Genomic DNA, 351,349 nt, shown 5'->3' on the forward strand with positions numbered 1-351,349 from the left:
GATGCGGGCTTTCCCCAATTTGCTGGATTGTGAATCTTCGACTTTGCAACCGGACCAGTTGTCTGCCCTGATCATCCCGGGTCGAACCTTGACGCTCTCCGCCAAGTCAATCAAGCTGGCTGCCCCAGAACGTTGAAGCAGGGCGAGTGCGACACCGGCTCCGCTCTCTGCATCGACTAGCGCGCGGTGGTGCCCAGAGATTGTGACGTCGAGTTCTTGGACAACGAATGGCAACGAGTAAGAAACGAGGTTCAGCACTCTTCGACTCAACACGAGGGTGCAAAAGTAGGTCAGATCTGGCCTGACGATCCCACAAGCGTCAAGCGTGTCACGGATCACGCGCATGTCGAAGGCGGCGTTGTGAGCGACGAGCGGGAGTTCGCCGATGAATGCCTGCATTTGCGGCCAGAGTGTTGAGAAACGTGGTGCATTCTCCACATCAGCGGCAGTAATGCCGTGAATCAGGGAATTCATGAAGTCAAAATAGTCGTAGCCGGGTTCAGGGCGAATGTAACTCTCGAATCGGTCAACGATTGAGCCGTCGACAACCTTGACCATGCCAACCTCGCAAGGTGAACAACGAAAACTATTCGCTGTTTCGAGATCTATGCTCACAAACGATCGGCTCAAAATAACCCCCAGGTGGAACCCAATGCCAGCCGGGCCTATTCCATTCGCCGCACCTGACGCGTTCAGCTTATATCCCTGTTGAAACTTTGTTTTTGGGCTTACCGCACCCTTGGCTATGTGGCCCGAAAGACCAGCCAAATCTGGTTCATGGGCATGCTCGGATCTCTGCGAGGAGTGTGAGAATCATGACGCGAAATTGTGCCTTCACAGGCAGCGTGGTCGACCAAGGCGAGCGCCATCTAGATTTGTAGACTCCGAGCAAGAATCGTAGTTTCACGGATTATTCTCGCTGTAGTCCTAGCTGTTGCTGCGGTCGCTTGCGCGCACAGTCTGCGCTGTGAGTCGCCGACGAAGCCATGGGCCGCGGAATCGGAGCGGATTACGGGTTCGTAGGCGTCCGGATTCCGGCCTGACCTGCTCTTCCCCTAGGCTTTTGATAAAGCCACTGATGAAGGATCTCAATGAACCCGCACTGCATGAATCCGGCCGGTAGGCTCTTTGAATTCCTCAATTTCGTCTGGTCTCAACCGGATCAGCTCCCAGCGTCGGCCGCGTGGGCTCAATATCTTCTACCTGGCGCAGACAAGGAACAAGCAACATTCTTTAAAGCGGTTGGCATCGTGCTTACATTGCCGCGAGAAATTCGAGCCAGTGTCGCCCTGCTCCCGCCTGGCCCTTTTGCCTCGGAAAGGCTCCTTCGAGCGCTTCCAGCCGCAGAGGCCGCATTGTCGATCGCTCCGCAGTTGTCCGCAGTTACAGTTTCGCAAATGAAGGCTCACTACGATCGAGGCACTCTCGCTGACCTTGAAATGTGCAGTGAACTCCTCAGCCACGGTCGACCGGGCGTCGGGCAGGAAATTCAAGATGAGGACGAACCGTCGTTGGATGCCATCCGACGCCTTGCAAATGAGATTCAAGAGGAAGCGACGGAGTCGGGACTTCCTCAAGAGGTCGCGGCGCTCCTATGGCGAAACGCCGATGCCATTGTTCGCGCCGTCGATCTTTACAGGATTCTTGGACAGGACGGGGTTATCCGCGAGTTCGAAGGCCTTGTCGGTTCTTTGGTTACAAAGCCGGCCGCATTTTCGGCTGTACAGAAGTCGTCGAGCCTTCGAGAGAAGATTCAGAGGCTGAGCAAGGAGATCATCGTTCTTGGGGCGGCCTGCGCGGTTCCGACGCAACTGATCATTGAGGCCAGCAATTTCTGGACAGCCGTCGAACCTCATGTCACGGCACTCAGCACAGTGCAGCCGTGACTTCGTAGGAACCGCGCAATGCCCAGACGTCTCGAAAACGATCCCATTCTGAGACATCGTCAAACAGCCGCAAGACGCCGTTCCTGGCTCCTACGGTTGTCCCAGAACTCGATTCCGTTTCAGCGCGGCTGCATCTTGTTTTGAGTCACGAGTTGTGAGACGATTCGTAGGTGACGAAGATCGTTGGATACGCACGCGTTTCAACCGCAGATCAACACCTTGACCTCCAACGAACGGCGCTCCTGGATGCTGGAGCAATCCGGGTTTTCGAAGATCAAGGTGTCAGCGGAACCCGAACTAGCCGTCCAGGCCTGGAAGCGGCTCTCGACTATCTCCGGTCCGGAGATATCTTGGCCGTTTGGCGGCTCGACAGGTTAGGCAGGGGGACCGTGCACACTCTGACTCTCATTAACGATTTAGCAAACCGTGGAGTTGGGTTCAAATCGATCACGGAGGGCTTGGACACAACGACGGCAACGGGCAAGGCCATGCTGGGTATCGTCGCCATCTTCGCGGAGTTGGAGCGGGACGTGATGATCGAACGCACCAAGGCTGGCTTGTCGGTCGCGCGGGCGCTGGGCAGGACCGGCGGACGGCCCCCTGCGCTCGACGCGAGGAAGACCAAGTTGGCTCAGCAAATGTATGACAGCGGAGACCATACCGTCGCCGAGATTGCGGACACGCTGAAAGTCGGAAGGGCTACCGTCTATCGGAACCTGCATCGCAACTAGCGGAAGCCGAGACCGCTCCGCCATGCACGGCTCCTGTGCCCATTCGACATGGGCGTGTGCGACGACCGCGTCAGCGCCTAGTCCCCTAGGCTCGCCATGGCCGATGTGGCTCCAGTGGACCGTCGCTCTCTGTCAAGCACCGTACTTCACTTTCTCGCGATATTCCCTTAAGCGCTCGATCACTTCTTCCGCAGTTGGGGCCTTGGCGGCGTCGCGCGAGCTAGCCTCTTCTGGGTGGTCGGCGGTGGCATAGGGTCGGTGCCTCCCGTATTCCTCCGGGTGGGTCCGTTCGAGATACCACGCCAGGGCTGTCCACTTATCTTTGATTCCCTGGCGCAAGATGCCTTCGACGACTTCGCAGGCCACCCTGGCGCGCGCTCTTTTAAGGAGGTGCATAAGTAGCACGAAGGGCCACTCCTCAGGCTGAAACGGCTCAACGCAGGGTGTGCGCAGTGCGTCAGCGATCGTGCCGCCGGCGTCTTCGATAGCGTCGACAATATCGGCCACCAGGACGTCTGGATAGTCGACAAATTCGCTCGCACGAGCGAGTTCTCTCTCGCCGCGCTGCCGCCAACGGTTTAGAGTCCACCGACTGATGCCGACGGACTCGGCCGCGATCCCGACATAAGATCCCAGCTGGACCTTGGAGATGATCAGAGCGCTGCGGACGGCATTGAACTTGGATTGACCGCCCGAGCTGCGTCCGGGATTCGAGTTCTGGTCAGGTACGGATGGAGGGGCCATAATTGTGCCTTTCGTCGGTAGATGCTTCCGCCAAATCGCCAACGGAGGAGATAGCTCTAGAGTTTGAACCTTGATAGTGAGAGGGGACGAGGTCTCCCGGGGAGGGTAGTTCCGGAGTGCCCTCTCCCCAAAAAATCGCCCCCGCACCATGCCCACCTAGCGGATCGGTCCCACGACGAGTAGCGCCCTCTCGCGAGGCACGCATTCATGTTGTGAGCCGGATCAAGCGCTAGCTAGGGACTTGACACGGGTGCGGGGAGGTCACCCGCTGCTAAACCTCTGTCCATTGATTCTTGGCGAAGGACCAGGAGTAACGCCACCCGCCGGGGACTTCGAATTCCGTTTGGCGGTATGCCCATACTCGCAACAATGTTCAACATTGAAGAGTACGTCTCGGCGTGTCGTTCGAAACTATAATCGATTATAGGACTATAGTGACGTCGATTTCTGGACCGACGGGCCGGCCCTCAGTTTGCTCTCCGGGAACGCTTTCTCGGGTTAGGGCGTCAAACAGGTGAAACCTGTCCACGTGGAGCGGAGGTCCAGTGCACACGTCATTGACCACTGCATAAGAGGGCTGTGTATCAGAGATTGGTCGTTCCGGGCAGCAACGTTTCGGCGCTTTTCTAAGAGTCCCTTTTGCATCTGCGCCGAAGTTCCTGAGGCTGGATGCCGCGCATCGATGACTACCGCTGCACGAATTTCACCCTGTCCGTGTTGCGTCCTGGCTCGATAGTTATCGAGAACATTCCACCCACCAGACGTCTTTTTTGGTCGACCGTCAATTCAACGAAGTTTCGGGCGACTATTCCACGTAATTGAGCCAGATGCGTCCAATCCGCTGCCGTCATGACGACATCGAAAGTGACCATGTCGCGGATTGAGTCGAGCAGACGGGCCTCGGCATCTGAGCTGAGGGCCAGATCGAGTTCGTTTGATAGCCTCTCTGAGGTTGATGCGAACCCTGCCAAGCGATGCCGAATATCTACGAGGTCGGCTCCGGGCATGAGAGCAACCTCATTTAATTGCGTTCTCTTCCGGTGGGTTTCGGCAAGTTCAGAACGTAGACGGTGGACCTCCGCTTTCGGGGTCCCTGGAAGTGATTTCGCTCTATTCTCGATAATCACATCGATGACGCGCCCGACAATTAATGCATGCAGAATGTCAACTTGGATGGTGGTGTGACGAACGCTGCCTCGATTTCCTGATATCGCGCTGGCACACTTGTATATTGCGGTGTGTCTGCCTTTCAGGATGACGACAGCGGAGCGCATTTTGGCTCCGCACGTCCCGCACACCGCAAGACCAGTTGCATAGTTCTTGAGAGACTTAGGGCCCGGGGTTGATTCTCGTCCAGGATCATCAAGGATGGCCACTACGGATTCGAAAACGTCGGTGGGTACAATCCGAGAGATCTTGCTCTCCTTTAGGACCGCACCGTGTGATGTTAACCATCCTGCGTTGGACACTCGCGTCAACAGCGTCCGAACGCCCTGATAGCTCCACGGCCGGCCAGTGCTTGTCGTCACACCTAGGGCATTGAAATGACGTTGTACGCTTCCGAGTGTGTTGCCATCCAGGATCGCCTGATAGGCCCAACGAATCAGTTCCGCCTCTGACTCTCTGATGGTCATTCGATCTTTTTCATATCCGAAGGGGCGAGCGCCCCACAAAGGCCGGCCGTCCGCAGTGCGTTCGGCGAAACGTGCGCGGAGGCGTTCCGTCTTGATAGCCGACTCCATCTGCGCCAGAACGCTGACGATCGAAGACATTGCCGCGTTAGTGGCACTTCGGGGATCGCTAATTCCGTTTGTGAGAGTGTGAAAAACTGTGCCGACGTCCGCACAGACGACTTGAAGTGCCTCGCCTTCCGCGACATTTCTCGTGAAGCGATCCGGCGCGACCGCCATGACTACGTCGAATCTACGTTGACGTATGCCCGCCAACATCTCGATGTAGGCAGGCCGGGCCTTCCCCGAAAAAGCGGAGATTCCGTCATCTCGGAATACTCCTTCCACTTCGTAGCCGGAGTCCTCAGCAAGTCTGCGGAGCCGCCTCTCTTGAAGCTCCACTTTGTCGAATGACTCGTCTCTTTCGCTAATCCGACAGTAGATCGCTGCGCGCTCAGCCATATGCTGATTGTAAACCTCGGTCCTCCCGGCATCTACTGGCTTCGATTGCCTAAAATGACGCCCGCAACAAGGCACACTGGTGCTCCCTCCCAATAACACCTGTGGCCGCGGTGCGTGACGAGGAGCAGATCGTGCGTGGTCGGTTCCTGGCGCTAGGGCCGCGGAGGAGGTGATCCCGCGTTTCCGCGTCCGGTCCGTGTAGCCTTTTCCCGCCATTTGCTCACAACTGGTATCGCAAGGAGGCGGTCGACGCCATTTGACAAAAGAGCGACGAGGATGCTGGCTACTGCGCCCAGCAAGACACCTATGAGTAGCAGGACATTCTTGTCTGTTGCTTCCCTGGCAGGACTAGAGAACGTCGCCGAAGTGATTGTCGACGTGGCGACTTTAAAGCCCTGGTTGGAAAAAGTCGACACGTTCTGATTTTGGAGTTGTGTCATGCCGTCGCGTCTATAAGGTTCGTCGGTGCTGTGGATTAGGAAGAAAAGATCATCGGTATAGACGGAAATCTCTGGATAGAGGTTGAGCGTGGGTACGTTGTCGGCAACAGCAGCGCTCATGGCAGGTACGACCATTCTTGGCTCGCCGGAAATGCGGTCCCACATCTTGTGCCCGTCGAGAACCTGGCATGTCTGGGTAAATGATGCTCCAACGAGCTGTGGGTACTTGGCATTGCCGCCGAGAGTAGGCGTCACTGGTATTCCTACTTGTGTATAGGTGTTCCTGTGCAGGATTTCAGAAACCTGGGATTCGGTGAGTCTCTGCGTCAGAGAGGGCTGTTGACCGTCGGCGGCTCCGCTCATGGCGAGTTGAGTTAGGGCCTCCTTCGCCGGGGGCGCTAGGGAGTCGAAGGTCAAGTCTCTTGTGATGCTGATTCGGACGTCATAGCAACTACTCAGCACCTGGCCCAAGGTCCCCGAGATCGCAAAGTCCACCGTGGTCGGAGCCGAGGGTACGCCCTCAAGGTCTAGTGAAAGCCCGATTTCTCCGAGCTCGTCCCGATCCATTGGGCGCGGTGGTTTTAGGGTGAACCAAAACCTGGCTGCTTGGGTAGGCGTTGCTTCTGTATAGGCGGCAATAAGGCTAGAACTGGGAAGGGGACTGGGATCGGCTTGCGGTCCAAAAGTTTGAGTCCAGAGCAAGTCGCACCAAAGTACCAAACTTCCAGCAAGAATCAGAGCGAGAATAGCCTTTATCCAGTGCATTCTCGTCACCCCTGTCGTCGTTAGAGGAGCCTGGTGTTAGATTCCGCAGCCTACTGCGAAGTCAAATAGGGTTCGAGGGGCTAAGCCCTCAGTCGCCGTGGCCTTCGCGGTGTGAGGAAGAGGCGAAGGATCGCCGACGGGATTCTGAGTAGTTCCCGGACACCTCACTGACGGGCATATATCGCGCGAGCGAGCGCTGGCGACGAGAAATATCTGCTTATGTATGTAATTGAATTTCAGGCCTCCCGGGGATGTGCTCGATCCACGCGAACAGCGCGAGGGATGCCCTCGCCAAACTCTGCACGTTGCCGTTGCTCGCGGGGCGCAACATCGATTCCGCGTTCGTGCTGCCGACCGTCGCCGGGTGCATCGACATCGTCGTGCACTGCGAGATCGACCGCCACGGGCGCCGGCGGGTGACCGAGATCCTCGCAGTCAGTGGGCGGCTCGCCGGCACCGTGATCGAGGCAAGCCCGATCTTCCTCGCCGACCGGAGCGGTCTCTCGCCGACGGGCGGCCACCCCGGCAAGCTCGCCAAGTTCCGGGCGGTCGGGCTTGACCCCGCGATCGTGCTGCGGGCAGACCTCGCATGAGGCTCGTGCTGGGCTGCCTCCTCGGCGCCGGCCTGCTGCTGATGGCCGCGCCGTTCCTCTGGCCCCGCCGCAGGGCTGAGGCGGGCACTCCAGCTTCAGACCACAATCCGGTCGACGGCGAGACCGGCCACCCCCGTCAGCGTGGCCTCGTGGCGCTGCGCGGAGCCCTCGCCCAGGCCGGTCTCGGCTCCCTGCCGCTCCCGGCGTTCGCCGCGATTTCGCTCCTGCTCGGTCTGGCCGGCGCAGCCCTCGCCCAGGCGCTCACCGGAGTGCGGGCCCTCGGCGTCGTCGCGGGGGTGGTCGGCGTCGTGGTTCCGATGGTGATCGTGTTCTGGCGGGCCCGCGAACGGCGCCGATCGAACCGTACGGTCTGGCCGGACGTCGTCGACCATCTGGTGTCGGCCGTGCGTTCCGGCCTCGCCCTGCCCGACAGCGTCAGCACGCTCGCCGAGTCAGGTCCGGCACCGACCCGCGCGGCCTTCGCCGACTTCTCCCGCGACTACCGAGCGACCGGGAGCTTCGGCTATGCCGTCGACAGGCTCAAGGCGGGCCTCGCCGATCCGGTGGCCGATCGCATCCTGGAGACCCTCCGGATGGCCAGGGAGGTGGGCGGCAGTGATCTCACCCTCGTGCTCCGCGACCTCGCCGCCTGGTTGCGCCAGGACGCGGCGATTCGGGCAGAGGTGGAAGCCCGGCAATCCTGGGTCGTCAACGCCGCCAGGCTCGGCGTCGCCGCGCCCTGGATCGTGCTCCTGCTGCTGTCCTCCCGGCCGGAGGGCGCGGTCGCGTACAACACCGGCAGCGGGGTCGTCGTCATCGTCTCCGGGCTTGCTGTGTCGGTGATCGCGTACCGCCTGATGGTCGTCATCGGCCGCCTGCCCGAGGAACGCCGGTGGTTCCGGTGAGCGTCCCGCTCGCCTGGGGCGTGTTCCTTGGTGTGGTGCTCGGCATCGGGCTGTGGTCGCTCGTGAGCGTCTTCCCCCGGCTCAGCCGGCCCCGGCTGGCCGACCGGCTCGCCCCCTACATCCTGGACGTGTCGCCGGAGGCCCGCGCATTCGTCGGCCGGACCACCGTCGATCCGATCCCCGTGCTCGGCACGCTGTTCCTGCCGCTCTTCGGCCGGCTACGACGCGGGCTCGCGGCCCTGCTCGGCGGGTCGGAAACCGTCGAACGGCGGCTCCGGCAATCCGGGTCCCGGCGCAGCCTCGACGAGTTCCGGTCCCAGCAGCTCGTCTGCGCGCTGCTCTGCACGGCCGCCGGACTCGTCGCCGTGGTGTTCGTCCCTGCCCTGCACGCCCTCCCGCTGCTCGCGGCCGCCGCGATACCCGTGCTCACCGGGCTCGGCGGCGCCCTGCTCTGGGACGGACTCCTCCGCCGCGCCGCACTCGGCCGCCTCACGCGGATGCGCGGCGAACTACCGACCATCCTCGAGTTCCTCACCCTGTCCCTGTCGGCCGGGGAAGGTATCCTCGATGCCCTCGCCCGGGTGTCCCGCACGAGCGCGGGGGAGCTGTCCCGGGAATTCGGCGGCGTCGTGGCCGAGGTTCACTCCGGGATCTCCCTCGGGGAGGCCCTGCACTCACTGGCCAGGTCGCTCCAGCTGGCCGCGCTCACCCGATTCGTCGACCAGGTCGGTGGTGCACTCGACCGCGGCACCCCGCTCGCGGAGGTGCTGCGCGCCCAGGCGCAGGACGCCCGTGAGGAAGCCAAGCGCGAGCTCCTCGAGGTGGCCGGAAAGAAGGAGGTCGCCATGCTCGTGCCGCTCGTGTTCCTGATCCTCCCGATGACCATCCTCTTCGCGATCTTTCCCGGCCTCTTCATCCTGCAGGCCGGTTTCTGACCGTGCCGGCCGAGACTCCACCCGGAGGCCACTCTCTGGCACCATCGGCACCCGCACGACGACCACCCGCACGACGACCATACGCACGACGACCACCGAGAAAAGGAGACGAATATGAACACCCTGACGCGGCGCATCCGCAACCAGTGGAACGCGTGGCACGACGACACCGGGGACGTGCCCGGCTGGGTCTTGATCACGCTGATGACCGCCGGGCTGGTGATCGTGATCTGGGGCCTCGCCGGGCCGGCGCTCAGCGGCATCTTCCAACAGGCGATCACCCGGGTGAGCGGACTCTGACCGGCCCGCCGGACCGGATCGAGGGGGGTGAGCGGGGCGGATGGGCCGAGCGGGGTGAACGGGCCGAGCGCACCGGAGCACCGTCGTGCGGTCGGCGGCGGATGCTGCTCCGCGCGGCCGGCGCAGACCGCGGTTCATCGCCGGCCGAGTTCGTGCTCGTCGCGGCACTGCTGACGGTGCTGACCCTGACCGTGCTTCAACTCGCCCTCGCGCTGCACGTGCGCAACACCGTCCTCGATGCCGCCGCGGAGGGTGCCCGCTACGGTTCGCTCGCCGACACCGGACTCGATGCCGGCGCCGCCCGAACCCGGGACCTGCTCGTGGCGGCGCTCGGCCCCGCTTTCGCGACCGACGTGACCGCGGCCTACGCGAGTGATGACGGCTACCCGACCGTGCGGATGCGGGTGGTCACCCCGCTCCCGCTGCTGGGCCTGCTCGGCCCCGACCGGAGCCTGGAGGTGATCGGACGTGCCGTCGTCGAAGGCTCCGGGTGACAGCACACGAGGCAGCAGTCGCGGTCTGCGCGTCGCAGGCGTGGCAAGGACCCTCTGCGCCCGGGGTCTCAGCAACCGGGGTTTCAGCAACCGGTGTCTCGGCGGCCGGACTCTCGTCCACCGCCTCCGCTCCGACCGAGGGTCCGCGTCCCTCGAGTTCATCACCGCCGGCCTGATCCTGCTCGTACCGCTCGTCTACCTCGTTCTCGCCATGTCCGTGCTGCAGGGTGGCGCACTCGCCGTGGAGGGCGCCGCCCGGCAGGCGGCCCGTGTCTATGTGCGCGCGCCGAGCGCGGCCGTCGCAGCGGAACGGGCGCAACGCGCGGTGGACTTCGCCCTCGCCGACTACGGCCTCCCGGCCGGGGACGCGCAGGTGACGATCGACTGCGCGGCCGCGCGAGGCGGATGCCTGACCCGTCGTGCCGTCGTGACGGTCACCGTGCGCCTGCGGGTGTCCCTACCCCTCGTGCCCGACGTGCTGGGTCTCACCGGGACGGCGAGCGTGCCCCTGCAATCAAGCTCCACCCAGACCGTGTCCCGTTTCTGGCAGGCGGGAGCCGCACCATGACCGTGCGGCGGGGCACGGTGCCCGACGCGAGGGCCCCTGGCGTGCCGGCTGACCGGCCGGACGACGCCGGATCCACCCTCCTGCTCACGATCTTCTACGGCTTCCTCGCGCTCGTCGTGATCCTCCTGGTCATCGCCGCGTCGTCCCTCTACCTCGAGCGGAAGCGCCTGCTCACCCTCGCGGACGGCGCCGCGCTCGCCGCGGCCGAGGCCTACGCCCTCGACACGGTCACGGTCGCCCCGGACGGTTCGACGGCCCCGCTGCGCACCGAACTCGATTCCACAGCGGTACGCGCGGCGGCGGATGCCTATCTCGCGGCAGCCCCGCACGCCACCCTCGAGGACCTGGTCGTGACCCGGGCGGCATCCGCGGACGGTCAGAGCGCGACCGTGTCACTCAGCGCATACTGGCGCCCGCCGGTCCTCACCCTCGTGCTGCCGGCGGGTGTGCGCCTGGAGGTCACCGCCGTGGCCCGCTCGGTCTTCCGGTGAGCGCACACACGGGGATACTCTCCAGAACGAACCGGGAGCAGCCGGGGAGAACCGGGAGGAACCATGTTCACCGATCGCCGCGATGCCGGCCGACTGCTCGCCGAGCTCGTCGCCGACCTGAACCTCGCCGACCCCGTCGTCTATGCCCTGCCGCGTGGGGGAGTGCCGGTCGCGCTCGAGGTCGCCCGGCGCCTGCACGCGCCCCTCGACCTGATCCTCGTGCGCAAGCTCGGTGCGCCTGGATTCCCCGAGGTCGCGATGGGCGCCGTCGTCGATGGCAAGAATGCCCAGACGATCGTCAACGAGGATGTCTTCGCCGAGACCGGTGCCGATGCCGCGGGCCTCGGCCGGGCCCGGCGCCGGGAGCTCGCCGAGATCGAGCGCCGACGGGCGGTCTATCTCGGGGACCGCGCCCGCGTGAGCCCGGCCGGTCGGGTCGTCGTGATCGTCGACGACGGGCTGGCAACGGGGGCGACGGCCAAGGCCGCCCTGGCCGCGGTGAAGCGCCAGGGTGCCGCGCGCACGGTCCTCGCGGTGCCGGTCGCCCCTGACGACGTCGTCGACGAGATGCGGAGGCTCGCCGACGACGTGGTCGTGGTGCAGATCCCGGAGCAATTCTGGGCGATCGGCCAGTTCTACGTCGACTTCCACCAGCTCTCCGATGACGAAACGGTCACGCTCCTGAGGGAGGCGTGGGCCGGGCCGTGAACCGTTCCGCCACCCGCTAGCCTCGAAGACGAGCGCGATCCGCGCGGCACACAACGCGTACGAGACAGGGGCACCCCGCGTGACGGCGAAATCCGAACGGCTCGCCGGGGCCGGCGCCCAGCTCGTCACCGAGGTCAGCATCAACTACGGTTCCTCGCTCGCCGGACTCGCCATTCCGATCGTCGGTTCCCCCGTCGTCGTCGCGGTCAGGCAGATCGTGATGGCCTGCGCGGTGCTGCCGTTCTACCGACCGAAGCTCGCCAACCTGACCTGGCGGCTGCTCTGGCCCGCGCTCCTCCTCGGACTCGACCTCGCCGTGATGAACCTCGCCTTCTACGAGGCAGTGCACCTGCTCGGCCTCGGCATCGCCGCGACGATCGAATTCCTCGGCCCGTTCTCGCTCGCCCTCGTCAGCTCGCGGCGACCGCTCGACTTCCTCTGCGCGACGACAGCAGCCGGGGGAGTCTTCCTGCTGACCTGGTCCTCCGGAGAGATCAACCCGCTCGGACTGTTCTACGCCCTCGTCGCGGCGGCGGCCTGGGCCGGGTACATCCTGCTCACCCGCCGGGTGGCCGTGACGTTCCCCGGACTCGAAGGCATCTCGGTCGCGAGTGTCGTCAGCCTCACCCTGCTGGTTCCGTTCGCGCTCCTCACCGTCGACTTTTCCCGCCTCAGCTGGGGTGTGCTCGGGCTGCTGCTCGCGATCGGGGTGCTCTCCTCTGCCTTCCCCTACGTGCTCGACACCTACATCCTGCGCCGGATCACCCCGCGCCTCTACGCGATCATCACGAGCTTCGGCCCGGTGATCGCGGCGATCTTCGGAGTGCTCGTGCTCGGCGAGACCCTGCTGCTCCAGCAACAGATCGCGATCATCATCGTGTGCGTGGCCGCGGGCGCCGCGATCGCGACCCAGCGCGACCGCCCGATCTCCGACCTGGAGGCGACCGCGGGCGCCATTCCCTAACCGAGAAGCGTCTCTTGTATGCGTTTGCCGCTTATATAAGCCGAGTACATACTGAATGCATGCACAACTCGGACATGCAAACGGCCTTCGACGTCCTCGTCGACGGGAACCGCCGGGCGATTCTCGCCGAATTGCGACTCGGCGACCGCAGCACCGGCCAACTCGCGGCGCACCTGGGCCTCAGCCAGCCCGGAACCTCCCGGCACCTGCGCGCGCTGCGCGAGGCGGGCTTTGTCACGGTGCAGCCTCGCGCCCAGCAACGCATCTACTCGCTCGCGGCCACGGCGTTCGACGACCTCGATGCCTGGCTGCAGGGGTACCGCCCGGCAGCGGCAGGGGCGAGCGATCCGCTGGGCGATTCGGTGCCGGTGACACGTGCAGCGGATGCCGGCCCGAGCGACGCACAGGCCGCATCCCGCCCCTCTGCGGTCCCGTCCGCTGCGCTACAGCCGGCGAAGTCCCCGAAGCCCTCGAAGTCCCACAAGAAGTCCGCTAAGTCCAAGGCGGGGAAGTCTCGGAAGCCGGCAAAGTCGGGCGGTTCACGGAAATCCTGAGCCCGCACCGGGCCGGCGAGACGTCCCGCGCCAATTCCGCCGTTCCGCTCCAGGCGTGCCTGGCGCGGAACGGCGCAATTGGCGCGCGGGGCAGGAACGCGCCGCGACGCCGCTACTCGACGCCGCTACTCGACGATGATTCCGAGGTGAGCGGCCATGATCGGGGCGAGGAGGCTCAGCTGGGCGTCGTCGATCGTGGCGCCACGGAGGCCCTCGAGGCCGCGGATCACGCTGAAGTCGCTTCCGCGCAGGTCGACGTCCTTGAGCGTGGCGCGCGTCACGTCGAGCGTGCCGATCCGGCAGTTCTGCAACTCGAGTCGCTGCACGGTCGCGCTGCCGAGGTCGAGCTCCTCGATGATGCAGTTGCTCAGGAGCACATCGTGCAGCTGGGCGTTCCGCAGGTTCACGAAGTCGAGCTTGCTGCCGTCGAACTGCACCGAACGGAGGCTCGACTCGTAGAGCTCGACCGAGCCGAGGCGGGAGTGCTCGATGCGCACGTCACGCCAGGCGGAGCGGGGTGCGCTGAAGATGGCCGCGTGCAGTTCGCCGGCGACGCACTCCGACAGGGTCGCGCCGCGCAGTTTCGCGTCGTTCAGGGAGACCGTGTGGAATTCGCACTCGCGGAAGGCGACCCCGGTGAGGTCGCGCCCCTCGAAGTCGCAGTCGGTGAAACGACGCGCCTCGACGTCGGCGCCCGAGAAGAGCTCGGACCCGTCGGCATCCGTGAGGTCGTCGAGGCGGATCGGGTCGAGCAGGGGAGGCTTGGTGCCGGAGCGGGCGCGCGCCACGCTCAGTCCTGCGCCGGGGCCGCGGCCGGGCTCGGCTCGGCGGCGCTCTGGCCGGCGGCGCTCTGACCAGCGGCGCCCTGACCAGCGGCGCCCTGACCAGCAGAGACGGGCTCGGTGGAGACGGGCTCGAGCACGAAGACGGGGATGATGCGTTCGGTCTTGACCTGGTAGTCGGCGTAGTCGGGGTAGGCCGCGACGGCGCGTTCCCACCACGCGGCGCGTTCGTCGCCGGTGACCTCGCGAGCGACCATGTCCCATTTCCGGGTGCCGTCCTGCAGTTCGACCTCGGGGTGGGCGACGACGTTGGCGTACCAGACCGGGTTGCGCGGTGCGCCGCCGAGGGAGGCAATGGCCGCGTAGCTGCCGTTGTGCTCGACGCGCATCAGCGGGGCCTTGCGGATCTTGCCGGACTTCGCGCCGAGCGTGGTCAGCACGATGACGGGCATGCCGCGCATCGTGGTGCCCTCCCGGCCGCCGGAACTCTCGTAGAGGGCGACCTGGTCGCGGACCCACTGCTCTGGGCTGGGTTCATATTCTCCGATGAGGGGCATGACACCATTAAACGTCACGTGGCCGGGGAACATTCCGCGTCGATTGTTCTCGGCCCGGCGGAATTCAGGGAGTCCCGGATCCGGGGGCCGGCTTCGTTGCCGGTTTCGTTGCCGGCCGGGGGCGACGCGGAACGTAACGCGGAATGTAGCGGCCGAGGAGCACGGCGCCGATCAGTCCGAAGGCGCCCATCACGCCGCTCGCGAGCGAGATCGACACGATCGTGAGCCCGGCGACGGCGACGGGGGCGACGGCGCTGCCGAAGTCCCCGGTGAACCGCCACGCCCCGAGGAAGGGCGCCGGGTTGTCCTTGGGGGCCAGGTCGGCGCCGAGGGTCATCAGGATTCCGCTGCCGATCCCGTTCGCGACCGACAGGAACATGGCGACCCCGATGAGCCACTGCACGTTGGCGGACAGGTCATGGGTGAATGCGAGCACGAGGAGACCGAGGCCGAGGCCGATCATCGACGGAAGCGCACTCCACATCCGGCCGAAGCGGTCCATGATCTGGCCGCTCGCGTAGAACAGGGCGAAGTCGATGCCGCCGGCGATGCCGATGATCAGGGCAATGTCCGGCTCGCTGATGCCGATGCTGACGGCCCAGAGCGGGATGAGGACGGCGCGCGCCGACCGCATCGCGCCGACGAGGCCCGCGCCGGTGCCGAGCCGGAGGAGGACTCCGCGAAAGCTCCAGATGGTCTGGAACAGGCCCTGGCTCTCCTCTTCCGCGAGTTCCTGGCCGGCGGGCCGCACGGTTCCGTCGGGGGCCGTCGCGAGTTCGGGAGTGCCGAAGGTGCTCGCCGGGTCGGGCAACAGCAGGAGCACGAGGGCGGCGCCCAGGCAGGCGACGACGAACACCCAGAACACGGCCTGGGTGCCCCCGGTGAAGCGGATGACCGCGGTCGCGATGAACGGGCCGACGAACCAGCCGCCGCGGAAGATCCCGCCGAGGGTCGACAGTGCGCGGGCCCGGTAGGCGACCGGCACATAGCTCGTCATGAAGGCGTGCCTGGCGAGGGAGAAGATCGCCGTCGCGAGGCCGACGATGAAGATGCCGACGCCGAGCACGAACGGGTTCGGGGCGACCAGGCAGACGAGGACGGCGATGATCGCGAGGAACGAGGCCCAGATCATCGCGTTGCGCTCGCCGATCCGGGAGACGACCCAGCCGCTCGGGATGTCGCCGATGAGTTCGCCGACCATGATCATCGCGGCGATGAACCCGGCCATCGCGAGCGACGCCCCGAGGTTGTTGGCCACGATCGGGATCAGCGGGATGATCGCGCCCTCGCCGACGGAGAAGAGGAACGTCGGCAGAAAGGCGGCAAGGGCCACCGAACGCAGGCTGAAGGGGCGTTCGGCGCTTGTCATGACTCCTCGATGCTACCCGTGTGCGCCACTGCGGCCGGGTCGGCACAAGCCCGCGGCCCGCGACGCCGGGTAGGCTGGGCATCAAATGATTGAGCTGGACATTTCGGAGCAGATCGCCGCATTGCGGGCCACCTTCGGCGACATCCGGGCCGTGATCGATATCGATCAACTGCGCACCGACATCGCCGACCTGAACGACCAGGCCGGGGCTCCCGACCTGTGGGACGACTCCGAGCACGCGCAGAAGGTCACGAGCGACCTCAGCCACCGCCAGTCGGAGCTCGCGCGCATCGAGAGCATCGAGCACCGTCTCGACGACCTCGAGGTCCTCGTGGAGATGGCCAACGACGGCGAGGGCGACGAGGAATCCGCGGAGGAGGCCACCGCGGAACTCGCGAGCCTGCAGAAGGTGCTCGGCGAACTCGAGGTGCACACCCTGCTCAACGGTGAATTCGACGAACGACCCGCCGTGATGACCATTCGCTCGGGTGCCGGTGGCGTCGACGCGGCCGACTTCGCCGAGATGCTGATGCGGATGTACCTGCGCTGGGCCGAACAGCACGACTACCCGGTCACGGTGCTGGACGTCGGCTATGCGGAAGAGGCGGGGATCAAGTCCGCGACCCTGCAGATCGATTCGCCGTATGCCTTCGGCACGCTCAGTGTTGAGGCCGGCACCCACCGGCTCGTGCGGATGAGCCCCTTCAACTCCGCGGGCAAGCGCCAGACCTCCTTCGCCGCCGTCGAGGTCGTGCCGCTCATCGAGCAGACCGAGTCGATCGAGATCCCCGACACCGACATTCGGGTGGACGTGTTCCGGTCGAGCGGGCCGGGCGGTCAGTCCGTGAACACGACGGACTCCGCCGTGCGGATCACCCACCTCCCGACCGGCACCGTGGTGAGCTGCCAGAACGAGAAGAGCCAGATCCAGAACCGCGCGGCCGCCATGCGGGTGCTGCAGTCCCGGCTCCTGCTGATCCAGCGCGAGCAGGAAGCCGCGACCAAGAAGGAATTCGCCGGCGTCATCACGGCGAGCTGGGGCGACCAGATGCGCAGCTACGTGCTCGCGCCGTACCAGATGGTCAAGGACCTCCGCACGAACTACGAGGTCAACAACCCCACCCAGGTCTTCGACGGCGACCTCGACGGATTCATCTCCGCCGGCATCCGCTGGCGCAAGCAGGCACCGCAGGACTGAACCCACTCGCAGGATTGGGCCCATTTCGGGGGTTCCTGCCTGGGAAGCCGGCTCGCCGGTATGTCGCAGTGGCAAAATGCAGGATGCCTGCCTAGGCTCAAGGGGCCATGATCCGTTTTGACAGCATCACTAAGAAATATCCGGGAACGACCCGACCGGCCCTCGACGACATCAACGTCGAGGTTCTGCGCGGCGAGTTCGTCTTCCTCGTCGGTGCATCCGGTTCGGGTAAGTCAACCTGCCTGCGGCTGATCCTCAAGGAGGACAAGCCGACGAGCGGACGCATCCACGTGCTCGGCCAGGACTTGCGGTCGATCTCGAACCGCAAGGTTCCCTACTTCCGGCGCAACCTCGGGGTCGTCTTCCAGGACTTCCGGCTGCTGCCGAACAAGAGCGTCTTCGAGAACGTCGCCTTCAGCCTCCAGGTGATCGGAAAGTCGCGCGGCTTCATCCAGGAGGCCGTTCCCGACACGCTCAAGATGGTCGGACTCGCCGAGAAGGCGCTCCGGCTGCCCCACGAACTCTCCGGCGGTGAGCAGCAGCGGGTCGCGATCGCACGCGCCATCGTCAACAAGCCCCAGGTCCTCCTCGCCGACGAGCCGACCGGAAACCTCGACCCCACCACGAGCGCGGGCATCATGGCCCTCCTCGAGCGCATCAACGCGGGTGGCACGACGGTCGTCATGGCCACGCACGAGGCCGGCATCGTCGACAAGATGCAGCGACGGGTCATCGAGCTCTCCGGTGGCAAGATCGTGCGCGACGAACGCCAGGGCGGTTACGCGACTGCGGGCATCCCGATCATTCCGCTCGGGGCCGGCCTGCACCGAAAGCCGGCCGTCGATCCGCAGCGCACCGTGTCCGCGCTCGCTCCGAGCGTCCTGCCCTCGGTCTTCGCCCCGGCGAACCCCGCAAACCAGGCGAACCCGATGGCCCCGGCGACTCCCGCCCTCACCCACCCGTCCGTACCCGTGCCCGCACCGCTTGCGCCCGCCGCCGTTGTCGTTCCTGCGGCACCCATCACGCCCGTCGTCATCGTCCCCGACGCCCCGGCGCGTGCCGTCTCCCTCGCCGAGACGGGAACAGTCGCTGCGGCCCCGGTCACGCCGCCCGCTTCCGTTCCGCAACCGTTCGGTGAGCAGGCCATGGCGATCGCCGCGGATTCCGGCATGCCCCTCCCGCTGACCTCGGCGGTCTTCGTTCCCGGCCGCGAGCCGCAGGCGGATGCCCACGAGACGACCCCGGGGACGGGTGCCGACGATTCCCCGACCGCGGCCGGTGCGGCCGAGCAGCCGACGTACATGACGCGACCGATGGCGCCCACCCAGGACGACGTTCTCGACCAGCTCACCCTGGCCGAGAGACTGGGGCTGCGTGCTCCCGGCGAGAAACCAGACCAGACCGGCGAACAGAATGTGGGACCCACCCGATGAGACTCGGACTGGTGCTCTCCGAAGCCGCCAACGGCCTGCGTCGCAATGCCTCGATGGTTGTCTCCGTCGTGCTCGTGACGTTCATCTCGCTGACCTTCGTCGGCGCCGCGATCCTGATGCAGATGCAGATCGGCCAGATGAAGAACTTCTGGTACGACCGTGCGCAGGTCGGAATCTACATGTGTACCGCCATCTCACCGGGGGAGACCTGCACCGGCGGAGAGGCCAGCCAGGACCAGATCGACTCCGTCAAGGCGCAGCTCGAGTCTGCGACGCTGTCCCCGTTCGTGGACAAGTACTATTTCGAGACGCACGAGCAGGCCTTCGAGAACTTCAAGAAGCAGTTCGCCGGCAACCCCGTCGCCGACTATGTGACGCCCGACCAGCTGAACCAGACCTTCTGGGTGAACCTCAAGGACCCGTCCCAATCGGACGTGCTCGTCGAGAGCCTGTCCGGCGTCGCCGGGGTCGAGAACGTCGCGGACCAGCGCAAGTACCTCGACCAGATCTTCTCCGTGCTCAACGCGGCGAGTTACACGGCGATCGGTATCGCCGCGCTCATGCTCGTCGCGGCGGCGCTGCTGATCGCCACCACCATCCGGCTGTCGGCGTTCTCGAGGCGGCGAGAACTCGGCATCATGAGACTCGTCGGCGCGTCGAACCGGTTCATCCAGACACCGTTCATCCTCGAGGGCGTCTTCGCCGCGCTCCTCGGATCGCTCCTGGCTGGTGGTGCGATCCTTGCCCTGGTGCAATGGTTCGTGCAGGGCTTCCTCGGTTCACGACTCACGGGCTTCTCGCTCGTGGGGATGCAGGATGCGCTCCTTGTCGTGCCGATTCTGCTGGTGGTCGGCGCGGTACTCGCGGCGTTCTCCGCCAACTTCGCCATCACCCGCTATCTGAAGGTCTAGCCTCCCGCCGAGCGCTAGACTGGTGGGCTGGCCGGTCCTCGGCCTGCCCACCCACCGACGTTGAGGAGTAACCCGTGCCCAGGGAAATCGGCGAAAAGGTCGTCTCGACCAATCGCAAGGCACGCCACGACTACCTCATCGAGGAGACGTACGAGGCCGGAATGGTCTTGACCGGAACCGAGGTGAAGTCGCTTCGCGCGGGACGCGCCTCACTCGTCGACGGCTATGCCTTCATCGAGGGCGGCGAAGCCTGGCTCGACGCCGTGCACATCCAGGAATACATGGCCGGCACCTGGACGAACCACCCGCCGCGGCGCAAGCGCAAACTGCTGCTGCACAAGCAGGAGATCGTCAAGATCAGCCACAAGACCAAAGAGGGCGGCTACACGCTCGTCCCGCTGCGGATCTATTTCAGCAACGGCAAGGCCAAGGTCGAGATCGCCGTCGCAAAGGGCAAGAAGGAATACGACAAGCGCCAGACCCTGCGCGAACGTCAGGACAAGCGCGAGTCCGACCGCGCGATGTCCGCGCGCAAGCACCTCGGCGACTGACCGCCCGAACCAGCGGATGCCCCGGCGGCCCGCTCGGGGGGTGGCCGGGCGCCCCCAAGTGCATCAATACGACAAATGCCGGGCGTTACGATAAAGACAATGAGTACAGCCGACGCGGAATACAACGCCTTCGGCCCCTGGGTGGACGCGGTGCGGACGCTTGATGAGGTCCCGCGGCTCTTTCGTGACTTCGGCTGCGATCCCACGTCGGAACGGCTCGTGCTCAAGGTGCCGCGGAACATCCCCCGCAGGGACGCTGACCCCACCATGGATCTCTACGACCACCTGATCATCGCGGGGGACGTGGACCTCACCGTGTTGAGCAGGACCGGCTCCGAATACGCCGGCTCGACCCTGCCCTACGACGCCGTCGTCGCCATCGAGGACAGCGTCGACCTGACCGACGGTCGCCTGCGGGTGCACTCCCGGGACGGCAGCGTGCTCCAGATCGGCTACAACGGCTCCTCGCGCGAGGTCGTCAGTGGATTCGTCGACCTGCTCCGCGACATGTCGCTCGGTTCGGCCGTGACAGTCGGCTCACCCGAAGCCGCAACGCTCGCAGCGTCGATGCTCACTTTCCCGGTCGGCCCCGCCGTCGACCGCCGGCCCAATGCCGTCCTCAACTCCGCCGCATTCCGGGCGACCGACGCGGACCTGATGGCGGACTGGACCAATCTTCGGGATCGTGAGCCCGAACTCCACCTCTACGCCGCGCATCCGCGGCAGCGGGTCCGGGTGGACGGCGGCTTCCTGGCCGGCGTGCTGAACCTGTTGCGTCCGACCGTGCTGCACGGCGCCATCGTCTGCGGGACCGACGCGGAGGTGCAGATCCTGTCCCGCCGTGACTGGTTCGGACTCGCCGACCGGTCCGAATTGTCGAGCTCCCGCCTGATCGTGTTCCTGGCGCGGCTGGACTCTGTCACTGTGCACCGGCATCCGCGTTACGCGGAGGCGAGTGTCGTCACGGTCCGGTCGGGTGCCGCATCCCTAGACGTGATCGTTCCCAGTGACTCAGAAGCTGAGCGCGTCCTCCTGGTCGTCGCCCCACATCCCGGCACAAGTGTTGTAGACTGAAGGGCTGCACGAGCAGTTCGAAAGAACGTGTGCAGTCTTGACAACTCAACAGCGTGTGACAGGACCCACTCATTCCACCGCAAGCCGGTGGCGCCGAACCATGGCGACGAGTGCGCATGGGGATGATCGGTTTCGACATTGCCTGCGCAATTGTGAGAAGCGGGTCGAGGATGCAGGGTTAACTCGTTAACGCTCCCTGCAAAACAATAAGTGCCAAAACAAACCGCACTGACTCTGCTTCTGCTTACGCCCTCGCGGCCTAAGTAAAGCAACTAGAGAGTCCGTCAGGCCGGGAATGCTCTCTACCCGGACCCTGACGTCATTTAGAGAGATTGCTCCTACTCTGAGCCGCGGGGTGTAGGGGGACTTAAACGAGGGCTGGGCTCGTCGGATTAGCTGACAGTGGCAAATTCCGGAGCCGAGTAGAACGACTTCACTGGATACACCCGTAGAAGGCATATGACCACAGCAGTGGACGGGGGTTCAATTCCCCCCATCTCCACCATCGGTTCCTGTCACACGTTGTTGAGTCGTTGGATCTCCGTCCGTCCGACCGTCGGTCGTGAGTCGTTGCGCCCTTGAATACGCGGGCCGAATCGCCATAGTGTGATTCCCACAGGCCACGACTCCAGGAGATGACATGTCCCTCGTCCGCGTGCACAACTTCTCGGTCTCCCTCGACGGCTTCGGCGCCGGTGAGGGCCAGCAGCTCGACACTCCCTTCGGCCACGCCGGCTCCCGGCTCATGGAGTGGGCGATCGCGACGCGCACGTTCCGCGCGATGGGCCTCCACGGGGAGTCGTCGGCATCCTTCGGCGTCGACGATGCGTTCGCGAGCGCCTGGGGTCCCGGGATCGGCGTCGAGATCATGGGGCGCAACAAGTTCGGCCCGGTGCGCGGTCCCTGGGAAGACGACGAGTGGAAGGGATGGTGGGGCGACAACCCGGTGTTCCACACCCCCGTCGTCGTCCTGACCCACCATCCTCGGCCGGTACTCGCGATGGACGGCGGAACGACCTTCCATTTCGTCGACGCCGACCCCGCCTCGGCCCTCGAGCAGGCTCGCGCCGTGGCCGGGGACCTCGACGTGCGGATCGGCGGCGGCGTCAGCACGGTCCGACAGTTCCTCGAGGCCGATCTGATCGACCACATGCACATCGTCCTCGTACCGATCGTCCTGGGCCGGGGCGAACGGCTCTGGGACGGGCTCGAAGGACTCGAACAGCGCTTCGACATCGAGGCCACCCCGTCTCCGTCCGGAGTCGTGCATCTGGTCTTCACCCGTCGCACGGCCCGGTAGTCCGCCCGGCGCTTTCGCGGCATGATGACTTCGGACGAGGAGCCGGATGGCCGTCAACGGACTGCGCAGATGGGTGCCGGGTGTCGCGACGGCGCTGAGCTACCGGCGCTCGTGGCTGCTGAAGGATCTGCGCGCGGGGGCGATCCTGACCGCCCTGCTCATCCCGGTCGGCATCGGTTATGCCGAGGTCGCCGGCCTTCCGCCCGAGACCGGCCTCTTCGCCACGATCGTCCCCCTCATCGCCTACGCCGTCTTCGGGCCCTCCCGGATCCTGGTGCTCGCCCCGGACTCGGCGCTGGCGCCGATCATCGCCGCGGCCATCCTGCCGCTCGCCGCGGGGGACAGCGGCCGGGCCGTTGCCCTCGCCGGACTCCTGGGCGTCATGGTCGGTGCGGTACTCATCCTGGGCGGACTACTGCGCCTGGGGTTCGTGACCGACCTGCTCTCCAAGCCGCTCCGGGTCGGCTACCTCAATGCGCTCGCGGTGATCGTCATCCTGTCGCAGATCCCACCGCTCCTCGGCTTCTCCATCTCCTCGGAGTCGCCCCTGGGAGATGCGATCGCCATCGTCACCGGCATCGCGCGCGGCCAGGTGAACCCGACCGCGATGCTGTTCGGAATCGGTTCACTCGTCGTCATCCTGGTCCTGGTCTGGACGAAGAGCCGCATCCCCGGGATCCTCGTCGCGGTCGTGGCCTCGACGGTCCTGACGGGAGTCCTCAGGCTCCACGGCGACATCCCCGTCGTCGGCGCTCTCCCCGCCGGGCTCCCGGCACCCGCCCTCGCCGGCCTGCAGGGGGCGGATGTCGTCGGCCTGGCCCTTCCCGCGCTCGGGATGGCGCTCATCGCCTTCGCTGACACCGCGGTGCTCTCCCGCACTTTCGCCGCCCGCCGCGGGGACAACGTCGACGGCAGCCAGGAGATGGTGGCGGTCGGCGCCTCGAACCTGTTCGCCGGCCTGCTGGGCGGGTTTCCCATTTCGGCGTCGTCGTCGCGTACGGCCGCCGCTGAGAATGCCGGGGCGCGCTCGCAACTTGCGGGAGTGGCCGGGGCGGTGCTTCTCGTCCTGTTCATGCTGCTCGCACCCGGGGTCACGGACTATCTGCCCTCCGCCACGATCGCGGCCGTCGTCATGGTCGCGGCGGCGGGGCTTGTCGACATCACGGGATTCGTCGCCCTCGTGCGGATGAGCAGGACCGATGCCTTCCTGTCCGTCGCCGCCTTCCTCGGCGTGCTCGTCGTCGGAGTGATCGAGGGGATCATCGTCGCGGTCGTCCTGTCGCTCGGCGAGTTCGTCGGTCACGCCTGGCGGCCGTATCGGGCGGAGTTAGGCCGTATCCGCGGTCTCCGGGGCTACCACGACCTGTCGCGGCATCCGGACGGCGAGCGCCTGCCCGGCATCGTCATCGTGCGTTTCGACGCGCCGCTCTTCTTCGCCAATGGCGGGATCTTCGACGACTATGTGCGGGCGACGGTCAGCGCGGCCGGTCCCGACGTTCGCACCGTCATCCTGGCTGCGGAGCCCATCACCGATATCGACACCACGGCCGTCGACGAACTGCTCGAGCTCGACGAATTCCTGACATCGCGCGGCGCCACCCTCATCTTCGCGGAGATGAAAGGGCCGGTTAAAGACGTGCTGCGTCGCTATGGGCTGGGCACACGGTTCCCTCCGGAGCGCTTCGCCGACACCGTCGGCGCCGCCGTCGACAGGGCGACGGGCACGCTGCGTGGGGACCTCGACGGCACCCAGTGGGACAGCGAAGCCTGACCCGTCGAACCGGAGGGGCAGCCCTCGCGTCAGCGGCGGGCCTGGGCGAGGGTTCCGGTCACGGGCCCAGCAGGGTCGTCGATGAGGCACGAGACCAGATGGCTGCCGGAGATCGTCCAGTCGTCCTCCGGCGGAATGAAGTAGTTGTAGTCGAGCTGGGAACCGTCGTATGCGCTTCCGGTGAAGGCTTCGAACCGGGTGCCGCAGCCGTCTTCGGCCGCGGCGACGACCGCGTCCTCGCCGGGATACGTCCCGATCGGCAGGTCGAAGCCGGCGTAGACCTCGAAGGCATGCGGCTCGGTGCACGGCACCAGTGTGACGGTCGAAGTGGATGCGAGGTCGGCGTCCCCGAGGCCGTCCAAGCAATCCCCGACGAGGACGTCCGCTACCTCGATCGGCGCCGCCGTTGCTGACGCGGCAACCGAGCCGTTCCCGGCACCCGCCGAGGGAGAGAGGCTGGCGACCGCAGCGCATCCGCTCGCTGCGAGCGACAGGCCGAGGGCGAGCGCCGCAGCGGCGACGGCGCGCGTGACGACCGAGCGCGTGACGACGCAGGGCGTGACGACGGAGGGCGTGACGACGGAGGGCGTGACGACGGAGGGCGTGACGACGGAGCGTGTGACGACGCAGCGCGTGACGAGTGCGCGCCGGGCAGAGAGCCTGGCGCTCCGCCCCGCCCCGGGGAGCGAGGGCGGCATCAGCCGTGACGGGCCGTGCGGGCGCCGCCGCCCGCCGCCGTGCGGAGGGCCTCAAGGGTTGCGGCGTGCAGGAGCCCGTTCGTGGCGAGCGAGCTGCCGTGCCAGGGGCCCTCGAGCCCGTCGGCCGAGGTGAACGTGCCGCCGGCCTCCTGAACGATCGGGATGAGTGCAGCCAGGTCGTACGGCTTGAGGTCGAATTCGGCCACGATATCGAGCACGCCCTCGGCGAGGAGCATGTACGACCACATGTCGCCATATGCCCGGGTGCGCCAGACCGATCGCGACAGGGCGACAAGTTCGTCGAGATGGCCGGTCTGATCCCACTGCTGAATGCTGTTGTAGCTGAGAGAGGCATCGGGGAGGGTCGCGACGCCCGAGACCTGGAGTTGGCGCGGCGCGGCGTCGGGGGTGCGCTCGTCGCTCGACCAGGCTCCGGTGCCCGTGCGTGCCCACCAGCGCTTGCCGAGGGCGGGGGAGCTCACCACGCCGACGACGGGCACTCCGTCGACCGCGAGCGAGATCAGGGTGCCCCAGATCTGAACGCCGCGGAGGAAACCTGCTGTGCCGTCGATCGGGTCGATGATCCACTGTCGCACGGTCGAGCCGGCGGTTCCGTACTCCTCGCCGAGAATGCCGTCGTTCGGACGACGTTCGGACAGGAGGGTCCGGATGGCCCGTTCGACGGCCTGGTCGGCGTCGGTCACCGGGGTGCGGTCCGGCTTGGTCGTGACGACGAGGTCCATCGCGGTGAAGCGGTCGCGTGAGATGGCGTCCGCGGCGTCGGCGAGCTCGATGGCGAGGGCCAGATCCTCGTCGAGGCTGTAGACGGTGTCAGAGGTCGAGGGCTCGTCTGAGGCGTTGTTTCGGGCAGGAATTGTCGCGTCGGTCACACTCCCAAGGATAGTAATTTCCGCGCGACTCACCGGTGCGCGGCCTCGATTGGCGCCGGAGACGTTTCCGGTGTTATTCTCTAGAGTCGCTTCGGGTCGTCCCGGAGTAACAAATACGCACCTCTAGCTCAATTGGCAGAGCAACTGACTCTTAATCAGTGGGTTCCGGGTTCAAGTCCCGGGGGGTGCACCAAGAAGCAATAAAAGCCCCGGTCAGATGCAAATCTGTTCGGGGCTTTTTCATTCTTCGTTGCTTCGCCAGCGCTTTACCAGCGGATTCAGCAAGCTCCCGGCGCGCCACGTCAGCTTGCGGGGTTGTAGAGAACCACGTTTTCGGTCCGGAATTGCGGGAATTTCGTAGTCAGATTGCCAACCTCGACGTGGAAGGCGGGGAAGCCAGCGGCGCCAGCCCCGCGGTTGACCGGCGATACCTTGACGTTGGACGCCCAGCTCGCGGTCACCCGTGAAGGTGTGGACGTCTTCGTTGAACTCAAGCTCGAGGGACTTCCCCTCTTCGAGACCTGGATGGGGACGTTCGAGAGCAAGGAGCTCGCCGACAGCCGCCGGCAGAGCTACCTCGCGGAACTCACGGCGAGCTGAAGCAGGGACCTAGGAGCCGCAGAGTTTGGTACCGCCCATGCCGTTGGATGTCAGGCAGGCGCCGTTGTTGCTACCGAGCCCGATGCCGCCGCCGCCGACGGGGTGACTGCCGCTGGGACCGGAACCACCACTGCTACCGGAACCACTCGAGCTGCTGCCGCTGGAGGAACCGGAACCAGAGCTGGACGACATGCTCTTCTTCGCCGCAGCCTGGGCAGCGGCGACTCGCGCAGCCTCGGCCGCAGCAGCTTCAGCAGCGACTCGCGCCGCTTCAATCTCGGCGGCGATGCGGGCTGCTTCTTCACTCTGGAAGGCAGTGAAATCTGCCGTCATTGCTGTGCCGCTCGTGTCGAGCGCCGTGGTGGCGGTCTTCTCCGCTGCGGTGAGCGCGACGATCCGTTCCGCCTGGGCACGCTCGGTGCAGGTGGTGGGGATCACGATCTCCGCCAGGTCTGCGCGCGCCGTGGTTGCGGCACTGACCAGGTCGGCGCCACTGGGTCGACCAGCGACGGCAGCGACCTCGGCAACAGCCGGAACGGCCTCCGTAGCCGCCACGGCTGCGACTGGCGCAATCGATGCGACGCCCGGTCGGGCTGCGTAGGCTGTGCTGGTTCCGCCGTTAGCGGGCAACGTGGTGCTCGTGACGGCCACGAGGGCCGCATCGGTTGCCGCGAGAGACGCAGTTGCGAGCTTGCTAGCGCTCGCGCCGTCCTTCAGGGCCACCGTGCACTGACGAGCGGTCTCTTGGGCGTTGGCGTTGGCCACGGTTACGGAGGTGACGGTGATGCCTGCGGCAACGAGCACCGCAGCGGCAATGATGGCGATGAGCTTCTTGCGTGGCATCCGCGTCCTCTCGCCTGAGGGGCTGATGGGTTCGGTCATGGTCGTCAGACCCTTTTCTTGATTGCCGGAAGTGGTGAGTGCATTGTCTACTGTCGGTCGCGATGCGGCGCCAGGAAAGCAGTACCGAGTCGAACGGCTCATCGCGTGCCACCCCCAGCGAGATCCGACGAGGACAAAGTTCTCCCTGGTTAGCGCAGTGAAGTCCCGTTTAAGGCGGTCCGGAAGGGGTGCAACGCGCTGCATGGGCACGACGACGGGGCGACCGGTGACAACATCCAGTGCGCGGACAATCGGCTTCCCTTCCATCACCCCACCGGAATGTTGGGGGTGCTGCCGCGTCCAACCAACTGGCTGCCACGGGTCACCTTGCAGGTACCCGACGGCCTCGTTCGTAGCTGGCGTCTGCGCCATGTTGAGAACGACATTTGTGCCCTGACGTTCGGGAAGCTGCCAGCGGTCTGCTGGCAACCAATGAGCGTCCTCGAAGCTGCCAGAGGCGGCGCCACGCTCGGGACCCGCTTGCGAATTGAGATGCCGGCGAGAGGCGTGGAGAGCGCGAGCGAGTTCATCCCATCCGGGGTGGGCAGGCCCCCTTTGGGGGTGGGTCACTCTCTGCTGATGACGAGTACAGTGCGGCAACATGGCTACTTCTCAGAATCCTGCTCCTGTGGCACCCGGCCGGGCCTGGACCGTCGGGGGTGTCCTGCTGCTGGTCAGCGTGGTCTTCGGAGTGGCCGCGCAGGCCGTGACCACACTGATCGGCGCGGGTGGCGTCATCCGTGTGGCGGTGTATGCGGCGGCCCTGCTCGTGTTCGCGTTCGGACTGCGCGGATCGGGGAGTGTCACGGCACGGCGGCCACTGGGTACTGCCGCGTTGACCGTGCTGGCTGTCTGGCTGGTCCTGGGACAAGTCTTCTCGTCCGTTCTGATCGCGGCCTTCCCGCACGATTCGCCGCCGGGGTCGTTGCTTCAGTTCGGGTATATCGATCCCTTCGTCCAGTTCGCGGCCGCTCTCGTTGCCGTCATCCAGATCGCTCGGGCCGGTGTCGTTCCGGCGCCGTGGAATTGGGCGCCCGCCTGGGCTCTGGTTGCAGTGTCCGTGCCGTGGCTGTTGACGCAGGTCATCGCAGCCGGGGACACTCAACAATCTGCGCTGACGCCGATCATCCTGATCGGTGCCCTCGATGGACTGATCCGAGTCGGCAGCGCTCTGTTCCTCGGCGTGCTGGCCATCGTCTGCGGCGATCGATTGAGTCGGTCACGGAGCCGCTCGACGCCGTCGATGGCCGACTAACGAATCACAGCGACCCAGGCCATGGATCTGACTCCCGCTGAATTGCTCGCCGGCCCCCGCGGAAGGCGCCTGTGCCTGGACGCGGCGCTGCGAGGGGGGAACCACGAGAGCGCTGCAGTGGATGCGCTCACAGCGGCCGTGACCCAGGTGGCTTACGATCTGGATCCTGGGCGCGGAACATCGCGGGTCCTGGCCGGGGCGGGCGGCGGCGAGTATTCACATCTGCACACCTCGCCTGAAGACGTCGCGCGTCTCCTGAACAGCCTGCCCCTCGCCGAACCTCACGACGGCGCAGTGCTGTCGTCGCTGCGCTCTGCCGTGAGCCCGACGGCGAGAACGTCCTCGTCAGCGTGCCGGAGGTTCGAGAGGCGCTCGGCCGCATGGCGACTGCGCTGATTGCCTCGGCCTGCGCCGTCGGCTGGAAGGACCCGGTAGACACGACCGGGCAGTGGGCCGTTTCGTTTCCCGGCACCACGGGCTCCGCGTAATCGACCCCGGTGAACGCCGGAGAGGTGCTCGAGCAGTGGCACGCGCACCAGCTCGACGAGGAGGCCGTCGCCGACCGCGAGCGGCCTCCCGATCCCGAAGCCAGGTTCAGCGGGACCTGGTGGTCGCGGCCACCGTACTTGTTGACGCGCACCACTCGATGGCTGGCAGGGAGGGGCCCCGTCGGCCTGTGGCTCGTGGAGGACGGGCTCGACTGGGCTGCGGCCGCCGCCCGAAGAATCCGTGTTCCCGGAGACGTCCGGATCTACGAGATCGATGGCCCCGATGCGTGGGCGGAGCTGTGCCGGCGATACCCGCTCGACGTCACCGCATCCCGTCGGCAGGACTGGTACCGCACCACAGGCCGACGGGGGAGTTGGGTCATCCCGGACTGGCAGGACGTCAAGCGGGACGTCGACGCAGTTCACGTGTCGGTCGCCGGGTACCTGACCACCGCCGGGAGGGCGATCGTGGTCGATGATGATCGGGCGAGCGTCCTCGCGGGGTGGGACCCGGACCAGACCTACTGGTTCCGAGACGTCGCCACTGAAACGGCAACAGATCAGGAGTGGACGTATGACCGGGGACCTGATGTCTGGACCATGGCGTCAAGCCGGTAGTGGTCAGAGCCAGCATCCCGAACCGGGCTCCCTGATGACCAGATGGGGATCGCTTCGAGTCTGGCTGCGCAAGGATCTCGAGCCGGACCTGGCACGCACGGTTGATGCTCCGCCTCCCTCCACCGAAGGGGCTCACGCGGTCGAGGAGACGCCGCCGTACAGCGTCTAGAACGGGCTGGGGTCGTCAGGGTTGTCGGGGTCGTCGGGTGTGGGGTCGAGGTTCCAGACGTCCACGACGGGGGCCGGCGGTCTGGGTGCGGGTTGGGGTTTCCGGGGTGGTCGCATGTCGGCGGAGGGTTCCACGATGTAGCGATACCCGGCCGGGGACGTCCACTCGATGCGACCGTCGCCGAGGTGCCGGGGTGTCCATCTCGTGTAGCTCTTCACCGCGTGGTGATACGGGCAGAGATGGGCGAGGTTCATTGCGTCCGTCTGCCCGCCGTGCTGCCATTCCACGCTGTGGTCCACGTCGGAGCGTTTCGCTGACCGGCGGCAGCCGGGGAAGGTGCAGGTTTCATCCCGCACCTCGAGCCACTTCTTCAAGGCGGCCGGGACTTTGTAGGTGTCGCGGCCCATCGAGAGCACGACCCCGGTCTCGGGGTGAGTGAGTAGCCGGGTGAAGCTCGGCGCACCGGCCGCGAGCCGCCGGGCGGTGTCGGGGTCGATCGGCCCGTACCCGGCCAGATAGCCCGGTTCCTCACTCTTCCCCAGCAAGGTCAGGACGGGGACGGTGACATTCACCTGCGCGGAGACTCCGGCACCGGTCCCGTCCGGGGTGACCCCGCCGATCAAGACGTCGGTGAGTACGTCCGCGGCGAGCTGGGTCAGTGTGCGTTCCTCGTCCGGGCCCTGCAAGGTGAGGGCGGTGTCGAGGGTGCGGTGGTACGCGGCCTGGATCTTCTCCGCGTCGCCGGTCACATACAGGGACGCCATGCTGTCGTTGAGGGCCTGGAACACCACGTGTCGCTCCTCGACGCTTTTCTGGTGCCGGGCGGTGATGGTCTCCGGGTGCGTGCGTTCCCGGACCCTCCGCGCCCGGTCGGCGAGCTTCGCCACGGTGAACACTTCCGCGTCGGGCACGAGGACGTCCTCGAACACGGCGCGGGCCCGGGCGGCGGCGTCCGGGTCGCCGTCGACGGTGATGCCCCAGGCCTGATCCATGATCACTTGCGCGTGCCGGTAACTGATCGCCCCGGAGGACAATGCTTCCCGGGTTGCGGGGAGTTCCTCGGCCAGGGTGCGGCTGGCTTCGATCAGGGTTTCCGTCGTGCGCCGCGGCAGCCGGAGCAGGGCGCCGACCTCGCAGGTGAACTCTTCCTTCGTGGCCTCCTCCGGCGACCACGGCGGGCGCCGCCCACCGGCCCGCACGGCGGCCTCCGCCCGGGCCCGGCCGACGTCGGCCAGTACCCGCTGCGCGGTATAGATCGCATCAGCCCGTTTCGCGGCGGCCCGGTTCATTTCCCGGTCCGCCTCCTTGATCGCGTCGTAGACCTCGGCCAGGGACGGCTCCACCAGGCCGAGGTGGCGGGCGTTGAGGTAGCTATCGGGAGGGACGTCAGGAGGGGTCCCGGGTGGGGGCTCCGCAGTGCTGTCGACATTGCTGTCCACGGGGCTGTCCAGGTGAGATTCTGAGGGTTCTTCAGCTGTCATGGGGGCACTCTACGGACGACCACCGACATTCCACCGGCATCCGCACGCCCACAAATCACCTGTGGAAAAGCCGGTCAAACGTACTATGTTGAGGACGGGCGCTTAGCCAGACAGCGTTCCTGTGCCGGGTGCGATCATGGTTCCGCACGTCCCGGATGATGGTGCGCGCACGACACGGGTTCTAGGGGGAGTTCATGCCAATTCGAATCACAAGCACGTCAACGAAGATCGCGTACGTCGTGGCGAGCTGCGTAGTCTTCATTCTCGGCGCGGCATTGGCGATCGGCCTCCCGTCGTCGGCCGTCCCCGTCGTTGCCGGGGTGTTGGCACTGATCGTGGTCGGATTTGCCGTGCGCACCTTTCGTGGCGAGGGCGAACCGGTCGAGCAGAGGCGGCCCTGGTGGAAAATGACGGCGCGTCCGACGTCGGGTTTCGTTTTCGCGCTGTTGTTCGGCTCGCAGGCGATTTACGTGCTGCTCACCTTCCGAGGCGGTTCGGACTCCGCCTCCTCGATAATTCCGATTGTCGTTGATGGCTTGATCGCGACGATGTTCGCTCTCTCGTCGCTGCGGCTGAGGGCACTGGACCGCACGACCGCTTCGGAGAAGCAGTAAGACCTCGACGCGAGCGAGAAGTTCGACCAGGATTTTCTTGTGCAGAACCGACCTGTTGCAGCGCAGATGGCGTACACTCATCGAGGGGAACCAAACAAACGGGGAAACCGGTTTTTTATTTGATTGACGGGGGCGTTCGCTGACTGGCGCAGTGCCGACGTCGACGATGCCGGGGGCGGTGAGCACGGTGCTGAACTCACGTTCGGCCGGTGCCGAGCTCTCCGAACAAACATCTGGGGGGAAGTTTGAAACAATCAACGCGAGCGCAGCTGGCAGACATTTCAACAGCACTCGTCATCGCCGGTCTCGTATTCATGCCGCTCTTTTGGCTCGGATACGCGGTGGGGCCGGTCCTGGGCATCTCCGTGGTGATGGCAGCCGGAGTCCTGATGATTCGGGTGGCGCTGAGGCAGGCACCGAAGGTCGAGTCACTCCGTGAACCGGAGTGACGATGTGCAAACACCCGAAGGATCACGATGACCGTCATGCAGGAGCGAGCGATGCTGACTCGCGAGAAGGTCATCGCGGGGGCCGCTGACGTCTTCTATCGCCTGGGCTTCGGCGGCGCGACACTCGCGGACATCATCGCAGCCGCCGGCGTCACGAAGGGTGCCCTGTACTTTCACTTCCCGTCCAAGGACGACGTCGCCTTCGCGGTGATCGATGCGGAGCACGAGATCGCGACCGCTGCCGCGACACGGATACTCGAATCATCGAGCGGGCCGCTCGAGTCGATGCTCCGGCTCTGTGCGGACCTCGCTGAACGCCTGACCACCGATCCCATCGTTCGTGCCGGCATCCGCCTCACCACGGAGACATCAACGTTCGATCGGTCGGTGACGCGTCCCTACGAAGACTGGCTCGCAACCTTCGAGACTCTGGCCCGGGCCGCCACTGTGGCGGGCGAGCTCCGCGCCGACACGGATGCCGAGAAGCTGGCGCACTTCATCATTCCCGCATTCACGGGGGTCCAGATGGTCTCCGACGTCTTCACTGAGCGCGCCGACCTGCGGCAGCGAGTTCGGGAAATGTGGGAGATCCTCCTGCCCGGCCTGGTGCCTCCCGGTAGCCAGGGTTCCAGCGAGCGGATGCTGGCGGCGGCTTTCCCTGCTCGGTGACGCCGGCTGCAGAGGGACGAGCCTCGCCCGGGAGGTGAAGACGGGGTAACGTCTGAGCACCCGAGGGGAAGGATGGCTATGGACTTCGAGCAGGTCATTTCGGCCGGCGTGCAGGTGGTCGAGGCCGCCGGCGCGATCATCATGGTGCTCGGCGGGGCCCTGGCCTTTGCTGTCGCCCTGCCGCGGGTGCTGCGAACCGCCACCCGCACCCAGGCGTACGTCGGCCTTCGTCGTGACCTGGGCCGGGCCATCCTGCTCGGTCTCGAGGTCCTGATCGTGGCGGATATCATCCGGACCATCCTCGTCGAACCGACCGTGGAGAGTGTCCTCGTCCTGGCCGTGATCGTGGTGATCCGGGTCGTGTTGAGCTTCTCGCTCGAGGTCGAAATGGACGGGGTCTGGCCGTGGTCACGCTGGCGCGTCGATCCTGTTGCCTCCGTGAGCGCGGATCCGCCCGCTCACTGATCGCGGGGCGAGAACCTCCGTTTCGTGCAGGCACGGCCGGCGTTCTGGCAACGTCAACCCCCGGGGTCGAGGGGTCAGATCCGGGTCATTCCGTCGCCGAGGATGAGGGCTCCGAGCATGAGGGCCACGACGACGGTGACGGTCTGGGACGGGTTGATGATGCGCTTCTTGAGCGCCTCGAGCGGCTTGACCATGGTCTGCGGTGACGCCAGGGTCATGATGACGGGAACCGCGACGCTCGAGACTCCGATGACGGTGTAGACGAGGATACAGATCACCAACTCGGCCAGGGGGAGCGCGCGCGCACTCAGGGCGAGCCCGGCGGCCGTGCCGAGGACGAGCGCCTTGGGCCGGATGTTGAGCACGAGTCCGACCCCGGCGCAGGACACCGGGCCCAGCGTCGCGATGCGGTTGAGCCAGGCGGGTTCCGCCAACCGGGGCGGGGACGGATGCAGGAGCTTCCACACGCCGGATGCGAGGAGAGCGGCGCCGAGGGCGATCTCGACCCAGCCGAGGGCGGGTTGGACGACGGACATGTCTGCCGGGGGAAGCCAGGTCAACGTCGCCGTGAACAGGGCCGTGACGATGATCAGCCCGACGGTCCAGCCCACGAGGAAGGCCGGGGCCGACCAGCGCTGCTTCGGAGACAGCAACAGCAGTACCGTCACCAGGAGGGGCGTGGTGCTGAGCGCGACGGCGAGCGCCAGCGGGAGCAGTCGTCCGATTGTGGGCAGCATGGGAGCGCCTCACGCCGTGCGCCGGGGCTCCGGCGCGTTCGCGGGCGTCGGGTCTGGCGGCTTGGGAGCCTTCGATTTCCGCGCATTCTTGTCTGCGACATCCGCCTCCTTCAGGAGGCGACGCGTCTCGGTGGTCGGTCCGAATGCCGGTCTGACCCACGCGATGTCTGGATCGGAGTCGACGAGGAACGTTCGTGCCAGCAGCGTGAGGGGGATCGCGAGGATGGCGCCGATCGGTCCGATCACGACGGCCCAGAACAGCACAGAGAAGAAGGTGATGGTCTGGTTGAGGGAGACCGCGCTGCCGACGGCCTTGGGCTGGATGATCGACTGCACGCCGCCGTTGATCACGCCGTAGACGATGATCACGGCGATCACGGTCGGCCAGCCGCCGACAAGATAGCCGAACACGATGGGCGGGGTGATGGCGAAGAAATAGCCGATGTTGGGGATGAAGCTGCAGAGAAAGGCCAGGAGTCCCCAGAGCAGCGCGGCGGGCACCTGGAGGATCCACAGCGCGATGGTGTTGAGAAGCCCCTGCGCCAATCCGAGCACGGTCGTCACGACCATGTAGCGGCGAACATTCGCGGCGAAGGTCTTGAGGGCATCGACGAGGCCGGGCCTGCGCTGACTCAACTGCCCGAGGATGGTGTGCGCATAGGACGCGTCCGAGGACATCAGGATCAGCATGGTCAGGACGATGACCAGGAAGCCGACGATGCCGAAGAAGCTGCCGAGGAAACCGGTGAGGTAGGGGACGAACCGGCTGGGCGTGAAACCCTCTGTCATCGCCTGGATCTGCGCGTCGCCAATGCCGATCGTGTTGAGGAGCTCGCTCAGGGAGACGCCGAGGTCGTGGATCTCCGCGGCATAGTTGGGCAGCATCGAGACGAACTGGGAGATGGCCACGATGACGACGTAGAAGAAGCCGGACAGCAGAGCAAAGACGACGAGGATCACCGATCCGGTCGCGAGGCCGTGCGGTACTCCACGCTTCTCCAGGCGCACCCGCACCGGATGCGCGCAGATGGAGAGCACGAGAGTGAGCAGGACCGGCGCCAGAATGCCGCGGATGCTGCTCATCCCGATCGCCGTGACCGTTGCGGCGGCGAGGCCGACGAGGAGCAGCGTCCCGCGCGGATACCGGGGCAGGGGAGTGGGATCGGGTCCGACGATGCTCATACTTGTCCCGCCATCCTCTTGATGGGTTGTCCATCGAGTGGCTCCGCCAACGATTCACTGGGAAACGTAGTCCCATTTCGTGCCCGCAGCGTCGTTTCGGCGTTACTCCGCACGGGCGCCTCGAAGCTAGTCTGAGAGAAACGAACCAGAGCGGGGAGACGGATGCTGTCAGGCGAGCTGTTGAGTGAGGCCTACGGCCGGGTCGGCGGCGTGGTGCGTTCGGTGCTGCGACAGGCCGGACCGGCCCTGCTCGAATACCGGGCGGACCCGGAGGCGAATTCGATCGCGTGGCTGGTCTGGCACCTGACCCGGGTGCAGGACGGGCACGTGTCCGAGCTTCTGGGCGAGGACGAGCTCTGGACCACGGACGGCTGGGCCGCGAAATTCGGCCTGCCCTTCCCCGACACGGAGACCGGATACGGCCAGACCACGGAGCAGGTCGGCGGCGTCCGGGCGAGTGCCGAACTGCTCGGCGGCTACTTCGACGCCGTACACGCCCGCACCCTGGCCTACCTGCCGACGCTGACCCCCGACGACCTCGACCGCATCGTCGACACCTCGTGGAACCCACCCGTGACCCTCGGCGCCCGGTTGGTGAGCGTGCTGGCCGATGACCTGCAGCACGCTGGTCAGGCCGCCTTCGTGCGGGGCCTGGCGGTCCGCTCCGGGGTCTGACCCCGCCGTGCGCCAGAGCGCCGTTCCGGCCGTTGCCGCCGCAACACCTGCCGGCACCCGGCCGCGCGTGCCGCTGTGGCTCAAAGTTCTGCTGTCGACGGCCCTGCTCGCCATCATCGTCTGGTTCGTCGTTGTGCCGCAGTTCGCCGGCGTGGAGGCGGCCCTCGCGTCGCTCGAGAGCGTGTCATTGCCCTTGGTGCTCCTGGCCGCGGTCCTCCAGCTGTCCTCGCTCCTCTCCTTCAGCGCGCTGACCGCCGCGGTGCTCGGACCCGTCCGACCGGGCTACTTCACCCTGCTCCGGATCGACCTCGCCGACCTCGGGGTCAACCACGTCGTGCCCGGCGGGGGTGCGACGGCGGCAGCCGTGCGCTTCCGGTTGCTCGTCCGGGCAGGAGTGCGCTCGAGCGCCGCGATCACGGCCGCGACCATCGAGACCACCGGTTCGAACCTCGTGCTCGGGGTCGTGTTCGCCGGCGGGATCCTGTTGTCGCTGACGACGCTCGTCGTCACGGGGACCTACATCGTGGCGGGGACGGTGGTGCTGATCCTGCTCGCGGGCTCCGGCGCCGGCGTCTGGCTCCTCACCCGTCGGACCGAGTTCGTCGTGCGGGGCGCACGCCGGGTGGCGGCCCGCGTGCCGCTGATCTCCGAACAACGCGTTGAGGTCTTCGTTCGCTCTGTGGCGGCGCAGGTCATCGAACTGGTCACGGACCGGCGGCGGATGTCTGCGGCACTCGGCCTCGCCGGCGGGAACTGGCTGCTCGACGCGGCGTCGCTCGGGGTCCTGCTCGCCGCGTTCGGACATCCGCTCGCCGTCGGCCCTCTGCTGGCCGTCTACGGACTCGGCGGGCTCCTCGCGCTCCTGCCGCTGACCCCGGGGGGCCTCGGCATCGTCGAGGGTGTGCTCGTGCCTGCCCTGGTCGCGGTCGGCACTCCGCACGCGACGGCGCTGCTCGCCGTGGTGGGCTGGCGGGTGCTCGAGTTCTGGCTGCCGATCCCGCTCGGTCTCGCGGCGTACGTGTCGCTGCGTCTCGGCGTGCTGCGGCGGCGGCCGGACCTTCCCTGAGCGTCAGGGACGCGGTATGCGCTTCCAGGCATATTCGTTCTCCGGGCGGCCCGGCGTGCCATAGCGCGGAGAGCGCAGAACGGTTCCGGTGTCCGCGAGGTACTCGAGGTACCGGCGCGCCGTCACCCGGGAGATACCGAGTTCGTCGGTGACCTCGCTCGAGGAGACGGGAGACTCGTGCTCCTTGAGGAAGTCGACGACGGCAGAGAGGGTGCCTTCCGCGAGTCCCTTCGGCCGGGGAAGCTCCGCGGGCGCGCGCAGGCTCGCGAACGCCAGGTCGACGTCCGACTGGCTGGTGACCCGGGACTCCGTGCCGAGCTGGAGCCGGAAGTCCCGGTACTGGCCGAGCTTCTGCGCGAAGGTCGCGTAGGTGAACGGCTTGATCAGGTATTGGACGATGCCCGCCGCCACGGCGCCGCGCACGATCGTCAGGTCTCGCACCGCCGTGATCGCGATGATGTCCGTCATCAGCCCGGCCGCACGCATCCGGCGGCTGACGTCGAGGCCGTGGAGGTCGGGAAGGGTCATGTCCATCAGGACCAGGTCGATCGACTGGCCGGCCGATTCCGCCTCCGCCAGCGACCGCAGGGCGGAATGTCCGTCTCGCGCGGTTCCGGCGTGCACGAAGCCGGCCAGACGACCGAGGTAGGCCGCGTGGGCTTCCGCCGCGATGGCCTCGTCCTCGACGACGAGCACGCGGATGTCCGGGTCAGGCATCGTGCGCATCCGTCGCTCCGGCCGGGCTCGTGCCGGCGACCTCCGGGTGGAGTGGCCGGCAGGGCAGCGTGACCGTGAAGACCGCGCCCGTCCTGCGGCCGATGGAGAGGGTGCCGCCGAGCCGGTTCACGGTCTGCTTGACCAGGGCGAGGCCGAGCCCGCGCCCGAATTCTCCGGGTTCCTTGGTGCTGAAGCCGCGGCGAAGCACGTCGTCGACCGTTTCGGGATCGACGCCGCGGCCGCTGTCTGCGACTTCGACGACGACAGCGCGTGCGCCGCTGTGCACGGAGAGGTGGACCTCCCGGGGCGCCGCGGCATCCATGGCGGCGTCGAGGGCGTTGTCGATCAGGTTGCCCACGATCGTGACGAGGTCCCTGGCCTGCAGCCCGGTGTCCGACAGGTTCCCGGTGGCCTCGACGGTGAGGCCGACGCCGAGCTCGCTGGCCTGTGCGAACTTGCCCATCAGTAGTGCGCTCAGCACGGGCTCGTCGACAGACGCCACCACCTCGTCCGTCAGCATCTGGCCGAGTTCGAGGTCCCTCGTCGCGAATTCCAGCGCGTCTCCGGTGCGGCCGAGCTCCATCAGCGAGACGATCGTGTGCAGCCGGTTGGCGTGCTCGTGGGTCTGGGCCCGCAAGGCCTCGGACAGGGTCTGCATGGACTGCAGTTCGCTGCCGAGAGACTGCAGGTCGGTGTGGTCGCGGATCGTGGCCACCCACCCCATCGGCGTCGGTTTCGCCCGGCCGCCGACGGGTGGCGCCAGCGCGGGCTGCTGGCTGACGACGAGCACCCGGGTGCTGGTGAGATGGATCTCGTCCTGGACGGGCCGGCCGCTGCGGAGCAGGTCTCCGAGTCCCGCAGGGAGGTCGAGTTCGCCCAGAGTCGGGGCGGCGGCCCCGCCCATCGGATTCGCCGGCCGGGACGGGATGCCGAGGAGCTCTGCGGCCTGGTCGTTGTAGAGCACGAGGTCGCCCTTCAGGTCGACGAGGACGAGACCTTCCCGCACGGAATGCAGCACGGAGTCGTAGTACACGAACAGCTGGGCGAGCTGTTCCGGTCCCCAGCCCAGGGTGACCCTGCGCAGGTAGCGCCCGATCAGGGACGTGACCAGCGCGCCGGCGACGAGGAGGGCGAGGGCCAGGCCCAGGACCTCGGGCAGCCGGGCGGTCAGCGCGATGGACAGGTTGCTGGTCTTCACACCGGCGGCGACGAGCGCGCGCACGGCTCCCTGCGCGTCGACGACGGGCACGACCGCGCGGACGGACGGACCCAGGGTTCCCGTCGTGACCTCGGTGAACGGCGTTCCCGCCAACGCGGGTGCGATGGTGCCGATGTACGGCCGCCCGATTTCCGACTCGGTGGGGTGAGTCCATCTGGTGCGGTCGGGCGCCATGATCGTGATGAAGTCGAGTCCGGCCTTCTGCGTGACGCTCAGGGCATAGGGCTGCAGGAGGGCGGTCGGATCCGTCGCCGTGCTGGCCTCCAGCACGAGCGGGTTCTCCGCGATGGCCGTCGCGACCGACAGCATCCGGCTCTCGGTCTCGGCGTAGCCGCGATCGCGGGCGTCGATGAACAGGGCGGTACCGACGAAGGCGGTCAGCGCGACGATGAAGAGGGAATGGGCCAGGAAGAGCCGGCGCGCGATACTCCAGCCGCGGATCATGGCATGCCGCCCTTCTCACCTCGATGTGACTCAAAAATCGTGTGCACGTCGCGCGTGAACAATATGACCGCAACCGTGACGTCACGCACCGCGTCGACCATTCTGAAACGCACAACACCAGACAAAGGAGTCTCTCATGGCAGCACTGCGAGCCACACGCCCGGTTCGGCCGGCGAAACGGATCGACACGTCGCATTACCTGTACATCGCGGTCGTCGTGGCCGTCGTCCTCGGCATCACCGTCGGACTGCTCTTCGGCGGGAAGGACGGCTTCGCCGTCTCGCTCAAGCCTCTCGGCGATGTGTTCATCGCCCTGATCAAGATGATGATCTCGCCGATCATCTTCTGCACGATCGTGATCGGCATCGGCTCGATCGCCAAGGCCGCGACCGTCGGCCGGATCGGCGGACTGGCACTCGGCTACTTCCTGGTCATGTCCACGTTCGCACTCGGAATCGGGCTGCTCGTCGGGAACCTGATCCACCCCGGCGCGGGACTCGACCTGAAAGCGGCCGCGGCATACGTGCCGCCGGCGGCCGCTGACTCGCAGGGCTTCTTCCTGGGTATCATCCCGACGACGTTGTTCTCGTCGTTGACGAGCGGCAACATCCTGCAGACCCTCTTCGTCGCCCTGATCGCCGGGTTCGCCCTGCAGAAGATGGGCAGGGCCGGCAAGCCGATCCTCGAAGCGATCGCGAACGTGCAGGCCCTCGTCTTCCGGATCCTGATCATGGTGATGTGGCTCGCCCCGATCGGCGCGTTCGGCGCCATCGCGGCGGTCGTGGGCGCCACGGGCTTCCAGGCCGTGGTCAGCCTCTTCACCCTGATGGGCGCGTTCTACCTCACCTGCATCCTCTTCATCGTCGTCATCCTCGGCGGGCTGCTGAAGATTTCCACCGGCGTGAGCATCTTCAAGCTGATGCGCTACCTCGGCCGGGAATACCTGCTGATCTTCTCGACGTCCTCGTCGGAGGCGGCGCTGCCGCGGCTGATCGCCAAGATGGAACACCTCGGTGTCTCCAAGCCGGTCGTCGGCGTCACCGTGCCGACCGGGTACTCGTTCAACCTCGACGGCACCGCCATCTACCTCACCATGGCCTCCCTCTTCATCGCCACCGCGATGGGCCAGCCGCTCGCCCTCGGCGAGCAGATCGGCCTGCTCGTGTTCATGATCATCGCGTCGAAGGGAGCCGCCGGGGTGTCGGGTGCCGGCCTCGCCACCCTCGCGGCGGGGCTGCAGGCCCACGCCCCGCAACTGCTCGGCGGCGTCGGCTTCATCGTCGGCATCGACCGGTTCATGTCGGAGGCCCGCGCACTCACGAACTTCACCGGCAATGCCGTGGCCACGGTGCTGATCGGGTCCTGGACCCGCGAAATCGACCGGGCCCAGGTCGACCGCGTCCTCGATCGTCTCGAGCCGTTCGACGAAACTACGATGATGGCGCACGCCATCGACCCCACCCCCGCTGAGCGGTCGGCTGAGGCGGAACGGGCCGCGCAGTCTGCGGTGCTCGAAGACGCCCGGCGCTGACCCGGGATTCGCCGGCGGCGCCGGGCTCGCCTCCCTCGGGGGCGGGCCCGCCGCCGCGCATCCGTCGTCCCGCCGGGGGAGGGATAGTCTCGGAATCAGCGCCGTACCAGGCGCCTGACCGGGGGACCGAGAAGAAGATGACGGAGATGTCCGACCTCACGTCGAAGGCAACCGCAAGCCTGAGCCAGAATCCTCCCGGCGCGCCGCCTCTCGCGGACTTCGCCAGCACCAGCGCCGAAGAGGTACTGAGCGCACTCGGGTCGACGGCCGCGGGCCTGAGCGGTGTCGAGGCAGCGCGCAGGCTCGCCGAGACCGGCCCCAACGCGGTCCGCACGCACAAGGCGGGCCCCCTGTCCGTGTTCGGCAGGCAACTGCGCAGCCCGATCCTCATCCTCCTGATCGTGACGGCCGCCCTGTCGCTCCTCCTCGGGGACGTCACCAACTCCATCGTGATCGGCGTCATCCTCCTCGCGAGCGTGGGGCTCGGTTTCAGCAACGAGTACCGGGCCGAACTCGCCGCCGAAGCCCTGCATTCGCGGGTGACGCACAAAGCCGTCGCCGTCAGGGACGGGGCCCTCGTCGAGATCGATGTCGTCGATGTCGTCCCCGGCGATATCCTGCACCTGTCCCTCGGCGCCGTCGTCCCCGCCGACATCCGCCTGCTCTCGTGTGAGGACCTGCTCTGTGACGAGAGCATACTGACCGGGGAGTCACTTCCGGTGGACAAGTCGCCGGACCCCATCCCCGGCGGGGCTGCTCTCGGCGACCTGAGCTCCTGCGTGTTGATGGGCACGGTCGTGCAGTCCGGTAGCTGCGCCGGTGTCGTCGTCTACACGGGCGCCCATGCCGAATTCGGGCGGATCGCGCTCGGTCTCGGCACCCGGCAGCCGCAGACCGAGTTCGAGCTCGGCCTCCGGCGTTTCTCGATGCTCCTGCTCCAGGTCGCGATCGGGTTGACGACGCTCATCTTCGTCGCGAACCTGCTCCTCCAACGCCCCCTGCTCGAGTCCTTGCTGTTCTCGCTCGCGATCGCGGTCGGGATCACGCCCCAGCTCCTGCCCGCCGTCGTCTCCACGAGCCTCGCCACCGGAACCAGGGAGCTGGCGAAACGCAAGGTCCTGGTCAAGCGCCTGGTCTCGATCGAGGACCTCGGCGACATGGATGTGCTCGTCACGGACAAGACGGGCACCCTGACCGAGGGGAAGATCTCCTTCACGACGGCGATCCCGGCAGCCCCGCACGTGCAGGCGGGAGACGTCCTCCGGTTCGGCCTGCTCGCCACCGAGGTCGACTATTCGGCGGGCACGGTGTCCACGGTCGGGCAGAACCCCCTCGACATCGCCGTCTGGGCCTCGCCGGACGCCGCAGCGTCGCGGGTGTCCGAGTACACCCGCCTCGACGTGATCCCGTTCGACCACGAGCGCCGGATGACGAGCGTCCTGGTGCGCGATTCCGCAGGCACAGTCACCCTCGTCACCAAGGGGTCGCCGGAGGATGTGCTCCGGGTCTGCCGGGACGTGGCACCGGCCGCACGGCACCTGCTCGACCAGCAATACGAGAAGGGCAGCCGCGTCGTCGCGGTGGCGACCCGGACCGCGGCCGGGCTCACGGGCATCCGCCCCGCCGATGAGACTGACCTCACCCTCGCCGGGTTCCTCATCTTCCTCGACCGCCCGAAAGAGAGTGCGCGGGTGTCGCTGAAGCGGCTCGAGACCCTCGGCATCTCGGTGAAGATCGCCACGGGGGACAACGCCCGGGTCGCGGAAAAGGTGTGCGGCGACCTCGGCCTCGAGTCGGGAGGCACCCTGACGGGCGGGGAGATCGACGCGCTCACGGATGCCGAACTCGCGGTCCGCGCGGAGGAAGCGAGCATCTTCGCCCGGGTTTCCCCCGAGCAGAAGTCCCGGCTCATCCACGCCCTGCGGGCCAATGGTCGGGCGGTCGGTTTCCTCGGCGACGGCGTCAACGACGCCCTCGCCCTGCACGGAGCCGACATCGGGATCTCGGTGGACAGCGCAACGGACGTCGCCAAGGACGCCGCGGATGTCGTCCTGCTCGACAAGGACCTGGGAGTACTCGCCGACGGGGTCATGGAAGGCCGGCGGATCTTCGCGAACACGATCAAGTACGTGCTGATGGGCACCTCGAGTAATTTCGGCAACATGTTCAGCGCGGCGACGGCATCCGTCGTGCTCAGCTTCCTGCCGATGCTGCCCGGGCAGATCCTGCTGAACAACCTGCTCTACGACGCCGGCCAGCTCGCCATCCCCGGCGACCGGGTCGACAAGGAGCAGCTGCTCGCGCCGTCGCACTGGGACATCGGCTACATCCGGCGCTTCATGTTCCTGTTCGGGCCGATCAGTTCGCTCTTCGACTTCGCCACGTTCGCACTGATGCTCCTGGTCTTCCAGGCCGCGCCCGGGGAATTCCGGGCCGGGTGGTTCATCGAGTCCCTCGCCACGCAGACGCTCATCATTTTTGCGATCCGCACGCGCCGGGTGCCGTTCCTGCGGAGCAGGGCCTCACGCGGGCTCACCCTGTCGGCGTTCTCCGTCGTCGCGATCGGGATGTACCTGCCGTTCTCGCCGCTCGCCGGTGTGCTCGGCTTCGACCCGCTGCCGCTGCCGTTCTTCCTCGCCCTGGCCGGAATGACCGTGCTGTACCTCGTGCTGGTCGAGTTCGCCAAACAATGGTTCTTCAGTCGCCCCGCGCAGCAGCCCGCAGCCACTCGTCAGCGGGTCTCGAGTCACCACCTTGCCCGGCGCGCGGCACGATTCAGCGTCGTGGAACCGGGAGCGGTCGTCGCCAGGCGACGGTCGGCCACCCGGCGCCGGCGAGCCAGGGCCGGACGTAAATAGCGCCACGAGGGCGGCGGGTCAGGAAGCGAGGGCGGTGACGATCGAGTCAGCCCACTCGCGCGCCCTGTCGAGCTCTCCGTCGGCGAGTGGTCCGGTCTTGCCCTCGACGATGAATCCGGTCGGCCGGGCCAGGACGTGGGCGCCGGCGGACTTGAGCTTGCGGGTCACCTTTCCTGCGGCATCCCCGTGAATCGGGGAACGGAGCCGGGTGTCGAAGGCCGCCGCCTGGATGCCGCGAAGAGATCCCGCGCCGAGCTGGTCGAGGAACGCCAGCATCCGCGGGGACGGACGCCAGCCGTTGATGGGGCAGCCGAGGACGAGGAGATCCACTCCGGTCAGGCTGTCCGGGCTGACGGTCGAAACGAGCACCGCACTGCCGCCGAGCGCATCTGCGATGGCCGCTGCAACGGATTCGGTGTTGCCGTAGTTGGAATCGAATACAACGAGCGCGCTCACGAGCGGCCTCCAGCCGGAAACGATGGTTCAGATGCTCCCAGTGTGCTCCCGGCCGGTGGGGCTGTCGAGGCTCGCTCGTGCCGGGGAAGTGCCCAGAACGGGTGCCATGCCGGTGCGGATCAGTCGTCGAGACCGCGCGCGACGAGGGCCTCGCCGATCGCATCCGCCGCGTACAGGGAGCGCACGACGACCGGAACCGCGAGAGCGAGCAGGGAGCCCTGGGTGCCGCGGGCCCGGCGTGCTTCGAGCACGTCCGTGACGATCTCGGCGACGAGGGGGATGCAGCGCAGCGTGATCGCCACGAGCAGACCGACCCGGTCGGCATCGACCCAACGACCGAACGGGCGGAGCAGCCGCTGGAACCCCTCGAGCACCGCCGTCACGGTGGTCGTCAGCGTGAACAGGGCGGCGAGGGCGACGGCCACGAGAAGCCGCAAGGCCATTACGGCAGCCGGAACCCAGCCGGACAGGAGTGCCTGGATCGGCACGGCGATCAGGAGGATCCAGAGGATCGGACCGACCTGCTGCCAGGCCGCGCGCGCGGGCACGCCGGCCAGGAGATACAGGCCGGCGACGACGCCGAGCGCGATCAGGAGCTGCCACGGTTCGCCGAGAAAACCGACCCAGAGCACGCCGGCAGACAGGACGGCGAGCTTGAGCAGCGTCGGAGCCCGGTGGAGAAGTGAGTGCCCGGGCGAATAGAGGCCGATCATGCGAGCAGAGCCCGGTAGGCATCGATGGCCACCGACGGTGCGCCGTCCGCGATGATGGCCCCCTCCTCGATGCAGATCACCCTGTCGAAGTCCTCGAGCAGGTCCAGCTGGTGGGTGACCACGATCACTTGCTGGGTCATGGCCCGGAACAGGTCGGCGATGCGCCGGGAGTTGCGGGCGTCGAGGAGCGTCGTCGGCTCGTCGGCCACGACGACCTGTGGCTCGCCGACGAGGACCGCGGCGAGGGCGAGCAGTTGCTTCTGGCCGCCGGAGAGTCGATGCGCCGGATGGGTCGCGTGGGCGGTGAGCCCGAAGCGGTCGAGTGCCGCCCGGGTGCGCTCGGCGATCTCGGCGGCGCTCAGGCCGCGTTTGCGGAGGCTGAACGCGACGTCTTCCTCGACGGTGGGCATCACGATCTGGTTGTCGGGATTGGTGAAGATGAAGCCGACCCGGCGTCGTACTTCGCGCGCGTTCTTCGTGACGAGGAGGCCGTCGACCGTGACGGTGCCGGCATCCGGTGTGATGAGTCCGTTGATCAGCCGGACGAGGGTGGATTTGCCTGAGCCGTTCGCGCCAACGATCCCGATGCGGCGTTCGGAGAGGGTGAGGCTCAGGTCGCGGAGCACGCGGCGCTCGCCGAAGGAGTGCGACACCCCGTCGAAGACGATCGTGCTCACGGCGGCCTACTCGTCCGAAGCCTGGGCCTGGGCCTTGGCCGAGGTCGCGGTCGAGGTGGGGGAGGACACGGCGACCGCGCGGCGGCGGGGGATGAGGCCCGGGTATGCGCGGTGCACCTGCCGGGCGACGAGCACCGTGACGACGGCCTTGAGCAGGTCTCCGGGCAGGAACTTCGAGGCGTCGATCAGGGCGCCCCAGATCGGGAGGTGCAGGGTGAACGCCGTGACGGGGACGCCGACGGCATAGATCACGACGATGCCGCCGAGCACGGTCGCGCCGAGGGCAGGCCAGAACGGGTATTTCGGGAGGAGTCGGCCGGTGAGGTACCCGATCACGAGCACGCCGATGAGCCAGCCGTAGAGGTACCCCGCGGACGGCGACGTCGTGAACCAGGCGAGACCGCCGCGGCCGCCGGCGAGCAGCGGCAGCCCGGCGGCGGTCAGGGCGAGGAGGAGCAGGACGGCGAAGAAGCCCTTGCGTGCCCCGAGGATCGCGCCGGCGAGCATCACGCCGAGGGTCTGCAGGGTGATCGGAACCGCGATCACGCCGAGGGACAGGGGCCCGGGGACGCCGAGGGCCGCGATCAGCGCGGCGAAGATGGCGATCTGCGCGAGGTCGCGCACGGTCAGGGTTCTGGCGGTCATGGTTTTCAATGTACGAGCAGGGCGGGGGCGCATTCCAGAGGAGACCTACAAAGAATCCGGTGGATCTCTATCGGGAGGTGCCCGATTCGGCGGCCGTGATCGCATCGGCGGCACGCACGAGGGCGAGGTGGGTGAGTGCCTGCGGCGTATTGCCGGCCTGGCGGCCCTCGCCGACGTCGTACTCCTCGCTCAGCAGTCCCACGTCGTTGGCGAAGCCGACGAGCCGGTCCATCAGCGCCCTGGCGTCGTCGCCACGCCCCGAGCGTGCATACTGCTCCACGAGCCAGAACGAACAGGCGAGAAACGGATGCTCGCCGCCGGCCAGTCCGTCGACCGGGACCTCCGTGCGGTAGCGCAGCACCAGGCCGTCTCTCAGCAGGTCGGCCTCGATCGCGGCGACCGTGCCGAGCATCCGGGGATCCGTCGCGTCGTGGAAGCCCACCTGGGGAAGCACGAGCAGGGAGGCATCGACTTCGGTGCCGCCGAAGTACTGCGTGTACGTGCCGAGTTCGGTGCTGAAGCCGCGCAGCTCGATGTCGCTCCGGATCTCGTCCCTGAGGGCGGTCCAGCGCTCGACGGGGCCGTCGAGGCCGAATTCCGTGCAGCCCCGCACCATCCGGTCGAAGGCCGCCCAGACCATCACCCGCGAGTGGGTGAATTCGCGGGCCGGTCCGCGCACCTCCCAGATGCCCTGGTCCGGCCGGGACCAGTTCCGCTCGAGGGACCCGATCAGGGCGCGCTGCAGCGGCCAGGAGAATTCGCCCTCGGTGAGGCCGCTGTGGCGCGCGGCGTGCAGTGCGACCATGACCTCGCCGATCACGTCGGCCTGGAACTGGTCGACGGCGCCGTTGCCGACCCGCACGGGGCTCGACCCGCGGTAGCCCGGCAGGCTCGTGAGCTCGCGCTCCGGGAGGTACCGTTCCCCGGCGAGGCCGTACATGATCTGCACGTCGTCCGGGTCGCCGGCGATCGCGCGCAACAGCCAGCCGCGCCAGTCGTGGGCCTCGGTGTCATAGCCGTGGGCGAGCAGCACGGTCAGGGTGAGCGCCGCGTCGCGGAGCCAGACGTACCGGTAGTCCCAGTTGCGGTGACCGCCGCGGAATTCGGGCAGGGAGGTCGTCGCCGCCGCGACGATGCCGCCGGTGTCCTCATGGGTGAGTGCCCGCAGGACGAGCATCGAGCGGACGACTTCGTCCCGGTACGGGCCGTCGTGCGTGCACGACCTGGCCCAGTCCGTCCACCAGGCGGTCGTGGCAGCCAGGGCGACGTCGACGTCGACGCGTCCGGGTGGCGGCCGGTGTGACGGATGCCAGGCGAGCTGCAGGTCGACGACCTCGCCCGCGGCGACCGTGAACGTGGCCGTGTGCCGGTGATCCGCGGATGTCAGTGCCGGGCCGCGCACGGCGATGGCGTCCGGCCCGGCGACGGCGAGCAGCACCGTCTCGTCGTCCTGCCGGACCTGGCGCACCCAGGGAATGCTCGCGGCGTAGCCGAAGCGGATGCGCAGTTCCTCGGTCATCTCGACGGAACCGGACACGCCGCGCACCCGGCGCAGCACGTCCGGCCTGCCGTCGCCGTGCGGCATGAAGTCGAGGACCTCGACCTGACCGGTCGGGGTCGTCCAAACCTGGGAGAGGATGAAGGTGCCCTCGAGATAGCTGCGGGTGCTCGTGGCGGCGGGGTCAGCCGGGGCGAGCAGCCACCGCCCGTGGTCCTCGGTGCCGAGGAGCGCTCCGAACATCGAAGCGGAGTCGAAGCGCGGCAGGCAGAGCCAGTCGATGCTGCCGTCACTGCCGACGAGGGCCCCCGAACGGCAGTCGCCGATCAGGGCGTAGTCCTCGATGTTCAGCGGCATGCAGACATCCTGTCATCGCACGGGTGCGCTCTGCGGCGAGCGGATGCCCGGTTCAGGATGCAGAGGAAATCCTCAGGCGACGAGGCGGGCGCGTTCCGCGGGCTCGACGGCGGTGTAGCCCGGGAGCGGGACCGCGGAGACGAACCGTTCGGGTTGCGCGGCCGCCGGCTTGCGGGCTGCGGCATCCGGTTCGGCCCAGACGGTGATGGGAGCCGGTGTGAACGACAGGGCCGCCGGTTCGCCGACCGACTCGCCGCGCAATTCGGACGTCGCACTGCGGAGCGCCGACGTCAGGGAGGCCGCCACCTGGCGGGCCTTGAGTCCGTGGAAGATCACGTCGGTGTCCGCGGGACTGCGGGGAACCAGGGTCCAGAGTCCCTGCTCGCCGATCAGCCGTGACAGCTCGCCGTGGAAGAGTTCGAAGACCTCGTCGTCACTGAGCTCCGGGGTGGGTATCACCGGCACCGGGATGACGGGTGCGGCACGACGTCGTCGACCAAACATCGGGAGCCCCTTTCGATCGATAGCTCTTTCTGCTATTAGTGTGACGGCCCTGGGCAGGATTGAGCGGCGGACACGCCGGTCACTCGCGAGTCCGAGCCGGAAGCCGCGGGTTTTCTAGCTGTCGATTTGCCGCTCATCGGCATCTTTGACGATGGTGCCTATCGCGACGGCTGCGCTCAACGCCCAGCCGATCCACATGAGCACCAATCGCCAGTCGCGCGGACCGCGCCGGGTGGCCTGCAGGATGTTCCAACCGCCGGCGACGACGCCGAGCATCGCGCTGCTGAAGATGAATTTTCGCATGGGTCCTCCGGGAACCACGGTACCCGGATCGGGGCGGCGACGGGCGCAGGCGCGATTCATCGTCCGGCATGTTTCCGGCCGGTGAACAATCTGACCGATCGTGCAGGAACTGACCGATCGGTCAGCTAAAGTAGTCCAGTGCAGATCGAACCGGAAGCCATACTCCCCGTAGTGACCGCGACCGCGACCGTCCGTCCCGGTGCGGGCGCCGAGTTGCGGGTCATGGCACTACAGCAGTTCGCCGCCGTGGGATTCGCCGGAACCTCGCTGCAGCAGATCGCGGCATCCGCCGGATACTCGAAATCGAGCGTGCTCTACCATTTCGCCTCGAAGGACGCTCTCCTCGGGGAAGTGCTGACCCCGGCCATCGAGCGTCTCGAGGCCATCCTCGGCGATTTCACCTCCACCTCCGAGGACGCGGCCTCCCGCAGGCAGTTCGTCGAGGACTTCGTCGATTTCCTGCTCCAGTACCGACTCGAAGTCCATGTCCTGATCAACCAGGCCCAGTCCCTCAAGGGCATCGACGTGATCGACAGGGCCAGGGCCCTGATCGTGCGCCTCGGAGACGCCCTCTGCCAGGAACACGCGACGACCATCGACCGGATGCGCTTCGGTGTCGCACTCGGCGGTGCCGCGTATTCCCTCGTCGCAGGCCTGACCTTCTTCGATGAGGACATCACGCCGCCCGACGACCTGCGTCCCGCCCTCATCACTCTCCTCTCCGAACTCCTCGCCCCCGTCGCCGTCCGCACCACCCAGTCCAGGAAGTAATCACAATGGCAACCCTTCTGTATCGGATCGGCCACTTCGCCTATAAGCGCGCGTGGCTCGTCATCGGCGTCTGGGCGCTCCTCCTCATCGGGATCCTCGGCGGCGGCATCGCCCTCGGCGGCAAGACCGCGGAGTCGTTCGCGATTCCGGGCACCGAATCGCAGGATGCGATCGACCAGCTCGCCGCCGTCTTCCCCCAGGCGGCGGGCGCCTCCGTGCAGGTGGTCTACCGGACACCCGACGGGGCATCCGTCACCGCGGAGCCGTACAAGACGGCCATCACCGACATGGCGACCGCACTCGAGTCCGTTCCCGGCGTCGTGTCCGTGATCACCCCGTATTCCGAGTACGCCTCGAGCGCCATCTCGAGCGACGAGGCGACCGCGCGCAGTGTCGTGCAACTCGACGGGCCATCCGCAGACGTGACGGACGCGACCCTCAACGCCGTCACGGCGACGGCCGCGATCGCCGAGAAGGCCGGTCTCGAGGTCGCCTTCGGCGGCCAGGTCTTCTCGTCCAATACCTTCGGCATCACCATCACCGAGGTATTCGGCCTCCTCTTCGCCGGGGTCGTGCTGCTGATCACCTTCGGCTCGCTCGCCTCGGCGGGAATGCCGCTGCTGATGGCGCTCATCGGCGTCGGCGTGGCCATCGGCGGCATCACGGCGATCTCCGCGTTCGTGCCCGTCTCGAGCACCGCGCCGATGCTCGCGATGATGCTCGGGCTCGCGGTCGGAATCGACTACTCGCTCTTCATCCTGTCGAGGCATCGGACCCAGCTCGCGAGGGGCGTCGAACCGCACGAATCGGCCTCGACGAGCGTGGCCACCGCCGGGAGTGCGGTCGTCTTCGCCGGGCTCACCGTCATCATCGCCCTGCTCGGACTGCTCGTCGTCGGAATTCCCTTCCTGAGCGTGATGGGCGTGGGAGCCGCGGTCGCCGTCTTCATCGCCATCCTCGTCGCCATCACCCTCCTGCCGGCCATCCTCGGCCTGGCCAAGGGCCGCCTCACCCCGAGACCCGGCGGGCGCGCCCACAACCGGGCGACCATGCCGGACACCGGCCGGCCCACGATGGGCCGCCGCTGGGTCGGCCTCGTAATGAAGGCACCGATCGTCGCCGTGATCCTCGTCGTCGGAATCCTCGGCACCCTCGCGATCCCCGCCCTCAGCCTCGACCTCAACCTGCCGGACGGCGCCTCCGAGCCGGTCGACTCGACCCAGCACAAGGCATTCACCATGATCGAGGAGGGCTTCGGCCCCGGCTATAACGGCCCGCTCATCGTGGTGGTCGACATCACCCAGACCACGAACATCTTCCCGGACCTCGAGACGATCAGCGCCAAGCTGCGCACCCTGCCCGACGTCGCCTTCGTCGGCAAGGGCACCCCGAACGCCACGGTCGACACCGCCATCATCCAGGTGATGCCGAACAGCGCACCGAACGACCCGAAGACCAAGGACCTCGTCCAGGCCATCCGCGACCTCGCGCCGGGGATCGACTCCGAACTTGGGACTCCCGTCACGGTGACGGGAGCGACGGCCGTGTCGATCGACATCTCGAACCGGCTGAGCAACGCGCTCATCCCGTTCGCGCTCATTGTCGTCGGGCTCTCCATCATCCTGCTGACGATGGTGTTCCGCTCCGTCTTCGTGCCGGTCAAGGCTGCGATCGGGTTCCTGCTCTCCGTCTTCGCCTCGATCGGCGCGACCGTCGCGATCTTCCAGTGGGGCTGGTTCGCCGACCTGCTCGGGGTGAGCACGCCAGGCCCGATCCTGAGCTTCCTGCCGATCCTGCTGATGGCCGTGCTCTTCGGACTCGCCATGGACTACGAGGTCTTCCTCGTCTCCGGGATGCGTGAGGAGTATGTCAAGAGCAACGACGCGCGCCAGGCCGTCGTCTACGGCTTCGCACACGCCGCCCGCGTCGTCACCGCAGCGGCGCTCATCATGTTCTTCGTCTTCTTCGCCTTCGTGCCAGACGGCACCGGGGCGATCAAGGGCATTGCGTTCGCCCTCGCCGTCGGCGTGTTCCTCGACGCGTTCCTGGTGCGGATGACACTCGTGCCCGCCGCGATGGCCCTCGCCGGCCGTGCGGCCTGGTGGCTGCCGCGCTGGCTCGACCGGCTGCTCCCCAACGTCGACATCGAAGGCGAAGGACTTCGCCACCACATGCTCGACAGTCACTGGGCGAAGGCGCAGGACGGCGCCATCACCGCAGACCAGGCAGTCTTCGGCCTGCCGGGCAGCACGATCGGCCCGCTCACCGTTTCCGTGCCGACCGGATCGGTGCTCGTCCTCACCGGGACCACCGCCCATCGCCGGGTGGTCGCCGCGACGCTCGCCGGCCGCCTCGACCCGGTCTCCGGCCGACTTCAGGTCCTCAGCTATCCGCTGCCCTCCGAACGCGGTCGCGCTTTGCGTGTCGTCGCGCTCGCCGACGTCGGCGACAGCCGCGACAACGGCCTGACCACGGGCGAGCTGCTCGCCGAACGGCTCGACCTCACCCAGCCCCGGTTCCGCTCCCGCAGCCGCCGCGCCCAGCTCGACGGCTGGATCGGACGCATCAATCGCGCCGTCGCCGACGACATCTCCCCGGTGCCGGCGATCACCGCGGAGACCCCGGTGTCCTCCCTCTCCGCCGTCTCCCGTGCCGCGGTTCTCGTCGCTGCGGCGCTCGCCGAGCGTCCGGGCGTCGTCGTCATCGACCTCGGCGACGGGCTCCCCGCCGATCCCGCGGGCCCCGGCATCGGCGTCGTGGTCGCACGGCTCGCCCCCGCGGACACCACGCTGATCCTCGCTGCGGCCTCGCAGCATCCGCTCACCGCCGCCGGCCGGGCCGTGCAGGTCGTCGACCTCGAAGAGCTCGCGCCCGCCGAACCGGCGGAGCTCGCTTCCGTCGGCGCTCTCGGCGGGTACCCGCCGCTCGAACCGGAGCCACGTCATGCGACCCGGCCAACGGACACCCTCGACCCCCGCGACGCCGTCATCGGCGCCGACTCCCTGGATGGAAAGGCCGCACTGCGATGAGCACCAGGCTCGAACGACTCTTCAGCCGCACGCCGGGACAGCGCCGCTGGACCTTCGGCGCCGTACTCGCCGGACTCATCGTGGTACCGCTCGCGGTCGCAGGCGTCTTCGCCGGCGCGCTAGCGACCGCAGACCAGCGGCTCGACACCCTGCCCGCGATCGTCGTCAACAATGACACCTTCGTGACCACGACCGCCGCAGACGGCACGAAGCAGACCGTGCTCGCCGGGCGCCTGCTCGTGACCGAGCTCACCGCGCCGGCATCCTCGAGCACGGCCTCGACCGGGTTCGCCTGGACGATCTCCAATTCCGCGGACGCGGCGGCCGCCCTCGCCTCCGGCAAGGCGTACGCGGTGCTCACCATCCCCGCCGACTTCTCGAAGTCGATCACCTCGATCGGTACCGCAGCACCAACCCAGGCCGAACTCGCCATCCGCACCGATGACGCGCATTCCTACCTCGCGGGAACCGTGGCGGGGTCGGTCGGGTCCGCGATGACGGGCGTCTTCGGTCGTCAGATCACGACCCAGTACCTGAGCGGCCTGTACAAGGGACTGACGACGCTCGGCGGCTCGCTGACCACGGCAGCGGATGGCGCCGGCCAGGTCTCGACGGGCGTCACCGGAGTGGCCAGCGGCCTGGACTCCCTCTCCGGGGGAGCGGCCTCTGCGGCCACCGGTGCGGCGTCCGCCGCGACCGGAGCGTCGAGCTTCGCAACCGGAGTGACCGCGTACACGAACGGGGTCGATGCGCTCAGCGCCGGCCTCGGCAAGCTCAACACCGGCACGGCGGGGCTCAGCGCCCTCAGCAGTGGCGTCGCCCAGTACACCGGGGGAGTCACGCAAGCGGCGACCGGATTCACGGATCTGAAATCAAACTTCGACCAGATCTCCGCAGCCATACTGGCCAATCCCGCGAATGCAGGCTACAAGGAAACTCTTGACAAGTATGCGGCCGGACTGACCCAGTTCCAGGGCGGCCTCGACACCCTCTCCACCCAGGGTGCCGGACTCAGCCAGCAGACGACATCCGCTCTCACGGGCGTGCAGGGCGGCGTCGCGCAGAGCGCGACGGGGGCCGCGAAGCTCGCCGCGGGATCCGCATCGCTCCGTTCGGGCGCGACCGGGCTCGCCTCCGGGGTGGCCGGCCTCTCCAGCGGCGTCTCCCAACTCGCGACGGGGACCGCTGCCGCGGCGACCGGGGTGCACCAGCTCGAGACGGGCGCGAGCCAGCTCGCGACCGGGCTCGCGTCCGGCGCCGAAAGCGCGAAGAAGCTGAACCAGGACGATCCGGCGCAGTCGGCTTCGGTCGTGTCGGAGCCCGTCGCCATCACGACGAGCCGCGACAACCCGATCACCACGATCGGCCCGCTCCTCGGGATGGTCTTCGTCCCGGTCGGCCTCTGGATCGGCGCCCTCGCGATCTTCCTCGTGATGCGCCCGGTGACGAGGACGGCGCTCGCCTCGACGGCCTCGACCGGACGTCTCGTCTCCCGTGGCTTCGGCCGGGCATTCGGCCTCGCCGCGGCCCAGGCGGTCGTCGTGGTCGCACTCCTGCACGCATCGCTCGGCGTGACCTGGACTCTGCTCCCTGCGACGCTCGGCTTCGCGGTCTTCCTCGCGTTCGTGTTCGTCGCGGTGCACCAGTTCCTCACCGTCGCGTTCGGACGGGTCGGGATCGTTGTGTCCCTCGTGCTCCTCGCCCTGCAACTCACGGCGGTCGGCGGTCTCTACCCGATCGAGCTCGTCTCGGCGCCGTTCCAGGCGATCAGCCCGTTCCTGCCGCTCACCTGGGCCGTGCGCGGCATGCAGGGGATCGTCTCCGGCGGCGGCGCCGGCGCGCTCGATGCCGTGGGCGTCCTGCTGCTCTTCGCGGTGGTGTGCATCGGCCTGACGTTCTGGGCCGTGGCCGCCAAGCGCGGTCCGCGCTCCTTCGCCCTGGCCCTCGCCCGCGGCTGACGCAGCAGCTCCTTCCGCGAAGGCGGGTGAATCGTCGGTCTGAGCGCATCAGACCGACGATTCACCCGCTTTCGCGCGTGTGTGGGCGGGTGTGGGGCGCCGCTAGTGCTGCTGGCCGGGGCGCAGGGACTCGTGGGCGCGGGGCGAGCGCGGGGCGCGGCGCACCCGACGCTGGGCGGTGTGCAGGCGGGCGAACGCGAGGGTCTCCACGAGCAGCACGAGGCGTTCCTGTTCGGTGCGGGCCTTCCGGGTGTTGACCTCGGCGACGATGCGACCTTCCCAGCCCGTGCGCGCGAGCAGGTTGAGCACCTCGGCGACGGGCTCATTGCCCCGGCCGGGAAGCAGGTGCTCGTCGAAGACCTTGCCCTCGTCGAGGGAACCGGACCCGTCGCAGAGATGCACGTGCCGGAGGCGGTCGCCGAGCTCCGTCGCCATCGCGAGGCTGTCGAGCCCGCTCAGGGCGCAGTGCGAGAAGTCGAGCGTGACAGCGTCGCAGTCCATCCGGGTGGTGTCCCAGCCGGGGGAGTACGCCTTCATGCTCCGGCCGCCGAACTTCCAGGGGAACATGTTCTCCACCGCGATCTCGATGCCGGTGTGCGCGCCGATCTCGCGCACGGAGTCGAGGAACGTGACGGCGAAATCGGCCTGCCAGCGAAACGGCGGATGCACGACGACGGTTCGCGCCCCGACCTCGGCCGCGAGCGCTGCCGACCGTTCGAGCTTCACGAGCGGGTCCCGACCCCAGACGAAATGAGTGAGCAGGAGCACGGGAGCGTGGATCGAGAAGATCGGCAGCTTGTACTTCCGCGACAGGGCCAGGAGCGCACCGGCGTCCTGGGTGACCTCGTCGCGGGAAACCATGATTTCGATGCCGTCGTAGCCCGCGAGTTTCGCGAGCCGGAAGGCGTGCTCTGTCGAGAGCGGATAGGCGCACGTGGTGCTCATGCCGATGCGAATCATTGGCGCCAGAGTAAACCCGACTGCTGAACAGCGGGTGTCCCGTGCCCCAATTTTCAGGGGGCTCCATCCGGCCTGCTGGTATCCTTGGAAGTTCACCGAGGTGCGTGCGCCATGCAGGTACCGGAACGGACCAGCCATTTCGATTGAAGCCGTTGACACGCCCGCAGCCGAGCCGAAGGTCACGTACGCCCTCGTCGCCGTCTCGAACCGGCTGCCCGTCGACTTTGTCGTCGCCGAGGACGGCACCGAAAGCTGGAAGACCTCACCCGGCGGTCTCGTCACCGCACTCGAGCCGCTGATGCGCTCTTCGGACGGCGCGTGGGTCGGCTGGCCCGGCGTCGCCGACCGCGAGTTCGCCCCGTTCGAGAACGACGGCATCAACATCGTTCCCGTCTCGCTCACCGACGCCGACCTCGAGGACTACTACGAGGGTTTCTCCAACGACACCCTCTGGCCGCTCTACCACGACGTGATCTCCCCGCCGAGCTTCCACCGCGAATGGTGGGAGGCGTACGTGCGCGTCAACCGGAGGTTCGCCGAAGCGGCTGCCGAGGCCGCGGCATCCGGTGCCACGGTCTGGGTCCACGACTACCAGCTGCAGCTCGTGCCGCGGATGCTGCGGGACATGCGTCCAGACCTCGTGATCGGCTTCTTCAACCACATTCCGTTCCCGCCCTACGGCATCTACGCTCAACTCCCGTGGCGCAAGCAGATCCTCGACGGCCTGCTCGGCGCCGACCTGATCGGCTTCCAGCGGCTCGCGGATGCCGGCAACTTCTCCCGGGCGGTCCGTCGCCTCTTCGGGTACTCCACCCGTGGTGTCGCGATCGACGTGCCGGGCGCCGGGGGACACCACCGCCGGGTGATCGCCAAGCATTTCCCGATCTCGATCGACGCCGTCGCATACGCCGACCTCGCGAAGCAGCCGGAGATCCAGGCCCGCGCGCGCCGCATCCGCGAAGACCTCGGCAACCCGAAGACGATCATCCTCGGCGTGGACAGGCTCGACTACACCAAGGGCATCGGCCACCGGCTGAAGGCCTTCGGCGAGCTCCTCGAAGACGGGTCCATCTCCGTCGAGGACGTCACCCTCGTGCAGGTCGCGAGCCCCTCCCGGGAACGGGTCGGCGCATACATGGCACTCCGCGACGAGATCGAACTCGCCGTCGGCCGCATCAACGGCGACTATTCGACGATCAGCCACACCGCGATCAGCTATCACCACCACGGGTATCCGCGCGAGGAAATGGTCGCCCTGTACCTCGCAGCAGACGTCATGCTCGTCACCGCCCTCCGCGACGGGATGAACCTCGTCGCGAAGGAATATGTCGCCGTCCGCGGCGACAACGACGGCGTGCTCGTGCTGAGCGAATTCGCCGGCGCGGCCGACGAACTCAAACAGGCCGTGCTGATCAACCCGCACGACATCGACGGAATGAAGGCGGCCATCCTGCGCGCGATCGCGATGCCGCGTCCCGAAAGGCAGCGACGGATGCGTGCCCTGCGTCGCAAGGTGTTCGACAACGACGTCGCCGCCTGGTCCTCGTCCTTCCTGCGCACCCTCACCGAGGGCGCGGCCGTGCAGCCCGGCGTGCCCGATGACCTGGTGCACGCGCTCCGCGACTTCAGTTCGGCCGATTCGCTGCTCGTCGCGCTCGACTTCGACGGCACCGTCGCCCCGATCGTCGACAACCCGCAGGACTCGCGTGCCGTGGCCGGCACCCGCGAGGCCGTCGAGCGCCTGATCGGGATGGACGGCGTGCGGGTCGCCCTCGTCTCCGGCCGGTCGCTCGCCAGCCTGCGCCAGGTCGCCGAACCGCAGATCGAGGTTCTCCTGACCGGATCGCACGGCATCGAGGTGCAACTGGACACCCCGGACGAAGAGCTCGGGCTCAACCAGGACGAGCTCGCCCAGCTCGACACGCTCACCCGCGTGCTCGAGCGGGTCTCGGCATCCGTGACGGGCGCCTGGATCGAACGGAAGCCCGCCGGGCTGGCCCTGCACACCCGCAAGGCGACAGCGCAGGCGTCCCAGGCCGTGCAACGCGACGCCCGCGCGCAGCTCGGCGCCGTGCTGCCGGATCTCACCGTGCGCGAGGGCAAGAACGTGCTCGAATTCGCCGTGCGTTCGAGCTCGAAGGGCGATGCGCTCGAACGGCTCCGTCTGTACACGGGCGCCGACCGCGTGTTCTACGCCGGAGACGACGTGACGGACGAAGACGCCTTCACCGCGCTGCGCCCGGGCGACCTGGGCCTGAAGATCGGTGCGGGCACGTCCCTCGCCGGCTACCGGGTGCGCGGGCCGGAAGAAGTGCCGCTCGTGCTGCAGCTGATCGCCGACCTCCGGGAGGCTGCGGGAAAGACCGGAACTCCCAGCGAACGGTAACCCTGCGGCAAAGTTCCCGAAACACAGGTTCTAGAATCACTACATGCCTGAGATCGATCTGAAACCGCGTAGTCGCGACGTCACCGACGGAATCGAAGCCACGACCTCCCGCGGAATGCTCCGCGCGGTCGGGATGGGCGATGCAGACTGGGACAAACCCCAGATCGGCATCGCGAGTTCCTGGAACGAGATCACCCCGTGCAACCTGTCCCTCGACCGCCTCGCGCAGGCGGCCAAGGAGGGCGTGCACTCCGGTGGCGGCTACCCGCTGCAGTTCGGCACCATCTCCGTCTCCGACGGCATCTCGATGGGCCACGAGGGCATGCACTTCTCCCTCGTCTCCCGTGAGGTCATCGCGGACTCCGTCGAGGTCGTCATGCAGGCCGAGCGCCTCGACGGCTCCGTCCTGCTCGCCGGCTGCGACAAGTCCCTTCCGGGTATGCTGATGGCCGCCGCCCGTCTCGACCTCGCGAGCGTCTTCCTCTATGCCGGCTCGATCGCGCCCGGCTGGGTCAAGCTCTCCGACGGCACCGAAAAAGACATCACCATCATCGACTCCTTCGAGGCCGTCGGCGCCGTCAAGGCCGGGCGGATGTCCGTGGAGGACGCCAAGCGCATCGAATGCGCCTTCGCCCCCGGCGAGGGTGCCTGCGGCGGCATGTACACGGCGAACACCATGGCGAGCGTCGCCGAGGCCCTCGGCATGAGCCTGCCGGGATCCGCGTCCCCCGCCTCTGCCGACCGCCGCCGCGACTACTACGCGCACCGCTCCGGCGAGGCCGTCGTCAACCTGCTGCGCCTCGGCATCACGGCCAGGGACATCCTCACCCGCAAGGCCTTCGAGAACGCGATCGCCGTGGCCATGGCCTTCGGCGGCTCCACGAACGTCGTGCTGCACCTGCTCGCGATCGCCCGCGAGGCCGAGGTCGAGTTGAGCCTCGACGACTTCAACACGATCGGCGACAAGGTTCCGCACATCGGCGACCTGAAGCCGTTCGGCAAGTACGTCATGAACGACGTCGACCGCCACGGCGGGGTGCCCGCCGTCATGCGCGCCCTGCTCGAGGCCGGCCTCATCCACGGGGACGCGCTCACCGTCACCGGCAAGACCGTTGCGGAGAACCTCGCGGAGATCGACCCGCCGGACCTCGACGGCGAGGTGCTCCGCACGCTCGACAACCCGATCCACAAGAGCGGCGGCATCACCATCCTCAAGGGTTCGATGGCTCCGGAGGGTGCGGTCGTCAAGACAGCCGGCTTCGACAGCGACGTGTTCACCGGGCCCGCCCGCGTCTTCGAGCGCGAGCGCGCGGCGATGGACGCCCTCACCGAGGGCGCCATCGAAAAGGGCGACGTCGTCGTCATCCGTTACGAAGGCCCCAAGGGCGGCCCCGGAATGCGGGAGATGCTCTCGATCACCGCGGCCATCAAGGGCGCCGGGCTCGGTGCCGATGTACTACTGTTAACGGACGGCAGATTCTCAGGCGGCACAACCGGACTGTGTATCGGCCACATAGCACCCGAAGCGGTGGACGCAGGTCCGATCGCCTTCGTGCGCGATGGTGATCTCATACGGGTCGATATCGCAGCTCGCACGCTCGACCTACTGGTCGACCCTGAAGAGCTCGACGCCCGACGAGTCGGCTGGGCGCCTCTCCCCCCGCGCTACACTCGCGGCGTGCTCGCCAAGTACACGAAGCTCGTGCAATCGGCGGCCGTTGGCGCCGTCACGGGGTAGCGCTCACCATTCGTACTCGACCTTAGGGACCTGACTCAATGACCGCGGAACAGAACCCCGTGCCATCACCCACGCCCTCGCCGACTTCGGCCGCCTTACCGTCCGCCGCGGCGACGGCCGCGGCCGGCTCCGGTGAGCCCGAACTCCTGACCGGCTCCGGTGCCATCATCCGCACCCTCGAACTGCTCGGCGTGACCGACGTCTTCGGGCTGCCCGGCGGCGCCGTCATCCCGCTGTACGACGAGCTGATGACCCAGGACGCCATCCGGCACATCCTGGTGCGCCACGAGCAGGGCGCCGGCCACGCTGCGGAGGGCTACGCCTCGGCGAGCAACCGCGTCGGCGTCGCCATCGCGACCTCCGGTCCCGGTGCCACGAACCTCGTCACGGCGATCGCGGACGCCTACATGGACTCGGTGCCGATCCTGTGCATCACCGGCCAGGTCTTCTCGACGCTGATGGGCACGGATGCCTTCCAGGAGGCTGACATCGTCGGCATCACCATGCCGATCACGAAGCACTCGTTCCTGGTCAAGCGGCCGGAAGACGTTCCCGGTGCGATCGCATCCGCCTACCTGATCGCCTCGACCGGCCGGCCGGGTCCCGTTCTCGTCGACATCACCAAGGACGCCCAGCAGAAGACGGCGCCGTTCATCTGGCCGCCGAAGATCGACCTGCCCGGCTACCGGCCGATCACCAAGGCCCACGGCAAGCAGGTGCAGGCGGCCGCCCAGCTGCTCGCCGACGCCAAGAAGCCCGTGCTGTACGTCGGCGGCGGAGTCATCCGCGCCCGCGCATCCGCCGAGCTGCTCGCCTTCGCCGAACTCACCGGCACCCCCGTCGTCACGACGCTGATGGCTCGCGGCGCCTTCCCCGACTCGCACGACCTGCACCTCGGGATGCCGGGCATGCACGGCACCGTCCCCGCCGTCCTCGCCCTGCAGGAGGCCGACCTCATCATCGCGCTCGGCGCCCGCTTCGATGACCGGGTCACCGGCAAGGTCAGCGAATTCGCACCGAACGCCACGATCGTGCACGTCGACGTCGACCCGGCGGAGATCTCCAAGATCCGTACGGCCGATGTGCCGATCGTCGGAGACGCCAAGGACGTGCTCGCCGACCTCGCCGTCTCGTTCTCCGCGGTGCTGAAGACGACGACGCCGGACTTCACCGAGTGGTGGACCTACCTGGACGGTCTCCGCAAGGAGTACCCGCTCGGCTATTCCGAGCCGGCCGACGGCCTGCTCGCTCCGCAGTACGTGATCAAGCGCATCGGCGAACTCACCGGGCCGGAGGGCATCTACGCGGCAGGCGTCGGCCAGCACCAGATGTGGGCGGCCCAGTACATCAAGTACGAGCGTCCGAACTCCTGGCTCAACTCGGGAGGCGCCGGCACGATGGGCTACTCCGTTCCCGCTGCGATGGGCGCGAAGGTCGCCGAACCCGACCGGGTCGTCTGGTCGATCGACGGCGACGGATGCTTCCAGATGACCAACCAGGAGCTTGCGACCTGCACGATCAACAACATCCCGATCAAGGTCGCGATCATCAACAACTCCTCGCTCGGCATGGTGCGCCAGTGGCAGACCCTCTTCTACGACGGACGGCACTCCTTCACCGACCTGAACACGGGGCACGGCTCCGCGATGGTGCCCGACTTCGTGAAGCTCGCCGAGGCGTATGGTGCGCTCGGCATCCGGGTCACGAGCGCCGACCAGGTCGACGACGCGATCAAGCTCGCCCTCGCGACGAACGACCGTCCGGTCGTGATCGACTTCGTCGTGAGCCGGGACGCGATGGTGTGGCCGATGGTGCCGCAGGGTGTCAGCAACAGCTACGTGCAGTACGCCAAAGACCACGCACCGACCTGGGGAGAGGAGTAAGCCCATGAGTTCCCACGTCCTGAGCCTCCTCGTCGAGGACAAGCCCGGCCTGCTCACCCGCGTCGCCGGCCTCTTCGCCCGGCGCGGATTCAACATCGAAAGCCTCGCGGTCGGCCACACCGAGATCCCCGGCCTGTCGCGGATCACCATCCTCGTCGACGTCGAAGACCTCCCGCTCGAGCAGGTCACGAAGCAGCTCAACAAGCTGATCAACGTGATCAAGATCGTCGAGCTCGACCCGGCACAGTCCGTGCAGCGCGAGCACCTGCTCGTCAAGGTGCGTGCGGACAACACGACGCGGTCCCAGGTGCTCGAGGCGGTGACGCTGTTCCGTGCGCGGGTCGTCGACGTGGCCACCGACTCCGTCGTGATCGAGGTCACCGGGGATTCCGGCAAGACGCAGGCGCTGCTGCGCGTGCTCGAGCCCTATGGAATCAAGGAAATCGCACAGTCCGGACTGCTCGCCATCGGCCGCGGGTCCAAATCGATCACCGAACGCGTGTTCAAGAGCTAGCGTTCGCCCAGCAACCCCCTTTCTTCACCGACCTTTCTTCACCAAACAACTAGGAGATAACCACTCGTGTCTGAGATTTACTACGACAAAGACGCTGACCTGTCGATCATCCAGGGCAAGAAGGTAGCCGTCATCGGCTACGGATCGCAGGGACACGCGCATGCCCAGAACCTCCGCGACTCGGGTGTCGAGGTCGTCATCGGCCTCAAGGAGGGCTCGAAGTCCAAGGCCAAGGCCGAAGAGGTCGGCTTCACCGTCCTGAGCACCGCCGAGGCGGCCAAGTGGGCCGATGTCATCGTCATCCTCGCGCCCGACCAGGTGCAGCGTCACCTGTACGCCGCTGACGTGCTTCCGAACCTCGCCGCCGGGAAGGCGCTCGTCTTCGGACACGGGTTCAACATCCGCTTCGGTTACATCACTGCTCCGGAGGGCGTCGACGTCGTCATGGTCGCCCCCAAGGGACCGGGACACACCGTGCGCCGCGAGTTCGAGGCCGGCCGTGGCGTTCCCGTCATCGTCGCCGTCGAGAAGGATGCGACCGGCAATGCCTGGCCGCTGACGCTCAGCTACGCGAAGGCGATCGGCGGGCTCCGTGCCGCCGGCATCAAGACCACCTTCACCGAAGAGACCGAGACCGACCTGTTCGGCGAGCAGGCCGTGCTCTGTGGCGGCGTCTCGCAGCTGATCCAGTACGGCTTCGAGACCCTGACCGAAGCCGGCTACCAGCCGCAGGTCGCCTACTTCGAGGTGCTGCACGAGCTCAAGCTCATCGTCGACCTGATGTGGGAGGGCGGCATCGCCAAGCAGCGCTGGAGCGTCTCCGACACCGCGGAGTACGGCGACTACGTCTCCGGCCCCCGCGTGATCGACCCGCACGTGAAGGAGAACATGAAGGCCGTTCTCGCCGACATCCAGAGCGGCGCGTTCGCCGAGCGTTTCATCGCAGACCAGGACGCCGGAGCACCCGAGTTCCTCGCGCTCCGCAAGAAGGGCGAAGAGCACCCGATCGAGGCCACCGGCCGCGAGCTGCGCAAGCTCTTCGCGTGGAACGCCTCGAACGACGACGACTACGTCGACGGCGAAGCCGCCCGCTAGACACCGCACCACGCACCGCGTACACCGCACGACGAACGGCGGGGCTCCTCCACCCGAGGGGCCCCGCCGCTTCGCTTAACGCCGACAGCCTCCGACGGCTACTCTGGCCCTATGACTTCAGCACCACGCGGCGACGTTCCGCACGACGACGACGACGCGCTCGGCTGGGCCGGCGACGACGATCCCACCCTGCAGACCCGGTCGGAAGACGCCGACGCCCGCGAAAGCTCCCGCACGCCGGTCGAGCCGGACCCCGGTGCCTCCGCACCGGCATCAACACCGGCATCACCACCGGCATCCGAACCGGTCTACGCCGCGCTGCCGGACGGCTGGAGCGTCAAGGGCCCGACCGCTGCAATCGAAGCGGATGCCGCGGCCCGCGGCTCGGACCGCTCACCGATGAGCTCATTCACCCTGATCTCCCTCGGCGTCTTCGGCGGCATCTACCTGCTCTTCACGATCGGCTGGTTCATCGGTGTGAGCAGGATCGACAACCCGCTCGGCGATGCGCTCGCGAGCTTCATGTTCAGCCTCGGAACGTGGCTCGCCGTCGCTGCCCCCGTCGCCTGGTTCGCGGTGACGCTCTGGCTGACCCCGACCCGGCCGCGCGGCCGGATCCTGTGGCTGCTCCTCGGCGTCGTGCTGCTCGCCCCGCTCCCACTGCTCGTGAGCGGAGGGGCCGTCGCATGAGCGAGCCCATCGCACTCCCGAACCCGTCCGGCACCGGTACGTCCGGAACCGGCACTGCCGGAACCGACGTCGCGTCGAAGCGCCGCAGGCCCTCCTGGCCGTTCCTGGTCGTCGCCGTCTTCTTCGGACTCTTCTACGCCTGGGACGTCTGGTCGGGCCTCGGGAACCTGATCGGCCTCTCCCTCAACGCCGGGTCCCTCGACACCCAGCTCAGCGGGTTCGGCTGGGGAATCCTGCTCGCCGGGGTGCTCCTGCCGATGCTGATCTTCCTGCTCGCCGCCCGGATCGGACGGGGCAGGCCGCTCTACGCGCAGGCGGCACTGTTCCTCGTGGGCCTGGCCCTCGCATCCGCCCTGGCCCTCGACATCTACCAGTTCGGGCTCGGCAGCCTCATCGTCTGATCGAGGCGTCGGGCCTGGTCGGCAGGCTCAGAGAATGGCGAGCACGACGAGGGCGATCAGCGCGACCTGCTCGAGGACGCGGATCCGGAGCGGGATCGCGGCCCGGCCGAAGCGCTGCGGGTCGCGGGCGGCGAACGCGTTGGCCGGGAAGACCGCGATCAGGAAGATCACGAGCAGCACCCCGGTCACCCCGACCGTGGGAGGCCAGAGCAGGCCGAGGCCGCCCAGCATTTCGCAGACACCCGTGAACATGACCAGGACGACGGGGCCCCGCGCGCCGAAGATTGCCGTGAAGCGGAATCCGGGCGGGATCATCGCCGCCATCGTGCGCTGGACCACGGGGACGAAATGGGTGATCCCCGCGCCGAAGAAGAAGACGGCCAGAAGGCAGCGCAGGACGAACTGGAGGGAGTCCAACGTAACAGTGCTCATTGGGGAATATTACGGCCGATAGACTCGACGCAATACTGGCGCCCCACGGTCGCGGCGCGAGCCACAATTGCTGCTGCTATCGGAGGTTCTGTTTTCGTGTCAAAACCAGTCGTTCTTATCGCTGAAGAATTATCACCCGCAACCGTCGACGCACTCGGACCCGACTTCGAGGTCCGTACTGTCGACGGCACGGACCGGCCGGCCCTTCTCGCCGCGCTCGCATCGGCAGACGCCGTGCTCGTGCGCTCCGCGACCAAGGTCGACGCCGAGGCCATCGCGGCAGCGCCCCTGCTCAAGGTGATCGCTCGCGCGGGTGTCGGACTCGACAACGTGGACATTAAAGCAGCGACGGCCGCCGGTGTGATGGTCGTCAATGCGCCGACTTCGAACATTATCTCCGCCGCCGAACTGACCGTCGGCCACATCATTAGCCTGGCCCGCCACATCCCCGCAGCGAGTGGCGCTCTCGCGGAGGGGCAGTGGAAGCGCTCCAAGTACACCGGCGTCGAACTCTACGAAAAGACCGTCGGCATCATCGGCCTCGGCCGCATCGGCGCGCTGATCGCCGCTCGGATGCAGGCCTTCGGCACGAAGATCATCGCGTTCGACCCGTACATCACCTCCGCCCGCGCGCAGCAGCTCGGCGTCGTGCCCGTGACGCTCGAGGAACTCCTGGCCCAGTCCGACTTCGTCACCATCCACATGCCGAAGACCGCGGAGACGACCGGCATGATCGGCGCCGAGCAGTTCAAGCTCATGAAGCCGACCGCGTTCGTGATCAACGTCGCCCGTGGCGGCCTCATCGACGAAGACGCCCTCTACGACGCCCTCACCGCAGGCACCATCGCCGGGGCCGGCCTCGACGTGTTCGTGTCGGAGCCCCCGACCGGCTCCAAGCTCCTCGGCCTGGAAAACCTGATCACCACCCCGCACCTCGGCGCATCGACAGACGAAGCCCAGGAGAAGGCCGGAGTCTCCGTCGCCAAGTCGGTACGCCTCGCCCTCTCCGGCGAACTCGTTCCCGACGCGGTCAACGTCGCCGGCGGCGTCATCGACCCCTACGTGCGTCCCGGTATCCCGCTCGTCGAGAAGCTCGGCCAGGTCTTCTCCGGCCTCACCGCACAGAGCCCGCTCACGAGCGTCGACATCGACGTGCGCGGCGAACTCGCCGACTACGACGTGAGCGTGCTGCGCCTCGCCGCGCTCAAGGGCATCTTCACGAACGTCGTGAGCGAGACCGTCTCCTACGTCAACGCGCCGCTCCTCGCCGAGCAGCGCGGCATCGCGGTCCGCCTGCTCACCGACAAGGAATCGCCGGAATACCGCAACGTCATCCAGATTCGTGGCGCCCTCGCCGACGGCTCGCAGGTGTCCGTCTCCGGCACCCTGACCGGCACGAAGCAGATCGAGAAGATCGTCGAGATCAACGGGTACGACGTCGAGGTCACCTTCGCCGAGCACCTGATCGTGATGGTCTACACCGATCGCCCCGGAATCGTCGCCGTCTACGGCCGCGAGTTCGGCGACGCCCAGATCAACATCGCGGGCATGCAGATCGCCCGCCACGAGGCCGGCGGCAAGGCGCTGAGCGTGCTGACCGTCGACTCACCCGTCTCGACGGCACTGCTCGGGACCGTGCGCGACGCGATCTCGGCCGACGTGATGGTCGAAATCGCCATCACGGAGTAGCCGGTCCATCGGTCATCCGACCGATCACGGCGAGCAACCGGTCCAGTCTCGCCGCCGACACCACGTCGGTGGCGGGCTGGGCCGGGCTCGCGATCGTGGCTCCGAAGTACAGTCCGTCACTGATCAACAGGATCGCTTCCGCGACGTCCGGATCCCCGACGGTCTCCTCGATGACTGCCAGCCACTGGCGCCGGGTTGAGACCATTGCTGCATTCGCGAGAGGATGCGACCCCTGCGCCAGGCGCACGGTCGCGGCGATCGTGCGGTCGAGTGCCGTGCCCACACTTAGGGAAGTGCGGATCAGGTAGTCGACCGGCCCGGCCGGAGCCGACCTGATCTGTTCGATGTCGGTGGCGACGAGATCTCCCAGTCGGGTCAGGAGTCCCTGGACCAGGGCATCCTTCGTGCCGAAGTGATATAGGAGCCCGCCCTTCGACAGGCCGGCCTCCACCGCGACATTCTCGAGGGTTGCCGCCCGTTCGCCCTGGTCGATCAGGAGACCGGTGAACGCGTCGAGGATCCGGTACCGGGTCGAGGACTGCTCGGCTGACCGGATCGGTGGCTGTGCGGGCACGGGTGTCATAGTGCTACTGTACCGTCTGGACGGTACAGTTCGTACCGTCCCCTCCTGCGACGGTTTAAGCCGTCCCTCGCCCGGAAAGTTGCTGCACAGTGTCAACCCCCACCCGCCCCCGCACCCTCTTCATACCCGGCGCCGCGCCCGTACGCCGCTGGTGGGCACTTGCGGTGCTGATGCTGCCAGTGCTGCTCGTGTCGATCGACAACACCGTGCTCAACCTCGCCCTGCCGCAGATCTCCGAGGCCCTCAGCCCGAGCGGCACCCAGCTGCTCTGGGTGATCGACATCTACCCCCTCGTGCTCGCGGGGCTACTGGTGTCGATGGGCAGCCTCGGCGACCGGATCGGCCGACGCCGCCTGCTGCTGATCGGCTCCGCGGGCTTCGGAGTGATGTCGGTGATCGCGTCTTTCGCCCCGAGCATCGAATGGCTCATCCTCGACCGTGCGGCCCTGGGCATTTTCGGGGCAATGCTGATGCCGCCGACACTCGCGCTGCTGCGGTCCGTCTTCACCGACCGCAACGAACGCCGCCTCGCCATCGCCATCTGGGCGAGCGGCTTCGCGGCCGGAAGCGCACTGGGGCCCGTCGTCGGCGGCCTCATCCTCGAGAACGGGGAGTGGGGATCCGTCTTCCTGCTCGCTGTGCCGCTGTTGCTGCCCCTGCTCGTGGTGGCGCCGCTGATCGTGCCAGAATCCCGGGACCCGAACCCGGGCGCGATCGACGTGCCGAGCATCCTGCTGTCGCTCGTGACGATGTTCCCGATCGTCTTCGGCATCAAGACCCTCGCCGATACCGGTTTCGGTGTCGCCGGAATCGCGTCGATCGCGGTGGGACTGGTGGCCGCGCTCCTCTTCGTCCGTCGGCAGCGGTCTCTTCGCGTGCCGATGCTCGACCTCGCGCTCTTCCGTCGCGGCTCGTTCAGCGGCGCCGTCGGGGTCAACTTCCTGAGCGTCGTCGCTCTCGTCGGCGGACTGTTCTTCGTCTCGCAGTACCTGCAGCTCGTCCTCGGGCTCGAGCCCCTCGCCGCCGGTCTGGTGCTCGTGCCCGGCCTGCTCGCGATGATCCTGGCCGGATTGCTCGTCGTCCCGATCGCCCGGCGGGTCCGGCCGTCGGTCGTGGTCCCGGCCGGGCTGTTGTTCTCGGCGGCCGGGTACACGGCGTTCGCGGTCGGCGGCGCCGGATTCGGCCCTGCCGGTGTGGCCGTCGCCTTCGTCGCCCTCGGGATCGGGATCGGGGCCGCCGAGACGGTGTCGAACGAATTGATCGTCGCGAGCGCACCGCCGGAGAAGATGGGCGCGGCATCCGCTGTCGGGGAGACCGCCTACGAACTGGGTGCGGTGCTCGGCACCACGGTCCTGGGCAGCATCCTCACCTCCGCATACCGCTCCGCGGTGGTGCTGCCGGACGGGCTCGGCGCCGGACAACGGGCGGCGGCGGGGGAGACCCTCGGCGGGGCCGTTGCCGTCGCGGCCGACCTGCCTGCCGGAGCAGGCCGGATGCTGCTCGAATCCGCGAGGGAGGCCTTCCTGAGCGGAATCGGCCCGACCGCCTGGATCGGAGCCGGACTCGTGGTCGTTGCCGCTCTGGTCGGCTTGGTCGCGCTGCGCTCGGCGCGGTGAACGGGCCTCGGGCGCTGGCGTGCCGGTACTGCGGGGATCACCCGACCTGACGCGTCGCAGTAGGGTTTGGGTACAGCAATCCGAGCCCCCAGGAGTCCCATGTCCCGTCAGATCAAGCTCGCCGTCATTCCCGGAGACGGGATCGGACCCGAAGTCGTCGCAGAAGCCGTCAAGGTGCTCAGCGCCGCGACGGTCGCCGATGACGTCGAGTTCGCGCTGACCTGGTTCTCGCTCGGCGCGACCCGGTTCCTCGAGACGGGCGACGTGCTCACCGATGCGGACCTCGGGGCGATCGCCGCCCAGGACGCCATCCTGCTCGGCGCCGTCGGGGGAGTGCCCGGCGACCCGCGCCTCGCGAACGCGAACATCGAGCGGGGCCTGCTGCTCCGGCTGCGCTTCTCGCTCGACCACTATGTCAACCTGCGCCCGAGCGTGCTGTTCCCCGGTGTGCCGAGCCCGCTCGCGGCCCCGGGCAACGTCGACTTCGTCGTCGTGCGCGAGGGCACGGAAGGACCGTACGTCGGCAACGGCGGCGCCATCCGCCAGGGCACCGCGCACGAGGTCGCCAACGAGGTCTCGGTCAACACGGCCTTCGGAGTCGAACGCGTCGTACGCTTCGCCTTCGAAGTCGCCCAGGGCCGCCCGGCCAAGCATCTGACGCTCGTGCACAAGACCAACGTGCTCGTGTTCGCGGGCGGACTGTGGCAGCGGATCGTAACCGCGGTCGCCGCGGAATACCCCGACGTGAGCGTCGACTACCTGCACGTGGACGCCGCGACGATTTTCCTCGTCACAAATCCGAGTAGATTTGATGTCATCGTCACGGATAACCTCTTCGGCGACATCCTCACCGACCTGGCGGCCGCAATCAGCGGCGGCATCGGCCTGGCAGCATCCGGGAACATCAACCCGGACGGCCGGTTCCCGAGCATGTTCGAACCGGTGCACGGTTCGGCCCCCGACATTGCGGGCAAGCAGCTTGCGGATCCGACGGCCGCCATCCTTTCCGTCGCCCTCATGCTCGATCACCTGGGCCTGACGGATGCCGCGGCCCGGGTCAGGGACGCGGTGGTCGCCGATATCGCGGCCCGTACCGGAAACGGAGCATTCACGGCGTCGCGCGGTACCAGCGAGGTGGGCGACGCCATCGTGACTCGAATGACAGACAAGGGACTCCAATGAGCCAGGCAGCACTGAGCGACACCACCATCACCGAAACCACCACAGACCCGACGACGGGTGCCTTCCCGCTGACCTTCAGCCTGACGCCGTCCACGATGGCGCGCACGAGGGCCGAGCGCGAGGAGATCCTCGCCGACCCCGGTTTCGGCAAGAAGTTCACCGACCACATGGTCTCGATCGACTGGACGGTCGAGGAGGGCTGGCACGACGCCCGGGTCATCCCGTACGGCCCGCTGCAGCTCGACCCTGCCTCGTCCGTGCTGCACTACGGCCAGGAGATCTTCGAGGGCCTCAAAGCGTATCGCCACGCCGACGGCTCGATCTGGACCTTCCGCCCCGAGAAGAACGCCGACCGCTTGCAGCGTTCGGCACGCCGGCTCGCCCTGCCGGAGCTCTCCGAGAGTGATTTCATCGAGTCCATCCGGCAGATCATCGCCGTGGACGGCGACTGGGTGCCGTCTGACCATGAGACGAGCCTCTACCTGCGTCCGTTCATGATCGCGAACGAGAGCTTCCTCGGTGTGCGCGCCGCCCACAAGGTTGGGTACTACGTCATCGCGAGCCCCGCGGGCGCCTACTTCGCCAACGGCGTCGCCCCGATCAAGATCTGGCTGTCGACCGAATACGCCCGCGCCGGCCGCGGCGGCACCGGGGCCGCGAAGTGTGGCGGCAACTACGCCGCCTCGCTCCTGCCGCAGATGCAGGCCTATGACAACGACTGCGCCCAGGTGCTCTTCCTCGACGGGGAGACCGGTTCGCACATCGACGAACTCGGCGGCATGAACGTGTTCTTCGTCTACGGCACCGACACGCTCGTCACCCCGAGGCTGACCGGAACCATCCTCGAGGGCGTCACGCGCGACAGCATCATCCAGCTCGCCCGCGACCGGGGGCTGACCGTCGAAGAGCGCGACGTGACCCTGGACGACTGGCGCGACGGAATCGCATCCGGTGCCATCACCGAGGTCTTCGCGTGCGGCACCGCCGCCGTGGTCACCCCGATCTCGCAGCTCAAGGGCCCAGGCGGCCTCGCCATCGGCGATGCCGATGCCCCGGCCGGCACGATCACCATGGCCCTCCGCCAGGAACTCACCGACATCCAGTACGGGCTGCTGCCCGACCGGCATGGCTGGCTCACCCGCCTCGACACGCCTGCGGGCCAGGCGTGAAGGTCGCGCGGTTCAGCCTCGATGGCGTGATCGCCTTCGGCATCGTCGACGACGATGAGCTTGTGGTGCTCAAGGGCGATCCGATGTTCGCCGGATATGACCCGACCGGCGACCGGGTCGCCCTGCGCGACGTGAAACTGCTCGCGCCGGTGATCCCGCGGTCCAAGATCGTCGGCATGGCGCACGCGTTCTACTCTGACGACGAGGAACGCGAGCAGGCCGAACCGCGCGAGCCGCTGTTCTTCCTCAAGCCGAACACCGCGGTGATCGGGCCGGACGACCCGATCTTCCTCCCTGCGCAGTCCCACGACGTGCGCGTCGAGGGCGAGCTCGCAATCGTGATCGGCAAGATCGCGAAGAACGTGACGGTCGAGAACGCGGAGGACGTCATCTTCGGGTACACAATCGCAAACGACGTGACGGCGCGCGATCTCCTCGAGCGCGACGGCCAGCTCGCCCGCGCCAAGAGCTTCGACTCGTTCTGCCCGCTCGGCCCCGTGATCGACACCGAGTACGACTGGACCAGCCTGCATCTGACCGGTCGGGTGAACGGCGAGAAGTTCCAGAAGGGGACGGCTGAGCTCTACAAGCACTCCGTCGCCGAGGTCGTCGCGTTCGTCTCGAGCGTCTTCACGCTGCTCCCGGGCGACGTGATCCTCACAGGCGCACCCGACCGGGCCGAGAAGGTCCGCGACGGCGACGCCGTGCAGATCGAGATCCCGGGCATCGGGATCCTGACGAACCCGGTCAAGCGGCTCTAGTCGAGTCGGTCAGGGGTGCCAGGACTGGACCTGGGCGGTCGCCGTCGCGAGGAGCGCGAGGGACTCGTCCCGGTTCACCCTGGCGAGCAGCATGACGCTCATCGAGAGCGAGGCGAGCGTGCGTGCGCGCTCGTCGAGAACGGTCGGCGCGGCATCCGTGCCCGGTTCGGACTCGGCCGCGGCGCCGGCGAGGGCGTTGCGCAGCGCCGCGGTGAGTTCGGCACGATAGTCGTCGACGACCTTCCTCGCGAGCGCGTCGTGGCCGGCGAGTCCCGCTGCGCAGTTGACCAGCAGGCACCCCCGGCGCGGAGAATCGTCCGGCAGCGAGGCTACGGCGAGGCTCAGCCCTGCGTAGTACTCGAGCAGGGCGACCCGGCCCGCCGATTCGGCGAGCAGCGGACGCAGGCGTGGGCGGATGACCGTCTCCAGATAGTCCGCGACGGCGGCATCGAAGAGCCCGCGTTTGCTCCCGAAAGCGTGGTACAGGCTCGACCGATTGAGCCCGGTGACGCGCTCGAGGTCGGCTAGGGACGCCGCCTCGAAGCCGCGGTCCCAGAAGAGGTCGCGCGCCGCTGTCACCACGATGGGAGTGTCGAAGCTTGCCGTGCGGCCCATCTCGGTCTCCAGTCACTGGTCGGGTTTTTGTGTACCGTTCGATTCAGCATATACTAAACCGGTCGGTACAAAAACGTTCCGAGCGCCACGTTCGGCACAGACCAGTACAGGAGTCACCCATGACCGCGCCCAGCACATCCACTACGTCCAGCACCCAGATCCAGCTCGCCGCACGCCCCGTCGGATGGCCGACGGCGGCCGATTTCCGCACGGTCCACGTCGACCTCCCTGACCTCGCGCCCGGTGAGATCCGCGTCGCCAACGAGTTCGTCTCCGTCGACCCGTACATGCGCGGCCGGATGAACGACGTGAAGAGCTACTCGCCGCCCTACGCGCTCGATGAGACCATGTCCGGCGGCGCGGTCGGCCGGGTCGTCGCATCCGCTGCCGACGGATTCGCCGTGGGCGACGTCGTCGTGCACCAGTACGGATGGCGCGACCTCGTGCAGGCCCCCGCCGAGGGCTTCCGCGTCGTCCCCGAGCTGCCCGGCGTTCCGCTCTCCGCCTACCTCGGCGTGCTCGGGATGACCGCGCTCACCGCCTACGTAGGCCTCCTCGACATCGCGGGCATGCAGCCCGGCGACACCGTCTTCGTCTCCGGCGCTGCCGGCGCGGTCGGCAGCATGGTGGGGCAGATCGCACGGCTCAAGGGCGCAGGCCGCGTCGTCGGCTCTGCGGGCACGCCCGAGAAGGTCGCGCTGCTCACGAGCAAGTACGGCTTCGACGCCGCCTTCAACTACAAGGACGGCGACATCGCCGGCCAGCTCGCCCTCGCCGCGCCCGACGGCATCGACGTCTACTTCGACAACGTCGGGGGAGAACACCTCGAGGCCGCCCTCGGCGCCTTCAAGGACGGCGGCCGCGCGGCCCTCTGCGGCGCGATCTCCAACTACAACACGACGGAGGCATCCGCCGGACCCCGCAATATGTCGAACATCGTCACCCGCGGGCTCACCCTGAAGGGCTTCACCGTCGGCAACTACCTGCAGCACTTCGGCGCGTTCTCGGCCGAGATGTCCGGCTGGCTGACCAGCGGCGCCGTCGTCTTCGACGAGACCGTCGTCGACGGGATCGACAACGCGGTCGAGGCCTTCCTGGGCCTCATGCGCGGAGAGAACACCGGCAAGATGGTCGTTCGCACCGTCGCCTGAGCCGACTCGGTCCCGCTCCATGACCCGCATTCATCACAATTCGATCCTGGGAGAACCATGAATCACGTACTCTTCGTGGTCAGCGCAGCTGACCACTGGACCCTCAACGACGGCACCCTGCACCCGACCGGGTACTGGGCCGAGGAACTCGCGGAACCGCACCGGCTGTTCAGCGAGGCCGGCTGGTCCATCACCATCGCGACTCCGGGCGGGGTGGCGCCCACGATCGACCGGGGCAGCCTCACCGCTCAGGCCGCGGGCGGCGAGGACCGGGCCGCGGAGATCGTGGCCTACCTCGGCTCGATCGGCGAGGAACTCGACGCCCCGCGCAGCATCGACGACATCGTCGTGGCTGACTACGACGTCGTCTTCTACCCGGGCGGTCACGGGCCGATGGAAGACCTCGCGGTCGACGCGACGTCCGGCGCGCTCATGACGGAGGCGCTCGACACCGACCGGATTCTGGCCGTGTTGTGCCACGCCCCGGCCGCCCTGCTCGCCGCGAAGCGTGCGGACGGCAGCTGGCCGTTCACCGGGTATCGCATGACCGGGTTCACCAACGAGGAAGAGGTCATCGGGGGGCTCGCCCCCAAGGCGCCCTGGCTGGTGCAGACCCGCCTGGTGGAGCTCGGAGCGGACTTCGTCGAGGCGGCGCCGTTCACCGCGCACATCGAGGTCGACCGGAACCTCTACACCGGCCAGAACCCGGCATCCTCCGGCGAGCTCGCGGCCCGGATCATCGCGGTCGTCGCTGCCAAGAAGTAGCACCGCGCGCACCTGAGGTGTCGCAGATCGAGGTTCCGCGGGCACGCGAACGTCGATCTGCGACACCTCACTTCGTGGGTGTGGGCGTGGGTGTGCGGCGTCAGTGGCCGAGGGCGCGGAGGGCGTCTTCAACGTCGTCGGCATCGTTCCAGAGGTGGAAGGCCACGCGAGCGCGTCCTGCCCGACCGGATGCCGTGAGTCCGGCGGCCGTGAGGCGCGCGAGGTCGGTGCCCGCGGCATCCGCCCACGTGACGACGGCCTGGCCGGCCTGTTCGGCCGGGTCGATGCCGAGGCCGGCCCGGAAGGCGTCGGCGAGGCCCACGTCGTACCGTCGCACCTCGTCAAGATCGAGCGTGCCGAATAACTCGAGCGCGGGCTCCGCACCGACCCAGGCCGTCCACGCCGGCGACACGTCGAAGCGGCGGGCGTCGGCCGCGAGCCGCATGCCCGGCCCGTAGCAGGAGCCCCAGACGTCCTGTCCGGCGTACCAGCCGGCCTGGGCCGGGCGCACGACGGCGCCGAACCGCTCGGCAACGGTGAGGAAGGCGACGCCCCGAGGTGCGCACAACCATTTGTAGGCGTGGCAGATCGTGGCGTCGAAGACCGAGGCGTCCACCGGCATCCACCCGGCTGCCTGGGTCGTGTCGCACAGGGTGAAGGCGCCATGGCGGCGGGCAGCGGCGAGGATCGCGGTCGTCTCGGCGACGGCGCCCGTCGCGGACTGGACGAGCGACCAGGAGACCAGCCAGGTGTTGCCCGTGATGCTCTCGGCCAGGTGCGCGAGGGGAACGTGCCGCACGGTGACGCCGCGGTGGGCCTGGTTCAGGAACGGGAAGACCATCGAGCTGAAGTCGCCGTCGACACAGAGCACCTCTGCCCCGTTCGGAACGCTCGCGGCCACGAGCCCCGCGAGCACCGAAGCCTGGGAACCGATCGCCACCCGGCTCACCGGTACCGCCACGAGCCGCGCGTAGGCGGCGCGCACCCGTTCGACGACCGCGGCATACCCGGCGGCCGAGGCCGAGCCGCTTGCCCAGGCGTCGAGGTCGGCGCGGAGGGCCGCGACCGTTCCGGCCGTCGGCAGCCCGAGCGTGCAGGCGGCGAGGTACCCGCGACCGCCGGGGAACTGCGCCCGGGCGGCGGCGATACCCAGTTGCGGACGGGCGATGCGCGAGCGGGTCGTGTCGGGGGAGTCTGGGCTGGTCACTCCACCAGCATCCGCCGCCGCTAATCATTCGACAATCGCCAGTGAGTGATGGAACTCATAACCTCGGGTTATCCTTGAGGATGCCTGCCACCGATTCCGGCCTCGACTCCCATGCGCTGCGGGTCGTTCAGGCCCTCGCCGAGCACGGTTCCATCACCGCGGCGGCGCGCGCCCTCGGCTACAGCCAGCCCGCGGTCAGCCAGCAGCTCAAACGACTCGAACAGCGGGTGGGGCTGGCCCTGGTCGAGCGGGTTGGCCGTGGCGTGCGCCTCACCGAGGCCGGCCGGCTGCTCGCCCGGCACGCCCGCACCGTGACCGGAGCCCTCGACGCCGCCGCAGGCGACCTCGCCGAGCTTCAGGGCCTCCGGGCCGGCCGGGTGCGGGTCGCCGCGTTCCCTTCCGCGTCCGCGACGATCGTGCCGCGCCTGCTCGCCGACCTGGGGAGGCGGCATCCGGGGCTCTCGATCACCTACGTCGAGGCGGAACCGCCGGAGGCCGTTGCCCTCGTCCGCGAGAACCGGGTCGACCTCGCCCTCACGTTCAGCTACCCCGGAGACCTCGTCGACCCGCACAAGGACAGCGCGGAAGGGCTCTCGGTCGCGACGCTCGGACGGGACGAGGTGCTGCTCGTGGTTCCGGTCGGCCACCGGTTGGGCGATGCGGAGTCGATCGACCTCGGCGATCTCGCGGGCGAGCGCTGGATCGGCGGCTGCCCGCGTTGCCGCGGCCACCTGCTCGAGCTCTGCGAACGGCGCGGATTCGTTCCGGACATCTCGTACGAAACCGACAACGTCGCCGCTGTCTTCGGCATGGTCGCCGCCGGGATCGGCGTCGCCGTGCTGCCGTCGCTCGCGGTCGACTCCGTCGGCGCCCGGTCGGGAGTGCTGATCCGGCCGACCCGGACGGGCGAGTACCGGACCCTGCACGCCGTCACCGCAGACGGGGCCACCGGCGTGCCGGCGCTCGGGGAGACCCTCCGCGCACTCACGTCGCTGACGGCATCCGCCCGATAGCGCCAGGCCCGCACCTGTCCTTGCCCGCCCACCCGCGTGATCCACGCGCCAAGTAGACTCGATACCGATGTCTGAGACCACTGTGTACCCATTTTCCACCGCGACCGGCACGGATGTCCGCGTGCGGTTCTGCCCCTCACCGACCGGAACCCCGCACGTGGGTCTCGTTCGCACGGCCATGTTCAACTGGGCATACGCGCGGCACACCGGCGGCACCTTCATCTTCCGGATCGAGGACACCGACCCCGCCCGCGACAGCGAGGAAAGCTACCTGCAGCTCAAGGACGCACTGCGCTGGCTGAAGCTCGACTGGGACGAGGGTGTCGACGCCGGGGGACCGCACGGGCCGTACCGCCAGTCCGAGCGCTATGACATCTACCGCGACGTCGTCGAGAAGCTCAAGGCGTCGGGCCACATCTACGAGAGCTTCGCGACCGGCGAGGAGATCGAGGCCCGCAACGTGGCCCTCGGCCGCGACCCCAAGCAGGGCTACGACAACTTCGAGCGCGACCTCACCGAGGAGCAGCGCGCCGCCTATCGCGCCGAGGGTCGTGCGCCCGCGCTGCGGCTCAAGGTGCCGGACACCGAGATCAGCTTCGACGACCTGGTCCGCGGCGAGATCACCTTCCCGGCCGGCTCGTTCAGCGACTTCGTCGTGGTGCGTCCCAACGGGCATCCGCTCTACCCCTTCGTCAACCCCGTCGACGACGCGCTGATGGGCGTCACCCACGTGCTCCGCGGTGAGGACCTGCTCTCCTCCACGCCGCGTCAGATCGCGCTCTACCAGGCGCTGATCGAGATCGGCCTGACGACCTTCATCCCGCGCTTCGGCCACCTGCCCTACGTGATGGGCGACAAGAACAAGAAGCTCTCCAAGCGCGACCCCGAGTCGAACCTGTTCCTGCACCGCGAGCGCGGCTTCATCCCCGAGGGGCTGCTCAACTACCTCTCGCTGCTCGGCTGGTCGCTCTCCAAGGACCAGGACGTCTTCAGCGTCGACGAGCTCGTCGCGGCCTTCGACGTCGAGGACGTCAACCCGAACCCGGCGCGCTTCGACCTCAAGAAGGCCGAGTCGATCAACGGCGACCATATCCGCCTGCTCGAGCCCGCGGACTTCGCCGCCCGTATCGTCCCCTACCTTGTCTCCGCCGGGGTCGTCGACCTGCCGCTCGGCGACGCCCGCGAGGCCGTGCTCACGGCCGCCGCGCCGCTGATCCAGGAACGCATCGCCCTGCTGGGCGAGGCGCCCGGCATGCTCGGCTTCCTGTTCGTCACGAGCGAGGCGCTCGTGCACGAAGCGGATGCCCTCGCGAGCCTCCCGAAGAACGCCGCCGAGATCCTTGCGGCGTCTGTGACCACCCTCGAGAGCATTCCCGAGGCCGAGTGGACCCACGACCGCGTGCACGAGGCGCTGGCGACGGCTCTCATCGAAGGACTGGGGCTCAAGCCCCGCGTCGCCTTCGGTCCGCTGCGCGTCGCAATCTCGGGCCGCAAGGTGTCGCCGCCGCTGTTCGAGTCGATGGAGATCCTCGGCCGCAGTGAGTCGCTCGCGCGACTGGCGCTGCTGGCCGGCAGCCCGGCGGTGGTCGGCAGCCCGGCGGTTGTCGAGGGCCCGGCCGCCTGAGCGCGACTGCCGTGATTCGCGGCTCACGACCCGCCGATGTGGCGCTCAGTTTGGCCAGCATCCGCTCTGTGGGTTAGAGTTACGAGTCGGCCGATCTTCGGAGAGGCTTACGGCCAATGGGGTATGGTGTAATTGGCAACACGACTGATTCTGGTTCAGTTGTTCTTGGTTCGAGTCCAGGTACCCCAGCTTAAAACCCCTGTGTTTCCTAAGGAAACCAGGGGTTCTTTTGTATCGTGACCAGAGTCTTCCGCCGCACCTGCCGCACCTGCCGCGGCGGGCGCCAAGAGCCCCTGTGGCCATCGACCTCCCAATAGACAACGCCATGCTCGGGACAGCGAACATTTTCGTCGCCAATCGAAGGCTAGGGAGCGGCACCGTGCTTGGACCAGTTCTGGCCTTGCATTTTTCCTGTGTCTCATTTTTTCGCTCACCTGAGAGTGTCGAGCCCCAAATTTGGGGGCTGGTCGCCAGTTCGCCTGCCCGATTGGATATGGTCAGCGTTCGGAACTCAGAGTGCACTTTTGCCGTTCGCCGCAGGAATGCAGGCTCGGTGTTGTGGACTTCATTCATCTGCTTGGGGGGAATCAATTGCGATGGTCTTTGTCCGCATACATTTGATTGACAGCGCTGATATTCGTCAACCTGGTTGTGCCAACCGGTACGGCGCATGCAGCTTCAGAGCGGCCGTTCGGCGAGTGCCCTGCTGTGAATTACGCACCGAGTTGCGGCATTGAGCTGCAGGTCGGCCAGGACGGTTCAATCGGTGTCGCTGTTGACAATTCGGTGGGCTCCTACGACGGTGCGGACGACACGTTGGTCGGCATCGTGAACAACTCGCTGGTGCCTGTGAGCGCTATCACGGTCACGGGACCAGGATCTGGTCTGGCCGGTTTCGATGGCGACGGCCTGTGTGCCTATAGCGGTTGCAACTATGGACCCACGGATTATGAAGGTCCCGGTACATCGTTCGTGACGCGCTCGAATCTGCCCGATTCCGCTGAGGTCGATTTCACTCCGGCGCTGGCTCCCGGAAGCACGGCGTACTTCTCCTTGGAAGGTGCTTTGCAAAGCGCACAACTGACCGCGAGAACGGGGGCCATCCAGGGAAAGAAGTCCTTGATCTTCGTCCATGGAATCAATGAGGAGGCGCAATCGAAAACAGCCTTCACCGAGTTCCCCTCGATCTTCAGTCGCGTCGGAAATGTCGTACTGGAGGGTTTTGTCTATTACGAAGACGTGGCCCAGGGCAATGTGGCGAATGGTTTGGGTGCTTGCGGATCGGGGTTGCCTCTGAATGTGGTCGAGAAGGCTGCTGCGGTCGGGATGCCTATCTCTGGGAGCCACGATTTTGGCTCGCCAAACTGTGATGGCTCGAGCTCGATCGGGGTCAACGCGATCAAGCTCGAGGAACAAATCAAAAAGGACTTTGAAGACAGCGGGAATCAACCTGTGATCTTGGTCGGGTACAGCATGGGCGGCAGCATTATTCGTGGAATGATCGCCTACTCGCAGCTTGCTGGGGACCACGTCGCCGAGAAGATGATCGATAGTGTGTCATTCATCCACGGAGTACAGCAAGGCTCACCACTCGCAAACGCGGGAGCCATCCCACCGATACGCCTCTGGAGGGCGGCCAGAAATTCCTGAACGGAGCGCCTGGGGCGCAGAACTGGGAATTCACCCAACTGCACCGCTACTACTGGGATCCGGTGTTTCCAGCGAGTCAGGGCATCGCGTATGGACAAGCACTCTTCTCTGCGCCTGAGCAGCACCTCAATGTGCGATTTGCCCTTGACCAGACTCTGGTCACCGATTGCCGAGACCATTCCACCGTCAGCGCGGACGAAGAGCTGGTTCGCCTGCTCAACGGCCGTTCCTCCGGCATCCCCTACAACTGCAAACCGTGAGGATCACCATGAACAAGAGCACCCGTTTCATCCTGGCCGGCTTCGCCGCGCTGGGTCTTGCCTCAGCAATGGTGGTCAGTACGCTCCCTGCTGGTGCGGAGGCATCGGTCAATTTCGGGGATCCCAGCGTCGGCTTCCGGGACCAGCAAACGGGCGCGTACTTGCGGATCGATCTTGACTCCACCGATGCGGGTGCCGGCGGCTTCTACTTCAGCGCACCGGGCGTGGGCTTGGTCGTTCCGGCCGCACCCGCTACCTTGGACAAGCGAAGCAGCAACGACGACTCCCGTGATGACGGTGGTGAGTCCAACGAGAAGCACGACGCACAATTTCGATATGAAGGCCCGGCCGCACAGTACGCGGCCGCGCCACTGGCCGGCGATATTAGCGAACCTGCTCCCAGCGGGCCGTCCACCGCGACCACTGTGCGCGTGATCGGGCATGCTGACACTGCCAAGCGCACCGCAAGCGTGGAAGTGTGGATCGGCAAGAAGCACTTCAACCTCAAAGCCGCGCCCGCCCCACGCACCGCCGGGAAGGTGATCACCTCGGTGATCACCGCGCTGAAGGCCACCGATTTGGGCGCCATCTACGATCTTGGGGATCCGAGTCTGCGCCACGGTCTCACGAAGGCTCAGTTCATCACAGCGATGAGCGCTTCCAAGAGTGGCAGCGTCACCGCGATCACCGCGACCGGGGCGACGAGCTATGTCACGACGAGCGCCGGAGTGGACTTCGCTCTCGTGCCAATCACATTCGCGTACACGAAGGACGCCACCCCGAATGAAGTGAACGCACACCTGCGCCTGATCTACACTGGCGGCCAGTGGCGGTACATGACCATGCAACCCGACTCGACGCCCGCGAACTACGACACCACCGCACCCGACCCTCAAGCCCCCTGATATTCGCGTTCATCAATCAGAAGTGAGAGGAAGGCCAATGATGGACAGGCACCGTGTCGCGGCTGGAGTGGTCGTGGCCGCGATCTGTGGGCTTATCCTGACCGGGTGCGTGCCCGGCGGATATTCCGTGGAGACATTGTCCATGGAGCCTGAAGCAGCGTTGACCTACCCCGGCAGCACGGAAGTGACGACCGATAAAATACCCGGTCGGGTCCAATTCGGACTGGATGGCGGGGACGTTGCTGCCACTGGAATATCTGCTACCACGACGCATACGCAGCTCGAGGTGCTCGACTATTACACGCACGCTCTCGAAGCAGATGGGTGGGACCAGATCCTGGACAATCCGGGCATGTTGCTGCCTTCTGGCGCGCGCGGTCATTCAGTTCTTTGGTGGAAGACCGGGCCGAAGCTTTCTTATTCAGTTCTCGTCTGGGCCGAAGGCGAAACCACAAAATACAGCACAGAAATTGAAGCCAGACGATAATGGATCCCTCAAGAATGCCTCGCCTCACCGGGTTTGCCGTGACTCTGGGTATCTCTCCTCCGTCCTCTGTGCGCGAGATGGCGCTGGACCCACAGTCATAGAGTTGGTCGCATGGAGACCATCGAGAAAGCAACGGAGTTCCTCACCGCGTAACGGCTCGCCGCAACCGGAGTATCTCACAATGCCGAAGGGCATGGCAGCAACGTGATCTACCAGCGGTTCGACGGAGGTCGTGCCGGCGAGTGTGTCGCTTCGCCCGAGTGCCTGGGAATTTCCGCGTGAATCCACGACTCGACAACGCTTCCCTCAGTGCAGACATGTCCTGGCTGTGGATGATCCATCCAACGAACCGGCTCTGACTCGCCACTAGATTCGGGGAGCCTGAACATCAGTGGAACTGAGCCAACGGAGCACGAGTGCAGAATCAGATCGCAGACAGCCGGAGTCCCACCTCAAAGCCGTTGGATGGGATCCTGGTCGCGGACTTCTCCCGAGTGCTGGCTGGTCCGCTCGCCACCGTGATGCTGGCCGACTTGGGAGCCCGGGTGGTCAAGGTGGAACGACCGGGAACGGGCGACGACACGCGCGCGTGGGGCCCGCCCTTCTCCGCAACGGGGGCCACCTACTTCGAGAGCGTCAATCGCAACAAGGAATCCCTCTGCCTCGACCTCACCGACGACGCAGACCTGGCCGTCGCACGCGCTCTCGCGGTCAAGGCCGACGTGCTCGTCGAGAACTTCAAGCCCGGCGGGATGGACCGGCTGGGCTTGGGCTATGACAGCCTCAAGGAGGAGAATCCGGGCCTCGTCTACGCCTCGATCACCGGGTTCGGCAGCGCGGGCGGGGCCGACTTGCTCGGCTACGACTTCATGGTGCAGGCGCTGGGCGGGCTGATGAGCGTCACGGGGGATGAGGGCGGCCCGATGAAAGCAGGAGTCGCCGTCGTCGATGTGCTCACCGCCAAGGACACGACCATCGGCGTGCTCGCCGCCCTGACCGCCCGCGCGAGCACCGGGCTCGGGGCTCGGCTGGAAATGAACCTGCTGTCGAGCCTGCAAGGCGCGCTCGCGAACCAGGCGCAGGCATACCTCGGCGCGGGTGTGCTTCCCGGCCGGATGGGCAACCGGCATCCGTCGATCGTGCCCTACCAGCTGCTCGCCTGCGCAGACGGCCCACTGGCCGTGGCCTGCGGAAACGACAGCCAGTTCGCCAGGCTTGCCCGCGTGCTCGGCGACGAAGGACTCGCCGTCGACCCGCGGTTCTCGAACAACTCGGCCCGTGTGCACCACCGTGAAGAACTCGTGCGAATCCTCGAAGCTCGCCTCGCGGAGGCCCCGGCGCTGTCCTGGCAGAAACGACTCACGCGCGCCGGCGTGCCGGCCGGCCGGGTCGGCACAATCGCCGAGGGCGTCGAGCTCGCCGAGTCACTGGGGCTGGAGCCGACGATACAGGTGCACGATGCATCCGGTGTCGCCGTGGGCCGCCAGATTCGCCACCCCGTCAGCTGGACGCCGCCGTTGGCGCCGCGCAGGAGCGCGCCGCCGGCCCTCGGCGAGCACAGCGACTCCATTCGCGCCTGGCTCACCGGCACTGAGGGACTCGTCGGAACCCCGGGCTAAGCCGGTTGCACCGGCCGGGTGGTGACACCGCGCAGCGCCAGCCAGAGGTTCGCCGCCACATCGGGATCGTCGAGGTCCGCGTCGATCAGCCGGGAAGCGATCTCGATCCGGTGCCGCAGGGAATTGCGGTGCACCTGCAGGTCGCGGGCGGTGGTCTCCCACTGCCCTCGATGCCGCAGGTAGCAGCGCACGGTCTCCACGAGATCCGCCCGGGTATAGACCCTGAGTTCTTCGACCCAGAGTTCGGCCCGCGGGTCGAGCACGTTCTCCACCGGCACCAGCGTCCCCGACGCTGCCCGCCGGCACGCCCGGCCCACCTCGACCACGATGCTGGAGAGCTGGGCCAGCGTCACCGGGCCGCTGATCGCAGCCTTGAGCAGGCCGAGGGCGGCAGGCGGCAGCCGTCCCGGAACGGTCACCGCCTGCGCCGAGTGCGGTGCCCCGGCCGGAGCGGCGGCGGCGCCAGCGGCGTCGTGAGCGGTTTTCGGCACGTCCACGATCACGTAGTCGAGGCCGTCGAAGGTGCAGCGCAGGCTTGAGTGCCGGATGCTCTTCCGAAGCTCGGATGCATCCTCCCGCCCCGCCATCGAGGCGATCGCGTCGGCCAACTCCTCGGTCGAGAGCAGGTCCGCCTGCTCGCCGGTGACGGCAAGGACCCGAACCCGTTCCGTCAACGGGGGCAGCCCCAACTCTGCCGCGACAAGGCGCGAGGCGTCAATGTGGCCGTGCAAGAGAAGGGTCGCCGCGGTTCCGCCCAGGATCGCGTTGGCTCGCCGGACCTCCCAGCCCTGCTGCGCCGTGATGGAAAGCAGCATGCAGCCGGTCAGCATCAACTGCCGGTCCGACGGGCGGAGCGCCCGCCCGGCTCCGACCGCGAGGAACCCGGCGGTCCGCCCGCCGGCCACGATCGAGTACTCGACGACGTCCGTTCCCAGCAGGGGAAAGGTCGCGGCCGCATGCGTGCCGGCCAGGTTCAGCCGTGCCGTCTCCTCGCGAAGCTTCGGCAGCACCCGGCTCTCGTTCGCCGGCCAGAGGGACTCCGGAGTGCCGTCGGCCGGCAGGTACGCGGCCCAGCCGCCCAGTGCCTCGGCCAGGACCCTCACCACGGATGCCGCCGCTCCCGGCTGCGTGGCGGCGCGCGCGAGTGAGGTCTGCAGGCCCAGGTTCGCGGCGAAATCGGCGTGCTCGGTGCGGCCCACAAGATCCCAGTAGGCCCGGGACACCTGCAGAAAGGGGGTCCCGTCCGGAACGATCAGCAGGGCCAGTCCCTCCGCCCGGCACGCGTCGGCGAGGTGCGGCGGAACGTGGTCGGTGCCCGCGCCGAGGCCCAGGCCCAGGGCAGCCACCCCGTGATCGACGAGCCGCCGCACGTACCGGCTCACGTGCTCGTCGGTTCCGGCCAGGGGGATTCCCGTGGTCAGCAGCAGTTCCCCGCCGCCCAGATACGGCGTCGGGTCGGTGAGCTCGGAGATATGGACCCCCGTGAGGTCAAGCCGTTCCGGTCGCCCGCCGCCGTCCGACTGGAGGTCGCGGCCGAGTCGTTCCTGCAGCTGCGCGAGGCTGATCGTCACCATGGGAATCCTGTTCGACTCTGAAAGGCCAATGTTCTGGATACTATAGCTAATTTCCTGAGCTTTCTTGGACGATTCATACGATGTCAAGCGGCGTGGTCTCGCCTACGTTTGGGCGATGGACACCGCGACCGTTCCCCAGACCAGACTCCTCCGCACATCCATCCCGGGTCCCCGGTCCCGTGCGCTGCATGCCGAGCGTGTGCGGCAGGTTTCGAGCGGGTTCGGGATCACCCTGCCCGTCTTCATCGAGCGGGCCGAAGGCGGCATCCTGCAGGACGTCGATGGCAACCGCATCATCGATTTCGCCTCGGGCATCGCCGTCACCAGCGTCGGAGCGGCCAACCCGCTCGTGCAGACCCGCGTCAGCGAACAGCTGGCCCGCTTCACCCACACCTGCTTCATGGTCACCGAGTACGACTCGTTCACCGCGGTCTGCGCCTGGCTCAACGCTCGTACTCCCGGCGATTTCGAGAAGCGCACGGCGCTGTTCTCCACCGGTTCCGAGGCCGTGGAGAACGCCATCAAGATCGCCCGGGCCGCAACCGGCCGGGCGAAGGTCCTCGTCTTCGACGATGCGTACCACGGTCGGTCCCTGCTGACCATGGCCATGACCGCCAAGGAGAATCCGTACAAGATCACCTTCGGGCCGTTCCCCACCGAAATCGTGCGCGCGCCGATGGCGGCCCCGCTGCGCTGGCCGAGCGGCGCGGAGAATGCCACGGCGGAGGCGCTCGCCCGGGTGGAGGCGATCCTGGCCGAGCAGGGCCCCGAGACTTTCGCCGCCATGGTGATCGAGCCCATCCAGGGCGAGGGCGGCTTCATCGTGCCGGCCCCCGGCTTCCTGGCCGGGCTGCGGGACCTGGCGACCCGCCACGGGATCGTTTTCGTTCTCGATGAGGTGCAGGCCGGCATGGGAGGTACCGGCACGATGTTCGCCAGCGAGCACGAGGGCGTCGCCGCGGACCTCCTCGTCACGGGCAAGGCGCTCGGCGGCGGGCTGCCGCTGACCGCCGTGACCGGCCGCGTCGAGCTGATGAACGCCGTGCACGCCGGGGGACTCGGCGGCACCTACGCCGGTAACCCGCTTGCCTGCGCGGCCGCGCTCGGAGTCTTCGAAGCCTTTGAGAACGGCGACCTGCTCGCCGGGGCACTGCGGATCGAGAGCGCAGCCCGCCGCATCCTGGAGCCGCTCGTGGCCGAGGATTCCCCGATCGTCGACTTCCGCGGGCGCGGTGCCATGCTCGCGATCGAATTCGCCGACAGGGCGACCCTCGAGCCGCGTCCCGAGCTCGCGACCGCGGTCGCCGCGCGCTGCCACAGCGAGGGTGTGCTCGTGCTCGTCTGCGGAACCTACGGCAACGTCATCCGTCTGCTTCCCCCGCTCCTCATCGGCCAGGATCTCCTCGACGACGGGCTCCTCGTGCTGCGGAGAGCCGTCGAGTCCGTCCACGCCGAGCAGTCCGTCGACGCCGGGGCGGTGCACGCGTGAGCGGGCCCGCGGCAGCAACTGCCGGCCGCGGCGTCGACCCGAGCTTCGACCCGCGCACGGGGAAGCAGCACGGCAGTATCCCGCATACCGCGCCCGAGCACGTCGCCGAGATCCTGCGGCGGGCGCAGGGCGCGGCTCCCCGCATCGCCGGCACCAGCCCGGCGACCAGGGAGGCCTGGCTCGCCGCGATCGCGGAGGCCCTCAGCGCCCACGAAGACGAACTGGTGCATCTCGCCGGCGAGGAGACCGGCCTCGGCGCGGACCGGTTGCGCGGCGAACTCGCCAAATGCGTCGCCAGCACAGTCTTCTACGGCGCGGTCGCGGCCGAGGGCAGCTACTTGGACGCCAGCACCGAGGGCATCGGCGGCGAATCCACCCTGTCAGGGTGGAACATCCCGGTCGGCCCGGTCGCCGTGTTCGGGGCCAGCAACTTCCCGTTCGGGTTTGGAGTGTGCGGCCACGACGTGGCTTCGGCGCTCGCTGCAGGCTGCCCCGTCATCGTCAAGGCGCACCCGGCGCACCCTCGCCTCAGCGTGCGGCTGGCGGAGCTTGTCTCCGACGCGCTCGATCGGGCCGGGGCTCCCGTGGGCAGTTACGCCCTCGTCGTCGGCTTCGACGCGGGACTCCAGCTCGTCGACGCCGCGGAGATCACCGCGGTCGCGTTCACCGGCAGCCAGGGCGGCGGGATGGCGCTCGTGGCACGCGCCGCCGCGCGCGGCGTGCCTGTCTTCGCCGAGATGGGCACCGTGAACCCGGTCTTCGTCACGACGGATGCCGCGGCCGACAGCGCCGGGATCGCGGCCGGCTTCGTCGGCTCCTTCACCCTCGGGGCAGGCCAGTTCTGCACCAAGCCCGGGCTACTCTTCGCGCCCGCCGGCGCCGGCATCTTCGACGCCGTACGGGCCCAGCTTGGGCAGGTAGCCCGGGTACCGCTCCTGACGGCAGGGATCGCGCGTGGCTACCGGACGGGCCTGGCCGGCCTCGCGAGGGCAGCCGGGGTCACGACCGCTGAGGCGGCCACCGCCGTGGCCACCGGCGCCGCGACGGACACCCCCGTCGAGCTCACCGACGGTTACGGGGTCGACCCGCAGGTCTTCCTGGTGCGGCTGGAGGACTTCCACCCCGGCTCGCGCCTGCTGGAGGAGTGCTTCGGCCCGGTCGCGCTCATCTGCGAATACGACGATGCAGCGGGGGCGCTCGATGCCCTCGCCCGGCTGCAGCCCAGCCTGGTCGCCTCCGTCTTCACCGGCGGTCCCGGCGACCCGGAATCGGCGGAGGTCGTCGCCCGGCTGCTCGGCCAGGTCGGCCGGGTGGCGTTGAATGCGTGGCCGACCGGAGTGGCCACCAGCTGGTCCATGCAGCACGGGGGGCCGTGGCCGTCCACCTCCCGGTCCGATGCGACCAGCGTCGGCGCGGGCGCGCTGGACCGATTCGTACGGCCGGTCGCGGTGCAGAATGCCGATCCGGCGCACCTGCCGGCGGCCCTCCACCCCGACAACCCGTGGCGCATTCCCCGGCGCATCGACGGCCGCCTGACACTGCCCACCGGCTGACGCCGCACGCACAGACACCGCACGACCACACGCCACACGCACCAGACACCAGAGGCGCCCTGACTTCCGGCTCCACCCGACGAAAGCGAATCACATGACTGATCTCTCGACTCAGCTCGAACCCGCACTGTCCGACTCTCCCGCCGGCCTCGTCGCCGCGCCCCCGATCGACACCTCGGACCTGATCGACATCGACTCCCTGCTCACCGCCGAGGAGGTGACCCTGCGCGCTTCGGTGCGAGCCTTCGTCGATTCGACCATCAGGCCGAACATCGCCGGCTGGTACGAGAACGCGGTCTTCCCCCTGGAGATCGTGCCCGAGATGGCCAGGCTGGGTCTGCTCGGAATGCACCTGAAGGGCTACGGCTGCCCCGGCCGCAGCGCCGTCGAGTACGGGCTGGCCGCGCTGGAACTCGAGGCCGGGGACTCGGGCCTGCGTACCTTCGTGAGCGTGCAGGGATCGCTCGCAATGAGCGCCATTCACAAGCACGGCTCGGAAGAGCAGAAGAACGAGTGGCTGCCGAAGATGACGGCCGGAGAGGCGATCGGATGCTTCGGGCTGACCGAGCCGAACTCGGGTTCCGATCCCAGCAGCATGACAACCTTCGCCCGCCGTGACGGCGACGACTGGGTGATCTCCGGCACGAAGCGCTGGATCGGGCTGGCATCCGTCGCCCAGGTCGCCGTGATCTGGGCGATGACCGACGACGGGGTGCGCGGATTCGTCGTGCCGACCGAGACGGCCGGGTTCACGGCTACCGTGATCGGCCCGAAACTCTCCATGCGGGCCTCCATCCAGTGCGAGATCGACCTGGACAACGTGCGCCTGCCCGCCTCGGCGATGCTGCCGAAGGCCAGGGGGCTGGGCGGCCCGTTCGCCTGCCTGAACGAGGCGCGCTACGGCATCATCTGGGGTGTCATGGGTGCGGCGCGTGACAGCTACCTCACCGCACTGGCCTACGCCGGCGGGCGGATGCAGTTCGACAAGCCGCTGGCCGGCTACCAGCTGACCCAGCAGAAGCTCGTCGACATGGCGCTGGAGATCAACAAGGGAACGTTGCTCGCCCTGCACCTCGGCCGGCTCAAGGACGCCGGAACACTGAAGCCGCACCAGATCTCCATCGGGAAGCTCAACAACACACGTGAAGCGATCACGATCTGCCGCGAGGCTCGCACGGTGCTGGGCGGCAACGGCATCACGTTGGACTACTCGCCGCTCCGCCATGCGAACAACCTGGAGAGCGTTCGCACCTATGAGGGCACCGACGAGGTGCACACGCTCGTCATCGGCAACCACATCACCGGAATCGCGGCTTTCCGCTGAGCTTTCTTCCCCGGTCCCACCCGTACCGAACACCCCACTCATCATCAAAGGAGATCGAATGAGCTCGCTGTCCATAATGGACGAGGCCCCAACCTCGAAATTCCACCGGAAGCTTCTGATCGCTTGTTGCGGGGGACCGTTCCTCGACGGGTACATCCTCAGCCTGATCGGGGTCGCCCTCGTCGGATTCGTCGCGGATTTCCCGGTGAGCCCCGTTCAGGTCGGCCTGATCGGGGCGGCATCACTGATCGGCATGTTCTTCGGGGCCATCGTCTTCGGCACCCTCACCGATCGCATCGGCCGCGAGAAGATGTACGCCGTCGATCTGATGGTTCTCGTGGGAGCCTGCTTCCTCACCGCGTTCGTCCAGGGTCCGTGGCAACTCATCGTCCTGCGATTCATCATCGGTCTGGCCATCGGCGCGGACTATCCGATCGCCACGTCGCTGCTCACCGAGTTCACGCCCGTGAAGAAGCGCGGCTACATGATCGGCCTCTCCGCCCTCGCCTGGGGGCTCGGCGCGATGACCGCCTTCCTGGTCGGCTGGGTGATGGTCACCGCTTCCGGCGGCTACGGCCTGTGGCGGTGGATGCTGCTCAGCGGCGCAATCCTCGGTGTCATCGTGGTGGTCATTCGTCGCGGCATCCCCGAATCGCCGCGCTGGCTCATCCAGAAAGGCCGGATCAGTGAGGCCCACGACGTGATCGAACAGGTCTACGGCCACCGGGACGTGTCCCTCAGCACGGTCAACACCGAGGACAGGACCCTGCCCACCCTCGAAGCTCTCCGCCTGGTCCTGAGCCGGAAGTACCGCAAACGCGTGATCATGTGTGGCGTGCTGTATTTCGCCCAGATCACCCCGCAGTACGCGATCTACATCTTCGGCCCGATGATCCTCCTGTCCTTCGGCCTCGAGGGAGGCAGCCTCGACATCATCGGGACGGCGGTGATCAGCCTCCTCTTCGTCATCGGCAATGCGGCGGCCCTGAAGCCGGTCGAGACCCTCGGCCGGCGCCCGATGACCGTCATTCCTTTCGCCCTCATGGCGATGCCGCTGCTGGCGCTCTGGCTGCTTCCCCACGGGCCCGTGTGGTTCGTCATCCTGGCGTTCTGCTTTTACGCGTTCGTCTCCGGCGGTCCCAGCTTGATGGAGTGGATCTACCCGAACGAGCTCTTCCCGACCGAGATTCGTGCGACCGCGGTCGGCATCGTCGTCGCCATCAGCAGGATCGGCGCGGCCACGGGCACATTCCTGATGCCGATCGGCCTGGACCACCTGGGCGTCAGCGGGGTCATGCTCATCGGGGCGATCCTCACCGTGATCGGCTTCGTGGTCACCTACGCGTGGGCGGTCGAAACCAAGGGGCGTTCGCTGGAGGACACCTCGTCGATCCCGATCATCCTGCCCGAACAGCTGCGGGACGCCAGGGTGGCGGACAGATAGGCCCACAGCCGCACGGCGCCACCCGAGGTGAATTCACCCGGTCGGCGCCGCTGCTGCGTCTGCACACGGAACCGCGTGCACGCCCAGGCTCCGCCATCGATGCCAGGGAACGCACCACCACGACGAAGAACAGGTGAGCATCATGGCAATCGCCGAAACGCAGATCGACAACGGAATCTTCAGGGTGACGAAGTGGACCATCGCGCCGAATGACGGCATTCCCATGCACGTGCACGAGTTCGAGTACGTGGTCGTGCCGCTCGTCAACGACAGCATGCGGGTGCTCAACTCCGATGGCTCGGAGGTGCTGGCGGAGATTCGATTAGGGGAGAGCTACACCCGCCCGGCCGGCGCTGAGCACACCGTAGTCAACCCCGGGGGCAACACGATCGAGTTCGTCGAGATAGAGAAACGTCTCTAGCTGCCGGCATCGGCGGAGACGGCGAGCTGATCCTGCAGGGCGAGCGTTCTTGCCTGGGCCGAAGGCGAAACAACGAGACGCGGCACAGAAATTGAAGCCAGGCGACAACGGCCCCCTCAACAAACCTCTAGACGCTCGCCCTGCCCCGGGTCTATGCTCTTCCGCAGATCAGTTCTCAGCTCCCGCAACGTCGCGCCACTTGACCACCCTGAACAACTGAATTCTCGCGATGCCCGCTGTGTTCGGGTGTCCTCCGTCCGCGCCCCGAGTCCGCGTATTCAGGGGTGAGCGCCCGGAGCCGAAACGTCCGTAGGACGTGGACCGACGCACGAAACCAGGATCGCAGGCCAGCGCGGCTCCTGAACACAAAGTGGGACACGATGACCGACATCGGAACCGGATTCCTCAACGGGATTGAAGCATTCGCCAATTCACGCCTCGGTGCCCTGAGCGGCACGTCCTTCAAAGACACGGTGCCGTTCCTCGAGTCGATCGTCACGTTCGGCGCCGTCGGCGACGTGAAACCGACCTTCGACAAGCTCAAGGCGGACATCAAGGCCGCCGTCGCTCTGGTCGAACCGATTGCCGACAAGCTCAAGAAGCAGACCGAGCTCATCGCCAAGATGGTGAAGGAGTCGGCAGACGACATCGACAAGGACGACTTCAACGTCGATACCGCCGCGAGGGTCGCCGTGCGCATCGGCATGGCCCTCGCCGCCATGGACGAGGCGTTCAACATCGTCGCCAAGGAGCTGGCCAGGAAGGCGGACGGCACCGTCGACGAGGCCATCCGTTCCGGTCTGATGGACGTGTGGAACCCGTGGGCGCAACCGTTCAAGAATCTCGGCGCAGGTTCCGGCAAGCTCCTGAACAGCTTCGGGAAGAACGTGCTCGGTGTCGATGACCTGGTGAAGAAGCTCGGCGACAACCTCGCCCTGGACCGCACCGACGGGAAGTTCCTCCTGGCTGCCACATTCCTCCGCTCCGGCCAGGTGAAGCTCGGCGCGATGACGCTCGACCAGGTCACGTTCGAGGCGTTCCTGCAGTTCAGTGACCGCGAGATCGCGAACCCCACGGCCGAGGAGAAGACCAGGCTGCTCGAGCGTGACGGAAAGTGGTTCCTGGGCGATGTGGCGATCCTCGGCTTGCGCTTCCGCACCATCCTTCAGCCCGGCCTCACGAGCGACCCCTTGCTGGCGAAGGTCATGCCGGGCTCGGAGGACCCGAAGGCCACGACTCTCACGACGGTGTCGCTCGATACCGGACAGGGGTTCTACCTCGGAGACGGCCGCGGCAACGAGAAGGCGGTCCTGCCCACGCGTTTCTCCTTCCCGGGGGTCGAACTGCGCGAGGTGGCGTTCGGGCTCGTGCGCAACCCGGCCCGTGAGGTCACCGGATTCGAACTCACCACGTCCATCGCGGCGAAGCTCGGCGATGTCATCGGGCTGCAGATCGTCGGCTCCGGTTTCGTGGTGACCCCCGAGGGTCAGGCCGAGCAACAGGCCGTCTTCAACCTCCCCGTCTCGCCGCGCTGGCCAGATGCGATCGGCCTGCGAGTGAAGGCGGGCCCCGTCACGGGTGGTGGGTTCATCCAACGCGTCGAACGCACCTACAAGGTCGACGGGCAGGATGTGAAGCGGGTCGAGTTCGGCGGGGTCGTCCAGCTTCAGATCCTCAAGTTCGGCCTGTCGGCCATCGTCATCCTCTCGCCGGATCCGTTCTCCATCGTGCTCGTCATCGGCGTGCGCTTCCCCGTTGCGATCGACCTCAGCATGGGATTCACGCTGAACGGCATCGGCGGCATCCTGGCGCTCAACCGGGGTCTTGACCTCGAAGAGCTGCGCTCCGGGATGAAGGAGCACATCCTCGACAAGATGCTGTTCCCCGACAACCCCGTCGCCGAGGCGCCGAAGCTGCTCGATAAGGTCGCGCACGTGTTCCCGCCGAAGGACGGTGGCTTCGTCTTCGGCCCGATCGTCGAACTCGGCTGGGGCTCGCAGGCGAAGTTCGTGGAGATGAAGCTCGGCGTGGTGCTCGCACTTCCCGATCCGATGATCGTCATTCTCGGCTCCCTGCGGGTGCGGGTGCCGACGAAGGAGGCGCCGATCACCGACATCCGCGCCGACGTCTTCGTGGCCATCACCCCCGACTACCTGCTGCTGTTCGCGAGCATGCGCGACTCCACGGTGGCCGGCATCAAGATTTCGGGTGACCTCGGCCTCTACATCCAGTGGTCGGGCACCGGAGCGTTCGAGTTCTCGGTCGGCGGCTTCCACCCGGAGTACGAGAAACTGACGGGCGGCAAGCCGAAGCTCGGCGACATGGACAGGGTCACCATCGACCTCTCGCCGTCCAAGGCGATCAGCTTCGTCATCAAGGCGTACTTCGCCATCACGGCCGGCTCGGTCATGCTCGGCGTCGACGGGCGCCTCAACGCAGACTTCTCCGTCATCGTGGCGAAGGCCTGGCTCACTCTCGACATGATCTTCATCTGGGCACCGCGCTTCGCATTCAAGATCACCATCGAGGTGGGTGTCGAGGTCGAGCTGCTCGGCTGCACGCTCTGCTCCATTGTTTTCCGCGGCTCGCTCGAAGGCACCACACCGTTCCGCCTGGCGGGCCACATCAAGGTCGATGTCTGGTTCCTTCCCACCTTCGACGAGGACCTCGGACCCGTCGAGTGGGGTGAGAAGCCCACGCCGATCACCGCAACGGTCGATGCCCTCCAGATCGCCGCAGCGGCGATGAACGAGCCAGACGCCTGGAAGGTGCAGCTGCCCGACCACGCAGCGCAACTCGTCACCCTGGCCGAGGTCGACGACATCGAGGGCCGCGTCGCGCATCCGCTGGCCGGACTCGAGGTGTCGCAAACCCAGGTGCCCTTGGGCGTCGCGATCGCCCGCATCGGCTCGGCAGCAGTGAAGGCCGACATGGTGACCATCGGCACGCCGACCGCGAGCCCGGACTCCGGGCTCGTCGGCGCTGTCAGCGAACTCAAGACGGCGTTCGCGCCCGGGCAGTTCTTCGCGCTCGAGGGCGAGTCCCTGCTCGCCCGCTCGGGCTTCGAGGACATGACCGGCGGATGCCGCATCGCCGCTGCGACCACCCCGAAGGTCGGAACCGCGACGCCGGCGACGGTGGCCTATCAGACCTACGTCCGCAATCCCGACGAGCCGTCGGCGATGATCGAATTCACGGGGGCGTTCGCCGTCATCTCCAGCTCCTATGCCACGAAGACCAACGTGGGCAGGGCTGTGCGCGAGGTCGGGAATCCCTACACGCAACCGGCTCCGCCGAACGCCGGCGTCACGGTCTCCGACAAGGGCACGTCGACGATCGCGGATGCCGCCACCGGCGCCACGCTGCTCGCCGGCCTCGGCGAACTGAGCGCTACGCAGGCGGCGCTCGTGACAACCGCCGTGAACATCGAGAGCGCCGCGACTGCGACGCGCATGATCGTGAAGGGGTGACCTGATGGCCGACCTGGATGCCATCGCAGCGAGCGTCATCGCGCCGCTCGACCGTACCGCCACCCACGTGGTGCGTGACGCCTTCGCGCTGATGATCGCTCCGGAGGACGAATTCGACGAGAGCGCCGTGGCGATCGAGTCGCTTGAGTTCGCATCGACCGTCGTCGGCGGCCTCGCCGCGGCGGCGAGCGCTCCGCCCGCCGGCAGCGTGCGTTCCAGCTCCCGGTTGGAGGTGCCCCTGGCCGACAGCGCCGGGGGGACGGCATCCGCAGCCCTCTCGGTGACCCTGTACGGTCCGGGAGACGTGCGGGGCATCGACCCGGCGCAGATCGTGCGGCGCTTCCCCGCACCGGGCGCCCGCACGGCCGAGGAGACCGTGCTGGCCCACATCGAATTCGATCGCCCCGAGTTGCCCTGGGCGTTCAGCGCCGCCCAGCAGGCTCCCGTCATGCGTCCCTGGCTCACTCTTGTCGTGCTGGAGCGCTCGACGGTCACGCGCGAGCCGGCGACCACCGCACTGCTCCCCGTCTTCCAGGTGGCGCTCGCGCAACTGCCCACGCTCACCCACGCCGACCTCTGGGCGCATGCCCAGGTGCCGGCCACGACGTCGGGGCAGGACCTCTCCGCCCGTTTCTCACCGGCGCACGCTCCCGTCAACCTGTCTCGGGTCATCTCACCGCGCATCCTGAAGCAGGACACCGACTACATCGCTGCCCTCGTGCCGACGACCGACGTGGGAGTTCGGGGAGGCCTCGGCGTCGCGGGCGGCACCCTCGACCCGGCCTGGACTAGTTCCTCACCCGACCCGATGCGCCTTCCGGTCTACGACAGCTGGGAATTCCGCACCGGTCCCGACGGCGACTTTCGTTCGCTCGCGATCAAGCTGCAGGGCATCGCGGCACCCTACGAGGTCGGGCGGAAGTTCATCGACACGTCGCAACCGGGCAAGCCGCTGCGGGCGCTCGCTGCCGACGAGGTCGGGCGCAAGCAGGTGCTGCGCTGCGCCCTGTTCTCGCCAAGCGCACCGTCGACTCCTGAGCAGCAGATCGCGGAGACGGCGGTCTGGCCTGACGACATGGTCGACGACCTGCGCGCCGAACTCGATCTGCCTGCCGCCATCGAGGGCACGCAGAAGCAGACGGACGGTGTGCCCGACCTGCCCATCATCGGGCCGCGCATCTACGCGAAGCTGCACCGTGGCAGCGCCGTCATCGAGGGCTCCGACTGGTTCGCCGAGCTGAATCTCGCTCCCGTGAAGCGCATCGTGGGCGGACTCGGAACCCGCGTGGTGCAGCGGGACCAGGAGCGTCTGATGCAGTCGGCGTGGGCCCAGCTCGGGGAAGTGGAGGCGGCGAATCGCGCCATCCGCCTGGCCCAGCTGGCTGAACTGCTCGCGACCAGACTCCACGGCAGGCTCGGTGAGCTGCAGGCCGGGCACCTGCTCCAGGTCGCCGCTCCTCTCGCCACCCGGATCTCGGTCACCGCGGGCAGCACGCTGTTCGCCGATGTGGTCCTGAGTGCGACCCCCGTCGCAGCGACCGAGAGCGCCTTTCGAAGGGTCACCCGACCGGACGGACCGATGATCCGGAGAACGGATGCCGCCTCCCGTCAACGCGCCGGCAACGTCGTGGGAACCGACGGGGGACTCCGCGACTTCACCCGGGTGTACGCGAACCCCGAGGGCATCGGGCGACTCACGGCCGACGTCGTCGCCCACCTCGACCTGCAACTCGTCAGTGCGGCGATCGGCGCTCCTGTCGACACCATTGGCGGCCTCTTGAAGGACGCGAACGCACGCGTCGAGGGCACGGGCGGCTTCGCCACCTACCTCACGGAGCCGAGTCGCTGGAGTGCGGTCGACACCGGCTTCGACCTGGGCGCGGACATCGCCACCCGGTGGAGCGAGAGGCTGCTGCGCTCCTCGTCCGTTCCCGCGATCGAGTCCATCCGCGCCCAGCGCATCGGCCCGCTCGCTGCCGAGCTCTCGCTCTCGACAGCGACAATTGCGAGCCCCCTGCGCGAGCGCCTGAAGGGCAGGGCCGTGAAGCTGAACGACCGGGTACTGGTCGATCTCGGGGTCTTCGATGTGCACCCGGTGGACGTGCACCCTGTGGATGTGCACCCGGTCGACCTGCACCCCTTCGAGGTCGGCCCGATCGTCGCACCGTTGAACCCGCGAGCGCCGATCATCAGGCGATCACCCATCGGCGGCGCCGTTGGCCGGCTCCCGCAGGGCGGCGGTGCGGTGCGGGTTCCGCTCGGCGGCGGTGAATTCCGTCGCGTCCCGGTCGACGGCCGGGTGCTCATCGGCGGACGCGGACTCAGAGTCATCGACGCGCAGCGCCTCACGAAGCTCGGTGGCCTGAGGGACGCGGCCGAACTCGATGCCGGGCTGGCACAGTTCGCGGCCCTGGCCGAGGTGAAGCTCACGCCCGCCCTCGACCGCATCAACGAGCTTCCGCTCGACGTGTTGCGCGCCGAGATGACCTCGCTCATCGATCCAGGGGCACTGCTCACGATCGATCCCGTGCCGCACCGCGACACCCTGGCCGTCGCATCCGCTGCCATCGCCACGGCGATCGATCCCAGGCACACCGTGCGCTCGTCCCTCGCCGGTCGACTTCACCTCAGCAGCGGCCTCGCCGATCGCTGGTTCGCCCAACCGCGGATCGCACCGATCATGGCGTCTCCGCGTTTCGACCGGCCGATGTACCGCGCACTCGAGGAATACGACCGGGAATGGCTGGTTCCCGGGCTCGGCCTCCTGCCGGCCGACGACTTCGTCACGGTGCTCTCCACCAACAGTGAATTCATGGCGGCGTTCTTCGTCGGTCTGAGCGACGAGATGGGGCGGGAGCTGCTCTGGCGAGGATACCCGACCGACCAGCGCGGCACCTACTTCCATCGCTTCTGGAACCCGAAAGCAGACGAGCTGGCGACGCCCATCCACCTGTTCCCCGCGACGCCCCTGGCATCGCAGATTTCCCTCGGTGGCGGCGACGGCCGCGCAGTGATCGTGGTCAAGAGCGAGCTTGTGCGGCGATTCCCCGATCTCATCATTCAGGCGGTGAAGAACCAGGGGACCGTGCGCGATCCGGTCTTCGAGAAGGTCGGCTCGCCGCAGCAGACCGCCCGCGTGCTCTTCTCCGAGGTGCTCGATCCCGACATCGCGCTCGTGGGCGTCGACCTTTCCGTCGACGAACTCGACGGAGAGCAGTGGTGGATCACCATCGCCGAGCATCCCAGCGCCACCCGATTCCAGCGACCGGCCGATGCCCAGCTGCCGGCAGACCAGAAGCACCTCACCGACACGGCAGCGCATTCCGCCGCCTATGCCGAGAAACACCTGCACCGGCCGGTGCGAGTCGCGTTCCAGGCGACGGACCTCATCGTGAGAGAGGCGTAGACCATGCCCGTCGACACCCCAGCCGTCCTGGCCAGAGTTCGCGAGCGCATCGCCACCCTGGCCGAGAAGCGCCGAACGCTCATCCGACGTCCGGCCGACCACCTTCGGCGCGGCGAGATCCTCACGCTCGACGACGACCTGCGCGCGATCATCGGCGGGCTGCGGGATCGCCTCGACCCGTGTGATGCCTCTCCGGAGGTTCCCCTGGTGCTGCTGCCCGTCCGTATCGAGAGCAAGCTGACACCGGGCACGTCGACGCTTCGGGTGCGCATCTCGCCCGACGAGGCGCACATCGACAGCCTGCTGCGCTCGGTGACGGACGCCGAGGTCGCGGCCGGGGTGGCGTACTGGTCGGCCGTCTGGGTCGACGCCGCCGATGCGTTCGCCTGGCCCGCACTCACCGCGGACGTCGGGGAACGTCGCGCCGGGTGGGTGGCCGAGGTCACGACGCCCACCAACCTCGCCACCCGAGGACAGGGTGCCCCGGTCTTCCCGGAATCACCGGAAGAGGTGGCCCACGGCACCGTGGCCCGCTGCCTTCCCGACCAGTTCGTGGTGCGGGTGTTTCCCAACGGAGCAGCACCGATTACGGTGACCGGTTCGCCGGTGGCGACCGACGTGCCGCTCTCGCCGATCGCGTTCGGCGACGACGAACTGAGCCAGGTGGCCGGCCTCACCGTGCCGCTCGGCTCGGAGTGGACAGTCGACTTCGATGCGGCAAAGAACGCGGGCCTGGGGGTGGAGGTGCAGCTGCCCGTCGGCACCACGCTCATCGACCGCATCGTGGTGGTCGGAACGCGCAACTCGGTCTCCGAGGAGGCCAACGCCGCCGACTTCGTCGACCTCCTCACCAGCCACAGGTTCACCGACGGCGTCTCGCTGCTGGCCCCCGGAACCGTCACCAACAATGCGGATGCCGAGCGCTCGCCGTATCACCCCGCCGCAAGCGCCGGTGGCCCGCAAGTGGAACCGCGCATGCCGTCGCGGGACGCGACTCGACTCGCGGCGGCCCTCGGCCTCGACGCTGCGTCCGTCGAACATCTCCTGCCCGCTGGACCGGTCTCGACCCAGGACGAGGCCCAGGCCGCCGCCAATACCGCACTCTGGTTCGCAACCTGGGAGCCTGTGCTCGAGCGTCTCGATGACCTCGCGATCCCCGCGGTCACCCCGGGAAGCATCGAGTCGGCCCGGCGCCTGCACCGTGACTACGTTCGCGGAGCGGGGGTGGCGCCGACGCTGCGCATCGGCGCCCAGCCCTACGGCGTGTTGCCGGTCGCGGATCTCGATGCCTGGAACCCGCGCTCCGGTGAGACCACGGCGCAGCTGGTGCCGCTCATCCGGCGCACGCTCTCCCGTTGGGCGAGCCGCGCGCCCGTCGTTCCCCATGTGCGTCCCGGCGGGCAGCTCGACGACCAGGACCTGCTCGACATGCTCGGCACCAGCCCGGTCGCCACGGGCGTGCGCGCCCGACCGGCGGTCGACGGCCCGCAGCTCGCGTCGTTCGCCGCTGCGACCGGAGCGGATCCCGCCCAACTGCTGGCTGAGGCTCGCCTGCGAACGGCAATCATGGCGCAGTTCTCCGTCGACGCCGCCAAGATCCTGCAGACTCCGGCGCCGCACGACGACTCCCGCACCATCGGCCTGCCCCTCGTTTCGGAGCGCGATGCCGATGTCGTGGCCGAGATCCTGGCCGGGACCACGCCGAAGGTCGACAGCGTGCTGCAGGCGCTGCTCGCCATCGCCTGGGACGGCGCCAAGCGACTGAGGTTCCGCGCCGCGCCCCAGGAGTTCGTCGGCCCGCTGGTCGATTTCGTGGAGCTCGACCCCGAGATCAGGAGGATCATCACGGTGGCGGCATCCGCCGACGCCGCCATCGACGACACCGCCCCCGAGCGCTTCTTCGCCGCCGCCGAGCGGGTCGCTTCCGTGCGGCACTTCGACGGACAGCCGACCGAGCGTGTGAGCATCGCCGCCATCGAACCGGTCGCCGAGGCCCGCACCTCCCTGGCACAGGTGGCACTCGATCTCGGCGACACGCCGCAGGCGAAGTGGCTCGGCAGCAGCGCCATCACCGAACTGCTCTATGCCTTCGGAGTGGGCGGCGAGGTGCGAGCCGCCATGATCGCGCTCGCGGCGGCCCCGCTCGACGAGCGTCGCATCGCCGTCGCCTCCGCGCTCGATCTGGCGTCCCATCGAGTCGACGCGTGGGCGACGGGCGTCGCGACGGCACGCCAGGGCACCCTGGCGGCAACCGCCCCGGTCGGAATGACCATCGGCGCGTTCGGCTACGTCGAGCAGATCCGTCTCGGAACGGCCCGGAGCGATCCGGATGGCTGGATCCACGCGCCGAGCAGCTCGCACGCCGTCGCCGCCGGCGTGCTCGCGAGCGCGCACCGTTCCAACATCGGCGCACTGCCGGGGAAGCAACCGTTCGCCATCGACCTGTCGAGTCGGCGCGGCGTCGAACTCCGACGCGTGCTCGAAGGCGTCGCGGCCGGGCAGTCGATCGGCGCCCTGCTCGGGTACCAGATCGAACGCGGCCTCGCCGGGACCTCGGCGGCCCGGTTCCAGCTGAGCCTGCGGCAGATCGCGCCCGCCGCCACCGATCAGCTCGGCAACGACGAAGCGCAAGAGGTCGCGGCAGCCCGCGTCGCCGCCGCCGACGTCGTCGACGGTGCAGAACTGCTCCGGCTGTTCCCGCTCGATACGCTCACGGCGGCCGACCCGCCGCTGCGCGCCCGCCTCAGCCTGAAGCCCGACAACGCCTTCGTCGAGAATTGGGACCCCGTGTCGAACCCGGAGTGGGACCTCCTGGTCGCAGCCCTGCGCGGAGCCGCCGCCACCCTCGACGCCGTCTCGGATGCCCTTCTGAGCGAGAGCGTCCTGCAGTACTCGTCCGGCAACCCGTCGCGCGCCTCCGCGGCAATGGACGCCATGGCCAGCGGCGCCGCCGTCGACCCCGACCTCGGCATCCTGGGCGTGCGCCAGACCGGACGCATCCTCACCCACGGCGTGTTCGCGGCCATCCCGGCCGGTGCGACCGGTTGGTCGGCCACCCGCCCCCGCGCCCTCGCCGAACCGAGGCTGGAAGCGTGGGCGGCGCGCCGACTCGGTGATCCCGCCGACATCTCGGTGACCGACGCCCCCAACCGTCACACCCTCGCCGAGGCCGGCTGGGCCGCTCTCGACCTGGTCTTCGCGGACGACGCGGCTTCCCTCGACCGTGAGCTGCGTGCAGCCATACCCGCCCTGGGCGACTCTCCGCTCGCGGACGGACTGCTGCGCGCCGCCACTCTCGCCGGCAGCCTCCGCTCGCTTGCGGCCGGAGGAACCCCGCTCGGTCCCGACTCGCTGGTGCGCACCGGAGTCGCCCCGGAACGCCTGATCGACACCGACGAGTTGATCGCGCGTGTCGGCGCCGTGCTCGACGCCCTCGCCGCCGCGCTCGCCTCCGGCCAGGCGGTCATCGCCGCCATCGACCCCGACAGCCTGGCCGTCGACGAGAGTGCCGTGGCCGACGTGATCGGCGCCGTGCGCGGGCTCGCGGCCTTCGGCGTTCCCTTGGTTCCGGATGCTGCGATTCCATCGAACGTCGCGTGGGCCGTCGGCGCGTGGCAGGCGGCGTTCGCGCGACTGGGGCAGGCCCGGGGGACACTCTCCGCCCTGAACGACCCGGCCCGCGACACCCCAGCCGCCCCGGGAGAGATCGTCGATGCCTGTCGCGCCGTCGCCGAGGGGATACTCGGCGACGGTTTCCTGCTCCTGCCCCTGCTGACGAAGCCCGCCGGCACCGACTCGTTCCACGCCGCGATCACCACGCCGGCCATGAAGAAGCAGCCGGCGCATGCACACGTCAACGCCTTCGTGCGTGATCACGCCTCGGTCCAGGCCGGCGTCGGACGTCTCGCCGAGGCGCAGCTACTCGGTGGGGCCCTCGGCATCCCGATCCCGCTGCGCATCGTGCAGCTCACGGAACACGATGAGGCCACCGGAGTCCCGGCCGCGGGCACGGAGCGCTGGCTGGCCGGGCCTCTCCCCGACGACATCCCCTGGCCGGCGGCATCCGCGAGCCACCTCGTCGTCGAACTCGTCGGTGGCCATGACGACTTCGCCGGGGCGTTCGCCGGACTCGCGATCGACGGCTGGGCCGAGACGCTGCCGTTCCAACCCGACCCCCGGGCATTCGATCCGGCGGCGCCGGACAACCCGCTTCGGGCGGCCAGGGCCACCACCGGGCTCGCCGTGCACGTCAACCAGGCATCGGCGAGGGCGCCGCAGGTGCTGCTCTCCGCCGTCTCGCCTGACGGCACCCGGTGGACGACCGATTCCGTCGTGGCGACGGTGTTGGAGGCCGTGGAGCTGGCCAAGGCCCGGCTGGTGACCTACGAGCACGCTCCGGGCGACGCCGCCATCCTGCCCGCTATCTACGTGGCGAGCCCGTGGCTGCAGGTCCGCACCGGGCTCCAGTTCACGGAATTGGCCACGGTGAAATGGGCCGGCGCCGGCATCCCGTTCCTGTCGGAGGTGAAGTGATGGCCGTCAAGATCCCCATCGACATGATGGTCAGCGCGGTGACCGACCAGAACCTGGCGGCGATCCTGAAGCTGCTGCAGGTCGCCGACCCACCGGCCATGGTGCGGCTCGAGCCCGACTCGGTCACCGGCGACCCGGCCCCCGGCGCCGAAGCGCGCATCGGCGATGCCGCGTGGATGCTCGGTCGGCAGTGGCAGTTCGGCGAGCTCACCGGCGAAGACGCCGGATCCGTCGTGTCGGTGCATGTGACGTCGAGCGCACTGCCGATCACGGCCTGGGCCCCCCTCCCGGGCGACACGATCGACCTGGCCGACGCCGACTGGCGGCCCTGGCGCGAGGGCGCGCTTCTCGAGGAACTCATCCAGGACGTGCCGGAACTCGCGTTCGGCGACGGTCTGCGACAGCGCGCCGAGGCAGGAGCCCAGCTCGTGGACCTCCTGGCCGACGCCGGCGAAGAGACGCTCGCACACTCGCTCACGGGCCGGCATCCGCTCACCCTCGACGACGACCCGAACGATCCACTCGGACTCGACGACCCGCAGGCCGCCCGCCTCTTCGCTGTGCTCGGCGGCGCCGTTCCCGACGGGGGAACACTCGCCATCGAGCTGCGCGCCGGAGATCCCGGCTGGATCGACGAGGCGACGGATGCCGTAGCCGCGCGTTCGGCGATCGCCGAGTGGCTGGCCTGGCTGGACGGCGAGCCCGATTCCGGGGGCGCCTGGTCGACCGAACGCCTGGAGTACCGCTTCGCGCTGCGTTTCGGAGACCAGGCCAACGCCGTGTTCGCCAGGGGCACCCAGTTCGGCTCGGCATCCGTGCGCTGGAGCGACCTCGACTGGGTCGAGGGCGCCACCGCCGAACTGCCGGACGCGGCACCGAGCGGCACCCCCGTCGGCAGCGAGGCGACCATGCTCGCCACTCCGCTACGGTTCCCCGGCATGCCGGCCGACCGCTACTGGCAGCTCGAGGACGGCGCGGTCGACGTGGGCGCCATCGAGGCGCAGACGAACGACCTCGCGAGGCTCTGCCTGGCCGAATTCGCACTGTCCTCGGGCGACGACTGGCTGGCCGTACCGGTCGACGGCCTGCTCGGAGCGGTCAACAGGGTCGGAACCGTCACCCTGACCGACGACTTCGGCGACGCGGTGACGGTTCCGGAGCTCGCCGATCCCGCATTCACCATGTTCGGCGTTTCGTCGGCGGCCGGGCGGATGCTCCCCGGCATCGTGTTGCCGCCCGTGGCCGTCGGCACACTCGTGGGCGAAGCCCTCGAAGACGTGCTGTTCCTGCGCGACGAGATGGCGAACATGGCCTGGGCCATCGAGAACTCAGTGCAGGGTCGAAGCGGCGACCCGCGGCGGCGCGCGAGCGAGCGGCCGCCCGTTCCCGATCCGTGGCCGGAGGGTCTCACCCAGGACGAGCGGGCGTACCGGCTGCAATCACTCGTGCCCGCGCACTGGATCCCGCTGGCACCCGTTGCGCTGACGCCCGGCCAGGTATCACTGCGCAAGGCGGCACTGCTCCGCGACGGAGTTCCCGTCATGCCGAGCGGCATCACCCTGCGTCCGACACCCCTCACCTTCCCCGGAGAAGAACTGCCGAGGGAGGGCGTGCACCTGCGCGCCGTACCCGTGCTGGCGAGGCGGGCCGACGGGCGCTACGCGCGGTGGGCGGCGTATCGGGTGCGCACCGGTCGGGGAGAGGCCTCCAGCCGTCTCGCCTGGGACTCGGCACTCTCATTCACCGACATGACGCACCCGCCGACAGCGTAGGTTCCGGCCAGGCCTCAGCGCGGTCCAGGCCTCAGAGCTGTGCCGATCGGATCCGCACTTCAGCGGCCACAGATGCGAGCGCAGCGGTGAACGCCTCGAGCTGTGCAGCGTCCAGGCCCGAGGTGGAGGCCGACAGCATGTCGGTGAAATCGCGGTGGATCTCGCCCATGACGTCATGCCCGTGGGGAGTCAGCTCGAGATAGAGACTGCGGCGATCACCGGGGTGGTCGATTCGATGAAGCAGGTCGATCTCGACCAGGCGGCGGGAGATCGCCGTGACCGCTCCCGTTGTCATCCCGAGGTGGGTTGCGAGGTCTTTCGGAGTGATCGACCCCATCCGCGCGATCCGGAAGAGCGCACGGAGTTCGGTTCCTGACACGCCGGCACGCTCGGCGATGCGGTGGCGGTTACCGTCGAGGGCACTCACGAATTCGGTAGCGGCGGCCGGGAAGCCGCTGAGCGTATGCGGGTGCCGTTCCGAGTGGTCCATGTTTCCTCCGGCCTGCGCTGGAGCGAGCCTTGTGTCGTCACGACTGGTGCATCTGATCTTAGCGAAATCAGGTCAAAAAGATGTTGACGATTTAGCTTACTTAACATGTAATTGAAACACTAAGTTATCTCGGGAACGCTGACCTTCTACGGAGCACGCCATGATTCCAGATATCCTCTCGCACGGGCAGTACGAGACCGTCTACAACTTCCTGTCGCTCGTCATCGCGTCGCAGCTCTTCACCGCCGTCTTCCTTGTGATCGCCCTGCCTCGCATCCTGCCGCGCTACCGGCAGGCCATCACGGTGGCCATCGTGGTCTGCGGCATCGCCGCCTACCACTACTTCCGCATCTTCGACTCGTTCAAGGCGGCGTTCGTGACGGATGCCGTCGGCGGAACGGGCGACTACTCCCAGGCCGTCGGCGCCGGGTTCAACGAGGGCTACCGCTACGTCGACTGGCTCCTCACCGTTCCGTTGCTCCTCGTCGAGCTCGTCGCGGTACTCGCCCTCGTGCGGTCCGTGCAGTCCGCGCTCTTGCGGAGGCTCGTTCCCGCCGCGGCGCTCATGATCATCCTCGGTTATCCGGGGGAGATCAGCGGCGACAACGGCCTGCGCGGACTGTTCGGCCTGCTGTCAACGATTCCGTTCGCCTACATCCTCTTCGTGCTCTTCGTCCAGCTGAGCAAGTCCCTCGACCAGCAGCCGTCCGGCGTCCGCAGGATCCTGAGTCAGCTGCGATTCCTGCTCCTGCTCAGCTGGGGCGTCTACCCGATCGCATACCTGCTGCCGCTGCTCAATATCTCGGGAGCGGATGCCTGGGTCTTCAAGCAGGTCGGCTATTCCGTCGCCGACATCCTCGCCAAGGCCGTCTACGCCGTGATCATCTACCAGGTCGCCCGAATCAAGTCCTTCGACGACGACCCCGCTTTCGCCCGAGACGAGCTTTCGCGGGACGAGGTCGCGACCCGCTCCTGACTCCGTACGCGGGACGGGTTGTGCGGTCGACGAGGGAGTGCGCGATAGTGTAATAGTTGATCCACATCAACCATTGGACATCTTCCGTGACGTCGTCTGCACTTTCCGTCCCGGTATCGGCCGACCTGGACGACACGATCGTGATGTCCCCGGTGCGGCGCAATGTGGCCATGATCGCCGTGCTGCTGTCGATGCTGATGACGAACATCGACACCTCGATCGTCAACGTCGCGCTTCCCCAGCTGGCGCACGACCTCGCCGTGACTCCGGCGGATGCCGTCTGGGTCGCGACTGCATTCCTGCTCGCGGTGTCCTGTTCCATACCCGCGATGACGGGCCTGGCCGACCAGATCGGGCGCAAGAGGATGTTCCTGATCGGCACCCCGGCGTTCACGGTCGCTTCGCTGGCCTGCGCCCTCTCGCCGACCTTCGGTGCGCTCGTGGCCGGACGGGTGCTTCAAGGCGTTGCCGCCGCGATGCTCTTCGCCGTCGCGATCCCGATCTACCGCCGCATCTTCCCGCCGGAGCGCCTGGGATTCGTGCTGGGCATGAACGCCATGGTCGTGGCCCTCGGCATCTGTGCAGGCCCCACCCTCGGCGGTCTCATCCTCGCTCAACTCGACTGGCCATGGCTGTTCCTGATCAACCTGCCGATCGGGGCTGTGGCGACCGTGCTCGGGATCGTGTTCCTCCCGAGCCGGCATCCCACCCGCGGCGGCTATGACCTTGCGGGGGCCCTCGCTGCGGCAGCCGCGATCGCGTGCTTCCTGCTGGGCATCCATCAGCTCACCGACACGTCGACGCTCTGGATCGCCGGGACCCTCCTGATCGGGTGCGGGCTCCTGGCCACGGTGTTCGCACTGATCGAACGGCGGGCTGCCCGGCCCGTTCTGCCGCCGAGCCTGTTCAACGGGCGTGTCACACTCGCAGTCCTCACTGCCTTCTGGTCGTTCTTCGGCCAGGGTGCCGCCTTCGTGGCTCTGCCGTTCCTCTTTCAAAGCGCCTATCACGCGAGCCCGCTCCAATCCGCCCTGCTGTTCACGCCCTGGCCGCTCATCATCATCATCGTGTCGCCGCTTTCCGGTCGACTTGCCGATAAATACCCCGGTGGGGCCCTCCCCGTGATCGGCCTGACGGTCTTCACTGTCGGACTGCTCGCCCTGTCCTTCCTCGGCGGCCAGCCGCCGCTCTTGCTCGTGCTCGCGAGCACCGGCCTGACCGGGCTCGGCTTCGCCATCTTCCAGCCGCCGAACAACCGGGACATGATGGCGGCGACTCCCATCCGGCACGCGAGTGCGATGGCGGGGGTGATGAACGTGAACCGGACCCTTGCCCAGTCGATGGGCGCCAGCGCCGTGAGCATCGCCCTGGTGCTGGTGGGCGCCTCATCCGTTTCGCCTGCCCTCGAAGCGCAGGGAGCCAACAACGCCCTGTTCCTGGCGGCCGCGGGATCCGCCGTCGCCGTGATCGTGAGCATCGTCAAGATGCGCCACCTCACGACCCTCGTGCCGGAATCTGGGAGGATGAAAGGACGTCCGGTACCACCGGCATCCCTCTTCTGAGTCAGGAACCACCATGACGTTCGGCGAATCGATCTCGACCGTGTTCAGCAAGTACGGTCAGTTCACCGGAGTCGCCAGTCGCTCGGAGTACTGGTGGTGGGTCCTCTTCGTGACAATCGTCGACTTCGTGCTCAACGCCCTGGACTCGGCGATGAATCCGACCTCGGCGTTCGGATTGTTCTCCGCGCTCTGGATCGCCGTCATCGTGCTGCCGTTCCTCGCGGTCGCGGCCCGACGCCTGCGGGATTCGGGCCTCTCCTGGAAATGGCTCTGGTTACTGCTATTCCCGATCGTCGGCGTGATCATCCTCATCGTGCTGCTCTGCCGGCCGAGTCGATAGTCACCGAAGCTGGGATGCTGTCGTCATCGCTCGCGCTGGGGGGCGCGCTTCGACCTGACGATGAGAACGGGGCATGCGGCGTGGTGGACGAGCTGATTGGAGACCGATCCGACGAGGAGTCCCGTGAAGCCACCGTAGCCACGTGAACCGACGATGAGGAGGTCGGCGGTCTGTGCCGCCTCGAGGAGCACCGTGACGGCGCCGCCGCGCACGATTCGCCCGGTCGCGGTGAGGCCGGAATCGGCGGCGGTTGTGAGGGCATCCGCCTGGATGCGCTCGCAGACCTCCTTGAAGGAGTCTTCGGGAACGATGTCTCCGGGAGTTCCGGCCATGATCGGATAGGACCAGGTCGTGACGATGGTCAGGTCGGCGCCGCGCAGCTTCGCCTCGACGATCGCCCAGTCGAGGGCCGTGAGTGACGGGTCGGACCCGTCGACGCCCACCACAATGTGAAACGCTCCAGTGTCGCTCATGGGATTCGTCCGCTCTCTCGGCAGGACGGCTGGCCCTGTCAGGTCATCATGCGGCACTTGCGGCGTGCGGTCAAGGCGTTCGGAGAAAATGCCCTGACCGCACCGCGAATGTGAGTCCTACAGGCAGCCCTTGTTCGTGAGACCGCTGCCGGCACCTGAGGTCTTGCAGTGCACCACGTTGCCCGCGGTCTTCGAAGCGTTGTTGACCTCGTAGCCGGGGACGCCGCCGGTGACTGTGTTGGCGGCGAAATCGTTCCTGCCGCCCCAACCGGAGAGCACGGAGTGCACCTGGAACGCGTCCTCGAGGGTTGAGGACCCGGAGTTGCCCGAGACCGAATACCCATTGCCCTTCACGTCGACCCAGGAGTCGGCCGAGTTGTCGCCGGAGTAGCCGGAGTGGCGGAAGGTGTTGCCGGTGATGCGCCCGCCGGTCGTGCCCTCCTTGATGTCGATGCCCTCGGCGGCGTTGTCCTCGATGCGGTTGTTCTGGATCAGAACATTGTCCGACTTGTCCGGGGAGGACGAGGAACCCATGACGGAACTCCAGTTACTGTTCGCACTGCCGACGTAGACGCCTTCGCCGTAGCTCGCCGAGGTGAGGCCGGTGTCGTGCACGTAGGAGTTCTTCAGAACCACGTTCGTGCTGCTGTGGCGCACGTGCACCCCCTCCTGGCCGATGTGCCCGACGTCGACGCTCGAGATGACCGTGTAGTCGGAATCGTCGAGCACGATGCCCTTGGCCGCCTTGTCGACCCGGAATCCCGTGAGATTCCAGTGCCCTCCCGTGACGTGCAGGGCATAACCGGAACCGGTCGACCCGGTCGTGAGCACGGCGGCCCGCGAGCCGGTGAGGGTGATCGGCGCCGTCCCGGTTCCGACGGCCGAGGCCTCGAACTTGCCGGAGTAGGTGCCGTCCGCGAGGTGAATGGTGTCGCCGGGCTTTGCGGCGCCGAGCGCGGTCTTCAGCTGAGCGGATGTCGACACATTCGTCACCGTCGCGGCGTGCGCCGTTCCGGGGGCGAGGACGACCCCCGCGAGCGCGACGGCGCCGGTCAGGAGGGCGGTGGTGGCCACGCGGCGCGGGGAGAGCCGCCGGTCGATGGGGGAGAGGGGGAGTAAACGCAACGGACGAGCAAATGAGTGGAGCACGAAATCAACAGCTTCCTGTGGAGTGAAACAGGAAGACTGTCTGACCGGTCGAACCTCGGGTGGACCACGAGGCCGACAACTCCCTGTCGGAGTGGACAGGGCACCACAGAACGTCGTCGACGGCATGACGGTATGACCGCATGGATGGATCGACAGAATATGGCAAATGACTTCGGCAGCACCCTGTAATAAGACAGGAGCCGAACCGGTCGCGTGCACGATGGCAGAGGCGGGGCGGGGATCAACAGCAGCCTGCAGATTACGGCAAGAATGCTGCCGGAAACTTGGAACGTTAGTTCACCCGACGATACACGTTCCTGAGGAAATCTCAAATGAATATTTGGTTTTCCCGAGGGTCAGCCGGCAGCGCAGCGAACATTCGAGGATCCCTCGCCGGCATCGGCGGAGGTGTTGCTGCACTCGACCACGTTGTCGTTGGCCGGCTTGAGGGCAAACCCGTAGCCGGGGCCGTTCACCGTGGCCTGGTTGTTGCGGAAGATGTTGCCAATGCCCCAGCCGTCGAGGATCTGATGGGTCTGGAATCCGTCCATCGGTGAGTTGACGCCGGTGTTGCCGTCGATGATCCAGCCATTGCCCTTGACATCGACCCACGAATCGGCGCTCGTGATGCCCGAACCATCGAAGTTGTTCTGCTGGAGGAATCCGCCGGTCGTGCCCTCCTTGATGTCCACACTTTCCGCGGTCGTCGCCGAGATCCGGTTGCCGATGATCGTGTTCCGGTCGCTGCGGTCCGGCTCGCAGCCGCTCACGTCGCACCAGTTGCTCTCGGCCGTTCCGACGTAGATGCCCTCGCCGAATTTCGGCCGGCGGAGCCCGGTGTCACTGATCTGGTTGTCTGCGACGCGGTTGTCGGTGCTGTTGTTGCGCAGGTGTACCGCCTCGTCGCCGATCTGGGACACCTGGAGGCCCTGGATGAGGGCGTTCCGGGTTTGGTCCGCCATGACGCCTTTCTGGCCGTTGCGCACGGCGAACCCGATCAGGTGCACGTAGGCGACGCGATCGAGGTGCAGCACGTAGCCGCCCTGTACACCGCCGCCGTCGAGGATGCTTCCGGCCGTGCCGCAGAGCGCGACCGGCGCATCGGCGGTGCCACCGGTGCGGAGAGTGAAGGTGCCCTGATAGACGCCGGGGGCCAGGCCGATCACGCTTCCGGGATTGACGGCGTCGAGGGCCGCCTGGAGCTCGCGCGCGGTCGTCACTGTCACCGTGAACGGCGGGCAGCCGGCCACGGTCTCGGGTGCAGGAGAAGCCGGCGAGGTGGACGGGGGCGTCGTGGGTTGCGTGAGGTTCTGGGTCTGGCCCGTGATGGCGACGATGACCATGATGGCGACGCTGACGACCGCGACTCCGAGGACGCCGGCGGTGAGCACCCACTGAAGGCGCGACGGCGTCCGGCGGCGCGCCGGGGCATCCGCCCGGTCTACGGAATCGGGCATCAGGGGGCGCCGCCGACGGACTCGCGCGAGACGATGCCGCGTGAGAGCGACGTGAGCGGCACACGCTCGGCGTACGGATGCCGGATCGCGCCGAACTGGGGACCGCTGCGGGTGAGTGCCGTCACGAGGAGCAAAAGCGCGAGCAACAGCCAGATCACGGTGAGCGGCTGGAACAGGGACCGGACCAGCGTGAGGGCCGTCGTCGCGCGCTGCCAGCCGGAGAGGTTGTTGCCCGCGACGACTGCTCCGGACGAGGTCTCGTCCCACACCGGAACGGCGCCGGAGCCCGAAAGCGCGTTGCTTACGACCCGCACAGACGTGGCGTCCCCCACGAGGCTCACGGCGTGGTTGGAGACGGCCCGGATGGTGTTGTCGGTGACACTGGCACCGGCGTTTCGGACGTACACGCCGGTCTGGCTGCCGCTGATCGCGTTGTTGCGCACACTCGTGTCGGTCACCCGGTCCCGGATTGCGATCGACTGGCGGGCCTGGTCCTTCAGGGTATTGCCGGCCACGACGACGCCCGACGCCCCGTCGTCGAGCACGATGCCCATGTCGTTGCGCGCGATGAGGCTCGAGTACACCCCAAGAGCCTGACCTCCGCTGAGTTCGATGCCGTACCTCCGGTTGTCTTCGACGGTGCTGCGGGTCACTGTACTCGAACCGAAGGATTCCACACCAGTGCCGATGGCGCTCGGACCGTCGGCCAGCGAACGGCCGTCGATCGACACGCCGTTGCGCCCGTTCTCCGTCGCGGTGATCTGGTCGAACATGATCCCCGAGCTCGACCTGGCCACCGTGAAGCCGTCGACGCCGCTGTTGACGGCGCTCGTCCGGGTTACCGTCGTGTCGGACACGAACCGGTGGAAGACGAGGCCATCGACGAGGCTGTTCATGATCCGGGTGTCGGTGATGGTGACACCCGCGGCGTGAGTGACGAAAAGACCGAAGGCGTTGCCGTCGATCGTGACGTCCTGGAACCCGGCGGACAGAGTCGCCGCGGAGGGCCCGTTCGCGGCGGCGGATCCGGCGGGCGCACGCAGGAGTTGCGGGGGGAGCACGGGGGCGCCGGCCAGGGGGGCGCCGGCCAGCGGGCCGGCGGCGGCCGTGGCGGAGGCACCGGCAGTGCCGGGAGCCTCCGCCGTGACCGAGCCGTCGGCTCCGGACGTGTCCGTCCCGCTGGCATCCGTCCCGGAGAGTGCCAGCCCGCCCGTCTCCCCGCTCCAGAAGCCGAGGTTCGCGATGCGGGCGTGCCAGACCGAGACAGTGCCGTCGATCATCCGGAGGTAGGCGCGACCGTCGGACGTATCGGTGTCGACCGCCCCGGTCCGGGTATTCCAGCTCTCGATGGCCACGGGCGCCGTCGCCGTGCCGTTGATGAGGACGGAGCCGCCGAGTCCGATCACGGACACGAACGTGCTCGGGTCGCTGCGGAGCCGCAGGGTGAGTCCATCCGTGGCGGTCAGCGACAGGGTTGCGCCGGTCAGGACGACGATGTTCTCGGAGAGCAGGTAGCCGCCATCCGCTTGCCGTACGAAGGTCGTCGGGGCGAAGGTGAGCAGGTCGGACACGAGGTAGGGCTGCGCCCGGGCCGGCAGGACGAGGGTCACGGAACTGCCCGTCGTGAGCCGATAGGGGCCCTGGAGCCCGGCGACCCGCCACTGGGCGGATGCCGAGACGCTGCGGATATAGCTGAGCCTGGCCTTCTCCGTGTCCACCAGGCTCGTCTCGCGGGTCGGGTCGCCGGGATAGAGAACGCCCTGGACATTCCCGTTGCGCGCGATCTCGGCTCGCCCGAAGGCGCTCGTGGGGGAGTGGAACACTCCCGTTGCGACGAGGATGAGGGCTGCCGCGAGTACGCCGGCGACGATGCCGGCGAGCGTGCCGAGGAGCACGAAACGTGCGCCGGCAGGACGAGCGGACTGGCGGTGTCTGCTCACGGTCGCTTGCACTCTCGGTGTCCGGGTGCGGGGCACCCGGACCGGCGCAACCCTGGTCCGTGTCACGGGGCCACCGCCGCTGGGGTGAGGGTGCGCGCGTCCTGGCCGTCACCGCCGATGGTGTCGTTGTGGCGGGTGAGCCAGCCCTGCCGGTTCATGGTGACGAGGGCATACGTCTTGATCGGGAGGGCGACGATGATGACGGCGAGGGCGAGCAACGGCAGGAGCAGCAGGTCCTTCGGGTGTCGGCGCAGGTGTGAGATCCCACGGATGCCGCGGCCGAGAAGCAGCCAGCCGATGGCTGCTGCGAACCCGACGACGCTCAACTCGAGGCGACTGAAGACCAGGTAGAACAGGGTGATGCCCATCGTGAGCGGGGTGAGCAGGATCTGGAGCACGGTCACCTTGGTGATGAACGGTACCCGCCAGAGCCAGCCCCTGGCCATGGCGGTGAGGTAGCACCGGTAGGAGTTGCGGCTCCAGCGCACGCGTTGCTTGACGAAGGCCCGGAAGCCGGTCGGGAACATCGACAGGGCGCGTGCGGATGCCTGGTGCACGGTTTTGTAGCCGGAGGCGAGCACGAGCCACGTCAGGCGGCCGTCGTCTCCGGAGATGCAGCGTCGGCCCAGGAAGAACTCGTTCTCGAGGTGGTCGAGCACGGGCAGGACCGCCGCCCGCCGATACACCGCCGTCCGCCCGGACACGCAGGGCACGGCCCCTGCCCGCCCCATGGCGGGCACGTAGTCGAGGTAGCGCAGGTCGACCAGCCAGTCTGCGATCCGTCGCCAGACACTCGTGCCGCTCTGGTACACGTTCTGGCGGGTACCGACCGCTCCGACCAGGGGGTCCTCGAAGGGCATCTGTACGTTTCTGAGCAGGTCCGGCTCCCACCACGTGTCCGAGTCCGTGAGAACGAGGAGGGTGTGCCTCGCCTCCCGGATCCCCGCCCCGAGCGCCGACCTCTTGCCCACATGATGGAAGAGGATCGGTCTGACGCGTGGATCGCCGATCCGGACGATGCGTTCGTAGGTGTCGACATCCGCGACGTCGAGCACGATCAGGATCTCGTTGGGGTTCTGGGCCCGCCAGGTATCGAGGCAACTCAACAGGATCTCGGGGTCCTCATGGAACGAGGGCACGATCACGGAGGTCGACGTTCGGAAGTCTGTGACGATCGCTGGGGCCCGATGCGACAGGATGAACCGGTACAGCCAGAGTCCCCAGACGATGGTTCCCGCAATGGCCAGGGGAAAATAGGAAACCACGACCCCCGCGTCGTGCACAACAGCACTCGCGATGGCGCCCCAGTCCAACGCGTAGCCGGGGTCAGCGGACACTGTCGATTCTGGGGGCATAGGGATCGGGTTCCTTGTGCTCGATTGTGCTGGTCAGCGGCGCCATTGAGCTGACTCGTCGAAGGTGTGCAGCGATTCAGTTCCGGGGTTCCGGCCGCACTCGCGAGTACGGCGTCAGGTACCTACTGAACCAAAGTAGACAATTCCTCACGTTTTGCAACCGCAGTGTGTGGATACACAGGGAGCTCAGCAGGTGGGCTAGTCGCTCCGCGGTTCGCGGGCATCCGTCGTGAACGGATTGACCCCGGTAATGCGTTCGACGAGGCCGATGGCGTGACGCAGGATGGCGCGGGGATCGGCAGAGTCGTCGGATTCCGAGGCCTTGCGCATCGCGAACCGGAGAACGCTGACCGCCAGCCCGACGACCATGTGCGCTTCGTCGAGGATGTCCGGCGTGGTCGCCGCCGTGCGCCCGCGGGTGGCGAAACGAAGGAGCACGATCTCCGCAAGCCGGTCCTCGAGTTCGGCAAGGCGGGTGATCTCACTCGTGAAGAGTTCTGGTGTGTTCTCGATGAGCGTGCGCCTGGCCCGGAGAAGCTCCCGGTCGGGCTCGCTCGCGTCGATCGCGGACTCGATCATCAGGACGAGTTCGGCGAGCACCGATCCGCCGGCGCCCGCGACGAACGTCTCCACGGCTGCCTCGGTCGGGATGGGCGCGGATGCCCCGAGGAAGGCGGCATCCTTCGTCGAAAAGTAGTTGAAGAAGGTGCGTGGAGAGACCTGGGCGGCCTCGCAGATCATCTCGACGGTGACGTGGTGGTAGCCATGTTCGCTGGCCTGGCCGATGGCGGCCGCTTCGAGCGCGGCCTGGGTGGCTGCGCGCTTGCGAGCGCGCAGCCCGTCGTCCTGCCCGGCGTCGGAGGGGGCGGTGTGCGTGGTCCCCGCCCCGTTACTCATACCGAAGGGCGTCGATGGGATTCTGTCGTGCGGCGGCCCTGGCCGGAAGGGTACCGGCGAGGAACGCGATGAGCATCACCACGCCGACGATGATGGCGATCGAAGCCGGTGCGAACTGCACGACCTGGAGGCCGGGCAGTGCAGAGAAGATCCCGTTCGCGAGGAGATTGCTGATGAGCGAGCCGACACCGATCGCGGCGACGACGCCGAGCGCGCTGCCGAGGAAGCCGATGAAGACCGCCTCCATGCTGAACAGGGCATAGACCCGGCCGCCGTTCATGCCCATGGCCTTCATCAGTCCGATCTCGCGGGTGCGTTCCTGCACGCTCATCAGCAGGGTGTTGACGATGCCGAACCCGGCGGCGATCAGGGCGATCACGGCGAAGGCGTTGAGCACGCCGATGATGACGTTGATCACGGTCTCGAAGGCGCCGATCGTGTCTGCGACGGTCTGGGATGAATATCCTTGTGCGCTGAGGTCGGCCTTGATCGTGGAGATCTCAGCCTTCGTCGCCGAGGCGTCGAAGTGCGCGACGGCGGTGGCATAGCCTGCGGAAACTCCGGCCGGCTCTCCGGTGATCGCGACGGTGTGCAGGTGGGCGACGAGGCTCCGGTTGAGGGCGGCACCGCTGCCGAGCAGCGTCTCGTTCTGCACGCCGACGACGGTGGCCGTGACGGTCTGCTGGCTTCCGGTGTAGTCGGTGATGCCGATGCTGACCGGCGTGCCGACGGCGGCCTGGGCGTTCGCGTAGCCGAGGTTCTTCAGGTACGTCGTCGGCAGGAGGAGCTGGTCGCTCGAACTGCTGTTGTCGAGTTGCGCTCCAGCGGCGAGGTCTGCCGTCGTGATGGTGCCGGTCTGGCTGACCGTGAGCTCGAACTTTCCGTTGTCGGCATATTCGACGTAGTCCGGCGAGACCCGCACGGCGGGGTCGACGCTCAGGATACCGGCGGTCGCCTTGATCTTCGCGAGGTCGGCCGCGGTCAAGGCCTGGATGGTCGAGCCGGGGCGAGATCCGTTGCCGAGGCTCACGGTCGTGGACTTGCTTGGGTCGTAGGCGGCCGGTCCGTCGCTGGCCGTGGCCGTCGCATCCGATGCCTTGGTGATGGTGAGCACGTCGGCGGCACCGATCGCCGAGACCTGACCGTTGATGTATGCGGTCACTCCGGTGCCGATGCCGCTCGTGATCGTGAGCGTGAAGGCTCCGATGAAGATGGCGATGACGGTGAGGCCGGTGCGGAGCTTGTTGCGGAAGCTGTTCTGGATGGCGGAGCGGACGATGTCGAGGAACTTCACGAGTGGGCTCCGCCTCTCTTGTGGGTTCCGGTTGGCGAGTCGGCTGTCTCTTCGAGGCCGTCGCGGATGAAGATCTGGCGGTCGCAGCGGGCGGCGAGCTCCGTGTCGTGGGTCACGATGATGAGCGTGATGCCGTTCTCCTTGTTGAGCTTGAAGAGGATGTCTTCCACGACCGTTCCGGTGGCGGAGTCGAGGTTTCCGGTCGGCTCGTCGGCGAAGATGACCTTGGGGTTGTTTACGAGGGCGCGCGCGATCACTGCGCGCTGCTTCTGCCCGCCGGAGAGGTTCTTCGCCTTGTTCTTGGCCTTGTCGGCCAGTTCGAGCTGTTCGAGTGCAGCCATGCCGCGGGCTTTGCGTTCCTTGGCCCCGACGCCGGCGATCGTGAGGGGGAGGACGACGTTCTCGAGCACGGTCGCGTTCGCAGTGAGGAAGAACTGCTGGAACACGAAACCGAAGTCCTGGTTGCGCAGCCGGTTGAGTTCCTTCGCCTTGAGCTTCTTGGCGTCGGTCCCTTCGACGAGGAGGACGCCGGAGTCCGGATCGTCGAGGAGCGCGAGAAGGTGCATGAGCGTCGACTTTCCCGAGCCGCTCTTTCCGACGATGGCTACGGACTCGCCGGCCTGGATGTCGAGGGAGACGCCTTTGAGCGCATCAAAGCGGTTGGCTCCGCTGCCATAGGACTTGCCGATGACCTGCGCGGACAAAACGGGAACACTCATGCGGGCTTTCCTTCGTTGGGTGACTGGAGCGCTTCGCTCGACCCGCGGAAGCCGTACCGGCCAGCGGATGCTGGCGATAACGGTGCGCAGACAATAAATTCACAGTAGTTGCACATTCACGGCGCTCGCTGGGAGAGGACTGGGAACCAGCCGACGTTTACATCCCAGTCATCCCAGCGTACGACGCGCATTTCGGGTGCCGCACCGGCGGATGCCGGACTGCCCGGTTCAGAGGTCGAGGGACTCGTTCGGTTCGAGGGCGAAGAACTCGCCGCCGGCCTGTTCGGTCGCTGCGGCGATGCGCAGATTGGAGAGGTCCTTGCCCGCCCTCGACAGCAGCATTTCGTGGGTCGGAAAGGTGCGGCGCGGCTTCACGGCGAGCACATAGTCGATCACTTCACTGATCTTCAACCAGGGTGCGCCGGCCGGAACGGCGAGCGTGTCGACAGCCACCCCTGCCGGGACCGTGAAGGCGTCGCCGGCGTAATACAGCCGGTCGTTGACGAGGACGCCGACGTTGTCGATCACGGGGATCGACGAGTGGATGACGGCGTGCGTGCTCCCGAAGAAGCGCAGGGTGAACTCGCCGACCGTGACGGTGTCGCCCTCATGGACGACCTCGACGGGGTAGCCCTGTGCTGCGGCGGCAACCCCGGCCGGACCTAAGATCCGCACGTCGGGGCTGAGGGCGATGATGCGGTCGAGTTGTTCGGGAGTCCAGTGGTCGGGATGCTCGTGGGTGATGACGATTACATCCGCCCTCGCCGTGTCAGTCAATGCCGTCGTGTACGAACCCGGATCGATGAAGAGCTTGCGTCCCGCTACCTCGACGATCAGGGCCGCGTGCTCGAGCTTGGTCAGTTTCATGTCGGGTCCGTTCTCTCGGGTGTCTGGACCGAGCTAATACCCAGATGACTGCGTGATGCAAGCCGACGACGTGCCGTGTCGTCCGCTCGGTTTGGAGCGGACCCGATCCGTGTGGCATACTCGGTAAGTTGCAAAAACGGCCCCATCGTTTAGCGGCCTAGGACATCGCCCTCTCACGGCGGTAACGCGGGTTCGAATCCCGCTGGGGTCACAATTGCCCGGTTCCCTTGAAAATAAAGGGAACCGGGCGTTCTTGTTTAAGCGCCCCAGAGTGCTCGTTTTCGGGTTTCGGCAACATCCGATTTCGCGACCTGACTTTCGCGAGCGGTCTATGCCTGGCGAGCCCATGTCTCACGAGACGGAACAGGTTCCCACTTCCAGGCCGCGGGAGCCCCGGCATCGACCGTCTTGTAGATCGGAGCTGCGCGGATACAAAGTCCCCAGAATTTGACTTGACCGCAGTCAGCGCAATCCAAGAAGCTCACTATCGTGTACCTCAATTCGGATCGAGCAAGGTCGATCATGTCTTCCAACGCGACATCTCCCCGGAGGTACCGCATGCGACCCTCGGCAACCCGATCCGCTAATTCAGCGGTCGTGCCGAGAACGTCAACGTTGTGCGGTGGAGGTCCGGCGGTATGTCTCAATGCCGATTCACAGGTGTCGCACGTTGCGTTCATCCCTCCACCCTAAGCAGCCCCGGTCGTGCACAGAAGTTGATCCCCTTCCCGGAACCCCAATGGGCCGTTCAGAGTTCGAGAGTCCCGCAAGCCGTTCCCTTCTGACACAGCGTCGGCGCGCTCGCCTCGTATTTTTCGAGTACATTCACCTGGATCGAGGCGGAGCCGACGCTTCCCATCAAGTTTGGTACTTCCGGAGAATTCCAAGCAGAACTGTCGAATTGGATCGGACGCATTCGTTGCAGTAGTGAGGCCGCCCACCAGGGGTGGCGCGAAGGGAGTAGCACCATGAAACTCACCATCAGCCTGCAAGTCACCCTGGATGGCGTCGCTCAGGCGAACGGCGGGAACAACGAGGAGATGGACCCCGGATTCACTCGCGGCGGCTGGGCGCGTGCGTTCGGTGATAAGGATGCCGCGCAATACATCCTCGATACCTGGCGGCGCCCGGATGCGTTCTTGCTTGGCCGAAGGACATTCGGCCTGTTCGAGACGTACTGGGGCACCCGAAGCAACGATGGTGGGTTCGGGGAGGCGATCAGCTCGAAGCCGAAGTACGTGGTCTCGAACACCCTGACCAATCCGGCCTGGGAGCACACGACGGTGATCTCGGGTGACGTCGCCGCCGAGATTCGCGAGCTCACGGCCCAGCCGGCTGGCGAGCTCCTCGTGGTCGGGAGTGCGGCGCTCGCCCGCTGGCTCCTCGAGAACGAACTTGTGGATGAGTTGAACCTCGTCCTGTTCCCGGTGATCGTCGGGGAGGGCGAGCGGCTCTTCCCGCAGAACGGCTTGGACTTCGGACTGCACTTGGAGGATTCGGTGGTGTTCGGCACCGGTATCGTTGCGCTCACCTACCGCGTGGGCGGCCGCCCCGTGTACGCCTGAGCGAGAGGACCGACACTATGCAGTACTTGATCAATGTCATCGACGACCGAAGCGAGTCCGGCACCGTGGAGGAGGCGGCCGCGATCGACGCATTCAACGAGAAGCTGGTCGCCGGCGGGCACTGGGTGTTCGCGGCCGGCCTGGCCGACCCGTCGGCGTCGACCGTCATCGATGGCCGCGGAGACGATCCTGTGTGAGCGCTCACTGCGGATCGCAGAGCAAGGTTGAAAAAAGGGCGCGAAATGGGCGCACAGCCAAAATGGCAAAATTTTGGCAACACTCTTTTGAGAACAACGTGGATTTAAGCGCCCGAGAAGGCCCGTTTTCGGGTTTTGGCAACATCTCGGCAGCATCCGATTTACGGGCCATCTGATCGAGAGCCGTCGCAATACTGTCCGGTGCCACCAGTGCAGCACGGGCGCGCAAGGTCCTTGTGCCCGACGGGGAACGAGTTCAGCGTGGACGCATGAGACGAATTACGTTCGGTGGCGCCTCGTTCTTGACGGCAGATCGAATCGGTGACGCGCTCGTTGCCCTCTTGGTCGTCCTCAACGTCAAGAACAGCGCCGCGGTCGCGCGCATCCCGGTCGTGCTCATCGACGGCACGAGCGTAACTGCGACATTGCTCCTCGCACCGGCCAGCCCTTTCATGTCCATTCCAGAAGAATCAGCGTGGCCTGAACCCGATGCGTCGGAAACCGTCAAGCACCTCGCGAATCTCGAAGTGCTGGCTTCCGCTCCGAGCCAGACCGAGTACCTGGAAACGATCGCAGTCCCGGACTACGAATGGAGTGACCCGGACCTGAACGATCTCTGACGATGCCGAATTGGGTGCCCGAATGCAAACGGTCTGTCTCCCTGGGGTAGCCAACGGAGATCGGGATCGTGACGATGCGAATCCGGTTGTACCGATGGATGCTATTCCGACGTCGATGGAGTAGCTTGCGGATATGCAGCGGAGGCGTGTGAATCAGGTAGGCAGCAGGAATCGAGGGTGCGATGTCAATGCCTGACCGATTAGCCGCGACAGAGGACTCGTTGAACGCTCTGACGGGGCACGAATCGCGCCTGTTTGAGCCCCTCCTGGCTCTGTTGCCCGTCGATGGGCTGTCCATCTCCACGTTCGGCCACATTCTCGCCGCTGAAACAATTTCCGCGAGCGACGCGCAATCATTCCGGCTCGACGAGCTCCAATTCGATCTTGGTGAGGGCCCGTGCTGGGACGCGCTGGAGACCGCGAAGCCCGTCCTGGAGCCGGACATTCGTGAACGGCCCAACCACGTGTGGCCGGCCTTTTCGGAAGCAATCATCGCCGAAAACTTCGGTGCGCTCTTCGCCTTTCCCTTGATGCTGGGCCCGCTGCGCATCGGGGCGATCGACCTCTACACGAATCAGCCCTATCGACTCGGCGAGCAAGACATCCAGCACGTCGAGATCCTCGCAACCGTGGTCAGCCGGATGGTTCTCAATCGAGCACTCCGACTGTCCGAGAGCGACCTCGTGGGCGAGGCCGACACGGCCACCCGGCGGGCATTCTCTCGCCGAGAAATCCATCAAGCAACGGGTATGGTCCTGGCGCAACTGGGCATCCCCGCAGCGGATGCCTTCCTTGTAATCCAAGGCCATGCATTCGCCGCCGGACGATCCATGCTCGACATCTCAAGCGAGATCATCGACCGGCGATTGAGCTTTGCCGTGAACGAACAGCAGATCGAAGGGTCTCATGATTGACAGCACCCGAGAAGATCGCTTGATCGACACGTTCGCGACCCTCGCCGACACCCTCGTCGCCGACTATGACGTGGTCGATCTCTTGCAGACACTGGTTGAAAGGTGCGCGGATGTTTTCGACATCGCGGCGGCGGGAATTCTCCTGGCCGATGCCGACGGCGAGTTGGAGGTGATCGCCTCGACAAGTGAGGCGAGCAGGCTGGTCGAGGTCATGCAATTGAGCGCCCGGGCGGGCCCCTGCGTGGAATCCTTCACGTCCGGCTCTGTCGTGTCTCTGCCGGACGTCGAGGACAGCCCGCCCGAGTGGCAACGTTTTCGGGACAGTGCACGCGAGCAGGGTTTCGCCGCCGTCTTCGCTATCCCGCTGCGGTTGCGCGAGACGACAATCGGTGCGCTCAACCTGCTGTCCAGCGTTCCCGGCGCCTTGCCGACCCAAGACGTTCGTGCCGCGCAGGCCCTGGCCGATGTCGCGACGATCGGAATCCTTCAGGAACGCACGCTCCGGGAAAGCATGTCCGTCCGCGAACAGCTCACCAACGCATTGACGTCCCGGGTGGTGATCGAACAGGCCAAAGGCGTGCTTGCGCACTCTCGCGGCATCTCGATGGAGGAAGCATTCACCCTGCTCCGGACGTACGCCCGCACCAACCGTCTACTGCTGTCCCGAGTGGCCCAAGGCCTTGTCGAACAAACCCTGGTGATCTGAGGGCCCCCGCTTGAGGGTGTACGCTACTGGAAGCAATTAATACCCCTCATCAGGACGCGAGCGCGCAGCCCCCAGCATGACTGGAAGAGCCGCGGTCGTATGGTGGGGCCAGACGGATGTGACCCCATGGTCGCTCCAGCTCACGCCGCTCAACGGTGTCAGGGCCGGTCTAGGCCCACCCGCCCGATACAGCGAGCCCCGTCCAGTCGGCTGTGAAGCCGGTTTTGTCGTCGTGCTCCGGAGAATCCGTGACCCAGATCGTTGCCGAATACGCGCAGGAATCCGCCGCCTCGGCGGAGCGCACAGCCTCGACATCCCGAGCACCTGAAATCGCCGTCAAGGCAGACCACCTGTACAAGGCGTTCGGTCGTCGACCACACGACATCGTCAAGAAACTCGAAGGCGGCGCGAGCCGGGAAGACCTTGCGCATCTCGGAACAGCCGCCGTGATCGACGCCTCCTTCGAAGTGCAGCGCGGCGAGATCTTCGTGGTGATGGGATTGTCCGGTTCGGGCAAGTCCACTCTGATTCGGATGCTCAACGGCCTGCTCGAAGCGACCTCCGGGACGGTGACTGTCGGTGACACCCGGATCACCGGACTCCCGGCCGCCAAGCTGCGCGACGTCCGTCGCAAGAGCGTGTCCATGGTCTTCCAGCACTTCGCCCTGCTGCCTCACCGCAGCGTGATCGACAACGTGGCGTACGGCCTCGAAGTTCAGGGCATGCCTCGCGTGGAGCGCCTCGCAAAGGCCCGCACCATCATCCGCCTGGTCGGCTTGGACGGTTGGGCAGACAGCATGCCGTCCGAGTTGTCCGGCGGAATGCAGCAGCGGGTCGGCCTCGGCCGGGCGCTCGCCGCCGATACCGACGTGCTCCTGATGGACGAGGCGTTCTCGGCACTCGACCCGCTGATCCGCCGGGAAATGCAGGAACAGCTCATCGAACTGCAGGCCGAACTCGGCAAGACCATCATCTTCATCACCCACGACCTCAACGAGGCCATGTTCCTCGGGGATCGGATAGCGGTCATGCGCGACGGTCGCATCGTGCAGATCGGTACCCCCGAAGACATCCTCACCGACCCGGCGAACGACTACGTCGCCCAGTTCGTTCAGGACGTCGACCGGGCGCGGGTGCTCACGGCCGGGAGCGTGATGGAGCCGGTGCGATCCATGGTGACCGTGAACTCCGGGCCGCGCGCCGCCCTTCGCACGATGCGCGACCTGCAGACCTCCGCGACATTCGTGGTCGGGCGCGACCTCGGATTCGTCGGGGTCGTGCGTGACCGGGACGTACTCAAACAGGTCAAGGCCAACCACCCCGACCTTCGCCCCATCATCAAGGAGGCAACGGCCGTTTCCGCAGATACCGCCCTGGTCGACCTCGTCGAGCTTGCGGTCGAAAGCGACCTGCCGATCGCCGTCGTCGATGCGCGCAACCGTCTGCTCGGCGTCATCCCGCGGGTGACCCTGCTTGCCGCTCTCGGTAACGTCACCACCACGACGGGGGAGTTGCCGATCACGGAACCGCCATCGACCATTTCGCTCAGCGTGATCACCGAAACCCTGCGCGAAACCGCCTCGGAAGGAGCGCAGCTGTGAACGACTTCCGCATCCCGCTCGGTAGCTGGGCCGACGACTTCATCAACTTCATCACCAGCAATTTCAGTTTCCTCTTCGATTTTGTGCGCACCGTCTTCAATGGCGCCTATGAGTTCGTCGACCTCGTCCTTGCCTCCCCGCCGTTCTGGGTGATCATCCTCGTGGCCGCTGCACTGGGACTGATGGTCCGCGGCTGGAAATTCGCGGTGGGCGCTGTCATCGGCCTCATCGTCATCGTGGGTGTTGACCAGTGGCAGAACGCCATGGACTCGCTCGCCCTGGTGCTCGTCGCGAGCATTCTGGCCATCCTCGTCAGCATTCCCCTGGGCATCCTGGCCGCCAAGTCGGACGTAGGATCCAAGATCATCCGGCCGATTCTCGACTTCATGCAGACCATGCCTGCGTTCGTCTACCTGATTCCCGCGCTGATCCTCTTCCGGGTGGGAGTCGTGCCCGGCATTGTGGCAACGATCATCTTCGCGATGGCTCCGGGTGTCCGCCTGACCGAGCTCGGCATCCGCAGCGTCGATCGTGAGGTCGTCGAGGCGGGCGAGGCATTCGGTGCGTCGCCGGCGAGGATACTCCGTCAGATCCAGCTGCCATTGGCGATGCCCACGGTCATGGCCGGTATCAATCAGGTCATCATGCTCTCCCTCTCGATGGTCGTCATCGCCGGAATGGTCGGCGCGGGCGGTCTCGGCCAGCAGGTCGTGGCGAGCCTCAGCCGGATCGACGTGTCGCTCGGCTTCGAAGCTGGCCTGGCCGTCGTGATCCTCGCGATCTTCCTCGACCGGATGACCGCCTCCCTCGGCACGGGAAGCACCCCGATCGGCCGGCTCCTGGCAGGGCGCAAGCACCGTCGGCAGGTCGCCGCGGCTGCTGACGGAAGCGCGATCAGCGCGCCCGTCGCAGACCTGAAGACGCCGCAGCCCGCCTGAGTCTGACCGGCTCCGGGCGAGAGGACGTCCCCCTCGATGCCCGCCGGTCAAGTTCGTTCTGACCGGCACCTCCAAGACTCACGGAGACACCTGTCTCCGTGGCACGCCCGGCCGCCTCGGCGGCCGGTCACATCCGTCAACCCCGGTCACCCACAGCAGGTGACAAGACAGGAAGACACATGAAAAAGCGTTCCCTCAGCATCATCGCCCTCGGAGCCGTCGGGCTCCTCGCTTTCACGGGCTGCGCAGCAACGCCCGCGCAGACCGTCGGCAACGGCAACTCCGACAACAAAGACCTCACGATCGCCGTGTTCAACGGTTGGGACGAGGGTGTCGCGGCGTCCGAGCTCTGGAAAGCCATCCTGGACAAGCAGGGCTACAACGTCGAACTCGAGTACGCCGACGTCGCCGCGGTCTACGCGGGGCTGTCCACCGGCGACTACGACATGAACCTCGACGTCTGGCTTCCGAACACCCACGCCACCTACCTTAAGGAATACGGTGACAAGATCACCGAACTCGCGGCCTGGAACACCGAGGCGAAGAACACCATCGCCGTGAATGCGGATGCACCGATCAACTCGATCGCCGAACTGGCCGCGAACGCCGACCTGTTCGGCAACAAAATCGTGGGCATCGAACCGGGAGCCGGCCTGACCGAAGCGGTCACGAACAAGACGATTCCGACCTACGGACTCGAGAAGATGGACTACCAGACCTCGTCGACCGCCGCGATGCTCACCGAGCTCACGGCAGCAGCGAAGACCGGCGAGAACATCGCCGTGACCCTCTGGGAGCCGCACTGGGCGTATGGCTCCTTCGACCTGAAGAACCTCGAAGACCCCGAGGGCACCCTCGGCGCCGCGGAGACCCTCCACGCCTACGGCAAGAAGGACTTCGGCACTGACTTCCCGCAGGCCACGAAATGGCTCTCCGGGTACAAGATGGACCTAGATCAGCTGTACTCGCTCGAGACCGCGATGTTCGTTGACTATGACGGCCAGGACTACGGCCCCATCGTCGCAAAGTGGATCGCCGACAACCAGGACTACGTGGACTCGCTCACCAAGTAAGCCGCTGTTATGACGAACGGCCCGTGCTTCGGCATGGGCCGTTCGTGCGTTCCGGTGCTCAGGGCCGGGGATCGCCGTCGCCATCGGCGTGATCGGAGGTGTCCATGCGGATTCCCTCGGGGCGTCCTGCGCGCGCCCAAACGAGGTAAAGGATGGCCGACACCAGCAGTGACGCGGCGAGGCTCACCAGCGGCAGGACGCGAGCGAGGTTCACGATGAGTGTGAACGCCACGGTCGCCGCGCCGACGAGGTTCAGTACGAGGGAAGCCGGATGCCGGTCCCGGTGGGAGAACCTGGCCATGGCAAGCAGGCCGCCCAGGAAGCTGAGGAAGACGGACACCGCGTAGTAGAGGACGAGGGTCTGATCATCGCCGCCCGCGAGTACAGTCACCACCACAGCGAGCACTCCGAACAGTGCCACTCCCCAGACAGGGGCATGGCGGGCGTTCGTGCGGTCGAGCACGGCAGGCAGAATCCCGACCCGGCGACCGTCGGGACCGGTGTGGCGTGCGAGAGCCTTCAGCATCCCGGGTCCTGCCTGGAACGACGAGCTGGCCGCGGCGACAAGCAGGAGGGCAGTGGTGAATTGAAACGCAGCAAACAGGGGTTCCGGGGCAGCCAGGCGCGCAAGTTCTGCGATCTGGGTGGTGTCGGCGCCGGGGACTCCGATGTGCAAGTGCACCACCTCCAGTGCGACGCCGAGGGTCAACGTTCCAACGACGGCCAGGGTCAGCCAGAGCGTCACCCGACCGAATCGTCGGCGACCCCGGTCATTCAGCTCGCCGAGTTCGGCAATTGCGGTCGATGGCGCCTCCACTCCCGTGGCGAGCGCCATGGCAACCGGGAACGCCAGCACGACGGCCACAATCGGGACGTGGCCAGACGATGCCGGAGCGGCGGCGGCCTGCGGTGTTGCGCCGAGACCGAAGCACAGGACGACGACGGTCACAGCGATGAATGCAAGAGCCATCGCGGCGAAGACCAGGCGGCCGAGTTGCCCGAACAGAGTCAGCATTGCCACGGCGAGAATCAGGCCACACGCGAGAAGGAGTCGCCAGGGTGCCAGGTCAGGGAAATAGGCGATGAGCGCCGAGGCGCCTGCCGAGACGCTCACGGCAATGGTCAGTACGAAATCGACGACCAGGGCACCGATCGGGATAAATGACCAGGCATCCCCGAAGGCCTCACCGACAGCCGCGGAGGCTCCACCACCTTTGGGATACCGGAAAATGAGCTGCCGATAGTTCACGATGACCAGCGCGATGATGGCAACGACCAGGAGCATGGTTGGAACGAGGAGAGAAAGGTCGCCGTCCAGGGCGCGCAGCGCCGCTTCGACAGCGTACGCGACCGAAGAGACCGGGTCGGCCATCACGGAAAAGGCGAAGGCCATCAGCAGTAAGGTGCGAGATCGTGACGATAATCCGCCCGGGAGCTTCGACATCTTTCGACTTCCTCGATCGTCGCTGTGTCAGGGTCTGGCCGTCACCGTTCGGAGGACGGCATTGAGTGTGAGCCAGCCTCGGAGCATGCCGGTCGAGTCGACAACGGGCAGGCCATCGCTTTCGCTCGCCGCCAGAACCCGATCCAGAACGCTGTCCAGGGTATCGTCGGGGCTCGCGGCAGTGGGCGTCTCGATCAGGGCGCTGAGGGTGATCGCACTGCTGTCGTCATCGTTGCCCAGGGAGTCGGATATGGCAGCGACGGTCACGATCCCGATGAACGTTCCGTCGCTATGAAGAACCGGCAGGGCGCGTTTGCCGGAATCGATCAGGATCCGCGCTCCTGCGGCGGGGGTGAGCCGGGAACTCACCGGATCGGGAGCATCCGTCATGACTTCACGCACGAGCGTGGAATGCAGCAGGATGCCGCCGGGACCCCCATCGACGCTCACGCCGCGGCGACGAAGTTTGAGGGTGTAGATCGTGTCCCTGCTGAGCAATCGGGACACGCCCGTCGCGATCACGATCGCGAGCAGCAGAGGAAGGATGATCGAATATTCCCCGGTCAGTTCGAACAGGATAATTGCTGCCGTGATCGGGGCCCGCGTGGCTCCGGCGAAGACTGCTCCCATACCGACCAAGGCAAACGTGCCGGTTTGACCGGCGAACACGGGAAACACCATGCCGGCGACGTCGCCGAACGCGGCACCGAGCATCGCTCCGATGAAGAGCGACGGTGCGAACACTCCTCCGGAGCCGCCGATGCCGATGGTCAGGCTCGTCGCCACGACCTTGCCGACGAGCAAGAGCGCAACGAAGCCCAGGGCATAGCCGCCCTGGACGCCCTTCTCCAAGACCGGGTAACCAACCCCGTACATCTGGGGCAGGGCAAACAGCACCAGACCGAGCACGAGGCCGCCGGCGACCGGCCTCAACCACTCCGGTTTGCCCCGCCAGGCCCAGTCGCAGAGGTCTTCCACGGCGTACAGGACCTTCGTGAACCCGACTCCGGTCAGGCCTGCCGCGAGTCCAAGCACGGCGAAGAGCGTGAACTCAGACGGGTTGACGATGGTGAACGTCGGCAGGCTCAGGAAGGGGTGATCGCCGAGGATCGAGCGGCCGACGATCGATGCGGTCACTGAGGCCAGGACGACCACACCGAAGGAACGGGCGGCGAAATCCCTGAGCAGCAGTTCGAGGGCGAAAAAGACTCCGGCGATCGGAGCATTGAACGTGGCTGCGATCGCGCCTGCCGCGCCGCACGCGACGAGGGTTCTGAGCTGGGATTCGGGCAGCCGGACTGCCCGCCCCAGTGTGGACCCCAATGCTGACCCGATTTGAACGATAGGGCCCTCGCGCCCCACCGACCCGCCGGAACCGATGGTGATGGCCGAAGCGAGCGACTTGACGATCGCAACCTTGCCGGGAATCCGGCCGCCCCGTTTGGTGATGGCGTACATGACCTCTGGGACGCCATGCCCCCGGGCTTCCGGTGCGAATTTGTTCACCAAGGGGCCGTAGAGGAGACCGCCAATGGCCGGAGCGACGATCACGAATGCGCCCCCCAACCACGGAACCCAGGGATTGGCCGGATGGCCGACGGAGGCTGAGTAATCGACCGTTCCCGTGAAAATCAGAGTCGCGGTGGCCACCAGCCAACGGAACGCGACTGCGCCGAAACCGACACCTGCGCCGACCACGACGGACATGAACATGAGTCGTCCGGAGCCGGTGAGGATCCGGGTGAACCACGTGTGCAAGGGCTCCAACAACAGGGATCCAATTCGTCCCCGCAGGCTCAGAGTGGGCTGTGCCATCAAGGCTCCGTAATGTGTAATTAGACAATTGTTGTATGTGTGCAATAATCACGTTATCACTTGTCTGGAACGGGGTTTGACGGATGGATGCCTTCACTGCGGCCGACGCAAGGGTCGCGGACGCGACCCTTGCTGCCTCCCGCGCCTTGCTCGGCGTGGTTGCCCGATCGGTTGTGGCAACGCTTGACGTCGTCTCCCTGCCGCAGTTTCGGGTCCTGGTCATGCTCAGCTCGTCCGGTCCAACCCGGATGGGCGCTGTGGCGGAGCGAATGGGAGTCATCCCATCGACGTTCAGCCGCTTCATCGATCGCATGGTCGCCGGAGGCTGGGTGGAGAGGGCGGCCAGTCCCGACAGCCGGCGCGAGGTCCTCCTCGAACTCACCTCGAGTGGCCGGCGACTCGTCGACGACGTCACCGAATGCCGCCGAGCGGACATCTCCGCCATCCTGTCGATCATGACGCCGGATCAACGGACCGCACTTCAGCACGCACTGCAAGCATTCGCGGATGCGGCAGGTGAGCCCCAGGCCGCGGATTTGCTGACTCTTGGGCTCTGAACAGTTCCCTGTACCGGTTCCCACCCCGGGCGAAGGCGCGTCGCTGAGCAGTATGACGGGTTCCATGTGGATGCCGACGCAACCGCCGACACTTCCGAACCTGCTGGCCTGGCACCTTCAGCCAGTTCCCGTGCTGCCCACTCTCGGCCTTGTGATGGCAGTCCTGTATCTCTTCGCACTCTGGCATCTACACCGTTCCGGCATCCGCTGGCCCGTGCAGCGAACGGTGTGGTGGCTCCTCGGCGTCGCAACACTCATACTGATGACAGCCACGGGGCTGGATGGCTACGGAATGCAATTGTTCAGCGTACATATGGTCCAGCACATGACGCTCAGCATGTTCTCGCCGGTCCTGCTCGCGCTCGGTGCACCGGTAACTCTGCTGCTGCGGGTACTCCCGGCCAGGCACGGCGGCGGCTGGAACCTGCGCAAAGGACTCCTCGCGCTGTTGCACAGCCGGTTCGCTCAGTTCGTCACCCATCCGGGAGTCACGACAGGCCTGTTCCTGATGAGCCTGTATGGGCTCTATTTCACCCCGGTCTTCGACTCTCTGATGCGCACGATGTGGGGGCACAATCTGATGCTTGTGCACTTCCTCGTGATTGGAATGCTGTATTTCTGGGGGATCCTGGGTGTCGACCCTTCGCCACGGGAAGCGTCTCGAGGAGTTCGCAGGCTGGCTCCACCGGTGCTGGCAATCCTGGAATTGTTCATCACGGTTCCGTTCCATGCGTTCTTCGGCGTCGTCGTGATGATGTCGGTCGCCCCGATCGTGGCGTTTTACACTCACCCTGCCCCCGGCTGGAGTATTTCGCCGCTGGCGGACCAAGCGCTGGGCGGTGGGATCGCCTGGGGATTCACCGAACTGCCCACCCTGCTCGTCCTGGGCGCGCTGTTCCTCCGTTGGCAGAGTGCGGCTACGCGCCACGATCGAGTCGCCGATCGGAAAGCAGCACAAGACGGCGACGCCGAGCGCGTCGCATACAACTCCTATCTCGCCGCGATCGGCGCCAGGGACGATCGCAGTGAGACGGCGCCGTAGATATGTTCGCGACCAATCAAAGGACAGTGTGACGAAGAGCACCGAATCGACACCACCCCACACCGTTCGCGGAGCGCTCGGGCACCTCGTCGGCTTCATCGCGATAAGTGCCGTCGCGGGTGTCCTCGTGGCTGCCTCGGTGACTCCAGCTGTCGCCGTGTCTGGAATGGCGGCCACCAACGTCATCAACACGTTCGAAAACCTGCCGAGCTATCTCGCGATCGACCAGCTCTCTCAGAAGAGCAATATCTACGCCAAACACAGCGATGGCGCGCCCGTGCTCCTGGCGTCGTTCTACGACCAGAATCGCGTTGATGTCGGGTGGGGAGCGATCAGCCAATTCGCGAAAGACGCGGCTGTCGCCGGGGAGGACCCACGTTTCTATGAGCACGGCGGGATCGACCTTCAGGGGACCCTCCGCGCCGTGGTGAGAACGGCAACGGGCAGCGCCATCCAAGGTGGCTCCTCGATCACGCAACAGTACGTGAAGAACGTCCTCGTTCAGAGGTGCGAGGTTCTGGACGATGCGAACGCCATTGCTGACTGCTATCGGGCGGCGACGGAGACGACAGTTGACCGCAAGCTCAAGGAAATGCGGCTCGCCATCGGGTTGGAGAAGGTCTACTCCAAGAACGAAATCCTTGCTCACTACCTGAACATCACGGGATTCGGAGGGACCGTATACGGCATTGAAGCTGCGGCCAACTATTACTACAACTCGACCGCCGCGGCATTGACACTGCCGCAGGCGGCCAGCCTGGTCGCGATCGTGAACAATCCGGGAAAATTCCGGCTCGACACCCCGACCAGCGCAACCAACGGCGCAGCAAACGGATACGCCGACAACACGAGCCGGCGCAACTACATCCTCGACGAGATGCTCCGCCATGGCAAGATCACCCAGGGAGACCATGACGCCGCGATAGCAACGCCGGTGCAACCCACCATCACCGAGCCGAGCACCGGCTGCAAAACGGCCGGCGCCAACGCCTTCTTCTGCGACTACGTGACCAAACAGCTCTTACACGACCCCGCATTCGGCGCCGACGAAGACACCAGACTCCTCACCTTCCGGCGTGGCGGCTACAACGTCTACACCACACTGGACCTCGACGTGCAAAATGCAGCCGTCGCCACACTGGCCGCGAATGTGCCCACCACGTACCCCGGATGGGACGTGGGAGCCGTCGTCACGAGCGTCCAAGTCGGTACCGGACGCGTGCTCGCGATGGCGCAGAACAAGACCTTCAGTCAAGACCCCGACGTCCAGTCAACCGGTGCGAGCTCCACCGGAATCAACTACAACACCGATTACCAGGACGGCGGATCACATGGGTTCCAGCCAGGGTCGACCTACAAAGTTTTCACGCTGGCACAATGGCTGACAGAGGGGCATGCGCTCAGCGAGCGGGTCAATTCCCGACGCACGAGCAACTGGGGCACCTTCTCGGACAGCTGCCTGGGCCCGCAGACCTATCCCGGATGGAACCCGAAAAACGATTCCTCTGGCGAGACCGGAGCGCACTACAGCGCTCTCGAATCGACGATCGACTCCATCAACACGGGCTTCATCGGAATGGCCAAAGAGCTGGACCTGTGCGGCATACGTAAGAGAGCAGAGGCGTTCGACGTCCATCGTGCAGACGGGAACCCTCTGTTGCAAAGTGCTGCGACCGTGATCGGCACCAACGAGGTCGCACCGCTGACCATGGCGGCAGCCTTCGCCGGCATAGCGAACGACGGCACGACCTGCACCCCGGTCGCCATCGACAGCGTCACCGACGCGAATGGCGCCGACGTTCCCATTTCACCTTCCGTCTGTGCGCGGTCGGTGTCGCCTGCAGTGGCCGCAGGCATGACCTACGCAATGCATCGAGTCATGACAGGGGGCACCGCGTGGCAGTCCTATCGCGATACGACGCCACGAGTGCCGATGATCGGAAAGACCGGAACGACCGATGGCAACAAGGACACCTGGATGAGCGGAGCCAGCTCGAAAGTGGCGACGGTCGTCGGCGTGGTGAGCGTCACAGGGTCGGCCAACCAGCGCAATGTCTACTTCGACAGCGGTCAGGCTGCGACGGCCCGACATCGGATGTGGCCCGATGTCATGTCAGTCGCTAACGCGAAGTACGGCGGGGATGACTTTGCCGAGGCATCCACCGACACCCTCTATGGAACGCCGGTGTCCGTTCCCGACGTGCGTGGCCAATCGGCTGCGCGCGCAACGGCCGCCTTGGAGTCCGCTGGGTTCACGGTCGTGACCGGTCGGACCGCGGCGTCGGAGCTGGCGGCGGGAACGGTTGTCACCTCATCGCCGGCCGGCGGAACGAAGGCCCGTCCCGGCTCGACCATCACTCTTCACACGAGTGACGGGGCTCTGAAGTTGCTGCCGGATGTTGTCGGCCTGACGGAAGGAGCGGCCCGGACAAAGCTCAGCGCCTACGCCCCAGTCGTCGTCGATACGACCGTCGTTGACCCAAAACAGGTCGGAGTGGTCCTGTCCATGACTCCCGGTGCGGGAACCTCGATGCACTCGGGCGGTACTGTGACGCTCACGGTTGGGCGGCTCGGCTGACGCCTCGATCCGGTCATCGGGCGGATCCAGCGACTCGGAAGATCCGCCTGGGTGCCGTCGACCCTGGCGAATTATGTGGTCACGGCAGTGAGTGAGCGAACGCCTCGTGGTATTCATCGACGATGCGCCGGGTTGCCGCCCCGATCGCGCGGTATTCGTTGTCGGTGAGGTTGGCCAGAGAGACCCGGGCCGAGGTGTCTACCACTTCGAATCCCTTCCCTGGCAGTAGCACGACGCCGGTCTCGTCGGCGAGGCGGAAGAGGAACTCTGTTCCGAGGTCTTGCTTGATGAACCAGGCTTCGAACTCGGCGCCGTAGAGCTGTCCGCCGAGCTCCTGGAGGTCGATCAGTGTGTAGTAGTCCACGTCATCGGGTTCGAACCCCGCCGGCACGCCCATGCTTCGGTACAGCGTTTGGTAGCGCTGGCGGATGAGTTGCTTGGCGGCATTCTTGTACTGGCCGAGACGGTCCATCAACCCGTTCATGGCGAAGAGAGCCATCTGCAGTTGCTGAGGCGTTGACAACCCTGCGGTGTGGTTGAGAGCGACGGCACGGCTGTCGGCCACCAGCCTGTCGATGAACGCGAGTGTGCGGGGCTCGTCGGTCAGGGACGCATAACGCGCGTCCAAGCGGACCTTGTCGTTTTCGGGAAGTGCCGCCAGAAGCTCGTCGACGACGTTGGCGGTGTGCAGGGCAATCGTGCCCAGCCGCCAGCCGGTGGCCCCGAAGAACTTGGAGAACGAGTACACGCACAGTGTGTTGTGGGGACACCGGGCGAACAAGGAGACGAAGTCGTCGGCGAAGGTGCCGTAGACATCGTCCGTGATGATGATCAGATCGGGACGGCGTGTCGAGACGAGTTCGGCGAGCTGGTCGAGAACGGCCGTGGAGAGCTTGGACGAGGGTGGATTGCTCGGGTTCACGACACAGAAGACCTTGATGGCGGGGTCGAGCAGTTTGTCGAGTTCCTCCTGCGGAAGCTGCCAGTCCTGCGTTCGATCCATTCGGATGTCGACGACAGGAAGGCCGTATTCCGCCAGGGCAGGGATCTCGAGGTAAGGCGAGAAGATCGGGGTGGCGATGGCGATCTTGTCTCCGGGGTGCGTGAGGCCGTTGGCGGAGAGGCTCTGGAAGATGTAGGCCATCGCTGCGGTGCCGCCCTCGGTGGCGAAGAGTGAGAACTTTCCGTCGGAGGTGATCGGTCCGAACAGCTCCTGCTCGAGGTAAGCCTTGACGATCTCCTCGACGTGGCGCAGCATCCGTGGCGGCGTCGGGTAGGTGCAGCCGAGGAAGGCGCCGACCATTTCGAAGAGGAACTCCTCACGGTCGAGACCGAGCTGGTCCTTCACGTAGGAGATCGCCGCACGGATGAAAGTGACGCCCTGGCTGTTCTCCTGGTGGATGGCGAAGGCCTCGAAGCGCCCGACGATACCCTCCTGCTCCGGGAGGCCGCCGAAGCCGCTGTCCAGATAGGAGTATGAGCGTTGGGATTCGTTGAGGGCAAATTCGCCGAGGGTCAGGAATGCCCAACGGGGGAGAGTTGCCAGAAAGTTCGGATTTCCTCGACCGGCGTTCAACATCAGGCGTTGTGCGTCCGAAGAGGCTACGGAGATGAGTTTGTCTTTCAGCTCGAATGGGCTGAGACCGGCGAAGCTTGAATAGTCCTGCTTGGACATTGCGTTCCCTTTCCGGGAGTGGTTATGCGACGGCATTTTTCGTGATGAGTCCAACGATGACCGGACCCCACAGGGTCAGGAACACGTTGGCGACGGCGTACGTGATCGTGAACGAGACCACCGGGGTCGAGTTCCCGGCCTTCTCCAAAAGGGCGGCGAACGCGGGATTGGCGCTCCGCCCGCCGGCGACGCAGGCGAGTGCTTCGATGGGATTGCGGATGCGGAGGACGTAGTACGAGAAGAAGAACGTCAGAATCGGCGGTATCAGGGTGGCGGCAACCCCCAGGAAGAACAGCGTGAGTCCGTATTGTTGGATCGCGACCAGGGCCTGCGGGCCGGCGGTGATTCCCACGATTCCGACGAAGACGGCGAGGCCGAAATCACGAAGAAACGTGGATGCCCCCAGGGGAAGTGCAGCGTAACGCGGGTGCACGCTCCGCAGCCAGCCGAACATTAAGCCGGCGAGCAGGCATCCGCCGCCGCTCCCGATGGAAATCGGAACGCCCCACAGGGTGAAGCTGATCAGGCCGATCAGTAGCCCGACGGTCATTCCGATGCCGAAGAAGACAAAGTCGGTCACTGCGCCTGCCCTGATCGTATAGCCCAGTTTGGACTGCACCCGGTTGAGGTCTGTGGGGCGGCCGACGAAGTGCAATTCATCGCCACGGTTCAACTCGAGCTTGTCGAGCAGGGGAAGGTTGATTCCCATCCGCTTGGCCTGCGTGAGGTACACCCCGTGACGGGTCCCCGCGTTCACGTGCTCGTGGATTTCGCTGATCTTTCGCGACGCGAGTGCCTTGTTCGTGAGGATGATCTCCCGGGATTCCTCCACCAGACGGAATCCAACCGGTGCCGGCGACTCCTCACCGAGCAACGCCTGACCTGCGCTCATCGATTCCGGCGTCCCGCTGAGTGCGATGAGGTCGCCCGGACGGATCACGCTGGTTTCGGCAAGGGTGATGGCTTGGCCGGACCGGATGATTGCCTCGACCGCGGCATCAGAAAGAGCCGTGTCGACCTCCAGGGCTGTCTTCCCGGCCGCTTTACTCTTTGCCTCAACAGAAAAAAACCGTGTCACGACGGGGCGGACCGCGTCGAACTGCCCCGGATCGAGTTCAGTGCGACCGCCGGACATCGACGCGGCCAGCTTGATCGCCTCAGCCCGGATATCCCAGCGCTTGAGGGCCGGTAGTAGCCAAGTCACCAGGATGATCGGCCCGAGGGAGCCGAAGATATACGTGACGGCGTAGCCGACGGCGACGTTTGTCTGCATAGTCTTTGTCACCGCTGCGGATAGGCCGAGTTTGGCAATCGCATCGCCTGCAGTGCCGATGATGGCGGACTGAGTGAGTCCGCCGCTGGCGAGCCCGGCGGCCAGACCCCGGTCGAGTCCGAACATCCAGGCTCCGACAAGGACCGTGATCAGGCCCATCACGCACATCACGAAAGCGGATGCCAGCTGGTTGAGCGACCGCCGGTTCAGGGCGTGGAAGAACTGCGGACCGCCCTGGAATCCGACCGCGTAGATGAACAGGGCGAAGAAGATCGTCTTGATTCCCGGGTCGATCGTGATTCCGATTTGACCGATGACCACTCCGACGAGCAGCGTTCCGGCGATACCGCCGAGGACGAATTTGCCGATCCGGATCTTTCCGATCAAGTAGCCCAGGGCGATCGTGACAAAGAGCGCGATGAGCGGTTGGGTGGTGAAGAGATCGTTGAGGAAACTCACTGGATGCCCGGAAAGGCATCAAGCGATGGCCTTGTTCGGAGTGAGAGCTGAAGGATGAACTGCGGCGCCACGTGGACGCTCCCGCCTTGGCCGGAACCGGCCTCATCGTAACTCGTCGCCGATGACGCGATCCTGAGCGGTCGCGCACGAATTATATGCGATAAATTAAGACTACGCCGACTTTTATTCCAGATTGTGACAGGGGGCTCCGAGAAGTGGGAGCCGTTCCGAAGCGCGAGCAGGTGAATCTCAGTGCGAACGACGCTCGAGCGATACCGCGCTCCTTGATAAGCCCCAGTACGACGTGCAAGCGGTTCGCTGAGCCGATTTCACTCGTTGACGAGTCAGGGTTCTCGCCTGCGACGGGTAGTTCTCTCGGTCGAGCCAGGTCACCCGCAGGCACGGCGAGCGTTGGAATATTGATTTTGTGCAACACTTGCATGAAAGCATCATTCTCGGCGGCAGGCGGCCTGGTATTTCCGGCGTCGACACCGACGGTGACGCGCGCGCCGCGTGCGCCGGAGATGGTGAACCCAGGTGATTGGATCATGATGAGAACGCGAACCGTGGTATGAGTTCAGACAACACCACGAGCGGGGCGGCCGGTTCGGCGGCGTCCAGGGTGACTTCCGACCTGAAGTCACTCCCGATGGCGGACGTGGAGAAGCAGCTGGGCAGTTCACCGGACGGGCTCACTCAGACCGAGGCAGCCAAACGCCTGGCGAAGTATGGTCCGAATGAGATCGCAGAACACACGACCAACGCACTGCTGAAATTTCTCTCCTACTTCTGGGGTCCGATCCCGTGGATGATCGAAATTGCGGTGATCCTGTCGGGTCTGGTCGGGCACTGGCCGGACTTCTTCATCATTCTCGTGCTGCTCGTAGCCAATGCTTTGGTCGGCTTCTTCGAAGAACGCCAGGCCGGGAATGCGATCGCAGCGCTCAAAGACACGCTCGCGATCAACGCTCGCGTTCGACGCGATGGTTCATGGGTCACACCCGCCGCCCGTGAACTGGTGCCCGGAGACGTGATCCGTCTGCGGCTGGGCGACATCGTTCCCGCGGATGCCCGACTGCTGGACGGCGACGAGATCGAGGTCGACCAGTCCGCGCTGACCGGCGAGTCGCTTCCCGTGACCTGTCATGCGGGGGATGCCGTGTTCTCGGGTTCGATCGTGCGCCGCGGCGAGATCGGCGCCCTCGTCTATGCGACCGGCGCCCATACCAACTTCGGTAAGACGGCCGGTCTGGTGCAGGATGCCCATACCGTCAGCCACTTCCAGAAGGCCGTCCTGAAGATCGGCAACTATCTCATCCTCCTCGCCCTCGCGTTGGTGACCGTGATCGTGGTGGTGTCGACTCTCCGGGGCGACCCGATCCTGACGACACTGCAATTCGCGCTCGTGCTCACGGTTGCGGCCATCCCCGTCGCGATGCCGACCGTGCTGTCGGTCACCATGGCGGTCGGCGCGCGGCTGCTGGCCCGGGAAAAGGCCATCGTCAGCAAATTGGTGGCGATCGAGGAACTCGCCGGCGTAGACATCCTGTGCGCGGATAAGACGGGCACACTCACCCGCAACGCGCTGACCCTGGGCGACCCGTTCAGCCTTGACGGTGCTTCGGCCGCGGATATCGTGCTCGCGGGTGCGTTGGCTTCCCGCGCGGAAAACGATGACCCCATCGACCTCGCCGTCCTCGGCGGTCTCCCGGAGAAGACCGCGATGGATGCCTACACGGTCACGCACTACCAACCCTTCGACCCGGTTCACAAACGCACCGAAGCCACCGTCACCGACGACCGGGGCGCGACGTTCACGGTCACCAAGGGCGCACCCCAGGTCATCCTCGCTCTCGCCGACAATTCCGCGGACATCACCTCCGCCGTTGACACCGCTGTGAATGACTTCGCCGCACGCGGCTTCCGGTCTCTGGGTGTGGCCCGCGCAGAAGGACAGGGAACGTGGCAGTTCCTGGGTGTCCTCCCGCTCTTCGACCCGCCTCGCGAGGACGCCGCATCCACCATCGCCACAGCGAAGGCGATGGGTGTGACGGTGAAGATGGTCACCGGTGACGCGATCGCGATCGCCAAGGAGACCGCCGCCAAGGTCGGTCTTGGCACGAATATTCTTGACGCGTCCGGCTTGGGCGACGTGAAGAAGAAGGAGACCGCGGCGGTCGGGGAATCCATCGAAACAGCTGATGGGTTCGCCCAGGTCTTCCCCGAGCACAAGTACCACATCGTCGACGTGTTGCAGCAGCGCGGTCACATTGTCGGGATGACGGGAGACGGCGTCAATGATGCGCCCGCACTGAAGAAGGCGGACTGCGGGATCGCAGTCTCGGGAGCGACTGACGCCGCCAGGGCCGCGGCCGCCATCGTTCTGCTCACTCCTGGTCTGTCCGTCATCATCAAGGCGATCGAGGAGAGCCGCCGGATCTTCCAGCGGATGAACTCCTACGCCATCTACCGCATCGCAGAGACCTTGCGTGTCCTGCTGTTCATGACGGTGTCGATCCTGGTCTTCAACTTCTACCCCGTCACCGCGATCATGATCGTGATGCTCGCCATCCTGAACGACGGGGCGATCCTGTCCATCGCCTACGACAACGTGAAGTATCGGAAGGCACCAGAGGCGTGGAACATGCGTCTGGTGCTGGGCATATCGACCGTGCTTGGAGTTGCCGGAGTCATCTCCGCCTTCGGACTCTTCTATCTGGCCGAGAATGTCTTCCACCTCGATCGCGACCATATCCAAACCCTGATGTACCTGAAGCTCTCGGTGGCAGGGCATCTCACCATCTTCCTGACCCGCACCCGCGGCCCGTTCTGGTCGATCCGACCGGCCCGCATACTGTGGGTCGCGGTCCTGGGAACCCAGGCCGTCGCGACCCTCATTGCCGTTTACGGGCTCTTCATGACTCCGCTCGGCTGGGGCTGGGCCGCCTTCGTGTGGGGCTACGCGATCGCCTGGGCGCTGGTCAACGACCGCATCAAACTCCTCGCGTATCGCATCCTCGACCCCGCAGGGAAGAACCGGGGGACCCGCCGCTCGCTGACGAACTCTGCCGCACCCTCTTCCGCTGCACCGGAACCCCACGGGGCCAACGTGGATTCTCACCCAGAAGGCGCCGCAGCGCCGGAGACGAAGGGCCTGTCATGAAGATCGACACAAGTGACTTCCGCGTCGAAGCAGGGAAGGACGCGGGCCTTGCCGACCGCGCGACGGACGTGGCACATGTCTGGGGGGCCGACACAACGTACAAGCACGTCCTGCACCGGCACGTCAAAAAGCTGACCGCACTCCAACGGTTGCACTACGCCTCGGGACACTACTCACTATTGGTGATCTTCCAGGGCATGGATGCGGCAGGAAAGGATGGAGCGATCCGACATGTCATGTCCGGGGTGAACCCCCAGGGTTGCCAGGTCTTCAGCTTCAAACAGCCCAGCAGCGAGGAACTCGAGCACGACTTTCTCTGGCGGACGACCCGCCACCTCCCCGAGCGTGGCCGGATCGGCATCTTCAATCGCTCGTACTACGAAGAAGTTCTCATCGCGCGGGTGCACCCGGAGATCTTGCACGGCGAGGGTATCCCGGCTGAACTCATCAACGAATCGTCCATCTGGAAGGAGCGGTATCGCTCGATTGCGGACCTTGAGGCGCATTTGAGCCGAAATGGGACGAAGATCGTCAAGATCTTCCTGAACCTGTCTCAAGAGGAACAGGCGAGTCGGTTCCGCGAACGGATCGATGTTCCCGAAAAGAACTGGAAGCTCACTCTCGCTGACATTCACGAACGGGGGCATTGGGACAGATATATCTCTGCTTACGAGGAATGCCTGACAGCAACGAGCACCAGGGACAGCCCCTGGTATGTGGTCCCGGCGGACAGCAAGAAGAACGCCCGGCTCATCGTGTCCCAGATAATCGTGGATGCGCTCAGGGGGCTGAAGATGGCCTACCCGGCAGTCACAGCCGAACGCGCACAGGAATTGGCCGACGTTCGCGCTGAACTCTGAGAAGCAGCCGGTCAGGCGCAGCCCACAACCGCTTGATGTGTTGACCGTGGGGCTCTGAGCGCTTTCCGCCCAAGACACGTCGGCGTCGGGTTCTCCCCGGCTGGGACTCTTTTGTTTCCGCGGTTCCTGATATGGTGCTCCGGATACGAGCGAGCGACTCGGGAGCTGACCAGACGTTCCGCACGATGAACGGTTGTGAGACGGGGGACAGGTGATGGCCTTGGCCGGGTTCGGTGCGACGTGGTGAGCGAGTCGGATACTGAGATCACGAGCGGGCCGGTTCGGCTGGACAGGTCGCAGCTGGGCGCGGGCGACGACGACCTGCGCGTCGTCGCCGACCGCGCCTTCCAAGTGAATGGGAACACCCAGGCGGCGCTGCGACTGGCGGTGTCGCTCGGCGTTCGGCTCGACGGAGCGGGACCCGGCTCCGGGAGGACCGAGCGACTCTTCGACACGCTCGCCACGGTCGCGGCAGCAGACCTGACCGCTGCCCGCGTCGTCGAGGCGCACCTGGACGCGCTTTCGATTCTCGAGCAGGCCGCCGACTCCGGCGCTGGACACCACGTCGAATCCGGGGACGGGCGAACGTGGGGCGTGTTCGCAGCCGAAGGACGCGGCACGCGCCTCGAGGCGCGCCAGACCGAATCGGGCTGGCGGCTCGACGGCGTCAAGCCCTGGTGCTCGCTCGCCGGCTCCCTCAGCCACGCGCTCGTCACCGCGCATACCTCGGAGACCACCCGTCGCTTGTTCGTTGTCGACCTGCGCGTGCCGGGAATCACGGTGTCGGACGGCACCTGGGTGGCCAGGGGACTCGCAGCGCTTCCGAGTGGCCCGGTGGACTTTCGCGGCGTTCCCGCGGAGCCGATCGGCGTCGACGGCTGGTACCTCGACCGGCCGGGCTTCGCGTGGGGAGGGATCGGGGTCGCGGCCTGCTGGTGGGGCGGCGCCGTCGGCGTCGCCAGACGCGTCTACCGGGACGCAGAGGAGCGCACGCCGGATCAGATCGGTCTTGCTCACCTCGGCGCGATCGACATACTGCTGACGGCATCGGGGCAGGCACTTGCGGCCGCCGCGACGTCGATCGACGACGGGACCGCGACCGGAACACGCGGGGCCGTGCGTGCGGCCCGCGTGCGAGGGCTCGTCGCCGGCACTGCAGAGAGCGTGATCGAGCGGGCCGGGCATGCCCTGGGGCCCTCCCCCCTCGCCTTCGACAGCCGCCACGCGCAGCGTGTCGCCGACCTGCAGTTGTACATTCGACAGCACCACGCCGAGCGCGACGAGGCCAGGCTGGGAGTCCTGCTGCTCGATGGCGCACGGGCAAACGCACCGTGGTGACCTTCAGCCACCGGGACCCCGGCACCGCTGAGCAGGCCTGGGCGGACACACCCTGGATCACGAACGCGGTACGACTCGAACTCGATGATCTCGCCCGGCTGATCGTCGTCGCAGCGCACCCCGACGACGAGACCCTCGGTGCAGGCGGCCTGATCGCCGGTGCGACACGACGCGGGATCCCGGTCGACGTGCTCGTCCTGAGTGACGGCGAAGCGTCCCATCCCGCGTCCCAGACACATACCCGGGAACGCCTGTCGCGTGTGCGCAGGACCGAGGTGACGGATGCCGTCGCGCACCTGGCGCCATCCGCTCGCCTGCACTTCGCCGGACTGCCCGACGGCGACCTTGCCGAAAACCGGGAGGCGGGGGCGCGGGCGCTGGCGTCCGTGCTCGGAGCGCCGCCTTCCGGTGCGGAGGCGGAAACGGGAGGAGCAACCACCGGCATCTGGATCGTGGCACCGTGGCGTGACGATGGGCATCCCGACCACACTCTCGCCGGCGATGTGGCCGCCGCGGGCGCAGCGTGGGCGGGCGCCCGCCTGCTCGAGTACCCGATCTGGGCCTGGCACTGGTCGACACCGGACGGGGAGTGGCCGCTGGACCTGATCCGCAGGTTCGAGCTCGGCTCCGAGGATCACGTGCGGAAGTCGCAGGCCCTCGCGCTGCACCGCAGCCAGGTACGGCCGCTGTCCGACCGGCCCGGAGACGAGGCCGTCGTACCTCCGGAGATGGCCGCCCATTTCGCGAGGGGCTTCGAGATCTTCGTCGACCGTACCGCGGCCGAGGCGCCGCCCCCGGATGTACCCGGGATGGCAACCCTGACGAAATCGTTCTTTGACGGGTTCTACCGGGAGGCGCGCGACCCGTGGGGTTTCGAGACGCGCTGGTACGAACGTCGCAAACGCGCGCTGACCCTCGCTGCACTGCCGCGCGAACGATTCGGCACCGCCCTGGAACTGGGCTGCTCGATCGGAGTACTGACGGCCGACCTCGCCGACCGGTGTGACTCGGTGACGGCCGTCGACATCGCGGAGCAACCGCTGTCGATTGCGCGCGAACGGCTCGGCGGTCGCCCCGGCGTCAGCTTCGAACGGATGACCCTGCCCGGTGAATGGCCCTCCGGTCTCTTCGATCTCATCGTGGTCTCCGAGGTCGGCTACTACCTGGCGACGATCGACCTTGAACGGTTCTTCCAACGGTGCAGGGACAGCCTCGCTCCTGGGGGCGTCCTCATCGCCTGTCATTGGAGACATCCGGTTCCGGAGTATCCACTCAGCGGCGACCGGGTCCACGAAATACTCGCGACTGTGCCCGGACTCGTGCGCACCGTGGCGCATCGAGAAACCGACTTCCTGCTCGAGGTCTGGCAACCCGAGTCGGCACGGTCCGTGGCCCAGGACGAGGGACTCGTTCCGTGATCGGGCCCGGTGAAATCGACCATGTGGTCATCGTCATCCCGGCGCACAATGAGGAGGACTTGCTTCCCCGGTGCCTCGCTGCGCTGGGAGCCGCAATCGAGTCCGTGCTCGCGATCCTCGATCCGGTGCCCCCGACCGTATCGGTCGTGATCGTGCTGGACCGCTGTACTGACGGGACCGAGTCGATTGCCGCGGGCTTCCCCGGTGCGCACCTGGTCCGCAGCGACACGGGAGCCGTCGGCGCGGCGCGGCGTGCGGGGGTGCGCGGCATCCTGAAATCGGCGGGGGACTTCACGGGTCGCACCTGGATCGCGTCGACGGATGCCGATTCCGCCGTCCCGGTGAATTGGCTGACGAGCCAGCTTGCCTTCGCCAGGAACGACGTGCATCTGGTGCTCGGTACCGTGGAGCCGGATGACTGCCTCGACGGCGAAATACGCGATCGCTGGGCGATGGAGCAGCGGCTCGTCGAGGGACATCCGCACGTGCACGGGGCGAATCTCGGTGTGCGGGCCGACCGGTACCTCGCTGCCGGGGAGTTTCCCGAGATCGACTCCGATGAGGACATCGCACTCGTCGCGGCGCTTCGGGGACTGCGGGTGTGTGAGATTCGTACGGCACGCATCCCCGTTCGTACGAGCGGGCGCCTTGTCGGGCGCACTCCCGGCGGCTTCGCCGGCTACCTGCGCGCGCAGGCCGCTCGCCTCCGCGTGCTCGGGGAGACGGAGGTGGAGGCGATCGACGCGGCCGGCACCCTCCCCGGAGCGAACCGATTAGCCTGATACCTGGCCGAGAGCGCTTCCATCCAGCGCCCGAGTGGCGAACCAGTCCTCCAGCTCGGCCGCCGGGACCGGGTGGGACATCAGGAACCCTTGAGCGACATCGCAGCCGAAGCCGATGAGCTCCGAGTATGCCGTGGTGTCCTCGACCCCCTCTGCGACCATCCGCAGACCGAGGCTGTGGGCCATGTCGATTGTCGAGACTACGAGGGCGGTCGCGCGCGGATCGTCCTTCATCGGGATGATGAAGGACTTGTCGAGCTTCAGCTCGTCGATCGGCAGGTCGCGCAGGTAGGCCAGGGAGCTGTATCCGGTCCCGAAGTCATCGATGGAGATGCGAATGCCCGTTGCCTGCAGCCGGGTGAGGATGCTGCGCGCGCGTTCCCGGTCGGAGAGCAGGAAATCCTCGGTGATCTCCAGAACCAAGAGTGCGGGGGACAGGCCTCGGGAGGCCAGCATCGCGCTGATCCGTTCCGGCAGCACCGTATCGATCAAGGAGCTCGGGGACATGTTCACGGCCATCGTGAGGGTCCTGCCCTGACCCGTCCACGTCGCGGCCTGGTCCAGGGCCTTGCGCAGGACGATCTCGGTCATCGCGTGCATGAGCCCGGACTCCTCGACGAGACCGAGGAAATCGTCCGGCTGCAGCAAGCCGCGCGTCGGATGGTTCCAGCGGACGAGGGCCTCGACCCCGCAGACGTCGCCCGTTTTGAGGTCGATCTTGGGCTGGTAGTGCATCACCAACTGGTCGTCGACAAGTGCGAGGCGCAACTCCTCGAGCAGGTGCAACCGATCCTCCCCGTGAGTGTCGTCCGTGCCCCGGTAGACGTGATGGCCGCTGTGGGTCGCCTTCGCCGTGTACATCGCCATGTCCGCCTTGCGGAGGAGCATGGTCAGGTCTTCCCCCTGGTCGGGGTAGCCGGCGATCCCGATGCTGGCACTGGCCTGCACCGAGATGCCCGCGAGGATGAACGGCTGGGCCAGTGTCGCGCGCAGTTTCAGGGCCACCGCTTCCGCCCTGACCGAATCCGAGCCATCGAGAAAGATGACGAACTCGTCACCACCGACGCGCGCGAAGAGGTCCTCGGTGCGCAGCTGACCCGAGATCCGGCCGGCGACCTGGAACAGCAGCAGGTCGCCGACATCGTGACCGAGACTGTCGTTGACCTCCTTGAACTTGTCGAGATCGAGCAAGAGGAGCGCGCTGGTCCGGTGCGGATTCGCGGACAGCAGTGCGGGCACATCGGCGTAGAGGGCACGGCGGTTGGGCAACCCGGTGAGTTCGTCGGTCCGTGCCTGGCGATGGGCGTCCGCAATGCGGATGCGCTGGCGAAAGACCAGGGGCACTGCCGCCAGGGCGAGGGTCAGGGCCGCCAGGACGACGGCGAGCGGGGAGATCTTCAGCTGCGTTCCCAGGATCAGGACAATGAGCCCGGCGGCCGTGGCTATCGCGGGAACCGTCTGTTCGGGGAGCGCCCTGGTCGAACGGGGTGGCTGCGAGCCGAGGCGCGCCTCCCTGTCGACCGAAGACGCGATCAACGCGAGGCTCAGCGGCCAGCCGATGTCGAGGGGGCTTCCGATGACGTAGAGGCCGTTCAGGTGCAGGGACACGCTGACGATATCGGCGGCGGTGAAGATAGCGAGACCGAGGACGAGGAGGGTCCAGCCTGGTCCGATGGCGGTGCCGTGGGAGGCCGCAATCCCGACGAAGAAGGCGACGAGCAGGACATCACCGAGGGGATATGCGAACGCGACCGTCGTGGAGAACGATCCAGGGGCCGCGACGGCCGCCTTGAGGATCGGATCGAGCAGCACGGCGAGCAGGGCCGCCGCGCCGAGAGAGCCGACGGCGCTGTCCAGGACGATCGGAGACGCGAGACCCCGGATGTTGCGCCTCGCGAGAACGACGAGCGCGGCGAACATGAGCGGGTAGAAACCGAGGAAACCGACATCCGCCCAGGACGGATGCGGCAGGGACACACCCCCGGTCGTCGCCAGTGCGAAGTACGTGTCCCCGGCCGCGAGCACCGTCACGGCAGCGGACATCAGGTACAGGTCCCTGCGCCGGGATCGCCCCTGTGCGATCGCAACCCAGCACACGACAGCGGGAATCCACAACGCGAAGAATCCGAGCACGAGCGAACTCACGTCGCCCGCGGTCCCGAAGATCGTGGCGACCGCGAATGCGGCCACAAGCAGCCCGAGGGCCCAGTTCGGCCATCGGCCGAATCGGCCCGTTCGTCGAGTCGCGCTGACGCGCTCGGTGCTGATCTCGGCTGGCATAGTTCTCCCTCTCGATAAACCTAGCTGCGTCGGTCTCGTCCGAAATAAACCCCAACGTGCGGCATCTCGATATAGATTGATCCCGGGGGAGCCGGAGCGGCGATTGATTTGCCGCACGGCCGGGTATAAAAATGGGGGACACGTGAATACAAAGCCGAACACACGGCGACATTTCGACGCTCTCGGCGGATTACTGGGTTTCGTCGCGATGAGTGCCGTTGCCGGCGTTCTGGTGGCGGCAGCCGTGACGCCCGCCCTGGGGCTCTCCGGTCTCGCCGCGACGAACGCGATCAATGTCTTCGAGAACCTGCCGGACTACCTGAAGATCGACCAGCTCTCGCAGAAGAGCAACATCTACGCGACCCGCTCCGACGGATCCGAGGCTCTTCTGGCCTCCTTCTACGACCAGAACCGGGTCGAGGTCGGGTCCGACGCGATCAACCAGTTCGTCAAGGACGCCGCGACCTCCGCCGAGGACCCGCGCTTCTACGAACACGGCGGCATCGACCTGCAAGGCACGCTCACCGGGATCGTCACGACCGTAGCCACGGGAGACGTGCGCGGTGGTTCCTCGATCACGCAGCAGTATGTGAAGAACGTCCTCGTGCAGAAGTGCGAAGTGCTCACCGATGAGGTGAAGAAGTCGGATTGTTATGACGCGGCGATCGCAAAGTCTCCCGACCGCAAGCTCAAGGAGATGCGGCTCGCGATCGGCGTGGAGAAGAAGTATGCGAAGGACGACATCCTCCGCTCGTACCTGAACATCACCGGTTTCGGCGGCACCGTCTACGGCATCGAATCGGCCGCGGAGTACTACTTCGGCGCGACCGCGCTCACGCTGACGCTCCCGCAGGCGGCGAGCCTCGTCGCGATCGTGAACAACCCGGTCAAGTTCCAGCTCGACCAGCCGGACAGCGTGACCAACGGCGCCGCGAACGGCTACGCCGCGAACAAGGACCGCCGCGACTACGTCCTCGATCAGATGCTCAAGTACGGCAAGATCAACCAGGTCGACCACGATGCCGCAATCGCCTCGCTCATTGAGCCGAACATCCACGTGCCGTCGACCGGCTGCCAGACCGCCGCCGGCAGTGCGTTCTTCTGCGACCTCGTTGTGAACACCCTGCAGAACAACACGACCTTCGGAGCGGATGAGGCCACGCGCCTCGCGAACTTCCGTCGCGGCGGCTACAACGTGTACACGACCCTCGACCTGGACCTCCAGAACGCCGCAGAGACCACGCTGAAGGCCAACGTTCCCGACACCTACCCCGGCTGGGACGTGGGTGGCGTGATCGTCTCCGTCGGCGTCGGCACCGGCAAGGTGCTCGCGATGACGCAGAACAAGGAATACAGCCAGGACCCGAATGTGCCGATCACGGGTTCGAACCTGACCGGCATCAACTACAACACCAACGTCGATCAGGGCGGCTCGCATGGCTTCCAGCCGGGATCGACGTACAAGGTCTTCACCCTCGCCGAGTGGCTCACCGAGGGCCACTCGCTCAACGAACGCGTGGACTCCAAACGAAAGTCGAACTGGGGCACCTTCCGGGACAGCTGCCTCGGAAACCAGAGCTTCGTCTTCAACCCCAAGAACGACTCCGGTGAGGCCGGCGCCAACTACAGTGCCCTCGAGTCCACGATCGGGTCGATCAACACCGGCTTCATCGGCATGGCCAAGAAACTCGACCTGTGCGGCATCCGCAAGACCGCAGAGGCCTTCGGTGTGACCCGAGCCGACGGTGACCCCCTGCAGGAGGGCGCCTCCGCGGTGCTCGGCACCAACGAGGTCGCGCCGCTGAGCATGGCGGTCGCCTTCGCCGGCATCGCCAACAAGGGCACCACCTGCAGCCCCATCGTGATCGACCGCATCACCGGCACGGACGGAGCCGCGATCCCGGTGCCCGCGAGCACGTGCACCCAGTCCGTCGATCCGGCCGTGGCCGCGGGCATGACGACCGCGATGCAGCAGGTCATGACCAGCGGTAATGGAACCGCGCATGCTTCCTATGTCTCGACGACTCCGAAAGTCTCGATGATCGGTAAGACCGGAACCACGGACGGCAACAAGGACACCTGGATGAGCGGTGCCTCGACCAAGGTCGCCACTGTCGTCGGCGTGATGAGCGTCACCGGAGACCGCGACCAGCGCACCACCCGGTTCGACAGCGGTCCCGCGGCCACGGCCCGGCACCGGATGTGGCCCGTCGTGATGAGCGTCGCCAACGCCAAGTACGGCGGAGACGCCTTCCCGGTCGCCTCCGGCGCCATCGTCAACGCCGTGCAGGTCCCGATCCCCGACCTCCGCGGCAAGAGCATCGCGCAGGCGCAGTCGACGCTCGAGTCCGCAGGATTCCTCTTCGTGAACGGCGGAGTCACCGACTCCGAACTGCCTGCCGGCGTTGTCGCGAACACCGACCCCGCCGGGGGCACAAGCGCCTCGCGCGGCTCCGCGGTGACGGTGCGCACGAGCAACGCGGCGCTCGTGGTCGTGCCGGACGTCACCGGAAAACGTGAGGCCGAAGCCCGGGCGGCCTTGTCGAACTTCGCCGTGGTGAAGAACGAGACCACCGTGAGCGACCCCGCCCTGGTCGGCACGGTCATCACGACCTCGCCGGCGGCAGGGAGCGGAGCCCGACCGGGCGACGCGGTCACGATCGTGGTCGGACGCCTCGCCACTGCGGCAGGCTGAGCCGCGCAGGACCCGCGGTCGCTTCGCAGCGAGGCGAGACTCAGTGGCCCGGGCCTCGCGTCGCCCGACCGGACAGGACCCCGGCGAACACGATGGCGAGCACACCGGCCAGGGGGACGACGACCAGGCCGAGCCGGAGTGAGGCTGCGTCGGCAATTGCGCCGACGACGGGCGGCGAGACGAGGAAACCGACCCTGAGCAGCCAGGCGAGGATCGTCAGTCCGGAGCCGGGGCGGAATCCGGGCAGTTCGTCTGCCGCGTGCATGGCCGCGGGGATCAGGGTCGCCACCCCGAGTCCGGCGAGGCCGAATCCGACCACGGTTCCCGGGATCGACGGGACCAGGAGGGCGCTCCCCATGCCGACGCAGACGATCACGCCGCCCGTTCTCGCGACATAGCGCTGGCCGAACCGGTCCACGAGCCGGTCGCCGAGCATCCGCCCGATGAACTGCATGCCCTGGAGTGCGATGAAGCCCAGGCCGGCGACGAAGGCCGATGCGCCGAGGTCCACGGAGAGGTAGATGGCCGACCAGGAGCTGCCGGCGTCCTCGACGAGTGCCCCGGACGCGGCGATGAGCACGAGGGCGAGGAGTACCGCGTATTTCGTCAGGACGCCCGCCGCCCGCCCGGCGCGGGTCTGGACTCCGGACGGGAGAGGGTTCGCTCGCACCTCCGCGGGTTCGGGTCCGGGCAGGAGCATGCGGTAGGACAGCATGGCCAGGAGGCTGAACAGCACGGCGGAGAGGGTGAGGTGGACGGCAAGGGGAATGCCGAGCCCCGCGGCGAGGGCGCCGAGCGCGCCGCCGGATACCGCACCGATGCTCCAGACCGCGTGGAACGAGTTGAGGATCGAGCGTTTGTAGAGCCGCTGCACCCGAAGCGCGTGCGAATTCTGGGCGACGTCGGTGATCGAGTCCATTGCGCCGGCCAGGAACAGCCCGGCCGCGAGTGGAAGCCAGCTCGGGGCCACCCCGGCAAGCAGGATGCCGATCGCTGTGAACACCGTTGCGACGATCGCCACGCGAGACGAGCGGAAGCGGCGCACGAGCATCCCGGCGGTCAACCCGGCGAGGAGCGCACCGAGCGGGTAGGCGGCGACCGCGAAGCCGAATTCCGCGTTCGTGAGGCCGAGGTCTGCCTTGATCTCGGGATAGCGCGGCAGGAGGTTCGCGAAGATCGCGCCGTTCGTGAAGAAGAGCACGCCGACCGCAACGCGGGCCCGGCGTGCCGCGACCGGAGGCCGCGACACCGAGGCCGGGGCAGAGCCGCCAGAATCCTCGGTCGCACCCGTGCTCTCATCCGTGCTCTCAACGTTCACGGTCGAAGGCTACAGCGTGGCAGCGGCGCCTTCCGTGGGCGGGCGCTGGAGGAGCTCGATCAGCAGGATCGCGACGAGGGCGGTGACGGCGGTGCCGATGATCACACCCGTCGTCAGCGGACGGACGAACACCACGACGGCCGCAGCAACCAGCGCAACCGCGACCCGCGCGTATCGCCGCACGGAATAGAGCCAGACGCCGAAGGCTCCCGTGGTCCCGCCTCGTCGTTCCGCCGACGAGCGGATGCTCCTGGCGGAGTCCACGGTCAGCCGGCGGACCACGATCGCGCCGCGGAAGGGACCGGCGAGATAGGCCACCACAGCCACCGTCACGCCTGCTGTCCCGACAGCGAGTGCAGTCGCGGTGATGAACGGCACGATCGCCTCGTAGGTGGCCAGTGCGGCATCCCGCGGCATGTACTGCGGCGAGACCGAGCCCGCGAAGATGATGCGCCCGACGGAGATCCCCGCCGCCAGCACCGCCATCGAGAGCGCGAGCAGAAGACCCGCCCAGATCAGCGCACGCGCCTTCAGCCTGGCCACGACGACGCCGGCCGCCAGGAGCAACAGGCTCGCCCAGGGCAGAACGAAACCCAGGATATCCAGGATCTGGTACGCGACCCGGGCCTGGACGAGGGAGTCGGACTGGGCGACCTGGACCGTGCGGTTGATTTCCGGGATCCGATCGGCGAGTGCGAAGCCCTGGGAGACGAGGGCGCTCTTCACCGCTGCGATGAGCGGTGCCAGCTGGATGCCGACCTCGCCCTGGGCTCCGATGGTGAGCGGCCCGCTCGTGTCGCCCTGAAGGGCCGCCATGAACTGGGAATGGCTGACCCGCAGGGTCTGCTCCCAGATGTTTGCGAAGGCGTCTGACGCGATCAGTCGCTGGGTCGCCGTGCGGACCAGGGAGCGCGCACCCTCAATCGCCGGTTGTTTGAGCAGGCCCAGGGCGGCCTGCGCCCTCGGCGCCAGGTTGAGCTGGGCGATCCCATCGAAGAGGTCCGTGGCAATCGACTCGAAGTCGACCTGGTCGTCGATCACCGTCGTGATCTGGTCGACGAGGAACGCCTGGAATGCCGGGTCATCCACAAGAGGCGAGAGGGTGGCCACGAATCGGCCGGTGTCGGTGACTTCGGTTTTGGTCCACGTCGCGACGACGGCGACCGGGGCGAGAATGACGCCGATGGCGATCAGGAGTGCGGCGCAGAATGCGCGGAGCCGGAGCGAGGCCCTGGTGGGTTCGTACCCTGCGGGAGTGCCGGGCGGTGCGGTCTCCAGCCGGGCCTGCAGCTGGGCGACCTGGGCGGAAAGCCGTTCGATCTGTTGCTCGGGGGTTTCGATCTGCGCCATCGGGTCCCTGCCTCTCGAGAGTGCGCGGCGCTCTCCCGCGCAGGCCCATTATGGCTCGGTCTGTGGGATTCGGCCCGGAAATCCGCTAGACTGGCCCCCGTGAAGGGGAGTATCCCTCAGGACCCACTGGGTCTGATGATCTGATCGTCAACACGGACCGCGGCGCAGGGGTTCCGGTCGGATCGGCGGCGTGCATTCGTCGCGGGAGAGACTTTCAGGTTTCCTGCCTGCCCTCCTTCCCTCGAAAGGCCCCTCCGTGGATCTTGCCCTGCCCCTCTGGTTCGAAATCGGTTCCCTGGTCCTCCTGACCCTCGTCCTGGTCGGCGACCTGCTGATCGTGTACAAGCGACCGCACGTTCCCTCGATGCGCGAGGCCAGCCTGTGGGTCGTCTTCTACGTCGTGCTCGCGCTGCTGTTCGCGCTCGCGATGCTGCTCCTGGCCGATGCCGAGCACGCCGGACAGTTCCTCGCCGGCTGGCTTACCGAGTACAGCCTCAGCATCGACAATCTCTTCGTCTTCGTGATCATCATGGCGAGATTCTCCGTGCCGCGGAAATACCAGCAGGAGGTGCTCATGGTGGGCATCATCATCGCGCTCGTCCTGCGCCTGATCTTCATTCTTCTCGGCGCCTCGCTGATCGAGAACTTCAGTTGGATCTTCTATATCTTCGGCGCCTTCCTGCTCTACACCGCCGTGCATCAGGCCGTCGCCAAGGAACCGGATGCGAACGAGGCCGACAACGCCTTCGTGAAGATGATCCGCCGTCGCCTCAGGATCTCCCCGACCTTCGACGGGTCGAAGATCCGCACCACCGTCATGGGCCGCCGGGTCTTCACCCCGATGCTGATCGTGTTCATCGCCATCGGCACGACGGACCTCGTGTTCGCCCTCGACTCGATCCCCGCCATCTTCGGAATCACGACGAGCCCGTTCATCGTGTTCACGGCCAACGTGTTCGCCCTGATGGGACTGCGGCAGCTCTACTTCCTGCTCGGCGGGTTGCTCGAACGACTGGTGTACCTCAAGTACGGCATCGCTTTCATCCTGTTCTTCATCGGCGTCAAGCTCGTCTCGCATGCGCTCCACACCAACGAGGTCCCCTTCATCAACGGCGGCCACGGTGTGGGCTGGGCTCCGGAGATCGACACCTGGACGTCGCTCGGCGTGATCGTCGTCTCGATGGCCGTCGCCACGATCGCGAGCCTGATCAAGGCGAACCGCGACGCCCGCGCACGCGGCCACAGTCTCGGCGAGGAGCTGTCGCTCACCGAGAAGGAGTAACGCGGTCGCACCGTGCCGGGGCGACGCGAAAAGCCCCCCGAATTGGTACCGTGGATCTCTGGCGCCTCGTCGAGGCGCGATCGGGCCGGCTCGGAACACGCGCCGCAGGACGAGGGAGCACCGGTTTGGTCCAGAGCGCGGACACGATGACCCTCCCCGCGGTGACGATTTCGTTCGGTGTGGGCGCGCGCAGCGAGGTCGGCCGGGTCCGGCAGCTCAACGAGGACAGCTTCATGGCTCATTCTCCGGTCTTCCTCGTGGCCGACGGGATGGGCGGGCACGCCAACGGCGACGAGGCGAGCCAGACCGTCCTCCGGGTGTTCGAAGAGCACATCGAGTCCGGGCGTCCCTCGACGCCCGAACGTATCCTCGACGCGATCCACTCGTCCAACGACGCGGTGCGCGACCTGAGCGGCGCAGACGATTTCGGAGCCGCGGTGAGCGGGACGACGCTGGCCGGCGTGGCCTTCGTGGACGCCGGAGCGGACATCGGCCTGCACTGGATGGCATTCAATGTGGGCGACTCCCGCATCTACACCTGGGACGGGGTGCACCTGGCGCAGCTGTCCGTCGATCACTCCGCGGTGCAGGAACTCGTCGACGCGGGGCTGATCACGGCGCGGTCGGCCGAACTCCATCCCGAGCGGAACATCATCACGAGGGCGATCGGGACCGATGAATTCGTCGACGCGGATGTCTGGCTCGTGCCGGCATCCGGTCACCGTGCCTTTCTGATCTGCTCCGACGGCCTCACCAAGGAGCTCGAGCCGGACGACATCTCGAGGCTCCTCACCGAGCAGCAGCCCAACGGCCAGCAGGCCGTCGTGGACGCCCTCGTCGACGAGGCGCTCGCGCGCGGAGGGCACGACAACGTCACGGTCGTCTTCGTCGAATCGGTCGTGTCACCGTCGTGACCTCCGGCGAAGACTCGGCGCGAAGTGTTAGCCTGTCCGAGTGCTGTACGGTCGACTCCTTCTTCTCTGCCGCGACGAGTCCCAATTCTGAGGCCTCCCTCGTCGCGGAGACTGTCGTTGGCTGCCATCAAATCTTGAGGAAGACGCACACACATGACTAACGCATCGATGTCGGGCGAACGCCCGCGCACCCTGGCCGAGAAGGTCTGGGACAAACACCTGGTCAGCAAGGGTTCCGATGGAACCCCGGACCTGATCTACATCGACCTGCACCTCGTGCACGAGGTCACGAGCCCGCAGGCGTTCGACGGCCTGCGCCTCGCCGGGCGCCGGCTGCGCCGACCGGACCTGACGATCGCGACCGAGGACCACAACACTCCGACGCTCGCCATCGACCGGCCGATCAAGGACCTGACGAGCCGCACCCAGATCGAGACCCTCCGCCGCAACTGCGAGGAATTCGGGGTGCGTCTCCACTCGCTCGGCGACATCGAGCAGGGCATCGTGCACGTCGTGGGGCCGCAGCTCGGACTCACCCAGCCGGGCATCACCGTCGTCTGCGGTGACTCGCACACCTCGACGCACGGCGCCTTCGGGGCGATGGCCCTCGGCATCGGCACGAGCGAGGTCGAACACGTCATGGCCACCCAGACCCTGCCGCTGCAGCCGTTCAAGACCATGGCCATCACGGTCGACGGCACCCTGCGCCCCGGCGTGACCGCCAAGGACGTGATCCTCGCCGTGATCGCGAAGATCGGTACCGGCGGCGGCCAGGGATATGTGCTCGAATACCGCGGCAGCGCCATCCGTGCCCTCTCGATGGAGGGCCGCATGACCATCTGCAACATGTCGATCGAGGCCGGCGCCCGCGCGGGCATGGTCGCACCGGATGCGACGACGTACGCCTACCTGAAAGGTCGCGCGCACGCGCCGGCCGGTCAGGACTGGGACGACGCGGTCGCGTACTGGGAGACCCTCGCGACCGACGAGGGCGCCGTCTTCGACGCCGAGGTCGTTCTCGACGCCGACACGCTCGAACCCTTCGTGACCTGGGGCACCAACCCCGGCCAGGGCGTCTCGCTGAGCGAGACCGTGCCCGATCCGGCCGGAGTCGCCGACGCCAACGAGCGGGCCGCCGCCGAGCGCGCCCTCGAATACATGGACCTCGCGGCGGGCACGCCCATGAAGGACATCCGGGTCGACACCGTCTTCCTCGGTTCCTGCACCAACAGCCGCGTCGAAGACCTGCGTGCGGCCGCCGAGATCGTCAAGGGCCAGACCATGGCGCCGGGCCTGCGGATGCTGGTCGTGCCCGGGTCCGCACGCGTGCGGATCGAGGCCGAGGCCGAAGGCCTGGACAAGATCTTCACCGACTTCGGCGCCGAATGGCGCTTCGCCGGCTGCTCGATGTGCCTCGGCATGAACCCCGACCAGCTCGCCCCCGGCGAGCGGTGCGCCTCGACGAGCAACCGAAACTTCGAGGGCCGCCAGGGCAAGGGTGGGCGCACCCACCTGGTCTCCCCACTCGTCGCGGCGGCAACGGCGATCCGCGGCACCCTCTCGAGCCCCTGGGACCTGGTCGCCGCCGGCATCGTCACGGCCGACGCGATTCCCGCCGACCTGGCCCCTGCTGCGGCACCGGCACTGGATGGAGCACTCTGACCATGGACAAGTTCATGACCGTCACGGGCGTCGCGCTGCCGTTGCGCCGCTCCAACGTCGACACCGACCAGATCATCCCCGCCGTCTACCTCAAGCGCGTCACCAAGACCGGTTTCGAAGACGCCCTCTTCGCGGCGTGGCGGACCGACCCCGAGTTCGTCCTGAACCGTCCGGAGTACGCACAGGCCAGGATCCTCGTCGCCGGTGCGGACTTCGGCACGGGTTCATCCCGCGAACACGCCGTCTGGGCGCTGCGTGACTACGGCTTCGACGTCGTGCTCTGCCCCCGGTTCGGCGACATCTTCCGCGGCAATGCCGGCAAGCAGGGTCTGCTGGCCGCACAGATCACCGAGGAAGACGCGCAGAGGCTCTGGAGCATCATCGAGGCCGACCCGGGAATAGAACTCACCGTCGATCTGGTTGCGCGTACAGCACGCGTCGGCGATTTCACCGTCCCGTTCCAGGTCGACGACTACACCCGTTGGCGCCTGCTCGAAGGCCTCGACGACATTGGCCTGACCCTGCGTGATGAAGCGCGGATCGCAGAATTCGAATCCCATCGGGAGCCGTGGCGGCCCCGTACTCTTCCAGCAAGGCAGGTAAGTTTGTGAGCACCATCAGCGAGATCGCCCAGAACCGTGAAGACGCAGCCGTGAAGGCGCAGCTTCTCGAAGACGAACAAAACCGTGAGAACGCGCAGAGCTGGGGGGCCGCTGTGGGGCTGCAAGGCGACAAGATCACGATTCGCGGCGGAATCCCGCTGATCGGCAGGATCGAACTCAAGGGCGCGAAGAACCTGGTCACCAAGGCCATGGTCGCCTCCCTGCTCGGCGAGAGCCCGAGCATCCTGAAGAACGTGCCCAACATCAGCGACGTGCGCATCGTGCGCGAGCTGCTCGCGGTGCACGGGGTCAAGGTCACGGACGGCCCTGAGCCCGGCGAACTGCTGCTCGACCCCGTCGACGTCGAGAGCGCGCACTTCGCCGCGATCGACGCGCACGCCGGATCCTCCCGCATCCCGATCCTCTTTTGCGGGCCTCTCCTGCACCGCCTCGGCGAGGCGTTCATCCCCGACCTCGGCGGATGCCGCATCGGCGACCGGCCGATCGACTTCCACCTCGAGGTGCTGCGCAAGTTCGGCGCCGTCGTCGACAAGCAGCCCAACGGCATCCGGATGTCCGCCCCGAACGGGCTGCACGGCGCCAAGGTCTCCCTTCCGTACCCGAGCGTCGGCGCGACCGAGCAGGTCCTGCTCACGGCCGTGCGCGCGGAGGGCATCACCGAGCTCAAGGGCGCGGCGATCGAGCCCGAGATCATGGACCTGATCAACATCCTGCAGAAGATGGGTGCGATCATCACGGTCGACACCGACCGGGTCATCCGCATCGAGGGCGTCGAACGCCTCGAGGGCTTCAATCACCGGGCCCTTTTCGACCGGAACGAGGCCGCGAGCTGGGCGGCCGCTGCGCTTGCGACCGACGGAGACATCTTCGTCGGCGGCGCCCGCCAGTCCGAGATGCTGACCTTCCTCAACGTGTTCCGCAAGGTCGGAGGTGCCTTCGAGATCCACGACGACGGCATCCGCTTCTATCACCCGGGCGGTGACCTCAAGCCCGTCGTCATCGAAACCGATGTGCACCCCGGCTTCATGACCGACTGGCAGCAGCCGCTCGTGATCGCCCTCACTCACGCCCATGGCGTGTCGATCGTGCACGAGACCGTCTACGAGCAGCGGTTCGGCTTCGTCGACGCCCTCGTGGAGATGGGCGCGACGATCCAGATCCACCGCGAGTGCCTCGGCGGCCACCCGTGCCGCTTCGGGCAGCGCAACTTCAACCACTCCGCTGTCATCGCGGGCCCGACGAAGCTGCACGGCGCCGACATCGAGGTTCCCGACCTGCGCGGCGGCTTCAGCCACCTGATCGCGGCGCTCACCGCCGAGGGCACCTCGACGGTCAGCAATGTCGGAATCATCAGCCGCGGCTACGAAAACTTCATCACCAAGCTGCGGCTGTTGGGGGCGGACTTCGATCTCGAAGGATAATGGCTCTGTGCCAGTCAACGGAGCAAGCCCGTCATCCGAACCGTCCGTCGAACCTGATCAGTCAGCGAAAGCGGTGAGGGTGCGCAAGGAGACCTTGCAACCCTCCGTGTTCTGGATCCTCGCGACGATCGTGCTACCCGCGGTCAACCTTGCGGTGCGCTATCGAGTGACGGACGCCCGCAAGCTCCCGCAGACCGGGGCATTCGTGCTGTCTCCTAATCACTTCAGCGAGATCGACCCGATCGTCGTCGGTGCACTCGCGTGGAAGCTCGGGCGTGCCCCCCGGTTCATGGCGAAGGCATCCGTCTTCAAGATCCCGGTACTCGGCTGGCTGCTGCGCAAGTCCGGCCAGATCCCCGTCGAACGCGGCGGAGTCGCGCGCGGCAACGAGCCCGTCAAGGCCGCCAGACGGCTCGTCGAACGCGGCCAGATGGTCATCGTGTACCCGGAAGGGTCGCTCACCCGCGACCCCGAGCTCTGGCCGATGCGCGGGAAGACCGGTGCCGTGCGGATCGCGCTCGAGCAGGGCATCCCGATCGTGCCGATCGCCCACTGGGGCACCCAGGACCTGATGCCGCGGTATTCGAAACGGATCAGCCCGTTTCCCCGAAAGACCATCCACGTGAAGATCGGCGATCCGCTGTCCTTCGACGAGTTCAAGGGACGCGGCCTCGACACGGCGACCCTGAACGAGGCGACGGCCATCCTGATGGATGCCATCACCGGGCTCCTCGAGGACCTCCGCGGCGAGAAGGCCCCGGCGAAGCGCTGGAACCCCTCCGAGCACGACCAGAAGGAGACCGGCCGTTTTGAAGGCTAAACAACGGCAGGGTGTCCCTGCCGGAACGCGCGTCGCCGTGCTCGGAGCCGGAAGCTGGGGCACGACCTTCGCCAAGATCCTGAGCGACGGCGGCGCCGACGTCGTGCTCTGGGCCCGTCGGCCGGAACTCGCCCGCGAGATCACGGAGGGCCGGAGGAACAGCGACTACCTTCCGGGAATCAATCTCCCGATCGGGCTGCGCGCGACCCCGCACCTCGACCAGGCCCTCGCCGGAGCCGAACAGGTCTTCATCTCGGTGCCGAGCCAGTCGCTGCGGGAGAACCTGGTCCTGATGGAGCCGTTCCTCGAGCCCGACGCGATCCTGGTGTCGCTCATGAAGGGCGTCGAACGCGGCTCCGGCCAGCGGATGAGCCAGATCATCGAAGAGATGCTGCCCATCGACCCGCACCACATCGCCGCGATCTCCGGACCCAACCTCGCCCTCGAAATCGCGAGGGAACAGCCGACGGCCGCCGTCGTGTCCTCCACGAGCCTCGAAACCGCCCAGGCCGTCGCGATCCTCGCGACCAACAGCTACTTCCGCTCCTACGTCAACACCGACGTGATCGGTACCGAATTCGGCGGTGTGCTGAAGAACCTCATCGCCGTCGCGATCGGCATCGTCGACGGTGTCGGCTACGGCGAGAACACCAAGGCCTCGATCATCACCCGCGGCCTCGTCGAGATGACCGACTTCGCCGTGGCATACGGCGCCCAGCCGGAGACGCTCGCCGGCCTCGCCGGCCTCGGCGACCTCATCGCCACCTGCCAGTCCCCGCTCTCTCGCAACAACACGGCCGGGCGACTCCTCGGCCAGGGCTACAGCATCGCGGACGTCGTCAAGCAGATGCAGCAGACCACGGAAGGCCTCGCATCCGTCGGCCCGATCCTCGACCTCGCCCGGGCGAAGGGGGTCGACATGCCCATCGTCGAACAGGTGCGGCAGGTGCTGGCCGGTACGCTGAAACCGCGGGATATCGCCCCACACCTCACGACGGATTCGGCGGAACCGCAGGGCGAAAGGACAATTGATGACGGACAAGCTCACAGTAGCGCTGCTCTTTGGGGGTCGGTCAAGCGAACACTCGATCAGCTGCGCCACGGCCGGCGGAGTCCTGGCGGCAATTGACCGGTCGCGCTACGACGTGATCCCGATCGGGATCACCCGCGACGGGGCGTTCGTGCTCGAAGCGGATGACCCAGCGCACTTCGCGCTCGGATCCTCGGCTGCCGAACTGCCCGTCGTCACAGACAACGGCACCCGGGTGCACTGGCCGGAATCGGCGCTGGACCGCACGCTCCGCGTCGTCGACGTTCCCGGCGGCACCGCCCGCTCCCTCGGCACGGTCGACCTCGTCTTCCCGATCCTGCACGGCCCCTACGGCGAAGACGGCACCATCCAGGGCCTGCTGGAGCTGCTCGGGCTGCCGTTCGTCGGCTCCGGCGTGCTCGCCTCGGCCCTCGGCATGGACAAGCACTTCACCAAGACCGTCTTCCAGCAGGCATCGCTCCCGGTGGCACCGTGGCGCACGATCACCGCGGCCGACTGGGCGGAGGCGCCGGGGATGGCGTATGCGGCGCTCGCTGAACTGGGGCTGCCGGCGTTCGTCAAGCCGGCCCGCGCCGGGTCGAGCGTCGGTGTGAGCCGGGTCACCGACCCCGCCGAGCTGGTCCGTGCCATGGAGACCGCCCTCGCGGAGGACGACAAGGTACTGATCGAGGCCGGTCTCGTGGGGCGTGAACTCGAGGTGGCGGTGCTGCAAGGCCGTCCGGGGGAGCCGTCGCGGGCATCCGTCGCCGGAGAGGTGCTCGTCACCGGGCGCGACTTCTACGACTTCGACGCCAAGTATCTGGGAGCGGCGGGCATCGAACTGGTCTGTCCCGCAGCCCTGGAACCGGCGGAACTCGCCGAGATGCAGCGGATGGCGATCCGGGCGTTCGACGCGATCGACGGCGCCGGACTGGCGCGGGTCGACTTCTTCCTCACCGACACGGGCTGGGTCATCAACGAGATCAACACCATGCCCGGCTTCACGCCGATCTCGATGTTCCCGACCTGCTGGCTGCAGAGCGGCTACACCTACCCGGCGCTCATCGACGAACTGATCTCGGTCGCCCTCGCCCGCCGCGGTGTTCGAACTAATTCGACGGAGATTTTGGTCTAACCGGCCCGAATCCGGTCTCCCGCGTCCTCTTCTCGGCAAAAACTCCGTCGAATTGGTTCGGATCGGGGGTGGGGTACGGATCGCCGGCCCGCGTGCGTCAGGGCGGGGGCTGCCGGCCTACGCAAGGTCGGAGATTTTCGCGACACGCCGTGCCATCCGGCGGCGGATGCCGTGGTTCGCGAAAAACTCCGACCTTGCGGTTCAGCCGGGCGAGGAAACCGCCGGGACTACGGCGCGGGCGTTGCCGTCGGCGCGAGGGTTCCGCCGTCGGTGGGCAGGGTCAGGTCGGCCGCGCCCAGGCACTTGGCCGTCGCCGGGATGACCGCCATCACGGCGGCCAGGTCGACGAGCACGGTCGATCCACTGACGACGCCGGAATCGATGACGACCTCGCTCGCGGGCGTGCGCCCGTAGGTCGTGTACCGGTAGAGCGGAGCGGCGGAGTCGTCTTCGATCCAGTCGATGCCGTTCACGTTGAGGCACGGCAGCGTTGTCGGGGCGGGCACGGCAACACCGCAGTGCAGCAGCACGGCGGCCGGGCTGCCCCACGCACCCGTCGCTTGCGCGTTCGTCTCACGTTCGGCCTGGTCTGCGACGAGGGTCGGCAGGTGCACGACGATGTCCGCGCATCCGGGGTTCACCGCATCGGCCGCGGGCTCGAGGGCGACGCTCGCCGTGCATCCGCTCAGGAGCACGACGCCGGCCAGGGCGAGTGCCACGGTGGCCGGGGTGCGGCGGGAGGTACGGCGGGAAGTCATCGCATTCAGGCTACCGTTTGAAGATGACCACTGCTGCGAAGACCCCTGCCGCGAACTCACCGACGGCCGCTGCGGGGGAATCGCGCACTGAGCACGGTGTCGGTGTCGGTGTTGGTACCCGTGCTGCTGCTGCGGCCACCGCCTCGACGAACCCGGGGTCGACGGGCGCCGCGCCGGAGCAGACCCTCGCCGAGCTGAGCGAGGGCCAGGTGCTCGCCCGGATCTTCCCGCGGCTGCCCGACGCCGCGACCCAGCTGCTCGGACCCGGCGACGACGCGGCCGTGCTGCGCGCTCCCGACGGACGGTTCGTCGTCACGACCGACATGATGATCCAGGGCCCGGACTTCCGGATGGCCTGGTCGACCCCGCACGACCTCGGCTGGAAGGCCGCGGCGACCAACCTGTCCGACGTCGCCGCGATGGGCGCCCGCCCGACCGCACTCGTGGTCGCGATCGCGGCCCCGCCCTCGACCCCGATCTCGGTGATCGAGGGCATCGCCGACGGACTGCGGGACTGCTGCGAGGCCCTGGCGCCCGGCTGCGGGGTCGTCGGTGGCGACCTGTCCGCCTCGGACGCCCTCACGCTGGCCGTGACGGCCTTCGGCGACCTCGAGGGCCGGGAACCCGTCCTGCGCTCCGGAGCGCGCCCAGGCGACGTCGTGGCCCTCGCCGGGGGACTCGGTGAGGCCGGAGCCGGCCTCGAACTGCTCTTCCGTCACGGCGTCGACGCGAACGGCGTTCCCGATGCCGCTCTCGCGTCGGCGGTCCGGGAACAATACCCGGTCGAGGTGGGTGCCCAGCTGGCGCCGTCACCGCCGATCGACCTCGGCCCTGCCGCCGCCATCGCGGGGGCGACCGCGATGATGGACCTCTCCGACGGTCTCTTCATCGACGCCGGGCGTCTGGCGAAGGCGAGCGGCGTCGGTATCGACTTCGCCGCCGACGCTCTCGGCGACAGTATCGGCCTCGCGCTCGGCGGCGGTGAGGACCACGGCCTCCTCGCGACCTTCCCGGCCGACGCTGTGGTGCCGGAGGGCTTCCGGGTCATCGGCACGGCGACGGATGCCGCGGGCGCGGTCCTCGTGGACGGCCGCACGCACGAGCAGGGTGGCTGGGACCCGTACCGGGGCTGGGACGGGGCCCTCGGCTGACGTTGCACAGGCGCTGGACGCCCGAGACTCGCCCCTGACGCCGAGTGTCGCCGCTCGAACGGCGACGGTCGGCGCGAACGGCGACACTCGACGAGGCTGCGGCGGCAGGGCGGCGGCTAGTTGTCGGCGAGCACCGGGGCGGCGTACCAGACGGTCGTGTCTCCGTAGTCCTTGCGGCGCTCGGCGGCGAGACCCGGGCCCCAGAACGGCTCGGGGGAGCGGGAGCTGCGCTCGACGACGACGAGCGCGTCCGGGTCGAGCAGGGGGGTCAGCGCGAGCAGGTTGTGCCCGAGTTCGACGTCGGAGAGCTCATACGGCGGGTCGAGGAAGACGAGCTCGAACCCCTCGCCCGTCGCCGCGAGAAAGGACTGCACGGCCTGCGCGGAAACGCGGATCGAGGGACCGTCCTTCTTCGGGGCGGCCTTGAGCACCGCGTCGGTGTTCTTCCGGCACATCTGCGCGGCCCCGTAGCTGTTCTCGACGAGAGTCACGATCCGAGCACCCCGGCTCGCGGCTTCGAGCCCGAGGGAACCGGAGCCCGCGTAGAGGTCGAGCACCCGGGCACCCCTGATGACATCGCGGGCGTCGAGGGCGGAGAAGATCGCCTCCCGCACCCGGTCGCTCGTGGGCCGCGTGCCTGACTTGGGAACGGCGAGGGGCTGGGAACCGGCGAACCCGGAGATGATGCGCGTCATGTCCGTTCGAGCCTAGCCGGACCGGAGTGTCGGCGGCCGCGCCTACGATCGAAGCATGACGGATGCGACCGCGGCGGCCGGTGTGAAGTTCATCGGTGCCCTGACCCTGGATACCCCACTCACGGCAATCCGCCCCGTGACGCCTGCCGAGGCGAAATCGCTCGCCAAAGCGTTCGACATGCGTACGGTCGGCGACCTGCTCAGTCATTACCCCCGCCGCTACGCCAGGCGCGGCGAGCTCAGCGCGATCAGCGAACTTCCGCTCGACGAACAGGTCACGATCTTCGCCGAGGTGCGCTCGGTCTCCACCCACGAGATGAAGACCCGCAAGGGCTCGATCACGACCGTCAAGATCTCCGACGGCCGCGGCATCCTCACCCTCACGTTCTTCAACCAGGCCTGGCGCGAGAAGTTGCTCGTACCGGGCACCCGCGGCATGTTCACCGGCAAAGTGACCTCGTTCAAGAGCCAGCTGCAGCTGGCGCATCCGCACTACAAGCTCTTCGTCGCCGGGAGTGACGAGGAACAGGAACATGAGATCCCCACGGAAGGCGAGGCCTGGCTCGTCGAGCCCGTCCCGGTCTACCCGGCGACCGCTGCGGTAACGAGCTGGGACTTCCAGACGATCGTCGGAAAGGTACTCAAGCACCTCGGCCCTGTCGAGGACCCGCTCCCGCCCGCGCTCCGCGCCGAACGCGGCCTGCTCCCGCACCGCACGGCGCTCGAGCTCATCCATCAACCCGTCGTCGACGCCGACTGGATCAGGTCCCGCGACACCCTCCGCTTCACCGAGGCATTCGTGCTGCAGAGCGCGCTCGTGCAGTCGCGCAACGCCGCCAGGGCGACTCAGTCGACCGCCCGTGTGCCCGTCCCCGGCGGGTACCTCGAGCGCTTCGACGCCCGACTGCCGTTCACCCTCACGGCTGATCAACAGACGGTCGGGGCCGAGATCGCGAGGGACCTTGCCGACACCGCTCCGATGAACCGGCTCCTGCAGGGCGAGGTCGGCTCCGGCAAGACGCTCGTCGCGCTGCGGGCGATGCTCGCCGTGGCCGATACCGGGGGACAGGCCGCCCTGCTCGCTCCGACCGAGGTGCTCGCCGCCCAGCACCTGCGGTCGATCGTGCAGATCCTCGGCCCAGACCTGGCCGCCGAACTGGTGCCTGTGCTGCTGACCGGCAAACTGCCCGTCGCCCTCCGCAGGAAGGCGCTGCTGCGGGCGGTGTCCGGCCAGGCCAGGATCGTGATCGGCACGCATGCCCTGCTGGCCGAATCGGTGTCATTCTTCGACCTCGGACTCGTCGTCATCGACGAACAGCACCGCTTCGGCGTCGACCAGAGGGAGGCCCTCCGCCTCAAGGGCGCGGTGCCCCCGCACCTCCTGGTGCTGACCGCGACGCCGATCCCGCGCACGGTCGCCATGACGGTCTTCGGCGACCTCGACGTGTCGACGATCGCCATGCTCCCGGCCGGCAGGCAGGGCATCCAGACCTACGTGGTGGCACTCGCCGAAAAGCCGCAGACCTTCTCGCGCGTCTGGACCAGGCTAGCCGAGGAGCTCGCTCTCGGCCGTCAGGGTTTTGTCGTGTGCCCTGCGATCGCGCCGAAAGAACTCGAAGAGGGCGAGGAGATCGATCAGGCGACGGATGCCAGTGCGTCCGACCCGACGCTGGCCACACCCCCGGAATCCGTCGAGGTCGTGCTCGAGAGGCTGCGAGCCCGGCCGGAGCTCGATGGGGCCAGGATCGAGCCGCTGCACGGCCGGATGACCGCGGACCAGAAGGACCAGACGATGGTCGCCTTCGCCGCGGGGGAGATCGACGTGCTCGTCGCGACGACGGTGATCGAGGTCGGCGTCGACGTACCGAACGCCTCGGTGATGGTGGTGCTCGACGCCGACAGGTTCGGGGTCTCGCAGCTGCACCAGTTGCGCGGCCGCGTCGGCCGCGGCGGAGTCCCTGGACTCTGCCTGCTCGTCACCCGCGCGGAAATCGACTCGCTCGCACGGTCGCGGGTCGAGGCCGTCGCCGCAACCCTCGACGGCTTCGAGCTCGCCGAAATCGACCTCGAGCTGCGCAGGGAGGGAGATGTGCTCGGCAGCACACAGTCCGGCGGGCGCTCGTCGCTGCGTCTGCTGCGGGTCGCGACCGATGGTGAGCTCATCCTGGAGGCGCGCACCCACGCACAGGAGCTCGCGGCGCAGGACCCCCTGCTTGAGAGCGTGCCGGCCCTGCGGGATGCGGTGCGCAGGCGGCTCGACGACGCGGAGCGTGCCTCGCTCACCAAGGGCTGAACGGCGCTCCCTCGGCGGGCGGGACCTCTCCCAGCCCGCTCACGGCCTACCCCGCCACCCACGAAGTGGGGGTGACATCCGGCCTATCCCGTGCCAAGAGCGCGGTGCTACGTTGCCTCAACAATCCAACACAGTGCATCAACCAGTGCAGTCTGGGCTTTCGTAGACCGGCGCTCACCCTGGCGTCGACTACGCGACAGGTCGGGTACGAGCGTGCCTGGACCCGTGACTCATGGGTGAGTGCCCCGGCTGGGAACCGATTGACCCAGAGCCAGCCAACGCGCTGCCCGCACCCTTCCCATCGATTCCCGACACCCGAACGGATGATGACATGAACAGGTCCGACCTGCAGTACAGGAACGGCTCCCGGCCAGGGCCGAAACGGAATCCCGGCCGGCGGAAGCCCCAGTGGCGCGCCTTCGGGACGGTTTTCGTGCTGCTGCTGTCCCTCGGATCCGTTCTGGGCGCGGCCTTCCCGGCCCAGGCGGCAGCGACAACCGTGGTCACCCTGACCTTCGACGACGCCAACTACAATCACCTCGCCGCAGCCCAGACCATGAAGTCGCACGGCCTGGCCGGCACCTTCTTTGTGCCGTCCGGGTGGGTCGGGCAGCCGGGCTACATGTCGGTGGACGATCTCAAGACTGTCGAGGGTCTGGGCAGCGAGATTGCCGGCCACACGATCAACCACCCCTCCCTCCCCTCGCTGAGCACCGATGACGCCACCCGGGAAGTCTGCAACGACCGTGCAAACCTGGTCGCAATGGGATTCAAGCCCACAGATTTCGCGTATCCGTTCTCGGAAACGACAGCGGCAGTCGAGACGATCGTCAAGAACTGCGGCTATCTCAGCGCCAGGGGCCTGGGCGACGTGCTTTCGGCCAAGGGAACGGCCTGCGCAGGCTGCGTCCAGGCGGAGAGCATCCCGCCCGCGGATCCCTACCTCACGAAGGCACCTGAAGAAATCGATCGGACCTGGACACTGGCCGACCTTGAGAAGCAGGTGACCGATGCGCAGGCACTCGGCGGCTGGGTGCAGCTGACGTTCCACAACATCTGCGACGGATGCGACACCGGACCCCTGCAGCTCGACACTCCGACGGCCGTTTTCGACGCGTTCACTGCCTGGCTTGCCGCCGGAGCGGGACCGAACGGAGCGGGAACGTCGGTCAAGACCGTCCAGCAGGTGATAGGCGGGACGTACACACTGCCCGTCGCCGGTCCCGTTGCGCCCGTGGTGGCGCCCCCGGCCGCCGGCGTCAACGGGGTCGTGAACCCCAGCCTCGAAACGGCGGGGACCGTGACGGTCGGAAACGCCTTGCCGACGCCGAAGTGCTGGTCAACGGCCGGCTATGGGACAAATGTACCGACATTCGCGCTTCTGGCGGCGGCCCATACCGGGACCGTGGCCATGAGCCTGAGCATGGCGTCCTATGCCAACGGTGATGCGAAGCTCCTGCACACGATGACGGAAGCTGGATGCGCGCCGAGTGTGGCTCCCGGCCATACGTACTCGCTGAGGGCGTGGTACAACTCAACGGTTCAGACCCAGTTCGTGCTGTACTACCGCACGTCCATCGGCGCCTGGATCTATGGAACGTCTAGCCCGTATTTTCCCGCGAGCACCACGTATTCCCAGGCGGCGTGGACCACGCCGCCGATTCCGGCGGACGTCAGTGCGATCAGTTTCGGGCTCAACCTGTTCCAGAACGGCACTCTGGTGACCGACGACTATGCGCTGTATGACACGGTCGGCGCGCCGTCGACGGCCACGGCGACGCGGTTGTGGGGGCAGGATGCCTATGGCACGTCGGCCGCGATCTCCGCGGGCACGTTCCCGACGCCGGGCGTTCCGGTCGCATACGTCGCCACGGGTGAGACCTACCAGGACGCTTTGTCCGGCGCCGGTGCTGCCGGGGTGAACAAGGGTCCGGTGCTGCTCGTTCAGCGAAACGGCATTCCCGCCGTCATCGCGGCGGAGCTGGCCCGGTTGAAGCCGGTACGGATCGTGGTGCTCGGCGGCAATCTGGCTGTCTCGGATGGTGTCTTCGCGAGCCTCTCCGGGGTTGCTCCGACGACGCGGACGTGGGGCCAGGATGCCTACGGCACGTCGGCCGCAATCTCCGCGGGCACGTTCCCGACGCCGGGTGTTCCGGTCGCATACGTCGCCACCGGGGCGGCGTACCAGGACGCTTTGTCCGGCGCCGGTGCTGCCGGGGTGAACAAGGGTCCGGTGCTCCTCGTCCAGCCCAACGGCATTCCCGCCGTCATCGCGGCGGAGCTGGCCCGGTTGAAGCCGGCTCGGATCGTGGTGCTCGGCGGCAATCTGGCTGTCTCGGACGGTGTCTTCGCGAGCCTCTCCGGGGTTGCTCCGACAACGCGGTTGTGGGGCCAGGATGCCTATGGCACCTCGGCCGCGATCTCCGCGGGCACGTTCCCGACGCCGGGTATCCCGGTGGTGTACCTCGCAACCGGGGCGACATACCAGGACGCGTTGTCCGGAGCCGGTGCTGCCGGCGTGAACCAGGGTCCGGTGCTCCTCGTCCAGCCCAACGGGATTCCTGGTGTCATCGCGGCGGAACTCGCCCGGTTGAAGCCGGCCCGGATCGTCATCCTCGGCGGAAACCTCGCGGTTTCCGACGCGGTCATGGCCCAGTCGCTGGCCCTCGTCGGCTAGAGCGCGTACGAAGGCCGGGCGGGAGACCCCGCCCGGCCTTTCGCGCGCGCTGTCGGCCGACGGATATGGCCTCCCAGCAGGGCGAATGCCGAGAGTGTTCCGCTCGGGGAGGCGCGAGGCGTGCTCGCGCGTTAGGGTATTGCGTATGCGCAGGATCGCCGTTGTCCCTGGTTCATTCGACCCCGTCACACTGGGTCACCTCGACGTCATCGAACGGGCGGCGGGCCTCTTCGACGAAGTGCACGTGCTCGTCGTGCACAATCCGGGCAAGACGGCACTCCTGCCGATCAGCCAGCGGGTCTCCCTGCTGCAGCGCGCCATCGCCGACGTCGGCCTGCCGGACACGATCACCGTCGCGTCCTGGAGCATGGGACTGCTCGTCGACTACTGCCTCGAAGTCGGTGCGAGCGTGCTCATCAAGGGCATCCGCTCCCAGGTCGACGTCGCATACGAGACTCCGATGGCGATCGTGAACCGCAACCTCGCGGGCGTCGAAACCATCTTCATGCTGCCTGACCCGGCGAATGCCCACGTCTCCAGCTCCCTCGTGCGCCAGGTCGCCGCCCTCGGCGGCGACATCTCCCCGTACGTGCCCCGCGTCGTCGCGGAGTACCTGCAGAAGGCGCCCGTGTGAGCGTCCCGCCTGCTGGCGCGACAACGGATGCCCCATCGGGCGTCCCGACGCAGCGCGCCACGGGCATCCACTCGGCACCGGAAACCGGGCCGGGGACCGACGCCGGACCCGACGTCGAGCCTGACCTCGCACTCGGTCTCGACCTGGTCGCGGAGGCCGGCCGGGCCATCGTCCGCAACGTTGAAACGGTCATCGCCGGCAAACACCCTGCCGTCGTCACCGCCCTCACCGTGCTCCTCGCCGAGGGCCACCTCCTCATCGAGGACGTGCCCGGCGTCGGCAAGACCATGCTCGCCAAGGCCCTCGCCCGCTCCGTCGACTGCTCCGTCAGTCGCATCCAGTTCACACCGGACCTGCTTCCCTCCGACGTCACGGGCGTGAGCGTCTTCAACCAGGTCGACCGCAGGTTCGAGTTCAAGCCGGGTGCCATCTTCGCGAACATCGTGATCGGCGACGAGATCAACCGGGCGAGTCCGAAGACCCAGTCCGCTCTCCTCGAATGCATGGAGGAACGCCAGGTCACCGTTGACGGCGCCACGTACCTCCTGCCACTCCCGTTCACTGTCGTCGCCACCCAGAATCCGATAGAGATGGAAGGCACCTATGCCCTCCCCGAGGCCCAGCGGGACCGTTTCATGGCCCGGATCTCGATGGGCTACCCAGACACCACGTCCGAACTCGCGATGCTCGACTCCCGCGACACGTCGAGTCCGCTCGCCGGAATCGACGCCGTCGTCACCGGTGTGCAGTTGCGTGCCATGATGACCGCCGCCCGCGGTGTCTTCGCCTCCAGCGCCGTCAAGCAATACGCCGTCGACATCGTGCGGGCCACCCGCTCGGACAAGGACCTCCGCCTCGGTGCGAGCCCCCGGGCGACCCTGCAGCTGATCCGCGCGGCCAAGGCGCAGTCCGCGCTGCAGGGCCGCGACTTCGTGCTCCCCGACGACATCGATGCGCTCGCCGTCGCCGTGTTGGGCCACCGGTTGGTGGCGAGCAGCCGGGTGCTCGGGCACCAGCACCAGGATTCGAGCCCGCTGCTCGAGGACATCGTGCGCCGGATCCTCGCGGCGACCCCGGTGCCGCTCGGCGTCTCCGGCCGCCCCTAGCCGCCATGTCCGCGCGGCGACCTCCCTCACGGCCGGTTCGTTTTCCCCGGCTCACCCTCCGGGGCGGCGCCTTCCTCTGCGGGGGAGCGGTGCTGACGTTCGTGTCGTTCTCCGAGAACAGGCGGGACCTGCTGTTCATCGCCCTCCTGCTGATCGCGGTGCCGCTCGCCGCCGGACTGTCGGTGGCACTCCGGCCCGTCCGGATGCGCGTCGGTCGGGACTTCCGCCCGAACCTGGTGTCCGCGGGCGGTGAGACGACCGAGCTGCTGACCCTTGAAAACCTGGGGGTGCACCCGCTGTCGGGGGCGCACTGGCGGGAAAGCGGCCCGATGGGCATGACGCCGATGCCCAGGGACCTCCCGCTCCCGCCGCTCGCCGGACTCGGCGGCGCCTGGGGCCGGCGCGGCGGCCGCGACGGCTTCGGCGATGCCCCCGGCGTGACCGCCCGGACCGTGCGCCTCGAGCTCCCGCTGTCCCCGCACGCGCGGGGACGGTACGAATACGGGCCGGTCGTCCTCGGCCAGTCTGACCCGTTCGGACTCGTCACGGCCCGCTGGGCGGTCGGCGGCCGGAACGAACTCGTCGTCACTCCGCGAGTCACCCCCCTGCCAGGCCGGGGACTCGCGAGCATGCTCGGCGGCGGAGAAGCCCTCGAACGCCAGCGCTTGCTCAACCAGAATTCGGACGAGCTGATCGCTCGTGAGTACCGGCCGGGGGACTCGTTGCGCCGGGTCAATTGGCCGGCCACCGCACGCCACGGCGAGATCATGGTACGGCAGGAGGAACACCGGAGCGATTCAGGGGTGCGGTTCGTGCTCGACACGCTCGCGCCGGACGACACGGGCACCCGTGAGGACGAGCGCGGACGGCGTGCTCGAGCGTTCGAGCTGGGAGTCGAAGTCGCGGCATCCGTCTGCACGCATCTGCTCGCGGCCGGCTATCGGGTGGACGTCGTCGAGCTCGGCCCTGCCCAGCTCGGCACCGCCGGGCTCGGCCGCACCCCGCTCGACCGTGCCTCGAACGGCACCGTGGGTACGACCGGTGCCGCCCCGTTCGGCGCGACAGGTCCCGGCGACTCGCCAGGGCCAGGAATCGCTGAGACGGGTGCCGTCAGGTCCGGAGACCCGGTCTCCTACCGCGGAGCGGGTGGCGTGTCGCATCTTCTGGAAGACCTCGCGGGCGTCGTCCAGCTCCCAGTCGAAGGCGAGCGCGTCGGCACCGGAGTACCGGGCGGGAACGTCGCACCCGCGCGGGCACGCGCTCCGCGCGGGGCGCTCCCGACCTTCGCCGTGCTCGGCGCCGGGGGCGGCCTCGACCTCGCCGTTCTCGCCGCACTCGCGGCCAATGCCCGGCCGGCGATCGCGTTCGTGCTCGACGTCGTGCCGACGGATGCCGTTGACCGGCTCCGGGAGGCCGGCTGGCGGTGCGTTCCGGTGCGTTCGGCGTCCGCACTGCCCGCAGCGTGGCTCGACGCCGTCGGCGGCCGGGAGGCGCTCCATGAGCCTGCGTGAACGCACGCTTCCCGAGCGAACGCTGCCGGTGCGGCCGCCGCCGCCGCCGGTGCCGCCGGGGCGCCCGGGCAGCCGGCGGAGCGGCTCCCGCTGGCCCGTGACCGGTGCGCTCGCGGTGCTCCTGCTCGTCGGGATGACCGCGCTCGGCCCCCTCCTGCAGGGCACAGGGTGGTGGTGGCTGATGGCGGTCGAAGCGGGAGTCGTGCTCGTCGTCTCCGCGGGCATCCGCTCGCTCGGCCCCCAAACCTGGGTCGTACCACTCGCCGGTGCCGGCGTGGTCGTCGGGAGCGTGACCCTGCTCTTCGGCGGAGGAACGGGGGTGCTCTGGCTCGTGCCGACCGGCGAGACGATCGACCGGTTCCGCACGCTCGTCGACGCGGGGATCGCCTCAGTGCAGTCCCAGGGGACCCCGGCCGATCCCGTCACCGGAATCCTGTTTCTGCTCTGCGTCGGGGCCGGTGCGATCGCGGTGCTGATGGATACCCTCGCGCTGACCCTGCGGGTGCCGGCGCTCGCGGGGCTGCCCGTGCTCGTGCCCGTCGGGGTGCCGGGGCTCATCCTCGACAACGGCGCAGACAAGCTCACCCTCGTGCTCACGGCGGCGGCGTTCCTACTCCTGCTGCGGGTCGACGTGCTCGGCCGGCGCGGCGGGCGCCCGGCGGGCAGGCTCGGTCTTGCCCGGCCCGGCACCGGGGCTGTCCTGGTCGGTGGGCTCGCGATCGCGACGGCACTCTCGCTCAGCGTCGTGGTCCCCAACCTGCCCGGCGACGGACGGGTCGGCGGCCGCGCCACCGGACCGCTGCTCTTCGGCGACGGGGTGAGCGCGATGGTCAACCTCGGCCAGGATCTCCGCAGCTCACAGGCCGGCGCCGCGTTGCACTACCGGACGAGCGCCGCTCAGCCGCCCTACCTCAAACTGCTCACCCTGGACCGCTTCGTCGGGCCGAGCTGGACCGCGCGCCTCGAGCCGACGAACACCGGGAACACCGTCGACGCCATCGACCGGCCGCCGGGGCTCTCGGCCCAGGTCGCCACGACGGAGGAGTCCACCCAGGTCGTCATCGACGGGGTCGCGTCGGCCTGGCTGCCCACCCCCGGCGCGGCGACGAAGGTGTCAGGGCTCGTCGGCGCCTGGTACTGGAACGGCCCGACCGGAACGATTTCGAGCACGAACAGCAGCACACGCGGCCAGAAATACACCGTCACCTCGCTCGTCCTCGAGCCGACTCCCGAGCAGCTGCGCGCAGCAACGGGCCGGTACCCGGTCAGTGTCGATTCGAGTCTGCGGCTGCCCCGGAACAGCCCCCTGATCATCGAGCAGACCGCGCGCGCGGTGACGTCGGGCACGGCGACGCCGTATGACGCCGCCGTCGCCCTGCAGGAATACCTGCGGGGGAACGAGTTCACCTACGACACCACGGCACCGGTCGCGGACGGCTACGACGGTGGCGGGGTCGATGTCGTCGGCACGTTCCTCGAGGTCAAGCGCGGCTATTGCGTGCACTTCGCCTCCGCGATGGCGGTGATGGCGAGGTCGCTCGGCATTCCGGCCCGGATTGCGATCGGCTATCTCCCCGGCTCACGCTCCTCGAACCCGATCGAGGGCAGGGACCGCTTCAATGTCGACGCCCACGACCTGCACGCGTGGCCGGAGCTGTACTTCACCGGCATCGGCTGGTTGCCGTTCGAACCGACTCCCGGGCGGGGGACCGTTCCGAGTTACACCCAGCCGACCGGCCCCTCCATTCCGCTCGGCGGCGCGGTGGCCGGGGTGCCGTCGACCGCGCCGCGCCCGTTCAACGACTCCGGGCAGGCCCTGCCGACGGGAGGCGGGTCCGCGACGACACCCGGGAGCGACACCGGAACGCCCGCACGCGTTGCGCTCATCCTCGGAGCGCTCGTCGTCGTGCTCGCCGTGCCCGGGGGCATCCGCTTGCTGCGGCGCAGGCGACGGCGCCGGGATCTCGCCAGAGGGACGGCAGGGGGCGCCGAGGCGTGGCGTGAGCTCGTCGACACGGCCGTCGACTTCGGGGTCGACGTGCGAGCGACGGAGACGCCGAGGGAGCTCGCGGCGCGGATCGGCGCCCTGCCCGGCCTCACCGGTACCGGTGGGGTGGTAGCCGGTGCGGCACTCGGCCGGCTGCTCGCCGCGGCCGAGCGACACCGGTACGGCCGCCCTGCCGCCGGGGCGCCGCAGCCGGAACTCCTCGGCGACCTCGACACGGTCTCGATGAGGATCAGCATGGGTGCGACCACGGCCGCGCGGTGGCGTGCACGCCTCCTTCCCGCCTCCCTCTGGCTCTTCCTCCGCGAGCGGGGGCGCGCACCCGTCACAGACGCGTAGAATCTCCCCCCGTGACCAAGTTTCAGAAGACCCCGTACAAGGTCGACGTGCGTGACCTCATCAACCGCCCCGGCACCATGCGTGAGCGCCACATCGACCTGATCGTTCCCGACGACCTCGGCGAGGGACTCGTTGCCGTCAAGGCCGGGTCGACGCTCGACGTCAACATCCGTCTCGAGACCCTGCACGAGAGCCTCCTGGTGTCCGCGCAGATCTCCGGAATCGCCTCCGGCGAGTGCGGAAGATGCCTGATTGACATCGACTTGCCTGTCCGAGTCGAGTTTCACGAGGTTTTCGCGTACTCTCTTGATGAAGCTTATGAGTGTGCGGTTGTCGAGGACCATGTGGATCTTGAACCGCTCATCAGGGATGCAGTGGTTCTGTCACTGCCTTTCCAGCCGGTCTGCCGGCAGGATTGCCCGGGTCTCGACCCCGAGACCGGGCAGCGGCTTGCCGTTTCCCCTGAATTCGAACCAGAAGTAATGCGCGATCCCCGCTGGGCAGCGCTTGTGAATTTCCAGGCTTCCGAAAGCATCGGCACGGATGAAGACATCCGCGCTGAAACGGATAGAAGAGAAGAGAAGTAGTCATGGCAGTCCCGAAGCGCAAGCAATCACGCTCCAACACCCGCTCACGTCGTTCCTGCTGGAAGGCCGAAGCCCCCACCCTGGTCAAGACCATGGAAAACGGCAAAGTCGTCTACAGCCTCCCGCACCGCGCCAAGGTCGTCACCGACACCGCCGGAACCGCGATGTTCATGGAGTACAAGGGCCGCAAGGTCGCCGACATTTAATTCGGCGATGCATACGCCCCTGGTACCGCTCCTCCGACGGATGCCGGGTCTTCTGACCCGGATCATCCGCGCGGCGCGTCGCGGTACCACCGGGGCGGTCGCCGTATGACCGGGAACCGAGCATCCGGACAGCCGTTGACCGGTTCGGAGGCCGACCCGTCGGCCCTCGTTGCCGCGCTCGGCGTCCAGATCGATGAGGGCCTGCTTGCACTGGCGCTCACGCACCGGTCTTTCGCGTACGAAAACGGCGGCGTCCCCACCAACGAACGCCTGGAATTCCTCGGCGACTCGATCCTGGGCCAGGCCGTCACGGTGATGCTCTATCGCACCTACCCGCTGCTCGACGAGGGTGACCTCGCCAAGCGCCGGGCCAGCCTGGTGTCGAGCGTCGCCCTTGCCGAAATCGCACGGGGCCTCGGCCTCGGCGCGTACATCCGGCTCGGGCGAGGCGAGATCCTGACCGGTGGCCGCGACAAGTCATCGATCCTCGCCGACACCGTCGAGGCACTGATCGGCGCCGTCTATCTGGACACCGGTGCCGACGCGGCCACGGCGTTCGTGCTGCGCCTGATCGCGCCGATGCTCAACGACCCTGGTCACTTCGGTGTGTCCATGGACCCGAAGACGAGCCTCCAGGAAGCGGCGGCTCGCCTCGATGCCGGCGTGCCCGTTTACGCGATCGCCGAGAGCGGACCGGATCACTCCAAGGTGTTCATCGCGACCGTCACCGTCGGCGTCGTCGTCGCAACGGGCGAAGGCACCAGCAAGAAGCACGCCGAGATGGCCGCAGCCCTCGAGGCGTGGAACCGGCTCGTCCCACGCTGACCGGGCGATTCGATGCCCGAGCTTCCTGAAGTCGAGGTCGTCCGCGCGGGAGTCGAACCCGCCGTGACCGGCGCCACCGTGACCGCCGTCGAGATCTTCGAGCCCCGCTCGCTGCGCCGCCACGATCCGCTGTCCGGTCCCTTCGCCGAGCAACTCGAGGGGAACGTGCTGCTCGGCGCCGTCCGCCGCGGGAAGTTCCTCTGGCTGCCGATCGACACCGGTCGCGCCCTCGTGATCCACCTCGGGATGAGCGGGCAGGTGCTGCTCAGGGAACCGGGCTCGGCGGCAGACCGCCAGTTGCGCATCCGCCTGCACCTCGATCAGCCCGACCACGGGGAACTCTGGCTCAACTTCGCCGATCAGCGCATCTTCGGCAGCATGGCCGTCGACCGGATGCAGCCCACGGCCGACGGACGTCCGGGCGGATTCGCCGGGGCGGGCGTCGGCGCCTGGAGCAGGCTGATCCCCGGCCAGGTCGCGCACATCGCGCGCGACCCGCTTGATCCGGACTTCGGAACGGACGCGGCCCTGTCCGCCCTGGCCCGTCGCGGCTCCGGGATCAAGCGGGTGCTGCTCGACCAGACCTGGGTCAGCGGCATCGGGAACATCTACGCCGACGAAGCCCTGTTCGCGGCTGGACTGCACTACGACCAGCCGGCATCGTCCCTGTCGCGCGCCGAGGTCATCCGTTTGCTCGATGCCGTGCGGACGGTGCTGCAGCGCGCCCTCGCCGAGGGTGGGACGAGCTTCGACGCGCAGTACGTGAACGTGAACGGGCAGTCCGGCTACTTCTCGCACAGCCTCGCCGCCTACGGCCAGCAGGGCAAGCCGTGCCCGCGCTGCGGTACGCCGATCGTGCGCGAGCAGTTCATGAACCGGTCGTCGCACCTCTGCCCGGTCTGTCAGCGCCTCCGCTGACCCCCGACCCCGCCGGCCCGCCCTGCGGGGAGGCATAACTCCTGCACATTCCGGGTGCTGCGGTCCACAGCCGCGGAATCCCGCGGCCGCCGGTCGGCGTCGGCAGAATGTGCAGGAGTTATGCCTGGGGGAACGGGTCAGGTGCGGCGGCGCCAGCCGCCCTCGTAGCCGATCGGCTCGAAACCCAGAGCCTCGTTGATGGCGAGCATGTGCCGGTTCTCCTCCGCGTTGAAGGTGATCACCGACGGATGCCCCGGGTCATTCCGCTGGAGATTCTCCAGATTCCGGGCCTTGAGCAGCAGACCCAGCCGGTGTCCGCGATGCTCCCGCAGCACGAGGGTGTCCTCCTGGTGCACGGGCCGGTCCGTCTCCGCGGGGGCGGAGAGCTCGGTGAATCCCACGAGCTTCCGGGACTCGCGGTGGACCACGGCCGTCGTGTACATCGTCCGCGGGCCGGCCTCGGCGAGGGACTGCGTCTCGAGGAGACGGTCGGGGTGCCAGAATTCCTGGGGTTCCTCGAGGCCGGCGGTCGGGGCATCCGTGCTCATGCGCTCGTAGAGCCACGCCATGTCGGTGCGCCACCGGGCCGGTGTGATGCCCTCCCACTGCGCGATGTCGTAGTCGCGGCCCGCGTGCTCCTCTGCTTCGCGCAGGAGCCGGCCGACCCGCTCCTGCGCGGCGGGCAGCGCCAGACGGCTACCGCGCTCGACCTGCTCGAGCCGGTAGCTGCGCCGGAGCAGGAACCGTACCTCGGGGTTCCGCAGCGGGAGCGAGCCGAATCCGGTCGGGGCCGTCAGCCGTTCGCCGGGCGCATCCGCCGAGACCGCGTAGACGATCTGGTTGCGGCAGCCGTCCGCCTCGGAGGTCGCCTCGAGCAGGGAGGCCAGCGCCGTTCCGATGCCACGGTTGCGGAACTCCGGAAGGACGTCGACCCGGAGCCAGGCGGTTTCGGTGTCGGATCCTTCCCGCTCGTAGTCGCCGCGCGCGACGATGCGGCCGGCCCCGGCCCCGGTACCGGGACCGAGATCGTCGCCCGCCCGCAGAACGAACAGCCGCTTCGGCTCCCAGTCCTGGTTGAGCCAGTCCGGGAGCGCCTCCTCCGCCGTCACGGACAGCTCTCCGTTCCCATAGGCATCCGCTTCGACCGCATTGTGAACGTCCGCGGCGGCGGCGAAGTCGTCCCAGCCTTCCGCTCCCGGCTGCCGGGGAATCGGCAGTTCTTCGATCCTGCGCCTGAGCTCGTCCATGCAGGAACAGTAGCCAACGGTCGTCCGCGTCGAAACCCCGCCGCTGACGCCGCGCCTCCCGGGCCGGGCGGATGCGTCCGGTACCGTGGGAGAGCCGATATCTACTCACGGGAAGGGCGCACGGGTGTACTTGAAGAGCCTCACCCTCAAGGGGTTCAAGTCGTTCGCGCAACCCACGACCTTCGCCTTCGAGCCCGGCGTCACGTGCGTCGTCGGGCCGAACGGCTCCGGCAAGTCCAACGTCGTCGACGCGCTCGCCTGGGTGATGGGGGAGCAGGGCGTCAAGACGCTCCGCGGCGGCAAGATGGAGGACGTCATCTTCGCCGGCACCTCGACCAAGGGCCCGCTCGGCCGCGCCGAGGTGACGCTCACGATCGACAACACGGATGGCGCGTTGCCGATCGACTACACCGAGGTCACCATTTCGCGCACCCTTTTCCGCAACGGGGGCAGCGAGTACGCCATCAACGGCCAGAGCTGCCGGCTGCTCGACGTGCAGGAACTCCTGAGCGACTCCGGCCTCGGCCGGGAAATGCACGTGATCGTCGGTCAGGGACAGCTTGACGCCGTGCTGCGCGCGAGCCCGGAAGACCGGCGCGGTTTCATCGAGGAGGCGGCCGGGATCCTCAAGCACCGCCGCCGCAAGGAGAAGACCCTCCGGAAGCTCGACGCGATGCAGGCCAACCTGACCCGGCTGAGCGACCTCGCCGGGGAGATCCGCCGCCAGCTCAAACCCCTCGGGCGCCAGGCCGAGATCGCCCGCGAGGCACAGACCATCGCCGCCGTCGTGCGCGACGCGCGAGCCCGCCTGCTCGCCGACGACGTCGTCGGCCTGCGCCGGACCCTCGACGCCCACGGCCGCAGCGAGAGCGAACGGCACTCCGAACGCATCGTGCTCCAGGAACAGCTCGACCAGAAGCAGCTGCGCCTGCACCGCCTCGAGGAAGCCCAGATCGGCGATGCCGTCGACGTCGCCCGGCGCACGAGCTTCGGCCTCGAATCGGTTCAGGAACGGCTCCGCGGCCTCTACACGCTCGCGAACCAGCGGCTCGCCCTGCTCGGTTCCCAGGCCGAATCGGTCGACGCCGGCCCGAGCGTGACCCCGGCGATGCTCACGGACGCCGCGGCAGAGATCGTCCGCCTCACCGAACGCATCGCGGTCGCCGAGGCCGCCTGGGCCGCGGCGCGCGCGGCCACGTCGACCGCCCGGAGCGAGCTCGACGCCGTCGATGAGGAGATCTCCGCCCAGACGGCGCTCATCTCCCGCCACGACCTCGAGGCTTCCAAACTGCGCGGCCAGGCCGAAACCGCAGCCTCCCGTCTCGCCTCGGTCCGTGGCGACGTACTCCGTCAGCAGAACGCCCGGGATGCCGCCGCCGGGCGTGTGCAGGAGGCACAGTCCCTCCTCGAGGCCCTGGAAGCGGAGACCGAACAGGCCAACGCGGAGAACGCGGGCACCGGCACTGTGGGCGGCGATCCTGCCGATACCGGCGAAGCCGACGGGAACACCCGGCTGTCCGAGGACTACGCGTCCGCTCAGGCCGTCGTGTCCGCAGCGGAGGGCGAGGTCGAGCGTCTCCGCGAAGAACTTCACCTCCTCGAACGCGAACGCGACGCCCTCGCCGCCCGCGCGAGCGCCCTGTCCCTGGCCCTCGACCAGAAGGACGGCTCCTCGGCCCTCCTCGGGGCCCGGCTGGACGGCATCCGCGGGCTCGTCGCAGAACACGTGCGCGTGCACCCCGGCTACGAGGCGTCGATCGCCGCGGCCCTCGGCTCCCTCGCCGACGCCGTGCTGGCCGACGACCGCGCCGCCGGTTTCGCGGCACTCGACCGGGTCAGGGCAGACGACCTGGGCCGGGTCGAGCTCATCCTCGCGACGCCAGAAGCCTCCGGAACGGGCAGCGCCCCAGCGGATGCCGCCGGCGGCACCCCCGGCCGGCGCGGGTCCGGCGCGCCCGCCCGCCCGAGCCTCGCCGAGTGGCCAGGCCTGGTCTGGGCAGGCTCGGTCGTCGACGCACCGGACGGTGTCCTCGGACTCCTCGAGAACACCGTCATCGCCGAGGACCTCGACGCCGCCCGTTTCGCAGCAGGCCTTCTCACCTCCGGCCTCGCAGACACCGGCTCCGGTGCCTCAGGCATCTCCGGAAGCACCGGCACCCCGCTCACGATCATCACCCTGGCCGGCGACGTGCTGAGCGAGTTCGTGCTCCGCGGCGGCTCAGGCGCGCAACGCAGCAAGCTCGAACTCGTCGCCGACCGCGACTCCGCGGCGGACCGCCTCGGCGAGGTCCGCTCCCGCATCGAGCAGGTCAGCGGCGATCTCGCCGAGCAGCGCGGCCTGCTCCGCCTCGGCAAGGAGCAGTCCGTCGCGGCCCTCGCCGCGCTCCGCGCCTTCGACGCCCGCCTCGCGGCCCAGGCCGAGAAGACGAACCGGGCGACGGTGAAGCTCGAGGCCGCGACCGCGGAGCTCGAGCGCCTCGCGGCCGGCGTCCTCGTCGCCGAGCAGGCCGTTGCCGGCGCCGAGGCAGAGGCCGAGCGCACCAAGGCCGGGCTCGTCACCCTGCTCTCCCGCCCACGTCCGATCCTCGACGTGTCGGTCCGCGACGCCCTGCACGCCGAGCTCGAAGCTGCGCGCGAGAACGAGGTCGAGGCGCGGCTCCGCGTCGAGACCGCCCGCGAGCGGGTGCGCTCCGGCGAGGCCCGCGCTGCCGGCCTCGCGCGGCAGCTCGAACGCGATCAGGCCGCAGCCGAGGCGGCCGCACGGCGTGCGGTCATCCGCCGTCGCCAGGTGGATGCCGCGACCCACGTCGCCGAGGCGCTCCCGGCCGTTCTCGCCGCCGTCGACGTCTCCGTCAGCGAAGGCCGGCTCCGCCTCGCGACCGCCGAGGCCGAGCGCCTGAGCCAGAACGAGGAACTCGCGGCCCTGCGCCGTGAGGACGGTGCCCTGCGCGGCCGACTGCAGGCCGTGACCGAGAGCGTGCACGGCCTCGAACTGCAGATCTACGAGAAGAAGCTGCACCTCTCCGGCCTCCTCGAACGCGCCGGCAGCGAACTCGGCCTCGTCGAAGACATCCTCGTTGCGGAATACGGGCCGGACCAGCCGGTTCCGCCCGACGACGACCCGGACGGGGAGGCGATGCCCTTTGACCGGGAGCAGCAGCAGCGCCGCCACGCCGCAGCAGAGCGCCGCTTCGCCCAGCTCGGCAGGATCAATCCGCTCGCGCTCGAGGAATTCGCCGCGCTCGAGCAGCGCCACAAATTCCTGACCGAGCAGCTCACCGACCTGACCAACACCCGGGCCGACCTTCTGACGATCATCGACGACCTCGACGTCACGATGGGCGCCATCTTCGGAAGCGCCTTCGAAGACACCCGGCTGGCCTTCGCCGAGGTCTTCCCCGTCCTGTTCCCCGGCGGGTCCGGCAGCATCCGCCTGACCGACCCGGACGACCTGCTCACCACCGGCATCGAGATCAGCGTGAAGCCGGCCGGAAAGAAGATCGAGCGGCTCTCGCTGCTTTCCGGCGGAGAGCGTTCCCTCGCGGCCGTCGCGCTGCTGATCGCGATCTTCAAGGCCCGCCCGAGCCCGTTCTACATCATGGACGAGGTCGAGGCGGCCCTCGACGACGCCAACCTCGGCCGGCTGCTCACGATCTTCCAGGACCTCCGTGAAGCCAGCCAGCTCATCATCATCACGCACCAGAAACGCACGATGGAGATCGCCGACGCCCTCTACGGCGTCTCGATGCGCCAGGACGGTGTCTCTGCGGTCGTCGGCCAGCGGATCGTGCGCCAGGAGGAACAGGCGTCCTGAGCCGGGGTCCCGAGCAGGACGGTGCGTCGGCCTCAGAGCAGGGCGAGCACCTCCGCGCAGGCGTCGGTGACCCTGCGGCACTCGGGCGCGCAACTCGTCCAGTCCGGCCGGTGCTGCAGCATCCGCTCGCACGCGGCCGAGGACGCGCGACTGGCCTCCATACAGGTATCGAGCATCGACGCGGCCGTCGGCCCGTCGGTTCGGGTGTGCCACGACAGGACCCGACTCGTCGAGGCGCAGATCTCGATGCAGTCGAGGTCGGCGAGGAAGCACGCCGTCACGTCGCCGTCACCGGACTCGGCCAGGCAGGCGTCCGCACAGTCCTCGCTCGCGGCGATGAGCGCGTCGCACGCGGCGACGCAGGCGGCGGTCCGCGCCGCGATCGTGTTGAACTCGCCTGCACTGAACCCGCCATCGTACCCCGCACCCGACATGCCGACACTCTAGCCCTGTCGGCGACGTCCGGTCAGGCCTGCGGAGGCAGCGCAGCGATCAACGGGTGATCGAAGGTCAGCACGCCGGTCTTCGCCGCGCCGCCCGGCGACCCGAGCTCCTCGAAGAAGTCCACGTTGGCACGGTAATAGCCGGCCCACTGCTTGGGGAGGTCGTCCTCATAGTAGATCGCTTCGACCGGGCAGACCGGCTCGCAGGCCCCGCAGTCGACACATTCGTCCGGGTGAATATACAGTGACCGTTCGCCCTCGTAGATGCAGTCGACCGGGCATTCGTCGACGCAGGCGCGGTCCTTGACGTCCACGCACGGCAGCGCGATGACATACGTCACGAGGAGACGAGTTCCACGGAGCGGCTGATGCCGACCTGTTCGTCCCGCGGGACGACCTTCACCCGTTCACGGTCGACCGTCGAGGGATCCGCGGCCCCGAGCGCGCGTTCGTGGGCGTCGAGCACGAGCCAGCCGTCCCATTCGGTGAAGCGGATGCCGCGGGCGGCGAGCACGGACAGGATCGCGTCTGCGTCGTCCTCGACCGGTTCCGGCAGGAGCCCGGAATCGAGATCGGCGACGAGTCGCGTGACGGTTTCGAGCGCGTCGCTCTTGGTGTGCCCGATCAGGCCGACGGGGCCGCGCTTGATCCAGCCGGTCGCGTACAGGCCGGGAACGGGCTGCGCGGCCGGGTCGAGGACCCGGCCGCCGTCGTTCGGGATCACGCCGCGTGCCTCGTCGAAGGGCACCCCGGCGAGGGGGCTGCCGCGGTAGCCGACGGCGCGGTAGACCGCCTGGAGCGGGTAGTCGAGGATTTCGCCTGTCCCGGTGACACCGCCGGGGTTGGCGGGATCGGGCGCGGTGCGCTCGAAGCGCATGCCCTCGACCCTGTTCGTGCCGTAGACCTCGACGGGGGAGTGCAGGAAGTGGAGGTGCAGGCGGCGCGAGGCCCCGCTCGGTTCCTTCGTGAGCCAGCCGTTGAGGGTGCGGCTCATCACCTTGACCTGGTTGTTGGACGCGGCGAGGAACTGCTCGGAGGCCTCGTCTCTCGGGAAGTCCTCGTCGTAGACGATGACGTCGACGTCCGGTACCGCGCCGAGTTCGCGCAGCTCGATCGGAGTGAACTTCACCTGGGCGGGCCCGCGGCGACCGAAGACATGGACGTCGGTGACCGCTGAGCCGGCCAGGCCCGCGTAGACGTTCTCCGGGATGTCCGTGGGCAGCAGGTCGTCGGCGTGCTTGGCGAGCATCCTGGCCACGTCGAGGGCGACGTTGCCGTTGCCGATCACGGCGACCTCGCGGGCGTCGAGCGGCCACTCGCGGGGGGCGTCGGGGTGTCCGTCGAACCAGGAAACGAAGTCGGCGGCGCCGAAGCAGCCGGGCAACTCTGTACAGGGGATCGGCAGCACCGCGTCGCGGATCGCCCCGGTCGCGAAGATGACGGCGTGGTAGTGGGCGCGCAGGTCGTCCAGGCTCAGGTCGGTCCCGTAGCCGACGTTGCCGAGGAACCGGATGCTTCCGGCGTCGAGCATCTCGTGGAGGCTCGTGACGATGCCCTTGATCCGCGGGTGGTCGGGGGCGACGCCGTAGCGGATCAGGCCGTACGGCGCGGGGAGGGTGTCGAAGAGGTCGATGCCGACCGTGCCGCCGGCATCGCGCACGGCCTTGCCGAGGATGTTGCCGGCATAGATTCCCGCGGGTCCGGCGCCGATAATGGCGACGCGGAGAGTATGGGTGGTCATGAAAGGGCCTTTCGGGATGGTTCTGGAATGAGCCGGCCGGAACGGGGTTCGTCGGACGCGAGCTGGTTGCGGTACCGGGGGTGGAGCGGGCTGAGGGTGACGACGTCCCCCACAACGACAACGGCGGGGGAGCGGACGCCGCGTTCGGCGGCGAGGCCGGCGATGGTTGCGAGACTTCCGAAAGTGACGCGCTGGTTCGGGCCGTAGCCGTCCTCGATGATGGCGACCGGGCAGTCCCCGCCGCGGGGTCCGTCCGCGAGCATCGCCGCGGAGACGGCGAGGCCGGAGATGCCCATCAGAAGCAGGACGGTGTGGTCGCTGCCCCCCGGCAGGGACGGAAGCAGCTCGTGGCCCGTCACGACGGTGAACCCGTTCGCCACCCCGCGATGGGTGACCGGGATGCCGGCCGCAGCAGGCACCGAGATGGCGCTCGTGACGCCGGGGATGACCTCGACGGGGATGTCGTTGCTGCGGCAGTACGCTGCTTCCTCGCCGCCGCGACCGAGCACGTACGGGTCGCCGCCCTTGAGGCGCACGACCCGGCGGCCGGCGCGGGCGTGTTCGACGAGGAGCGCGTTGATCTCGTCCTGGGGCACCGGGTGGTGGCCGGGAAGCTTGCCGACGTCGATCACGAGCACGCCGGGGTCGAGCTCGTCGAGCAGGGACCGCGGGCCGAGCCGGTCGACGATGACGACATCCGCTTCGTCGAGCAAGCGGCGGCCGAGCACGGTGATCAGGCCGGGATCGCCGGGGCCGCCACCGACGAGGTGCACGGTGCCGACACGGTCGCGTGCCACGCTCACCGGCCTGCCGTGAGGTAGAGGCCGCGACGGCGCAGCAGGCGGCGTTCGGCGGGTGCGAAGAGCACGAGCTCGACGAGGATGCCGACGAACAGGATCACCAGGATCGTCGCGAGCACCCCGGGCAGGTCCGCGAGTTCGCGGCTCTGCTGGAGCATCGAGCCGAGCCCGAAGCCGATCGACCCGCCGACGGCGATGATCTCTGCGGCCATCAGGGAACGCCAGGAGAATGCCCAGCCCTGCTTGAGGCCGGCGAGATAGCCAGGCATCGCGGCGGGAAGCACGACGAGGGTGGCCATCTCGACGCGGTTGGCGCCGAGCACCGTGCCCACGCGGCGCAACTGCGGCGGGATCTGGTCCACGCCGGCGACGAGGCCGTTCGCGATCGACGGCACGGCCCCCATCAGCACGACGAAGTACACGGTCGCATCGCTGAGGCCGAACCAGAGGATCGCGGCAGGGACCCAGGCGACGGAAGGGAGCACCTGCAGCCCGGAGAGCAGCGGGCCGAGGGCGCGGCGGAGCAGACGCCATTCGGCGAGGAGAAGGCCGAGCGGGGTACCGATCGCGACGGCGATCAGGAACCCGATCCCGCCGCGGGAGAGGCTCGTCACCACGGCCGTCTGCAGGTGCCCGGTCGACCAGAGGTCGGTGATCGAGGTGAGCACGTCGAGCGGGCCGGGCGTGAGGTCGGGACGTGGCCTGGCGATCACGATGTAGAACTGCCACGCCGCGATGAGCGCGAGCACCAGCACGACCGGCGGCAGGACGCCGTCGGCGAACCGGCGCCACGGGCCCTTCTCGACGAGCGGCGAAGTCTGCAGGGCGTCGAGCCCGGCCTCGAGCGTGCGGAAGTCCGCGCGGCTGCCGGTCGTGGAGCCGGTCGCGGTGTCCGGCTCCAGGGCGCCGGGAACGACGGTGTCGGTGGATGTCTCAGGCGGCATTGCGGCGGATCTCCTCTCGGAGGTGGTTGGTGATCTCGATGGAGAGGCGGGAAACCTCCGGCGACTCGATCCGGCGCGGACCGTCGTCGACGATGCGCCACTCGTTGCGGATGCGGCCGGGACGGCTCGACATGAGCAGCACCCGTTGCCCGAGCCGGGCGGCCTCGCGCACGTTGTGCGTGACGAACACGATCGTGCGGCCGGTCTCGCGCCAGACCCGCTCGAGTTCCTCGTGGAGGAGGTCGCGGGTGATCGCGTCGAGGGCGGCGAAGGGCTCGTCCATCAACAGAACCTTGCGGTCCTGCGCGAGCGACCTGGCGAGGGCGACCCGCTGGCGCATGCCCCCGGAGAGTTCGTGCGGGCGCTTGTTCGCGGCATCCGCGAGGTTGACGAGGTCGAGGAGCTCGAGCGCCTCACCGCGGCGCCGGCCGCGCGGCACCCCGCGCAGCTTGAGGGCGAGTTCCACATTGCGGCTCGCGGTCAACCAGGGGAACAGGGCGGATTCCTGGAACATGACGGCGCTCTTGCCGCTCGCCACCGTGACGGTGCCCTCCGAGGGATGCTCGAGGCCCGCGATGATGTTGAGCAGCGTCGACTTGCCGCACCCGGAGGCCCCGAGCAGGCAGACGAATTCGCCCGGCCTGATCGTGAGGTTGATGTTGTCGAGTACGACGGGCCCGGCCTTGCCGAAACGCTTGGACAGCCCGTCGACCCTGATGGCCGTCTCGACGTCCGCTGCGACCACCGCAGCGGGTGCGGTGTCGGTGCTCACGCTGATGCCCGGCCGGTGGCTGCCCGATCCGGTGCGGTCGCGCTCTGTCACGGACACGGCGCTCACCGCGCTCCCGAGCCGGTGACGATCCCTGCGGCGAGGGTAGCACCGTCCTGGGCGTTGATCACGAGGAAGGCGCCCGAGCGGCGGTTCTCCGTGAAGGTCTCGATCGGGAGCGGCGCGGCGAGCCGCAGGCCGACCTCGCCGATGTCGTTGACCTCGAGGCCGCCAGCGGGCTCGAGCTCGAGGGTGTCGAGGTTGAGGCGCCCGGTGACCGTCGAGACGATGGCCTGCACCGTGTTCGTGCCGAACTTCACCAGGGTGCGGTCGCCCGGTGTGAGGGCCCGGGGGTCGAGCCAGAACAACGCGGCCGTGAGGTCCTTCGTCGATTCGGGCAGGGTGCCCGCCGCGCCGATGACCGCCCCGCGGGCGATGTCGAGGTCGTCGGCCAGGCGCAGCGCGACCGACATCGGGGCGAACGCCTCGGTGAGCTCGGTGCCGGCGAAGTCGATGCCGGTGACGATGGTCGTCGCCCCGCCGGGGGCGACGCTCACGCTGTCGCCGACCCGTACCGTGCCCGAGGCGACCTGCCCGGCGTACGCCCGGTAGTCGCGGAACGCGTCGGCGTCCTCCTGCGCGACGGCGACGGCGCCCTGGGGCCGGAGCACGAGCTGCACGGGCAGCCGGAACGCCTCGATGGCGGTGTCGACCTCGTCGACGACCGGGAGGCTTTCGAGCAGTTCGAGCAGGCTCGGCCCGTCGTACCACGGGGTGCGCGGCGAGCGGTCGACGACGTTGTCGCCGACGAGCGCCGAGACGGGCAGCACGTGCACGGCGCCGAGGCCGAGCTCGCTCGTGACGGCGCGCACGGATGCCGCGACCGCGGCGAACGCGGATTCGTCGTAGCCGAGGAGGTCGATCTTGTTGACCGCGATGATCACGTGCGGCACCCGCAGCAGGGAGACGACGGAGAGGTGCCGCCTGGTCTGCTCGAGCACACCCTTGCGCGCGTCGATCAGCATGATTACGGCGTCTGCCGTCGTCGCGCCGGTGACCATGTTGCGGGTGTACTGCACGTGCCCCGGGCAGTCGGCGAGGATGAAGGAGCGGCGCGCGGTCGCGAAGTAGCGGTAGGCGACGTCGATCGTGATGCCCTGCTCGCGTTCGGCGCGGAGGCCGTCGGTGAGCAGCGCGAAGTCGATGCCGCCGTCGGCGCCGCCGAAGCCGCGCTCCGTCGACGTGCGGGTCACGGACTCGAGCTGGTCGGCGAGGATCGCCTTCGAGTCGTGCAGGAGCCGGCCGACGAGGGTCGACTTGCCGTCGTCGACGGAGCCGGCGGTTGCGAACCGGAACAGGGTGCCCGGGGCGTCTGCGGCGAAGGTGGCGCCGGCATCCGCCGGAGTGAGGAGTGCCTGAGTCATCAGAAGTATCCGTCCTTCTTGCGGTCTTCCATGGCCGCTTCGGAGATGCGGTCGTCGGCGCGCGTCGCGCCGCGTTCGGTGATGGTGGAGAGGGCGACCTCGCGCACGACGGCGGAGACGGATGCGGCGTCGGAGTCGACGGCGCCGGTGCAGCTCATGTCGCCGACCGTGCGATACCGGACGGTCCTGGTCTCGACGGCCTCGCCCGGGCGGGGCTCGGAGACGGGCCCGATCGCACGCCACATGCCGTCGCGGCGGAAGACCTCGCGCTCGTGGGCGTAATAGAGCGGGGGCAGTTCGATGCCCTCCCGTTCGATGTAGCGCCAGACGTTGTACTCGGTCCAGTTGCTGATCGGGAACGCGCGCACGTGCTGGCCGACGGTGTGGCGGCCGTTGTAGAGGTTCCAGAGTTCGGGGCGCTGGTTGCGGGGGTCCCACTGGCCGAATTCGTCGCGGAGGGAGAGGATTCGCTCTTTTGCGCGGGCCTTGTCCTCGTCGCGGCGGGCGCCGCCGAAGACGGCGTCGTGGCGGCCGGCCGCGATCCCGTCGAGGAGCGGGACGGTCTGCAACGGGTTGCGGGTGCCGTCGGCGCGCTCGTGCAGGCGGCCGTCGTCGATGTAGTCCTGCACCTTCGCGACGGTGAGGCGGAGGCCGAGGCGGGCGACCGTCGCGTCCCGGAAGGCGAGGACCTCCGGGAAATTGTGGCCGGTGTCCACGTGCAGCAGACCGAAGGGGACCTTGCCCGGCCAGAAGGCCTTCGCGGCGAGGTGCAGCACGACGACGGAGTCCTTGCCGCCGGAGAACAGCAGCACGGGACGCTCGAATTCGGCGACGACCTCACGGATGATGTGGATCGCCTCGCTCTCGAGCACGTCGAGCTGGGAGAGCCGGTGGCTCCCCGCGGCCTGAACGGAGGACTCGGTGGCGATGGCGGTCGTGACGGCGTTCACTCGTGGAGCCCGCATTCTGTCTTGGCCAGGTTCGCCCAGCGTCCGGATCGGGGGTCGTCGCCGGCGGCGACGGGCTTCGTGCACGGCGCGCAGCCGATGGAGGGGTACCCCTGCTCGAGCAGCGGGTTCACCGGAACCTGGTGGTAGCCGGCGTAGTCGAGGATGTCGTCGAAGCTCCACGCCGCGAGCGGGTTGACCTTGACGAGGCCGTTGCGCTCGTCCCAGGTCACAAGCGGGGTGTTCGCCCTGGTCGGGGCCTCGTCGCGGCGCACGCCGGTGAACCAGAGTTCGTAGCCGGTGAGCGAACGCTGCAGGGGCTCGACCTTGCGCATCGCGCAGCACAGGTTCGGGTCGCGGCTGAAGAGCTCAGCGCCGTGTTCGGCGTCCTGCTCCGCGACGGTCTTCGCGGGCAGCACATCGACGATCCGCACCGGGAGGAGCCGGGCGACGGTGTCCCTGGTTTCATAGGTCTCGGCGAAATGGTAGCCGGTGTCGAGGAAGAGCACGTCGACGCCGGGCAGCTGTGCCGCAACGACGTGCGGGAGCACGGCGTCGGCCATCGAGCAGGCGACGGCGACGTGTGCGACGGGGAAGTTGGCCGCCACCCACGCGACGACCTCGGCGTAACCGGCCTCGCCGAGTTCCGCGGCGCCGCGGGCCGCGAGAGCCTTGAGCTCCTCGGCGTTGCGCCGGGGAGCGACGGCCGTCGTGGCCGCCGTCGTGAGTCCGGTTCCGGTTGTGGCGTCGCTCATTGCAGGGCCTCCTCGTCGGCGCGGTGTGCCCAGACGGCGAAGGTCTCGTTCTCGCCGCGGTCGGCGAGGAAGCGGAGAACGATCCGTTCGACATAGTCGGCGATGTCGTCCGCGGTCACCTTGAGGCCGCGGACGGTGCGGCCGAGGCCGGCCTCTTCGCGCTCATGCGAGGCGAGGCCACCGCCGAGGTGCACCTGGAAGCCGGGGACCTGGCCGCCGTTCCCGTCGGGGAGGAGCTGGCCCTTGAGCCCGATGTCCGCAGTCTGGATGCGGGCGCAGGAATTCGGGCAGCCGTTGACGTGCAGGCTGATCGGCTGGGGGACGTCGATCGAGGCGAGCCGTTTTTCGAGCTCGAGGACGGCATCCGTCGCGGACTTCTTGGTCTCGACGATCGCGAGCTTGCAGTATTCGATGCCGGTGCAGGCGATCGTGGACCGGCGGAACAGGCTGGGGCGCGCGGCGAGGCCGATCTCGTCGAGGGCAACGATCAGGGATTCGACGTTCTCCTCGGGGATGTCGAGGAGCACGAGCTTCTGGTGCGGGGTCGTGCGCAGTCGCGTCGAACCGTTCGCCTCGAGCAGGGTGGCGAGGCTCAGCAGCGTCGGGCCGGAGACGCGGCCGACGAAGGGGGTGACGCCGATGTAGTAGCGGCCGTCGGACTGCTTGTGCACGCCGACGTGGTCGCCAGGCCGGGTGGGCGGCGGGGCCGCGGGACCGTCGGGGAGCGGGGACTCGAGGAACTCGTCCTCGAGGACCTTGCGGAACTTCTCCGGCCCCCAGTCGGCGAGCAGGAACTTGAGCCTGGCCTTGTTGCGCAGGCGACGGTAGCCGTAGTCGCGGAACAGGCTCGCGACGCCGTGCCAGACCTCGGCGACACGGTCGGGGGTGATGAAGACGCCGAGGCGTTCGGCAAGGCGTGGGGCGGTGGAGAGGCCGCCGCCGACCCAGAGGTCGAAGCCGACGCCGAGTTCGGGGTGGTCGACCGCGACGTAGGAGATGTCGTTGATCTCGTGCACGACGTCCTGGCTCGGGCTGCCCGTGATGGCCGTCTTGAACTTGCGCGGCAGGTTGGCGAGGCTTTCGTCGCCGATGTAGCGGGCCGTGATGTCGGTGATGAGACCGCTCGGGTCGATCAGTTCGTCAGCGGCGATGCCGGCGACGGGGGAGCCGAGGATGACGCGGGGCACGTCGCCGCAGGCCTCCGTGGTCTGCAGCCCGACGGCTTCGAGGCGGGTCCAGATCTCGGGAACGTCCTCGATGCGGATCCAGTGCAGCTGGATGTTCTGCCGGTCGGTGAGGTCGGCGGAATCGCGGCCGAACTCGTGGGAGATCTCGCCGATGACGCGCAGCTGGGCCGTCGTGAGCTGGCCGCCGTCGATGCGCACCCGGAGCATGAAGTACTTGTCTTCGAGCTCGTGCGGCTCGAGGGTCGCGGTCTTGCCGCCGTCGATGCCGGGTTTGCGCTGCGTGTACAGGCCCCACCAGCGCATCCGGCCGTGCAGGTCGGTGCCCTCGATCGAGTCGAAACCCTGCTTCGAGTAGATCTTCTCGACCCGTTCGCGGACGCTCAGGCCGCCGTCTTCCTGCTTCCAGGCTTCGTTGCCGTTGAGAGGGACGGTGCCGTCCACCTTCCACTGGCCGTTGGGACGGCCGGCCTGGCGGTGGGGCCTGGCCGGCGTTGCCGCTGCGGTCTGGTTGGGTGACACGGGATCCTCCTTCGGCCCCGGCGAAAGCGTGAGCCGGAGTGCAGCGTGAGCCGGGGTGCGTTGGAAGAATCTATCGAGAATGGGGAGGAATCACTCGTGGGTGTCGTAACGGCCAGTCACGCACCGTAGCAGAGCGTCACACGGATGCGCCGGGCGGCATCCGCTCGTATAGTGTCGGTCGTTCCCACCGCTGTTCCGGCCCCTGTCCGGCCAGGGTCACTGTTCGCTGTCGGGCGTTCGGCAAAGTCTCGCCGCATGACCCAGGTGATCTACAACACGGCGACTTCGTTCACCGGCTTCATCGCTGACGAGTCCAATTCCCTGGCCTGGCTCTTCGCGGTCGACACGGCGGGACTCGAGGACCAGGACCAGGACCAGTTTCTGCCGGGCATCGGTGTTCTCGTGGAGGGCTCCACGACCTACGAATGGGTCCTGCGCGAGGAGGAGCTGCTCGACAAACCGCACAAGTGGCGGGAGTTCTACGGCGACCGGCCCACGTTCGTCTTCACCACTCGCGAGCTGCCGACGCCCGAGGGGGCCGACGTGCGGTTCGTGAGCGGGAGCGTCGCCGCCGCGCTGCCGGCGATTCTCGCGGCAGCGGGGGAGAAGGACGTGTGGGTGGTCGGCGGCGGCGACCTGGCCGGCCAGTTCCTCGATGCCGGCGCCCTCGACACGATCATGCTCTCGGTGGCGCCGGTCGCCCTGCCCGGCGGGGCTCCGGTGCTGCCGCGTCGGCTCGAGTCCGACCGCCTCGAGCTGCTGAGTGCGACCGCCCAGGGTCAGTTCGCGATCCTCACCTATCGCGTGCGCCCCTGACTGCACGCCCGGCTGCATCCCTGAGTGTGCCCAGCAGTGCCGCTGACTGCACCCCGCGGTACTGCTGGTGTTCCGTGTGCCGCCGCGGCTGTTTCGGCAGGCCGCACCCTAAACGGCGGGCGCGGGCTGCGGATTCGGGGGCGGTTCCATCTTCCGGAAGACCGGAATGCCGAGCGGCAGCAGGGTGACGACCACGTAGAGCACGCCGATGATGAAGAAGGAGGCCTGCAGGCCGATGGTGTCTGCGCCGATTCCGCCGAGCAGGGCCCCTGCGGGCACGCCGGCCCAGGCTCCGGCGTTGATCAGTCCGAATACCCGGGCGCGCATGCCCTCCGGTACCCGTTCGAGTTCGACCGTGCCGAGAATGGGGTTGATCGCACCCGCCGCGACACCCGAGAGCGCGGTCGCCGCGACCAGCCAGACAAAGGGGAGTCCTGCCGCGAACGCGAACAGGGACGGACCCCCGGCCAGGGCGAAGCAGACCGAGAAGGTGACCCGTCGCGGCAACCGGTGCGCGAAGAATCCGAAGACGACGGTTCCGAGCAGGGCGCCGCCACCCATCACGGCCACGAGCACGCCGAAGGCCGCAGCCCCGCCCAGCGAATCGTGGGCGTAAAGCGGAAGCAGGGAGGAACCGCGGGCGGCATCGAACACGTTGGTGACGAGAACCAGGAGCACGACCGCACGCAGGAGCGGCTCACGTGTGACGAAGCGGAAACCCTCGGCGAGTTCCGACCAGTAGCCAGTGCGCGCCGGGGTGTCGGTCGCGTCGGGCATCCGCTCGGCCACGACCGGACGTGTGACGAACAACCAGGTGATGATCGCCGAGAGCGCGAAGGTGCCCGCGTTGACGAAGAGGGCGTTCAGGGGGCCGACGCCGGCGATCAGGAGACCGCCGAGCGGTGCGCCGAGGAGGCGGGAGAGGCGCTCGGCTCCATCGAGGAACCCGACGGAGCGTTCGAGACGCACGTGCGCATCGGCAGAGAACGCGGGCAGGAGCACCCGCCGAGCGGTCTGCCCGGGGGTGTCGAGGAGGCCGCTGAGGAAGACGAGGGCGAGCAGACCCCAGAACGGGAGTCCGATCGTGAGCGCGACGACCGGGATGGCGAGGACGGTCGCCCCGCTGATCAGGTCCGCAAGGATGCTCGCACGCCGGTAGCCGATCCGGTCGACGACGACCCCGCCGAGGGGGCCGCCGATGATGACCGGGGCCGTCGCGAAGAATGCCGCGGTGCCGACCTCGATGCCCGTTCCTCCCGTCGCGAGCACGTAGAACGGAACGGCGAAGAGGGTGACGACGTTCCCGGTCTGCGAGACGACGTGTGCCGTGAGTAGGGCGGTGAGAGACCGCAGCGCGCGGGTGGCCGCGAGGGTTCTCGTCACGGGGTCCGATAGGCCTGGTAGACGAGGCTGACCCGCTCGGAGCCGTCGGCTTCGGTGTGAGTGGCGCTGATCGCCAGGAACTTCTCGGTGACGACCTCGAGTTCCTTTCTCAGCTCGGCGAGTTCGGTCACCGTGAGGCGCAGACCTCGGTCGGAGCTCGGTGCAGCGCGCACCCAGTCCGAGGGAAGTACAGGCACTGTGTCGAGGTACTGAGTGAAGTTGGCAGCGTAGATCTGCACGACCGCGCGCTGGAGAGCGGTTGATGCTGCCAGTGCTGCGGGATCACCGAGCAGGTCCGCCGGCTCCCAGGAGGTCAGGGCGTGGCTCGACCGCCACCAGCGTTCGCGGCGATCGGTTCCCATGTCTGCGGCTTCCTGGATCAGACCGATGGACGCGAGTTTGGCCAGGTGGTAGCTCACCGTGCCCGGGGCCTCGTCGACGATGTCGCCGAGCAGGGCCGCGGTCTGGGGGCCGCGCTCGCGCAGCAGGCCGAGCAAGCGCAGCCGGGTCGGGTGCGCCAGGACGCGCATGGATGCTGCGCTCGTGAGGTGTGCGGTATCGCCGGATTCAGGAGAGGGCATGCCACCACGCTATCTCCACAACACTTATTGCGCAATAAGTCTTGTGCGATTTGAGGGCGTTTGCGGATTTCCGGGAGGATGACCGCGGCGGTTTCGTGAGGCCGCTCCCGAAACGGCGGGCGCAGCCTGCCGAAACCGGCGCGACGGCGGCGAGCGGATGTCCACCGACCGGATACCTTCGGCGCTCGCCGCGGATTCGCGTCCCGTGCGGTCGGACGTTATGGCGGTCAGTCGGTGGGGGTGAGGGCGTTGCGGTAACGGTCGGTGACGACGGCGACGAGGAGCGGACTTGCGGGCTCGGTGGGCACGAGCAGGGGTGCGGTGACGGCATCCGCCCCCGCTTTCTCGACCAAGTGCTGGAAGAAACCGGGGGCGAGCAGGTAGCTGCTGACGACAACACGTCTGCCGGGCCGCTGGATGCGCTCGATTGTGATGGCGCACGCGAGGCGAGGGCGTGCCGCGGACAGGAAGCCGAGCGCGACGTCGTGCCCGGCGGCGAGGGACAGTCGCTCGGCGACGATGCGGCACGCGGCGACAGCGCGGGCGTCGCTCGAGCCGGCGACCGCGAGCACGAGGGAATCGTCGTCGTCGAGTGCGACCTCGTCGAGCCGTTCGCGGAGGAGTTCGATGAGCCGGTCATCGGGTCCGAGCGCCTCGGTCAGGGTGACCGAACGCGCGGACGTCGCGGCTTCGCCGGCGACCGCATCGGTCAGGTCGACGTACACGTGGTAGCCGGCGGAGAGAAGCAGCGGAACGACCACAGCCGGCACACCGGCCGGGAGTGCGGCCAGCGTCGAGGGTGCGTCCGGCTGCTGGACATCGACGTAGCCGAGCGCGGTGTGGAGCGTGGGTTCCGCGAGAGTCACGGCGGCCATGAGCCCCGCGACCGCCGCCTGCCCGGCCGCGGACGAGGTGCCGTGGGCGATGCCGACGAGGGCGGGAGTGGTTGAGGCCGTCACCCCTCTATTCTGCACGGGCACGTGCGAGCGCGCCTGCCCGATTCGATCCGACGGTGTTCAGTCACGGACACTGTCCTGTCGATGTGCGGACGGTATTCGGGTGGGACGGGCGACCAACGGGCCTCCGGCCAGGTGCGCGGCTCAGTCGGTGTCGCGGAGAATCGGGTTCTTGCTGGCGAGGGGGATGGGTGTCTGGTCGGCGTCGAGTCCGGGTGGTGGGGTGAGCACTGGCCGGTGTTGTCGCGGGTGATGCGCCAGTGTTCGTTGTGGAGTCTGAGGTGGTCGGCTCTGCAGAGCAGGATGCCCAGGTCGAGGTTGGTCTGGCCGGCGTCGTCTTTCCAGTGTTGGATGTGGTGGGTTTCGGTCCAGGAGGGTGGTCGGTCGCAGCCGGGCCACATGCAGCCGCCGTCGCGGATGGCGAGGGCGGTGCGTTGTTCGGGGCTGAAGGTGCGTTGTTCGCGGCCGAGGTCGATACCGCTGCCGTGGTCGTCGAAGGTGACGTCGAGGATCCCGCTGTCGCAGAGGTTGCGTTCGAGGGTTTCGGTGGAGACGGTGACCGCGGTTCCCTCGATCACGCCCGGCTGGAGTGTGTGCGTCTCCGCCCCGGGGTGCGCCCCGGCGGCGGATGCGGGTTCGTCGGCAGCGGCGGGAGTCGGCCCGCTCGGTTCGGTCCCGCCGGCTGCGGTCCCGGTAGACGCGGTCCCGATGTGAGTGGTTCCGGACTGCGAGGCACCGGTGGGTGCGGTCCCGGTCGGTGCTGTGCCGGTCGGTGCGGTGCCACTCGGGGTCGTGCTGCTCGGGGCGGTGCCACTCGGGGCGGTGCCGGTGGGTGTGGTGTTCCGGGGGCGGATGGTGATCATGCGCACGGCGGGGCTGCGACCTCCGGCGATGCGTTTCGGGTCGGCCTTGACGCCGAGTTTGATCAGGGCGAGGAATCCGTCGGCTGTGAGTTGCTCGGTGGTGCGCGGGTCGTCCTGCACCCGCTTCGCCCAGGCGGCCTGCTCCTTGTCCACGAAACGCACACCGCCCCGGCGGGGGCTCGTGATGGAGTCGTAGGTCTGCATCAGGTACTCGCCGTCCTCCGGGGCGAACAGGCCGACCATGCGCACCTGCCCCGTGTGGAGCCGGTAGAACCGCAACGACCGGTCGTCGTAGGCGGCCTTCTCTCGGGCGGCGATGCCGGCCTCATCGAGCACGTCCCGCACCCTCCGGGCCCGCTTGAATAGCTGGTCCGCATTCAGGGTGCGTGCTTCGGTGAGGAGCCGGGCGAGGGCGGAGGCGAGTTTCTCCGTAGTGATCGCCCGGTCCAGGTCACCCAGGCCCTTGCGGAGTGCATCGGCCTTCTCCACGCTGAGCCAGCCCTCACCGAGGGCCCGGCCGATCGGGGCGTGCCACGGCGGCACCGCGGCCGCCGGAACCGGAAGGTCGACCGGCGGCAGCGCTGGAACGGCCCCGTCAAGCGGCGGAGTCTCATCGAGTAGCTTCTGCGCCTCGGCGGCTTCCCGGGCGGCTTTCTCGGCGGCGTCGGTCTCGACGAGCAGCCGGCCTACGCCGAGCAGTTTGGCCGCGTCGCTCTTGCTCGACCCGGAGATGGTCTGCAGCAAATCTTCCGGGGTGCGGAATCCCCGTCGGGCGGCGAGGCCCTGGCCGCCGAGTTCGGGTCGGGACCGCCGGGCCAGGGTCGCGGCGAACCATGCCGCCTGGGTGTCCAGGGCCCGTCGGGCCCCCGCGATCAACACGTGGCCCTCGAGTACCGCCTCATCGCTGAGCGTGTCGACAGCGGCGGACGAACCGCCCAGCCCGGTGACGACATCCACCATCGACCGCAACCCACCGAGCACGTCGCCCTGCACCGGACTGGCCAGCACCGGGTCGACGAGCACCGGCTCGCCGAGCACCGGGTCGCCGTGCATCGACTCGTCGCGCACGTGGTCGCCGTGCGGCTGATCGGGTGAAGCGGGCGACTCGGGGAGGTTGGTCATGTCTTAAAGTTACGACCGACCACCGACATTATTTGAATATCGCTCAGGTCTGTGGAAACGTCCTCTGATCAGGTTCCTGTTGAGGAGAATCCGCCAGATTCGGGTCCCGCTGAGCGCCCGGTTCGCTCCTCGGCTAGTCACGTGAAGATCCCGGTACGCTGCTCGGATGTAGAGCTTGCCGATGAGATCGCCGGCAACTCAATCCGTGTCGGAACTCGAGCCGCTCCCGGGGCCGAGGGGCCGGTTGCTCGTGAAGATCCGGTCGGGGTCGAGTCGGCGCTTGACGCTCGCGAGGCGCTCGAGCGTTTCCGGCGTGAAACTGTGCGTGAGGTCCTGGCCGGTGGTGAGGTAGGTCGGCAGGGTGAGCCCGAGGGTGCTGCCCGCGAGCGCCCGGCGGAGCGGGCCGAACACCGCCTCCGGGTCGGCGTGTCCCTGACCCGTGAGGAACGAACCGGCGAAGGCCAGGTACCGTGCGTCGAGGCGACCGGCGACCGCAGTCGCATCCGCCCCCTGCTCGGCGACGGCGCCGCCGAGGGCACGGATGCCGAGAACGGTCAGGCCCGCTGGCGTCGCTTCGCGGAACGCCCGTGCGAGGGCGCCGAGTCCGGCCTCGTCTCCACCGGCGAAGGACGTGATTGCGGCCGTCCACTCGAGCGTGGCGGCCGGTTCGATCGGTTCTGCCGCGACCTCGGCCAGGTGCCCGATCGTGAACGGCCGGGTCCCGTCGGCGAGCACCGGTGCGCTGGCGAGCAAAGGGGCGAGCAAGGGCGCCGCGTCCTCGGCCGTTCCGACGAAGACCACCTCGGCATTCGCGACCGTCTGGCCGCGGAGCGGCGGGGGCACCTGCTCGATATCGGGCAGGTTGATCAGGCCGAAGAAGATACTCAACTCGGGCGGGGCATCCGCCATGATCGTAGCGACGCTCGCGAAGACGGCCTCGGCAGCTGACGCCGGGAACACGATCGTGCCGCCGAAGAGGTCGGGTGCCGGGTACAGGTCGATCTCCAGCGCCGTGACGATGCCGAACAGCCCGCCGGCGCCCCGCAGCGCCCAGAGGAGTTCCGGATCGCTCTCTGCTGTCACCCGGCGCAGCTCGCCCGTCGCGTCGACGAGCTCGACCGCACGGATGCTGCAGGCCGCGATCCCGCGCCAGCGGCTGAACCAGGAGTGGCCGCCCCCGAGCAGGAGCCCGGCGACGCTCACATCGGGATTGGAACCGGCGAGCGCCACAAGCCCGGAGCCGTCGAGACGGGCGAGCAGGGCACCCCAAGACACGCCGGAACCGACCCGGGCCACACGCCGACGCTCATCGATCACGATCTCGTCGAACGCGCTCGTGCGCACGAGAATGCAGCCGGAGACGTCGCCAGCGGGGCCGTGACCACGCGGCTGCACCGTCACCCGGTGCCCGTCGGCGCGGGCAGCGGAGAGGATTCGCCGCAGGTCCTCCGGCCCGGCCGGGTACGCGACGGCAACGGGCCGTTGGTCGATTGCGAGGTTCCACGGTGCGCGGGCACTGTCCCAGTCCTCGTCATACGCGCGGACGAGCCTGCCGTCCAGGGCGTCCACGAGGTCGTTGAGTACGGGGTCAGACGGGGAAGCAGGTGTCATCGGGTCCTCCAGAGCGAATCGGGAACGCGGCCGGAACGTATATTGGCGATTCTCGGCCTGTCCGGCCCCGAGGCCAACCCCGGTGCCAATCCCCATGCCGATCGCGGGCTCGCGCCCGGAGGCGGGGTCCCGCGCTTAGGGTAGAGACATGGCAGAACGCACCCCGTGGTCACTCTCCGGCGCATTGCGCGGCATGTTCGCGAAGAAGACGATCGACGCCGACACCTGGGACGACCTCGAGGACGCACTCATCCAGGCCGACTTCGGACCGCAGATCACCGAGGACATCGTCGCGGACCTGCGCGCCAAGGTCACCAGGTACCACACGACCGACCCGGCCGACCTGCAGCGGATGCTGCGCGAAGGCCTCGAGGAACGCCTCTCCCGGCTCGACTCGACCCTCAACCTCAGCGCGCGCCCCGCTGTCGTGCTCGTCGTCGGCGTGAACGGCGTCGGCAAGACGACCACGATCGGCAAGTTCGCCAAGTTCCTGCGTGTCTATGACCGGAGCGTGCTGATCGGGGCGGCGGACACGTTCCGCGCCGCAGCGGTCGAGCAGCTCGCCACCTGGGCCGAACGCGCGGGCGCCGAGATCGTGAAGCCGCAGGCCCAGGGCCAGGACCCGGCATCCGTCGCCTTTCAGACCGTGGAGCGCGCGATCGCGACCGGCACCGAGATCGTGATCATCGACACCGCCGGCCGCCTGCAAACCAAGGGCGGCCTCATGGACGAGCTGACCAAGATCCGCCGGGTGATCGAGAAGCAGGCGCCGATCTCCGAGGTGCTGCTCGTTCTCGACGCGACGACCGGCCAGAACGGCCTCGCCCAGGCCGAGGCCTTCATCGAGCACGCCGGGGTCACCGGTCTCGTGCTCACCAAGCTCGACGGGTCCGCCAAGGGCGGGTTCGTGCTCGCGGTCCAGGAGAAGACCGGCATCCCGATCAAGCTCGTCGGCCAGGGTGAGGGCATCAACGACCTGACCGGATTCACTCCACACGTCTTCGCGCAGAAACTCGTCGGATAGGACCACCATGACCATCGAACACGATTTCTTCGGAATCCTCGGCAGCGACGACGAAGGCGAGATCTACTGGTCCGACTCCGCTGAGCTGGGCGACCAGGACATCGAGATCGACCTCAGCTCGCCCGACGAGCCGTCCGTCTCCCTCGAGGCGCTCGACATCGCTGCTTTCATGATCAATTCCCTCGAAGACCTCGACTCGCAGGCCCGCGAATCACTCGTCGCCGAGCTGAGCGCCGAGGGCTCCGTCACCGCGCTCTACATCAACCAGTGCTTCGAGGAGCTTGACGAAGAGGTCATCGAGGACGCCCTCATCTGGGACTCCGGCGACAAGCAGATCGACTTCCTGCGGTCCATCCAGCTGCAGCGGATCGGCTTCCACCCGCACCACATCAAGAACGACGAGCACTTCGCGGTGCTCGACTACTCGATCAGCCCGACGGAGACCGATGCGCTCCTCGTCGTGACCCTCGACGTGCACGGCGACACGATCGTGATCTCGCTCGACAGCTGAGTGCTACCGGGCCGTACGGCGGAACGCACGACCGGAGGGCCGCTACTGGATGCTGCCCTTGAGCGGGTCGCCGAGGGGAACGTTCTCGAGTACGCGAACCTCGGATGGACCGGAAACATGCGCGGCAACCAGGGCGTTGAGCTCGGCCATCGCGACGCCGGCCGCGTGGGCGGCCAGGTCGGCCGGGCTGGCCCAGCGCTCGATCATGACGACCGTGCCTGCGTCGCGGTGCAGGGCGTAGAGCTCGTTCCCCGCCTCGGCGTGCACCTTCGGGGACACGATCGCGAAGGCATCCACAACATTCTGGAGACGCCCGTCCAACGGGCTGATGGTGGCGACGACGATTACGGACACGAGTGCTCCTTCAGTATTGCGAAGCTTCAACCGTACGCTTGCCGGACTCCGGACGTGTGAGGGGGACAGCATCTCGGGAAAATGAGTGCCACCCGAACGGAGGTGACACGCCAAGAGAAATGCCGATTGGCCGGGATAAAAACGAGATGATAAACCTGAGGTAGCCAAGTAACTTGGCGTGCCGAGCGGTTATCCGGGAGATCGGGTCCGAGCTTCCAGAGCGGCCGGCATCTATCCTTCTCTCTGAGAAAAAAAGGTCATTGCCATGCGTAAAATCACCATCGCCGCCGTCGCGCTGCTGGGCTCGGTAGCACTTGCCGGCGCCACCACCCTCCCGGCCTTCGCCGCCGACACCAACACCAACGCCACCCTCGCCATCGAAGCGGGCGTGCTTTCAATCGCCGCGCCGGCGACGCTGGCCTTGACCACCGCGCTCCCGGGCGCGACGTCAACGACAACCGTTCCCGGCGTTGCGGTGACCGACCTGCGCGCCGGCATCGTCGGCTGGGGAGCCTCGGTTTCTATGACCCCCCTCACCGGCACAGTCACGGCAACGGTCATTCCCACCGCGGGCGCCACCTATCTGCCGGCCGTCGCCACTCTCACGGGCGCACCCACAATGGCCGCCATCGGCGCTGCGGTGGAACTGACCGCGACCGCGCAGGCGATCCAGACAGCAACAGCGGCCGACGGCAACAACACGGCGACCTGGGACAGCACCCTCGCGATCGTGATGCCGACCAACGTGCAGGCAGACACCTACACGGCGATCCTGACGAATTCCGTGCTGTAGCACAACAGAGTCGTACGAGCCGTAACGGGATGTGCCGTAATCACACCGCCCCGTTACGGCTCTTCGAACGTCGAAGTGGCGCTGGGAAAGTGCCCGTAAGAGCTAAGGAAAATTTCGTGCGGTACTTTTTGGTCGCCACCCTGTGCGCTGTCCTGACGCTCGGTTGGTCGACGCCCGCGTCGGCCCAGGACGTGGCGCGTGAGGGGGGGAGCACCGCGTCGTCCGTTGCGCTGGAGGATGCCGCCGGTACGGGGATCGGGATACGACTTGTCGATATTCCGACTGCTACCCAGACCGATCCACGCGCACGGTCATATATCGTCGACCGATTGGCCCCGGGCGCCGAGATACAACGCCGGGTTGAAGTGCAGAACAACACAGGAGCAGCCCAGAGCGTTCAGATGTACTCCGGTTCCGCCCAGATCACCGACGGTGCGTTCGTCGGGGACAGCGCACCGTCGAGCAATGCCCTGTCGACCTGGACAACCGTCGATACGCCGCAGATCACTCTTCCAGCCGGGGGCAGGGCAAACGTACTGGTCACGATTTCCGTCCCCAGCGACGCCGCAGAAGGCGAGGCCTATGCTGCCGTCTGGGCCGAAGTCAAGGGCGCGCCAACGGACGGCTCCAGTGTCGTCAGCGCGAGTCGTGCGGGTGTCCGCATCTACCTCTCGGTCGGCCCCGGCAATGGTGCCGCCGCCGATTTTACGGTCGACAGCCTGACCTCTGCCCGCGATGCCGACGGCAATCCCACAGTGTCCACCCGGGTCACGAACACGGGAGGCCGAGCACTCGACGTCACCGGTACTCTCAACCTCACCGACGGGCCCGCCGGCCTCGCGGCAGGACCCTTCACCGTCGATCAGACCGTCACCATCGCGCCCGGAGAATCCCAGGACATCCTGATGACCCTCGACTCGAGCCTTCCGGACGGACCGTGGACGGCAAGCCTCACCCTGACCAGCGGACTCCTCGAGCGCACGGCAACAGCCACGCTCACCTTCCCTGACGCAGGCGCGGGAGAAACGGTTGCACCGGACTCCGGCTTCCCGATCGTCTGGATCATCGTCATCACGGTGATCGCTGTGCTCCTGGTCCTCGCACTGGCGGCGGGAGCGGTCTGGTTCCTGCGTCGCCGCAGGATTCTTCGCGGAACTCGGGCACCCGAACTCAGGAAGTAGCAACACCGGTTAAAGTAGAAGAACAATGGCTACTTTTGGAAACCTCTCAGATCGCCTGGCCGAGACGTTCAAGAATCTCCGCACCAAGGGCAAGCTCAGTGCGGCGGATGTCGACGGCACCGTGCGCGAGATCCGTCGCGCCCTCCTCGACGCCGACGTCGCTCTCGACGTCGTCAAGGACTTCACCGCGCAGGTGCGGGAGCGCGCCCTCGGCGACGAGGTCAGCAAGGCGCTCAACCCGGCCCAGCAGGTCGTGCAGATCGTCAACGAGGAGCTCATCCGCATCCTCGGCGGCCAGCAGCGCCGCCTCGAGTTCGCGAAGAAGCCGCCGACCATCATCATGCTCGCCGGCCTCCAGGGTGCGGGCAAGACGACCCTCGCCGGCAAGCTCGCCAAGTGGCTCGCCAAGGACGGGCACACCCCGATCCTCGTCGCCGCCGACCTTCAGCGTCCGAACGCCGTCACCCAGCTCCAGGTCGTCGGGCAGCAGGCCGGCGTTCCGGTCTACGCGCCTGAGCCCGGAAACGGTGTCGGCAACCCCGTCACGGTCGCCCGCGACGGTGTGAAGTTCGCCCAGCAGAAGCTGCACGACGTGGTCATCGTCGACACGGCCGGCCGCCTCGGAGTCGACGCCGAGATGATGAAGCAGGCCGCGGACATCCGCCGGGCCATCGACCCCGACGAAGTGCTCTTCGTGATCGACGCGATGATCGGACAGGACGCCGTCGCAACCGCGAAGGCGTTCCAGGACGGCGTCGATTTCACCGGCGTCGTGCTGACCAAGCTCGACGGCGACGCCCGCGGTGGCGCCGCCCTCTCCGTCGCGTCGATGACCGGTCGCCCGATCATGTTCGCCTCCACGGGCGAGAGCCTCGATGACTTCGAGCCGTTCCACCCAGACCGGATGGCGAGCCGGATCCTCGACCTCGGTGACATCCTCACCCTGATCGAGCAGGCGCAGGGTGCCTTCGACGAGGACGAGGCGCGCAAGCTCGCCGAGAAGTTCCAGACCGACACCTTCACGCTCGACGACTTCCTCGGCCAGATGCAGCAGCTGCGCAACATGGGCTCGATCAAGAAGATGATGAGCATGCTCCCCGGCGCCGGCGCCATGAAGCAGCAGCTCGAGAATTTCGACGAGCGTGAGATCGTGCGCACCGAGGCGATCATCCAGTCGATGACCAAGGCGGAACGCACCACGCCGAAGCTTCTGAACGGCTCGCGTCGGCTGCGCATCGCGCGTGGCTCCGGGTCGAGCGTGACCGAAGTGAACCAGCTCGTGCAGCGGTTCGAGCAGGCCGCGAAGATGATGAAGACCGTCGCCCGCGGCGGAATGCCGAACATTCCCGGCATGGGGCCGATGCCCGGCGTCGGCGGTGGCCGCGGCAAGCCGCAGCAGGCGAAGAAGAAGGGCTCGAAGTCGGGCAACCCGGCCAAGCGCGCCGCGGAGAACCTCGCGATCGCGTCGGGAGAGAAGCCGGGTGCCGCCGGTGCCGCTGCACCGACCGGCGGCGGAACCGGTTTCGGGCTCGGCGGCCGGAAGCCTGCCGTTCCCGGCAAGCCCGGTGGCCCCACCGACGAGGAAATGGCGGCTCTGCAGAAGATGCTCGGCCGGTAGGGTTCTCCCGGCGGTCACTCCACTTCGCGCGCCACATGCGCCGCTTCGCGCCAGGCATGCTTGGCGCGAAGCGGCGGAAATGGTGCGCGGCAGGGGACAACTGGCGCGCAGCGGCGGAAGTGGCGCGTGACTGCGGGATCTGGCGCGGAGTGGTGTCGTCGGTGCGCACTGCGCACGTTTAGGCTGGGCGCATGATGATCACGAAGCCCGGTCCTGTGCGTATCGGAGCGCAGGTCGCGCCGCAGCATGCCGAGTACTCGAAGATCCGCGACACGGTCGCCGAGGTCGAAGCACTCGGCACCGATGTCGCCTTCAACTGGGACCACTTCTTCCCGCTCTCCGGTGACCCGGACGGCCTGCACTTCGAGTCCTGGACGATCCTCGCAGCGTGGGCGGAGCAGACCTCGCGGATCGAGATCGGCGCTCTCGTCAACTGCAACAGCTATCGCAACCCCGACCTGCAGGCCGACATGGCCCGTACGATCGACCACATCAGCGGCGGACGGTTCATTTTCGGCACCGGCTCCGGCTGGTTCGAGCGCGACTACGACGAGTACGGCTACGAGTTCGGCACCGTCGGGACCCGGCTCGACGCCCTCGCGGAGAACCTGCCCCGCATCGAGGCGCGCTGGGGCAAGCTCAACCCGCCGCCCACCCGGAAGATCCCGGTGCTGATCGGTGGCGGCGGGGAGAAGAAGACCCTCCGCATCGTCGCCAAGCACGCCGACATCTGGCACTCCTTCTCGAGCCCCGAGGTGCTCGAGCACAAGCTCGGCGTGCTCGCCGAGTGGTGCGCAACGGTCGGGCGCGATCCGGCAGAGATCGAGGTGTCCACGGAGCTGCGCGGCCGTACCGTGGCAGAAGCCGAGCAGCTCTACGCGCTCGGGGCCCGCCTGTTCACGATCGGGCTCTCCGGCCCGGCGTACGACCTCGCCCCGCTGACGGACTGGCTCGCCTGGCGCGACGCGAAGAACGCTGACTGACCGCGGACGACCGCCCGCGCTCGTTGTCCGGCCGCGCGGGCGGTGCGGCCCCGGGCATCGAGTCGGTCTGGCGACCGGCTAGACGGGGAGGGTGCCGCCGCGGAGTTCCGCGCTGAGCGCCGCCACGACGGCCGGCAGGCTGCCGCCGTTGGCCGCGGCGACCCGCAGCTGGCGCTGGTAGCTCGCGCCGGCATCCAGAATGCCGTTCAGCTGCACCAGCTCGGTGAGGCAGCCGAGTCGTTCCGCGGTGGGCGAGAACACGCCGATCAGGCGGCGCACGTCGTCGGTCACGAGTCGTTCGGCGCCGCTCGAGTCGAGGATGATCTCCGCGTCGAGCCCGTAGCGCGAGGCACGCCACTTGTTCTCGCGCACGAACCACGGCTGCATGCTCGGAACCGGTCGTCCGGCGTCGATCTCCGTGGACATCCACTCGACGAGGCACTGGATGAGCGCGGCGATCGCGCCGAGCTCGGTGGCCGTCGACACACCGTCGCAGGCGCGGATCTCGATGGTGCCCCAGCGTGCGGAGGGGCGGATGTCCCAGCGCACCTCGGTCATGTCGTCGATGATCCCGGTGCGGGTCATGTCCTCGACATACTGTTCCCAGCTCGCCCAGTCCTCGAGGATCCACGGCAGCCCCGCCGTCGGCAGCTGCTGGAACATCTGCGCCCGGTTGGACGCGTAGCCGGTCTCGACGCCGGCCCAGAACGGGCTCGACGCCGACAGTGCTTGCAGGTGCGGGAGGTAGCCGAGGAGCCCGTTCAGGATCGGGATGACCTTGTCGCGGTCCTCGATACCGACGTGCACGTGGATGCCCCAGATCATCATGTTCCGGCCCCACCACTGGGTGCGGTCGATGAGCTTGTGGTAGCGCTCCTTGTCCGTGACCTCCTGGTCGAACCACTGGCCGAACGGATGCGAGCCGCTGCAGATGAGGTCGACGCCCCGAGGGTCGGTGATGGCCCTGACCTCGTCAACCTGGCCGTAGACATCCGCCACGGCACCCGCGACCGTCGTATGAACACCGGAGACGAGCTCGACGGTGTTGAGCAGCAGCTCACCGGTGATGTGCGGGTGCGGTGAGCCGTCGGGGCCGCGCAGGGCATCGAGCACTTCGTCGGCGATGCAGACGAGGTCACCCGTCGACCGGTCGACGAGCGCGATCTCCCACTCGATTCCGATCGTCGATCGCGCGGATCGGGCGAATTCGATTCCCACGTGCGGTCCTTTGGTCGAATGGCACCCGGCTGGTGCTGGTGACAATCCTGACACCTATTGCGGGCGGCCTCCCGCACGGGCACGGAATCCGCGTTCGGGGGACACGGGTGCCCGGTCGATTATCACATTGGGGTCGACATCTGACAGAATGATTAGTCGAGTTCTCCTGCGTCCGACCCTCTACTCTGACGCAGGAAAAAACCATCTTGAGCTTGTGCCGAGTGTGCCCCCACGCTCACGGCCCTCAGTTCGCCAAAAATCAAATACACAGGAGAATTGTGGCTGTCAAAATCCGTCTGAAGCGCATGGGCAAGATTCGTGCGCCGTACTACCGCATCGTTGTGGCCGACTCGCGCACCAAGCGCGACGGTCGCGTCATTGAAGAAATCGGCATCTACCACCCCACGCAGGAGCCCTCGGTCATCGAGATCAAGTCCGAGCGTGCACTGTACTGGCTCGGCGTTGGCGCCCTGCCCACCGAGCAGGTTGAGGCTCTCCTCAAGCTGACCGGCGACTGGGGCAAGTTCAAGGGTGACAAGAACGCCGTCAGCACCGTCAAGATCAAAGAGGCCAAGGTCGCTTTCGTCGCCGACGAGAAGAAGAAGCCGGTTCTCAAGCCCAAGGCTGAGAAGCCCGTTGTCAAGGAAGAGGCGCCCGTCGCCGAAGCCGCTGACGCAACAGAAGAGGACAAGGCGTAATTTTGCTCGCACCCGCGCTTGAGCACCTCGTCAAGGGAATCGTTGACCACCCGGACGATGTGCACGTTGCTGCCCAGAACTCACCGCGTGGCGAGGTGCTCGAGGTTCGCGTGAACCCCGAGGACCTCGGCCGCGTCATCGGTCGTTCCGGACGTACCGCGAAGGCCCTGCGCACCCTTGTGGCTGCCCTGGCCGACGGCAAGCGCGTGCGGGTCGACGTCGTCGACACCGATTTCTGAGCCGGCGGTGAGCCTCGTGAACGACTCTCTGGCACCCAGAGCCCAGTCGCCCCGAGCCCAGCTGCGGGTTGGCCGTCTGACGAAGGCCCATGGCCTCAAGGGCGCCATCAAGCTCGAACTGTTCACGGATGACCCGGGGCGACGTTTCGTCCCGGGCGCCGTGTTCACGCTCCAGGTTCCGACCGGGTCCCCGTGGCACGGTAAGAAGATCGAGCTCGTCGAGCTCCGCTGGTACAACCAGCACGCCGTCGGCTTCTTCAAGGACGTCCCCGACCGGGAAGCGGCCGAGGCACTCGCCAAGGCCATCCTCTGGATCGACCAGGACGACGACGAAGAATCCGACGAAGAAGATGCCTGGTACGACCACCAGCTCGTCGGCCTCAAGGTCGTACGGGATGGCGTCCAAATCGGCACCATCGGCCGTCTCGAACACCTTCCGGCGCAGGACCTCCTGATCGTCAAGACCGCGGCCGGCGACGTGATGGTCCCGTTCGTGAAAGCGATCGTGCCCTCCGTCGACATCGCGACGGGCATCGTCACGATCACCCCTCCGCCCGGATTGCTCGAAGAGCTTCCCGAGGAGCCGGACGACGAGCCCGAAACCATTTCCGAAGCGGATGCCGCGGCATCCGTACCCGACGCCGGCGCCGAGCCGGACGCCGAGCACACCCCAGACCAGAACGGCGCATAGGCGCGACCGGGATCAACCCGGGGGAAGGCGCGCCGCGCCCGCTGGCTCCTCCACTCTCCACGACGCGGCAGCCCTCGCAAGGAGAACCGCCTGTGTCGTACGTTCAGCCCGACCAACTCATCGATGACATCATCCATTCGGGTGTCGTTAAATCGAACCTGACCATTAAGCAGATGATCATCCGCGGCACCCTCTCCGGGGCGATCCTCGGAGCGGCAACGGCGGTCTCCCTGACCGCGGCCGCCCAGACCGGGCTCCCGATCGTGGGCGCCGTGCTGTTCCCGGTCGGCTTCGCCATTATCCTGCTGCTCGGCCTCGAGCTCGTCACGGGAAGCTTCGCGCTGATCCCGCTCGCGATCCTCGAGGGCCGCACCACCATTAAAAAGGGCCTCACCAATTTCGGTGTCGTCATCGCCGCCCACCTCGTGGGCGCCGTGCTCTTCGGCTTCCTCTACGTCGTCTCGATCACCTACATGGGCACCGTGACCACCGACCCCATGGTCCAGGCGATCGTTCATCTCGCCGAGCACAAGGTGCTGCCGTACGAAGCGGTCGGCCCTGGCGGAATCGTCGTCGCGATCATCAAGGCGATGCTCTGTAACTGGATGGTCGCCATCGGCACGATCATGTTCTACACCTCGAAGTCCACCGCCGGAAAGATCCTCGCGATGTGGCTCCCGGTCACGATCTTCTTCAGCCTCGGCCTCGAGCACGCGATCGTCAACATGTTCGTCATCCCCGCGGGCATGATGCTCGGCGCCCCGATCAGCATCGGCCAGTGGTTGCTCTGGAACCAGATCCCCGTGCTCGTCGGCAACCTGCTCGGCGCGATCCTCTTCACCGCTCTCCCGGTCTACTTCTCGCACCGCACCCGCGTCAACCGTGCCGCGCACCTGGACGAGAGCGCTGCCACCGTGACCGGCGCCGAGACGGCGGCCACGTCCGCTCCCGTCCACGCCTAGGCTTTCTTCGTGCGCATCGACATCCTCACCATCTTCCCGGAGTTCTTCTCGGTCCTCGACGTGTCCCTGCTGGGCAAGGCCCGCCAGTCCGGGCTCATCGACGTGCTCGTGCACAACCTGCGCGACCACACCCACGACCGGCACAACACCGTCGACGACACCCCGTACGGTGGCGGCGCCGGCATGGTGATGAAGCCGGAACCCTGGGGCGAGGCCCTCGATGCGATCCTCGCCGAGACCACAGGCACGGCAGGCGCCCCGGCAGCGGATGCCGAGGCGGAGGACGCGGGTCCGCTGCTGATCTTCCCGTCCCCGGCCGGCGACCTCTTCACCCAGAAGATGGCTCGTGAGCTGGCCGCCGAACCGCACCTGGTCTTCGGCTGCGGGCGTTACGAAGGTATCGACCAACGCGTCTTCGACCACTTCGCCTCCCGCGGGCGTGTGCGCCTCGTTAGCCTCGGCGACTACGTGCTCAACGGGGGAGAGGTCGCCGTGATGGCCATGATCGAAGCCGTCGGCCGCCTCATCCCCGGTATGGTCGGCAACCCGGAGAGCCTCGTCGAGGAATCCCACGAGGACGGACTCCTCGAGTACCCGAGCTACACCAAGCCATCCAGCTGGCGCGGCCTCGACGTGCCCCCGGTGCTCCTGAGCGGCAACCACGGCGCCATCGCGAGCTGGCGACACGAGCAGCAGATCGAGCGCACCAGGCGGGTCCGACCCGACCTTCTGCCTCCAGCGAACGCAGAGCCTGCGGAAGGCGTCCGCGGGTAGTCTGGCTTCGTGTTCGTACGCAGGGTCTTTTATCGCTGGCAATTCCTTGCCGTGCTCGTGCTTCCGGCGTGGCTGCTGGTCGGTGCGTCCCTCTTCAAGTCGAGTGGATGGGCCGTGCTCGGCAGTTTCTTCGGCGGCATCGTGCTCGGCCTCGGCCTGCTGGCCGTCGCCCTGCTGTTCTTCGCCCGCACCGAGGTGCGCATGGAACGGGCCGTCTCCTGGCGGGACGTCGGTGTGCTCACGCTGTGGCACGCCCTGATCGTGGCCTCCGGATTCACGGTGGGTGCGAGCTGGCTGCCGTTGCTGGTCGTGCTCGTCGGCCTCGCGGCCTTCTGGTTCGCCATCTGGGAGCTCTACGCGAGCGCCAGGAGCCGGATGCAGGCGATGATCGTGCTGATCGACGAGACCGCCAGAGGGGGTGCCCCGACCGAACCGGCCGCGGGCGAGCATCCGTCGCCCATCGGCTTCGAACCCACCCCGGACCCGTCGGTCATCGTCGTGCGGGAGAAGCCGAAAGACACCTAGCCGGCCCGGTTTTGCGGGAGGCTCGGATCGTGGCATAATCAGCGATTGTGCCGTAGCATGCCTCTGCCACAGGGGAGCTGCACTATTCGGCGCAGTCTAAACCTCATCAGTCGTCGCCCAGCACGTGTGTGCGCGGGCGACCTCAGCCGTCTTCGTCCTGTGGCGGATACAGAGAGCGAACAAATATGCATATTCTCGACCAGGTGGATGCCCCATCACTCCGGAAGGACATCCCGGCGTTCCGCGCCGGCGATACCGTCAAGGTTCACGTCAACATCGTTGAAGGCGCACGCTCGCGCGTGCAGGTCTTCCAGGGTGTCGTCATCGGCCGTTCCGGCGAAGGCGTCCGCGAAACGTTCTGCGTTCGCAAGGTCAGCTTCCAGGTCGGCGTCGAGCGTACCTTCCCGGTGCACTCCCCGGTTATCGACCACATTGAGGTCGTCACCCGCGGAGACGTGCGTCGCGCGAAGCTGTACTACCTGCGCAACCTGCGTGGCAAGAAGGCCAAGATCAAGGAAAAGCGCGACTAAGACTCGTCACACCCGATTCCCAGCTCCGGCTGCGTTTCACCCTGAGCTCCTGACCCGTACACTGGGTCAGGAGCTCAGGCGGTTTAATGACAGACAATTCTCTGCCCACGCGATCGGATCGCCTGGCATCGGAAGCACCACAGCGCAGCAAGCGCGGCGTGGCGATCTTCTTTCGCGACCTCTTGATCATTTTCGTGGTGGCGTTGCTCATCTCATTCCTGATCAAGACCTTCCTCGTCCGGTCGTTCTACATCCCCTCGGGGTCGATGGAGAACACCCTCCTGGTCAATGACCGCATCATCGTGAACGAACTGGAACCGAAGCTGATGCCCATCCAGCGCGGAGACGTCGTCGTGTTCCGTGACCCGGGCGGCTGGCTCCTTCCGCAGGCCGCCGTGCAGCAGAACCCGGTCGCCGCCGGCCTCGACTGGCTCCTATCCGTCGTCGGCCTCTCCGCACCGGACAGCAACGACCACCTGATCAAGCGGGTCATCGGACTGCCGGGCGACCACGTCAGCTGCTGCAACGCCCTCGGCCAGATGAGCGTCAACGACGTACCCCTCTCCGAGCCCTACGTGAACCTTCCCGCGGGGGCCACCGCCGTCTCCAAGGACAACTTCGACGTCGTCGTGCCGGCGAACTCCCTCTGGGTGATGGGCGACAACCGCTACAACTCCAAGGACTCCCGGTATAACGGCGACACCCCCGGAAAGGGCTTCGTTCCGATCGACAACGTCGTCGGCCGCGCCCTTGTCATCAGCTGGCCGCTGTCCCGGTGGACCTGGCTCGACGACTACCCGGAAGTCTTCCGAGGGGTCTCCCCGGAGACGAAGTAGATGGCCGTCTGCGATCCGACCCTCGAGGTCGAGCTCGGACTGCTCGCCGACGGAGCCAGCTGCGTGATCGGCTGTGACGAGGTCGGTCGTGGCGCCCTCGCCGGACCGGTCGGGGTCGGTGTCGCGGCGATCGACGGCACCCTCGGCACGATGCCGGTCGGCCTCCGCGACTCGAAGATGCTGAGCCAGCCGCGCCGTGAAGCCCTCGCACCGCTCGCGGTCGCCTGGGTGCTGCACTCCGCCGTCGGGCTCGCCTCCGCCAGCGAGGTGGACGAGATCGGCATCATCGCCGCCCTCGGGCTCGCGGGCAAGCGTGCCCTCGCCGAGCTGTTCGCCGCGGGAGTGGATGTCCGGGGAAGCGTCGTGCTCCTCGACGGCAACGACGACTACCTCAACAAGGCCCTCGCGACGCCTTTGTCGGTGATGACCCGGATCCGGGCCGACCAGGACTGCGCGTCCGTGTCCGCGGCATCCGTGATTGCGAAAGTGCACCGCGACCGGCTGATGATCGCAGCGGATGCGGCCACTCCCGGATACGGATGGTCGGGCAACAAGGGCTACGGCAGCGCGGAACACATGGCTGCGATCGGTCGCCTCGGACCGACGGGCCTGCATCGCAAATCGTGGCTGACCATCTCAGCGTAGGATTGTCTCACCATGGAAGAAGAAGAGTTCGAAGACTACGACCGCGAGGTCGAGTTGGCCCTGTACCGCGAATACCGGGATGTCGTCGGGCAGTTCCAGTACGTCGTCGAGACGGAACGGCGCTTCTACCTGGCCAACGAGGTCGAACTCGTGCGCCGGGACACCGAGCACGACTTCTACTTCGAACTGAACATGAAGGACGTCTGGGTCTGGGACGTGTACCGCTCCGACCGCTTCGTGAAGTCGGTGCGCGTGCTGACGTTCAAGGACGTCAACGTCGAGGAACTGGCCTCGAAGGAATTCGAACTGCCCAAGGAACTCGCGCTCGACGAGTAACCGGCGGGCAGCCCCAGCGGGGTTTTCTAGCGCGGCTCGCAGACCACGACCGGGATGTCCCGGCTCGTCTTCTGCTGGTAGCCCTCGTAACCCTTGTACGCGGCGACGATCTGCGGCCAGAGTGCAGCCTTCTCCGCGGCGTCGGCCGTGCGCGCCCGCAGTTTCTTCGTCGTGCCGTGCACGGTGAGTTCGACGTCGGGGTTCGCGACGAGGTTGAGGTACCACTGCGGGTTCCGGTCGCTGCCGCCCTTCGAAGCGATCAGCACGAAGCGGTTCCGGTCGTGGATCGGCGCCGTGAGCATGGTCGTGCGACGCTTGCCGGTCGAGCGGCCGATCGTGTGCAGTTCGACGACCGGGATCGGCCCGAACGAGGCGAGCAACCGGCCGCCGGACGCCTTGAGCACGGCCCGGTGCGTGAGACTCATCGTCTTCATGCCGAGGTCGACCAACCTGTCGCGTAATCCCATGGTCCCAGCCTAGTAACCCGAACCGCACCGGCGCTGGCGGGAACGGGGTGACGTGCAGGGAACGGCGGCACTAGCGTGGGACCATGCCCCCCGCATCCGCCGCCCAGAACCCCGCCGCCCCTGCCCCGTCGACGGATCACGCTGCCGCGGTCGTCGACCGCGCCCTCGAACTCGCGCCCCTCGTCGACGGCCACAACGACTGGGCCTGGGAGTGCCGGGAGAACCGGGCGTACTCCGTCGAGGGACTCGAGCGGGGTCTGACGACCGACACCGACATCGAGCGGCTCCGGGCCGGACGCGTGGGCGCGCAGTTCTGGTCGGTCTACGTGAGCGACGAATCGCTGGGCGCCGACGCCGTTCAGGGCACCCTCGAGCAGATCGACTGGGTCTACCGACTCGCGGCGCGTTACCCGGACGACTTCCAGATCGCCCGGAGCGCCGCCGACGTCGAGTCGGCCAGGGCCCACGGCAGGATCGCGTCGCTCCTCGGCGCCGAGGGCGCGCACAGCGTCAACGACTCGCCGGCCGTGCTGCGGATGTTCGCGCGGCTCGGGGTGCGCTACCTCACGCTCACGCACGTGCACAACACGACCTGGGCGGACTCGGGCACCGACGAGCCCGTGCACGGCGGCCTCACCGAACGCGGTGCCGAGTACGTGCGTGAGATGAACCGGCTCGGCATGCTCGTCGACCTGTCCCACGTCTCCCCGGCGACCGCGCACGCGGCGCTCTCCGTCACGACCGCACCGGTGATCTTCAGCCACAGCTCCTGCGCCGCGGTCACGGACCACCCGCGGAATGTCCCGGACGATGTGCTCGAACGCCTGCGGGACAACGACGGCGTGCTGATGCTCACCTTCGTTCCGCAGTTCCTCTCCCCGGACTTCTCCGCGTGGTTCGACGGCCCCAGGGACGGCCCCGCGTCGACGGTCACCCTCGACGAGGTCATCGCCCACATCGAGCACGCCCGCCGGGTCGCGGGGATCCGGCACATCGGCCTCGGCGGCGATTTCGACGGCACCGACGAATTCCCGGTCGGCCTCGAGGGCGTCGACGGCTACCCGGCCCTCCTCACCGAGCTCGCCGCGCGGGGCTGGACCGCCGTCGAGCTCGCCGCACTCGCCGGGGCGAACGTGCTGCGCGTGCTCCGGGCGACGGATGCCGCGTTCGCGGCAGCGGGGACCGGCACGCCCCGGCTGGTGTCGTGACAGCTCCCTTCCCGCACTTCCGGGCAATCCAGAACGAGTCCTGCTCCGAATGACTGGTGTGAGGACACCCCGACGACTGACCCGAACCGTCCTGGCCCTGTGGGTGGGGTCCGTGGCCGTCGTCGTCGGACTCGTCGCCGTGATCGGTTCGGTCGGACGTGCGGTACCGACCGAACCGATTCCGGCGGCGACGGCGGGGCCTCCGGGTGGCGGTCCCGTCGTGGCGTTCTACGGGGACTCGTACACGCTCGGGACCGGGGCTTCGAGCCCAGAACATCGGTGGTCGACGCTCGTTTCCGTCGAGCACGGCTGGACCGAGGTGAACCCGAGCGTGAACGGCCTCGGTTTTGTGAACCACCGCGCCGACGTGCCGACTGACCTCGTCGACCAGGTCATCGACGCCCGCCCCGACATCGTGATCGTGACGATGGGTCTCAACGACAACTTCTCGATGCCCGCTCGCGCTGACCGCATCCGCTCCGCCATCACCGCCGACTTCACCAGAATCAGTGCGGCGCTTCCGGCCGCACGCGTCATCGTGGTCGAGCCGTTCTGGTATACCGACGACCGGCCGGGCTCGGTCCAGCAGATCATCGACTGGGTGAGCGCGGGCGCGACGGCGATCGACGCCGACTACATTCCCGGCGCCTCGCACTGGCTCGACGGCCACCCGGAATGGAAGGCCGGCGACGGCCTGCACCCGAACGACGAGGGGTACCGGGTGCTCGCCGAGCGCATGGACGAGGCGCTCAGGAGCCTCGGCTTCTAGTCTCCCGGGGCCCCAGGAGTCCCGCCGGGACGGTGCACGGACTCTCGGAGAGCGACTTTCCGACTCTCCTCACCAGGCGTCGACGTCGGCCCGCTGTCCACCGGTCGAGGACGTCCCCGCGGAGGGTGGCCCACCCCCCGGCATCCTGTCCGTGGGAGGCAGTCGTGGCACACAAAGACGATCTGGGCAGGCTCGGTGAGGAGCACGCGGCACGATTCCTCACCGCTGCCGGGTATACGCTCCTCGCCCGCAACTGGCGGTGCGAGCAGGGCGAAATCGACCTCGTCGTCGAGCAGGACGGGGAGGTCGCCTTCGTCGAGGTGAAGACGCGTTCGGGGACCGGCTTCGGGCATCCGTTCGAGGCGATCACCGTCGTCAAGCTCGCCCGGCTCCGTAGGCTCGCGGCGGCGTGGTGCGAGCAGGCGGATGCCTGGCCGGGGCGGATCAGGATCGACGCGATCGCGGTGATCCTCGCCCCCGGTGCCGCGCCGGTGATCGAGCACCTGCCCGGTGTCTTCTAGTGAGCGCGTTCCGAAAGCGTGTTCCGAGAGCGTGGTCTCGTAAGTGCCGTCTGATGGGCACAGCCTGATGGGCCTCGCCCGCACCCACGCCGTAGCCCTGCTCGGGCTGACCGGGGCGCTCGTCGAAGTCGAGGCCGACATCTCGAGCCAGCTCCCCGGCATGGTGCTGATCGGCCTGCCGGACGCGGCGCTCTCCGAGGCGACCGAGCGGGTTCGGGCCGCGGCAAAGAACTCCGGCTGCCCGCTGACCCACAACAAGCTCACGATCAACCTGTCGCCGGCGGCACTGCCGAAACACGGTTCGGGGTTCGACCTCGCAATCGCGCTCGCGTGCCTTGCCGCGGACGGGGTCATCGCGGCTCGGTCGGTCGGCTCGGTCGTGCACATCGGCGAGCTCGCGCTCGACGGGCGTCTTCGACCAGTCCCCGGCATGCTGCCCGCAGTGATCGCGGCGTCGCGGCTCGGCCACCGCACCGTCATGGTCCCCGCCGGAAACGCCGCAGAAGCAGAACTCGTGCCCGGCATCACCGTGATCGGGGTCGCCTCCCTCCGCGAGGCGGCGATCTGGCATGGGGCAGAGCTCACACCGGTGCCGGTCGACACGATCGAATGGCCCGCAGAAGCCGGGCCGGCCGGGAACGACGCCGACGCCGGGCCACCGGATCTCGCCGAGGTGATCGGCAACGAGGACGCGATCCTGGCCCTGCAGATCGCGGCGGCCGGCGGCCACCACCTCTTCATGCTCGGGCCGCCCGGCTCCGGCAAGACCATGCTCGCCGCCCGCCTGCCCGGACTCCTGCCCGACCTGGACCCGGCCGCCTCCCTCGAGGCGAGTTCGCTACGGTCCCTCGGCGGCCGCGGACTCGGCCGCTCCCTCGTGACCCGGCCGCCGCTCGAAGCGCCGCATCACACGGCGACGGCCGCGGCCATGGTCGGCGGCGGCAGCGGACAGATCCGGCCAGGCGCCGCCGCCCGGGCCTGTCACGGGGTGCTCTTCCTCGATGAGGCGCCCGAGTTCGCATCGGCCGTTCTCGATGCCCTCCGGCAGCCGCTCGAATCCGGAATGATCAGCATCCACCGCGCCAACGCCGTCGCGCACTTCCCGGCGCGGTTCCAGCTCGTTCACGCTTATGTACCTACTGACGCGTTTTCGCGGTATATTTCCGGTCATGTCAGAGCATCTGGAGCCGCCACGGTGGCGTGTCTGGTTCACGTCACGATCAGCAGCATCTGCTGCTGACGAACGGATCGTCGACTGGCTGAATGCGCGCTCGACACCCGACGCTCGTCCTTTTCTGATCGGTCCCGATGGCACGTACGACTCGGAGCTGAACGCGTACTTCGAGGCGATGCCGTTCGTGAGGTTCGCGCCGGACACGCAGGAGGCTGTGGCACGCGACATCGCGCGCTTCTTGACGTTTGTTTCATGGACCCGCGGATCAATCGGAGACGCGGGGCCGTCGACGGAAGTTTGGCGGTCTGCCTCGGAGAGTGACCGTGCTGCCTATTACCAGTGGCGCAATGTCGATCTAAAGGGCCCCCGCGTCGCCGCGTCGACCTGGAATCGTGAGGTGGCCACAGTGAGTGGGTTCTATCGGTGGATGGCGATTCGCCAAGTTGTGAGCCAGTCACCGATCGCCGTTCGGGAACATCGACGAGGTGGTCGCTGGGGGCATAATTCGGCGTCGCGAATGGCCGCTCCAACACCACTCGAGGTGCGTCCGGACAGGAAAACCCGATCTATCGCTTGGCTGACAGCCGATCAATTCAGGCTTTGGCGTGACGTGGGCCTCCGCGGTTATGGCGTGACGGGCCGCCGAGATCAGTCGTTCCGTGGAACTCTCGCAGGGCGCAATGGAGTGTACGCGGATCTCATGGTCCGAACCGGCTTGCGTCTAACTGAGCAGTCTTCGCTTCTGGTGAGCGAGCTTCCAGCGCGCACTGCCGGAAACCGTTTTGGAAAGTTTTGGCTTTCCGGTTCTGTGGCTAAGAATAACTCGGCGCGTGACGTCTATATCCCGGATCAGACCTTGGGGGCCATTTCTGCATATCTGGCAGAGCGCGCGATTTTCGTCCGCTCCGCTCGGACAGAAGGCGCCTACGAGAAGGTTGTGGATCGACTAGTGACCGATGAGCGGGGCCGCACCGCAGTTGACATGAATGGCGAACAGCACGACGTGTCGTCCCTCACCCCGGACGAAAGGCGTCGCCTATTTGTTGATACGCGCTTTGGCCTAGAGCCAGCCATGTTGTGGCTCAGTCAGAAGGGGAGTCCGCTTTCTCCAAACAGCTGGCAAAACGCGTTCGCGTCCGCGAACGACAGATGCTTGCGTCTGGGATTGGCCATTCGTTGTCACCCACATGCATTGCGTCACACGTATGCGGTACGTACTCTGGAACAGCTCCAGCGGGGGCATATCGACGCGCTTTCTCGGCAGAATTTTGCGCAGCGACGTCACTACGCAATGGTCTTTGGTGATCCTCTGAACTGGGTGCGTATCCGCCTTGGTCATCGATCAATCGAGACCACTATGGTCTACCTGCATTCTCTAGCCGAGCTGGAGTTCGAAACTCGGCTCGCTCTCGTTGGGAGTGATGACGACTGGGACGTTCCGGACGAGAGCGAGGTGGCATGAAGAGCACGTCTCCGGGTGCACGTTCCAGTATTCCAACTGGTCCCTACGAAGCAACGCAGCGTATTCGAGAAACGTTAGGCGTCCTTGAATTGGACTTTGTCGGAAATGACAACCGCCAGAAAACGTATCGCGCGACTTCTTGGCCGCTTTCCGAGCTGCACCGACCTTTCATCGAAGGTATTGCCGCTGCTACCGGATACAAGGGGACTTGTCGCACCGAAAGAAGCGCGACAAACCTCTGGACGTACACGCGTCGTTTCCTGAACTACCTAGACGGCATCCCCGATCCGCCACGGCAAATTCGGGATATCTCGGGCGATCACATTCGCGGTTTCTACGATTATGCGACGGACACGAGCGCTGAGGATTCTCGCACGCCCGAGCAGTCGTTGTCGGTACTCCGGATCGTCATCGTCAACATTCCGACGGTTTACCACGTGCACCAGGGAGTGCACAGTTTCCTCGCTCGGAAGAATCCAAAGAAGAAGAAGCTCGGCGTCTCAGGCATGTCCGATGAGGTGTTCACGCAGGTCATTCGGGCTGCACGAGCCGACGTCGTAAATATTCGGACACGCATCGGGGCGGGGCGTGCCCTAGCTCAGCTCGCTGCGGCAACGCCGGCAAGCGTGCCACCGCCCCTCCGGCGGCTCGGTGACCAACTGGTCGAACTTTTGGATACAGGAGCCCTTAGACCGGGGGAGGGCGAGTCTGCACGGGAGTCTCATCAGCTCGACATTGCGGCTAATGTTTTCCTCATTAACGCGGACTTGACTCCACTGATGATTCTTCTGGCCGCTGTGAGTGGTCGAAACAGCGAGACGATAAAGGAGCTTCCGGCGGAGCATGAGACGGCTGATGACCGTGCGGTTCGACTTCAAATAATCAAACGGCGTTCAGGAGGCGACAACTGGTTCGAGGACGTACATTGGGAAGTCGGGAACCCAAGCCGACAACTTCACACGTCGGGCGGAATCTACATGCTCATCCACGACCTTTGCGCACCAAGTCGCCGGTGGGCTGAGTCCGACCGTGTTTGGGCGGTCTGGACGAACCCGAGAGGGAAGGAGCCGATCCCGAATCGCTACCCGTGGGCGCGGAGTTTGCAGGGTCCAACCTTGGATCTTGGTGGATGGGCGAAAAGGCATGCCATTAATGAGCACGGAAAGCCCCTTGACCTTTCGTTTAATCGGATCCGAACCACCTACCTACGCCGGGAAACGAGGGCCGTGGGCGGCCACGCGCCCTCGGCCGCCACGAAGAACACGCAGGATGTCCTCTTTGCGAATTACCTCGCTGGTGACGAAACCACCAAGGGCTGGGCCGACGACATCATCACGGAAACGTTCTTCGAATTGGAGGAGCAAGTCCGCTCGGGACGTAGCGCAGCTCTCGCTAACGGATCAGGTCGGCTGGGAGACCTCACTTTGACCGACAAATCGGACGAGTCCGCCTACCTCGGATGTCGGGACATTGAGCACGGTCCGCACACGCCCGGGGCCCCGTGCGGTGCTTCGGCCCTGGCGTGCTTCTCTTGCCCGAACGCGCTGATCGGTGAGAAACATCTTCCAAAGCTGCTGAACCTTAGGGCAGAGCTAGAGACACGGTGGGAGCGCACCACCCCAAGCGACTGGTGGACGCGATATGGGGTCGCCTGGATTGCCCTCAACGACGACATTTTTCCGAGATACTCCAAAGTTGAACTTGCTGAATTGTCACCCGACACGACCATGCCACTCGACCTGTTGGAGGATTCTTGGTGAACTACGAACCAGCTCTGGCTATGGCTTTCGAATTGAAATCGGGGGACATCTACGGTTCGCGACCTCGGCGAATCGACGTGAACCCCAGTCAATACTCAAATTTCGAGGATGACGTTTGGAGGCTCGATCCGATCGTTTTCGGGGCGCACAACCGTACTTCACGACTGAACTTTCTGAACATCCCATCCGTGCACCGAGGCGTCACCAAGCAATTGATGTTTGCACTGCTGGTCGCGGAGAGCCCAGTCGCTGCATCGCCGCCGTCGGCATCGACGATCGTCGGGGCGTTCTCCAGGATTCGTGCGTTCACCGCCTGGATCGAGACCTCCGGTCGGGGCACGGTTGGAACCCTCGGAAGAGCTGATCTTGACGCCTATCGCCTTCATCTGCAAAGCGCATCGAGCGACAATCGCGACAGTTTGACCACCGCTCGGCTTCGCGCTGTTCGACTGTTCTACCTCTATCGCGAACACCTGGACGAGTCGCTCTCCTTTGATCCCAACATCCTTGACGGGTGGAACGGTCGTGTTGGACGTAGGAAATGGAAAGGAGAGAACCGCACACCGCGGATCCCCGAAGAAGTCAGCATGCCCCTCATCGAATGGGCGACTCGATTCGTCTCAGATTTCGCCGAAGACATTCTTCAAGCGCGGGAGGAGTGCATCTGGCTTGCCTTGAGGGGCAGGAAAGTGCCTGCCGAATTGCGCAAACAGCAGACGTCCGCAGAACGTGCCGCGGCTGTCGAGGAGGTTGTTGACCGGTATGTCGCTGCCGGACGCCCATTGCCTGCGTCAATCTGTCCGCCATTCAATGACACGCTGAAAGTCAATCTCAACCACATTGCGCGAGAAGCGAGCGCATGTATCGAATCGACTCGGGCCCAGGAAGCGGTCCGCGCGGCGGTGAGCGTTGTGGGCATTGATTCTGGTACCTATATTTGGCACGAAAACCAGAGCCCAATTCTGCGGGAGATCGCTGGTCGTTTCTTTGCTTACGAGGACGTGCCGAGGTGGTCCCAGATGCTGGTTACCGCAAGCTACATCGTTGTGGCTTTTTACTCCGGCATGCGCGACAGCGAGATCAAGAGCCTTAGACGAGGTTGCATTCGCGTCGACCGGGACTCCACAGGATCCCTAGAAATCGTCCGGATATTGGGGCTCGCGTTCAAGGGCGAGACTTCGCCAAGCGGTGTTCCCGCAACATGGGTGGTAGGCGCGCCCGTGAAGATAGCGATTAGGGTGATGGAGACCATCCGATCTGAAGACAAGGACGAGCTGCTCTTCGCACCGTTGCGCGAGGGCGGTCAGGCACCTAGATCCCTTGGTCGTCTTGCCATTTCTAACCTCACCACAATTAGACACCTAAATCACTTCTTGGGTTGGGTCAATACCTACGCAGAGGGCGCGAACCGCGCGGACTTGATACCCGACGTGGATGGCAAGGAATGGCGACTTAACACCAAACAGTTCCGCCGTACGCTGGCCTGGTACATCGCACGACGACCGGGCGGATCGATAGCGGGAGCCATCCAATACCGACAAAACAGTCTCCAGATGTTTGAAGGATATGCGGGCACCAGCCAATCTGGTTTTCGAGCCGAAGTGGAGAGCGAGGAGGCAATCCGCCGCGGGGAGTACCTCCTTGAAATCGCGTCCGGCCAGCACATCGTCACCGGCCCGGCGGCAGCAATTGCTCAGACCCGAGCCGAAGCGTTTGCGGCCAAAACAAGCTTCTCGGGTGTGGTCGTCGACAACGAATATCAGCTGGAGCGATTTGTCCGATCCAGTAGCCCGCAAGTATTTCCTGGTGATTACGTCATGTGCGTTTTCGATCCAGCGAAGGCTTTGTGCGCCCGCAAAGACCCAAAGTCACCGAACCAGGCAAAGTGCCAGCCCCTCGCCTGTCGGAACGGAGCTCTCGACGAGGGTAACCGCCAGTATTGGGAGGAACAACACGCCTCCCTGACTGGTGCTCTCGGCTCGGAGCTGAGCCCCTACGTCCGAGTGCGATTGGCCAAGCGATTGGATGACATCGATCGACTCCTAGTATCAGGAGGAGGGGCGTGATGGCTTACCGCCCACCACTCACAGAAATACTCGACTTGGCAAGAGTCCTCATCGGCGAGTGCGCGGAACGGGGCCGAGCCGCGACCGTTTCGGAGCTGAGTAGTCGCTCAGGGGTCGGTCGCTCTGCGCTGTACTCAATTTACCCCGAGGCTGTCGACGCGATCCGGGAAGACCGCTCTTCGACCGGCGGAGGCCCAACGGGGCGTCCCCGTGATGAACGCGTTCGTGATGCGGAGTTGAAGGCACGCAAGACGAGGCGTGAAGTGGACGGCCTACGGGCAGAGCTGGCCATCTATGCCGAGAGGGTCAGGTTCCTATCCGAAGAAAACGCCCAGTTGCGACAGGTCTTGAACGAACAGGGTGCGTTCCCTCGACGGTTGGGAAACTTGCGCTCCTGAACGGCGCGCTTCTGAACGAGTCACTTGTCAAAATAGATATTTTCGACCTCTCAGCACTCGCCTCCTCAAAATTCGGGTCAGGGGTGCAGCAATTCGAAGTCTGCGCTAGCGAGCAGTATGTTGCACTCGGAAAATCCCTTCGTCCGTCTTGGCGTAGATCGTGTCGTTCATGATTTCTGGAATTGATTGCGTTAGATGCTGCCGAACAGCATCAATGTCGTCTTGCCAAGTAGCTCCGTCGCGGTGACTGCGGTAGGCACCTGAGCCCCATTTCTCGAAACCGACCCAGTGGGCGAGATCTTCGATGCCTAGCGCACCAGGCCGCTCTCGTACCTTCCATACGTCGGGATCGGCGAGCTTGGTAAGCCAGTCATTGAGAACGATTTTGAACCGGAGAGTCGGTGATGGGTGAGTCGGCGAGAGTGCTGAACGGTCATCATGCCAACCTTCCCACTTCAACGCTTCGAGTGCGAGTAGCGCGCCCGACACCTGAGTGATGAGGTCATCGGCAGCGAATGGCGAATCGAGAATGAAGTCATTCGCGAGCAGATCGCACGCTATCTCATCACGATACCGGCGGAGGGAAACCTCGTATTTCTCTAGCTTGTACCGTTTGGGACCCCACTGACTTGCCTCCATATTTGGCATCAAATCGGATACGCGTTTGTAGGCGTTCTGGCGATCCTTTTGTCCCGCTACCGCGTGTGCCATCTCATGAGCAATGGACCAACGAACGGCCGCCGCTGTGGTTCGTTCAATGAATAGCGGATCACTTGCAGATTGCAGCAGTTGAGCCATCGGTACGTCGAGAGTGCTGTTGGGCTCCAAATACTGGAACAGGCTTCGCATCGCTTGGATTTCATCCAGCGTTGGATCGCTCGCCACGAGGATCCCAAACAGCGGGAATATCTCGCTTATCTGCGTGCACAGCTTGATGAAGCGAGACGACACTGTGACGAAGGGTGCACCGCCCTGCAACGTGCTCACGGAAGCCATGTCTGCTGTGTCTGCGAGTCCGACGAAAACGGCCCTTGACGACAAGATATCTGGTCTCTCCCAGCTTCGAGGTGGCATTCGCCAAGCCTGCAACCACTGGTCTATAGCCGAAGTTGAGGCATTCTTGAAGTTGCCGATGTCACCGACGGCATTCAATAGCCACGGCTGTGCCGGGGCTGCTTTCACTGGACTACCTAAGAACTTACGTTGCGATTTAGCGAGACGATTTTCCGCCTTTTCCTCAGGATCTTCTAACTTTAGGGAGGGATATTCAGGGTTGAACAGCATCAGATGGGCGCATTCTCGTTCAGGAGTTTGTTGTTTGGATACGGCGCGATTGCGATCCGAAATCCGCTCAACAGCTGATCCGTCCGTTCACGGGGCGATTCGAGTCTTATTTGACTAAGGTCTCACCCAGCATTGAGCTTATCCGTCTGCGATATGGAGCGATGATGACCGCCCTAGCTCAATATCCTGGATGGAAAACAAGACCTGTGGAACGCTCCACTGCTTCAGGTGCGCCGGCGTCGTGTGATCATCTAGCTAGTCCCCCAGTGTGTGATCAGGAGAGTGAGCAGGTCAGAACGATAGTTCTTCGTCCCGTCGAAATGATGATTGGGTCGGCACTGGCGTGTGTGACTCGATGGCTGGGTCGCATCTTTCATATGGATGAAGAAGAATGGGCAGTGCGGCTCCTCGATGCAGCGCTCTGCCCGTTCTACGACTCTGCTGGGCTCCAAGCCTGGCGTGCACATACGTCAGAGGCACTCCTCAACCTGGTCAAAGACGCGCGGATCGTCGCGGTCTCAACCCTGAACGGCGACTTCTTCTTCCCCACATTCCAGTTCAGCGCGAGAGGAGAGCTTCTCCCAATCCGAGAAGTGCCCGCGCCGTTTTCTCCAAGTCGTGACTGTGAATGGTTACGCTTCGAGCGCAGCCAAAGCTGCCCGCAAAGCCAAACCCAAATCCGGCGCGGGGGAGCGTCTCTGCCAGGTAGTCGACTCTTTTTGCACCTCTATCGGCCCGCGCACGAGCACGTCAGTGATGGACAAGCCATCGCGGCTCAGGATGCCTGACAGACTTCCAGTACACATGAGTACACGCAGAGCCCAACGCCCGCAGGGACCACCGTCAGAGTCCCCGTTGCCTCCACCGACGCTTGAGGCCGAAACCGATAGCTCACCAACAAAGGCGCCGATACGGGATATTGGCAAGGGCTTCCGCTGGTATGACATTCCCTACCTACTCCTACACACACTCCAATACTCGCGATTTGCAGTGTGGCTTCCTGCTCGTCTGCGTTTGAAGATTCGTGAGACGGTTAGCTTCCTGTTTCAAACACACCACAATCGGTGGCGCCGCGCTGTCGGCACCTTGTCCAACTTCGATCGCATCGAAATGCCAGATGGTGAAAAGGTGTCGATGCCTAGTGTGTGGATTGCCGAGTACTTCACCCCTAGCGGAGTGCGCAGCCTTTATGACGCAATTCACACGTCCGGCTGGGACGGAGGTCGATTCTTGGGAATGGATCCGGGTGGAACCGAATCGCTAACGTCGTCGCGCAGCGGTCAAGGTCAGATCTGGTGGCGTATTGCGGACCTAACGTCGATGTCGGCTGGTTTCACCTCCTTCGACTCGCAGAGAGCGAGGCTGCCTGCAGGCGTTCAGAGCATCAACCTTGTTGGAGTGTCCATCGGGAACGGACTGACGGCTGTCGTGGCAGGATTCAACCTTGACGAGTCCGTCTCGGAACGTCTGAACAAGGAGTTGCACGCGCCCCACCGCAGTGAAGTGGTCAAACGGAAAGGGGAGAGAGCGGTGTCGCAAGGCCCCAAAGCCGTGCTGCAATACCGCGTGCAAAGCGTTCGCAACGACATACACCGCGAGCTTCGTAGCTGGATGACGAAGACACTGCCCGGCGCGTTCGCGCGTGCTCAATACCCGCACCCGCTTTTCGACCTGATCCTCTTCGACGTGGCAGATCCTCTGGGTCGCGACGAGGGAAAGCTCGCTAAGAACGATGCGATACGTGCGATTGGAGTAGGTGAAAACGCGGTATACGTGTCTCGGAGCGAGAGTTTACCCGGTCTCGTCCTCGATCAGCCTTCCCGCATGAACTGGACGCCGGATATCTCGCAGAACGTTTGGTCGCTCTGGGGAAACCGGTCTGCGGTGCCTGCTCTAACCCATGGGATGGGCCGCCCAGATGTCAGCAGCGCTGGCTACTCTGTCGGTGAAACGATGACGGAGTACATCGCTCGCTCCGGCCTCACGGCGCTGCTGCACCTTATGCGCGGCAGCGCATCCAACGCTCACGACAACGCACGCAAGTTGCACGGTGGAACGAGCAGCCGAGATCTGAAGCGACTCAGGGACCGTACTCTCACCACCAGTCTTGACCTTGCCAGACTAGAGCAAGACATCAGGGTCTACAACGATCGGCGATGGCGAGATCGAGAGCCACAGTTCTACCTCGATGTCGCGCCTTTCTTCAAGAAGAGGGATGAGGAGAAGGGTCTCAAGGCATTCAGACCACGGGACTTGAACAAGAATGAAAGGAAGGTCCAAAAGCGGCTGGCGCGCGAGCTTGTCGCCTTCGACGCGGAGTACCGAGAGGTACTAGGGACCGTCGCGTCCCTGGGAGCGTCGCTAGACTCCCGCCGTGTGCAGCGAGTCGCGACCTGGGTCGCAGTTGTGTCTCTGGGAGTGGCGCTCGTGACGCTTTGGGCGACCCAGAAGTCACCACCCGACCTGGTCGGAAGTGCATGCTTGCTCGGCCAGGGACTTGGCTGGTGGTATTGCTGAGGTGACGATCTCAGGGCATAGCCGGCTCTGAGACACATCGGCTCAGGCCAGACGTGTCGAATGGGAACTCGAGACGGGGACGTTGACATTCAGCGTCCCCTTTAGCCGTTCAAGAATGAAATATGCGTGGGCTGATCTTGTTTCAAGTCTCGGAAGTTAGGGCCCGTCGTGTTCTGTATCTTGCTTGCCAATTGTCTTTCGTGCCTTCTCGAACGGCGAGTCAAGGACAGCGGCCGCGGCGAGCACCCGCCAGGCCTTGATCCGGGCCGAGTCGCTGAACGGGCCGAGCGCGGCATCGAGTGAAAGCTCTACCCCTTGATTACGTCTATGCCAGCGGTCGATGACTGTTCTGGTTTCGACGCCAGCGTCTCCAACCAAGTACGCATTGCACGGAGGTCGTCCGGGCGGAGACCAACCATGGGGTGTGGAGGGATCATCAGGCTGGGGGTGCCGATCGTCGCTCCGAGAACTTTCCACCCATGCAGTTCAACTTCGCCGTCGTCGACCCAGATGAAAGGGCCAGCGTTGGAAGCTTGATCTTCCAGGATGCGTTGCGCTTTCCACCAGCCCCGGGTCTCGCCCGAGGGGCGAGGCCCTGGCAGTAGGGGAAGGATCCGTGCGTCCGCTAATCCGCCCAGCTGAGGGACCAGGAAGCGGCGGACTGCGTCAGCTTCGACCCATGTGGTCACCCAGACCAGATCTACTGTGAATTCGGCGCGTAGGCGCTCCAAGCCTTCAATAAGGGCGGGCGCCCAGACGACGTCGTATGTGACAGTTCTGTCTTCGCCATAGTCCACAAAAACCGAAGCCGAGGTAGCGGGACCCCATCCAGAGTCAGGGCGGCCAAACGGGCAGACGCATCCGTCGATGTCCAAGTACAGCCTCGGCGCGACTGCTTTGGTCTCCTGGCTCATCATCAAGACGACCTCCTCCTGCTGGTTCTCTAATTCACCGTTCCAACATTGCCTCACTTCGAACCTAATGAGACAACACGAACTCTGAGCAGCGTGGAGCCAGTATCTTTGCCCCCGCTTTCCAACGGCAGGAGTGTCCAAGGTCCAGCGGTCCCAGGAATGCAATGGTCATCTTGGGAAGCTGTAACTTCTTCCAATTTGGCAAGCGGCTGATTCACTTCCGCATGCAACAGCACTCTTTCAGCATCTTACGATCGGCCGATCGAGCTTCCAAGGCGGGTCGCTGAACTCCTTCGGTTCCTGGCCCATTAGTCGACCCCTGGGGCCGTCAAGGAGATCGACGAGGTGCAGTCTCCTGCGCGATGGGCGTCGCTTCGGCTACTACAACCCGCCTTCAGCCCCGCGGTGGAGGCTGGACATGGGATGATCATCGAACGCGCTTTGGGCAAAGCACTATGCACAGATGGAGCACATGAATATGGCCAAGTTGGAAGATGAAATCGCGGCAAGACGCAGGGACATATTCACTGACTCCTACAGCATGTCCATTGGCGAACTGACGAATCTCTACCGGGAGGGTGAACTAGAAGTTCATCCCGAATTCCAGAGAATCTTCCGCTGGGATGATCTTCAGAAGACGCGTCTTGTCGAAAGCATTCTTCTTGGTATCCCGTTACCCTCAATATTCGTCGCTCAGACGGAGAACGGCGCCTGGGATGTAGTCGATGGAGTCCAGCGGCTGAGCACCATTCTGCAGCTTCAGGGTTTTTTGACCGATGACAACGGCAGTCTGGTGCCGCCAATCAGGCTTCAGGCCACGAATTTGCTTCCATCCCTTGCGGGCAAAGAGTGGGACAACGGTAGCGATGAGTCAATCTCCTTCACTCAAGCGCAGCGATTGGATTTCAAACGAGCGAAGCTCGACCTCAAGATTGTCAAACGTGAGTCCAGCGCCGAGACGAAGTACGATCTCTTCCAACGGCTAAATTCCTACGGCTCGCAAGCTACGCCGCAAGAAGTCCGAAGCTGTATTCTCATCGCGAGCAATAGAGGGTTCTATTCTTGGCTAAGCGAACTAGCGAGCGACCCACATTTCCTGGCGACAGTCGCAATCAGTGAGCGACTTGTGAGCGAGCAATATCATCTCGAGTTGGCATTGCGATTCCTAATCCTGCGGAAGCTTCCCGAGGGTTTAATTGCGACCATCGGCAATCTCGGCGATTTTCTAACATCCGAGGCGGTGAGCATGGCGCTCGACCCGTCCTTCGATGAAGAGACGGAAGGAAATGCCTTCAGAAAGACCTTTGCGCTGCTTGACGACGCAGGGAATGATGCGATGTTCAAGAGATGGAACGAAACCCGAGGTCGTTTCCAGGGAGCCTTCCTCAACACGGCATTTGAAGTGGTCGGGATGGGGCTCGGCTTTAACATCGACTCATACGCGAATGCCGAAGAAACGAGCGCAATCGATAGAGCCAAGAGTTTCTGGTCAAATGATCAGTACACAACGGGGTTTGCAACAGGCGTTCGAGCCGACGCGCGTATGGCAAAGAGTATCCCGCTGGGTCGACAGCTTTTCGCTAAGTAGAAACGGCATTTGACGGGTGCCAACGCTTCTAGAAGGGCTTGTCGATCGCTTGGATGGGGACCTGGCAAATCGCCGTCGCGAGATCGTCGACTTCCGATTGATGGTGGACGCCAGTTCTGGTTCTCGGCGCGACCTATTGGCTCGAGCTTGTCACGTTATGGCTTACGCCCACTGGGAGGGCTTCGTAAAGTTGGCGATCGAGGTGTACCTCGACTACGTGCTGACCCGCGGTCTAAACGTCGGTTCATTAAACTTCGGCCTCCAGAGTCTTGCGGTGAGAACGCCAATGCGATTGGCCACCGAACCTGATCGATCAATTGAGAGAATTGCAGACCTGCTCAAGTTGCTCGATGGACGAACGACTGAGCGGTTCGTCGTAAGTCCGCACGATATCGTGCAGACGGGAAACATGACCGCGGGGACCCTGAAAGCGCTTCTCGGCTGTGTTGGTCTTGAGTACCTCCCGGCTTATCAGACTCGCGAGAAGTTCATTGATTCGGTCGTCTGCGGGCGAAGACATCGCATTGCTCACGGAGAATGGCAACCTATCTCCGGAGACGATGCGAGGGCAGTCGCTGGTGATGTATTGGTTCTGTGCGCGGAACTCAACGAGCAGATTCAAACCGCAGCAGCCTACGAGACTTTTTTGCTCTGAACTGCGTCGGTCAGTTCCACAGGCGTCACGCTCCAATTTGGAGGCTCCTATAGCGACGCAACATCCCTCGCGATGGCCCCCATCCGAGGTTCAGATGAGGACCCTGAGGGAGCCAAACGTGTTTGAACGCAATGCCTCTCGGTGCTCTTTTCGTGATGCACCTGCGGCAGAACAATAATCGGGGGACCTTGTGACGACTCGAAAGTATGGTTAGGGGCGGAGTAGTAGGCACTTCTCCGCTTATCTATACCGACTCTGGATCCCGAGCGCTAGAACTCGGCTTGAGGGACACATGCTACTGAGACACGATCGTTCCCCAGTGTCGATAGTGGTCTTGTTGAATCGTCAGCCTTAGAGCCCGTGTGAGAGCACTTTGTGTGCTTCACAGTGAGACGACTCATCAAAACGGCATCTGGCTCCTCATCGTTTGGGATGCGCGGACCAGTTTTGGGCTGGACCGAGTGTCTCGGAAATCATCACTTTTGTGAGACTGTGCGGGAGCAGTGCCCTGAATCTGTGACGCGCCGCGGGGTGGCACACGACTTTTCCGATTCCCCAGCGCCTGGCGCAGAGCGTCAGCCCGGGGCCTTCGCCTTTTCCTTTTGGCGGCGACAAGATCGTCACTCGGGCCGCAACGGCTACTGGGCGCCCGACTTGGGGACCGTTCTCATGATTGTGCGCGTGACCTCGAGGCTGCCAGTTGCTGGAAGTGGAACGATCTCGTCGTTACCTTCCAAATGCGGTATCCAATCGTCTTCTTCTTTACAGTAAAACCAGTTCGCATATTTAGTGCCGAACGAGGTTCCACGTGTCTTGCTCAAGTGGTCACTTGCCCTCTGATATTCAGCGAGGGATTCTGGGGTCGGAGTTCGACGCACGACGAGTTTCCAGCGAGGTCCCTGATAAGTCTCGCTGTAATCAAGATGGCGATTGCTGCGATTGTGGCGGTAGTAGAGGCTCCATGATGGAGTACTGATTTGCCAGAAGAGGGCTCGCTCGATTACACCTTTTCGGTGAAGCGTGCCGGCCGCTCGTCGAAGTGACGTTGTCTCACTCGGCCCTCTTGCAGGGCCGGACCCGTGAAGGTCAAACCATGCCAGAGGGGGAATCTCCTCAGCATCCAGGCTGGACAGCAGCCTGCGCTGTACAGAACCTAACCCGCGGGACATGAGCTAAGTGTTGCACTACTAGGCGTACGTGTCAGCGGCAGCGGCCACGCTAGAAGAAGGAAAGGCCCGCTCTGTTAGCGCAGAGCGGGCCCAATGGTCTTCCTCAGCAACCAAGCATCGGAGCAGACATGGCGAGTGTACGACGAAAAAAGGGCTCGAAGGTACTCCGGCCTCACGTGAAAGCCCGATTGAGCCTGGAGCTACGGGTTCATGTTGAACTGGACGCGAAGGTCAGGGCATTAGTGAGGCTCGCTATCGTAATTTCGGTCGCAATCTCAATTGGGAACCAGGCGATGGGGGACCTTGCACCAGCCCTCTTGAAAGTGCTCAACTGACTCGCGTGTTGGGAAAGGGGCCAGCCTGCCATAGGGAAGGCATAGTCTCCCAGTACCTCGACCGAGACCTACCGAGACCTACCGAGACGTGGCTAGATGCGGCCCACCCATCGCTTTTGTACAACGGCTCGACCAGCGGGACCGCGACCTTGGCTAGACCATCCGGTTGCTGGAACGCCGATTCACCGCCATCCCGAGCCCGCTTCTAGCCGCGACCGAAGCGGCGGTAGAGCGGACCTGCGTCCCCTACGTTGAAGTCATGGGATACGGGGCGGGCGTCAATCTATTTCTCTTCATCGCGAGCCTGATCAGCTGGATGGTCATGCGAGGAGTTTCCCCGGGGATGAATGCGGTTGGCACCCTCTTTGTCACCGGCTTCGGGGTACTCACCATCGTCTTCTTCCTCCGTCACGTCTACCGGTCCGTCATGCCGCGCGAGCCAGTGGGCCCGTACCTGATCATGGCGGCCGTCACGTGCGCCATCGCAGTCGCCCTGAACTCGTGGGCGATGGCGGGCTCGCAGGCCGCGGCCGACACCAAGGCCGAGGCGGCGGGGACCGTCAAGACCTGGTTGACCGGGAACACCTCGGGAGATTCGCACTACCTCGGGAAGTGGAGCGCATCCAAGAGCGTCGACATCACTACCGACGAGTTTCCACAAACCCGCGTGACACTCAGCCTCACACTGGATTCCTCCCGCCCAGACCTAGACGTGATCCTCGTGCTCAATTCTGGGACCGAGGTTCTCTGCGAGAGCGAGAAGGCGGTCAACTGGGCCCGGACCAACTATGGCCTGAAGGTCGAGGCGCCCTGCGATATGGTCGTCCCGCTGGAGGACCTAAATCACCTGCGGCGAGTGACGATCGCCGAGAGCACCAGGGTCGGCAGGTAGCCCCGCCATGCGAACGTGGATTAACGTCAGCCTGCTCGTCTTCCTCGCCAGCGCCATCACCTGGATGGTGGTGAGGGGCGCCTCGGCGGAGGCCAACGTGCTGTCGACTCTCGGAGCAACGCTATTCGGTGCGCTCCTCGTGGGGCTCTGCCTCCTCCGTCAATACCGGGAGGCTGAACCGGGGGAGCGTTCAGATTCGTACCTGCTCGCGGGTGGCATCGTGGTGGCCCTTGCCGTAGGCCTGAATACGTGGGCAATCGTCGGGATGCAGGCCGAGCGGGCCGCCGCCGACCCAACGGAGGGGACGGTTTCGACGGTATTCGCCGGGAGCAGGTCTGGAGATTCCGTACACATGGGCAAGTGGCAGGCGAACCCTCAGGTCGAAATCTCCACGGACCACTACCCCGAGACGGTCGTGACGATGACCCTCGTCGCGGGCTCCTCAAGCCCGGACTTCGATGTGATCCTCGTGCTGAATGACGGCATCGAGATCCTGTGCGAAAGCGACAAGCGGGCCAACTGGAAGCGGTCTGTCGCCGGTGTGACGATCAAGGCTCCGTGTGAGAGCGTCGTCCGGCTGCGTGACCTGAAACAGCTGCGCACGGTGAGGCTCAAGGAGAGCCTTCGAACCGGCTGGTAACCCTGCGATTACAGACCGTGGAGTCAGCCGCTCAAGCGATGAAATGAGCATGGCAAACTGAAAAGTTGGGAAAGGGTTCACATGCAGATTTACCGACTCAGCGTTACGCTCGCCCAGCCTCTGGCGGACGATGACTATGACCGACTCTTCGATTTGGGCCTGGACGACTGCACGCTGGGCACAGAGGATGAGACGGGACTCGTCCTAGCGTCCCGCGAAGCAGAGGACTACGACTCAGCCTTGCTCAGTGTGACCGAGGCTCTACGACACGCTGGTTTTTCGGTCACCGCCGTGACTAGTGCCGAACCCGAATAGCCGTGTAGATTCCTCGGCAGCTGTTTCGCTCTCTGCTGCCATGCGTTCAACGCCTCAAGATTTCGGCCTGGCGAATGGCGTCTTGGATCACGGTCTCAGCTTCGCCGGCTGTAGCCGTTCAAGATTGCTAACACCGTCTTGTATGTCCTTATTCACGATCCAGAGTGCGATGCTCCACTCGTCCAGGCTGCCTCGCAGGACTTTCAGTACCTCGCGCAATCTTGCGACGAGTTCGCCATTCGGGCCGAGTTGAGAGCTTGGGAAGAGCACGTCGCCCTCAAGGGTCCTAACGTTGAGGAGCTGCCCATCGCTAACCAATCCAAGGGAATCCTTCTCTGTGAGACCCAGCCAGTTCAGTAGCCCTGCCCAGTCGCAGAAAGGCCCGACCGCGTTCGCAAGGGCTCGTGTCGCCTCTTCGTCGTCCATTGTTGGAATGCTGCTCAACTGTCACGCTAGAAGCCAACGATCGTGGATGTTTCTGGTCCAGGCTTCAGCGTCACCAGCCAGGTCCGCATGGCGTGAATGTCATCCGGCCGGAGGCCGACCATGGGGTGCGGGGGATCATCAGGCTGGGTGTACCGGCCGTGGCACCGAGCACTTTCCAGCCGTGCAGTTCAACCTCGCTGTCGTCCGCCCAGATGAATGGCCCCGCCTTGGCGGCTTGATCTTCGAGGAGGCGTTGCGCCTTCCACTAACCCCGAGTCTCGCCTGAACTGCGAGGCCCCGGAGTCAGAGGCAGGATCCGACCATTCGCCAGACCGCCCAGTTCGGGGACCAGGAGTCGCCTCACGGCATCGACTTCCGCCCAAGTGGTTAGCCAGATCAGTTCAAGAGCGAACTCGGCTCAGAGAGTGACGAGGGCCTCGATCAGAGCAGGTGCCCAGACCACGTCATAAGTCGCGGCCCTGTCGTCATAGTCAACGAGGACTGAAGCAGTCGTCGTCGGACCCCAGGCTGCGTCATGGCGCCCGAATGGGCAGACACACCCGTCCACATCCAAATAGAGTCGCGGTGTAACCACCTCAGGTGTCCTGGTCACCGTGACGTCCCCTCGTGCAGATTCTTTGGCCGCTCGGTGACGTTGCTGCAATTCGCTCGCAATGAGAGCATACGAACTATGACTGACAACCACGCACCCGATGCTGTGACGAGCGAAAGGCTGCCGAAGAATGCGGGGTTCCAAGTACCCGACGAAGCGGTCAGGCGCTTGGCGGAAGCCGTGGCCAGACTGGCGAACGATCCCGACTATTTCATCCAAGCGCTCACGGAAATGCTGCTGGCGATGGAGCCAACGTCATTTGATGAGCTACCAGAGAACGAAGTGCGATTTCTGATGGAATCGGGTGCGTTCACCGCCGAAACGTGGGCATCGACGTCAGAGGGCAAAGGAAGTCCGCAGCTCCGGATGACAGAAGGATGGCTGGTGGACATTCTCGCAACCATGTCGCTAGATGACGTAAGAGGATTCCTAGGCTGGGAAGAGGAAAGAATTGGGGTGGCCGTTGCTCACGGGCATCTGTACGCGGTCGAGATATCAGGTAGCCTCCGCTTCCCCACCTGGCAATTCAATGTCGGATCCCCGGCGAAACTGCTGCCCGGTCTCACCGAAATCATCGAACTTGTGATGTCGCGATGGCACTGGCGAAGCGTCGCTGGATTCATGGCCACACCGCAGTCAGACCTCGTCGCAAAGGGACGCCAAACCCCGGTCGCGTGGCTCCGCGACGGAGGTGATATTAAGGTCATCATCGACATCGTCGAGGCAGCGGACTGGACCTAGCAGTAGCCTCTGAGTATTTGACGCTCAGAGCACCACCTAATCGTGCGGTTCAGTACCATCGCTCGTTCGAGAGGGCACCACGCGTGGCATGGTTCAGCACCACCGGCCCACCGAACGCTGGTCCGGGCAGGTGGTAGTGGAATTTCGGTGACTCGCTGGCAAGCAGTCGGGTTGGTGGGCTCCCGTCCGGGGCGGAGATCCCGACCGGACGTTCTGACCGCGCGGTGTTGCGTCCTCTAGGCTTCGGAATGAGCAAACGCTCTCGGTCCACGAACCGGGGGGGATGGAGGGGGAGAGCTGATGGACGCCAGCGGCCGCAATGACTGGGGCGAAGTAGAGGCGACGGCATCGTAATGAAATCGTCGAATTCGAAAGCACGTCGCGCGACACACGCAGCGAAAGTCACCGCACGCAGCGCGCAGAGTTCCGGCACGATCAAGTGCTACGTCGCGCCGTTCGAACACCCCGACGGAACGACTGACCTTTGTCTCCGAGAGAAGGTGACGCGGCGAAGAGTGAGGGTTGTCACTGACCAACAAATGCTTCTGCCGCTCAGGCCAATAACGAACCTGTTGCAAGACTGTTACGCCCACGGCGGCGGCCTCGTCGAGCCTCGAAGCCGGAAAGAGCACATAGCCATCACCGGCACGATCGTCACTCAAAATCCTCGGGAGATACACGCATGGATGGGCGGAGAGTTTTCCGTGAAGGTCGACATCCTGACCGCGGACATCGCGTCTCGGCCTGTCTCAGTCTGGTGCTATGTCGAGGAGTATGACGTCGAGGACGAAAGCCGCGGCCTTCGACTGCGAGAAAAGATCACAGGCCGCAAGGTCGAGATGTATGGGAAGACCAAAGAGCACCTGATCAAGTTCCTTTCCAGCCCGATCTTCACCGGCGCAGACAAGCACATGCCCAATCTCTACCAGAAGGACGGCTACTGCGATTACGTGCTCGTTTCTGGCGGGACCACCGTGGACTCGTATGACGTGCTTCTCTTCGAAGACGACGACCAGCTCACCTACTTGCTCGGCCCGACACTTGATACCGCGTACCGGGACGCCTTCCGGAAACTAGAAGAGGAGTCTGCGGCCGCGATGCACGCGCGTACCGCCAGGACCCACTTCGAAGGAGGCCGATACCGCGAGGCCGTGCTCTCGGCCCGTCTCGCGGTCGAAATGGCCTGCGGCGGCGGCGGTCCCGCAGTGAAGCGTCGGCTGGCTGATGCTCCCCAAGCCATCTCTGCCGCGGCTGAGGCCCTTTACACAACGCGACACGTCGCCGTGCACGAGGGTGGTACCCGCGTCGAACAGCCGCACGCGTTGCAAGCGATCAACGCGATGAAACGTATCCGTGACCACCTGGACTCCGAGAGCCCTGCTTGACCGGCCGATGCGCGGTCGCCGAAGCTAGCGGCCAGCTACCAGGTTCGCAATGGACTGATCCAGGTGAGGGTTCTTTGGATCAAGGCCACTAGAAAACTGCTTCCCCTGCTCTCCCACTAGGCCGTGCTGCCATCCTCGGAAAAGGGTGTGCCACCAGCGCATCACGCTGAGGAGCAGCCGCTGGCGACCCTCAATGAGGGTCTCTTCCGTCAGATCCGCCCATCCACCGCATTCCGTGACCGCGCGATGCTCGGCTTCCTCCCAGGATGCCCACGGCGGATCATCCATACCCTTTCGCCCTCGCAACGCGTCGAGATCGCGATACCTGCCCGAAGTCGCTGACCACCGATCTAGCGCGAGCAGAACATCTCCCCAGTAGGGGTCGGAGAGAACCTCCTCGACGAGACCTCGCACGTAAGGCATTGCTGTCCGAGATTCGACCAGATAAATGTCTATTACTCTCGCGTTCAGTTCGCCAAGCGCATGCCCAGAAGCTCCTGATCCGAACCTCGCGTCCACTTCTCGACCGTGGCTCTCTTCGTTGAGCCAGAACGTGACCTTGAGGACACGCTCTACCCCCTGTGACAGCTGCGTGAAGGCGCCGCCAGGCTGGCGGGCCTGCCACCTCGGGCTCGCAACTTGGTTCAGTCCGAGGGCAAGCAGCTCCGTCGCCGTGGTGAGCTCGCTCGCAAGATGTAGCGCACGCATCACCTGGTCACTTGGGCGGTTCACCATACGAGCAGACTATCTGCCGAGACCCCTCGCTCGGAGCTTGACCGCAGGTCAGGCTGTGGCCGCCTAAGGACCACTTCGTTTCGGGAAGAGTTCGTTCGCTTAGCAATTTCAGCAGGGCTGCGGAGGTGACCAGGGCGATTTGCCCGACGGCGCGGGCTGATCCGTGAGGTGATCTGACTGGTCGAGACTCATGTGCAGGACGGTAACAGCGCGACCGGTGAAATAGTCGTACGTGTCCTCGGGTCTCCGGCGACATGACTCTCCTGGTGCGGACGCGGAACGCGTTGCCGAGGCCGGTGGCGGCAATCAGGTCGGCAAAGGTGACTGGCCAGCCGTCGCGGCGCTTCTCAATCCAGACTGTATGGCCGCCGGTTGGCGGCGAGAGCCGATCGAGGTGGTGCTCAACCACGCCGACCGTGGTGCTCAGTCACACCAATCGCGCCACCGCGCACTAGTGCTCAAGTGCACCGAACGTGGTGCGCACGGAAACGAATATTCAGCGGAGTGTCCAGCAAGGATCGTGAGTTTCGAAGCCGGATCTACGAATGGGTAGGCGAGGCGACCGTCATCAGCGTTCAAATTGAGTCACAGATGAAGCGCCTACTCAGTCTGGTTGACGGTGGAGATGCAGGCTCATTCGTCGAGGTCGAGCCCATGTGGTCAGAGGTCGCGGAACCGCTGCGCGCCGCGGCAAAGGAGTTGGCAGCAGCAGAGCCGGCGGTTGCTGTTAAATCGATTGATTCGGCGGAAACCCAAGTTTTGGCAGCGCTTCTATGGGCCGATCAGCATCACGTCGCGTAGGCACGAAATCCCATCGTTCATTCAACCTGGTGGGACTTCGCCGACACAGGTGCCACTCGGTCAAGGTTCTATCCCGACGGTGAGAGTGAGTTTCAGTTTTTGGACTGAGCGCGCCCTAAGGACGACTGCAACAACTTTTGGGACTTCAATGAGATGCTCGATCGGATTGTCGGGGACGAATGGCCAAGGCTTTACCTTCCTCAAATCCTCGACGGGGTCGCGCATGGTTCAGCGAGTGCTGTGGAGACAAAAGGGTGAGCAAGTTCTCTGCTCCCGACGATGGTAGGGCTCATCCGGTTGCGTGTTGGCCTACTCCCCAAGCTGGACATATGTACGGATTTCTCTCCGTGCGCCGGGTCCTGTGGTACCAAAAGTTCTCGAAGCCAGCGGCGTGTTGGGCAATGACATCTCGCTCACCGACGACTCGCGATCAAAACGGCATACCCCGTTCGGCCATGTTTTGCATAGCCTGATCTTGAGCGAGAAAAACACCAGCGATGTTTCCCGCCAGATTATTCTGTTCCACGCGGGTTAGATCGGCCCAACGTGGGCGCTGCCCAGCAGTGGCCGTCGATTGCTGATCTGCCAGACACCGAGCGGTCTCGTCTACGAGAGCCACCCGGAAAGGGGGCCAATAATCGCGCCAGCTTGACTCAGCCATTCTGCACTACTCCACTGTTTTACTGTTTTAACGGATCGCGCCGCGGAGGCGCCAGACGATCACGACCACCGAAGCATTGACGAGCGCCGTCTTGACGTCGCCGACAGTCGGCCGCAGGCATCGGGTTGCGGCAGCACACGTTCAAGACGATTGACGCAAGGCGCTGCGTTCGACTGAACGTTCGTATGGCCTCCAAAATTATGCCACATGGATTAGGCCATCTCGATTGACCATCACCGCGAGCCTTGAACAGTGGCAAAGCGGACCGAGGTAGATGATGACGCTTGGTGCGCGTACGTTGCTGAACTGGCTACCAACCTTCGACGTCTCCGCCTGTCCGCGGTCTTGAGCCAGGAGGATGTCGCATATCGCGCGGGGTTGACACGGTACACCTACCAGAAGTACGAGAAGGGCGAGTCTGCGCCTGGGAGGCCTGCGAATCCGACGATACGGACCTTGCTTGCGATCGCCCAGGTACTCCAGGTACCACTTTCGGACATCCTGCCAAATGAAGTCCCGGACCTGAGGCTGCGCTGAACAATCGAACTATTGCTGGTTTCTTTGCATGGCTTCTGCGGGATACTGCGGGGGAGAAAGTCATAGTTTCGGCTACCGTCCCTTCTGCTCCAGTGGAGTTGGAGGGGAGAATCGTGGGATTCTTCTACTAGAGCGGACGCTCTGTTCACGCCGAACCAATGGGCCCGCGTGGCATTGCTCGAAGGATGGAAGTCTAATGAGACACGCGTCGGTCGCAGCTGACTTACAGCGACTCGGATGGTTTTCGACCCCGCTTCGTAGACCAATCAACTGACTTGAGTGACGTTCTCGCAGTTGGCCCATCGTGCCCCTGGGGTACCGAGCAGAGCCAACGCCCAAGAATGGGCTGCAGCCGGGGCACGATATTTCGCGTGCGTTACACGAGCCGGGCCTGGGTGCGAAAGTGCCGTCAAGCCGGCACTTCACACGCCTGCTCAGATCGGTTGCGCCCCGGTATTGATCCCGGACCCCTGCCTCACAAGCGCCATCCCATCCTGGCCTGGCCCTAGTTCAGCCAATATTCGGTCGCTCGAAGGGGCTAATCGGGCTTTCGCGGTTTTGGCCGCAGCTCGACGATGTCGGGACTATCTCTGGGTCGCCGGGCTCCCTCAGATTGACCTCCCCCCAAAGCCGAGTCACTTGATTCTTGATCTAGCCAATCGTCCAGGTCGCCGTAGATCCCATCAAAGATGTTCTCGATCATGCGAGCACGGTATTGCTTTTTCACGACCTGAGCAATGTCCCCGTCCCGCGAATACTTGAATCTCTCTGGATTCGGGCATGTCTTCTCAGACAGAACTCCCGGGGATGACTGTAGGTGGCGTCGCTCACTTCGACGACCGTGGAATTGGGTGATGTCTGTCCTGACTCTTGACTCCCGACATCTGACACTTTTTGTCACCACGGATAAGATGGCCGCGAATCCGTGCCCGTGCGGGCAGTACGGCGTCGCCGGCCTCGAGTGCTCGTGCCCGCCGAGCGCCCGGCGGCGGTACCTCGCCCGCATCTCCGGGCCGCTGCTCGACCGGATCGACATCCAGTTGCACGTGAACCGGATCACGGCGGCCCAGTTGCGGCTCGCCGCCGAGGAACCACGCCTGACGAGCTCCGCGGCGCGGGAACGGGTGATCCAGGCCAGGGGCGCCGCACGGGAGCGCCTCGCCGGCACACCCTGGTCGCTCAACTCCGCGGTGCCCGGTTCCTGGCTCCGCGGCAGGCACCTGCGCCTCGACCGGGCGACGACGGCCGCGCTCGATCGAGCACTGGAACGCGGTGGCATCACCATGCGCGGCTATGACCGGGTGCTCCGCGTCGCCTGGTCGATCGCCGACCTCGAGGGCGCCGATCTGCCCGGTGTCGAGCAGCTCGGGCAGGCTCTCTACCTGCGCACCGGCTAGAGCCGGACATCCACCGACGGAAGGACAGGACGCACGATGCCATTCGAACCCGATGAGACCACGATGATGGACCTCGCGACCGGCGTGCGCCCACCCGGGGCCGCCCTGACCGCGGAGCTCGCGGCCGAGCTGCACGCTCGCGCGGCCTGGTCGTGCATCAGCGAACCCGGCGATGGGACCGCAGGTCTCGTCGTGAGGGCGCTCGGCGCCGTTCCCGCCTTGCGCCTCGTGATCGAAGCCTGGTCACCTGACCGTGTTGCCCGGGAGCTCCTCGCCGCGGGGGTGGAGCAGGGAACGGTCGTCGCCGCCGGACTCGACCGCGCCCTGGAGCGCTGGCGCCCGCGGCTCGATCCTGTCGTCGTCATGATTTCGCTTCGGCAGGCTGCGCGATCGGGCGCACGGCTGGCTATCCCCGGTGACCACGACTGGCCGGCCGGGCTCGAGGACCTCGGGGTACACGCCCCGCTCGCCCTCTGGTGGCGTGGCCCTGCGGATGCCCTCGGCGCGTTCCGGGAGTCGATCGCCCTTGTCGGCGCCCGGGCCGCCACCCGCTACGGCGAGCACATCGCGATGGAAGCCTCCGCCGGACTAGTGGACCGTGGATTCGCGATCATCAGCGGCGCCGCGTACGGGATCGACGGGATGGCGCACAAAGCGGCGCTCGCGAGCAGCGGTCGAACCGTGGCGTTTCTCGCCGGGGGAGTGGACCGGCCATATCCGAGCGGACACGTCGACCTCCTCGAGCGGATCGCTGGGGAGGGCGCCGTCATCTCCGAGCTCCCGTGCGGGGCCGCGCCCACCAAGTGGCGGTTCCTGCAGCGGAACCGGCTGATTGCCGCGACCAGTCTGGCCACCATCGTCCTGGAGGCCGGATGGCGGTCCGGATCGCTCAATACCGCCGGCCACGCGGCCGCCCTCGGGCGGCCGCTCGGCGCCGTTCCCGGCCCCGTCACCTCACCGGCGTCTGCCGGGTGTCACCGGCTGATCCGCGAGTACGACGCCGTCTGCGTGACGACGGCCGCCGAGATGGCGGAACTCGTCGCCGAGCACCTGGTCCAGGTGCCTCTGGACTTTCCGGAATCAGATACGGAAACGGAACGCGGGATCGCGGGCGGCGGGCGCACCAGTGAACAGGTGCGGGTCTTCGACGCCCTGAGCGGCCGGTCCCCACGCGAAGTCGGCGACCTCGCCCGCCGCGCCGGCCTCTCCACCATGTCTGTGCGTGCCGCGCTCGGTGCCCTCGGGCTCGAAGGCGCCGCGCGCGAGCGTGCGACCGGCTGGGTACGGAACGCCTGAGCGCGCCGCCTGCACCCGTGCTGGGGGTGTCGAACTCCGCTTGATGATGGCTGATTCTCACTAGGCTGAACGCGAGACGGGGGGAGTCGTTGGCAGCCCTGACTCTGGGTGCGATGCGGGTCGGGACCGCGACTGTGTTGTCTGTGCAGGATTGATTGATCGCGTCGTTGCGTTCCGAACAGCACGACACGCGTGTGACCATACTCAAAACGGGGTGGAATTCAATGTTTGACGTCATGACAGATCCACAAGGAGGGCGCTGATGGCCGTTCCGAGGCCCTTCTGCTCATGGAAACGTTGCCTGGCAGTTGTGAGCGCGGGGGCTCTGTCGATCATCGCTCTCTCTGGCTGTTCTGCGCCGAGCGGCCGAGCCGATCAGACACTGCTGGAAGGTGCCCGGCACGCCCAGCAGGAAGTAACGTCACTCCTCGCGAACGTACCGGTGGAGTGGTTGCAGGCCAATGCGACCGACGTCCCCTTGAACAATTCCTCCTATTGCGAGAGCGTCATCGACACCGGGCCATCGGGAAGCGCGGCATGGACATATGGACTCGGCTATGACCTGGTCAAGCCGATGCCCAATGAAGAGCTTCTGAAACTTTTGGCCCCGACGGGCGACGGGTGGGTTTTGCGTCCCGAGCAGACGATCGCAGGCCTCACGAAGGACCCCAGCGTCGTGAACCTCTACTACGACGGACCCGATGGTATGACGGTGAACGTCCACCTTGACGCGGAGCGCGCCACGCCACCCAGGATCTTCGTCGGCGCGACGAGTCGGTGCATCCGCAACGGCGACACCGGTCCGGGCACGTTCCCGGCGCCGACACCGACGTCGATCCCCATGCCTACTGCAGCACAGTGACGTCAGGGCCACCCTGATTGCCCGCTCCCGCGGCTGGTCCGGATAGCTCGCCGCTGGATTGGGGGCAGGGCCAAGCTGGAACCAAATCCAGATCCAGAACCGATGAGACGTAGCTCGACGACCAGTCGAGTTCTCAGCGCTGACCGGGACCTTCTTTCTGGGATCATGCCTCTAGACTCAGGGTGCAAATACGTGGGGGTCGTGAGAACGGACAAACATGACGACGTATTCAGGGCACGAGAAGCGGGGCGGAAATCGATGTTCCTGCGGCCCGATCAGTCGAATCCTGTCAGTACCAAGAAGCCGAGAATCTTGAGTCTCTACTATGACGGACCCGATCTGACCGTCAAGGTCTACCTCAACGCTGAAGACAGCACGAGTCCCCGAATCGAGGTGGGCGCAACCACTCGATGCATCCGCAACGGTGACACCGGTCCGGACACCTTCCCTACCCCTACGCCGTCTTCTCTGCCCACGCCAGCGTGAACGCCTGGGCGCCAGGACAGAGGGAATGGTGGGTGTCGTCCTGCAGTGTCAGCAGATCGATGGACGGCACCGATCTGCCGGCTGCGGAGCGTCAGCCCTGGTACAGGCCCGCCGGCGTCTCCTCGCCGTCGTGGCCTGCGGTTTCGCACGCCCGCCGTACGGCCGCGAGGGAGTCTGCGACGTCGGCGGCATCCGTCGACCAGTTGCTGACCGAGATACGCAAGACCTCGCGGCCGCGCCAGACGGAACCGGACATCCAGGTGGTGCCCTGGTCGAGGAGCAGCTCGGTCACGCGCCGGGTGCGGGCGTCGCTGCCGAAGCTCACGCACACCTGCGTGAAGACCACCTCGTTGACGACCTCGGCGCCGGGAATATGCCCGAGGCCCTCGGCGAGGGAACGGGCGTGACCGGCGAGGCGCTCGACGAGGTCGATCGTGCCGGATCGCCCGAGCGACCGCAGTGCAGCCCACACCGGGATGCCGCGGGCCCGGCGGGAGAGCTCCGGTACCTTCTCGAAGGGGTCGCCCGGGCCGTCGGTCGCCGGCTGCAACAGATAGCTCGTGTGCACGCCGAACACGGACCGGACCGTCGCCGGATTCGCGACGATCGCGATCCCGCAGTCATAGGGCACGTTGAGGGTCTTGTGCGCGTCGGTCGCCCAGGAGTCGGCCCCCTCGACGCCCGCCACGAGCGTGCGGTATTTCGGGCTCGCCGCGGCCCAGAGGCCGAACGCACCGTCCACATGCACCCAGGCATGGTGCTCCCGCGCGACCCGGATCGCCGCCGTCATCGGATCGAAGGCACCGGAGTGCAGGTTCCCTGCCTGGAGACAGACGATGGCCGGCCCCTCACCCTCCTGCATCGCGGCCGCGAGGGCGCGAGGGTCCAACCGGCCCTGCGCGTCGGCCGCAACGGCGATGGGTTCGCCGAGGCCCAGGTAGCGGAGTGCGAGGTCCATCACCGCGTGCCGCTCCTCGCCCACGAACACCCGCACGCGCGGCGCCCCGGACAATCCGTCCCTGCTGAGATTCCAGCCCACACGCTCGAGCACCCACTGGCGCCCGGCAGCGAGTCCGACGAAATTGGCCATCGTGGCCCCGGTCGTGAATCCGACGTCGGAACCGTCCGGCAAACCGAGCAGATCGAGGACCCACGCTCCCGCGGCCTCCTCGGCAGCGGCAGTCGCGGGCGTCGCGAAGCGCATCGCGGCGTTCTGGTCCCAGGCGCTGACAAGCCAGTCCGCGGCCAGCGCCGCAGGGAGGGTGCCGCCGATCACCCAGCCGAAGAACCGACCCGACGGCATGGCCATCAGGCCGGGTTCGGCAAGGGCGGCCAGCTCGTCGACCACGGAGGCCGCGGCGGTGGGGGACTCCGGAAGCGGGCCGGAGAACAGCTCGGCGAGGGTGTCGGCGTCGGCGCGCGGACCCACCGGGCGGGTGCCGAGCGAACCGAGCCACGCGAGCGCGTGCTCTCTGGCCCGTCCCAGTGGCTCGTCGTATGCGCCGGGCTGAGCTGACATGGGGCCATGGTAGTCCGGGCCGTCCGCCCCGACCAGTGCCCCACCTACCGTCGGCCGCCGCCACCGAGGTGTCCCGAATTCAGGAGATCCGCCGGATCGCGGCGGGCCGGCCGCACTGGTCCGCGGGCAGGCTTGGGTCATTGGCACGATTCTCCTGAATTCGATACGGGGGCGACGGCCGAAGCGCGAGATTCGCGCTAGAAAGGGGCATGGCTGAATACCTGAACGCTAAGACTGACGGCTCGGGACGGGAGAACGGCGTGCGCGCCGGAGTCGCCGAAGCCGCGCACTTCGGCGACGAGCGCACGACAATCCTGGGATTCCTGCAACGCCAGCGTGACCTCGTCGCGTGGAAGGTCGGCGACGCCGCGGATGCGGAGCTCCGGCCGGTCGCGACGCCGAGCGGCATGACCGCGCACGGCATCGTCCGGCACCTGATGAACGTCGAGCGGTCCTGGCTGCGCGACGTTTTCGCAGGCCAGGACGGGCTGACCTTCGACTGGACAGACGCGGATCCCGACGGGGAGTTCCACGTGCCGGCCGACGTGACCATGGCCGAGCTGCTCGCCGACTACGCGGCCGAGTCCCGCCGCTGCGACGCGATCATCGCGGCGGCCGCCTCTCTCGACGCCGTCTCGGTGCGCCGCAGGTTCAGCCTGCGCTGGATCCTGATCCACCTGGTCGAGGAGACCGCACGGCACCTCGGTCACCTCGACCTGCTGCGGGAACGCGCCGACGGCAGCGTCGGGGAAGACCCGCAGGACTGAGCGACGCGGCCGGGGCGCCGGGGGAGTGTCAGTGCCAGGCCCTAGTCTGGAGCGGACGAAAGGTGAGCCATGAGCGGTGTTCCAGTGGGCCAGGTCCAGTTGGGCCAGTACGGACCGGCGAGTCACGTCATCGCGCACATCAGCGACACGCACTTCCTCGGTGTTGATTCACACGGTGCCGGCCTGCCCCTTTATGGCACCGTCGATACCGACACCCCCGTGCACGAAGCCCTCGCCCAGCTGGAACGCTCCGGCCAGCCGATCGATGCCCTCGTCTTCACGGGTGACATCGCCGACACCGGCGAAGCGGATGCCTACCGGCGCATCCGAGACTTCGTCGAGTCCGCGGCCGACCGGCTCGGGGCCCGCGTCATCTGGGTGATGGGCAATCATGACAAGCGGGCGCCCTTCCGCAGCGAGCTGCTCCGCGAAACCGGGCACGGGGCATCCGCTGCCGCACCCGTCGACGCGGTGCACGACCTCGACGGACTCCGCCTGATCGCTCTCGACACGAGCGTTCCCGGCTACCACCACGGCGCCCTCTCCGCCGAGCAGCTGGCCTGGCTCGCCGAGGTTCTGCGCGAGCCCGCGCCGCACGGCACGCTTCTCGCCCTGCATCACCCGCCGATCCCGACCATGGTGCCCCTGATGAGCCTGCTCGAACTCAGGGACCAGGCCGGCCTGGCCGAGGTCATCGCCGGAAGCGATATCCGCGGCATTCTCGGCGGGCACCTGCACTACGCCACGACCGGGCTCTTCGCCGGCATCCCGGTTTCGGTGGCCGCGGCCACCTGCTACACCATCGACCCGAGCGCGCCGGCCCGGGAACTCACGGGTGTGCGCGGCGGCCAGTCGATCAACCTCGTGCACGTCTACCCGGAGAGCGTCGTGCACTCCCATGTCGTGCTCGGCGACTTCGACCCCGCGACCCGCTTCGACTCCGAGTTCCTGGCCCGCATCGAGGCGATGAGCCCCGACGAGCGGACCGAGGCCTTCTCACGCCAGGCGTGAGTGTGGCGGCAGGCAGCGGGCGGATGCCTCTCACGGCCCTTCTCGAGGACTTCACCGTCTACCTGGCCGCGGAGCGTGGCTTCTCGCCGAACACCGTCCGCGCCTACCGGACGGACCTCCGCGGTCTCCTCGCCTTCGCCGCCGAACGTGGGGTCGGCGACACCGACGGGCTGTCCCTTGACCTGCTGCGCGACTGGCTGTGGGTGGCGACCCAGGCCGGTCTCTCCCAGGCGACGATCGCGCGAAGGTCCGCCTCGGCCCGGAGCTTCACGGCCTGGCTGACCCGAACGGGCGTGAGCCCGCTCGACCCGGCCGTGCGCCTGCGCTCGCCCAAACCGGGCCGGACCCTGCCCCGGGTGATCAACCGGGCGCAGATGCAGGCACTCCTCGACCATCTCGAGCTGCGCGCCAGGGCCGGCGGCCCGCACGAGTTGCGCGACCAGGCCATCGTCGAGCTGCTCTATGCCTCCGGGCTGCGCGTGTCCGAGCTCGTCGGACTCGACGTCCCGGATGTCGATCTCTCCCAGCTCACCGTGCGGGTGACCGGCAAGGGGTCCAAGGAACGCGTCGTGCCCTTCGGTGTCCCCGCGCAGCGTGCTCTCATCGCCTACCTGGAGCGTGCGCGACCGATACTGCTCGCGGCCACGGAGGAACCCTCCGGGAACATCGCCGGGAGCACCGCCGGACGCCCCGCCGCGCTGTTCCTCGCGACCCACCGGCGCCGCATCGGAGTGCGAGCCGTGTACCGGCTGGTCGCCGGACTCCTCGCCGAAATCCCCGGCAACGGGCCCGCCGGGCCGCACGCGCTGCGGCACACCGCCGCCACCCACCTCCTCGACGGTGGGGCCGACCTGCGCGCCGTGCAGGAACTGCTCGGACACGCGAGCCTCGGCACGACCCAGATCTACACCCACGTCTCCGCAGAACGATTGCGGCAGAGCTACCAGAACGCCCACCCGCGAGCCTGAGCGCCGCCGCCTCGGAGCCCGTCGTCCTGGAGCCCGTCGTCCTGGACGACGGCGTGCCACAGTTCCTGTTCGACGGGGCTCCTCAGGGAGGCGTCCCGCCGCCTGAGCAGGGCGGCCGACTCCGTCGGAAGCAGCACGGCGCGCGGGACGCCGCCCAGGTATCGCATCGGCGACACGTACCGGCCGGAGATCCGCGCCCCGAGGTGTACGCAGGCGCCACCGCAGTGGCCACCGGTCGCGACGCGGCCGATGAGCTGGCCGCGTTGCACGGAATCCCCGGGTGCGACGAGGGCCGTGACCGGTTCGATGCTCGAGACGAGTCCGCCGCCGTGGGCGAGAGCGATCGCGGACCGGTCCACGACGATCCCGGCAAACGTCACGGTGCCGTCCGCGACGGCATACACGGGGTCGCCGGGGTATGCGGCCATGTCGATTCCCCGGTGCCCTCCGGCGTATTCGGAGACGGGCGCACGAAACTCCCGGAGGACAGGATGCGGCAGGGCGAGCGGCCACGCCCACGCCGACGCCTCCGGTCCCGCCGGAGTAGGAGTCGGCGTCGGAGTCGGCGCGGGCATCGTGTTCGATATCGGCTGGCGCTGGGCCCGTGGTTCGTCCTGGCCGGCCGACGCGGGAGCGACGGCGAAGCAGGCCAGGAGGGCGGCGACCAGGGCGACGGCGGTGCGGCGGTGAATCGGCATGCGCCCAGACTCCGGCTCGCGGCGGCGAATCGATCGTGTGCGGGCGGGGTGGTGCAGAAGCCGTGAACGACGCAGCCTGGTGAGGACGAGCCGAGGGGGACATCCACTCACCGAACCGCGGAGAGCTGGCTGGAACCGGGTTCGCCGGGTGCTAAAGTTATGGCAGCAGCGCTTCGTGCGCTGACTACGCGTGCCCATTCGGCCAACACCCCCATTCGGTCCGGCTTCCTCGGAAGCCAGGCGGAGGTGCGCCGGGCACCAGGAGTCGTGATCGACCGATCAGGACACGAACCGATTGGCGTTTTGCCGCGTACGCGGCGCGCCGGACAAGGAGTACGGCTCATGGCCGTCGTAACCATCCGCCAGCTGCTCGACAGCGGCGTGCACTTTGGACACCAGACCCGCCGTTGGAACCCGAAGATGAAGCGATTCATCTTCACGGAGCGCTCGGGCATCTACATCATCGACCTGCAGCAGTCCCTCGGCTTCGTCGACAAGGCCTATGACTTCGTCAAGGAGACCGTCGCCCACGGCGGCACGATCCTCTTCGTCGGCACCAAGAAGCAGGCGCAGGAATCGATCTCCGAGCAGGCCATCCGTGTTGGCCAGCCGTACGTCAACCAGCGCTGGCTCGGTGGCCTCCTCACCAACTTCCAGACCGTCTCCAAGCGTCTGGCCCGCATGAAAGAGCTCGAAGAGCTCGACTTCGAGGACACCGCCAAGAGCGGGTTCACGAAGAAGGAAATGCTCATCAAGAAGCGCGAGCTCGTCAAGCTGCACAAGAGCCTCGGTGGTATCCGCAACCTGACGAAGACGCCGTCCGCGCTCTGGGTTGTCGACACCAACAAGGAGCACCTCGCCATTGACGAAGCCCGCAAGCTCGGCATCCCCGTCATCGCGATCCTCGACACCAACTGCGACCCCGACGACGTGCAGTACCCGATCCCGGGCAACGACGACGCCATCCGTTCCGTCGGCCTGCTGACCCGCATCATCGCGGACGCCGCAGCCGAGGGCCTGATCCAGCGCCACGCCAAGCCGGAGGCCGAAATCGAGCCCCTCGCCGCCTGGGAAGCCGAACTGCTGAAGACCGAGGATGTCGCCGCAACCGACGCCACCCCCGAGCAGTCCTCCGCCGAGACCGCTGAGGTCGCCGACGCCACCGTCGCCGCCGAGCAGGTCGTCGAAGAAGCAGCCGACGTGGCAGCCGTTGTCGCCACCGACGCTCCCGCCGAAGAAACCAAGTAAGGAACCCGGTATGGCCAGCATCAGCCTGCAAGACGTCAAAGCCCTCCGTGAACGCCTCGGTACGGGCATGGTCGACACCAAGAACGCCCTCGTCGAAGCCGACGGCGACATGGAGAAGGCCGTCGAGATCCTGCGTCTCAAGGGTGCGAAGGGCAACGCCAAGCGCGCTGACCGTTCCACCTCTGAGGGCCTCGTCGCAGCCAAGGAAATCGGCACGACCGCAACGTTGATCGAGCTCGCGTGCGAGACCGACTTCGTCGCCAAGGGTGTCAAGTTCGGCGCCCTCGCCGAGAAGGTCCTGGACGCGGTTGCCGCTGCCGGTGCCACCTCGGTCGCGGAAGGCCTGGCCGCCCCGGCCGGCAGCCAGACCGTCGCCGAACTGATCGATGGCGAAGCCGCGATCATCGGTGAGAAGTTCGAGCTGCGTCGCGTCGCATCCGTCACGGGTGAGAAGTTCGCGATCTACCTGCACAAGACCAGCAAGGACCTGCCCCCGCAGGTCGGCGTCGTTCTGGGCTACTCGGGAGAGGACGCTGAGACCGCACGCAGCGTCGCCCAGCACATCTCCTTCGCCAACCCGGAGTACCTCGACCGCGAGAACGTCCCGGCGGACCTCGTCGAGGCCGAGCGTCGCATCGTCACCGAGATCTCGAAGAACGAGGGCAAGCCGGAAGCGGCACTGCCCAAGATCGTCGAAGGCCGCATCCACGCCTACTTCAAGCAGGTCGCCCTGCTCGAGCAGGACTACGCGAAGGACAACAAGCTGTCCGTCGCGAAGGTGCTGAAGGATGCCGGTCTCACGGTGTCCGGATTCGCCCGTTTCAAGGTCGGCGCCTAGGCAATAGGCTCGAAGCGATAACGATGGAGACCGGCTTGCTCGTGCAGGCCGGTCTCCATTGCTGTGTCCGCATGGAGTCGGCACGCAGTAGTTTTAGATCAGGTACAACGGAAGGACCCCCAGGGCATGTCAGATTCGGGTAAGAAGCGCAGAGTCCTTCTCAAACTCTCCGGCGAGGCGTTCGGCGCGGGGAGCCTCGGCGTGAACCCGGATGTGATCAGCTCACTTGCCCGGGAGATCGCCGAGGCCGCACAGACGGTGGAAATCGCCGTCGTCGTCGGCGGCGGCAACTTCTTCCGCGGCGCTGAGCTGTCCCAGCGCGGCATGGACAGGGGCCGGGCCGACTACATGGGCATGCTCGGCACCGTCATGAACGCCCTCGCCCTCCAGGACTTCCTGGAACAGGCCGGAGCAGAGACCCGCGTCCAGTCCGCGATCGCGATGACCCAGGTCGCCGAGCCGTACATTCCGCGCCGGGCCGAACGCCACCTCGAAAAGGGACGCGTCGTCATTTTCGGTGCCGGTGCAGGCCTGCCGTACTTCTCCACGGACACCGTCGCCGCGCAGCGTGCCCTCGAAATCGGCGCTGACATCGTCCTCGTCGCCAAGAACGGCGTCGACGGCGTCTACTCGGACGACCCGCGCACGAACCCGGACGCGGAACTGATCCACCACCTCACTTACCAGGACGCCCTGCAGCGGGGCCTGAAGGTCGTCGACTCGACAGCCTTCAGCCTCTGCATGGACAACGGGATGCCGATGCAGGTCTTCGGAATGGCGCCACAGGGCAATGTCACCGCCGCCATCCTCGGAGCCGATCTGGGAACCCTCGTCTCCAACTAAACTTGTCGATGTCACCTGCGGTCGAAATGGCGCCAGGTCGAAGTCCCCAGGTCGAAATCACCCAGGTCGAAGCCTCAATGAAGGAGTTACCGTGATCGCGGATGTTCTGTCCGATGCAAGCGCACGAATGCACAAGGCCCTCGAAGCCGCCAAAGACGATTTCGGGACCGTGCGCACCGGGCGGGCGAACCCGCAGATGTTCGCGAAGATCCTGGTGAACTACTATGGCTCCCAGACCCCGCTCGAGCAGCTCGCGTCACTGCAGAACCCGGAAGCACGCACGCTCCTGATCGGACCGTACGACAAGGGCGCACTGCGCGACATCGAGCAGGCCATCCGGGACACCCCGAACCTTGACGCCAACCTCGGAAACGACGGCAACGTCATCCGGGCGACCCTGCCGGAACTCACGGCGGACCGTCGCAAGGAGTACGTCAAGATCGTGCGGACCAAGGCAGAAGACGCCAAGATCTCCGTGCGCAACCTGCGCCGCAAGGCGAAGGACGAACTCGATGCGCTGAAGAGCGAAGTCGGTGACGACGATGTGGCCCGGGCGGAAAAGGAGCTCGAGCAGATCACGAAGACCCACGTCGACGCGATCGACACCGCGCTCAAGCACAAAGAGGCCGAACTCCTCGAGATTTAAGGGCGGAGCCAGCGTCATGACGCACGAGCCACGCGACGAAACCGGAGACAGTGCACCGGTGCCGCCCAAGAAACCCCATGGGTCCGGCAGCTCGGAATTCCGGGCACAGGTGCACGCCGCCCGTACCGACATCGAACGCCAGATGCAGTCGACCCGCGCAGACATCGAACGTCAGATGCAGGCGACGCGGGCCCAGCTGGATGCCACGAACGAGCGGATCGCGGCCCGAACGGGACGTAACCTCATCCTGGCGACCCTGATCGGCCTCGCGCTCGGCCTGTTCATGCTGGTGAGCCTGATCTTCATCAAACAGCTGTTCATGGTCTGCGCGGCCGCGTTCGTCGGGTTCACGGCTTTCGAGCTCGCGCAGGCCCTTCGGCAGTCCGGGCGTAACGTGCCGCGGATCGCCGTGGTCATCGCCGCGATTTCCGTCGTCCCCGCCGCCTTCTACTGGGGAGCGAGCGGCCAGTTCCTCGTCACCCTCGCCGGAATCCTCTTCATCGGTCTCTGGCGGGTGGCCCTGCTGCTCAGTCCGGCGCACCGGGGGACCCCGCGCTCGGTGTTCGGTGACATCGGCGCCGGTTTCTTCATTCAGACCTACGTCGTGTTCCTCGGCAGCTTCGCCGTGCTGCTCGCCGCCCAGCCGGACGGGCAGTGGTGGACCCTCGCCTTCCTGCTCCTGGTGATCTCCAACGACACCGCGGCGTATGCGACCGGGCTGTCCTTCGGCAAGCACCGCATGGTGCCGACGATCAGCCCCAAGAAGACCTGGGAAGGCTTCGCGGGCGCCGGCCTCGCCTGCCTGATCGTCGGCGTGGTTCTGGCCGTGTTCATGATCGGGGAACCGTGGTGGTTCGGCCTGATCTTCGGACTCGTCATTCTGTTGAGCGCCACCTTCGGTGACCTGGCCGAGTCGCTGATCAAACGCGACCTCGGGATCAAGGACATGAGTTCCTGGCTTCCCGGCCACGGTGGCTTCCTCGACCGGATGGACTCGATTCTTCCTTCAGCGGCCGCAACGTATGCGTTGTACCTGATCTCCCACTGACCCGGAACGGACCCCGGCCGGGGGCACGCTTTCGACAGGGGCCTCGCCGTGGGGCAGAATGATCCAGTGAGCACCACATTCCCCCGGGCCGGCAAGAAGACGCTCGGCTACAACGTCACCCAGGTCGACGAGTTTCTGGCGAGTGCGCGTCGTGCGTACGATGCGAGCGCCGACGCCGAACCGATGACGGCCGAAAGCATCCGCCACACCGCGTTCTCGATGCAGAAGGGCGGCTACTCGTCCTCCCATGTCGACGCGGCCCTGGAACGTCTCGAAGACGCGTTCGCCGTGCGCGATCGCGAGCGGGAGGCGGGAGCCAACGGCACGCAGGCGTGGCTGGAAAGCGCCAGGGGCCGCGCGCAGGAGCTCGTCGACCGCCTGGGACGCCCCGCAGGGCACCGCTTCAGCCGGGTCAGCTTTCTGAGCGTCGGGTACAACCGAGCGGATGTCGACCGATTGGCGAACAAGGTGATCAAGTACTTCGAGGACGGTTTCCCGATCACTGCGGACGACGTGCGTTCGGCCGTTTTCCGTCAACAACGCGGGGGATATCGCGAAGTGCAGGTCGATGTCGTGCTCGACAACGTCGTCGACGTCATGCTCGCCGTTCGGTGAATCACGCACCGTTATCTGGCTGTTATCCGAAATCTGGGTTAGGCTCGAGAAATCGTGGGAAGACACCTAAGCGTAATTGAGTCCGGAAATGCCACCACTCCGACCATTCGGAGGGTCAGGAAGCCCCGACCGCGTGCCCGTGTTCTGTTCCTGTTCGCCTTCACTGCTGCCGCGGCCTTCGTCCTCGTGACGATCGTCGATCCGTACTCCGGCGCGACGGCGTCCCCGTACTTCCAGTCCGCCGGTGGTCGCTTTGCCGGCCAGGCCACGCAGGTTGTCCAGGTCAACGGCACGTACGCGAACACGATCGTTCGTGAGTCGTACACCGTCACCGTGAAGCCCAAGCCGGTCCCTGTGCCCGTCGTTGCGGCCAAGGCTTCGACCAAGTCGAACTCGAGCTCCTCGGCACCGACGGCGGCCGTCGCGAGCCCCGGTTCCGCGCAGGAATACGCCGCCGGCGCGGTCGCCGCACGCGGCTGGGGCGGAGACCAGTACAACTGCCTCGTCTCCCTCTGGAACAAGGAATCCGGCTGGCGCGTCACGGCGGAGAACGGCAGCGGCGCATACGGCATTCCCCAGGCGCTCCCCGGTTCGAAGATGGCGTCTGCGGGCGCCGACTGGGCCACGAACGCGGGCACCCAGATCGAATGGGGCCTCGGCTACATCACCGGCCGCTACGGCACCCCCTGCGGCGCCTGGGCGCACTCGGTCGACTCCGGCTGGTACTAGACCTCCGCACCCGCAGGGCGCGATCGTGGCGCCCGTCGTGCCCGTGCGTGTCCGCGCCGACGTAGACTGTCCCAATGCCACGCAGCAATCATCCGAGGGGTCGCAGGCCCGGTTCGGACGATTCCGGCGATGACGAGACCCTCGACCGGATGCGGGCAGGGTGGCGTCGCACCGAGGAACGGCGAGACGGTCTCTGGACCGTGCAGCCCGTGACGGCGGTCCGGGCGACGAAGAGTTACGTCTGCCCCGGGTGCAGTCTCGAGATCGCCCCGAAGACTCCCCACCTCGTCGCGTGGCGTGCGGATGGGCTCATGGGCGAGGCCGCCGACCTCGCCGGCCGCCGGCACTGGCACAACCACTGCTGGAGAATCAGATGATGCCGGTCGACACCGGCACGAGGGAGACACCGTGAGTTCCACCGTCACCGAGATCCGGGGCGGCGTCGAACTGCCCGCCCGTCGTGAGCACATCGAACTGCACACGAGCGACGGACTGACCCTGGTCGGGGAACTCGCCCTGCCGCTCGACCGCGAGCCGGTCGCGACACTCGTGACGCTGCATCCGCTGCCGACTCACGGCGGATTCATGGACTCGCACATCCTGCGCAAGGCAGCGGGGCGCCTGCCCGCCCTCGCCGACCTCGCCGTGCTGCGGTTCAACACCCGGGGGACGACCTCACCGCGCGGGACGAGCGGCGGCAGCTTCGACCACGGCAACGCCGAACGGCTCGACGTCGCTGCGGCCATGGCGTTCGTCGCCGAGCGGAAGCTCCCCAACCCGTGGCTGGTCGGCTGGTCCTTCGGTACCGAGCTGGCGATCAAGTACGGCCTCGAGCAGCCGATCGTCGGGGCGATCCTGTTGTCCCCGCCGCTGCACCGGGCGACGGATGCGGAACTGGCGGCCTGGGCGGGCAACTCGCGCCGGCTCGTGGCCATCATCCCTGAGCACGACGACTATCTGCGGCCCGACGCCGCCAGGGAACGATTCGCGAGCGTCCCGGAGACCCTGTTCATCGCCGTCGACGGGGGCAAGCACCTCTGGGTGGGGGAGACCCAGACCAAGCGCATCCTCAACGAGATCGTTGCCGTCGTGAACCCGGCGGCCGCGCCGCTGCCCACCGAGTGGCTCGGCTGAGCGACCTCAGAGCCCGGGTCAGAGCTCGTTCTGGCGGGGAATCACGACCTGCTTGATGATCATGAGCACCGCCGCGGCGACGGGGATCGCGATGAGCGCGCCGAGGATGCCGAGCAGTGACCCGCCCGCGAGAGCCGCGACGACGACCACAGCGCCGGGCACCGACACGGCGCGGCGCATGATGTTGGGGCTCAGGACGTAGGCCTCGACCTGCATGTACACGATGTAGTAGATCGCGGCGACCAGGGCGGTGAGGGTCGAGCTGCCGATGCCGGGGATCAGGCACGCGAGAACGATGATCACGGAGCCGCTGATCGTGCCGACGAGGGGGATCAACGAACCCAGGAACGCGATCACCGCGAGCAGGGCGGGGAAGGGGGCGCCGATGATCGACAGGAACGTGAAGCTCAGCACGCCGTTGCACGAGGCGAGGGCGGCCTGCCCCACGACGAAGCGGCCGACGGATGTCGTGATCTGCTCGCTGAGGTCGGCGAACCGTTCCCGCTTCGAGGCAGGCACCAGCTGGTAGGTCGCGGTCTTGAGGCTGTGCAGCGAGGCGGTGAAGTAGAGCGACAGGATCACGATGATCAGCGCACCGAAAAGCCCACTGACCACGGCGAGCCCGGACTGGATGATCGCGGTGGTGATCGTCGTCACGTTGGTGCTCACGTAGTCCGTGATCGACTTGACGATCCCGGAAACGGGGAGCGCGGGGAACTGTTTCTGGATGTCCGACAGGAACGTCGACGTGTTGACGGAACGGACGAGCTCGGGAATCGCCTGAGACAACTTGGTGATCTGATCGACGATGATCGGGACGATCGCGAAGATGACGCCGGTCAGGACCCCGATCACCGCGATCAGGACGGCCAGGATAGCCGCCCAGCGCGGAAAGCCCTTCTTCTCGAGCCAGGACACCGAAGGGTCGAGGCCGAGTGCGATGAACAGGGCGGCACCGATGTAGGTGATGATCGTCTGCAGACTGACGATCGAGCTCAGGATGAGGATCCCGACCCCGACCCCGAGGGTTCCGATCAGGCCCAGGCGGAATGCGTTCTGGATTTTCACGGGGATCTCCTCGGAGTGGGGGCGGTAATCAATCGTCCAGTGCTGTGACCTTTTCCGCCTGCGTGAGGAGGCCTCGCAGGCTCTCGAAGTAGCCGGCGACCGAGTCGCGCTCAATCCTAATCTGGGAGAGGCGCTCTTCTGCGTCGGCGACGAGTGCGCGTGTCCGCTTTTCCGCCTCGGTGATGAGTGCCGTGGCGCGGGACTCCGCGTCCTGCACGATCTGCTCGGCATGGGCTTCCGCGGCCAGGCGGGCCGTCTTGGCCTCTGCGCGGGCGCCGGAGTCGAGCTGCTCGTTCAGCGCGCGCAGCTCGAGGGTGCGCTGGTTGGTCTCCGCGAGCTGCTTCGTCGCATCGTCGAGGAACTTCTGGGTCTGGGCGACGGCCTCCTGGTGGCGGGCCAGATGTCCCTGCTCAGCCTCGTCCCGGCGGGCCTTGAGCTCGACGTCGAGGTCGGCGCGGGTCTGGTCGATGTCGCGGCGCAGCCGGGCCTGCTCGTGCTCGCCGCGCTTGCGCTCGGCCGTGAGCTGATTGTCGAGGTCGATCCGGAGCTGTTCGCCGTCTGCGGTGAAGTCCGCACGCACCTGTTCGTTTTCCCTGGCGAGGTCGGCGGCGGCCTGTTCGGCCCGCGCGGCCTGAGCGGCTCGTGCCTTCTCGAGTTCCTGGGCGAGGGCGGCGCGCTGGCGGGCGATTTCCCGAGCGAGTTCGGTCTCCGCCTGTTCGCGTTCGATGCCGAGGTCTATGCGGGCCTGGTCGATCTCGCGGGCGAGGTCGGTGCGGGCCTGGTCGATCTCAGCGGCCAGCGCGTTGTGGGCCTGCTCGGTCTCGTGGGCGAGGTCGATGGCGGCCTGCTCGGCCTCCTGGGCGCTGTCGAAGCGGGCCTTTTCGGTCTCGGCGGTGAGGTCGATCCTGGCCTGCTCGGTTTCCCTGGCCAGGTCCGCGCGCTGCTGGTCGAGTTCGAGGGCGACCTCGGCACGGGTGAGTTCGGTTTCGCGCGTCAGCCCTGCGGCGATTTCACGGGCATCCGTTGCTTCGCGCTGCGCGACGACGCGGACCTCCGCGGCCTCCCGCTCTGCTTCGGAGCGGATGGCGGCGACCTCGCGCTTGACGGTCGCCCGGAGCTCGGCGGCTTCCGTGGCGACGGCACCGCGGATCGCGGCTGCCTCCTGCACCGCGTCGCCGGTGACGGTCGTGTAGTCGTCGTGGGCGCGTGCGAGCAGGTCGTCGGCTTCGGCGCGGGCGTCGTCGAGGAGACGGCTGGCCTTCACATTTGCGTCGGAGAGGGCGCGCTCAGCGCGCTCCGTCGCCTCGCGGCGCAGGGTGTCGACCTCGCTCGCGGCGGAGGCGCGGAGGCGCTCAGCGTCGATGTCCGCCTGGGCGATCACCCGGGTGGACTGTTCCTCGGCGACCCGCAGGGTGTTCTCGAGTTTCGTGCCGAGCCCGGAGAACGTGGGGCTGCCGACCTCTTCGATTTCGGCGTTCAGGTCGTCGATGTGCGCGGTGAGGCGCTTGATTTCCTTGTTGGCTTCCGTGCCCTGGCTGTTCGCCTGAATCAGATCACGACGCAGCCCCTGAATGGCCCTGTCGACCTCTTCTTTGTCATAACCACGGAAAACCTGGGTGAAATCAGCTTCGTCGATCGCCACACTATCTCCTTGTATTGGAACTCTGACCCCGCATTTAGTCCGTCCACGGGGGCCATGATAATTTTAGTGGGTTGACGCGGTGGTTGTGCGTCCCGTGTACAGGGGTCTATTAGGCAGCTTTCAGGACGAGACAGTATCGTGGAATGTCCTGTCTGCTGCTTCCCGGACCCGCTCCGGGTTCGGGCACCCGTGTGTGCGGAGCGGCTGGCGACACAGGAGGGTATCAGTGCGTTTCCTTTTTGCCATTGTGGCGCTCGTTCTCGCGGGCGTGATGATCGTGCTCGGCATTGCCCAGCGGACGGTCTTCCTCGAGCCTGCGACGAGTAGCCTGAGCGCGACCATCGCTGCCGACGCTCCGTACGCTGTGATCGATTCCAGCGCCCTCACGGAGCACCCCAACGCGCAGACCGTGACCCTGTCGGGCGCCGACACCGTGTTCGCGGCATACGGCCGCACGGCGGATGTGAAGGCGTGGCTGGCCGGGAATGCCTATGTCAGCATCCACTCGGCCGAGGGCAACACCCCGGGCCTCGCGAGCGACACCGTCGCCGCAGACGCCGAAGCCCCCACAGGCACCACGCCGGCCGCGGCAGTGACCGTGACGAACCCGGCCGGTTCGGACCTCTGGCTCGAGGAATTCACCGGCACGAAGGAACTCACGGCGACCGTGAACCTGCCGGCGGGCATCTCGATGATCGTCGCCTCAGACGGCACCAACCCCGCGCCGTCGACGGTGAGCATCACCTGGCCCGTCGACAACTCGACCCCGTGGGCCGGCCCGCTGATCATGGGCGGTGCCGTCCTCGCCCTGATCGGGCTCATCCTCTACCTGTGGGCGCTCATCCACCTCCGCAGGTCGCACGGCCCGCGCCGTAACCTGCCCAAGGGCCCGCGGATGCCGCGACTTCCGCGCGCGCCCCGCCCCAAGTCCATCAAGGCGAGCGAGATCACCGGGCGACGGTCGATCGGGCGGTCCATGATCGCGGTCGTTCCGATGTTCCTCGTGTCCGGACTCGTGCTGACCGGGTGCTCCTCGGAATTCTGGCCGGGTGCCGGCGCGACCGATGCGGCCACCGTCAGCCCCACCCCTGACGCGAGCGGTGCTGCCGTCGTGATCAAGGACGTGCCTCCGGCCGCCGTGACGGTGCCGCAGCTCGAGCGGATCATGACCAAGATCGCCGCGGTCGCGGCGGACGGCGACAAGAACCTGAGCGCAGACATCCTCGCGACCCGGTTCACCGGTCCCGCCTTCGACCAGCGACTCGCCAACTACAAGGTGCGCGCCATCGCCCCCGACTTCCCGGCACTCGCCGCGCTTCCCGCAGGACCGCTGACGCTTTCGCTTCCGCAGCAGTCGGCGACCTGGCCCCGAGTCGTGATGACCGTCGTCCAGAACAAGGACACCCCGGATGTCGCCCCGACCGTCGTGGTGCTGCGGCAGGAATCTGCGCGGGCGAGTTACCTCGTCGACTATGCGGTGCAGCTCGAACCCTCCGCGAAGATCCCGGACCTGGCCCCCGCCACGATCGGCGCACCCATCATCGCCCCCGACTCGAAACTGATGCTCCTGCCGCCGGACCAGGTCGCGGCCGCGTACGCCGACATCCTCAGCACGGGCGAAGCGAGCCCGTCGTTCGCCCTGTTCGAGGCGACCGGCGACAGTTTCCGCACCCAGATCGACGCGAACAAGGCGGACAAGAAGGCCAAGCTGCCGACCACGGCGTCGATCGAATTCGGCGCCAAGGCCAGCACGGGCCCCACACTCGCCCTGGCGACGAACGACTCGGGTAGCATCGTCGCCGTGAGCCTCGAGGAGACGGAAACCGTCAAACCCGTCGATGCTGCCGCGACGGTCAGCCCCGGTGAGGGCGCGGTCGCGAGCAAGGCGCTCTCCGGCCTCACCGCCACCGCGAAGGGCTTCAAGAACACCTACGCCGACCAGCTCCTGTTCCACGTTCCGGCGGCCGGTTCGAGCGATAAAATTGTCCTCCTTGGCTTTGCCCAGGGACTGATCTCGTCTACGGAGCTTCCATGAGTCTTGTCCCCCCGTCCGCCGCCAGCATGCGCGGCGCCGTCGATCTGTCGTCCCTCGTGAACCGGCCGCCTGCACCGGCGGCCGGGGGAGCAGGTGCCCCCGGGGCGCCCGCGCAGGCCGGACAGGCCGCGGCCGTCCCGGTTCCGAGTCTCGTGTCCCTGGGAACGGACGCGAACTTCGGCGAGATCCTCGACCTTTCCGCGACCGTTCCGGTCATCGTCGATCTGGGGTCTGCGCGCAGCGAACAGAGCGCCCAGCTGACCCTCGTGCTCACCCGGCTGATCCTCGAGTATGCCGGCCGGTTCGTGCTGGCCACTGTCGACGTGGACTCGAACCCGCAGCTGACCCAGGCGTTCCAGGCCCAGTCGATCCCGACTGTCGCCGCTGTCATCGGCGGCCAGCCCGTCGCGCTCTTCAACGGCGTGATCGCGGAGGACCAGGTGCGTCTGGTGCTCGAGCGTGTGCTCGAGCTCGCTGCGGAGCACGGTGTCGTCGGCACCGCGGTCGCTCCGGAGGGAGCGGATGCCGCGACCCCCGTCGCTCCTCCGGAACCCGAGCTCCCGCCGCACCACGTCGAGGCGTACGAGGCGATCGAACGGGGCGACTACGACGCCGCGATCGCGATCTACAAGACGGCGCTGGCGAGGGACCCCAGGGACAACCTCTCGGTCGCCGGTCTCGCCCAGGTGGGACTGCTCGCCCGGCTCAAGGGCAAGACGCTCGCCGAGATCCGCGCAGCGGCCGCTGCCGCGCCGGACGACCTCGATGCGCAGCTGCTCGTCGCCGACCTCGACCTGTCCGGCGGACACGTCGAGGACGCCTTCGACCGGCTCCTCACGCTCTTCCCCAACCAGGACGCCGCGGGCAAGAACCGCATCCGCGAACGCATCCTCGATCTGTTCGAGGTCATCGGCCAGGACGACCCCCGGGTCGCCCCCACCCGCAAGCGCCTCACCATGCTGCTCTACTAGAAGTCCCGGCTCCGCGAGAGTACGAAAATGGCCCCCTCCCCGCTCGGGAGTGGGCCATTTTCGTACTCTCGCGGAGTTCAGCGGGCTTCGGTCAGCGGCGCAGGCGCAGCCAGACGCCGGCGAGGGCGGGCAGCGTGACGAGGGCGGATGCCGGTCGCCCGGTCCACGGTTCGTCCGTCGCGGTGACCTGGCCCAGGTTCCCCATGCCGGAACCACCGAAGTTCTGCGCATCCGTGTTCAGGATCTCGTCCCAGACGCCCGCGAACGGAAGACCCACCCGGTAGCCGGTGTGCGGCTGGCCGGCGAAGTTGAAGACGCACGCGATCGGCGTGCCCGAATCGTCCCAGCGCAGGAACGAGACGACGTTCTGCGCCGCGGCTCCTCCGTCGAGCAGCTCGAACCCGGCCGGGTCGGTGTCGCGTTCCCAGAGCGCGGCGTTCGCCCGGTAGACCCGGTTGAGCTCGCCGACGAGGGTGAACAGCCCACGGTGGGGAGACTGGTCGAGGAGCCACCAGTCCAGCCCGCGCGATTCGCTCCACTCCTGCAGCTGGCCGAACTCCTGCCCCATGAACAGGAGCTGCTTGCCGGGGTGCGCCCACATGAACGACAGGTACACCCGCACGTTGGCGAGCTTCTGCCAGTCGTCACCCGGCATCCGGGCGACGAGCGAACCCTTGCCGTGCACGACCTCGTCGTGGCTGATCGGCAGGAGGAAGTTCTCGCTGAACGCGTAGACGAACGAGAAGGTGATCTCGTTGTGGTGGTACGAGCGGTACATCGGATCGATGCTCGTGTATTCGAGGGAGTCGTGCATCCAGCCCATGTTCCACTTGAAGCCGAAGCCGAGGCCGCCGCGCGAGGTGGGCGCCGTGACCCCGCCCCAGTTCGTGGATTCCTCGGCGATCATGACCGTGCCCGGGTTGCGTTTGTACGCCGTCGCGGTGACCTCCTGCAGAAGGCTGATTGCCTCGAGGTTCTCGTTTCCGCCGTAGATGTTCGGTTCCCACTGGCCGTATTCACGGGAGTAGTCGAGGTAGAGCATGGATGCGACGGCGTCGACGCGCAGTCCGTCGATGTGGAATTCCTCGAGCCAGTAGAGCGCGTTGGCGACGAGGAAGTTCCGGACCTGGGTCTGGCCGAAGTCGAAGACGTAGGTTCCCCAGTCCATCTGCTCGCCGCGGCGGGGATCCGCGTGCTCGTAGAGCGCCTGCCCGTCGAAGCGGGCGAGCGCGAAGTCATCCTTGGGGAAGTGCCCGGGCACCCAGTCCATGATGACGCCGATGCCGGACTGGTGCAGCCGGTCGATCAGATAGCGCAGGTCGTCGGGGTGGCCGAATCGGCTGGTCGGGGCGTAGTAGCCGGTGACCTGGTAGCCCCACGATCCGCCGAACGGATGCTCGGCGAGCGGCATGAACTCCACGTGCGTGTACGCGAGCTCGTGCAGATAGCCGATCAGCTGGTCGGCGAGGTCACGGTAGCCGAGCCCGGGGCGCCAGGAACCGACGTGCATCTCGTAGATGCTCATCGGTCGTTTGTGGGCCTGGGTCCTGGCCCGCTCGGCCAGCCATTCCGCATCCGCCCATTCGTAGTGCGTCTCGCCGATGACCGAAGCGGTCAAGGGGGGCACCTCGGTGTAGCGGGCCATCGGGTCGGCCTTGCGCACCCAGTCACCGGACTGGGCGAGGATTTCGAACTTGTAGTTGGAGCCGGGGTGCAGGCCGGGCACGAAGAGCTCCCAGACCCCCGTGCTGCCCATGTTGCGCATGGCGTGCAGGATTCCGCTCCACGAGTTGAAGTCGCCGATCACCCGGACGGCCTGTGCGTGCGGGGCCCACACCGAGAACGAGGTTCCGGCGACCAGGCCGGCCGTCTCGTCGGTCGGGAGCGGGGCCACGGCGGCCGCGGAATGGTAGTGGGCGCCGAGCACGTCCCAGAGCCGCTCGTGCCTGCCCTCGCCGATGAGGTGCAGGTCGAGCTCGCCGAGCGTCGGCAGGAAGCGGTACGGGTCGTCGACGATCCAGGTGGGGGCTTCGGGATACCGGGCCTCGAGCTCGTATGCCTGCAGGCCGACGGTGCTCACCCCCTGCCAGACGCCGTAGCCGATGTGCGCGAGCTCGATGTGGGCGCCGGACTCGAGTAGTGCGAAGACCTCGCTCGCGAGCGGCCGCAGCGCACGGATGACGGTGAGCGGGTCCGCGATCTTCGTCCCGCCGACGAGATGCTGGCCCAGGATCTCGTGAGGGTTGTAGTACCGGCCCTCGGCGATCGCCTGCAGGATGCCGGGGGCGACCACCGGCACGGTGGCGGGGCGGGGGGGCGTGGGCGTCATCGTACTGCTCCTCTGACGTGCAGGATGTGTACCGGTTCGGTAGCGGCATCCAGTCGCACGAAGTTGTCTGCTGTCCAGGTCCAGATGGCCCCGGTGATCAGTTCCTCGACCTCGAAGACCGTGCCGGGCTCGAGGCCGAAACGGGTCACGTCGAGGCGCACCATGGTCTCGCGCACGGAATGCGGGTCCAGGTTGACGACGACGATGATCGCGTCTGAGCTGCCGGTCCCGGTGTGTGCCGCGTCGAGGTACTTGCTGTAGACGAGCACGGCGCCGTCGTCGCTCGTGTGCAGGTCGAGGTTGCGCAGCTGGCCGAGAGCGGGATGGGCGCGGCGGACGGCATTGAGCAACGAGACGAACGGCGCGAGGGACTCGCCTGCCGCTTCCGCCGCCGCGAAGTCGCGGGGGCGGTACTCGTACTTCTCGTTGTCGATGTTCTCCTCGGCGCCGGGGCGGGGCACGCTTTCGAAGAGTTCGAACCCGGCGTACATGCCCCAGGTCGGGGCGGCCGTCGCTGCGAGGGCCGCCCGGATCTTGAAGGCGGCGTGCCCGCCGACCTGGAGGAACTCCGACAGGATGTCCGGGGTGTTCACGAAGAGGTTCGGCCGGTAGAAGTCCGGCGTCGTCGTCGCGAGGCCGTGGAAGAACTCCTCGAGCTCGACCTTCGTGTTGCGCCAGGTGAAATAGCTGTACGACTGCTGGAATCCGACCTTGCCGAGCGCGTGCATGAGCGCAGGGCGAGTGAACGCCTCGGCCAGGAAGATCACGTCGGGGTTCTCCTCGGTGACCCGGTTGATCAGCCACTCCCAGAAATCGAGGGGCTTGGTGTGCGGGTTGTCGACCCGGAAGATCCGTACGCCGAGGCTCATCCAGTGGCGCACGATCCGCAACACCTCGGCACGGATGCCGGCGGGATCGTTGTCGAAGTTGATCGGGTAGATGTCCTGGTACTTCTTGGGCGGGTTCTCGGCGTAGGCGATGCTGCCGTCCGGAAGGGTGGTGAACCACTCGGGGTGCTCGGTCACCCAGGGGTGGTCCGGCGAGGCCTGAAGGGCGAGGTCGAGGGCGACCTCGAGGCCGTTGTCCGCTGCGGCGGCGAGGAAGTGCCGGAAGTCGTCGACGGTGCCGAGGTCGGGGTGGATGGCGTCGTGGCCGCCGTCCTCCGATCCGATCGCCCAGGGCGAGCCGGGGTCGTTCGGCCCGGCGTTGAGGGTGTTGTTCGGGCCCTTGCGGTAGGAACGGCCGATCGGGTGGATCGGCGGCAGGTACAGCACGTCGAAGCCCATCGCGGCGACGCCGGGGAGGCGATCCTCCGCGGTGCGGAAGGTTCCGCTCTGCCAGGAGTGGTCTGCGCGCTGCACGGCTCCCTCGGAGCGGGGGAAGAACTCGTACCAGGAGCCGACGCCGGCCCGGGTGCGTTCCACCCGCACGGCGCGCTGTGCCGAGGTCGATGACAGCCCGGAGAGCGGGCGTGCGGTGATGTACGCGTTCAGCGACGGCGTGTCGAGCAGGGCGAGGCGATCGTCGACCGAGATGCCCGGGTCCACGAGGTCCGCTGCGGCATGGGCGAAGGCGCGACGCTCTGCCACGGGCCGGCGTTTGTCCTTACCGGCCGCGGCGAGAAGCACCGAACCTTCGAGGAAGGTCAGCTCGATGTCGATCCCTGCCGGAACCTTGATCTCGGCGGTGTGCACCCAGGTGGCCCAGTCGTCGGCCCACGCCCGCACCCGGTACTGCCAGGTGCCCTGGCGGTCGAGGGTGACGAGAGCGGTCCAGCGGTCGGTCCCCGGAGCGCCCGGATGCATCGGGTGCTCTGACTTGGTGCCCTCGGGATCGGTCAGGAGCAGGGTGACCCCGATCAGGTCGTGACCCTCGCGGAACGCCGTCGCAGCGAAGGGGACGGCTTCACCGACGAAGGCCTTGGCCGGCCACAGGTTGTCGGCGAGCTGGGGCGCAAGGTCGAGGATCGGAATGCGGCTGATGCGCGTCGGTTCCTCCCTGCCTCGCTTGCCCAGGACCGCAGGGGGAGCCAGGTCCGGGCCGGCGTCGGTGCCTGCCACGGATTCGGGAACAACATTCGCACGTTTAGCTGTCTTTGCCACAAGAAGACCGTAGCGCGAATTGTGTGCTTTCCGGGGGACGAAAGGCCCAGAGACCTCCCAGCGCCTCTAGGCTGGAACGTGTGAAGGCGATCCGTAAATTTACAGTCCGCACCGTCGTGCCCGAGGCTCTTGCAGCCCTCGATGAGCTTGCCGGTAACCTGCGCTGGTCCTGGCACGAGCCGACCCGCCAACTCTTCGAACACATCTCACCCGAGCTGTGGCGCGAAATCGGCACCGATCCCGTTGCCTTGCTCGGCGCCGTCGATCCGGCACGCCTCGTGGCGCTCGCCGCGGACCACGACTACGTCTCCTGGGTGAATTCGATCAGGGACGGACTGCGCTCCTACCTGCAGGAACCGCGCTGGTACCAGGGCCTCGAGGGTGACAAGCCCGAGTCGATCGCATACTTCTCCCCGGAGTTCGGCATCGCCGCCGCGCTCCCGCAGTACTCCGGCGGACTCGGGATCCTCGCGGGCGACCACCTGAAAAGCGCGTCTGACCTCGGTGTCCCGCTCATCGGCGTCGGCCTGTTCTACCGGGCGGGCTACTTCAGCCAGGCGATCTCCCCGGATGGCTGGCAGATCGAAAGCTATCCGCTGCTCGACCCCGACGGCCTGCCCCTGTCCGTGCTGCGCCGTGCCGACGGTTCCGCCGTGCAGGTGTCCCTCGCCCTCCCCGACAACCGCACCCTGCACGCGAGGGTCTGGCAGGCGAACGTCGGCCGCATCCGCTTGCTCATGCTCGACACGGATATCCCCGAGAACACGGACGACCTGCGCCTCGTCACCGACCGGCTCTACGGCGGCGGCGGCGAGCACCGGCTGCTGCAGGAACTGCTGCTCGGCATCGGCGGCGCCCGCGCCGTCAAGGTCTGGAGCGCCCTCAACAACCGGCCGGAACCCGAGGTGTTCCACACCAACGAGGGTCACGCCGGCTTCCTCGGCCTCGAGCGCATCTCGAGCCTGATCGGCGATGGACTGAGCTTCGCCGAGGCCCTGCAGGTCGCGCGCGCCGGAACGGTGTTCACGACCCACACGCCCGTCGCCGCGGGAATCGACCGGTTCGAGCGCAGTCTCGTACGGCGGTACTTCGAGACCGACCTCCTCCCCGGTGTCGGCGTCGACGAACTCCTCGCCCTCGGCGCGGAGAACTATCCGGGCGGCTCGCCCGACGTCTTCAACATGGCCCTGATGGGCCTGCGGCTCGGCCAGCGCGCCAACGGCGTGTCCAAGCTGCACGGCGAGGTCAGCCGGCGGATGTTCAAGGGACTCTGGCCGGGCTTCGACGCCGAAGACGTGCCGATCGACTCGATCACCAACGGCGTGCACGCCCCGACCTGGACCGACCCCTCGCTGCTCCACCTCGCCGAGGACCGCCTGGGCACGAGCGACACCTCAGAGGCCGACTGGGCGTCGCCCGCCATCACCGACGACGACCTGTGGTCTGTGCGCGGGACGATGCGCCTGCAGTTCGTCGAGGACGCCCGCCGGCGCATCGCCGCGGCCTGGCTCGTGCAGAACCCCGGCGGGATCGTACCCGGCTGGATCGGCCAGGTCTTCGACCCGAAGGTGCTCACCATCGGCTTCGCCCGCAGAGTCCCGACCTACAAGCGCCTGACCCTGATGCTGCACGACCCCGAGCGCCTCCGCGCCCTGCTGCTGCACCCGGAGCACCCGATCCAGATCGTGATCGCCGGCAAGTCGCACCCCGCCGACGAAGAAGGCAAACGCCTCATCCAGAAGGTCGTGCAGTTCGCGGCCGATCCCGAACTGCGCACCCGCATCGCCTTCCTCCCGGACTACAACATCGGCATGGCCCAGTTGATGTACCCGGGCACGGATGTCTGGCTCAACAACCCGCTGCGTCCCCTGGAGGCCTGTGGCACCTCGGGCATGAAGGCGGCACTCAACGGAGCGCTCAACCTCTCGATCCTCGACGGCTGGTGGCCCGAGTACTACGACGGCAAGAACGGCTGGGCGATCCCGTCCGCCGATGCGGCCGGCGACTCCGCGGAGCGCGACCGGATCGAAGCGGACGCTCTCTACGAACTCATCGAGCACCACGTCGCGCCCCGCTTCTACGACCGCAACGCCGACGGTGTCCCCGAACGCTGGGTCGCCTCGATCCGGCACACCCTCGCGACTCTGTCCCCGGAGCTCAACGCCGGCCGGATGGTGCGCCAGTATGTGCAGAAGCTCTACCGCCCTGCCGGGGCGGCCGAGGCACGCCTGTCCGCGAACAACTACCGCGCAGCACGCGAGCTCGCCGTGTGGAAGGGACGCATCGTCGCCAAGTGGCCCGGCGTCTCCGTCGCCCACGTCGAGTCAGGGGGAGTCGCGGCGGTCCCCAAGGTCGGCGACGAGCTGCACCTGCGCGCCCACGTCCAGCTGAACGGGCTCGACCCCGCCGATGTGACGGTCGAGGTCGTCTACGGCAAGAGCCTCGCCAACGACGAGCTGAGCGGTGTGCACACCCTCGCGCTCGAAGCGGTCGTCGACCCGGATGCCGCGGACGGTTCGGACACACCCGAGCAGGGCGGCGCGACCCTCTTCACCGGAACGGTCGCGCTCGACCGCGGCGGTGCGTTCGGGTACACCGTGCGCGTCGTCCCGAAGAACGACCTGCTCGTGAGCTCGGCCGAGATGGGCCTGATCGCCGTAGCCGGCTAGCGCGCGATGGGGGCGGTGAGGGCGTCGGTGGCGGCGAGCAGGTCCGCCGGCGCCAGCTCGATGTCGAAGCCGCGGCGCCCGCCGGAGACGAACACGGTGTCGTAGAGCAGGGCGGTCTCGTCGACGACGGTCGCCAGGCGGGTCTTCTGCCCGACCGGGCTGATGCCGCCGAGAACGTAGCCGGTCTTCCGCTCGGCGAGTTTCGGGTCGGCCATCACGGCCTTCTTGGCGCCGGCCGCGTGCGCGAGCGCCTTGAGGTCGAGCTGTCCCGCGACCGGCACGACGGCGACAACGAGCGTGCCATCGGCATCCGCCAGCAGGGTCTTGAACACCCGCGCCGGGTCGAGCCCGAGCTTGGCGGCTGCCTCGAGGCCGTACCCCGTCGCCGACGGGTCGTGGTCGTAGGCGTGCGGGGTGAAACGGATGCCCGCATGAGTGAGCGCGACCGTCGCGGGAGTACCCCCGGCACCATCGTGCTTCTTCACCACTGCGGCTCCTCCACGACCGGGCCGGACTAGCTCGCCCGGAACAGCTGCATCGATGCACCCGGCACGAGCAGGCGGGTGCCGGGGATGTGCTCGATGACCGCGTCGCTCAGGTCGTCGTGGCTGGAATCCCAGAGCAGCGTATACGAGGAGACCCCGGCATGCTCCGGCAGCGTCACGGTCACGTCGCGCTCACGGCCCTGCACGATGAGGAGGATCCGGTTGAACTCCTCGAACTCGGGCGTCGAGGCCGCAAGATACTGCAGGGTGCGCTCCTTCGGGGAGTGCCAGTTCTCCTCCGACATGGACTTGCCTTCGATGTTGTACCAGTCCATCTCGCTCGCGCTCAGCGTGGTTTCGCCGGAGCGGCCGAACCACACCGGGCGGAGGGCCGGGTTCTCGCGACGCAGCTGGAGCAGCTTCCGCGTGACGCGGTGCAGGTCGACCTGCCAGTCGTCGAGGTCCCAGTTCAGCCAGGTCAGCTCGCTGTCGTGGCAGTACGCGTTGTTGTTACCGCGCTGGCTGCGACCGAATTCGTCGCCGGCCGTGAGCATCGGGATGCCGGCGGAGAGCAACAGGGTGCCGAGGAGGTTGCGCATCGCCTTGCGCCGGGTCGCGAGGATGCCGCGGTCGCGCGTCGGTCCCTCTGCGCCGTGGTTGAACGAATTGTTGCTGTCGGTGCCGTCACGGTTCGATTCGCCGTTTCCGACGTTGTGCTTGACGTTGTACGCGGTCAGGTCTGCCATCGTGAAGCCGTCGTGCGCCGTGATGAAGTTGAGGGATGCGAGCGGACCACGCTCCATGGAGAAGGTGTTCGCGGAGCCGGCCAGCCGGGTCGCGAACCGGCCGATGCCGCTTCCGGAGTGGCCGTCCCTGGCCGCTGCGATGTCGGTGAGCCAGAACGAGCGCATCCGATCGCGGTAGCGGTCGTTCCACTCGGTCCAGCCGTCCGGGAAGTTACCGGTCTGCCAACCGCCCATGCCCACGTCCCACGGCTCGGCGATGAGCTTCACGCCGGCGAGTTCCGGATCGGACTGGATGGACTTGATCAGGGGATGGTCGCGCTGGAACTCCACGTTGTCGCCGCGGCTGAGCGTCGCGGCGAGGTCGAACCGGAAACCGTCGATCTGCACGTCGTTCGCCCAGTACTTGAGCGAGTCGAGCACCAGCCGCCTCGGCACCTCGTTGGAGACGTTGAGGGTGTTGCCGCAGCCGGTGACGTCGACATAGCCGCCCGCGTCGTTCTGACGGTAGTAGGTCGCGTTGTCGATGCCGCGGAGACTGCTCGCGGGGCCGCCGGGACCTTCCTCTGCGGTGTGGTTGTAGACCACGTCGAGGATCACCTCGAGGCCGGCCTCGTGCAGCAGTTTGACCATGCCCTTGAACTCGCGGAGCACGGCCTCCGGTCCGGCCGACTGGGACGCCATCGTCGCGTAGTCGGCGTGCGGGGTGAAGAAGTTGAAGGTGTTGTACCCCCAGTAGTTGGTCAGGCCCTGCTTGAGCAGGCGCTGCTCGGACACGAAGGCCTGAACGGGGAGCAGCTCGACCGTGGTGACGCCGAGTTCCTTGAGATAGCCGATCGTCGCCTCGTGCGCCAGGCCGGCGTACGTGCCGCGGAGGTCGGCAGGGATCGCCGGGTTGAGCTTGCTGATGCCGCGCACGTGCGCCTCGTAGACCACGGTGTGGTCGAGCGCGATCTTCGGCTTCACCGAACCGGCCCAGTCGAAGGCGTCGTCGACGACGGAGGACTGCCACTGCTCGGGGCCGACCCTGACGAGGCCCCGCGAATAGGGCTCGACCATGGTCTTCTCGGGGTGGAACGAATTCGTGGGCGAGGCAGGCCCGGAGACGCGGATGCCGTAGTGTCGGCCCGCGGCCAGTGTGCGACTGCGACCGGACCAGACGTTGTCCGCATCGCGGGTCATCGGCACGGTCTTGACGATCCAGTTCGGGTCCGTGGTGTCGAAGATGCAGAGGTCCATGGCCTCGGCGTTCTGCGACCAGACACGGAGTTCGCCGACCCCGGCTGAAAGCCGCACGCCGAGGTTGTGCAGGGGATCGGCGTGAGTCATGCGTTCTAGAGTAATGAGTACGGAGAGTGGCCGTGACCACCGGCGCACGCGCAGCCAGCCGAAAACCGAGCGGAAGAGGGTATTTTGTCGATTTATCTCGACCACGCCGCGACGACGCCGATGCTCCCAGCGGCCATCGAGGCATATGTCGACGCCATGAGTGTCGTCGGAAACCCGGCTTCCATCCACAGCCAGGGCCAGAACGCCAAGCGGATGCTCGAGGAAGCCCGCGAGACCGTCGCACGCAGTGTCGGCTGCGACCCGATCGAGGTCGTGTTCACCGGGGGAGGCACCGAGGCGATCAACCTCGCCATCAAGGGCCTGTTCTGGGCGCGCGCCCCACGCCGCGGCATCCTCGTCCCCGGCGGAGAGCACCACGCGACCATGGACACCGTCGAATGGCTCGAACGCCACGACGGGGCGGAACCGGGATGGCTCCCGCTCGACGGCACTGGACGGGTCGACCCGGCCAGGGTGGCGGATGCCCTCGCGACCGGCACAGACGATGTCGCACTGCTCAGCCTGCTCGCCGCGAACAACGAGGTCGGCACCCTGCAGCCCATCGCCGAGATCGGCGAGCTCGCCGCGACCCACGGGATCCCGGTGCACGTCGATGCTGTGTCCGCATACGGCCAGGTACCGATCGACTTCCGCGCGCTGAGCGGCGCGGGCCGTGCCGGATCGGCCGGCGGCGGCATCGTCGCACTGAGCGTCTCCGCCCACAAGATCGGCGGACCGGTCGGCATCGGCGCCCTCGTGCTCTCGCGCCGGGCCAGCATCGTCCCCCTCATCCACGGCGGCGGGCAACAGCGCCAGGTCCGCAGCGGTACCCAGGACGTCGCCGCCGCCGTCGCGTTCGCGGCCGCGGCATCCGCCCTCGGCGACCTGCCCGCACGCAATGTGCGCCTCCGGGCGCTGCGCGACCGGCTGATCGCCGGCGTGCGCTCTGCGGTCCCGACCGCAGTGCTCAACGGTCCCGTACCTGATGGGTCGAACGAGCAGCGCCTGCCGGGCAACGCCCACTTCACCTTCCCCGGCTGCGAGGGGGAGTCGCTCCTGTTCCTGCTCGACGCCGCCGGAATCTCGGTGTCGACCGGCTCGGCGTGCCAGGCCGGCATCCCGGAGCCCTCGCACGTGCTGCGCGCGATGGGCCGCAGCGAGGCCGAGGCCCGCAGCGCCCTGAGGATCACTCTCGGCCGCGATTCCACAGACGCGGATGTCGACGCCTTCCTCGCCGCACTGCCCGCGGCGCACGCCCAGGCTAGCCGCGCCGGGATGAACGACCGCGTGTCCACCCGCTGACCCTGCCGGGCACGACGCTCCAGGCTCGCGCCCGCGCCGGTTTCGGCAGGCCGCGCCGATTCCACGTCGCGGCCGCGCCGGTTTGGGCAGGCCGCGCCTGGCGTTTCGGGAGCGGCCTGCGGAAACGGGCGCGGCGGTGCTCGAGTCGCGCCCGGAAACCCGCATTGGCCAAACCGGGCCTCCCGATTACACTTGCCCGGTGAAGGTTTTGGCAGCAATGAGTGGCGGGGTCGACTCCGCGGTGGCAGCGGCGCGCGCGGTTGAGGCGGGGCACGAGGTCGTCGGCGTGCACCTCGCCCTGAGTCGCATGCCCGGGACCCTGCGCACCGGCAGCCGCGGCTGCTGCACGATCGAGGACTCCATGGACGCCCAGCGGGCCGCGAACATCATCGGCATCCCGTACTACGTCTGGGACTTCTCCGAGCGGTTCAAGCTCGACGTCGTCGACGACTTCATCGCCGAATACGCCGCCGGCCGCACCCCGAACCCCTGCATGCGCTGCAACGAGCGCATCAAGTTCGCCGCCCTGCTCGACAAGGCGCTCGACCTCGGCTTCGATGCCGTCTGCACCGGCCACTACGCGAGCATCCAGACGGATGCCGCGGGGAACCGCGAACTGCACCGCGCGAGCGCCTGGGCGAAAGACCAGTCCTACGTGCTCGGCGTGCTGACCGCAGAGCAGCTCGCGCACTCGATGTTCCCGCTCGGCGAGACGCCGTCCAAGGCCGAGGTGCGCGCGGAGGCCGCAGAGCGCGGCTTCTCCGTCGCGACCAAGCCGGACTCCTACGACATCTGTTTCATCCCCGACGGCGACACCCGCGGCTGGCTCGCCGAGCGCGTGCCGGCAACCGCGGGCGACATCCTCGACCGCGAGGGAAACACCCTCGGCAGGCACGAGGGCGCCGCAGCGTTCACCGTCGGCCAGCGCAAGGGCCTCCAGATCGGCACTCCGGCCGCGGACGGCAAGCCGCGCTTCGTGCTCGAGGTGCGCCCGATCACCAACACCGTCGTCGTCGGCCCGAAGGAGGCGCTCGCGATCGGCCTCATCGCCGGGTCGAAGTTCACCTGGACCGGACTGCCGCCGGAGCACCCCGGGATCGTCTTCGACTGCGACGTGCAGATTCGCGCGCACGCCGACCCGGTCCCCGCCGTCGCGCAGGTCGTGAGCATCCCGGCCCCGGCCAGCGGAGCCCCCGACAACGCAGCTCCGGACAGCGGTCGCACGACCGAACTCGTGATCACCCCGCGCGAGCCCCTGACGGGTGTCGCGCCCGGCCAGACCGCGGTGCTCTACGTCGGCACCCGCGTGCTCGGCCAGTGCACGATCGACCGCACGGTGAGCGCCGTTCCCGTGCCCTCCGCCGAGGCCGTGCCCTCCGCCGCCGAACCAGCCCTGGTCGCCGTTCCCGCCGCCCGTGCCTGACGCCGCGAGCGCCGTGCCAGACGACTCCACCCCGCCGGACCTCCAGCGGGCCGCCGCCGAGGTCGCCGACCTCACCGCACGCATCGTCGACGCCCGTGACGCGTACTACGAGCGCAACGAGGTCGTCATCTCCGATGCGGACTACGACGCGCTCGTCCGGCGGCTCGCGGTGCTCGAGGGCGAGTTCCCCGAGCTCGCGAGCCAGGACAGCCCCACCCAGACCGTCGGCGGCCGCGCCGAGACGAGCCTGTTCGCGCCCGTCCAGCACGCCGAGCGGATGCTGAGCCTCGACAACGTCTTCTCGATCGAGGAATTCGAGGCCTGGGCCGCCAAGGTCGAACGGGACGCCGGCCGCCCCGTGCACTACCTGTGCGAACTCAAGATCGACGGCCTCGCGATCAACCTCCGCTACGAGAACGGCGTGCTCGTCACCGCGGCGACCCGCGGCGACGGTGTCGTCGGCGAGGACGTCACCGAGAACATCCACTGGGTCCCCGGAATCCCCGAGAGGCTGTCCGGCACCGGGCATCCGCCGCTGATGGAGGTGCGCGGCGAGGTCTTCTTCCCCGTCGTCGCCTTCGCCGACCTCAACGCCCAGCAGGTCGCCGCCGGAGAACGCCCCTTCGCCAACCCGCGCAACGCCGCCGCAGGCTCCCTGCGCCAGAAGGCGGAGGGCAAGAACCCGGAAGCACTGCGCCTGATGCGCGCGCGGCTCGGCCGGCTCCGGATGCTCGTGCACGGCATCGGGGCCTGGGCCGATCCCGAGGCTGACGCCCAGTCCGAGGTCTATGCCCTGCTGGCCGGCTGGGGGCTGCCGACGAGCAGCTACTTCCGCGTCGAGTCGGACGCGAGCGGGGCATCCGCCTTCATCGCGTACTACGGCGAGCATCGGGCGAGCGTCTCCCACGAGATCGACGGCATCGTGATCAAGGTCGACGAACTCGCCCTGCACGCCGAACTGGGGGCAACGAGCCGGGCGCCCCGCTGGGCGATCGCATACAAGTACCCGCCGGAGCAGGTGAACACGAAGCTGCTCGACATCGTCGTGAGTGTCGGCCGCACCGGGCGTGCCACGCCATTCGCCGTGATGCAGAAGGTGCGGGTCGCCGGCTCCGAGGTGCGCCAGGCCACCCTGCACAACCAGGACGTCGTCAAGGCCAAGGGCGTGCTGATCGGCGACACCGTCGTGCTGCGGAAGGCCGGCGACGTGATCCCCGAGATCCTCGGCCCGGTCGTCGAGCTGCGCGACGGCACCGAACGGGCGTTCGTGATGCCGGCGAACTGTCCGGAGTGCGGCACCCCGCTCGCTCCCGCCAAAGAGGGCGATATCGACCTGCGCTGCCCGAACGCGCGCAGCTGTCCTGCCCAGGTCCGTGGACGGGTCGAGCACATCGGGTCCCGCGGTGCGCTCGACATCGAGGTGCTCGGTGAGGTGGCCGCGGCCGCGCTCACCCAGCCGACGGTGCCGATCGAGCCGCCGCTGCGCACCGAAGCCGGCCTCTTCGACCTCACCCTCGACGACCTGACCCCGATCGAGGTCGTCGTGCGCGACGCCGAGACCGGGCTGCCCCGCGAAGAGGAGGACGGCACGATCCGGCTGCGCACGCCGTTCCGGCGGAACCCGACGGCCGCCGAGAAGCGGGAAGGCCTCACCGGTACGCAGCCGTCGTCGAGCGCGGTCAAGCTGCTCGCCGAGATCGAACTCGCCAAGACCAAACCGCTCTGGCGCCTGCTGGTCTCGCTCAACATCCGTCACGTCGGCCCGGTCGCCGCGCGCGCCCTTGCCGGCCACTTCGGCGGCCTCGACGCGATCCGTGCGGCAACGCGCGATGAACTTGCCGAGGTCGACGGTGTCGGCGGCATCATCGCCGACGCGATCATCGACTGGTTCGAGGTCGACTGGCACCGCGACATCGTCGATCAGTGGACGGCCGCCGGCGTGCAGTTCGAGACGCCCGGGCACCCGGGACCCGGGGCAGCAGCTGCCGCCGGGGGAGTCCTCGTCGGTCTGACCGTCGTCGCGACCGGGTCACTCGAGGGCTATACCCGGGAGGAAGCCCAGGAGGCGATCATCTCCGCGGGCGGAAAGAGCGCGTCGAGCGTGTCCAAGAACACCGACTTCGTGGCCGCGGGGCCGGGTGCCGGCTCCAAGCTCACCAAGGCTGAGGCCCTCGGGCTGCGCATCCTCGACGCTGCCCAATTCCGGCTCCTCGTCACCGGCGGTCCCGCTGCACTCGACGCGGCCGATGGCGGCGTCGCCGAGGTGGGCACCGACCTGACCGCTGACGCGACCGTCGACCCTACGGCCGACGTGACCGACGGCACGGCCGCCGCGCCGACCGACTGACCGGAGCCGACCGACTGACCGGAGCCGGCCGAGCCGGCCGAGCCTGCCGGGCAGGCCGGGCCGGTCATCCGTCACCCATCAGCCGGGCTCGGGAACCGTTGCCTTGTCGACCCAGCCGACGATCATCTGAGTGAAGAGTGCGGCGTCCTCGATGCTCCAGACGTGGTGCATGCCGGGAGCGATCCAGGTGAGGGTCTGCGGCAGCCTGCGTTGCAGTTCGGGGAAGCTGCGCCGCACCAGGCTCGACTCCTTTCCCCCGGCGACGGCGAGGAACGGCCCCCGGTAGTCGCCGAGCGATTCCGGGCAGCCGCCCCGGTTGACGTCTGCGAACACGCGTGCCGCGTTGTCCGCCCGGATGCCCAGCCCGTGGTCGACGAACAGGTCGACGGCGTCTTCGGGCAGCCCGAACGCCTTCGCCTGGGCCTTCCAGTACCAGGCCTTGTCCCACAGGCGCAGCTGGAGGGTGTTGAGAAAGCGCGCGGCGCCGTGGATGCCGGCCAGCGGTGCGCCCGAGATGAGACAGGACCGGATCAGGTCCGGGTGCCTCGCCATCAGGCGCAGGGCGACCAGCCCGCCGAGCGAGAGCCCGACCACGTGGGCGCGCCCGCCCCTGGCGTGGCTGCGGATGATCTCGGCCACGTCGTCAGCGGTGCGATCGAGCGAGAGCCATTCTTCCCCCGAGCGAGAGCCGAACCCCGGCAGGTCGGGTGTGAGGATGTGCCGCTCCGGCAGGCGCTCGACCTGCGGTTGCCAGGACCAGGAGGCGACGGTGCCGCCGTGCAGCAAAACGATGGTCCCCGAGCCCGGGGCCGCTGCGCCGTGCTCGAGCGGGTACCCGGTCACCGTGCGGCCGTGACCACTGCGGAATCGGTCTCGTCGAGCCAGGCGAGTTCCGCCTCGGCGTGCACGATGCCGCTGCGGAGCGTGGCCCGTCGCAGGGCCTGGCCGATGTCGTCCGGGTGTCCCGTCTCCGAGGCGGCGATCGCCGTCAGGCGTGCGAGCAGCGCGGTCGCCTCCTCCCTGCGCGCTCGAAGGAGTTCGCGGACGCCGTCGAGCCCGAGCCTGCCCGCGAAGAAGAGGCGCATCAGGAAAGACTCGTGCGGGTTCTCGGGTTCCAGCGGCGCCCTCAGCGCGGCGTCGAGGGCCTTGCCGCCCGCCGGGGTGATCCGGTGCTCGCGCCGGTCGGGCTTGCCGTCCTGGGGGATGACCGTGACCTCGACGAGTCCGTCGGCAACCAGGCGGCTGAGCGTGCGATAGATCTGGGACTGGTCCGCAGACCAGAAATGTATGACGGATCCCTCGATCCGCTTGTTGAGGTCGTACCCGGAGAGGGGCGAGAGCTCGAGCATCCCGAGCAGGGCAATGGTCAGCGACATATCTATATAAGACCATGCATATATGCCCGAGTGCAAGGGGTCAGTGCCAGCGCGGAGTTTTTCGGCGCGTTCTGGGGACAATGTTCAACGAAATCCGCCGCCAAATTCGATATTCTAAAAGTGCAGGGTGTGCACTCGATACCGTGCTGATCCACCGCTCGGTGTTCGTGAGGGGACGTACCCAGGTTTGCTGTTAGGCGCGGCAATTCTTCTTGCATCCTCGCTGGTTTTCAATGGAGCCAGCGAGTCCTTTCCGGTGCACGAATACGCGGTCCTGTCGAGCGACACCGACCTCGGACTGCAGCCCATCGGCCTTGAACCGGCCCTGTCGATCGACGGAGACGTCAACTCCCTCCGCTTCCTGCGCGGGTCGAGCCTTCTCGCCGGCCTGGCCAGGCTGAATGTGGCGGACATCTCGAGCTTCGTCCTGGACTTCCCCGAACAGCTCGACTCCCTCCTTGCGGTTCCGCCGGCCGCGACCGAGGTCACCGGCTGGTGGACGAACCTCGGCGGCACCGAACGCTCCTCGCTCATCGCAGCGGCACCCCGTCTCGTCGGCAACCTCGAGGGCATCCCGTTCCGGGAGCGCGGCCGCGCCAACGCCAGATACCTGAACGAGAGCATCGCCGGGGCCCAGCAGCGCCTCGTGGGCGCCGTGAGCGACGACGACCGCACGAGCGCGACCCACGAGCTCGCCGTCCTCGGCCAGGTGCGCACCGCACTGCGGCAAGCGGATGCCGGCCCGCGCCGCTCCCTGATCCTGCTCGACAGCACCGGCGGTGGCCGCGCAGCGATCGCGCTCGGCAACCCCGACACCGCTGATTACGTCGGCTTCCTCGTCCCCGGCATGAACTACACCGTCGAGGCCGAGATGGTGCACTGGACGAACACCGCGAACGACCTGTACGCCGAACAGGAGAAGGTACTCGCCGAACGCGCAGCCCGGGGGCAAGGCGAGGCGCCCGCCAGTGTCGCGACGGTGGCCTGGATCGGCTACGAGGTCCCCGACCTGTTCAGCGTCGGCGGCCTCGACAAGGCCCTCGTCGGAGCCGACTTCCTCGAGAAGTCCTCGCTCGGCATCCGCTCGGACCGGCGGGCGCACCAACCCTTCATCACCGTCTACGCGCACTCTTACGGCTCGACCGTCGCGCTCACCGCCCTCGCCCGCGGCTCCTTCGACGTCGACGCCCTCGTGCTCGTCGGATCGCCGGGCAGCCAGATCCAGTCCGCGGCCAGCCTGCACGTGACGGGCGAGAACGTCTGGGTCGGGAAGGCCGACTGGGATCCGGCCGTGAACAGCGCGTTCTTCGGGAGCGATCCGGGGGCGGAATCGTACGGGGCGCATCCTCTCGGAGTGTCGGGGGCGACCGACCGGATCACCGGTGCCAGCCTCACGGCCTCGCTCGGCCACAATGCGTATTTCGAGCCGGGAAGCGAGTCCCTGCACAATATGGCGCTGGTCGGAACGGACAACGCGGATCTGGTCACCAACGGCTCCGAATAGAATTGGGTCTTCACCTCAACCACAATCGGAGCAACATGTCTGAAATCACGGCCGAGCAGGTTGCGCACTTGGCAAACCTCGCCCGGATCGACCTCAGCCCGGAGGAGATCACCCGCCTCACCGCCGAACTCGGCCAGATCGTGGATTCGGTGGCGAAGGTCGCCGAAGTCGCCACGCCCGACGTTCCCGCGACGAGCCACCCGATGCCGTTGACCAACGTTTTCCGCGCCGACGTCGTCGTGCCGTCCCTGTCCGTCGAAGAAGCACTGTCCGGATCGACCGACCGCGACGGCGACAAGTTCCGCGTGCCGGCGATCCTGGACGAGGAGTAGTCATGACCGATCTCACCCGCCTGTCCGCCGCAGACCTGTCGATCCTCCTCACGAGCGGTGCCGTCAGCTCGGTGGAGGCCACCCAGGCCCACCTCGACCACATCGCGGCCGTCGACACCGACGTGCACGCGTTCCTGCACGTGGCCGGGGCGAGCGCCCTCGCCGCTGCTGCAGCCGTCGACGCCCAGCGCGCCGCCGGTGCCGTGCTCGGTCCGCTCGCCGGAGTGCCCATCGCCATCAAGGACGTGCTCGCGACGCGCGACATGCCCTCGACCGCCGGCTCGAAGATCCTCGAGGGCTGGATCCCGCCCTACGACGCGACCGTCGTGCGCCTCGTCCGTGAAGCCGGGCTGATCCCGCTCGGCAAGACCAACATGGACGAATTCGCGATGGGTTCGTCCACCGAGTTCTCCGCGTACGGCCCGACCCACAACCCCTGGGACCTCGACCGGATCCCCGGCGGTTCCGGCGGAGGCTCCGCCGCCGCAGTGAGCGCGTTCGAAGCTCCCCTCGCCCTCGGTAGCGACACCGGCGGATCGATCCGCCAGCCCGCCGCCGTCACCGGATCCGTCGGAGTCAAGCCGACCTACGGCGGCGTCTCCCGGTACGGAGCGATCGCCCTGGCGTCCTCGCTCGACCAGGTCGGGCCGGTCAGCCGCACCGTCTACGACGCCGCGCTCCTCCACGACGTGCTGAGCGGCCATGACCCGCTCGACTCCACCTCGCTGACCGACCGCTGGCCGTCGATGGCCGCTGCCGCGATCGCGGGCCGGGTCGACGGCGCCCTCACCGGTGTGCGGATCGGCGTCGTCAAGGAGCTGTCCGGCCCCGGGTTCCAGCCCGGCGTCCTGCAGCGCTTCAACGAAACCCTCGCGATGCTCGTCGCTGCCGGCGCCGAGATCGAAGAGGTCAGCGCGCCGAGCTTCGAATACGCCGTCGCCGCGTACTACCTGATCCTCCCGGCCGAGGCCTCGAGCAACCTGGCCCGCTTCGACTCGGTGCGTTTCGGCATCCGTGTCGACCCGGAGGAGGGCCCGCTCACGAGCGAACGGGTCATGGCCGCGACCCGCGACGCCGGGTTCGGCCCGGAGGTCAAGCGCCGGATCATCCTCGGCACCTACGCCCTGAGTGCCGGATACTACGACGCCTACTACGGCAGCGCCCAGAAGGTGCGCACCCTGATCCAGCGCGACTTCGACGCGGCATTCGAGAAGGTCGACGTCCTGTTGTCCCCGAGCGCGCCGACCACGGCGTTCAAGTTCGGCGAGAAGATGGACGACCCGATGGCGATGTACCTCAACGACGTCACCACGATCCCGGCGAACCTCGCCGGTATCCCCGGAATGAGCCTGCCGATGGGCCTCGCGCCGGAGGACGGCCTGCCCGTCGGGCTGCAGGTGATGGCGCCCGCCAAGCAGGACGCCCGCCTGTACACCTTCGGTGCCGCCGTCGAGCAGTTGCTCGAAGCGCACTGGGGACACACCCTGCTCAGCCTTGCGCCGAAACTGGCGCCCACCGAAATGTTCGCGAGCGAAGGGGGAGCCGTCTGATGAAGAAGGCTGAACTGATGGATTACGACAAGGCCCTCGAACTGTTCGAGCCGGTGCTCGGCTTTGAGGTGCACGTCGAACTGAACACCAAGACCAAGATGTTCTGCGGCTGCGCGAACGAATTCGGCCAGGGTGCCAACACGAACACCTGCCCGACCTGCCTCGGGCTTCCCGGCGGGCTCCCGCAGGTGAACGCGAAGGCGATCGAGTCGAGCATCCGCCTCGGGCTCGCCCTCGGCTGCGAGATCGCCGAATACTCGCGCTTCGCGCGCAAGAACTACTTCTACCCCGACACTGCGAAGAACTTCCAGACCTCGCAGTACGACGAGCCGATCGCGTTCAACGGGCAGCTCACGATCGAACTCGAGAGCGGCCGCCAGGTCACGATCGACATCGAACGCGCGCACATGGAAGACGACGCGGGCAAGCTCACCCACGTCGGCGGCGCGACCGGCCGCATCCAGGGCGCCGACTACTCGCTCGTGGACTACAACCGCGGCGGCGTGCCGCTCGTCGAGATCGTCACGCAGATGATCGAGGGCGGCGAGGCGGACTCTCCCGAGATCGGACGCACCTATGTGGCCGCGATCCGCGAGATCGTCAAGGCGCTCGGGGTGTCCAACGCCCGGATGGAAGAGGGCAACGTGCGCTGCGACGCGAACGTGTCCCTGCGCCCGCGCGGCTCCGGCAAGCTCGGCACCCGCACGGAGACCAAGAACGTCAACTCGCTCCGCAGCGTCGAACGTGCCGTCCGCTACGAGATCCAGCGCCAGGCCGCGCTCCTCGCCGCCGGTGGAACCATCACCCAGGAAACGCGCCACTGGCACGAGGACACCGGAATCACGTCCGCAGGCCGGCCCAAGTCCGACGCCGACGACTACCGCTACTTCCCCGAGCCGGACCTCGTCCCCGTCGCGCCCTCCCGCGCCTGGGTCGAAGAACTCCGCGCGACCCTGCCGGAGCCGCCCGCGGCACGGCGTAAGCGCCTCCAGGCCGACTGGGGCTTCGCGAACCTGGAGTTCCAGGACGTCGTCAACTCCGATTTGCTCGACGCGGTCGAGGCCACCGTCGCGGCCGGGGCATCCGCCCAGTCTGCCCGCAAGTGGTGGACCGGCGAGGTCGCCCGGCTCGCGAACGTCGCCGGCGTCTCCGCTGACTCGCTCGTCGAGCCGATGCAGCTCGCCGCGCTCATCGAACTCGTCACCGCGGGAACGCTGACCGACCGCCTGGCCCGCCAGGTGCTCGAGGGCGTCATCGCCGGCGAAGGCACCCCGCTCGAGGTCGTCGAGATCCGCGGTCTCGCAGTCGTTTCCGACGACGGCCCGCTCATCGAGGCCATCGACCTCGCCCTCGCCTCCCAGCCCGACGTCCTCGCGAAGATCCGCGACGGCAAGGTCCAGGCGGCCGGCGCCGTGATCGGCGCCGTCATGAAGGCCATGCGCGGGCAGGCGGATGCCGCACGGGTACGGGAACTCGTCCTCGAAAGGGCAGGAACGGCCGAGTAATGGCTCTCTGGAAGCGACGCGAGCCCGCAGCGGACGGGGCTGCGAGCCGCGCCGTTTTCGGCGTGGGGATGCAGGTCCTGGTGCGGCTCGATCGGAGCCGCTACCCGGAGTCGATGGTGGAAGACCCCATCGGCGTCATCGTCGGAGCGGGGGACTCCGACGGCGCTGCACTGTACGCGCCGGTCTCCGGCCGGGAGGCGATCTGGACCGTGCAATTCGACGAGCCCTTCTTCGGGCTCGACGGCTCCGGACCGCACCTGTCTGCCCGGGTCGCCCAGGCCTCCCTCGAACCGGCCCCGGAAGCGTGATGGCGATGAGCGCAGCCCAGGAACTCCCGGAGTCCCCGCGCACGGAAAGCCCCGCGACCCCGGCCGACATCCGTCGCTGGCGCCAGTACCTCGCCGACGAACGCGCGGAGGCCGCGGTGTACCGCGACCTGGCCTCCCGACGCGTCGGTGAGGAGCGCGAGATTCTGCTCGCCCTCGCCGAGGCGGAAGCCCGCCACGAGGCGCATTGGCGTGACCTGCTGGGCGATCAGGCCGGACCGCCTAAGCGCGGTGCGGTGCGCACCCGGTTCCTCGGTTTCCTCGCGAGGCGCTTCGGTTCCGTCTTCGTGCTCGCGCTCGCCCAGCGGGCGGAAGCACGCTCGCCATACGACTCCGACGTCGACGCGACGAAGACGATGGCGGCCGACGAACGCATCCACGAGGAGGTCGTCCGCGGGCTCGCCGCTCGGGGGCGCCAGCGCCTCGCCGGATCCTTCCGTGCCGCCGTCTTCGGCATCAACGACGGCCTCGTCTCCAACCTCGCTCTCGTGCTCGGCATCGGCGCGACCGGTGTTCCCGCCGCGACCATCCTGTTCACGGGCATTGCCGGCCTGCTCGCCGGCGCCCTGTCGATGGGTGCGGGGGAGTACGTCTCGGTGCGGTCGCAGCGTGAGCTGCTCGAGGCATCCACCCCCCAGGCAACCGCGCGCACGGTGCTCTCGCACCTCGACCTCGCCGCCAACGAGCTCACCCTCGTCTACCGGGCGCAGGGAATGGCGGCCGAGGAAGCCGAAGCGCATGCCCACGAAGTGCTGCGCACGCTGACCATGGCCACCGGACCGGTTTCGGTTGCCGCCCCCGTCCCCGGCTCCGATTCTCCCCACGGGGCGCTCGACCCCGCGACCGATGAGCACGAGGCGATCGGCACCGGCTGGGGCGCCGCCACCTCGAGCTTCTGCTTCTTCGCTTCCGGGGCCATCCTTCCCGTTCTGCCGTACCTGTTCGGCCTCGAGGGCCTCACGGCGATCGTGGTCGCGTCCGTGCTCGTCGGACTCGCCCTCCTCGCGACCGGTGCGATCGTCGGACTGCTCTCCGGCGGGCCGCCGCTCCGTCGTGCGCTCCGCCAGCTGCTGATTGGCTTCGCGGCCGCCGGCGTCACTTACGTGCTCGGGCTGCTCTTCGGCACCTCGCTCGGGTAGTCCCTTCGGGAACGATTCGCGAGCGTGAGGTCGGGCGTCGCGCCCCGCCGAGTCGTGAACGGCCCATCCATGTCGGACGGGGTTTCTCCGCGCCGCCGCGGATCGGCGTCCCCCTGCCACTGGTATCCCCCGGGGTCGAATTCAGGAGACGCGTGGGGTTGGGTGGAATCGGCCGCACTGGTCCGCGGGCCGCTGTTGCTCGCCCGGGCGCATCTCCTGAATTCGGCACCACGAGTGCGGACACACTCGCTGTCAGGTATGAATCTCGAGATGAGATGCCCGAAATAAAGTGAGCAAGCCTCGCAATAGTGTTCGATTCGGGGTAGAATCGGGGTATGGCAGGAGCTTCGGATCCACAGTCACACACCCCGCAGACACCCGGTTCCGGGTCCGCGGGGGATCAGCCCACCACGGTGGGCCTCGCCTCCACCGAGTCGTCGGCTGAGTCGTCGGTCGAGTCGGCTCATCCGGTTGCGATTGCTGAGGGTTTCGAGGGTGCGGAGGGGCTGGCCGGGGCTATTCCCTCGGTGCATGCGGATGCTGTCGCCCGACTCCTCGAGGCCCAGGTGGCTCTCGTGGAGGCCCTGGCGGCGATCCCGGTCGGGCTGCTCAGCGATGCGGAAGCGGTGACGGCGCTCAGCACGGTCGAGGCGATCGGGCGGACGGTGGATGCGGCGCGGGTGAATACGGCGACGGATGTGGATCGGCGAGCGCGGGTGCTCGGCCGGGAGGGTTTGGCGTGGCGGATGGGCTGTAAGGGCCCCTGGGACGTGCTGACCCGGGTGACCCGGGTGTCGGCCCGGGAGGTCAAGCGGAGGACGAAGCTCGGGGACGCGGTGTTGCCGCGGCCGTGCGGGGGGAGCAGCTGGTTGCCGCCGTTGTTCCCGACCGTTGGGGCCGCGCTGACGGCGGGGGAGATCGGGGTGGAGACGGCGGAGCTGATCGTGGCGGGGCTGCAGACGATCAGTCACCGGGTGGCGCCGGATGACCTGCTGACGGCGGAACGGGCTCTGGTCGCCACGGCGGCCGGCCTGATCACCCCGGAAACCGAGAACCTCGCCGGCGCCGGGGTCCCCGCGGCCGCGGATCTGATCCGGGGCATGGTGCTCCAGTGGCAGGCCGCCCTGGACCCCGACGGGGTCCTGCCGCAGGAGGACGTGTTCGAGGCGAAGTCGAACAGCGGCTTCGGCCAGTTGAAGAATGGGTTGTATCCGGTGAAGGGTGGGGTGACGCCGGAACTGTTCGGGATGATGAACACCCTCTTCGACGCGTTCCTGAGCTTCCACGCGCGGCCCGCGTTTCCCACCGAGGAGGAACAGGCGCTGATGGATTCGGGGCAGATGATTCCCGGCGCCGAAACCGCAGGCACCGGAGCCGACACCGGCCCCGAGCTCGACGTGATCGAAGCCGAGCTGCGGGAACGCCGCCAGGACACCCGCACGAGCGGGGAGAAGCGCGCGGACATCCTCCGGGCCCTGTTCGAACACGCCGCCCGCGATGAGGGCACGCCCAGCATGGGCGGGTCGGCACCGACGGTGATGGTGCACGTGAACGCGGCCGACCTCGCGAGCGGGGTCGGGGTGGGGTGGATCGACGGGGTCGAAGCGCCCGTGTCGCTGAAGACGGTGCACCAGCGGATCTGTGACGGCGGCTTCCAGGGGGTGTTGTTCGGGGAGAACAACCAGGTCCTCAAACTGGGTCCGGAGCGGCGGTATTTCAACCGGGCGCAGCGGCGGGCGATCACCGCCCGGGACGGCGGGTGCATCATCCCCGGCTGTAAAGCCCCGGCGCACTGGGCCGAGGTGCACCATGTGAAGCCCTGGGCGAAAGACGGACCCACGAATGTCGACAACGGGGTCCTCCTGTGCTGGTTCCATCACCACACCATCGATACCTCGGGGTGGGAGATCCGCATGGTGAAAGGATCACCACAAGTGCGGGCCCCGGGGCTGATCGACCCGCAACGGCTCTGGCGGCCACCGAACCGGCACCGCGCCCACCAAGTCCTCACCGGACCACCCAACCGCGACTGACCAGGCCGACTGACCCGGGTGAACGGGGGCCGCGCCGGACGCGAGCCGTCGCTATAGGGTGTCGTTCTCAGAGGCGTTCGGTCATCGTGACCTGACCGCAACATATGCAACCGGATTTCAGACATCCGTTTCCATATGATTTAGCCGAGGGTGACAAAGGAGGCTCCGTGTCCGTAGACCGACCGGCCATCAGCCTGCGGGGGCTGACCAAGTCCTTCGGAGTGGGGAATGCCGTCGACGGGGTCGATCTCGACATCGTCGAGGGCGAATTCTTCTCGATGCTCGGTCCGTCCGGCTCCGGAAAGACAACCGTGCTCCGGCTGATCGCCGGCTTCGAGCAGCCCACCAGCGGAACGGTGTCGCTCCTGGGGGAGGACGTCACCGACCGCGCCCCCTTCGACCGCGACGTCAACACCGTGTTCCAGGACTATGCGCTCTTCCCACACATGACGGTGCTCGACAACGTCGCTTACGGGCTGCGCGTGCGCGGTGTCGGCAAGCGCGAACGCCAGGAGCGGGCCAGGGCGGCCCTCGACACCGTGCGTCTCGGCGGTTTCGGCGACCGGAAGCCCGGGCAGCTCTCCGGGGGTCAACGCCAGCGCGTCGCCCTGGCCAGGGCGACGGTCGTGCAGCCGAAGGTGTTACTCCTCGACGAGCCGCTCGGCGCCCTCGACCTCAAGCTCCGTGAACAGATGCAGGTCGAGCTGAAAGAACTCCAGCGCGCACTCGGCATCACCTTCATCTTCGTCACCCACGACCAGGAGGAGGCGCTCACCCTGAGCGACCGGATCGCCGTCTTCAACGAGGGCCGGATCGAACAGCTCGGGACCCCCGCAGAGATCTACGATCGTCCCGTCTCGCCGTTCGTGGCCGCCTTCGTGGGCACGTCGAACGTGTTCAGCGATGAACTGTCCCGTCGGGTGCTCGGTCGCGGAGGCATCCACTCGGTTCGGCCGGAGAAGATGACGGCCGCGAAGCTGGACGCCCCGGTCAGCGGCGACCGCTCGGCGACAGGCGTGCTCGCCGAGGTGATCTACCTGGGCAGCAGCACGCGGATCATCGTCGACCTCGACGCCGGGATGCGCGTCGTCATCCAGGAGCAGAACGACGCACGTCGGGTCGGAGACGAAGAACGCGGCGCCCGCGTGCGCGTGGCCTGGTCAGACAGGGACACGGTCACGATCGTCGCCGACCGGCACGCCGAATCCCTGGACCCGGCACCGTAACCCGCTCACCCAAGAATGGAGACCGCTATGAACCGCCATACGCCCCACCGTAACTCCAGACTGACAGCCCTGACGGGGCTCGCCATCGCCTCGATCGCACTCCTCACCGCGTGCGGGACGACGACGTCCGGTTCGACCAAGCCCACGGCATCCGCGCCGACCGCTCTCGGCGCGAACGAAGGTGCCGTCTCGATCCTCGCGTGGCCCGGCTACGTCGAGGATGGCAGCAACGATCCGACCGTGGACTGGGTCAGCGCCTTCCAGGACGAGACCGGCTGCAAGGTCACGAGCAAGACCTACGGCACCTCCGACGAGGCCTTCAATCTCATGAAGACCGGTGACTACGACGTCGTCGCCGCGTCGGGTGACGCTTCCCTGCGCCTGGTCGCCGCCGGGGACGTCGCCCCGGTGAACACCGGTCTGATCCCGAACTACGCCGGAATCTACGACTTCCTCAAGCTGCAGGCGTGGAACAGCGTCGACGGCGTCTCCTACGGCATTCCGCACGGCTACGGCGCCAACCTATTGATGTACAAAACGGATGTCGTCACACCCGCCCCGACGTCGTGGGACGTCGTGTTCGACAAGTCCTCCGCCTACAAGGGCAAGGTCACCGCATACGACTCCCCGATCTACATTGCGGACGCTGCCATGTACCTGATGAAGCACCAGCCCGATCTGGGCATCAAGAACCCGTACGCCCTCGACGAGAAGCAGCTCGCGGCGGCCGTCGACCTGCTCAAGCAGCAGCGTCCGAACATCGGGGAGTACTGGTCCGACTACCTCAAGTCGGTGCAGTCCTTCGAGACCGGCGACACGGTCGTCGGTACCACCTGGCAGGTGATCCGCAACTCGCTCGCTGCCGGAACCCCCGCCGAGGTCACTGTGCCGTCGGAGGGCGTGACCGGTTGGTCGGACACCTGGATGATCGCCTCGAAGGCCGCGCACCCCAACTGCGCGTACGCGTGGCTCAACTACATCGCGAGCCCGAAGGCGAACGCGCAAGCTACCGAGTACTTCGGGGAGGCCCCGTCCAACCAGAAGGCCTGCGAGTTCATGACGGACCCCAACCAGTGTGCGACCTATCACGCCGGCGACGCCGACTACGCGTCGAAGATCTGGTACTGGACGACGCCGATCGCCAAGTGCGTCGACGGCAGGACCGACGTGACCTGCACGGACTACGCGGCCTGGACGACCGCGTGGCAGGAGATCAAGGGCTGATGCTCCAGCCCGATTCCGGCGGGCCCGTTCCGGCGCCCCGCGACACCGGGGCCCGCCGGATCTCGGTCTTCCTGAGCCGGCACCCCCGGCTGCGCCTCTCGCTGCTGCTCTCGGCCCCGCTGTTCTGGCTGGTGCTGGTCTACATCGTGGCCCTCGCGGCGCTCCTGATCACGGCGCTGTGGACGGTCGACACGTTCACGGGAACGATCACGCAGACCTGGACGCTCGACAACATTGTGACCGTGCTGACCGGATCGCTCTACCAGACCGTGACCCTGCGCACCCTCGGCGTCGCTGTGGTCGTGACCGTGGTCGACGTTCTGGTCGCCCTGCCGATCGCGTTCTACATGGCCAAGGTCGCGAGCACCCGGTGGCAGCGGGTGCTCGTGATCGCCGTGCTGATGCCGCTCTGGGCGAGCTACCTCGTGAAAGCGTACGCGTGGCGCTCCGTGCTCTCGAGCGATGGCATCGTCGACTGGCTGGTGGCCCCTTTCGGTGGCCACACCCCGGGCTACGGGCTGCCCGCGACGGTCATCACCCTCGCGTACCTCTGGTTGCCCTACGTGATCCTGCCGATCTACGCCGGCCTGGAACGCGTTCCGGACTCCCTGCTCGAGGCTTCAGGCGACCTCGGCGGCCGGACCGGGTCCACCCTCCGGCTCGTGGTGCTTCCGATGATCTGGCCGGCGATCATCGCCGGTTCGATCTTCAGCTTCTCGCTCACCCTCGGCGACTACATCACAGTGAACATCGTTGGAGGGGCCAACCAGATGCTCGGCAATCTCGTGTACACGAACGTCGGCGCGGCGAACAACCTGCCCCTCGCGGCCGCGATCGCCCTCATCCCGATCGTGATCATCTTCGGATACCTCGCCGCCGTGCGCCGCACCGGCGCCCTGGACAACCTGTAGGGAGAGAGATGCGCCTCAGCAGACCGGCACGGGTCGTTCTCGCCGTCCTCACCGGGATCATCCTCGCGGTGATCTACCTGCCGCTCATCGTCGTGTTGATCAACTCATTCAGCACGAGCACGAACCTGACCTGGCCTCCGCCCGGACTGACCCTCGAGTGGTGGGTGAAGGCGTTCCGCAATGAGGGCGCCCTCGACGCGATCGCGACGAGCGTGCAGATCGCGATCGTGGCGACCCTGGTCTCCCTCGTCCTCGGTACCCTGATCTCGCTCGCCCTGCAGCGGTTCACCTTCTTCGGGCGCGACGCCGTGAGCCTCCTCGTGATCCTGCCGATCGCGCTCCCCGGCATCATCACCGGCATCGCGCTCAACAACGCCTTCCGCACCATCATGGGGATTCAACTGTCGATCGCGACCGTGATCATCGCGCACGCGACGTTCTGCATCGTCACCGTGTTCAACAACGTCATCGCCCGGCTCCGCCGCGTCGGCACGAACCTGGAGGAGGCGTCGGCCGACCTCGGAGCGGGATTGTGGACCACGTTCCGGCTGGTGACCTTCCCGCAGCTGCGGTCCGCGCTCTTCGCCGGCGGACTGCTCGCCTTCGCGCTGAGCTTCGACGAGATCATCGTGACGACGTTCACCGCGGGGTCGAGCGTGAAGACCCTGCCGATCTGGATCCTCGACAACCTGTTCCGGCCGAACCAGGCGCCGATCGTCAACGTGATCGCCGTGGTCCTCGTGCTGGTCTCGATCGTGCCGATCTACGTGGCGCAGCGCCTTGCCGGGGCGGAGAAGGTCACCCCGTGACGCCTGTTCGGTTCAGCGCGCGTCGCGGCCGGTGAGCGCGAGCAGGCGGGTCTGCAGCGGTGCATCGTCCGGGAGCGGGACCGGGGGAGCGAAGAGGCCGCTCGCTTCGAGGGCATCCTTCTGCGGCTCGAAGACCGTCCACACCGCAGCGACGAGTTCGTCGTCGAGGGTGTCGTCGGCGGAGACGGCCCGGGCGAGATCCCAGGTGTGGATCGTGACCTCCGCGACCTGCTCCCGCAGGTATTCCTCTGCGGAAACGGTCTCGGATGCCAGCCGGACGGGGGCATCCGCCGGTGCTTCCGACCAGGCGGCGGTCGCGAGGGCGGAGTACGTGTCCCACTCCGCCTGCAGGTCGGAGCCGAGCGGTGCACGGGTGAGCTTCGCCTCGATGGCCGAGCGTCCGGCGAGCAAGCGCGGCACCGTCTGCTGACCTCGGACGACGTGTCGGACGAGATCGCGGACCGTCCACTCGGAGTCCGGGGTCGGCGCGTCCCAGCTGGTGACCTGGGCGAGCCGTGCGCTGAACTCCTGATGTGCCTGCTGCTGCAGGGCGAGCCAGTTCGATTCCATGAGGGCTCCTTTCGTTGCACGATGCAACCCGTGCGGCCGCCGGTGCATTCCGCCTCGCACGCTACCCGCTGAACGGGTCTGCTCGCACGGTCGGCGGTGTGGGTTAGTGTCGCAGGGTGAGCAGGCAGGACGGAAGCGACCGCACGGTCTCGGCGGCAAGCGTCGACGACTCCTCGGCGACCCTGCTCCACATCGACATGGACGCGTTCTTCGCCTCCGTCGAGCTGCTCGACCATCCGGAACTCGTCGACAAGCCCGTCATCGTCGGCCACCGCTCCGGCCGCTCCGTCGTGACCGCCGCCAACTACATCGCCCGACGCTACGGTGTGAACTCGGCCATGCCGATGGCGCTGGCCCTGCGGCGCTGCCCGGCGGCGGTCGTCCTCGAACCGCACATGAGCCGGTACCGGGATTTCTCTGAGCAGGTGATGGGCATCTTCACGGACATGACCCCGCTCGTCGAGCCGCTCAGCATCGACGAAGCGTTCCTCGACGTCGCCGGCGCCCGCCGCCTGCACGGCTCGCCCGCCGTGATCGCAGCGCTGATCCGCGAACGGGTCCAGAACGAGACCGGGCTCACCTGCTCCGTCGGCGCGGCGTCGACGAAGTTCGTCGCCAAGATGGCGTCGAGCAGGGCGAAACCCAACGGCCTGCTCGTGGTTCCCGCCGAGGACACCCTCGCGTTCCTGCATCCGCTGCCCGTCGACTCGCTGTGGGGCGTCGGCGCCATGACCGAGAAGTCGCTCCTCGCGCTCGGCCTGCACACGATCGGCGATCTCGCCGCCACACCGCTGCCGGTCCTGCAGAAGAAGATCGGCGAGGCCGCGGGCCGCAAGCTGCACGAGCTGGCGTGGGGGAGGGACCCGCGCGGAGTGAGCCTCGAACGCGAGGAGAAGAGCGTCGGCCACGAGATCACCTTCGAACACGACGTCACGGATGTCGCCCGGTTGCGCAGCGAACTTCTCCGCCAGTCGGACGCAGTGGCGGTTTCCCTCCGGCGAGCGGGGCTCGTCGGCCGCTGCGTCGTGCTGAAACTCCGGTACACCGACTTCAGCACGGTGACCCGCTCGCGCACTCTCGCCGAGGCGACCAACGTGGGCCGGCGCATCTACGAGGAGGCCGCGGCGAGCTTCGACGTGCTCGCGGCCCGCGGCATCCGCGTGCGGTTGATCGGGGTGCGGGTGGAGCAACTCGGCGACGGCGACGGGGCCGGCCTCGGCCTCTGGGACCCCGACGATGACTGGCGCGGTGCCGAACTCGCGGTGGACACGGTCAGTGCGCGCTTCGGTCGAGGTGCGGTGCGCCCCGCCTCGCTGCTCGGGCCGAGCCAGGCCCGCCCGGTCGGCCTCGACGCCACCAAGCCGAACCCCCGGGCGGGCGAACACGGAGACGACAATCCCTGATGCCGGGCGTGGCGGAGCACGACGGGGTATCTTGAGAATATGACTAGCCTCCCCGAAAAGCTCGCAGAAATCTCTCGCTCCGCCGGTGTGCGGTCGGCATACGGTGACCCCGTCCTCGTCGACGGGATCACGATCGTTCCCGTCGCGCTCGTGTACTACGGCTTCGGCGGCGGCGAAGGCGAATCCGCAGAGGGCGCCGGTTCGGGCGGCTTCGGCGGCCCCGGACACGGCGCCGGTGGCGGCGGTGGCGGGGTGTCCATCCCGGTGGGCGCCTACGTGAAGGCCGAGGGCACCGTGCGCTTCGAGCCCAACGTCATCTCCCTGCTCGCCGTGGGGATCCCTTTCGTTTGGGTCGTCGGCAAGACCCTCAGCCACGTCATTCGGGCGCTCAAAAAGTAGCCCTAGCTGAACGCGTCGGGGATCCCGTCGTTGTCCGCGTCCGCCTTCTCCTTGAGGTCGATTGCCCGGTAGTGCCGGTTGCGGCTGCGCAGCACGACGGCGGCGAGCAGGGCCGCGAGCAATGAAGCCGTGAGGATGGCCACCTTGGCGTGGTCGTCCTCCACTGTGCCGTGTCCGAAGCCGAGCTCACTGATCAGCAACGACACCGTGAAGCCCACGCCCGCGAGCATGGCCACGCCGATCACGTCGACCCAGGCCAGGTCGGGGTCGAGTGATGCCTTCGTCGTGCGGGTGACGAGCCATGTCGAGCAGAGGATGCCGACCGGCTTGCCGAGCACGAGCGCGACGATGATCCCGATCGCGACGGGGTCGCTCAAGGCGGCCGCGAGACCGGCGGGCCCGCCGATCGCGACCCCGGCGGAGAAGAAAGCGAAGACCGGAACGGCGAATCCCGCGGACAACGGCCGGATCCGGTGCTCGAGGGTCTGGGCGAGCCCGGCTCCCGCGTCCGGCCCGCCACCACGACGGCTGCGGAGCACGGGCACCGCGAAACCGAGCAGCACACCGGCGACGGTGGCGTGGATGCCGGACGCATGGACCAGGACCCAGGTCACCACGCCGAGCGGCACGAGCACGAGCCACGCCAGCCACGGTTGCGTCCCGAAGTGGTACGAGTATCGGTGCGCGAGGAATGCGAAGAGGGCGAGCGGCACCGCGGCCGCCGCGAGCAGGAGCGGCTGCAAGTCGCTCGTGTAGAAGAACGCGATGATCGTGATCGCCAGCAGGTCGTCGACGACCGCGAGGGTCAGCAGGAACACCCGGAGGGCGCTCGGCAGGTGCGAGCCGATCACGGCGAGCACGGCGACGGCGAAGGCGATGTCCGTGGCCGTCGGCACGGCCCAGCCCCGCAAGGCCTCCGCGCCGCCGCCGATGTTCACCAGCGTGAAGAAGAGCGCGGGGGTCAGCACGCCACCGACCGCCGCCGCAACGGGAACGACCGCGCGGTCCAGGGTGCGGAGGTCGCCGGCGACGAATTCGCGTTTGAGCTCGAGGCCGGCAAGGAAGAAGAAGATGGCGAGGAGGCCGTCGGCCGCCCACGCCCCGACGCTGAGCTGGAGGTGCCAGGGCTCGTAGCCGAACTCGAAGTCCCGCACGGCGAAGTAGACGCCGGAGGCCGGCGAATTCGCGAGGATCAAGGCGATGACCGTCGCAACGAGCAGGAGCGCCCCGCCGACCGTTTCGCGACGGAGGATCTGACTGATTCGCACGTATTCCGGATAGCTGCTGCGCCGGAAGACAGCGCCGATTCCCCGGGGAGTGCGCGGAGCCGGGGAGGCTCCTGACGGGTTCATGGGTGGATTCATGGGTGGATCCTCTGGTTTCGGGCTCGATGAGCGGACGCCGACCAGACTTCCCGGCACACCTGCTTTCACTGTACACGGGCCCCTCGCCGCGCCCCTCCGCCTGCTGCGGGAACCCGGTCCGGTCTATACTCGGTATCGAACACGGGAGTCCGGTCAACCGGGCTGAGAGGAAGCTTCCTAAGCTTCGACCGTCGAACCTGATCTGGATCATGCCAGCGCAGGGAGGCAGAAACACTCATACCCGTGCCCTCAATTGCCATTGAAAGGGCGCGACACCATGCATTCAAAACTCACCACACCCGCAGCCCGGGTCCGCAACTACCGCTGGCGGGTCGTCGACATCGTCGTCGCCAGCGTGATCGGCGTCGCGAGCGGCGTCATCTTCTGGGCCTGGGGCCTGGCCTGGACGCCGCTGAGCGCCGTCCTGGCCTTCACGCCGGGCCTCGAGGGCCTGCTCGCCGGCGGCTGGCTCTTCGCAGCCGTGCTCGGCGGGCTCGTCGTGCGGAAGCCCGGCGCCGCCGTCTACACCGAGGTCGTCGCCGCCGTCGTCTCGATGCTGATCGGCACCCAGTGGGGCTTCTCGACCCTGATCTGGGGTGTCGTCGAGGGCCTCGGCGCGGAGATCGTCTTCGCCCTGTTCCTCTATTCGAGCTGGAAGCTCGGCACCGCGCTCCTCGCCGGCGCCGGGGCAGGCGTCGCGGTCGGAATCCTCGACGTCCTGAACAGCTACGCCGCCGTCGACGATGCGATCAAGGTGACCTACTTCGTCTCCGCCGTGGTCTCTGGCGTTTTGCTCGGTGGGCTGGTCTCCTGGCTCGTCCTGCGCGGCCTCGTTCGCTCGGGAGCCCTGAGTCGCTTCGCCGCCGGCCGCGACGCTGCCGGCCGGGCGACTCAGCGCGCGACCGTGTAGCGGATGCCCCTGGACCCCGATTCCGTGCGCCCGGTCGCGGGTGCGCACGTGCGCGCCCGCGGCTGGGGCTGGCGGCACGCCGGACGGCGCGCCCCGGCGGTCTCCGGACTCGACCTCGACATCCGCCCCGGCGAACGGGTGCTGCTGCTCGGCGCGAGCGGCGCGGGTAAGAGCACCCTCGTGCACGCCCTCGCCGGGGTGCTCGGCTCGGAGGACGAGGGCGACGAGACCGGCGAGCTGCTCGTCGACGGGCGGAGACCGGCGGATGCCCGCGGCCGGGTCGGACTCGTGCTGCAGGACCCGGATTCCCAGGTCGTGCTCGCGCGGGTCGGCGACGATGTCGCCTTCGGCTGCGAGAATCTCGCCGTGCCGCGGGACGAGATCTGGCGCAGGGTCGGTGTCGCCCTCGAGGCGGTCGGCCTGAGGCTCCCGCTCGACCACCCCACCTCCGCCCTCAGCGGAGGCCAGAAGCAACGCCTCGCCCTCGCCGGCGTCCTCGCGATGCGGCCGGGCCTGCTCCTGCTCGACGAGCCGACCGCGAACCTCGACCCCGATGGTGTGATGGAGGTGCGAGACGCCGTGCGCCGCACCCTCGACGCCTCGGGGGCGACCCTGATCGTGATCGAACACCGGGTCGCGGTGTGGCAGGACCTCGTCGACCGGGTCATCGTGCTCGATGCCGCCGGGGGAATCCTCGCCGACGGGCCGACCGGCACCGTGCTGCAATCCGAGGGCGAACGGCTCGCGGCTGCCGGTGTCTGGGTGCCGCACCTCCCGCCGCGGTTGCCCGGCAGGCTGCCCGGTCGGCTGCCGGGCCGGCTGTCTGCTGACCTCGGCCTGCAGGCCGGGGGAGCCCAGGCTCCCGAACTCCTGCTGTCCGCGACCGGGCTCGCCGTCGGGCGGGTGCCGTTCGCCCGCCGCACCGCCCAGGTCGTCGCCGGCGGGATCGACCTCGGCATCGGGGCGGGCACGGCGACCGCGATCACCGGACCGAACGGCGCGGGCAAATCGACCCTCGCGCTCACCCTCGCCGGGCTGCTCGCTCCGGCGGGCGGCCGTCTCACGGCGGGTCCCGGCCTCGCGGGCGGTCTCGGTGCCGAACCGGTGCGCTGGCGCTCCCGCGCCCTGCTCACCCGGATCGGCACGGTCTTCCAGGACCCCGAGCACCAGTTCCTCACCGGCTCCGTGCGCGCCGAACTCACCGTCGGCCCGCACGCCCTCGGCCTCGCTCCCGCGGAACAGGCGCGCCGCGTCGACGAGCTCCTCGAGAGGCTCCGGCTCGACCATCTCGCCGAGGCGAACCCCTTCACCCTCTCCGGCGGAGAGAAACGCCGGCTCTCGGTCGCGACGGTGCTCGCGAGTCGCCCGCGGATGCTTGTCCTCGACGAACCCACCTTCGGCCAGGACTCCCGCACCTGGCGGGAACTCGTCTCCCTCCTCGTCGACGTGCAGAGCGCGGGCACCGCACTCGTGTGCGTGACCCATGACCAGCTCCTCGTCGACACGATCGCCGACTCCGAATACCGGCTCGCGGCCGGCCACGCCGGATCGGCTGCCGGGTCCACGGCCGGGGTACGCCGATGAGCCTGATGACGCCGAGCATCCGCCCGAGCGCGGTCGCCCGGCTCAACCCGATCTCCAAGCTCGGCGCCGCGATCGTCGTGAGCCTCGCGTTGCTGCTCTCGATCGACTGGGTCTCCGCGCTGGTCGCCCTGGCCCTCGAGGGCGTCCTGCTGTTCTGGTGCGGGCTGAGCGCACGGCAATTCTGGCTGCGCACGTCGACGCTGTGGATCGCCGCGCCCTTCGCCGGCCTGACCACGGTGCTCTACGGCCGCGACTCGGGGGCCGTGCTCCTGACCGTCGGTTTCGTGACGGTGACGGATGGCTCCGTGCAGCTCGGTCTGGCCATTGCGCTCCGCGTGCTCGCGATCGGGCTGCCGGGGATCGTGCTCCTGGCCACGACGGATCCCACCGACCTCGCCGACGGGCTCGCCCAGGTGCTGCGGCTTCCTGCCCGGTTCGTGCTCGGCGGACTCGCCGGCCTCCGCCTCGTCGGCATGTTCATCGAAGACTGGCGCTTCCTCGGCCTCGCGCGGCGTGCGCGGGGAGTCGGTGACGGTGGCGGACCGATCGGGGCGCTCCGCCGCTTTTTCGGGCCGGCCTTCGCTCTCCTGGTCATCTCGGTGCGCCGCGGGAGCAAGCTCGCAACGGCCATGGAAGCCAGGGGTTTCGGGACCGCGCCGCGCACCTGGGCCCGCGAATCGGTGATCGGTGCCGGGGACGCGGTGATGCTGGGGCTCGGCATCGGCATCGCCGGAATCGCAATCGTGGTCGCGATCTGGGCGGGGACGTGGCACTTTGTCCTCTCCTGACCAGGTGCTGCTCGCCCCGGTGCTGGCTGCGATCGCGGCGCACACCGCAGCGCACACCGGGGTGGATGCCCGGAATCCGTCTCCGCCCGTCGTCATCCTGATCGACGGGCCGAGTGGGGCGGGCAAGAGCACCCTCGCCGACCGCATCCTCGCCGCCTGGCCTGCGACAGAGGGCCGGACGAAGGGGCTGCCCACGCTCATCCGTCTCGACGACATCTACCCCGGCTGGAACGGACTCGCCGCCGCGAGCGCACACGTGTCCGAACACGTGCTGCGTCCGTTCCGGGCGGGCCTGCCCGGCGCGTGGCGCCGCTACGACTGGACCACGGACGCGCCCGCGGAATGGCACCCGGTCGATCTGGCGCGCCCGCTGCTCGTGGAGGGCTGCGGCACCCTCGCCGCGGCCAACGCCGGGCTGAGCGACGTGCGGATCTGGCTCAGGGCCGACGACCAGGAGCGCAAGCAGCGGGCGCTCGCGCGGGACGGTGAGGCGTTCCGGTCGCACTGGGACCAGTGGCAGGCGGAATGGCAGGGATTCCTCGTACGGGAGGAACCCGCACGCTGGGCGACGCTCGAACTCGACGGGACCCCGGCATCCGCGTAGATCAGGGAAATCGGACTACCGTGGAGGTATGACTAGTCCAGCTCCCGAAGAAGTGTTCTACACCGCCGAATTCATCGACGGCCCCCTCGAAGGGCAGGTCGATTCCCGGGTTCTCGTGCGCGGCGCTCACGACAGCCGGATCAGCATGGTCTCGCTCGTCGAGGGCATCGAGACCCTGTTCTGGTACGACGAGGTCGATGAACGCGACGTGCAGGGCCGGATCCACGTGCGCTACCGCTTCGACGCGACGGACAGCGACCCGTACGTTCCGGAAGAGCAGCCGGAGTAATCGCCTACTGCTCCAGAAGCGCCGAGATCATCGGCACCGGGTTGAGCAGCCGCCAGCCGGGTCCGGGTGCGCTGATCGTCGCATCGAGCACGAGGGGTGAGGTCACGGCCTCCCCGCTCGCATCCACGGTGACCCGGCCGATCGTCGTGCCGGAGCGGCCGGTCGCGAACGCATCCAGGTCGAGCGTCGCTGCTCCCACCGGGGTCGCCTGCCAGCCGAACCGGGTCTTACCCGTCTTCACGACGCCAGTGGACGTCGCGTCCCAGGGAGCGTCGAACCGCACGTATGCCGCGCCCTCCGCGAGGATCGGAAGGTCGGTGACGCCTGCCTTCGCACTGGCCATCAGGGCCTTCAGATCGCTCGTCAGCGTGTCGTAGTCCGGCTCGCCGATCAGGGCACCGGCGAAGGTGAAGGCGGCCGGCGCGGTTCCGACGGTTGCGGTGAACAGGAAACAGACGCCGCCGGCATCCGTGTAGCTCCGGGAGAGGCCGGTGATGCCCTCCTCGGGCAGGTAGGCGGTCGTGTTGTCGACTCCGCGCTGGCCGACCAGTGCGGATGCCGGGCTCGCCAGGATCTGGCTGATCACCGGGTTGGTCGCGGCGAGGCCCGCGAGCCGCGCGAGGTCCGTTCCGGTTCCGGCGCTCGCATCCGCGAGGCCCGTGGCATCGGCGACGTGGATGCCGGCCAGGCCCTCCTTCGCGAGCCAGGCGTTGGCGGCGCTCACGTACGCGTCGACGGAGCCGAAGGCCCACCGGGCGAGGGTGTCCGCGTGGTTGTTGCTCGAGCCGAGGATCATCGCCTGCAGGAGTTCCTGCTGCGTCCAGGTCTCGCCCGGGAAGACGATGACCGTGCGCGCGCCGTTGGCCACGTAGTCGAGGTAGCCCTGATAGTCGGCCGGTGTGATCGGCACCCCGGGCCCCGCTGCTCCGGCGTCGAGCGGCTTGGCCGAGAGCACGACGAGGGCTGCGACGACCTTCGCCGCCGCGGCCATCGGCAGCGGCGTCGTGCTGCCCGCTGCGGCGATCGGGGTGCTCGCGACCGTCATCGCGGTCGTCGTGGCGCCGGCGGCCGGCGGCACCAGGCTCACGACCGCGCTCGTGCCCGCTGCGGGGAGGACCGGGGGAGTGGCCGGTGCCGCGGCAGCAGGCGCCGACACCACGGTCGCCTTGACCATCGGGAGCGGCCCGAGGAGCGTCGCCGGCCCGTAGACGCCGATGACCAGGATCGCAAGGGCACCAACCGTGATGCCCAGGGCGCGGCCGGGCCGGAATCTACTCATGAGTCGAGGCTAACAAGTGCCGGTCATCCCCAGCCGAGCTCGTGCAGCCTGTCGTCATCGATCCCATAGAAATGTCCGATTTCGTGCACGAGAGTGATGTGCACCTGGTCGCGGAGTTCGTCGAGGGAATCGACGATCGCGAGCAGGGCCTCCCGGTACAGGATGATCCGGTCCGGCATCTCCCCGAAGCCGTACTGGTCGCGCTGCGTCAGTGCGACGCCGTCATAGAGGCCGAGCGTGTCCAGGGAACCGTCCTCGGGACGATCCTCGACCACGAAGATGACGTTCTCGAGGCCGTCGACCATGTCGTCCGGCAGGAGATCGAGTTCGTCGACGACGATCTTCTCGAATTCCTCGTGACTGAAATCATCGGGGCTGAGCTGCGGCATCCGTTCAGCATGTCATAGGAAGACACTGCCGAACGGATGCCGTCTCTACTTGGGGTGACTGACGGGGCTTGAACCCGCGACCTTCCGGACCACAACCGGACGCTCTACCAACTGAGCTACAACCACCATGTGCTGCGCTTTTCCCGAAGGAGCAGCGGCAACTCAAGAATTCTATTACACGTTTGGGGTGAATGCTGACACGGCTTCGGCCGCGCTCGCTTTTGCCTCGTCGCTCGTGGGCCCGGGGTCGGCCACGAACACGGTCTTGCGGTAGTACGCGAGTTCGCGAATCGACTCAAGGATGTCGGCGAGGGCGCGGTGGCCGCCGTCCTTGACGGGGGCGTTGAAGTACACCCGCGGGTACCAGCGACGGGCCAGTTCCTTGATGGAGGAGACGTCGACGTTGCGGTAGTGCAGCTGGTTGTCGAGGCGCGGCATGTACTTCGCGAGGAAGGAGCGGTCCGTTCCGATCGAGTTTCCAGCGAGGGGCGCCTTCTGCTCCGCGGGAATGAACTTGAGCACGTACTCGAGGACCTCGAATTCGGCTTCTGCGGCGCTGACCCCGTTCGGGATCTCCTCGATGAGGCCGGAGGTCGTGTGCATGTTGCGCACGAAGTCGTTCATGTTCGCGAGCGCGGAGGCGTTCGGCTTGATGATGATGTCGAGGCCCGGGTCGATCACGTTGAGGTCGTAGTCGGTGATGACCACGGCGATCTCCACCAGTTCATCGTTTTCCAGGTCTAACCCGGTCATCTCACAATCGATCCAGACCAACCGGTCACTGCTTTTTGTCATGGTCCGAGTCTAGCGGCGGGGTCCGACGTGGCCCTCGGTGCCGAGAGTCCGCGTCGGACGGGATCCTGGGCTCTCCGGGTCTGCGGTATCGTTGAAGCGCTGTGCGCCCCCGTAGCTCAGTGGATAGAGCAGCGGCCTTCTAATCCGCTTGTCGTTGGTTCGATTCCAACCGGGGGCACCGTGCCACACATGCCGCGACACCCGTTCAGCGGATGCGCAGCAGGCTGCCGACGCCCAGCGGGTAGTCTCCCGGCCGGGGACCCGTTGCCTCGACCAGGATCGGACCCGGTGATGCCCCGCGGTCCGTGGTGGGAAACCAGGGACGGCCGGGTGAGACGAGGATCAGCAGGCCGTCGGTGTCTCCGACCGGGGCGAAACTGCGGCCGGGCTCACCGATGTACGGCCGGACATCCGCTTCGCGGTTCAGGAGAGCGGCCGTCGCGAGGACGTCGCTCGTCGCGACTCCGACCTCGCTGATGCAGAGGAGGTCGGCGCTCGTGAATGCGCCAGGCGTGTTGTTGTCGAGGTCGCGACGGATGATGAACTCGAGGACCGAACCGTCCGGCCCGGTGAAGTACAGCGAGCGGGCGTTCCAGGCTGCGAACTCGAATTCGTCGGCGTCGGCAGTGCCGATGAGGGCGGATCGGGGCTCGAGCCACTCGCGGGCCGCCGTGAACTTGTTGGAGGGGATCGTGATGGCCAGGTGGTGCCGGCCGACGGCGTTCTCGTCCTCCGTGAGCTCGAGCAGGGTCGTCCCGATACGTACCTCGACCGTGTCCGGTCTCCGGAGCCCTGTCCGGTCGACGTTGAGGAGGAGGACGTTCTCGAAGAATTGCGCGGCCTCGCTCACGTTCCCCACGCGCACGGACACCTTCGTGATCTGCATGCCCCCAGTCAAGGCCTTCGGGCACAGAATTCACAGGCCACCGGAGCAATGCACAGTGTTTGCGGGGATGGCCGGGCCGGCCGTTTTGATAGATTCGAGGTATGGGAGAACTTCAGGCGCGCATCATCGCCGAACTGCATGTGTCACCGACCATTGATCCGGCTGCCGAGATCCGCCGACGGGTGGACTTCCTCAAGGAGTACCTGGTGGGCTCGGGTGCGAAGGGGCTGATCCTCGGGATCAGCGGCGGGCAGGACTCGTCCCTTGCGGGCCGCCTCGCGCAGCTCGCCATCGAGGAACTCGATGACGCCGGCCAGGAGTTCGAGTTCGTCGCCGTGCGGCTGCCGTACGCCGTGCAGCACGATGACGCCGACGGCGAGCTCGCGCTCGACTTCATCCAGCCGCACACCGCACTCACCTTCAACGTGCAGCGCGCCGTCGACGGGATCGCCGCCGAATACGAGGACAGCACCGGGGAGGTGCTGCCCGACTTCGACAAGGGCAACACCAAGGCCAGGGAGCGCATGGTCGCGCAGTACGCGATCGCCGGGGCGCGTGGCCTCCTCGTGATCGGCACCGACCACGCCGCGGAGGCGGTCACGGGCTTCTTCACCAAGTACGGCGACGGCGGCGCCGACGTGCTGCCGCTCACCGGCCTGACCAAGCGCCAGGGTAAGGCCCTCCTCATCGAACTCGGTGCGCCGAAGCACCTCTACCTCAAGGCTCCGACGGCCGACCTGCTCGACGGCAACCCCGGCCAGACCGACGAGGACAACCTCGGCCTGCGCTACGAGCAGATCGACGACTACCTCGAGGGCCTTCCCGTCGACGAGGAGGTCGCGGCGGCGATCGAGGCACGGTTCCTCAACACCGAGCACAAGCGTCAGGTCCCGGCGTCCCTCTTCGACGAGTGGTGGCGCTGAGCCGTTAAACACGAATCGCCCGGAGCCAGAATGCTCCGGGCGATTTGTCGTGCGCGAACTACGGGTGGTTGATCGGTGCCGGTCGTACCTCGAGGGCCTGGACGTCGTCGAGGAGGCGCTGGGTTTCCGTCGACGGCGTGGACTGGCTGGCCGCGTGCACACTCGGTGAGGGCGTGGCGGGGACCGGCGCTGCCGGCAGCGCCTCGTTGAACTGGTCGTGGTGCTGCTGGGCCGCCCACGCGTCCTGCTGGGCGAGCAGGCTCGATTCTGAGGTGGAGTTCTGCGTCTTCCACCGGTCGAGGTCGCTCTGGAACACCTTGCGGGTGCGGCGGGGCTTGTCCTGCCACTCGATCAGTCGATCACGGAATTCCAGCAGGGCGGGCTCCAGCTGGTAGCCGAAGGTCGCCGAGGTGCGCTTGAGCTCGTTGAGCTGGTGTGACGCCCAGTTGGCCGCGACGCCGGAGCCGCGAATCGGAAGCAGGCGCACCTGGATGTCGGCCTGGCCGACGGCGCGGTCCGCCATCACCTGTTCCTGCGGGGTGAGGGAGTTCCAGACGGATGCCTCTGTCGCGGCATCGATGAGGGCGCCGATGGCAGCGGCCTTGAGCTCACGGTCGTGCTGGACGAGGAGCTGCTTGATGGCACCGCGCCCGATCAGGGCGGTGAGAACGCCGGCGATCAGGATCGCGACAATGAACACCACGGCTGTGTTCACCACGGTCTGGTTGCTGGCTGCCGTGAGCCAGGATACAAAACTATTCCACCACGTCATGTGCGGCACTTTATCGCGAGCGCGGCGGGTTGGACGGCTTTGCGGACGGCGTGCCTCAATGTGGCGGATATCTCACTGGTGTACGCCACTGCGGCCACCGGAGTCATCGGAAGCAGTCCGCCGCATCCGCCAGCTGCCAGAAGGTGCCCAGATCGAGGGTGCGGGTAGCCGGGAGCAACCGCCGGGCAGCGAAGGACTCTCCGCGGTCGTCGAGCTTGCGTTCGATGTGGCCGAGGACGGCACCCGAACGGCCCGTGACGCGCCAGAGCCCGTCCTTCACGGGAACCAGGGCGAGGCCGCGAACGGACGCGATGTCGCGGAGAGGGGCTCGCACAGGGGCTCGCAACGGGGCCAGGAACGGGGTGTCGGTCATGGGGTCCTCCGGTGCCGGGTGGCGGGGTCTCGAGTGGCTGGTGCTGTGCTCAGCACGCTACGGGGGACCTCCGACAGTGGACCGGCCGCCGGTCGCCCGGCGGGGCCGGTGCCGTCCGGGAGCTACGGAAGCTGGATGGCGCCGGTGACTCCGGGGCCGGCCAAGTCCAGGTCCACGGGCCGATTGGCCCGTGCCGTCTGGGCCACGATGATCCCGGCGAGGACGAGCACGGCGCCGATCGCCTGGACGCCGTCGAGGGTCTCGCCGAGCCACAGGAACGCGAAGGCGAACGCGAAGATGACCTCCGACGCCGACACGATTCCCGCGGCGGTCGCGGTCAGACGGGCGAGGGCCATATACGAGAACAGGTACGGGGCGAAGGAGCCGAGCACCCCGTTCCAGAGCAGCAGCGTCCAGAGCGGGGCCGCCACGGTCTCGAGGTGGCCGTGCAGGTGCACCGACTGCGTGAGGAGTGCAGGGTCGATCTGCCACCATCCGCTGAACAACAACCAGAAGGCGCTCGCGAACAGCATCGACCAGAAGGCGACGGCGAGCGGTGACGAGGACGCCACCTGGCGCTCACCGACCAGGAAGTAAACGGCGAGGCAGATGGCCGCAGCGACGCCGGCGAGTACCCCGAGCGTCGAGAGCGGGCTCGCCCAGATCTGGGCGACGACGGCCATGCCGACGAGGACGCACCCGATCGCCCACCAGATCCGCGGTTTGACGCGTTCCCTGAACACGAAGCGCGCCACGAGGGCGATCAGGAGCACGCCGGAATACTCGAGCATGAGCGCGATGCCGACGGGAAGCAGGCTGATCGCGACGGCGTAGAACCACTGGATCAGCGCGACCCCGGCGACGCCGAGCAGCGCCATCACGGCGAGCTGGCGCCGGTCGATGCGGAAGGCCCTCCGGTTCGTGACGAGCAGGACGGTGCCCGCGAGCACCATGATCACCGTGACCCTGACGAAGGTCAGCTGCGCGGGGGACAGTCCCGCCTCGACGATGACCTTCGTCGTCGAGCCGTTGAGCCCGAAGAGCAGGGACGCGAGGAGCGCGTACAGGTACCCCAATCAGGAGTCCCGGCCGGTGCCGTGCACCGCGAACGGCTCGATATCCGTGATTTCGGCTTCGGTCAGTGCCGGCGCGTCGAGGGCGGCGACGGTCTGCTCGAGCTGGTGCACGCTGCTCGCGCCGACGAGCACGCTCGTCACCTGGGGCTGGCGCAGGATCCAGGTCACCGCGAGCTGGGCGAGGGTCTGGCCCCGGTCGAGCGCGATCTCGTTGAGGGCACGGGCTCGTTCGAAGTAGCTGTCCGTGAGGGCGTTCTCCGAGAGGAAACGGCTCGTCGCAGCGCGCGACCCGGCCGGGACGCTGCCGCCGAGGTACCGGTCGGTGAGGAGTCCCTGCGCGAGTGGGGAGAAGACGATGCTGCCGATGCCGAGTTCGTCGAGCACGGGGAACAGGCCGTCCTCGATGTGCCGGTCGAACATCGAGTACCGCGGCTGGTGGATGAGCAACGGGATCTTGTGCTCGGCGAGCGCCGCGGCGGCGGCCCTGGTCTCCTCCGGCGAATAGTTGGACACGCCGACGTAGAGGGCCTTGCCCTGCTGGACGGCGGTCGCGAGGGCGCCCATCGTCTCCTCGATCGGGGTTTCCGGGTCCGGGCGGTGCGAGTAGAAGATGTCCACGTAGTCGAGGCCGAGGCGTCCGAGGCTCTGGTCGAGGGAGGACAGCAGGTACTTGCGCGAGCCGAAGTCGCCGTATGGACCCGCCCACATGTCGTACCCGGCCTTGCTCGACACGATGATCTCGTCGCGGTATCGCGTGAAGTCCTCCGCGAAGATCCGGCCGAAGTTGGTTTCCGCAGCACCGTACGGCGGGCCATAGTTGTTGGCGAGGTCGAAGTGCGTGACGCCGAGGTCGAAAGCCCTGCGGAGAATGGCCCTCTGGGTGTCGATGGGGCGTTCGTGTCCGAAATTGTGCCACAGACCGAGCGAGAGGGCCGGGAGCTTGAGCCCGCTCCGTCCGGTCCGGCGATAGGTCATGTCCGAATAGCGGTTCTCAGCGGCGACAAAGCTCATGGGATCACTTTAGGGCCGCAGGGGAGGGTTCCCTCCTCACCAGGCAGCCGTTCTGCGGCGTTTTCCCCACAAGCGAATGCCGCGAATCGTCCGGGTGCGCACGGCCGCACACTCGGACGTGACCCGGGGGCGTCGGAGACAGGCACGAGCGTCGCCCCCGGGCCAACGCCGGGCGAGCGTCCGGCGCCGACCAGGACGGGAGACCCCATGAGCAACAGCATCACCGTGACCGGAATCGTGGCGACCACGCCGCGCCACCTCGTGACGAGCGCAGGACTCGCGATCACCTCCTTCCGGCTGGCGTCCGGGCAGCGCCGGTACGACCGGAACCTGCACAGCTGGGTCGACGCCGACACGAACTGGTACACCGTGACCGCGTTCCGCCACCTGGCCCACAACGTCGTGCGGTCGGTACGGAAGGGCGAGCACGTCCTCGTGGCCGGGCAGCTGCGGGTACGGGCGTGGCAGAACGCCGAGCGATCTGGCACGTCCGTCGAGGTCGAGGCCGAGGCGGTCGGCCACGACCTCGGCTGGTGCACGACGAACTACCTGCGCCCGGTCGCGGGCACGGCGGAGGCCAGAGGGCTCCCGATCGCGCCGGATCCGGCCGCCGCTGCCACGAACGCTGCCGCTGACGCCGCTACGACCGCTGCCGCTGGCGAGTCCGCCATGCGCTCGGTTTAGACTCGATGGCACTGGCCGCATCGCGGCCTCGGGAGGACACACGTGCCGGCAGTACACAGGACGACACTCCGACCCTTCGTTGCCGTCGTCATCGGCGGCCTTGTCGTCGCAGCCCTCGCCGGCTGCACCGCGGGCACTGCCGCACCCACGCCCGTGGCGGCCACACCCACGAGCACTCCGTCCGCCACGGCGACGCCGACCGCCACCGCGGCGCCGACGGTGCGTCCCGCACTCGGCGCCCAGGCGAACCACGCATACTTCGACCAGATCGCCGCTGCCGTGGATCCCGCGACGGGCGGGCGCGGCGTCGTGGACGCCCTCGTCGCCGCCGGATTCGACAAAGCGACGATGGAGGTCGGGTTCGACAAGACGAGCGTCAACCTCGACGCCGACTCCGTGCAATTCTCGGTCCGCTTCCCCGACGGCTGCCTGATCGGCCAGAACGGGCCGAAGTCCGGCGGGTACCACAGCATGTTCACGACCACGATCTCGACCGGCCGGTGTCTGATCGGGGCCACGCGCCAAATAGACTGGTAAGCACTATGGCCGAATTTATTTATACGATGGTCCGCGCACGCAAGGCGGTAGGCGACAAGCTCATCCTCGACGACGTCACGATGTCGTTCTTCCCCGGTGCCAAAATCGGCATCGTCGGGCCGAACGGCGCCGGAAAGTCCACGATCCTCAAGATCATGGCGGGCCTCGACACACCGAGCAACGGCGAGGCGAAGCTCTCACCGGGCTACAGCGTCGGCATCCTGATGCAGGAGCCGGAACTCGATGAGACCAAGACGGTCCTCGAGAACGTGCAGGAAGGCGTCGGCCCGATCAAGGCCAAGGTCGACCGGTTCAACGAGATCAGCGCAGCACTCGGCGAACCCGACGCGGACTTCGACACCCTCCTCGCCGAGATGGGCACCCTGCAGGAAGCCATCGACGCCGCGGACGCCTGGGACCTCGACTCCCAGCTCGAACAGGCGATGGATGCCCTCCGCACGCCGCCGGGAGACTCAGCCGTCTCCGACCTCTCCGGTGGTGAGAAGCGCCGCGTGGCGCTGACCAAGCTCCTGCTGCAGAAGCCCGACCTGCTCCTCCTCGACGAGCCCACCAACCACCTCGACGCCGAGAGCGTGCTCTGGCTCGAGCAGCACCTCGCCCAGTACGCCGGCGCCGTCCTCGCCGTCACCCACGACCGGTACTTCCTCGACCACGTCGCCGAATGGATCGCCGAGGTCGACCGCGGCCACCTCTACCCCTACGAGGGCAACTACTCGACCTACCTCGAGAAGAAGCAGGAACGTCTCCTGATCGCCGGCAAGAAGGACGCGAAGATCGCCAAGCGCCTCGCCGACGAACTCGAGTGGGTCCGCTCGAACGCCAAGGGACGCCAGGCCAAGTCCAAGGCGCGCCTCGCGCGCTACGAAGAGATGGCATCCGCTGCGGAGAGCACCCGCAAGCTCGATTTCGAAGAGATCCAGATCCCGGTCGGCCCGCGCCTCGGCGCCCAGGTCATCGACGCGAAGAAGCTGGAAAAGGGCTTCGGCGACCGGATGCTCATCGACGGGCTGAGCTTCACCCTCCCGCGCAACGGCATCGTCGGCATCATCGGCCCGAACGGAGTCGGAAAGACCACGCTCTTCAAGACCATCGTCGGCAAGGAACCGCTCGACGGCGGCGAGCTCAAGATCGGCGAGACGGTCTCGATCTCCTACGTCGACCAGGACCGCACCGGCATCGACCCGAACAAGACCCTCTGGGAGGTCGTCTCCGACGGCCAGGACTACATCCAGGTCGGCAAGACCGAGATCCCGTCCCGCGCCTACGTGTCGACCTTCGGATTCAAGGGCCCCGACCAGCAGAAGAAGGCCGGCGTGCTCTCCGGTGGAGAGCGCAACCGCCTGAACCTCGCGCTCACCCTCAAGCAGGGCGGCAACCTGCTGCTCCTCGACGAACCGACAAACGACCTCGACGTCGAAACCCTCGGCTCGCTCGAGAATGCGCTGCTCGAATTCCCCGGTTGCGCCGTGGTCATCACTCACGACCGGTGGTTCCTCGACCGGATCGCGACGCACATCCTCTCCTATGAGGGCACGGACGAGAACCCGGCGAGCTGGTACTGGTTCGAGGGCAACTTCGAATCCTACGAGCAGAACAAGATCGAGCGGCTCGGCCCCGACGCGGCGAAGCCGCACCGGTCCGCGTACCGCAAGCTCACGCGCGACTAGGCACGTCGTGAAGCTGCACGTGCCGATCAGCCTGCGCTGGTCAGACCTCGACGCGTACGGCCACGTCAACAACGCCTCGATGCTGCGCCTCCTCGAGGAGGCGCGCATCCAGGCGTTCTGGCTCGACGAGGAGGTGGAACCGGGCTCAGGGGCCGGGACCGCCGTTCTCGACGGCCGGCCCGGCGCGGCGACGCTGACCGTGATCGCGCGGCTCGAAGCCGAGTACCTGCTGTCGATCCCGTACCTTCGGCAGCCCGTGGACATCCGCCTGTGGCTCGGCAAGGTCGGCGGGGCGAGCCTCGAGGTGTGTTACGAGGTCTGGGGGCCGGTGGACGCCGAGCCGGCGCTGCTGTACGCCCAGGCCAGCACCACGATCGTGCTCATCGACGCCGCGACTCAGCGCCCGCGTAAGATCACCGACGAAGAGCGGGCGGCATGGCTGCCCTACCTCGAAGACCCCGTGCGGTTCAGCCGCAGGGCAGCCCTCCCGGAAGACTGACCCCCGGCTGCTCAGCTCGCGGTGACCGAGTCTCCCGAGACGGTGACGCTGATGCCGAGCAGTGGCTTCGGCGCGGGGCCCGCGAGCACGGCGCCGGTGTCCTTGTCGAACCTCGAACCGTGGCAGGGGCAGTCGAACGACGAGTCGGCGAGCTTTACTATGCAGCCCTGGTGCGTGCACACGGCGCTGAACGCCACGACCTTGCCCGCGGTGGGCTGGCTGACGAAGATGGCCTTGCCGTTCAGGGCGGTCTCGATCGAGCCGCCCACCGGGATGTCGGAGAGCTTGGCGACCACTGTTCCGCCGCCGCCACCCGCTGCGGCCGTGCTGCCCGTCGTCGCCGCCCCGGTCGATCCTCCGGCGGATCCTCCGGCCGTGCCGCCCGTCGTGGTCGGGGCGCACGCGGCGAGGGTCACTGCGGCGGTTCCTGCGGTGCCGATCAGCAGTGCGGTGCGGCGGGAGACCGCGGTGTCGTTCGTCATGATTCTCCTCGTGATGGTGGTCGTGGCGGTCGGTGGCGGCGAATGCGGGTGCTACTCATTAGGGTGCTACTAGTTACTACGAGAACGCGCGGCCATCGGTTCAATCATCGTCGAGGAAATTCGACGGCGACTGAACGAATGGCTCAGTGATCCCGTGTTAACGAGAGGAGGTGCGCCGTGGTGCAGAAAGCCGGACGCGGGGAACGGCCCGTCGACGCGCGTGCCGACCTGCTGCGCGCCCTGCACGACGCGCACGCCGTGGCACTCCACCGGTACGTGTCCCGGCTGACGGGGGATTCCGCACTCGCCGACGATGTCGTGCAGGAGACCCTGCTGCGCGCCTGGCGGCTGCCCCGGGTGCTCGACGACGCTGAGTCCGCGCGCGCCTGGCTCTTCACCGTCGCCCGCCACCTCGTCATCGACGAATGGCGCTCGGCCAGGAACCGGCACGAGATCAGCACCGACGAACTTCCCGAGCGGCTGACGACGGATGCGACGGCCGCCCTCCTCGATGCCTGGCTGGTGGCGGATGCCCTCGACGGCCTCTCGAGCGACCACCGGGCCGTCGTCGTCTGCGCCTACTACCGTGGCCAGACGGTCGCCGAGACCGCGCGCTCCCTCGACATCCCGGAAGGCACCGTGAAGTCGCGCCTGCACTACGCCCTGCGTGCCATGCGCCTGAGCCTCACCGAGAGGGGAGTGACCGAGCGATGAACACGACAGGATCCGGCGCTGCAGACTCAGGCTCTGCGGGAGCCGGGCGCGACCCCTACGCCGAGTGGGATGCCGCATATGTGCTCGGTGCCCTGGGGGCGGAGGATCGCCACGACTACGAACGCCACCTGCGCACCTGCGCCGACTGCGCCCTGCGGGTGTCCGAGGTCGCCGGGATCCCCGGTCTCCTCGGCCTCGTCCCGATCGACGAGGTGCTGGCCTCCGCAGAGTCTCCGGAAACCCCGCCCAGGCCGGACAGCCTGCCGCGCCTGCTCACGGCCGCGCGCCGGCGTCGGCGTCGCGGGCGGATGCTGCAAGCGGGGCTCCTGCTGGCGGTCGCGGCCGTCGCGGCGACCGTTGCGATCGTGCTGCCGGCCCGGCTCGCCCCCGCCGGGACGACGGAACCCCTCGGAGAGCTCGTCACCCTGCTCCAGGTCGTCCCGAACCCGCTGAGCGCGGATGTCCGCATCGTCGCCCAGGCCGGCGGCACCCGCATCGACGGCTCCTGCAGCTACGGCGCGCCCGGGGACGGCGCCGGACCCACCCCCGGAGGCGCCACCCCCGGATCGGAACGCGCGTACGCGATGTTCGTCACGGACCGCACCGGGGAGGCGACGCAAGTGGCGAGCTGGCTCGCGGGGCCGGGGATGACGGTTCCTGTCGCGGGCACCACGAAACTGGATGCCGGTGACATCGCGTCCGTGGACATCCGCCTGCAGCCGGCCGGTGTCGTGCTGCTCGCTGCCGAGCCGGCACGGTAGCCGGCTGGGTAACCGCCCCTAGTCGTGGTTCGCGGGAACGCGGACCATGCCTTCCTGGGCGACGGTCGCGAGCAGAAGGCCTTCACGGCTGTAGATGCTGCCGGTGGAGAGGCCGCGGCCGCCCTGGGCCGTCGGGGAATCCTGCACGTAGAGCATCCACTCGTCGACACGCCCGAAGCGGTGGAACCACATCGCGTGGTCGAGGCTGGCGACCTTGAGTCCCGGCGTCGCCCAGGCGATGCCGTGGCGGCGCATGACCGGCTCCATGATCGAGTAGTCGCTCGCGTATGCCAGGGCGGCGCGGTGCAGGTCGGGGTCGTCGGGGAGCGGGCCGAGGGTCTTCATCCAGACCGCCTGGTGGCTGGTGTGCTCGCCCGAGACCTGCAGGTAGATCGGCGAGGGCACGTGCCGCATGTCGAAGGGGCGTTCGCTCGCCCAGTAGCGGGCGATCGTGTGGTCGACCTGGGCGAGGGACTCGGCGGCGGTCGGCAGCGACTCCGGATCCGGCAACCCGGCCGGCATGTCGATGTGGTGCTCGAGGCCCTCGTCGTCATCCTGGAAGGAGGCGATCATCGAGAGGATCGGGTTGCCGTTCTGGTAGGCCTGTGTGCGCCGGGTGGAGAACGAGCGGCCGTCGTGGATCCGGTCCACGGAGAAGGTGATCGGCTGGCTGACGTCGCCGGGACGCAGGAAGTAGCCGTGCATCGAGTGCGGGTGACGGTCGTCCGGAACGGTGCGCATCGCGGCGACCAGGGATTGCGCGAGAACCTGTCCGCCGAACACCCGGCCGAGGGGCATCCACTGCGACGGGCCGGTGAAGATGTCTTCGCTCGTTCGCGCCCCGGTATCCGTCAGGTCGAGGGCGTTCAAGAGACCCTCCATCGGCATGTCCATGCGTCCTCCTCGTTCGTTCTCGCGAAGGCGATATGGGCCTCGCCGTACCTTGGTAGTTTAGGAGCAGATGAGCCAGTCATTTATTCTCACGGATTCCTATGCCCTCAGCGATCTGCAGGTCTACCTGTCGCGCGCCAGCCGCATCGAGGACGGTTCGGTGCGCCTGATTTCGGCCGCGGGGGCGCTCGCGGTGTACTCCGCGATCCTCTACCCGCGCGGCCTCCTCGACGGGAGCCCGACCGTGCTGGGCCTGCGCGCCTTCGGCCTCGACGCCCCCGTCGACCTCGACGCCGTCGTGCCGGTGCGTTCCCTGCTCGACCGGGTCGCCCGCCTCGCCGCCGCGGGCAACGACCAGGAGGCCCCCGTCGCGGTGACCGTGCCCCTCGAGGTCACGACCGTGACCTGGGCCGGCATCTCCCCGCCCCGGGGCGGCTGGAAACTGCTCGGCGAGACGGATGCCGCGCTCCTGGCGTCCGCTGCGGCCGCCGGTATCGACGAGGTCGCCGCCACCGTGCCGCGGGATTCGGGTGCCCAGGTCGTGCAGCGGGTGCGCGCCGAGGTGTGGGGTCGCCCGATCGCCGGACTCGAGATCGTCCCCGCCGGTGCGGCGTTCGCAGCGGTGAGCCTCGGCTTCCTGCCGAAGGACGAACCGGTGCGTCTCTTCGAGACCGGGCCGTGGACCCGGCTCAGCACGAGCCGCGGCCACATCCTCGTGCGTCGCAAGCCCTGGTCGCTGCGCGCCTGATCGCGCCCTCGTATGCCGGGGTCCGGCCCGGACCATGAACTACGATGAACGCGATGAGGGAACGAACCAGGGTTGAGCTCGGGCGCCGGGAGGACCTGGGCGCCGACTGCGCCAGGTGCTTCGGTCTCTGCTGCGTCGCCCTGGCCTTCGCGAGGTCCGCAGACTTCCCGTTCGACAAGCCGGCCGGCGATCCCTGCGAAAACCTCGACGACCACGACGCGTGCCGCGTGCACACCGAGTTGCGCCCCAGGGGGTTCGTCGGTTGCATGGTGTTCGACTGCTTCGGTGCCGGCCAGAAGGTCTCGCAGCACACCTTCGAGGGCCGGTCCTGGCGATCCGATCCGGCCACCAGGACCGCCATGTTCGCGACCTTCCCGATCGTGCGGCGGCTGCACGAACTCCTCTGGTACCTCGAGCAGGCGATCGTTCTCGTCGGGGAGACCGGGGAGACCGGGGATGCGACTCCGCTGCTGTCCCGCTTCGATCGCGTCAGCGCGCTCAGCCGGGAGCAGCCGGACCGGCTCCTGGGCCTCGACGTCGACGAGGAGTACTCCGCGGCCCGCCCGCTGCTGCTCCAGGCAAGCGAGGACGCGCGCAGGGGTGTCCTCCGCGGGCTCCCTGATCGGGGCGTTCGGCGCAGGCTCGGCCCGGGGAAGGACCTGGCGGGCGCGGCCCTCGCCGGTGCGGACCTTCGTGGGCTGACCCTGCGCGGCTCCCTCCTCATCGGCGCGGACCTCAGCGGAGCCCTGCTCTCGCACTGCGACCTCCTCGGTGTCGACCTGCGCGACGCGAACGTCGCGGGCGCCGACCTCGCCGGTGCGATCTACCTGACCCAGATGCAGGTCAGCAGCGCCCGGGGCGACGGCCTCACACTGCTGCCTCCCGGCTTCGCCCGTCCCGCGCACTGGTCGCGAAACCGCCGGTGAGCGGATGCCCGGCGCCCGCGACCTCAGGCGGTCACGTGCTCACGTGCTGACGCACTCACGCGGTCAGCCGGCGTCGTCGCCGGATGCGAGCAGTGCCGCCCAGATGTCGGCGCGCGCATGGAAGGTGCCGAAGTCCCGGCCGAGCAGAGCCTCCGCCTGGCTCACCCTGGCCCGTACCGTGTGCCGGTGCACGCCGAGTTCCGTGGCCGCCGGTCCGAACTGACCGTTGTGCTCGAGCCAGACCCGCAGCGTGTGGATGAGGTCGGAGGCGTGGACGGCGTCGTGAGCGGCGAGGGGCTCGAGCGTCGCCCGGCCGACTTCCGAGGCATCCGTTCTGGCGAGGAAGGCGAGAACGCCCTGCCGTGAGATCACGTCGAACTCGACGATGCCGGGCGCGCCCTCGTGCGAGCGTTCGAGGGCCTGCCTCGCCTGGGCGAGCGCGTGCGGCAGCTCACGGTACTTCGCGCGGTCGGAGAGCCCGAGGTGCAGCCCGAAGCCGACGAGTTCGTCGAGCAGGGGGCCGGCGCCCGCGTCGAGGCACAGGACCACGAGGCCGCCCTGGCGGGCGAAGAACAGGTGTCCCGGGCTTTCCTCGACCCGGAGCTCGAGGAACTCGGTGAGGGCGTCGAGCCGTTCGGGAGCGGGGTCGGTCACGGCGACCCGAACCGGCTCGAACGGGAGCGGCCCCCACATCTCACCGGAGGTCGCCTGCACGAGGTCGATGTCACCCCCGAGGAGCGCGTGCAGCAGACCGGAGCGGAGGAGCCCGCGTGCCCGGTCGAGCGCACTGTTCTGCTCGAGCGCGAGCCCGGCGAGCGCGATCACACTCGTCACGACCTCCTGACTGGCCTGGTCGAGCTCACCGGGACCGCCGTGAGCGAGCACACCGCGCAGCTGGTCCCGTCGCCCGAGGGTCTGCAGGGAGAGCGTCTCTCCGCCGGTCGAGACGGAGGTACTGGCCCGCTGCCCGCGCCGGATCAGCTGGGCCGCCTCGCGCTGCACCCGGTCGAGCGCACCGCGTGAAGCGGATGCCCCGGCGAAGGTGTCCCGGGGGAAGACCCGGTCGAGCGCTCCGCTCATGTCGAAGAGCGCGACCCAGTGGCCGAGCTGGCGGGAGAGCTCGCTGAGGGTCGCGCTGAGCCCGTCCGGTCGGAGCGCAGCGAGCGCGATCGCCCGCTGGGCACCGAGCGCCCAGGTGTTCCGGGCATAGCGGAGCTCGGCGACCAGGTCGCCGGCCGCCCGCGCGACGGCGATGAACGGCGTTTCGTACGGGACCTCGACGAGGGGGAGTCCGCGCGACTGGCAGGCCGCGACGAGCGCGTCCGGGGTGCCGGAGCGGAGGACCTCCGTGCCGAAGCCGAGGCAGACGATGCCGCGGTCGCGCAGCCGGGTCACGTAGTCGACGTAGAACGCATCCGTGAGGACTTCCGCGAACTGGCGCCCCGTCGTCAGCAGCATCTGGTGCGCCGACAGGAACGGGGTCGGGTCGGCGAGATCGGAGCTGTGCACCCATTCGACGGGCTGGTCAAGGGCGTACGGCGGCAGCCCGGCCTCCGGGGTGAGCAGGCGTAGCCCCAGGTCCGGCTGGCCGAGCAGGCGGCGCAGCCCGGGCAGCGGCGGCGGTGCGGTGGGCGGGGACATGCGCCGAGTGTACAACGTGTCGAAACCTCGCCACCAATCTGTACAGTTCGGCGAGCGCGCCGCGGTCGGCGCCCTGCCTACCATGGCACCTGACATCGACGCCGCCCGGTCGATGCACCTCGGTTACGAACTGGAGCAGCCATGACCCTCGTCGCATCCCCGCCCACCACCGTTCCCGTCGGCGGTCCGTCCCTTCCGCAGGAACGCCGCCTCGTCACCAGCATCCCCGGCCCGAAGTCGCAGGCCCTGCAGGCCCGCAAGACCGCCGCGGTCTCCGCGGGCGTCGGCGTGACCCTGCCCGTCTACATCGTCGCCGGCGGAGGAGGCGTGCTCGTCGACATCGACGGGAACTCCCTGATCGACCTCGGCAGCGGCATCGCCGTGACCGGTGTCGGAAACAGTGCACCCCGGGTCGTCGAGGCCGTCGCCGCCCAGCTCGCCCAGTTCACCCACACCTGCTTCACCGTCGCCCCGTACGACTCCTACATCGAGGTCGCCGAGACGCTCAACCGGATCACCCCCGGAGAGCACGCCAAGCGCACCGCCCTGTTCAACTCCGGCGCCGAGGCCGTGGAGAACGCCGTGAAGATCGCCAGGCACTACACCGGCAGGCAGGCCGTCGTCGCCTTCGACCACGCCTACCACGGCCGCACCACGCTGACCATGAGCCTCACCGCGAAGAACCAGCCGTACAAGAACGGCTTCGGCCCCTTCGCCGCCGAGGTGTACCGGGCGCCGATGTCCTACCCGCTGCGGGACGGCGGCCTCGACGGCGTCGTCGCCGCCAAGCGCACCATCTCCCAGATCGAGAAGCAGATCGGCGCGGAGAACCTCGCGGCTCTCATCATCGAACCCATCCAAGGCGAGGGCGGCTTCATCGTCCCGGCCGCGGGCTTCCTGGCCACCCTCCTGGCCTGGTGCCGCGCCAACGGGGTCGTCTTCATCGCCGACGAGGTCCAGACCGGCTTCGCCCGCACCGGCGCGATGTTCGCGTGCGACCACGAGGACATCGTCCCCGACCTGATCGTGATGGCCAAGGGCATCGCCGGGGGCCTCCCGCTCTCCGCGGTCACGGGACGCGCAGAGATCATGGACGCCCCGCAGGCCGGCGGCATCGGCGGCACCTACGGCGGCAACCCCCTCGCCTGCGCGGCGGCCCTCGCCACCCTCGACACCTACGAGAGCGAGAACCTCGTCCAGCGCGCCCGCGAGATCGGCACGATCCTCACCGGCCGGCTGAACGCCATCCGCGCCTTCGACAAGCGGGTCGGCGACGTGCGCGGCCGCGGCGCCATGATCGCGATCGAACTGGTCGACTCGGCGACGGGCGAACCGGATGCCGCCCTCACCTCCCGCGTCGCGGCCGCCGCCCACGCGCAGGGCGTCATCGTCCTCACCTGCGGAACCTACGGGAACGTGATCAGGTTCCTGCCGCCGCTCAGCATCTCGGATGACCTCCTCGTCGAGGGCCTCCAGGTCGTCGCCCACGCTCTGGCGAACGCATGAGCCTGCTCGAGGCCCGGCCGGCCGTGCTGACCGGCGCGGCAGCGGGCATCCGCCCCGCACTCGCCACGCCGCTTGCCACGCCGCTCGTCGACGCCCGCTCGCAGCTGAGCGACGCCGTGGCCCTGCTCGGCTACCCGGAGGGCCTGCACGCACTGCTCGCGACCCCGCGCCGTGAGCTCACCGTCGCCGTTCCGCTGCGCCGGGACGACGGCAGCACCCGCCTGTTCACCGGCTACCGGGTGCAGCACAATTTCTCCCGCGGCCCGGCCAAGGGCGGCCTGCGCTACAGCCCGCACGTGACCCTCGACGAGGTGCGCGCCCTCGCCATGTGGATGACCTGGAAATGCGCCCTGCTCGACGTGCCGTACGGGGGCGCCAAGGGCGGCGTGACGATCGATCCGCGCGAGTTCTCGCTTCCCGAACTCGAGCGCGTCACCCGCAGGTACACGAGCGAGATCCTGCCGATCATCGGCCCGGAGAAGGACATCCCCGCCCCCGACATCGGCACCGATGAGCGCACCATGGCCTGGATGATGGACACATACTCCGTCAACGTCGGGTACACCGTGCCCGGGATCGTCACCGGCAAGCCGATCAGCCTCGGCGGTTCACACGGCCGGGCGAGCGCGACCAGCCGCGGCGTGACCCACGTCGCACTCGCCGCCCTCCGGCACCGCCGCATCACCCCCTACGGCGCGACAGCGGCCGTGCAGGGCTTCGGCAAGGTCGGGCACGACGCCGCCGTGTTCCTCGCGGACGCCGGGGTGCGGGTCATCGCGGTCAGCGACCAGTACGGGGCCGTCTACAACGAGCGCGGCATCGACTTCGCCGGGCTCGACGCGCACGTCGCCGCGACCGGCCGGGTCGTCGGCTTCGCCGGTGCAGACCCGCTCGACGGCGACGCCCTGCTCGAGCTCGACGTCGACCTGCTGGTCCCCGCAGCGGTCGAGGGCGTTCTGCACGCCGGGAACGCGGCCCGCGTCACGGCCCGCGTGATCGTCGAGGGCGCGAACGGCCCGACGTCCCCGGCCGCCGACCGGATCTTCGCCGCCAACGGGCAGCTCGTCGTGCCCGACATCCTCGCGAACGCCGGGGGAGTGCTCGTCTCCTACTTCGAGTGGGTGCAGGGCAACCAGGCCTACTGGTGGAATGCCGCAGAGGTCGAACAGAAGCTCGAAGAGCGGATGCTCGCCGCCTGGCAGCAGGTTGTCGAGACCGCGGCCTCCCGCGACCTGTCCCTGCGGGCAGCGGCGACGGTCCTCGCCGTCGAACGCGTCGCCGAGGCCCACCTCCTGCGCGGCCTCTACCCCTGACGCCCGATCGCCGCCCACTGCCGTAGCTGCACCGTGACCGAAAGAGAACACCCGTGACCAGTCTCACCACCGAGAACCACCCCCCGGCTCCCGCCGCCGGCGAGAACACCCCTGCCGGCACCGAGCGGGAGGCCGAACTCCTCGCCCGGGTCCCCGTCGGTCTCTACATCGACGGCACCTGGCAGCCCGGCAGCGGGGAGCCGATCATCGTGGTCGACCCCGCGACCGGGCTCGAGCTCACGCGGATCGCCAACGCGGACGTCGCAGACGGCCGCCGCGCCCTCGACGCCGCCGTCGCTGCCGGTCCCGCCTGGGCGGCGACCGCGCCGCGGGTGCGGGCCGAGATCCTGCGCCGCGCGTTCGACCTGTTGCAGGAACGCCGGGAGGACTTCGCCCTGCTCATGACGATCGAAATGGGAAAGCCGCTCGCCGAGGCCCGCGCCGAGGTCGGCTACGGCGGCGAGTTCCTGCGCTGGTTCAGCGAGGAGGCCGTCCGGATCGGGGGGCGTTACGGGCAGGCGCCGGAGGGCACCGGCCAGATGGTCGTCTCCCAGCGCCCGGTCGGCCCGTGCCTCCTGATCACCCCGTGGAACTTCCCGCTCGCGATGGCGACCCGCAAGATCGCCCCCGCGCTCGCCGCGGGCTGCACGATCGTGATCAAGCCCGCGGAACTCACCCCGCTCACCACGCTCCTCTTCGCCCAGCTGCTCGAAGACGCGGGGGTTCCCGCCGGAGTCGTCAACGTGATCACGACCTCGGACTCCGCGACGGTCGCAGCACCCCTGATCGCAGACCCCCGGCTCCGGAAGCTCAGCTTCACCGGCTCGACCGGGGTCGGCCGGGCACTGCTCCGCCAGGCCGCGGAGGGCGTGCTGCGCACCTCGATGGAACTCGGCGGCAACGCCCCGTTCCTGGTCTTCGCCGACGCGGATCTCGACCGCGCCGTCGACGGCGCCATGCTCGCGAAATTCCGCAACATCGGCCAGGCGTGCACGGCCGCGAACCGGTTCATCGTCCACGCATCCGTCGCCGCCGAATTCGCGCGTCGTCTCGTCGCGCGGGTGGAAGCCCTCCGGATCGGTCGGGGCACCGAGCCGGGGGTGACGATCGGCCCGCTCGTGAACGACGCGGCCGTCGCCAACACCGAGAGGCTCGTGAGCGACGCGATCGATCGCGGCGCCACCCTCCTCACCGGTGGATTCCGTCCGGACGGGCCCGGCTCCTTCTACGCTCCGACCGTGCTCACCGACGTGGCGCCGGACAGCGACCTGCTCCGCCAGGAGATCTTCGGCCCCGTCGTGGGGATCGTGACCTTCACGGAGGAGGACGAGGCGATCCGCCTCGCCAACGACACCGAGTATGGGCTGATCAGTTACGTCTTCACCGAGAACATCGCCCGCGGCCAGCGGATGATCGCCGGGCTCGACACGGGCATGATGGGACTCAACACGGGACTCGTGTCCAACGCCGCTGCGCCGTTCGGCGGCGTCAAGCAGTCCGGGCTCGGCCGGGAGGGCGGACTCGAGGGAATCCACGAGTACCTGTCCCCGAAGTACACCCTGATCCCCGCATCCTGAGGGACCCGCACGACTTTCGAACGACCTCGCAGCATCCACGTATGGAGGAGTTTTCATGACAACCAGAATCGACCGTGACGTCGTCATCATCGGCGCAGGGGCATCCGGACTAACCGCGGCAACGTCGCTGCGCCGGGCCGGTCTCACCGTCGCCGTGCTCGAAGCGCGCGACCGGGTCGGCGGCCGGCTGTGGACCGAGGACATCGAGGGCGCGACCCTCGAGATCGGCGGCCAGTGGGTTTCGCCGGACCAGCACGCGCTCAAGGAGACCCTCGCCGAACTCGGTCTCGAGACCTACTCCCGGTACCGCGCCGGCGAGAACGTCTACATCAACGACTCCGGGGTGCGCACCCGCTTCGAGGGCGAGATCTTCCCGGTCGCCCCGGAGACCCAGGCCGAGATCGTCGCACTCATCGAGACCCTCGACGCGCTCGTCGCCGAGGTGGACCCCGACCGGCCGTGGGCGCACCCTCGGGCGGTGGAGCTCGACCGGATCTCCTTCGCCGGCTGGCTCGCCACCCAGACCGAGGACCAGGAAGCCCGCGACAACGTCGCGATGTTCATCGCCGGCGCCATGCTGACCAAGCCCGCGCACGCCTTCTCCGCGCTGCAGGCCCTGCTGATGGCCGCGAGCGCCGGCAGCTTCAGTAACCTGGTCGACGCCGACTTCATCCTCGACGAGCGGGTCGTCGGCGGGCTCCAGCAGGTCCCGCTGCTGCTCGCGGAGCAGCTCGGCGACGACGTGCACCTCGGCCAGCCGGTGCGCACCCTGCGCTGGGACGACGAGGGTGTCGTCGCGGTCACCGACGGACTCGAGGTGCACGCCCGCCGGGCGATCCTTGCGCTTCCGCCGACCCTGCTCAGCCGGATCTCGTTCGAACCCGCCTTGCCGCGACGCCAGCACCAGCTGCACCAGCACCTCTCGATGGGACTCGTGATCAAGGTGCACGCGGTCTACGAGACCCCGTTCTGGCGCGAGGACGGTCTCTCCGGTACCGCGTTCAGCCCATACGAGCTCGTGCACGAGGCCTACGACAACACCACCTTCGGCGACGGACGCGGCACCCTCGTCGGCTTCGTCTCCGACGAGGCGGCGGATGCCGTGTTCCGGCTCCCCGCGGAGGAACGCCGGGCCCGCATCCTGCTTTCGCTCTCGCACTACTTCGGGGACAAGGCACTCTCGCCGGCGGTCTACTACGAGAGCGACTGGGGCAACGAGGAATGGACTCGCGGCGCATACGCCGCGAGTTTCGACCTCGGCGGCCTCGCCCGCTACGGCGCGGACCTGCGCACCCCCGTCGGGCCGATCCACTTCTCCTGCAGCGACCTGGCCGGCAAGGGCTACCAGCACGTCGACGGGGCGATCCGGATGGGCCGCGACACCGCTGCCGCGATCGCGGCCGTGCTCGAGCCGGTCGCGACGCTGACGAGCGTCCTGGACTAGGCGTCCGCCGGGCGCCGGCTCGCGGTTCGCGGCGTCGGCTACGTCTCGCGGCGTCGGCTACGTCTCGCGGCGTCGGCTACGTCTCGCGGCGTCGGCTATGTCTCGCGGTGTCGCTTCCAGCGCGCGCCGCGAGGCGAGGCGCGCACTCCGAGACGCGCCGTGCGCCGCGAGCTGGAGGCCGCGCCCCGAGACGGATGCTGCACCGCGGCGTGGTCGTGGCGTGATTCCGTTTTCGTGGCGTGTCTTTCATCTCGCGGCGTCGCTTCCGGCGCACGCCGCGACGCGAGGTGCGCACTCCCAGATGGGCCGTGCGTCGCGAGATGAGGCGCGCGCCGCGAGACGGAGTGCGCGCCTCGAGATGAGGCGCGCACCACGAGACTCGGAACGGGCGGACGCTCCCGGGACGGGTGGGCGCTTAGAGCGCGGCTGCGGCGGCGCGCCCCGCGGTGCGTCCGGAGAAGAGGCATCCGCCGAGGAAGGTGCCTTCGAGAGCGCGGTAGCCGTGCATGCCGCCGCCGCCGAAGCCGCTCGCCTCGCCGGCCGCATAGAGCCCGGGAACGGGTGTGCCGTCCTGTCCGAGGGCGCGGGCGGAGAGGTCGGTCTCGATGCCGCCCAGGCTCTTCCGGGTCAGGATGTGCAGCTTGACTGCGATCAGCGGGCCGGCGTGCGGGTCGAGGAGCCGGTGCGGGCTCGCGACCCGGATGAGACGGTCGCCCCGGTAGTGCCGGGCCTGGCGGATCGCCGTGATCTGAGCATCCTTGGTGAAGGCATTGTCGAGCTCGCGGTCGCGGGCGCGGATCTCGCGCTCGACCTGGGCGAGGTCCAACGGAGCATCGGGGGAGAGCCGACGCATGCCCGCGAGCAGGTCGGGCAGGGTGTCGGCGACGACGAAGTCTGCACCGTGCTTCTTGAACGCCTCGACCGGGCCGGGGGCGCCCTTCGTGACCCGTTTGGCGAGGAGGGCCAGGTTTTTGCCGGTCAGGTCGGGGTTCTGCTCGGAGCCGGAGAGCGCGAACTCCTTCTCGATGATCTTCTGGGTGAGCACGAACCAGCTGTGTTCGTAGCCGGTCCGCAGGATGTACTCGAGCGAACCCAGGGTGTCGAAGCCGGGGAACAGCGGCGCCGGCAGCCGGGTCCCGGCCGCATCGAGCCAGAGCGAGGACGGACCGGGCAGGATCCGGATGCCGTGCGCCGCCCAGACCGGGTCCCAGTTCCCGACGCCCTCCGGGTAGTGCCACATCCGGTCCCCGTTGATCAGCCGGGCCCCGGCCTGTTCGCTGATGCCGAGCATCCGCCCGTCGACGTGCGCGGGCACGCCGGACAGCAGTTCCCGGGGTGCGGTGCCGAGCCGGGCCGGCCACTGCGCGCGGACGTGCGCGGGATTGCCGCCGATGCCGCCGCTCGTCACGATGACGGCGGATGCCCGCAGCTCGAAGTCCCCGACGACCTCTCGGGAGCTGGGTGCGCCCCGGGGCGCGTCGCTCGGGGCGAGGATGCTGCCGCGCACGCCGACGACGACGCCGTCATGGGTGAGGAGCTCGTCGACCCTGCGGCGGTGCAGGGCCGTGACGAGCCCGGACCGCACGCCCTCCCGCACCCGCTCGATGAACGGTGCGAGAATCGCCGGGCCGGTGCCCCAGACGATGTGGAACCGGGGCACGGAATTGCCGGGACCGAGGGCCGTCGTGCCGCCGCGTTCGGCCCAGCCGACGACCGGGAAGAAGCGGATGCCGCGGGAGTGCAGCCAGGCGCGTTTCTCGCCCGCGGCGAAGTCCAGGTAGGCCTCCGCCCAGCGGCGCGGCCAGAGGTCTTCCTCACGGTCGAAGCCCGCGGTGCCGAACCAGTCCTGGCGGGCGAGGCTCGCGGAGTCGTGCACCCCGAGCCGGCGCTGCTCGGGCGAGTCGACGAGGAACAGGCCGCCGAACGACCACCAGGCCTGACCGCCGAGTGAGGCGGGCGGCTCCTGGTCGAGCAGGATGACGCGCTTACCCGCGGCAACGAGCTCCGCGGTTGCGACGAGTCCAGCGAGACCGGCCCCGACGACGATCACGTCGGCTTCGCTCGGATCGGCGCGAGGGGATGCCGCTCGGGGTCCGGTCGCGTGCGGGGGAACCGTGCTCATCGTGACTCCAGTGTCAGAAGGGCAGCGGGAGCCGAATGCGTCTCGGGGCCCGCGGGGCGTCGCCTGAGGCGAAGCTGGCTCCATGCTAGCCGGGCGGTTCCCCGGATTCGCGCCACCGGGTGAGCGCGTTTTTGCTGGTGAGGACGATAGGCGTCTGCCGGGGGTCGAGTCCGGGTGGTGGGGTGAGCGAGTAATGGCCGGTGTCGTCTCGGGTGATGCGCCAGTGTTCGTTGTGGAGTCTGAGGTGGTCGGCCCGGCAGAGCAGGATGCCGTCGTCGAGGTTGGTTTCGCCGGTGTCGTCTTTCCAGTGCTCGATGTGATGGGTTTCGGTCCAGGAGGGTGGCCGGTCGCAGCCGGGCCACATGCAGCCGCCGTCGCGGATGGCGAGGGCCGCGCGTTGGGCGGGGCTGAAGGTGCGTTGCTCCCGGCCGAGGTCGAGGCCGCTGCCCTGGTCGTCGAAGGTGACGTCGAGGAGTCCGGTGTCGCAGAGGTTGCGTTCGAGGGTTTCGGTGGAGACGGTGACCGCGGTTCCCTCGATCACGCCCGGCTGGAGCGCGGGTGCCTCGGTCCCGGGGATCGGCCTGGCATCGGCCACGGGTTCGTCCGCGGTTGGAGTCGGGTCGCCAGGGTCCGTTCTATCCTCTGCGGTGCCGGTAGACGCCGTCCCGATGTGAGTGGTCCCGGTCGGTGCGGTGTTTATGGGTGCGGCCCCGGTGGGAGTGTTTTCGGTGGGTGCGGTATTCGAGGGTGCGGTCCCCGTGGGCGCGGTCCCGATGTGAGTGGTTCCGGACTGTGAGGCGCCGGTGGGTGCGGTCCCGGTCGGTGCGTTGCCGCTGGGGGTGGTGTTCCGGGGGCGGATGGTGACCATACGCACGGCGGGGCTGCGGCCGCCGGCGATGCGTTTCGGGTCGGCTTTCACGCCGAGTTTGGTCAGGGCGACGAATGCGTCCGCGGTGAGCTGCTCGGTCGTGCGCGGGTCGTCTTGCACGCGCTTGGCCCACGCCGCCTGTTCCTTGTCCACGAACCTGACCCCGCCGCGGCGGGGGCTGGTGATGGCATCGTAGGTGCTCATCAGGTATTCGCCGTCTTCCGGGGCGAACAGGCCGACCATGCGCACCTGGCCGGTGTGGAGGCGGTAGAACCGCAGGGACCGGTCGTCGTAGGCGGCTTTCTCTCGGGCGGCGATGCCGGCCTCATCGAGTACGTCCCGCACCCGGCGGGCCCGTTTGAACAGCTGGTCCGCGTTCAGGGTTCGTGCGTCGGTGAGGAGCCGGGCGAGGGCGGAGCCGAGTTTCTCCGTAGTGATCGCCCGGTCCAGGTCGCCCAGGCCCTTGCGGAGTGCATCCGCTTTCTCCACGCTGAGCCAGCCCTCGCCGAGGGCCCGGCCGATCGGGGCGTGCCAGGGCGGCACCGCGGCCGCAGGAATCGGCGGTTGCACCGGCGGCAGGTCTGGAGCAGCCCCGTCGAGGGGCGGAGTGTCGTCGAGGAGCTTCTGCGCTTCCGCGGCTTCCCGGGCGGCCTTCTCGGCGGCGTCGGTCTCGGCCACCAGCCGGCCCACTCCGAGGAGCTTGACTGCGTCGCCCTTGCTCGACCCGGAGATCGTCTGCAGCAGGTCCTCAGGGGTCCGGAACCCCTTCCGGGCCGCGAGACCCTTCCCACCGAGTTCGGGACGCGACCGCCGGGCGAGTGTTGCCGCCATCCACGCGGCACGCGTCTCCAGCGCCCGCCGGGAATCTGCGATCAACGCGTGCCCGGCGAGCACCTGCTCGTCGCTGAGTGCGTCATAGTCCGCCGATGACCTGCCCAAGGCCGCGACAGCATCCGGCACCAGCACCGGGGTGGACGCACGGAGAGACGCACCGCCGTGCGGCTGATCGGGTGAAGCAGGCGACTCGGGGAGGTTGCTCATGCCCCCACGTTACGACCGACCACTGACATACTTTGAGCATGCCTCAGGTCTGTGGAAACTCCACCTGATCAGGTATCTGTTGAGGAGAAGCCCGACGCAGCGTGCGCCACAACGACCCCGGTCGCCCACCCACCCGTCTCGGTGAGCGGGCGCTAACTCAGGAAGAACGGGCGGATGCGCGCAGCCTTGCCGCGAGATCCCGGCCGCCGGAGACGGCTGGACTCAGATTTCCTGCATTGACCACCTGGAGGGTCCCGAATTCAGGAGAATGACCCTTGCGCCGACCCAGTGCCCGCAGATTTCCGGGATGCCGTCGGCGGAAACGGGCTCAACTCCTGAATTCGGAACACCGCCGCCCGTGGAGACCAAGGTGGCTGGTGCTGGGGCCGGTGCCGGGGCCGGTGCCGGGGCCGGGCGGGGGTGTGGTCAGTCGTCGAAGGTGTTCAGCATGGCGTGCGCCGCACGCTCGAGGTAGTCCCAGAGCACGGTGCGCTGCAGCTCGGGCAGCTCTGCGGAGTCGACCGCGGCACGCATGTGCAGCAGCCAGCGATCGCGGGCGTCCGGGTTGACCTTGAACGGCTGGTGCCGCTGGCGCAGCCGCGGGTGCCCGCGCTGTTCGCTGTAGGTGCCGGGGCCGCCCCAGTACTGCTCGAGGAACCCGGTGAGGCGCGCGGCCGCCGGGCCGAGGTCCTCTTCCGGGTACATCGGCTTCAGTACCGGGTCGCCGGCGACTCCCCGGTAGAACTCGGTGACGAGCTTTTCGAAGAACGGGCGCCCGCCGACCTGCTCGTAGAACGAGGCCCCGATCTCGGCGCCGTTCTCGCCGTTGCGCAGCAGCACCCTGGCGGGCAGTGCGGGGTCGACCGGGGTCGGGGCGGGGGCGGATGCCGGTGGCTGGGCAGGGTCAGTCATCATGGGATCCCTCGGGGCTCGGGGCGGTTTCGGGAGTCGGCGGGCTCGGGTGAGCGGCATCCGGCGTCGGGGCGTTCGGGGCTGGCGGAGTGGTCGGAACTGCGTTGGTCGGAGCCTTCGGGGTGCGAGGAGCTCGGGCCGTGGGCGCGCGCGGCGCTGGGGTCTGCTGGGTCGCGCCGGGAGCGGCGTCCTCGACCGGGACCTCGTGCTGAACAGCGGACTTGGCCTTGCGGGGCCCGCGCGGGGTCCGGGCCTTCTTGAGCGGAACGGCGTCGATGTGCGGCAGCGGATCGGGCTCCGCGGCTGCGGCGACAGCGGCGATGTCGACGGGGTGCGTGGGCGGCGTCGCATCCGAGCCGTCGTCCGACCCGGTCATCACGACGCTGTTGAGCGGCGTGAGCGAGACCCCGAGGCTGTCGAGCGCGAGCTTGAGGTGCAGGCGGAGGTCACGGGCGAAGTCCCACTTCGCCGATACGCGCACCTTGACGGCGAGCCGGGTGACGAGCGCCTCGGCGGAGATCGACTCGAGACCCCAGATCTCGGGCTTCTCGAGGATGATCGAGCGCCACTTGCGACTCGAGGCGAGCGCCGTCGCGACCCGGAGCATTTCCGACTGAACGGCCTCGACATCCGAGCTGTACGGGATGGGCAGGTCGATGATGACGCGGGCCCAGCCCTGCGACATGTTGCCGACCCGGAGGATCTCGCCGTTACGGACGAACCAGAGCGTGCCGTTCACGTCGCGGATCTGCGTGATGCGGATGCCGACCGTCTCCACGACGCCGGACGCGAACCCGGTGTCGACGATGTCGCCGACGCCGAGCTGGTCCTCCATGACCATGAACAGGCCGTTCAGGATGTCCTTGACGATGTTCTGCGCGCCGAAACCGAGGCCGGCGCCGATCGCGGCCGTGAGCAACGCGAACGAGCCGAGGATGTTCGGGGCCAGCACCTGCAGAATCATCAAGCCCGCAATGATCACGACGAGGACATTGACGATGTTGGTCAGCACCGAGCCGAGTGTGCGGGTGCGCTGCACGACGCGCACGGCGGCGACCGGGGACACGTTGAGTGCCCGGGTGTCGTCGACCTTCTGCGTGCGCTTGACGCCCGTGACGATCTGGATCACCACGCGACGGATCACGAACTGCAGGATCCAGTGCGCCGCGTAGGCGACGACGAGGATTCCCAGTACTCCCAAGAGCTGCGGGGGGAGTGTTATCGAGAAGTATGTGACGATTTCAGTCCAGAGGTTTTCCCAGTTCATAGCGCTCCGAGTCTACCGAGAGCCGCCCGGGCGAACCCTGAGCGCCCCGCCACAACACAACGGCCCCGCCCCGGTGAGGGGCGGGGCCGTCCGGCGTGCGGATGTCGCCCGTGGCTACTCGGCGTCGCGCGCCTGGGCCGCGAGGGAGCGTTCCACTCCCGCCAGGTTCTCGATCACGAGGCGACGCAGCGCGACGGGCTCGGGGTTCGCATCGAGCCAGGCCCGGGTCGCCTCGACGAGCGCCTGGTTGGCGAGCGGGGACGGGTAGAGGCCGATGATGAGCTTCTCCGCGATCGAGAAGCTGCGGGCGACCCAGATGGGCTGCAGCATCGCGAAATACTTGTCGACGAACGGCTCGAGCAGCGTCGTGTCGTTGGCGCGCAGGAACCCGGCCGCGGTGACGCGCACGATCGTGTTCGGGGCGGTGTCGGTCTCGATCAGGGAATCCCAGGCGGCCTGTTTGGCCTCCGCGGTCGGGAGCGCGGCGCGGGCCTGGGCGGCCGACTGGGCGCCGGTCGCGGTGTTGTCCGCGGCGTGGGCCGCGTCGATCTCCGCGAGACCGGCCTTGCCGCCGGCGGCGAGGGCGATGAGCAGTTCCCAGGCGAGGTCGGTGTCGATCTCGAGGCCCTCGAGCGGGACGCTGCCGTCCCGGAGCGCCTGGACGTTCGCGAGCTGGCTGTCGGTCTCGGCGACGGATGCGAAGAACTTCACGAACTGGAACTGCGCGTCGCTGCCGGGTTCGGCGTGCTGGGCGAGGGACCAGAGCGCATCGCCGACCTCGGTGAGGATCGAGGCCTGGAACGCGGAGGCTACGTAGTAGTTCGCGGCGAGCACGAGCTGGCCGAGCACGGTGCGCAGGGTGGTCGACTCGGTCTCGCTCGCGATGTTGCCGAGCACGAGGCTCACGAAGTCGCGGGCACCGGTCTCGGCGTCGCGGGTCGCGTCCCAGATGGCGCCCCAGACGATGGCGCGGGCGAGCGGGCTCTCGATCGCGGCGAGGTTCTCGAGGGCGACCTCCTGCGAGGCCGGGTCGAGCCGGATCTTCGCGTACGCGAGGTCGTCGTCGTTGAGGAGCACGAGGGCCGGGCGGGCGCGGCCGACGAGCTCGGCGACATCCGTCGTCTCGCCGTCGACATCGATCTCGACCCGGTGGGTGCGCACGAGCTGGCCGTTGACGAGGTCGTAGAACCCGATCGCGAGGCGGTGCGGGCGGATCGTCGGGTACTCGGCGGTCGCGCTCTGCAGCACGGCGAAGCCCGTGATGACCCCGGCGGCGTCCACGGTGATCTCCGGGCGGAGGGTGTTGACGCCCGCGGTCTCGAGCCACTTGGCCGCCCAGCCGGAGAGGTCGCGGCCGCTGGAGGCCTCGAGCTCGACGAGGAGGTCGTTCAGCTCGGTGTTGCCCCACTGGTGCTTGGCGAAGTAAGAGGCGACGCCGGCGAAGAACTCGTCGCGCCCGACCCAGGCGACGAGCTGCTTGAGCACGGATCCGCCCTTGGCGTACGTGATGCCGTCGAAGTTGACGAGCACGTCATCGAAGTCGGTGATGGTCGCGACGACGGGGTGCGTCGACGGCAGCTGGTCCTGCTTGTACGCCCAGCTCTTCTCCATCACGGCGAAGGTGGTCCAGGCCTCTGTCCACTCGGTCGCTTCGGCGGTGGCGATGGTCGAGGCCCACTCGGCGAAGGACTCGTTGAGCCACAGGTCGTTCCACCACTTCATGGTGACGAGGTCGCCGAACCACATGTGCGCGAGTTCGTGCAGCACGGTGACGACGCGGCGTTCCTTGATGGCGTCCGTGACCTTGGACCGGAAGACATACGTCTCGGTGAACGTGACGGCTCCGGCGTTCTCCATCGCGCCCGCGTTGAACTCCGGCACGAAGAGCTGGTCGTACTTGTCGAACGGGTACGGGTAGTTGAACTTCTCCTCGAAGTAGGCGAAGCCCTGGCGGGTCTTCTCGAAGAGGTAGTCGGCGTCGAGGAACTGGGAGAGGCTCTTGCGGCTGAACAGGCCGAGGGGGATGATCCGGCCGTCGCTCGAGGTGAGCTCGCTGCGGATGACCGCGTACGGTCCGGCGATGAGCGCCGTGATGTAGCTCGAGATCGTGTGCGTGGGCTCGAAGGCCCAAGTCTTCGCGCCGTTGCCGGCATCGGTGGGCTCTGGCGTCGCCGAGTTGGAGACGACCTCCCACGCGCCGGGCGCCGTCACGGTGAACTGGAACGTGGCCTTGAGGTCGGGCTGCTCGAAGACCGCAAAGACACGGCGCGAGTCGGGCACCTCGAACTGGCTGTAGAGGTAGACCTCGTTGTCGACCGGGTCGACGAAACGGTGCAGGCCCTCACCGGTGTTGGTGTACTCGGCATCGGCGACGACGGTGAGGGTGTTCGAGGCCTCGAGACCGTCGAGCTGAATGCGGATGCCGTCACTGACGGTTGCCGGGTCGAGGTCGACTCCGTTGAGGGTCACCGCGTGCACCGTGCGCGTGATCGCGTCGATGAACGTCGAGGCACCGGGGGTCGCGGTGAAGGCGACCGTCGTGGTGCTCGCGAAGGTCTCGGGACCCGTCGTGAGGTCAAGGCTGATCGCGTACGTCTGCACAGTGACGAGCGCTGCGCGCTCCTGGGCTTCGATCCGGGTGAGGTTCTCTCCTGGCAACGTTTTCTCCATCTCAGTTTCGACCGGCGCTTCTGGCGCCGGTCGCACGTCTCTTAAGCCTACCGATCCCTGGCGGCACCGTCGGTGCCTGCCTGGTAGCCGTCGACCGTTAGAGTGGCTGGCGTGAACCGGACCGACCGTCTCTACGCGATCGTGGAAGAACTCCGAGCGGTCGCACCACGGCCACGCAGTGCGGGGTGGCTGGCCGGGCGCTTCGAGATCAGCTCGCGCACGATCGAGCGCGACATCAGTGCACTTCAGCAGTCCGGGGTGCCGATCTGGGCCGAGCCCGGCCGGACCGGCGGCTATTGCCTGGACGGACGGCGGACACTCCCGCCGGTCAACCTCACTCCGGACGAAGCCGTCGCCCTGTCCGTCGGTCTCCGGCTGCTCGAGGACACGCCGTTCCGGGCCGCCGCGCGTTCCGCCCTGCCCAAACTGCTCGCCGCGATGCAGGGGGACGACGCGCGCGCCGCACGGGAGCTGGCCGGGCGCATCCACCTGCTCGGCGACGGGCATCCGCTCCCGGCGGTTCCGCACAGCGTGGCGAGTGCCCTGTCGACCGGCCGGGTGCTGCGACTCGGCTACCGGGACACGGACGGCGTCCTGACCAGGCGTGACGTCGAACCGCTCGGCTACGTCGGGTCTCCGACGCACTGGTACCTGCTGGGGTGGTGCCGGCTGCGCGACGGCGTGCGCGCCTTCCGCGTCGACCGGATCGTGTCCGTGTCGGTGACCGCCGAGACGCCCGATCCCCGCCCACTGGCCAGGGACGACCTGGACATCCCGTACGGCGTCGTCACCCGGCTCGACCTGGGGTAGGCGAGTGGCACGACGGCGGGCCGGTGTGCCCGGCCCGCGCCCTACCGGTCGTGGCCGGCGAACCTGGCGACGGCATCCGCTGTCACGGGTGTGAAGAAGTTGAGCAGGGTGCCGTCGGGGTCGCGCACCAGCAGGGAACGATTGCCCCAGGGCATGGTCGTGGGCACGGTGACGACATCGGTGAGCCAGGGGGAGAGCCGGGCGAACTCGGCGTCGACGTCTGCGACGAGGAACTCGATGATCGCCGTGTGGTTGTCGGCCGGGTGCGCGGCACCGGGCCCGAAGAGGCCGACGGTCCGCGTGCTGCCGATCGCCAGAGTGCCCGTCGGGGTGCGCACCTCGGCGAAGTCATCGGTCGACCAGGTGGCCGGTGTGTGGAGTGCGCGTTCGTAGAAAGCGACCAGGCGCTTCACGTCGTCGGTGATCAATCGAACGGATACGAGGTTCATCGGTACGGTCCTTGTCTGGTCGGGAGCATCCCGGCAGGAGCCAGTCTCGAGCCCGATTGCGACAACCCCCTGTCGGTGTTTAGCGGCAGAACACGATCCAATAGGGTCGAGGCATGGAATTCCCCGCAGCGCCCCGACTCGTCGGAACCCGCGTCACCCTCGAACCACTCGCCGCCGAGCACGCGGCCGAACTCGCCGTCGCCGTGGCGGAGGGCGAGCTGTGGCGCGCCTGGTACACGGCCGTCCCCCGACCGGAGTCCATGGCCGCCGAGATAGACCGGCGACTCGCGCTCGCCGCGTCCGGGCAGATGATGCCGTGGGGCATCCGCCTGGCCGCGACCGGGGCGATGGTCGGCATGACGACGTTCATGCACCCGAGCCCCGACCAGCAGCGGCTCGAGATCGGTTCGACATGGCTCGGCACGAGCGCGCAGGGCACCGGCGCCAACCGGGAGGCGAAACTGTTGCTGCTCGGCTACGCCTTCGACGAACTCGACTGCATCGCGGTCGAATTCCGTACGCACTGGCACAACCGGCAATCTCGCGCCGCGATCGCCGCCCTCGGCGCGAAGCAGGACGGCGTGCTCCGCAGCCACTCCGTCGGGCCGGAGGGCGCCCTGCGCGATACCGTGGTGTTCTCGATCATCGCGAGTGAGTGGCCGGCCGTGCGCCTCGGCCTCCGTGAGGGTCTCGCCCGGCATGCGGCGCCCGCCGAAAGCCCCGGTGCCTGAGCGCCGAGCCGAAGCGACCGGCGCAGCGGATGCCGTCGGTCCCGCCGCGCCGTAGGCTGACGGCAATGACATCCCCCGCCGCCTCTGCCGCAGCCCTCCTCTCCGCCTATGACGCCCAGCTCCGCCTCTGGGTGCCCGCGGTGCCGCCCGCTTTCCCCGTCTACGAGCTCGAGGGTCCCGTGTTGCGGATCGTCGGCCGCACCCGCGGCTTCGTCGAGACGGCGCGGGACGTGGGCGTGCGCGGCGCGGACCTCGACGCGCTGATCCGCCGGCAACGTGACGTCTTCGCGGCCCGTGGCGAGGCCGTCGAATGGAAGACCCGCGGCCACGACCTTCCCGCCGACCTGCCGGAGCGGCTCGAAGCGGCGGGTTTTGCGGCCGAGGACCGCGAGACGGTCGTGATCGGGCTGACCGCGCCGCTCGCATCCGCCCCGACCGTGCCGGATGGGATCACCCTGCGCCGGGTCACCGCGCGAGGGGACTTCGAGCGGATCGCCGCACTGCAAACCGAGGTCTGGGGCGACGACCACGCCTGGCTCGCCGACGACCTCGAGTCGAGCGTCGGGGAAGCCGGCGACGACGTCGTGATCATCGTTGCCGAGGCGGGGGACCGGCTGGTCTCCTCCGCCCGCCTGGAATTCCAGCCCGGCACCGACTTCGCCGGGCTCTGGGGCGGGTCGACCCTCGCGGAGTGGCGGGGACGGGGCATCTACCGCGCCCTCGTGGCCGAGCGGGCCCGGCTCGCCGCCGAACGCGGCGTGCGGTACCTGCAGGTCGACGCCTCGGACGACAGCCTGCCGATCCTGCTGCGCCTCGGCTTCGAAGCCGTCACGACGACGACGCCCTACGTCTGGACCCCGGCGAACCTGTGACCGGGAGCGCGGCGGGCTACCAGGCGGCGGGCTTGTAGTCCTTGAGGAAGACGCCGTAGAGGTCCTCGCCGGCTTCGCCGCGCACGATCGGGTCGTAGACCCGCGCCGCGCCGTCGACGAGGTCGAGCGGGGCATGGAACCCTTCCTCGGCGAGGCGCAGCTTGGTCGGGTGCGGCCGCTCGTCGGTGATCCAGCCGGTATCGACGCTCGTCATCAGGATTCCGTCGTCGAGCATCTCCTTCGCGCTCGTGCGGGTGAGCATGTTGAGCGCGGCCTTGGCCATGTTCGTGTGCGGGTGGCCCGGCCCCTTGTAGCCGCGGCCGAAGACGCCCTCCATCGCCGACACGTTGACGATGTAGGTGCGCCGGGCAGCGGATGCCTTGAGCGAGGCCCGCAGGCGGCTCACGAGCAGGAAGGGTGCCGTCGTGTTGCAGAGCTGCACCTCGAGCATCTCGAGAGGGTCGACGTCTTCGACGTTGGCGGTCCAGCTGTTCACGGCGTGCAGGTCGGGCACGAGCCCGCCCGCGTCGATCGCGGTACCCGCGGCGTGCCGGGCGAGGGAGGACGACCCGGGAGCGAGCGCGAGCGCGGTGAGGTCGTCCGCGGTGAGGGCCTCGGTCGCAGAGACGGTCGCCGCGGCGAGGATCGGGTGGCTCGTGACCGACGCCGCGAGGGCGCTCGGGTGAGCGTCGTTGGTGTGGCCGAACGTGACGATCTCCGGCACGGAATCCGCGGGCAGCGGGGAGGACTCGGCCTCGACGAGCATCGAGTACGAACCGGGGGAGCGGCGCACGGTCTGCGCCGCGTTGTTGATCAGGATGTCGAGGGGCCCTGCTGCCGCGACGGAGTCGGCGAGGCCGATCACCTGGGCGGGGTCGCGCAGGTCGATGCCGACGATCCGCAGCCGGTGCAGCCAGTCGGCCGAGTCGGGCATCGCGGTGAAGCGGCGCACGGCGTCGCGGGGGAACCGGGTCGTGATGGTGGTGTGGGCGCCGTCGCGCAAGAGGCGGAGGGCGATGTACATGCCGATCTTGGCGCGGCCGCCGGTCAGGAGCGCGCGCTTGCCGGTCAGGTCGGTGCGGGCGTCGCGCTTCCCATGGCTCATCGCCGCGCAGGCCGGGCAGAGCTGGTGGTAGAACGCGTCGACGAGGGTGTACTTCTGCTTGCAGATGTAGCAGGCCCGCGGCACGAGCAGCTCGCCGGCCGAGGCCCGGTCGGTGCCGAGGCGCAGCTGGGCGCCGATCGTCTCGTCGTCGATCCGGGTCGGGGCTCCGGTCGCGGTCGCCGCGATGACCTCGCGGTCGGCCTCCGCGATCAGGGCCCGCTTCTCGCCCCGGCGCACCTGCTTGACCGACTTGAACATCTTGGCGGTCGCCTGGCGCACGGTGACGAAGTCCGGGTCCTCCTGGTCGAGCGCGGCGAGGGAGGCGAGCACCCGGAGGGCGGTCTCGAGGTCGCCGGGGTCGATGCTCGGAACGGGCACGGACTCTGCGGAAGGCTCGATGGTCATCCGTCAATAGTACGGGCAGCACCCGGACGCCCGCCGGGCCGCCCGGGGAACGACGAAGCGGCATCCGCCCCGCAGGGCAGACGCCGCTCGATTATTCCGGCCCGTCGAAGTGGTCGGGCCGGATGCCGGTGGTGCTAGACGCCGACCGGGTGACGCTCGGGCTCGGGCTCGGTTTCCGCGTCGGGGAGGATGATGGCCTCGATGGAACTCGTCGGCGGCTCGTAGGTGTCGTCGAACGGCATCTCGTCGGTGTCGAGGTTCGGGTTCTCGTCCTGGGTGGCGACGAGCTCACGGGCCTCGAAGACGGAGTCGACGCTCGGCATCGAACCCGGGAGGGGCCGCCGGGCGCTCTCCTTGAGGAAGAAGATGCTCACCGCACCGATAAACGAGGTGGCCATCAGATAGTAGGCGGGCATCATGTCGTCGCCGGTGGCCTGGATCAGGGCCGCGATGATGAACGGCGTGGTTCCACCGAAGATGGCGACCGCGAAGTTGTACGCGATACCCATCGCGCCGTAGCGGCTCTCGGTCGGGAACAGTGCCGGCAGGGCGGAGGCGAGGTTCGACACGTAGAACGTCACGGGCATCGCGATCAGGGAGAGTCCGACCAGGGTCGACCAGATCTCGCCGACGCCGATCAGCATGAACGCCGGGATCGAGAACACGACCGTGCTGATCGCGCCGACCCAGAGCACCGGGCGGCGGCCGATCTTGTCGGAGAGACGCCCGGTGAGCGGGATGCAGAGCGCCATGACCACGAGCACCGGGATGGTGAGCAGGGTGCCGTGCAGTTCGTCGTACCCGAGCGAGCTCGTCAGGTAGGTCGGCATGTACGAGGTGAGCGCGTAGCCGACGGTGTTCGCCGCTGCGACGAGGATCATGGCGAGCAGGATGCCCCGCCAGTGCGCCTTGAAGATGGTCAGCGGGCCGTTCGGGACCGCGTCGGCACCGTTCGGATCCAGTGCCGCGGCTTCCTTCGCGTCCAGGGTGGCCTGGAAGGCGGGGGATTCCTCGATCTTCATCCGGAAGTAGATGGCGATGAGGCCGAGCGGTCCGGCGAGCAGGAACGGCAGGCGCCAGCCCCAGTCCTCCATGGCCGGCTGGCCGAGGGTGACCTGCAGGATCGACACGAGTGCGGCGCCGATCGCGAAGCCGAGGTAGCTGCCCATGTCCAGGAAGCTCGCGAAGAACCCGCGGTGCTTGTCCGGGGCGTGCTCGCTGACGAAGGTGGTCGCACCGGCGTACTCTCCGCCGGTGGAGAAGCCCTGGACGAGCTTGGTCAGCACGAGGAGCGCGGCGGCCCAGCTGCCGATCATGGCGTAGTTCGGCAGGATTCCGACGACGAAGGTCGACGCGGCCATGATCATCAGCGTCATGGCGAGGACCTTCTGGCGGCCGATCTTGTCGCCGAGCCAGCCGAAGAAGACTCCGCCGATGGGGCGGGCGATGAAGGTGGCGGCGAAGGTGCCGAGGAGGAACAGGGTCTGGACCGACTTGTCGGCCTCGGGAAGGAACACCGGGCCCATTGTTGTAATGAGGTAGCCGAACACGCCGACGTCGTACCATTCCATGGTGTTTCCCACGATGGTTCCGCCGAGTGCTTTCTTGAGCATCGGCTGGTCGACGACGTTGACGTGGGACACCCTCAGGCGACGCTGCAGGAGGGGTTTCTTGGTCTTGATTTTGGTGCGCGTTGCACCGGGGATAGAGTCTGACGTACTACGGTCTCTGGGCACTTGAACTTCTCTCGTGGAGATCACTTGCTCGCGACGTGGAGCTGCCCCTTTTCGGGCATAAACAGCAATTTTAGCGCGAAAAAGCCGTCAAACCGAACTTTGCGGCGGGATATCGACGCTGGGCAGGGGTTTCTTCGCCTTGCCAGAGCGACCGAATGCGGGCATCCGTGCCTTTAGGCTGGTGCGATGACCGATACCGTGAAGTTCTGGTTCGACCCCTCCTGCCCCTGGGCCTGGATGACCTCCCGCTGGGTGGATGAGGTGGCCTCTCAGCGTGACCTCGACGTCACCTGGAACGTGATGAGCCTCGCGGTGCTCAACGAGGACAACGACGTGAGCGAAGAGTACGCCGCGTTCTTCCCCCGGGCACTCCGGTACACCCGCCTCGTGCAGGCTGCGCAGGAGCTGCACGGCCAGGCCACGGTGAAGGCCCTCTACGACGCGCTCGGCACCCGGATCCACCCCGGCGGCAACACGAACGCCGACGAAGTCATCCCGGCGGCGCTCGCCGAGGTCGGCCTCCCCGCCTCCTTCGCCGCCTGGGCGGACAGCGAGCACTACGACCCCGAGATGCGTGCAAGCCACTTCGACGGGATGCGCCGGGTTGGCCAGGACGTCGGCACCCCGGTCATCGCGGTGAACGACGTCGCCTTCTTCGGGCCGGTCCTCTCGCCGACTCCGCGGGGCGAGGCCGCCACGAAGCTGTGGGACGGCGTCGTCGCGGTGGCCGCATATCCCGGCTTCTTCGAGATGAAGCGCACGCGCACGGTCGGTCCGATCTTCGACTGAGCGGATGCCGGCGGCGCTGGCACAGGACGGCGCGGGCACACGACGGCGCGGGCACAGCACGGGAAATAGTATGGGGGCATGCGCATTCACCTCGCCACCGACCATGCCGGGCTCGATTTCAGCCGTTACCTCGTCGGTCACCTGACCAAGGCCGGCCACGAGGTCGTCGACCACGGACCCACGAGCTTCGACCCGCTCGACGACTACCCGTCCTTCTGCATCAACGCGGCCCAGGCGGTCGTCGACGACCAGGCCGCGGGGGTCGACGCGCTCGGTGTCGTCTTCGGCGGGTCGGGCAACGGTGAGCAGATTGCCGCGAACAAGGTCGTCGGCGCCCGTGCCGCGCTGGTCTGGAACCTCGACATCGCCCGGCTCGCACGCGAGCACAACAACGCGAACGTGATCTCGATCGGCGCCCGCCAACACACGATCGAGGAGGCGACTTCCTTCATCGACGCGTTCATCGCCGAACCGTTCACCGGAGAGGAACGTCACGCGCGGCGCATCCGCCAGCTTTTCGAATACGAGACCACCCGGTCCATCGCGGGGGCGAGCGTCGATCCGGCCGGCGTCGACCCGGCCCGCCTCGACCCCGCCCGCAGCGCGCGCTGACGTGCCAGAGGGTCATTCCGTCCACAGGATCGCCCGGCAGTTCGCGCGTAACTTCGTGGGCCGCCGGGTGCAGCTGTCCTCGCCGCAGGGCCGCTTCGTCGAGGGTGCCGCCGTGCTCGACGGGCACGTGATGACCCAGGCGCGTGCCGTCGGCAAGCAGATGTTCCTCGAATTCGACAACGGGCTGTGGCTGCGGGTGCACCTGGGCATGTACGGCGCCTGGGATTTCGCCGGAGAGATCCTGATGGACCCCACGATCGCATCCGCAAACGGCCGGATGGGCCAGACCAACCAGCGCGGCACCGAGCTCGGGACCGGATCCGGAACCACCGAGAGCCAGGCGGCCGACGCCGTCCTCGACTCCGCGGGGGAGAACTCGCTGCGGAGCATCGGCGCTCCCCGGCGCACCCGGGTGCGGATGGCCGAGCAGGAGAAGGAGATCGATCGGCTCGAGACCTTCCCGCCCGAACCGGTCGGCCAGGTGCGCGTGCGCCTGCTCACCGACACGGTGTGCGCAGATCTGCGCGGGCCCACAGCCTGCCAGGTGCTCGACGCCGCAGAGGTGCAGGCCGTGATCGACAAGGCCGGCCCCGACCCGCTGCTCGATGACAGTGCCGCGGCGGAGGACCGTTTCACGGCCGTCGTGCGCCGCAAGCCGACCCCGATCGGGCTGCTCCTGATGGACCAGTCCGTGGTCAGCGGCATCGGCAACGTCTATCGCGCCGAACTGCTGTTCCGGGCCGGGGTCAATCCGCACGCGCCGGGCAAGAGCCTCGCCGAGGACACCGTGCGCGGACTCTGGCGGGACTGGGCGCACCTGTTGACGATCGGCGTCGAAACCGGCCAGATGATGACCATGGACGACCTCGCGAGGGCCGACTGGGTGCTCGCGATGAAGAACCGTGCCGACCGGCACTGGGTCTACAAACGCGAGGGCCTGCCCTGCCGGGTCTGCGGCACCCATATCCTGCTCGAGGAGATGGGCGCCCGCAAGCTCTACTGGTGCCCGACCTGCCAGGCCTGAAGACCCCCCTCCGCCCGCGAGACAGACAGGACGCGACATGCGCCACACCCCCAGCTTCGAGCTCACCGATCCCGCCGAGATCCGGCGGCTGATCCGGGAGAACCCGTGGGCCACCCTCGTCAGCCACACCAGCACGGGTGATCTCGTCGCGTCGCACTACCCGATGCTCATCGACGAGTCCGTTGCAGGAACGGATGCCGATTCCGGCGAGCTCGTGCTGGTCACCCATGTTGGTCGTCCCGACGAGCAACTGCACGAGCTCGGTCAGCACGAGATGCTCGTGATCATCCAGGGCCCGCACGGGTACGTGTCCCCGGGCTGGTACGACGCCAACCCGGCCGTGCCGACCTGGAACTTCGTCACCGCGCACCTCTACGGCACGCCGGAAATCCTCAGCGCCGAGGAGAACCTCCTGGTGCTCGACCGGCTCGTCGACCACTTCGAGGACCGCATGCCGGAACCGCGCCGCCTGCACGGCACTGCGGCGAACTCGGCGTATGCCGACCGGATCTCGGCCGGTACCGTCGGACTCCGCCTCCGGGTCACCCGGGTGATCGCTAAGAGCAAACTCAGCCAGAACAAGCCCGCCGAGACCGTCGACCGCATCATCGGCGAACTCGAGGGGACGGGCCCGTACGCGAGCCCCGCCCTCGCCGCCGAGATGCGGCGCGCCCACGAGCGGCCCGCAAGCGCCGCCCGGTCCGGAGACCACGCATGAGCACCGATCCGCTCGTCCTCCGCAACGCCCGCCTTCCCGGGAGCGACGAACTCACCGATGTCGAGATCGTCGACGGCAGGGTACGGAGACTCGGGTTCCTCGGCGGCGAGCGCGGCGACGGCCCGGCGGTCGAGTCGATCGACCTCGGCGAGCGCTGGCTGATCCCCGGCCTGTGGGACAACCACGTGCACTTCACCCAGTGGGCACAGCTCGCGCGCCGCCTCGACGTATCCGCCGCCGCGAGCGCCGCCGAGGCAGCTCGCATCGTCTCCGGGCGCATCCCACGGATCGCACCGGGGGAGACCCTGATCGGGTTCGGCTTCCGCGACGGGCTCTGGCCGGATGCCCCGGGCCGGGCCGTCCTCGACGCCGTGTCCGGACCGGTTCCCGTCGTCCTCGTCAGCGGCGACCTGCACAGCGTCTGGCTCAACTCCGCTGCCCTCGCCTCCCGCGGACTCGCAGACCACCCCACCGGGCTGCTCCGCGAGGAGGACGCCTTCGCGGTCGAACGGGCACTCGACTCCGTGCCGGACGCGGTCAGCGACACCTGGGCGGACGAGGCGGCCCGGGTCGCCGCGACCCGCGGTGTCGTCGGCATCGTCGACCTCGAAATGGTCTGGAACCTCGACGTCTGGTGCCGCCGCATCGCCGCAGGCACCGATTCGCTCCGGGTCGAGTTCGGCATCTATACCGAGCACCTCGAGCGCGCCGTCGCCGAGGGTCTCCGCTCCGGCGCCGTCATCGCCGGAACCGGCGGTCTGCTCGCCGTCGGCCCGTACAAGGTCATCACCGACGGTTCGCTCAACACCCGCACCGCGTACTGCTTCGACGACTACCCGGGGCTCACCGGCGCGGACGCCCACGGCGTGCTGAGCGTGGCACCCGACGACCTGCTCCGCTGGATGCGCCTCGCGAGCGAGTCCGGCATCCGTCCCGCCGTGCACGCGATCGGAGACCGGGCGAACCGGATCGCCCTCGACGCGTTCGAGACCCTCGGTTGCGCGGGCAGCATCGAACACGCCCAGCTGCTCAGCCGCGCCGACGTCGCCCGGTTCGCGTCCCTCGGCGTCGTCGCGAGCGTGCAGCCGGAACACGCCGTCGACGACCGCGACGTCGCGGACCGCTACTGGGCCGGCCGCACCGACCGGGCCTTCATGCTCGCGAGCCTGCTCCGCGCCGGGGCTCGACTCGCCCTCGGCTCCGACGCGCCCGTCGCGCCGCTCGATCCCTGGGTCGGCATCGCCGCTGCGGTCGGACGCACCAGGGACGGTCGCGAAGCCTGGCACCCCGAACAGGGCGTGTCCCGCCAGGCCGCGCTCGCGGCATCCGCCAGGGGCAGGCACCGGGTCGCGATCGGCGACCCCGCCGACCTCGCCGTGTGCGAGACCGACCCCTTCGCCGCCTCCCTCGACGACCTCAGGCGGATGAGCGTCGCCGCGACCCTGCTCGGCGGCCGGTTCACCCACCGCGCGCTCTGACGTTCCCGGCGCTGCGGGGGTTTACCCCCGCAGCGATTGGGGCGTGGGCCGGATGGGAGCGTGAGCCGGCGGACGCGAGGCTGGAGTCATCCACAGAGGAGGACACCATGACCACCACCACAACCGTCCCGCAGTCCAGCGAATCTGGCAGTCTGGAGACCGTGCAGACCTTTCGGAACGAACGCGCCGGATACGGCGGCCTGTGGCGATCGGTGCCCAGCGAGCTTGGCTTCCTGATTCTCACCCTGCCCGTCGCCGTCATCGCCCTGAGCGTGCTGAGCACCGTCTTCTTCACGGGCGTCGGCATGGTCGCGATCTTCGTCGGCCTCTTCCTGATCGTCGCCGCGCTCTACGCGGCCCGCGGCTTCGGCATCGTCGAGATCACCCGGCTGCGCTGGGCCGGCCAGCCCGCCATCCGGCCGCCCCTCTGGGAACGCAACGGCGAACCGGTCACGCCGCTCCGGACGGTACTGGGCCCGCTCGTCGGGGGCCACTACTGGCTCTACCTCCTGCACGGCCTCGTCGTGAACTTCGTGGTCTCCGTCGTGAGCTGGACCATCACCGTCGTCTGGCTCTCGGTCGCCCTCGGCGGAGTCACCTACTGGGCGTGGGGCTGGTCGATCCCGCAGGATCAGGGGAACAGATCCGGGTTCCTCCGCCTGGTTGAGCTGATCGTCCCCGGCAACCAGGGCGTCAGCAGCCCGTACCTGGTCGAGAGCCTGCTCGAACTCGCGCTCGGTCTCGCCTTCCTCGCGACGCTGCCCTACGTCACCCGTGGCCTCCTGATCGTGCACCGGTTCATCGGCCAGGGAATGCTCGGCGCCTGGCGTTCAGAGGCGCTCACCCGCGAGGTCGCCGACCTGAGCGCGTCCCGCGGCGCGGCCGTCGTCGCAGAGGACCGCGGCCTCCGCCGCCTCGAACGCGACATCCACGACGGTCCCCAGCAGCGCCTCGTCCGCCTGCAGATGGACCTCGCAAGCGCCGAACGCAAACTCGAGACCGATCCGACCGCCGCCAGGGCGCTGCTCGCCGAGGCCCGTGAGCAGGCCCGCGACACCCTCGAAGAACTCAGGGCGCTCTCCCGCGGGCTCGTCCCGCCGATCCTGCAGGACCGCGGCCTCACCGTCGCCCTCGAGTCCCTCGCCGCCAGAAGCACCATCCCCGTCGCGCTCGAACTCCAGCTCGAGCCGGGACTGCGGCTGCCCTCCGAGATCGAACGGAGCGCGTATTTCATCGCGGCCGAGCTCCTGACGAACGCCGCCAAGCACTCCCGCGCCACCGGCATCCGCCTGCACCTCGCCCTGCGCCGGGTGCCGGACGACGACACCACCTGGCTCGACCTCTGGGTGATCGACAACGGTGTGGGCGGCGCGGTCTTCGTCGACTCGCACGGACTGCGGGGCCTCGACGAACGCCTGCGCGGTCTGCGGGGTCTCCTGTCGATCGACAGCCCGGTCGGCGGACCCACCGCCGTCGGCGCGCACATCCCGCTCACGGAGACGGTCCCGGCCTCGATCGCCGTATCCTGAACGGGTGAGAACGCCTGAGCAGATCCACGCAGCATCCGCCCTTTCGCAGCCTCTGTCACCGGCACTGTCGCCGTCGCCGTCGCCGGCGGATGCCCCCGCGAACGGACCCGGAGCGACCGAGGCGCCGCTCCGGCTCGTTCTCGCCGAGGACTCCGTGCTGCTCCGGGAGGGGCTCGTGCGGCTCTTCGACGAAGCCGGCTTCGACTGCGTGGCCGCATACGGGGACGCGGACGCGCTGCTCGCCGAGGTCGATCGGCTCAGGCCGGACGTCGCCGTGCTCGACGTGCGCATGCCGCCCACTTTCCGGGACGAGGGAGTGCGCGCGGCGCTCGAGCTCCGTCGCCGGCTGCCCGGGATCGGCATCCTGCTGCTCAGCCAGTACGTCGAGGCCACCTACGCGCACGAACTGCTCGCGGCCGGCAGCGGGGGACTCGGCTACCTGCTCAAGGACCGCGTCGCCTCCCTCGACGAACTCCAGGACGCCGTGCTGCGGATCCACGCCGGCGGAACGGTCCTCGACCCGCAGGTGGTCCGCGAGCTGCTGGCTCGCCGCATCGACCCGCTCGCGAGACTCACTCCCCGGGAACGGGACGTGCTCGGTCTGATGGCCGAGGGCCGCACCAACGTCAGCATCGCCTCCCGGCTCGTGATCGGCGTCGGGGCCGTCGAGAAGAACGTCACCGCGATCTTCCAGAAACTCGGTCTCGACGACTCCGGCACCGACCACCGCCGGGTGCTCGCGGTCCTCGCCTTCCTGCGCCACTGAACCTTCACCGACCCGGGCGCAGATTGAACGCAGATAATTCGGTTTAATCTGACGAAACGGGTGCGAAGCCGTCCGGGTGCGAGCAGACTGGAAGCATGAGCGCAATCGAGAATTCCAAACTGGCCATCATCGGGGCGGGAGCCGTCGGCACCTCCCTCGCCTACGCCTCCCTGATCCGCCAGTCGGCCCGCGAAGTGGTGCTCTACGACATCAACGAACCCAAGGTCGAGGCCGAAGTACTCGACCTCGCCCACGGCACCCAGTTCACCGGCGCCTCCTGCGTGTCGGGCGGCGCGGACCTCGACATGATCACGGACGCCAACATGGTCGTGATCACCGCCGGCGCCCGGCAGCACCCCGGCCAGTCCCGCCTCGAGATGTCCGGCGTCAACGTCGGGATCCTGCGCGAGCTGATGCCCAAGCTCATCAAGCGCGCCCCCGACGCGGTCTACATGATCGTGACGAACCCGTGCGACATCCTGACCTATGCCGCCCTGCACTTCAGCGGACTCCCGTCCAGCCGGGTGTTCGGCTCCGGCACCGTCCTCGACTCCTCCCGGTTGCGCTGGCTGCTCGCGCACCGCGTCGGTGTGGCCATCGCCAACGTGCACGCCACGATCGTCGGCGAGCACGGCGACTCCGAGTTCCCGCTCTGGTCACAGGCGAGGGTCGGCCCGATCTCCCTCGACCAGTGGGTCGCGGACGACATCTCTCCCGTCACCAACGGACGCGCGAAGTTCTCGGAGGCCGAGTTCGCGGCCATCACCGAAGACGTCAAGACCGCCGCGTACCGGGTGATCGCGGGCAAGGGCGCCACGAACTACGCGATCGGGCTCTCCGGCGCGAGGATCGTCGAGGCCGTGCTGCGCGACGAGGGCGCCGTGCTCCCGATCAGCTCGGTGCTGACCGACTACCGCGGAGTAAGCAACGTCGCCCTCTCCGTGCCGACCGTCGTGAACGCGGAGGGCGTGTCCCAGGTGATCGAAGTGCCGTTCTCCGACAGCGAACAGGCCCTGTTCCAGCATTCGGCAGACACCCTGCGGGCGACGCTCGACACCCTCGGCCTCAAGTAGGGCGCGGCCCCCGCTACGGTGGGAGGCATGTGGCCAGAGGCAATAGCGATCGCCGCGGCGGGTTTCGCCGCGGGCATGATCAACGTCGTCGTCGGCTCTGGCACCCTCATCACGTTTCCGATCCTCGTGCTCCTCGGATACCCGCCGCTCGTCGCCAACGTCTCCAACAACCTGGGCCTCGTGGCCGGCGGCGTCGCGGGCACGATCGGCTACCGACGCGAAATCGCCGCTCATCGCGGTTTCGCGCTTGCGCTGCTCCCGGTCGCCCTGGCAGGCGGCCTCGCCGGCGCCACCCTGCTGCTCGTCCTGCCCAGCAGTGCGTTCAAAGCGATCGTTCCGGTCCTCATCCTGGTCGGGATCATCCTCGTCGCGATCGGGCCGTGGATTCAGGGCCGGGTCGCCGCACGCACCACGAGATCCAGCGCAGCGGATGCCCCGGCCGAGCCGGATCAGGCGGCCGGCATCCCCGGTGGTCCTGGTCGGCGCCTCGGGATCATCGCCACCATCTTCGTCCTCGGCGTCTACGGCGGCTACTTCGGCGCGGCCCAGGGGATCCTCGTTGTCGGGGCCCTCGGCATCCTGACCACCGTCTCCCTTGGCTCGGTCAACGCCGTCAAGAACCTCCTCGTCACCGGCGTCAACCTGATGGCCTCGATCGTCTTCATCCTGTTCGCGCGCGAGTCCATCGACTGGGCCGTCGTCGGCCTCATCACCGTCGGTGCCGGCCTCGGCGGTCTCCTCGGTGCCCGGGTCGGGCGGCGCCTGCCGCCCGCGCTCCTGCGTGCCATCATCGTGACCGTCGGCGTTGTCGCTCTGGCCAACCTGCTGCTGAACTCCTGACCGCCCGAACGGGGGCTACTCAATGGGAAGCTATCTTCCTATAGTTGGAGCATGACCCGCAGAAGACCAGGCAGCCTCTTCCCGCTCGAACTGGAGATCCTCGAGAACGGCCTCGCGCTGCAAGCCAGCGCGGGACACTTCTACGGCTTCGCCCTGGCGAAGGAGCTGTCCTCACGCGATGGCGCGGCGCTGACGGCGCACGGCACGCTGTACAAGGCGCTGTCCAGGATGACCGAGGCGGGAATTCTGGAGGCGGTCTGGGAGGATCCCGCTCTCGCCGCGTCGGACGGGCGGCCTCGCCGCCGGTTGTACACGGTGACGGCGGAAGGTGCGCTTGCGCTCGCGAGCGCGCAGGCAATCCCGGACCCTCGTCCGGCCGGCATTCGGCGAAGTGCACTCGGCGGGGCCCTCGCATGAGCGTCCTGAATTCGATGCCGTATCACCACGCGGTGTCCCGCGTCTCGCGCTGGTGCTCGTGGTACACCCGTGAGGTCGATGACCAGGTGGCAGGGGGCCGGCGCGACGAACTGGCGTCCGACCTCTATGAACACGCGGTCTGGGCCGACGAAGTGGGGACCACGCCGCGCGCGGCCGCGCGGGCCATTCTCAGCCGGGCGCTGCGGGGCGCTCCCGCCGACCTCAGCTGGAGGCGAGCCCAGCGGCGGCGTCTCGCGCTGGCCGAACCGGTGGCGTATCGTGCCCGCCGCCTCGAGGGCGTTGCCGCCTCGCTTGTGCTCCTCGTCGCATCCGCCCAGCTCGCGTGGGGTGTCTTCGTACTTTCCCGGATCGCGATCAGCACGGTCGCGGGCGATATCCGACCGGGTTCCGCTACCGCGATCACTGTCGCGCTGTTCACCGTGATCTCCGGCGCCGGCGTCGTTCTCCTGGCACGGCCGCGGACCCGGTTCTGGGGCTCGCTGGGCATGGCGATCTCCAGTTTCGGTCTCGTGCATTTCGGGCTGTACCAGCTCTACTCCCTCAGCGCGACGGTGGGAGCGCTGACGTATTCCATGCCCGCGTGGGACCTCGCCAGCACGGGCGTGATTGCCGGCCTCACGCTGTTCTTCGCGGCCGCGGCCATCTGGTGGTGGCCCGCACGCCGGTCGGTCCCCTCCGGCGACTCTGTCGGCCGCGTCACGCTCGGAAAGCAGGAGTCATGAAGAAAAGAATCGCGCTCGGTGTCGCCCTCCTCGGGTCCGCCCTGCTGGCCGTGTCCCTGGCACTGTTCGGCATGGGGGCGGCAGCGACGCTCAATCCCGTCCCGACGCATCAGGCGGATGCGGCCGGTCCGCCGACCATGGCTCCCACGGGCGGGGCCCTGGCGGCTCCCGCCGTCGGCACGAGTGCCGGCACGGCGGCCCTGCCGGCGCCGGCGGTCCTGCCCGGTGCTGCGGAAACGGCCGGTGCGGCGGAAGCCCCCGGTGCGGCGGAGACGCCCGACGTGTCGGCGACGTCCGCATCGGCATCCACCGGAGAAGACGCTGCGATCGTGGACGGCTGGTTGAGAGCGGCCGCATTCACCGCGCTGCCGCCAGACGAACAGGCCAACGGCAGGGAATGGATCGAGACGATGACGATCACGGCCGCCTGCATGAAGCAGAAGGGCTACATCTACACGTTCCTGCCGTACTGGGAGCGGCACTCGACGGAACTGCCGGTGATGTGGGAAGAAACTCTCCCGGCGTCGGAACGGACGGCTGCCCGGCTGGCCCTGAACGGGAACAGCGGCGGTGGCGCCGACTACCACTGGGAGGACGCCGGCTGCTGGGGGCAGGCCGTCCACGTCATGGGCAACGACAACGCGCACTGACGAACTCGTGGCGCACGCTCGCCTCGTCGCGCGCGGACTAGGTTGATCGAGGGGGAATACACACGATGACGCGAACTTCGGCACTGGCCCGTTCCGCAACACTGACCTGGGCACTGGCCTCGGTGCTGGTGCTCTCCGGGTGCAGCCTGGGCTCCGCCGTTCCGTCGTCACCGGGCGCCTCGCCGGCGCCGTCTGCGACGGCGACGGCCGCGCCCGTCGCGCTCGACTGTGGGCTCGTCCTTCCCGTTGAGCGCGCGGCGGCCGGGCTCGGACTCCCGGCGAACAGCCTCTTCGACCCGTCCGCGCAGGCCGCCGCCGAGCAGCAGCCGAATGGCGGCGCCACCCAGATCATCATGCAAGACGCGGCCGTCGCCCTCGGCGGCCTGGTCGACTGCAGCTGGTCGGCCCCGGACAACGGGACGGGAAGGCTGACGGACGACGGCAGCCGGATGCTGCCGCGCGTGAGCGTCCGGGTGCTGCCGAACGCCGCCGCCGAGTTCACCGCGAGTGAACCCGATACCGACGACGGCCTGCGGGGACTGCACCCCGTCGACCTCGGAGACACGGCGTACGTGGCCTGCCACCCGCCGGAGCACGATTCCTGCCGGGCCGAGATCCTGGTCGGAACAACCTGGGTCAATGCCTCCGTGAGCCCGCAACCCACCGAGGAGAGCTTCATGGCGTTCGCTCGCACCGTGGTGGCGGCCGTTCAGGCCGCGGACGCGGTGCCGGCGGCGACGCCCCTCAAGCGCCTGGGCTGTGACGCTCTGCTCGCCCCGGCCGACCTCGCGGATGCCGTTGGCATGGCGGAGTCCCAGTCGACCGATTCTGAAGTGCCCGGAACGTACACATCGGGCATTCAGCCGGTCGCAGAAAGCCGGTCAGGCCTTCTCCACTGCGGTTGGTCGAGTACGGACGCCGGGGCACTCTCCGGCGGTGTGCTCGTGACCGTGCTGCCGGGCGCCGCATCGGTGTGGCGAGCGTCACCGCCGAACCGGGCGAACTCCAGCATCCGGTTCGATGCGCTGACCGGGCTGGGCGATGAGGCGTACGCCGGCTGCGGCGGGGACACCTGCGAGGTCGACGTGCTCTCCGGCGACGCCTGGGTGCTCGTCAAGCAGTACGCGCAGCCGACCGGCAGCCTGGACGGCACGAAGACGCTCGCTGCGACAGCCCTGGCCAACTACCTCGCGAACCGGTAGGACACGACCGATGACCGATCCCAGCATCCGCTCGGCCCAGGCGAACTCCTTCGGGTCCGCCGCCGCCGAATACGAGCGCGGACGCCCGTCCTATCCCGCTGCAGCCATCGAGTGGATGCTGCCGCCCGGCGCCCGGCGCGTGCTCGACCTGGGTGCGGGCACCGGCAAGCTCACCCGTCAGCTGGTCGAGCGGAACCTGGACGTGGTCGCCGTCGAACCGTCGGACGGCATGCGTGCCGAACTCGCGCGGCAGCTCCCCGGGATCCGGGCCCTCGCCGGAACGGCGGAAGCCATCCCGCTCGAGGACGGGTCCGTGGACGCCGTACTCGTCGCTCAGGCGTGGCACTGGGTCGACGTGGCGCGGGCGGCGCCCGAGGCGGCACGCGTGCTCACGCCGCGGGGGACCCTCGGGCTGCTCTGGAACATCCGCGATGACCGGGAGGACTGGGTCGCCCGGCTGGGGAGCCTGATGCGTCGGGGCGATGAAATCGACCTGAACGGCGAGAGGCCGGATGTCGGGACCGCCTTCGCGCCCATCGAACGGGCGGACTTCGAGTGGTCGCACCACCTCGACCGGAGTGCACTGCTGGACCTGGTCGCGTCCCGTAGCTACGTGATCACGATGCCCGCCGGAGAGTGGGCCGTGCTCCTCGCGAGCGTGCAGCGACTGATGGACACACATCCTGACCTCGCAGGCCGCGAGGACATCGTCCTGCCCTACGTGACGCGGTGCACGAGGACCATCCGCATCTGACCGCGCCGGGCATCCGTCGTAACTGTGGCCGCAACGGACACCTGTTGCCGCGGCGGTGGCCACAGCGGTCCGTTCTGGCAACAGTTGCGGGGGAATTCCCCACTTCCTAGGCGCAATTCCTGACTTATCGACTCTGTGAGTTTCCTATCAGATAGTCTCTGGCCAGACCGCAAACGGGGGAATCACGTGAAGAGCAGCGAACCTACATCTGATCAGGGTGAAAATCCGAATCTCGCCGGGGAGTCTGGGAGAGTCGTTCGTGGCCCGAGTTACTCACTTTCTAGTTGGGTCATCGGTGGAGTCGTTGCATTCTTCCTGCTGATCTGTTCCGTTTCCGGCGGTTTTGGTTCGTTTTTGACGATGCTCGGCCTCACTGGACTCGTCACATCCATCTATGCCGTGATCACGCGTCGTTCGACGTGGATTCGACTGCCGAAGTCCAGACGAGTGGCTACCGGTGTTCTTGTAGGTTCACTGTTCGTGTTGGTGCTGGGATCCGGTATCTACAATGCAGGGCACGTCCCTCCCTCGTCGACCCCGCAGGCCGCGCCGGTAGCAACGGCCTCACCGACACCGACGGTCTTGCCAATCCGAATCCATCAACTCGGGAATCTCACATCCTCGAATGGATCAGACGCAAGCAGGGCGCTGGTTGCAGCGGGATATGTCGTGAAATTCGCTAATCCAGCAGGCAAGGAGATATCTGACGCGACGGGAATGGTTGTCACCGTCCAGTCTCCTGCTGCGGGCACGAAGGTAAACGAGGGATCGACTGTAACGTTGACCTTGGACCAGGCGCCTGCAGCGACGCCCGCTCCTGCTCCTGCTCCTGCTCCTGCTCCTGCTCCTGCTCCTGCTCCTGCTCCTGCTCCTGCTCCTGCACCTGCACCTGCACCAGAGCCTGCGGCCCCTGCGGTCCAGGGCGACGGAGCCACGGCCTTATGTAGTGACGGGAGTCTCTCATTCGCTGCCCACCACCAAGGTGCCTGTTCTCACCACGGCGGCGTTTCCGTTTGGTATAAGTAAGCCGACAAGATTTGGCAAGCGTAGCCGTCAAGAGGAAGGAGCTACGTACACAGGAGTCGCAGACGAGTTCATACGCGGCATGACGATCTTGGTGACCGGGGAGCGTTGGAGAATTGACCCGGAACGAGGACGCAAAGTCCAGTGAGCATCGCAGCAGGATCGACCTAAATGGAGGGGATGACGGGAATCGAACCCGCGCCATCAGTTTGGAAAACTGAGGCTCTACCATTGAGCTACATCCCCATGAGTGCCGAACTGCGCACTCAAATACCCTAGTACAGTCACGGCGACCTCGCGTACGCGAACCGGCCGTGGGCATCCGGTCGGTGCAGTAGACTTACCGAGGTCAATCCGCTGTCGCGTGCACCTGCGTGGCGTCAGGCTGACTCCAACGGGTTGAGACAAATCCGGGGCGTAGCTCAGCTTGGTAGAGCGCTCGGTTTGGGGCCGAGAGGTCGCAGGTTCGAATCCTGTCGCCCCGACCATCACCCCCCTCTGAACCAGATCGAACACAGGAGATAACCCACGTGAAGTCCACGGTCGAAAAGCTGAGCCCCACGCGCGCCAAGGTCACCATTTCGGTGACCCCGGAGGAGCTGAAGCCCAGCATCACCCACGCATACGGTCACATTGCCGAAGACATCAACATCCCCGGCTTCCGCAAGGGCAAGGTTCCGCCGCCCATCATCGACCAGCGCGTCGGTAAGTCGGCCGTCCTCGAGCACGCCGTCAACGAAGGCCTCGACGGTTTCTACCGCGCCGCCGTCGACGAGCACAAGCTCCGCCCGCTCGGCCGCCCCGAGGCCGACATCGTCGAATGGCCGTCCGACAAGGACTTCTCCGGCGACCTCAAGCTCTCCATCGAGGTTGACGTCCGCCCGGAGATCGACCTTCCGGCATACGCCGGCCTCAAGCTCGTCGTCGACACCGCAGAGGTCACCGACGAGGACGTCACCGAGGAACTCGACAAGCTGCGCAGCCGTTTCGGCACGCTCATCACGGTCGACCGCCCCGCCAAGACCGGCGACTTCGTGCAGATCGACCTCGTCGCCTCCATCGGCGACGTCGAGGTCGACAACGCGACCGGCATCTCCTACGAGGTCGGAACCGGCGACTTGATCGACGGCATCGACGAGGCACTCGACTCGCTCAGCGCCACCGAGACCACGACCTTCAACTCCACCCTCATGGGCGGCGACCACGAAGGCGAAACCGCCGAGATCACCGTGACGGTCCTCGCCGTCAAGGAGCGCGAGCTTCCCCCCGTCGACGACGACTTCGCGCAGATCGCCAGCGAATTCGACACCGTCGCCGAGCTGACGGAAGACCTCAAGGCGCAGGCACTGCGCTCCAAGATCTTCGGCCAGGGCACCCAGGCCCGCGAGCTGCTCATCGAGCAGCTCCTCGCCTCCGTCGAGGTCCCGATCCCGGCCGCGATCATCGAGGACGAGGTGCGTCGTCACCTCGAGGGCGAGAACCGCCTCGAAGACGACGTGCACCGCGCCGAGGTCACCGAGTCGAGTGAGAAGACCTTCCGCCAGCAGATCCTGCTCGACACGATCGCCGAGGCCGAGAAGGTCCAGGTCAGCCAGGACGAGCTCACCCAGTACCTGATCCAGGGTGCGGCCCAGTACGGCATGGACCCGAGCGAGTTCGTCCAGGCGCTCAGCGGCAACGGCCAGATCCCGTCGATGGTCGCAGAGGTCGCCCGCAACAAGGCCCTCGCGATCGCCCTCGGCAAGGCGGAGGTCGTTGACGGCAACGGCGCCGTCGTCGATCTCGCCGAGTTCACCGCGATCGCGGGCGACGAGCCCGAGGTCGCCGCCGACGGGACCACCTCCGTCGACGTCGACATCGACGCCGTCACGGTCGACCCCGCCGCGGAAGCCGCAGCAGCCGCCGCGTCTGACGACGACGACGCCGAGGTCACCGAGGTCGCTGCCAAGCCGAAGAAGAAGGCCGCAGCCAAGAAGTAACACCCGCTGCGCGGCATCCGCTGCCAGCACCCGCTGATTCCAGCGAACAAGGGCCGGGCGTCTCAGGACGCCCGGCCCTTGCGCGTTCCCAGGCCCGGGGGAGCCACGCAATCTGCCGAGGGCGAACACGGCCGTTCTGGCACTCAGGCTCCTATAGATTCAATCTCAAGCGACAAGTGAAACGGAGCGCGACATGGCCGATATGACCCCAACACCCGGCGTTTTTGACCGACTGCTGAAAGACCGCATCATCTGGCTCGGTTCGGAGGTCCGGGACGAGAACGCCAACGAGATCTGCGCCAAGATCCTGCTGCTCGCCGCAGAGGACTCTGAGCGGGACATCTTCCTCTACATCAACTCGCCCGGCGGCTCGATCACGGCTGGCATGGCCATCTACGACACGATGAAGTTCGTACCGAACGACATCGTCACCGTCGGCATCGGCCTGGCCGCATCCATGGGCCAGTTCCTGCTGTCCTCCGGGACCAAGGGCAAGCGGTACATCACACCGAACGCCCGGGTTCTGCTGCACCAGCCGTCCGGCGGCTTCGGCGGCACGGCGGCCGACATCCAGACGCAGGCCAAGGTCATCCTCGACATGAAGAAGCGGATGGCGGAACTCACGGCGGAGCAGACCGGTAAGTCGGTCGAGCAGATCCTGATCGACAACGACCGCGACAACTGGTTCACCGCCCAGGAGGCCGTGACCTACGGCTTCGTCGACCACCTGCGCGGCTCCGCGTCGGAAGTAATCGGCGGCGGCGGCACCGACGACTCAGTGAACAAGATCTAGGACGGGCGTACACGACATGGAATTCACGAATTTTGGTCACCAGGCCGGTGGCCGCGCACCGCAGGCTCCCGAGTCTCGGTACATCCTCCCCACCTTCGAAGAACGCACGGCGTACGGCTACAAGCGCCAGGACCCCTACGCGAAGCTCTTCGAGGACCGCATCATCTTCCTCGGCGTTCAGGTCGACGACGCATCCGCTGACGACGTCATGGCCCAGCTCCTCGTGCTCGAGAGCCAGGACCCTGACCGCGACATCGTGATGTATATCAACTCACCCGGTGGTTCCTTCACCGCGATGACGGCGATCTACGACACGATGCAGTACATCCGTCCGCACATCCAGACGGTCTGCCTCGGTCAGGCCGCCTCCGCGGCGGCCGTGCTGCTCGCCGGTGGAACACCCGGCAAGCGCCTCGCCCTGCCGAACGCGCGCATCCTCATCCACCAGCCTTCAGCCGGTGGACAGGGCGGCGGCCAGGCTTCCGACATCGAGATCCAGGCCGCGGAGATCCAGCGGATGCGCGAATGGCTCGAAGAGACCATCGCGCACCACTCGAACCGCACCTCGGCGCAGGTCCACAAGGACATCGACCGCGACAAGATCCTCGGCGCACCCGAGGCCCTTGAATACGGCCTGATCGACCAGATCCTGACGAGCCGCAAGAACGTTCCGGTCCTCGTCAAGTAGCAGGTCCCTCTCGCGACGGGGCAGGTCCCCGTCCTCCTGTCGCCCGCGCGGCGGGGGGCCCGGGGGGCCCCCCCCCCCCCCCCCCCCCCCCCCGGGGGGGGGGGGGGCGGGGGGGGGCCGGGGGCCCCCCCCCCCGCCCCCCCCCCCCGGCCACCCCCGGGGGGGGTGGGGG

306 protein-coding genes, 7 tRNA genes, 1 other RNA gene, 3 pseudogenes and 1 riboswitch (1 of these 318 cut by a window edge) are annotated in these 351,349 nt (G+C 67.4%); of the genes and pseudogenes, 214 read left to right on the plus strand and 103 right to left on the minus strand.

The features are described 5' to 3' along the window. Window positions 1-615, minus strand: the 5' portion of a protein-coding gene (locus tag MQH31_RS04815; RefSeq protein ID WP_308196418.1) for an exonuclease domain-containing protein. 324 nt of this gene lie to the left of the window's left edge; the window shows 615 of its 939 coding nt (coding positions 1-615); its start codon is at window positions 613-615; its stop codon lies beyond the left edge, outside the window. Window positions 616-1,091: 476 nt separating this feature from the next. On the opposite strand from MQH31_RS04815, the gene MQH31_RS04820 reads away from it, so the two are divergent. Together MQH31_RS04820 and MQH31_RS04825 are read left to right on the plus strand one after the other, a co-directional pair. Beyond that, window positions 1,092-1,886 carry a TraB/GumN family protein gene (locus MQH31_RS04820; protein ID WP_243011125.1) on the plus strand — a complete coding sequence of 265 codons (795 nt, stop codon included), beginning with the start codon at window positions 1,092-1,094 and terminating at the stop codon, window positions 1,884-1,886. Between the two features lie 170 nt (window positions 1,887-2,056). Then, window positions 2,057-2,617 (plus strand): recombinase family protein, encoded by a 561-nt coding sequence (locus MQH31_RS04825; protein WP_243011126.1) that lies wholly within the window; start codon window positions 2,057-2,059, stop codon window positions 2,615-2,617. Between the two features lie 132 nt (window positions 2,618-2,749). Here MQH31_RS04825 and MQH31_RS04830 read toward each other — a convergent pair whose 3' ends face one another. The 3 genes from MQH31_RS04830 to MQH31_RS04840 all read right to left on the minus strand — a co-directional run bounded on the left by MQH31_RS04830 (window position 2,750) and on the right by MQH31_RS04840 (window position 6,500). Then, window positions 2,750-3,361 (minus strand): hypothetical protein, encoded by a 612-nt coding sequence (locus tag MQH31_RS04830; protein ID WP_243011127.1) that lies wholly within the window; start codon window positions 3,359-3,361, stop codon window positions 2,750-2,752. Window positions 3,362-4,047: 686 nt separating this feature from the next. Next, window positions 4,048-5,493, minus strand: coding sequence for a recombinase family protein (locus MQH31_RS04835; protein WP_243011128.1), 1,446 nt, complete (start codon window positions 5,491-5,493; stop codon window positions 4,048-4,050). A gap of 152 nt (window positions 5,494-5,645) precedes the next feature. After that, window positions 5,646-6,500 (minus strand): hypothetical protein, encoded by an 855-nt coding sequence (locus tag MQH31_RS04840; protein WP_243011129.1) that lies wholly within the window; start codon window positions 6,498-6,500, stop codon window positions 5,646-5,648. 434 nt (window positions 6,501-6,934) lie between these two features. Between MQH31_RS04840 and MQH31_RS04845 the strand changes: the two are divergent. The 10 genes and pseudogenes from MQH31_RS04845 to MQH31_RS04890 form a co-directional block, all read left to right on the plus strand. Further along, window positions 6,935-7,291: pseudogene (locus MQH31_RS04845) on the plus strand (CpaF family protein); the annotation flags it as partial. Then, the gene (locus tag MQH31_RS04850; protein ID WP_243011130.1) at window positions 7,288-8,196 is read left to right on the plus strand and encodes a type II secretion system F family protein; all 909 of its coding nucleotides are present in this window, start codon (window positions 7,288-7,290) and stop codon (window positions 8,194-8,196) included. The pseudogene MQH31_RS04845 and the gene MQH31_RS04850, both read left to right, overlap by 4 nt. Next, on the plus strand, window positions 8,184-9,131 hold the full coding sequence (locus MQH31_RS04855) for a type II secretion system F family protein (RefSeq protein ID WP_243011131.1): 948 nt from the start codon (window positions 8,184-8,186) through the stop codon (window positions 9,129-9,131). The genes MQH31_RS04850 and MQH31_RS04855 overlap by 13 nt, the downstream gene beginning before the upstream one ends. Window positions 9,132-9,245: 114 nt before the next feature. Further along, window positions 9,246-9,431: a hypothetical protein gene (locus tag MQH31_RS04860; protein WP_243011132.1), complete on the plus strand. Its 186-nt coding sequence runs from the start codon at window positions 9,246-9,248 to the stop codon at window positions 9,429-9,431. A 101-nt stretch (window positions 9,432-9,532) separates the two neighbouring features. Next, on the plus strand, window positions 9,533-9,925 hold the full coding sequence (locus MQH31_RS04865) for a TadE/TadG family type IV pilus assembly protein (protein WP_243011133.1): 393 nt from the start codon (window positions 9,533-9,535) through the stop codon (window positions 9,923-9,925). Between the two features lie 40 nt (window positions 9,926-9,965). Then, window positions 9,966-10,493, plus strand: a complete 528-nt coding sequence (locus tag MQH31_RS04870) for a hypothetical protein (protein ID WP_243011134.1) — start codon at window positions 9,966-9,968, stop codon at window positions 10,491-10,493. Beyond that, window positions 10,490-10,984: a pilus assembly protein TadG-related protein gene (locus MQH31_RS04875; RefSeq protein ID WP_243011135.1), complete on the plus strand. Its 495-nt coding sequence runs from the start codon at window positions 10,490-10,492 to the stop codon at window positions 10,982-10,984. The genes MQH31_RS04870 and MQH31_RS04875 overlap by 4 nt, the downstream gene beginning before the upstream one ends. Before the next feature lie 63 nt (window positions 10,985-11,047). Next, on the plus strand, window positions 11,048-11,692 hold the full coding sequence (locus MQH31_RS04880; protein WP_243011136.1) for a phosphoribosyltransferase: 645 nt from the start codon (window positions 11,048-11,050) through the stop codon (window positions 11,690-11,692). A 79-nt stretch (window positions 11,693-11,771) separates the two neighbouring features. Further along, the gene (locus tag MQH31_RS04885) at window positions 11,772-12,656 is read left to right on the plus strand and encodes an EamA family transporter (RefSeq protein ID WP_243011137.1); all 885 of its coding nucleotides are present in this window, start codon (window positions 11,772-11,774) and stop codon (window positions 12,654-12,656) included. A 59-nt stretch (window positions 12,657-12,715) separates the two neighbouring features. Continuing rightward, on the plus strand, window positions 12,716-13,210 hold the full coding sequence (locus tag MQH31_RS04890; protein ID WP_243011138.1) for an ArsR/SmtB family transcription factor: 495 nt from the start codon (window positions 12,716-12,718) through the stop codon (window positions 13,208-13,210). A gap of 125 nt (window positions 13,211-13,335) precedes the next feature. Here the strand turns inward: MQH31_RS04890 and MQH31_RS04895 are convergent, their stop codons facing one another. From MQH31_RS04895 to MQH31_RS04905, 3 genes are all read right to left on the minus strand, one after another. Continuing rightward, the gene (locus tag MQH31_RS04895) at window positions 13,336-13,998 is read right to left on the minus strand and encodes a pentapeptide repeat-containing protein (protein WP_243011139.1); all 663 of its coding nucleotides are present in this window, start codon (window positions 13,996-13,998) and stop codon (window positions 13,336-13,338) included. 2 nt (window positions 13,999-14,000) lie between these two features. Then, window positions 14,001-14,549, minus strand: a complete 549-nt coding sequence (locus tag MQH31_RS04900; RefSeq protein WP_308196419.1) for a nitroreductase family deazaflavin-dependent oxidoreductase — start codon at window positions 14,547-14,549, stop codon at window positions 14,001-14,003. A 64-nt stretch (window positions 14,550-14,613) separates the two neighbouring features. Beyond that, window positions 14,614-15,918, minus strand: coding sequence for an MFS transporter (locus MQH31_RS04905; RefSeq protein ID WP_243011140.1), 1,305 nt, complete (start codon window positions 15,916-15,918; stop codon window positions 14,614-14,616). A gap of 85 nt (window positions 15,919-16,003) precedes the next feature. On the opposite strand from MQH31_RS04905, the gene prfB reads away from it, so the two are divergent. The 8 genes from prfB (at window position 16,004) to MQH31_RS04945 (ending at window position 24,156) form a co-directional block, all read left to right on the plus strand. Beyond that, on the plus strand, window positions 16,004-17,116 hold the full coding sequence (gene prfB / locus MQH31_RS04910; protein ID WP_243011141.1) for a peptide chain release factor 2: 1,113 nt from the start codon (window positions 16,004-16,006) through the stop codon (window positions 17,114-17,116). 107 nt (window positions 17,117-17,223) lie between these two features. Further along, window positions 17,224-18,549, plus strand: a complete 1,326-nt coding sequence (ftsE, locus tag MQH31_RS04915; protein WP_243011142.1) for a cell division ATP-binding protein FtsE — start codon at window positions 17,224-17,226, stop codon at window positions 18,547-18,549. Further along, the gene (ftsX, locus tag MQH31_RS04920; protein WP_134532587.1) at window positions 18,546-19,460 is read left to right on the plus strand and encodes a permease-like cell division protein FtsX; all 915 of its coding nucleotides are present in this window, start codon (window positions 18,546-18,548) and stop codon (window positions 19,458-19,460) included. The genes ftsE and ftsX overlap by 4 nt, the downstream gene beginning before the upstream one ends. Window positions 19,461-19,534: 74 nt before the next feature. Continuing rightward, the gene (gene smpB, locus MQH31_RS04925) at window positions 19,535-20,011 is read left to right on the plus strand and encodes an SsrA-binding protein SmpB (RefSeq protein WP_134532585.1); all 477 of its coding nucleotides are present in this window, start codon (window positions 19,535-19,537) and stop codon (window positions 20,009-20,011) included. A gap of 99 nt (window positions 20,012-20,110) precedes the next feature. After that, on the plus strand, window positions 20,111-21,085 hold the full coding sequence (locus MQH31_RS04930) for a hypothetical protein (RefSeq protein ID WP_243011143.1): 975 nt from the start codon (window positions 20,111-20,113) through the stop codon (window positions 21,083-21,085). A gap of 118 nt (window positions 21,086-21,203) precedes the next feature. Then, window positions 21,204-21,590: a transfer-messenger RNA gene (gene ssrA / locus MQH31_RS04935) on the plus strand. A 135-nt stretch (window positions 21,591-21,725) separates the two neighbouring features. Further along, window positions 21,726-22,385 (plus strand): dihydrofolate reductase family protein, encoded by a 660-nt coding sequence (locus MQH31_RS04940; protein ID WP_243011144.1) that lies wholly within the window; start codon window positions 21,726-21,728, stop codon window positions 22,383-22,385. A gap of 46 nt (window positions 22,386-22,431) precedes the next feature. After that, window positions 22,432-24,156, plus strand: coding sequence for a SulP family inorganic anion transporter (locus MQH31_RS04945; RefSeq protein ID WP_243011145.1), 1,725 nt, complete (start codon window positions 22,432-22,434; stop codon window positions 24,154-24,156). Window positions 24,157-24,185: 29 nt separating this feature from the next. Here MQH31_RS04945 and MQH31_RS04950 read toward each other — a convergent pair whose 3' ends face one another. Together MQH31_RS04950 and MQH31_RS04955 are read right to left on the minus strand one after the other, a co-directional pair. After that, window positions 24,186-24,854 carry a septum formation family protein gene (locus MQH31_RS04950; protein ID WP_243011146.1) on the minus strand — a complete coding sequence of 223 codons (669 nt, stop codon included), beginning with the start codon at window positions 24,852-24,854 and terminating at the stop codon, window positions 24,186-24,188. After that, a complete protein-coding gene (locus MQH31_RS04955; protein ID WP_372488127.1) occupies window positions 24,854-25,729 on the minus strand; it encodes an inositol monophosphatase family protein in 876 nt (291 codons plus the stop codon). The genes MQH31_RS04950 and MQH31_RS04955 overlap by 1 nt, the downstream gene beginning before the upstream one ends. 132 nt (window positions 25,730-25,861) lie before the next feature. Between MQH31_RS04955 and MQH31_RS04960 the strand changes: the two genes are divergently transcribed. Together MQH31_RS04960 and MQH31_RS04965 are read left to right on the plus strand one after the other, a co-directional pair. Further along, window positions 25,862-25,937: transfer RNA gene (locus MQH31_RS04960), tRNA-Lys, on the plus strand. Window positions 25,938-26,176: 239 nt separating this feature from the next. Further along, window positions 26,177-26,344 (plus strand): hypothetical protein, encoded by a 168-nt coding sequence (locus MQH31_RS04965; protein WP_243011147.1) that lies wholly within the window; start codon window positions 26,177-26,179, stop codon window positions 26,342-26,344. A gap of 9 nt (window positions 26,345-26,353) precedes the next feature. Here MQH31_RS04965 and MQH31_RS04970 read toward each other — a convergent pair whose 3' ends face one another. Further along, window positions 26,354-27,226, minus strand: a complete 873-nt coding sequence (locus MQH31_RS04970) for a hypothetical protein (protein ID WP_243011148.1) — start codon at window positions 27,224-27,226, stop codon at window positions 26,354-26,356. A gap of 601 nt (window positions 27,227-27,827) precedes the next feature. Here MQH31_RS04970 and MQH31_RS04975 point away from each other — a divergent pair. Then, window positions 27,828-28,481: a hypothetical protein gene (locus tag MQH31_RS04975; RefSeq protein ID WP_243011149.1), complete on the plus strand. Its 654-nt coding sequence runs from the start codon at window positions 27,828-27,830 to the stop codon at window positions 28,479-28,481. A 497-nt stretch (window positions 28,482-28,978) separates the two neighbouring features. After that, window positions 28,979-29,587 (plus strand): hypothetical protein, encoded by a 609-nt coding sequence (locus tag MQH31_RS04980; protein WP_243011150.1) that lies wholly within the window; start codon window positions 28,979-28,981, stop codon window positions 29,585-29,587. A 165-nt stretch (window positions 29,588-29,752) separates the two neighbouring features. On the opposite strand, the gene MQH31_RS04985 is transcribed toward MQH31_RS04980, so the two are convergent. After that, the gene (locus MQH31_RS04985; protein WP_243011151.1) at window positions 29,753-31,237 is read right to left on the minus strand and encodes an HNH endonuclease signature motif containing protein; all 1,485 of its coding nucleotides are present in this window, start codon (window positions 31,235-31,237) and stop codon (window positions 29,753-29,755) included. A gap of 239 nt (window positions 31,238-31,476) precedes the next feature. Here MQH31_RS04985 and MQH31_RS04990 point away from each other — a divergent pair, with 239 nt between their 5' ends. The 3 genes from MQH31_RS04990 to MQH31_RS05000 all read left to right on the plus strand — a co-directional run bounded on the left by MQH31_RS04990 (window position 31,477) and on the right by MQH31_RS05000 (window position 33,434). Further along, a complete protein-coding gene (locus MQH31_RS04990; protein WP_243011152.1) occupies window positions 31,477-31,851 on the plus strand; it encodes a hypothetical protein in 375 nt (124 codons plus the stop codon). A 476-nt stretch (window positions 31,852-32,327) separates the two neighbouring features. Then, window positions 32,328-32,969 carry a ScbR family autoregulator-binding transcription factor gene (locus tag MQH31_RS04995; RefSeq protein ID WP_243011153.1) on the plus strand — a complete coding sequence of 214 codons (642 nt, stop codon included), beginning with the start codon at window positions 32,328-32,330 and terminating at the stop codon, window positions 32,967-32,969. Between the two features lie 78 nt (window positions 32,970-33,047). Continuing rightward, a complete protein-coding gene (locus tag MQH31_RS05000; RefSeq protein WP_243011154.1) occupies window positions 33,048-33,434 on the plus strand; it encodes a DUF1622 domain-containing protein in 387 nt (128 codons plus the stop codon). Between the two features lie 74 nt (window positions 33,435-33,508). Here MQH31_RS05000 and MQH31_RS05005 read toward each other — a convergent pair whose 3' ends face one another. After that, entirely contained in the window at window positions 33,509-34,171 is a 663-nt protein-coding gene (locus MQH31_RS05005; RefSeq protein ID WP_134532560.1) for a GAP family protein, read from the minus strand. 9 nt (window positions 34,172-34,180) lie between these two features. Further along, complete coding sequence (locus tag MQH31_RS05010) at window positions 34,181-35,353, minus strand: AI-2E family transporter (protein ID WP_243011155.1); 1,173 nt, start codon at window positions 35,351-35,353, stop codon at window positions 34,181-34,183. A 162-nt stretch (window positions 35,354-35,515) separates the two neighbouring features. Between MQH31_RS05010 and MQH31_RS05015 the strand changes: the two genes are divergently transcribed. Both MQH31_RS05015 and MQH31_RS05020 read left to right on the plus strand, forming a co-directional pair. Next, complete coding sequence (locus tag MQH31_RS05015; protein WP_134532555.1) at window positions 35,516-36,028, plus strand: mycothiol transferase; 513 nt, start codon at window positions 35,516-35,518, stop codon at window positions 36,026-36,028. Window positions 36,029-36,035: 7 nt separating this feature from the next. Next, the gene (locus MQH31_RS05020) at window positions 36,036-37,094 is read left to right on the plus strand and encodes a lysylphosphatidylglycerol synthase transmembrane domain-containing protein (RefSeq protein WP_243011156.1); all 1,059 of its coding nucleotides are present in this window, start codon (window positions 36,036-36,038) and stop codon (window positions 37,092-37,094) included. Window positions 37,095-37,097: 3 nt separating this feature from the next. Here the strand turns inward: MQH31_RS05020 and MQH31_RS05025 are convergent, their stop codons facing one another. Next, a complete protein-coding gene (locus MQH31_RS05025) occupies window positions 37,098-37,811 on the minus strand; it encodes a response regulator (protein WP_243011157.1) in 714 nt (237 codons plus the stop codon). Next, a complete protein-coding gene (locus tag MQH31_RS05030; protein ID WP_243011158.1) occupies window positions 37,804-39,474 on the minus strand; it encodes a sensor histidine kinase in 1,671 nt (556 codons plus the stop codon). The genes MQH31_RS05025 and MQH31_RS05030 overlap by 8 nt, the downstream gene beginning before the upstream one ends. A gap of 136 nt (window positions 39,475-39,610) precedes the next feature. Between MQH31_RS05030 and MQH31_RS05035 the strand changes: the two genes are divergently transcribed. Further along, on the plus strand, window positions 39,611-41,005 hold the full coding sequence (locus tag MQH31_RS05035; RefSeq protein WP_134532548.1) for a cation:dicarboxylate symporter family transporter: 1,395 nt from the start codon (window positions 39,611-39,613) through the stop codon (window positions 41,003-41,005). Window positions 41,006-41,151: 146 nt separating this feature from the next. Continuing rightward, window positions 41,152-43,863: a magnesium-translocating P-type ATPase gene (gene mgtA, locus MQH31_RS05040; RefSeq protein WP_243011159.1), complete on the plus strand. Its 2,712-nt coding sequence runs from the start codon at window positions 41,152-41,154 to the stop codon at window positions 43,861-43,863. An 18-nt stretch (window positions 43,864-43,881) separates the two neighbouring features. Here mgtA and MQH31_RS05045 read toward each other — a convergent pair whose 3' ends face one another. From MQH31_RS05045 to MQH31_RS05075, 7 genes are all read right to left on the minus strand, one after another. Continuing rightward, a complete protein-coding gene (locus MQH31_RS05045; RefSeq protein WP_243011160.1) occupies window positions 43,882-44,319 on the minus strand; it encodes a flavodoxin family protein in 438 nt (145 codons plus the stop codon). Between the two features lie 119 nt (window positions 44,320-44,438). After that, entirely contained in the window at window positions 44,439-45,032 is a 594-nt protein-coding gene (locus tag MQH31_RS05050; RefSeq protein WP_243011161.1) for an energy-coupling factor transporter transmembrane component T family protein, read from the minus strand. Continuing rightward, window positions 45,029-45,709 (minus strand): energy-coupling factor ABC transporter ATP-binding protein, encoded by a 681-nt coding sequence (locus MQH31_RS05055; RefSeq protein ID WP_134532539.1) that lies wholly within the window; start codon window positions 45,707-45,709, stop codon window positions 45,029-45,031. Before MQH31_RS05055 ends, MQH31_RS05050 begins: the two co-directional genes overlap by 4 nt. 6 nt (window positions 45,710-45,715) lie before the next feature. Beyond that, window positions 45,716-46,354: a biotin transporter BioY gene (locus tag MQH31_RS05060; RefSeq protein ID WP_243011162.1), complete on the minus strand. Its 639-nt coding sequence runs from the start codon at window positions 46,352-46,354 to the stop codon at window positions 45,716-45,718. A gap of 67 nt (window positions 46,355-46,421) precedes the next feature. Then, window positions 46,422-48,209, minus strand: a complete 1,788-nt coding sequence (locus tag MQH31_RS05065) for a glycoside hydrolase family 15 protein (RefSeq protein ID WP_243011163.1) — start codon at window positions 48,207-48,209, stop codon at window positions 46,422-46,424. Window positions 48,210-48,281: 72 nt separating this feature from the next. Next, the gene (locus MQH31_RS05070; RefSeq protein WP_134532532.1) at window positions 48,282-48,713 is read right to left on the minus strand and encodes a hypothetical protein; all 432 of its coding nucleotides are present in this window, start codon (window positions 48,711-48,713) and stop codon (window positions 48,282-48,284) included. A 114-nt stretch (window positions 48,714-48,827) separates the two neighbouring features. Further along, window positions 48,828-49,016, minus strand: coding sequence for a hypothetical protein (locus MQH31_RS05075; RefSeq protein ID WP_134532531.1), 189 nt, complete (start codon window positions 49,014-49,016; stop codon window positions 48,828-48,830). 138 nt (window positions 49,017-49,154) lie between these two features. Here MQH31_RS05075 and MQH31_RS05080 point away from each other — a divergent pair, with 138 nt between their 5' ends. Genes MQH31_RS05080 through MQH31_RS05090 form a run of 3 tightly spaced genes read left to right on the plus strand, consistent with a single transcriptional unit; the run spans window position 49,155 to window position 54,774 of the window. Next, the gene (locus MQH31_RS05080) at window positions 49,155-49,787 is read left to right on the plus strand and encodes a TetR/AcrR family transcriptional regulator (RefSeq protein ID WP_243011164.1); all 633 of its coding nucleotides are present in this window, start codon (window positions 49,155-49,157) and stop codon (window positions 49,785-49,787) included. 5 nt (window positions 49,788-49,792) lie between these two features. Further along, window positions 49,793-52,816, plus strand: coding sequence for an MMPL family transporter (locus MQH31_RS05085; RefSeq protein ID WP_243011165.1), 3,024 nt, complete (start codon window positions 49,793-49,795; stop codon window positions 52,814-52,816). After that, entirely contained in the window at window positions 52,813-54,774 is a 1,962-nt protein-coding gene (locus tag MQH31_RS05090; protein WP_243011166.1) for a YhgE/Pip family protein, read from the plus strand. Before MQH31_RS05085 ends, MQH31_RS05090 begins: the two co-directional genes overlap by 4 nt. Before the next feature lie 102 nt (window positions 54,775-54,876). On the opposite strand, the gene MQH31_RS05095 is transcribed toward MQH31_RS05090, so the two are convergent. After that, window positions 54,877-55,719: a sugar phosphate isomerase/epimerase family protein gene (locus MQH31_RS05095; RefSeq protein WP_372488112.1), complete on the minus strand. Its 843-nt coding sequence runs from the start codon at window positions 55,717-55,719 to the stop codon at window positions 54,877-54,879. A 151-nt stretch (window positions 55,720-55,870) separates the two neighbouring features. Here MQH31_RS05095 and MQH31_RS05100 point away from each other — a divergent pair, with 151 nt between their 5' ends. The 7 genes from MQH31_RS05100 to MQH31_RS05130 all read left to right on the plus strand — a co-directional run bounded on the left by MQH31_RS05100 (window position 55,871) and on the right by MQH31_RS05130 (window position 64,441). Continuing rightward, window positions 55,871-58,120: a bifunctional alpha,alpha-trehalose-phosphate synthase (UDP-forming)/trehalose-phosphatase gene (locus MQH31_RS05100; RefSeq protein WP_241976051.1), complete on the plus strand. Its 2,250-nt coding sequence runs from the start codon at window positions 55,871-55,873 to the stop codon at window positions 58,118-58,120. A gap of 43 nt (window positions 58,121-58,163) precedes the next feature. Beyond that, a complete protein-coding gene (gene ilvD / locus MQH31_RS05105; RefSeq protein ID WP_134532517.1) occupies window positions 58,164-59,858 on the plus strand; it encodes a dihydroxy-acid dehydratase in 1,695 nt (564 codons plus the stop codon). A 38-nt stretch (window positions 59,859-59,896) separates the two neighbouring features. Further along, entirely contained in the window at window positions 59,897-61,741 is a 1,845-nt protein-coding gene (locus MQH31_RS05110; RefSeq protein WP_243011168.1) for an acetolactate synthase large subunit, read from the plus strand. 4 nt (window positions 61,742-61,745) lie between these two features. Beyond that, the gene (gene ilvN / locus MQH31_RS05115) at window positions 61,746-62,255 is read left to right on the plus strand and encodes an acetolactate synthase small subunit (RefSeq protein WP_134532511.1); all 510 of its coding nucleotides are present in this window, start codon (window positions 61,746-61,748) and stop codon (window positions 62,253-62,255) included. A 66-nt stretch (window positions 62,256-62,321) separates the two neighbouring features. Continuing rightward, a complete protein-coding gene (gene ilvC / locus MQH31_RS05120; protein ID WP_134532509.1) occupies window positions 62,322-63,350 on the plus strand; it encodes a ketol-acid reductoisomerase in 1,029 nt (342 codons plus the stop codon). A gap of 111 nt (window positions 63,351-63,461) precedes the next feature. Beyond that, the gene (locus MQH31_RS05125; protein ID WP_243011169.1) at window positions 63,462-64,040 is read left to right on the plus strand and encodes a DNA polymerase III subunit gamma/tau; all 579 of its coding nucleotides are present in this window, start codon (window positions 63,462-63,464) and stop codon (window positions 64,038-64,040) included. Continuing rightward, complete coding sequence (locus MQH31_RS05130) at window positions 64,037-64,441, plus strand: hypothetical protein (RefSeq protein WP_243011170.1); 405 nt, start codon at window positions 64,037-64,039, stop codon at window positions 64,439-64,441. Before MQH31_RS05125 ends, MQH31_RS05130 begins: the two co-directional genes overlap by 4 nt. A gap of 27 nt (window positions 64,442-64,468) precedes the next feature. Here MQH31_RS05130 and MQH31_RS05135 read toward each other — a convergent pair whose 3' ends face one another. Continuing rightward, complete coding sequence (locus MQH31_RS05135) at window positions 64,469-64,873, minus strand: DoxX family protein (protein WP_243011171.1); 405 nt, start codon at window positions 64,871-64,873, stop codon at window positions 64,469-64,471. Window positions 64,874-64,969: 96 nt separating this feature from the next. On the opposite strand from MQH31_RS05135, the gene serA reads away from it, so the two are divergent. Continuing rightward, the gene (serA, locus tag MQH31_RS05140) at window positions 64,970-66,562 is read left to right on the plus strand and encodes a phosphoglycerate dehydrogenase (protein ID WP_134532500.1); all 1,593 of its coding nucleotides are present in this window, start codon (window positions 64,970-64,972) and stop codon (window positions 66,560-66,562) included. Here serA and MQH31_RS05145 read toward each other — a convergent pair. Beyond that, a complete protein-coding gene (locus tag MQH31_RS05145) occupies window positions 66,552-67,145 on the minus strand; it encodes a TetR/AcrR family transcriptional regulator (protein WP_243011172.1) in 594 nt (197 codons plus the stop codon). The genes serA and MQH31_RS05145 overlap by 11 nt on opposite strands. A gap of 89 nt (window positions 67,146-67,234) precedes the next feature. On the opposite strand from MQH31_RS05145, the gene MQH31_RS05150 reads away from it, so the two are divergent. The 4 genes from MQH31_RS05150 to MQH31_RS05165 all read left to right on the plus strand — a co-directional run bounded on the left by MQH31_RS05150 (window position 67,235) and on the right by MQH31_RS05165 (window position 71,873). Further along, a complete protein-coding gene (locus MQH31_RS05150; protein ID WP_243011173.1) occupies window positions 67,235-68,761 on the plus strand; it encodes an MFS transporter in 1,527 nt (508 codons plus the stop codon). 99 nt (window positions 68,762-68,860) lie between these two features. Then, window positions 68,861-69,943 carry a 3-isopropylmalate dehydrogenase gene (locus MQH31_RS05155; protein ID WP_134532493.1) on the plus strand — a complete coding sequence of 361 codons (1,083 nt, stop codon included), beginning with the start codon at window positions 68,861-68,863 and terminating at the stop codon, window positions 69,941-69,943. Continuing rightward, window positions 69,940-71,112, plus strand: coding sequence for a branched-chain amino acid aminotransferase (locus MQH31_RS05160; RefSeq protein ID WP_372488114.1), 1,173 nt, complete (start codon window positions 69,940-69,942; stop codon window positions 71,110-71,112). The genes MQH31_RS05155 and MQH31_RS05160 overlap by 4 nt, the downstream gene beginning before the upstream one ends. After that, window positions 71,109-71,873: a fumarylacetoacetate hydrolase family protein gene (locus MQH31_RS05165; RefSeq protein ID WP_243011174.1), complete on the plus strand. Its 765-nt coding sequence runs from the start codon at window positions 71,109-71,111 to the stop codon at window positions 71,871-71,873. The genes MQH31_RS05160 and MQH31_RS05165 overlap by 4 nt, the downstream gene beginning before the upstream one ends. A 9-nt stretch (window positions 71,874-71,882) precedes the next feature. Here MQH31_RS05165 and MQH31_RS05170 read toward each other — a convergent pair whose 3' ends face one another. After that, window positions 71,883-72,488 (minus strand): TetR/AcrR family transcriptional regulator, encoded by a 606-nt coding sequence (locus tag MQH31_RS05170; protein WP_243011175.1) that lies wholly within the window; start codon window positions 72,486-72,488, stop codon window positions 71,883-71,885. A gap of 119 nt (window positions 72,489-72,607) precedes the next feature. Between MQH31_RS05170 and MQH31_RS05175 the strand changes: the two genes are divergently transcribed. Next, entirely contained in the window at window positions 72,608-73,639 is a 1,032-nt protein-coding gene (locus MQH31_RS05175) for an NADP-dependent oxidoreductase (RefSeq protein ID WP_243011176.1), read from the plus strand. A 57-nt stretch (window positions 73,640-73,696) separates the two neighbouring features. Then, window positions 73,697-74,404 (plus strand): type 1 glutamine amidotransferase domain-containing protein, encoded by a 708-nt coding sequence (locus MQH31_RS05180; protein ID WP_243011177.1) that lies wholly within the window; start codon window positions 73,697-73,699, stop codon window positions 74,402-74,404. A 100-nt stretch (window positions 74,405-74,504) separates the two neighbouring features. On the opposite strand, the gene MQH31_RS05185 is transcribed toward MQH31_RS05180, so the two are convergent. Next, on the minus strand, window positions 74,505-75,551 hold the full coding sequence (locus tag MQH31_RS05185) for an aminotransferase class V-fold PLP-dependent enzyme (RefSeq protein ID WP_243011678.1): 1,047 nt from the start codon (window positions 75,549-75,551) through the stop codon (window positions 74,505-74,507). Window positions 75,552-75,691: 140 nt separating this feature from the next. Between MQH31_RS05185 and MQH31_RS05190 the strand changes: the two genes are divergently transcribed. The 7 genes from MQH31_RS05190 (at window position 75,692) to MQH31_RS05220 (ending at window position 83,169) form a co-directional block, all read left to right on the plus strand. Beyond that, a complete protein-coding gene (locus tag MQH31_RS05190; protein WP_243011178.1) occupies window positions 75,692-76,624 on the plus strand; it encodes a LysR family transcriptional regulator in 933 nt (310 codons plus the stop codon). A 67-nt stretch (window positions 76,625-76,691) separates the two neighbouring features. Next, window positions 76,692-78,248, plus strand: coding sequence for a glutamate--tRNA ligase (gltX, locus tag MQH31_RS05195; RefSeq protein ID WP_243011179.1), 1,557 nt, complete (start codon window positions 76,692-76,694; stop codon window positions 78,246-78,248). Window positions 78,249-78,365: 117 nt separating this feature from the next. Further along, window positions 78,366-78,437, plus strand: a tRNA-Gln gene (locus MQH31_RS05200). 432 nt (window positions 78,438-78,869) lie between these two features. Continuing rightward, window positions 78,870-79,898 (plus strand): lipase family protein, encoded by a 1,029-nt coding sequence (locus MQH31_RS05205; RefSeq protein WP_243011180.1) that lies wholly within the window; start codon window positions 78,870-78,872, stop codon window positions 79,896-79,898. Window positions 79,899-80,166: 268 nt separating this feature from the next. Continuing rightward, on the plus strand, window positions 80,167-81,063 hold the full coding sequence (locus MQH31_RS05210; protein ID WP_243011181.1) for a hypothetical protein: 897 nt from the start codon (window positions 80,167-80,169) through the stop codon (window positions 81,061-81,063). A 142-nt stretch (window positions 81,064-81,205) separates the two neighbouring features. Further along, window positions 81,206-81,550 (plus strand): hypothetical protein, encoded by a 345-nt coding sequence (locus MQH31_RS05215; RefSeq protein WP_243011182.1) that lies wholly within the window; start codon window positions 81,206-81,208, stop codon window positions 81,548-81,550. Window positions 81,551-81,966: 416 nt separating this feature from the next. Continuing rightward, complete coding sequence (locus MQH31_RS05220; protein WP_243011183.1) at window positions 81,967-83,169, plus strand: CaiB/BaiF CoA transferase family protein; 1,203 nt, start codon at window positions 81,967-81,969, stop codon at window positions 83,167-83,169. Here the strand turns inward: MQH31_RS05220 and MQH31_RS05225 are convergent. After that, on the minus strand, window positions 83,166-84,743 hold the full coding sequence (locus tag MQH31_RS05225) for a PucR family transcriptional regulator (protein ID WP_243011184.1): 1,578 nt from the start codon (window positions 84,741-84,743) through the stop codon (window positions 83,166-83,168). The genes MQH31_RS05220 and MQH31_RS05225 overlap by 4 nt on opposite strands. Before the next feature lie 115 nt (window positions 84,744-84,858). Here MQH31_RS05225 and MQH31_RS05230 point away from each other — a divergent pair, with 115 nt between their 5' ends. The 9 genes from MQH31_RS05230 to MQH31_RS05270 all read left to right on the plus strand — a co-directional run bounded on the left by MQH31_RS05230 (window position 84,859) and on the right by MQH31_RS05270 (window position 104,155). After that, on the plus strand, window positions 84,859-86,232 hold the full coding sequence (locus MQH31_RS05230) for an aminotransferase class III-fold pyridoxal phosphate-dependent enzyme (RefSeq protein ID WP_243011185.1): 1,374 nt from the start codon (window positions 84,859-84,861) through the stop codon (window positions 86,230-86,232). Then, complete coding sequence (locus tag MQH31_RS05235; RefSeq protein ID WP_243011186.1) at window positions 86,229-87,785, plus strand: aldehyde dehydrogenase family protein; 1,557 nt, start codon at window positions 86,229-86,231, stop codon at window positions 87,783-87,785. Before MQH31_RS05230 ends, MQH31_RS05235 begins: the two co-directional genes overlap by 4 nt. Before the next feature lie 94 nt (window positions 87,786-87,879). Next, complete coding sequence (locus MQH31_RS05240) at window positions 87,880-89,109, plus strand: acyl-CoA dehydrogenase family protein (RefSeq protein WP_243011187.1); 1,230 nt, start codon at window positions 87,880-87,882, stop codon at window positions 89,107-89,109. 58 nt (window positions 89,110-89,167) lie between these two features. Then, window positions 89,168-90,553, plus strand: a complete 1,386-nt coding sequence (locus tag MQH31_RS05245) for an MFS transporter (protein ID WP_243011188.1) — start codon at window positions 89,168-89,170, stop codon at window positions 90,551-90,553. A 142-nt stretch (window positions 90,554-90,695) separates the two neighbouring features. Further along, complete coding sequence (locus MQH31_RS05250) at window positions 90,696-90,974, plus strand: cupin domain-containing protein (RefSeq protein ID WP_243011189.1); 279 nt, start codon at window positions 90,696-90,698, stop codon at window positions 90,972-90,974. A 380-nt stretch (window positions 90,975-91,354) separates the two neighbouring features. Then, complete coding sequence (locus MQH31_RS05255) at window positions 91,355-94,444, plus strand: DUF6603 domain-containing protein (RefSeq protein WP_243011190.1); 3,090 nt, start codon at window positions 91,355-91,357, stop codon at window positions 94,442-94,444. A gap of 4 nt (window positions 94,445-94,448) precedes the next feature. Next, window positions 94,449-97,850: a hypothetical protein gene (locus tag MQH31_RS05260; protein WP_243011191.1), complete on the plus strand. Its 3,402-nt coding sequence runs from the start codon at window positions 94,449-94,451 to the stop codon at window positions 97,848-97,850. 3 nt (window positions 97,851-97,853) lie between these two features. Beyond that, window positions 97,854-102,383, plus strand: a complete 4,530-nt coding sequence (locus tag MQH31_RS05265) for a hypothetical protein (protein WP_243011192.1) — start codon at window positions 97,854-97,856, stop codon at window positions 102,381-102,383. Continuing rightward, window positions 102,383-104,155: a hypothetical protein gene (locus MQH31_RS05270; RefSeq protein ID WP_243011193.1), complete on the plus strand. Its 1,773-nt coding sequence runs from the start codon at window positions 102,383-102,385 to the stop codon at window positions 104,153-104,155. Before MQH31_RS05265 ends, MQH31_RS05270 begins: the two co-directional genes overlap by 1 nt. A gap of 31 nt (window positions 104,156-104,186) precedes the next feature. Here MQH31_RS05270 and MQH31_RS05275 read toward each other — a convergent pair whose 3' ends face one another. After that, on the minus strand, window positions 104,187-104,645 hold the full coding sequence (locus tag MQH31_RS05275) for a MarR family winged helix-turn-helix transcriptional regulator (protein ID WP_134532469.1): 459 nt from the start codon (window positions 104,643-104,645) through the stop codon (window positions 104,187-104,189). A 160-nt stretch (window positions 104,646-104,805) separates the two neighbouring features. Between MQH31_RS05275 and MQH31_RS05280 the strand changes: the two genes are divergently transcribed. From MQH31_RS05280 to MQH31_RS05290, 3 genes are all read left to right on the plus strand, one after another. Beyond that, window positions 104,806-105,621 (plus strand): bacteriorhodopsin, encoded by an 816-nt coding sequence (locus MQH31_RS05280; RefSeq protein WP_243011194.1) that lies wholly within the window; start codon window positions 104,806-104,808, stop codon window positions 105,619-105,621. Window positions 105,622-105,707: 86 nt separating this feature from the next. After that, the gene (locus MQH31_RS05285; protein WP_243011195.1) at window positions 105,708-107,183 is read left to right on the plus strand and encodes an MFS transporter; all 1,476 of its coding nucleotides are present in this window, start codon (window positions 105,708-105,710) and stop codon (window positions 107,181-107,183) included. Between the two features lie 13 nt (window positions 107,184-107,196). Further along, window positions 107,197-107,523, plus strand: coding sequence for a DUF805 domain-containing protein (locus MQH31_RS05290; protein WP_243011196.1), 327 nt, complete (start codon window positions 107,197-107,199; stop codon window positions 107,521-107,523). 23 nt (window positions 107,524-107,546) lie between these two features. On the opposite strand, the gene MQH31_RS05295 is transcribed toward MQH31_RS05290, so the two are convergent. The 9 genes from MQH31_RS05295 to MQH31_RS05335 form a co-directional block, all read right to left on the minus strand. Beyond that, window positions 107,547-107,996, minus strand: a complete 450-nt coding sequence (locus tag MQH31_RS05295; protein WP_134532461.1) for a universal stress protein — start codon at window positions 107,994-107,996, stop codon at window positions 107,547-107,549. A gap of 117 nt (window positions 107,997-108,113) precedes the next feature. Continuing rightward, the gene (locus MQH31_RS05300; protein ID WP_243011197.1) at window positions 108,114-109,121 is read right to left on the minus strand and encodes a NosD domain-containing protein; all 1,008 of its coding nucleotides are present in this window, start codon (window positions 109,119-109,121) and stop codon (window positions 108,114-108,116) included. A gap of 380 nt (window positions 109,122-109,501) precedes the next feature. Further along, complete coding sequence (locus MQH31_RS05305; protein ID WP_243011198.1) at window positions 109,502-110,602, minus strand: right-handed parallel beta-helix repeat-containing protein; 1,101 nt, start codon at window positions 110,600-110,602, stop codon at window positions 109,502-109,504. Next, entirely contained in the window at window positions 110,602-112,542 is a 1,941-nt protein-coding gene (locus tag MQH31_RS20845; RefSeq protein WP_243011199.1) for a right-handed parallel beta-helix repeat-containing protein, read from the minus strand. Before MQH31_RS20845 ends, MQH31_RS05305 begins: the two co-directional genes overlap by 1 nt. Before the next feature lie 62 nt (window positions 112,543-112,604). Beyond that, window positions 112,605-113,897 carry a glycosyltransferase gene (locus MQH31_RS05315; RefSeq protein WP_134532453.1) on the minus strand — a complete coding sequence of 431 codons (1,293 nt, stop codon included), beginning with the start codon at window positions 113,895-113,897 and terminating at the stop codon, window positions 112,605-112,607. Between the two features lie 198 nt (window positions 113,898-114,095). Next, window positions 114,096-114,794, minus strand: coding sequence for a TetR/AcrR family transcriptional regulator (locus MQH31_RS05320; RefSeq protein WP_243011200.1), 699 nt, complete (start codon window positions 114,792-114,794; stop codon window positions 114,096-114,098). Next, the gene (locus tag MQH31_RS05325) at window positions 114,787-116,088 is read right to left on the minus strand and encodes an ABC transporter permease (RefSeq protein WP_243011201.1); all 1,302 of its coding nucleotides are present in this window, start codon (window positions 116,086-116,088) and stop codon (window positions 114,787-114,789) included. The genes MQH31_RS05320 and MQH31_RS05325 overlap by 8 nt, the downstream gene beginning before the upstream one ends. Continuing rightward, on the minus strand, window positions 116,085-116,807 hold the full coding sequence (locus MQH31_RS05330) for an ABC transporter ATP-binding protein (RefSeq protein ID WP_134532447.1): 723 nt from the start codon (window positions 116,805-116,807) through the stop codon (window positions 116,085-116,087). Before MQH31_RS05330 ends, MQH31_RS05325 begins: the two co-directional genes overlap by 4 nt. A 228-nt stretch (window positions 116,808-117,035) precedes the next feature. Then, window positions 117,036-117,674 (minus strand): MBL fold metallo-hydrolase, encoded by a 639-nt coding sequence (locus MQH31_RS05335; protein ID WP_243011202.1) that lies wholly within the window; start codon window positions 117,672-117,674, stop codon window positions 117,036-117,038. Between the two features lie 138 nt (window positions 117,675-117,812). Here MQH31_RS05335 and MQH31_RS05340 point away from each other — a divergent pair. The 9 genes from MQH31_RS05340 to MQH31_RS05380 all read left to right on the plus strand — a co-directional run bounded on the left by MQH31_RS05340 (window position 117,813) and on the right by MQH31_RS05380 (window position 125,288). Further along, window positions 117,813-117,885, plus strand: a tRNA-Glu gene (locus MQH31_RS05340). A 757-nt stretch (window positions 117,886-118,642) separates the two neighbouring features. Further along, the gene (locus MQH31_RS05345) at window positions 118,643-119,239 is read left to right on the plus strand and encodes a dihydrofolate reductase family protein (protein WP_243011203.1); all 597 of its coding nucleotides are present in this window, start codon (window positions 118,643-118,645) and stop codon (window positions 119,237-119,239) included. Between the two features lie 17 nt (window positions 119,240-119,256). Continuing rightward, the gene (locus tag MQH31_RS05350; RefSeq protein ID WP_134532441.1) at window positions 119,257-119,436 is read left to right on the plus strand and encodes a YciI family protein; all 180 of its coding nucleotides are present in this window, start codon (window positions 119,257-119,259) and stop codon (window positions 119,434-119,436) included. 269 nt (window positions 119,437-119,705) lie between these two features. Beyond that, complete coding sequence (locus tag MQH31_RS05355) at window positions 119,706-120,056, plus strand: hypothetical protein (protein WP_243011204.1); 351 nt, start codon at window positions 119,706-119,708, stop codon at window positions 120,054-120,056. A gap of 221 nt (window positions 120,057-120,277) precedes the next feature. Next, window positions 120,278-120,970, plus strand: coding sequence for a GAF and ANTAR domain-containing protein (locus tag MQH31_RS05360; RefSeq protein ID WP_166792519.1), 693 nt, complete (start codon window positions 120,278-120,280; stop codon window positions 120,968-120,970). After that, a complete protein-coding gene (locus tag MQH31_RS05365; RefSeq protein WP_243011205.1) occupies window positions 120,963-121,676 on the plus strand; it encodes a GAF and ANTAR domain-containing protein in 714 nt (237 codons plus the stop codon). The genes MQH31_RS05360 and MQH31_RS05365 overlap by 8 nt, the downstream gene beginning before the upstream one ends. 329 nt (window positions 121,677-122,005) lie before the next feature. Beyond that, complete coding sequence (locus MQH31_RS05370) at window positions 122,006-123,277, plus strand: quaternary amine ABC transporter ATP-binding protein (protein WP_243011679.1); 1,272 nt, start codon at window positions 122,006-122,008, stop codon at window positions 123,275-123,277. Continuing rightward, window positions 123,274-124,215, plus strand: coding sequence for an ABC transporter permease (locus tag MQH31_RS05375; protein ID WP_243011206.1), 942 nt, complete (start codon window positions 123,274-123,276; stop codon window positions 124,213-124,215). Before MQH31_RS05370 ends, MQH31_RS05375 begins: the two co-directional genes overlap by 4 nt. Window positions 124,216-124,394: 179 nt before the next feature. Further along, window positions 124,395-125,288, plus strand: a complete 894-nt coding sequence (locus tag MQH31_RS05380; RefSeq protein ID WP_243011207.1) for a glycine betaine ABC transporter substrate-binding protein — start codon at window positions 124,395-124,397, stop codon at window positions 125,286-125,288. A gap of 58 nt (window positions 125,289-125,346) precedes the next feature. Here MQH31_RS05380 and MQH31_RS05385 read toward each other — a convergent pair whose 3' ends face one another. Both MQH31_RS05385 and MQH31_RS05390 read right to left on the minus strand, forming a co-directional pair. Beyond that, entirely contained in the window at window positions 125,347-126,681 is a 1,335-nt protein-coding gene (locus MQH31_RS05385) for an APC family permease (protein WP_243011208.1), read from the minus strand. 78 nt (window positions 126,682-126,759) lie between these two features. Then, entirely contained in the window at window positions 126,760-128,547 is a 1,788-nt protein-coding gene (locus MQH31_RS05390; protein WP_308196422.1) for a chloride channel protein, read from the minus strand. 83 nt (window positions 128,548-128,630) lie between these two features. Between MQH31_RS05390 and MQH31_RS05395 the strand changes: the two genes are divergently transcribed. The 3 genes from MQH31_RS05395 to MQH31_RS05405 are packed head-to-tail and all read left to right on the plus strand — an operon-like array spanning window position 128,631 to window position 132,724. Then, window positions 128,631-129,104 (plus strand): MarR family winged helix-turn-helix transcriptional regulator, encoded by a 474-nt coding sequence (locus tag MQH31_RS05395; protein WP_243011209.1) that lies wholly within the window; start codon window positions 128,631-128,633, stop codon window positions 129,102-129,104. Between the two features lie 52 nt (window positions 129,105-129,156). Next, complete coding sequence (locus MQH31_RS05400) at window positions 129,157-130,146, plus strand: cytochrome c oxidase assembly protein (protein WP_243011210.1); 990 nt, start codon at window positions 129,157-129,159, stop codon at window positions 130,144-130,146. Between the two features lie 28 nt (window positions 130,147-130,174). Then, window positions 130,175-132,724: a transglycosylase domain-containing protein gene (locus MQH31_RS05405; RefSeq protein ID WP_243011211.1), complete on the plus strand. Its 2,550-nt coding sequence runs from the start codon at window positions 130,175-130,177 to the stop codon at window positions 132,722-132,724. A gap of 79 nt (window positions 132,725-132,803) precedes the next feature. Here MQH31_RS05405 and MQH31_RS05410 read toward each other — a convergent pair whose 3' ends face one another. Both MQH31_RS05410 and aspT read right to left on the minus strand, forming a co-directional pair. Then, window positions 132,804-134,399 carry a bifunctional aspartate transaminase/aspartate 4-decarboxylase gene (locus tag MQH31_RS05410; RefSeq protein WP_243011212.1) on the minus strand — a complete coding sequence of 532 codons (1,596 nt, stop codon included), beginning with the start codon at window positions 134,397-134,399 and terminating at the stop codon, window positions 132,804-132,806. 22 nt (window positions 134,400-134,421) lie between these two features. Further along, window positions 134,422-136,131 carry an aspartate-alanine antiporter gene (gene aspT, locus MQH31_RS05415; protein WP_243011213.1) on the minus strand — a complete coding sequence of 570 codons (1,710 nt, stop codon included), beginning with the start codon at window positions 136,129-136,131 and terminating at the stop codon, window positions 134,422-134,424. 571 nt (window positions 136,132-136,702) lie between these two features. Here aspT and MQH31_RS05420 point away from each other — a divergent pair. From MQH31_RS05420 to MQH31_RS05440, 5 genes are all read left to right on the plus strand, one after another. Next, on the plus strand, window positions 136,703-139,294 hold the full coding sequence (locus tag MQH31_RS05420) for a plasma-membrane proton-efflux P-type ATPase (RefSeq protein ID WP_243011214.1): 2,592 nt from the start codon (window positions 136,703-136,705) through the stop codon (window positions 139,292-139,294). Further along, window positions 139,291-140,154 carry an ADP-polyphosphate phosphotransferase gene (locus tag MQH31_RS05425; protein WP_243011215.1) on the plus strand — a complete coding sequence of 288 codons (864 nt, stop codon included), beginning with the start codon at window positions 139,291-139,293 and terminating at the stop codon, window positions 140,152-140,154. Before MQH31_RS05420 ends, MQH31_RS05425 begins: the two co-directional genes overlap by 4 nt. A gap of 243 nt (window positions 140,155-140,397) precedes the next feature. Further along, complete coding sequence (locus MQH31_RS05430; RefSeq protein ID WP_243011216.1) at window positions 140,398-141,492, plus strand: acyl-CoA dehydrogenase family protein; 1,095 nt, start codon at window positions 140,398-140,400, stop codon at window positions 141,490-141,492. Continuing rightward, entirely contained in the window at window positions 141,489-142,910 is a 1,422-nt protein-coding gene (locus tag MQH31_RS05435; RefSeq protein WP_243011217.1) for a PIG-L family deacetylase, read from the plus strand. The genes MQH31_RS05430 and MQH31_RS05435 overlap by 4 nt, the downstream gene beginning before the upstream one ends. Beyond that, window positions 142,907-143,692 (plus strand): glycosyltransferase family 2 protein, encoded by a 786-nt coding sequence (locus MQH31_RS05440; RefSeq protein WP_243011218.1) that lies wholly within the window; start codon window positions 142,907-142,909, stop codon window positions 143,690-143,692. Before MQH31_RS05435 ends, MQH31_RS05440 begins: the two co-directional genes overlap by 4 nt. Here the strand turns inward: MQH31_RS05440 and MQH31_RS05445 are convergent. Next, complete coding sequence (locus MQH31_RS05445) at window positions 143,684-145,972, minus strand: putative bifunctional diguanylate cyclase/phosphodiesterase (protein ID WP_243011219.1); 2,289 nt, start codon at window positions 145,970-145,972, stop codon at window positions 143,684-143,686. The two genes, MQH31_RS05440 and MQH31_RS05445, sit on opposite strands and share 9 nt — an antisense overlap. Window positions 145,973-146,114: 142 nt before the next feature. On the opposite strand from MQH31_RS05445, the gene MQH31_RS05450 reads away from it, so the two are divergent. Further along, window positions 146,115-148,667, plus strand: a complete 2,553-nt coding sequence (locus tag MQH31_RS05450; protein ID WP_243011220.1) for a transglycosylase domain-containing protein — start codon at window positions 146,115-146,117, stop codon at window positions 148,665-148,667. A gap of 40 nt (window positions 148,668-148,707) precedes the next feature. On the opposite strand, the gene MQH31_RS05455 is transcribed toward MQH31_RS05450, so the two are convergent. Continuing rightward, window positions 148,708-149,985: an MFS transporter gene (locus tag MQH31_RS05455; RefSeq protein WP_243011221.1), complete on the minus strand. Its 1,278-nt coding sequence runs from the start codon at window positions 149,983-149,985 to the stop codon at window positions 148,708-148,710. 9 nt (window positions 149,986-149,994) lie between these two features. Then, complete coding sequence (locus tag MQH31_RS05460) at window positions 149,995-151,335, minus strand: hypothetical protein (RefSeq protein WP_243011222.1); 1,341 nt, start codon at window positions 151,333-151,335, stop codon at window positions 149,995-149,997. Window positions 151,336-151,591: 256 nt separating this feature from the next. Between MQH31_RS05460 and MQH31_RS05465 the strand changes: the two genes are divergently transcribed. The 8 genes from MQH31_RS05465 (at window position 151,592) to MQH31_RS05500 (ending at window position 160,222) form a co-directional block, all read left to right on the plus strand. Next, a complete protein-coding gene (locus MQH31_RS05465) occupies window positions 151,592-152,617 on the plus strand; it encodes a TerC family protein (protein WP_134532415.1) in 1,026 nt (341 codons plus the stop codon). Window positions 152,618-152,742: 125 nt separating this feature from the next. Then, complete coding sequence (locus tag MQH31_RS05470) at window positions 152,743-153,531, plus strand: PP2C family protein-serine/threonine phosphatase (RefSeq protein ID WP_243011223.1); 789 nt, start codon at window positions 152,743-152,745, stop codon at window positions 153,529-153,531. Between the two features lie 153 nt (window positions 153,532-153,684). Beyond that, the gene (leuC, locus tag MQH31_RS05475) at window positions 153,685-155,193 is read left to right on the plus strand and encodes a 3-isopropylmalate dehydratase large subunit (RefSeq protein ID WP_243011224.1); all 1,509 of its coding nucleotides are present in this window, start codon (window positions 153,685-153,687) and stop codon (window positions 155,191-155,193) included. Window positions 155,194-155,195: 2 nt separating this feature from the next. Continuing rightward, entirely contained in the window at window positions 155,196-155,804 is a 609-nt protein-coding gene (leuD, locus tag MQH31_RS05480) for a 3-isopropylmalate dehydratase small subunit (RefSeq protein WP_243011225.1), read from the plus strand. Between the two features lie 104 nt (window positions 155,805-155,908). Further along, window positions 155,909-157,237 carry a UDP-N-acetylglucosamine 1-carboxyvinyltransferase gene (murA, locus tag MQH31_RS05485; RefSeq protein WP_134532999.1) on the plus strand — a complete coding sequence of 443 codons (1,329 nt, stop codon included), beginning with the start codon at window positions 155,909-155,911 and terminating at the stop codon, window positions 157,235-157,237. Between the two features lie 79 nt (window positions 157,238-157,316). Then, window positions 157,317-158,057 carry a lysophospholipid acyltransferase family protein gene (locus MQH31_RS05490; RefSeq protein ID WP_241975986.1) on the plus strand — a complete coding sequence of 247 codons (741 nt, stop codon included), beginning with the start codon at window positions 157,317-157,319 and terminating at the stop codon, window positions 158,055-158,057. Between the two features lie 37 nt (window positions 158,058-158,094). Further along, window positions 158,095-159,186 (plus strand): NAD(P)H-dependent glycerol-3-phosphate dehydrogenase, encoded by a 1,092-nt coding sequence (locus tag MQH31_RS05495; protein WP_372488128.1) that lies wholly within the window; start codon window positions 158,095-158,097, stop codon window positions 159,184-159,186. After that, a complete protein-coding gene (locus tag MQH31_RS05500; protein WP_243011227.1) occupies window positions 159,089-160,222 on the plus strand; it encodes a D-alanine--D-alanine ligase family protein in 1,134 nt (377 codons plus the stop codon). Before MQH31_RS05495 ends, MQH31_RS05500 begins: the two co-directional genes overlap by 98 nt. A 227-nt stretch (window positions 160,223-160,449) precedes the next feature. On the opposite strand, the gene MQH31_RS05505 is transcribed toward MQH31_RS05500, so the two are convergent. Beyond that, window positions 160,450-160,980 carry a DUF3515 family protein gene (locus MQH31_RS05505; protein WP_243011228.1) on the minus strand — a complete coding sequence of 177 codons (531 nt, stop codon included), beginning with the start codon at window positions 160,978-160,980 and terminating at the stop codon, window positions 160,450-160,452. A gap of 23 nt (window positions 160,981-161,003) precedes the next feature. Between MQH31_RS05505 and thiL the strand changes: the two genes are divergently transcribed. Then, the gene (thiL, locus tag MQH31_RS05510; RefSeq protein WP_243011229.1) at window positions 161,004-162,131 is read left to right on the plus strand and encodes a thiamine-phosphate kinase; all 1,128 of its coding nucleotides are present in this window, start codon (window positions 161,004-161,006) and stop codon (window positions 162,129-162,131) included. A 116-nt stretch (window positions 162,132-162,247) separates the two neighbouring features. Here thiL and rsmD read toward each other — a convergent pair whose 3' ends face one another. Next, entirely contained in the window at window positions 162,248-162,826 is a 579-nt protein-coding gene (gene rsmD / locus MQH31_RS05515; protein WP_243011230.1) for a 16S rRNA (guanine(966)-N(2))-methyltransferase RsmD, read from the minus strand. 55 nt (window positions 162,827-162,881) lie between these two features. Here rsmD and MQH31_RS05520 point away from each other — a divergent pair, with 55 nt between their 5' ends. The 10 genes from MQH31_RS05520 (at window position 162,882) to mutM (ending at window position 175,927) form a co-directional block, all read left to right on the plus strand. Further along, window positions 162,882-165,119, plus strand: coding sequence for an ATP-dependent DNA helicase RecG (locus MQH31_RS05520; RefSeq protein ID WP_243011231.1), 2,238 nt, complete (start codon window positions 162,882-162,884; stop codon window positions 165,117-165,119). 331 nt (window positions 165,120-165,450) lie between these two features. Next, window positions 165,451-167,796: a cell wall-binding repeat-containing protein gene (locus MQH31_RS05525; RefSeq protein WP_243011232.1), complete on the plus strand. Its 2,346-nt coding sequence runs from the start codon at window positions 165,451-165,453 to the stop codon at window positions 167,794-167,796. Between the two features lie 145 nt (window positions 167,797-167,941). Continuing rightward, the gene (coaD, locus tag MQH31_RS05530; protein WP_243011233.1) at window positions 167,942-168,430 is read left to right on the plus strand and encodes a pantetheine-phosphate adenylyltransferase; all 489 of its coding nucleotides are present in this window, start codon (window positions 167,942-167,944) and stop codon (window positions 168,428-168,430) included. Window positions 168,431-168,573: 143 nt separating this feature from the next. Continuing rightward, window positions 168,574-169,536 carry an AAA family ATPase gene (locus tag MQH31_RS05535; protein ID WP_241976049.1) on the plus strand — a complete coding sequence of 321 codons (963 nt, stop codon included), beginning with the start codon at window positions 168,574-168,576 and terminating at the stop codon, window positions 169,534-169,536. An 89-nt stretch (window positions 169,537-169,625) separates the two neighbouring features. After that, the gene (locus MQH31_RS05540) at window positions 169,626-171,047 is read left to right on the plus strand and encodes a DUF58 domain-containing protein (RefSeq protein ID WP_243011234.1); all 1,422 of its coding nucleotides are present in this window, start codon (window positions 169,626-169,628) and stop codon (window positions 171,045-171,047) included. Next, window positions 171,034-173,391: a transglutaminase TgpA family protein gene (locus MQH31_RS05545; RefSeq protein ID WP_243011235.1), complete on the plus strand. Its 2,358-nt coding sequence runs from the start codon at window positions 171,034-171,036 to the stop codon at window positions 173,389-173,391. The genes MQH31_RS05540 and MQH31_RS05545 overlap by 14 nt, the downstream gene beginning before the upstream one ends. Window positions 173,392-173,402: 11 nt before the next feature. Continuing rightward, a complete protein-coding gene (locus MQH31_RS05550) occupies window positions 173,403-173,978 on the plus strand; it encodes a YceD family protein (RefSeq protein WP_243011236.1) in 576 nt (191 codons plus the stop codon). Between the two features lie 2 nt (window positions 173,979-173,980). Then, the gene (rpmF, locus tag MQH31_RS05555; RefSeq protein ID WP_134447547.1) at window positions 173,981-174,184 is read left to right on the plus strand and encodes a 50S ribosomal protein L32; all 204 of its coding nucleotides are present in this window, start codon (window positions 173,981-173,983) and stop codon (window positions 174,182-174,184) included. A gap of 105 nt (window positions 174,185-174,289) precedes the next feature. Continuing rightward, window positions 174,290-175,009 carry a ribonuclease III gene (gene rnc, locus MQH31_RS05560; protein ID WP_243011237.1) on the plus strand — a complete coding sequence of 240 codons (720 nt, stop codon included), beginning with the start codon at window positions 174,290-174,292 and terminating at the stop codon, window positions 175,007-175,009. 12 nt (window positions 175,010-175,021) lie between these two features. After that, complete coding sequence (gene mutM / locus MQH31_RS05565) at window positions 175,022-175,927, plus strand: bifunctional DNA-formamidopyrimidine glycosylase/DNA-(apurinic or apyrimidinic site) lyase (protein WP_243011238.1); 906 nt, start codon at window positions 175,022-175,024, stop codon at window positions 175,925-175,927. A 137-nt stretch (window positions 175,928-176,064) separates the two neighbouring features. Here mutM and MQH31_RS05570 read toward each other — a convergent pair whose 3' ends face one another. Then, window positions 176,065-177,174 (minus strand): GNAT family N-acetyltransferase, encoded by a 1,110-nt coding sequence (locus MQH31_RS05570; RefSeq protein ID WP_243011239.1) that lies wholly within the window; start codon window positions 177,172-177,174, stop codon window positions 176,065-176,067. A gap of 124 nt (window positions 177,175-177,298) precedes the next feature. Between MQH31_RS05570 and MQH31_RS05575 the strand changes: the two genes are divergently transcribed. Beyond that, window positions 177,299-180,988, plus strand: a complete 3,690-nt coding sequence (locus MQH31_RS05575; protein WP_243011240.1) for a chromosome segregation SMC family protein — start codon at window positions 177,299-177,301, stop codon at window positions 180,986-180,988. A gap of 32 nt (window positions 180,989-181,020) precedes the next feature. Here the strand turns inward: MQH31_RS05575 and MQH31_RS05580 are convergent, their stop codons facing one another. From MQH31_RS05580 to MQH31_RS05625, 10 genes and pseudogenes are all read right to left on the minus strand, one after another. Further along, on the minus strand, window positions 181,021-181,422 hold the full coding sequence (locus MQH31_RS05580; protein WP_243011241.1) for a four-helix bundle copper-binding protein: 402 nt from the start codon (window positions 181,420-181,422) through the stop codon (window positions 181,021-181,023). Window positions 181,423-181,454: 32 nt separating this feature from the next. After that, complete coding sequence (fdxA, locus tag MQH31_RS05585) at window positions 181,455-181,772, minus strand: ferredoxin (RefSeq protein WP_243011242.1); 318 nt, start codon at window positions 181,770-181,772, stop codon at window positions 181,455-181,457. After that, entirely contained in the window at window positions 181,769-183,172 is a 1,404-nt protein-coding gene (locus MQH31_RS05590; protein ID WP_243011243.1) for an FAD-dependent oxidoreductase, read from the minus strand. Before MQH31_RS05590 ends, fdxA begins: the two co-directional genes overlap by 4 nt. Window positions 183,173-183,243: 71 nt before the next feature. Further along, window positions 183,244-184,053: pseudogene (gene cobA, locus MQH31_RS05595) on the minus strand (uroporphyrinogen-III C-methyltransferase); the annotation flags it as partial. Beyond that, window positions 183,972-184,916 (minus strand): ABC transporter permease, encoded by a 945-nt coding sequence (locus tag MQH31_RS05600; RefSeq protein WP_243011244.1) that lies wholly within the window; start codon window positions 184,914-184,916, stop codon window positions 183,972-183,974. The pseudogene cobA and the gene MQH31_RS05600, both read right to left, overlap by 82 nt. After that, entirely contained in the window at window positions 184,906-185,634 is a 729-nt protein-coding gene (locus tag MQH31_RS05605) for an ABC transporter ATP-binding protein (RefSeq protein WP_243011681.1), read from the minus strand. Before MQH31_RS05605 ends, MQH31_RS05600 begins: the two co-directional genes overlap by 11 nt. 116 nt (window positions 185,635-185,750) lie before the next feature. Next, on the minus strand, window positions 185,751-187,109 hold the full coding sequence (locus MQH31_RS05610; RefSeq protein ID WP_243011245.1) for a sulfate adenylyltransferase subunit 1: 1,359 nt from the start codon (window positions 187,107-187,109) through the stop codon (window positions 185,751-185,753). Further along, entirely contained in the window at window positions 187,109-188,074 is a 966-nt protein-coding gene (gene cysD, locus MQH31_RS05615) for a sulfate adenylyltransferase subunit CysD (protein ID WP_243011246.1), read from the minus strand. The genes MQH31_RS05610 and cysD overlap by 1 nt, the downstream gene beginning before the upstream one ends. Next, complete coding sequence (locus MQH31_RS05620; protein WP_243011247.1) at window positions 188,056-188,811, minus strand: phosphoadenylyl-sulfate reductase; 756 nt, start codon at window positions 188,809-188,811, stop codon at window positions 188,056-188,058. Before MQH31_RS05620 ends, cysD begins: the two co-directional genes overlap by 19 nt. Further along, complete coding sequence (locus tag MQH31_RS05625; RefSeq protein WP_243011248.1) at window positions 188,808-190,517, minus strand: nitrite/sulfite reductase; 1,710 nt, start codon at window positions 190,515-190,517, stop codon at window positions 188,808-188,810. The genes MQH31_RS05620 and MQH31_RS05625 overlap by 4 nt, the downstream gene beginning before the upstream one ends. Window positions 190,518-190,772: 255 nt before the next feature. On the opposite strand from MQH31_RS05625, the gene MQH31_RS05630 reads away from it, so the two are divergent. Continuing rightward, the gene (locus MQH31_RS05630) at window positions 190,773-191,333 is read left to right on the plus strand and encodes a dihydrofolate reductase family protein (RefSeq protein ID WP_243011249.1); all 561 of its coding nucleotides are present in this window, start codon (window positions 190,773-190,775) and stop codon (window positions 191,331-191,333) included. A 108-nt stretch (window positions 191,334-191,441) separates the two neighbouring features. On the opposite strand, the gene MQH31_RS05635 is transcribed toward MQH31_RS05630, so the two are convergent. The 5 genes from MQH31_RS05635 to MQH31_RS05655 form a co-directional block, all read right to left on the minus strand. Next, complete coding sequence (locus MQH31_RS05635; RefSeq protein ID WP_243011250.1) at window positions 191,442-192,716, minus strand: MFS transporter; 1,275 nt, start codon at window positions 192,714-192,716, stop codon at window positions 191,442-191,444. Next, window positions 192,713-193,297, minus strand: a complete 585-nt coding sequence (locus MQH31_RS05640) for a helix-turn-helix domain-containing protein (RefSeq protein WP_243011251.1) — start codon at window positions 193,295-193,297, stop codon at window positions 192,713-192,715. The genes MQH31_RS05635 and MQH31_RS05640 overlap by 4 nt, the downstream gene beginning before the upstream one ends. A 227-nt stretch (window positions 193,298-193,524) precedes the next feature. Then, window positions 193,525-194,256, minus strand: a complete 732-nt coding sequence (locus MQH31_RS05645) for a sirohydrochlorin chelatase (protein ID WP_243011252.1) — start codon at window positions 194,254-194,256, stop codon at window positions 193,525-193,527. Further along, on the minus strand, window positions 194,253-196,238 hold the full coding sequence (locus tag MQH31_RS20595; protein ID WP_279238334.1) for an HNH endonuclease signature motif containing protein: 1,986 nt from the start codon (window positions 196,236-196,238) through the stop codon (window positions 194,253-194,255). Before MQH31_RS20595 ends, MQH31_RS05645 begins: the two co-directional genes overlap by 4 nt. Window positions 196,239-196,436: 198 nt before the next feature. Then, on the minus strand, window positions 196,437-197,849 hold the full coding sequence (locus MQH31_RS05655) for an FAD-binding oxidoreductase (protein ID WP_243011253.1): 1,413 nt from the start codon (window positions 197,847-197,849) through the stop codon (window positions 196,437-196,439). A gap of 148 nt (window positions 197,850-197,997) precedes the next feature. Here MQH31_RS05655 and ftsY point away from each other — a divergent pair, with 148 nt between their 5' ends. Further along, window positions 197,998-198,873, plus strand: a complete 876-nt coding sequence (gene ftsY, locus MQH31_RS05660; protein WP_134532353.1) for a signal recognition particle-docking protein FtsY — start codon at window positions 197,998-198,000, stop codon at window positions 198,871-198,873. 7 nt (window positions 198,874-198,880) lie between these two features. Next, complete coding sequence (locus MQH31_RS05665; protein WP_243011254.1) at window positions 198,881-199,384, plus strand: DUF2004 domain-containing protein; 504 nt, start codon at window positions 198,881-198,883, stop codon at window positions 199,382-199,384. A 42-nt stretch (window positions 199,385-199,426) separates the two neighbouring features. Here MQH31_RS05665 and MQH31_RS05670 read toward each other — a convergent pair whose 3' ends face one another. Next, entirely contained in the window at window positions 199,427-199,738 is a 312-nt protein-coding gene (locus MQH31_RS05670) for a putative quinol monooxygenase (protein WP_243011255.1), read from the minus strand. 265 nt (window positions 199,739-200,003) lie between these two features. Here MQH31_RS05670 and MQH31_RS05675 point away from each other — a divergent pair, with 265 nt between their 5' ends. From MQH31_RS05675 to MQH31_RS05690, 4 genes are all read left to right on the plus strand, one after another. Further along, a complete protein-coding gene (locus MQH31_RS05675; protein ID WP_243011256.1) occupies window positions 200,004-200,531 on the plus strand; it encodes a hypothetical protein in 528 nt (175 codons plus the stop codon). 365 nt (window positions 200,532-200,896) lie between these two features. Next, window positions 200,897-201,712 carry a hypothetical protein gene (locus MQH31_RS05680; RefSeq protein WP_243011257.1) on the plus strand — a complete coding sequence of 272 codons (816 nt, stop codon included), beginning with the start codon at window positions 200,897-200,899 and terminating at the stop codon, window positions 201,710-201,712. 25 nt (window positions 201,713-201,737) lie between these two features. Beyond that, on the plus strand, window positions 201,738-203,330 hold the full coding sequence (gene ffh, locus MQH31_RS05685) for a signal recognition particle protein (RefSeq protein WP_243011258.1): 1,593 nt from the start codon (window positions 201,738-201,740) through the stop codon (window positions 203,328-203,330). A 191-nt stretch (window positions 203,331-203,521) separates the two neighbouring features. Continuing rightward, the gene (locus MQH31_RS05690; RefSeq protein ID WP_372488117.1) at window positions 203,522-204,313 is read left to right on the plus strand and encodes an LLM class F420-dependent oxidoreductase; all 792 of its coding nucleotides are present in this window, start codon (window positions 203,522-203,524) and stop codon (window positions 204,311-204,313) included. 78 nt (window positions 204,314-204,391) lie between these two features. Here the strand turns inward: MQH31_RS05690 and MQH31_RS05695 are convergent, their stop codons facing one another. After that, window positions 204,392-205,531, minus strand: coding sequence for a glutamate--cysteine ligase (locus tag MQH31_RS05695; protein ID WP_243011259.1), 1,140 nt, complete (start codon window positions 205,529-205,531; stop codon window positions 204,392-204,394). Window positions 205,532-205,809: 278 nt separating this feature from the next. Between MQH31_RS05695 and rpsP the strand changes: the two genes are divergently transcribed. The 10 genes from rpsP to MQH31_RS05745 all read left to right on the plus strand — a co-directional run bounded on the left by rpsP (window position 205,810) and on the right by MQH31_RS05745 (window position 211,767). Next, window positions 205,810-206,229, plus strand: a complete 420-nt coding sequence (gene rpsP, locus MQH31_RS05700) for a 30S ribosomal protein S16 (protein ID WP_134447587.1) — start codon at window positions 205,810-205,812, stop codon at window positions 206,227-206,229. Between the two features lie 2 nt (window positions 206,230-206,231). Then, a complete protein-coding gene (locus tag MQH31_RS05705; protein WP_134447589.1) occupies window positions 206,232-206,468 on the plus strand; it encodes an RNA-binding protein in 237 nt (78 codons plus the stop codon). Between the two features lie 16 nt (window positions 206,469-206,484). Beyond that, window positions 206,485-207,159, plus strand: a complete 675-nt coding sequence (rimM, locus tag MQH31_RS05710) for a ribosome maturation factor RimM (protein WP_241975981.1) — start codon at window positions 206,485-206,487, stop codon at window positions 207,157-207,159. 92 nt (window positions 207,160-207,251) lie between these two features. Beyond that, complete coding sequence (locus tag MQH31_RS05715) at window positions 207,252-208,121, plus strand: formate/nitrite transporter family protein (RefSeq protein WP_134532339.1); 870 nt, start codon at window positions 207,252-207,254, stop codon at window positions 208,119-208,121. A gap of 9 nt (window positions 208,122-208,130) precedes the next feature. After that, entirely contained in the window at window positions 208,131-208,895 is a 765-nt protein-coding gene (trmD, locus tag MQH31_RS05720) for a tRNA (guanosine(37)-N1)-methyltransferase TrmD (protein ID WP_243011260.1), read from the plus strand. A 9-nt stretch (window positions 208,896-208,904) separates the two neighbouring features. After that, window positions 208,905-209,420, plus strand: a complete 516-nt coding sequence (locus MQH31_RS05725) for an MFS transporter (protein WP_243011261.1) — start codon at window positions 208,905-208,907, stop codon at window positions 209,418-209,420. Between the two features lie 185 nt (window positions 209,421-209,605). Further along, the gene (gene rplS / locus MQH31_RS05730; RefSeq protein WP_134447599.1) at window positions 209,606-209,950 is read left to right on the plus strand and encodes a 50S ribosomal protein L19; all 345 of its coding nucleotides are present in this window, start codon (window positions 209,606-209,608) and stop codon (window positions 209,948-209,950) included. An 86-nt stretch (window positions 209,951-210,036) separates the two neighbouring features. Continuing rightward, window positions 210,037-210,786, plus strand: a complete 750-nt coding sequence (lepB, locus tag MQH31_RS05735; protein WP_134532333.1) for a signal peptidase I — start codon at window positions 210,037-210,039, stop codon at window positions 210,784-210,786. Next, the gene (rnhB, locus tag MQH31_RS05740; RefSeq protein WP_243011262.1) at window positions 210,787-211,431 is read left to right on the plus strand and encodes a ribonuclease HII; all 645 of its coding nucleotides are present in this window, start codon (window positions 210,787-210,789) and stop codon (window positions 211,429-211,431) included. It begins immediately after the preceding gene. Window positions 211,432-211,443: 12 nt separating this feature from the next. Further along, entirely contained in the window at window positions 211,444-211,767 is a 324-nt protein-coding gene (locus tag MQH31_RS05745) for a DUF2469 family protein (RefSeq protein ID WP_134447605.1), read from the plus strand. Window positions 211,768-211,793: 26 nt separating this feature from the next. Here the strand turns inward: MQH31_RS05745 and MQH31_RS05750 are convergent, their stop codons facing one another. Beyond that, window positions 211,794-212,234 (minus strand): nitroreductase family deazaflavin-dependent oxidoreductase, encoded by a 441-nt coding sequence (locus MQH31_RS05750; protein ID WP_243011263.1) that lies wholly within the window; start codon window positions 212,232-212,234, stop codon window positions 211,794-211,796. A gap of 83 nt (window positions 212,235-212,317) precedes the next feature. Between MQH31_RS05750 and MQH31_RS05755 the strand changes: the two genes are divergently transcribed. From MQH31_RS05755 to MQH31_RS05785, 7 genes and pseudogenes are all read left to right on the plus strand, one after another. Then, the gene (locus MQH31_RS05755; protein ID WP_243011264.1) at window positions 212,318-213,442 is read left to right on the plus strand and encodes a dipeptidase; all 1,125 of its coding nucleotides are present in this window, start codon (window positions 212,318-212,320) and stop codon (window positions 213,440-213,442) included. Window positions 213,443-213,500: 58 nt separating this feature from the next. Further along, window positions 213,501-214,211 carry an SGNH/GDSL hydrolase family protein gene (locus MQH31_RS05760; protein WP_243011265.1) on the plus strand — a complete coding sequence of 237 codons (711 nt, stop codon included), beginning with the start codon at window positions 213,501-213,503 and terminating at the stop codon, window positions 214,209-214,211. Window positions 214,212-214,375: 164 nt separating this feature from the next. After that, a complete protein-coding gene (locus tag MQH31_RS05765) occupies window positions 214,376-214,732 on the plus strand; it encodes a YraN family protein (protein ID WP_243011266.1) in 357 nt (118 codons plus the stop codon). A 67-nt stretch (window positions 214,733-214,799) separates the two neighbouring features. Next, a pseudogene (locus MQH31_RS05770) lies at window positions 214,800-215,870 on the plus strand (YifB family Mg chelatase-like AAA ATPase); the annotation flags it as partial. A 31-nt stretch (window positions 215,871-215,901) separates the two neighbouring features. Beyond that, on the plus strand, window positions 215,902-217,368 hold the full coding sequence (locus MQH31_RS05775) for a tyrosine-type recombinase/integrase (RefSeq protein ID WP_243011268.1): 1,467 nt from the start codon (window positions 215,902-215,904) through the stop codon (window positions 217,366-217,368). Next, window positions 217,365-219,128 (plus strand): hypothetical protein, encoded by a 1,764-nt coding sequence (locus MQH31_RS05780; protein ID WP_243011269.1) that lies wholly within the window; start codon window positions 217,365-217,367, stop codon window positions 219,126-219,128. Before MQH31_RS05775 ends, MQH31_RS05780 begins: the two co-directional genes overlap by 4 nt. After that, entirely contained in the window at window positions 219,125-221,194 is a 2,070-nt protein-coding gene (locus MQH31_RS05785) for a site-specific integrase (protein WP_243011270.1), read from the plus strand. Before MQH31_RS05780 ends, MQH31_RS05785 begins: the two co-directional genes overlap by 4 nt. Before the next feature lie 503 nt (window positions 221,195-221,697). Here MQH31_RS05785 and MQH31_RS05790 read toward each other — a convergent pair. Then, window positions 221,698-222,876 (minus strand): hypothetical protein, encoded by a 1,179-nt coding sequence (locus MQH31_RS05790; protein WP_243011271.1) that lies wholly within the window; start codon window positions 222,874-222,876, stop codon window positions 221,698-221,700. 377 nt (window positions 222,877-223,253) lie between these two features. On the opposite strand from MQH31_RS05790, the gene MQH31_RS05795 reads away from it, so the two are divergent. Together MQH31_RS05795 and MQH31_RS05800 are read left to right on the plus strand one after the other, a co-directional pair. Next, entirely contained in the window at window positions 223,254-223,664 is a 411-nt protein-coding gene (locus MQH31_RS05795) for a hypothetical protein (protein WP_243011272.1), read from the plus strand. Between the two features lie 226 nt (window positions 223,665-223,890). Next, window positions 223,891-225,393 carry a hypothetical protein gene (locus MQH31_RS05800; protein ID WP_243011273.1) on the plus strand — a complete coding sequence of 501 codons (1,503 nt, stop codon included), beginning with the start codon at window positions 223,891-223,893 and terminating at the stop codon, window positions 225,391-225,393. A 308-nt stretch (window positions 225,394-225,701) separates the two neighbouring features. Here the strand turns inward: MQH31_RS05800 and MQH31_RS20975 are convergent, their stop codons facing one another. Next, entirely contained in the window at window positions 225,702-226,310 is a 609-nt protein-coding gene (locus MQH31_RS20975; RefSeq protein WP_372488129.1) for an HAD domain-containing protein, read from the minus strand. Window positions 226,311-226,779: 469 nt separating this feature from the next. Between MQH31_RS20975 and MQH31_RS05805 the strand changes: the two genes are divergently transcribed. From MQH31_RS05805 to MQH31_RS05820, 4 genes are all read left to right on the plus strand, one after another. Continuing rightward, window positions 226,780-227,895 (plus strand): DUF262 domain-containing protein, encoded by a 1,116-nt coding sequence (locus tag MQH31_RS05805; protein WP_243011274.1) that lies wholly within the window; start codon window positions 226,780-226,782, stop codon window positions 227,893-227,895. Window positions 227,896-227,911: 16 nt separating this feature from the next. Next, the gene (locus tag MQH31_RS05810; RefSeq protein ID WP_243011275.1) at window positions 227,912-228,550 is read left to right on the plus strand and encodes an MAE_28990/MAE_18760 family HEPN-like nuclease; all 639 of its coding nucleotides are present in this window, start codon (window positions 227,912-227,914) and stop codon (window positions 228,548-228,550) included. A gap of 1,763 nt (window positions 228,551-230,313) precedes the next feature. Next, entirely contained in the window at window positions 230,314-230,946 is a 633-nt protein-coding gene (locus tag MQH31_RS05815) for a hypothetical protein (protein WP_243011276.1), read from the plus strand. Between the two features lie 7 nt (window positions 230,947-230,953). Continuing rightward, window positions 230,954-231,586, plus strand: coding sequence for a hypothetical protein (locus MQH31_RS05820; RefSeq protein WP_243011277.1), 633 nt, complete (start codon window positions 230,954-230,956; stop codon window positions 231,584-231,586). A gap of 402 nt (window positions 231,587-231,988) precedes the next feature. Here MQH31_RS05820 and MQH31_RS05825 read toward each other — a convergent pair whose 3' ends face one another. Then, window positions 231,989-232,327, minus strand: coding sequence for a hypothetical protein (locus MQH31_RS05825; RefSeq protein WP_243011278.1), 339 nt, complete (start codon window positions 232,325-232,327; stop codon window positions 231,989-231,991). A 691-nt stretch (window positions 232,328-233,018) separates the two neighbouring features. Between MQH31_RS05825 and MQH31_RS05830 the strand changes: the two genes are divergently transcribed. Next, window positions 233,019-233,681, plus strand: coding sequence for a hypothetical protein (locus tag MQH31_RS05830; RefSeq protein ID WP_243011279.1), 663 nt, complete (start codon window positions 233,019-233,021; stop codon window positions 233,679-233,681). A gap of 704 nt (window positions 233,682-234,385) precedes the next feature. Beyond that, the gene (locus MQH31_RS05835) at window positions 234,386-235,066 is read left to right on the plus strand and encodes a hypothetical protein (RefSeq protein WP_243011280.1); all 681 of its coding nucleotides are present in this window, start codon (window positions 234,386-234,388) and stop codon (window positions 235,064-235,066) included. 24 nt (window positions 235,067-235,090) lie between these two features. Here MQH31_RS05835 and MQH31_RS05840 read toward each other — a convergent pair whose 3' ends face one another. Next, the gene (locus tag MQH31_RS05840; protein WP_243011281.1) at window positions 235,091-235,801 is read right to left on the minus strand and encodes a hypothetical protein; all 711 of its coding nucleotides are present in this window, start codon (window positions 235,799-235,801) and stop codon (window positions 235,091-235,093) included. A gap of 504 nt (window positions 235,802-236,305) precedes the next feature. On the opposite strand from MQH31_RS05840, the gene MQH31_RS05845 reads away from it, so the two are divergent. From MQH31_RS05845 to MQH31_RS05865, 5 genes are all read left to right on the plus strand, one after another. Beyond that, window positions 236,306-236,602 (plus strand): hypothetical protein, encoded by a 297-nt coding sequence (locus MQH31_RS05845; protein ID WP_243011282.1) that lies wholly within the window; start codon window positions 236,306-236,308, stop codon window positions 236,600-236,602. 913 nt (window positions 236,603-237,515) lie between these two features. Further along, window positions 237,516-237,800: a helix-turn-helix transcriptional regulator gene (locus MQH31_RS05850; RefSeq protein ID WP_243011283.1), complete on the plus strand. Its 285-nt coding sequence runs from the start codon at window positions 237,516-237,518 to the stop codon at window positions 237,798-237,800. Window positions 237,801-238,711: 911 nt separating this feature from the next. Further along, window positions 238,712-239,197: a magnesium chelatase subunit ChlI family protein gene (locus MQH31_RS05855; RefSeq protein ID WP_243011284.1), complete on the plus strand. Its 486-nt coding sequence runs from the start codon at window positions 238,712-238,714 to the stop codon at window positions 239,195-239,197. A 36-nt stretch (window positions 239,198-239,233) separates the two neighbouring features. Beyond that, window positions 239,234-240,493 (plus strand): DNA-processing protein DprA, encoded by a 1,260-nt coding sequence (gene dprA, locus MQH31_RS05860; protein WP_243011285.1) that lies wholly within the window; start codon window positions 239,234-239,236, stop codon window positions 240,491-240,493. A gap of 262 nt (window positions 240,494-240,755) precedes the next feature. Continuing rightward, window positions 240,756-241,355, plus strand: coding sequence for a hypothetical protein (locus tag MQH31_RS05865; protein WP_243011286.1), 600 nt, complete (start codon window positions 240,756-240,758; stop codon window positions 241,353-241,355). A 577-nt stretch (window positions 241,356-241,932) separates the two neighbouring features. Here the strand turns inward: MQH31_RS05865 and MQH31_RS05870 are convergent. After that, the gene (locus MQH31_RS05870; protein ID WP_243011287.1) at window positions 241,933-243,360 is read right to left on the minus strand and encodes a pyridoxal phosphate-dependent decarboxylase family protein; all 1,428 of its coding nucleotides are present in this window, start codon (window positions 243,358-243,360) and stop codon (window positions 241,933-241,935) included. Window positions 243,361-243,569: 209 nt separating this feature from the next. Between MQH31_RS05870 and MQH31_RS05875 the strand changes: the two genes are divergently transcribed. From MQH31_RS05875 to MQH31_RS05885, 3 genes are all read left to right on the plus strand, one after another. Beyond that, the gene (locus MQH31_RS05875; RefSeq protein ID WP_243011288.1) at window positions 243,570-244,127 is read left to right on the plus strand and encodes a DinB family protein; all 558 of its coding nucleotides are present in this window, start codon (window positions 243,570-243,572) and stop codon (window positions 244,125-244,127) included. A gap of 69 nt (window positions 244,128-244,196) precedes the next feature. Beyond that, window positions 244,197-245,138, plus strand: a complete 942-nt coding sequence (locus MQH31_RS05880) for a phosphodiesterase (protein WP_243011289.1) — start codon at window positions 244,197-244,199, stop codon at window positions 245,136-245,138. A gap of 23 nt (window positions 245,139-245,161) precedes the next feature. Next, a complete protein-coding gene (locus MQH31_RS05885; RefSeq protein ID WP_243011290.1) occupies window positions 245,162-246,106 on the plus strand; it encodes a tyrosine recombinase XerC in 945 nt (314 codons plus the stop codon). Here the strand turns inward: MQH31_RS05885 and MQH31_RS05890 are convergent. Next, window positions 246,079-246,804 carry a M23 family metallopeptidase gene (locus MQH31_RS05890; protein WP_243011291.1) on the minus strand — a complete coding sequence of 242 codons (726 nt, stop codon included), beginning with the start codon at window positions 246,802-246,804 and terminating at the stop codon, window positions 246,079-246,081. The two genes, MQH31_RS05885 and MQH31_RS05890, sit on opposite strands and share 28 nt — an antisense overlap. 342 nt (window positions 246,805-247,146) lie before the next feature. On the opposite strand from MQH31_RS05890, the gene rpsB reads away from it, so the two are divergent. The 9 genes from rpsB (at window position 247,147) to MQH31_RS05935 (ending at window position 253,905) form a co-directional block, all read left to right on the plus strand. Next, complete coding sequence (rpsB, locus tag MQH31_RS05895; RefSeq protein WP_243011292.1) at window positions 247,147-248,052, plus strand: 30S ribosomal protein S2; 906 nt, start codon at window positions 247,147-247,149, stop codon at window positions 248,050-248,052. 10 nt (window positions 248,053-248,062) lie between these two features. Beyond that, window positions 248,063-248,890, plus strand: coding sequence for a translation elongation factor Ts (tsf, locus tag MQH31_RS05900; RefSeq protein ID WP_134532309.1), 828 nt, complete (start codon window positions 248,063-248,065; stop codon window positions 248,888-248,890). Between the two features lie 126 nt (window positions 248,891-249,016). Beyond that, window positions 249,017-249,733 carry a UMP kinase gene (pyrH, locus tag MQH31_RS05905; RefSeq protein ID WP_134532307.1) on the plus strand — a complete coding sequence of 239 codons (717 nt, stop codon included), beginning with the start codon at window positions 249,017-249,019 and terminating at the stop codon, window positions 249,731-249,733. Between the two features lie 91 nt (window positions 249,734-249,824). Next, window positions 249,825-250,379, plus strand: coding sequence for a ribosome recycling factor (gene frr / locus MQH31_RS05910; RefSeq protein ID WP_134532305.1), 555 nt, complete (start codon window positions 249,825-249,827; stop codon window positions 250,377-250,379). Window positions 250,380-250,395: 16 nt separating this feature from the next. After that, complete coding sequence (locus MQH31_RS05915) at window positions 250,396-251,427, plus strand: phosphatidate cytidylyltransferase (protein WP_308196424.1); 1,032 nt, start codon at window positions 250,396-250,398, stop codon at window positions 251,425-251,427. 66 nt (window positions 251,428-251,493) lie between these two features. Continuing rightward, window positions 251,494-252,042 carry a DivIVA domain-containing protein gene (locus MQH31_RS05920; RefSeq protein ID WP_243011293.1) on the plus strand — a complete coding sequence of 183 codons (549 nt, stop codon included), beginning with the start codon at window positions 251,494-251,496 and terminating at the stop codon, window positions 252,040-252,042. 186 nt (window positions 252,043-252,228) lie between these two features. Continuing rightward, complete coding sequence (locus MQH31_RS05925; RefSeq protein ID WP_243011294.1) at window positions 252,229-252,771, plus strand: aggregation-promoting factor C-terminal-like domain-containing protein; 543 nt, start codon at window positions 252,229-252,231, stop codon at window positions 252,769-252,771. A gap of 74 nt (window positions 252,772-252,845) precedes the next feature. Then, window positions 252,846-253,148: an Rv1322 family protein gene (locus MQH31_RS05930; protein WP_243011295.1), complete on the plus strand. Its 303-nt coding sequence runs from the start codon at window positions 252,846-252,848 to the stop codon at window positions 253,146-253,148. 31 nt (window positions 253,149-253,179) lie between these two features. Continuing rightward, window positions 253,180-253,905, plus strand: coding sequence for an alpha/beta hydrolase (locus MQH31_RS05935; RefSeq protein ID WP_243011296.1), 726 nt, complete (start codon window positions 253,180-253,182; stop codon window positions 253,903-253,905). An 18-nt stretch (window positions 253,906-253,923) separates the two neighbouring features. Here MQH31_RS05935 and MQH31_RS05940 read toward each other — a convergent pair whose 3' ends face one another. Both MQH31_RS05940 and MQH31_RS05945 read right to left on the minus strand, forming a co-directional pair. Next, a complete protein-coding gene (locus MQH31_RS05940; RefSeq protein ID WP_134532298.1) occupies window positions 253,924-254,973 on the minus strand; it encodes an AI-2E family transporter in 1,050 nt (349 codons plus the stop codon). A gap of 28 nt (window positions 254,974-255,001) precedes the next feature. Next, window positions 255,002-256,615: a DivIVA domain-containing protein gene (locus MQH31_RS05945; RefSeq protein WP_134532296.1), complete on the minus strand. Its 1,614-nt coding sequence runs from the start codon at window positions 256,613-256,615 to the stop codon at window positions 255,002-255,004. A 226-nt stretch (window positions 256,616-256,841) separates the two neighbouring features. Between MQH31_RS05945 and MQH31_RS05950 the strand changes: the two genes are divergently transcribed. Beyond that, the gene (locus tag MQH31_RS05950; protein ID WP_243011297.1) at window positions 256,842-258,650 is read left to right on the plus strand and encodes a DUF8094 domain-containing protein; all 1,809 of its coding nucleotides are present in this window, start codon (window positions 256,842-256,844) and stop codon (window positions 258,648-258,650) included. Beyond that, window positions 258,647-259,621: a tetratricopeptide repeat protein gene (locus tag MQH31_RS05955; protein WP_243011298.1), complete on the plus strand. Its 975-nt coding sequence runs from the start codon at window positions 258,647-258,649 to the stop codon at window positions 259,619-259,621. Before MQH31_RS05950 ends, MQH31_RS05955 begins: the two co-directional genes overlap by 4 nt. Window positions 259,622-259,712: 91 nt before the next feature. On the opposite strand, the gene glgB is transcribed toward MQH31_RS05955, so the two are convergent. Next, on the minus strand, window positions 259,713-261,950 hold the full coding sequence (gene glgB / locus MQH31_RS05960) for a 1,4-alpha-glucan branching protein GlgB (protein ID WP_243011299.1): 2,238 nt from the start codon (window positions 261,948-261,950) through the stop codon (window positions 259,713-259,715). Further along, the gene (locus tag MQH31_RS05965; RefSeq protein WP_206751271.1) at window positions 261,947-263,932 is read right to left on the minus strand and encodes an alpha-1,4-glucan--maltose-1-phosphate maltosyltransferase; all 1,986 of its coding nucleotides are present in this window, start codon (window positions 263,930-263,932) and stop codon (window positions 261,947-261,949) included. Before MQH31_RS05965 ends, glgB begins: the two co-directional genes overlap by 4 nt. Before the next feature lie 200 nt (window positions 263,933-264,132). Here MQH31_RS05965 and glgP point away from each other — a divergent pair, with 200 nt between their 5' ends. Then, complete coding sequence (gene glgP, locus MQH31_RS05970) at window positions 264,133-266,721, plus strand: alpha-glucan family phosphorylase (RefSeq protein WP_134532288.1); 2,589 nt, start codon at window positions 264,133-264,135, stop codon at window positions 266,719-266,721. Here the strand turns inward: glgP and ybaK are convergent. Together ybaK and glgX are read right to left on the minus strand one after the other, a co-directional pair. Beyond that, a complete protein-coding gene (ybaK, locus tag MQH31_RS05975; RefSeq protein ID WP_372488118.1) occupies window positions 266,718-267,206 on the minus strand; it encodes a Cys-tRNA(Pro) deacylase in 489 nt (162 codons plus the stop codon). The genes glgP and ybaK overlap by 4 nt on opposite strands. Before the next feature lie 29 nt (window positions 267,207-267,235). Beyond that, a complete protein-coding gene (glgX, locus tag MQH31_RS05980) occupies window positions 267,236-269,278 on the minus strand; it encodes a glycogen debranching protein GlgX (protein ID WP_243011300.1) in 2,043 nt (680 codons plus the stop codon). 84 nt (window positions 269,279-269,362) lie between these two features. Here glgX and MQH31_RS05985 point away from each other — a divergent pair, with 84 nt between their 5' ends. From MQH31_RS05985 to ligA, 3 genes are all read left to right on the plus strand, one after another. Continuing rightward, window positions 269,363-270,580, plus strand: coding sequence for a cysteine desulfurase family protein (locus MQH31_RS05985; protein WP_243011301.1), 1,218 nt, complete (start codon window positions 269,363-269,365; stop codon window positions 270,578-270,580). Between the two features lie 199 nt (window positions 270,581-270,779). After that, window positions 270,780-272,003 carry a tRNA 2-thiouridine(34) synthase MnmA gene (gene mnmA, locus MQH31_RS05990; RefSeq protein ID WP_243011302.1) on the plus strand — a complete coding sequence of 408 codons (1,224 nt, stop codon included), beginning with the start codon at window positions 270,780-270,782 and terminating at the stop codon, window positions 272,001-272,003. Further along, window positions 271,996-274,350, plus strand: a complete 2,355-nt coding sequence (ligA, locus tag MQH31_RS05995; protein WP_372488119.1) for an NAD-dependent DNA ligase LigA — start codon at window positions 271,996-271,998, stop codon at window positions 274,348-274,350. Before mnmA ends, ligA begins: the two co-directional genes overlap by 8 nt. A gap of 78 nt (window positions 274,351-274,428) precedes the next feature. Here ligA and MQH31_RS06000 read toward each other — a convergent pair whose 3' ends face one another. Then, complete coding sequence (locus MQH31_RS06000) at window positions 274,429-275,193, minus strand: alpha/beta fold hydrolase (protein ID WP_243011303.1); 765 nt, start codon at window positions 275,191-275,193, stop codon at window positions 274,429-274,431. Next, window positions 275,190-275,726 (minus strand): PadR family transcriptional regulator, encoded by a 537-nt coding sequence (locus tag MQH31_RS06005; RefSeq protein WP_243011304.1) that lies wholly within the window; start codon window positions 275,724-275,726, stop codon window positions 275,190-275,192. The genes MQH31_RS06000 and MQH31_RS06005 overlap by 4 nt, the downstream gene beginning before the upstream one ends. Window positions 275,727-275,982: 256 nt before the next feature. Here MQH31_RS06005 and MQH31_RS06010 point away from each other — a divergent pair, with 256 nt between their 5' ends. From MQH31_RS06010 to MQH31_RS06060, 11 genes are all read left to right on the plus strand, one after another. Next, window positions 275,983-277,230 (plus strand): alpha/beta hydrolase, encoded by a 1,248-nt coding sequence (locus tag MQH31_RS06010; RefSeq protein WP_243011305.1) that lies wholly within the window; start codon window positions 275,983-275,985, stop codon window positions 277,228-277,230. 35 nt (window positions 277,231-277,265) lie between these two features. Beyond that, window positions 277,266-277,562, plus strand: a complete 297-nt coding sequence (gene gatC, locus MQH31_RS06015; RefSeq protein ID WP_134532275.1) for an Asp-tRNA(Asn)/Glu-tRNA(Gln) amidotransferase subunit GatC — start codon at window positions 277,266-277,268, stop codon at window positions 277,560-277,562. 2 nt (window positions 277,563-277,564) lie between these two features. After that, the gene (gatA, locus tag MQH31_RS06020; protein WP_134532273.1) at window positions 277,565-279,112 is read left to right on the plus strand and encodes an Asp-tRNA(Asn)/Glu-tRNA(Gln) amidotransferase subunit GatA; all 1,548 of its coding nucleotides are present in this window, start codon (window positions 277,565-277,567) and stop codon (window positions 279,110-279,112) included. Beyond that, the gene (gene gatB / locus MQH31_RS06025; RefSeq protein WP_134532271.1) at window positions 279,112-280,617 is read left to right on the plus strand and encodes an Asp-tRNA(Asn)/Glu-tRNA(Gln) amidotransferase subunit GatB; all 1,506 of its coding nucleotides are present in this window, start codon (window positions 279,112-279,114) and stop codon (window positions 280,615-280,617) included. Before gatA ends, gatB begins: the two co-directional genes overlap by 1 nt. After that, a complete protein-coding gene (locus MQH31_RS06030) occupies window positions 280,617-280,925 on the plus strand; it encodes a hypothetical protein (RefSeq protein WP_134532269.1) in 309 nt (102 codons plus the stop codon). Before gatB ends, MQH31_RS06030 begins: the two co-directional genes overlap by 1 nt. 5 nt (window positions 280,926-280,930) lie before the next feature. Next, a complete protein-coding gene (locus tag MQH31_RS06035) occupies window positions 280,931-282,082 on the plus strand; it encodes a VIT1/CCC1 transporter family protein (RefSeq protein WP_243011306.1) in 1,152 nt (383 codons plus the stop codon). Between the two features lie 335 nt (window positions 282,083-282,417). After that, entirely contained in the window at window positions 282,418-284,115 is a 1,698-nt protein-coding gene (locus MQH31_RS06040; RefSeq protein ID WP_243011307.1) for an HNH endonuclease signature motif containing protein, read from the plus strand. 167 nt (window positions 284,116-284,282) lie between these two features. After that, entirely contained in the window at window positions 284,283-285,341 is a 1,059-nt protein-coding gene (locus MQH31_RS06045) for an ABC transporter ATP-binding protein (RefSeq protein ID WP_243011308.1), read from the plus strand. A gap of 27 nt (window positions 285,342-285,368) precedes the next feature. Next, window positions 285,369-286,565 (plus strand): ABC transporter substrate-binding protein, encoded by a 1,197-nt coding sequence (locus tag MQH31_RS06050; RefSeq protein ID WP_243011309.1) that lies wholly within the window; start codon window positions 285,369-285,371, stop codon window positions 286,563-286,565. Then, on the plus strand, window positions 286,565-287,476 hold the full coding sequence (locus tag MQH31_RS06055) for an ABC transporter permease (protein ID WP_243011310.1): 912 nt from the start codon (window positions 286,565-286,567) through the stop codon (window positions 287,474-287,476). The genes MQH31_RS06050 and MQH31_RS06055 overlap by 1 nt, the downstream gene beginning before the upstream one ends. An 8-nt stretch (window positions 287,477-287,484) precedes the next feature. Continuing rightward, window positions 287,485-288,285: an ABC transporter permease gene (locus MQH31_RS06060; protein ID WP_243011311.1), complete on the plus strand. Its 801-nt coding sequence runs from the start codon at window positions 287,485-287,487 to the stop codon at window positions 288,283-288,285. Window positions 288,286-288,297: 12 nt separating this feature from the next. On the opposite strand, the gene MQH31_RS06065 is transcribed toward MQH31_RS06060, so the two are convergent. Then, on the minus strand, window positions 288,298-288,855 hold the full coding sequence (locus tag MQH31_RS06065; protein WP_134532261.1) for a TIGR03086 family metal-binding protein: 558 nt from the start codon (window positions 288,853-288,855) through the stop codon (window positions 288,298-288,300). Window positions 288,856-288,971: 116 nt separating this feature from the next. On the opposite strand from MQH31_RS06065, the gene MQH31_RS06070 reads away from it, so the two are divergent. Then, window positions 288,972-290,258 (plus strand): DNA polymerase IV, encoded by a 1,287-nt coding sequence (locus tag MQH31_RS06070; RefSeq protein WP_243011312.1) that lies wholly within the window; start codon window positions 288,972-288,974, stop codon window positions 290,256-290,258. A 39-nt stretch (window positions 290,259-290,297) separates the two neighbouring features. Next, window positions 290,298-290,657, plus strand: coding sequence for a hypothetical protein (locus tag MQH31_RS06075; RefSeq protein ID WP_134532257.1), 360 nt, complete (start codon window positions 290,298-290,300; stop codon window positions 290,655-290,657). Between the two features lie 2 nt (window positions 290,658-290,659). Here MQH31_RS06075 and nhaA read toward each other — a convergent pair whose 3' ends face one another. Then, window positions 290,660-292,021: a Na+/H+ antiporter NhaA gene (gene nhaA, locus MQH31_RS06080; RefSeq protein ID WP_243011313.1), complete on the minus strand. Its 1,362-nt coding sequence runs from the start codon at window positions 292,019-292,021 to the stop codon at window positions 290,660-290,662. A gap of 131 nt (window positions 292,022-292,152) precedes the next feature. Continuing rightward, a riboswitch (TPP riboswitch) is annotated at window positions 292,153-292,262 on the plus strand. A gap of 36 nt (window positions 292,263-292,298) precedes the next feature. On the opposite strand from nhaA, the gene MQH31_RS06085 reads away from it, so the two are divergent. From MQH31_RS06085 to MQH31_RS06105, 5 genes are read left to right on the plus strand one after another with little or no spacing between them, the layout of a single operon-like run. Beyond that, window positions 292,299-292,931 (plus strand): ECF transporter S component, encoded by a 633-nt coding sequence (locus MQH31_RS06085; RefSeq protein WP_243011314.1) that lies wholly within the window; start codon window positions 292,299-292,301, stop codon window positions 292,929-292,931. A gap of 3 nt (window positions 292,932-292,934) precedes the next feature. Beyond that, the gene (locus MQH31_RS06090) at window positions 292,935-294,515 is read left to right on the plus strand and encodes an ABC transporter ATP-binding protein (protein WP_243011315.1); all 1,581 of its coding nucleotides are present in this window, start codon (window positions 292,935-292,937) and stop codon (window positions 294,513-294,515) included. Further along, a complete protein-coding gene (locus tag MQH31_RS06095) occupies window positions 294,512-295,303 on the plus strand; it encodes an energy-coupling factor transporter transmembrane component T family protein (RefSeq protein WP_243011316.1) in 792 nt (263 codons plus the stop codon). The genes MQH31_RS06090 and MQH31_RS06095 overlap by 4 nt, the downstream gene beginning before the upstream one ends. After that, a complete protein-coding gene (locus tag MQH31_RS06100; RefSeq protein WP_243011317.1) occupies window positions 295,290-295,907 on the plus strand; it encodes a nucleoside/nucleotide kinase family protein in 618 nt (205 codons plus the stop codon). Before MQH31_RS06095 ends, MQH31_RS06100 begins: the two co-directional genes overlap by 14 nt. A 28-nt stretch (window positions 295,908-295,935) precedes the next feature. Next, window positions 295,936-296,196 (plus strand): hypothetical protein, encoded by a 261-nt coding sequence (locus MQH31_RS06105; RefSeq protein WP_134532249.1) that lies wholly within the window; start codon window positions 295,936-295,938, stop codon window positions 296,194-296,196. A 4-nt stretch (window positions 296,197-296,200) separates the two neighbouring features. On the opposite strand, the gene MQH31_RS06110 is transcribed toward MQH31_RS06105, so the two are convergent. The 4 genes from MQH31_RS06110 to orn form a co-directional block, all read right to left on the minus strand. After that, window positions 296,201-297,475, minus strand: coding sequence for a D-alanyl-D-alanine carboxypeptidase family protein (locus tag MQH31_RS06110; RefSeq protein WP_243011318.1), 1,275 nt, complete (start codon window positions 297,473-297,475; stop codon window positions 296,201-296,203). Window positions 297,476-297,498: 23 nt separating this feature from the next. Next, window positions 297,499-297,864, minus strand: a complete 366-nt coding sequence (locus MQH31_RS06115; RefSeq protein ID WP_243011319.1) for a metallopeptidase family protein — start codon at window positions 297,862-297,864, stop codon at window positions 297,499-297,501. A gap of 50 nt (window positions 297,865-297,914) precedes the next feature. Continuing rightward, a tRNA-His gene (locus tag MQH31_RS06120) sits at window positions 297,915-297,990 on the minus strand. A 48-nt stretch (window positions 297,991-298,038) separates the two neighbouring features. Continuing rightward, window positions 298,039-298,659, minus strand: coding sequence for an oligoribonuclease (gene orn, locus MQH31_RS06125; protein ID WP_243011320.1), 621 nt, complete (start codon window positions 298,657-298,659; stop codon window positions 298,039-298,041). Window positions 298,660-298,764: 105 nt separating this feature from the next. Here orn and MQH31_RS06130 point away from each other — a divergent pair. Then, a tRNA-Arg gene (locus tag MQH31_RS06130) sits at window positions 298,765-298,837 on the plus strand. Between the two features lie 27 nt (window positions 298,838-298,864). Here MQH31_RS06130 and MQH31_RS06135 read toward each other — a convergent pair. Further along, a complete protein-coding gene (locus MQH31_RS06135) occupies window positions 298,865-299,545 on the minus strand; it encodes a VOC family protein (protein ID WP_243011321.1) in 681 nt (226 codons plus the stop codon). A gap of 101 nt (window positions 299,546-299,646) precedes the next feature. On the opposite strand from MQH31_RS06135, the gene nadE reads away from it, so the two are divergent. Next, the gene (gene nadE / locus MQH31_RS06140) at window positions 299,647-300,468 is read left to right on the plus strand and encodes an NAD(+) synthase (RefSeq protein ID WP_134532239.1); all 822 of its coding nucleotides are present in this window, start codon (window positions 299,647-299,649) and stop codon (window positions 300,466-300,468) included. 58 nt (window positions 300,469-300,526) lie between these two features. Here the strand turns inward: nadE and MQH31_RS06145 are convergent, their stop codons facing one another. The 4 genes from MQH31_RS06145 to MQH31_RS06160 form a co-directional block, all read right to left on the minus strand. Then, entirely contained in the window at window positions 300,527-301,240 is a 714-nt protein-coding gene (locus MQH31_RS06145) for a hypothetical protein (RefSeq protein ID WP_134532237.1), read from the minus strand. A 103-nt stretch (window positions 301,241-301,343) separates the two neighbouring features. After that, complete coding sequence (locus tag MQH31_RS06150) at window positions 301,344-301,613, minus strand: hypothetical protein (protein ID WP_241975975.1); 270 nt, start codon at window positions 301,611-301,613, stop codon at window positions 301,344-301,346. Window positions 301,614-301,735: 122 nt separating this feature from the next. After that, window positions 301,736-302,689: a DMT family transporter gene (locus tag MQH31_RS06155; protein WP_243011322.1), complete on the minus strand. Its 954-nt coding sequence runs from the start codon at window positions 302,687-302,689 to the stop codon at window positions 301,736-301,738. Next, window positions 302,690-303,700, minus strand: a complete 1,011-nt coding sequence (locus tag MQH31_RS06160; protein ID WP_243011323.1) for an aldo/keto reductase — start codon at window positions 303,698-303,700, stop codon at window positions 302,690-302,692. Between the two features lie 207 nt (window positions 303,701-303,907). Here MQH31_RS06160 and MQH31_RS06165 point away from each other — a divergent pair, with 207 nt between their 5' ends. From MQH31_RS06165 to MQH31_RS06180, 4 genes are read left to right on the plus strand one after another with little or no spacing between them, the layout of a single operon-like run. Beyond that, window positions 303,908-304,384 carry a single-stranded DNA-binding protein gene (locus MQH31_RS06165; RefSeq protein WP_243011324.1) on the plus strand — a complete coding sequence of 159 codons (477 nt, stop codon included), beginning with the start codon at window positions 303,908-303,910 and terminating at the stop codon, window positions 304,382-304,384. Window positions 304,385-304,426: 42 nt separating this feature from the next. Further along, the gene (locus MQH31_RS06170) at window positions 304,427-304,921 is read left to right on the plus strand and encodes a DUF6993 domain-containing protein (RefSeq protein ID WP_243011325.1); all 495 of its coding nucleotides are present in this window, start codon (window positions 304,427-304,429) and stop codon (window positions 304,919-304,921) included. 5 nt (window positions 304,922-304,926) lie between these two features. Beyond that, complete coding sequence (gene ettA / locus MQH31_RS06175; RefSeq protein ID WP_134532229.1) at window positions 304,927-306,609, plus strand: energy-dependent translational throttle protein EttA; 1,683 nt, start codon at window positions 304,927-304,929, stop codon at window positions 306,607-306,609. Window positions 306,610-306,616: 7 nt separating this feature from the next. Then, the gene (locus MQH31_RS06180; RefSeq protein WP_243011326.1) at window positions 306,617-307,108 is read left to right on the plus strand and encodes an acyl-CoA thioesterase; all 492 of its coding nucleotides are present in this window, start codon (window positions 306,617-306,619) and stop codon (window positions 307,106-307,108) included. 11 nt (window positions 307,109-307,119) lie between these two features. Here the strand turns inward: MQH31_RS06180 and MQH31_RS06185 are convergent, their stop codons facing one another. Beyond that, a complete protein-coding gene (locus tag MQH31_RS06185) occupies window positions 307,120-307,590 on the minus strand; it encodes a QcrA and Rieske domain-containing protein (protein ID WP_243011327.1) in 471 nt (156 codons plus the stop codon). 177 nt (window positions 307,591-307,767) lie between these two features. Between MQH31_RS06185 and MQH31_RS06190 the strand changes: the two genes are divergently transcribed. Together MQH31_RS06190 and MQH31_RS06195 are read left to right on the plus strand one after the other, a co-directional pair. Further along, on the plus strand, window positions 307,768-308,304 hold the full coding sequence (locus MQH31_RS06190) for a sigma-70 family RNA polymerase sigma factor (protein WP_134532223.1): 537 nt from the start codon (window positions 307,768-307,770) through the stop codon (window positions 308,302-308,304). Beyond that, window positions 308,301-309,065 carry an anti-sigma factor family protein gene (locus MQH31_RS06195; protein ID WP_243011328.1) on the plus strand — a complete coding sequence of 255 codons (765 nt, stop codon included), beginning with the start codon at window positions 308,301-308,303 and terminating at the stop codon, window positions 309,063-309,065. Before MQH31_RS06190 ends, MQH31_RS06195 begins: the two co-directional genes overlap by 4 nt. A gap of 18 nt (window positions 309,066-309,083) precedes the next feature. Here MQH31_RS06195 and MQH31_RS06200 read toward each other — a convergent pair whose 3' ends face one another. Further along, the gene (locus MQH31_RS06200; protein WP_241975973.1) at window positions 309,084-309,959 is read right to left on the minus strand and encodes an acyl-CoA thioesterase; all 876 of its coding nucleotides are present in this window, start codon (window positions 309,957-309,959) and stop codon (window positions 309,084-309,086) included. Window positions 309,960-310,026: 67 nt separating this feature from the next. Between MQH31_RS06200 and MQH31_RS06205 the strand changes: the two genes are divergently transcribed. Both MQH31_RS06205 and MQH31_RS06210 read left to right on the plus strand, forming a co-directional pair. Continuing rightward, window positions 310,027-310,704 (plus strand): DUF8185 domain-containing protein, encoded by a 678-nt coding sequence (locus tag MQH31_RS06205; protein ID WP_243011329.1) that lies wholly within the window; start codon window positions 310,027-310,029, stop codon window positions 310,702-310,704. Between the two features lie 53 nt (window positions 310,705-310,757). Further along, window positions 310,758-311,630: a pentapeptide repeat-containing protein gene (locus MQH31_RS06210; protein WP_243011330.1), complete on the plus strand. Its 873-nt coding sequence runs from the start codon at window positions 310,758-310,760 to the stop codon at window positions 311,628-311,630. Between the two features lie 63 nt (window positions 311,631-311,693). Here MQH31_RS06210 and MQH31_RS06215 read toward each other — a convergent pair whose 3' ends face one another. Continuing rightward, window positions 311,694-313,271: a PucR family transcriptional regulator gene (locus tag MQH31_RS06215; RefSeq protein ID WP_243011331.1), complete on the minus strand. Its 1,578-nt coding sequence runs from the start codon at window positions 313,269-313,271 to the stop codon at window positions 311,694-311,696. A gap of 141 nt (window positions 313,272-313,412) precedes the next feature. Between MQH31_RS06215 and gabT the strand changes: the two genes are divergently transcribed. The 4 genes from gabT to MQH31_RS06235 all read left to right on the plus strand — a co-directional run bounded on the left by gabT (window position 313,413) and on the right by MQH31_RS06235 (window position 319,111). Beyond that, the gene (gabT, locus tag MQH31_RS06220; protein WP_243011332.1) at window positions 313,413-314,777 is read left to right on the plus strand and encodes a 4-aminobutyrate--2-oxoglutarate transaminase; all 1,365 of its coding nucleotides are present in this window, start codon (window positions 313,413-313,415) and stop codon (window positions 314,775-314,777) included. Continuing rightward, the gene (locus tag MQH31_RS06225) at window positions 314,774-316,090 is read left to right on the plus strand and encodes a Glu/Leu/Phe/Val family dehydrogenase (RefSeq protein ID WP_243011333.1); all 1,317 of its coding nucleotides are present in this window, start codon (window positions 314,774-314,776) and stop codon (window positions 316,088-316,090) included. The genes gabT and MQH31_RS06225 overlap by 4 nt, the downstream gene beginning before the upstream one ends. Before the next feature lie 167 nt (window positions 316,091-316,257). Further along, window positions 316,258-317,667, plus strand: a complete 1,410-nt coding sequence (locus MQH31_RS06230) for an NAD-dependent succinate-semialdehyde dehydrogenase (RefSeq protein ID WP_243011685.1) — start codon at window positions 316,258-316,260, stop codon at window positions 317,665-317,667. A 55-nt stretch (window positions 317,668-317,722) separates the two neighbouring features. Further along, window positions 317,723-319,111, plus strand: coding sequence for a flavin monoamine oxidase family protein (locus MQH31_RS06235; RefSeq protein ID WP_134532208.1), 1,389 nt, complete (start codon window positions 317,723-317,725; stop codon window positions 319,109-319,111). A 415-nt stretch (window positions 319,112-319,526) separates the two neighbouring features. Here the strand turns inward: MQH31_RS06235 and MQH31_RS06240 are convergent, their stop codons facing one another. From MQH31_RS06240 to pepN, 5 genes are all read right to left on the minus strand, one after another. Beyond that, window positions 319,527-321,233: an FAD-binding dehydrogenase gene (locus MQH31_RS06240; RefSeq protein WP_243011334.1), complete on the minus strand. Its 1,707-nt coding sequence runs from the start codon at window positions 321,231-321,233 to the stop codon at window positions 319,527-319,529. Between the two features lie 85 nt (window positions 321,234-321,318). Next, window positions 321,319-323,142: an HNH endonuclease signature motif containing protein gene (locus MQH31_RS06245; RefSeq protein ID WP_243011335.1), complete on the minus strand. Its 1,824-nt coding sequence runs from the start codon at window positions 323,140-323,142 to the stop codon at window positions 321,319-321,321. 426 nt (window positions 323,143-323,568) lie between these two features. After that, window positions 323,569-324,054, minus strand: coding sequence for a globin (locus MQH31_RS06250; RefSeq protein WP_372488130.1), 486 nt, complete (start codon window positions 324,052-324,054; stop codon window positions 323,569-323,571). Then, window positions 324,047-325,321: a mechanosensitive ion channel family protein gene (locus MQH31_RS06255; RefSeq protein ID WP_243011336.1), complete on the minus strand. Its 1,275-nt coding sequence runs from the start codon at window positions 325,319-325,321 to the stop codon at window positions 324,047-324,049. The genes MQH31_RS06250 and MQH31_RS06255 overlap by 8 nt, the downstream gene beginning before the upstream one ends. Before the next feature lie 114 nt (window positions 325,322-325,435). Continuing rightward, window positions 325,436-327,979, minus strand: a complete 2,544-nt coding sequence (gene pepN / locus MQH31_RS06260; RefSeq protein WP_243011337.1) for an aminopeptidase N — start codon at window positions 327,977-327,979, stop codon at window positions 325,436-325,438. Window positions 327,980-328,102: 123 nt separating this feature from the next. Here pepN and MQH31_RS20850 point away from each other — a divergent pair, with 123 nt between their 5' ends. Beyond that, window positions 328,103-328,801, plus strand: coding sequence for a helix-turn-helix transcriptional regulator (locus tag MQH31_RS20850; protein ID WP_243011338.1), 699 nt, complete (start codon window positions 328,103-328,105; stop codon window positions 328,799-328,801). 41 nt (window positions 328,802-328,842) lie between these two features. On the opposite strand, the gene MQH31_RS06270 is transcribed toward MQH31_RS20850, so the two are convergent. After that, window positions 328,843-329,250 (minus strand): VOC family protein, encoded by a 408-nt coding sequence (locus MQH31_RS06270; protein WP_243011339.1) that lies wholly within the window; start codon window positions 329,248-329,250, stop codon window positions 328,843-328,845. Window positions 329,251-329,363: 113 nt separating this feature from the next. Here MQH31_RS06270 and MQH31_RS06275 point away from each other — a divergent pair, with 113 nt between their 5' ends. Continuing rightward, window positions 329,364-329,981 (plus strand): GNAT family N-acetyltransferase, encoded by a 618-nt coding sequence (locus MQH31_RS06275; RefSeq protein WP_243011340.1) that lies wholly within the window; start codon window positions 329,364-329,366, stop codon window positions 329,979-329,981. A gap of 65 nt (window positions 329,982-330,046) precedes the next feature. After that, window positions 330,047-330,853 carry a GNAT family N-acetyltransferase gene (locus MQH31_RS06280; RefSeq protein WP_243011341.1) on the plus strand — a complete coding sequence of 269 codons (807 nt, stop codon included), beginning with the start codon at window positions 330,047-330,049 and terminating at the stop codon, window positions 330,851-330,853. A 16-nt stretch (window positions 330,854-330,869) separates the two neighbouring features. On the opposite strand, the gene MQH31_RS06285 is transcribed toward MQH31_RS06280, so the two are convergent. Beyond that, window positions 330,870-332,363 (minus strand): SDR family NAD(P)-dependent oxidoreductase, encoded by a 1,494-nt coding sequence (locus tag MQH31_RS06285; protein ID WP_243011342.1) that lies wholly within the window; start codon window positions 332,361-332,363, stop codon window positions 330,870-330,872. A gap of 134 nt (window positions 332,364-332,497) precedes the next feature. Beyond that, a complete protein-coding gene (locus MQH31_RS06290; RefSeq protein WP_134532187.1) occupies window positions 332,498-334,099 on the minus strand; it encodes an MFS transporter in 1,602 nt (533 codons plus the stop codon). Window positions 334,100-334,285: 186 nt separating this feature from the next. Here MQH31_RS06290 and MQH31_RS06295 point away from each other — a divergent pair, with 186 nt between their 5' ends. The 15 genes from MQH31_RS06295 (at window position 334,286) to MQH31_RS20980 (ending at window position 347,720) form a co-directional block, all read left to right on the plus strand. Beyond that, a complete protein-coding gene (locus tag MQH31_RS06295; RefSeq protein ID WP_134532185.1) occupies window positions 334,286-334,888 on the plus strand; it encodes a mycothiol-dependent nitroreductase Rv2466c family protein in 603 nt (200 codons plus the stop codon). Window positions 334,889-334,966: 78 nt separating this feature from the next. Continuing rightward, window positions 334,967-335,500, plus strand: coding sequence for a ribose-5-phosphate isomerase (locus MQH31_RS06300; protein ID WP_243011343.1), 534 nt, complete (start codon window positions 334,967-334,969; stop codon window positions 335,498-335,500). Between the two features lies 1 nt (window position 335,501). Next, window positions 335,502-336,524 carry an Fpg/Nei family DNA glycosylase gene (locus MQH31_RS06305; protein WP_134532181.1) on the plus strand — a complete coding sequence of 341 codons (1,023 nt, stop codon included), beginning with the start codon at window positions 335,502-335,504 and terminating at the stop codon, window positions 336,522-336,524. A 37-nt stretch (window positions 336,525-336,561) separates the two neighbouring features. Continuing rightward, complete coding sequence (locus MQH31_RS06310) at window positions 336,562-337,242, plus strand: FMN-binding negative transcriptional regulator (RefSeq protein ID WP_243011344.1); 681 nt, start codon at window positions 336,562-336,564, stop codon at window positions 337,240-337,242. Beyond that, window positions 337,239-338,720, plus strand: coding sequence for an amidohydrolase (locus MQH31_RS06315; protein WP_243011345.1), 1,482 nt, complete (start codon window positions 337,239-337,241; stop codon window positions 338,718-338,720). Before MQH31_RS06310 ends, MQH31_RS06315 begins: the two co-directional genes overlap by 4 nt. 107 nt (window positions 338,721-338,827) lie before the next feature. Beyond that, entirely contained in the window at window positions 338,828-340,249 is a 1,422-nt protein-coding gene (locus MQH31_RS06320) for a sensor histidine kinase (protein WP_243011346.1), read from the plus strand. 64 nt (window positions 340,250-340,313) lie between these two features. Continuing rightward, window positions 340,314-341,015, plus strand: a complete 702-nt coding sequence (locus MQH31_RS06325; RefSeq protein WP_279238526.1) for a response regulator transcription factor — start codon at window positions 340,314-340,316, stop codon at window positions 341,013-341,015. Window positions 341,016-341,110: 95 nt separating this feature from the next. Next, complete coding sequence (locus MQH31_RS06330) at window positions 341,111-342,088, plus strand: L-lactate dehydrogenase (protein WP_243011347.1); 978 nt, start codon at window positions 341,111-341,113, stop codon at window positions 342,086-342,088. 27 nt (window positions 342,089-342,115) lie between these two features. Beyond that, complete coding sequence (locus MQH31_RS06335) at window positions 342,116-342,928, plus strand: sulfite exporter TauE/SafE family protein (protein WP_243011348.1); 813 nt, start codon at window positions 342,116-342,118, stop codon at window positions 342,926-342,928. Between the two features lie 51 nt (window positions 342,929-342,979). Further along, window positions 342,980-343,345, plus strand: a complete 366-nt coding sequence (locus tag MQH31_RS06340) for a PadR family transcriptional regulator (RefSeq protein WP_243011349.1) — start codon at window positions 342,980-342,982, stop codon at window positions 343,343-343,345. Further along, window positions 343,342-344,088 carry a hypothetical protein gene (locus MQH31_RS06345; protein ID WP_243011350.1) on the plus strand — a complete coding sequence of 249 codons (747 nt, stop codon included), beginning with the start codon at window positions 343,342-343,344 and terminating at the stop codon, window positions 344,086-344,088. Before MQH31_RS06340 ends, MQH31_RS06345 begins: the two co-directional genes overlap by 4 nt. Beyond that, on the plus strand, window positions 344,085-344,738 hold the full coding sequence (locus MQH31_RS06350; RefSeq protein ID WP_243011351.1) for a hypothetical protein: 654 nt from the start codon (window positions 344,085-344,087) through the stop codon (window positions 344,736-344,738). The genes MQH31_RS06345 and MQH31_RS06350 overlap by 4 nt, the downstream gene beginning before the upstream one ends. Window positions 344,739-344,803: 65 nt before the next feature. Continuing rightward, window positions 344,804-345,940 (plus strand): hypothetical protein, encoded by a 1,137-nt coding sequence (locus MQH31_RS06355; protein ID WP_243011352.1) that lies wholly within the window; start codon window positions 344,804-344,806, stop codon window positions 345,938-345,940. A 10-nt stretch (window positions 345,941-345,950) separates the two neighbouring features. Then, entirely contained in the window at window positions 345,951-346,694 is a 744-nt protein-coding gene (locus MQH31_RS06360; RefSeq protein ID WP_243011353.1) for a class I SAM-dependent methyltransferase, read from the plus strand. Window positions 346,695-347,054: 360 nt separating this feature from the next. Then, window positions 347,055-347,720: a DUF3761 domain-containing protein gene (locus MQH31_RS20980; RefSeq protein ID WP_372488131.1), complete on the plus strand. Its 666-nt coding sequence runs from the start codon at window positions 347,055-347,057 to the stop codon at window positions 347,718-347,720. A 169-nt stretch (window positions 347,721-347,889) separates the two neighbouring features. Here the strand turns inward: MQH31_RS20980 and MQH31_RS06370 are convergent. Continuing rightward, window positions 347,890-347,963, minus strand: a tRNA-Gly gene (locus tag MQH31_RS06370). Window positions 347,964-348,128: 165 nt separating this feature from the next. Between MQH31_RS06370 and MQH31_RS06375 the strand changes: the two genes are divergently transcribed. From MQH31_RS06375 to MQH31_RS06390, 4 genes are all read left to right on the plus strand, one after another. Next, window positions 348,129-348,205: transfer RNA gene (locus tag MQH31_RS06375), tRNA-Pro, on the plus strand. 42 nt (window positions 348,206-348,247) lie between these two features. Beyond that, window positions 348,248-349,696 (plus strand): trigger factor, encoded by a 1,449-nt coding sequence (gene tig / locus MQH31_RS06380; RefSeq protein ID WP_134532158.1) that lies wholly within the window; start codon window positions 348,248-348,250, stop codon window positions 349,694-349,696. Window positions 349,697-349,889: 193 nt separating this feature from the next. Next, complete coding sequence (locus MQH31_RS06385; protein ID WP_134447888.1) at window positions 349,890-350,489, plus strand: ATP-dependent Clp protease proteolytic subunit; 600 nt, start codon at window positions 349,890-349,892, stop codon at window positions 350,487-350,489. Window positions 350,490-350,505: 16 nt separating this feature from the next. After that, entirely contained in the window at window positions 350,506-351,177 is a 672-nt protein-coding gene (locus MQH31_RS06390; protein WP_134532156.1) for an ATP-dependent Clp protease proteolytic subunit, read from the plus strand. Window positions 351,178-351,349: the final 172 nt, after the last annotated feature.

The sequence above is a fragment of the Cryobacterium zhongshanensis genome (assembly GCF_022760445.1).
Classification (GTDB): Bacteria; Actinomycetota; Actinomycetes; order Actinomycetales; family Microbacteriaceae; genus Cryobacterium; species Cryobacterium algoricola.

Bases quoted from the DNA above. Each gene is read 5' to 3' on its own strand.
- MQH31_RS04820 (WP_243011125.1), top strand. From the start codon at position 1,092: ATGAACCCGCACTGCATGAATCCGGCCGGTAGGCTCTTTGAATTCCTC.
- MQH31_RS04830 (WP_243011127.1), bottom strand. From the start codon at position 3,361: ATGGCCCCTCCATCCGTACCTGACCAGAACTCGAATCCCGGACGCAGC.
- MQH31_RS04835 (WP_243011128.1), bottom strand. From the start codon at position 5,493: ATGGCTGAGCGCGCAGCGATCTACTGTCGGATTAGCGAAAGAGACGAG.
- MQH31_RS04840 (WP_243011129.1), bottom strand. From the start codon at position 6,500: ATGGATCGGGACGAGCTCGGAGAAATCGGGCTTTCACTAGACCTTGAG.
- MQH31_RS04850 (WP_243011130.1), top strand. From the start codon at position 7,288: ATGAGGCTCGTGCTGGGCTGCCTCCTCGGCGCCGGCCTGCTGCTGATG.
- MQH31_RS04860 (WP_243011132.1), top strand. From the start codon at position 9,246: ATGAACACCCTGACGCGGCGCATCCGCAACCAGTGGAACGCGTGGCAC.
- MQH31_RS04865 (WP_243011133.1), top strand. From the start codon at position 9,533: ATGCTGCTCCGCGCGGCCGGCGCAGACCGCGGTTCATCGCCGGCCGAG.
- MQH31_RS04875 (WP_243011135.1), top strand. From the start codon at position 10,490: ATGACCGTGCGGCGGGGCACGGTGCCCGACGCGAGGGCCCCTGGCGTG.
- MQH31_RS04880 (WP_243011136.1), top strand. From the start codon at position 11,048: ATGTTCACCGATCGCCGCGATGCCGGCCGACTGCTCGCCGAGCTCGTC.
- MQH31_RS04890 (WP_243011138.1), top strand. From the start codon at position 12,716: ATGCACAACTCGGACATGCAAACGGCCTTCGACGTCCTCGTCGACGGG.
- MQH31_RS04900 (WP_308196419.1), bottom strand. From the start codon at position 14,549: ATGCCCCTCATCGGAGAATATGAACCCAGCCCAGAGCAGTGGGTCCGC.
- MQH31_RS04905 (WP_243011140.1), bottom strand. From the start codon at position 15,918: ATGACAAGCGCCGAACGCCCCTTCAGCCTGCGTTCGGTGGCCCTTGCC.
- prfB (WP_243011141.1), top strand. From the start codon at position 16,004: ATGATTGAGCTGGACATTTCGGAGCAGATCGCCGCATTGCGGGCCACC.
- ftsE (WP_243011142.1), top strand. From the start codon at position 17,224: ATGATCCGTTTTGACAGCATCACTAAGAAATATCCGGGAACGACCCGA.
- ftsX (WP_134532587.1), top strand. From the start codon at position 18,546: ATGAGACTCGGACTGGTGCTCTCCGAAGCCGCCAACGGCCTGCGTCGC.
- MQH31_RS04930 (WP_243011143.1), top strand. From the start codon at position 20,111: ATGAGTACAGCCGACGCGGAATACAACGCCTTCGGCCCCTGGGTGGAC.
- MQH31_RS04940 (WP_243011144.1), top strand. From the start codon at position 21,726: ATGTCCCTCGTCCGCGTGCACAACTTCTCGGTCTCCCTCGACGGCTTC.
- MQH31_RS04945 (WP_243011145.1), top strand. From the start codon at position 22,432: ATGGCCGTCAACGGACTGCGCAGATGGGTGCCGGGTGTCGCGACGGCG.
- MQH31_RS04950 (WP_243011146.1), bottom strand. From the start codon at position 24,854: ATGCCGCCCTCGCTCCCCGGGGCGGGGCGGAGCGCCAGGCTCTCTGCC.
- MQH31_RS04970 (WP_243011148.1), bottom strand. From the start codon at position 27,226: ATGACCGAACCCATCAGCCCCTCAGGCGAGAGGACGCGGATGCCACGC.
- MQH31_RS04975 (WP_243011149.1), top strand. From the start codon at position 27,828: ATGGCTACTTCTCAGAATCCTGCTCCTGTGGCACCCGGCCGGGCCTGG.
- MQH31_RS04985 (WP_243011151.1), bottom strand. From the start codon at position 31,237: ATGACAGCTGAAGAACCCTCAGAATCTCACCTGGACAGCCCCGTGGAC.
- MQH31_RS04995 (WP_243011153.1), top strand. From the start codon at position 32,328: ATGACCGTCATGCAGGAGCGAGCGATGCTGACTCGCGAGAAGGTCATC.
- MQH31_RS05000 (WP_243011154.1), top strand. From the start codon at position 33,048: ATGGACTTCGAGCAGGTCATTTCGGCCGGCGTGCAGGTGGTCGAGGCC.
- MQH31_RS05005 (WP_134532560.1), bottom strand. From the start codon at position 34,171: ATGCTGCCCACAATCGGACGACTGCTCCCGCTGGCGCTCGCCGTCGCG.
- MQH31_RS05010 (WP_243011155.1), bottom strand. From the start codon at position 35,353: ATGAGCATCGTCGGACCCGATCCCACTCCCCTGCCCCGGTATCCGCGC.
- MQH31_RS05015 (WP_134532555.1), top strand. From the start codon at position 35,516: ATGCTGTCAGGCGAGCTGTTGAGTGAGGCCTACGGCCGGGTCGGCGGC.
- MQH31_RS05025 (WP_243011157.1), bottom strand. From the start codon at position 37,811: ATGCCTGACCCGGACATCCGCGTGCTCGTCGTCGAGGACGAGGCCATC.
- MQH31_RS05030 (WP_243011158.1), bottom strand. From the start codon at position 39,474: ATGATCCGCGGCTGGAGTATCGCGCGCCGGCTCTTCCTGGCCCATTCC.
- MQH31_RS05035 (WP_134532548.1), top strand. From the start codon at position 39,611: ATGGCAGCACTGCGAGCCACACGCCCGGTTCGGCCGGCGAAACGGATC.
- mgtA (WP_243011159.1), top strand. From the start codon at position 41,152: ATGTCCGACCTCACGTCGAAGGCAACCGCAAGCCTGAGCCAGAATCCT.
- MQH31_RS05050 (WP_243011161.1), bottom strand. From the start codon at position 45,032: ATGATCGGCCTCTATTCGCCCGGGCACTCACTTCTCCACCGGGCTCCG.
- MQH31_RS05060 (WP_243011162.1), bottom strand. From the start codon at position 46,354: ATGACCGCCAGAACCCTGACCGTGCGCGACCTCGCGCAGATCGCCATC.
- MQH31_RS05065 (WP_243011163.1), bottom strand. From the start codon at position 48,209: ATGCCGCTGAACATCGAGGACTACGCCCTGATCGGCGACTGCCGTTCG.
- MQH31_RS05070 (WP_134532532.1), bottom strand. From the start codon at position 48,713: ATGTTTGGTCGACGACGTCGTGCCGCACCCGTCATCCCGGTGCCGGTG.
- MQH31_RS05075 (WP_134532531.1), bottom strand. From the start codon at position 49,016: ATGCGAAAATTCATCTTCAGCAGCGCGATGCTCGGCGTCGTCGCCGGC.
- MQH31_RS05085 (WP_243011165.1), top strand. From the start codon at position 49,793: ATGGCAACCCTTCTGTATCGGATCGGCCACTTCGCCTATAAGCGCGCG.
- MQH31_RS05090 (WP_243011166.1), top strand. From the start codon at position 52,813: ATGAGCACCAGGCTCGAACGACTCTTCAGCCGCACGCCGGGACAGCGC.
- MQH31_RS05095 (WP_372488112.1), bottom strand. From the start codon at position 55,719: ATGAGCACCACGTGCGCCTATCCGCTCTCGACAGAGCACGCCTTCCGG.
- ilvD (WP_134532517.1), top strand. From the start codon at position 58,164: ATGCCTGAGATCGATCTGAAACCGCGTAGTCGCGACGTCACCGACGGA.
- MQH31_RS05110 (WP_243011168.1), top strand. From the start codon at position 59,897: ATGACCGCGGAACAGAACCCCGTGCCATCACCCACGCCCTCGCCGACT.
- ilvN (WP_134532511.1), top strand. From the start codon at position 61,746: ATGAGTTCCCACGTCCTGAGCCTCCTCGTCGAGGACAAGCCCGGCCTG.
- MQH31_RS05125 (WP_243011169.1), top strand. From the start codon at position 63,462: ATGACTTCAGCACCACGCGGCGACGTTCCGCACGACGACGACGACGCG.
- MQH31_RS05130 (WP_243011170.1), top strand. From the start codon at position 64,037: ATGAGCGAGCCCATCGCACTCCCGAACCCGTCCGGCACCGGTACGTCC.
- MQH31_RS05135 (WP_243011171.1), bottom strand. From the start codon at position 64,873: ATGAGCACTGTTACGTTGGACTCCCTCCAGTTCGTCCTGCGCTGCCTT.
- MQH31_RS05145 (WP_243011172.1), bottom strand. From the start codon at position 67,145: ATGACACCCGTGCCCGCACAGCCACCGATCCGGTCAGCCGAGCAGTCC.
- MQH31_RS05155 (WP_134532493.1), top strand. From the start codon at position 68,861: ATGTCCCGTCAGATCAAGCTCGCCGTCATTCCCGGAGACGGGATCGGA.
- MQH31_RS05160 (WP_372488114.1), top strand. From the start codon at position 69,940: ATGAGCCAGGCAGCACTGAGCGACACCACCATCACCGAAACCACCACA.
- MQH31_RS05170 (WP_243011175.1), bottom strand. From the start codon at position 72,488: ATGGGCCGCACGGCAAGCTTCGACACTCCCATCGTGGTGACAGCGGCG.
- MQH31_RS05175 (WP_243011176.1), top strand. From the start codon at position 72,608: ATGACCGCGCCCAGCACATCCACTACGTCCAGCACCCAGATCCAGCTC.
- MQH31_RS05180 (WP_243011177.1), top strand. From the start codon at position 73,697: ATGAATCACGTACTCTTCGTGGTCAGCGCAGCTGACCACTGGACCCTC.
- MQH31_RS05190 (WP_243011178.1), top strand. From the start codon at position 75,692: ATGCCTGCCACCGATTCCGGCCTCGACTCCCATGCGCTGCGGGTCGTT.
- gltX (WP_243011179.1), top strand. From the start codon at position 76,692: ATGTCTGAGACCACTGTGTACCCATTTTCCACCGCGACCGGCACGGAT.
- MQH31_RS05210 (WP_243011181.1), top strand. From the start codon at position 80,167: ATGAACAAGAGCACCCGTTTCATCCTGGCCGGCTTCGCCGCGCTGGGT.
- MQH31_RS05215 (WP_243011182.1), top strand. From the start codon at position 81,206: ATGGAGCCTGAAGCAGCGTTGACCTACCCCGGCAGCACGGAAGTGACG.
- MQH31_RS05225 (WP_243011184.1), bottom strand. From the start codon at position 84,743: ATGGTGACGATCAGCCTCGCGCAGCTGCAGGAACGACTCGGCCGCGAC.
- MQH31_RS05230 (WP_243011185.1), top strand. From the start codon at position 84,859: ATGGACACCGCGACCGTTCCCCAGACCAGACTCCTCCGCACATCCATC.
- MQH31_RS05240 (WP_243011187.1), top strand. From the start codon at position 87,880: ATGACTGATCTCTCGACTCAGCTCGAACCCGCACTGTCCGACTCTCCC.
- MQH31_RS05245 (WP_243011188.1), top strand. From the start codon at position 89,168: ATGAGCTCGCTGTCCATAATGGACGAGGCCCCAACCTCGAAATTCCAC.
- MQH31_RS05250 (WP_243011189.1), top strand. From the start codon at position 90,696: ATGGCAATCGCCGAAACGCAGATCGACAACGGAATCTTCAGGGTGACG.
- MQH31_RS05255 (WP_243011190.1), top strand. From the start codon at position 91,355: ATGACCGACATCGGAACCGGATTCCTCAACGGGATTGAAGCATTCGCC.
- MQH31_RS05260 (WP_243011191.1), top strand. From the start codon at position 94,449: ATGGCCGACCTGGATGCCATCGCAGCGAGCGTCATCGCGCCGCTCGAC.
- MQH31_RS05265 (WP_243011192.1), top strand. From the start codon at position 97,854: ATGCCCGTCGACACCCCAGCCGTCCTGGCCAGAGTTCGCGAGCGCATC.
- MQH31_RS05270 (WP_243011193.1), top strand. From the start codon at position 102,383: ATGGCCGTCAAGATCCCCATCGACATGATGGTCAGCGCGGTGACCGAC.
- MQH31_RS05275 (WP_134532469.1), bottom strand. From the start codon at position 104,645: ATGGACCACTCGGAACGGCACCCGCATACGCTCAGCGGCTTCCCGGCC.
- MQH31_RS05280 (WP_243011194.1), top strand. From the start codon at position 104,806: ATGATTCCAGATATCCTCTCGCACGGGCAGTACGAGACCGTCTACAAC.
- MQH31_RS05290 (WP_243011196.1), top strand. From the start codon at position 107,197: ATGACGTTCGGCGAATCGATCTCGACCGTGTTCAGCAAGTACGGTCAG.
- MQH31_RS05295 (WP_134532461.1), bottom strand. From the start codon at position 107,996: ATGAGCGACACTGGAGCGTTTCACATTGTGGTGGGCGTCGACGGGTCC.
- MQH31_RS05305 (WP_243011198.1), bottom strand. From the start codon at position 110,602: ATGCCCGATTCCGTAGACCGGGCGGATGCCCCGGCGCGCCGCCGGACG.
- MQH31_RS05315 (WP_134532453.1), bottom strand. From the start codon at position 113,897: ATGCCCCCAGAATCGACAGTGTCCGCTGACCCCGGCTACGCGTTGGAC.
- MQH31_RS05320 (WP_243011200.1), bottom strand. From the start codon at position 114,794: ATGAGTAACGGGGCGGGGACCACGCACACCGCCCCCTCCGACGCCGGG.
- MQH31_RS05330 (WP_134532447.1), bottom strand. From the start codon at position 116,807: ATGAGTGTTCCCGTTTTGTCCGCGCAGGTCATCGGCAAGTCCTATGGC.
- MQH31_RS05335 (WP_243011202.1), bottom strand. From the start codon at position 117,674: ATGAAACTGACCAAGCTCGAGCACGCGGCCCTGATCGTCGAGGTAGCG.
- MQH31_RS05345 (WP_243011203.1), top strand. From the start codon at position 118,643: ATGAAACTCACCATCAGCCTGCAAGTCACCCTGGATGGCGTCGCTCAG.
- MQH31_RS05350 (WP_134532441.1), top strand. From the start codon at position 119,257: ATGCAGTACTTGATCAATGTCATCGACGACCGAAGCGAGTCCGGCACC.
- MQH31_RS05355 (WP_243011204.1), top strand. From the start codon at position 119,706: ATGAGACGAATTACGTTCGGTGGCGCCTCGTTCTTGACGGCAGATCGA.
- MQH31_RS05365 (WP_243011205.1), top strand. From the start codon at position 120,963: ATGATTGACAGCACCCGAGAAGATCGCTTGATCGACACGTTCGCGACC.
- MQH31_RS05380 (WP_243011207.1), top strand. From the start codon at position 124,395: ATGAAAAAGCGTTCCCTCAGCATCATCGCCCTCGGAGCCGTCGGGCTC.
- MQH31_RS05385 (WP_243011208.1), bottom strand. From the start codon at position 126,681: ATGGCCTTCGCCTTTTCCGTGATGGCCGACCCGGTCTCTTCGGTCGCG.
- MQH31_RS05390 (WP_308196422.1), bottom strand. From the start codon at position 128,547: ATGGCACAGCCCACTCTGAGCCTGCGGGGACGAATTGGATCCCTGTTG.
- MQH31_RS05395 (WP_243011209.1), top strand. From the start codon at position 128,631: ATGGATGCCTTCACTGCGGCCGACGCAAGGGTCGCGGACGCGACCCTT.
- MQH31_RS05400 (WP_243011210.1), top strand. From the start codon at position 129,157: ATGACGGGTTCCATGTGGATGCCGACGCAACCGCCGACACTTCCGAAC.
- MQH31_RS05410 (WP_243011212.1), bottom strand. From the start codon at position 134,399: ATGTCCAAGCAGGACTATTCAAGCTTCGCCGGTCTCAGCCCATTCGAG.
- MQH31_RS05420 (WP_243011214.1), top strand. From the start codon at position 136,703: ATGAGTTCAGACAACACCACGAGCGGGGCGGCCGGTTCGGCGGCGTCC.
- MQH31_RS05425 (WP_243011215.1), top strand. From the start codon at position 139,291: ATGAAGATCGACACAAGTGACTTCCGCGTCGAAGCAGGGAAGGACGCG.
- MQH31_RS05445 (WP_243011219.1), bottom strand. From the start codon at position 145,972: ATGCCAGCCGAGATCAGCACCGAGCGCGTCAGCGCGACTCGACGAACG.
- MQH31_RS05460 (WP_243011222.1), bottom strand. From the start codon at position 151,335: ATGGCGCAGATCGAAACCCCCGAGCAACAGATCGAACGGCTTTCCGCC.
- leuC (WP_243011224.1), top strand. From the start codon at position 153,685: ATGACTAACGCATCGATGTCGGGCGAACGCCCGCGCACCCTGGCCGAG.
- leuD (WP_243011225.1), top strand. From the start codon at position 155,196: ATGGACAAGTTCATGACCGTCACGGGCGTCGCGCTGCCGTTGCGCCGC.
- MQH31_RS05500 (WP_243011227.1), top strand. From the start codon at position 159,089: ATGACGGACAAGCTCACAGTAGCGCTGCTCTTTGGGGGTCGGTCAAGC.
- MQH31_RS05505 (WP_243011228.1), bottom strand. From the start codon at position 160,980: ATGACTTCCCGCCGTACCTCCCGCCGCACCCCGGCCACCGTGGCACTC.
- thiL (WP_243011229.1), top strand. From the start codon at position 161,004: ATGACCACTGCTGCGAAGACCCCTGCCGCGAACTCACCGACGGCCGCT.
- rsmD (WP_243011230.1), bottom strand. From the start codon at position 162,826: ATGACGCGCATCATCTCCGGGTTCGCCGGTTCCCAGCCCCTCGCCGTT.
- MQH31_RS05520 (WP_243011231.1), top strand. From the start codon at position 162,882: ATGACGGATGCGACCGCGGCGGCCGGTGTGAAGTTCATCGGTGCCCTG.
- MQH31_RS05525 (WP_243011232.1), top strand. From the start codon at position 165,451: ATGAACAGGTCCGACCTGCAGTACAGGAACGGCTCCCGGCCAGGGCCG.
- coaD (WP_243011233.1), top strand. From the start codon at position 167,942: ATGCGCAGGATCGCCGTTGTCCCTGGTTCATTCGACCCCGTCACACTG.
- MQH31_RS05545 (WP_243011235.1), top strand. From the start codon at position 171,034: ATGAGCCTGCGTGAACGCACGCTTCCCGAGCGAACGCTGCCGGTGCGG.
- rpmF (WP_134447547.1), top strand. From the start codon at position 173,981: ATGGCAGTCCCGAAGCGCAAGCAATCACGCTCCAACACCCGCTCACGT.
- rnc (WP_243011237.1), top strand. From the start codon at position 174,290: ATGACCGGGAACCGAGCATCCGGACAGCCGTTGACCGGTTCGGAGGCC.
- mutM (WP_243011238.1), top strand. From the start codon at position 175,022: ATGCCCGAGCTTCCTGAAGTCGAGGTCGTCCGCGCGGGAGTCGAACCC.
- MQH31_RS05570 (WP_243011239.1), bottom strand. From the start codon at position 177,174: ATGGACGAGCTCAGGCGCAGGATCGAAGAACTGCCGATTCCCCGGCAG.
- MQH31_RS05580 (WP_243011241.1), bottom strand. From the start codon at position 181,422: ATGTCGGGTGCGGGGTACGATGGCGGGTTCAGTGCAGGCGAGTTCAAC.
- MQH31_RS05590 (WP_243011243.1), bottom strand. From the start codon at position 183,172: ATGACCACCCATACTCTCCGCGTCGCCATTATCGGCGCCGGACCCGCG.
- MQH31_RS05600 (WP_243011244.1), bottom strand. From the start codon at position 184,916: ATGCCGCCTGAGACATCCACCGACACCGTCGTTCCCGGCGCCCTGGAG.
- MQH31_RS05610 (WP_243011245.1), bottom strand. From the start codon at position 187,109: ATGACTCAGGCACTCCTCACTCCGGCGGATGCCGGCGCCACCTTCGCC.
- cysD (WP_243011246.1), bottom strand. From the start codon at position 188,074: ATGCGGGCTCCACGAGTGAACGCCGTCACGACCGCCATCGCCACCGAG.
- MQH31_RS05620 (WP_243011247.1), bottom strand. From the start codon at position 188,811: ATGAGCGACGCCACAACCGGAACCGGACTCACGACGGCGGCCACGACG.
- MQH31_RS05630 (WP_243011249.1), top strand. From the start codon at position 190,773: ATGACCCAGGTGATCTACAACACGGCGACTTCGTTCACCGGCTTCATC.
- MQH31_RS05640 (WP_243011251.1), bottom strand. From the start codon at position 193,297: ATGCCCTCTCCTGAATCCGGCGATACCGCACACCTCACGAGCGCAGCA.
- MQH31_RS20595 (WP_279238334.1), bottom strand. From the start codon at position 196,238: ATGACCAACCTCCCCGAGTCGCCCGCTTCACCCGATCAGCCGCACGGC.
- MQH31_RS05655 (WP_243011253.1), bottom strand. From the start codon at position 197,849: ATGACACCTGCTTCCCCGTCTGACCCCGTACTCAACGACCTCGTGGAC.
- ftsY (WP_134532353.1), top strand. From the start codon at position 197,998: ATGGCAGAACGCACCCCGTGGTCACTCTCCGGCGCATTGCGCGGCATG.
- MQH31_RS05665 (WP_243011254.1), top strand. From the start codon at position 198,881: ATGACCATCGAACACGATTTCTTCGGAATCCTCGGCAGCGACGACGAA.
- MQH31_RS05675 (WP_243011256.1), top strand. From the start codon at position 200,004: ATGCGTAAAATCACCATCGCCGCCGTCGCGCTGCTGGGCTCGGTAGCA.
- ffh (WP_243011258.1), top strand. From the start codon at position 201,738: ATGGCTACTTTTGGAAACCTCTCAGATCGCCTGGCCGAGACGTTCAAG.
- MQH31_RS05690 (WP_372488117.1), top strand. From the start codon at position 203,522: ATGATGATCACGAAGCCCGGTCCTGTGCGTATCGGAGCGCAGGTCGCG.
- rplS (WP_134447599.1), top strand. From the start codon at position 209,606: ATGCATATTCTCGACCAGGTGGATGCCCCATCACTCCGGAAGGACATC.
- lepB (WP_134532333.1), top strand. From the start codon at position 210,037: ATGACAGACAATTCTCTGCCCACGCGATCGGATCGCCTGGCATCGGAA.
- rnhB (WP_243011262.1), top strand. From the start codon at position 210,787: ATGGCCGTCTGCGATCCGACCCTCGAGGTCGAGCTCGGACTGCTCGCC.
- MQH31_RS05745 (WP_134447605.1), top strand. From the start codon at position 211,444: ATGGAAGAAGAAGAGTTCGAAGACTACGACCGCGAGGTCGAGTTGGCC.
- MQH31_RS05750 (WP_243011263.1), bottom strand. From the start codon at position 212,234: ATGGGATTACGCGACAGGTTGGTCGACCTCGGCATGAAGACGATGAGT.
- MQH31_RS05755 (WP_243011264.1), top strand. From the start codon at position 212,318: ATGCCCCCCGCATCCGCCGCCCAGAACCCCGCCGCCCCTGCCCCGTCG.
- MQH31_RS05775 (WP_243011268.1), top strand. From the start codon at position 215,902: ATGTCAGAGCATCTGGAGCCGCCACGGTGGCGTGTCTGGTTCACGTCA.
- MQH31_RS05780 (WP_243011269.1), top strand. From the start codon at position 217,365: ATGAAGAGCACGTCTCCGGGTGCACGTTCCAGTATTCCAACTGGTCCC.
- MQH31_RS05790 (WP_243011271.1), bottom strand. From the start codon at position 222,876: ATGCTGTTCAACCCTGAATATCCCTCCCTAAAGTTAGAAGATCCTGAG.
- MQH31_RS05795 (WP_243011272.1), top strand. From the start codon at position 223,254: ATGGATGAAGAAGAATGGGCAGTGCGGCTCCTCGATGCAGCGCTCTGC.
- MQH31_RS20975 (WP_372488129.1), bottom strand. From the start codon at position 226,310: ATGATGAGCCAGGAGACCAAAGCAGTCGCGCCGAGGCTGTACTTGGAC.
- MQH31_RS05805 (WP_243011274.1), top strand. From the start codon at position 226,780: ATGAATATGGCCAAGTTGGAAGATGAAATCGCGGCAAGACGCAGGGAC.
- MQH31_RS05815 (WP_243011276.1), top strand. From the start codon at position 230,314: ATGGGATACGGGGCGGGCGTCAATCTATTTCTCTTCATCGCGAGCCTG.
- MQH31_RS05820 (WP_243011277.1), top strand. From the start codon at position 230,954: ATGCGAACGTGGATTAACGTCAGCCTGCTCGTCTTCCTCGCCAGCGCC.
- MQH31_RS05825 (WP_243011278.1), bottom strand. From the start codon at position 232,327: ATGGACGACGAAGAGGCGACACGAGCCCTTGCGAACGCGGTCGGGCCT.
- MQH31_RS05830 (WP_243011279.1), top strand. From the start codon at position 233,019: ATGACTGACAACCACGCACCCGATGCTGTGACGAGCGAAAGGCTGCCG.
- MQH31_RS05840 (WP_243011281.1), bottom strand. From the start codon at position 235,801: ATGGTGAACCGCCCAAGTGACCAGGTGATGCGTGCGCTACATCTTGCG.
- MQH31_RS05855 (WP_243011284.1), top strand. From the start codon at position 238,712: ATGGCCGCGAATCCGTGCCCGTGCGGGCAGTACGGCGTCGCCGGCCTC.
- dprA (WP_243011285.1), top strand. From the start codon at position 239,234: ATGCCATTCGAACCCGATGAGACCACGATGATGGACCTCGCGACCGGC.
- MQH31_RS05865 (WP_243011286.1), top strand. From the start codon at position 240,756: ATGGCCGTTCCGAGGCCCTTCTGCTCATGGAAACGTTGCCTGGCAGTT.
- MQH31_RS05870 (WP_243011287.1), bottom strand. From the start codon at position 243,360: ATGTCAGCTCAGCCCGGCGCATACGACGAGCCACTGGGACGGGCCAGA.
- MQH31_RS05875 (WP_243011288.1), top strand. From the start codon at position 243,570: ATGGCTGAATACCTGAACGCTAAGACTGACGGCTCGGGACGGGAGAAC.
- MQH31_RS05880 (WP_243011289.1), top strand. From the start codon at position 244,197: ATGAGCGGTGTTCCAGTGGGCCAGGTCCAGTTGGGCCAGTACGGACCG.
- MQH31_RS05885 (WP_243011290.1), top strand. From the start codon at position 245,162: ATGCCTCTCACGGCCCTTCTCGAGGACTTCACCGTCTACCTGGCCGCG.
- MQH31_RS05890 (WP_243011291.1), bottom strand. From the start codon at position 246,804: ATGCCGATTCACCGCCGCACCGCCGTCGCCCTGGTCGCCGCCCTCCTG.
- rpsB (WP_243011292.1), top strand. From the start codon at position 247,147: ATGGCCGTCGTAACCATCCGCCAGCTGCTCGACAGCGGCGTGCACTTT.
- tsf (WP_134532309.1), top strand. From the start codon at position 248,063: ATGGCCAGCATCAGCCTGCAAGACGTCAAAGCCCTCCGTGAACGCCTC.
- pyrH (WP_134532307.1), top strand. From the start codon at position 249,017: ATGTCAGATTCGGGTAAGAAGCGCAGAGTCCTTCTCAAACTCTCCGGC.
- MQH31_RS05915 (WP_308196424.1), top strand. From the start codon at position 250,396: ATGACGCACGAGCCACGCGACGAAACCGGAGACAGTGCACCGGTGCCG.
- MQH31_RS05930 (WP_243011295.1), top strand. From the start codon at position 252,846: ATGCCACGCAGCAATCATCCGAGGGGTCGCAGGCCCGGTTCGGACGAT.
- MQH31_RS05955 (WP_243011298.1), top strand. From the start codon at position 258,647: ATGAGTCTTGTCCCCCCGTCCGCCGCCAGCATGCGCGGCGCCGTCGAT.
- glgB (WP_243011299.1), bottom strand. From the start codon at position 261,950: ATGACGCCCACGCCCCCCCGCCCCGCCACCGTGCCGGTGGTCGCCCCC.
- glgX (WP_243011300.1), bottom strand. From the start codon at position 269,278: ATGACTCACGCCGATCCCCTGCACAACCTCGGCGTGCGGCTTTCAGCC.
- MQH31_RS06005 (WP_243011304.1), bottom strand. From the start codon at position 275,726: ATGTCGCTGACCATTGCCCTGCTCGGGATGCTCGAGCTCTCGCCCCTC.
- gatC (WP_134532275.1), top strand. From the start codon at position 277,266: ATGTCTGAAATCACGGCCGAGCAGGTTGCGCACTTGGCAAACCTCGCC.
- gatA (WP_134532273.1), top strand. From the start codon at position 277,565: ATGACCGATCTCACCCGCCTGTCCGCCGCAGACCTGTCGATCCTCCTC.
- gatB (WP_134532271.1), top strand. From the start codon at position 279,112: ATGAAGAAGGCTGAACTGATGGATTACGACAAGGCCCTCGAACTGTTC.
- MQH31_RS06030 (WP_134532269.1), top strand. From the start codon at position 280,617: ATGGCTCTCTGGAAGCGACGCGAGCCCGCAGCGGACGGGGCTGCGAGC.
- MQH31_RS06035 (WP_243011306.1), top strand. From the start codon at position 280,931: ATGAGCGCAGCCCAGGAACTCCCGGAGTCCCCGCGCACGGAAAGCCCC.
- MQH31_RS06040 (WP_243011307.1), top strand. From the start codon at position 282,418: ATGGCAGGAGCTTCGGATCCACAGTCACACACCCCGCAGACACCCGGT.
- MQH31_RS06050 (WP_243011309.1), top strand. From the start codon at position 285,369: ATGAACCGCCATACGCCCCACCGTAACTCCAGACTGACAGCCCTGACG.
- MQH31_RS06055 (WP_243011310.1), top strand. From the start codon at position 286,565: ATGCTCCAGCCCGATTCCGGCGGGCCCGTTCCGGCGCCCCGCGACACC.
- MQH31_RS06060 (WP_243011311.1), top strand. From the start codon at position 287,485: ATGCGCCTCAGCAGACCGGCACGGGTCGTTCTCGCCGTCCTCACCGGG.
- MQH31_RS06065 (WP_134532261.1), bottom strand. From the start codon at position 288,855: ATGGAATCGAACTGGCTCGCCCTGCAGCAGCAGGCACATCAGGAGTTC.
- MQH31_RS06075 (WP_134532257.1), top strand. From the start codon at position 290,298: ATGACTAGCCTCCCCGAAAAGCTCGCAGAAATCTCTCGCTCCGCCGGT.
- nhaA (WP_243011313.1), bottom strand. From the start codon at position 292,021: ATGAATCCACCCATGAACCCGTCAGGAGCCTCCCCGGCTCCGCGCACT.
- MQH31_RS06085 (WP_243011314.1), top strand. From the start codon at position 292,299: ATGCATTCAAAACTCACCACACCCGCAGCCCGGGTCCGCAACTACCGC.
- MQH31_RS06090 (WP_243011315.1), top strand. From the start codon at position 292,935: ATGCCCCTGGACCCCGATTCCGTGCGCCCGGTCGCGGGTGCGCACGTG.
- MQH31_RS06095 (WP_243011316.1), top strand. From the start codon at position 294,512: ATGAGCCTGATGACGCCGAGCATCCGCCCGAGCGCGGTCGCCCGGCTC.
- MQH31_RS06105 (WP_134532249.1), top strand. From the start codon at position 295,936: ATGACTAGTCCAGCTCCCGAAGAAGTGTTCTACACCGCCGAATTCATC.
- MQH31_RS06110 (WP_243011318.1), bottom strand. From the start codon at position 297,475: ATGAGTAGATTCCGGCCCGGCCGCGCCCTGGGCATCACGGTTGGTGCC.
- MQH31_RS06115 (WP_243011319.1), bottom strand. From the start codon at position 297,864: ATGCCGCAGCTCAGCCCCGATGATTTCAGTCACGAGGAATTCGAGAAG.
- orn (WP_243011320.1), bottom strand. From the start codon at position 298,659: ATGACAAAAAGCAGTGACCGGTTGGTCTGGATCGATTGTGAGATGACC.
- MQH31_RS06135 (WP_243011321.1), bottom strand. From the start codon at position 299,545: ATGCAGATCACGAAGGTGTCCGTGCGCGTGGGGAACGTGAGCGAGGCC.
- nadE (WP_134532239.1), top strand. From the start codon at position 299,647: ATGGGAGAACTTCAGGCGCGCATCATCGCCGAACTGCATGTGTCACCG.
- MQH31_RS06145 (WP_134532237.1), bottom strand. From the start codon at position 301,240: ATGACGTGGTGGAATAGTTTTGTATCCTGGCTCACGGCAGCCAGCAAC.
- MQH31_RS06150 (WP_241975975.1), bottom strand. From the start codon at position 301,613: ATGACCGACACCCCGTTCCTGGCCCCGTTGCGAGCCCCTGTGCGAGCC.
- MQH31_RS06160 (WP_243011323.1), bottom strand. From the start codon at position 303,700: ATGAGCTTTGTCGCCGCTGAGAACCGCTATTCGGACATGACCTATCGC.
- MQH31_RS06165 (WP_243011324.1), top strand. From the start codon at position 303,908: ATGAGCAACAGCATCACCGTGACCGGAATCGTGGCGACCACGCCGCGC.
- ettA (WP_134532229.1), top strand. From the start codon at position 304,927: ATGGCCGAATTTATTTATACGATGGTCCGCGCACGCAAGGCGGTAGGC.
- MQH31_RS06185 (WP_243011327.1), bottom strand. From the start codon at position 307,590: ATGACGAACGACACCGCGGTCTCCCGCCGCACCGCACTGCTGATCGGC.
- MQH31_RS06195 (WP_243011328.1), top strand. From the start codon at position 308,301: ATGAACACGACAGGATCCGGCGCTGCAGACTCAGGCTCTGCGGGAGCC.
- MQH31_RS06200 (WP_241975973.1), bottom strand. From the start codon at position 309,959: ATGGACATGCCGATGGAGGGTCTCTTGAACGCCCTCGACCTGACGGAT.
- MQH31_RS06205 (WP_243011329.1), top strand. From the start codon at position 310,027: ATGAGCCAGTCATTTATTCTCACGGATTCCTATGCCCTCAGCGATCTG.
- MQH31_RS06210 (WP_243011330.1), top strand. From the start codon at position 310,758: ATGAGGGAACGAACCAGGGTTGAGCTCGGGCGCCGGGAGGACCTGGGC.
- MQH31_RS06215 (WP_243011331.1), bottom strand. From the start codon at position 313,271: ATGTCCCCGCCCACCGCACCGCCGCCGCTGCCCGGGCTGCGCCGCCTG.
- gabT (WP_243011332.1), top strand. From the start codon at position 313,413: ATGACCCTCGTCGCATCCCCGCCCACCACCGTTCCCGTCGGCGGTCCG.
- MQH31_RS06225 (WP_243011333.1), top strand. From the start codon at position 314,774: ATGAGCCTGCTCGAGGCCCGGCCGGCCGTGCTGACCGGCGCGGCAGCG.
- MQH31_RS06235 (WP_134532208.1), top strand. From the start codon at position 317,723: ATGACAACCAGAATCGACCGTGACGTCGTCATCATCGGCGCAGGGGCA.
- MQH31_RS06240 (WP_243011334.1), bottom strand. From the start codon at position 321,233: ATGAGCACGGTTCCCCCGCACGCGACCGGACCCCGAGCGGCATCCCCT.
- MQH31_RS06245 (WP_243011335.1), bottom strand. From the start codon at position 323,142: ATGAGCAACCTCCCCGAGTCGCCTGCTTCACCCGATCAGCCGCACGGC.
- MQH31_RS06250 (WP_372488130.1), bottom strand. From the start codon at position 324,054: ATGACTGACCCTGCCCAGCCACCGGCATCCGCCCCCGCCCCGACCCCG.
- MQH31_RS06255 (WP_243011336.1), bottom strand. From the start codon at position 325,321: ATGAACTGGGAAAACCTCTGGACTGAAATCGTCACATACTTCTCGATA.
- MQH31_RS06270 (WP_243011339.1), bottom strand. From the start codon at position 329,250: ATGAACCTCGTATCCGTTCGATTGATCACCGACGACGTGAAGCGCCTG.
- MQH31_RS06275 (WP_243011340.1), top strand. From the start codon at position 329,364: ATGGAATTCCCCGCAGCGCCCCGACTCGTCGGAACCCGCGTCACCCTC.
- MQH31_RS06280 (WP_243011341.1), top strand. From the start codon at position 330,047: ATGACATCCCCCGCCGCCTCTGCCGCAGCCCTCCTCTCCGCCTATGAC.
- MQH31_RS06285 (WP_243011342.1), bottom strand. From the start codon at position 332,363: ATGACCATCGAGCCTTCCGCAGAGTCCGTGCCCGTTCCGAGCATCGAC.
- MQH31_RS06295 (WP_134532185.1), top strand. From the start codon at position 334,286: ATGACCGATACCGTGAAGTTCTGGTTCGACCCCTCCTGCCCCTGGGCC.
- MQH31_RS06300 (WP_243011343.1), top strand. From the start codon at position 334,967: ATGCGCATTCACCTCGCCACCGACCATGCCGGGCTCGATTTCAGCCGT.
- MQH31_RS06310 (WP_243011344.1), top strand. From the start codon at position 336,562: ATGCGCCACACCCCCAGCTTCGAGCTCACCGATCCCGCCGAGATCCGG.
- MQH31_RS06315 (WP_243011345.1), top strand. From the start codon at position 337,239: ATGAGCACCGATCCGCTCGTCCTCCGCAACGCCCGCCTTCCCGGGAGC.
- MQH31_RS06320 (WP_243011346.1), top strand. From the start codon at position 338,828: ATGACCACCACCACAACCGTCCCGCAGTCCAGCGAATCTGGCAGTCTG.
- MQH31_RS06330 (WP_243011347.1), top strand. From the start codon at position 341,111: ATGAGCGCAATCGAGAATTCCAAACTGGCCATCATCGGGGCGGGAGCC.
- MQH31_RS06335 (WP_243011348.1), top strand. From the start codon at position 342,116: ATGTGGCCAGAGGCAATAGCGATCGCCGCGGCGGGTTTCGCCGCGGGC.
- MQH31_RS06340 (WP_243011349.1), top strand. From the start codon at position 342,980: ATGACCCGCAGAAGACCAGGCAGCCTCTTCCCGCTCGAACTGGAGATC.
- MQH31_RS06345 (WP_243011350.1), top strand. From the start codon at position 343,342: ATGAGCGTCCTGAATTCGATGCCGTATCACCACGCGGTGTCCCGCGTC.
- MQH31_RS06350 (WP_243011351.1), top strand. From the start codon at position 344,085: ATGAAGAAAAGAATCGCGCTCGGTGTCGCCCTCCTCGGGTCCGCCCTG.
- MQH31_RS06355 (WP_243011352.1), top strand. From the start codon at position 344,804: ATGACGCGAACTTCGGCACTGGCCCGTTCCGCAACACTGACCTGGGCA.
- MQH31_RS06360 (WP_243011353.1), top strand. From the start codon at position 345,951: ATGACCGATCCCAGCATCCGCTCGGCCCAGGCGAACTCCTTCGGGTCC.
- MQH31_RS20980 (WP_372488131.1), top strand. From the start codon at position 347,055: ATGCTCGGCCTCACTGGACTCGTCACATCCATCTATGCCGTGATCACG.
- MQH31_RS06385 (WP_134447888.1), top strand. From the start codon at position 349,890: ATGGCCGATATGACCCCAACACCCGGCGTTTTTGACCGACTGCTGAAA.
- MQH31_RS06390 (WP_134532156.1), top strand. From the start codon at position 350,506: ATGGAATTCACGAATTTTGGTCACCAGGCCGGTGGCCGCGCACCGCAG.